Below are 461373 nucleotides of genomic sequence, written 5' to 3'. Positions count from 1 at the left end.
CCTTTTCTTGTAAGATTAAGTTACCACACCAAATCCAAGAAAAGAGGACGACCCCTATGGATCATTTTACATCAGATATTATTCAAGCTCTAGTAAAAAAAGACGATGTCACAGAAATCTTCCGCAGCCACCTGGAAACGGCGGTGAACACATTACTGAAAACCGAATTGACTGCATTCCTGGACTACGAAAAGTATGACCGTGTGGGCTTCAATTCCGGGAACTCCAGAAACGGCGTCTATTCCCGCACGTTACATACCGAATATGGCGACCTTCAGATTGACATTCCCCGGGACCGGAATGGGGACTTCAAGCAGCAGACCGTTGCGCCTTACAAGCGGTCCAATGACACATTGGAATCTTTTGTCATCCATATGTTTCAAAAAGGGGTGACGATGTCTGAAATCTCCCATCTGATTGAACGGATGTATGGGCATCACTATACGCCCCAGACCATTTCAAATATGACCCGGGCGGTCACAGAAGAAGTGGAGGCATTTCGCCAGCGTTCGTTATCCGAGCGGTATGTGTGCGTGTACCTGGATGCGACATTCCTGCCCGTCAAACGGGAGACAGTGACCAAAGAGGCTGTCTATATCGCTGTGGGCATCCGGGAGGATGGCTCCAAGGAAGTGCTGGCCTATACTGTCGCGCCGACGGAATCTGCGTATGTATGGAAAGAATTGATTGGAGATATCCATGCACGGGGCGTGACGGAAGTCCTGCTCTTCATTTCTGACGGGCTTCCAGGTATCAAAGACAGTATTCATTCGGTGTTTCCAAAAGCGAAATACCAGACATGTTTCATTCACGTTGCACGCAACATTTCCCACAAGGTCCGTGTGTCGGACCGGAAGGCAATCTGTGAGGACCTGAAGTCCCTGTATCGCGCCACGGATAAGGCCGAAGCTGAGCAGGCTTTGGACGCGTTTATCGAGAATTGGAAGAAATCTTACGCCAAAGTCACGCAATCGTTGAAAGCCAATCCGGATCTGTTCACTTTTTATGATTTCCCTGAAGCAATCAGGAGAAGCATTTACTCCACAAATCTGATTGAGTCATTCAATAAGAGAATCAAACGGTACAGTAAGCGCAAAGAGCAGTTCCCGAACGCGGACGCCCTTGACCGTTTCCTGGTCACTCAATTTGAAGCATATAACCAACGGTTCGCGACACGGTGCCATATTGGTTTTGACCAGGCCCGTGCAGAATTAGCTGAAATGTTCAGCGGGTAATGCACACTACAAGAAAAGGCATGCCTTCATTTACACATAATTATTGACGGTCCCAGGGGAGGATACATATACTATATTATGATTGCCGTAATAGTAAAGGAGGTTCTAGCTAATGTTTGGTAAAAGCAGTGAATCTAAGGAATCAAGATTTGAAACAGAGCAAGTTAAATCCGATGGTGGGATCTTATGCCATGTTATTACAGACAAGGAAACTGGAGTGCAGTATTTGTATGCCTGGGGCGGTACAGCTGGCGGGGTAACGCCACTGTTAGATGAGAATGGACAAGTGATTATTAAGAAGTAAGCTGATCCACTAACATATATGTACACATGCACTTGTGTGCTATCTGCACCCGTCCGGGAGGGCGGGATACATAAAAAAACTGATGCAGTTTCCGCTGCACCAGCTCGTATGGTATATTCCATATTTGATTATAGCAAATTTGGTAGATATTGCTAGTTTGTGATCTCGATATATGAGACAGTCTTAGTGCATAACGACAATAAAGATACCCTCAATTGAGTATTGGAATTTTCAGTGGAGGCTTTTTAATTTTAATAAATAAAAGTCATATAATTATGCTAATATTTTCCATTCAAAGACAATGTTATCTATGTCTCGACCATGAGACTCAGAGTCGGCTTGAGTAATCTTTAAAACCATTCTTCCTCCTTTATCATTTACAATGTAAACTAAATCATCATAAGTACATCGAGCAATTCTGTTGCTAAAATCTAACTCAGTATGTTTTATCATATCTGAATCGTTCCATAATTTTAGATGATTTTTTAAACGGGAAACTTTTATACCACGATCATTATATATTCTTGCTTCATCGTTAGTCGGAACCTCAAATTTCAAAACGAATTCATTTAAATCTTTTCCTATGGTATATTTTCCATTATTAAGTGAAGGATTTAATTGACCTGTGCCTTCATTTCTCTCATCAGTACATGTGGTAGCTAGTAATAAGTAACCTAATTTAGATTTATTGTATATCAGTTAGCTATAGTGACCGAGTTTCTACTATAATAAGTAAGTAAGTCATAAAAAGTGAAAAAACGTCTTGGTCAATATCTGGTCCATGAGTCTTTGAATATACCCATTTGAAGGGCTTTCGAACTCCCTTCTGGGACGTTTAAATCCAAATACGATATTCATTAAAACTCTGTAATCCGCGTGCTTACGGGGTTTTAATTTTTTTATGTACGCCTTTCAGAAGTAAATAATATATACATAATGTTATAGTGGACTCATATTTTCTTAGAAGATACTGCTCAATGTCTGGTGAAAATGATAAGCTGGCAGAAATGAGATTTGAAACTGGGAAATCTGATGCGGATAGTGCAATGATGTGGCATATCATTACGGATAAGGAAACTGGATGCAGTATTTATATGCCGGCACAGGTTCTGCGGGTGGGAAGATACTTTTGCTGGATGAAGATGTAAAGGTGTTTGTCAGGAAGTAACCGTAAGAGCGTTGGCATTCGCCAACGCTCTTTTAAATTCTTCATTACATTGTAAGTTAAATGCATCTTTCTCGTATGCTTTCATTTGTAGCTTTCCGGTTTCTCGATTATGATATTAGTCAAACTTTCTGTGGGGGAGACTGGACATGGAGAAACGCAATCATAATATAGATGTTCTAAAAGCGATGGCAATGTTTGCAGTAATATTCATACATTGTGTGCCGAGAGACCTCCTTTACGTGACATTTGCGCCGTATCATATATGGCAGGCAGTACCTGTATTCATGTTGCTGGCCGGCTTCAACACAGCCAATTCCTATAAGAAAAGAAATTATGAATCCCTTGCCGAATTTTATAATCCGTCTTTCATCTATAAGAAAGTCGAAAGGCTGATTTATCCGTTTGCTGCAGTATGGCTGGGACAGGTGCTCCTGTACTTCCTTTTCAAAGGAGGCACCAGTGTTCTTGAACTGCCGCTCCAGTTCCTTACCGGTGGATGGGGACCGGGCAGTTATTTCGTCCCGATCATCGTGCAGGCGACGCTGATTCTTCCTCTTATATATCTTCTGATGAAGAAAAATCTGAACGTAATGACATTTGTATTACTTATTTTCAGTCTGCTCCTGGAGATTGTCTGCCTGTGGCTGGACGTCTCCCGGGACCTGTACCGGATCATAATCGTCAGATATGTATTCGCACTTACACTTGGTGTATGGCTTGCATTCAACTATAACAGGATCAGCTATAGATGGATTCTCCCGCTTGCGGGAGTGAGTGTCATCTATATTACAGGTGTGAACTATTTCGAACTGGAACTGATCATGGAGCCTGTCTGGCTGAGTCAGCACGCACCGGCTTTTTTCTACACCCTGCTATTCACGATAGTATGTCTGAAGGCATACAGGATTAAAGGCGTGAATCCTTTGAGCAAATCCCTGATAAAAGTCGGCCGGGCTTCATATCATATCTTTTTGACCCAGATGGTATATTTCTGGATGATTCCGAACATGTTCGCAGGTTTGCCATTGTCTCTATATGTTCTGATCAGCGTAGTGCTGTGTTTTGCAGCAGGCGTACTGTTCTTTGAGCTTGAAAATAAAGTCCGGAAAAAGTTGAAAAGTGCCTGATCAGCAGATGCATCAACGCTTCTGAGGAATTTTATTTTACAAAACATTTCAGCTTATATAAGATTATTATGATGCAGCGATACTTGGGAGGAGAATATTAATGAGCAAGTTTGACGAAAAGATCCTGGTTGTTCCGAGATCTGATATTTTCGATGGCGAGAAGAATGCATTCAACGGTTTTATCGGCAAAGAGGATGCAAGATATAAAGAGATTATTTCCACTTTTGGTGGTTTTGAAGTGAAAAGACGCGGGGATATGGAAGAAGATCCTTCATATAAGCAGCTAATCAGCTATGTGATCATCAAATCTGACAGTGATGACGCGACACTCGTATATAAACGTCTCGGCGGCGGTGGTGAATCACGGCTGCACGGACTCCTGTCCATCGGGGTCGGCGGTCATATGAACGATGTGCCTGAAGTGTCTGACATCGATTCGAAACTGTCGGTCAATGCTGCGAGAGAGCTGGAAGAAGAAGTTGGACTCTCGGCTGAAGCTGTCAAGGATATGGAAATCATGGGCATGATCAATGATGATGACAATGAGGTGGGGAAAGTCCATATTGGTCTTGTCCTGAGTGTGAAAGTCGATCCTTCGATTGTGTCATCCAAAGAGGAAGACACGCTTGAATTGATCTGGGAAAAAGACGAAAACCTGAAAGCCATGTCTCCGTATGAATCATGGAGCGAACTGATCATCAGGGATGCTTATGACAGATAAGGTAAGCTCACACAGACGCTTTCTGAAAAAAGCAGAACATGATCTGGAAAAGCTTTTTGATAATGAAGAATATGCTTCCTTTATAGGAAGGTTCAGCCAATACGCGAAGCATGCGGATCCCGAAATTGAACTGGTTGAGAAATATTATGAATCGAGACTCAGAACGGATGATGCCAGAGCCATTGTGGATGATGCGCTGATGTCCATGAATGAGGGAGCCGGTAATTACGAAACGCACATGTACTATCTTTTGACCGCCCTTATTGAGCTTGGAAGGTATTTTGAAGTAATCGAGTTTTCCGACCATCTCATGGCTGAAAATATACCACAGGGATTCCGTATAGAAGTCGCGGCACTCCGTCACAGGGCCAAGAAAGCTCTGGACGAAAAACAGGAAGAGTCCGGCCGCGGGAATGAACCGGTCGTTACTGCAGATGATTTTCGCGCGATGCTCCATTATGAGAAACTGGAACATCTTGCTCAATGGACGGATGGCCAGGATGCAGAGTACATGGATCTGGTCAGAGATGCGCTTTTTAAAACAGAGGACTACCAGCTCATCACTTTCATGCTTCTTTATTTAAATGGAACGGGTGATGACAGACCGGTTGAAATTGAGAAGTTTAATGAAAAGATTACGGTCGTCCCAGCTGATCTTGACACTCTGGAGACACTCGAACTGTCCAGGATTGTTTTATCATCCGTTTTAAGTGAAATGGAAGAGCTGATGCCTGAATTCCAGGAATCAGCCAGGGCGATGATTATGTCCCATATCATCCATTGCTATCCTTTGACACCGGATATAAATACCGATAGTCTTATAGACAGTTATTTGCTGATCCTGCATGAAATGGTAAACCTCGTATATGAAAGAGAATCATTTGCAGCGGAAGAAGCAATGGAATGGATCCGGTCCATGGAATCGTCTATCGAGGCCGGTAACTGAGGAAATCAATTGTTGGATATAGAAAATTGATATGTTATACTATATTGGTTAATTGAAATTACGTACTAACGGAGGAATTTAACTATGGCTCAAAAGTGGGAAAAACAAGAGGGTAACGAAGGAGTTCTAACTGTAACAGTTCCAGCGACTGAAGTGGACTCCGCCCTGGATGAAGCATTTAAAAAAGTATCCAAGCAGGTATCTGTACCTGGATTCAGAAAAGGTAAAGTACCGCGTCAGATGTTCGAGAAGCGTTTCGGTGTAGAATCCCTTTACCAGGATGCACTCGACATCCTGCTTCCTAAAGCTTATACAGAAGCTGTCGAAGAAGCGGGCATCAACCCGGTTGACCAGCCGGAAGTGGACATCGAAGAGATGGAAAAAGGCAAAGACCTTGTTTTCACTGCCAAAGTTACTGTTGAACCGGAAGTTAAACTCGGCGAGTACAAAGGTCTCGAGGCTGAAGAAACCGATACTGAAGTGACTGAAGAGGACGTTCAGAAAGAAATCGACAGCATGCTCGAATCCCATGCGGAAATGGTTGTCAAAGACGAAGGCAAAGTTGAGGAAGGTGATATCGTCAACCTGGACTTCGACGGATATGTCGGCGGAGAGCAGTTCGAAGGCGGAAAAGCTGAAGGCTATGACCTCGAAATCGGCTCCGGAAGCTTCATCCCTGGATTTGAAGAGCAGGTTATCGGCCTTGAGAACGGCGACGAGAAAGACGTTGAAGTAACTTTCCCTGAAGAGTACCACGCTGAAGAGCTTGCAGGTAAAGAAGCGGTATTCAAAGTGAAGATCAACTCGATCAAAGTGAAGGAAACGCCTGAACTTGATGAAGATCTTCTCAAAGAACTCGATCAGGATGTCGAGTCGGTGGATGCGCTCAAAGAGAAACTTGAAAAAGACCTAAAGGAAGCAAAAGAGAACCAGGCTGACGTTTCAATGAAAGAACAATTGATTGACCAGGCTGCAGGCAACGCTGAAATCGACGTTCCGGAAGCGATGATCAAGACTGAGACTGACAGAATGCTGCAGGAATTCGAACAGCGTCTGTCACAGCAGGGCATCAACATGGAAATGTATCATCAGCTCTCCGGCCAGGATGAGGATGCACTCCGTGATCAGATGAAAGACGATGCTGAAAAACGCGTGCGTACAAACCTTGTACTGAAGCAGATTGCTGTCGATGAAAACATCGAAGTGGCTGAGGCTGATGTGGATGCTGAACTCGAAAAAATGAGTGAGCAGTTCGGCATCAAAGTTGAAGATATCAAATCAACACTTGGAGACCTCTCCATGCTGAATGAGGATCTCAAAGTCCAAAAGGCGATCGACGTGCTTGTGGACAACAGGAAAAAAGCTGAATAACAGGTTATAGCCAAAATAGAACGAAGCTCTGTAACAGTTGTTGCAGAGCTTTTCTACTCATTTTGAGCAGTCTGAAACCAGTTATTTGATTTTGCCGCCTATATCTAGTATATTTTACAGGAATGAAAAAAGAGGTGTTGAATATGTTTAAATTTAATGAAGACGACACTAACCTGACTTGTTCTTTCTGTGGGAAGGATCAGGAACAGGTTAAGAAGCTGATAGCAGGCAGCGGTGTTTATATTTGTAACGAATGTATCGAACTGTGCCACGAGATCATCGAAGAGGAACTCAAATCAGAGAAGACTGAAGTGATCACTGATATTCCCAAGCCGCAGGAGATCCTCGAATCCCTGAATGACTATGTCATCGGCCAGGAAAAAGCCAAACGTGCGCTTAGTGTGGCGGTCTACAACCACTACAAGCGCATCAATCAGAATAATGAGGACGGCGTTGAAATCTCCAAGAGTAATATCGCACTCATCGGACCTACCGGCAGTGGTAAAACACTTCTTGCTCAGACGCTCGCAAGGACACTCAATGTACCGTTCGCAATTGCGGATGCGACAAGTCTGACTGAAGCGGGTTATGTGGGAGACGATGTAGAGAACATCCTTCTGAGACTGATCCAGGCTGCAGACTTTGATGTTGAACGGGCAGAACAGGGAATCATCTATGTCGATGAAATCGACAAGATCGCCAGAAAGAGCGAAAACACTTCAATTACAAGGGATGTATCGGGTGAAGGCGTGCAGCAGGCACTGCTCAAGATTCTCGAAGGTACGACAGCCAGCGTGCCGCCGCAGGGCGGAAGAAAGCATCCGAACCAGGAGTCCATACAGATAGATACGACGAACATCCTGTTCATCATCGGCGGTGCATTTGACGGTATGGATGAAATCATCAAGAGAAGGATCGGTGAAAAGGTCATCGGCTTCGGTGGTGCATCCAGCGAGAAATTCGACGATAAAGATGCAATTATGAGCCGTGTGCGTCCGGACGACCTCCAGAGCTACGGCCTGATCCCTGAATTCATCGGCCGTGTACCGATCATCAGCTATCTTGAGGAGCTTGATGTCGAAGCGCTTAACTCTATTTTGACAGAGCCTAAAAATGCGCTCGTCAAGCAGTATAAGAAGATGCTTGAGATTGACAACGTCGAACTTGAGTTTGATGAGGATGCACTCAATGCAATCAGTGAACTCGCCATCGAAAGAAGGACGGGGGCACGCGGTCTCCGCTCGATAATCGAAGAGCGCATGGTGGACATCATGTTCAGCATCCCTTCAAACGAAGAGATCCGTAAAGTCAAGATTACGAGGGAAACCATCCAGGATGAAGCGCAGCCTTTGCTCTATGATGAAAACGGCGAACTGCTGGATCCGGAACGTAAAAGCGCATAAGCGAATGATAATTCACCTGAGCTGTCTTTAACCGGACAGCTCTTTTTGCTGAAAGGAATGGAAATATGAAAATAAACCCGGGAAGTGTGGATATTCTCATATCCGCAGTAGGACCCGACCAGTATCCCGAAACCGGACTGTCGGAAATAGCGCTCAGTGGAAGATCCAATGTTGGGAAATCGTCTTTCATCAATGCAGTGGCGGGAAGGAAGAATATCGCAAGGACTTCGTCGAAGCCGGGAAAGACCCAGACGCTCAACTTCTATGACATGGACGCGAAGTTCGTGTTTGTGGACGTACCCGGTTACGGGTATGCAAAGGAATCAAAGAAGGCGCGTGAGAAATGGGGCGCGATGATAGAAGCGTATATCACGGAAAGGGAAGCCTTGAAGGCAGTCATCCAGCTTATAGACATGAGGCATAAACCGACCGAAGACGATATTCTGATGTATGATTTTCTCAAATATTACGAAATACCGGTAATTGTCGTGTGTACTAAGATGGATAAGATTCCAAAAAGCAAAGTGCAGAAGCATCTGAAGATAATCAAAGAGAGCATCGAATTTGAGGAGGAGGATACCATCATCCCGTTCTCATCAACGGATAAGAAGAACCTGCCGCTTGTCATCCAGACGATTGCCGATCACATATGAAAATGTTCACAAAAATTTCTTATTTATAATCAGTATAAATAAGAGCGGCGGCATGGATAATATGTTCACATTCTGTTAAAATGATATGTGTTATAAGTACCTTGTGAAGGTGCAATATGGATTGGGGGGCAATTCGGATGCACGTTATTGCGTTAAGTCTGAATTACAGAAAAGCGAGTGTCGAAGAAAGAGAATTGGTGGCTTTTGAAGATGAGGAAGTCATTCCGGCACTCCACAGATTAAGAGAACAAAAAAGCATACTTGAAGCTGTACTGCTTTCTACATGCAACCGTACTGAATTATATGTGGTCAGTGACCAGGTGCATACTGGCAAGTACTATTCCCAGAAATTCCTCTCGGACTGGTTCGGTCTCGAGTTTGACCAAGTGAAGAGCATCACGGATGTGAAGGTGGCGGACGAAGCCATCCATCACCTGTACCGAGTGACAGCAGGGCTTGAGTCCATGGTGCTGGGAGAAACGCAGATCCTCGGACAGATCAGGGAGGCTTTCTTTACTGCACAGCAGGAACATACGACAGGGACAATCTTCAACAAGCTCTTCAAAGAGGCGATTACAGTCGCAAAACGGGGACACAGTGAAACGGATATTTCAAAAAATGCAATATCAATTTCATATTCCGCGGTTGAACTGGCCAAGAAGATCTTCTCCAATATAAGCGACAGCAAAGTCCTTGTGATCGGCGCGGGTGAAATGGCGGAGCAATCCCTGCTCAATCTGACATCGAACGGTATCAACAAATTGACGGTCATCAACCGTTCAGAGGACAAGGCGCAGGCGCTGGTACAGCGTTTTGGCGGTGAGAGTGCACCGTTCGACACGCTGGAAGCCCAGCTTGCGGATGCCGATATCGTCATTTCAAGTACAGCGGCGAGAAACCATGTCATTACCGAAGACATTGTCAGGAACGCTCTGGCTGACAGGAAGATGAGGGAACCGCTCGTGCTGATGGACATTGCCCTGCCGCGTGACATCGCGCCCGGCGTGAGTAGCCTGGATGATGTCTACATGTATAATGTGGACGACCTGCAGGGACTCGTGGATGCCAACCTTTCCACCCGCAGGGAAGAGGCACTCAAGATTGAAGCGATGATTGCAGAGAGCATGGACAGTTTTGAAGAGTGGGTGAGTATGCTCGGTGTTGTACCGGTCATCCAGGCGCTAAGATCCAAAGCGCTCAGTATACATGAAGATACATTCCAGAGTGTGGAAAGAAAAATGCCGGAAATGACCGACCGTGAGCGGACAATCATCTCCAAACACATGAAGAGCATCATAAACCAGATGCTCAAAGATCCCATCATCTATACGAAAGAGATTGCAGGCAGCAGAAAAGCGGATGTGAAACTGGATGAAATCCAGCAGCTGTTCGGCATCGAAGACGAAGTGAATGAGATCAGACAGCAGGATAAAGCCAAAAATCAGGAAAGGCTCCGTGCCAGAAAACAGGAGCTCGCACTCGATTAGACAGGTGGGTAACATATGGACTTTATGTTCCGCATCCATGAATTTATTCTATTATTATATTTTATAAGCCTTTCTGCGCTGAGCTACGATCTGTTTTTCAGAAATCGCCAGGCCAGGAAGGTTTCGTTTTATATTGCAGTTGCGGCGGCGGGACTGCAGATCACAGGTTTCATCGGCATCAGTGTAAGCATCGGCCGGATTCCGGTCCAGACTACATTTGAGGGTCTGTATGCACTGTCCATACTCATAATACTGACCGGCCTCCTGCACTACAGGAGAAGTGATTCGGAAATTGCATTGTTCATATATGTATTGACCGCTTTCATGCTGTTCGCCGTTCATACCTTTGCACCGGTGCAGTACTCGAGGACGACCGAAGTTTCCACTTTGATGAATGAGCTGCTCGTCATCCATGTCGGTCTTGCCCTGTTTGCATATGTCCTGTTCTTCGTCTCTGCACTGCATGCCGTGATTTATGTCATCCAGTATGATAATCTGAAAAAGAAGCGTTTCAACCGGCTTTTCTTTTCATTGTTCAGCGTAGGGACGGCAGAAAAGATGATGGTGCGCACGCTGCTTTTCGGTGTGTGCAGCATGGCAATCAGCATCCTGCTCGGAGCGATGTGGGGCATCAATATAATGGGAACGCAGATATTCACTGATATCAAAGTCCTCGGCACATGCATTGTGCTGCTGCTGTATGCCGCACTGCTGTTCCATCTGAAAACGGAACACAATATTTTGCGTTTTGCCAAATTGAATGTCATCATCTTCTTCATTTGCATGCTTAATTATATTTTCATCACACAACTCTCCCAGTTCCATTTCTGGGGTTATTAAAGGAGAAATACCGAATGCGAAAATTTATCGTAGGATCAAGGCGGAGCGGCCTGGCGCTGACACAGTCGAAGCAGTTCATAGACAGTCTGAAGGAACATTATCCTGACATGGATGTCGAAATAAAGGAAATCGTCACCAAAGGTGACCGCATCGTGGATGTGCAGCTGTCAAAAGTCGGCGGCAAAGGCCTTTTTGTCAAAGAAATCGAACAGGCGCTTGAAAACAAGGAAATCGACATGGCGATCCACAGTCTGAAAGATGTGCCGAGCACCCTGTCAGAAGGATTCACCATCGCATGTGTGCCGCAGCGTGAAGATATGCGCGATGCCTTCCTCTCCAATGACAAGGTGACGTTCAAAGACCTGCCGGCAGGCAGCGTGGTAGGGACGAGCAGTCTCCGCCGCGGCGCCCAGCTGCTGTCAATGAGGGATGACATCAAAGTCGAATGGGTGCGCGGAAACATCGACACCCGCATCAAAAAGATGGAGTCCGGTGAATATGATGCAATCATCCTTGCTGCGGCGGGACTGAAGCGCATGGGATGGTCCGATGATATCGTGACTGAATATCTGGATCCTGAAACTTTCATTCCTGCAATCGCCCAGGGCGCACTCGGCATAGAGTGCCGCTCTGATGACAGGGAACTCATTGAAATGCTGCAGAAGGTCCATTCCGAGGAGGATGCAGCATGTACAAATGCCGAGAGGGCATTTCTGAAGCGTATGGACGGCAGCTGCCAGGTGCCGATTGGCGGACATGCAAAATATGAAGATGGCGAGCTGTACCTGACCGGCCTCATCATGCCTGAAGATGGCAGTGAGCAGTACCTCGTCAGAAAATCCCATGAAAATCCGGAAACGCTTGGCAACCTTGTAGCGGATGAGATGGAACGTATCGGGGCCAAGGACATCATTGACAGGATCAATGAATCGCTCTAAGCCGGTCGTAATTGTTACCCAGAGCAGAATGGGGAGTGCAGGGTCCGGTGATTTTACCATCGAGCATGCACCGGTGATCAGAACCGAGCTGCTGCCCTTCGACGAAGACGTGCTGGACGGGGAATACGACTGGCTGATTCTGACCAGTCCGAATTCGGTGGAACATTTTGCCCCGCTCCTTGGCAGGGTCAAATTCAACAGACTGGCCAGCATCGGTAAAAGGACGAGTGAGACCATGGCGGAGCATGGCATGCATGTCGATTTTGAACCGAGCGGCTATACCCAGGAGAAATTCATGGAGGAGTTTGCTGTAAAAAAAGGAGAACGGATCCTTTACCCCGTGAGTGCCAACGCCCGGCCACTCATGTATGAATACCTGAGCGGCGCCGGCGCGGAGGTCACGCGTATCCGGCTTTATCATCCCGTCCCGGATGAAGAGTCACTTGCAAAGATCGAAAGGCTGCTGGAGGAAGGGGCTTATGCGGTCACTTTCTCAAGCCCGTCGGGCGTCGAAGCATTCGCCGGGAAGATGAGCCGGGACATACTTGAAAATGTGGTTGTGGCAGCAATCGGCCATGTGACGCATGATGCATTAAAAAAAAAGGGGAATCGACAGTATCCGGCCGGAAAAAGAGACACTGCAGGATATGTTCGACATGCTTGAAAAAAGAGTTAATCAGAGGTGTAACGATGAATTTTGACAGACATCGCCGTATGAGAAGGACGGCGTTTATGCGAGATATGGTCAGGGAGACCAGAGTGACAAAAGAAGATTTCATCTATCCGATATTCGTAGTGGAAGCGGATGATGTCAGAAAAGAAGTACCGTCGATGAAAGGCGTATTCCAGGTATCGCTGAACCTGCTTGAAGAAGAGCTGGAGGAAGTCAGCCGCCTGGGGATAAAATCCGTCATCTTTTTCGGCATTCCGAATGAAAAGGATCCCGAAGGCACAGGCGCATACCATGACCACGGTGTCGTGCAGGAAGCATGCAGGATCAGCAAAAGGCTCCATCCTGACATCCTTGTGATACTGGATACATGCCTCTGTGAATATACAGACCATGGACACTGCGGTCTGATCGACAGTGAAACCAAAGATGTGGATAATGACAGCACCCTGCCGCTGCTCGTCCAAACAGCGGTCTCTCAGGCAGGGGCCGGAGCGGATATCATTGCCCCGAGCAACATGATGGACGGGTTTGTCAGTGAAATCAGAAAAGGTCTCGATGACAACGGCTTCAGCCACATTCCGATCATGAGCTACGGCATCAAATATGCCTCCAAGTTCTACGGCCCCTTCAGGGATGCCGCCGACTCCACACCATCATTCGGTGACAGGAGGACGTACCAGATGGATCCGGCAAACCGACTTGAAGCACAACGTGAGCTTGAAAGCGACCTTGAAGAGGGATGCGATATGATGATCGTAAAACCCGCATTGTCATATCTTGATATCATCCGTGATGTCAGGAACAATTCAAACGTACCTGTAGTGGCGTATAATGTAAGCGGAGAATACTCAATGACACGTACCGCCATTGATATGGGACTGCTTGATGAAGAAGTGATCATGGAGCAGATGGTATCCATGAAACGTGCCGGCGCGGATATGATTATCACCTATTTCGCAAAAGATCTTTGCAGAATGATTGATGAAGGGATGGAATAGCATGTACGAAAATTCGAAGGCACTCTATAAGAAAGCAATGGAACTCATGCCGGGCGGTGTGAACAGTCCTGTCAGGGCGTTCAATTCAGTAGGGATGGATCCTGTATTCATCGATCATGCCAAAGATGCCCGGACATATGATGTCGACGGCAATGAATATATCGACTATGTGCTCAGTTTCGGTCCGCTCATCCTCGGCCACAGTGACGACAGAGTGGTGGACGCGGTTTCTGAAGCCGCCAAAAAAGGCACCAGTTTCGGTGCACCGACATCACTTGAAAACGAGCTGGCGGAATTGGTCATCGACCGTGTGCCTTCTGTGGAAATGATACGCATGGTGTCATCGGGTACAGAAGCAACACTTGCGGCCCTGAGGCTTGCAAGAGGATTCACAGGCCGCAGCAAGATCCTCAAATTCGAAGGGTGCTACCACGGGCACAGCGATTCGCTGCTCATAAAAGCGGGCAGCGGGGTGGCGACGCTCGGACTTCCGGATTCTCCGGGAGTGCCGGAAGGTACGGCCGCCAACACGATCACGGTGCCATACAATGATGAAGAGAGCCTGAAGGAAGCGTTCGACCAATTCGGCGAAGACATTGCGGCAGTGATCATGGAGCCGGTTGCCGGCAACATGGGCGTCGTTCCTCCTGTGGAAGGCTACCTTGATTTCGTCCGAAGGATCACAGAGGAGAACGGCACTCTCCTGATCTTCGATGAAGTCATGACAGGCTTCAGGGTGGGGTATAACTGCGCCCAGGGCCATTACGGAATCACCCCCGACCTCACATGTCTCGGAAAAGTCATCGGCGGCGGACTGCCGGTCGGCGCCTACGGCGGCCGCCGCGACATCATGGAGCGCATTGCACCGACCGGCGACATCTACCAGGCGGGGACGCTTTCAGGGAACCCGCTTGCCATGACAGCGGGCCTTGAAACACTGAAGCAGCTCACGCCGGAGAGCTATGAGCATTTCAACCGCCTCGGCGACGTGCTTGAGAACGGTCTGAAGGAGATATTCAGTGAAAAAGGCTATCCGATCACTGTCAACCGTGCCGGTTCGATGCTCGGTTTCTTCCTCACTGAAGGGCCGGTTACAGACTTCGATTCGGCTAATACGAGCGACCTCGGCTTGTTTGCCAAAATGTACCGCAACCTGCTTGAAGAGGGCGTATACCTGCCGCCGTCCCAGTTTGAAGGCATGTTCCTTTCGACTAAACATACCGAAGAGGACATAAGTAAAACACTGACGGCATTCAGTAATGCCCTGGACAAAATTAAAGCAGAATAACTCAATTTATACCGTTTACGGAAAATAAATAAAGTGTATAATTGACTTAAACACATAAATGGAGGTTGTGTACATGGCAAATGATAAGGACAAGCATGTGTCCGATAAAGACAAGTTCATGAAAGGGCAGAGAGACGAAGACAAAACGTTCGTCGATGGCCAAAACAGAGAAATGATTGAACACAAAGAGGATGACAAGAGAAACCCGCTTGTTTGGATCACTCCGATCATCATCCTTTTGTTACTTATCCCTCTTGTAATACACCTTGCCACAGGTAACGGTGGTGTTGCGCTTACCGGCGGAGGAGAGGAAGAGGAGTCTTCCGAAGAATCATCCGGCGGAGGCGAAGAGGAAAGCGGCGGAGAAGGCGGCGGTGAAGAGGCATCCACAGGCGACTTCGATGCTGAAGGATTTGCCCGCGACAACTGTGCGTCCTGTCATGGTCAGGACTTCTCCGGCGGCATGGGACCTGCGCTTGCAGGCACAAGCCTCGATGAAGGTGAATTCACTGATGTTGTCAGAAACGGCCGGGGATCAATGCCGTCATTCAGCCAGGATCAGATTGCTGATGAAGACCTGACTGCACTCTATGAATTCATGGCAGGCCAATAACTGATACAAAAACTTCCGCATTCGATGTGGAAGTTTTTGTTGTTTACGGCAAAGGCATACAGATGGTACAAAGGGGAGGTTTTACATAATGAAATATTTGAGGCTGCTGTTCCTGTTTACTGCGGCAATGACCCTTTCATGGATATTGCAGACAGCCGGCATGATTCTGCCGTGGCTTTTCGGGGCGATGGTCGCAACAGTGATCTTCCAGCGGCTGACCAGACGGGATACAGGGTTTAAGAAGTGGATGGGCGACGTCGGCATCTTCATCATCGGTATCGAAATCGGCTCCACCTTCACCAAGGAGACCATAATCGATATGCAGGATGATGTGTTCAATATCGTGCTGCTTACCCTGATGGTCATCATCCTCAGTCTGATACTGGCCAGGTTTTTCACGAAAATGACAGGCTGTACATATGAAACTGCGGTCCTTGCAACAACACCCGGGGCGCTTTCACAGATGATTCTGATGGCAGAGGAGGAAAAACGCGCCGACCTGCTTCTGGTAACTCTTACACAGATGTCCCGCATCGTCCTCGTTGTCATCCTGGTCCCCTTCATAGCCAGTGTTTTTTCAGACGGTGCTCCCGGTATACCGGATGATATTGAACCGGACCTCACTTCTGTGCTCGTGCCTGAAATGCTCATACTGGCCGCCGGGGCAGTGGTGCTCACGTTCGTCCTCAAACTTTTGAAGTTTCCGGTCCCTGTAATGATTGCCCCGATGATCGGCGTGCTGGTGTGGAACCTCTCCACAGACCATACATTTGCCCTAGATGTGGAATTCATGTACCTCGCACAGGTGCTGTTCGGCATCCGTGTCGGCATCCAGATTTCCTCACTGGTCAGCAGGCTGAACAGGCGCATGGTGGTGTCGATGCTTGTCCAGAATGTACTCCTTATACTGGGTACGTTCATGATCGTCATCCTCTTCATCCTGCTTACGGAGCATAACTTCAATGATCTGTTCCTGAGTGCAGCACCCGGCGGCATCGGCCAGATCATCATAGTTGCAGTGGAGATGGGAGCGAACATCGCAATGATCTCAAGCTATCATATATTCAGGATCTTCTTCATCCTGCTGATTGTTGCACCGGTGATCAACATCATCCTGTCCAGGAACCGCCGGCGCCGCAGGGAGGACGGGGAAGAAACTTGACAGTTCCGGCTGGTTGGAATACTATAAACTTAAATCTATAAACATCACGGCAGAAGGTCCCGGAAGTGCGGGTTGAAGAGAGTATGCGCAGGCTGCAAGCATACCGAAGCACACCGCGGATGTAGTCTGCATGCTGATTCCGTCTGAAAATGCAGTAGGACGGGACGTCTGATGAGCGTTAATCATCTCAAGTGCAGCATGACCAATGCTGAATTTAGGTGGTACCGCGGAACTTCCGTCCTATTTCTGGACGGGAGTTTTTATTATGCAAAAAATAAGGAGAGATCATTATGGATATGCCTACAAAATACAATCCGGCAAAAGTCGAGGAAGGCAAGTATCAAACATGGGTGGAAGCAGGCTATTTCAAGTCTGACGCGACGTCGGACAAAGAACCGTATTCCATCGTCATTCCGCCGCCGAATGTGACCGGCAGGCTGCATCTCGGCCATGCCTGGGACACTACGCTCCAGGATATCATCACACGCATGAAGCGGATGCAGGGCTACGAAGTACTCTATCTTCCCGGCATGGACCATGCGGGTATTGCAACTCAGGCAAAAGTGGATGCCCGGCTCCGTGAGCAGGGCATCAGCCGGCATGAAATCGGGCGGGAAAGTTTCCTGGAGCATGCATGGAACTGGAAAGAGGAATATGCAAATTTCATCAGGAGCCAATGGGAGAAGCTCGGCCTGGGCCTGGATTATGACAAGGAACGCTTCACCATGGATGAAGGCCTGTCAAAGGCGGTCCGCAAAGTCTTTGTCGACATGTACAATAAAGGGCTGATCTACCGCGGGGAGTATATCATCAACTGGGACCCGGCAACAGAGACGGCCCTCAGTGACATCGAAGTGATCCATAAAGAGGTCGAAGGGAATTTCTATCATGTGAAATATCCGCTTGAAGACGGTGGTCATGTGGAGATCGCCACCACCCGTCCGGAAACGATGCTCGGTGATACAGCCATAGTCGTATACCCTGAAGATGCGCGCTATAAGGATATCATCGGTAAGAACGCAATACTGCCGATCGTCGGCAGGAAACTTCCGATCATCGCGGATGCCTATGTGGACAAGGAATTCGGCACAGGCGTGATGAAAGTGACACCGGCGCACGATCCGAACGATTTCGTCATCGGTGAACGCCATAACCTCGAGCGCATCAATGTGATGCATCCGGACGGTTCCATGAACGGGCTTGCCGGTAAGTATGAGGGGATGGACCGTTTCGAGTGCAGGAAGGCGCTGGTCAGAGACCTTGAAGACGAGGGGCTGATGATTGAAATAGAGCCGCATGTCCATTCCGTCGGACACTCCGAGAGAAGTGACGCGGTCGTCGAACCATACCTGTCCACACAGTGGTTCGTGAGCATGGACAGCCTCGCCAGGAAGAGTCTCGACAACCAGGATTCAAAAGATCCGATCGACTTCGTACCAGAGCGTTTTGATGCCACTTTCCGCAGATGGATGGAAGATATCCGCGACTGGTGCATCTCAAGGCAGCTGTGGTGGGGCCATCAGATCCCCGCCTGGTACCATAAGGAATCGGGGGAGATACACGTGGGGATGGAGCCGCCGGCGGATGAAGAGGACTGGGAGCAGGATGAGGATGTACTGGATACATGGTTCTCAAGTGCCCTGTGGCCGTTTTCAACGATGGGATGGCCGGAGGAAACGGAGGATCTCCGGAAGTTCTTCCCGACCAATGTCCTTGTGACAGGTTATGACATCATCTTCTTCTGGGTGGCGAGAATGATCTTCTCCTCCCTTGAGCATACCGGGGAAAATCCGTTTGATGATGTGCTGCTGCATGGTCTTGTACGTGATGAGCAGAACCGTAAGATGTCAAAATCACTCGGCAACGGCGTCGATCCGATGGATGTCATCGACAAATTCGGTGCAGATGCAATGAGGTACTTCCTGGCTACAGGATCAACGCCGGGACATGACCTGAAATACTCCGATGCCAAAGTGGAGTCGGTATGGAATTTCATCAACAAAATATGGAATGCATCAAGGTTCAGCCTGATTAACATCGGTGAAGACTTCGGCATGGATGACATCAATCTCGAAGGCGAAAAGACACTTGCCGACGAATGGATCCTCACCCGTCTGAATGAAACCATCGGAGATGTGACGAGACTGTCAGAGAAATATGAATTCGGCGAAGTGGGACGCCTCCTCTATAACTTCATCTGGGATGAATTCTGTGACTGGTACATCGAGATGGCGAAAGTGCCCATGACCGAAGGTACGGACGAAGAGAAGGCGATGACACGGTCGGTGCTGCTGCATACACTCGACAGCATTCTGAAGATGCTCCATCCGTTCATGCCTTTCGTTACCGAAGAGATCTATCAGACGATCGACAGCAACCGTTCCATCGTTGTCAGCGGATGGCCTGTGGCGGATGAAAACCATAAATATCCGGAATCCAAGGAAGGCATGGCGCTGCTCGTCGACATCATCAAATCGGTGAGGCAGACGAGAAGTGCGGTGAACTCCCCGCTGTCCAGGCCGATCGATATCCAGATCGAAGTGAAGGATCAAGAAAGGCGCGCAGCTGTCGAGACGAACCGCAGCTATATCGACAGGTTCTGTAATCCAGAGACACTTGAGATTGCGGAAAGCATCCGGGTGGATGATGATGCAAAAACAGATGTGGTCAAAGGCGCGACGGTCATACTGCCACTTGCCGGACTCATCGATATGAAAGAGGAGGCTGCACGGCTTGAGCAGGAGCTTGGGCGCCTTGAAGGAGAACTCAAGCGTGTAGATGGCAAGCTCGGCAATGAAAAGTTCGTGAACAACGCCCCCCGGGCCGTCGTGGATAAGGAGAAAGAGAAAAAGCTCGGCTACCAGTCCCAGTACAACGAAGTGAAGGAACGTCTGGACAGCCTTAAAAGAAAGGGTTAGAACATGAATTACAAAGATAGTCTCGACTGGATTCATGAACGTATCAAATTCGGGATAAAACCGGGTGTCAGAAGAATGGAATGGATGCTTGGAAGGATCGGGAATCCGGAGAAGAATATCAACGGAATCCATGTCGTCGGAACGAACGGCAAGGGTTCCACCGTCTCGTATATGAGAAGTGCGCTGAATCACAATGACTACAGCGTGGGCACATTCACCTCGCCATATATAGAAACGTTCAACGAACGCATTTCCGTCGACGGGCGGGCGATCAGCGATGATGATATCGTGCGTCTCGTTGAAATCGTCCGGCCGGTCAGTGAAGATATGGAGAGGGAGACGGACCTCGGTACGGCAACCGAGTTTGAAATCATCACAATGATGATGTTCGTCTATTTCGGACGGCTCAGATCCGTCGATTTCGTCATCGTTGAAGCGGGTCTTGGTGCCAAAAACGATTCGACAAATGTATTCGGACCGATCATGACAGTACTGACAAGCATCGGTCTCGACCATACGAATATCCTGGGCGATACGCTGCTCGACATTGCCAAGGATAAAAGCGGCGTCATCAAACCGGGCATACCGCTCGTCTTCAGCGTCAAAGATGATAGTGCACGGGATTATATACACAAAGTCCTCGATGATAACCATGCCAGAGGAATCGAACTCGGCAGGGACATCATCCTGATTCGGGATGCCGAAGAAGGTGAATTCCAGTTCCAGTACGGACAGTATGATTTTCCGGATATACAGCTGAAGATGGCAGGCAGGCACCAGGAGGAGAATGCCGCACTTGCAATTGCCGCACTTCTTGAACTGCACGACAATGATAAAGCCATGCTCGACTTCAATAAGCTGATCCACGGAATTGAAGCGATGACATGGCCCGGCCGGATCGAAAAAATACAGGACAAGCCGCTGATCATCCTGGATGGTGCGCATAATAATGAAGCGGTGGGAGCGTTGGTCGACACCATCAGAGAAAACTACAGCGACAGAAAAATATCTGTCCTGTTCTCGGCGATAGAGGGTAAACCGCTTGCCAGCATGGTGGATATGCTTTCAGGCATCGCTGATGAGTTCCATGTGACCCATTTCGACTTTCCGAAGGCACTGTCAATGAAAGAGATATATGAGACGGTGAATCATCCCGACAAACATAAAGTGAGTGACTACAGACGCTTCATGGAAGAATTCGACGGGGATATGCTCCTTGTCACAGGGAGCCTTTACTTCATCAGTGAAGTGAAACAGCATTTTAACAGCAAGTAGATAGAATCCAGTACAGTTCAATGCTGTACTGGATTTTTTAATGATATGATGTCATATTCCGTCTATTTATTAAATTATTCAGACATTTCCCTTTGCTATATGTATAATGGAATTATCATTTAACAGGGGGATTTTATGTTGAAAGAAGAGACAGAGAATATCAAAAAGGGACCCAGGTTCCCGCATACTTATGCTATTTTGCTTGCTGTGGTGATCATCTCGGCAGTGCTGAGCTATGTAATACCTGCCGGTGAGTTTGAAAGGGTGGAGATTGATGACAGGACGGAGGTTGTACCTGGAAGCTATGCACAGACCGAGCAGAGCCCGGTGTCGTTCTTCGACCTTTTCAAATCCATCCCGCTCGGTCTTATTGATGGGGGAGAGATCATCTTCTATATCTTTCTGGTCGGGGGTGCATTCGGTGTCATCCGTGCGACGGGGGCGATTGAAGCGGCGATACAGAAAATCATGATCACGGTCAAAGGGAATGAGAAACTGATGATTCCAGTCATCATGTTCGTTTTCTCAGTACTTGGTTTTACAACAGGAATGGCCGAGGAGGCGATCATCTTCGTGCCGATCGGCATTGTACTGGCGACGGCTCTCGGCTATGATGCGATGGTGGGAACGGCAATGGTCACACTTGGTGCAGCCTCCGGTTTCATCGGCGGCATGCTCAACCCATTCACCGTGGGGATTGCACAGGAGATAGCGGAATTGACCATATTCTCGGGGTGGGAATTCAGGACGTTCGTCTATGTATTTGTCCTGGGCAGTGCGGTATGGTACGTCATGCACTATGCCAAAAGGGTGAAGAAAGATCCCGAAGCGAGTCTGATCCATCATGAATCACAGAACGGACAGGTCAATTTCACAGAAGATGTCATGGATTTCGGTGAACTTAAGAAGCGGCATATTTTCATCCTGCTCACTTTCTTCCTGGGAATCGTCATCAATGTTTACGGCATTTTCCAGCACGGCTGGTTCCTGACCGAGCTATCCGCAAACTTCTTCCTTGTCGGGATACTCGCAGGATTTGTCGGCGGGATGAAGGTCAACGATATTTTTGATGCCTTCATAGACGGTATGAAACTTGTCGTCTACGGTGCCATCATCGTCGGTTTTGCAAGGGCGATACTTGTGGTGCTCGAATCCGGGATGATCATCGACACGATCATCAACAGCATGAGCGGTGTTCTGGATTATCTGCCAAAATCAGTGTCCGTGCTCGGCATGCTCCTCATACAGGTCATCATCAACTTTTTCATACCGTCCGGTTCCGGGCAGGCGGTGACCACAATGCCGATCATGACACCGATCGCCGATCTGCAGGAAATTCCGAGGCAGATTGCGGTCCTTGCATTCCAGTACGGTGATGCAATCACGAATACGATCATTCCGACATCGGCCTCACTGATGGGAGTGCTCGCCGTGTCAGGCATTCCGTATATCAAATGGGTGAAATTCGTGTGGAAGATAACACTGATATGGCTGATCATAGCTGCAATTGCGCTGGTGGCCGCCACAATCCTGAATATAACATGACTGAAAAGAGGGACGGCGGTCTGATCCGCCGTCCCTCTCTCAAGGTTAGAGTCCGGGTTTATCGTTCTTGTTCTGCAATGAGTCCCTGATCTCCCTGAGGAGCAGTATCTGCTCCTCCTCTTCTTCCTCTTCAACAAACCTGTTTCTGGATACTTTGTTGACAAGTTTGACGAACAGGAAAATTGCTGCCGCGATAATGAGAAAATCGATGATTGACTGGATGAACACGCCGTAAGTAATACCCATATAAGACCAGTTTGAAGCGAAATCCGTGTCACCGAAAATAAGGGCGATGGCGGGCATGATGATGTTTTCAACGAGTGAAGTGATAATCTTCCCGAATGCAGCACCAAGTACTACTGCCACTGCCAGATCAAGTACATTCCCCTGCGCAATGAATTCTTTGAATTCTTTCCACATGACAATTCCTCCTTCGTCTGAGATTGCACATTTGTTAAGCCTGCGCAAATAATAATATGCCACTTATCACTTGTAGATACAAATAAAAAATCACAATTTGTATACATTTTCTGTATGAAATGCTGCCGGCGGAGGAAGTTATTCCATAAAATGTAAGTTGATAACCGGTTAAGGCTGTGGTAGTATGGGTAAGTGTTTTAGGAGGATAATTTTTCACCAACATCTACAACGAGGAGGAATAACATGGAAGATGAAAACAAAGCGAAGTTGTCCCCGGTGTTTTGGATAGCTGCTGTAATCACAGCATTGCTGGTACTTTACGGGGCATTTTTCTCTGACAACTTTTCCAATGTGACCAGTGTTATCCAAAGTTTCATAACCATCAATTTCAGCTGGTATTATGTATCCATCACTACTGTGATGATACTGTTCTGTCTTTTGTTCGTATTTACACCGATGGGCCAGATCCGGCTTGGCAAACCGACGGAACGTCCGGAATTCAGGACGGTTTCCTGGTTTGCAATGCTGTTCAGTGCTGGTATGGGTATCGGTCTTGTATTCTGGGGTGCGGCTGAGCCGCTCAGTCATTACCTGACCCCGCCGACAGCGGAGCCGGGCACCGATGAAGCGATGAAGGAATCGCTCAGAAGGACGTTTTTCCACTGGGGATTCCATGCCTGGGCGGTTTACGCTGTTGTAGGCCTGGCTCTTGCATTCACACAGTTCAGAAGAGGGGAGCCCGGACTCATCTCGAGGACGCTCCGCCCGATATTCGGCGACCGCGTGGAAGGTGGACTGGGGACAGCCATCGATGTCCTGGCAGTGCTTGCGACCATCATGGGGGTTGCATCTTCACTTGGACTCGGTGTCATGCAGATCAACGGCGGATTGAACTACCTGTTCGGCATTCCGAACAACATCTTCGTCCAGATACTTATCGTCTCCGTCGTATCCGTGTTGTTCATGTGGAGTGCGTGGTCCGGCCTGTCAAAAGGCATCCAGTACCTGAGTAACGCCAACATGGTGCTTGCCGGCCTTCTTCTCATCTTCACGCTTGTTGCAGGACCGACAGTCCTCATACTCAATATGTGGACGGATACATTCGGCAGCATGCTGAGCAACTTCATCCAGATGAGTTATGATGTGGCGCCGCTCAATGGCCAGAAGAGCGAATGGCTCGGATCATGGACAATCTACTACTGGGGCTGGTGGATGAGCTGGAGCCCGTTCGTCGGCATCTTCATCGCCAGGGTATCCCGTGGACGTACCATCCGTGAATTTGTACTGGCGGTCATGATCGGCCCGGCAGTGCTCAGTTTCTTCTGGTTCAGTGTATTCGGTGTCAGTGCAATTGAAGCCGAAAAACTGTTCGGGGGCTTCGGAGACCTTGCCACTGAGGAAATCATGTTCGAAATGTTCAATAGCATGCCGATGGGGCTGATCATATCTATAGTTGCGGTACTGCTGATCTCAACTTTCTTCATCACTTCTGCCGACTCGGCAACATTTGTACTGGGTATGCAGACGACCAACGGTTCACTGACACCACCCACTAGAGTGAAGATGATCTGGGGGCTCGCACAGACGCTGATCGCCATCGTACTGCTCATGGGCGGCGGACTCGCTCCGCTGCAGGCAGCGGCAATCATCTCGGCATTTCCGTTCTCCATCATACTGATATTCGTAATGATAGCGACCTACAAGGATATTTCCGACGAGCAGAAAGCGTTGAACCTGCTCATTGAACCGGATTATGAAGGGACCCGCTATGAGAAGATGATGAAAGAATACGAAGAGGAACTGGAAAGGGAAGAGAACAAAGAAAATAATTAATATATAGTTATAATTCCGACCTATGGTCATAAGCAATGCTTATCACTATAGGTCATTTTTTTGTATCGTAATTATGTCCCTTTTAAGTCGGGTTTCGTTTACAACCATAAATTTAAGTTATACAATTGATATGAGCAGTCGCATGACTGAAATATTGATAGGGGGCTATTAACTATGAGTCAGAATTTAAATGAAGCTGCAAAGCGTTCATTTAGTGTTGGCGGTAAGGATTATAACTACTTCAGTTTGAAAACCCTTACTGAAAAAGGTTTTTCGGAAACTTCCAGGCTGCCATACTCGATCAGAGTGCTGCTTGAGTCGGTACTCAGACAGTATGACGGCAAAGTAATCAAAGATGAACATATCGAATCTTTGGCACAGTGGGATAAAGGAAACAATGCAGGCAATGAAGTGCCGTTCAAACCATCACGTGTTATTCTTCAGGATTTCACAGGTGTTCCCGCCGTTGTCGATCTTGCATCACTCAGGAAAGCGATGGATGCTGTCGGCGGCGACGTTCAGAAGATCAACCCCGAAGTGCCTGTCGACCTCGTCATCGACCACTCTGTCCAGGTTGATGAATACGGTACGCATGATGCACTCCAGAAAAACATGGAACTTGAATTCGAAAGGAACCAGGAGCGCTATGAATTCCTGAACTGGGCGACTAAAGCGTTTGACAACTACAAAGCTGTACCGCCTGCAACAGGTATCGTGCACCAGGTCAATCTCGAGTATCTTGCTAATGTTGTGCATATCAGAGAGGAAGAGAACGGCCTCGTCACTTATCCGGATACTCTGGTAGGTACGGACTCCCATACTACAATGATCAACGGCCTGGGCGTACTCGGCTGGGGTGTCGGCGGAATTGAAGCTGAGGCGGGCATGCTCGGCCAGCCTTCATACTTCCCGGTACCGGAAGTCATTGGGGTGAAAATGACAAATGCACTGCCTGAAGGTGCAACAGCGACTGACCTTGCACTTCGTGTAACTGAACTGCTCCGTCAAAAAGGGGTAGTCGGCAAATTCGTTGAATTCTTCGGCCAGGGTGTCACTGAACTACCACTCGCCGACCGCGCGACAATCGCAAACATGGCGCCGGAATACGGTGCAACCTGCGGTTTCTTCCCGGTGGATTCTGAAACAATCGATTACATGCGTCTGACAGGACGTTCTGAAGAGCATCTCGCTGTTGTGGAACAGTATCTGAAAGAGAACGGCATGTTCTTCAATCCGGAAGAGGAAGCAGTTTACACTGATGTAGTGGATCTTGACCTCTCAACGGTTGAACCTTCACTCGCAGGACCGAAGCGTCCCCAGGACCTCATCCCTCTGTCAGAGATGAAGGATGAGTACAGGAAATCCGTTACAGCCGAAAGCGGCAACCATGGCCACGGCATGGACGAATCTGAATTCGACAAAAAAGGTACAGTCAACTTCAAAGATGGGGGTACTGCTGAAATCAGCACAGGCGATCTGGTGATTGCTGCCATCACTTCCTGTACGAATACATCCAACCCGTACGTAATGCTTGGCGCAGGCCTGCTTGCCAAGAATGCAGTTGAAAAAGGACTTGAAGTGCCGGCCTATGTCAAAACTTCACTGGCTCCGGGTTCCAAGGTCGTTACAGGGTATCTTGAAGACTCAGGGCTGCAGGAATACCTTGATAAGCTCGGCTTCAACCTTGTTGGGTACGGCTGTACAACATGTATTGGCAACTCCGGTCCGCTCAAGCCTGAAATCACGGAAACAATCGTGGACAATGATCTGCTTGTGTCTTCTGTACTTTCAGGTAACCGTAACTTCGAAGGAAGAATCCATCCGCTTGTCAAAGCGAACTATCTGGCTTCACCGCCGCTTGTGGTTGCTTATGCGCTGGCAGGAACTGTGGACATCGACCTTAAATCTGAACCGATCGGTCAGGACAAAGAAGGCAACGATGTATTCATGCAGGATATCTGGCCTTCCACAAAAGCGGTCAGGGATGCAGTCATGAGCACAGTGACACCTGAACTGTTCAGGAAAGAATACGAAAGCGTATTTGATTCCAATGAAATCTGGAACAATATTGAAACAACCGATGCACCGCTTTACGATTTCGACCCGAAATCCACTTACATCCAGAACCCGACATTCTTCCAGGATCTGTCGAAAGAAGCAGGCACAGTAGAATCGCTTAACGGCCTGCGTGTACTCGGTAAATTTGGAGACTCTGTGACAACAGACCACATTTCACCGGCAGGTGCAATCGGCAAGGATACACCGGCAGGAAAATGGCTGATCGAACAGGGTGTGTCTCCTAGAGACTTCAACTCATACGGTTCCCGCCGCGGAAACCATGAAGTAATGATGCGCGGTACTTTCGCAAACATCCGTATCCGCAACAAGATTGCCCCGGGCACAGAAGGCGGATTCACAACTTACTGGCCGACGGGTGAAGTGATGAGCATCTATGATGCAGCGATGAAGTATCAGCAGGATGGTACAGGCCTCGTCGTTGTAGCAGGAGACGACTACGGCATGGGCTCCAGCCGTGACTGGGCTGCCAAAGGTACGAACCTGCTTGGTGTCAAAGCAGTTATTGCGGCAAGCTATGAACGGATTCACCGTTCAAACCTTGTAATGATGGGTGTGCTGCCGCTGCAGTTTGTTGACGGCGAAAATGCGGATGCACTTGGCCTCGACGGCAGTGAAACATTTGACATCCAGGTTGATGAGTCAGTGAAACCGGGAGATCTTCTCGATGTCGTAGCAACGGATGACAAAGGTGAGAAAAAAGAATTCAAAGTCAAAGCGCGCTTTGATTCTGAAGTTGAAGTGGATTACTACCGCCACGGCGGAATCCTGCAGCTTGTTCTCAGAAACAAACTCAAATAAGAACGGCTTCATAAGAACAGCCCATCTCGCATGAGATGGGCTGTTCTTTTTAATCATTTTTCAATTATCTGCAAATGCTATTTCTTCCTGATCGTTAACATCAACCGTAAGCTCTGAATCTTCGAAGTACCAAAGATCACTTTCTTTTATGAAAATGTCTATGCCGTCGTATTCGAAGACTTTACTGTCGTCAGGGATGGTGTCGACTGTAAGGGCAGGGGAAAAGCCTTGCTTGAGCTGGGTTTCTCCACCATATCTTACATAGATATTTACACCTTGGCCGTTTTCAGGGTCGAGTTCTTCTTTCATCCAATTAACTGCATTGTCAGTGACTTTAAGCATGCTGATCAATCCTTTCGCTACATGAATGTAATCTTTGACTCTGTGCCGTCTATTATACGTTTAATGTTGGATATATGTCTAACAACTATAACTACAGCAATGATAAAAGATAATCCGATAAGCAGAGGATCGCGGAAAACAAGGGAAAGGATGAAGAACAGGACGGCGCTGACTATGCTGGACAGGGACACATATTTGCTGGTTCTTAAAGTAAGTAGAAAGACGCTCAGTAATATAGCAAACATCAGCGGATTATATGCGAGAACAGCACCTGCGCTCGTGGCAACAGCCTTGCCGCCCCTGAATTTCAAAAAGATCGAATACACATGGCCGAGTGCAGCAGCCAGTCCCGGCAGGAATACGTGAAAATCTGTGTCTATGAGCATCGCCGTCCAGACAGGGACCGCACCTTTCATCATGTCCATTATGAGTACCAGGATTCCTGCTTTCTTACCGAGGATACGGAATGTATTGGTAGTTCCGATGTTCCCGCTCCCATGTTCCCTCAGGTCGATTTTGTAGAACCATTTCCCGATGAGGAGGCTGAAAGGTACTGCCCCGATCAGGTAACCGAATACCAGCAGTGAAATGAGTGTTTCCAAATTAAAAACCCCTTTATCATCAGGTACTAACAGTTTACCATAAAAAAATAGTTACACCTAATATAAATTAGTTTACATATTAATGTTATTGTAAACTAATGGTCTGAAGTGTAAAAAACGTGTAAAATGGGGATTAGGGTTGCAATCGTCAAAGATTTGTATAAAAATAGTAAGAGATTACATTAAACGAACGTATGTTTGTAGGAGGATACCTGATTTGGCAAGACAGAATACTTATACAGATGAATCGATACAAATATTGGAAGGCCTTGATGCGGTGCGGAAACGGCCGGGCATGTATATAGGATCGACGGACCACCGGGGTCTTCATCATCTTGTCTACGAGATTACAGATAACTCTGTGGATGAGATCATCAATGGATATGGTGATGAAATTGCCATTACAATTAACAAGGATGACAGCATAACAGTGACTGACAACGGCCGGGGCATGCCCACGGGAAAACATGCTTCCGGGCGTCCGACACCGGAAGTCATCTTCACGGTGCTGCATGCAGGCGGGAAATTCGGTTCGGGCGGCTACAAGACTGCCGGCGGCCTTCATGGCGTCGGCGCTTCTGTCGTCAATGCGCTCAGTTCCTGGGTTGAGCTCAGGATATTCAGGGACGGTAAAATCCATGAGATGTCATTCAAAGACGGCGGTAAAGTCGACCGTCCTCTGAAAGTGACCGGCAAGACGAAAAAGACCGGCACAGAAGTGACTTTCAAACCCGATCCGGAAATATTCAAATCAGGCACGGTGTTCCATTTTGAAACAATCATGGAGCGGATGCGTGAATCCGCCTTTCTCCAGAAGGGACTCAGGATCAGCATAACCGACAGGCGTCCTGAGGAGCCGCTTGAGGAATCCTTCAAATATGATGACGGCTTGAAAGCATTCATCGAATTCCTGAATGAAGGCAAGGATTCCATCGGGGAAATCAGCATGTTTTCCGGCGAATACAATGGCATACTCGGCGAAGTCAGCTTCCAGTACAATGACCAGTACAGTGAAACCATCATCTCCTTTGTCAATAATGTGAGGACGAAAGACGGGGGAACGCACGAAGTTGGTTTCAAAACAGGTTTTACACGCGTCTTCAATGAATATGCAAGGAAGATCAATGAACTGAAAGATAAAGACAAGAATCTCGAAGGGAATGATATACGGGAAGGCCTGACTGCAGTGATATCCATCAAAGTCCCAGAAGACCTGCTCCAGTTCGAAGGGCAGACGAAGAGCAAGCTCGGAACGAGTGAAGCCAGAAATGTAATGGAGACGCTTCTGGCCGATCACCTTCCCTACTACCTTGAAGAGAACGGTGCACTCAGCACCCAGCTCGTCAAAAAAGCCATCAAGGCAAGGAGCGTCAGGGAAACGGCAAGGAAGGCTCGCGAAGAGGCGAGGAACGGCAAGAAAAAGCGCAGGGATACTCTCCTGTCCGGAAAGCTGACTCCGGCACAGAGCAGGAATGCCAGGAAAAATGAATTGTATCTGGTCGAAGGGGATTCCGCCGGCGGATCTGCAAAACAGGGCAGGGACAGGAAATTCCAGGCCATCCTCCCCCTCCGCGGTAAGGTGATCAATACCGAAAAAGCGAAATTCGAGGATATATTCAAAAATGAGGAGATCAATACGATCATCCATACAATCGGCGCGGGAGTCGGGAATGAGTTCAAAGTGGAGGATTCAAACTACGACAAAATCATCATCATGACCGATGCCGATACGGACGGGGCGCACATCCAGGTGCTGCTTCTAACGTTCTTCTTCAATTATATGCGACCTTTATTCGACGCGGGCAAGATCTATATCGCACTGCCGCCGCTCTTCCAGCTGAAAAAGAAGTTGAAGGGCAGGGAAGTTGTGCGTTATGTATGGACGGAGGATGAGCTTGCAGAAGCACAGAAGGAACTGGGTAAAAACGTCGAGCTCCAGCGCTATAAGGGTCTTGGTGAAATGATGCCCGCCCAGCTCTGGGAGACGACGATGAACCCGGATTCACGCACGCTGATACAGGTGAGGATCGAAGATGAAGCGCTGTCTCTGAAACGTGTCACGACACTCATGGGGGATAATGTTGAAATGCGGCGTAAATGGATAGAATCGAATGTGAGTTTCACGCTCGAAGAGCAGGACAGCATTCTTGAAAATGATGATGTGGCAAAATTGGAAGAGAGTGGTGAAACTTCATGACAGATCATATTCAGCAGCTCCAGCTGGAGGATGTCATCGGCGACCGTTTCGGACGGTACAGTAAATATGTCATCCAGGACCGGGCCATCCCCGATGTGAGGGACGGCCTGAAGCCGGTGCAGAGAAGAATACTGTACGCGATGTACAAAGAGGGTAACACATTCGAGAAAGGATACAGAAAATCCGCCAAAACTGTGGGTAACGTCATCGGTAACTATCACCCGCACGGGGATACAAGCGTGTATGATGCCATGGTGAGGCTCTCGCAGGAATGGAAGATGCGCGAAGAGCTCATCACCATCCACGGCAACAAAGGGAGCGTGGACGGGGATCCGCCGGCTGCAATGCGTTATACAGAAGCGAGACTGTCTGAAATCTCCAATGAAATGCTCAGGGATATCAGGAAAAACACGGTGCAGTTCATCAATAACTTTGATGACACAGAAGTTGAACCGGTCGTCCTGCCGGCCAAATTCCCGAATCTGCTCGTAAACGGCACGACGGGGATATCCGCCGGTTATGCCACTGAAATACCGCCGCATAATCTCGAGGAGGTCATCGATGCAACACTCAAAATCATAGATAAGCCGACAGTGAAGATCGACGAACTGATGACGATCATCCAAGGGCCGGACTTCCCGACGGGCGGCATCATCCAGGGTGTCTCCGAAATCAGGAAAGCCTATGAAACGGGCAGGGGAAAAATCATTGTCCGCAGTAAAGTGAGGACCGAGGACGTAAGAGGCGGCAAGACGCATATCATCATCGATGAGCTGCCGTTTGAAGTGAACAAGGCGAACCTTGTGAAGAAGGTTGATGAAATCCGTGCAGACCGGAAAGTGGACGGCATCATTGAAGTCCGGGATGAAACAGACCGGGATGGGCAGCGTGTGGTCATCGAAACACGGAAGGATGCAAATGTCGAGGGCATCATCAACTTCCTCTACAAGAAGACGGACCTGCAGGTTTCCTATAACTTCAATATGGTGGCCATCAGCGACCGGGCACCGAAGCTTCTTGGACTCAAAGAAATACTGGAAGCCTATGTCAGACACCAGAAGGAAGTGGTCCGCAACCGTTCTGAGTATGAACTCGAAGAAGCGGAAAAGCGGATGCACATCATCGAGGGGCTGATGAAAGCACTGTCCATACTGGATGAAGTGATCCGCGTAATCCGTGAATCGGAAAATAAGCGGAATGCCAAGGACAATCTGGTGGATGCGTTCAGCTTCACTGAAGCCCAGGCGGAAGCCATCGTCACGCTCCAGCTGTACAGGCTGACTAATACGGATATTGTCGAACTTGAAACGGAGCATAATGAACTTGAATATACAATCAACCAGCTTAGGGAAATACTCGGCAATGAAAAGAAACTGCTGTCCGTAATCAAGAAGGAGCTGAGAGACATCCGTAAGAAATATGCCTCCGGAAGGCGGAGTGTCATAGAGGATGAAATCCAGACGATAGAACTTGAAAAAGAAGTTCTCATCCCCAAGGAGGAAGTCATGGTCTCTGTGACGAGGGACGGTTACATCAAACGGACCAGCATGCGGAGCTTCAATGCAAGCACAATCGAGGAGATCGGGATAAAGCAGGAAGACCGGCTGATTATGCTGGAGGAAGGTCATACACTGCAGCACTGCCTTGTATTCACCAACTATGGCAACTACATGATCATCCCTGTCCACGAACTGCAGGATATCAAATGGAAGGACAACGGGCAGCATCTTTCAAGCAGGTTCAATCTCAAAACGGATGAAATGCCCCTCACTGCATTTCTCGTCGGTGAGTATGACACCAAGACCACTGTCGTTATGGTAACAGAGCGTGGGCAGATCAAATTAACGGGGCTTGATGCGTATGAAGCAACCCGCATCAAACGGCCGATAGCAGGCATGGGGCTTAAAAATAATGACAGAGTCGTTTCTGTTGAATTGTCGGATGCGAAAGAGGAGGATGTTCTCCTTGTCACACGCAAAGGGATGACACTCAGATACCCTGTTTCGGAAGTCAACAACACAGGGCTTAAAGCACAGGGTGTCCGTGCGATGAATGTCAAGGACGATGACCGCATCATTATGGCCGGTTTGGTGTCAGACCAGGACTATCTGATCACAGTGTCCCAAAGGGGTTCTGTAAAACGTACGGAACTCAGTCTTTTTGAAGAAGGGGCGAGAGCGCAGGTCGGCAACATGCTGCTGAAGGAGATCAAATCAAAACCGCACCGTCTGGTAAATGCGAGACTCGTTAAAGATGATATTGATATATTACTCAAATCTGCATCATCCGAATTCAGGACCAATGCCAAATCAATCAGAATGAGCGGCAAATACTCCAACGGTTCGTTTATTGTTGATGAAAATTCATTCGGTGAAGTGAATGAAGTGATGTTTGAAGCGTTCACATAATCTGTATATTGAATTTCCTATTGCCTCTTGTAGTGATATAATACTTATTATCATGCAGGAGGTGTTTTTTTATGGATTTTGAAGGTATTATACCGGATTGGTTCAAATCAATAGTAGAAGTCGGTAACACGCTTCTTTGGGGAGATTTCCTCATCGGTCTTCTAATACTCGCCGGTTTATATTTCTCCATCAGCTCCAGGTTCGTCCAGTTCAGATGGTTCAGGGAAATGTTTTATGTATTAAAGGAAAAGGCGGAGATTTTACCGGATGGTTCAAAAGGTATTTCTCCTTTCAAAGCATTCACAATCAGTGCCGCTTCACGTGTCGGGACCGGAAATATCGCCGGGGTTGCCACAGCAATCGTACTCGGTGGGCCGGGTGCCGTATTCTGGATGTGGGTGATTGCATTCTTCGGTGCAGCAACTGCATTCTTCGAATCCACGCTGGCACAGGTTTTCAAAGTAAAGGACAGAGAAGGCGGTTTCCGCGGCGGACCGGCCTACTACATGGAAAAGGGGCTTGATCAGAGGTGGCTGGGTATATTCTTTGCGATTCTCATTACAGTCACATTCGGATTTGTCTTCAACGGACTCCAGTCCAATACCATAGCCCATGCCTATGAGGAAGCGTTCAATATTGACCGATGGGTCATCGGTGTGATTATAGCCGCATTTACCGCCCTTGTCATTTTCGGGGGAGCCAAGTGGATAGCCAATGTGACCGGATATATTGTGCCTGTCATGGCTGTCATCTATCTTGCGGTTGTACTGGTAATATTAATCATCAATTATGACCAGATTATTCCAATGATCTCCACTATATTTGCAAATGCTTTCGGTATCCGTGAAGCATTTGGCGGTGCAGTGGGTGCAGCAATCCTCAACGGTTTCCAGCGCGGGCTCTTTTCAAACGAAGCGGGTATGGGTTCCGCCCCAAATGCCGCTGCAGCAGCTGCAGTCAGCCATCCGGTCAAACAGGGGCTCATACAATCTCTTGGTGTGTTTTTCGATACCATGGTTGTATGTACAGCGACAGCAATCATTATACTTATGTATACCGATCTGGAATACGGTGCAGACGCACTGCAGGGGATCCAGGTGACACAGGCGGCAATGACTTCACAGATCGGTTCCTTCGGGGCCACTTTCATTGCCATTGTCATCCTGCTCTTCGCCTACAGTTCTATACTCGGGAACTTCTTTTACGGTCAGAGTAACCTGAATTACATCAAAGAAAACAAAGCGGTTCTTTTCATATTCAAAGCACTTGTTGTCGTCATGGTGTTCATCGGTGCGGTCATGGATCTGGAAACGGCATGGGCAACAGCTGACGTGTTCATGGCGCTCATGGCAGTCACCAACCTGGTGGCGGTATTTGCACTGAGCAGCATAGTATTCCAGGTGGCGGCGGATTACAGGACACAGCTGAAACAGGGCATCAACCCTGTATTCCAGACCAACAACATCAAAGCAGATCTTTCCGATGTAGATGAGTGGGGTGAAAACCGCTACGCCTACAGAGAGAATGAAAGGTCGGAATAACAAAAAAGCGGACACCATGTCCGCTTTTTTTTGATTGGATCAGAACAACGATCTGAAGAAATCCGCCACTTTCCTGAAGAAGTCGGAAGCCGCATCTTTGAATGATTCCCATGCGCCGGATTCCTGTATGTCTCTGCCCAGTTCCTGCGCAGTATCTTTGGCATCCTGGAATCCCTCACTTGAAGTGATTTCATCAATCAGGTTTCTGGAACTGTCAAGGAGGCGCTGTGCCTCTTCGCTCTCAAACAGCCCGGAATCCTGTATGTTCATGATGATGACAACAATCCGTTCAATCTGTTCCTGGCTCAGTATGCCGTTCAGGCCGTTTGCCTCGAGTTCCTCACCGACGATGTTCCTGATCTCACCTTCGGAGAGGTCTCCTCCGGCTTCGATGACCTGGATTTTGATCTCGGTGATCATCTTGTTCAGCTGTTCCTGGGAGAATCCTTCCATACCGCTGTTCTCTGCGGTGATGTCCGATATGGTCTCCAGTTCATCCTGTGCATTCTGTGCACGTTCAGGGTCTATTTCTTCACCCTGTGTCTCATAGGCTTTGTATATGCCGGCCAGTGCACTTTCGCCGGTGACATCCTCAGCTGCCCCGATGACCACTTCCGCATCGGTGATGCCGGAGGTCAGCAGTGCATTTTTGTATGTTTCTTCTGTTATTTCCGTAATCTGTCCCATGCTTTCATCGACAGTAATGTCAAGCCCTGCTCCGGCATCCTTCTGAAGGATGCGTATGCTGGATTTGAGGACGGAATCGTCGTATGTCACGCCGAGATACTTTTCAACATCCCCGCTTCTGACGTATTCCACCTTGTCTTCTTCAGTGGCGCCAAGTATTCCACCCGTCGCATCGAGCAGCTCCCGGTTGTCTTCGAGCCCTGCGCCGTAGACGGTAACCGCCTGACTCCATTCCGAAGCGGCTTTTGCGCCCGCGGGCAGCACCAACAATAAAATTATGATCAACGGCAGCATTTTCCGTATCATGGTATCCTCACTCCTTTTGCCTTCAATTCATATTACTATAATGTCGGATGCCGGCTCAATCAATATCATGGTCTGTACGTGCCCCGCCCATGATATTCCTTTATTAATTGTTTCAAAACAGGTAAACTGATTCAGTAGATTATTTTCAGGAGCATGATAATGGATAACGAATACAGCCGCTCTGAGAGGGCGGCGCACACAGTGAAGAAGAAAAGGCTGCGCAAGCGGGGACTGATTCCCCTTATAATACTCCTGCTGCTTGCAGGAGGTGCTTTATATATATATTTCTCCTATCAATCAGGACTTGATATCGCGAAAGGAAACGGCGTGGAACAAAGGGCACATGAGTTCAACGGAGTGGACGACAAAGACGGCAAGAAGAATATACTGCTTCTCGGGGCGGACAGGGAAGTGGATGGTTCACAACGCACGGATGTAATCATGATTGCGCAGTACGACTATATGCAGAAGGATATGAAGCTGGTTTCACTGATGCGTGACATCTACGTGGATATCCCCGGCTATCAGAGCTACAAGATCAATTCCGTCTATTCCCTCGGCGGTGTGGAACTGCTCAGGCAGACGATCAGCCAGAATTTCGACATCGAGGTCGAAGAATATGCAGTCGTTGATTATGCAGCCTTCGAATCCGTAGTGGATGTCATCAACAAAGATGGTATCCCGATAGATGTCGAAAAGGATATGTCGGCAAAAATCGATACTGAACTGGAGAAAGGGCCACAGCGTCTGGGGGGCAGTGATCTTCTTGCCTACGCCAGGTTCCGTCATGATGCCGAAGGGGACTTCGGACGCGTCAGGCGTCAGCAGCAGGTGATCGATGCGGTGAAGAGTGAGGCGGTATCCATCGGCAACATCTTCAAGCTGCCGAAGATTGCCGGCACAGGAATGGGACACGTCAACACCAGCATGTCGGATGGTGAAATGTATCGCATGATGGCCTCGTTCCTCGTCAGGGGCGACAAGAATATCGATACGCTTACACTGCCTATGGAGGACACTTATCAGTTCATGGATACACCGCATGCGGGCAATGTCATCGATCTGGACTTTGAAGCAAACAATCAGGAACTGCATGACTTCCTTGAAGGAAAACCGGAAGAACAATAACGCATGAAAAAGGATGGCGGCCGCCATCCTTTTTTAATACCTGGAATTTTTATTTTTGGATTTCCGGTTCATCTTTTCTGCATCACAGGATAAAACAATACCTCGAGGGATTATTTTGTTTGGGAGGCGGCCAGGTGTGATATTATGTTAATAAGAACGTATGTTCCCTATAAGGAGGATCCGTCATGTATAACTATAATATCTGCCCCAAAAGGCATATATTCTGTGTCGACCAGAAAAGTTTCTTTGCGAGTGTATCGTGCATTTTAAAGGGGCTGGACCCAAAGACCACAAAACTTGCGGTGGTCGCGGATACGAAGAGCCTTGGTGCGGTTGTGCTCGCTGCAACTGCGGAACTCAAAAAGCTCGGCATCAAAACGGGATCCCGGCTGTTTGAAATACCGCAGAGAAAAGACATCTATATCATCAACCCTTCGATGAAGACCTACCTGGACTATTCGGCAAAGATTACAGAAATCGCCCTGAAGTACGTGGCACCGGAAGATTTCCATCAGTACTCCGTGGACGAATTTTTCATGGATGTCACGGAAAGCTGGCACCTTTTTGCCGGTACGCCGGAGGCGCTGGCCATAAAACTCAAAAATGAAATATACGATGAGACTGCGATAGAATGCGCTGTGGGCATCGGAGACAACCTCCTGCTCAGCAAGCTGTCCCTGGACATCGAAGCCAAAAAGACGGAGGCCGGCATTGCAGAATGGCGTTATCACGATGTGCCCGACAAACTCTGGCCGATCAAACCCCTGCGGGATTTCTGGGGGATCAGCCGGCGGAGTGAAGTGAAGCTCAATGAACGGGGTATATTCAAAATAGGCGATCTGGCACGGTACTCCCCGGTGTATTTGAAGCGGGACTTCGGCATCATCGGTGTCGACTGGCATCTGCATGCAAACGGCATCGATTCCAGCAGAATACGGGAGAAGCATACGGTGCACTCGCCGTCCATCTGCAAAAGCCAGATCCTGATGCGGGATTACGGATTCAGGGAGATATATGTCGTCGTGCTGGAACAGGTGGATGAAGTGACCCATCGGCTCAGGCTGTCCGGAAGGCTTGCAAAAACCGTGCAGATCGCCGCCGGTACGAAGGATGGGTACATATACAGGAAGCAGTTCACGATTCCCGCAGGGACGAACAACAGCAACCGTGTGATGAAGGGGATATGGAATATATTGAAAAGTATCGCAGACCCCCGTGCACTGTACCGGACCATCAGTGTGACGCTTACAAATTTCATTCCGGACAGCGTCAGCCAGATGTCCCTGTTTGAAGATGTCGGTGCACTGAGGCGGCAGGAATCGCTCATGAAGACGGTGGATGACTTGAAAGTGAGATACGGGCAGCTGAGTGTGATGCGGGCGCTCAGCTGTACGGAAGCCTCCACACTCAAACTCCGCGACGGACTCATCGCCGGCCACAAACGGTAAAAAAAGAAGCGGTGCAGGCCGCTTCTAATAATTGATGGCATAAAGCACAAGGAGTCCGTTCAAAATGCCGAAGACCAGCGACAGCATCGTGCCGACCAGTACGTATTCACTTTCCTTATGCACCCTGTTCTCCTCCTTGCCGGAAGGGAACCTCAATATGGACTTGGCTGCAATGATGAGTGCAAGAGCGGTGTATTGATTGAAGACGACGAATATGACCGCGAGCAGTCTCTCGCTGTATCCGATAGTCATGCCGATATTATCGGTCTTCTGATACTTTATGCCCGAGAGCAGGCTGAGCAGTTGCTTGATGAGCCATCCGCTTGCAAGATAAAGCAGGACTGAAAGTGTGATGAGCAGTGTTTTCATGATCTGAATCTCCCTTCGACCGTCTCCCCGAAACGGCCGTGCAGCGCTCCGCCGGATGTGCCGTAATAATCGGAAAGGAAGGCGGTGATGATGCCGAACTGCCGGCCGCGCGATTTGCTGTAGTGAGCGGAGACTGTCGATTCGTTCTTATCAAGGATGCGCGCAATATCCGTCTGGCGCCTGCCGGAGAGTTTCAGCAGAGCGACTTCGCGCTGGAGCGGTGTCATATTATTGATGATATCCGTCAAGTACATGAGCGGGATGGCTATCCTGTCCGGCAGACCCGGGGAGGCGAAGTCCTGGATTGCCGATTTCTTGATCTTCCCGAGCGCCTCCCGCGTATCCTTGATCGACTGGTGGCTCCATTGTTCGGGGTCTCCCGCCGGCGGTTCCACATCTGCTGTGTGAAAACTGCATTTGAGTGGAAAATCATTGTGGGGCCACAGCAGCTTGGCATAAATTGAGATGAAAAGGGTATTGTGGGGGATGGAGGACAATACAAAAAGTTCGTCTCCCATGCGGTAGTCGACATGGGAAAATTCATCACCCAGAACCCACGTCCTTATGTCGGATTCCAGCGTCTTCAGGTCATCGAAAACTTCCTTATCAGCTCCGGAACTGCCGGAAATGTCCATGATCAGAGATGAAATCATGTGTAAAAACCTCCTTAATGTTATAATACAGACGACTGTAAGTCAGATTATACATAAATTCGCCTGAATAAGCGAATTATTTAAAATTCGTCAAAATAAGCGAATTTTTAATGAAACCGTCAGGGAAATGATGGAGAAGGCAGTACAAATCTGATAATATAATCTAGGTATCAAAATTAGGTGACAGGAGTGCCATTATGCAATTTACAGAGTTAACGACACAGGAATTCGAGCAGTTTACACGGGCTCATTTCAGCCACTTCACCCAGACAGTGAACAACTATAATCTGAAAAAGGATGCAGGAGTGGAAACATACCTGGTTGGAGTCAAGGATGGCGGAGAAATAAAGGCGGCGAGCCTTGTGACGCTGACTCCTGTGATGAAAGTGTTCAAATACGCCTACACGAACCGCGGGCCTGTAATGGATTACAGTGACAAACGTGTTTTTGACGCATTTTTCGAAGGTCTGACAGAGTTTCTAAAACCTAAAAAAGTGATGTATGCAAGAGTGGACCCTTATGAAGTCATCAAAGAACGCACCCACGACGGAGAGATCACCAAAGATATGGGGAACCGCTATATATTCGATTATTTCAAGGCGCTTGGATGGAGCCATACAGGTTTCACTAAAGGTTTCGATCCGGTGGTCCAGATCAGATGGCATTCCGTACTGGATCTCGCTGGCAAGGACCCGAAAATGCTGCTTGACGATATGGACAGCCTGCGGAAGCGGAACATCAAAAAGGCGCAAAAGAACGGTCTTCATCTGCGCTATCTGGAACTTGACGAAATCGATGTATTCAGGAAGTTCATGAAGGACACTTCCGAGATGAAGGCATTCATGGACCGGGATGATGAATACTACATCAGCCGCAAAAAGCATTTCGGGGATAACGTGCTGATCCCGCTCGTCTATGTGGACCTTGAGGAATATAATGAATCGACACAAAAAGACCGCGATCAGCTGGCCAAAAATATCGATAAGGCCAAAAAGACCCTGGAGAAGGATCCGGCCAACAAGAAGGCGGAGAACAAGATTATAAACCTCGCTGAACAGCTGGGAAACATCGAGGAGAAGCTTGCCGAAGGCGAAGCGCTTCTCCAAAAACACGGCAGGGAACTGCCGGTGGCGAGCTCCTATTACTTCATAACACCGCACGAAGTGGTCTATCTCGCCGGCGGCAGCGCCAACGAGTTCAGACACTTTGCAGGGAGCTACCTGATCCAGTGGCATATGATCAACTATGCGCTTGAAAATGATATTGATGTATACAACTTCTACGGCATCAGCGGTGAATTCACCCCGGAAGCGGAAGATTACGGCGTAATACAGTTTAAAAAAGGGTTCAATGCCAAAGTGCTTGAATATATCGGGGATTTCATCAAACCGGTCAACGGTCCGGCATATGCTGCATATAAAGGCTTTGCAAAACTGCGCACTTTCACAGGAAGGTAGGATAAAGAGAATGAAGTTTACGGAACTTACTGAAGAGGAATACCAGAAATATATTGAAAAAGGGGAGGAAGCCGCCTTTTTCCAGATGATCGAAAATAAGGCGAACAGGGAGCAGGATGGACAGGAAGTCCGTCTTCTCGGTGTAAAGGACAGGGACGGGGAAGTTGTGGCAGCGTGTCTTTTCACACTCAAAAAAACCGGCGTGGGGAAAAAATTCTACTATTCCAACCGCGGCCCGGTCCTCGACTATCATAATCACGGTCTTGTCAGATTCTATCTGCAGGAGCTTTCGAAATATCTTAAGGCGAATAACGGCCTTTACGTCAAGCTGGATCCGAACTGGATCTACAAAAAGTATGACAAGGATGTAAACGAAAAAGAAGATTATGAAACGCAGGATACTCTCATAAAGATCATGGAAGACGAAGGATACGTGCATCAGGGATTCACCCGCGGGTATTCAAGGACTTCGCAGGCGCGCTGGATGAGCGTGCTGGATCTCGGCGGATTTGATGAGAAATCCCTGGTGAAATCATTCGATTCACAGAGGAAACGCAATATAAAAAAAGCGCAGAAGTTCGGAGTCAGAGTCCGCTTCCTCGATGTGGACGAAATAGGTATTTTCATGGATCTCTATAAAGATACGAGTGAACGGCAGGGGTTCTTTACACATCCCAATCCAAAAGAGTACTTTACCAACTTCAAGAAAACATACGGGGACAAAGTCCTCATTCCGCTTGCCTATCTTGACCTGTATGAATATGTGGGCAACCTGAAGGACCAGCTGGATGACGTGCGGAAAAAGCACAGCCAGATGGTGGAGAAGGAAAATAAGAATGACAAGACACTGAACAAGATTGCCGAGGCTGAAAAGCAGATTGAAAAGCTGGAGGCCGACTGGCGGACAGCCAACGATATAAAAGAACAGGAAGGCAGTGTCATCAATCTCGCCGCCGGCATCTATTTTGAAACGCCTTATGAAATGGTCTACAATTCCGGAGCGAGTTCGTCCGAGTTCGCCCAATTCGTCGGTCCTTACATGATGCATTATGAAATGATGAAATACTGCATGGAAAAAGGGATAGACAGATACAACTTCTACGGCGTCAGCGGTGATTTCTCGGAAGACGGTGAAGATTACGGAGTCTACCGTTTCAAACGGGGCTTCAATGCTGAAATCGAAGAGCTTGTCGGGGACTTCGTAAAAGTGATCAGCCCGGTGCAGTACAACATCTACAAGGTGAAAAGCAAACTGCAGCAGATGAAAAAGTAAAATCAGGAAGGGTTTGTCGTAAACATGCAAACATCACCAATCCAGGAGAGTACTTTCAAGGCATTCATGGAAGACTATAATGGTTACTCCCATTACCTGCATGACGCACTTTACTATGACTATATATCCGGGATACAGGAAGTGCACCTGCTCGGGTTATATGACGATGAAGAGCTGGTGGGCGTATCCATGCTGAGTGCGACTCCCGTACTCAGGAGATACAGATTGTTCACTTCCCACACGGGACCGCTCATCAAAAATTTCACGAACGAGCGTCTGGCGTTCTTCCTCGGCGAAATTGATGATTATGTGAAGAGGAACCATGCCCTGAAACTTATCCATTCACCGTATCATATATATAGAATAAGAAATGGCGAAGGTGAAGTCATCGACAGTGAAAAGAATAATCCTCAAATCGTGGACATCTATACAGAACTTGGCTACACACACCAGGGATTCACGAAACAGCTTGTCACTGAAGAACTCCTCAGGCACCAGGCGATTCTTGACATCACAGAAAGTGAAGATGGGCTGATCAGAAACATGGATGCCAAAACGCGGTACAACACCCGTGCAGTGGAACAGATGGACCTGAAACTCAGGTATCTGGATGAAGATGAATATGACAAGTTCGTAGAAATCTATAAGGATACAGAAGAACGCATCGGATTCGATCCGGTAAGCGGCAGAAAGATCAAGAGTCTGCTCAAAACGCTGAAGGACAGGACCTATCTCACACTGAGCTATATCGAAGTGGACAAATACCTTGAGCGGCTGAATGGAGAACTCTCCTCCCTGGAGACGGAGAAGTCCGATATGGAGAAAAAACTCGAAAGCGGGCAGGGGACGAAGCGCATGAAGGGGCGTCTGAACGAGACGAAAGACCTGGTGGCGAATAAACAGAAAAGAATCGCCAAAATAGAAGAGGTGCAGAAGGAATGTGGCAATACCATCGAACTGTCGGCGGCGATGTACTACTATAACAACCATGAGATGGTATATCTCTTCAGCGGCAGCTACCCCGAGCATTCGATGTTCATGGGTACGAACTTCACGACATGGGAAATGATCAAAAAAGCGAAGGAGCTGGGGCTGCCGAGGTTCAATTTCTTCGGGCTTACAGGTGACTTCACCGAAAACTCCAAAGACTACGGTGTCTACAAATTCAAGAAGGGCTATAATACCTTCATTGAAGAACTGCCCGGGACGTTCTACAAAGTATTCAACAAGCCGGTATATAAATTAGCGGAAAAACTGAATAAAATATAGCAGAAATTCTGCCTCTCCGTAATTTTGGGGAGGCATTTTTTGATAGATCTGGGTGGTTCATTTTTCCGATTCAGGGTAGTGGTCCTGTAGAGCTAAGGTTTGGGAAGACAAGGATAAGTCGTTCAGGAAGATATTCAGCCATGCTCAATCGCATATTACGAATACGGACTTTCTGATCGTTTTCCTGAAAATAGAAAGGGGTGATGGGAATGCTTGGTACAAGACTTGGTGATATAACTGAAACGCGTGATGCAGATGCAATCGTCAATGCCGCGAATACGAGCCTTCTTGGCGGCGGCGGTGTCGACGGCGCAATCCACAGGGCGGCGGGGCCCGGGCTGCTCGAGGAAACCCGGACGCTCGGCGGCTGTGAAACGGGCGACGCCAAAATTTCGGGCGGCTACGACCTGCCGGTGGATCATGTGATCCATACCGTCGGCCCGGTGTGGAATGGAGGAGACAATAATGAAGAGGCACTTCTTGGCAGCTGCTACGCAAAATCATTAGAGGTTGCGGGGAAGAATAATATCCGGAGAATTGCTTTTCCGTCCATCTCGACGGGTGTATACCGGTTCCCGCTGGATAAGGCGGCCCGGATTGCCGCAGACACGGTCAATGAATACCTTGAGAAACATCCGGACGCATTCGAGTCAGTAATCTGGGTCCTGTTTGATGAAGAAACAAAAGCCGCCTATGACAGGGCCATCGAGGGTTAGGGAGAGTGGATACCCATGAATGAAAAGAGATCTACCCGGCACCGGCATACTGGATAGAGTATAAGGGTCGGATTTTAGTATTCCAGGCCAAAAGTGTTTAAATACACTTTTGGCTTGTCTTTTTAACGAGGGTTTTACATACATGACAGTAAAATTAACAAATATTAAATTAAATGCAATAAATGTTGTGTTTTTTGTTGTCTTTTATTCACTGTCGGTTTATAATGTACTTACAGCCTTAAAAATACATTATTTGGAAGTGGTGGAAATATGAGTAAAATAGGCTATGCAAGAGTAAGTACAAGGCATCAGAACCTTACAAGCCAGATGGATATGCTCGAAGACGCAGGATGCATCAAAATATTCTCGGAAAAGGTGAGTGGCAGGAAAACCGACAGGACGGAGCTTGAGAATTGCCTGGATTACATGCGGGACGGTGACACGCTGGTCATCACAAAGCTGGACAGACTCGGACGGACGACAAAACAGCTGATAGAACTGTCAACAGAGCTTGAAAAGCGCGGGATTGACCTGGAAATCATCAATATGAACGTGACGACGAAAGATCCGATGGGAAAAATGTTTTTCACGATGATGTCGGCATTTGCAGAGCTTGAAGCAAATCTGATGAGCGAACGGACAAAGAAAGGCCTGGAATCAGCGAGAGCACGCGGCAGAAACGGCGGCAGACCCGGAGTCAGCGAAGATACGAAAGCGATGATCCGGTCATTGTATGAAACACAGCAATATACAGGCAGCAAAATTGCAGAAATGGCCAGCGTATCCAGAGCAACTGTATATAAAGTTGTAAATGAATCAAAAGAACAATAAAATATCATGATGAACATGAGCCGGTCCGGATGTAAATGCCAGACCGGCTGTTTTAATTGAGTTCGGAGCTCATTGAGAGGAGCCGTTTATTTTTCACAATAAAGTTTACATAATATATATTATGGGAAGTTATGGGTGTTCGCAAAAGAGGGCCCTACGCCGGTGATACATGTCTTTTATTGATCATATTTAGACTGTCTGTAAACCCGGCTGTTCTGCAGATGATAATATTTTCATTACAGTCAGCTGTTCTGTATTTATATGGTCTCCTGTGTGTTCCGTAATATAATCTAACTGTCGATTTCATTTGAATCCAGGCTGTAATGCATTATCATTACGAATTTCACACACATAATATTACAAATTACACCATTATCGATGTCCGCTTTCTGTCTGTTCCAATCCGTCATGGATCAGTTATGTTTACTGCATATATCCCGGGTGAATTATGATAACTATATGAATCTCCCTTTTTGTCAGGAGGATTATTTCCTATGAAGACCTTTATGGATACCCTAAAGAAGTTCTTTACGAGCAGTACATCGACAGCCAGTCGTAAAGTTGTTGCAGTATATGTCATATTTCGTGTAATTGCTGTTGTGAATCTTGTCAATCAGATAATATTCATGCAGGAATGGGGAGATATATTCATACTTGCACTGACACTCGCTTTGTTCACCATCCCACTCCTTGTCGAGCGTGTGTTCAACATCGTCATTCCTAATCTCCTGGAGCTCATAATTATAATATTTATTTTCAGTTCTACAGTTCTCGGGGAGTTGGGTGATTTCTACGGTTATATACCGGCCTGGGATACGGCGCTTCACACCCTCAACGGCTTTTTGGCTGCAGGCGTCGGTTTTTCACTCATCTATCTCTTGAACAAGAATGCCGAAGGTATCGATCTGACGCCACTTTTTCTTGCAATAGTGACTTTCTGCTTTTCCATGACCGTCGGTGTCCTATGGGAATTCTTTGAGTATTACGCCGACCGCACTATGGGGCTCGATATGCAGAAAGACAGGATTGTACAGGTGGTCAACAGTGTGGACCTCGGCGAGGAGAATGGTGCTGTCCACCAAGTCGGAGGCATAGAACGCACCATCATAGAAAGCCGGGATGATTCCGGCAGCACCACCCGGACTGTCATTGAAGGCGGCTATCTTGATATAGGCGTGAGGGATACCATGAAGGACCTGCTGGTCAATCTGATCGGCGCGGTCGTCTTCAGTGTCTTCGGCTATCTGTACGCCAAATATGATCGGCAGAAATACCGGTTCGTCAGGAATTTCATTCCTACGAGAAGAAAATGACTCCACCCGCCCTCTTTGCGTGTCATTGAAAATAAGCTGCCGGTTACGGCAGCTTATTTTCATCTCTTCTTTTTGCCGCGTTTTTCATCTGCAGCATCCTCTGTGTGCTGCTCAGCCATTTCCCTTTGGGCAACTTCTTTCTTCTTCCGCCTGCCCCTTGTATAGAACCACATCAGGATACTGACCAATAAAGACAATATTCCAAGGAAAACGGCGTATCCCGCCAGTGCCTCCCAATTCGTCGTTTCCATGAAATTCGGAATGACGAATGCGGCAAGGATCATCACAACAAAAGTCAATATGGGGATGATGAAATATTTCTTCAAAGTCAATGGCACCAGTGCACTGAGTATCAGCACCGTCAATATGCTGATAATATAAAAACTGATATCCTGGATCATCATATTCACCTCGCTTCATAATAATATTCTCGCAACGGCAATAATTAAAACATAATATATCACCTATTAATGATTTAAATTTTTTGAATTTTCATGTATAATCAAGTTATTACTTCGGTTCTCGAAACTTAAAGGAGTGTTTACATTAATGGAAGAACTTAAATCCAGAAGTCAGGTTGAAGAAAAGCATACATGGAATCTGTCGGATCTTTTCCCGTCGGATGAGGCATTTTATGAGGCTGTACAATCGTTCAGACCCCGTGTGGCGGATTTTTCCGGACGTTACGCCGGTAAATTGACGGATGCCGCGACTGCAGCCGGGGCAATCAATGAATTGAAGTCTCTGGTCGAAGCTTTTGTGCCGATCGGAACCTATGCGAGCCTGAGTTTGTCTGCCGATCAGAGTGATGCAGGATCACAGAAGCTGAGTTCAGCATCCTCGAATGCAGCTACATATTTCAGCAGTGAAACGAGCTTTGTCAAAAGTGAACTTCTGGCATTGGATGAATCGGTGCTCGGGGACATCAAAGTACAGGCGCCCGACCTTTCCGTATTCATCGATGACCTGTTGAGGCAGAAGCCGTATCAGCTGCATCCCGAGGTAGAGAAAGTGCTTGCCTCCTACTCTTCTGTGTTCAACGGCCCCTATGAACTTTACAACAAGACGAAGCTGCTTGATATCGACTTCGGCACTTTTGAGGCAGATGGTGTGGAAATCCCCCTCTCCTACCTGTCATTCGAAGGTAATCTCGAAGGTCATGAAAATACGGAAATCAGACGGAATGCATTCCGGGCTTTCAGTGATAAGCTCCGGGAATACCAGCATACGACGGCCGGTACCTACAACCTTCAGCTGAAGAAGGAAAAGACGACTTCCGACTTGCGGGGGTTCGATTCTGTAATCGACTATCTGCTTCACGGACAGAAGGTGGATCAGGAATTGTATCATCGTCAGATCGACATGATCATGAGCGATTTGGCACCGCACATGAGACGGTATGCGAAGCTGCTGAAACGCGTCCATGGGCTGGATACGATGAAATATGAAGACCTGAAGATGTCCCTGGATCCCCGGTCGGAACCTGAAATCAGCATCGAAGATTCACGCAGGTACATCAATGATGCGCTGGCCATCATGGGAGACGATTATCTCGGGATGGTCAATCGTGCCTACGATGAGCGCTGGATTGATTTCGTGAAGAATAAAGGGAAGTCCACCGGAGCATTCTGCTCGAGTCCATACGGTACACATCCATATATACTGATTTCATGGACATCACTCATGACGGAAGTATTCGTTCTCGCACATGAACTCGGCCATGCCGGACATTTCTATAATGCAAACCGTGAACAGAATGTATTCGATGCAAGGAGCTCGATGTATTTCATCGAGGCACCGAGTACGATGAATGAGATGCTGATGGCCAATCATCTGCTCGAGAACTCGGATGATCCGAAATTCAAGCGCTGGGTGATCAGTTCAATCATTTCCAGGACATACTATCATAACTGTGTGACCCACCTGCTTGAAGCTGCATACCAGCGCGAAGTCTACAGAATGGTGGACAATGATGAGAATGTGTCCGCCGATGATCTGAACACATTGAAACGCCGGGTCATCGGGGAGTTCTGGGGAGATGATGTGGAAATCACGGAAGGTGCAGAACTCACATGGATGAGGCAGCCGCACTACTACATGGGCCTCTATCCATACACTTACTCCGCCGGACTGACCATTGCCACTTCAATGAGCAAACGTGTACTTGCTGAAGGGCAGCCGGCAGTCGATGACTGGCTCAAAGTGCTGAAAGCAGGCGGTACAAAATCACCGGTGGAACTTGCGCAGATGGCGGGTGTCGACATCACTACAGATAAACCGCTCAGGGAAACGATCGGTTACATCGGCGAACTGGTGGATGAACTGGAAAAACTGACAGAAGAAATAGAAGGATGATTGAAAATGCCTGGCCGGGAACTCCCGGCCAGGCATTAATGTTCTACTGTTCTTTCATATTCGTTTCTGTGGCTGTCTGCTCTATCCTGCCCTCTTTCATCAGCCGGCCGAGGGCGCGTTTGAATGCACCTTTTGACATGTTGAACGCCTCTTTGATGTCCTCCGGGGAGCTTTTGTCATTGAGCGGCATGGAACCGCCGTTCTTAGTAAGGTAATCGAGTATCCTCTCACTGTCGTCGTCCATCTTCTTATATGCCTGTTTGAGGAAGGAACCGTTGATCTCGCCCTCATCATTGATGCCAATCACCCTGAATTTCTTCAGTTCGCCGAGTCTTGGCTCCTCTTCCCGTTCGGACTCATGAACGAATACCTTTCTGCCGTCGTCAGTCAGCAGGAATGTCCCTACTTTCAACAATCTGTACGGCCGCCCTTCCAGCCATTTGTTCTTCAGTTCTGCAAAGTCTTCTTTTTTAAGGGGCGTGAAGCGCTCCGCAACTTCATTTTCCGGGATCAGGCGGCCGTACAGCTGATTGTCGCTTTCGGCTCTCAATTTCATATAGATTTCGTCGCCCTCTTTTGGCCATACTGACTTCAGCTTGGGAAGGTCGATCCAGGGTACGAGGATTTCCCTCGGCGCACCGATATCCACATATGCACCGTCACGGTTGACTTCCGATACCTTCGCAAACCCGTATTTATCAATACCGACAGGCGGAACAACCGGCGCGGCAAACAGTTCACCGCTGCGGTTCGGATAGATGAATGCGCTGACTTCCTCACCGATTTCATACTCTTCATCAGATGCCGAAGCATTCATGCGGATATACGTATCCTCCTCCGTCTTGAGATGATACGTCGATCCTTCTTTTTTGATCACTTCCAAAAATTGTACTGTACCTGAAATGTGTTCCATTGATTATCTCCTTATTGTTGGATGGATTCTATGATTTCGGTCATATCCCTGTTAAATACGAGCGAAGCGTCCCGGTCGAATGGTGTCGGGTCTTTATTGATGATGATGAAATGCTCCCCGTTGAAATAACCGGTCATCGCGGCTGCCGGGTTGACGACCAGTGATGAACCGAGGACGACGAGGACATCTGCGTTTGATATTTTATCAATCGCGGAGAATATCGCCTGTTCGTTGAGCATCTCACCATAAAGGACGATGTCGGGCCTCAGTACTCCGCCGCAGCTGCAGTGCTTCATATCCTGTGTCATTACCGTTTCCTTGGTGAACTGCCGGCTGCAGCTGACGCAGTAGAAGCGGTTCAGCGTCCCGTGCAGCTCATCGACATGTCTGCTGCCGGCATCAGAGTGGAGGCCGTCGATGTTCTGTGTAATGACACCCGCAGACCGCCCTTCCTTTTCAAGTTCTGCAATATATTCATGAACGATGTTCGGTGCTTTATCAGCCAATAAAAGCCGCTTTCTGTAAAACTCTATGAAACTTTCCGGGTTGTCATTCAGATGGTCGGCACTGAGCAGATATTCCGGCGAATGGCCTTCTTCAGATATTTCATCAAACAGGCCGCCCATGCTCCTGAAGTCAGGGATGCCGCTTTTTACAGAGACGCCGGCCCCTGTAAAGAACACGATGCGGCGACCTTCATTCATTATCTCTTTGAATCGTCGCAAATCGGTATCCATAGGTAACAAGCCTCCTCGAATTATATTTCAATGGTACCATAAATGTGGTATCATCGCTTAAGAATATCATTAAAGGAGAATGCCTATGCTACAGGTTACTGATGTGAGTCTCAGATTTGGTGACCGCAAGTTGTTTGAAGATGTAAATATTAAATTCACCCCGGGGAACTGCTATGGTCTGATAGGTGCCAACGGCGCCGGGAAATCGACTTTTCTGAAGATATTATCCGGAGAAATGGATGCTCAGACAGGACATGTCAGCATGGGGAAAGATGAGCGGCTCGCTGTACTGAAGCAGGATCATTTCGGATACGAAGATCAGCGTGTACTCGATGTCGTACTGATGGGTTACACGAAACTGTGGGAAATAATGAAGGAAAAGAACGAAATATACATGAAGCCCGATTTTTCCGATGAAGACGGCATCCGTGCAGCGGAGCTTGAGGGAGAATTCGGAGAGATGGGCGGCTGGACTGCCGAAGCGGATGCAGAAGGCCTGCTCCATGGCCTCGGCATCGGCCCGGAGCTGATGGACAGCCAGATGTCGGAACTTGAAAACAATCAGAAGGTCAAAGTGCTGCTCGCCCAGAGCCTGTTCGGCAATCCTGATGTCCTTCTGCTCGATGAGCCGACCAACGGGCTGGACATTGAAGCCATCCAGTGGCTGGAAGATTTCCTGATCGACTTTGAAAACACAGTGATTGTCGTGTCCCACGACAGACACTTCCTGAATAACGTATGTACACATATCGCCGACCTCGACTTTGGAAAGATTCAGCTCTATGTCGGCAACTATGATTTCTGGTACCAGTCCAGCCAGCTGGCCCAGCAGATGGCGCAGGAACAGAACAAGAAGAAGGAAGAGAAAATCAAGGAGCTCAAGGACTTCGTGGCACGCTTCAGCGCCAATGCCTCAAAATCCAAGCAGGCAACAAGCCGCAAGAAGATGCTCGACAAGATCGAGCTCGATGATATCAAACCTTCTTCAAGGAAGTATCCGTACGTCAAGTTCACACCTGAACGTGAAATCGGGAACGATCTTCTCTATGTCAATGGACTGTCCCACACTGTCGACGGTGTCAAAGTGCTGGATAACGTGAGCTTCACTCTGAACCCATATGATAAGACAGTGCTGATCGGCCACAGTGAAATTGCCCGCACTACCCTCCTCCGCATCCTTGCCGGTGAAATCACTCCCGACGAAGGTGAAGTGAGATGGGGTGTGACGACTTCCCAGAGTTATATGCCAAAGGACAACAGCAAATATTTCGACGGCGTCAACACGAGCCTTGTGGACTGGCTGCGCCAGTACGCACCGCCTGAAGAACAGACGGAAACTTTCCTGAGAGGGTTTTTGGGACGGATGCTGTTCAGCGGAGAAGAAGCCAAAAAGAAAGCAAACGTCCTTTCCGGCGGAGAGAAAATGCGCGCAATGCTTTCCCGCATGATGCTGTCCCAGGCGAATGTCATCATGCTTGACGAACCGACGAACCATCTGGATCTTGAAAGCATCACTGCGGTGAATGAAGGACTCAAAAACTTTAAAGGTTCCATCATCTTCACTTCATATGACTTCGAGTTCATCAACACGATCGCTAATAAAGTTCTTGAAATCGAGAAGACAGGTGCGATCGTCAAAGAGACGACATATGAAGAATACCTCCGTGATAAAGGCCTGATCAGGAACTGAGTTTTTAGACTATTATACAAAATTTCAACAAATGAGTTTACAGAACCATGAGTTGTATGTATAATGACATTTATAATTAAATAGCAAATATGGATGAGGCGCATCAATCATCAGTAACCGCTTTTGACAGTCTGCGAACTGGAGCGTGTGAAAGGGTGCGATGCCGAAATGGTTTCCTGTTGCAGCAGGGTTCCGTTGGATCTGGTGGTTAAGAGCTACAGGTTTGTCATTATTTTTTGAATAATGGAGTGCATCACTTGTAGATAAATTCAGAACAAGTCCGGCATTCCGCCGGGCTTGTTTTTTTATTGAGTGAGTGCCTTCTATTACAGGAGGACATATGGAAAACAGTGTTTTGAAATTTGGAGGTACTTCAGTTGGAGATTTTGATAAGATCAGAGAAATTGCCGTATCCCTCAGGGACCGGGCAATTCTGGGCGAGAAACTCATTGTTGTAGTCAGCGCGATGGGCGGGACGACGGACGAACTGCTTTCCAATGTGAAAAGCCTCTCCCCCGCCCCGAAAGACGATCATATTGCCCTTCTCGTCACAACCGGTGAGCAGCAGACGATCTCCTATCTTTCGATAGTGCTTGAGAATCTTGGTGTAAAGACAAAGGCGATGACAGGCTTCCAGGCAGGCATCAAAACGTTCGGCAGCCATATGAAAAGCAGGATATCAGGGGTGGACAAAGCGTGTCTGCTAAGTGCACTGCAGGAAAACGATGTACTGGTTGTCGCGGGATTCCAGGGAGTCAACGAACAGAATGAAATCACAGCCCTGGGGCGCGGCGGCTCCGATACTACTGCAGTGGCAATTGCAGCAAGCTGCGGGATGCCCTGCGAAATCTATACGGACGTCGACGGTGTCTACGCAACAGATCCGAGAGTATATGAACAGGCAAAACGGATTTACAGCATTTCCTACGATGAGATGATGGAAATGAGCGCTCTCGGTGCGGGAGTCCTGGAAACACGGAGTATCGAGATTGCGAAGAACCATTCCATCCCGCTGTATCTGGGAAAAACATTATCGGAAGAGGAAGGAACATGGATTATGCAGGAGACCAAAGTGCTCGAAAGGAAAGCGGTGATCGGCGCCGCTTTGGATGAAGATATCATCCATGCAACTATTTTTGAACCGCGTGCTGAATCGACGCTGATTTTCGATCTCTTTAAGAAATTCGATGAGGAATCCATCAATGTGGATATGATTTCACAGATGTCAGGGAGTAAAGGCTTCCAGTTGTCATTTACAGTGAAGGATGCTGAATCGGTCCGTCTGGATCAGATATTCGCTGAGACAAGGCTGTTTCACCCTGACATGTCGCTGACAATGGAGACGGGGTATTGCAAGGTCTCCATCATCGGTTCGGGGATGCGGGACATGTCTGGTGTTGCCTCGACAGCTTTCATGGCACTTAATGACTCAGGCATCAGGTTTTATCAGACAACGACATCCGAGATCAGCATTTCCTATGTCGTTGATAAAGAACATGGTAAAGGTGCAGTGGAATCACTTGCCGCCGCATTTGATCTATAAATCAGGAGGAGAATGTTAATGGTGAAAGTAGCGATTGTAGGAGCAACAGGTGTTGTCGGAACAAAAATGATCGAGATGTTTGAGCAGTATGGTATCAAGGCGGATGAACTCACGCTGCTGTCCTCAGCCCGTTCAGCCGGAAAGAGCCTTCAGGTTATGGGTGAAGAGCTGACAGTACGGGAACTGACTGAAGAAACGCCGAAACAGGGGTTCGATTATGTAGTGATGAGTGCCGGAGGCTCCACGAGCAGGCAGTTTGCCCCACTGTTTGAAGAGAACGGCTCAATCGTCATCGACAACTCCAGCCAGTGGCGGATGCATGAGGATATCGACCTGATAGTGCCTGAGATAAATGCCCCTAAGCTTGGCAGGAAGATCATCGCGAATCCGAACTGTTCAACGATACAATCCGTTGTGGCACTCCAGCCCTTAAAGGAACAATTTGGTCTGAAACGTGTCAATTATACAACTTATCAGGCAGTATCAGGCTCAGGTTCCGGCGGCCTCAGGGATCTCGAAGAAGGCGCCAGGGGGAAAGCACCGACGACCTACCCCCACCCGATCCATGACAATGTACTTCCGCACATCGATGTGTTTCTTGAAAATGGCTATACAAAAGAAGAACAGAAGATGATTGATGAAACCAGAAAGATACTTGAGCTGCCGGACCTCGCGGTGTCGGCCACTTGTGTCAGGGTTCCGGTATCGAACTCTCACAGTGTCCATATGAACGTGACTCTTGAAAATGATGCAACGGAGGAAGAAGTAAGGGATGCATTCAGGAATATCCCTCATATCACGCTTGTGGACAACCCTGAAAACAACGAGTATCCAACGCCTCTTGAGTCTACGGGAAGATCGGAAGTGTTTGTCGGCCGGGTCAGACGGGATGATTCCTTAGAGAATACATTCCATGTATGGTGCACTGCGGATAATATACTGAAAGGCGCCGCACAGAATTCAGTCCAGATTCTCAAACAAATTATGGAAAGGGAGTAATTCAGTATGAATACTGTAATTTTCGAAGGTATTGGAGTTGCAATGACTACGCCGTTCCGAAATGACGTAATCGACTACGGGGCATTCAGGAATCATATTGAGTATTTGATTGAAAATGATGCGCAGGCACTCATCATCAACGGCACGACCGGAGAATCCCCCACTTTACGGGCGGAGGAAATCCGGGAACTGCTCCGTGTCGGTGTAGAGACTGTAGACGGCCGTGTCCCTGTCATCGCCGGAACCGGCACGAATTCGACGAGCGCTTCCATCGAACTGACGAAATACGCTGAAAAAATCGGTGCGGACGCAATCATGCTCATCACCCCCTACTACAACAAAAGCAACCAGCGGGGGCTGGTACGCCACTTCACGGCGATTGCTGATAATACAGAGCTGCCGGCTGTACTGTACAATGTACCGGGAAGAACCGGCATGACAATTGAGCCGGAAACAGTGCGTGAGCTGAGCGCTCACAGGAACATCGTCGCCCTGAAAGATGCGGTGGGAGACCTTGAATATACCAGGGAGGTCCTGGCGCTTACAGAAAATCAGGATTTTGTGCTCTACAGCGGCAATGACGATAATATGCATGATTTCGTGAAACTGGGCGGCAAAGGACTCATCTCAGTGGTTGGCAACATCATCCCCGGCGAACTGCAGGATGTCTATGAACGGATTCAGAATGGCGATGCGTCGGCACAGGACAGATTCAACCGCGTAATGCCGATGATCAGTGCAGTACAGGTTGATGTAAACCCAATTCCGGTCAAGGCCATGACTGCAGAGCTCGGATACGGGAACAACGAACTGAGACTGCCTCTCATCCCACTCGAGAACGATGCACTGGATGAAGTCATCGAAACGCTCAGACAGTTCAGGGAGGGAACGCTCGTATGAAGATTCTTCTCATAGGCTACGGCACAATGAACAGGATTACAGCGAGACTTGCCGAAGAGGAGGGCCATGAAATTACCGGTGTCATTTTAAGGGACAAAGAACGGGATGTACCCTATGCTGCGTTCGAATCGATTGACGCCGCGGATGCCGATGTGGCAATTGATTTTTCACATCCGGATCTCATACTGCCCCTGCTTGAAGATGAAGTGAAAACACCGCTCGTCATCGCCACGACCGGTGAGAAAGAAAAGATCATCGACAGCCTGAAGAAAAAAAGCACCGATACACCGGTATTCTTCAGTGCCAATATGAGCTACGGTGTCCATGTCATGAACGAGGTGCTGAAAAAAGCCCTGTCGATGCTGGATGAATTCGATCTTGAAATGGTAGAACGCCATCACAACAGGAAAGTGGATGCACCGAGTGGCACACTGGTGAAACTTCTGGATACTGCAATGGACCATCGTGATGGCAGCTATCCTGTCTATGACAGGTCCAGTGTCCACGAAAAGAGAAAACCTGAAGAGATAGGTGTCAGTGCAATCCGGGGCGGTTCGATTGTCGGCACTCATGATGTTATTTTTGCAAAAGATGATGAAGTGATTGAAATCAGGCATCAGGCGCAGTCAAAAGAAATATTTTCAAATGGCGCCCTGAAAGCGGCAAATGAACTGATAAAGCATTCAGATGGATTTTATGACTACAATAATTTATTCGAGGAGAGATAGTACAATGGAAAACTTTACAGCAGAGGAAATCATCCAGTATATCAGCGATGCGCACAAGGTGACACCGGTGAAGGTCTATGTAAATGGTAATTTTGAAGGTGTCACCTTCCCTGATACACTGAAAGTGTTCGGCAGTGAAAATTCCAAAACAGTTTTCGGAGATTATGCAGACTGGAAAGTTTTCCAGGATACTAATGAAGATATCATTGAAGATGTGGAAATAGAAATGGACAGAAGGAATTCAGCAATTCCATTGAAAGATCTCTCAGCGACAAATGCACGTGTCGAGCCCGGGGCTTTCATCCGTGAAAATGCTGTGGTCGAAGACGGTGCGGTCGTCATGATGGGTGCAACGATAAACATCGGCGCAATCGTCGGAGAAGGTACAATGGTCGATATGAATGCATCCCTCGGTGGACGTGCAGTCACCGGCAAGAATGTACATGTCGGTGCAGGTGCCGTCCTTGCAGGCGTCATTGAACCGCCGAGTGCCTCCCCTGTAGTCATCGAAGACGATGTTCTGATTGGTGCAAATGCAGTAATTCTGGAAGGTGTCAGAGTCGGTGCAGGTGCCATCGTTGCTGCGGGCGCAATTGTCACTGATGATGTACCTGCCGGCGCGGTAGTTGCAGGTACACCGGCCAAAGTGATCAAGCAGTCCCAGGATGTTGACAGTTCGAAACGTGAAATCGTCTCAGCATTGAGGAAATTAAATGACTGATCTTGATTTTGCAGTCACCCACCGGAGGCTGCTGCATCAGATTCCGGAAACAAGCATGGAAGAAGTTCAGACAACGGCACATATCATCAGATTCCTCGATGAATTGAATATTCCATATGAACGCCCCCTGGAGACAGGGGTCGTTGCATATATGGACGGGAATTCAGACCGTACATTCGCCTTCAGGGCGGACATTGATGCACTGCCCATCCATGAAGAGAATGATGTGGAATTCAGGAGCAGGACTGACAACAGTATGCATGCATGCGGCCATGACGGCCATACCACAGCCCTGATGCTCTTTGTGAAGAGGTGCAGGATTTTAAAGGAAAGAGGGGCCCTCCCCCATAATGTTGTCTTCATATTCCAGCCGTCCGAAGAAACGGCTGCCGGGGCGGATCAGCTGCTCAGATCCTGGACGCCCAGGGGGGAAGTGGAAGCCGTTTTTGGCATCCACCTTATGCCGGATGAAGATGAGGGGAAAGTCATGCTCAGGGACGGATCCATCACAGCAAGCGCCACTGAATACCGTTTCCATATAGCCGGTGAATCCAGCCATGTCGCTTCAAAGCATCAGGGTATATCGGCCGTAGAAGTGCTGATGCACCTGTCGACCCAGATTTCACAGCTGCAGCATTTCCATCTGGACGGACTCAACAGGAACATCGTCCATATAGGTAATATGACTGCGGGGGAAGCGATAAACACGGTTGCAAGCCGGGGCTATCTCGAAGGTACAATCAGAACTTATGTACCTGAAGATCTTAAAGTGATAAAAGACCGGCTGCAGCTGCTGGCTGAAACGGCGGGAACTCTTTTTGGTGCAGAAGTAAACGTGACATTCAATGAAGGCTATCCGCCGGTGATGAATGACGCATCACTCAGAAGTACGGTGGACGAAGCTTTGGGGAATTTGAAGATGGAAGCTGTCGATAAGGACAAGCCCTATCTTTTCGGGGAGGATTTCAGTTTCTATAATAAACTCGCCCCCTCCTATTTTGTGTTTTTCGGAAGCAGGAACGAAGATAAAGGATATACAGGGAGTCTGCATACATCTACATTCAACTTTGATGAAAAAGTGCTCGTGGATGTGGCGGACTACTACGAATCCATATTAAACAATCTGTAAAGGAAGTGCTTCAGATGGGTGGAATACTCACAATCGACAGAGAACAATTCATTGAAACAGCAAAACATTCCGCCGGCGGCAGGGATGTTATCGCTGTTGTAAAGAACAATGCATATAACTACGGATTGGAATTTGCTGTCAGGGCTTTTTGGGAAGCGGGTATCCGTTCCTTCGCCACCACTTCTCTGGACGAAGCCAGGCATATCCGTTCATACGTACCAAGGGCTTTGATATTCATGATGAATCCGGTCAGGGATCTCGAAGCGGTGCGTGAATATGAACTTCATATCACACTGCCCTCTCTGGAATATTATTATGAACACCATGAAGCACTCGCCGGCATCAATGTGCACCTGGAGTTTGCAGGACTTTTCAACCGGTCCGGGTTCGAAGATGCACCTGGCATGGTGGAAGTGATGGAACATCAGAAAACCCTTGAACCGGCTGAGCAGATGCATATCAAAGGGATATGGACACATTTTGGGTATGCCGATGAACTGGAAATGGATGAATATGAAATTGAGCGTGGCATGTGGCTTGGCCTTCTGGAAACGTTGGGCAGATCAGGATATAACTTTGATATTGTACACTCCCAGAACAGCGCAAGCTTTGCCCGCGACGGTATTTTGGATGGGCATACCCATCTGAGGCTCGGCATCAGTCTTTACGGCTCTCGCCCCTACTACAGTCTCCCTGAAACGGATTTTATCCAAAGTCTTGAACTGAAGGCGGAAATTGTACAGATAAGAAATATCAGATCGGATCAGAAATGCGGCTACGGCGGGTCATATGAACCGGACGGAGACAGGAGGATCGCTGTCGTCGATATCGGCTACGGTGACGGCCTGTTAAGGAAGCGTGCGGCATTCGACTGCATGATAGGCGGCAGAAGATATCCGATAAAATCCCTGATGATGAGTCATATGATTGTAGAAATCGACGGTGCAGTCTCTCTAAGTGATGAAGTGGTATTATACAGCAATGAAATGAGAATCGATGAATTCACGGCTAAAGGTGTCGGGGCCAACTCCGAACAACTGGGCGCATTGAATTATCATTCTTTGGAAAAGGTGATTTTAAATGACACTGGAATACATCAATAATGAACTGTCTGTAAACGGGAATGGTTTAACAGGCATCGCACGCGAATACGGCACTCCTCTTTTCGTATACGATGAGAATATGATCAGAAGCCAGTGCAGGAAATATCACCGGGTGCTTGAGGAGGCTGGTCTTGACTATTCCATTTCGTATGCGTCCAAAGCATTTACGTCTGTCCAGATGGTAAAACTCCTTGCCGAGGAAAAGATGAAACTTGACGTAGTCTCCCAGGGCGAACTCTATACAGCACTCAAAGCGGGATTCAACGCCCGGGATATCCATTTCCACGGGAATAATAAGACAGCACAGGAAGTGGAATATGCCCTTGCTTCAGGGATTGGCCTTATTGTAGTGGACGCCCTCGATGAAGTTGCATTGATTGACAGCATTGCAACTGGAAAGATCGATGTGCTGCTGCGGATCAATCCCGGAGTGGATGTGGACACACATGAATTCATCCAGACCGGCCAGGAAGACAGTAAATTCGGACTTTCAATACATAATGGTTCAGCTCTCGAAGCAGTAGATGCCATCAAAGAAAGCCGCCATCTGAACTTCAGGGGTATCCATTATCACCTGGGAAGCCAGCTTTCCACCGAATCTCCCTTCCTCAATGCACTGGAGGCTGTCTACTCGTGGCTTTCGGATTCATCATTGGATATAGAAGTGCTGAATATGGGCGGAGGCTACGGTGTAAAGTACGTTGAAGACGACAGACGCTTTCCGATTGAATCGGGATTCAGAAGCATTACCGGTAAACTGAAAAGATTGGCAGAAAAGTATGGTTATCCCCTGCCCCATGTGATGATAGAGCCTGGAAGGTCCATCATAGCCGAAGCCGGCACGACTGTTTATGAAGTCGGTGTAATCAAAGAGATACCGGGTATCACCAAATATGTATCCATTGACGGCGGGATGAGTGATCACCTCAGGACGCCGCTGTACGATGCACAATATGAAGTAATCCCTGTAAACAGAACAGAGGGTGGTGACACCGAAGCGAATGTAGTCGGCAAGCTGTGTGAATCCGGCGACATCATAGGTAAACATCTGGCCGTACCCGCCGATTTGAAACGGGGAGACCTGCTGGCGGTGAAAACTACGGGTGCCTATCATTATTCCATGGCATCCAACTATAACCAGATGGCAAAGCCCGCAGTCGTATTTGTGGATGATCAGGAAACACGGCCGGTCATCCGGAGACAGACGCTTGGGCAGCTTATAGAGAACGACGTATTATAAATTCGATTAATTAAAAGAAAACCTCCCGGACAAAATGTCCGGGAGGTTTTGATGATACAAATCAATTTACATTTAAATGATTTATATTATAGTTTAACAACGTTTGCAGCTTGTGGGCCGCGGTCGCCTTCAACTACTTCAAATTCAACTGATTGACCTTCCTCGAGGGATTTGTAGCCCTCTTGGTTGATAGCTGAGAAGTGAACGAATACGTCGTTTTCGCCTTCAATTTCGATGAAGCCGAAACCTTTTTCTGCGTTGAACCATTTTACTGTACCTTGTTTCATTAATTAAATCCTCCAAAGACGATATTCAATATGCAAATTACTCAGAGAAGACAAATGTATTAAGTCTTAATACGCCTCAGCTGTATAATAATGCCTATTGCACTATCAATTATACGCCATGAATCAGAATATTGCAAACCAATCTTTGAAGGATTTCCCCATTGTTTTTAAATTTTAAAATGTATATACCGCATCATCTTTCATCATGATCGGTGTATAGTAGATCTGTATGTCCTCTCCGCAATCTTCACAGTATTCAAGTTCGCATCCATTGAAGAAAGCGTGCATGTCATATTTCCCTGTCCTGAAACTGTGATAGGCGCTTTTCATCTCATCGAGCAATTTCCCGTATTCCTGTCTCATTTCATTTTCGGCATCGAATGTGTATGTTTCCACAATGTTCTGCTGCCAGTCGTCAAAAAGCCACCAGCCTTCATAATCGGCTTTAAGTATAACGATATGAAACATTTTAAAAACTCCATTCGCCTTTGATAATATATGTATTATATACGCGTATAATTAGCATTATCAAGCTAAAAAACTTATAATGTAATATAAAGAGGTGCAAAATATGGAAACCAGGATGATTATTGTAATTGGTCACGTACAAGGTGTCGGTTTCAGATTTTCAACAAAGATGATAGCAGATGAGCTTGGGATTACAGGATATGCCGAAAACGTTCAGGACTACGTCGAAATACTGGCAACCGGCAGTGCCGAAGCACTGGATACGTTTACGCGAAGAGTTGTCGAAGGTGCCTCCCCTTCTTCGAGCGTGAATGATTACTCTGTCAAGCAACTGGACCTTGATGACAGCTATAAAAAGTTTTCAACAAAATAGTACTGACTGAAGGTGTAATATCGACATGAAATATAATATATCCCACTGGTTTGCTTCAATGGTTTCAATACCGGTTGCCATCGTTGCCGGCCTGGCTTCAATGATTGCATTCGATATCCATCTTGTCTACGATATGTTGATCGCAGCGGGTGGATTTTTTGCAGCATATTTTCCGTCCCAATCATACAGCATGAAGTCGCACTTGAGGGAAATGGGCATAACAAAAAGTGAATATAAATATGTCAAAACCAAGCTTGGTGAAGCAAAGGAGAAAATAAGAAGACTCAGAAAGAATTATAAAAATGTAAGAACATTGAAAGATGCAAAGCTCATCTATGATATCAACAGGATTGTCAGGACAATATACACTTCCGTCGAAGACAACCCGAAGCTGTTTTTTGGCGTCCAGCAGTTTTTCCATTCAAACCTCGATTCGGCGGTAAATACTATCGAACAGTATCTCTATCTTTATAAAATGCCCGGAAAATCCAAAGAAGAGAAAGTGAAGCTGCATGAAACCAGAATCTCGCTTCTCGAGCTGAAGCGTACACTCCAGTCCAACCTTTCAGCAATGAACAGAAGTACCTATCACTCATTGGATGTGGAAAAGGAAGTCATCAAATTGAACCGCAAGCGTTCAGAAGGGCCGCTGCGGCTGGATAATGAACTGGAAAAACAGAAAGTGAACATGGACAAAAAAGAGAAAGAACCAGTAAAAGCTGACAGAGGTGAAAAAAATGAAGGAAGAAAATAAGTTGAAAGAAGAGCTTTTAAGTGATCCTTTTGCCCCAATGGAGCGTGACGTGGATCAGTCTGAAAGAAAATTGAAGCTTCAGCCTGAAAGGGACATAGAAGCCTCTCCCCGCCAGACAGCAGAATCGCTCACAACCTACCAAGAACGTTTCGATGAGGAAGACCTGAAAAAAATCAATGAAATCAAAGAGAAAATCGAGCCGCTTAACAATGATGCGCTCATCCAGTACGGCTCCAATGCACAGCAGGCACTTTCCAAATTTTCACATCAGATGTTGAATGAAGTACAGTCCAAAGACGTGGGTCCCATCGGTGATACACTGGAAGATCTGATGAAGAAACTTAAAGAAATAGATCCAGATGAATTATCCAGTGAAAAAAAGAATATTTTCACGCGTCTGTTCAGGCGTGTAAAGAAGTCTGTGAACGAAGTCATCTCCAAACACCAGAGTGTAGCCTCCCAGGTGGACCGCATCAGCATCCAGCTTGAGCATGCCAAGGAAGTGCTGACGAAGGATGTTCATCTGCTGGATAAGCTTTATGACCAGAACAAAGATTATTTCGATGCGATCAATATCTATATCGCAGCGGCGGAAATGAAAAAAGAAGAATTGAATAACGAAGTCCTCCCCGATCTTAAAAAGAAGGCGGATGCATCAAACAATCAGATGGATGTACAGGATGTCAATGATATGATGCAGTATATCAACCGCCTGGAAAAACGGGTCCATGATCTGAAGCTGTCCAGGCAGATTACACTTCAGTCCGCCCCCCAAATACGCATGATCCAGAATATCAACCAGACGCTGGCTGAGAAGATACAGAGTTCCATTCTGACAAGTATTCCACTGTGGAAGAATCAGATGGCCATAGCACTTACGTTGCTGCGACAGGAATCTGCTTCACAGGCGCAGCGTGCAGTGACAAACACCACAAATGAACTGCTTACTAAAAACTCTGAGATGCTCAAACAGAATTCGCTCCGTACTGCAGAGGAAAATGAGCGTGGTATTGTGGATATTGAAACACTTAAAACGACACAGGAGAACCTTGTGACGACAATCGAAGAGACACTGAGGATACAGCAGGAAGGTTCCCAAAAACGCAATGCTGCGGAAAGGGAACTAGTACAGATGGAGGACGATCTCAAATCGCGCCTGCTCCAGCTCAAAGAGGAACATCGTTACTGATATAAAAAAAGCAGTCCGGAAAATTTTCCGGACTGCTTTTTTTATCAGGTATATTTGATTTTCTCTTTTTTAAGACCGATGAGATATCCGGCAATATAGCCGATGATCATGAACGGAATCCATTCGAATGAACTTGCGAAGAATGGAAGGTTTTCAAGCCAAGGCATCTCGAGCCAGGCATTGCGATGCACTACACTGAGTATACTTACTGCGATCACCAGTACCACAGGCACTTGGAAACTGAGTCTCGGAGATGTAATGAAGTAAGTCACAAACAGCAGTAGGACCGAAGTAATCGCAATCGGATAAAGGATTGAAAGCACCGGTACACTCGTCTGGATAACCTGTTCCAGACCCTGATTTGCAAGGATGAAAGAAATCAGCGTAAAGATTACTACGAAAACTTCATAGGAAATTTTCGGCAGGATCTTATGGAAATACTCACTTACTGAAACAATAAGTCCTGTCGCTGTCGTCAGACAGGCAAGCAGCACTATGGCAGCCAGCAGGATCATGCCGAACTGGCCGTAAGCCAGGTCAGAAACGAAAGTGAGGATGAAAGTACCTGAATTCTGGTCTCCGATTTCTTCCGGTGTGAGGTTGACTTTATTGCCGATCCACCCAAGGGAGATGTAGATGGTACCCAGGAGTACGGCTGCGATAGATGCCGATTTTACAGTACCGATCAGCAGATCTTTGCGGTTGTTAACCCCCAGATCCCTGATGGAATTCAGCACGACCATGGAGAACGCGATGGCAGCGATGGCGTCCATGGTCAGATACCCTTCCGTAAAGCCGACTGAGAATGGAGAATCCGTGTTGAATCCTTCTCCAAGCGGTGCAGAATCCATTCCGAAATACAAAGTAATCGCGCGTATGATCAGCGCGACAATAGTAATCAACAGGAATGGCGTCAGTATTTTTCCAATACTGTTGGTCAGGGAGTCCGCCCTGTAACTGAGTGCAAATACAACAATGAAGAAAATGACACTGAATATAAAAAGACTTAATGCTCCCGCATTCTCCATGAATGGCAGTACAGCCATTTCATAGCTGGTTGTTGCCGTTCTTGGAATGGCAAAGAATGGGCCGATTGTTAAGTATATGGCGACCATGAAAATAATTGCAAAAACGGGATGTACCACTTTTAATGATTCGACATACCCGTCTTTTGATATTGAGCCGGCAATAACACCGATAAGAGGCAGTCCTACACCCGTAAGGACAAATCCAGCTATTGCCAGCCAAAAATAGTCTCCGCTTACAAAACCGAGTCCCGGTGGAAAGATAAGATTGCCCGCACCAAAGAACATGGCGAAAAGCATGAAACCGACGATGAAACTATTTTTAGTACTCATCTTGTGACCTCCTAATATGTGAAATAATAGATAAACATTAGTTTACCTTATAAGACTTTTAAAGTCTATAAAATTTTAAATTATCAGATATATTAAATGGTGTAAATCTAAATGACCAGCGATTTAATGACCCGTTCGATAATATTCGGAAGTATATATCCGATTTCTTCGGGATTTTCCACGATTACCGTATTCTGTCCGTAAATATTCTTGATTGCATCCCGGGTGTTTTCCTCATTAGCAACATCGATGAAGATATTGATGACGTTGATGCCATTTTTCCTGGCTTCATTGACGGCTTCATGAGTATCGATTATACCACTCTGGTTATACTGCTCCGCGCTCGGCAGACCGTCTGAAAATATAATCATGAATTTATCTTTTTCCATCCGCCTGTTGAGTATCTCGGTTTCATGGCGGAAGATGAAGCCGTCCCTGTTATCCCCTGATGCTTCAATATCCAGAAGTGATACCGGATAGTAGTATCTGGATCTGTCAAAATTCAGATGCTCATACAGATAATTCGGATAGTGATCGGACATGATTTCAAATGAATCTTCATGATGTGATACGATTCTCTGGGGAATGCCGAGGCTCTTCAGGATGTTGTTTATGATGATGATACCATTTATGCACTCTTCCATATGGTCGGTCATCGAATAGGACTGGTCAAGTATGATGGAAAACGCTGCATCAACCTCTTTCGATTCTGAAATCTTCTTGGTGAATATCTTGTGGCTGCCACTTACAATTGCACCAGTCGGATTTTTCATCAGCTTTCCTGTGCTCCTGTTGGATTGGAACTCATTCATCTTGAAATTCAGTATTTTTGTAATGTCACCTATCACCTTCTGTGCCAGGTCATTATAAAAATCATATATTTTCCTGTAGTTTCCATAATTGGTCATTTTGATCTTCGGCTTTCTGATCAGGAGTTCTGCATGTATGTTAGCGGCCCCCGTGTCACGCATGCGGTTATCTCCCCTGTTACGGCCGAAACCTTCATGGTAGTCCTCTACATCGTCATCGTAATCATTCTCTACATTATGCCTGCTCTTCCTGGCTGTATTATCTCCTGTTTCACCCAGCATAGCTGCATCTTCCGCATCACGGTCGGTTTTTGTATCCACCCTGCCGGTATCGTGACTGATATCATTTTCGTCATTTTCACTCTGCAGTTCCGCACGGTCTTTCCTGAAGGGCGTCGTATGATTATAGGCACTGATGTCATTGAACGGCATATCATGGATCTGATGATAGCCTGACAGTCTGTCGCGGGGCGCAGCTGCACTGATTATTTGTTCTGTAATTGCTATGCTGTCCGTTGTACTTCTACTGATGATGCTAAGAGATTCATCGCCGGCTTTGAAATGATTTTCATATTCCAGTACAGCCGTGTTCAATGTCTTCAGCAATGATTCAGCATCATTGGTGGACTGTTTTCTGTATTCCTCCAGCAGAATGGCATCACCTGATGCAATCATTTGTTTTATAAATGGCCGCTGTCTGATGGACTCTATCCTGTTCCGGTAATGCTCCAATGTCAGGAAAATCTGCTGGAATAGTATGTCCCGGTCCTTTGCAGTTTCAAACGCTTCATAATCGAACAAAGAAGCAGATGGAAATCTTGTCAGTATATCATGGCGGAAGCCCTCGAGCTCCGTAATGTCATATCTATGCTTCCAGAATGTACTGACATATACAGTATTGACGTATGGGTTGTAATAGCTGTGTTTACGTACAGAAACAGACACGTCCTTATCTTTGAATAATAGACGTGTCAAATCTGTGAGTTCCATCATGACTTTGGAGTCGATGATTTCATCATTGAATTTTATAAATGAATAGCTCATATTGATCACATTCCAAAATGAAGTTCGGCTGCATTCAGTATCGCTTTCTTTTCCTGCTCACTGTCGAGCTTATCGATGATGGACCGGTAGCAGGCACGGGAAAGCGGCATCAGGGTGCTCAGATCTGCCATATCCAGAAGGCTTCTCACGCTCGAAGGTTCCCTTGATATCTGGCCCTGTTCCGTCATTGTCACCAGATCCTGATGGAAATCGGTCAGCGTATCAATGATTTTCTCATCCTTCTGTATACTCTGGTCCATAAGGACGGTTTTGAGGGATTCCTTGGATACATAGCCGATTTCAATGACATTGAATCTGTTAAGAAGCGCTTCGTTCATCGGCATGGTGCCGACGTAACCGACGTTGATGGCAGCAATCGCCCTGAAATCCTTGTGCGCAGTCAGCGTTTCACCGGTCAATGGGTTAGTGAGCGTCCTTCTGTAATCAAGGGCTGCATTCAATATAGGGAGGACTTCGGGTTTCGCCATGTTTATTTCATCGATGTAGAGGATCGCTCCGGCATTCATGGCGCGTATGACCGGTCCGTCGATGAATACGATTTCCTGCCTGTTATCTGTATATTCGATCGTTTTAAAGCCGAGAAGTGCCTCGATATCAACATCCACCGAACAGTTGATGCTGTACATTTCCCTGCCCAGTTCGTCTGCCAGATCCTCAGCCAGCCGCGTTTTACCGGAACCTGTCGGGCCTTTCAACAGAAGGTTTTTTCCGAGTTTCAAAATGCTTTCGGCATCCTGCTTTATATGTTCATCGTTGTGTAGGAATTCAGCACACATGATTAATTCACATCTTCAAAATAAGTCTTGTAGTAGCCCCCGACTTTTCCGGAGTTGTCCTTGACGAATATATATTCATCAGTTTCATTGACCACTGTATATTCCTGGCCTTTAGTCAACATATCTGAAACCTTATATTTGGCAGCGTTTGTATGCACTGCCCTCACAGTTCTTAAGTTATTGTCATTCCATGTTTCATGAAGCATGTATATCTCCCCAGACTTTCAGATTTTAAATATATTCTAACATAAAACAGCAGGTTTCCCACACGGAAACCTGCTGTTGATAACTTATATCAGCCTTCCAGAAGAAGGTCTTCAGGGTTTTCAATCAAGTCTTTGATTGTTTTAAGGAAACCGACGGCTTCCTTACCATCAATGATCCTGTGGTCATAGCTGAGTGCAATGTACATCATCGGACGGTTTTCCATATTATCATCATCGATGGCAACCGGGCGTTTCTGGATTGTATGCATACCCAGTATGGCAGCCTGTGTTCCGTTGATGATCGGTGTGGACATGAGTGAACCGAATACACCACCATTTGTAATTGTGAATGAACCGCCGGTCATATCGTCAAGTCCGAGTTTCTTATCCTGTGCCTTTTTGGCAAGGCTGGCGATATCGGATTCTATATCGGCAAAAGTTTTACGTTCCGCATCTCTGACGATTGGAACGACAAGCCCCTCTTCTGTTGACACGGCTACACCAATATCAAAGAACTGTTTGAGGATGAGATCCTCTCCGTCAATTTCCGCATTCACCGCAGGATATTTTCTGAGTGCAGCGACAGCAGCTTTTGTGAAAAATGACATGAAGCCGAGACGTGTGCCGTCGTGACGGTCCTGGAACTGATCCTTCTTGCGTTTTCTGAGTGCCATGAGGTTTGTCATATCGACTTCGTTGAATGTCGTAAGCATTGCTGTATTTTGAGAAACTTCCAGAAGTTTCTTGGCGATGGTCTGTCTTCTGCGGGACAATTTTTCCCTTACAACCGGTTTTTCAGGTTTGTCTGATGATTTAGCCTTAGGTGCTTCTTTCTTTGGTTCGTCCTGTTTTGCAGGCTGATTGGAATGATTGTCGACATCCTGGCTTCTGACAAGTCCACGTGGATCTGAAGCGTTGATGTCACTAAGGTCGATCCCTTTTTCACGTGCCAGACGGCGTGCGGACGGTGTTGCAACAATGCGGTCATCATTACTTTCTGATTCGGCTTCTTTTGATGATGCCGGTTCTTCCTTCACATCTTCAGATTTACTTTCTTTTTTGCTTTCTCCGGATTTGTCTTCATCTGATTTTTTCTCTTCAGAAGCACTCTCCTCTGAACCTGAACTGCCGCCTTCTCCGTTTTCATCGACAATGGCGATCACCTGGCCGACTTCGACAGTGTCGCCCTCTTCCGCTTTGAGTTCTGTAATCACTCCGGCCTCTTCACTGATCACTTCAACATTGACTTTGTCCGTTTCAAGCTCAAGGATATTCTCCCCCTGCTCTACACGGTCGCCTTTTTGCTTCAGCCAGCTTGCTATTGTTCCTTCTGTTATGGATTCAGCCAATTCGGGTACTTTTACTTCTGCCATTATTTTACCTCCTAGGATTTTAGAGCGTCGTCAATAATATTTTGCTGTATGATCTTGTAAGACTCCCCGTCGCCTTCTGCAGTTGAAGCACGTCTGATTCTACCCACATAATTGAATTCTGTCTTCTCGGGAACAATTTCCAGAAGGTGAGGCAGGACGAAGTGGTATGCACCCTGGTTTTTAGGTTCTTCCTGGACAAATCTGACTTCCTCGAGATTTTTGATGTCACTAAGCAGATTCTGGATGTCTTCAGATGGGAATGGATAGATCTGTTCCAGACGGATGATCAGAATGGAATCATCCGGATTTTCCTTCTGTGCGTTCATCAGGTCAACTGCCATTTTTCCGCTTGCAATCAATACCTTCCTGACTTTTGTCTTCTTGTACTCAGGTATGATCACTTCCCTGAAGCTGCCTTCCAAAAATGCGTTTACGGGTTCACTGACAAGCTGGTTCCTGAGCAGGCTCTTAGGTGTCATGAGAACGAGTGGTTTCATGCTTTTTGTACCGAGATACTTTGCCTGTCTTCTGAGAAGGTGGAAATAATTGGAGCTGCTGGAGAGATTGGCAACTGTCATATTGTTTTCAGCTGCCAGCTGCAGATATCTCTCAAGACGGGCTGATGAGTGTTCTGCACCCTGCCCTTCTGAACCGTGCGGAAGGAACAGTGTCATGCCTGACTGCTCTCCCCATTTCGCATTTCCTGCGGACAGGAAGTTGTCAAAGAACACCTGTGCCATATTGGAAAAGTCGCCGTACTGTGCTTCCCATATTGCCAGTGCTGCTTTGTTTTCAACATTATAACCGTAATCAAAACCGACAACTGCGGCTTCTGACAGCGGTGAATTGTGAACGTCAAACGTCGCATTCACATCATGTATTTCATGCAGAGGTATGAATTCCTTCCCTGTGTCGGGGTCGTGGAGCACCACGTGACGCTGTGCAAATGTACCGCGTTCTGAGTCCTGGCCCGTCAGCCTGATCGGCGTTCCATCCTGGTTTATGGTGGCAAAAGCGAGTGCTTCGGCGTGTGCCCAGTCAACCAGTGCATTTTCATCCTCGAATGGTTTCTTTCTGCGGTCAAGGACATTGGAAAGCTTTTTGAAGACGGTGAAATCTTCCGGGTAGTTGAACAATGTTTCATTAATGTCCTTCAGTCTATCGTAACCAATCTCATCGACAGTATTTTCATGCCCTTTGAGGACTGCTTCCGGTGTATTCAGTTCACTGTCTACATTCGTATCAGACTTGTCGATCTTGTCATGGGCTTCGCGCATTTCATCGAGCACACCCTGGATGACCTGTTTTTTCTCATCCTCTGTGATTATCTCCTGCTCCACAAGTTCACTGCCGTAGAGTTCATCAATTGTCGCACGCTCTTTGATCTCTTTGTAGAGCATCGGATTGGTCGTCGTGGGTTCATCCATTTCATTATGGCCGTAGCGGCGGTAGCCGACGAGATCGATGACGATGTCCTTATTGAACTTCTGTCTGTATTTCAATGCGATTTCAATGGACCTGAGTACATGTTCGGGCTTGTCGGAGTTCACATGGAGGACAGGCAGATCAAATCCGAGAGCTGCATCTGATGCATAGACTGTCGATCTTGCATCGGTCTCTTCAGTGGTGAAGCCGATACGGTTGTTGGCGATGATATGAAGTGATCCGCCAGTCGTATAGCCGTCGAGCTTGCCGAGGTTTAATGACTCGTATACAATACCCTGTCCCGGGAATGCAGCGTCACCGTGGATGATTGCCGCGATTGCCTGGTTGTAGTCCTGCTCCGGCAGGCCGGTATGGTCTGTGGATTCCTGCTGGGCCCGCGTCTTACCAAGTACCACAGGGCCTACGACTTCCAGGTGACTCGGGTTGTTTGCAAGGCTGATGCGCTGCTCCAGCCCCTTGTCGTTCCTTGTCTTGGCGCCGCCCAGATGATATTTCACGTCGCGCGCCCATCCTTGGGTGATTTCAAGTGAGCCGTCTTCAGGCAGGAACTTCATCGGATCGGTATGCATGAATTCACTGATCATCATTTCATATGGCTTTTCGAGGATGTGGGTCAGCACATTGAGGCGTCCCCTGTGAGCCATGCCGATCTGAAGATTTGGAATCCCCTCATCAGCCAGCATATCGAGAAGGTGATCAAGCATCGGAACCAGGCTGTCGACACCTTCTATGGAAAAACGCTTGGCGCCGACAAAGTTCTTATGAAGGTATTTTTCAAAGCCTTCAACTTTTGCAAGTGTCTTGAAGAGATGTTTCTTTTCATCATCACTTAATGAAACGGGACTCTGCTGTTCGATTGTTTCCTTAAGCCATTGACGTTCTTCTGTGTCATTGATATGCATATATTCATATGCGAGTGGCCCTGTGTACAATTCATACAGCTGGGTCATCGCTTCGTATGCGTTATCATAATGATCCTCAAGATGCGAACTAACCAGAGAAGCCGGCATCTGTTTCAGATCATCTTCAGAAAGGCCGTAATCTTCAAAATCAAGACTTGGTATGTTTTTTACATCGGGTCTGTATACTGGATAAATATCCGATTTCAGATGACCGAACAGCCTGATGTTATCCAACAGTCTCAGCAGGCCCTTAACCTTATCCTGATCCATATTTGATACGGCAGCACCGGACCTGTCGGAGCCGATACTTTCAAACAGCGTGCGCATTTCCTCACTCACACTGTCGGGATCTTCTTGATACATGTCATGAAGCTCGAGAATCATCCCCAGGTTTGTTCCAAAACGAAGCGGAGCGTTCTCAAGTTCTTTCTCTTGCATTTTGCCACCCTCTTTAGAATCTTTTTAACTTTTACACATACTATTCTAGCATTAAGACATACCGTTTTAAAGCGAATTATAGGTGTAAAAAGAACAATAACATCAATTATATCGGGAATCTTATCGTGACCTTTGTAAATTTACCCTCAGCGCTCTCGAGCCATACGTTTCCCTTATAGTTCTCGATTAATTTTTTTGCGATTGACAGCCCGAGCCCGTTGCCGCCCTGCTGTCTGCTTCTCGATTTGTCCACTCTGTAGAACCTGTTGAAGATTGCTTCTATTTCCCCATCCGGTATCCCTATGCCGTGATCCATGATGGAGATGTCGAAATAGTCCTCTTTTTTCTCGGTGGTCACTATGATGTGTTTATTCTGTGTATCGTATTTTATGGCATTGTCGAGGAAGATGATGAGCATCTGTTCCACATGGTAGGAATTGATCATGAACTTGATCGGTGATGGATCGAGATCCAGTGAGAATGTATAATCCGGATGGACCTTCTGCATGGAATTTACACGGCTCCTCACTTCCTGGTTGATATCGATCTCCTCCCTGTTCTCGTTCATTTTGCCGTCATTTTTGGTCAGAAGCAGCAATTCTTCTACAAGCTTGTTGATGCGTTTCAGCTCATCGATGGAAATATCAAGCGATTCATCAAGCACCTCCGGCTTATGTTTCCCCCATCTGCTAATCAGTTTCAGGTGACCCTGTATGATCTGCAGGGGCGTCCTGAGTTCATGCGAGGCATCTTCGACAAACTGTTTCTGCTGGTTGTAGGATTCCTCAAGCGTGTCCATCATATGGTTGAATGAATCCACCATGTAATCAGTCTCTTCCGTATTCGTTTTAAGCTTCAGACGTTCCGAGAAGCCTTCCGATTCAATCCGTTTCAGCTGGTTCGCAATGCTTCTGATCGGTTTGACCATCTGGGTGGAGAAGAAATAACTGATTATGGAAGTGAATAATATTGACAGGAAACCGACGATGATGGCGATGAACATCATCATCCTGATGACGGAATTATAGGAATCCAGAGGATGGATGACCGACAGATAACCGTTCCAGTATTGTGAATCGATGTTTACCCTGCCGATCAGATAGCTGCTGTCGCCTGTCTCCATCTGCGAAATTTCCTGCTCATAGACCGGTTCGAATTCGCTCTCAAGATCCATCGGCACCCCTGTGGTCGCGCTGTAAACCACATCTCCGCCCTGTGTATAGAGGATCATCTTCTGCCTGTCATAGAGGCTCGAATAAATTTCATTCTGTCCGATTGTATTTATCGGCTGCGATTCATACAATGATTCCAGCTCTTCCAGGCTCCTCTTGAGTGAACGATCCTCCTGGTCCTTCAAATAGACACTCGTGAAATAGATGAGCAGTGAGCTGAATATGAGGTATGTGATTGTAATTATCAATGTCGACAGCCTGAGCCATCTGTACTTTAATGAGTTTCTGTTCATGGGCGGATCACATATCCCACACCGCGTACAGTTTCGATGTATTTATGTTTATTGAAAGGTTTCAGCTTGTTGCGCAAATATCTGATGTACACGTCCACAACATTCGTCTCCACTTCACTTTCATACCCCCATACATGGTCAAGTATGGTCTCCCGCTGCAGGACGATGCCGGCATTTTTAACCAGCAGGTGAAGAAGCTCATACTCCGTCTTGGTGAGTTCGATATCGTCCCCTTCGATTGTCACCCGGTAGGCTGAAGTATCGATTGAGATGCCGTGGAGTTCCAGCACTTCCTGCTTTTCCTCCATGTTTTGGGAACGTCTCATTATCACACGGATTCTTGCCAGCAGCTCCTCAATTTCAAAAGGCTTGACGATGTAGTCATCCGCGCCGTAATCAAGGCCGACAACCTTGTCGTATGTCTCCCCTTTGGCTGTTATTATGATGATGGGCACGTCTTTGACTTTCCGGATTCTCCGGCAGACTTCAAGGCCGTTCAGCTCAGGCAGCATCAGATCGAGCAGGATGCAATCATAATCATTCCCGAGTGCCTGATCAAGACCATCAGTGCCATTTTCAGAGAGGGTCACCTCATATCCTTCATGGATAAGTTCAAGCTCTATGAACCTTGAAAGGTTGATTTCATCCTCCACTACCAAAATATGTTTCATATTCATCTTCCTATCTTCTGTTTTTCATATCATATCATTTTAAATGTATTATGAAAAAAGTTAAACGTGTGAAAGAATGCTCTGTCATGCATCTAAACAATAATAAAAAAGCAGCGCCCAATTTTTGGACGCTGCCTATGTGTGTTGGATATATTCCTCTGGTTTGAAAATGATCTTTTTAAATAAGGGGGGCTTATTCATTCTCATTGATAATCATTTTCAATTACATTCTAACCAGTTATCCTCCGGGTGTCAAGCTTTTTATGAAAAATCATTGTTGCAACGAGTACAACCATCGTTCCGGCTACAATCCCCGCAATGACATCTGTTGGATAATGGACGCCCAGGTACACTCTTGAAGACGAAATCATGAGTATGAAGAAAGCACACAATGCGTACAGCAGTCCTTTGCTTCTCATGCCGCTGTTTTTGACGATAATACCGAGTGAGCCGAAGAATATTGTCGATCCCATCGCATGTCCACTCGGAAAACTGAATCCGGTAATATCAATGAGTCTCAACAGGGACGGTCTCTCCCTGTCGAAGGAATTTTTGGTTACCGGTATCAGAATACTGCTTGCCAGCATCGCAACTATCAGGAAGAGTGTATGGAATTTGAGTTTGTACAGCATCAGTATGGTGATCATGATGAGTGACAGGATCACCATAGACAGGACCTCCCCCACCTGCGTGAATCCAAGCATCAGAGCCGTAGTGATGAAGCTCTCGGAGGCATAGATGAATTCATATACCTCGGTATCGATCCATTTGCCTACCCTGGATTCATGGAAATAGGCAATCACGCCGAAAATAAGCGTGAATACGAGAAATAAAGACATTTTTTTTGTGCGGCTCACTATTTGTCCTCCTTGCTGAGCAGTCTGTCGACAAGGTTTTCAGGCTTGAATCCTCCTTCAAAACCTTTCATTCTTGCGATGATCTCACTCCTGTTGTTTTCAATCCTGGCGGCACTTTGATTGAAATGTGCAAGGTCCAGCTCAGACTCCTGGATCACTTCCGCATATCCTTTTTCCTTGAAGTATTCAGCATTTTCCACCTGATCTCCTCTGCTCTGAGACAAAGGCAGAGGTATGAGAATCATCGGTTTTTCATTGAGGAGGAACTCATATATCGCATTCGATCCACTGCGTCCGACGACAAGATCCGATATTTTTATCAGATGGGGCAGTTCCCTTTTGACAAATTCATATTGCCTGTAGCCTTCCCTCTCAAGAGAGGCGGCATGGTTCCCTCTGCCGCACAGGTGGATGATCTGCCATTCCTCAAGCAATGTATCAAGGTTATCCCTTACAAACTGGTTGATGGCTTTTGAACCGAGCGATCCACCCATGATCAGCATGATCGGTTTTTCCGGATTGAACCCAGTCATTTCGTATCCGATACGGGAATATCCCCTCCTGAGTTCATCCCTGATCACCGGCCCCAGGTATTCCGATTTGTCCGCCGGCAGGTAATCCAGTGTTTTCTTGAAAGTGACGAATATCTTAGTTGCAAATTTGCTTGCAATTTTATTTGCCAGACCGGGAGTGATATCCGACTCGTGTATATAGACCGGAATATTCAATGATCTGGCTGCCAGTACGACCGGCACACTGACGAATCCTCCCTTTGAAAAGACAAACTCAGGTTTTTCCCTTTTCAGGATCTTCCTGGCATCAAAGACGCCTTTTATCACTTTGAAGAGATCTTTGCCATTTTCAATGGAAATATAACGTCTCAGCTTCCCGCTTGAGATGTTGAAGTATTTGATTGAAGTGGCACTTATTATCTCTTTTTCGATTCCTTTTTTTGAACCAATGTACACCGGTTCGACATCCCGATTGAAAAGGCCCGGAATCAGAAGCTTATTGAGCATCACATGCCCCACGGTGCCGCCGCCTGTAAGCACGACTTTCCTTTTTTTTGAATCCATAATATCCTCCATACTCCATTATGCTAAATACTTTAAACCATTTGCCTGGATTGCACAATATAAAGCCGCATAAACATAAGTTCATGCGGCTCTGACTTTATTCTGCATCCTGCTCTTCGGAGGATTCCTCCTCCGGAGCGTCCTGTCCTTCAGACGGGCTGGAATCTTCTTCGGTGGATCCCTCTTCTGCAGATTCTTCAGAGGATTCTTCGGACTGACCTTCTCCGTCCTCTTCAGGTTCTGGACGTTCTATTTCGATATGTTCCGCATTTTCGGATGCACGCTGCTCGATTTCCTCTTCAGAGTATTCGCCATTGATATAATCGATCAAATAGCTGAGCTGTGCGTCATTTTCATTGATGTACTGTCTGAGTTCGCTCATCAGGGCAGTTGACGTTTCGCCTGTCACATCTCCCGTCTGCTCCAGCCCCTGCTCGCTCTGGAAGTTCATGACTGCGGTTGTAAGTTCAGGTGTGAATGTCGTATTGAAATCACTGATTTCATATCCGAGGGTATCCAGTGCGACTTTGATGGAAGTCACTGTCTCATTGGTCTGTCCTTCGGCATAAACTTCCTCTTCACTGAGCATATCCACGCGGTAGTAATCCGGATTGACCAGCTCTATATCCGGTGTGATGCCCTCTTCATGGATCCAGTTGCCCTCCGGTGTCAGCCATTTGGTGTTGGTGTACTTGAGCATTGAATTATCACCGAATTCCTGTGTGCGCTGCACTACTCCCTTGCCGAATGAACGGGTTCCGGCAATGGTGACATCCTCGTTCAGGTCATTCATCGCTCCGGTGAATACTTCTGAAGCGCTTGCGGACCCTTCATTGATCAGTATATACACATTCATATCCTCAGTGGATGGGTTGGCTTCATTCTCGGTCACGATTTCGGTGCGCTCACCTGAGTTATCTTCGAGATAGAGCGCCGTCTGCCCTTTTTCAACAAACTGGCTGATCATTGAAACGGCTTCATCAAGCAGGCCGCCCGGATTGTAGCGGAAGTCTATGATCACGTCTTCAACTTCCTCCTCAGCGGCCCGGTTCAGACTGTCTTCGAACTCCTTGGTCGTTCCCTCCTGGAACCTGTTGACGCTGATATGGGCCACATCATCAATCACTTCATAAGTCACACTTTCAATATGGATGGTGTCCCGTGTCACGGTAATATCCATCGGCTCGCCTTCGCCCCGGACGATGGACAGGACGACATCCGTCCCTTTTTCGCCGCGGATGAGCTGTACTGCCTCATGAGTGGTCATCCCTTCTGTGGATTCACCGTCCACACCGACAATCTGGTCTCCGGGTTCGAGACCTGCTTCTTCAGCCGGCGAACCTTTCATCGGGGATGTAATGATGATCTTGCTGCCTTCCTGCATCACTTCGGCACCGATGCCTTCAAAATCACCGGTGACGGATTCCTGGAATTCAGCCGTCTCATCTTTGTTCATGTATTCGCTGTATGGATCATCCAGTCCTTCGACCATCCCCTCAATCGAAGATTCTATAAGTGCATTCCTGTCTACATCAGTATAGTATTCCGATGTGATAGTATCGTATACATTATACAGCTTGGCGAATTCACTCCTTGTATCCGTGCCCACGTTGACGGCTTTTTCCGAGCCTGCTTCAAGGCTCAGCGCCGTCACCACAGCTGTAGCGATTACAGCCGTCAGCATGATTATGATGAACCAGAATAGGTTTATACTTATGCGGCGGCCGCCGCCTTCAACTGATTTTTTATCCTTTTGGTCCTCGTTCAAAATTCACACCTAATTTCTACTTGAATAATTACATAATAGTTTAACAGTTTATGTATTGAATTTAAAGAAAAAGAACAGAAAGGCACATACCTTCCTGCTCCCAGCCGGCTGGCTTGTTATGCTTCTATGAATGGTACTGCAGCATCGAGTGCCACTTCGATCATTTCATTGAATGTCGTCTGGCGCTCTTCGCTTGATGTCGCTTCCCCAGTCAGTACATGATCGGAGACTGTCAGGATGGACAGGGCGCGTGCATCGAATTTCTTGCTGATGGTGAACAGCGCGCTGGATTCCATTTCCAGCGCAAGGACGCCGTACTCGGCAAGCTGTTCGATATTTCCATTTTCATCATAGAAGGAGTCTGCGGTGAAGACGTTGCCGACTTTGATCTGCATGCCTTTCTTTTTCGCTTCGTTGTAGCTCGACAGAAGGAGTTCAAAATCGGAAGTCGGGGCGTATTCGATGTTTTTGAACAGTTTTCTGTTCTGATACGAGTCACTTGAAGCACTTTGTGCCAAAATTACATCGCGAACCTTTACATCTTTCTGGATCGCTCCGCATGTACCGACGCGGATCAGATTTTTGACGCCGTATTCCTCCATGAGTTCATGGATATAGATGGAAATGGAAGGTACGCCCATGCCGGTGCCCTGTACAGAGATGCGTTTTCCTTTGTAGTAACCTGTAAATCCGAGCATATTGCGGACTTCGTTGTAGCATACTACATCATCCAGGAAAGTTTCGGCAATGTACTTTGCCCTGAGCGGATCTCCTGGAAGCAGTATAGTGTCTGCGATGTCGCCTTGTTTTGCATTGATGTGAATACTCATTTCTTGTTCTCCTTTAATTTTAAAAATTGTTCAGTGCTGCAGCCAATTCCGGTAATCCTCAAAGGATTCGTCATAAACAGAGAGTGGCATGTCTGCGTAGGGATTTCGTTCCAGATAATCTGAAACTTCCGAATAGTCACAGGCATCACGTGGAAACATGGTGTCTTCAAATATCAGGGCGGCGAGGCGCCCGATATCGGAATCCTCACCCCGCCGCGTCTTGATATAGTGATAGTAGGAATAGTTTTTCATTATTTGACAGCTGTTTTGACTACAACTGTTTCCCCTTTTACAGTATCCGACACGGACTGGATGTCGAATGACGCAAGTTCATCACTATTCGTGATGATGACCGGTGAAATGGTACTGTTCGCCTCTTCCTTTACAAGATCGATATCGAAGGTGACGAGCTTGTCCCCGACTTCTATCCTGTCCCCTTCAGAAACGAAGCCCTCAAACCCCTTGCCTTCCATGGCCACTGTCTCAAGACCGATGTGGATCAGCACTTCCGCCCCGTTGTCAGTCTTGATGCCGACAGCGTGGTTCGTAGGGAACACCTGCATGATCACACCATCGACTGGTGCGACCACCTCGCCGTCAGAAGGATCGATGCCGAAGCCCTCACCCATCATTTTTTCTGCGAAAACGGGGTCCGGAATATCTTCAAGCGGTACATAGGAGCCGTTCATGGGACTTTTAATCTCCAGGTTTTTGTCTACATCTTTTTCTTTCTTACCGAATAGATTTTTGAACATCTGCTTCATCTCCTGTCTTCATCTTCTTTATATAATAACCTATTGTCAGTCGAATAAACGAAGATATTCTGCATAACCTTTTTCTTCCATCTGATCTTTAGGAATGAATGTGAGCGCCGCGGAGTTGATGCAGTAGCGGAGTCCTCCCAGTTCTTTCGGACCATCCGGGAACACATGACCGAGATGGCTGTCGGAAGTTTCGCTCCTCACCTCTGTACGTCTCATGCCGAATGAATCATCGAAGTGTTCCGATACGTCCTCGGAGACGGATTTGGCAAAGCTCGGCCATCCACAGTCGGATGCGAATTTATCCCGGGAGGTAAACAGCGGTTTTCCGCTTATCTTGTCCACGTACAGTCCGTCTTCATAATGATCCCAGTATTCATTCTGGAAAGGGGGTTCCGTTCCATTTTCCTTCATGACGCTGAATTCGGCTGCTGACAGTTCATCAATATCTTTTTTCATTGTCATATATCAATTCACTCCCCAATGGTTTTCTACGAATGCTTTCCTTCCTGAACCTTTATAATAGGCATTGTAATGGCCGCTGTTCGTCTGGTAGAAATCCTGATGTTCATCTTCGGCACGGTAGAAGTTCCTGTACGGCAGAACCGGCGTGTTGATCGGTTTTGAGAAAATCTTCTGCTCGTCCAGTTCTCTGATGACCTCTTCGGCTGTTTCTTTCTGCGCTTCATCATGATAGAAGACAGCCGGCTCGTAACTTGGACCTCTGTCACCAAATTGTCCTGTGTTATCAGTAGGATCGAAAGTCTGGAAGAAAATGCCGAGCAGTTCTTTATAGGACATAATGGATTCGTCAAAATCGATCTGAACCGCCTCTACGTGTCCTGTGGATCCACTCGTTACTTCCTGATAGGTAGGATTTTCGACGTGTCCATTCGAGTAGCCTGAAACCACGCTGTTCACACCTTCGAACTGGTCGAATGGTTTCACGAGACACCAGAAGCACCCTCCTGCCAATGTTGCTGTTGACAAATAAATCACCTCATCTATTATCTTTCCATTGAAAAATACCATTCATCGTTCTGGTAATCAATTGAATCGACTCTCACATCAAGGCCGGCGGCCTCATCAAAAAGAGCCGTATCGATGACCAGCGCACGTTCATCGTCGGAAAACGAAATGCCTGCCGGCAGATCGCTTTGGGAACGGATGATCGAATAAAGGGCATCCTGCGGAAGCGGGATATTTGCTATATCTATATCCGACACTTCAAATACTATTGTATCACCTGTTGCCACCGGCTCAAGCTGAAATGAGGCATCCACACTGATTCCGTAAACATTGTTCCGGGAACTGAGACTGATGCCCGATTCGCTGATGTCGAGTGACAGGCTGTCATCATCAATACTCTCCATGATCAGCGATTCCACAGCATCATTCGTCATCTGTATTTCCATACCCGAATTTCCGCCGGAATAATTATCCTGCTCCCCGGGAGCTTCGTAGCTGCCAGATAGGAGATAGATCAGACCGGCGACGGCAATGATGTTGACTGCGAGAAGGATGATGAACAGCCATTTCCAGATTTTCATCTAAAACGCACCCCTGACGTGTTTTTTCTCGTCAGTTTCAGGAATTCATGCGGATACCTGTTCCTGTCATCGACGGTGCCTTCCTGTCTGCCAGCTATTTCCCAATCATTCATATCGTATTCGGGGAAAAAGGTGTCTCCTGCAAATGTTTCATGGATGCGTGTTATATACATTTCATCAACGAGTTCCATAGTCTGCCTGTATACACCGCTGCCGCCAAAAATGAATATCTTACCGGGAAGCCTGCTGATATCATCAATATCGTGGATGATATCAGCACCTTCAGCGCTGTAGTCTCCGTTTTTGGTGAGAATTACATTTGTGCGGTTTGGCAGCGGTCTCCCGAGAGATTCGAAAGTCTTTCTGCCCATGACGATGGTGTGGCCCTCCGTCAGTTTTTTGACATGTTTCAGGTCTACCGGCAGATGCCACGGCATTCCATTTTTGAAACCGATGACATTCTGATCGGCATGGCATACGATCAATGATACCACTGTTATTACCTCCTAGACTGCAATGGGTGCTTTTATATAAGGATGACATTCATAATCGACGATTTCCAGGTCTTCATAATCAAGATCGAACATGGATTTGTCACTGTTGACCCTGATCTCCGGTGCCTTGTAGCCCTCTCTTGAAAGCTGTGTCTTTACGGCATCCAGATGATTGGTGTATATATGCGCGTCACCGAATGTGTGCACGAAATCCGCCGGTTCCAGATTACATTCCCTGGCGACCAGATGAAGCAGGAGTGCATAGCTCGCAATGTTGAACGGAACACCGAGGAAGACATCCGCACTTCTCTGATACAGCTGAAGGCTGAGTTTTCCATCATTTACATAGAACTGGAAGAAAGCATGGCATGGCGGAAGGGCCATCGAATCGATTTCTGACGGATTCCATGCTGTGACGATGTGTCTTCTGGAATCCGGGGTGTTATTGATGCTGTGGACGACGTTTTTTAGCTGATCGGTAAACGCGCCGTCCGGCCCTTCCCATGCCCGCCACTGTCTGCCGTAGACATTGCCGAGATCACCGTATTTTTCTGCGAATGCATCATCTTCCAGTATGCGTTTTTTGAAACTTTCCATTTCGCCCTTGTAGACAGTATTGAATGATGGGTCCTGCTGTGCACGGTTGCCGAAATCTGTCATGTCCGGCCCTTCATATTCGTCTGATTCCACCCATTTTTTAAATGCCCATTCATTCCATATATTGTTGTTGTACCCAAGGAGGAACCGGATGTTCGTATCCCCTCTGATGAACCAGACCAGCTCGGTTGCAAGCATCTTGAACAACACCTTCTTCGTGGTCAGCAACGGGAATCCTTCCCTCAGGTCAAACCGCATCTGATGGCCGAAAATGGAATAGGTGCCTGTCCCTGTCCTGTCATCTTTATATTCCCCTTCGTTGAGTATTTTTTCAAGCAGTCCGTGATAAGCTCTGTCAAAGTGATTCATGCAATCCCCCTCTTTCTTTTTTCTGATTCTTTATATATAATTGATATGAATTCTTTATAGAACATTACAATCATAACTGTCTGGAGAGTGGCTTATGGAAATTATCATGGCGATCGGCCTCATACTATTATCATTTTACATGGTTTCTATGTGCATATACGAGTAATCCACCGGATAAAAAACAGGAAAGGCTCAGCCTTTCCTGTTTTTTTTACTTATGAACAGTTCTGGTCGAAACTTTCTTTGATATCCATCATGATATCTTCGATTTCCCTGCCCTCGATATGCTCGCGGGGGATGAAGTGCACCAGATCCCTGCCTTTGAATAATGCCATGGAAGGGCTGGATGGTACTTGTCCGATATACTCACGCATCTTTTCTGTCGCTTCTTTATCCTGGCCGGCAAAAACAGTCGCTTTTTTGTTCGGTTTGACCGGGTTCTGGTCGGCAACTGTGACAGCAGCCGGTCTCGCAAGCCCTGCAGCACAGCCACATACACTGTTTACCACGACAAATGCAGTTTCATCATCACTGATATTTTCCATGAACTGGTCTACGGACGCCCCGGTCGTCAAATCTTCAAACGCCTGGTTAGTCAGTTCATCACGCATCGGCTGAGCCATCTCTTTCATATATGCTTCATAAGGATTCATATCTGTCATCGCTCCCTTTCCTGAATTTGTTTCCAGACGCTTCCAAGCGCCTCTTCACCCTGCTCTATCCTGGCGATCGCCATTTCAATCTGCAGTCTTACATCATACTGGCTGTCATCCTGATGTGCCCTGAGATGCGGCAGGCTTTCTTCCGTACCTGTTTCATAGATGAACATTGCAGCGCGCCAGCGCACAATCGGACTTTTATCCCCGAGCGCCGGATACATGTCATCCAGGCCCTCAGAAAACCCAAGATCGCTGTATGCGTCCCCGGCAGTACGTCTGACCGGGACGGATTTGTCGTTCAGGCCGGTCTTCAGGTACGGCAGGGTGCTTTTCTCTTCTATCATGGCAAGCAGGCTGACAGCTTCCCGCCGCACCTGCATCTTTTCGTCTTCAAGTGCAAGTCCGAGCACTTCGTAGTCCGCCCTGGTCGGTGTTTCCATATGGTCAAGGAGCCACAGGCGTTCTTTCCAGTCCTCTTTGGAACTGAAGTCTTCTGCCGTGACTTTGAAATACCGCTTCGGTTCCGGTGTTCTTTTTGTTTTCGCCTCATCAACCAGGTGTGCGAGGTGGACTTCATTATAGAGGGCCTCTATCTCTTCGGAGACTTCGGTAAAGATTTCTTCCGGCCCGCCGTAGCGGATTCCGAAATCTTCCCATTTGCGCAGAAGGATGATGTTGTCCTCCGGCAGTGTCGCTTCAGCCACAGCTTCAGTGAAACGCCCGGGAAGTTGTCGGCGGTGTTCCTCGCCATCATTCAGTTTAATCTGGTATGGAATGTTCTTGAAGGTGAGCACCTGGGTGGTGACCTCCCCGTATGGAGTATCTAATTCAAGTTTTTTTTTACATCTTCCGATCCACCGGCAAATGTTTCTTCGATTTGTGGTATGAGCGTTTCCCAGTCCACTTTCGGAGATTTGTCGACCGAGATGAAATCGAGGGCGTGAAATACGCTTTTTACATCTTCAAGTTCAAGGATGCGGTTGATAAAATCCGGTGCTTCATCTGAAACTTCCCTGTAAGTGGATGATTTCATCTCCGCCTTCTCTTCACTTACGGTGATTTTCATAGTATTCGGGCTTGGTGTCGGTTCAATTCTTACAATTTCCATTATGATCCTCCTATTGCAGATTGTTGCCATGTGCCCGTATCTGTTTACCTACGGAGCATTCATGTATACAGAAATTATGTGCAGTCGTCTTGCTGCCCTGCTGCCTGTTGAGCATCTTCAGGATACAGTCACGACAGTATTTCTCTTCAAGATTGTTGATCTTATCCAAAACTTTGGTATTCACATTTCAACCTCCTGAACCAATTATACATAATCGGCATCGATAAAAAAAGGATGACCGGCCTGTTCATCCTTTTTTATGCCTGTATAAGGCCTCCCTGGCGAGTTCATCCGCACGGCGGTTTTCGCGCCGCGGTGTCCAACTCACCAGGAACAGGTCAAATTGATCAAGTTCAGCTTCAATTCTCCTGTAGTATTCCCTGAATACAGGATTTTTGACAAATCTCCTGTCAAAACTGTCGGAGACCACTTTGGAGTCCGTGTGTATGATAAGAGAGTTGAAACCGTGCTCCGCTGCCTTTTTGACAGCAAACAGGAGCACAGCCCATTCCGCTTCATGGTTATCCATCTCCCCGAGGAACACTGTGTATTCCAGGGCCGTCCCTTCATCTTTGAAGACCGCTGCCCCCGCCGCCATTTTAGGAGCGGGTGATGCCGCAGCATCAATATACACCATCGTCATAGATCCAGTGTGTCCACATATCTGCTGCTGATGGTCAGATTATGGCCCTCCAGTACGGATTTGATGTGCCCGGGATTTACAGAAAGCGGTGATCTTGTTTCAACGAGGTTGATGTCAACGGGGACATCCGTAATGATTCTTGCAAGTCTGAGCGACATATCAAGGGACACTCTGTCCGCTTCGATCTTCGATCTGACAGAAGGCGTCAGGCTGTCCAGATTCAAGAGCAGCTGTTCTATGCTGCCATGTTCCCTGATGAGTTTGAGCGCAGTCTTCTCGCCGATGCCTTTGACCCCGAAATAGCCATCCCCGGGATCGCCCATGAGCGCCTTCACATCTATGAACTGTCCGGGGCGTATACCATACTGCGCTTCGAACAGATCCTTCGTATACATATTGTACTCTGTAAAGCCCTTTTTCGTCAGCCAGATGTCATTTGTACCATCCAGCAGCTGCAGCAGGTCACGGTCCCCGCTGACGATGATGAGATCGTCATATTTCTTTGAAAGGGTGCCGATGATATCGTCCGCTTCATAGCCTCTGATCCCGGTCTGGCAGAACCCGATGTCATCAATGACTTCTTTTACATAGTCAAACTGGGGGATCAGTTCCTCAGGCGGCGCCGTGCGGTTCTTCTTATAATCTTTGAACCATTCATTCCGGATTGTCTCAGATCCCATATCCCATGTGATGACCATTCTTGCGGGTTTCAGTATTTCCACGAGCTTGAGCGTATGTCTGATCATGCCCTGGATGCCATTCGTCGGCACCCCCGCTTCATTGATCATGAACTGGTTGCGGAAACTGGTTGCAAAGAAATGCCTGAACAACAGTGCCATCCCGTCTATGACCAGCGTTTTATCATTATCCATGTATTCTGCCCATCCTTTCATTCAGCCGGGTGTCTCCCGTTGCCACCGCGTTGTCACTGTCTGTGATCCATTCGGAGAAGCTGCCGCCATAAAGTTTTACCGGCAGACCCATCTCATCCAGCAGTACGAACATCGGTGTTGCACTCATGCCGGAGCCGCAATACACGATGATCTCTCTGTATTTTTCGAGTTCCGTCTTCATGTAGCCGAGGGCGCCGAAATCGATGACACCATCCCTATGAATTGAAGACAGGGGTATATTGATCGCGGACGGGATATGCCCCTTTTTGCTGTCGATGGGTTCCTCGACACCGAGATACCTGTTCCGTGACCTGACATCGATCAGCAGTACATGAGGTCTGCCTGCTCTAGCCTGTACGTCTTCCATTGAACGGAATATGTCTTCAGACACTTCCCGGTTTCCCGCCTGTATGCTTACATCTTCAAGTGGCACTGCAGCAGCATCCCTGTCTGTTGTCAGACTCTCAAGCGCCTGCACGGAATCATTCCACAGGAAAACGTTGTGTCCGTATAGTCTGAACAGGTAGTACAGGCGTGTATGGAAAAAGCTGTTTTCATCTGCGAAAAGAATGATATCGTTAGCGCCGCCTCCGAGGGCATCATAAAGTGTATCGATCACCCCCGACTTTGGAATCGGATGTCTCCCGCCGTTTATCCCGTCTTCGGTGAACATCCATGGAACCTGACTGATATGGACGGAACCTTCCACCGGTGACTTCTCTATCCGCTCCACTGATGAGCTGTGATTATCCATGACGTTCCTGCAGTCGGCAAGTGTCAGTTTGCGTTTGCCCAGTGTGCCTGATGTTTTTGCATTAATAATCATAATGCTTCCACCTCCGTCGTCTGTCTGATTGCTTCAAGCAGCATTTTGTCCTCATCATGATCTTCCCTGCTTATTTCGGGAAGCGGTTCTGTGAGTGAGGCGAGTATAGCCGCCTTATTGTCTTTGGAAACCTCATCTTTAAGAGACATGTAGCGGCGGGACATGCCTTCCACATCAGCTTTTAGCGATTCATGGTCGATGGATTGTATCAGAGCTCTTGAAAGTTCCAGGAGTTCTTCTCTGAAGGCTTTCGTGCTACTGCGTGCCTGGTTCAGCGATTTTCCGTAGGATTCAAGGATACTTTCATCTATTGCAGTTTCAAGCTGTTCCTCCTCCACAGAAGGATTCGCAAGGGTTTCGGCGGTATTCGCTTCCTTGAGACGTTCGTTGAACTGCCGGACAGACTGTTCGTATTCTGCGTCCGCTTTCCGGTATACGGCATTGAATGCAGTCGCCGCTTCCATGCTCAGGAACTGGTTGATTTCTCTTCTGAGCATCGCTTCATTTTTGGCCATGAACTTCCTGTCCGACATGTCGTGCACCGTGATGAGGCCTTTAAGGTGATCATAGAGTTTCAGTTCAAGCTGCCTGTCCATGTGGGAAAGTATGATATCTGCTTCCTGGTCCAATAAAGGTACCATATCCATTGCTGTATGATTTCTGAGCTCTTCTGTAAGCATCCGCCGCGTGCGTTCTATTTTCGCAATCTCTTCCTGCTGGTTGATATATCTTCTGATATTGCTTTCCAGTGCCGCTTCAAGCTGTGCTTTTGTCTCTTCGAGGGAAGCTGTCTGGATTTTTGCGGCATTCTTCTCAGCCAGTTCCATGATGACTGCTTTGGCTGTGCTGAATCTTTCGTCACCGCCTTCGAGCGCCCGTTTGCTGGACAGCGGGAATATGACGTTTCTTAGCCCGAGCTGCCTGAGCGAGCCGGACATATAGTCGATCACTTTTTCCAGATCCTCTTCGGATTTCATCAGATCTACGGCGTTGATTACGAATATGATCGGGAAATCATCGCCTTTGATGGACTGGATATACTTGAGGAAACTCTCATCCGAACGGCTGAACACGTGATTGTAGTAGGACACGTATATGATCAGGTCGCTGCCTGCAATGATGTTGTGGGTTTCCTTCGTGTGCCGCTGGTTGATGGAGTTTATCCCCGGGGAGTCCACGATGCTGAACCTTTCAGTCAGTTCACCGGGAACCGAGAGCAGTGCCTTATGGATGAATATCGCATCGTGATCCGAACTGATCCTGTGGATCAGTTCGTCGGATGTTATCGGCAGTGTCTGACCGAGATATGGCTTATAATCTTCGTAATTATGGAACACGCCGTTCACGAACGGCATATAAGCCTCCGTCACTGTATTGCGGTGACGTTTCAGCCAGCCCATGTAGTCTTCTGTGGAACTGCCGGCCTGATTCGTAATCATTTTCAGCGTGCCGGCAAGATCCTCTTCCCGTTTGTAGACGGCATAACTTTCGCTGCCGCCATTTATCTCCGTAATTGCTGCGGTGGTCGGGTTCGGGCTTGTCCTGAGCTTCGTCTCCCCCAACAGGGCATTGATGAACGTCGTCTTTCCTGCACTGAAACCGCCGAAGACGCTGATATTCACAAGCCCCCCGTCGATGCGGCCGAGCTTGTCTGTGAACACACGGCTGAACCTTTCGTGCCTCGGGTGCCCTTCAAGCAGTGCGCGCACCTGTCTGAAAGGAGCTATATCCACTGCTGTTTCCGCTTCTGTATGATAACTGTCGGTACTTCCGGATTCTCCGGCACCGGCATTTTTGAAATCATACTCAACGGGTTCCGCCAGGTTCAATTTTTCCAGCTCGTCGTCCATGTGGATGTAGAAATGTCTGTAGTTGGCAGTCTCCAGCGATTCTTTCAGTTTCAAAAGGTTTTTGAGCTGTTCATAATCGGTGCGTTCGCTAGCGAGCCCTTTATTTCCGTGCATCCCCTTTACATTGCCGGCCTCGAGTGTACCGAGATGGTCCACCGCCTGAAGTGAAACATCCTTTTCCACACTGCGTTTGAGCTTATCCAGATAATTGAGTATATAGGCATTGCTCAGTGTAGTGATTTCCTCCTCATGAAGGAGGCCGCTCCCCCATTTGTATCTGAAGGGCGCCCCAATCAGGCCGAGTTCCCCGAAGAGCCCATTGACGGGCGCATCGATTTCCGTCGCTATGACGGGGGTGAGTGTTTCTTCTATGTCACAGAGGGCACCTTTGTACAGTGCCTCCTGCTTTTTCTTCCTGCCGAATAAACCGCCGGCACGGATATCACCCGATATCACTTTGAGATAATCGGAAATGGCACTTTTCACCGGGTGCGGATACAGATAGCTGTTTTTCGCAATCTCCTTCGTGCGCTGTCTGACATAATCCGCCAGTGCGTCGGGATCATCGTGAAGACTGGCAAGCGCATCGTTTTTAATTTCGTTTTCGAGATAGGTTATATGACTGTCGACCTCTTCTGTGTTTTTGCCCTCCGCAACGGGCTGTCTTTTGAAAATGTCACTGAGTTCGCCGTCTATATACTGCGTCTGCCTGTCCTCGATATTTGAAATGATGCGTTCGTGATAGTCTGCCTTATATGCCTCATGTTGTCTTTCGATGCCGGTGATCAGATTGGTCAGTTCTGTAATTTCATTGTAGGGCGAGTCATAGATGGTTGTCGTGAATATTTCTTCAGGCGCTATCTTCCACTGCGCGAGCGTCGATTGGATCCTTGAAAGGAAGGTATCCATGGTCAGTTCGCTGGCGTCATGCTTGTCGACCTGATTGATCACAAGCGCAAAAGGGATGCCGAGGGCGGCGATATCTCTTAGGAGCTTCAGGTTGTGTTCACTCTCCACATGGTTGTACTCCACCATGAAGAAGATATAGTCGCTGTTCAGGAGGAAGCGGTTGGCACTCTCCTCGTGTCCGCGGGTACTGGAATCCACCCCGGGCGTGTCTTGGAACACCGTGCGGTCCCGGAAAACGGGGTGTTTCAAATCCATTTCTATTGATGTGATATCAAGATCTTTTGTGTTCAGGTCCCGGAGCGCCGCGTAGTTTTCGAGCGGTATATATTTATACTGGTCGATGAATGCCTTTATCTCTTCGGATTCACCGATCTGGACGGAGACGGTGTTGCTTGTCGTCGGCACAGGGGACGACGGCAGGATGGTATGGTCGAGCAGATGGTTGATCAGGCTCGACTTGCCTGCAGAGTAATGTCCGATGAATGAGAACACAAGCTGGTCTTTGTATGTTTTCATGATTGCATGATCAATCTGCGAAACGAGTACATGATTATTAGATTTGAGTATCTCTTTTTTCAGTTTGTACAGTATCTCCAGTGTCGATGAATGCTTCACTCAGTCTTCAGCCCGCTTTCCCCAGTATTGGAAGAATGTCGTTTCGATGTAACCGTTGAACAGCTTTCTGCGTTTTGTCGCCTTTTTGCCCACAATATGCTCGAATTCCTTGTTGGATGTCATCAGGTAGACGCTCAGAGCCGGATTCGATTTCATCAGCGCCCCGACCCTCCTGTACATGTCCTCGACAGCTTTTGCCTCCCCGATGCGCTCACCATACGGGGGGTTGGTCACCATCTGTACAGCCCCCTCCCTGGTGGAGAGGTCATGGATATCCTTCACCTCAAAACGGATGTTGTCATCCAGGCCGACCTCCATGGCGTTGTCCCGTGCAATCCGGATCATGCGTTCGTCGATGTCCGAGGCATAAATTTCGGTTTCCCTGTCATAGAGGGCAGCATCCTCGAGTTCCATGCGTACTCTGCGCCATTCTTCCGGCGGAATGACATCCCATTTTTCCGAGTCGAATGTCCTGTTTGAACCGGGGGCGATATTGAGCGCGATCATCGCCGCCTCTATCACAATCGTGCCGGATCCCGCAAAGGGGTCGATGAGCGGCTTGGTGCCGTCATAGTTTGCAAGTTTCAGCATGGAGGCCGCCAGGGTCTCCTTGATCGGTGCCTCCCCCTGGCCGGTCCGGTAGCCGCGGCGGTGAAGCGCGGGCCCGCTGGTGTCGATGGTGAGAAGGGCGCGGTCCTTATGGATGGAGATATCTATCTTGTAACGCGGGCCGCTCTCCGGCAGCTTGCCTCTGATGCTGAATGCATCTCTGAGATGCTCAACCACTGCCTTTTTAACAATCCGCTGCACATCCGGCACACTGTAGAGTGTCGATTTGTGGGACCGGCCGGTCACTGGGAATTCGGCCCCCGGGCCGAGAATGTCCGACCAGGGCAGAGCCTTCGTCTGCTCGAACAGTTCATCGAAGGTTTTCGCTTCAAAGTCCCCGATGATGATGCGGATCCTGTCGGCGGTGCGCATCATCAGGTTGGTCCTGATGATTGCTTCCGGCCCCCCTTCAAAGAAGACTCTGCCGTTTTCGAGTGTGGTTTCGTATCCGAGCGATTCAATTTCATCCGCGACTACCCGTTCCAGTCCCATCGGTGTGTTTGCCAGTAATTTAAAAGTCATTAAATTACCCTCCCTGTGTGGTTTATGTAATATCAAAATTTGTAAAATAAAAGCTCTCCATACGTGATGGAGAGCGTCTCTAGTCCGGTGTCTCTATAAGCCATGTTCTGTACCGCTGTGCTGCGGGCGTGCACTAGCTACACTCGCACATTGGTGATAATCATCTGTCTATACTACTATCGTAATATCTTTCCTCGGGTTGAATTCCCGTTGGAAAGTGCTCCTACCAAATTTGGATTGCTCACTCGAGGGGTTTACCGCGTTCCACCTTCATGCATTTCTGCTGAAGCTCCGTCACTGTGGCACTTTTACAGTTACTAGGGCCATATGAATACACACTTAGGCCGGTTCACAGCCGTCAGCCGTCTTAAACGGGCTGCCCTGACTTATTGTTTCGTCAGGCACGAACACTACGACCATCTCAGAATCGTGTGAGCATGGACTTTCCTCTATGCATCTCAGGAATGCATAGCGATTATCAGAAACACCGTGCTGCTTGCATTAATGATCTTCGGAAGATCAGTTCACTTTTGATTGGCCGAACACTTTCTTCTCCAGACTGCTCAATCTCTTGAGGATGTCTATCTGATGATTCTGTGTCTGGTTGTCAGCTGATCTTGATTTCGTTGCGACACGGATTCTGAGGTCCTCGACTTCTTTTTTCAGCCGGGCATTCTCTTCCTCCAGGCGCTTGAGATTGCTGTTCATATCAGCCATCTTCTGATAGTCACTGATCACATCATCCAGGAAACTATCCACTTCGAGGGGCTTGAACCCCCGGACGGACTTTTCGAATTCCTTCTCAAAAATATCCTTTGCTGACAATTTCAGCGTCTGTTCACTCATCGTCTCACCTCTCAACTGTCATATCTGGAATCTATGAAAGTATTGATTTCATCAAATTGTATTCTTTCAATATTATACGTATTATCCGTCTGGAATTCAAGTATTTCGTTGTATAAGAATCGTGTTTTGGACGGCGTCTCCTCATCATACACAATAATGGCCTGGTCCGTATTCTCAAGCAGGAACCGGTTGATCTGCCTGAACATTCCAGGATTTGCATAGGGCTTTTCGAAAATGAACCTGTGGAAATCGCATTCGGCCAGTATTTCATTGAGAACGATCTTTTCTTCATCCTTATACCTTTCATCAAAGTCATGGAACGGCTTCAGCACTGCAAGTCCCACATCATAATCTTCCCTGATTTCAAGGATGCATTTTGCGGCATAGAGTTCTATGCCGGTATATCCCTGTATGATGAACCATTCCGTGCCGGTTTCCAGATATTCGCGAATCTTATGCCTTAAAAAATCCGTGAGTACCTCTTTCTTGGGGTCGTTATTCTTGAATATGCCGAGCTCGTAAGGGCGGTATCCCGCTATCAGTGTCTTCATGAAATGAGACCTTCCCTTTTGGCATGCTGCACCCACATATTTATGAACTTGGTCTTTTCCTTGTAGAGCTTCCTGCTGAACCGTCCGGCATGGCAGGACATCAGGAGCTCCAGGAACTCTTCGACCACCTTCTGTCTTGTCACCGGGTCGAACCGTCCGTCGGTGTCTATTTCTTCCATATTATATACGAGGGTCTTATTCGTCTCAAGAAACGGTGCGATTTCCGTTTCGAAGTCGAATTCATACCCCTCCTTTGCCTTCCGATACCGTGCATCCACTTCATCAAGCAGTGATGTGAGTGCATCGTAAGCTTCAATTCTTGACAAAAATGCCACACTCCCTATAATAATGATTGGTTTATTTCACTTATTTTATTGTATAATATTATAATATCATCATACAGAAATATGGAAGGCGATGTTAATGAAGTATCCTAAAGGTACGAGGCCCGGAGGACAGAACAAACCCGGTGCCGGCCGCAGGAAAGGCGGCGAAGTGCACTACGGCTCAAGGGGCATGACGCTTGAGAAGGATCTGGACTTTGCCAACAGCTACTATCTGGAGCACGGCCGCGCGGTGATACATAAGAAGCCGACACCTGTCCAGATCGTAAACGTTGATTATCCTTCCAGAAACAAAGCCAAAATAAACGAAGCTTATTTCAAAGTGCCGTCGACGAGTGACTACAACGGACTGTACAAAGGGAAATATATCGATTTTGAAGCAAAGGAAACACGGAATGAATCACGTTTCCCGTTCATCAACATCCATGAGCATCAGGTGCGCCACATGCACCAGTGCCATCTGCACGGCGGCATAGTGTTCATCATAATCAAATTCACACGCTTTGATGAAACCTACATGATGCCCTTCGAAAAGTTCCTCCCCTACTGGGAAAGGTTTTTGGATGATGGCAGGAAATCCATCCGCTATACTGATATCAAAGAAGACAGCCTTTCTCTGAGCACAGGCATCAATCCGAGAATCGACTATCTTGCAGCCGTTGATGAATTTTATTTTGAGAATGGAGATTAGATAATGGATCAGAATAACTATAAAAGGACAGGCAGGCCGGGCCGGAAAAAACCGGCAGCAGGCCGTAAAAAGGACAAAGGGAAAATGTCCCGGTCATCCCTCATCAAACGGATACTGCTTTGGGCGGTTCTGATCGGACTTGTGATGCTGGTGCTGGGTTCATTCCTCTTTGCCTACTATGCATCCAAGGCCCCGGCGTTCAGTGAAGAGAAGTTGAAGGATCCGATACCTGCACGCGTATATGATAAGGATGACAATCTCGTCACCACACTGTACCAGGGCCAGAAAAGAGAGCTCGTTGAGATAGAAAATGTACCCGGACAGATGACGGATGCCGTACTCGCCATCGAGGACGACAGATTCTACGAGCACGGGGCAATAGACTTCATCCGGCTCGGCGGTGCGGTGCTCAGCAACCTCACGGACGGTTTCGGCAGCGAAGGTGCGAGTACGATCACCCAGCAGGTGGTGAAAAGAGCCTTCCTGACGGCGGATAAGACGATTGAAAGAAAGGCCCAGGAGGCCTACCTTGCCTACCGTCTGGAGCAGGAGTATTCCAAAGATGAAATACTTGAAATGTACTTGAACAAGATCTATTATTCCGACGGGATATACGGCATCCGGACGGCAAGCAACTACTATTTCGATAAGGAGCTGGAAGAGCTGAATCTGGCAGAGTCTGCTTATCTCGCAGGGCTTCCACAGCTGCCGAACGCATACAACCTTTACGTAGATCCGGAACGTGGGACGAAGCGTGCCCATACAGTGCTCTACCAGATGCTGAACCACGAGCGGATTACTCAGGAGCAGTATGACGAAGCGGTCAACACTGATATCACTGCAAACCTTGTTGAGCGCACCGAGGAAGAGCGTGCGGATATCGAACCGGAAGATCCGGAGTACGCCTCCTATATCAATGTGATCAAACAGGAGCTGCAGACGAATGAAAAATTCGAAGGTATGGAGTTGTCCGAGGCGCTGGCCAGCGGACTCGACATCTACACCAACATGGATGCGGACATCCAGAGGCAGCTACAGGGCATGGCGGACAACGAGGATTACTATTACAACCCTAAATTCCAGAGCGAGCACTTCAATATCGCCTCCAGCATCCTGGATACCGAGACAGGCAACCTCGTCGCAGTCACAGGCGGCCGGGATTACAGGGAAGTCGTCAACCATAACCAGGCGTTAACACCCAAGAACGCCGGTTCAACGATGAAGCCTTTCCTTGCCTACGGCCCCGCGATTGAAAATATGGAATGGCGGACGGATCATAAGATCGAAGATGAATATGAATACAGTCCGAAAGGCCATGACAACACTATCTACAACTATGATATGCAGGACCACGGCGAAGTGACCATGCGTGACGCCCTGAGGCAGAGTTTCAACATTCCGGCGGTCAAGACATTCGAAACAGTCAGAGAGGAAGCCGGTGACAATGCACCGGAGGAATTCGCCGAGAAGACAGGCCTTGACTACAGTGAGAAAGAGGACGGCAACTATTCACTGTCGTTCAATGATGTCCTCGGCGGCAGCCAGTCGACATTCAGCCCGATGCAGATGGCGGAGGCCTACTCCACCCTCGGCAACGGCGGTACCTTTAATGAGGCACAGGCCATCCGCTATGTAGAGACCGATGAAGGAGAAACGATCGAATTTGAAAGCGAGTCCCATCAGGCGATGGAGGACTACACGGCATACATGCTCACTGACATGCTCAAAGGGACATTCGAGCCATACGGCAGTGCCGATTATATCCAGATGGACGGGCTGAACATCGCCGGCAAGACAGGCACAACTTCCTACTCCAGGTCTGTCAGGGAAGAATACAATCTGCCGGATAATGCAGCGAAGGATGCCTGGATGATTGGCTACACGCCAGAATATACAATGAGCGTCTGGACCGGTTTCACTGCCACTGAAGAAAATGGTGACACGTCATTCGTGGGGCAGGATGAACAGATCACCCCGCAATGGTTCTTCCGGGACATAATGCAGTCGATTTCGACGTATAACGGCCAGGATTTCGAACGTCCGGACAGCGTAGTCGACATCTCCGGCGGAGAGCTCGCTGTCCGTGGCAGTGAAGAACTCCAAAGCTATCAGGACAGGCAGGAAGAGCAGCAGCGTGCCGAAGAGGAGCGCAGGGAACAGCAGGCTGAAGAACGTGCACGAAGAGAAGCGGAAGAGCAGCGTGAAGAGGAAGAGACTGAAGAAGAGGAAACTACCGAGGAATCGACAGAAGAAGAATCAACTGAAGAGGAAACTACCGAGGAACCGACTGAGGAAGATTCAACAGAAGAGGAAACCACTGAAGAACCGACAGAAGAAGAGACCACCGAAGAAGAGACCACTGAAGAAACCACTGAGGAACCGACACAGGAAGAAGCTACAGAGGAGTCGGAACCCCAGGAGGAGTCAACTGAAGAATCAGGTGACAGTGCCGCATAGGCAAAACAGCGCCCCGGGTCAATTTGACCCGGGGCGCTGGTTTATCTTCTGGAGCGGTATGAAGCACTGCGTTTATTGAATTCATCATAAATGTTTTTCAGCTGGATGATGCTGTGGTACCGGCAGGGTCTTGCATCGATGTAGTCCATCCGTTCCCTGTAGTTGAGCGGCAGGAGGGCTCCGGAATCTTCCGGTGCATCTGAAATGATTGTCCGTTTGATATGTTCCCGGATTTCATCCCTGAACCGGTTGTATATTGTCCGGTCGGGGTTTTTGGCGTTTTCAATCAGGCAGTCATACATTTCCTCTATACTCATTGGCCGGCTTTCACTTTCATGCGCTTCTGCCCTTCCCTGCAATCTTCAAGGAGCGGACAGACATCACATTTGGGCGATCTTGACAGGCAGTGGTAGCGGCCGAAGAAGATGAGCTGATGGTGGGTTTTGCTCCACCTTTCAGCGGGGATCTTTTTCATCAGTGTCCGTTCGACTTCGAGGACGGAATCTTTGTAGCGGGCGATTCCAAGCCGTTTTGTCACCCGTTCAACATGTGTGTCCACCGCAATCCGCGGTACATCGAATGCCACGGACAGCACGACGTTGGCAGTTTTCCGCCCCACTCCGGCGAGACTTACCAGATCATCATAATTGCCCGGAATTTCGCCGTCATAGCGGTCGATGAGATCACGGCACAGTTTCTGGATGTTTTTTGCCTTGTTGCGGAACAGCCCTATGGACCTGATGTCGTTTTCAAGTTCTTCGAGCCCCACCGCCAGAAAGTCTTCAGGTGTCTTATACTTTTTGAACAGCTCCCGTGTCACTCTGTTGACCAGATTGTCGGTGCATTGGGCTGAGAGCAGCACTGCTATGGTCAGCTCAAAAGAGTTTTCATGGATGAGTTCACATTCCGCGTCCGGGAACATTGCGTCGATCTTATCAATCATTTCCATCGTTTTTTTGCCACTAATCAAATACATCTTCTCCTTCCAGCCAGGAACGGACCGGCATTCTCTTACGGCTGTCCTGTTCTTCTTTCCTGTTGTCGGTGCTGTTCAATATACGTTCAACATATTGGAGCGACGTCACCTGGTTCTGATAGGCAATATCGATTGCTTCCTTAATCTTTTCAGGTGTATGACCGGAATCATCCAGCCAGCTGTTCATACGCTGGAATTCATTCGGACTGATTACCCTGCCGTAAAGCAGTTCCACATACTCGAACAGTTCCCTGATTTTTGACGGGTCCTTCTTTTTATATCCAATATCGGTATCGGCAGCCTTGATAAGCTTATTGAACAGGGGCTCCAGACTGAAACGTTCGATGAACTTGCCATGGTCCTTTACAGTCTCCACTTCGATCAGACCGTTCTGTATGAGGTTTTCCATGATCTTCGAGATATCATTTTCCGACATCGTCGTGTGGGTGGCAAGTGTCCCGAAATCCGGCAGCTGATCAGAGCTATCGTGAATATCGATCAGGCGTATAAGGACGACGAGGGTGCGTTCATCCACTCCCAGGGTGCCGTATTTATCTATCAGGATTTTATTCACAGGTATATTGATATAACGCATATATCTTTCAAGCATATTTGTATCTCCTTATGAAAAATATCGCCCGGAGGCGATATTTTAAACTATGGATAAAGACGGTTCAACAGACGCGGGAATGGCGCTGTTTCCCTGACATGCTGAACACCGCTCAGCCACGCAACCGTTCTCTCAAGTCCCAGTCCGAAACCGGAATGCGGTACGCTTCCGTATTTGCGGAGGTCCAGGTACCATTCATATGCGGCAAGGTCCAGGCCGTTGTCCACAATCTTCTGTTTGAGTGTATCGTAATCATGTATCCTCTGGCTGCCGCCGATGACTTCCCCGTAACCTTCAGGAGCAATCAGATCTGCGCACAGCACTGTCCGTGGGTCCTCCGGGTTCTCTTCCATGTAGAAGGACTTGATCTCTTTCGGGTAGTTCACGATGAACACGGGAAGATCGAAATGATTTGCGATTTCCGTTTCATGCGGCGCCCCGAAGTCTTCGCCCCACTCGATGTCATCAAAGCCTTTTTCCTTGAGCAGTTCGATCGCATCCGTATATGTGATGCGCGGGAACGGTGCCTGAATTTTTTCGAGGACGGAAGTGTCACGGCCGAGTGCTTCAAGGTCGAGTCTGCAGTGCTCAAGTACATCTGTGACAAGATATTCCACGTACTCCTCCTGCACTTTGAGGCTGTCTTCATGGTTGTAGAACGCCATTTCAGGTTCAATCATCCAGAATTCGATCAGATGTCTTCTCGTCTTTGATTTTTCCGCACGGAATGTCGGTCCGAATGAAAAGACTTTGCCATGGGCCATCGCTGCCGCTTCAGCATAGAGCTGGCCGCTCTGTGACAGGAAAGCATCCTCTTCGAAGTATTTAGTATGGAACAGTTCGGTTGTGCCCTCCGGTGAACTGCTGGTCAGAATAGGCGGATCGATTTTCTTATAGCCGTTTTCAAAGAAGAAGTTGTAAGTGCTTCTGATGATCTGGTTCCTGATATTCATCACCGCATGCTGTTTGCGGGATCTCAGCCACAGGTGGCGGTTGTCCATGAGGAATTCAGGCCCGTGATTCTTGGGAGTGATCGGGTACCCTTCCGCTTCATGGATGACCTCGATGCCGGAGACTTCCATTTCGTATCCGAAGGAAGAACGCTCATCGGCTTTGATTGTGCCTGTGACATACATGGATGTTTCCTGATTCAGTCCTTTCGCTGCAGCGAAGAGGTCTTCATCCGCCGCTTTGACTGCGACCGCCTGCATGAAGCCAGTACCATCCCTCAGCTGAAGGAATTGTATTTTCCCGCTGCCACGCTTTTGCAGCAGCCAGCATCCGATTGTAACCTCCTCGCCTTCATATTGGGGTGCCTGGTTTATAGAAATCTTCATATCTGTTTTTAAGCTCCTTCTGTTCTCTGTAATACAAATTGTCTGATGCGCTCAAGCGCCTCATTCATGTCTTCAATGCTCAAAGAGTAGCTGAGCCTGATATTATCCGGAGATCCGAATCCGGAACCGGGAACGACAGCCACATAAACCTCTTCCAGTACTGCATTCACAAATGCATCCACTGAATCGAATCCGCAGCGTTCTGCACATTCACTGAAGTTCGGGAACAGATAGAATGCGCCCTCGGGTTTTATACATGTAATGTATGGAATTTCCATCAATTTATCATACGCCGCATCCCGGCGTTCATGGAACGTGCGGTTATATTCCCGTGTGAATGAATCATCCATTTCATATGCGGCTATCGCTGCCCACTGTGACGGCGTCACCGGATTTGATGTGGAATGGCTGGTCAGGTCGGTCATCGCTTTGACGACTTCACTGTTGCCGCAACAGTATCCGATCCTCCACCCTGTCATTGCATGAGATTTACTTACACCGTTGATGACGAATGTATTCTCCTTCATCTTACTGCTCAGTGAAGCAATCGAAATATGTTCGCTGTCATAGACGAGCGTTTCATATATTTCATCCGCCACCACGATGAGATCCTTCTCTTCGATATATGCTGCCAGTGCTTCAAGCTCTTCACGGCTATAGACCATGCCGCTCGGATTGCTTGGCGAGTTGAGCAGCAGCATGCGGGTCTTATCGGTGAGGAACCTGTCGATGATTTCGGGTGTCATCTTAAAGGAGGTGGATTCGTCTGTCGGCATGATGACAGGATTGCCTCCGGCCAGTTTCACCTGCTCTGTGTAGCTCACCCAGTACGGTACCGGTATGAGTACTTCATCACCCGGGTTCAAAGTGGCCTGGAACAGGTTGTAGAGGACATGTTTTGCACCGTTGCCGACGAATACTTCGGAAGGTTCATACGTAAGTCCGTGATCTTCTTCCATCTTGTTGATGATCGCATTTTTAAGCTCGGGTATCCCAGCTGCTGCAGTATATTTGGTCTTGCCTGCTTTCAGCGATTCATATGCTTTGTCGATGATTTCATCGGGAGTATTGAAGTCAGGCTCTCCTGCCCCGAGACCGATGACATCTACACCCTGTGCTTTCAGATCCCTGGATTTGGCAGTGATCGCGAGAGTCTGACTCGGCGTTACATTTTTAATACGATCTGAGATTTGCATGTTCCTTCTCCTTTTATGTTGATATAGTCATTATAAATCACGCAGGAGCCCTTTGAAAGTCTCCTGTGGGCCGTGGATGATATTTTCCTCCGGAAAATACTTAAGAAATGCCTTTTTATAGTTCCTGGTCAGAATCCGCCTGTCAAATAACAGCACCAGACCTTTGTCGGACGGCTTCCTGTGGACCCTGCCCGCAATCTGACGGAATGAGAAGACAGCCTCCGGCAGATCAGTCTTATAGAAGTTTTTAAATCCTTTGTCCGTCGGGACCGGAAAAGGCAGTTTGGTCAGCATCAGACATTTGGCGCCGGCGCTTTCCACGTTGATTCCTTCATTGAAGCTTGATGTTCCGAGCAGCAGGCATTTATCAAGCTGGTTGAACTGTGAAAGAAGCTTTTCGGGAGTGCTTGCACGGGATTGCCTCAATACAGCATAATCCTCGAACAACCGGACTTCCTCGGTGTATTCCGCCACCTTGTCGAGCAGTTCGTAGTTTGAAAAAAGCACCATAAGTTTGCTGTCCGTTTCGCTCAGATAGACTGAAATATAATCGACAAGCGCCCATATGAACCGGTCATCGTCCACATCATAATCAGGGATGTCTTCAGGAATGAAAAGCCTGGTATTCTCAAAAAGTGCCGGATCGCTGATGATCTGTGACTCGTACGGCAGTTCACCGAACCAGTAGGTGAGGTGTCTGAAGCTGCCGTTTACTTCGAGTGTTCCTGACAAAAGTACTGTTGAGGACAGGTTTTTCACACGGTTCTCAAGAACTGTCTGCCTGTCATCCCTGATGTATATTTTGGTCTTCTGGAAATTGGCATCCCTGCCGATGGTGTAATCGCCCTTCTCCAGCCCGGTTTTCAAAAGTGACAGCATGCCCTGGTAGTGATGCATATGGTTGTAGAGTATCTGATAGTTGTTTGTACCGCGGATGGTGCCGAGAAATGTTTCTGTATATTTCAGCCCGCCTTTGATATGGAGAAGTGCCTCCTCCATATTCCCTGCAGAAAAAGATCCGAACAGACGGTCGATATTCTGGTTGAGATGCTTCAGTATATCCTCCAGCAGATATACTGCGGTTTCGTTGTTGTCGTTTATATAGGTATGCAGCAGACGCTCCTGGGAGGCCATGCCGATCTGTCCGATGAAAAATTTCATGCCCTGATAACTATAGGCAGATTCCATTCTGTCATCAAGCGCGTTTTTAAGCTGATGCGCTTCATCGACCAGCACTGAATCTATCCCGATGACATGATCAAGGCAATCCGGAAGGAAATAATGATTTGTGATGATTATTGCCGAATTCCGGGCTTTATCAAGCGCACGCTCAAAATAAGGGTGTGCTCCGCCTTCTCCCGCCTGGATGGCCATAGTCCTGTAATACGCCTTCTCGGGCCCTTTGAGATGGATTTCAGACAGATCCCCGGTTTCGGTGTCGAGGAGCCACACCAGCAGTTTCATCTTGAGGTAGATGATTTCAGTGTTCTCGTCATCAAGTGAAAGAAGGAGTTCAAATGCTTCCAAGTTGAGATAATTATCCCTGCCCTTGAGGTCTGCGGCAGAAATATCCATCCCGCATGCCTCTTTGAGAATGGCCAAATCATCGGTGATGATCTGTTTCTGGAGTATTTTTCTGCTGGTTGAAATCAGTGTCTTCATGCCGTACATGGAATAATAGCTTATGCCTGCAAGCAGGAAAGCTACAGTCTTACCGAGTCCTGTATAGGCTTCCAGAGCAAGGTGGCTCTTTGTTTCAAACGCCTCGAATATCCTGTTTGCGAGCATCAGCTGGTCTTCCCTGTAATCATTGCCGGTATGATCGATATACCTGCTGTACAGTTCCCCCACTTCCACAGGTGGGAGCGCCGCTTGTGCATCGTGTTGTTTTCTCATATGGACGGACCCCCGTTTTTCAAGGTGTCCGGGGGTGTTGTCATCCGATTCCGCCAGCGTCAGGAAAAGAAGGTCCGACAGATTATGCTTCAGGGGCTTTGAGAGATGGTACAACTGCTTCAACGTCTCAGTGTTCATCGATGTGATGATCTCCTGCAATCTGATGAGTAGCTCTGCAGTGGCCCGTGCATCCTCATCGGCCCGGTGGGCGTTTGAAAGCGTTATGCCGATGGACTGGGCAATTTCATTCAGCTGGAACTTTTCAAGGGTCGGCATGAATATTTTGGAAAGTTCAACGGTATCGATTTTATACCGGGGTTCATATCTTATGCCCCTTTGTTCCAGTGTACTTTTCAGAAACCCGTAGTCGAATTCGACATTATGTGCAGTAAAGACGCATCCGTCAAGGAGGGAGACAACCTCATCTGCAACATCACGGAATTTGGGCGCGCCTTTCAGCATGTGGGGTTCTATATTGGTAAGCTCCCTTATGAACGGGCTGATTTCAGTATCATCAGAGAGAAAAGTGGTGTACTGGTCAGTAATTTTAAAATTTTCGACAAAGACGATACTCAGTTGTATGATACTGTCCCTGTTCTTATTATTTCCGGTTGTTTCCAAATCTACGACAGCAAATCTCTCTGTAAACATACAATCACCAATTTCTACTAAAGTTCAACATCTGCACTGATCACTTTTCTTATATTCCCGTCGTCGTCCAGAACTTCAAGGAAGCCGGCCTCAGTGATGTCGAGTGCACGGCCATGGAAAGTTCCGCCGGATTCAGTAATACGCAGTTGCCGGCCGAAGATGACCGATTTCTCTATCCAGTCCTGCCGGATACGGGAAAATGGTTCATTTAAAAATCTATTATAGTATACTTCAATGTTGCCCATGAACGTCTTCATGAATAGATCCAGGTCCATGTATACATGGCTCCCGGCAGCCTCCTCAACCGAGATGGCGGTCGGAATCTTCCCGACTGTGTCATCCTTGAAGATATTGATGCCGATACCGCATACGATTGCATTGATGACTCCGGACTCGCTGACGACTTCGGTAAGGAAGCCGCAGACTTTTTTCCCGTGGATGTAAATATCATTCGGCCACTTTATGCCTGTTTCAACACCGAAAGCTTCATCGATGGATTCCGCAATTGCCAGCGAGATGAACAGATTGAAACGGATGATATCAGAAATCGGTATATCCGGCCGGAGCACCAGTGATATGTATACACCCCTCCTGCCGGGAGAATCCCAGTGCCTGTCAAAGCGGCCCCGCCCTTCTGTCTGTTCTTCAGCAACCACGACGAAGGTGTCGTTCGATTCAGGCAGCATGCTGAAAGCTTCTTTCTGTGTAGAAGGCGTTGTGTTGAAATATTCCACACGGTCGAAAAGGGAGGACTGGCTGATTAGCATTGAAAGTGCGGTCGGATTTACATATGCGGGCGGGTTTTTGAGATGATAGCCTTTGTTTGTGACCGATTCTATAGAATAGCCCTCCTCTTTCAGGGCTTTTATACTCTTCCAGACCGAGGTCCGGGACACGCCGAGCATATCTGCGATATTCTGGCCCGATATGAAACGCTCCCGGTCAAGTAAGCTTAATATTTCCTTCTTCAAATTCGACATGCATGTCCATCCATTCAAGTATTTTTGTTTTTTCATTGGGAAGCAGATTAAAAAGGATCTCATGTTCCAAAACCGCAAAAACCTCCCTGATCCATCGGCCCCCGCGTGCCTCGAAATGGCGCATCAATTCTCTGCCGTCTATATCAATATCCGATATGTGCTGTATGGGAAGAGATGGTTTCATTTCCAGTGCCTCACCGAGGATGCTGTTCCATTCCAGTTTTCTGGAAAATCGATTGGTGTTCACCAGTTTCCTGACATTTTCAAGTGTATCATAATTATAATTGTAGGAGATGGTTTTAACTTGTTTGTCATATTCAAGATCCCTGAAGACACAGACGATTTCCTTTACTTCTTTTTTCTCGGCGTTGGAAAGTTTCAGGTCAGGGGCATACTCCATAAGCGATTCGTTCAAATAGATCTGGAGGCCCATGCCGGTGATGAAAGAAAAAGTATTAGTTGACATAAAAGCGTTATCGTCAACTTCTTTGATGAACGGAAGGTTCTTTTTTATACCGGTTCGGACCATCAGCGATTTGACGCCGTCCATATGTCCCGCGGAAAATGTCTTCTTCAGTTCCACCAGTGAACGTTCCACGGCGACGTGTCGCAGATGACCGGCATGGCGTTCCATTGCCCGGACGGTTTCTTGATCAATTGTAAAGCCGAGCTGTGCTTTGAAACGGACTGCCCTCAGAATTCTGAGGGCGTCCTCGTCAAAGCGTTCATCCGGCAGGCCGACTGTAGTGATCGATCTGTTCTTAATCGCTTCAAGACCCGCGTAAGGGTCTATCAGTTTGAATTCACTGTCCATGGCCATTGCATTCATGGTGAAATCACGGCGTTCAAGATCCCCAGCCAGTTCTTTTGTAAAAGCGACCGAGTCCGGCCGTCTATGGTCTGTATACTCCGATTCAACACGGAAAGTAGTAACTTCAAACGGTATGCCGGAGAGGACCACAATCACAGTCCCATGCTCGATGCCCACATCAACCGTGTTTTCAAATAATGATTCCACCTCTTCGGGCAGGGCATCAGTCGTAATGTCGACATCGTTGATCTCACGGCCCATCTTGTAATCCCTCACACATCCGCCTACAAAATACGCATCGAAACCTGCTTCCTGCAGACGTTCCAATATCTTTTTTCCAGTAATGAACAGATCATCCATGCTCCATGTCTCCTGTCAGCCTCTTGTACAGGGCTTCATATTCTTCGATTATTACATCAGTCCGAAACCTGATACTGATATCGTCGATCATCTGTTGCTGCATTGATTCATATCTTTTTGGATCTTCAAGGAGGTCAGTGATCTTCTCTGCAGCAGCACTGTAGTCACCCACCTCGACAATAAGGCCGGTCTGGCCATCCCTGATGACTTCGGAAATGCCGCCGGCCGTTGAGCCGATGGGTACGGAGCCGCAGTGCATCGCTTCAAGGAGCGCCAGTCCAAAGCTTTCCTTCTGACTGAGAAGCAGGAAGATATCGCTCATCATGTAGAATGATTTCACATCAGTCTGCTGTCCTGCCAGAATCACTGAACTATCGATATCGAGCTCTTTAATGAGATGACGGATGCTGTTCGTTTCAGGTCCGTCACCGATAAGGACCAGTACAGCATCCATCTGTTCCTGCACTATGCTGAATGTCCGTACAATATCATCGATACGCTTGATTTTCCGGAAATTTGAAGTATGCATGAGTACTTTGGTGTCTTGAGCTATGCCGTATCTCTTTTTCATCCTGGTAGCAGTCTCTTCCCTGCCAGCTGTGTTGAAATAGGTTTCATCCACAAAATTATAAATTGTCTCTATGGGCTTGTCAGGGCCTATCAGTTCATGGGTCTCCTGTGTCAGGCTGTCGGAAACGGCTGTGACCGCATCGGAACCTTCTATCCCGAAGCGGATGGCATTGACGAGGGACATATCGTGGCCGAGCACGGTAATATCCGTTCCGTGCAGGGTCGTCACGATGCGCACATCAAGTCCCGACATCTGCCGGGCAAGGATCCCGCAGACCGCATGGGGGACTGCATAATGCATATGGATCAGATCCAGCCCGTATTCGGTGATGACTTCGGAAATCTTACTCGCCAGCGTGATGTCATACGGAGGGTATTTGAACACGCTGTAATCAGTGATGTCGGTCTGATGGATATGGATGTTGTGATGGCTGGTGTTCAGCCTGAACGGAATGTTCGATGTGATGAAATGCACCTCGTGACCTTTTTCCGCCAGTTTGATGCCCAGTTCCGTTGCAATGATTCCGCTGCCGCCTACGCTTGGATAGCAGGTTATTCCTATTTTCATACAATCACGCTCTATCTTTGTAGTTGAGATAATGAAGCACTGCGCTCGCAGTCCCTTCATTTGTCGCCAGGGGGACATCATAGACATCGGACAGTCTCAGAAGCGCTGAGACGTCCGGCTCATGCGGCTGGGCGGTCAAAGGATCCCTGAAGAATATTATGGTATCTATGGCTCCGTTCGCGACCATTGCACCTATCTCCTGGTCTCCGCCGAGCGGCCCCGACTTGCATCTGTTCACTTCAAGCCCTGTATGTTCTATGATTCTGGTGCCTGTTGTGCCTGTGGCAAACAGTTCATGGTCTTTGAAGAATTCCAGATGCAGTCTGATGAACTTCAGAAGATCGTCTTTCTTTTTGTCATGGGCAATCAGTGCAATTTTCATATTCATCATCCATTCCTGTGAAGTATCATAATTGGTCATGTCCTTAATTATAGAGAATGTTGGCTGTTAAGTGAACTGCCTATGCTGCGGTTTTCAGCCTGAATGGTTACTTCTTTCATCACTGATGATGGTTTCCACATGAGGCGGCAGATTGAGCATCATCTCTTTTCCGGCTCTAGGCCTGATATCTTTTCCGGCAGCTTCGGAAAGTGGAATCCAGTGGAGCGTCTCCGTCCTGCCCCCTCCCAGCCTGTTCTTTTGCTCCGGATACTTTATATCTCCGGGTTCCATCAAATAATAGAATGTGACTTCCTGGAAATCATATTTCGTGTCGTTGAATTCATAATCAAAAAAGTTCTCCACAATCGTCAGCAGCCGGCTTACGCTGTAATCCCCGCCGGTCTTTTCATTCATGACACGCACTGCCGCCTCCTCGCTTGCTTCCCCCAGGCTGACCGCCCCCGAGAGGATATAGAAGTATCCTGTCATGGTGTTGGTGGCAAGAAGTGCGTTTCCATCATCCAGTACGATACCCGCCACACGGTATCTGAATACGTTTTTTCCTGATTTGAAGCCGCAGTCCATATTAATCATCTCCTTGAATACATATATAATAATACCAGAGAGTGGCGGTAAATAAAAAAGGATACCCATCTTTGATGGATATCCTGTAAATTTTGATCAGTTGTTGCTCTTTGCAATAAGGATGAACCTTATCAGCTCGGCAACAGCAACTGCAGTTGCTGCGACATATGTCATTGCTGCAGCATTCAATACTTTCTTGGCATGGCGGTATTCCTTTTCATTGACGATGTTCAGCGTCTGGATCTGGTTCATGGCCCTTTTCGACGCATCAAATTCTACAGGCAGTGTAACGAGCTGGAAAAGGACAGCAAATGCCATCAGTCCGATACCGGCCCACAGCAGCATGTTTCCAAGACCGCCGCCGACGTTGTTCTGCGCATATGTGATGATCATGCCGGCAATGATCAGGAAGTATGAAAAGTTACTGCCCAACTGTGCCAATGGGAAAAGTGCAGATCTGAAATTCAGGAACGCATATCCTGTAGCATGCTGTATCGCGTGTCCGACTTCGTGTGCAGCTACCGCGGTACCTGCGACACTCGGTGTATCATAGTTGTCCGGAGAGAGCACGAGTTTTTTGTTCCTAGGGTCGTAATAGTCGCTTAGAAACCCTTGTCCTCTTTCTACTGAAACATCATAAATACCATTTTCCCTAAGAATCTCCTCTGCAACCTCTCGACCAGTCAGACCACTTGTTGAACGTACTTTCGAGTACTTATTGAATGTGGATTTGACATTCATCTGAGCGAGCATTGGAACAACCATCAAAATCACAAAATAGATGATAATATACACTTGTATTCCAACCTCCAATAATTGTTCATATCTGAATTTTACTTTAAAATTGAATGTATAGTCAATTGTTACGCTTTGGCACCAGCTGATGCAGCAGCACCAGTACAAACACGCTTAGCCAGAATGCAAAATAGCCGATGTGCTCCGCATATTGCGACAGGCTTCCGTATACAGGATACTGGCCGTAGACATAGTCGATGATATCGTTGTGGAACAGCCAGACAGCTGTTATATAGAAGTGGCTCATCTTTATCTCCAGGTGAGGCAGGAAAAGGATCGCCTGTACCGCCATGATGCTGTGCGATGCGATGAGCATGAGACCGATCCATGAAATGAACCCGGTTTCCATGAATGTGAGAAGATTCATGACTACCGCCCATACGCCATATTTTATCAGGGTTGTAAAAGCGAGTGCATCGACCAGCCCCCATTTTTTCCCCGCAAGGATCAGTACGATGAGTATGGACAGGAACAATGTGGCAGTCGGACTGTCGGGAACGAACGGATAAAAGTACCATTCTGTCTGTGCGAGCTGCCCCCCGTACCACCAGTAGCCGTAAATGGTTCCCAGGAAGTTCGATACGAGAAGGAGGATCAGGAATATTCTGTTGTGAATGAGCCGGATTATTGTTTCCATAAAAGTCTCCTGTCAATAAAAAACCCCCTATAGCTAGGGGGTTTTGCCTTAATCTGTGTCTGATTCTCCGCCTTCCTGCTGAGTGCCGCCCATCGCTTCATCTGCAGAGGTGACTTCAAGGTTTGCTACGAATTCAGAGATCTGCTGGATCTCCTCTTCAGTAAGCTGACCTTCAAATGCAGGCATTTCACCCGTACCGTTGGTTACGAATGCATTCACGGTCTCAGCGTTCAGATCGGGTTCCACGAGGTTCGGTCCCGAACCGCCGGTCAGTTCCCCGCCGTGACAGCTTGTACAGTTGGAGCGGATGAGGTCGGTGAAGACCGGATCTTCGGAATCAAGGTTGGAGAACACAATCTCACCCTGTTTATCCTGTGTTTCCCAGTCATGGTATGCTACCGATTCCCAGGTCGTATAGAAGATGATACCGACAGAAAGGAGCATCATGGCAGCTGCCACAGGGCGTTTTTTCCAGTGACGTTCTTTGTTGTTGTCAAGCCAAGGTGCCAAGAGAAGTGCACCAAAGGCGATTCCCGGTATGATGATTGCACCGATGACGTTATAGGGACCGGATGCAAATGAATACTTGAGTATCTGATACAGGAATAGGAAATACCAGTCAGGGAGTGGTATATAACCTGTATCCGTAGGATCAGCTACACGTTCAAGCGGGGCTGGATGCGCAACTGTAAGGCAAAGGAAACCGATGAGGAATACTGCACCGGTGATCCACTCCTTCAGAAGGAAATCCGGATAGAACTCTTCCGTACGGCCCGGGAATTCCGAGTAGTCACGATTGAGTTTTGGTTTTTCATATTTCTGTATTCGTGAGTCGCCGACAAAAGTCAGCCCTTTTCCACGTTTCATATCAATTTACCTCCCTGTGTTTTTCTTATAGTGGTCCTGCAATACCTTGTCTACGTATCATAATGAAGTGGATCGCCATTAATACAAACAGGGCCGCAGGTAAGAAGAATACGTGGATGGCAAAGAAACGTGTCAACGTCTGGGCGCCGATGATCTGTTCGTCACCAGCAAGCAGAGTCTTGATCCATTCACCAACAAATGGCACACTTTCTGCGATATCCAAACCAACTTTGGTTGCGAAGAGTGCCTTCATATCCCACGGGAGAAGGTATCCGGTAAATGCCAGACCCAGCATTACTGCGAATAAGAGTACTCCGACAACCCAGTTCAGTTCACGTGGTGCTTTGTAGGCCCCGGTGAAGAACACCCTTAAAGTATGTAGGAACATCATTACTACAACCAGGCTCGCACCCCAGTGGTGCATACCTCTTACAATAACACCTGCAGCAACATCATGTTGCAGGTAATAAACGGAGTTCCAGGCGTTTACAATATCAGGGACATAGTACATTGTGAGGAACATACCTGATAATATCTGAATTACCGTAATGAAAAATGTTAACCCTCCGAAACAGTAGACGAAAGCAGAAAAGTGATAGGCAGGGTTAACATGCTCCGGCACTTCATGATCGGCAACATCTCTCCAGATCGGAGTGATATCCATGCGATCGTCTATCCAGTCATAGATTCTGTTTAGCACAGTTTTCCCTCCTATACAAGTTCATTTTCAAACATTTCGCCGATTGTGATGAATCCATCAGAGTCTCTGACTTCATACTGGTCAAGCGGACCTCTCGGCGGTGTCCCCGGGATGTTTTTCCCGTTCTTTTCATAAAGTCCGTTATGGCATGGACAGAAGAATTTATCCGGGTTGGCATCATCACCCGCCCAGGTTACAGTACAGCCCAGATGTTTACAGATCGGTGAAAGTGCAATGAGATTATCACCGTCTCTGTAGACCCAGACAAAGTCGGTCACTTCACTTGTATACCAGGCATCCTGCTGTTCATAAGAAAAATCGACTTTCACCGGCTCTTCTGTAATCTCTTCAGTCTTGACACTTGTAGTGATCATGGAACCTTGAGCTTCGCCCTGGAACAATGGATCTAGCGCAAACCTGCCCATCGGCAGAATTGCACCTGCCGCCATGAAAGACCCCACTCCCATCAGGGAATAGTTCAGGAACTGGCGTCGTGTTACTTTTTGCGACATTAATATTTCCCCCCTCAAACGCGCGTTCTTTTACATTTAAATATAACTAGGACAGTTCAATTTTAGCCTATTACCTGAAACCGGTCAATAAGGTATCGAAACTTTTGACAGAGGGCTTTCTGTTAATTGTGTAAAAGTACCACCTTTTACCGGTTCCAGATGGAAATGATGGATTTCATTGCAGATTTGACTTCATCGCTGACCATTTCCATCTTCATATCATCGCTCATATTCTCGAGAGGTATTTCATTGAGGCGGATCCTGTCCATATCCCTGAGGTCTTTTTGGATGTGGGTCAGAACCACGATCTTTTTGAAGCCATATGCCAGGAGCTGCTCCTTATAACTTTCAAGAAGCACAGTATCCTCCCCTACTGTCATCAGCGGTGGTGTAATGAGCAGACGGCCCTTGAATTGTTTCTCCAGCTGTACAGAGACAATCTGCAGCAGTTCGAGATTGCCGGCATGCACGGGGGCGCGTGAATCCATATCCATGGATGAGAAAGGGATGACGGCAGTGTCGATGAACTCTATTTCATCTTTCAATAATTTCAAATCCTTCTGGTTATACAGCAATTCATTCACCTGTCTTTATGTTGATCGTTTCAGCATTTTTACAAGACGCAGAAAAAGTTCCTGATCCTGCTGGTCAAGTGCCTGGTCAATCTGTTTCAGCAGCGCATCCTCCGCAATGGTCTGAAGTTCCTTGTCCAGGTCTTCTTCAATCTCCTTCACCTTCCTGTAGCGGGCATCGCCTGCCGGGAAGACAAAGTCCAGGTAGAGCAGTTCATCCTGATTCATGTTGAGTTCGTGGAAGATGACTTCCCCGTCGTTCGTCACGGTATCGCCCTTTTCAAGCACCAGTGTCGGCCGGTTAGTACCGGCTGCAGCAATGCGCAGACTCCTTTCGACCGACTCGTCCGGTGTGAAGGAGATGTTCTTGGATACGACAGGATGCGATTTGAGGAAGTTCAGGATCCATACAGCCACCCGGTCTTCAAATTCATAGTGGTAAAGCACGTAGTCTATGAAATCCTTCCTATAGCTGATCTTCCTCACCTTCCAGACGCTCCTTTTCAAACTGCCAGTCGGCATTGGCAGGATCGAGTTCCATCAGTTTATCCAGTATTTCTGATTTTAATGGATGGCTGATCTCGGTCAGATATTCGTAGTAATCCTTATAGAATTCGACGGACTCTCCGATAAGTTCGCGTGCATCCTGATAATACTTCAGGGCTGCATCGTCCTCTTCATTTTCCTGATGTATCCTGGCCAGCAGATACAACGATTCGCCTGAGAGCGCATGTATATCGAGGCCGCTTTCGAATGATGCTATTTCATCAGTACGCTCCGACTTGAGGAGCGTCTCAAACAGCATGAGATATGCATCATCGTAGTCCTGGTCGAGTGCAATCGCCTGTCTGAACGACTCAATTGCACTGTCCGTGTCACCGAGTCTGAAGTTTATGCGCCCGAGATGGAAATAGATCAGCGGGTTCGTATCATCCTGGCCGAGATATTTTTCAAGCAGCGTCTTTGCCGCCGTGAGGTCATGCTCTGTTTCATGGACATTCATCAGCAGTATATATGCATTGATATAGTAAGGTTCATTCTCTATAACTTTATTGAGAAGGTTCTTGGCCGTTTCGTATGACTGCAGCTGATATTCCATCAGAGCTTTCCGGTAGAAGTCATCATTCGAATACAACTTCTCGTCAACGCGGTCAAAGTGTTCCTTTGCCTCTTCAAGCTCAATCTGGTTCATGTGGAGTTCTGCTGCGCGCAGATTGAAGTTGACTCCGTTCAGCTCATCGATTCCTTCATCAAGCAGTGCACCGTAATACCTCAGGGCTTCCTGGAAATCCCCGTCCTGATAATGGATTTCGGCAAGGGCATAATCGAGGGTCGGTTCATCCCCCATCTCTTTTGCTTCATGAATCAGCCTGATGGAAACATCATTCATGTTGAGCTGCTGGAAAATTTCCGCTTTGAGCATGAGCACCGTCTTTGTCTTCGGCGCTTCGTTGATCAGGCTCAGCGCCTCATCAAGCCTGCCGTCCGTGATATAGATATCGGTGAGATAGGCGAGCACTTCATCATCATGGCCGGTGTTTTTGTGGAGATGTTGGAAAATGGTTTCCGCTTCACTGACGGCCCCCGCCTGCATTAGCGTATCCCCTAGTATGAAAAGGGATTCGAGTTCCATATCGTCATCCAGCCCCTCAAGATTGGCGAGGAGACTGTTAACTTCGTTTTCGGGAAATTTACCCGCCTTCAATTCATCTATAATGGAATAGATCTGGTCCTGCATATTTAAGCATCCTTCCGTAATGACTCCAAATCATTTATGAATCCTGGATATGATATGTCTATTGCTGAAGTATCATCGATGTTGAGCGGTGTGTCAGAGACGATGGAGAATATTATGAGCATCATGATGATGCGATGGTCATGATAGCCTTTCACCGCCGTACCCGCTGCTGGTTCGATTTCTCCCGGCAGGACAGTGAAGCCATCCTCTTTCTCTTCAAATCTGATGCCGAATTTGGACAGCTCATCCACAACCGCGCGGATCCTGTCAGTTTCTTTGAATCTCAGCTCCCCGGCGTCGCTCACTGTACATGATTCATTGCTGTAGGCTGCGAGAAGTGCAAGAATCGGAATCTCGTCTATAAGCCGCGGGATGATTTCGCCTGAAATGTCGAAGCCGCGGAGCTCAGGGGTGTACGAGGCAGTGATATTCCCGATTGCTTCCCCGTCACCCGGGAGGGTTTCGATTTCTATATTGGCATCCATCATTTCCAGGACTTCAAGTATACCAGAGCGTGTTGGATTCAATGAAACATTTTCGATGGTAATGGAAGTGCCCGGTTTTAGTATTGCAAGGGCAAGCGGGAATGCCGCTGATGAAATATCACCCGGGACAGTGACATCCGCCGACGTGAGCTTTTTACCGCCGGTGAGCGAGATGACACCATCTTTTGATGAAAGTTCAGCACCAAACTGTTTCATCATGATTTCCGAATGGTCTCTTGACGGTGATGATTCACGTACGACGGTCGTACCTTCTGCAAACAGCCCGGCAAGCAGCACTGCACTTTTCACCTGTGCACTTGCAATCGGCATATCATAATCGATTGCTTTCAGCGGCTTTGGATAGATGTGGACCGGTGGATACTTCTCGTCTTTCAGCCGGATGTCAGCACCCATATCAAGCAGCGGTCTCTGAACCCTGTCCATGGGACGTCTGTTGATGGAGTCATCTCCGCTGAACTCAGCTTCAAGCCCAAGCCCTGCAAGGAGGCCGATGATCAGCCGGGAAGTTGTGCCCGAGTTTCCGGTATACAGGGGCCCGGCCGGTGAATGCAGATGTGCATGTCCCCTGGATTCAACAATCCATATGTCACCCGATTCAGTTATGTCTGCACCGATTGCCCGCATGATTTCCATGGTCCGGTAAGTGTCCTCACTCTTCAGAGGAAGGTGTATTTCAGTGCGCCCTTCTGCAAGTGCAGCAAGCATGAGAGACCGGTGGGTGATCGACTTGTCGCCGGGAACTCTCAAGGTGCCTTCAAAAGTTCTGTTCAAAAGTTGTTTCATAGGCTCTCCTTCATATCATTTATGAATTTTGTAAGCTGTTGCCGATCAATTTCTGTAAAGCGGGCACGTCCGGCGTCTTCCATGACGATATATCCCACCAGCCCGCTTGTCTGATTCTTTTTATCCTTCGTCATCAGAGAAATCATATCAGATGCATCCAGCGCCTTCAGTTCTTCCATGGGATAGCCGAGCCCTATGAAATATTCGTAGAAGTGCGCGAGATCGAAAGTGTCTTCCTGATTCAGTTCATTTGATATATACAGTGCGGCATATATTCCGAGTGTCACAGCGATGCCGTGCGGCATCCTGTATCTGTATTCTATGGCATGGCCGAGAGTATGACCGAGGTTGAGGTGTTTCCTTATGCCTGATTCATTTTCATCTCTCAATACGTGTTCCATTTTGGTCTCAATGCCCTTGATGATGAAGGGTTCTATCACGTCCAGCTCAATGCCGTCTTTTGTGGCATCCATAAGTGCATCGACTGCGTCCTTATCTTTAAGGAGCGCATGTTTGATCACTTCCCCGAAACCGCTGAGAATCTCAGATTCCGGCAGTGTATCCAGGAAATCAAGGTCGTATATCACACCTTTTGGACGGTGGAATGCACCGATCAGGTTTTTGCCATACCTGCTGTTGATGGCTGTCTTCCCGCCTATTGATGAATCATGGGCGAGGAGTGTCGTCGGAACATGGATGTAATCCACCCCCCTGAGCACAGTTGCAGCAGCAAAGCCGCCTGCATCCCCTGCCGCCCCGCCTCCGATGACAACCAGCAGGCAATTCCTCTGTACGCCACTCGAGAGAAGAGTCTCCAAAAGATTGCTGAAGGCATCGAAATACTTCGATGCCTCGCCCTGCTCCATCAAAATCGGATCTTCTATAAAAGACAGCTTCCCATTTTTGTGTAACTGATATACATTTTTATCTGCAAGATAGAAGACCTGGTCATATTTATCAGTGTAATCGTCTATTCTGTCTTCCAGTATGCCGCGCGCTACCTCGATTGCATAGTTGCCGTCTTTGTATTGAGTCATGATCTTCATGTTTCAGTACTCTTTGACCCGTTTTTTATAAGCTCCAACAGCCGCTTTAAGCTCATCCATGTCATCATGCGGGAATTTGTCAAGCACGGCACGGGCGACCTCGATTGCAACCATGTGTTCACATACTACTGAAGCTGCCGGCACTGCACATGCGTCACTGCGTTCGATCGTTGCCTTGAACTCTTCCTTGGAGTTGATGTCCACACTCAGAAGCGGTTTGTAAAGGGTCGGTATCGGTTTCATCACCGCTTTGACGACGATCGGCATACCTGTTGTCATGCCGCCTTCAAAACCGCCCAGATTATTTGTACGGCGGGTATAGCCCTTTTCATCATCATAAGTTATTTCATCCTGGACCTCGGAGCCCGGCGTGGAGGCTGCTTCGAAGCCTGCCCCGAATTCAACGCCCTTGAAGGCATTGATGCTTACCACGCTGCCCGCAATTTTTGCATCCAGTTTCCTGTCATAATGGACATGGCTGCCGAGACCGGGGATTGGGTTTTCAACAATCACTTCAACGACTCCGCCGATTGAATCGCCGTTCTTTTTGGTGGCATCAATCAACTCCTCAGCTTCGCCGGTCTTCTCTTCGGAAACCATGCGCACTGAGGACTGGTCGGAAAACTCGCGGATATCAGCCAGGTTATACCTGCCCTCATCCCTCACACTGCCGATCTGCTTCACACGGCTGACTATACGGATATCAAGGGCATGGAGCAGTTCTTTGCACAGGGCACCCACAGCAACCCGGGCTGCCGTTTCACGTGCGGAGGAACGTTCAAGCACATTTCTAAGATCACGCATGTTATACTTCATGCCGCCTACCAGGTCAGCATGCCCCGGACGCGGTTTTGTTATGACACGTCTCATGGACTCCGCCTCTTCGGGTGTGAGAGGATCGCTGCCCATGATCTTGCTCCAGTGTTTGAAGTCGTCGTTGATAATCTCAATCATTATAGGGCTGCCAAGAGTTTTAGCATGGCGGATTCCGCTGCCGAACTGGAAAGTGTCTTTTTCAATCTGCATCCTCCGGCCGCGTCCGTAGCCTCCCTGACGTTTAATCAGTTCATTGGTCATTCTCTCTTTATCGATTTCCAGGTTTGCCGGAAACCCTTCCACTATCGCTGAAAGCTTTGGTCCATGGGATTCACCCGATGTTAAAAATCTCATTATATGCACCTGCCTATTTCATGATATTAAAAAAAGCCGAGTCTCTTCACCCAGCTTATGACGTTCTGCTACTAGTATATCCAGGAGCTGTTGATCAGATCGTAATCAAGTACTTCCGATTCGTCAAAGAAAAGACCGATCTCCCTTTCAGCACTCTCTGGTGAATCCGAGCCATGGATGATGTTCTTTCCGACTGTCAGGCCGAAATCTCCACGGATTGTACCTGGTGCAGCCTGTTGCGGGTTGGTTGCTCCGACTACAAGGCGTGCTGTATCAATGACGTTCTCACCTTCAAGTACCATTGCAAATACCGGTCCTGAAGTGATGAAATCCACCAATTCGCCGAAGAAAGGCTTATCCTGGTGTTCCTGGTAATGTGTTTTGGCAAGCGATTCTGATACATGCATCAACTTTGCTCCTGCCAGTTTGAAACCTTTGTTCTCCAGACGTTCCACAATTGGTCCGATGAGATTTCTCTGTACGCCATCAGGCTTGATCATTAAAAATGTCTTTTCCATTTCAAGTCTCCTTTAATTGAATTCCATACTATTCTAACATTTTCAAATTTGTTATTTCAATTCAATTCAGACGATTCGCAAGTTTTTCTGCGATTTGGAGTAGATAAGTGCGTATCGGTTCATCTATATCTTTGATTGCCACTTTTGCCTCTTCGATGTGTCCGCCGCTGATCCGGATGGATTCTCTGATGGCGTCCGAGCTGAGGAGCTCCCCGATCAGGGAATCCCGGATACTTCTGTCTTCCCTGAAGGCCGAGAGCTTCTCTTTGAATAGAGGATCGGAATCTCTCAGAAGGAGCACTGGAAGTGTATAGTGCCCGTTTTCAAGATCTGAAAATTTCGGTTTGCCGAGATTTTTTTCATCACCGGTGAAATCCAGGCAATCATCGATGATCTGGAAGCTCATTCCGATATGGTATCCGTACCTCAGGAGAGAATCCAGTTCTTCATCCGTCACACGTGCAGCATATGCTCCCATCTCGATGCTGAGCTCGATCAGCAATGCAGTTTTCCTGTATATTTTCTTATAATAGTCATCAAGGGTCTGTTCCGCATTGAACTGCTGATCGAATTGGAAAAGCTCGCCGCTGACAATATCCTTCATGGCAGCTGAAAACGCATCGTGCAGTTTTTCATGTTCGATGGTGCTCACCAGTTCCAGTGAGGTTGAGAGAAGGTAGTTTCCAGTGTTTACCGCCTGAAGATATCCATGTTCATAGTACACGGTATCCTGCCCTCTTCTGAGTTTGCTGTCGTCTATGATGTCATCATGAACGAGGCTCGCCATATGGATCAGTTCGAGGCTGGCGCCTGCTCTGATGACATCATCGTGCAGACGCCGGTCTCCCAGCCTGCCGACAAGCAGTGTAAAGGTCGGGCGGATTTTCTTACCGCCGTATTGGAACAGTTCGTAGCTGCTGTCGTTGACTATGATGCCGTTTGGGTCAAGACTTTCTTTGATCAGTTCCTTCACTTCTTCGAAATCGGAAGCAAGGAATTCTTTATGTCTAATCAAACAGATCCCACCTGTCCGAGAGGTTTGTATCCGATATGTGTCGCTGCTGTGCCCAGCGTATGGGAGAGGATTTTCATATTGGTAAACCCTGCGGCTGTCATCATGTCTTTAAGTTCCGGTTTGGTCAGGAATGTGCTGGTGGACTCATACAGCCATTCATATTCTTTTGTCCTGCCTGCAATCACTCCGCCAAGTTTCGGCATTATCTTTCCGAAGTAAAAATCGAACCCTCTGTTTACAATGCGGTTTTCCGGCGTGGATGTTTCCAGTACGACAAGGACACCCCCGGGGATGAGGACTCTGTGGAATTCTTCAATCGCCTGCCTGTAATCAGGGAGATTGCGCAGCCCGAATCCTATTGTGACGAAATTGAAACTGTCATCTTCAAACGGCAGGTCCATCGCATTCCCCTGGATCAGGGTGATATTACCATAGTCTTCAACTTTTCCTTTTGCGACCTCCAACATATTCCCGCTGAAATCAAGACCTGTAACGTTTGCTCCCGGAGCTTTCTCTGCAAGCTGTATCGTCCAGTCCCCCGTGCCGCAGCATACATCGAGTATTTTGTGCCCATTTTTTAGGAACATCTCCTGCATGGTCCTGTTTCTCCACGCTGTATGCTGGTTCAGGCTGATGATGTTGTTCATATGATCGTAATCGCCTGAAATGGCGTTGAATATAGTTTGTACTTTTTTCTCTTTATCCATTAGATTCACCTTTACTCTTGGGTTATGTATGGGAGCGAAGTGATGTCCATTGTTTTCATCTGTTCGTCGATCAGGACTTCGAGATCCCCATCTGCAAAGCCATGTTCAACGAGGTAGAGCATGGGTGCATAAAGCAGCCATTTCACTTCATCGGCTCCGGGCGTTTCTCCTGAAGCGGCCAGCCTTGATTTCCTGGAGCTGAGCTGTTTGGAAATTTTCATCATATCCCGGAGCACTGAATAGCTTCTGTCTTTTGCAATATACATATAGAATCTGCTGAACAGATAATCCCCTGCCAGCACGTGGAGTTCCCTGTCTTCATCTTCAGGTGTCCTATCCAGAAAATTAAGTGCCGTATTAAAAAGAAGAACGGCATCATTTACATGGCTGCCGTGCCGGAGGCTGCCCTTTTCGGAGAAGAAATCAAAAAAAGGATTATTATGTATGTCAAGTACCGATGCGCCGTCTCCCAGGTCGTTTTCAAGTTCTTTCTTAAGAGCATCCATGAAAATATCACCTTATAAATTAATAGACCTAACCAGAAGAAGTTAGGCCTAAGTAGTCAATTATTTTACTGCATCTTTAAGCGCTTTACCTGCTTTGAATGCCGGTACTTTAGATGCTGCAATCTCGATTTCCTCACCAGATTGTGGATTGCGTCCTTTTCTAGCAGAGCGTTCACGCACTTCGAAGTTACCGAAGCCGATAAGCTGTACTTTTTCACCTTTTTTCAAAGATTCCTGGATCGTGTTAAATACTGCATCAACTGCAGCACCCGCTTCTTTTTTTGTAAGATCAGCATCATCGCTGACTGCATTGATCAAATCTGTTTTGTTCATCAGATCCACCTCCTTATATGACTGTAATGATAAGTGTTTTTATCATTATGTTTTGACTTTAACACAGTGGTCTTGGCACTGCAACGGATTTCACCGTTTTAATGCCAAAAAATCCTTTACTGGCCGCTTTTGTGGCGACTTGTCATGAAGATCGGCCGGTTTTTATCGTCCACTGTCACCTCGGGAGAATAGATGGGGACCACCGGTGTATATTCATACAGAACATGCCGGACATCTTCACCGGTTTCGAACGACAGATTGTTCTCCTCTATGATCCTCCCGATATCTTCACGGTAGTCCACTACAAACTGCTGCCCGCCGTTGTAATAGACATTGAGTGAGGAACTTGAATACGGACTTGTTACAACCGGATTGTCGGAAAGTTTGTAGAAGCCGAGATCCAGCTGATAGACATTCGGACCAATCTCTTCACCAAGGTGTACATACTCACCCATTGCATCCAGCCTGATTGTAAGCGAGCGTACTTCCTCTGTAATACTCAGGTCTGCCAGTTTGACTTTTGGATCGTCTTCCGCGTCTATGATGACATATTGATATTTGCCGCCTGCTTCATATGAATTTGCCGGACGTTCATCCAGGTAGTTCGGCACCAGCTTTTCAAAATCAATCTGGTATTCCAGATACTCCCTCTGGTTTTCCTTCGTGCTGATCGGCAGCAGGCCTTCGGAATCTTCCTGGTACTTATCAACTGCATTCTGCACCATTTCGACCTGTGCTTCCCCCGGCACCTGGTTCCCGGCTTTTTCTGATTCCGGATACAGGCACCCTGCCATAAGTACTGCGGCTATCATGAGCATGGATAATTTGATGCTACGCATGGGTGCTGCCCCCGAGAACAGGGATCATGAGCAGGAAAGCGGCAATCAGAAGAACCCATGCAACCATTGAAATAATAATACTTAGAAACCTGTTTTTTACAACGTACCTTGCGACATAGATCAATACTGCCGCAAGCGCCATTGCACCTAACGAATAAAATGAAATCCACATGAGATTCATCCTGGATATATCAAACATTGTATCACTCTCTTGTCCAATCATTGTATTGCTGATCAAGCAGGTCTTCCAGCTTGTCCGTCTCACCTGTCTTCTCGCGCATCATCAGTGCATAGAATGCTTCTTCTTCAGTGATGCCGTGGAAAAGATATCTGTACAGTACTTCAGTGATCGGCATTTCCACACCGTATTCCCTGGACAGTTCGTAGGCCGCCTTTGTTGTGTTGACACCTTCAACCACCATGCCCATCTCCTCCTGGGCCTCATCAACACTTTTGCCTTCGGCGAGCATGATGCCGCAGCGGTAGTTTCTTGAATGCATGCTGGTTGCTGTCACTATGAGATCACCCATTCCAGTGAGACCGAGGAAAGTCAGAGGATTTGCCCCCATCCTCGTGCCCAGGCGGGTGATTTCCTGCAGACCGCGTGTAATGAGTGCCGCCTTTGCATTATCCCCGAAATCAAGGCCGTGAAGGACACCGATTGCAAGAGCGATGATGTTTTTCAATGCTCCGCCTATTTCGACACCTGTCATATCATCATTCCTGTAGACCCGGAAGTACCTATTCATGAAAACATCCTGCACAATCTGCAGGCTTTCCGGGTTTCTGCATGCGGCGCTGACCGTTGTCGGAGATTTTAATGCAACCTCCTCAGCATGGCTCGGTCCGCTCAGGACACAGATGTCTGTCATGGTCCCGGAAGTCATCTCTTCTGCAATGACGTCGGAAACCCGCATGTGGGTGCCAAGCTCCAGACCTTTTGCCACATGGACGAGGATCACTTTTTTGCCGAGTTCCGAAAGTATTCCGTCCAGTTCATTTGAGACTGCACGGATTGCCTTGACGGGCACCGCCAGGACAATCAGTTCTGCATGGACTGCCGCTTCCTTCAGAACATTGGTGGCAAGTATCCCTTCGTTCAAATCGATATTTTTTAAAAAGCGGTGGTTGGTGTGTCTCTGGCTGATTTCCGAAACGACTTCGCCGTTCCGTCCATACATGAGTACATCATGACCATTATCGTTAAGCACCATTGCCAGGCTCGTGCCGAAGCTGCCTGTGCCTATTACAGAAATTTTCATACTTGTACCCTCCTAGTTACGTTTTCTGCTTACTATATGAATTGGTGTGCCTGTGAAATCGAAAGCATTTCTCAGCTGATTCTCCAAATATCTGCGATAGCTGAAATGCATCAGCTCCACATCGTTTACAAATAATACGAACGTCGGCGGGGCGACCCCGACCTGTGTGCCATAGAAGATATTCAGCCTGCGCCCTTTGTCCGTCGGAGTCGGATTCATGCTGACACTGTCGACAAGAACTTCGTTAAGAGTGCTCGACTGGACCCGTTTCTTATGGGAATCGTTGACCAGCCTGATCATCGGGAACAGTGTCGTAAGGCGTGATTTCGTGATTGCCGAGACGAAAGCTATTGGTGCATAATCCAGGAATTGGAATTCGTTCCTGACCCTATCTTCGAATTTCTTCATCGTCTTATCGTCTTTTTCCACTGCATCCCATTTGTTGACCACAATGATCACTGCACGGCCTTCGTCATGGGCAAGACCTGCGATGCGTTTGTCCTGCTCGAGTATGCCTTCTTCCCCATTGATGATCATCAGTACGACATCGGAGCGTTCTATGGCCCTGTTTGCCCTGAGGACCGAGTACTTCTCAGTAGCCTCATATACCTTCCCTTTTTTCCGCATACCTGCGGTATCGATCAGGGTATACTCTTCTCCGTCATAGGAATATGCCGTATCAATCGCATCCCTGGTCGTACCCGCAATATCAGAGACGATGACCCTGTCCTCGCCGAGTATGGCGTTGATAAGGCTGGATTTACCGACATTCGGCCGGCCGATAAGCGATACTTTGATGGATGTATCCATTTCCTCCTCCATTTCAAGGGTCTTGAAATGGTTTACCGCTTCATCGAGAACATCGCCGAGCCCGAGGCCATGTGAACCGGAAACGGGATAAGGATCTCCCAGGCCAAGCTGGTAAAATTCATAAATATCATTTCTCATTTCGAAATTGTCGATTTTATTTACAGCCAGAACAACAGGCTTTTTGGATTTCTGCAAAATCCGGGCAACAAAAAGGTCATCCTCGGTTACACCTTCTCTGCCGTTTGTAATCATCAGGATGACATCTGATTCAAGTATTGCTATTTCCGCCTGCATTTTGATCTGTTCCTGGAAAGGTTCATCTTTTATTTCTATACCGCCTGTATCAATTACATTGAATTCATAGTTCAGCCAGTCTCCGGCAGCATAAAGCCTGTCACGGGTCACGCCGGGGCTGTCTTCCACTATGGCTTTTCTTTCACCGATTATTCTATTGAACAGCGTGGATTTACCGACATTCGGCCTCCCCACCACTGCAATGGTTGGTTTATACATAGGTTCCCTCCTAATTTAAATATATTTTAACACAAAAATAAAATAAAGAGCGATAGACATCGCTCTTTACAGAATTAAATTCATGTCATTTTTATAACGGTTAAATATCCAGGTCTTTGAAACGGTCGCCGAAGACGTCGCCGAGTGTCGGGCCTTCATCATCCGAGTCGTCACGGTATACTTTTGGCTCGTTGTTCTCACTTCTTGGTGCCGGTTCAGTTGTCTCTTTGATGGAGAGTGAGATTTTTTCGGAATCCTCATTGAGTGAAAGTATCTTGACCTGAACTGACTGGCCTTCCTTCAATACATCGCTTGGAACCGCCACATGTTCATGACTGATTTCTGAAACATGGACAAGACCTTCCACACCCGGAGTAACTTCGACGAATGCGCCAAAGTCGACAAGCCTTTTTACAGTCCCTTCAAGTACATCCCCTTCGGAATGAGCTTTGATGAAGCCGTCGAATGGACTTTCCTGTGCCTGTTTGAGGGAAAGGCTGATCCTCTCCTGTTCAGGATCGACATCAAGGATTTTCACATTCACTTTGTCGCCGATGTTCACAGCATCCTCGACTTTTTCGACCCTGCTGTAGCTCAGTTCGGAAATATGGGCAAGACCATCCACTTCGCCGAGGTTGATGAATGCTCCGAAAGTCGTGATGCGCACGACTTCGCCTTCTACAATGCTGCCCACTTCAAGGGTTTCCAGCTGTTTCTTTCTTTCAACCGCTTTTTCAGCTTCCACAATCCGTTTTCTATTAAGTATTACACGATTTTTATCGGGTTCGATATCTTCAACCTTAACTTCCAGTTCCTGGCCGTCAAACTGCTCCAGGTCCTCGATATAGGCATCCGAGAGCAATGATGCAGGAATGAAGCCCCGGACTCCGACATCAATTACAAGACCTGCTTTGACAACTTCCATTACAGTGCCTGTAATCGTTTCGTCGCTGTTTTTTGCAGACTGGAGTGAATCATAAGCATTGGATTCCTCCAGTTTCCTGATGGAAAGGATGACGTTTTTACGGTCCTCTTCATCTTCCACCTTGATGACTACACCTTCGATTGAGTCGTCTTCGGAAACAATCTCCTCCGGACGTTCAATCCTTTTGCTTGTGAGTTGGCTGATCGGTACGATTCCTTCAAAATCAGAGTCGTCGATATGAGCTTTCACGAATTTGTCCTCTATCTTGTACACAGTGCCCCTGACAGTCTCCCCAACCTCAAAGCTGGATGAAACTTCATTTTCCTGCTGTGCATCCTCAGCGGACATCTCTTCATTTACCTCACCGGCATTCTCATTGATTGAGGAATTGTCAATCTCTTCCTGGTTCTCTTCGTTCTTGAAATTATCTGTCGTCATGTGCCTGCCTCCAATTACATTACTAAAAAGTATATATCTAACTTCTTATAAATGTATAGATTTGTCAAGTGATTAGTCAGAAAATAAAAGATTGTTTATATCTTCTGTAATTTTCAGTGTAACATCTTTTCGGGTCATGCCCTGCTCTATAAGCTGTTTAGTGTCTATGGGTTTGCCGAATACAAGGGTTATGCCTTTTTTGCGGTCGTAGCTGCCCTTGATGGCAGCAGGGACGATATTTGCCCCTGACTTTACAGCCACGAAACTTGCCCCCTGCTGGAGGTCCTGCAGCTTGCCGCTGCTGCTTCTGCTTCCTTCCGGGAACATGCAGAGCATATTCCCTTCACCCAGGACCTCGATGGACTTCTTCAAAGCCGCACGGTCGCTTTTACCCCGTTCTACCGGAAAAGCATTCAGATGTGAAATCAGATATCCCAGTACAGGAATCTTGAACAGCTCCGATTTTGCAAAGAACGACATGTCACGATCCACGCTTATCCCGACCAACGGCGGGTCGTATTCTGAGATGTGGTTGCTGCATACGACTACAGGCCCATCCTTCGGCACCCTGTCTTTACCGACCACCCTGATCTTAAAACGGGTATGATAATAGCTTTTTACCAGATTTTTGGCAATAGTGTAGAACATTCCTATTCTCCTTTCAGAACTTCCTCTGCCATGCGGATGATGGTGCTTTCGACTTCTTCGATGCTCATATGGCTGGTGTCCAGCAAAATGGCATCATCCGCTTTTTTCAGCGGAGAAATTTCCCTTGTCATATCAAGATCATCCCGTCTGATGATCTGCTGGATGAGTGTGGAAAGGTCTACATCAACGCCTCTTTCCCTTTCTTCCTCAAGTCGTCGCTCCGCCCGTATTTCAGGGGAGGCTTTCATGTATATTTTAAGCTCCGCCTCAGGCAGCACGGTTGTGCCGATATCCCTGCCGTCCATGACCACACCTTTTTCGGCGGCTATGATACGCTGCATCTGAACGAGGTATTCCCTCACCATTTTGAGGCTTGAAATTTCACTGACATTCGCGGTCACCTCCGGGGAGCGGATTTCAGCTGATACGTCGTTGCCATTCAGATAGATGGAGCGGTTCTCATCATTTGAAAATCTGATGTCCACGTCATCCAGGTTGTCGGCAACTCCCTTCCCTGTATTCAATACGTGGAGTGTGACTGCCCGGTACATGGCACCGGTATCGATATAGACATATCCAAGTTTCTCTGCCACACGTTTCGATATGGTGCTTTTTCCTGCTGCTGCAGGGCCGTCAATTGCAATATTGATCTTATTCTTCATATAAACCCGCCTTGTTGATTGTTCCAATTTATTCTATCATATATTTAATGAATCGTTTAGGAGGAAGTGGCATGAACAATAAAATATTGGCTATACATACAGGCGGCACCATCAGTATGTCCACGGCGGACGGCCTCATTTCATCGGATAAAGAGAACCCCGTGGCTCTGGAGGGTGCTGTGAATCTCGATATCAGACTGGAGGAAATCTATCCTGTCAAGAAACCCTCCCCCCATATGACCCTGGACGATATGCTCGGATTAAGGGATATAATATTGGACAGGAGGAATGATTTTGACGGTTTCGTCATCACACACGGCACGGATACTTTGGAGGAGACCGCATATTTCCTGGACCTTGCTCTGAATATACCGGAACCTGTCATCGTGACAGGGGCCATGCGTTCGTTCAATGAAATCGGTTCTGACGGGTTGTACAATTACATCTCCAGCCTGCGCACAGCCATGGACAGCGCTTCGAGAGACCGCGGTGTACTGGTCGTCTTCAATGATGAAATACATACTGCGCGGAATGTCACAAAGACACATACCTCCAATATTGCCACATTCCAGAGCCCGAACCACGGTCCAATCGGCTTTCTGACCAAGGGTTCCCTCCAGTACCACCATCAGGTGGCGCAACAGGATCAGTTTGATGAAGTGGACCTCGGGTACAAAGTCGGGCTGATCAAGACACATGCAGGGCTTGACGGCACCTTTTTCGACGCGCTTATAGATGCGGGCTACCACGGGCTGATCCTCGAGGCTCTCGGGCAGGGGAACATACCGCCAAGCGCGCTGGCAGGACTGCAGAAAGTGCTGGATCAGGGTATTGATGTTGTGCTTGTGTCCCGTTCCTTCAACGGCATCGTCGGGAGTTACTACGATTATGAAGGCGGTGGGCACGACCTTGCGGGCAGAGGGGTCATATTCTCCAACGGCCTGAACGGCCAGAAAGCCCGGATCAAGCTTGTTCTTGCCCTCAGCAATGGACTCAGCGGCCCGGAACTCACAGAAATATTCAGACATTAGAATACCTGTCAGGGGCTCCCTGACAGGTATTTTTCAATTCTCATGTTTTTTCAGGATATCCTCGGCAATCAGCCCGCCGTGGAATCTGCCGTTTTCTATGAAGATGGTGTTGGCATCATTGCCGGCTGCGATGACCCCTGCAATGTACAGGTTTTCCACGTTGGTTTCCATGGTTTCCGGGTTGTGCAGCGGTGCTGTCCCGAATTCATTTTCATTTATTTTGATGCCGAATGACTGCAGGAAGCGGTAATCCGGGTGATAACCGACCATCGCGAAAACATGATCGTTCGGTATTTCGAATACTTCCCCGTCTTTTTCGAGGACGACACTTCCATCTTTGATATCTTTGACACCCGTTCCGAAATGCATATCTATCTTTTCATGTCTGACCAATGAATCGAACTGCGGAAGGATCCATGGTTTTACGCTTTTCGAATATGCGTTCCGACGGTATACGACGGTCACATTGCTGCCTGCTTTCTCAAGCTCCATCGCAGCGTCGACACTGGAGTTTTTGCCGCCGATGACGAGTACGTCCTGTTTGAAGAATGGATGGGCCTCTTTAAAGTAGTGTGAGACTTTTTCCTTATGCTCACCAGGTACATCCAGACGGTTCGGCTGTCCGTAATATCCAGTGGCGATGATCAGATATGTGCAGCTGTAGGTATCCTTTGATGTTTCCAGGATGAACCCGTCCGCATTCCGTCTGCCCGAAGTCACTTCTTCATACATATTGATATTCAGATCGAAATGTTTGACCGCTTCCCTGTAGTAGACGAGCGCCTGGTTCCGTTTGGGTTTATGGGCTTCTGTAATGAAGGGGAAGCCGCCGATTGCCAGTTTCTCGCTTGAGGAGAAGAATGTCTGGTGTGTCGGATAGTTGTAGATGGCTTCGGCAATGTTCCCCTTCTCTATTATGAGATGTTCGAACCCGCGGTTTTTCAGCTCTATCGCGGCTGACATGCCGCAGGGCCCAGCCCCTATGATGATTGTTTCGACGTGTTTCATTGTTAGCACCTTTCTATTCAGGTATGACAAGCTCCTGTCCCACACTCAGAGAGTCGGGAGTCACACCGTTTGCATCCATGATCTTATTGACATTTTCGCTGCTGCCGCTTCCGTAATAGCGGATGGCGATCCTGTACAGGTTGTCTTCAGCGCTCACGACGTGAGTGGCTCCCCCTGAAGTACTTTCTTCAGATTCAGCCTGTTCCTCTGTCTGTTCTTCAGCCGGCTGTTCCGAGGTCTGCTCTTCTGTCGGTTCCTCAGTTGTTTCTTCTTCAGATGTCTCCACTTCGCTTGTATCCGAGCCGGAGTCTTCCCCTGATTCCTTTTCTTCGATTGCAGAGGATGCGGCTTCTTCAAGTTCCGACCGCTCCTCTTCAGAGTAGTCGGAAGCAAGCTCACCGGTACCCAGATCCTGCCCGGAATCCGAACCGGATGAAGAATCAGATCCGGATTCATTTTCACGCTGTTCTGCAAGCTCCCTTTCCTTTTCGGCTTTCTGGGACTCGAGATCCTCATTGACATCACCGTCTGTCTGGTCACCGGAGGATTCTTCCGTATCCTCTTCACCGGCACCTGCAAGTTCTGTGCCGTTATTACCGGATGGCCAGAAATTGCTGATGATCATCACGAATAGGATTATGGTTACCGGCAGAAGCAACGCTCCGCCGAGGAGGATGGGCAGAATCCCTTTCTTCTCTTTGTTCCCCTCCCCTTCTTTTGCCGGTGACGGCCGCCTGCTGCGAAGTTCGGAAAGCTTTGCCTTGGAGACCTTCACTTCATCTTTGAACCGTCTGTTGTATGCTGATAATTTTCCCGCAAAAAATACCTTCCCTTTTTCAAGGTTTTCACGATTGAAATAGGACTTTAATTTTTGGCCGGCACCGGCGAAAATCGCAGGATTCTTTTTATCCGGCTTCGACGCCGCAGCCTGTTTCTGCTTCTTTTTTTCATTTTCCTTCTCAAGCTTTGCACGGTGACGGTCGGAGCGTTTCATCGTCTGCTTCTGTTCATCTTTTTGCGGTTCATTCTTCGCCTCTTCGACATCCTTAGAAGCACGCTTATGTTCAATATCTTTATAAAAATCGTCCTTCATTGACATTCTCCTCAAACTGAAATAATTCTTTCCTCAATTATATTACGTTTCCATTACATTTTAAAGTGATAATAAAATGAAGGATACGCCAATAGTCGTATTGTATACGGTCCGGACGGAATATAATTGAAAATCAGCCCGGATAGCCGTAAAATAGTTATGTAGAAATGGTGAGAGGTGAAAAAATGAGCGGGAAGAAATATACCATAGTTGATATGGATACTTGCATTGCCTGCGGTGCCTGCGGAGCAGCTGCACCTGATATATATGATTACGATGATGATGGCATCGCCTATGTGATATTGGATGACAACAAAGGTGTCACCCCTGTGCCCGAAGAATTGCTTGAAGACATGGAGGATGCATTTGAAGGCTGTCCCACGGATTCCATCAAAGTGGAAGAAGAACCGTTTGACGGCGATCCGTTGAAATTCGAATAGTTATAAAAAGAAGTGCAGCCCGGGCTGCACTTCTTTTTTCATTTCAGCAGTTTTTCAAGCTTTGGAATCAACCTCACATAGATGAGATATGAGACAAGGCACACTATGACGCCTTTGATGAGATTGAATGGTATGATTCCGGCTGTGACCACTGCACGGATATTCGCAATCAGATCTGTATGGTCTATGATCAGGCCGTACATCGGCAGAAGTACAAAGTAATTGAGCACCGCCATCATGAGTGTCAGTGATAAGATGCCTAATATGAAGCCCGTGACCAGTGATTTTCTGGTTCTGGATCTTACATACATGAAATAGACCGGCAGCATGAGAGAAAATGCCGCAAGCAGGTTTGCGAGCGGCCCGATGGGTTCACTCGCCATGAGCAGTGCATACAGTACGATCTTCAGAACAATGATTAGTGATCCGGCGATGCCACCCAGTAATATGAACCCGATGAATGTCGGAATATCCGACAGATCCACCATCAGAAACGGCGGCATGAACGGAATTGGAAATTGCAGGAGCATCAGTATAAATGACAGGGCTGCGAGTATGCTGATCAGAATCAGGCGTTGCAGTTTATTTTGTCTCATGGCCTCATCTCTCTTCGTTTGTTTTTGGGAGTGTGATGCGGAATGTCGTCCCGCCGCCGAACTCACTTTCCAGTTCAATTGTACCATTGTGCCTGTGTATGATGCTCCGGACGATATAGAGCCCGAGCCCCGTGCCGTGCTTGCCGCGTGTCCTCGACTCATCGACTTTATAGAATCTTTCAAAGACACGTTCCTGATGTTCAGGAAGTATGCCGGCCCCCGTATCACGGACCTCTATGATCTTGAACCGCCCCGTGTCCCGGATTCCGATCGTTATATTATCACCTTCTGATGTATAGCGGATTGCATTGTCGAGAAGGTTCGTCAGCACCTGATTGATCTTGTCATAGTCGAAATTGAATACCGGATCAGGATCATCCACTTCTATATTGAAGGAGATGCCGTTCCCCTGCATCTCATGGCGGAATCTGGCAGCCAGTTTATCGAGCAGGTCGCCAAAGTCATTTTCCTCGATGCTGAAGAAGTCGGAACCTGTATCCATCCGTGCTATGGTGATCAGTTCATTCACCATGGTGTTCATCCTGTCCGATTCATCCTTGATTATGCCCGCCATTTCTTTGATCTCTTCGGGTTCTGTGACAATGTCATCGATCAATGCCTCTGAATAGCCGCTCAGCATGACCATCGGTGTCTTCAGTTCATGGGAGACATTGGCGATGAATTCCGAACGCATCTTCTCCGTGTTCACTTCTTCGGTAATGTCCCGGATCAGGAGGATGACACCGAACAGTTCACGATCCTGTTCGACCGGTGTGTAAGAGAACTGCATATGCCTGTCGTTTATATCCACACGTTCGACGGCCGGCTCCCTGTATTGGACGATCTCTCTGATATCGTTCTGGAAACCTTCAAAGGTTTCAGTCTGTGCTTTCATATGATCGTAAAGGTAGTTTCCCTTTTTGTTTGAATATATGAGCCTGACCCGGCTGTCGAAATAAAGGACACCTTCATTGATGGAGGTGAATATCTGCTCCCTCAGATTCTTCTCATGCTCGATCTGTTCCACATTGCTCTGGATGTCATTGTTCATCTTATTGAAAGCAAGCGTGAGCTCGCCGATCTCATCCCTGCTTTTTGTTTCAATTGTATTGTATTTCCCTTTTGCGGTCTTGAAGGCAGCATCTTTCAGGCTGATCAGCGGTCTCGTGATCCTGTTGATCAGGAAGAATGCGAAAGATGTAGTTATGAGGAACAGGACGAAGCCGCTGGCTATGATGATCATCGTGACTGCCGCCATGGATTCGTTAATATCCTCAAGATCGCGGTATTTGATGATCGCCATTTCACTGTCGAAAAAATCACTCAGATTGGAGACGCGGACCATATAATCATGGCCTTCAATATCTTCAAGCAGGAAAGTGTTCCCTTCCCCGTCACCCTCGATGATCCTTGAGTATATTTCCCGGTCTGTCGAGGACTGCTGAGAAATCATCTGCCCGTCCCTGTAGATGATGAGGTTGTCTTCACGGAGCAATGTGGCATTAAGATCCTGATTGTCATGCCTCGAGAGAACAATTTCTTCAGCACGTGAAATCTCCTCCTCAAGGAGAGTCTCTGTGGAATTGAGCATGTAGTTCCTGAAATACATGCTGAGTATGACTGATAATATAATTAAAACTGTAGTCACTATCAGAATGATAGTCAACCACAGTTTAGTTACGACGCTGTTCAATACTTTCATTATTCATTGACCTCGAATTTGTAGCCGATGCCCCAGACCGTGTGGATCATTTCACTCGCCTCGGGCGACACCTTGTTCAGCTTTTCCCTCAGGCGCTTGACATGGGTGTCCACGGTACGCAGGTCACCATAGAAATCATAGTGCCAGACTTCACTTAAAAGCTCCTCGCGGTCGAACACTTTATCCGGGCTTTTCGCCAAAAAGAGAAGAAGTTCATACTCTTTCGGTGTAAGGTTCACCTTTGTGTCGTTCGCAAGGACCCTGTGGGCATCGTTATCAATCACAAGGTGTTCATATGCAATGACATCTTTTGCTGTTGCATCAGCTTCGATGAAGGAGGTTTCCGAGGAACGTCTCAGTATTGCCTTCACCCTCAGAACGACTTCCCTCGGGGAGAAAGGTTTGACGATGTAATCGTCCGCCCCGACTTCAAAGCCTTCCACCCGGTTGTTCTCCTCACCTTTTGCGGTGAGCATGATGATCGGCGTGGATTTGTGGTTCCTCAGGCGTTTGGCAACTTCGATGCCGTCCATTTTCGGCATCATGAGATCGAGGAGGATGCAGTGGAAATCCTTTTCCATTGCAAGCTCCAGTGCCTCCTCTCCATTATCCGCCTCTGTAATTTCATATCCTTCACGCACCAGGTACATATTGAGCAGCTTTCTGATGCGTTCTTCATCATCGACGATTAGTATATTTTCAGCCATACAAACCCTCTTTTCATATTATGCGTAAGAATGCAGGCCTGCGACCAGCAGGTTGATAGCAATGAGATTGAAAAGTATGAGCAGGAATCCGATGACGGCAAGCCATGCCGACTTTTCACCCTCATACCCCCTGTTGAGTCTCAAATGCAGGAATATCGTATAGAACATGAACGTGATGAATGCCCAGGTCTCTTTCGGGTCCCATCCCCAGAATCTGCTCCATGCAATCTGTGCCCAGATCGCAGCGAAGAAAATGCCTCCGAGAGCAAATATCGGGAATCCTATGATGACGGAACGATAGCCGATTTCATCCATCAGATTGAGGTCCGCCCTGTCCGTAAGTGGTTTTATCAGAGCCGACAGGCGTTTTCTTATTATTAACCTGATGATACCGTAAACGATGAGACCAGTAAACACAGACCAGAGGACCGTGTTCAGTTTCTGAGAGTCGATCAGCGGAGGAAGGTTGATTCCGCTGTGGAAATGATCCGCCTCTTCGTAATTGTTCTCTCCGACATGCTCAACCGGCACTGCACCTTCAAAGTTGATCAGACTCGGCAGATGGTATTCCGCCACCTGTGTCTGTCCCTGTTTGTCAGTGTACATGAAATCATCCTGATATCCTATTATGGACTCCATGAGTACTGTTGTTACGATGAATGTGATGACAATCACTATACCTGCCATTATTGCTTCGAGGAAGCGTGCACGCCATGATTTTTCCGTAGCCGGTATAGCTTTCAGCAGATAGATCAGGCCGGCTACCGCACTCATTGAGAGTATACCATATGCAAGGGTGACGGTGATAACGTGAATGGCCAGCCAGTTGCTCTGCAGTGCCGGTATCAGGGGTTCCACTTCCCGTGAGAACATGCTCCCGTATGCAACCAGGAGCAGTGATACAGGAATCGCGAATAATCCGAAAACCTGTGTCTTGAAATAATGATACGTTATCAGGAAGCCCGCAATCAGCATTATTGCAAACATGGTGATGAATTCATACATGTTTGAAACAGGCGCATGCCCCTGGGCAATCCATCTCAGTATGAAATAGCCGAGCTGCATGATGAACGCGGCCACGATCATGATGATCGAGACCCGTCCCGGCTTATTTGATTTGGATTTGATGCTTGCTGCCAGCGGCAGAAGTGCCACGAGATATATTATAAAGGCCGCATACAGCAGGCTGCTGCTTATGGACACAAGTTGAGTTTCCATTCTAAGACTCCTTATCTTTGGCTTTGTCTTCTAATTCCTGTTTATCTGACACCGGGGGAAATGAATTTGCCTCCAGTATCGGATCCAGTTCCTTTTTCATGCCAAAATAGTTTTTGTTTGTATGCCCTGCCAGTGTAAAACCGTCTTCGAGGCTGATCCAGATACGTCTGTGGTTAATGTATGAACCGATGAATACACCCGCAAGGAAAATGACGAATCCGCCTGCCACGAGAGGGATGGTAAGGTCCTTCTTGAGTGTCAGTACGCTTGCCATATGCTGTTCGGCTTCCACAAAGCGTATGCTGTAATCGTTGTCCTGCGTAATATCAGTACTGTTCATGATCTGGAGCAGACTCAGTTCGCTTTCACCGCCGGCATTCACTTCAAATACGAAAGCCGGGTTGCGGGGCACTGGCGTTTCTGAAACAAGCGTTCCGTTATCGGCGATTTCCTGGAAGTCCGGGGCATAGGCTCTCATCTTTATCTCTGTGCTTTCATCTATCTGATACGACTGGTCGGGTTCATCCAGATTTACGGTGAAGTTCTCACCGACTGTATTCCCATCCGCGTCTTCGAGTCTGAAGGTCATTGCCTTCATCTGTGAATCATCGTAGCTCGACTGATAAAGTTCATATGAACCGAAGCGGTACGGGTGGTTGACCCTGATGCTGTAGTCGTCTATTTTAGTAAGTTCGGGTTCTGCACCGACAACATCCGAACTCTCATTCTCGTAAACGGAGATGTTAGTCTGGAAATTGCTGACTATGTTGTTTCCCTGATTGAGAGAGTTTTCGAACACCTCTCCCGAGGATTCATCATGGGTGTCCAATATGAATCCGTCGTTCTTGACATAGTATTGACCGTCCGTTGTCGGCAGGTCCTTCGTCTCCCCTTCATTGAGGTAGATGATTTCATCTACATACATGCCCGGGAAAAATCTGAGCATGCTTCCGATAAGCAGAATGATAAGACCTGTATGGTTGATGTAGGGTCCCCACCTGGACAGCTTTCCTTTTTCAAGTAAGTAATTATCCCCGTCTTTACGGACTTTATATCTTTTGGATTTGAGCTGGCTGATCACCTCATCTGCATTGCCTTTGTTCTCTTCGTGCATGAACAGGCGCTGTCTTCTGTAGAATGACTCGTGTTTTTTAGCGCGCTGGTTCTTCAGCGACTTGAAGAGGGGGATGCCCCTGTCTATGCTTGCTGCGATGATCGACAGTGCAAGCATGCCGTTGAGCAGTACAAACCACCAGGAGGAATAGAGGTTATGGAAGCCCAGTGAATAATACAGGTACCCGAGCGTCCCGTAGTTCTCCTGATAGTAATCTGCCGGATCCACCCCGATCGGTATGAAATATTCCTGGGGGAATATCGTCCCTATCGCGGCTGCAACGGCGATGGCAAGAATGATCATGACCCCTACTTTAATGGACGTGAAGAAGATCCAGATCTTGTCAAAAATACTTTTTGACCGGACCTTGGATCTCACTGCACTGCCATCATATCTCATCAGATCTTTGATTTTTTTCCTGTCATAATCACTGTTGATCATCTTACCGCAAGACTGGCACAGCTGTGTGCCTGGCGGATTGACATGACCACACGATTCACATTTGATTTCTTTTAGTTCCATCATACATTCATCCTATTCTGTGGCATCTTCAATGAATGCCAGGATATCTTCATGAGTCAGCTGATATTCCTGTTTTTTGACTACAGTGCCATCTTTGTTGACCGCTATTGTTGTCGGCAGCGGGCCGATGCTGTATGCTTCTGTGACATCCCTTGACTCATCCAGTGCTATGGGGAATTCAAGGTCCGCATCAAGCCCCGAGATGAACTGGTTGATCTGCTGTTCATTCTCCGCTACATTCACTGCCACAATTTCATATTCCTCATTATCATCTGATGTATAAATATCATTCATATCAGGCATTTCCTCACGGCATGGCTTGCACCATGTACCCCAGAAATTAAGGATTACACCTTTGCCGTCACCGGTCAGCTCGGAAAGCCTTATTTCTTCACCTTCCATCGTGGTAAGCTGGAAATCGACCGCCTCATCCCCCACTGCAACAGTTTTGTTATCAGAGGTCAAGTTGAACCACAGCGTGATACCGATTAAAACTGCAACGGTTACAATGATGCTCACTCTTAAAATATTGCGTGTTCCGCGCTTCATATTCTCACCTGCCTGTACGTTCATTCATAAATTTCATTATAGCATCTTATAATTTTGTCCTGTATGACAGTATTATGACAATTGGAGCGGTATTATTCGTCCTTTGCATTCGCTATCAGTTTCTTCACTTCATGCGGTTTCAGGAACCTGTATTCCCCTTCTGCAAGCCCGTCCAGAGTGAGGAAGTCGTACCTGATACGGGTCAGTTTGAGGACTTCCAGCCCGAAATGTTCGAACATGCGCCTCACCTGGCGGTTCCTGCCTTCATGGATTGTCAGCTCAAGGATCATCTGCCTGTCCTTTTTATCCCGGATGATTTTCACTCCGGCCGGCGCTGTCCTGCCGTCCTCCAGCATGATGCCCTTCCGCATCTCCTTCTGCTGGTCGCGTTTTAGTATGCCGTTTATCTTTACACGGTAGGTCTTGCTCATCTCGAACTTGGGGTGGGTCATATACTGGGTGAATTCCCCGTCATTGGTCATGAGCAGTATTCCTGATGTATCATAGTCGAGACGTCCGACCGGATACAGTCTCACATCCATCTGTTTGAATGCATCGGTGACCGTGCTTCTGCTGCGGTCATCCGCAACTGCTGAGATCTCCCCTGTCGGCTTATAATAGAGGATATGCACCTTCTCCTCGGCAGTCAGTGGGACGCCGTCCACTTCTATCCTGTCGCCGGCAGCCACTTTCGATCCGAGTTCGGCAACCACGTCACCGTTGACCGACACCCTTCCCTCTGTAATAAGCTGTTCCGCTTTCCGTCTTGAAGTGACACCACTGTCAGCAATCGCCTTTTGTAATCTTACCTTTTCCATCATTCATCCTCCTCTATACTGTTGAAAAACAGATCCATTTCTTCCTGCTCCATGATATCCTTCTGGCTCGGCAGCTCTTCAAGTGATCCAAGACCGAATAACTGGAGGAAATAATCTGTTGTTATAAAATGTGCAGCCCGTTCGTCCTGCAGAAGTTTCTTTTGAATCAGCCCTTTGCCGGCAAGCGTAGAGACCGGCCCGTCTGAAGCCACACCGCGCAGCATTTCTATATCACTCCGTGACACCGGCTGGTTGTAGGCGACGATGGAAAGAACTTCGAGTGATGCCTGGGACAGTTTTGATGCGGGTCTCTCTTCAAGTATCCGGCGTATATACTTTTCCATCTCAGGTGTGGTTTCCAGGAAGAAGCTTCCGCCGTGCCTCCTTATTTTCAGGTTCGGCCGGTCGTATGCCTCAACTTCTTTATACAGCTGTTCCTTTGTTATCGGCACATGCATGATCAGCTGTTCCTCGGTGAGGCCGACATCACCGGCGATGTACAGAAGACCTTCCATGATATCTATCTTTTCCATTCCTGCTACAGCCTTTCGATTTCAAAATTCCCCTCATATGCGGGGTGCAGGGCAATCTCTCTTGATTTGACCTGGTCCAGTATAGTGATGAATACAGCCACCACCATCGATCTGGATTCGCTGAAACTGAAGAGTTCGGTGAAACTGAGCTTCCTCCTGTCCTTCAGCCTCACAGCCAGAAATGTTTCAGCCTCCTCCCGGGTGACCGGTTCTCTCTCTATCGTAACACTCACCGGCCGGTCGACCGAAATCCTCGACCGCACTTTTTCATATGCGGCCAGTAGGTCCGGCAGGGAGATATCCACGTCACTGCCGTCATCTTCCGCCTCTTCAAATTCATGCGGTGCTTTGATGAAGACCTTTTCATTTTCCTTTTTCAGCATGCGGAGCTGTTCGGCGTACTGCTTGTAATTCTGATACTCAAGCAGCTGTTCCATAAGCGCCTCGCGCGGATCTTCATACTCCTCTTCCATATGTGCGGGCTCAGGCAGGAGCATGTGGCTTTTGATTTTAAGCAGTTCGCTCGCCATCACCAGATACTCGCTCGCCAAGTTGATTTCAAGTTCTTTCATCTGATCGATATATTCCATATACTGTTGGGTGAGAGTCCGCATCGGGATATCATAAATATCGATCTCGAGTTCCTTAATCAGATGCAGCAGCAGATCAAGCGGCCCCTCGAATATATCCAGTTTCACATTATATACATCCATAAAAATTACCTCTGACTTGGGAGTTGTATGTCATTGAAAACAGCCGATCTTCTAGAATTCTATAACGAACTCATTATAAAGCAAGATTACTTCGAATGCCATGAAATCATGGAAGAAGCATGGAAATCGAAAGCTGAAAGGACAAAGGAGGACCCGGAAGTGTTCCTCATACTGATGGCCGTCGGCGAATACCATTACAGACGCGGGAATATTGCCGGTGCCGTAAAATCATACAGGAAAGCACTGAGTATATTTGACCGCCGTCCCTTCGCGCTTGAGAAAGGGGGGCTTGAACCCTCCATCATCAGCATTATGGAAAGCCGTCTTGCAGATATGCACGATGTGCGGTTCTCCCCTCTGGAATTCCCGCTTACCCAAAATATCCTCATGGAGCTGAACAGCACCTATCTGCCCGGAATGCCGTATGAAAGTTTTCTCAAATGGAGAAGAACGCGGCACGTCACCGACGAATTCACAGTCAACAAACACCGCATGAGGGACAGGCGCCAGGTTGAATCAGACCGGGAAGCCGCGCTCAAAAAAAGAAAACATCAGGATTGATGTTTTCTATACTATGAAAATCCAGTACACAAAGCCCCAGATGAGTGCAAACAGGAACAGGAATATGAAGACAGGATATCTGCCTTTCATATTATTTCAGCTCCGACAGCAGACTTTTGCCGTGTGTCTGGTATTCGATTTTAAAGTTTTCCGCAATTGTTGCAGCCACGTTGCTGAAAGTATCTGAATCGCTGATTTTTCCGTAGCCCATGTCCCTGCCCGCTTTCATCAATAAAGGCACGCTTTCCCTCGTATGGTCGGTGCCTGTGAAAGTCGGATCGTTGCCGTGATCCGCTGTAATGATCAGCAGGTCGTCCTCTTTAAGCTTAGAGACGATTTCAGGCAGGCGGTCGTCAAATGCCTTCAGTGCATTGCTGTACCCTTCAGGATTGCGCCTGTGTCCGTAAAGTGCATCGAAGTCCACAAGGTTGAGGAAGGAGATGCCGTTGAAATCCCTGTCCATCACTTCAAGCAGCTTGTCCATGCCGTCTTCATTGTTCTTCGTGCGCACTGCGTCAGTGACACCCGACCCTGTAAAGATATCATCGATCTTACCGATGGCGATGACATCCTTGCCGTTGTCTTCAAGTGCATTCAGCACTGTCCTGCCAAACGGCTCCAATGCATAGTCGTGGCGGTTTTCCGTCCGTGTGAAGTTCTCTTTTGAGTCCCCGACATATGGCCTTGCGATGATCCGGCCGACGAGAAACTCCGGCTCCGTAGTCATGGCACGCACTTTTTCGCATATATCGTAAAGCTCTTCCAGTGGAATGATCTCTTCATGGGCGGCAATCTGCAGGACAGGATCGTTTGAAGTATAGACGATGAGGTCGCCTGTCTCCATCTGATGCTCGCCATACTCTTTGATGATTTCCGTACCGCTGGCCGGTTTGTTGCCGACGATCCCCCTGCCCGAAACTTCACGTATCCTGTCGAGAAGAGCTTCGGGGAAGCCGTCCGGGTAGACTTTGAACGGCTCTTCAATATTAAGGCCCGCAATTTCCCAGTGGCCGGTCATCGTGTCTTTGCCCTGGGAAACCTCGCTCATCCTGCTGTAGAATGCCGACGCGCTGTCAGTGCACGTCATTCCCGGCAGGGCATCGATGCACCCGAGGCCAAAGCTTTCCATGTTTGGCAGCGCGACCGGATGCGACTCCAGCGTATGTTTCAAAGTGTGGGATCCTTCGTCACCGAATTTTTTTGCATCATGCTGCGCCCCGATTCCTACTGAATCAAGTACTATGAGGTGGATTCTGTTGAACATTTTATCTCCTACTTTCTCGGATGGTATTGCGTATACATCTCTCTGATCTTCACTGCAGATATCTGTGTGTATATCTGGGTTGTACTGATATCGGAATGGCCGAGCATTTCCTGCACTGCCCGGAGGTCTGCGCCGTTCTCGATCAGGTGGGTGGCAAACGAATGCCTGAAAGTATGCGGCGTGATGTTTTTTCCGATGCCGCTCAGCATCTCGTATTTTTTGATCGTCTTCCATAAACCCTGTCTGGTAAACCCTTTACCCCGGTTCGTTATGAATAAAGCATCCACATCATCATCTTTCAGGAGGATGAGCCTCTCATTGGCTATGTAGCTCGTCAGCAGCCTTCCCACATGATCTGTCATGGGCACGATCCGCTCTTTACTGCCCTTCCCCCTCACACGTATGAAACCCATATCGGCATTCAGGTCAGTCGTCTTTATGTCAATCACTTCACTGACCCTGAGGCCGGAGGCGTAGAGAAGCTCCATCATCGCCCGGTCACGGGTGCCGGCTGTGGAACCATCAGGGGTCCTGAGAAGTGTTTCCATCTCCCCGACCGTCAGATATACAGGCAGTTTCTTGTCCTCCTTGACAGTATGGAGCCTGATGGCGGGGTTGCTCTTCACGACATCCTCATTCAGCAGGAACTGATGGTAATTTCTAAGTGTCGACTGCATCCGGGTGATTGTCTTGGCGCTCTTCCCCTCTTCTTTCAGAAGCTTGAGGAACGAAATGATCAGCTCTGTATCAACGGCGCTGTAATCTTGTATCCCCCGGTCTTCCAGAAAAGCCTGATACCGTTTCAGATCCTGGCGGTATGAGCTGATTGACGCCTGGCTCAGCCCCTTTTCCACACTGAGGAAAAGCAGATATTCACCAATATTCCTTTCGAAATCCATCTGTTACTCCTTTTCCTGGCATTTTTTGCAGATACCGTGGAAAGTCAGACGATGATCCAGCACTTTGAAATTGTAATCTTTCTCTACAGTCTTCTCCGCTTCAATCAGCAGATCCTCTTCGATTTCTTCAACCGAACCGCATTCCATACAGACAAGGTGATGGTGGAAATGATTGGCGCCCTCTTTCCTGAGGTCATAGCGGCTGACCCCGTCGCCGAAGTTAATTTTATCGAGAACCTTAAGATCACTCAGCAGTTCCAGTGTCCTGTAGACGGTAGCCAGTCCGATTTCGGGATATTTATCCTTTACCTTCATAAAGACATCCTCGGCGCTTAAATGATCCTTTTCGTTCTCAAGCAGAACCCGGACTGTCACTTCCCTCTGTGGAGTGAGTTTATATCTCGCCTCCTGGAGTGCATCTTTAATTCTCTCAATCCTGTTTTCCACGTGTTCACCTACTTTGTTTGATAATCACAAACATTATATCGAATTTTTGATTGTTTTAAAAGCCTTATTTATAATCATTATAAATTGTGTTTCTCAATTACATATTGTATGGCAATAATCGTTTTTGAGTCCCTGACAGAACCATCGGCCAGTGTTTCCCTGAGATTCTGCAGCGGAATTTTTACAATATCGAGGAATTCATCGTCGTCGAGCATCTGCTCTTTCATTTCCATATTCTCTGCTTCATAGAGACAGACGAATTCATTTGAAAAACCCGGGGATACGTAGAATTGGTGAATGAGAGACAGCTTTTCTGAAACTGCACCCACTTCCTCCTCAAGTTCGCGTTTCGCTGTTGCTTCGGGCGCGTCGCCCTTTTCTATCTTGCCGGCCGGGATTTCCAGCAGAAATTCATCCGGGGCGATACGGTACTGTCTGACGAAGTACATGACCCCCTCATGTACTGCAATGAGGCATACAGCGCCGTTGTGATAGACGATCTCCCTTTTTGACTGTCCGCCGTCCGGAAGTTCCACAGTATCATGATCCACCCGGATCACTTTACCGTCAAATACCCTTTCCTGTTGGATGATCTTTTCTCTAAGATGATCGTAATTGTTGTTTTCAGTCATAATCAGCTTCCTTTCCAATCCGGAATCAGCATGTCCTTAACAAATATACACGTTATCCAATATATCGTCCATGAAAATCTGACAATATGTAAACTATGTCTTCATTGACATGTTCCCATATAATCAACTTCCAGGCAATTGGTTTGAAGCAGTAAATTTTGCACATTCACTGCAAGATTGGGCAATCCCTTGTTATAATTGAATATGTCTATTAAAACAATCATATAAAAGGACTGATTCAAATGAGAACCTTAAATACTAAAGACGGCCTTTCTCTGTCAGAACTTTCTCTGGGATGCATGAATCTTCCCATTGATGATAAGGCCGAATCCGAAAAGATAATAGAGACGGCTCTTGATGCCGGCATCAATTATTTTGATACAGCCGACCTTTATCAATTCGGGGAGAATGAAAGGCTTGTGGGTGAAATACTGGAAAAATACCGTTCGCGGTATGATTTCCTCATCGGCACGAAGGTCGGCAACCAGTTTGATGCAAAAAACCGGGAGAAGACAGCCTGGAATCCATCAGCATCCTATATCAAAGAGGCGGTCAAGGATTCACTCCGCCGCCTGGGTGTAAGCGAGCTCGATCTGTATCAGCTCCACGGCGGAACGATCGAAGACAACAAGGATGAGACGATACAGGCTTTCGAGGATCTGAAGCAGGAAGGTACGATCAGAAGCTACGGCATCTCCTCCATCCGGATGAATGTCATCGATTATTATAAAAAGCACAGTGCGATTGCAACGCTGATGATGCAGTTCAATCCGATCGACAACCGGCCGCTTGAAGTCACTGACGGATTATCCGGCATCCGTCCCCTGGCGCGCGGCCCGGTGATGAAAGGCCTCCTCAGTGACAAGGCTTCCAGTGTGCTTGAGAAGAAATTCGATGAGGGTGTCCTCGATTATTCGAAGGATGAGCTGGAGGAAACTGTCGATGCCCTGGCTGCCATCAACCGGGATCTGACAGCCCTCTCCTACGCTTTCCTCAGGAAGAACGGTGCCGTCATCGTCAACGGGGTCAGCAGCCTCCGGCAGCTGGAGGATAACCTCGCAAGCTACGGACGCACAGAGGATCTGACGGATGATGGATACAACAGCATTCTGGAAGCTGTAAAAATCCTGAAGTACGGGGAGCATAGAATATGAAATCGATGATTAAATGGCTGATCGCGGCCATATCATCATTGATCATTTTCCTGGTCTCCCTCGGTTACTACGCCTCGAGCCAGATACTGTTTTTCAAATTGAGGGATGTGGAAGTGATCAAACGCCGTGAAACACGTGCGAAACGTCTGAATATGGAAGAATTCCAGCAACTGGAACAGGACGATGTACTGATCCCTTCCAGGTTCGACTACAGCATCAATGCCATTTTCGTCCATCCCAATGAGACGGATAAATGGATCGTGCTCTGCCACGGTGTCACCGAGAACAAGATCAGCTCGATCAAATACCTGAACATGTTCGTCGAAATGGGCTATAACGCAGTGATATATGATGCAAGACGCCATGGTAATACTGGCGGCATACACTCCACATACGGGTTCTATGAAAAATATGACCTGGAGACGGTCGTCGATTACCTGTTCGAACATTACGGCCCGGACATAGAAGTCGGCATACATGGAGAATCCATGGGGGCGGCGACAATGATACTGTATGCGGGCGAGCTGTCGAACAGGGCGAAGTTCTATATATCAGATGCATCGTTTTCAACCCTCGGCGATGAGCTGACCAACATATTCAGCCAGTACACTAAAATAGGCTCGCCTCTCGTCCTGTTCTTCACCAACATATTCTTCAGGATAAGGAGCCGTTTCTCACTTTTCAAAGTGTCGCCGATACGTGTGATAGACAAGATAGAACAGCCGATGCTGTTCATCCACTCAAAGCCCGACAAATTCATTCCGTATGAACAGAGCCGTCAGCTGTACGATAAAAAAAAGCCACCGAAAGTGGCCTGGTATCCTGATCGCGGCGGGCATGTTGAAAGCTATAACAGGAACCCGGTAAGATACCGGGAAACTGTCGACCGTTTTATAAAGAAATACGCGGAATGGTGATTTCAAGGTAGTCATGGGCGATCGTTGCATGATTGCCGAGTGTCTCTCTAATCCGCCTGATGTCATCATCATCATACCGGTTACTGATATGGCTGAACAGTATTTTCCTGTAATCAATCTGCGAGAAGTTCTGAAGCACATTTTGTATTTCCGAGTGGAAATATATGTGTGCTTTTTCTATTTCCCCTTCCAGATAGGTGGCTTCATGTACAATGAGGTCGGAGCCATCCACGAGGGACAGGTAGCCGGGGGAAGTCATCACCCTCGTATCACCATGGATGGATATTTTCCTTCCCGGTACGGGGCTGCCAAGAAAATCACTGGTCGCATAAGTGATGCCGCCGTGGCTGAATGTCTCCGAGCCCTTTATCTCCTTGTAGAGGGGGCCGGGTTCGATGCCGATGGATTTCAGCTTACCCGTGTCCAATTTGCCGAGCTTTTCAGGTTCATTGAAGACATACATATAGCTGTCCACGGTGTGGTCAAGCAAATACGTCTCCACGCTGAAGCCCTCCACTTCGTATCGCATATTGTGCGACACTTCCACATAGTGTATCGGGTAATTCAGGTGGGATCCGCTGATTTTGAGTGTGAGTCCCACCCATTCCTTCAGGCCGGGAGGTCCATAAACGGTCAGAGGGATGTCTTCTCCCCCCTGATGGGCACGGGAGGCAAGGAATCCCGGCAGACCGTAAATATGATCGCCGTGCAGATGTGTGATGAAAACATGCCTTACTTTTGCGGGCCGCACGGAGGTATGCAATATGCGGTGCTGTACGCCTTCTGCTGCATCGATCAGAAAATACTGGTTTATCTCCTCCACGATGTCGAGGATGTAACTTTGCGTATTCCGGGTCCTTGAAGGTATGCCTGCCCCGGAACCGAGAACTGTAAATTTCATATGATCACCTGTCTGTAATGATTGGTCCATTATACCATATTAAAGAGTTGTTTTTTTCAGTATACAGTGGAATAATGATATAAGGAAAAATTTGACCAAAGGACTTGTTGGAAATGAATACACAACCATTTAAAACAGCCATTGCATTATTCGGTGCAACCGGCGATCTATCAAGCAGAAAATTATTGCCTTCCATGTTCCATCTGTTCCAGGAAGGATCACTCAAAGACAATTTTGTAATCATTGCCGTGGGCCGGAGGGACTTTTCAGACGAAGATTTCAGAGAAATGGCTGAGGAATCCATCAGTTCCAACAAAAAGCTGGAAAATCTGGATGGCCTTGGTTCATTTCTTCAGCATGTGTTTTATGTACAAGTGGATATTGCAGAGAGCAGTACTTATAAAATATTGAAAGACAGGTTCGAGGAGCTCGAGGCGCAGTTCGACACGGCCGGCAACAGATTATTCTATCTCGCCATGCCGCCGCAGTATTTTACTGTCATAACTGATAACCTGCGGGAATCCGGAGTGACGGATACACAAGGATCCAAGCGTCTCATCATCGAAAAGCCGTTCGGCAGGGATTATGACAGTGCGCTTGCCCTCAACAACGAAATTACCAATACGTTCGATGAACATGAAATCTACCGCATCGACCATTATCTGGGCAAGGAGATGGTACAGAACATCGAAGTGATCCGGTTCAGCAACAGCATGTTCGAGCCGCTTTGGAACAACCATTACATTTCCAATATACAGATCACCTCCTCCGAATCACTCGGGGTGCTCGACCGCGGGGAATATTATGAGAGAAGCGGCGCCGTCAGGGACATGTTCCAGAACCACCTCCTCCAGATCGTTTCCCTCCTTGGGATGGAACCACCTATCAGCCTGAACAGTGACGATATCAGGGATGAGAAGATAAAGGTCCTGAAAAGCCTCAGGAGAGTCGGTGAAAAGGATGTCAAAAGGCATTTCGTCCGCGGGCAGTATGATGAGGGCCTCGTTGACGGTGAAGCAGTTCCCAAATACAGGGACGAGGAAAATGTGGCCGACGACTCCAATACTCCGACATTCATCGCCTCAAGGCTTTTCATCGACAACTTCAGATGGGCGGGTGTACCTTTCTACGTCCGCACCGGCAAGCGCATGAAGGAAAAAGAAACGAAGATTGTAGTGGAATTTAAGGAAGTGCCGAAGAACCTCTATTATCAGGCGGAGGAAGATGATGTGCTCGCCAAAAATCTGCTGGTGATACGTATCCAGCCGGACGAAAGCATCACACTGCACCTGAATGTAAAGGATTATGCCGGTGAGAAGGACACTAAAGAGATCAAGCTGTCATATACGGTTGCCAAACAGGACCTTTCCCGGACCGTCGATGCTTATGAGAACCTTATATATGACTGCCTGAACGGTGATTCGACAAACTTCACCCACCAGGAAGAATTGATGAACGCGTGGGCTTTTGTCGACCCGGTCAATAAAGTATGGGAAAACAGTCCGGCAGCCTTTCCGAATTACCAGTCAGGCTCCAGCGGACCCGTAAAAAGTACGCTCCTCGTCTCACGCGACGGATTCAAATGGTGGGATGTATGATGAATGGAATGAGATTGCCATGGAAACAGTGAATTTTGTTGAAAAGTTTATAGTCTATATAGAAGACCACCTGAGGGGAAGGATCGATTACGACCAGGTTTTAAATGCCATGGGCGTTGAACAGAAGTCATTCATGACGATCTTCACTTCACTCGTCGGCATGACCCCTTATGAATATCAGCAGAAAAGGAAGATGACAGAGCTCGCCTATGAACTATACACCGGGCACAGGCGTATCATAGACATCGCCAAATATTATGGATATTCGGGCATCGAACCGTTCAAAGAGGCATATTTCAGGACGTTTGGCATCTCCCCATATGAAACGGAGAAGCATTTCCGGTCACTCCCTCTCCTGGAGCGGATTTCCTTTGAGGTGGTGCCGGTGGATAAGCCGCGGTACCCTGAGAAAAGACAGTACCTGGAAAGTACAAGGATAGTGGGTGTGGCGGAACGTTTCCCAATCGCAGAGTACAGTGCAGAGGCAAAATATCATCTGCTCGATGATCTTAACAGGAACGGTATCATTGATGAACTGATCCGCTATAACAATGGCAGCATCAAGGGGATCGTCATGCATGAGAGATATGTTTCACAGGGCATGGAAATTCTGATAGGAGTCACCTCGACCCTTCCCACGCCATTTGAGGAGACGTATACCGAGTCCGGTGATTTTGTCATATTCGAATCAACAGGACCGGCGCCTGAAACGGTCGAGGACATCTACAGCTATATTTTCAGAAGATGGCGCTTCAAGGAAGAGGGCGAACTGAACTGCAATTTTTCAATGGAAGTACTGAAAAGCACTTTCGATGTTGCCTCCCCCGGCACCAAAGTGCAGGTGTGGCAGTCATTATACATTGACTGACAAAAAAGAAGTACCGGGATCAGTGATCCCGGTACTTCTTTTGGCTTCAGAACCATTCTGTATGGAATGCGCCTTCCTTATCCGTTCTTTCGTAGGTATGCGCACCGAAATAATCCCGCTGTGCCTGTATCATATTGCTGGAAACACGTCTTTGCTTCATGCTGTCAAAGTAGGATACAGCGCTCAGAAACGCAGGCATCGGTATTTCATTTTGTATTGCTGACGAAGCGATAGTGCGGAGACTCTGCTGGTTGCGGGTGACGATTTCCTTGAAAAAGTCATCCAGTATCAGGTTCGTAAGGCCCGGATCGCTTGTATAGGCTTCATTGATCTTTTCAAGGAAGTGGGCACGGATGATGCATCCTTTGCGCCATATCATGGAGATTTCACCGGGCTGGAGATCCCAGTCGTAGATGTCACTTGCCTCTTTGATGAGCCTGAATCCCTGGGAATAGCACATGAGCTTGCTGATATAGAGTGCATTTTTCAGATCATCAAGGACAGCTTCCCTGTCTGTATCCACTGTGCCCATTTCGCCTGGATAGGCTTCACTGATCAGCGCACGCTCGTCTATCAGGCTGGAGAGGCATCTGACAAACACGCTGTCTGTTATAAGAGATAATGGTATACCGAGTTTCAGGCCTTCGATTCCGGTCCATTTGCCCGTCCCTTTCTGGCCCGCCTTATCCAGGATCAGGTCGAGGACATAGTTGCCTTCCCCGTCCTTGAATTTCAGTATCTCTGCCGTGATTTCTATCAGATAACTGTTCAGCTCTCCTTTGTTCCATTCCGAGAATACATCGCTCATTTCATCATTGGACATCCTGAGCGCATGTTTCATGAAGAAGTAGCTCTCTGCAATGAGTTCCATATCCGCATATTCAATGCCGTTGTGGACCATTTTGACGTAATGTCCGCTGCCGTCTTCGCCGATGTATGCCACACATGGTTTCCCATCATCCGCTTTTGCGGCGATCTTTTCGAAAATGTGACTGACATTGTCATATGCTTCTCTCTGTCCGCCCGGCATGAGTGAAGGGCCGTTCAGTGCACCTTCCTCGCCGCCGCTCACGCCCATACCGATGTAGTTTATCTCTTTTTTTGTGAGTTCTATATTTCTGCGGCGGGTGTTTTCATACTGTTCATTCCCGCCGTCAATCAGCGTATCGCCTTTTTCAAGCAGCGGTGCGACCTGTTCGATTGTCCGGTCAGTCACTCCCCCGGCCTTCACCAGCATGAGTATATTCCTCGGCTGTTTCAGATCGTCCACGAAGGATTCTAGTGTTTCGGCAATGTCAACACCTTCCTGCTTCAATTCATTCAGGCGGTTTTTCCGTACATCCTCAAAAAAATCGAAAGTGACCACTTTAAATCCCTTGCGGGCCATATTTTTCGCTATATTCGTACCCATGACGCCAAGGCCGATGACTCCGATATCATAAATCATTCAGGTCGCCCCATTTCCTTCTGGACTTTGATGATTTCGATGATGAGCTCTGTGATTTTTGCGAGTTCTTCTACCGGCATCCTCTCGGCTGTCGTATGGATGTTTTCATAGCCGAGGCCGAGAATGGCCGTATCAATGCCTTTGCCGGCAAAGATATTACCGTCGCTGCCGCCGCCCAGGCTGATCAGACTGACTTCCCTGCCGATATTCTCTATCGCCTTCGTTACAGTGCTGACGACTTCCGAGTCCTCTTTTGCCTCCAGTGCGGAGTACATCACTTCAGAATTCACTTCCGCACGTCCGCCCAGCTCTTCTGCGGCACTTTCAAATGCATCAATCATATGCTTTGTCTGGGCTTTCATCTTTTCGTCGTCCTGGCTGCGCGCCTCGGCAAGTATATTGACGTAGTCCGTCACGACATTTGTCGGGCCGCCGCCTTCGAATTTTCCGATATTGGCTGTTGTTTCGGAATCGATCCTTCCCAGCTTCATCTTGCTGATCGCCTTTGAAGCGATGGTGATTGCACTGACACCCTCCTCGGGTGCAACGCCGGCATGGGCAGTCCTGCCGTGTATATGTGCTTCGATCTTGCTCTGCGTCGGTGCGGAAGTGACGACTGTGCCGACTTTTCCTGTGGAATCCACAGCATATCCGTATCTGCTTTTGAGTACAGAAGTATCAAACGCCTTTGCCCCTACCAGGCCGGATTCCTCTCCGACGGTAATGACAAATTCAACGTCCCCGTGCGATGCACCGGACTCTGACAGTGAACGGACCGCTTCAATGATGGCTGCAATTCCGGCCTTGTCATCAGAACCCAGAATGGTGGATCCATCGCTGACGATGTAATCTCCCTCTATGGACGGTTTGATGCCGAGCCCTGGCACGACTGTGTCCATATGTACTGTGAAATAGACAGGCTCCGCCTTTTCGTCATCACCCTTGAGATGCACGAAAATGTTTCCGGCGCCGTATCCTGTTTCTTTTTGTGTATCATCTTCGTATACTTCGACGTCCATCTCTTTGAATACCTTGAGCAGATAATCTGCAATATCCCTTTCATGGCCGGTTTCTGAATCAACCTGCACCATTTCCATGAATTGATCGATCAGTCTTTCCTTATTCATCGCTTCATTCCTCCGTCAGTTTGTTGATTGTCACAGCAGTGTATATTATAATAAAAAGAGCAAAAATTTAAGGATGATAGTATGGGCAATGGAAAAATCCAAAAAATTGTTATATGGTTCATGATCTTTCTGATCGTAGTGTCAGGTCTGCTGTTTGGTGTAAGCATGCTTACTACGATGTAACAAATTAAAGAGGTCCCTCCGGGGACCTCTTTTTATATCATACCTCTTCGCCGTGCTCTTCGAACCATGCTTGAAGACCCGTGATGACACTCATCGTTTCGTGTCCTTCAATTTCATGCCTTTCGATCATATCTACGATTTTACCGTCTTTGAACAGGGCGAATGAAGGTGAGGACGGCAGGAATTCAGTCGCTTTTTCACGGACCTGCTCCGTCGCTTCCTTATCCTGCCCGGCAAATACGGTCAGCAGCTGTGTTGGGAGCCTGTCATAGTTGAGGGCATGCTTTGCAGCAGGACGGGCGATGCCGCCGGCACATCCGCAGACCGAGTTGATCATGACAAGTGAAGTGCCTTCCTTGCCCAGATATTCATCCACCATTTCAGGTGTGGTCAATTCTGTATATCCGGATTCACGCATTTCGTTTCTTGCCTGGCTGACTACATCATTCATGTAGAGGTTGAAATCCATATTCATCACAAAAACTCCTTTGGAGCAGCTCTTCTTTCATCCGAGCTACTTAGTATACTTTGATTCAATTCTATATTGAATCAAAGTTTTTGTAAAGGTCAGTAAACTGATGTGTGTTCAGTTGAGTAGCTTTCAATTCTCGTTTTGACAGCTTTCAGGAACTCTCCGGCAACCAGTCCGTCAAGTATGCGGTGGTCGATGGAGAGGCAGAGGTTCACCATATGTCTCACGGCAATCATGTCGTCGACGATGACCGGACGTTTGACTATGGATTCCACCTGCAGTATCGCCGCTTGCGGATGATTGATGATGCCCATGGACTGTACAGACCCGAAGGCGCCGGTGTTGTTGACTGTGAATGTTCCGCCCTCCATGTGCTTTTGCGTCAGCTGATGGTTCCTGCCAAGTTTGGCAAGTTCGCTGACCTGCTTTGCGATGCCTTTGATGGAAAGATCATCCGCATTTCTGATGACTGGTACATACAGCTTATCATCGCCTGCGACAGCGATGGAGATATTGATGTCTTTGTTGACAACGATCTTGTCACCCTGCCATGAACTGTTGAGTATTGGATACTCTTTGAGTGTCTCGGCCACAGCTTTTACAAAAAAGCTGAAGAAAGTGAGGTTATAGCCCTCCTTTTCCCTGAAGGAAGCCTTGTGACTGTTTCTGACATTGACGAGGTTCGTCGCATCAACTTCCATCATCAGCCATGCATGGGGGATTTCCTGGCTGGACTGGACCATCTTGTTTGCAATCGCCTTGCGGACGCCGGTGACGGGAATTTCCTCTCCGGCCGCAGGCTGTCCCGCCTGGGGTTCCGGAGCGGGTTCTGAAACGGGAGTGCTCTCTTTTTCCTCTGCTGGAACACGCTTTTCGGATGGCCCTTCCTCCATCACTTTCAGTATATCCTTCTTTGTGACCCTGCCCTCGAATCCAGTGCCGGTGACCTCATCGAGATCGATGCCGTTTTCACTGGCGAGCCTCATGACCACCGGTGAAATCCGTGTGCCTTTTCGTGCATCGGCTTTCTCCGGGGCTTCGGACCGGGGGGCGGGTTCCCGGGGTGCCGGGGTCGGTTCTTCAACAGATTCAACAGCGGGTTCATCCGCTCCGCCTTCAGTTTCCATCATGCAGATCGGCGTGCCGACTTCTACTGTATCCCCTTCATCCACGAGAAGCTCTTTAATGGTACCGTCAAAGACTGACGGCACCTCGGCAGTCACTTTATCGGTGATGACTTCGCATAATGCATCATATTCTTCGACTGTATCTCCCGGCTTGACGAGCCATTTTTCTATTGTGCCTTCTGTTACACTTTCACCCAGTTTGGGCATCAATACTTCTTCCATTAACCTATCCCCCTCTTAGTGCTCTGCAAGCTCTTTCATTTTCGCTTCTATCTTTTCCGGATTGACCATGAAGAAGTCTTCCATCGGCGGTGAGTACGGCATCGATGGTACATCCGGACCGGCCAGTCGCATTACCGGTGCATCCAGGTCATACAGGCAGTTCTCTGCAATGATGGCGGAGACTTCGCTCATGACACTGCCCTCGAGATTATCTTCGGTCACAAGGAGCACTTTGCCCGTTTTTGATGCGGCTTCAATGATGCTTTCCTTATCCAGTGGATAAACAGTTCTCAAATCGAGCACTTCTGCTTCATATCCGTCTTTCGACAGCCGTTCTGCCGCCTGGAGTGCATAGTTTACACAAAGGCCGTAGGTGATGACGGTGATGTCGTCACCTTGGCGTTTCACATCCGCCTTGCCGATCGGTACTGTATAATCGCCTTCCGGCACTTCTTCCTTGAGCAGCCGGTATGCTTTTTTATGTTCGAAGAACAGGACCGGATCGTTGTCTCTGATGGCAGAAATCAACAGTCCTTTCGCATCGGCCGGCGTGGACGGGATGACTACTTTGAGGCCAGGTGTCGAAGTGAACACAGTTTCGATCGACTGTGAATGGTAGAGTGCACCGTGGATACCGCCGCCGAATGGCGAACGGATCACCATCGGACAGTTCCAGTCACCGTTTGAGCGGTATCTTATTTTTGCCGCTTCATTCAGGATCTGGTTCGTTGCCGGCAGGATATACTCGGCAAACTGGATTTCTGCAACGGGACGTTTCCCCATCATCGCCGCGCCTATGCTTGTGCCCACAATATTGGATTCCGCAAGCGGCGTATCAAGGCATCTCAGTTCCCCGTATTTTTCCTGAAGCCCTTCCGTGACTTTGAAGACGCCGCCTTTTTTGCCGACATCCTCTCCGAGGACGAATACATTTTCATCCTGTCCCATTTCATAGTCAAGCGCTTCTCTGATCGCCTGAAGGTAGGATATTTTAGCCATGTTTTACCTCCTCGTACACGTTTGTCAGTGCTTCTGAAGCATCCGGATAAGGGGCCTTCTCGGCAGCTTTGGTTGCATCAGTCACCTGTTTTTTGAGTTCTGCCCCGAGTGCATCAAACCATTCATCATCTGCAACTTCATGTTCCACCATGTATGCTCTGAACTTTGTAATGCAGTCTTCTTCCCTGATACCTTCACGTTCAGTCTTTTCACGGTAGGAATCATCATCATCCGAAGAATGTGCTGTAAGCCTGGTCGACATCGCTTCGATCAATGTCCCGCCTTCTCCTTTGACTGCACGTTCCCTGGCTTCCTTCACTGCCTTGTAGACTGCGATCGGGTCGTTGCCGTCTATATGTTCCCCGTGCATGCCGTAACCTACGGCCCTGTCCGACAGTTTGTCAGCCCCGTACTGCAGCTGCCGTGGCACACTGATTGCATATTTGTTGTTCTCGATGATGCATATGAAAGGCAGATTATGAACCCCGACAAAGTTCAGACCTTCGTGGAAATCGCCCTGGTTGGAAGAACCCTCACCGAGTGTCGTGACTGCAACACGCGCTTCGTTGTCCATCTTGAATTTGAAGCTCGCACCAACGGCATGCAGCACCTGCGTTGCCACACAGGAGCCCTGGGTCAGGATGTTATTTTCCTTTTTACTGAAGTGTGACGGCATCTGCTTGCCGCCGCTTGAGATGTCACCCTTTTTGGCAAAAGCAGAAAGCATCGTCTCCTCCGGTGTCATGCCGAAATGAGTGACAAGTGCCAGGTCCCTGTAATACGGGCTGATTATGTCCACTTCCTTATTCAGTGCATAGCCGGCTCCGACCTGGGTCGCCTCCTGTCCCTGGCATGAGATGACGAACGGCAGTTTCCCCGCCCTGTTCAAAAGCCACATCCGCTCATCGAGTTTTCTGGCGAGAAGCATCGTGCGATATATTTCCTTGAGGTCCTCTTTTTCGAGTCCCGCTTCTTTATAATCCATCAAGCGTTTGTCCTCCTTAAACATGAATTGCAATTCCGTCTGCATCGAGCCCGAGCTCCATCAGAACTTCCCCTATGGATGGATGGGCATGTACCGACATGCCCAGTTCAAGGGATGAGGCATCGAGGAATTTCGCCAGTGCCGCTTCATTGATCAGTTCTGTTGCACCGGGTCCGATGATCGAAACCCCGAGGATATCTTTTGTCCCGGGATCCACAATCAGTTTGCCGAAGCCTTTCTTATCTCCTGCAATGACTGCTTTACCAATTGCAGCAAGTGGTATCTTATGGGTTCTGTAATCAAGCCCTGCATCTTTCAATTCCTTTTCGGTATAGCCGAGTGAGGCGGTTTCCGGAGATGTATATATGCATCTTGGTACTGTTTTATAATCCAGCAGATATGGTTTTCTGTCCGCCATATGTTCCACGGCAATGATCGCTTCCCTTGTCGCAACGTGGGCAAGCTGGAGGTTGCCGATGGCATCCCCCACCGCATATATATTCTTATCCTTGGTCTGGTAATGCTCATCCGTGACAATGAACCCATTCTCACGCACGATCTTTGTGTTCGGAAGGCCGATGTCGTCGACATTCGGCGCGCGTCCGATAGAAACAAGCACTTTGTCGAAGGTCCTTGATTCACCGTTGATTTCAAACGTGGCATCCGACTCGGATGTTTCCACAGAATCTTCACTGAGCGAAATGCCGGTGATGAATTCGATGCCCTTCTCTTCAAGTGATTTTTTCAGCTGTCCTGCGATATCCTTGTCTTCCATAGGGATGATCTGGTCCCCTGCTTCCATGACTGTGACCTCGGAGCCGAGATCTGCAAGCAGACTTGCAAATTCAAGTCCGATGACACCACCGCCGACCACTGCCATCCTGCCGGGAACCGTGTCAAGTGTCATCATATCATCACTGGACAGGACAATATTGCCGTCAAAAGGCAGGAAAGGCAGTTCTTTCGGGAAAGACCCTGTGGCGATCAGTACGTTCTGATTGATGAGGATTTCACTTTCCGCTTCATCATCCTCCGGATCTTCAACAGCGACAGTGCCCGCCATCGGAGAAAAGATGGAAGGTCCCAGTATGCGGCCGTAGCCATCGAAGACGTCTATCTTATTCTTCTTCATGAGCTGGTTGATGCCGCCGTGCATACGATCCACGACTTCGTCCTTCCGGGCCTGTATCTTTTCCATTGAAATGGAAGGGATGAAGGACTCTATGCCGTAATCCTCTGCATTCCTTATCGTGTTTGCAACTTCGGCGGATTTGAGCATGCTTTTTGTCGGTATGCAACCTTTATGGAGGCAGGTGCCGCCGAGCCGGCTTTTCTCCACGACTGCCGTCCTCAGACCGAGCTGACTGGCTTTTATCGCCGCCACATACCCGGCCGTGCCCCCGCCGAGTACTACTAAATCATATTCATGGGCCATTCTTTTCACTCCTGTTCATAGGTCTTCACGCTTTCCTCGCCGCTCATCACACGATATGCGCCTTCAGCCAGCGCCGACATCTCTTCCTCTCCGGGATAGACGGTGATCGGTGCGATGAACGAGACGTATGGCCGGATGAGATCGATCAGATATTTGCTGTAGGCGAGTCCGCCGGTAAAGATGATCTGTTCGGCCTCACCTTTCAGGATCGCCGCCCGGGAACCGATTTCCTTGGCTATCTGCACTGCCATCGCTTCATAGATTGCAATCGCCGGGCTGTCCCCGTCAAGGGCCCTGTTCTCAAGTTCCAATGCATCCTGGGTACCTGCGAGGGAGATGAAGCCGCCTTCTTTAGTGATGACTTCGTAAGCAGCGTCATAATCCAGCCTGTTGTCGATGATATATTTTGCGAACGCGCCGTTGGGAAGGGAACCGGTCCTGTTCGGGCTCATCGGCCCTTCGCCTGACAGGCCGTCATTCACATCGATGACCCTGCCCCTGTGATGTGCACCGGCAGTTATGCCTCCGCCCATATGGCATATGATAACATTTATGTCCCCGTATTCTTTATTCACAGACTCTGCATACTTTCTTGCCACCGCTTTCTGGTTGAGCGCATGGAAGATGGATTTACGTTCTATGCCTTTCAAGCCGGTCATACGCACTTCATCAATGAGCTCATCGACGACCACGGGGTCGGTGATCACTGCTTCGCAGCCGTATTTTTTACGGAATCTGTCGGCTATGAGGCCGCTCATATTGGAGGCATGCCTGCCGTAGGCGCTTTCCGATAGGTCCGAAACCATCTGAGGGCTGATATTATACGTGCCGCCCTCGATCGGTCTCAGGGTGCCTCCGCGCGCGCTGACGATATCGATGGAGGACGGATCGAACTTCTGCTCTGCAAGGAATGAGAGTATGGCATCCAGCCGATATTCAATCTGTTCCGCCATGGGTTTCACTGTTTCCTCTGCCGGATGGCTGAGCGTATCTTCGGCAATGTTTGTCAGGTTATTGTAGATTGCAACCTTGGTCGATGTACTTCCAAGATTGAGAACGAGAATATTATATTGCATCAGTGGCGGCTACCTCCTGCTGAGGGTGGTGATTTCATTTTGTGAAAATGTACTCTTGACCCGCATCATGCTGTCGATACGCTCTTCTGCAAGTCTGTCCGCCGCCACTGCCGGTGTCACACCGTCACGTGTGGCAATATTGAAGATTTTATCCATCTGATCGTAGATGCCCTGCACTTTGGCTTTGGCACGCTCTTTGTTGTACCCCTGGAGTTCATCCGCCACATTGATGACGCCGCCGCAGTTGACTACATAATCCGGTGCATAGACAATGCCGCGCTCTTTGAGCATTTCACCGTGTCTGTCATCTTCAAGAAGCTGGTTGTTTGCACTTCCGCACACCGCATTCACTTTCAGGGCCGGTATCGTTTCATCATTCAGGATGCCGCCGAGTGCGCATGGGGCGAAAATGTCCGCCTCTACATCATAAATTTCCTCGATGCCCACCGCTTTGGCTCCGAAGTCGTTCACAGCCCTGTCGATTGCATCCTGGCTGATGTCTGTAACGACGAGTTCCGCACCTTCTTCATGCAGATGGCGGCAGAGACTGTAAGAAACGTTTCCCACACCCTGTACTGCTATCGTCTTTCCTTCGAGTGAATCATCGCCGAATGCCTCTTTGGCTGTCCTCTTCATAGCCATGTACACTCCAAAGGCAGTCATGGGACTCGGGTTTCCGCCGGTGCCGTAGGATTCACTCATGCCGCAGACATAAGGTGTCTCCTGATAGATCAGGTCCATGTCGGCCACAGTCGTTCCCACATCTTCCGCAGTGATGTATCTGCCGTTCAGGCTGTTTACATATCTGCCCAGAGCCCTGAAGAATGCTTCGGATTTATCTTTTTTGGCATCACCGATGACCACCGTCTTGCCGCCGCCCAGGTTGAGGCCTGCCGCCGCATTCTTGTATGTCATGCCGCGCGCCAGGCGCAGCACGTCCTCGACCGCTTCCTCTTCAGTTTCATAATTCCACATTCTGCAGCCGCCGAGAGCCGGTCCGAGCGTCGTATCGTGTATACAGATGATCGCTTTGAGCCCGCTTGCCTCATCGTGACAGAAAATCAGTTGTTCGTAATCTTGTTCCACCATTTTTTCAAATATCATTATAAGCACTCCCGTTGATTAGTTTTATAAGACCTTCATCGCAAGTCTGATTGAATTGTATTTGTCCTCTGCACTGTCTGCCCTTGATGTTAATACTATCGGGACAGATGCGCCAGTAATAACGGATGCCACTCTTGCCCCCGCTGAATAGACCAGCGACTTATACAGGACATTACCGGCGTCGATATTATGGACGATAAGTATATCCGCATCCCCGGCAACTTCAGATGCCATGTTTTTATGTTCAGCGGCCTTTTTCGATATTGCGAGGTCATACTGCAGAGGACCGTCTATCAAAATTTCCGGTTCACTCTCCCTGCCCGCTTTTACGATGGCTTCAGCATCAGTTGTGGAAGGGATTTTACTGTTCACCTTCTCAACTGCTGATAAAAGGGCGATCTTCGGCCTTGCCATCCCCAGTTTCCGGGCACACTCCGCAGTGTTCTGAATGATTGTCATCTTCTGTTCCCTGTCCGGCGCAATATTCATTGCCGCATCACTGAGCAGGATTGCCTTATGGTAGTTCGGAAGATCGAATAAAGCCGTGTGACTCAGCAATCCCCCGCTGATGAGCCCGTGCGATTTATTCAGTACTTCCTTCAGTATTGTCGAGGTTGAAATCAGCCCCTTCATGAGAATATCAGCTTTACCTTCTGCGGTGAGCCCTACAGCGATTGCTGCTGCCTCCTCATCACTTGCAGAATGATGGATGGTCACACGTCCATCCTCAACGAGTCCTTCATCAAATGTCCTGAGCATTTCTTCAAGCCTTGGTCTGTCATCGACAAGATGAAATCTCATATCCGTTTCCTTATAGAGACGAAGGACAGGTCGGAGTACATCCATGTCAGCCGCTTTACAAATTGAAAGCGTTGTCATTTCATCTTTGTACTCTACGAATATTTCATCAAATTTCATTATGCTACCTCCCCTGTACATTTTATTATACATCTCCCATAATCAAAATACATGATTTTAACCAAACATGGAATATTCTGAAGTTTTTAAAGAATAGGTTATTTTAAACTGATGTTCCGTTCATGTATAATGTGTATTATCTATGAAACCCGGGTGATTCGATGAAAAAAATGATTGCTTTGATAATATTGATTGTGCCGGTATTCCTCGCAGGTCTGGGCATAAAATATATGAGGGACAGCATGTTCGGAGTCGTGAATGACCCCTTCACGCTCACAGTCATCCAGTTTCTCGTGGGTCTCGGGCTGACGATATTCGGCGTATGGTTCATCGGCGGCTATGTACTCCACCGTGAGAGGAAAAACAAAAGAGCACAGGGCCGTTTTTCCGAACAGGCTGAAAGAAAGAGGAAACCCAGACAAAAATAAGAGGCGGAGTGCTCCGCCTCTTATTTTTGTTCTTTGATGAGGGCCTTTGCATTTTCAAGTGCTGCTTCTGTGACATCGGAGCCGCTCATCATCCGTGCTATTTCATATATATGATCCTTCTGGTTGAGATACCCGGCTGTTGATACCGTGCGTTCGTCGGTCGTCTTTTTGGTGACGTACAGGTGGCTGTCGGCAACAGCGGCAGCCTGCGGCAGGTGCGATATGACCAGGACCTGCCTGGCTTTGGACAGAAGTTTCATCTTTGCTGACATCTTCGTGGCCACAGCGCCGCTGACACCCGTATCTATCTCGTCCAGGATCAACAGGGAGTGTCTGTCGAATTCTGTGAAAATTGTCCTGACAGCGAGCATCACCCGGGAGATTTCACCGCCTGAGGCGATGCTGTTCATGGATTTCAACGGTTCACCCTTGTTTGGTGAGAAAAGGAATCCGACATCTGAGTACCCTCTCTGGTCGAACGTCCCCTCCTTGACCTCGATCTCAAAGTCCGCATCCGGCATATCGAGAGCCTGGAGTTCTTTTTTGATCCGGGTTTCGAGGAAATGCTTGCGTTCCACCCTGTAATTCTGGAGGAAGCTTGCCAGTTTCTCCATTTCAGCCAGTGCAGCGGATCTTTCCTGTTCCAGCTTTTCGAAGGACTGGGCGATGTTTTCAAGCTGCATGATATCCTCATTAAGGGACTCCCGGAGTCCGATAAGCTCCACTATGTTCCTGTTGTATTTCCGCTTCAGGTTATTCAGGGAGGAAAGCCTCATCTGCTTTTCGTTATAAGCCTCTTCATCGTAATCCACATTCGACAAATCGCCGGCCACCTTGCTGTCGAGCTCATTCAGGAGATGATAGGCTTCGAGGATGGTTTCTGTAAAATCAGTGTAGGAATCATCGAACCTGCCCATGGTTTCGATTGATTTATGGATTTCGTACAGCATGACCTGCGGCGAATACTCGGAATCCAGCTGGGAACGCATGATGGAGAGTGCCTCATGAATCTTTTCGTAGTTATTGAAGTAGCCGATCTCCTCTTCCAGCTGTTCCTCCTCACCCTGGATCAGATCCATGGAAGAAAGTTCATCGTACTGATGCCTGTACAGTTCCAGCTGCTGCATGCGGTTGCGGTCTTTGTATTCCAGATCGTGGATGCGTGTCTCCAGCTCTTTGAATTTTCTGTAGCTCTCTTTATACTGCAGGAACTTTTCCTCTTCATCGATTCCTATGAACCGGTCAAGATATACAATATGCATACCGGACTCCAGCGCTTCATTCTGTGATGACTGTGAATGGATGCTTATCACTTCGTTCATGATCTCCCTGAGGGCACCCAGTGTTATCATGCGGGAATTGATCTTGATGATGCTCTTTCTGTTCTGCATGATTTCCCGGCGGACGATGTAAAGCTCCTCTTCGGGGATGTCATTTTCAGCCAGGAGTCTTCTCACTTTCGCTGATTCCGGAAAATCGAAGACCCCCTCGATTACAGCACCTTCAGTTTCAAACCTTATATCCTCCACGGAAGCCCGTTTTCCGTACAGATAGCGGACCGCTTCAATAATCATGGATTTCCCCGCCCCTGATTCACCGGAAATGACTGTCAGGCCACTGTTAAATTCAAGTTCGATATTTTTAAGAACTGCGAAGTTCTTTATATTCAGGCGTATAAGCAAAGCTACCACTCCAATTAGATCAGATTAAAGATTCGGTCCTTGATTTCCAGCTGTGCCTCTTCGTCCCTGCATATCAGAAGACATGTGTCATCGCCGCATATAGTGCCGATGACCTCTTCCCACTCCAGCTGATCGATTATTGCACCGATTGACTGGGCATTCCCCGGCAGTGTCTTGAGCACAAGAAGATTACCGGTATAATCCAGTTTGACGAAACTGTCCATCAGATATCTGCCGAGTTTTTCCAGTGGGTGGAATTTCCGGTCCTTGGGCATGCTGTATATATAGGAACCGCTCGGCGTAGGGACTTTTATGAGCTGCAGTTCCTTTATATCCCGCGAAACTGTCGCCTGTGTGACGTTGAAATTGTATTCGTTCAACTTCTCCACCAGGTCCTCCTGTGTTTCCACTTTTCCGTTTGTGATGATTTCCCTGATTTTTATCTGTCTGATTGACTTGTTTGACATGGGCTGTCCTCCTCGATTCCCTTTGTATATTTATTCATATAATATCATAAAGCTTATGAATATAACACAAAAAAGAGCACTCAGCCGTAAACAACCGGCTGAATGCCTCTCTCATCAATGGATATCCCCTGGTGCCGCCCGTGATTCAGATGCAGTAAATATTCAATGTTGCCTTTACCGCCTTTTATCGGCGAGCGTTCCAGGGCCAGAGGGACGAGTCCGAGAGCTGTGCACTCATCCATCACTCTTTTGATGACTGCTGCATGCGTCTTCAGTGAATGGATGATGCCCTCCTCTTCCCGCTCTTCCAGGTAGGACTCGAACTGCGGTTTGATGAGTGCAACGATATCATATTCATGGTCGAATAAATCCACAATATGACGGAGTATGGGAACGATGGATGTAAATGAGACATCTATGGTGAATATACCGGGCGGTACATCGAAGTCTGTCCCGACTGTTCCTTTGAAGTTGGTCTGTTCCATTACGGTGACCCTTCCGTCGGTACGGAGTCTGTAGTCCAGCTGATTTGTGCCGACATCGATGGCGTAGACACGCACTGCCCCGTTTTTCAGGGCACAGTCGGTGAATCCGCCTGTGGAACTCCCGATATCAGCGACCACGCTGCCCTCAACATCCAGGTCGAAAGCTTCCAGTGCCCGTTTAAGCTTAATTCCGCCCCTGGAAACGAAGGGGCGGATATTTTTGAAGCGGACGTCTGCTTTCCCGGGATCGATCATTTCCGAAGGTTTGTAGACAGGAGCATCATTATTCAGCACTTTTCCCGCCATGATGATCCTTCTTACATCCTCCAGTGATCCGAAGCTGAACTCCTGATGGACATATTCATCAATTCTTAACTTCTTTTTCATCCGTCTGCTCCATCAGGGTTTTAGACTGCAGTATGATATTCGCAGTCGATATGCCGAGGTCTTCAAGCAGTTTGTTCACATCACCGTGTTCGACATATTCATTATCTATGCCGATTCGTTTTACAGGATTGGTGAAATGGTGATCCGCCATGAATGATGCGATCATGCTGCCGAGTCCGCCGGCAAGCATCGATTCCTCGACTGTAACGAGCGGCATGCTGCTGGCACCGAGCGCAAGCAGCATCTTTTCATCGAGGGGCTTTATGAACCTCGCATTGATCACCTTTGCATCAATCCCTGCTTCCTTGAGTGCCGCGGAAGCATCGATTGCAAGATCAAGGGTCGGTCCGAAGGAAATGATCGCCATATCATCACCGGCGACGACCTCTTCCCATTCTCCCAGTTTGAGTGGCTCCCTCTGTCCACCCATATCCAGGCCTTTTACATTTCCTCTCGGATAACGGATGGCGGCCGGACCTTCATGCCGGAGAGACAGATCGATCATCCGAGACGCTTCAATCTCATCTTTAGGCATCATGAGTACGATATTGGGAAGGGGCGAAATGAAGCTGATATCAAACACACCCTGGTGCGTCTCACCGTCCGCTCCTACCAGTCCGCTGCGGTCTATGCCGATCAGTACATTCAGGTTCTGCCTGTCAACGTCGTGGAGGAGCTGGTCGTATCCGCGCTGCAGGAATGTGGAATAGATTGCAAGGTATGGCCGCATGCCGCTTGCGGCAAGTCCTCCGGCCATGGTTACAGCATGCTGTTCGGCTATTCCTACATCAAAGAACTGATCCGGCAGTTCATTCTGGAATTTTGTCAGCTTGCTGCCTACCGGCATCGCCGGTGTCAGGGCTACGATGCGTCTGTCCTCTTTGGCATACTCAAGTATCGTATTCGACATGAATTCACTCCATGAAGGCGTCGTCTTGCTGCCGAGGACTTCACCGGTATCGATCTTATACGGTCCGAGGCCATGCCACTTCCCGAGCTTATCCGCTTCTGCGGGATGATACCCTTTGCCTTTTTTCGTAATGACATGCACAACGACGGGGCCATTGTAATCCTTGGAGGATTTGATTGCCTGTGCAAGATCCTCGAAGTCATGCCCATCGACCGGGCCGATGTATTTTATGCCGAGTTCTTCGAAAAATATGCCGTTGACCACGAGGTATTTCATGCTGTCCTTGATCCGGTCGGCCATATCCCTGAGTTTCGAGCCGACCTGGGGGAGACGGTTGATGAAATCTTCGATATCATGTTTCACACGGTTATACTGTGTATTTGTGCGCATCCTGCCCAGCATATTATGCATGGCGCCCACATTCGGTGCTATGCTCATCTCATTATCATTGAGTATGATGGTCATGTTCGTCCGGTCGGAACCGATGTGATTCAGTGCCTCGAGGGCCATACCGCCTGTCAGTGCACCATCGCCGATCACCGGAACGATATGATGGGTCCCGCCCTGGATATCCCGGGCTTTCGCCATACCCATTGCTGCTGAAAGCGAAGTGGATGAATGGCCGGCTTCCCACACGTCATGTTCGGATTCACGCATTTTAGGGAATCCGCACAGTCCCTTATACTGTCTCAGCGTATCAAATTCACTGATGCGTCCGGTCAGGATCTTATGAATATATGCCTGGTGCCCGACGTCGAACAGGAATTTGTCGGCCGGGGAATCAAAATATTTATGAAGTGCGATCGACAGTTCCACCACTCCGAGATTGGCGCCGATGTGGCCGCCTGTCTCGGAACATGACTGGATCAGGAATTCTCTGATGTCCTGCGCCAGTCCTTTCAGTTCTTCATCACTTTTACCTTTCAAAAATGATGGATTTTCTATACTATACAGGTTCATATAGCAACCACCTTTGAATTTACTAATGCCAATTATACCACTATTGGATAATACTAAAAAACAAAAAATGATAATTCATCATTATGAATTATCACTGTTCTCTGACGGCAAACATCTCAAGTACGCTGTAAAGTTCCCCGGTATCAAGTTTTGAAGAGAGTGATTCAAGGATTCCTTCGGCTTCAACCTTCAATAAGTCCAGCTGTTCTTTTGCGCCGTTTAGACCATATGTACTCACATATGTAACTTTCCCTTTTCTTGCATCGCTTCCTGAAAGTTTACCGGTTTTGGACATGTCCCCTTCAACATCAAGAATGTCATCCCGGATCTGGAACAGGATGCCCAGGTATTCCGCAAATCTCAAAAGAAGCGCCTTCGTGTCGTCATCCGCCCCGGCGATGATTGCCGCAGATTCTATCGGTGCACTGATGAGTCTGCCGGTTTTATGGCGATGGATCAGGACAAGTTCATCCATCGTTATATCTTTCCCTTCGGCATCGATGTCCAGCATCTGTCCGCCGATCATGCCGGTCTGCCCTGCAGCAGCCGAGATGGCCTGTACGAGCCGGATGCGGATATCGGCATCAAGTGCTTCATCCTGTGCCAGGATATTGAAGCTCTCAGTGAGGAGATTATCCCCTGCCAGAATTGCTGCAGCCTCCCCGTACACCTTATGGTTTGTCGGCTTGCCGCGCCTGTAGTCATCATCATCCATGGCCGGGAGATCGTCGTGGATCAGTGAATAGGTATGGATCATTTCAACAGCTGCAGCAGCAGACAGACCCGCTGCCGGGTCGAGTCCGAATGACTTCAATGTGGCAAAGACCAGATACGGCCGGAAGCGTTTACCTCCCGCCTCCACTGAATAGGTGCTGGCCTTCCTTATGACGTCTGAGATATTCCCTCCGCTGAGATGTTCCAGTATAAGGTTTTCCGCCTTCTCATTATACTGCTTCAGATCCTTATTCATCCCCATCGTCCTTCCGGTTCAGTGATTCCACTTTAAGCTCTGCATCTTTCAGGATCTTATCACATTCCGAAGACAATTCTACACCTCGCTGGTACAGTTTTAATGATTCCTCCAGTGAGACTTCGTCTTCATCCAGCTGTCTTACGATCTTTTCCAGAGACTCCATTTTCTCTTCGAAAGTTTCTGTTCTATTCTCTGTCATCTTTTTTCACCTCTGTTACTTTGGATCTGACTTTCCCTTCGGCAAGCCTTGTCTCGATTTCATCACCGGGGGAAAGTTCCCGGGCCTCACGGACGATGTCACCATCCCTCGTGGTGAATGAATAGCCGCGGAGCAGTGTGTTTGTGGGACTGAGGGAGTTGAGCAGCTCGATTGTGCCGCCCAGCTGCCTTTTCCTCCCGCCAACCTGATCATCCATCTTCCCGTCAAGCTTCATTCCCGTTTCATCCAGTATTTCTTTGTACCTGGCAATCCTGGGACCGGGATTCCTGTATCCCACTTTTTCGCTCATTCCGGTTTGGCGGTATCGTTTATCTCTCAGTATCAGGTCAGTCTTCGTGTCAAGGTTCGTCCTTAGAGTTGCAAGTTTTTCCGTCTGCTGGTCATAGAGCAGCCCCGGGTTTTTAAGTTTGTAGTAGTTAGACAGCCCTTCCAGCCTGTTTTTATGGATGGTGATGCGATTTTTGATGCTGCGCATCATGAAAGTGACGGATTTTTCCAGGTTGTCCTTGATATCCCGTCTGTCAGGAACCGCCAATTCGGCTGCAGCCGTCGGTGTTGCAGCCCGCGCGTCAGCCAGAAAATCAACGAGTGTCGTATCCGTCTCGTGGCCGACACCCGTGATTACCGGTGTATGCATTTCAAAAACTTTTACTGCTACGGATTTTTCATTGAAAGTCCAGAGGTCTTCTATGGAACCGCCGCCCCGTGCAAGAATGACAAGGTCGCTTCCCAGGCCGTCGGCGTAATCAAGGCTTTCGATGACAGCCTGCCTGCTCCCGCGCCCCTGCATCAGCGTATTGATCAGTGACACTTTGACAAAAGGATACCGGCGGCGGAGCGTCGTCAGCATATCACGGTATGCGGCGCTCGTTTCGGAACTGATGATTGTTATGTTTTCCGGATACCGGGGCAGCGGTTTTTTGTGTACCGCATCAAAATAACCTTTTTCAGCCAGCTCTTTCTTATCCTTTTCCAGCTGTTCGAATAAAAGCCCGATGCCGTCGATTTCCATTTCATCCACGTAAATCTGATACTGTCCGCTCGATTCATAAATGCTGATCCTGCCCTGGATGAGGACACTTTGCCCGTCTTCCGGCTCAAATTTCAGGCCATTAGCACTCCGAGAGAACATAATGGCCCGTATGACAGCATTCCCATCTTTTAATGCGAAGAAAATGTGACCGCTGGTATGCTTTTTTACGTTAGATAGTTCGCCTTTGATAAAGACCCGTGTCAAATACGGGTCCTGGTCGAATTTATATTTCAGGTACTTGGTCAAAGCACCTACAGACAGATACTTATTGTTCTCCATATGGATTTTCATCCGTTTCTCTTATGAAGTTCTTGAGGACGCCGTTTACAAAACGGAAACTGTCTTTCTCACCGTAGGTTTTGGCAAGCAGCACAGCCTCATTGATGACGACCCTCTCGGGGGAATCGCCTTCCCTGATTTCACTGATTGCAGTCCTCAGTATATTGCGGTCAACTTTTGGGATGCGTTCAAGAGTATACTTGTTCAGATGGGCGCTGATATCAGCATCCACATCCGGCTGGCTGGCCACATAGAAATCAACGATCCTTTTGATATACTCATGGGTCTCATATAAATCGAAAAATGCAGTTTTTTCGAGGTCGACCAGGTCATGGTCCTTTTGGAATATTATTTGGAATATCTTTTTCCGCTGCTCGTGTCTGTTCATTAAAAACACCTATCTGAATCCTTATTTGATATTTACGATGTGCACATTGACTTCCTTAACAACATGATCCGTCATGTTTCTGATCGCCTGGCTGACATTCTTCTGGATATTTTCAGCCGTCTCATGGACCTTGCCTTTCGTATCCAGTGTTACATAAATTGAAATCAGCACTTCATTATCCTCTGTTTCAACTTTGACGCCGCGGCCCCTGTACTTCTTGCCTATCTTCTCAAAGTTGCCGCTGGCAAAATTATTCTGCAATGAATGAACGCCTTTGGTTTCAGTAACTGCAATGCTTGCAATCACTTCCAGCACTTCCGAAGAAATCTCGATCATTCCCAAGTTTGATTTATCGTCCTGGATTATCATGTTCATCACCCCGTCATTTTATTATAGCATGATTGTGCGCGGAATTAGAAACAACTTGTAACTTAATTGAGGTAATTATTCCGGCGGTGGATCTTGCCTCTGAAAATAAAAAACCCGCCTTTTCACTGACACTTGGAAAAAGCGGATTTCCGTACTCATCATTTCATTACATCGTGTTCCAGAAGGAAGTTCGTGTTATAGTCATTCGCCCTGAACGCTTCGTTATCCAGGAGGTTGGAATGGAACGGAATAGTAGTATCGATGCCTCCGATAATATACTCACCAAGCGCCCTTTTCGCTGTCCTGATCGCTTCCTCGCGCGTATCGGCGAAGGTGATCAGCTTGGCGATCATGGAGTCATAGTAAGGCGGGATGCGGTACCCTGCGTAGCAGGCAGTATCCAGTCTGACACCGTAACCCCCCGGAACGATGAAATCGGTGATTGTTCCGGCTGAAGGCATGAAGTTCTTATATGGATTCTCGGCGTTGATCCTGAACTCGATTGCGTGCCCTTCAATCCTGATGTCTTCCTGCCTGTACGGAATGGCTTCACGCCTGGCGACTTTGATCTGCATCTTCACAAGGTCGATGCCGGTGACCATTTCTGTCACGGGGTGTTCCACCTGGATCCTAGTATTCATTTCCATGAAGTAGAATCTGTCGTCGTTCAGATCGTAGATGAATTCGATGGTGCCGGCACCGATGTAGTCGATGCTTTTTGCAGCACGCACTGCGGTCTCTCCCATTTCAGACCGTTTCTCTTCAGAAAGGATCGGGCTCGGGGCTTCTTCGACAAGCTTCTGCATACGGCGCTGCACTGTACAGTCACGCTCTCCCAGATGGATGACATTGCCGTGATAGTCCCCCATGACCTGGATTTCTATATGCCTGAAGTTCTCGATGTATTTTTCTATATAAAGGCTTTTGTTGCCGAAGGCACTTTCTGCTTCCTGCTCTGTCATCTTGTAGTTCTGGACGAGTTCCTCTTCCGTGCGTGCAACGCGGATGCCTTTACCACCGCCGCCGTAGCTCGCTTTGATGATGACAGGATAGCCGATGTCTGATGCTGTCTGTTTGGCATCCTCAATCGAGGCGACCACCCCGTCACTGCCCGGCACAGTCGGCACCCCGGCTTTTTTCATCGTGTCTTTGGCCACATCCTTTACTCCCATCAGAGAGATTGTCTCATGCATCGGACCGATGAAGATGAGGTTTGAAGCTTCGCACATTTCGGCGAAATCGCTGTTTTCAGCGAGGAAACCGTAGCCAGGATGTATCGCATCGCAGCCGGACTTCTTGGCGATGGTGATGATGCTGATCATGTCCAGATAACTGTCCTTGGAAAGTTTCGGACCGACACAATAGGACTCAGTGGCTATTTTCCGGTGAAGGCTGTCCGCATCCGCTTCCGAGTATATGCTGACAGAATCGATGCCCAGCTCTGTACATGCCCTGATGATCCTAACTGCAATTTCGCCGCGGTTTGCTATAAGTATCTTATTGATCATCGTACTCTGAACAACGGTTGGTCGTACTCAACCATGTCTCCGTCTTCGACCAGGATCTCTGTAATCTCACCGGAAATTTCTGCCTGGATTTCATTGAAGAGCTTCATTGCTTCAAGTATGCATACAACGGATGTGTTATCCACTTTGTCGCCGACTTTGACGTATGCATCCGCCTCCGGTGACGCTGCCTTATAGAAAGTGCCGACCATCGGTGCCTTGATCACTTTACCCTCTTCCAAAGGTGCGCTTGCCATTGGCTGTTCAGGTGCCTGCTGCTTGGGAACCTGTACCGGTGCTGCCTGTACATTGTTCCCCATATCCCTCTTCAATTTAATATCAACATCCCCGTCTTTATAGGAGAGTTCTGTCAATGATGCCTTTTCCATTTTTTCAATCAGATTATCGATATATTCCAGATTCATGTCTACTTCTCCTTAACAATTAAAAATTACTGTCTTATATTTTACGCAAGTGGTCATACCAATTCAAGCAAAAAATAAAAGCAGATGGAAATCTGCTTTTATTTTCAGGCACGCGATACGTATGAGCCCTCTTCCGTGTTGATGACGAGGACATCCCCCTGGTTCACAAACAGGGGCACCTGGATGGTGAGGCCTGTTTCAAGTGTCGCCGATTTTGAAGCACCGCTGGCTGTATCGCCCTTGATGCCGGGTTCTGTTTCTGTCACTTCGAGCTCGACAGTCTTCGGCAGTTCGACACCGATCACTTCTCCTTCGTACATCATGATGGAGACGTTCATATTCTCTTTGAGGTATTTCAGTTCATCCTCAAGTGCTGAAGCCTGGAGTTCAACCTGTTCAAAGGTGTTGTTATCCATGAACACATGGGAATCGCCGTCCGCATACAGATACTGCATCTTATTATTGTCTATCTGGGCCCTGCCCACTTTTTCCCCTGCGCGGAAAGTTTTTTCCTGAATTGCACCTGTGCGCAGGTTTCTGAGTTTACTTCTTACAAAGGCCGCACCCTTGCCCGGCTTGACGTGCTGGAAGTCGATGACTCTCCAGATGCCGCCTTCCACTTCTACTGTCAGACCTGTTTTAAAATCGTTTACTGAAATCATAATTTTCCTCCTCAGTATTCAAAAACGCAAATGAATTAGATGATGAACAGCTCTTTGCTGCTGTGTGATAATTTTTCAAGACGGCTGTCTGTAACAAGGCAGTCATCTTCGATACGGACGCCGCCGGCATCATCCACATATATACCCGGTTCGACCGTCACGACCATGTCTTTCTCCAATTTTACATCACCTGATTTGGCCAGGCCGGGCATTTCATGTACTTCAAGACCGAGGCCGTGCCCCAGTGAATGCCCGAAATTCGGACCGTAGCCATTTTTTTCTATGATGTCCCGTGCAACTTTATCCGCTTCCCGGCCAGTCATACCCGGTCTGATTTGATCCAGGGAAGCGAGCTGGGATTCGAGTACGATATGGTGGATCTTCTCCATCTCTTCTGATACTGAACCGATACCGAACGATCTTGTGATGTCAGATGCATAGCCTTTATAGTAGGCCCCGAAGTCCAGTGTCACCATTTCACCGGCTTCTATAAGTTTGTCGGAAGCAACACCATGGGGAAGTGCACCCCGGACGCCGCTCGCCACAATCATATCAAAACTGGAGCCTTCTGCACCAAGTTTACGCATGTAGTTTTCGACTTCGTTTCTCACATCGAGCTCGCTCATGCCCGGTCGTATATATTTGAGTATGTACTCATATGTCTCATCGGCAATGCTGCAGGCTCTTCTGATCAGATCAACTTCATCTGATGTCTTGAACATGCGGATCTTTTCAATCTCCCCCGTGAGCGGTACGAGGTCAAAAGTGCTGTCCAGCCTGTCAAAAGTGTTGAAGTTCACATGCTCCCCTTCAAAGCCGACGCTTTCATATTCCCTTGATTCCATGAATTCCATGATGAAATCAAGCAGGCCTTTATCCTGCAGTACGAATTCAAAATCCTTTGCCTGCTCCCTGCCCTGGGCTTTGTAGCGGAAATCGGAAATCAGGAATTTTTCATCTTTTGTCATGATTACAGCGCCGCTGGAACCCGTGAAACCTGTCAGATAGCGTCTGTTATAATCACTCATGATGAGCAGTGCATCCAAATTCTTCTCTTCCAGCAATGCATTGACTTTCTCATACTTAATCATTGTTCATCCACCTTTCAAATATATTCTACATTAAATCATTGGATATTTCAGTAGTATTCAATTTAATATTCTGTCATATCGTGATAAAATAATAAAATGATATACAGGAGAAATCACAAATGAAACGATCAATTAAAATATTATTACCCATAGTTATGCTGGCAGGCTGCGGCAGCCCCTCTGCCGAGGAACAGCTCTCAAGTGCCGAGGAAAAGAAGGAAGAACTCCAGGGGGTCCTCCAGACAGAGGAAGTCAATGTCCAGAAGAACAAACTACGGCTTGACGCTCTTGAAGAGGACATTTCGAAGATGCAGTCCGTCATCGGCAATTCCGACATTGATGAATATGTACAGGTTGTCGGCGAGTACTCCGGTACACTGGAGAAGGAATTGACCGGCCTCAGTGAAGCCGTCCAAAAAGCAAAGGAAGAGGATGACCTGTCTGTCATCAGTAAAGATATAGACGACATAAGTTCCAGCATAAGCGAAGCTGCAGACAATTATGAAAAAGCTGCCGAGGGTCTCGAACTCAATGAATACTTGAAAAGGCAGCACAGTTCGCTCAAACTTGCCAATGACGAGATAGAAGGAGCATTGCAGTCGATTAAAAACGGGGCGGATTCTGAATCCATGGAGGCTGTGGATGAAGGACTCGCACAGCTGAACAGTGCCAGCGAATACTATTGACCGGAAAGAAGAGTAGCCAATGGATAAACCTTTAGTAGGCGGACAGGCCGTCGTGGAAGGCGTCATGTTCCAGACAAACAACCGGATGGTGACCGCCATCCGCAGAAACAACGATGATATTCAGTATTTTGAAATGGAGCGCCCGCAGAAAAAATGGATCCAGAAACTAAAGAAGATTCCTGTTCTGCGGGGCAATGCCGCGATACTTGAATCCAGCATCTACGGCATGAAGCATCTTGAATTTGCAACGGACCGTTATGAAAGAGATCCTGAAGACGATATCAGCATCGAGGAGGAAAAACAGGCGGTGAACCAGGCGAAGGTCGTATTGTCGACCATCATCGTCGGCATACTGTCATTTCTCATCGGCAAATTCCTGTTCACTCTCATCCCCGTATTCGTTGCCGAAGTATTCTCAGGGGTGGTCACTTCGCATTTTGGCCAGGTTTTCCTGGAATCACTGTTCAAGCTGATTCTCCTCCTGGGCTATATATATGTAATATCCATGACCCCGATGATCAAGCGGCTGTTCCAGTATCACGGCGCCGAACACAAGGTGATCAATACCTTTGAGGAGGGCCGTGACCTGACGGTTGAAAATGTACAGCGCCAATCCAGACTGCATTACAGATGCGGCAGCTCTTTCATACTCTTCACGGTACTGGTCGGCTTCGTCGTCTATATGTTCGTACCGGTGGAGCCATTCTATGTGAGAATTCTGAACCGGATTGCACTCATACCTGTCGTAATCGGGCTTTCTTTCGAGTTTTTGCAGCTTACCAATAAGCTCAGGGATGTCCCTGTGCTCAGATGGCTGGGCACACCCGGCCTCCTCCTGCAATATCTTACTACAAAGCAGCCGGATGATACACAGGTCGAAGTGGCCATCCACTCGTTCAATAAACTGTTAAGGAGAGACTGAATTTGAAGAAGATAATTTTATATGCAGTTCTTATCATTGCAGCAATCGGACTGCTTACCAATATGGATTACTTTCTGAACATGATCGTAAATTCGCTAATATTCCTTATTGTCCTGGGGCTCATCATCTACGGAGTATATTATTTCTTCGTCCTGACACCGAGCCAGAGGAAATACAGGAAGGCATTGAGAAAATCGAAACGCAAATATAAACAGAAGAATAGAAGATAAGAAAAATCCGGGCATATGCCCGGATTTTTCTTATCTTCTGAAGTTCCATTCGTCAGAGGCGTATTTCCTGCTGATTTCTTCAAGCCGTCCGAGATCCTCATCAGTCAGCCGGTAGGGCTTTGTGGCCATGTTGAGGCCTGTTTCAAACCCATTCTTGAAAGCAGGGTACAACATGTCAACTGTAAATTGCTTTTCGCTTATGTCGTTGATCGCCACCGCCTTTTCCCTGAAAGCGGCCTTCATCTTCTCTTTGAAACGTTCATTCTGGTATTTGAACATATCGAAAAGATGGTCTATATCGACATCCAGGAGAATGGAGCCATGCTGCATGATTACACCGTTCTGCCTTGTCTGTGCACTGCCGGCTATTTTACGTCCCTCAACAACGAGCTCATACCAGCTCGGTGTGTCAAAACATACGCTGCTCCTGATATTGGTCAATTCTTTCCTCTGTTCCTTTGTCTGCGGCACGCTGAAATGAGCATCCAGCCCCAGGTTTCTGAAGCCTTCCATGAGTCCGCCGGATATTACTCTGTAGCTCTCTGTGACAGAGTCCGGCATCCCCTCATAACTTTCGGGCAGAACGACACTGTACGTCAGTTCTTTGTCATGCAGAACCCCTCTGCCGCCTGTGGCACGCCGGACCATTTCATATCCATATTGCTCCACACGCCTGAGGTCTATCTCCTTTTGGGCCTTCTGGAAGTATCCAAGTGACAGGGTCGGTGTTTCCCATTCGTAGAACCTGAGCACAGCGGGCAGTTCCCTGTTCCTCACCTTCTCCATCAGAAGTTCATCCAGCGCCATGTTGTAGGCCGCATTATTCTTGTGACTTTCTATGTAATACCAAACGCGTTCTGACATTCCTCATCTCTCCCCTATCATTTCCTCTTTAAAAGTATATCAAATATCTCTATAATATACTTATGTGAAAATTTAAGGAGAGATGAGTTTTGGAAAATTGGATGATCATCCTTCTGGCTGCTGTTATCGTAATATTGCTGCTCGTTTTGAACGGTTACAGGAACATGCGCAATGTCAAAGCCCTGCCGGAGGAAGAATTTAAAAAAGAGCTGAGAAGAGTTCAGCTGATCGATTTGAGGGAAAAGGAAAAATATGAACACGGACACATCATGGGTGCAAGGAATATCCCGATGATGAACTTCTCTATGAAAATGAACTCATTAAGGAAAGACCAGCCGATCTATCTGTATGATCATAATGGCAGATTGTCCGTCAGAGCGGCAAAGATGCTCAAGAAAAAAGGGTACAGTGATATCTATATGCTGAAAAACGGCATCAGCAAGTGGACAGGTAAAATCAAATCTAAATCTAAATGAAAAAGGACCCGCGGGTCCTTTTTTATTACTCTTTTTCCTCTATGATATCTTCACGCTGGAACCTGAGCACAGGTTTCCGTGCAGCCTGTGTTTCATCCAATCGGCCGATGACTGTAGTATGCGGTGCCTCGAGGACGATATCCGGATCCTCTTCCGCCTCTTTTGAAATGTGGATCAGTGTATCGACGAAACCATCGAGTGTCTCCTTGGACTCTGTTTCCGTCGGTTCCACCATCATGCATTCCTCGACATTCAGCGGGAAGTAGATAGTCGGCGGATGGTAGCCGAAGTCAAGCAGGCGTTTGGCCATATCGAGTGTACGTACGCCCATTTTCTTCTGTCTTGAACCGCTGATTACGAATTCATGTTTACAATGCTGTTTGTAAGGCAGTTCGAAGGTGCCTTCGAGCCTTCTCATCATATAGTTGGCATTAAGCACTGCGTTTTCCGATACTTCCTTGAGACCGTCCGGTCCCATCGTACGGATATAAGTGTATGCGCGGAGGAATATGCCGAAGTTCCCGTAGAATGGTTTGACACGTCCGATGCTGTCAGGCACATTGTGTTCCACACGATAACTGTCACCTTCTTTGACAACCAGCGGTTTCGGCAGGAATTTCGCAAGCTCCGCTTTTACACCGATGGGACCGGAACCGGGTCCGCCGCCGCCGTGTGGTCCTGTGAACGTCTTATGGAGATTGAGGTGCACCGCATCGAAGCCCATGTCCCCGGGTCTTACCTTGGCCATGATGGCATTGAGGTTTGCGCCGTCATAGTACAGCTTGCCGCCTGCTTCATGGACGATGTCACGGATTTCAAGAATATCCTCTTCGAAAAGTCCGAGTGTATTCGGGTTTGTCAGCATGATTGCCGCTGTATCATCGCCGACCAGTGTTTTCAGATGGTCGATGTCAACGAGACCCCTCTCGTTGGATTTGACTGTAACAGCTTCAAATCCCGCCACTACTGCACTTGCCGGGTTTGTACCGTGGGCGGAGTCGGGAACGATTACTTTCGTACGGTTATGGTCGCCGTTCGCCTCATGGAACGCTTTGATCATCATCAGTGCAGTCCACTCGCCCTGTGCACCGGCTGCCGGCTGCAATGTGATTTCATCCATGCCTGTAATCTCTTTCAGATGTTCCTGCATATCATGGACGATTTCCAGTGAACCCTGGATCGCCTTGTCGTTCTGCTCGGGATGGCTGTTTGCGAAACCGGGCATCCTTGCAACTTTTTCATTGATTTTAGGGTTGTACTTCATCGTACACGAACCAAGTGGATAGAAGCCTGAGTCCACACCATGGTTTTTATTGGAAAGCTCAGTGTAGTGCCTCATCAGGTCGAGCTCACTGATTTCAGGCAGCTCGGCTTTGGTCCTGCGGATGAATTTCGTATCTATTATATCTGACAGTTCATGTTTTTCCACTTCCAGGTCCGGAAGTGAGTACGCAAATCGGTCTTCTGTGCTTCTTTCGAAAATCAAAGGACTGGATCCCTTAAGCATTATATTCACCCAACCTTTCAACAAATGAATCAATTTCATCTTTGGTACGCAGCTCTGTCACTGCGATGAGCATGTGGTTCTCGAATTTTTCATCTACTCTTCCAAGGTTGAAACCACCGATGAAGCCGTCATCATAGAGGGTATCATTGATGTCGTCAACATTTTTGGACAGCTTGACAGCAAATTCGTTGAATGACTGTCCATCGAGTATTTCGAACCCTTTGGATTTCAACTGGTTTTTCATGTAGTAAGTATTCTGAATGTTGTTCTCCGCCATTTCAACAGCGCCTTTTTTACCGAGTGCACTCATTGCCACAGATGAGGCAAGGGCGTTCAGTGCCTGGTTGGAACAGATGTTGCTTGTCGCCTTGTCACGTCTGATGTGCTGTTCACGTGCCTGCAGAGTCAGCACGAAGCCGCGGTTGCCTTCATCATCCTGTGTCTGGCCGACAAGACGGCCGGGCATTTTACGCATCAGTTTGCTGGTTGCAGCGAAATAACCGCAGTGCGGTCCGCCGAATTGTGTAGGGATACCGAATACCTGCGTATCACCCGTGACGATATCCGCGCCGAATTCACCCGGAGGCGTAAGAATGCTGAGTGCAAGCGGGTTGCTGTTTACAACGAACAGTCCTTTGTGTTTATGTGCAATCTTTTCAATCTCTTCGAGATCTTCCACAGAACCGAGGAAGTTCGGATACTGGACCATTACTGCTGCAGTATCTTCATCGGCAGCTTCATCAAGCCTGGCAAGGTCTGTATAGGAACCGTCAAGCTCAACCTCGACGACTTCGATGCCCTGGGCTTTGCAGTATGTCCTCAACACTTCAATTGCCTGATAATGGACGCCCTTTGATACGACCACTTTCTTTTTGCGTGTTTTGCCGGCTGCCATGGTCGCAGCTTCTGCAAAGGCAGTCGGTCCGTCATACATTGATGAGTTTGCCACATCCATGGCAGTAAGTTCTGAAATCAATGTCTGGAATTCGAAAATCGCCTGCAGTTCACCCTGGGATATTTCAGGCTGGTACGGCGTATATGCCGTATAGAACTCAGAACGTGAAATCACATGATCCACGACTGTCGGGATATAGTGGTCATATGCACCAGCACCGAGGAATGAAACATGTGTTTCCGTCGTGATGTTCTTCTTTGAGATATTTCCAAGTTCACGAAGCAGTGAAGTCTCGCTCTTCTTTGGTTTGATATTCAGTTCGCCCTTGAACCTTACTTTCTCGGGGATGTCGCTGAAAAGTTCAGAGACATCTGAAATGCCGATCGTATCCAGCATCTCCTGCTTGTCTTTCTCTGTTAACGGTAAATAACGATGACTCAATTCATACACTCCTTCTCACAATTAGTTTTTATGGAATGGCGTTTTGACAAACTTCGCCTTTACTTCTTTGTTTCTTACAATGATATTGAATTCTTTATCAAGTTCATAAAACTCTTTATCCACAAGTGCGAGCCCTATGGATTTCTTTGTGAGCGGGGACTGCGTGCCACTTGTGACATATCCCACTCTGTTGCCGCCTGAGTCTTTCACTTCATAATCTGTGCGTGCAATCCCTCTTTCAAGGATTTCGAAGCCGCCGAGCTTTCTCGGAGCACCGTTTTCCTTCTGTTCCTTGAGCACATCCCTGCCGACAAATTCACCTTTATCCGGCTTGACCGCAAATCCCATATTCGCTTCGACCGGCGTGATATCTTCCGTCAGATCCTGGCCGTGGAGCGGCAGGCCGGCTTCCAGTCTCAAAGTATCGCGCGAACCGAGTCCGCACGGTTCTGCTCCGCCGTTGAGGAAAAGCTTCCACAGTTTCAATGTATCCTCTGCAGCGCAGTAAATTTCAAAACCGTCCTCGCCGGTATATCCTGTCTGGGAAAGGATCACTTTGGAACCATCGATGTCTATGTCCTTTTTAAAGCGGAACATCTTCATTTCGCTGATGTCCTCTCTCACATGCTTCTGTACAAGATCACGGGCCCCCGGCCCCTGTACTGCCAGCTGGCCGTATTTCTCAGACACATTCTCAACAGTTGCATCGAAGCCACCGATCGCTTTAAGTGTCTCAAAATCAATATGGGTGTTTCCGGCATTGACGACAAGAAGGTAATCATCTTCATCCAATTTGTAAATCACAAGGTCATCGATTACTCCGCCGCGCTCGTTGCAGAGCATAGTATATTGGGCGCGTTCTTCTGTGAGCTTTGTAACGTCATTTGTCAGAGCATAGTTCAGAAATCCGACGGATTCCCTGCCCGTCACCCTGATTTCACCCATATGGCTGACTTCGAACATGCCGATCGCTTCCCGTACTGCCCGGTGCTCTTCCTTGATGCTTGAGAATTGGACAGGCAGTGCCCAGCCTGAGAAATCAATCACTTTGGCCCCTGATTCCTCATAATAGTCATACAACGGTGTCTTCTTTAATTCAGACATGATTCTTCCTCCTTTAAAATAAAAAACAGGACAGCCTTGTAAACTGCCCTGTTGATTTGTCTTCAGGATTGCGTCCCAATGCTGTACTTTTGCCTGAGAGATTCGCCTGTGCGGCTTGCTCCTTCGGCGACGATCACTCGTTCTCTCGAGCATTGTTCAATCGCAAAATATTCAATTAATATTTCGACCTAATTATACCCATAGCACCCGTGAAATAGCAAGCCGATTCTCATAATATTGTAAGCCCTGTCATCGGGTCGGGCTTAAAATGGCTTCGACCGTATCCTCGAGCCCGCAAGCGGTATCCACTTCCTGGTCGGCTGCTGCCCTGTATCTCTCTATCCTGCTGTCATACAGTACTTTCACCTGTTCCCGTGGCCTGCTTGCAAGCGGCCTTGTATTGTCATCTGAAATCCTTTCATACAGGGAGTCGAATGCTGCGTTCAGGAAAATCACTTTCCTGTCCGTATTTCTGATGATTTCATATGAATCATCATATGTGACGATGCCCCCGCCGGTGGAAATGATGCCATCGTTCTCGCATGCAGCCAAGAGCACACTGTATTCATACTTGCGGAACCCCGCCTCCCCCTCTTCAGCGAATATTTCGGGGATTGTCTTGCCGCTCAATTCATTTATCTCATCATCCAGCTCCAGAACGTCCAGCCCCAGCCTCTCGCCCAGGGCTTTGGCAACTGTACTTTTTCCGCTGCCCATGAAGCCTATCAGAATCATCGCCATTCACTCCTCTTTAACCAGTCCGCTGATTTTCTGCTGATAGATCTCTATGAAATTCATGCGGATATCCAGTGTAATCATCATCTCATTATAATATTGATAGTATAAACTTATCAGATAAATGAGAATAATGTATATAGAAAAGCTGAAAAACCCGTCATTTTTTGAATGCAAACGTTTCATTGAATTCACCATTTTCACTTTCGATATCCAACCGGGCATGGGTTCCTTCATCTCTTATATCGAATTTTTTCACACCGAACATCACGGTGACAAAACCGCTTCCATCCACACTCCTGATGATACGGTCGCCTGCGCGGCGGTAGCTGATGACTTTTTTGCCATCATCAAAGCTGACCGATGTTCCGGCGCTGGATACCGTGATTTTTTCGCTCTCCTTATAAACATCAGTGATATCCAGGACGAAAAAATCTGCTTCAAAATCATGCCCGTAGTCACTCATGGAGGCAAAATAGGAGATGGCTGCGGGCATGGCCGCCATTATCACTGCCGCGACAGAAAGGGCGGCGAGTGCTTCCATATATGTGAAGCCGCCGCTACCTGACGCGCAGACAGAGTGTTTCATTCTCCTTCGCACATATCGAATCCCCTTTTTGTATATAATCTTCATGCGTAAAATTATTAGGCGCATCATGGTTCAGAAGTTCTATATAGAGCGACCTGCTGAAATCAAGTTTTTCTTCCGCAAGTGTCACTGTTGTCCTGATCATCATGAGTGCGGGTACCAGGACGCCGATGATTATTGAAAATATCAGCATGGCAAGTACTGCATCCAGCATCATGAAACCTTCATCTTTCAATCCTGAACCTCCCTTTCTGTATCTGGAAGACGAAGCTCACCGGTTCACCCATGCAGTCGAACCGTACGGTACCGAATGCGTTCGTATCCCCGTTCGATTTATACAAAAATCCGGAAAGTCCCCCCTGCAGTATTCTGCAGGTGCTGAGTGTGTATGTTTCAAGCGCCTCCCCATAGCCGCTCTTGATCATGATACGGTGTTTTGTCCGGTCGAATTCCACCACGTGGGCCTGTTTGGTGTTCAGTGCGTTGGTCTGTGCCACCTGGAAAAAGAATGCTATATTATCCACTTCCCGGTCCACCGTATGACCATTGTTTTTTGGGGCGGACTGTACCGTGAGCATGAGGAGGATGCTGACCACTGCGAGTGTCAGCATCACTTCCATCATCGTGAACCCGCTATTCGGATTTCGCTGCCTGGCCATTTACAATCACAATTCCGGTGCCGTTTGCACAGGTTACCTGGTCGTTCGTCAAATAATCCGGCACAAGCGCGCTCACAGAGGACGGGGCACTGCCTTCGTTCAGTGTATATGCCTGTATCTGGCTCTGAACCATCTTGACCTGGGCATCACATCCGGTATCCTGTACATTGGCGCTCTGGGCAGCGATATTTGGGATGATGAGGATGATCAGAACAGAGATCACCAGCAGTACGAGCAGCATCTCAATCAATGTGAAACCTTCATCTTTCCTCTTCATTTTTTTATTCATCAGTTTTTTTATCATATTTGTATCCTCCTAGTTGATTGTCGCCATCATCTGGAAAATAGGAAGTACTATTACCAGATAGAGGCAGATGATGAGCAGCCCGAGTATAAGGAATATGACAGGCTGTATCTTCCTGGTTATATTTTCAATCTTCATTATGATCCTCTCAAGCGTGTATTCACTGAACAGGATGAGTTCTTTGCCGACACTGCTGTTCTGTTCACCATGGCTTACAAATACTGCGAGTTTTTCATCCAGCATATCGATCCGGCCGATGGCCTCAGACAGCGTGTGCCCCTCCATCAGCTTCCCCTCGATCAGTCCGGAGGAATATCTCAAATATTCGTTCAGCGTCTGGTGGATGAACAGATCGAGTATTTCCTTGACCTCAAGGCCATTGTTGATGAAATAACCGAACTCTCTTGAAAATCTGTATGTCTGATAGTTTCTGAAATAGAATCTGACTCCTGGTATGAACAGCAGTATTCTCGATTTTCTGTCCACATCCTTCATCGCCGCAATAAACATTACAGCAATGGCAAAAACGGCAGCAGCAGAGACGGCGGTGAGCACCAGCCGGGGGAGCAGCTGCAGAAAAGAGGTGAGCACGGTCACCACCCCGTCCGAACTTGTCCCCATCGCACTATAGAGCGAATTGAACTGGGGAATGACGGTATAGTTGAGAACGATGAGCATGATAATGAATATGGAGACCAGTACCAGCGGGTACTGTACTGCCTTCAGCAGTTTTTTCGAGGTGTTGCGCATATGGTCCAGATAAAAGGCGGACTCCCGCAGATTCATGAGCATTTCCCCGTGAATTTCGGCAAATGAAATCTGGATGATGATTGTATTTCTGAATCCGAGCCTTTTTAAGACGCGGCTGAGGGTCGCTCCCTCCTCCACCAGGGCGAGACATGCCGCTTTATCCTTGTCTTTCAGTACATCATACTGTTCAAGGAGAAATATGAGTGCCTGATGCATCGTGAATCCATTTTCCAGCAGATCGGCCAGTTTATACAGGAAATGTGAATCGTATTTCCCCAGCCTATTTGAACCTGCCCTTAAATGTTTTAAGTTCTTTTTCAGAGATGCTTCCTCCTTTCCCGAGTGCATCAAGCTGAGCCGACAGCGTGAAAATATCGGTTTTTTTCCCTGACAGATAATCTTTTATATGGCCGCTCTCCATGTACTCGTAGATGATGTAGCTACCGCGGTCCGTGTGTATGAGCCTCTGATTGATGATAAGTGATATGCTCTGGATCATTTCCTCGGTGTAGAGGCCGTAATCCTTCAGTCTGCTCAAAGTGCTCACTGCAGATTTACTGTGGAACGTGCTGAGCACAAGATGACCGGACAGGCTTGCCCTGAGCAGCTCGGACGCAATTTTGGCATCGCGTATTTCACCGAACATGATCACATCCGGGTCACATCTCAGGACCCCCTTTAACAGCGGGCTGTAATCCATGTTTGCCTTTTCATTGATTTCCACCTGCACGATACCGTCCATTTCGTATTCAACGGGATCTTCGATACTGATGACCTGACGCCTGTTTTCTGAAATGATATCCGCGAGCAGACGATACATCAGAGTCGTCTTGCCGGAGCCCGTGGGGCCGGTGAATAGGATGAGCCCCTGCATACGTGTCATGTACTCCTTCAGAAATTCATATTCCTCTCTTGTATGGAACAGCCCCTCGGACTTTCTTTCCTCCATCGGATTGAGGATCCTGATGACGATGATTTCGTTCATCAGGGATATCGGCAGTGTGCTGACCCGCACGCCGACTGAAAGCTCCCCATCGTCAAAAACCGTCCTTCCGCTCTGCGGTACCTTGTGTTCGTTGATGTCCAGTTCAGCTGTGAACTTCAAATAGTTGATCAGTTTCCTGTACTCTTCCATGGTCACCTCACACAAGGCGGCCATCTCCCCTCTTCTTCTCACTCTGACGAGACCTGTATTGCTCTCGAGTGTCAAATGAATGTCGGTTGCATTTTGACGCATTGCGCCTTTGAAAATTTCACTTAATATCGTCTTCAATAAAAACACCTCCTACCCTATATATGCTTAAAAACGGCCGTTTTGATCTTTTCAGAATTAAAAAAGCAGATTTTGTATTTCCGTATATGTTTTTGAGGTATAATTATGATTAATGGAAATAGATTACAAAACTATTGTCTTTTTTAGTATTTACTTTGATCTGTAGTTTATTTATAATTGATTATGATATGTTTTAGTAACGATGAAAGGACTGTTCCTATGGATAAGGTATTTAAGACACTTGGATTCTGGACTGCAATGTTCGCAATCCTGTTCTATGTCGGGGATATGATGATGATGACACTATTCTTCATCGCCCAAACTGGCTTCTTCATTCTGTTGGGGTATATGAAATTAACTGAAAGAATGTATATGTATGTATTTGCTGCATACCTGGTCCTTTTCTTTGTAGGATTTACATACTACACAACATTCCTGTTGGAACCAAGCTTCGGCTAAACATAAAAAAGCAGGCAGATTTTGAATCTGCCTGCTTTTTTATGTACACTTACCCTCTGACAAACGGGTTGGCCGCCTTCTCTTCCCCGACTGTCGTGGCGGGACCGTGGCCCGGATACACATCAGTATCCGCATCCATCACATACAGTTTCTCCCTGATGGAATTGACGAGGTCGACATGGCTGCTCATGTACAGGTCCGTCCTGCCTATGCCTCCTGAGAAGAGCACGTCCCCGGAGACGACAAAATCCGTAAACCGGAAGCTCATACTGCCCGGAGAATGTCCCGGGGTATGGAATACATCGAATTTGAAGCTACCGGCCTCCATCGGCCCCTCTTCCAGAATCTTCACTTCAATATCTGCAGAGACCGGTTCAATGCCCATGTCTGCATACTTTCCGGAACCATTTTTGCCCGGGTCCGACAGCCAGTCCGTCTCCTCGGCGCCGATCCATGTGTCGACGGCGTATGTCCTGGCAGTCTCTTCCAACGCTCCGATGTGATCATAGTGGGCATGTGTGAGAAGTATCGCCTCCACAGGCAGTCCGATGCCATCGACCTCGTGTTTAATCACGTCAGCCTCACCGGAAGGATCGATAATCAGCACTCCGGTGCCATTGTTCAGAATATAACAGTTAGTTTCAAGTATGCCCAGAGGCAAAGTTCTTATATCCATATTTTCACTCCTTAAAATCTACTCGACAAAGCCATGTTTTAATTATACAATATATATGAGGTAAAAGAGAAATATTGGGAGGTTGAACAAAAATGCCATTCATCGATACAGGAGAGTTGTTTGAAATCGGTGGCCTTACCATTCATATTGGAATCAATGCCTTTTCATTATTAGCATTAATGGTCTTCATTGTTGGTATTTGGGCACTTGTTGCTTCGATTAAAAGCAAAAATCTGCTGGCAGTGCTGTTCAGTGTTGCCACTGTAGCAACTTTTGGATTCTTTGCAGTCGCTACAATCTTTACATACGGTTACCCTGACCTGGGGTACTAGGAAGGCAATCGTTATATGAAAATCAAAAAAGCAGACCTCGTCGAGGTCTGCTTTTCACATTCATTTTAAAGTATCTTCTGCAATTCTGATCTGTTCTTCCACGGCCTTCGTCCCTGTGCCGCCGGTGCTGTTCCTTCTGTCAACGACGACCTTCGGTGCCAGCACTTCGTAGATATCCGGCTCTATCGCATCATGCTCCGCCCTGAATTCCTCAAGAGACATATCCCTGAGATATTTCTGTTGATTTATGCATTTCAGTACAGCTTTTCCGACCACTTCGTGTGCATTTCTGAAAGGCACACCCTTCTGCACAAGATAGTCGGCCAGCTCGGTCGCATTTGAAAAGTCCTCCTCAACCGTCTTCTCGAGTGTCTCCTCATTGATTGTCATACTTCCAAGCATTCCATTCATGATCTTCAGTGAACCGGTCACCGTTGTGACAGCGTCAAAAAGCCCTTCCTTGTCTTCCTGCATGTCCTTGTTGTATGTGAGGGGCAGCCCTTTCAACAGCATCAGCATGCTCATAAGCGATCCGGCAGTGCGTGCGCTCTTGCCGCGGATCAGTTCAGCCATATCCGGATTTTTCTTCTGGGGCATCATCGAGCTTCCCGTTGTGAACTGATCGGACAGCTGGATGAAGCCTGCCTCTTCGCTCATCCAGAAAATGATCTCTTCAGAGAGCCTCGAAAGATGTACCATAACAAGACTGATGTTCGACAGTGTCTCAATTATATAATCACGGTCGCTTACAGCATCCATGCTGTTCTGGTACAACTCGGAGAATCCCAGAAGCTGTCTGGTCTCCTCCCTGTCAATGTCAAAAGTGGTTCCGCTGATCGCACCCGCGCCAAGCGGTGAAACATCTATGCGTTTCAGCGAATCGCTGAACCTCTCCTTGTCCCTTTTCAGCATCCAGAAGTAGACCATGATATGGTGTGAGAATAAAACAGGCTGCGCACGCTGCAGGTGGGTATATCCGGGCATGATGACATGGATGTTGTCCTTTGCCAGACCAAGGACCGTCTTCTGCATACGCTCTATGCTTTCAATGATTTCGTTTACCCGTCCTTTGACATACAGATGCATATCAGTGGCCACCTGATCATTCCTGCTCCTGGCGGTATGGAGCTTGCCGCCGGCATCACCGATCTTTTCAATCAGAGCATGTTCGACATTCATATGGATGTCCTCACGGGCGACTGAAAACTCGGTAATACCATTTTTGTAATCCTCAAGGACTGCCGTCAGTCCATCCGTGATCTCCCTCCGCTCGTCGTCAGTGATGATCCCCTGTTTAGCCAGCATTGCCGCGTGTGATATGCTCCCTGCTACATCCATTTCAATCAGGGTATTATCAAAATGGATGGACGCGTTGAACTCGTCCACCCATTCAATGGCTTCACCCTGAAATCTGCCGCCCCATGCCTTTTCAGTCATAGAGTCTTACTCCGTTGTCCAGCATGGATTTCACTTTGGTCGGCAGGCCGAAAATTTCAATGAAACCGACTGAAGCATCCTGGTTGAATGCATCCTCTTTTGTATACGTTGCAAGTTTTTCATTATAGAGGCTGTTATCAGAACGCCTGCCTGTAACAGTGATGTTGCCTTTGTAGAGGGAGACCCTCACTTCTCCTGTAACAGGCTCCTGCATATCCTTCATCATGCCTCTCAGAGAGTCGGAAAGCGGAGAGAACCAGAGACCGTTGTACACCTGTTCTGCAAATTTCTGTTCGATGACCGGCTTGAAGTGTGCGATATCTTTAGTGAGAGTGATCGTTTCAAGGTCATGCTTGGCAGTCAGGATCACTTTGGCGCCCGGTGTTTCATATATTTCACGTGATTTTATACCCACAAGCCTGTTTTCAACATGATCGATCCTGCCGATACCGTGTCCGCCTGCAATATCATTCAACTTAATGATGAGGTCATCGAGATTGTATTTCACCCCGTTGATTGATTTTGGAAGTCCGTTTTCAAAAGTGAGCAGCAGCTCCTCGGCTTCATCCGGCGCATCCTGTATATTTTCAGTCAGATCATAGGCATCTTCCGGCGGGGTGTTCCACGGGTCTTCCAGCACACCGCATTCGTTGCTTCTGCCCCACAGGTTCTGGTCTATGGAATAAGGGGAATCCAGATCGATCGGAATCGGAATATTCTTCTCTTTGGCATAGTCGATCTCCTCTTCTCTGCTCCATGTCCATTCACGTACCGGTGCCAGTACTTTCAATGAAGGATCGAGGCCCTGGATTGCAACTTCGAAACGGACCTGGTCGTTCCCTTTGCCCGTGCATCCGTGTGCCACATAATCCGCGTTGGTATGATGTGCAATTTCCACCAGCTTTTTGGAGATGAGAGGCCTGCTCAACGCAGAGACAAGCGGATATTTCTGTTCATACATTGAATTGCCGTATATTGCATATGCCACGAACTCATCTGCAAATTCTTCGGTCGCGTCTACGACATGACATTCGGCTGCTCCCATATCCAGCGCTTTCTGATGGACGAGATCAAGGTCCTTCCCTTCCCCGACGTCCAGGCATACTGCTACAACTTCATAACCTTTATCGATGAACCATTGGATGGTCACACTTGTATCAAGCCCTCCTGAATACGCTAAAACCACTTTTTCCTTCATATTCATTCACCTCTGTGTTCGATTTAATGATTTAAATATTATCATTATAAACATACTTAATCAAGCATATTTATTCATTTTTATGTATTTTTTATATTTTACAAATAAATGCGGGTTATCTATACTTGATTTAATTACAGAGAGGAGCGTTTTATAATGAGATATGTTTTCATTACCGGCACGACTGGAGGGCTTGGGGCTTCCCTGCTCGGAGCATTCAGGGACGACCGTATCATCAGCATCACGCGGCGGAAAGTGCAGACGGATATCGGGTTATACAGGGAATTTCATGTCGATTTCCTTGATGAGGGTACACTCGAAGAAGAAATCATGGATATTTTTGGTTCAATTGATCCGGATGCAGGGGATGAAATTTTCCTCATCAATAATGCTGGTGCTGTAGGACCTGTAAAATCAGTGGAGAATATGGATGCCAAAGGGTACCTGGATAATTACAAAGTGAATGTACTGGCACCGGCTTTGTTCATCAAAGGGTTCATCAGAGCATTCAAACCACTGGATGCACAAAAGAAAATACTGACAGTTTCAAGCGGCGCGGCTCTGAGCCCCATGGAGGGGTGGGCGGCATACTGCACATCGAAAGCGGCTGTGAATATGCTGAGCGGCGTAACACGTGCCGAGACTGCGGATTTCAATCCCCCCGTACTGTCATCCACGTTCAGACCGGGCGTAATAGATACCGGGATGCAGAAGACGATCAGGGAGTCTGATCCAAAAGAATTTCCGAATATCGATAAGTTCAAGAATTATAAATCCGAAGATCGTCTGCTGGATCCGGATTTCGTTGCATCCATCCTGAAAGAAATCATTGCATCCGATGATTTTGCGGAAGTTGCAAACTATGACATCGCTGACTATATGTAAAAAAATAGAACCCGAGGGTTCTATTTTTTTATAAGATACTGTTTTACGAGTGTGGCGGCACCGTACATGCCTGCATCGTTTCCGAGTTCAGCCATGGCGATTTCCATATCATCCGCCGCCGGAGGGAATATCAGCGTATCATAATACTTTTTGATTTTATCGGTCAGATATCTCCCCGCCCTGCTTACACCGCCGCCGAATATGAAATAGCCCGGGTTGGTGATTACAGATATGTTGCTCATGGCGGCAGCAAGGTAGCGGGCAGCCTCCTCAACCACGAATTCCGCAAGCGGATCTCCTGTCATGGCCGCATCCACGATTGCTTTTGAAGTCAGGGTACCTTCCTTGACGGCTGCTGACAGGACTGAATTTTCATAGTCATCTGAATGGTATCCGGCAAGGTTCACCATGCCCGTAGCAGATGCAACGGTTTCAAGGCATCCTTTCTTGCCGCAGTTGCACTGGAAGCGCCCGTCGAAATCGACTGTAATATGACCGATTTCCCCGCCTGAACCGCCGGTGCCGTGTATCAGGCGGCCGCCGGAAATGACGCCGCCCCCCACGCCGGTCCCGAGAGTGATCATGACCACTTCGGAGTGCCCGTGACCGGCGCCCCTGGACTGTTCCCCGAGCGCCGCCACATTGGCATCATTATCAACGATCGTTGCTGCACCGCTCAGTTCACGGAAGGTTGTGGCGATTGAGCGCTTCCCTTTCATATTCAGGTTTATGCAGCCGTTGAGTATCCCTTTCTCAAAATCCACCGGGCCCGGCATGCCGAGTCCTGCGCCCAGACTTTCCTCCACTTTGAAATTCAAGCTTTCTTCTTTTGACCGGAAGGAGTCATGGACATCCGCGAGTATGTGACTGCCCTCTTCCGATATATCTGTCGGGATCTCCCATTTTTCAATCAGATTGAGTTCTTCATCAAAAATTCCCAATTTGCATGATGTTCCCCCGATGTCTGCTGCTAGAATAACATTCATGTACTAACCCCTTTTCCTCAAAATAAGCAATGCTTCTGTAAATTCCTCTCTGGTGAGAAGACCGTGCCTGTAAAGCTCCTTTATCTCCATTTCCATCATTGCGAGCTTGTTCTTTTCGTCCTTGTCATAAACGTAGATGCCGTATCTGCGCAGGAGAATATTGATATCACTGAGATTTTTATTACTCATTATATTCCTCCGCCAGGAGTTTCAACCCTTCATCTTTTATATCTCCGGTGTCAAGATGGCTGAAAACATCCTGCATACCCTCATAATTACGCTGTTTTCTCAGCTGGATCAGCCGGTATTCGGCAGCATATTCATTGGAAGGATCGAGTTCATAGCTTCTGTCATGATATTTTTCCGCCCGCTCCCTGTCACCGGCATGTTCAGACAGAACACCCAGTGCATGGTATGTTGTGGCGGTGCCGTTCCCTGACCGGAGCGCCTCATTGGCAATATTGAGCGCCTCTTCATATTCTCCGTTTTCAATATGCTCCATCGCCATATCATCGAAGGGCTGGCTTGAATCCCTCGATGTCATGACGAAATATGACACTGCCGCCAGTATGATCAGCATCGCAAATGAAGCGAAGAACCATTTGGGATCAAAGCGCTTCGGGTTGAATATGACACCGAGTAATGCGCCTGATAGAAGGCCGCCGATATGCGCAAAGTGGTTGATATTGGCAAACAGCTGGGCCAATACGGATATCAAAATGAATATCAGTGCAATCTGGACGATCAGTTTCAAATTGATGCGGCCGTGCGAAAGCAGATGGACGATGATGATTCCGAGAAGTCCGTATACCGCACCGCTCGCTCCAAGGGAGATACCCTCGATGACGAACATGAGCGAGAACAGGCTTGAAAGGATCCCGCTCAAACAGTACGCAATGAGCAGATGGAATTTGCCGTACAGGCTCTCTGTGAATTTCCCCAGTATATACAGCGCGAATATATTGAAGAGGAAATGGTCTATTGTGACATGCAGGAAAGAGCTTGTCAGCAACCTGTGGAACTCCCCTGAAACGACGTTGAAGTGGCTCAGTGCTAGACCGTTCGTCAGCAGATAGGAATCAAAAAATCTGACTGCTGCGAAGTTGAACAGGAAGATGATCAGATTGATGCTGATCAGAAGATAGGTCATCGGCGTAAACTTGATCATATACTTCTCAAATGGGTGCTGCCCCATCAGACGCCTCTGGTAATACCCGTCATCTTTTGCCTTCTTGTACTTCATATCGAGTCTGAAGAAAGGGTTCCGGATGACCTGCCCCATATCTGAAATGCCCCTGTGTACAACCTTGAGGCCGTCCGATCTGCTCTTTTTGCGGACACCGCCTTCAGCCATGTGGATGCAGTAGATTGTGCCGACATCGAAGCCGGCACTCCTTGAGATCATGTCTGCCCTTTCAAAAAGGCCGTCTGTGGTGTGATTCATCTCTTCTTCCGTCAGAAGAAAATCATTGAGGCACATGATGGCGCGGTCTTTTGGATTTTTGAGCCATATTGAGCCGTTCCCCCTGTCGTAATTGAAGAACGAATAACCGGTATAGCGCACCAGTTCATAGGCAGTGTGCCATTTACTTCTCATTCGCAGGCCTCCTGCTTTTTGCATCGATTGTACGCTCAGGAGTGATGAGTATGTCCACAGGGATGTCATGCGGTTCCCGGACCACTTCGCCGATCTGTTCCTCGAACAGCAGCGAGACTTTCAGTCCGCTGTAATCTTTCAGGAAACGGTCATAGAAACCGCCGCCGTATCCGACCCTGTAGCCAGCCTCTGAGTAGATGAGCCCCGGTACTACGATGAGGTCCACCTGGTTGTTTACACCGCTTGTGTCCGAAGGGACGCGGAGATTTTTCTCATCGGTTACAACATCATCAAAGGAGACGAACCTTGAGAAGTTCATTTCTTTCTCCCTGTAATCACATACAGGCGTGTAGACTTCACGCCCGGATTCCACCATCCATGAAATGATGCCGTCCGTATCAAGTTCATGGGACATGGCCAGCACAATGCCGATGGAACGGATATCATGCTCTTTTATGAAACCTATGAGTCTTTCCTTCAGAATATCCTCTTTTTCATTCTTGGACACTTCATCCATGGAAGACAAAACCGATATCATATTTTTGCGCAAAGATTTCTTATCCAAAGTATTACCTCTTTCCGTAATCGTCATTAATGGTCATATAACATCAATTATACATATTATAATATGTACATGCACGAAGGAAAAGGTTATGCATATAAACACATTAAAATAAAGAACCCCGGCGATATGGCCGGGGCTCCGAAGTCACTGCTGTGCAATTTTTTCGTATTTGTCACCTGTCAGGATGAAGTACACATGTTCAGCGATATTTTTGATATGGTCGCCGATGCGCTCAAGGTACTTGGCCGCAAGCTGGCTCTGCCCTGTGACGAACACGTCCGATTCCTCGATGATGTCTGTTGTCGTTATCTGCACGAACAGTGAATCGATATCTTTATCGCGTTCAATGATCTCGATGCACAGATCCGTGTCCCCTGATTCATATGCCGCTTTAACATCTTCAAGCATAAGCAGTGCGAGCCGTTCCATCGTCGACAGTCTGAGCAGCAGTTTTTCGCTGTGCAGTCTGACCCGTTTCCTGACTTCACCGAGGTTGCTGATGTTATCGCTGATGCGCTCCAGATCGTCGGCAATCTTGATGCTGGATATGATGAGTCTCAGATCTGTCGCTACCGGCTGCTGGGTCGTTATCAGGTTGATGACCTGGGTGTTGATATCATATTCCATTGAATTGATGGCCGAATCCCCTTTTACAAGTGCTCTTGCCCGTTCAGTATCCATATCGGTCAGCACTTCTGTACTCCCGCGCAGCCTTCTGTAGCACTCTTTGCCAAGGGTCACTACATCCTGGTGGAGCGCATCCATATCAGCCTGGAATTTTCCGCGGTAGACCATTTATCCGAACCTGCCCGATACATAGTCTTCAGTACGTTTGTCTTTCGGATTTTCGAAGATGACTTTCGTGTCGTCATGTTCGACGACATATCCCTGATAGAAGAATGCCGTCTTGTCTGAGATACGGGCAGCCTGCTGCATGTTGTGTGTGACGACGATGATGCTGTATTTTTCTTTGAGCTCCTGCATGAGGTCCTCAATCTTGGTCGTTGATATCGGATCAAGTGCACTTGTCGGTTCGTCCATCAGAATGACATCAGGTTCGATGGCGAGCGCTCTTGCGATACAGATACGCTGCTGCTGCCCGCCTGAGAGGCCGTAGGCATTCGCATTGAGACGGTCTTTCACTTCGTCCCAGATCGCCGCACCCCTGAGACTCTTTTCAACGATTTCATCAAGCACTTTCTTCTTGCGTATACCGTGGACCCTTGCGCCGTATGCAACATTGTCATAGATGGACTTGGGGAAGGGGTTCGGCTTCTGGAAGACCATGCCGACTTTAGTCCTCAGTTCCTCAACTGTGAGGGATTTATCGAAAATGTTCTGGTCGCGGTAGACGATGTCACCTTCCGTGCGCACAACGGGAACCAGTTCCACCATTCTGTTCAGTGACTTGATGAAAGTCGATTTACCACAGCCGGACGGCCCGATGATTGCGGAAATTTCATTTTCACTGAACGTAAGGTTTATATTCTGGAGTGCATGGTTGTCCCCGTACCAGAGGTTGAAATCTTTTGCTTCGAAAACAGGCCTGGAAGACTGTACAATGCCTGATTTCTGATTCTGCTGCTCAGTTTGGGTGCTTACCGCTTCATTCATAACTGATTCCTCTTTCATTTTAAGTTCTGCCATGATTAAACCCTCCATTAAAACCTTTTGGAATATTTGTTGCGGATAAAGATTGCTACCGAGTTCATAAGGAACAGGATGAGCAGGAGAATGATAATTCCTGCTGCAGTCAAATACTGGAACTCTTCCTGTGGCATTTTGACCCAGTTGTAAATCTGCATCGGCAGTGCCTGGAATGTGTCGAATACACTGTTCGGTGTGACAAGCAGCGACACCGGCACACCTATGACCACAAGCGGTGCCGTTTCCCCGATCGCCCTGGACAGTGCGAGAATGACACCTGTGATTATGCCCGGGATGGCTGCCGGCAGTATGATCCTGGAAACAGTCTGCCATTTGGTCGCCCCCATGCCGATGGAAGCCTCACGCACGGACCCTGGTACCGCCCTGATCGCCTCCTGTGCTGCGACGACGATTACCGGCATGATCATGAGCGCCAGTGTCAGGCCGGCGGCCATCACAGAGTTTCCGAGTGACAGCTGCCTGACGAAAATCGTAAGGCCTAAGAGTCCGAAGACAACGGACGGTACACCGGCAAGGTTTGAGATGTTGACAGTGATGAAATTGGTAACTTTATTCTTTGGTGCATATTCTTCAAGGTAAAGCGCTGTGCCGACCGAAAGTATGATGGCAACCGGTGCCGTCACAGCCATCAGCCATATTGACCCTATGATTGCACCATAGATGCCTGCACTTTCAGGCCGGCTGGAACTGAAACTTGTCAGGAAGTCCCACGTAAGATGGTCCCAGCCGTCGAGCACCGTATCGACTATCAGTGTAACCAGGACGACAAGGCCCACCATCGTGCACAGGAGGAAAAGGAACTTCATGGATTTGTTGAAGAGCAGTCTGCCTGAGAGTGATTTGGCGACCTGGTCTTTGTCTACAAGCTGCATTTTAATATTCCTCCTTGAATCTTTTGGTGATCCACTGTGCTGCAAGATTCATTACCAGTGTGAAAAGGAACAGTGTCATACCTACTGCATAGAGGCTGTAGTAAAGGTCGGTGCCGAACGCCGCGTCACCTGATGTGACCTGGACGATGAAACCGGTCATCGTCTGAAGTGATGTGGTAATGTCGAAATCAGCGCCCGGGGTGCTGCCTGCTGCGATGGAGACGATCATTGTTTCACCGACAGCACGTGAAATACCGAGTACAAATGAGGCGATGATCCCTGATGCGGCAGCGGGCAGGATGACCTTGAATACCGTCTCGAGGCGGGTAGCGCCAAGGCCAAGCGACCCCTCCCTTGTTTCTCCTGGCACCGAACTCATCGCATCCTCACTGAGACTTGCAATCATCGGTACAATCATTATTCCGACTACAATCCCCGGCGAAATCGCATTGTACAGGCTGACCCCCGGAAACATTTCCCTGATGAGAGGAGTGACGAAAGTGATGGCGAAAGTCCCGTAAACGACAGTCGGAATCCCTGCAAGTATTTCAAGGATTGGTTTGACTGTTCTTCTTACGCGGTCGCCCGCGTACTCACTGAGGTAGATTGCAGCCCCCAGTCCGACCGGGACGGCAACGACAGTGGCAATGACCACGATTTTCAAAGTGCCCATCACCAGTGCAATGATCCCGAACGTAGGGTCGGCACTGAATGCATTCCATTCAGTGGCAGTGATGAATTCTATGAAGGATACTCTTGTAAAGAAAGTGAACGTTTCAGATAGTAAAGTATATAAGATTCCAATGGTAGTAAGAATTGAAACGGACGTAATGATGAAAAGTATGGCTGGTACAGCTTTTTCTATGAATTTTGTGCTCTTGTTGTTTTTATTGTTCTGGATCATTTCCCGTATATTATATTCACTCATAATAAACCTCGCTTAAAAATACTTTAAAATGGACGGGAGCCCCGTCCATTTGTCATTGTCATGAGTTATGGCAATTGATCAATCTGTTCCTGGTAGTCCTCTTCAGGAAGGGCGACATAACCGGTTTCCTGGGCTGCCATTGCAGCATTTTCAAGAGTGAATTCCATGAATGTTCTGAAGTCTTCGTTGTTTTCAAGGGATTCATTCTTGGCATAGACATAGAGTGGACGGGACAGCGGATATTCATAACTTTGTACTGTCTCATCTGTAGGCTCGATTGCTTCTTGGCTGTCAGGTCCCTCAACAGGTACTGCTTTAAGGGTATCCTGGTTGTTCAGGTAGAAGCTGTAGCCGAAGAATCCGATTGAGTTCGAATCAGAGCTGACGGAGGAAACAACCTGGTTGGTATCCTGGATCAGTTCTGCCTGTACATCCTCGTCGTTCATGACTTCTTCTTTGAAGAAATCATGTGTGCCGTGAGACTGGTCAGGTCCATATGCGGTGATCGGTTCGTCCGGGAAGTCTTCACGCACATCGCTCCATGATTCAGCTTCTCCGCTGTAGATAGTGTAGAGCTCATCGAAAGTCAGACTGTCCACGAAATCGTTCTCCTGGCTGACTGCGACTGTCAGCCCGTCAGTGCCGACAAGGAACTCTGTATATTCAATCCCAGCTTCCTCCAAAGCTGAAACCTCTTCTTCTTTAATGTCACGTGAAGCATTTTGGAAGTCCGTTTCGCCTGCAGTGAATCTTTCGAAGCCTGCACCCGTTCCGGAAACTCCAATTTCAGCAGCCATACCATGTTCAGCGTTAAACTCTTCATTGATGATCTCCATTATTGGAAATACTGTGGAAGAGCCATCACCGATGATTGATCCATCTGTTGCACCTGATGCTTCGCCGGATTCTCCTTCTCCGCCAGTCGGATCAGAAGCATTACCGCCGCACGCTGCAAGTATGAACATTACGCCCATCAGCAGTGCTGAAAGAAACATACTTTTTTTCATTCTTCAATTCCTCCAGTAGAATATATGTGATTTGCTTACATGTATACTTTAAACCCTGAATGTAAATCTGAAATGAATGCTTTGTAAAGATTGTGTAAATACAAAAAAACCACCCGGGCCGGGTGGTTTGATGATTTAATCATAGCTTCCGTATACAAGTTTCGGATAGAACTCACTCAGTTCATATTGATACGGTCCTTCTTCTTCCTCGCCATGGACAACTTCATAATATTTGTTGATGACATCACGGCCTAAATACTGTGCCGGGAAGAATGGGATGGTGTTTGGCATGTTCGGGAAAATGACAGAGAATGCCATTTCAGGATCATCGTAAGGTGCGTAGCCTACATAAGTCTGGTTGAGCACCGGATCGCCTTCATTGAACGCTTCGGCTGTACCTGTCTTACCGGCAGCCTTCGGCTCCAGGTTGTGATAGGCATCCCAGCCGGTACCGTATCTGTCTGTCGCCTCGTCATGGGTGTTGAAAGCATCGTAGAATCCGGACTGGATCTGTCCAAGCTGTTCTTCTGTGTAAGCGACGTTATTCAGTACTTTACCATTGAATGACTGGAGTACCGGCCCGGAGGCATTTGAATCGCTGCCCCGCACTTCTTTGCCGAGATGAAGCTGCACTCTTTGGCCGTCATTGGCAATGGTTGATACATATTGTGAGAGCTGCAGCGCTGAATAGGTATCATACTGGCCGATTGCCAGGTCAATGTAGTTCCCCGGGTTGTGTTTCAGTTCAGGGCTCAGTCCCGTCGCTTCATTCGGCAGGTCGATTCCGGTGGAGACACCAAGACCGAACTGGTTCAGTCCGTTCCTCAGCTTGTGCCCCGCCTCCTCTATATCGTTTGGCAGCGGCATGCCGTCGTAATAGTTCAGCCCCGCCATGCGGAGTGCGATCTTGAACATGTAGACGTTAGAGGAAACCATCAGCGCTTCCTGATCGTCAATCCTGACCCCGCTGTCTCTGTTGAAGAATGAGCTCTTGCTCGTGCCATCTGCAAATGTCAGAGGTTCATCAACCATGAATTCCCCGGCTTCAAGGACGTCATTCTGATAGCCGGTGGTAACTGTCGCGCCCTTGATCGATGAACCGACTACATAGGTGGATGTCAGGGCACCATAGTTGAAATTGACGATTTCACCTTCGTCATTCAGCTTTTTGCCGACCATCGCAAGCACTTCACCATTGTTCGGGTCCTGGACGACCAGGACGACAGTGTCCATATGATCCGGGATGATCGTGTAGTCGACATCGCCGTTTTGTGCATTGCGGTCTGCTGCATCCTCCGCCAGTTCCCGCAATGAAGTCAGGTGGTGTTCTGCAAGTTCCTCAAGCTCCTGCTGAAGCTCTATATCAATGGTGAGATAAAGGTCGTCACCGGCCTTGCCGGGCTTTATGACTTCCTGGTTGATGATCTCACCGGATTTATCCGTAGAATATTTAACCTGTTCCTTCTCACCGCGGAGAACATTTTCATACTGGAATTCCAGATAGGTTTTGCCCACCCGGTCATTCCTCGAGTATCCCCTCGCCATGTAATAGTTGAGCAGTTCCTTGGGCAGCCCTTCTTCTGATGATGAAACTTCCCCGAAGATTGTTTTCAGAGTGTCATCGTAAGGATAGTGTCTCTGCCAGTCCATCCCTGTAGTAATGCCGTCAAGTTCATCAAGGGATTCATTCACTTTTGCAAATTCTTCCTCTGTGACATCACCGCTTTTGACGATGACCGGATTAAGTTCCCTGGCGTTGACCATCCTTACATAGATGGCCAGTGTGTTCAGGTCACCTTCCGTCAGGATCTCATCGGCCTGTTCTTCATCCAGCTGGTTGTAGACTTCCTGTGTGAACTCGTCCTGGGTGATATTCCCGTCTTCGAGAAGCGTCACCTGCTCGCTCATTATGGACTCAAGCTCATCCGGGTACTGGCTGATGATGTAATCCTGCTTGTCCCTCAGCGTAATCGTTTCAGTATCCATATTTATGTAGCCGCTCAGTTCGACAGCAAGATCCATGATTTCATTCGATTTCATATTCCTGTGCCTTGTAAAATAAATGGCGCGCTGGGATTCGTTTCCAACCAGCAGATTGCCGTTGCGGTCATATATTTCACCACGGGGCACACTCTGGTTGATTTCGACGTATTGCGCATTCTCCACTTCTTCCTGGTAGGTGTCCCCTTCGACAATCTGGAGATAGCCAAGCCTGAAGATGAGTGTGAGACAGAGCAGGAAAACTATGATCAGGATGATATTGATCCTGGACTTCAATATTTGTCTGTTTATGGCTTCAAGGCTTTTTATCTTAGCTCTTTTCAATACAACTCAATCCTTTTTCACATCTCAATCTGTAAAGCTATTCTATCATAAATCCCGGGCGGAAATATTACAATCAAAATCTGTTTTTCTGTATTTATAACAGTCATATCTTAACACCATCCGTAACATGATTGGAAACAAATGAATTTTCAATCCGTGAAAAAATTACCTGACTTTAAACGGACCGGCTACTGACACCGTAAAATCGTCAGCTGAATGTATGAAAGTTTTCACCAGTCTGCAGTCTCCGGGTTCAAGGTTCAGTTCAAGTGCTTCCGGCGAATAGGTCTGATCCACTTCATGGCGATGTCTTCCGAATGTTCGGGAAGTGACTGGTAAGGCACAGGTCCCGACAGTATCACCGTGTCTTTTTGCCCGGCGTATCCTGAGATGAACAGCATCAGGATCAACATTACCTTTTCATAATCCGCCCTTCCCCAGCCGATGGCATGACCATCTTTTCTTTATTTCCATTATAAATGAAGGGCTGTGCGACGGAATTGACCGGGATCAGTTAAAACAAAAAAAGGACGGGATCCGATCCCGTCCAAAAATTCATACGCTTATTTAGCATTGTTATAAAGTTCGTTGACTTTATCCCAGTTGACAACATTCCAGAATGCTTTGAGGTATTCAGGACGTTTGTTCTGATACTTCAGATAGTAAGCGTGCTCCCAGACGTCAACGCCGAGGATTGGAGTTTTACCTTCAGATACAGGGTTGTCCTGGTTAGGAGTAGAAACGATTTCGAGTTCACCGTTGTTTACAACCAGCCATGCCCAGCCTGAACCGAAACGCGCTGCGCCTGCAGCTTCGAATTTCTCTTTGAATTCATCAACTGAACCGAATTTGGATTCGATTGCATCTTTGACTTCACCGGATACTTCTTTTGCGTCCGGAGTGAGAAGTTTCCAGAATAGTGAGTGGTTCAAGTGACCGCCGCCGTTGTTTCTGACAGCAGTTTTCTTATCTTCTGGCACTGAATCCAGGTTCTTGATGATGTCTTCAATTGATTTGCTTTCAAGCTCTGTGCCCTGAACAGCATCATTCAATTTAGTTACATAAGTGTTATGGTGCTTAGAATGGTGGATTTCCATAGTTTCTTTGTCGAAATGTGGTTCCAGTGCATCATAAGCATAAGGTAGTTCTGGTAGTTCAAAAGCCATAGTAAATTCCCCTCCAAATATTATTGATTACATACTAAATATATCAATTCGATGTTAAAATAACAAATGTATTGATTTATCATGATTCTTTTCAGACCTTTGTACGATAAAAGCATGCGGGGGAAGAAAAGATTAAAACAAATGGCAAAAAAGGATAATGCATATCAATGAAATACTTTACATTCTTCAAGCGAATTGTCACATTTGAAAAGTACCCGCTGTTCAGGACGGTCAACTTCAGACAGCTACTCATGAATATTTTCATCATCTCACTGCTCGTGTCACTCCCGAATATAATCAGCCTGTTTCAGACAGTGCAGGCAGCTTCCGGCATAGGTGACATCGAATCGGAGGTGCCGGATTTTGAAATTGTGGATGGTGAGTACACGGGCGAAACCGGCATACTTTCGGCCGGGGGCAGGAAAGTCCTGTTCACCGGCGAAATTGCAGCGGGGGACACAGAAGAAATCGATGACGATATATTTTTGGGCTTTCTGAAAGACGGCATCTATATAAAAGATGTACAGAATTCGGACTTCGGCTACTCCCTCATTGGTCAGGTCAAAAATGACGAAGATCTGAAAACGTTCATCGATCAGCAGACATCCAGCCTTTATTTCTATGTAATGGTCTACAGTGTCCTCTATATACTCCTGATCATGTTCTTTGCGGTTATACTCATGTCGGCCGGCAACTATCCCCTTCATTTTGCAGCTGAACGTATGCGCAAAAAATCCCGTTTCATGAACTGGTTTAAAATATCTTCATTCATCACGGTGCTCATGCTCATTCCAATAGTCCTCATCGCACTTTTCACAGGCTCAGGTCCCTGGTGGCTGTATTTCCTGTCCCTGCCTTTCTACTATCATTACTATAGGAAGCTTCCTGTGATGAAAACGTAATCTTGATGCACTACATTTACATTTTTACAGAAAATCTAGTATAATAGCATTTGATTCAGAGAATCATTAATTATGAGGAGTTTGGTTATGTCTCAAATTACACACCGCACTAAAACCAGGCAGGTCAAAGTTGGTGACCTTACTATCGGCGGCGCCGATCAGATAATCATTCAGAGCATGACAACGACGAAAACTCATGATGTTGAAGCGACGGTTGCCGAAATCAGCCGGCTGGAAGAAGCAGGATGTCAGGTCGTAAGGGTAGCATGCCCGAAAGAGGAAGATGCCCTGGCTATTCCGGAAATTAAAAAACGCATAAACATTCCGCTCGTTGTTGACATCCATTTTGATTACAAGCTGGCTTTACTTGCTGTTGAAGGCGGCGCAGATAAAATACGTATCAACCCGGGCAACATTGGACGCCGTGAAAAAGTTGAAGCTGTTGTTGAAGCATGCAAGGCAAAAGGTATTCCGATCCGTATCGGAGTGAATGCCGGCAGTCTTGAGAAGCATATCATCAAGAAGTATGGCTACCCTACAGCAGACGGCATGGTGGAAAGTGCTTTGCATCATATTAAAATTCTGGAAGAACTCGACTTCCATGACATTATTGTTTCCATGAAGGCTTCAGATGTGAACCTTGCGATTGAAGCATACGAAAAAGCGGCATCAGCATTCGACTACCCGCTGCATCTCGGCATCACAGAAAGCGGTACACTGTTCGCGGGAACTGTAAAAAGTGCTGCAGGCCTCGGAGCCATCATTTCCAAAGGAATCGGCAATACGATGAGGGTATCCCTGTCAGCCGATCCTGTCGAAGAGGTCAAAGTGGCAAAAGAAATACTCAAAAGCTACGGGCTTGCAAGCAATGCTGCGACACTCATCGCCTGCCCGACATGCGGCCGTATAGAGATCGACCTCATTGCCATTGCCAATGAGGTGGAGGAATATATCGCCAATATCAAGGCACCTCTTAAAGTTGCAGTACTCGGGTGCGCAGTCAACGGTCCCGGGGAAGCAAGAGAAGCGGATATCGGAATCGCCGGTGCGCGCGGAGAAGGCCTTCTGTTCATGCACGGGAAAACTGTCCGCAAAGTCCCTGAGGAGACGATGGTCGATGAACTGAAGAAAGAGATCGACATCCTTGCAGAAGAACACTTCGAAAAAGAACGCAAAGCGAAAGAAGAAGCAGCACAGTCATAGATCATGGATGCCGCAGGTTAAAACCTGCGGCATTTTTATATCGAATATAAAAATCAGGCGGAGATCGTTTACTCCGCCTGATTTCATTTGCATGATCTACACAGTCCGTATAGTTCAACTTTATGATTGGTGATTTCGACATCGTTCAGCTCATCCGCCCACGCATCGAAAGGACAGTAGTGGATGATTCTGGTATCACCGCAGCTGTTGCAGATGAAATGGTGATGATGGTGCGTGGTGCATGAAATCTTATACTGCATTTCCCCGTCGAATGTTGTCTTCTCGAGCACTTCTATATCATTCAGGGTATAGAGATTACGATATATCGTATCATAACTGATGCCCGGGAATTCTTCATTCATCTTTTCCTGAACTTCCCTGGCACTTAAATACCTGTCCTCTGCGAGGAACAGATCTATCATACTCATGCGTTTATCTGTAATCTTCAGCTTGTTCTTCTTCAGCTGTTCCTTATACTGATTCAGTTGCTGTGTCATTTTTACTCACTCCTATACGGTCAAGAAGAATTGTGACCAGTAGTATCAATATGGAAACAAGGACGATTGTACCGCCGGGTGAAATATTGAGATAGAAACTCAGGAATAATCCGGCGATGACGGATGCCTCCCCTAATATCACACTCATTATCATGAGCTGTCTGAAGCTTGATGTCACCCGCATTGCTGCAGCGACCGGCAGTGTCATCAGAGCACTGACCAGCAGGATCCCGACAATCCTCATGGACGCACTGATGACCAGGGCCACGACGATGATGAACATGAAGTGGATCCACCGGCTGATGTTCATGACGTTCGCATATTCCTCATCGAATGAGACCAGCAGCATCTCCTTGTAGAAAAGATAGATGAATAAAAGGACGACGATGCCGATCACCGCTATCAGTACCAGATCGGATATGCTGACGGCACTGATGCTGCCGAACAGGTAGCCGAAAAGATCCTGGTTGAAGCCGTCTGCCAGTGACAGGAACAGTACGCTGAGTGCGATGCCGAGGCTCATGATGATCGGGATTGCCAGTTCCTGGTAATGCTTATAGACTGTCCTGAGGCGCTCTATGCCAAGGGCCCCGGCCACTGAAAACATGATACCGGTGATCAGCGGATTGATTGTGGTCCCTATCAGTGAAGAGATGTAGACACCAAAAGTGATACCGCCCAGAGTGACGTGGCTCAGCGCGTCCGCAATGAGCGACAGCCTTCTGATCACTATGAATGTCCCTATGAGCGGTGCGATGAGACCGACGATAAGTCCGCTTAGGAATGAAAATCTCATGAAGTCATATTCCACCAATGCATGGATCAACTGCAGCACTCCCTTTCATGGTCATGACTGACAAGCTGCAGCGGGAAGCCGTATATTTTGGACAGTTCAGCCTCGCCGAGATTTTTGAATTCGTGATTTGTACCATGGAAATGCAGATGTTCATTCAGGCATGCCACTTCATCCGCATGATCGACGACGACACCGATGTCATGGGTGACCAGAAGTATGGTCACGGATTTTTCTTTCAGTGTGAGCAGGACATCATAAAACTCCTTGACATGTCTGGCGTCGATGCCGACAGTCGGTTCATCAAGTACAAGTATGCTCGGATTGCTGATCAATGCACGTGCGATGAAGACACGCTGTGTCTGCCCGCCTGAGAGCAGCGAAATATTTTTTTCTTTCAGGTCGCTGATATTCAGAAGTTCGAGTACATCGTCCAGTTTTTTCCTGTCCTTCTTACCGAAACGCCTGAGCAGTCCCTTTTCCTTTGTCAGCCCGCTCAATACGACTTCACGTACGGTTGCGGGGAATCCTTTTGAAAAACTGTTGGATTTCTGGGATACATACCCCACCTCCTGCCAGGCGTCGAAATTCTTCAGGCTTTTGCCGTTGATCAGTATCTCGCCTTTTTGAGGTTTGATGACGCCCAGGATAAGTTTGATCAGAGTCGTTTTCCCCGACCCGTTCGGTCCGACCAGGGCAACAAAATCACCCTTGTCTATCTTCAGATTGATATCTCTCAGAGCAGGTGTCGTTTCCATTTTATCTTTGTAGGTATAGGAAAGATTTTTTATCTCGAATATTGGGTGCTCCATTCCAATTGCTCCTTTGGATTTAGTCATTACAATATAATACAGTAATCATTACGATTTGTAAATAGGAATGATTACGAAATAAAAAGACTGCACCCCAAAACGGAGTGCAGCCTTAAAATGATTTTATTGTACAGCATCTTTTATATCCGGGTTGATCTGCTCTTTCAGTTCAGGGATGAACTTACCATTCCGGATCATTTCTATTTCATGTTTGTATGGCGCATTCCTGTTCTTCTTATCCGGACCGACGAAAGGTGTCTCAAGTATTTTGGGGATATCCTTGAACTCCGGATGATTGATGACATAGGTCAGCGCATCAAAACCGATATGTCCGAAACCGATATTTTCGTGGCGGTCCTTGTGTGCGCCCCGTTCATTCTTGGAGTCGTTGATGTGCAGCACTTTGATCCTGTCGATTCCGATTGTCTTATCGAATTCTTCAATGACACCGTCGAAATCATTTACGATATCGTATCCACCGTCGTGCACGTGGCATGTATCGAAACACACACTCAGACGATCATTGTTTTCCACTCCGTCGATGATGCGTGCAAGCTCTTCAAAAGTCCTGCCCACTTCAGAACCCTTGCCCGCCATCGTTTCCAGGGCAATCTGCACATCCTGTTTGGAGGAAAGCACTTCATTGAGCCCTTCGATGATGGACTGGATTCCACGGTCCGCCCCTGTGCCGACATGGCTGCCGGGGTGCAGGACGATCTGTTTTGCGCCAAGATGTTCCGTGCGGACGATTTCCTCCTGGAGGAATTCAACTCCGTGCTCAAATACGCCTTCGCGTTCGGAATTCGCTATATTGATGATGTAGGGCGCATGCACGACGATATTTGAGATGCCGTTTTCCTCCATGTGCTTTTTACCGGCTTCAATGTTGAGATCTTCGATTTTCTTCCTGCGTGTATTCTGCGGTGCACCGGTATAGATCATGAATGTATTAGCACCATAGCTGTCCGCAGACATACTTGCCGCTTCCAGCATCTTTTTGCCGCTCATTGATACGTGTGAACCTAATAGCATTTCATACCATCCTTTTTATCTTTTTTTCCTGTTCTTCATTGAATGCTTCCTGCGCTCATTCCGCTTCAGATCATTCATTTCCTCTTTCATCTTCTTCTTATAGCCCGGCTTCACTTTGTTCGGACGTTTCACCCGATGGGCGAGTTTTGACTCAAGATCCGTCTCTTTTTTCTTCCGTGAAGTCCGCTGGGTCCTCGATTTTATGCTGATGAACTCCCCGCGCTTGAAGTCTTCATGGCTGAATGTATAGCCTTTATTCTCAATCAGGTTGATGAGATGCTCCTCGTCGGGTGTATAGAGTGTGATTGCGGTCCCCTCGTACTGTCCGCGCCCCACACGCCCCACTCTGTGTGTAAAGAATTCAATCTCTTTTGGGATATCGTAGTTTATGACATGGGAGGCGCCATCGATATCGAGTCCTCTGGCAGCAAGATCGCTCGCAACCACCCATTCATATTCAAGTGCCCTGATCTTCTTGATTTCCTTCGTGCGCTCGCGCGGTTTCAGGCCACCGTGGAATAAGCCTGCATTGATACCGGCACTGTTCAGGTGATCGAACAATTCATCGGCACGCTCCCGTGAATTGGCAAAGATGAGTCCGATATACGGCGTGACGTGCTGAACGATATCAAGGACTTTTTTCTGCTTTTCCTCCCCCCGCACCGGCACGAGGCTGTAATGGATCGAAGCTTTGTTCTTCGGCGTATCAATGATGATCGTCTCAACCTCACCGATATACTTCCTGAGGAAGATGCGAAGTGCCTCAGGGATCGTTGCAGAAAATACAAGCAGCCGCACGTCAGCATCCAGAGCCCTGGTTATCTGATCAATCTCTTCGAGGAATCCGAGATCGATCATCAGATCGGCTTCGTCAATGACCACCCTGTCGGCGAGATGCAGATCGAGCGCGCCGGACTGCATCAGATCTTTGACTCTTGAAGGTGTGCCGATTACAATATGGGGAGTCCTGCCGGCTTTCTGCTCATCCCTGTTCATATCCGTACCGCCGATGAATGCCGCAGCACGTATTCCAGGATATGATTCCAGCAGATCAAGTGTCATATTATGGAGCTGTCTGGCAAGTTCCCGTGTCGGGGCAAGTATGACCGTCTGAGGGTAATCCTTCCTTTCATCTATCTTATATATGAGAGGAAGGAGGAATGCATGGGATTTGCCGCTGCCCGTCTCGGACTGGGCGACGACATTGCCGCCTTTTAGGATCTTCGGTATCACCCGCTCCTGGATGAGCGTGGGATGCGTGAAATTTATCCTGTCTATGGCCGCAAGCATTTTATCGTCAAAATTGAACCTTTTAAAAGCATTACTCATTGTTTCACCTGATTTCTATAATAAACTCGACTTCAATTATAACCGAAATATGTCCGTGATGCTATTATTCAATGAATCAGACCCCGAGATGATTTAAAAACATTCCGATATTAGTTATAATGCTATATGAGGAGGAATTCTTTCAATGGATATTATTAAAATTACCCCGCGTGGATATTGTTACGGTGTGGTGGATGCCATGGTGATTGCACGCAATGCCTCCATGGACAAGTCACTCCCCCGCCCGATTTATATACTCGGCATGATTGTTCACAACAAACATGTGACAGATGCCTTTGAAGAGGATGGCATCATTACGCTCGACGGGCCAAACCGTCTGGAAATCCTGGAAAATATCAATGAGGGCACTGTAGTGTTCACAGCTCACGGTGTATCGCCGCAGGTCAAGGCACGGGCAAAGGAAAAAGGTCTGACATGCATCGATGCCACGTGTCCCGACGTGGAGATTACGCACGAACTGATCCGCGAGAAGACCGCCGATGACTACGACGTCATCTATATCGGCAAAAAAGGCCATCCGGAACCGGAAGGCGCTGTTGGAGTATGTCCGGAACGCGTCCATCTGGTAGAGACCATTGACGATGTCAAGGCGCTGCCGGAGGAGATCGCAGACAGGAAACTCATCGTTACCAACCAGACGACAATGAGCCAGTGGGATGTCAGCCATCTGATGGACCAGCTGAAACATCAATTCCCCCATATAGAAGTGCACAAGGAAATCTGCCTGGCGACCCAGGTGCGCCAGGAAGCAGTTGCTGAACAGGCACAGGAAGCTGAACTGCTGATCGTGGTCGGAGATCCTAAAAGTAACAACTCGAACCGCCTGGCCCAGGTTTCAAAAGAGATTGCGCATACCAATGCATACCGCATCAGTTCCCTTGATGAGCTCAGGACGGAGTGGCTTGAAGGCATCGATTCTGTCGCAGTCACCGCGGGAGCATCAACGCCGACACCGATTGTCCGCGAAGTCATCGAGTATATCAAGAAATACGACAAGGAGAACTCGGAAGATCCTAAATCAGCAGTCCCTAAAAATAAGATCCTGCCGAAAATCAGGAATCCGAAACCGGTTAAAATCATGGACTAAAAAATGAGCCCGCACGGGCTCATTTTTTATGAGAAAGGATTGGTGGATGATTCCGTCGCCTTCACTCTTATATCCAGTCGTTCTTCAATCAGTTCTTTTAAACCGTCGGCCATCACATGCTCCATATAATGCCCTGTATCTATGATGTTCCTGCCGGCAAGTTTTGCATCGTAGGCTTCATGATATTTCACATCTCCGGTCAGGAGTACATCTGCACCTCTCGCGAATGCCCCGCCGATGTAGCTCATGCCGGAACCGCCGATGACAGCGACCCTGCGGATTGGCCTGTCAGATCCCTTTACCGTGTTGACCACGGACAGTCCGGATTTTTCTTCGATCAATGACACAAGATCCTCCATGGTGCCTTCGTAGTCAAACATTACACCAAGCCCTTTGTCACCGGGTTTGCTGATGGACAGTATGTCATAGGCCGGCTCTTCATACGGATGGGAGGCGACCAATGCCTCTATGACCTGATTTTCATGGGCGGATTCATATATCGCTTCCACAATATACTCATCGACGTGCTCGAGTTCCCCTCTTGCGCCGATATGCGGATCTGCCTCCTCTCCCGGTCTGAACTGGCCTTTGACAGGATATTCGAAGAAACATTCCGTATAATCCCCCTGCCGGCCGACGCCCGCTTCCGCAAGATCCGCCTTCAGCTGTTCCCGGTCTTCTGCGGGGATATTGATTCTCAGTTTTTTGTAGAACGCTTCATGCCTGATGAGGATTTCCGTATCATGGAAGCCGAGCCGGCTGGCAATCATATGACTGACCCCTCTTGGCTGATGATCCAGATTCGTATGCATCGCAATGAGACTGATGTCATTTTTAATCAGCCTGCGGATGATTGCTCCGTTACCAGCTTCTGTCACACTTGAGATTTCAGGAAAAATGAGCGGATGATGGGCGACGATGACATTGATGCCATTCTGAAGTGCTTCTTCCACCGTTTCCATCCCGCAGTCAAGTGCCGTCAATACACCGGTCACTTCCGCACTCATGCTGCCTATGAGCAGACCTGTGTTATCCCATGCCTCGCTGTCTTTGAATGGTGCAATACTGTCAAGGACATCAAACAGCTCCTGAACCTTCATCTTTACAACACCTCTTCCAACAAGTCTATGATTTCACGTATCTCGTTCATCTTTTCCTGATTTGCAGAGTTGATTTCCAAGTTCGCAAGTATGCGCTTTTGATGCTCAAGTTCCCGTTCCTGTTTCCGGATAAACGCATTCTCGCGTTTTGTGAGATTCACCGGCCCGAACATCAGCGCCTTTTCATCATAGGAAGCTTCGCCGCGCTCGGCAACGATGATCTCATAGAAATGCCGGCCGTGCCTGAGCACTGTCTCATCGGTTATCGCATATCCCATGTCACGGAGCACTCTGCGGACAGGGTATGAATAAGTGTTGGGCTGGAGTACCAGGCGCGGCATCCCGCTCACATTTTCGAATCCGCCCCTCAGTATATCGGCGATCAGGGGACCGCCCATCCCGCAGATCGTAATCGAGTCTATATCATCATCCTCTGACACTACTTCAAGCCCGGAGCCGAACCTCGCTTCGATTTTGTCCGCAAGCCCATGAGCCAGTATATTTTCAACCGTGGAATCATACGGACCCTTTACAATCTCGCCGCATATCGCATTCTGCACAATTCCGTTCTTTACTGCATAGATGGGAAGATACGCATGATCCGAGCCGATATCCAAAAGGGTACCCCCCTCTATATATGATGCTACTTTTTTCAGTCTGTCATCGAGCATTTGAATTGCCTCCATCGGGATTTGGTGAATGAATAATAAAAACCCCCACATCAAATGCGGAGGTTTCCCTGTCAATTATTGACCTGCCATAAACTCGTAAAGTGCAGTCAGATCTTCATCTGCAATCTGGTCCTGGCTGAATGAAGGCATCTGGCCGCGGCCTTCTCTTACTACAGTAGTGAAATCTTCTTCAGCGAGGCTTGTACCTGCAAGTGCAGGTCCCATTCCGCCGGAGAAGTCCTGACCGTGACAGGACGCACAGTTATCACGGGCGAAACCTTCAGCATCGAAGTCGCCGCTTGAAGCGCCTTCGCCGCCACCTTCTTCACCACCGCCTTCCTCGGAAGCAGTCTGTTCTTCTTCACCTTGATCAGAAGTCGCTCCCTGGGATGACAGGAGAAAAACGAGTCCTATACCCAGAAAAATGATAAGTATAAAAGGTATAACAGGATTTCGATTCATCTTTAATAACCCCCCTAATCTCTTTCCATATACGTATTCACATATTTAATTGTATATCAAAACACGATAAAGTCAAAAGATTTTTTCAATAAAAATTACACTCATCAGTGAAAGATCAATCCATGAAATCCTTGAGCCTCTTACTTCTGCTTGGATGTCTCAGCTTTCTCAGCGCTTTGGCTTCAATCTGCCTGATTCGCTCACGCGTGACACCGAAGACTTTACCAACTTCCTCCAGTGTACGTGTCCTGCCGTCGTCGAGGCCGAATCTCAGGCGCAGTACATTCTCTTCCCTGTCAGTCAGTGTATCCAGCACATCTTCAAGCTGTTCCTTCAGAAGTTCATATGCTGCATGGTCGGATGGACTCTGCGCTTCCTGGTCCTCTATGAAATCCCCCAGATGGCTGTCATCCTCTTCACCGATCGGTGTTTCGAGGGACACGGGCTCCTGGGCAATCTTAAGGATTTCCCTGACCTTTTCAGCCGGCAGATCCATTTCCTCACCAATCTCTTCCGGTGTCGGTTCACGCCCGAGGTCCTGCAGCAGCTGGCGCTGCACCCTGATCAGTTTATTGATCGTTTCAACCATGTGCACCGGGATACGGATTGTCCTCGCCTGGTCGGCGATGGCTCTTGTTATCGCCTGTCTGATCCACCAGGTGGCATAAGTGGAGAACTTGAAGCCTTTGGAGAAATCGAATTTCTCAACCGCTTTGATCAGACCCATGTTACCCTCCTGGATCAGATCGAGGAAGAGCATACCGCGGCCGACGTAGCGTTTGGCGATACTTACCACAAGACGGAGGTTCGCTTCAGCCAGACGGCTTTTGGCTACTTCGTCCCCTTCTTCTATTTTCTTGGCGAGTTCAATTTCCTCCTGCGCGCTGAGCAGGTCGACTCTGCCGATTTCCTTCAGATACATCCGGACGGGGTCGTTGATCTTGACGCCGGGAGGGGCGCTCATGTCATGGAGGTTGAGTTTTTCGTCCGTATCCGATGCATCTTTTTCATTTATAAGCTGTATGTCATTTTCGTTCAATTCATCAAAGAACTCATCCATTGCATCCGCGTCAAGTTCGAAACTCGACAGTTTATCAGCAATTTCTTCATGGGAAAGATGTCCCTGGGTCTTACCTCTTTCCAGTAAAAAATTCTTGACCTGTTCAACGGAAGTAAACAGTTCGACATCTTTGGTTTCAGTAGTTTGTTCTTTCTTCTCTGCCATTAAAAGCCCTCCTAATAAGACTTTGCACTCACCTTTTGTAACGCACGTTCAAGTCGTTCAGCTTTTGAGCCAACCTTGCCTGGAGTTCAATGTCGTTGTCATTTTCTGCTTCCTGAAGCTGTATATAAAGGGACTGTTTTTCTTTCTCACTATTCCTAATACCACTTAGGTCTTCGAGATAATCATTGATTTCTTCCCTTGTGATGTCATCATGGATCAGCATATTATCCAGCTCAACGACAGTGCTGAACAGTCCTCCATCAATATATTGGCTAAATGATGATATATCAAATGAATCCTGGTTGTCAAAATATGCGCACAACCCTTTAAATATAACATAATAATCAGGAGTGGTTAATACTTCTTCATCTATATCATCCTGAAATTCCCTGAACAGCTCCCTGTCTTTCACCATGGCACGCAGAAAGTATCTCTCTTTACGCTCCCTGAGCGGGAGCTGTCTTCCGGGGGGCGCTGTCCGCGCAGATGAGCTGCCGGCTGCTGCAGGCACTTTGCTTTCCATGGATCTCTTATCGATCTTATAAATATCGGATATATGCTGCAGCAGCTTTTCGCGGGCCACTTCATCTTTGACAAATTTCAGATGGTCGGCCAGTACGTTCAGATTGGTGGAAAACGCCATGTCATTGTTAAGGCTCTCTTCGAGAAGCTGATCAGCCTTGAAATGAATATAGTGTTTCCTTTCATTTTTCACGAGGGACTCGAATGTGTCTGCACCCCGTTTTTCGATGAACTCGTCCGGATCCTGGCCTTTCGGTATGGAGATCACATATACATTCGCACCGGATTTGAGCAGCTGTTCACCGAGGGACATCTGGGCGTTCTGTCCCGCTTCGTCGCCGTCGAACATGAACGTGATGTTCGATGCGAGGCGGTTCAGCGTACGGATGTTTTCTTCACTGAGGGCGGTCCCCATCAGACCGACAATGTTCTGGACGTTTGTCATCTTCACCTTGACAACATCCAGGTGGCCCTCCATCAGTATGACTTCATCCTGTTTCCGTATATCCTTGCGCGCATCACTCAGGTTATACAGAAGCTGCCGTTTTTGGAATATCGGCGTCTCAGGCGTGTTGAGGTATTTCGGCTCCCTGCCGTCAAGGCTGCGGGCGGTATAGCCGACGATATAACCCTGATGATTGCGTATCGGTATCATGATCCTGCCGCTGAATCTGTCATAATATGAGAAGTTCTCTTCATTGCGTGAAATCAGTCCCGCCTGATAGGCAAGTTCCATGGAATACCCTTTTTCAGAAAGGGCATTCTTTGTGAAGTCGCGCATGTCCGGCGCGATGCCGATCTTCTCTTTGCGTATGATGTCGGCTGAGAAACCGCGGCCGGTCAGGTAATCCAATGCCTGCTGTCCTTCGTTTGTGTGCATGAGTATATGATGATACAGATCAGTGAGGTATTCATGCATGCGTATAAGCTGCATGTCACTGTCCGGTGCCTGCGCCTCCTCGGCTTCTATTTCTATGCCGAGCGGTTTCCCGAGCTTCCTCACGGCTTCGGCGAAGGACTTATTCTCAATTTCCATATAGAACTGGAAGACATTACCGCCTTTTTTACACCCGAAACAGTGGCAGATCTGCTTGTCAGGGCTGACTGAGAACGACGGCGTCTTCTCATCATGGAACGGACAGAGACCGACATAGTTCCGGCCGCGTTTTTCCAGTTTTATATAACTGGAAACCAGTTCAGTAATGTCGGTCCCCTTTTTCACTTTTTCTACTGTCTCTTCAGAGATCCTCAAGTCTCATCATCCCTTAACATCTATTCGGCCGTCGACATATTTCATGATCTCATTGGCCGTCTCCTCGATTGCCATCTCGGATACATCGATTACAGGACAGCCGATCTTCGATATGATTTCATTGAAATAATCAAGTTCTTCCTGGATCCTCTTGTCGTTGGCATAGCTGGCCGTATCCTTCAGTCCAAGCTGGGTGAGGCGCTCTTTCCTGATCTTGTTCAGAGTCTGCGGATTGATCTTGAGCCCCACACATTTTTTCGGATCGACACCGTACAGTTCTTTCGGCGGTACGACTTCGGGCACCAGCGGTACATTCATCACCTTGTACTTTTTCAGCGCCAGGAACTGGGAAAGCGGTGTTTTGGAAGTCCTTGAGACGCCGATGAGGACAATATCCGCCTTGTCCAGGCCGCCTGCATCTTTGCCGTCATCATATTTTACGGCAAATTCTATTGCTTCGATTTTCTTGAAGTAGTCTTCATCGAGCTTATGGACACGTCCCGGTTCATAATAGGGCTGTTCTTCCGTCTTGCCTTCCAGAACGCTCATCAAAGGTCCCATGATATCTACGGAAGGGATCTCTTCACTCTTCAATTCCTGCTGTATATACCGGCGGAGATCCGGGGTGATGATGGTGAAAACGACAATCGCATTCTTACTTTTCGCAAGATCGACGACATCATCCACATGTTCCTCGGTTTCTATATAAGGATATCTGATCAGTACTTCGCCTGATTCATCAATGTTGAACTGTGACAGGCAGGCCTTTGCAACCAGTTCCCCTGTTTCACCGACGGAATCCGATGCTACGATCACTTTCAATTTAGTCATTCAAACACTTCCTTATTCCATGAGATTGACAAATACACGTGCGATATTCGTTTTGGTTATTCGTCCTATGACGCGTTCCACCCCGTCCTGATTTTCCACCACAGGCAGGGAATCGATCTGTTTTTCAATAAGCTGGTTGGCTGCATATATCAACAGGTCGTTTGGGTAGCATATGGTTATGCTCGGTTTACGGGTCATGATGACACTGACCGGTGTTTTCTCTATATCATTGCCGCCCATCGTCCCCCTGAGCAGGTCTTTCCGGGAAATCACACCCGCCAGTCCATTCTCTTCATCAATTGCATACAGTGTCCCCACATCTTCGAGGAACATCTTGACGATGGCTTCATAAATGGAAGTATCTTTCTTGATCAGGATGGGGACACTCTGGACGTCCCGTACGATGATATTCCTTATTTTGGAGCTCATCACTTCTTCAGATTCCTTGCCGGTGTAAAAATAGCCCACTCTGGGTCTCGCATCCAGATACCCGGACATTGTGAGAATGGCCAGGTCGGGACGCAGTGTGGCTCTAGTCAGAGACAGCTGCTCTGCAATTTTACTTCCGGTGATCGGTCCGTGCTGTTTCACAATTTTAAGTATTTTTTCCTGTCTATCGTTCAATTCCATGCCATCACTCCCAACACACCAATTATAATACATTCAGGGCAATAAAGAAATATAAGCAAATGTTTGCAGAACAATCAATATCCGGCTATAATAGGACTGAAGCGAGTTAAGGATGGTGTGAGCTTAACACATTAAATGGCGTAAATGATGGAAACAAACGATATATAAAAGCGGAGTGTATACACTAATTGGGGTGGAACCGCGGGCTCAGCTCGTCCCCGGATGACAATCGACTATTGTTGTCCGGGGGCTTTTTGCGTTTTCTCCATCCGTCCTCCATCCAAAAATCAAAAGGAGCCGATTCATATGGAAATGGATACAATTGTAAACTTAGCGAAGACCAGGGGGTTCGTATTCCCTGGAAGTGAGATCTACGGTGGTCTTGCAAACACCTGGGACTACGGTCCGCTTGGTGTGGAACTGAAAAATAACGTCAAACAGGCCTGGTGGAAAAAGTTCATCCAGGAATCTCCTTACAACGTGGGGCTTGATGCCGCAATCCTCATGAACCCCAAAACATGGGAGGCATCCGGCCACCTGGGCAACTTCAACGATCCAATGATCGACTGCAAGGAGTGCAAGTCACGCCACCGGGCGGATAAGATCATCGAGGATGTAATGCAGAAAGAGGACGATACTTTTGTAGCGGACGGACTGAGCTTCGATGAAATGAAACGCATCATCGACGAGCGCGATATCAGATGCCCGAACTGCGGTGCACACAACTATACGGACATCCGCCAGTTCAACCTGATGTTCAAGACATTCCAGGGTGTCACGGAGTCATCTACAAATGAGTTGTTCCTGCGTCCTGAAACGGCTCAGGGCATTTTCGTCAATTATAAGAATGCACAGCGTACAATGCGCAAGAAGCTTCCTTTCGGCATCGGCCAGGTGGGTAAATCCTTCCGTAACGAAATTACACCGGGCAACTTCACTTTCAGAACCCGCGAATTCGACCAGATGGAACTGGAGTTCTTCTGTAAACCGGGCACTGAAATCGAATGGCAGAACTACTGGAAGGATTTCGCAGAGAAATGGCTCGCCGACCTGAACATGAAAACCGAGAACACAAGACTCCGCGATCATGATGAGGATGAACTCAGCCATTACTCAAACGCGACTACAGATATCGAATATAAATTCCCGTTCGGCTGGGGTGAACTATGGGGCATCGCCAGCCGTACAGACTACGATCTGCGCCAGCATATGGAACACTCCGGCGAGGACTTCAGATATCATGATCAGGAAACCGGTGAGAAGTACATTCCATACTGCATTGAGCCGTCACTCGGCCTCGACCGTGTCACCCTCGCCTTCCTGTGTGATGCATATGAAGAAGAAACGCTTGAGAACGGCGAATCCCGCACCGTACTGCGCTTCCATCCGCAGATTGCACCGTTCAAAGCAGCTGTACTGCCGCTTTCCAAGAAACTGAGCGGAGATGCGATCAAAGTCTACGAAAAGATTGCGGGCGACTTCAACGTTGAATTCGATGAATCACAATCCATCGGCAAGCGTTACAGAAGACAGGACGAAATCGGTACACCGTACTGCATCACTTTCGATTTCGATTCACTCGAAGACAACAAAGTGACGGTGCGTGACCGTGACACAATGGAGCAGACACGCGTCGGCATCGATGAAGTGAACAGCTTCCTCAAAGACAAAATGAATTACTGATGTGACTATAAAAAGCGTGGTGCCTGTGGCATCACGCTTTTAGTATGACTGCAGCAATTTCCTCGACTTGAAATAGACCCCTGTGTACTCGTCGTAGATCAGTTCTGTAAATTTCAGCAATTTCCGTGCATTCTCTTCCGTGATGCTTATGGAATCAACATTGCCGACAGCAACATGCTTCAGAAATCCGGCCAGATAAAGAACACGGTTGCTGATGGGTACAGACCGCTCTCCTGTTTCATCATCCATGCATCCCGCACAGATTACACTGTGATACTTGAAGGAATAATTGTGGAATTCCTTATAGTCCTTCGAACCGCATATCGCACATTCTGTGACATTCATCTCTCCGCCGTAGTACGGCAGCATCTTGATGGCACAGAAGGCGACCACTCCGGCCGGCTGGCTTCCTTCCTCCAAAAGAGTAAGCGATCTGATGAGCAGCCGGTAGAAGCTCTCCTGGAGGACATCTTCCTCGAGCGCCTTGATGATGAGTTCCAGAACGTATGACGCATGGCTGTAAATATCAAAATCACCATTCACTTTTTTGAAGCTCAGCACTTCATCCACTTCATTCAACGTCCCCATCCCTTTGAACCTGCTGTACGTAAAGAGGAACTCCTTGATCCCCTGGCGCAGGACGATGAACGGGCTGTTGGTTTTGTTGAAACCGCGTACCATCAATGGGACCTGTCTGCCTTCTTCTGTCAATATAGTGATGATCCGGCTCGACTCACTGTAGTTCGTCTGCCGGATCATCACACCTTTTTGCTGGTATATCATTGATTTATCTAATACTCCTCGTCTTTATAGCCAAGTGAACGGATGAACTGTGTTTTGTTGCGCCAGTCCTTTTGCACTTTGACCCAGACTTCCAGGAATACTTTGCTGCCCAGGAGATTTTCTATATCAGCACGGGCGAGCTTGCCGATTTCCTTCAGCATTTTACCGTTTTTGCCGATGACCATGCCTTTTTGTGAGTTCCTTTCCACATAAATCGTTGCGCTGACATGGACCGTCCCTTTTTCATCGGCTTTCATCCTGTCGATTTCGACCCCGATGGCATGCGGGATTTCCTGGCTGGTCAGATGGAGTGCCTTCTCGCGGATAAGTTCGCTCACGATGAAGTGCTCAGGATGATCGGTGACCCTGTCCGCCGGATAATACATCGGGCCTTCCGGGAGATATCCCTCAATCACTTCAAGCAGTTTTTCGATGTTGTTGCCCTGCAGTGCTGAAATCGGCACGATGTCGCTGAATTCAAGCTTATCCTTGTATACCTCGATTTGCTGGATCAGCTTGTCCGGATGGACAAGGTCGATTTTGTTCATCACGAGAACAATTGGCGTTTTTGTATTTTGAAGCATGTCGATGATGAATTCATCACCCCGGCCGAGCTCCTCTGAAACATTTACGAGAAACAGGATCACTTCGGTTTCGCGGAGTGTGTTCCTCGCAACTTTCATCATGTGTTCCCCGAGCTGGTGCTTCGGTTTATGGATTCCCGGCGTATCGATGAAAATCATCTGGGAATCGTCAGTAGTGTAGACACCCTGTATTTTATTTCTCGTAGTCTGCGGCTTGTCGGACATGATGGCAATCTTCTGCCCGAGCACTTTGTTCATGAACGTTGATTTCCCAACGTTGGGCCGTCCGATGATGCTTACAAACCCCGACTTGAATTCTTTTTCATCCATCATTCAAAATCCTTTCCTGAAAAGCCAAGCGGAAGTAGTTCATCCACAGTCCGTCTGATGACATCACCTGACTTGTTTGTCATATATACCGGCATATCGTCATGGCACAGCTCTTTCATGACCTGTCTGCAGACACCGCACGGACTCGCCGGTTCATCCGCGTCGGTGACGATGACGATGGCCTTGAATTTTGTAATGTTGTTCGAATAGGCGCTGACGAGCGCGCTTCTCTCCGCACAGATGGTTGCCGGGTAGGCGGCATTCTCAATATTCGCGCCATAAATGTATCCATCGTCCTCCGTAATCAGGAGGGCACCTACATTGAATCTGGAATAGGGGGTATATGCCCTGGACTGGGCCTCCTGCACCTCTTTGATCCACTCCTCCTTGAAAATACCATCATTCATATCTTCTCTCTCCATTCTCCGTCTAAAATATATAAGGGATGAAAACAACCAGCCCGACAGCCACTGCATAAATGCATGACAGCAGTACGGCTGCAGCGGATACATCCTTCGCCGCTTTCGCATATTCATGATAATCCCCGGTCACAAGATCGACGGTGTACTCGACACCCGTGTTCATCACTTCGGTGACGAGCACCGCGAATATCGCACTGATGATGAAGAGCCACTCAACCTTTTCAAGGCTAAAAAACAGTCCAAGCAAAATTACCAGGACTGTGACAACCATGTGCGAGAGGACATGCATATCTTTCTTCAGCATGGTTTTAAGCCCCATGAAGGCAAATTTGAAACGTCTGAATAGCCGGTTTACCATATTATACCTCTCTGGATACACCAAATGCATCTAAAATTTCATTCTGCAGGGCATTCATTTCACGTTCATCATCGTCTTCCATGTGATCATAGCCGAGCAGATGGAGAAATCCGTGCAGGGAGAGGAACAAAAGCTCGCGTCTGTATGAATGGCCGTACTCCTCCGCCTGCTCCTCCGCCCGCTCCGTGCAGACGATGATATCCCCGAGGGTGCGCAGTGCATCTTCATGAATCAGATTGTCTACCTCGTCCTCAAGCGCGAAACTGATGACATCAGTCACCTGGTCCTTGCCCCTGTAATTGCTGTTGATTTCCTTTATCTCCGCTTCATCCACAAAAGAGATGCTGACTTCAGCATCCTCTTCCTGTTTCAGATGACTATAGGCAAAGCTTAGAAGCTTACGGATCTCTTCCTGCTGGCCGGCCGATGTATGATTTTCATCATCTATGAAATCTACTGTAATCATATTACTGCTCCTTCTCGTAAGCTTTAATAATTTTCGACACAAGCGGATGGCGCACGACGTCGGATTCATCCATCTTGTTGACTGCTATGCCTTTGACACTGCTGAGCAGTTTCACGGACTCCACCAGTCCGCTCTTGGTCGTCCCCGGCAGATCGATCTGTGTTTCATCACCTGTCACGACCATCTTTGAGCCGAAGCCGAGACGGGTCAGGAACATTTTCATCTGCATTTCCGTCGTATTCTGGGCTTCGTCCAGTATGACGAACGCCTCGTTCAGTGTCCGTCCGCGCATATAGGCAAGAGGTGCCACCTCTATCACACCCCGCTCAATCAGACGGTCTGTCTGTTCGACACCGAGGACTGTATGGAGGCCGTCGTACAGCGGACGCAAATAAGGATCGACCTTCTCCTTCAGATCGCCCGGCAGGAAACCGAGATTCTCACCCGCTTCTACAGCCGGCCGTGTCAGTACAATGCGTTTTACATCGTTTTCACGCAGCATCTGACATGCAAATACCACTGCCAGGAAAGTCTTTCCAGTACCGGCGGGACCAATGCCGAATGTCAGATCATTCTTTTTAATATTTTCAATATAGAGCCGCTGCCCTGTTGTTTTTGCACGGATGCCTTTGCCTTTTATATCCCGCGCAATTTCCTCATTATAGAGATCGGCAAGGTACTCGATTGTACCCTTCCTTGCCATCATCGCAGCAGACTGTACATCACGGAGATTGACCGTCATTCCCCGCTGGATGATTTTCAGAAGATTGATCAGCACATCCTCGGCGAGTTCAACATTTTCATCATCCCCGCCGCTCACAGTGATCTCATTGCCAAGCGTATGGATGGTGACACCGAACTCCTCCTCCAGATAGGTAATATGCTGATCGTTGGCACCAATCAGTGCCTGTGCCTCGTCAAGGCTGTCTATACTAATGATATTAGGCATTCGTAAACCCCTTTTTGTTAGTCTCTTTCAATCTAAATTTACCACTAAGCACCAGCCTCTGCAATGAATTACTACAATGAAAAAGTTGATGAAGACCATCATTCAGCCGCTTTCCGGAAAATATTCACGCGCCTGATCACATTCTTCCCTGCACTCTTGAAAGTGACAAAAATGCCGGCTTCGAGAGAGGCTCTGCTCTGGAAATGAAGCGTGCATTCCATTGCTGCATCCTTGCCGTGGGTGATGATGCTGTTCATAGTTATCTTCTCAATATCGCCGGGAATCTCAGGCAGTTGTGCCTCCTCCGTGACAGCTCCTTCCAGAAATGGCCCGTCCTTCTCAAGCACCGCTGCAACGGCTTCGACGAGGAAAAATTTCCTCGGTGCATTGCCGCATCCGGCCGGATATTCGATGACAACGCCGTTTTCTGTTTTGATTGTTTCCATGCCGTCCCCCCTTTCCTGATATTTCCACTCATCTTCCCACAGTCCATCCTCCGTCCGCCTTTATGGAAGCGCCCTGCACATAAGCAGAGTCATCAGAAGCTAAAAAGACAGCGACCGCAGCGATTTCCTCCGGCTGGCCCGCCCTGCCTGCAGGAATATCATTGAGACGTTCATCTTCGACACCTTCAACCATCGGCGTGGTTATAAAACCGGGTGCAATCAGGTTGGCTTTAATGCCTTTTCCGCCAAAATCATATGCCAGCTGTTTGGTAAACCCTTCGATTGCATGTTTACTTGTGACATACGCTGCACCTCCGGCACCGGCTACGAATGTTGACTGCGAGCCGATATTGATGATAGTTCCCCTGCCTTTATCAAGCATGACAGGCAGGACTTCCCTGACGGCAAGAAATGCTCCTTTGACGTTCACTTCCATCAATTTATCATACAGGTCCTCATCCAGCTCAATGACATTTTTGTAACCGTCATGTATACCTGCCCCATTATAGAGGATATCAATTGTGCCGAACCTTTCGATCATGCGGGCGGCACCGCTTTTCACATCTTCAGCTTTCGTCGTGTCCAGCTGCAGGAAGATGGCTTCACCGCCGTCTTCTTTTATCTCATCCACGATGCGTGCACCATCCGTTTCATCCCTGCCGGCTGCCGCCACTTTCGCACCCTCACGGGCAAATGCTTTTGCAACCGCCTCTCCTATGCCGGAAGTACCGCCAATTACGAGTGCAGTCCTCCCGTCTAATTTCCCCATGTATAAAACTCCTTTCTGTCATTACATGATATCTCTACCCATTTTCCTTTCATGCATAAACGGATTGGCAGGTTTTATGGGGACAGGAAGGGGAATTACAGTAATATATGATTTCACAATACTTATAAAGAAGATTTTTATAGGGCATTAAAAGCTCTGTATCTGAATACATCATTGAAGCATGGGGATGACCAGTCGAACACTGAGGCGCTCATGAGGAAATCGATGGACATACTGGATGGTGAAGATGTGGAGAGCGAACTCCTCAGAATTTCAGACTATAACATCAAAGTCGGTATGACTGGAGATATGGGTGACGGCGATGAATGGCCGATGATATATGAAAAGATAATCGGGGCGGATATCCTCGTCATCGGGACGCCGATATGGAATGGACAGAGAAGCAGTCTCGCTTCACTCGTGATGGAAAGGATCTACGCCCAGAGCAGTGAGACGATGGAAAATGGGCAGTCGAAGTATTACAACAAGGGGTTCGGTACAGTAGTGACGGGAAATGAGGACGGTGCCAAAAGCGCAGGCGGAACCATCCAGTCGCGCATGGCCAATCTGGGATTCACCATTCCGCCGAACACAAATGCGTACTGGGTCGGGGATGCCGGCCCGGGACCGTCATACATCGAAGCCGGACAGGAGAATGAGTTTACCATCAGACAGACGAGGATGCTCAGCCACAACCTTGTGCATATGGCAAGAATACTGAAGGACACACCAATCCCGCCGGTCGGCAATACATTGCAATAGAAAACATTCAGATGCATGTTATGGATATGAAAGAAACACGGGTCCCAAAATTCCGGAACCCGTGTTTCTTTATGAATCTATGGAATCGTCATACGCCTGCAGCGCCTTTCCGCCGTAGACACTGCCGGGGCCGCCGCCCATGACGATCGCGACGCCGGCAATTTCCGCAATCTCTTCACGCGATGCACCAAGCTTGATGAGCTTGTTGACGTGATTGCCGATGCAGCCCTCACATTTATCTGCAATGGCATATGTCAAAGCAGCAAATTCCTTCGTCTTTTCATCCAGAGCCCCTGCCTTATATGCTGAGTCCTGGAGGATCTTGAAGCTTTTCATCGTCTCCGGAATCGTCTTCTGCAGCCTTTTTGTATTCCCCTGTGCCACCGTATTGATATCTTTGAAATTATTTGCCATGATAACCTCCCTTTCTGTATTTCCTGTAATAATACTATATCAGTTAAATGAAATATTTTGCATCCCAGCGCTCGGGCAGCAGTTCATCCAGTTCCGCCGTCCGGTTATCGGGCAGGCCGATCTCACAGTGATAATTATCCTCTCCCACCTGGTTGATCAGTTCTCTGCACCGTCCGCATGGCGGTAATACTTCACCGGTTTCATAGACGGCTATGATCTTATCAATTTTATATTCCCCGTCTGTCACCATGGAAGCGATCGCTGAATGCTCCGCACAAAATCCGATCGACGACGGCAGGTCGAGGGCTACACCTGTGTATATATTCCCCCTGTCTGTGACCAGCGCCGCAGCGACATGACCCATCTTGCCGTTCCGTGATGTCCTGACGGTATAAAGTTTGGCCTTCGCTGTTTCGTAGAGTTCCTCCATATCCATAAGTCTGCACCTCTCATCATGTTACTGTCTAGTCATAGTTTACCCTAAAAATCTCTTTTCAAAATAAATAAACCACCCGAGCAGGGTGATTTAGGAACTATTCTCTGTTACTGTCAATCTCTTCTTTCTTTTTCTGTATCTCGGCTTTGCGCAGTGTCCGGTAATTCTGCATCACTGCAGACAGTCCGAGCAGCACTACGATCAGCTGCGCCCACCAAGCCGTATCAATGACCAGATTGGAAAGAATGAGATAGAGGAGCAGTATTACCGCAAGGATTTTTATATTGCGCTTCGCCCTATCCATAATGGCTGTTTCTCCATGTCTCTTCCTCACACGCAAGCTCCAGTGTGAAGAGGTGTATGAATGTCAGTGCAATGAATGCTGCAGAAAAAATCACGGCAATCACCGGGAATGAAAAATCGAAGAATGCAGGTATCAGCAAAAGAAGCGGAATGAGGAGTGTCGCCAGCATGCTTCTCTGCCTGTAGTCCTTCGACAAGTATTGTGTTTTGCTGCAGTGCGGACAGTCCATTCCAATCTCAAGTGTAATGTATCTTTTCAAAATGGCATTTACCGGCCATACATGTTCACAGTTTTTGCATTTAACCAAAGTGTTCTCTCCTTAAAATAAGCGTCTACTTTGTCTGCTATAAAAGTTTTGTAAATAGGAAGTATAACACATACAATCCGGCGATGAATATAGCAATTGTCCAAATATACAGTATGATCCTGTTGAATTCCTTCTTATTTCCGGCAAGGTAGATGAATGCTGTCGCACTGATCGGAAACATCAGAATCATGAATATGACCATGAATACAATACTCATACCATCTGCTCCTTCAGTATTGCACTTATTTATCCAGGTTCAGGGCTTTGAGCTGTTCTGCGAGGGCGTTATTGATCGGCTCCTCTTCTTCCTGATCTTTGAGATATTTATTGACCGTGCGTTTGTCCACCTTGCCTCTGCCCTCTTTTTTGCGGCGGGCTTCAAACGCCGAAAGCTTTTCACGGTAGCCGCATCTGCATGTGAATATCTGTCCGTCACCTTCGCCGCTCAGCGTCATTTTCTTTTTACATTTCGGGCATCTTGCATTTGTCGTCTTTGCCACATTTTTGCGGTGTCCGCATTCCCGGTCCTGGCACACGAGCATTTTGCCCCGCTTGCCGTTCACTTCGAGAAGCGGTTTTCCGCAGTCCGGACATGTTTTACCAGAGATATTGTCATGTCTATATTTTCTATCGCTGTTTTTAATTTCCGCAGTGATTTTTTTCGTATGTGCTTTCATCTCTTCTATGAAGACATCTTTCTCCAGATTGCCTCTGGCAATATCCTCGAGTTGCTGTTCCCATATTGCGGTTGTAGCAGGGGACCTCAGAGCTTCCGGCACCAGTTCCAGCAGCTGTCTGCCTTTGGAAGTGATCCTGATCTGCTGCCCCTGGCGTTCCACCATGAATGAATTGAAGAGTTTGTCTATGATATCTGCACGTGTCGCCACGGTTCCGAGGCCGCCCGTCGACTGAAGCGTCTCTTTCAGTTTGCGGTCATGGACCTCCATATATTTTGCCGGGTTCTCCATCGCTGACAGAAGCGTCGCCTCTGTGAACCTTGCAGGCGGTTTCGTCTGACCTGTGGTCCGTGTGACATTCTGTACTTTAAGCGCATCACCGGGTTTTAACTCCGGCAGCCGCTGATCCAATACATCATTCTCTTCATCATCATATTTGTTTGCATAAGCTTCCTTCCAGCCATTTTTCCTGACTGTTTTGCCGCGGGCTGTGAATGACTCCGACCCCATCGCTGCAGTAACTGTCAGCTGTTCATATTCATGTGCGGGCAGAAGGACGGCAAGGAACCTTTTGACGATCAGGTCATAGACCCTCCTCTCCTGTTCACTGAAGTCCGAAGGATGGACATGATTTTCCGTCGGGATTATGGCATGGTGGTCACTGACCTTCTTATCATCGACGAATGTATGATTAACATGGATCTTATTCCTCAGGATTTTCGTTGCCGTACTTCTGTACTCGCCTATGCCGCAAGCCTTGAGCCGTTCGGGTATGGTGGAGACGATATCACTCGACAGGTATCTGGAATCCGTCCTTGGATACGTCACCACTTTGTGCCTTTCATAAAGATTCTGCATCACATTCAGTGTTTCTTTGGCGGAAAGGCCGAACTGTTTGTTTGCATCCCGCTGCAGTTCCGTCAGGTCATACAGTGATGGTGCATAGGTCCGCTTCGTTTTCTTCCTTACATCCGTCACCTGCATGTGTTCATTGCCCATTTTTCGGATGATGGAGTCGATTTTCCCGCCATCAAAACTGCGGCTGCCGCCCTTCTCGTCCTGCCATGTGAATCTGACTGAGCCAGTGGAGGCTTCCATGCCGTAATAGGTCTTTGTTTTGAAGTTCCTGATTTCATTTTCCCGCTGCTCAATCATCGCAAGGGTCGGTGTCTGGACACGTCCGCAGTTGAGCTGGGCATTGAACTTTGTCGTCAATGCCCTTGAAGCGTTGAGTCCGATATACCAGTCTGCTTCAGAACGGGCGACTGCCGCCTTGTACAGGTTCTCATAATCCCTGCCCGGCTTCAGCCGTTCGAAACCTTCTTTGATCGCCTTATCCGTAACTGAAGAGATCCACAGTCGTTCAATCGGTTTACGGATTTTCGCTTTATCGATGATCCATCTTGCAACCAATTCACCTTCCCGGCCGGCATCGGTGGCAACAATGATTCTGTCTACATCTTTGCGGATGAGCTGTGATTTTACTGCATTGAACTGTTTGCCTGATTTTTTGATGACCGTCAGCTTCAATGGTTCCGGGAGCATGGGCAGATCTTCAAGTTTCCACTGCTTATACTTATTATCGTAGCTTTCCGGATCCGCCAGTGTAACCAGGTGGCCGAGCGCCCATGTCACTATATACTTATCCCCTTCAAGGTATCCATTCCCTTTTTTATGACACTTCAGCACACCTGCAATATCACGTGCGACTGAAGGTTTTTCAGCCAATACTACACTTTTCGCCAATATTATCATCCTTTCGCGTACCCTGACAGTATACACCATATCTAGGGCAGAGAAAATGCCGGGGAATGATAGCCCCGGCATCGCTGATCTATTTGAGCAGTTGTCTGTACTCATCATCCTTTTCCATCACACTTCTGGCAAAAGGACATTCCGCCTTTATCTTCTTATCTTCCTGTCGGGCGAAGTCGACCATCGTATCCACAAGTCTTTTTCCCGCTCCCTGGCCGCTGAGACTGTCTTTCACTTCCGTATGTTTGATCACATAGTCCCCATTCTCATCAGTGTCAAAAACAAGTTCACCTTCCGGGTTGAGCTCATCTTCGCCGATGAAGAATTTATTATCGCCTTTTTTAATATCCAAGCTGCTTCCTCCTCATAATCTGTATTATCATTACTGGTCTATTTACCTAATCCGGATGTTTCAAACATCCGGAGGCAGCTGCTGACTGTTACCGCTTTCCACATTATTGAGTTAGTGGTATGCTATACGTGTAAAATGTCAACAGTCATGGAGGGTTCACATTAAAAACAGAGGGGATGATGTGGATGAATCATTCGATTGTAAAAAGAGTTGAAAATGTATTTCAGCATGCTTATTATGACCCGGAGCAGAATCTGAGGGAACAGGCAGACGGTGATGTGAAAGTACTGGATGTCATATTCAATCTCGAGGAACAGCTGGAGCAGGATCAGCTTTCCATAGAGGAGAAACTGTTCGCAACCGGATCGCTGGGCAACCTTTACAGAATAATAAACAAACCGGATGAGTCCATCCATTATCATTCAGAGAACCTGCGTCTGCTGTCAGATGAGGAACACAGACAGGTGCACTCCTTCATAAATCTCGGTGTAAGCTATATATATGCCGATGAATACAAAAAAGCACTGTTGTGCTTCGAAAAAGCTGAAACCATCATCAACAGGCATGATTATGACCAATACGCAGGAACACTGGAATATCAGCGCGGGAAATGCTACATGGAAATGCGGCATTACAACTGGGCGAGAGCAGCTTTTGATAAGGCCCGATCACTGGCAATTCAAAATAACGATCCGGCTTTCGCCGGGTACGCAAGTGAAGCCCTGGAATACTGTGATGGTAAAATCAATGCCCAGGTATGACGATCCCGTCCCAAATCTACGGGACGGGGTCTATTTTCATTCATTCTCATTCAATGTGTTCAGAGTATCAATGGCCGCCTGGCTCATTACGCTCACCCCGTAATGGACGGCGTCTTCATTGAACCTGAATGCAGGGTTGTGCAACGGCTTCTGCCCTTCTCCGACCGAACTGCCAAGCCAGTAGTAGACACCGGGATACTTTTGCAGGAACCTGCTGAAATCCTCACCTGCGAGACTTGGGTTCACTCTCGGCAGGGCGTCTTCTCCGTATAATGTGTGTACAGTATCATAGAGCCTGTCTGCCCATTTTTTGGTATTCACTGTGGCCGGGTAGCCGTCATCAAACTGTATCTCCACTTCGGCGTCCATTGCTTCGGTCACCTTTTCAACAATCTCAAAGAACCGTTCTTTTGCAAGCTGTTTCATCCTGTCGGACTGCGTGCGGATCGTGCCCTCTATTTCGACCGTCTCCGCAATGACATTATGTTTTGTGCCGCCTTCAAAACGGCCCACAGTCACGACTGCCGGTTCCATGGGATCGGCATTTCTGCTGACAATTGTCTGGAGAGATGAAACGACCTGGTTCGCAACGACGATTGCATCCACGGTGTCATGAGGCATGGATGCATGCCCGCCGGAACCTTTTATCTTCAGGAAAAATTTATCCGAGTTGCCCATGATCGGTCCGGACATCACCCCAAATTTTCCAACTTCGAGCCCCGGCCATACATGCTGTCCAATCAGGACGTCAGGTGTATAGTCTTTAAAGACGCCGTCATCCATCATCCTTTGGGAGCCCCCCACAGGGGAAAGCTCTTCAGCAGGCTGGAATAGGAGCAGTACAGTTCCATGTATTTCGTCAAGGCGCCCGAGGAGCACGCGTGCAGTCGCAATCAGCATCGAAGTATGGGCGTCATGTCCACATGCATGCATGACACCGGGATTCTCCGAACTGAAAGGCTCCCCCGACATTTCATCGATCGGCAGTGCATCAATATCCGCCCTGAGGCCAACTGTCCCGCCCGGGTGCTTCCCTTCTATGATCCCGCGTATGCCTGTACCGGCAAACCCGTCTTTATAAGGAATCCCCAGCTTGTCCAACTGCCCGCGTATACGCCGGGAGGTTTCATGTTCCATGGTGCTGAGTTCCGGATTTCTGTGCAGTTCTCTTCTGAAATCAATCGCATCATCAATAATTTCTTTGGAAACATCCATCTTCTATCACCCTGATTTTAGAATTTTCAATAAGTATATCATTTTTCAAATAAACCTGCATTGCTGACCAGCATCATTTTTCATACGGGTGGTATTCGTTTATACTTTAATTATATTTGAAATACAGGAGGTACTATGAACATCTCATTGCTGATTGCCTATATCATCGTATTCGTACTTTCCGCTGTACCGCTCCTCGAAGCGTTCCTCGTCGTTCCGATCGGCATCGTCGGCGGCATGGATTTTTTCATGACAAATATCATCGGGATTGCCGGCAACCTCCTGACCCTCCTCATCCTCATCATCATGATGGACCGGATTAAAAAATGGTATCTGGACAGGCGTGAAAAAGCAGAAAAAAACAAAAGCAGTAAAAGTGAGCGGGCGGAAAATATTTTCCGGAAGTACGGCCTGCCCGGCCTGGCATTCATCGGTCCGTTCCTGGTAGGCAGCCATTTCACTGCACTCATGGCGGTCATCCTTGGCGGCTCACAGAAAGCGACATTCTGGTGGGTGACTCTCAGCGTCACAGTATCCACTGTCACAATCTCCATACTCTTTTACTACGGAGTGGATATAATCGGGCTCGGTGACAGACAGTTCCTGAAAGACGTCCTGAATCAGTAAACAGACGAAAAATCGGGCCGGCATTTTGCCGGCCCGATTTTCATGCTGATCCAGTTTTCAATTGTAAAGTCAGTTCTGTTCAACCGGTTTCTTAAGGAGCCCGAGGATTACGCCTGACAGGACTGCCCCGATGAGCAGTGATGCAAGGAACATAAGCTTTCCTTCACCGATTGTAAGGGCGACGAACAGACCGCCGTGCGGTGCGTTAATCGATGTTGCAAAGGCCATTGCCAGTGCGCCGGCTGTTGCGGAACCGATGATCATTGAAGGGATGACGCGTATCGGGTCGGCAGCAGCGAACGGTATCGCACCTTCTGTGATGAAGGAGGCGCCCATGATCAGGTTTGTCGGGCCGGATGAACGTTCGACCTGCGTGAACCGGTTCCTGAACACCATCGTTGCAAAAGCAACGGCCAGCGGCGGCACCATACCGCCGATCATGGCTGCTGTGATCGGTTCGGGATTGCCGGCGGATAGTGCAGCAATGCCGAATGCGTAGGCGGCCTTGTTGACCGGTCCGCCCATGTCGACTGCCATCATGCCGCCGACAATCGCTCCGAGGAGAACGATATTTCCGCCGCTCATGTTGCTGAGCGTCGTGTTCATCCAATCATTCAGTGCTGTCGCCGGCGGATCGACGATATAGTACATGATGACACCGGTCAGGAATACACCCAGAAGCGGATATAAAAGGACCGGTTTCAATCCGTCCAGTACCTGGGGCAGGTTTTCAAGTGCTTTCTTGATGCCCACCATCAGGTAGCCGGCAAGGAACCCGGCTATGAGCCCGCCGAGGAAGCCTGATCCCATCGCAGATGCCATGAGTCCGCCGACCATGCCGGGAGCAAGGCCGGGTCTGTCTGCGATACTCATGGCAATGAAGCCGGCGAGTATAGGAATCATCAGTTCAAAGGCATTCGAACCGATGAAGTTGATCATTTCAGCCAGCGGATTGTAGTCCGCATGGTCCGGATTTGCTGAATGTATGCCGAACATGAAGCTCACTGCAATCAGTATACCGCCTGCCACTACAAAAGGCAGCATGTTGGATACACCGTTCATCAGGTGCTTATAGATGGATGATTTCCCTTTTGAACCACTGTTTGAATCTGCATCACCCTGTTTTTTTGATCCTGCGGAATACTTTGGCCTGTCGCTGTCCATAGACTGGTTTATCAGTTCTTCAGGACGCTTGATGCCATCTGCGACAGGGGCCTCTACCACATTCTTACCGTCAAAGCGAGCCATTTCAACATTTGTGTCGGCAGCAACGATGACGCCCGTGGCCCTTTTTATATCTTCAGATGTCAGCGGGTTCTTGACTCCTGCCGAGCCGTTTGTTTCCACTTTGATATCAATGCCGAGTTCGCCGGCTCTTTTCTTTATTGCATCTGCCGCCATATAGGTATGGGCAATCCCTGTCGGACAGGCGGTAACGGCAACAAGGAAAGGTCTGTCGGATGGTTCTGCGGCCCCTGCTTCCTCCTCCGATGGTTGCGATTCATCAAAGTGGTCGATTGTATTGATGATATCTTCCGGCGACTTGGCTGCCATCAGCCGGTCCCTTGCCTCCCCGTTCATCAATATGGTCGACAGCTTGGCCAATGCATCAAGGTGAGTGGTGGCTTGGCCCTCCGGCGCTGCAATCATGAAGAATAAAAATGCAGGCTGTCCGTCCATGGAGTCGTAATCGATGCCGGCTTCGCTTCTTCCGAACATGATGGCAGGAGCGGCGACCTCACCTGTCTGGGCATGCGGAATGGCGATGCCGTCCCCGACACCTGTCGTACTCTGTGATTCCCTCCTGTGGATTGCCGCTTCAAATTTGTCTTTATCCGTAATCCTGCGGGCGTCATAGAGCCCCTGTGCCAGTTCCCCGATGACAGAATCCTTGTCTCCGGCACTGACATCCATGTTGATTGTATCAGTCGTCAGCAATTCAGTTATTCTCATCATTTCACCCCTTCGATTGAATTGATTTCTATGTGAGGCACGAGTGCCTCGATTTCGCCGCACGAGGCAAGATCGTCACTGAATGCCGTGGCGCTGCCGCAGGCAATCGCATAACGTATCCGCTCTTCTATGACGCTTTCACACCCGGCGATGAAACCGGCCACGGTGGAATCGCCGGCTCCAACTGAATTCCTCAATACTCCTTTTGGAGAAGGGATCCGCAGCCGGACGTCGGAATTTACGAAAACCGCCCCTTCCCCTCCAAGAGTGACAAGGACATTCGAAGCTCCCCGTTCAACCAGTTCATATGCAGCTTCTACTATGTCCGTGTCACGGACAAGCTTCCTGCCCGCAATCCCTTCAAGCTCGAAAAGGTTCGGTTTGATAAGGTACGGCTTATACTGCAGAGTGGAGGTCAGTTTCCCGCCCTCTGTGTCTATGGAGAATGATATATCTTTTTCAAACAGCAGCCGCGAGAGCTCCTCGTACAGCCGATCATGCCCTTTCGGTACACTTCCTGCAAATATGACATGGTCATCACCGGTGAGTCCGGCCAGCTGATCTTTCAATGATTCAACGTTTTCGTCCGTGATTTTCGGACCGTCTGCATTGATCTCCGTTTCAGATGCAGTTTTGAGTTTTATATTGATCCTGGTGTCCTCTTCGATTTCGATGAACCGGTGGGAGATTCCCTGTGATTCCAAAGTATCTTTAATGAACCCGCCGGTAAAACCGCCGCAGAATCCAAGCGCTGTCGATTCCCTTCCCAGCTGCTTCAATACTCTTGATACGTTGATCCCTTTTCCGCCTGCATATTTTTCTGTATCGCCGGTCCTGTTCAGAGCACCGGTTTCAACTTCATCCAGCCTTACCACATAGTCAACCGAGGGGTTAAACGTCACGGTATATATCATTGCTTTCGCCTCCTGTGATTTCTGTTCCTGATCTTGCTTTTACAAGAAAAGGATGATCCGGATCCTCAGTGATGATTGACGCCTCCTCCAATTGTGCAAATTTGACGAATGCGCTTCTTTCGAATTTAGAGCTGTCAGCAAGTACAAACGCTCTCCGCGAATGTTCTACAGCAGTCTTTTTAATATAGGCCTCATCTTCATCCGGTGTGGTGAAGCCGTGATGGAGGTCGATTGCATTTACACCTATGAAACACTTGTCAAAGGACAGGGTCCTGAGTTTTTCGATGACATCATGACCAACCACCGCTTTCGTTGCCGGTTTTACCCTGCCGCCCAAAACAATGGTTTGGTGCCCGTTTCTGACAAGCTGGTCGATCAGTGTGATGCTGTTTGTCACAACTGTCACCTCGGATGCTTTTATGAACGGCATCATTTCATAGGTCGTTGTTCCCGCATCAATGAATACAGTATCCCCGTCTTCGATCAGTTCCGAAGCGATCTGAGCGATTTTGAGCTTTTTGGATAGGTTTTTAACGGATTTCTCAGTGTAATCCTCTTCCCGTTCCATCTGCTCCACCGTCGCGCCGCCATGAACCCGCTTCAACAGCCCTTTGGATTCAAGATGCGTCAGATCCCTGCGCACAGTGGCCGTACTGCTGTTTGTTATATCAACAAGATCATTGACCGATGCCGTCCCTCTTTCATTCAGACAATCCATGATTTTTTCATATCTCTGGTTGGTTATCATTTCATCACCCTCTATAAATTATCATTCTCATCAATCAAAGTCAATCATTAATAATCATTTTCAATCATTTTTAAATAAAAAGAAAACGCCAGCTTATGCTGACGTCATCTCTTTGATTTGGGTTTACCGAGAATTTCTGAAAATATGACCCCATTGAGTACAGCTTTTCTGTCAAATGACAGATCACCTTTACTCAGTACAGGTTCGCGCTGCCCTTTTTCACCATACGATTTGCCGGCTGATTCACCGAACAGATCATCTTCATCCAGAGAGTAACGGGAACGTTCAGCGGAATCCCGTCCGATGCCCTTCACACGCTTTTCAGCTTCGGAACGGTCGAACCCTTCCGTATATACGGATTCTTTGGCTTTCTGTGCACGCTCTTTGTGCCTTGAACGGTCTGTCGACACTTTATCCTCATAGTAATCCATCGCTTTGCTGCCCGCCTTTGATTCTCTGGCTTTTTCTTCAATGGATCTGCCGAATGAGCGGTCGGACATCGGACGCTCTGTCCTTGTCCTTTCGGGTCGTTGAGAAGAAGGACGTTCGCTGCTGCTCATGTCCACCTTCCGGGACTGTTTCTCTTTCGTATCCGATTCCTCATCAAAAGCACCGAATGAGCGTTCCAGTTCACCTTTGACCTGTTCGAAGAACCCCTTTGAATTCTCCTGCCTGCCGGATGCAGACGGACGGTTGTATCTCTTGTTTGGATTATTCAACTTGCCCGGGTCTATATTCCTCTGTTCCTTCTTGTCTTTGTTTTTCTGACTGGCGATGGCAGAGTAGATTATTCCGCCAAGAAAGATGAGAAGAGGTAGTATTTCCATGATATCACGACCTATTCGTCTTCATCATTGTAACGAGTCGGATTTGTCATCTTGTTGATGGAATCCCTCATGTTGGTGTCTGCCTCGACATTCTTCAGATTGTAATAGTCTGAAACTCCGATATTTCCGCTTTCAAGTGCATGAGCAAATGCGAGCGGCACTTTGGATTCTGCTTCTACGACCTTCGCTCTCATTTCCTGTACGCGGGCTTTCATTTCCTGCTCCTGCGCTACGGCCATTGCACGACGCTCTTCTGCTTTCGCCTGAGCGATATTCTTATCGGCCACTGCCTGTTCCGTCTGAAGGTCGGCACCGATGTTCTTACCGATATCCACATCTGCGATGTCGATGGAAAGGATTTCAAATGCTGTACCTGAATCCAGGCCTTTTGAGAGGACAGTCTGTGAGATGCTGTCAGGATTCTCAAGAACCGCTGTATGCTTTTCCGAAGAACCGATTGTCGAAACAATACCTTCACCCACTCGGGCTACAATTGTATCTTCGCCCGCACCACCGACGAGTCTGTCGATATTTGCACGTACGGTGATGCGTGATTTCGCCTTGACTTCGATACCGTCCATAGCCACACCGTTGATGAATGGTGTCTCGATGACTTTCGGGTTTACACTCATCTGTACGGCTTCCAGTACGTCACGCCCAGCAAGGTCTATGGCCGCACACCTTTCAAATGTAAGATTGATATTGGCGCGCTGTGCTGCGATCAGTGCATCGACCACCCTGTCTACATTCCCGCCCGCGAGGAAATGTGACTCAAGCTGGTTCGTGGCAACTTTGATTCCTGCTTTGTGCGCCTTGATCATCGGTTCGATGACCCGCTTCGGTTTGACGCGGCGGAGCCTCATCCCGACAAGGGAGAAGATGCCGACATTGACCCCTGCTGCGATTGCAGAAATCCACAAGCCGATTGGAACAAATGACAGGAAGAATGAAATGACGATAAAGGCAATGATGACCAGGAATATGATCATCAGGCCCGATCCTGTAATAAAGAACAAGTTCATGCTTTGTACTCCTTCCAATTGATATTAATCTTCCACCGGACGTACAACTACGCGTGTTCCTTCGACATGAATGATTTTCACTGTTCTGCCGCTCTCGATGAACGCTCCTTCAGCAACAGCATCAATGCGCTCATCCCCGTGACGGATGATGCCGGCCGGTCTCAGAGCGGTTTCCGCATCAGCCTGTTCACCAATAAGATATGAACGGTCGTCAAAAGAAGTATACCCTGATTCGGCATCCGTTGCATCAGTCAGTATGAACTTGTTGAGGAACGGAATTTTACTCTTTTTAAATTTCACTAATATCACCCACTCTATGATTGCTAATATGACGATAGCCAACATGAACAGGCTGAATAAGGCCACATTGTTACTCACCAGGAAAATACTGACGAGCAGCATGATGCCACCGATAATGCCCAGGATGGCACCGATGACAAAAAACTCCACGACGATGAAAATGGTACCGATGATGAACAGTGCAAGGGAGAGTCCGCTGTAATCACTTATCAGCAGGTGGCCGGAGTAGAAGGCGATGATGGACAGCACCGCCATCACCCCGGTGAAATTCATGTTTTCCGAAAACAGCTGGTAGATGACACCCAGGAAGAAAACTGCTAGTAAAATAAAGGCAACCCATGGCATTGTCACTACATCCCTGAAATCGGCCAGAACACTCGACAGCAGAAATGTATTCAGGATTGTTGTAATAGCCGCCATTAGAATCCCCTCCATTACCTTCATTATACATCAATAAAACAATTATTTAAATTATTACAAAAAAAAGACAGCATATAATTTTATGCTGTCTTCTGTATAGATATTTATCCGAGGGAGACGGATTACTTGAATTTGCGTTTACGGGCAGCTTCAGATTTCTTCTTGCGTTTCACACTTGGCTTTTCGTAAAATTCTCTTTTACGAGCCTCCTGGATTGTACCGCTTTTTGAAACTGTGCGCTTGAAACGGCGCAACGCGTCTTCAATTGGTTCATTCTTTTTAACAACTGTTTTAGACATGATTTTCCCTCCCTCCGAATAAACAAAAGCCTATCTGGTTTACACAGTATTATACTATGTACTCACATATTATAATACAATGATAAAAACCGGTCAACCGGAAATTAATAGTCGCTGTCACTTGTTCCGCCCTGTACTATGGCGATTCCGCTGGACGCTCCGATACGTGTCGCACCACTTTCAATCATCGCTTTTGCATCTTCATACGAACGCACGCCGCCGCTCGCTTTGACACCCATTTCCTCCCCTACGGTGAGTCTCATGAGCGTCACGTCCTCAACTGTGGCACCGCCGCCGTTGAAGCCGGTTGAAGTCTTGACGAAGTCAGCGCCGACCTTCTTGCTGATTTCACTTGCTTTGACAATTTCGTCACTGTCGAGCAATGCCGTTTCAATGATCACTTTGACGATCGTCTCCTGACCGGCAGCATCGCATACAGCTTTGATGTCGTTGAATACATAATCCTCATTGCCGGATTTAAGCGCACCGATATTGATTACCATGTCAACTTCGTCAGCACCGTTCTGCACTGCGTTCATCGTCTCAAATGCCTTAACTTCAGACGTCACTGCCCCGCTCGGGAAACCGATGACGGTACATACTTTAACATCGCTGTCCTTCAATATTTCCTTAGCCGTCGCCACCCATGCAGGACTGATGCATACACTCATGAAATTATGCTCCATCGCCTCCTGGCAGAGCTCGAAAATCTGATCCTGTGTCGTTTCAGGTTTTAGTAAAGTGTGATCGATATATTTGGATAGTTCCATGTCTGTTTTCCTCCGATTCCGTAACTGAAGCCCGCCACGGGCTTTCTCATACAATTATACAACAAAATGATTCCACATTCATCAGATTGTCCGTTCAAGGTAGGCATAGGCTTTCACCATCGGTTTTTCAAGCACTTTGACGACTTCGCCTTTGCTCACAGGATATCCGGGTTCTGTTATTTTGACTTTGACAAGCTCCCCTGTAAGCGATGCATCACCTTCAACCTCAACTTTGAGGTAGTTGTCGGAATGGCCGATGAGCTTTCCGTCCTTTTCCTCTTCCGGAATGATCTCCAGCACATCATCCTTGAACATTTCAGCATATTTTTGTGCCAGCGAATCCGACAGTTCAATCAGACGGTGTACTCGCTCATTTTTTACGTTCTCGTCCACCTGGTCGGTCATCCTTGCTGCCGGTGTGCCTGTCCGGATGGAGTAAGGGAAAACGTGCAGTTCTGAGAAATGGTGCTTGCTGATGAAGTCATATGTCTCCATGAATTCCTCTTCGGTCTCGCCGGGGAAGCCGACGATCACATCACTCGTAATTGCCACGTTGGGCATGATTTCCCTGAGTTTGACGATGCGGGATTCGAAGAATTCCATCGTATATTTCCTGCGCATGCGTTTTAATACAGTATCACTGCCGGACTGTATCGGGATGTGCAGGTGACGGACGATCTTGTTGGAGTCATTGATGACGTCAATGACTTCATCAGTCAGTTGACTTGCTTCGATGCTTGAAATTCTGAGGCGATTCAACCCGTCGACCTCTTCCAGGTCACGGAGCAGCTGTGCCAGGTTGTAGTCTTTCAGATCTTCACCGTATCCTCCGGTATGGATGCCCGTCAGTACAATCTCCTTATATCCCTGATCCACCAGCTGCGCTGCCTGTTCGACGACTTTCTCAGGGTCGCGTGAGCGCATGAGCCCGCGTGCCCACGGGATGATGCAGAATGTACAGAAATTGTTGCAGCCCTCCTGTATTTTAAGGGTTGCACGCGTACGGTCGGTGAAATAAGGGACGTCCATCTCCTCATATGTACGCTTCTTCATGATGTTTTTGACACCGTTGATCGGCTGACGTTCCCTGTGGTACTGGTCGACATAGCCGAGGAGCTTGTCACGGTCCTCTGTCCCTATGATGATGTCGACACCCGGTATGTCCATGATATCTTTGGGTGCGGTCTGTGCGTAGCACCCTGTGACACAGACAACGGCATCCGGATTCTTCCTGATTGCGCGTCTTATGACCTGCCTGCTCTTCTTGTCCCCGGTATTGGTGACTGTGCAGGTGTTGATCACGAAAACATCCGCATTCTGATCGAAATCAACACGGCTGTATCCATCATCCTTGAAAATCTGCCACATTGCTTCTGTTTCATAATGATTCACTTTACACCCTAAAGTGTGAAATGCGATTGTTTTTCCGTTCATATAATCAGATCTTTCCTTGTATATTTGATGATTTCATCTTCTTGACATAATAGCACAGCCCGCCTCTTTCTTCAATCAGAGGCGGGCTGTTCGAATTGATGACTAATTGCTGAGAGTGCATATAGAGGGGCCGTTTCAGCACGGAGAATCCTGGGCCCCAGACGGACAGAATGGAACCTCTCCATCAGTGCGGCTTCATTGTCACTGAATCCGCCTTCCGGCCCGAAGACAATGGCAATACTGTCCCCAACCCGGATTGTCTCAAGCACATGCTCCAGGCCGGCTGCCGGATTGCCGGCATTGCCTTCGTATGCAAAAACCACTGCATCGAACGCTCCAAAATCCGTGTTTTCCAGAGATTTTCCGAAATTTATATGGGGAATCATGTTCCGCCGGCTCTGCTCACCGGCTTCCCTGATAACCTTGTTGTAGCGTTCGAGGCGTTTTGCACGTTTTTTGCCGTCAAGTTTCACTATGCTCCTGTCCGCTTCGAAGATATGGAAGTCGGATGCACCGAGCTCCGTCGACTTCTGTATCATCCACTCGAACTTCTCACCTTTCAGGAGCGGACAGAATATACTCGTCCTGACCGGCAGTTCCGGTGATTCTTCGACCTCGGAAACCACTCTGTAGTGTACATGATCATCCGTCTCTGTCACTTCGCAGAGGAAGGCGGTCCGGGTATTGTCGACCATATGGAATTCCTGACCCGGCTTGAAACGCATCACATTCTTCATGTGGTGGGTGTCGGCGCCAGACGTGTATACCGCGCCGGCAGTCAGTTCTTCGTCCGTAAAATACCTCTGCATATCATCATGCCTTCCTGGCCATGATGCTCACCCAGCCGTTTTCCTCGAGGACTTCGGCAATATTGAAGCCTGCTGCCTCCATATGCTGGATGATATCATCACGGCGCTTCGTAATAATGCCGGAAGCGATGAACACCCCTCCGAATTTCAGCGTCTCAAATGCATCATCGATCATCTGGTCGATAATATGGGCAAGGATATTCGCAATGACAATGTCATACTGGTCATCTTCACTCGTCAGAAGATCGCCGGTTTCAACAGTCACATCCCCGGCACATTCATTGAGTTCAAAGTTTTCCCTGGCGACTTTCAGTGACAGCTCGTCTATGTCGGTCGCCTTCAGGTCCCGCGCACCCATCAGGTGCGCGCCGATCGTCAGTATGCCGGAGCCGGTCCCGACATCGATGATCTTGTGTTCCGGCCTGACAGTACGTTCGATGAATTTCAGGCACATGCCTGTCGTCGGGTGGTCGCCCGTGCCGAACGCCATGCCGGGATCCAGCTTTATCAGCCTGTCGTCTTCTCTGAATTCATAATCCTCGATTTCCCATGAGGGTACGATGACGAAGTTATCGGAAACCCGGAAACTGTGGAAGTATTTCTTCCACTCATTTTCCCAGTCCTCTTCATCGATGATGCTGCTCTCTACATGGATATCCTCTTTGCGCTCCAGCCCGGCATCCGTCATGAAACGGTGAATCTCTGCGAGTCTGGCTTCAATATCCTCTGTTTCGTCGAAGTAGACGAGTATGCGGATATCAGTCTTTGGCAGGGTGTCAGGATCCAGACGGTATTTGTCGTCGAAATCCTCTACATCTTCCTTCAGCAGTTCCAGCGAATGCTCCACAGAGATCCCTTTGGCAATTTCGTTCAGGAATAAAGAGAAAGCATCCTCGTTTGCTTTTGTCGTGCTAATTGAAACTTCATGCCATTTCATAATTAGTCACCCTTAAAAAAACGTCTTGTTTTATCGAAGAAGTTTTCATTCTGTTCATTAATCTCTTCCCCGCTGTGTTCCGCGAGCTGCCTGAACAGGTCTGCTTCCCTATCCGAAAGCTTGGTAGGCGTTACAACACTGATGGTGACAAACTGATCTCCGTATCCGTAGCCATGAACATTCTTGACACCTTTTTCCTTCAGACGGAAACGCTTGCCCGACTGCGTGCCGGCAGGAATCGTGAGCACGACTTCGGAATTGATTGTCGGCACTTTCACCTCGTCGCCAAGGGCCGCCTGTGCAAACGATATCGGCTGTTCAAAGTGGATGTCGTCACCGTCACGGGTGAATCGTTTGTCCGGTTTTACGCGGAATACGATATAGAGGTCTCCCGCCGGTCCGCCGTTTACACCAGGTTCACCTTTGCCCTGCAGACGGATCTGCTGGCCGTTGTCGACACCTTCCGGTACTGTCACTTCGATCTGGACATCCTTGGTCACAGTGCCTGCGCCTTTACAGTTGTTGCAAGGATCTTCGATCTCTTCGCCTGTACCGTTACATGTCGGACATGTGCGCTCTGTCTGTATTCTGCCGAATGGGGTATTCTGTTCAACTGCTACGCGGCCTGCGCCGGAACACATCTTACATGTCGATTTCGAAGTTCCCGGTTTGGCACCGCTGCCGTCACATGTTTCGCAGGTAACTTCCTTTTTGATGGTGATGGTCTTCGTCACTCCGAAGACAGCTTCATCAAAGCTGACCGTCATCGTATACTGAAGATCGTCGCCTTTTCTCGGAGCATTCGGATCCATGCGGCCGCCACCGCCGAAGAATGAGCTGAATATATCTTCAAAACCGCCAAAGCCGCCGGCACCGGAGAATCCTCCTCCGCCGCCACCGAACTGCTGGTTCATCCCCTCATGTCCGAAGCGGTCATACTGTGCACGTTTGTCATCGTCGCTCAATGCTTCATAGGCTTCGGATACTTCCTTGAACTTCTCGTCCGAGCCTTCTTCTTTATTTATATCCGGATGATATTTTTTGGAGAGTTTGCGGTATGCCTTCTTAATTTCATCCTTAGAGGCATTCTTATCCACTCCAAGTACATCATAGTAGTCTCTTTTCGCCATTTGATCGCCTCCAGCTTATTTACTATATCATTTAAAAAAGTCAAAGCCAATGCTGTTGGCTTTGACTTTCTTCATTCATCATTCAATATCATATATTATTTCTTATCATCTTCGTCCACTTCTTTGAAATCTGCATCGACAACATCGTCGTCAGACTGGCCGCCGGACTCCTGGCCTTCAGCGCCTTCAGCAGCCTGCTGTTCCTGGGCCATCTGTTCGTAAAGTTTCATGGACATGCCCTGTACGATTTCCTGGAGCGCATCCTTTTTGGATTTGATCTCTTCGAGGTCAGATCCTTCAAGTGCTTTGTTGAGCTCTTCTTTCGCAGCTTCGGCTTTTTCTTTCTCTTCAGCCTCCACTTTATCGCCAAGGTCTTCGATTGTCTTATCTGTAGTAAACGCGAGCTGTTCAGCTTCGTTGCGGAGATCTACTTCCTCACGGCGTGATTTATCCGCTTCAGCATTCTCTTCGGCTTCCTTGACCATCCTGTCGATATCCTCATCTGAAAGGTTGGAGCTGGATTCGATGGTGATCTTCTGTTCTTTGCCTGTGCCCTGATCTTTTGCAGCAACGTTCACGATACCGTTTTTGTCGATATCGAATGTCACTTCGATCTGAGGGACACCTCGTGGTGCCGGTGGAATATCCGTAAGCTGGAAGCGTCCGAGAGTCTTATTGTCCTGCGCCATCGGACGTTCACCCTGGAGCACATGGATATCAACCGCAGGCTGATTGTCAGAGGCTGTTGAGAATACCTGTGACTTGCTTGTCGGGATTGTTGTATTCCTTTCGATGAGCACTGTGGAAACACCGCCCATAGTTTCAATACCGAGTGACAGCGGAGTCACATCGAGAAGGACCACGTCCTGAACATCTCCGGAAAGTACACCGGCCTGAATCGCAGCACCCATTGCCACAACTTCATCCGGGTTGACACTCTTGTTGGGATCTTTGCCTACTTCTTTTTTGATGGCGTCCTGTACAGCCGGGATACGTGTAGAGCCGCCGACAAGAATCACTTCGTCAATTTCATTTCTGTCGATGCCGGCATCTTTGATCGCCTGGCGTGTAGGACCCATCGTACGTTCTACAAGCTTATGAGTAAGCTCTTCGAATTTCGCACGTGTAAGTGAAGTTTCAAGGTGCAGCGGTCCTGCCTCACCCGCAGAAATGAATGGCAGTGAAATCTGTGTTGAAGATACGCCTGAAAGGTCTTTCTTCGCTTTTTCGGCTGCATCTTTCAGACGCTGCATCGCCATTTTGTCTTTGGAAAGGTCGATACCATTTTCTTTTTGGAATGTTTCAACAAGGAAATCGATGATGACGTCATCGAAGTCGTCCCCGCCGAGTCTGTTGTCGCCCGCCGTGGAGAGCACTTCGAACACACCATCGCCGAGTTCAAGGATGGAGACGTCGAAAGTACCGCCGCCAAGGTCGAACACCAGGACCTTTTCTTCTGATTCATTATTGTCAAGGCCGTATGCAAGCGCAGCTGCAGTCGGCTCGTTGATGATACGTTCAACTTCAAGGCCAGCAATGCGTCCGGCGTCTTTAGTCGCCTGTCTTTCGGAGTCATTGAAATATGCAGGCACAGTAACGACTGCCTTTGAGACTTTTTCACCCAGGTAGCTTTCTGCAGTTTCTTTCAGGTTCTGAAGAATCATTGCAGAAATTTCCTGCGGTGTATATTCTTTATCTTCCACTTTCTCTTTGTAGTCTGTACCCATATGCCTCTTGACGGACATGATGGTATTCGGGTTCGTGATTGCCTGACGTTTGGCTACTTCCCCAACTTGTTTTTCACCATTTTTGAAGGATACTACAGAAGGTGTTGTACGGTTGCCTTCCGGATTCTGGATGACTTTGGCTTCGCCGCCTTCCAGAACAGATACAACAGAGTTTGTAGTACCGAGGTCAATACCTATTACTTTACTCATAAAAAAATTCCTCCTAATTACTAGTTCAAATGATTATATGAATTTAATTATTCACTGACTTTGACCATGCTTGCACGGATGACACGATCTTTCAGAGTATACCCTTTCTGGAACTCCTCAATGATGATGCCCGGTTCGTCTCCGGACGCCTCTGTCATCACAGCCTGATGATAGTTTGGATCGAATACTTCGCCTGTTGCCTTGATTTCGTTGATGTCATGGCTCATGAGTGTGTTGACCAGATCATTGTAGACCATCTCCACACCTTTGGAAAGCGATTTGAATGCTTCCGTTTCGCCTTCGATCTTGAGTGCTCTCTCGAGGTTGTCGAGTATCGGCAGGAGGTCCTCTGCAATATTCTGATCTTTATACTTGTTGTTCAGTTCGATCTCCTGCTTTGTGCGGCGTTTGTAGTTCTCGAATTCCGCAAGCATCTTCAGATACTTGTTTTCTTCTGCCTCCACCTGTTCTTTGAGCGACTCTATTTCAACATCTTTGGGATCCGTCTCCGGCACTTCCCCAACCGATGCTTCAACTGTCTCTTCTGCTCCGTCTGCAGTATCAGCCTGCGCTTCATCAGAGGTCAGGTTTTCATCCTGGATTACTTCTTCGTTCTTTTCTTTTTCTGCCATTGCAGTCACTCCCTTTCACGTTCCTGGTTCCTGAACGAGTACAACAGTCTGATGACTTCTTTGTAGCTCATTATTTCGGGACCGATAACCATCAGATTTGCCCTTCGACCAAAAATGTCAAAGTTCGTGGTAATTACCGATATGGAATCATAGTTCCTGTTAAGTTCATCACCGAAGAATACGTCAACACCATCAATTGTATTCAGATCGATGAGTTCGTTCAACTGATCCGATTCCATATCATTATACAGAAGCTGCAGGGTGCTCGTGTCCTGGTTGATCTGATGGATCAGATGATTGAAACCTGAGCGGCCGCTGATAAGCTTCTGTCCATGGATTCCGTCCGTAATGCCATCAATGATATCCGTCTTAAGAATATTGAGGGGATCTGTTGAAGTTCTGTCAACCATCCTCACCGCCATCTTACTGAGCGGCTGATCGACAACAGCAAAATTCAACTCATTGCCCAGCTTTTCAAGGTCCGGCATGGTGATATCCTCACTCATTCCGATCGGTATCTTCTTGATGGCCCCTGACTCCAGGACGATGATGACAAGTAATGTAGACGTCGTTATGGGTGTCAGGTAGATCCCTTTCACCAGCTCATCCTCTTCAGTCATTGAAACCTGTGTCAGATAGCTCGTCATCCCGCTGAAAAAGTCGGCAAGTGCCTGACTCATTTCGTTGTGTTCCATCCCATCAGCAAGGACCGATTTGCGTTTCAGACCGAAATCGGTCTCTCCGCTCAGCTGATCCGTCAGCATTCCGATATAATGCCTCAGCGCTTTCCTCGAAGGGATCCGCCCGGCGGAAGTATGGGGCTTTGTCAAAAAACCTTCCGCTTCCAGCCTGGCCATGTCGTTTCTTACGGTCGCTGATGAAATATCAAGGTTATACTTGTCAATCAGGTGTTTAGAGCTAATCGGCGTCAAAACATTCAAAAAATCATCCACGATTGAATAGAGGATGATTTTCTGTCTGTCTGTTAACATTGACATCACCTCATTAGCACTCCATCTCCTTAAGTGCCAATATTAATTTATCAAATTGGTCAAAGTATGTCAATCGTAAAGGGCCCATTTATTGATTTAGTTTAAAAAACCGATGAAAACACTGTTGCCGACAAGCCTTCCCGCTTTCGTCAGACTGATGAAACCATCCTTTTCCATGAGGTTCCCTTTCCCTTTTTCATCATCGATCACATCACCGTATACAGAATTCAGGCTCCTGCCGTATTTTTCCTCAAAGCGGCGCATGTCGACGCCGCGGTTCATGCGCAGGCTGAGGAACATCTCTTCCTCCATCTGTTCCTTAAGCGTCAGTTCAATGGTCTCTTTAACCGCTGAACCTTTTTCTTCCATCGCCTGAATGTAGTGGTTCACAGGCTTTATATTGTAATACCTTTTTCCGCCGACATATCCGTGACTACCCGCTCCGAGGCCGAAGTATTCATCATTCTTCCAATAAGTCTTATTATGTGCAGATTCATATTCTCTCTCTGAGTAATTCGATATCTCGTACTGAGGGTAGCCGAGTTTTGCAAGTTCACCCATGATATACATATATTTTTCACCTTCGGCTTCATCATCATCCACTTTCATCAGCCCTTTTCGGATCCGGTTGTAAAAGACAGTATGCGGTTCGATGATCAGTGAATACCATGAGATGTGCTTCGGCTTGAGTTCGGAAATATATTTCAGGCTGTCTTTGATGTCGTCCATCGTTTCGCCGGGGAGATTATACATAAGGTCTATCGAATAGTTGGTCAGCCCGATCTCCTCCAGATGGCTGATCGCCCGGAATATATCATCATAATTGTGTGAGCGTCCGAGAACTTTCAGCAATTCATCATTGAATGTCTGAACACCGAGACTGATCCGGTTCACCCCGTATTTATGGAGCAGGTCGAGCTTTGCCATCGTGAGTTCATCCGGATTCGCCTCGAAACTGAACTCTTCCGTTACTGTGAATCTGCTGTCTATTTCAATGAGCAGCTTTTCCAACTGTGCTTCGCTCAAAGCGGTCGGGGTGCCGCCGCCGACAAAAATTGTGCGCAGCGTCATCGGCTCAATCTGTTTCATCTCTTTGATCAATGCGTCCACATATGCATCCACCGGCTGGTTGTCGATCAGCACTTTGTTGAAATCACAATAGGTACAGATACGGTTGCAGAATGGAATATGGATATACATGCTCTCTGCCATCAAATTCACTCCAATCAAAAGGAAAAGCCACTGGTACAGTGGCTGTTACTCTTCATCCATTTTAAGAACAGCGAGGAATGCTTCCTGTGGTATTTCCACATTCCCGACTGACTTCATTTTTTTCTTACCTTCTTTTTGTTTTTCAAGCAGTTTGCGTTTACGGCTTATGTCCCCTCCGTAACATTTGGAAAGGACATTCTTACCCATGGATTTGATGTTGGTGCGTGAGATGATTTTCTGTCCGATGGCAGCCTGTACGGGCACTTCGAACTGCTGGCGCGGAATCAGCGTCTTGAGCTTTTCCACGATGAGCTTGCCGCGTTCATAGGCAAAGTCACGGTGGACGATGAAGCTCAGAGCATCCACCTTTTCATTATTCAGCAGGATATCCATCTTGACGAGCCTGCTTTCCTTGTAGCCGATCAGTTCATAGTCGAAGGATGCATACCCTTTCGTATTCGATTTCAGCTGGTCAAAGAAATCAAATACGATTTCAGAAAGCGGGATTTCATATATGATATTGACGCGAATATCATCCAGATAATCCATGGTGACAAAGTTGCCGCGTTTTCTCTGGCACAGTTCCATCACCGAGCCGACATAGTCACTCGGGACCATGATTGTCGCCTTCACATAAGGCTCTTCGATACGGTCCACTTTCTGCGGATCCGGCATCTGTGAAGGGTTGTCCACTATGACTTTCGAACCGTCAGTCATATGTACATCATAGATCACCGACGGTGCGGTGGCGATGAGTTCGATGCCGAACTCCCTTTCTATTCGCTCCTGCACGATTTCCATGTGGAGCAGTCCAAGAAATCCGGTGCGGAACCCGAAGCCGAGTGCCTGGGAGGTTTCAGGTTCATACTCCAGTGACGAATCATTCAGTTCAAGTTTTTCCAGTGCATCCCGAAGATCATTGTATTTGTTGGAATCGATCGGATACATGCCGCAGAACACCATCGGATTCATCTTCTTATATCCTTTAAGCGGTGTCGCAGCAGGGTTGGCAGCAAGTGTTATCGTGTCCCCTACGCGGGAGTCACCGACTGTTTTGATAGCTGCGGTGAGGAAACCTACATCGCCGACCGTCAATTCTTCTACCGCCATCGGCTTTGGTGTGTTGATGCCGACTTCGGCAACTTCAAATTCCTTGCCCGTCGCCATCATTCTGATCTTATCCCCCGCTCTGACTGTACCTTCCATGATTCTGATCGAGGAGATGACACCCCTGTACGGATCGAATATGGAATCGAATATCAGCGCTTTCAATGGTGCGGAAGGATCTCCCGCGGGAGCAGGCACTGTTTCCACGATACTCTCAAGAATCTCCTCTATGCCGATGTTGGCTTTGGCGGATGCTTTGATTGCATCTTCTTTGGGCAGCCCCACAACATCCTCCACTTCCTGAGCAATGCGGTCCGGATCGGCAGCGGGAAGGTCTATTTTATTGATTACCGGGATGAGTTCGAGGTCGTTGTCGAGGGCGAGGTAGACGTTGGCAAGAGTCTGGGCTTCGATCCCCTGTGCAGCATCGACTACAAGTACCGCCCCCTCGCATGCAGCGAGAGACCGGGAAACCTCGTATGTAAAGTCTACGTGCCCCGGCGTATCTATCAGATGAAAAATATAATCTTCGCCATCCTTGGCTGTGTATTTCAACTGAACGGCATTCAGTTTGATTGTGATACCGCGCTCACGCTCTAAATCCATCGAGTCCAAAAGCTGTGACTTCATCTCCCTGGAGGCGACCGACTTAGTGTTTTCCAGAATACGGTCGGCCAGCGTGGATTTACCGTGGTCGATATGCGCAATGATTGAAAAATTTCTTATCTTTTCCTGTCGTTCAATACGCTCTTGATCATTCATATATCTTCCAACTTTCTCTTATTGACAATGGTTGTATTATATCAACAATCAAATTTTTCTTCAATTCATTTTCCCATTTATATTGCATAAGATGAGCACCTTTGGTAAAATAACTTTTGTTGCAATTAAAGTTGTACAAGTCCGGGACGGAGGTGAATGCTATGCCTAACATTAAATCAGCAATCAAACGAGTTAAAACAAGCGAAGCGGCAAATGCCCAGAACATTGCCCAGAAGAATGAAATGCGTACTGCAGTCAAGCGCGCGATGACCGCTAAAGAAAACAATGCAGAAAACGTTGACGCACTTGTGTCTGAAGCAGTTAAAAATGTTGATAAAGCAGCAAAGAAAAACCTTGTTCACACGAACAAAGCTGCACGTATGAAATCCAGACTCATGTCAAAATAAAACCTTCCCTCCGGAAGGTTTTTTTTATGCCAAAAATGAACCGGTGCCCTCGCACCGGTTTTTCATATTTCGAGCACGAACAGCTCGAACAGTGTATCCCTGTCGAGGTAGCTTGATTTGAATTTATAGTCGATGTCCCGGCACATCACCATCTTGCCTTCGAGCACTTCCTGGCTGTACCTGCCCACATCACGGCTGGCGAGCTTCACCCTGTATGGATGGACTTTCAGAGAGCGGGCGATATTATCCGCCTGATAGCCCTGTGAGAGCAGAAGCTTGACCTGATACAAAAGCCTGAACTGCCCGATGATCAGATGAAGCAGCTGCATCGGCTCCTCCTTCTGCAGAATCAGTTCCCGCAACAGGCCGACCGCCTGCGCCTTCTTTTTGGACAGGATGAGGTCGGTCAGCTTGAAAATGTTCTGCTCCAGGCTGACACTGACGACCGCTTCCACGTCCCCGGCAGTCACAGTCCCCTCCGTATAGAGGATCAGTTTATGCATTTCATTGGTCACCGTTTCATAGCTTATGCCCGTGCGGCTGATGAATGCATCCATCGCCCGCTTGTCCATCGACACATCATTGTCCCGGAGCATCCCGGAAAGATACTGGCGGATTTCCTGCTCATTCATTTCGGCCACTTCCGTGACGTTTCCCTTCTGCTTCATTATCTTGGTGATTTTCTTACGGTTATCCAGCTGTTCACTGAACACTTTGAATACGAGCAGTGTATCGTCATTCTTATTCGTCAGGTAGTCGACGAGGCGGTCGATGTCATGGTTCACTTCCGATTTCACTCTTGCGCCGGTAAATGAGAATGCATCGTTCACGACGACCGCCTTCCTGTCGGACAAGAACGGCAGTGTCTGTGCTTCTTCTATGATTGCCTCCACCGTGGTTTCTTTGTAGTTCAGAGTGACAAGGCTGAACTCATCCGGTTCTTCGAGGAATGAACCGGCGAGTTCCCTGGCCATCTCTGTTATGCGCATGGTATTCGAACCATATATCAGCTGCAGTCGTTCCAAAATTGAGTCACTCCCATATTATTCTCATTCTATTATAGCTTTTTTAAGCGATTTATCCTATACTGTAATTGATATGTTTAGGAGGTAATTCCATGAATAAATTCGAAAAACATGTACAATCCAAAAACAATGATGTAATTGATTCCGGCCTGGCATTTGTCGTAGGGTTTGCAGGATTGACTGTAATCTACGTCATCGCACAGATCTTCCAGATCGTTGCAGACATGTAGTGATCCGCGAGCTGCTAAGGCAGCTCTTTTTTTATGCAGTGATCAAGCTCCGGTGCGAGCTTTGTTTCGACACACATTTCATCGCCACGGATGTTAAAACGGACCATGCCGTGCTCTGAAGTATCAAAAATCCGCGCATGCGTGAGCCGCCCGGTCACTTCAGGATGCGGGTGCCCGTACCTGTTATCCACTCCGGCGGATATGACCGCATAACTGAAATCGGTATTCTGGATAAACCGTTCTCCTGTCGAGGTGTTTGAGCCATGGTGTGCCAATTTTAATACATCCATCTCAAGATGACCATACATTTCAATCATCTGCGCCTCCATCTCTGTATCTGTATCCCCGGTGAACAGGAAATTGAACCTTCCGGTATTCACCATCATCACAAGTGAATGCTGATTTGAGTCATCGCCGCCGGGATTCTCCTCCGGGAACAGCTTTTTCATCCTGATACCTCCAATATCCACCTCTTTTGTTTCCATGGCATTGACAAAATGCCCTTCATAATCACCGACACCCTCTGTCTGATACCAATCCAAAAACGCCGGGTCTCCCGGATTTACATAGATATGCCCGACCTGCACATTCTTCAGGATATGCTGAGCTTCCCCTGTATGATCCAGGTCCATGTGTGACAGGACCATCATATCCAGACGGTCGATTCCGGCTTCCTTAAGATAGGGAAGGACTGTTTTCTCGGACAGCGGGAAGCCGTTTTCCTCCGGATAGAACTTACCGCCTGTATCTATCAGAACTGTTGCATTATTCCTGTGGTCTTCCACGATAAACGCATCACCCTGACCTACATCCACCATCGTGACGGTATAGTCATACCACGAAGCCTTGTCCAGCATAATGATGCTGAACATGAATAACCCTGCATACATGCATATTCTTTTGAAACTGCCAAGACAAATCTCCCTCATGATCATATATGACAGGACGCTGAGCACTATGAGCCAGACAGCATTGGGACTGTGAACAGAAAAACGGTGCCTGAAAGAGCTGGACAGAAAGAGAATCAGCTCCCTCAACCCCGCAAATACAAAATGATATATTTCATCGGCAAAACCCGGAAAGACAGTAAATGCCATGAAGTTGTAGATGATGACCATCGGAAAGATAAGGAAAGAGAACAGCGGTACAAAGATGAAATTCATGACCAGGCCGCTGACACTTATTTCATTGAACTGCTGAAGTACAACTGTAAGTGTCGAAACTTCGGCAATGGCTGTTATAGCCATCAGCTGGACCAATGGTGTTTTGTCCTGCCAGTACGGCCGGCTCAGTATTATGAGATAGGTAGTGATATAGGAAAGCTGGAACCCGGCATGGTACATCACCCATGGGTTGTACATGATTTGTATGATTGCAGTGACCGAAATCACCGTCAGATAGGGTTTGGCCCTGAAGAACGAAGTGATAATCAGGATGATGGCCATCAGAACTGCCCTAAGGACACTCGGGCTGAAGAAATTCAGCATGAGGAACAGCAGCAGACAGATGATCATGATTATCTTTATCATATTTATCGTCAACCGCATACGCTTGAGCACAAAGAACAATATACCGCTGACAAATGCGACATGGGTGCCTGAAATGACATACAGATGATATATGCCAAGCTTCTGCAGAGCGTCAAAAAAATCCGGAGTGATGTAGGATTTATTGCCGATTGACAACGTGAGGATATCGAAGGCATAGTCATACTCCGATCTGGAGAGCATCCTGCTTATATATTTATCCCTCATGACGGATAGATGCATACCGAATGTCATCTCCGTCCCGGCACAATCGGCCTGTTCGATGCTATCATGATAGATGCGCCCGTCCAGCCCGTTCATTTTCATGTTAAGGCGTTCGTCCCTCTTTATGAAATTACGCTCCTCGCCGGGCACCGTGACCCGGAAGGCATCGCTGCATGTTTGTCCGACCGCAAGTTTCACCGGCTCATCCAGGAACATGTCATATGTTTCCTCACCGTTTGTCACAACATGGGCAATACCGTCCCTGTAATACTTGTATCCTGTGACGGTCACATGCCCCACACGGTCCTCTTCAATATTATCAGGCAATAAAAAAACAGCCGTCATGGTGAAGGCTGTGAGCAGTAGAAATGCGCTGACTATTTTTACAGAATGGAATTTCCGCCAGGCGATTGTAATTGAGACCAATATAAAAAAGATCCCCACGGAAGGGGATCCAAGACTGATGTAGCCGTTGATCATGGACAGAAAAGTCAGAAAGGCAATCATACGATGCTCTCAAAATAATGGGCGACACGCTCATTATCGAAATCGATGCGTTCGTAATGGACTCCCGTCTTATCCAGAAGATACAGGGCATACTCATGATTCTTGTAGTCCCTGGCATAATATATATTGCTGATGCCGGCCTGTATGAGTGATTTCGTACAGTGTACACATGGAAAATGGGTAATGTAGACACTAGCCCCTTCTGTTGATACACCGAACTTCGAGCATTGCAGCAGTGCGTTGATCTCAGCATGGATGGTGCGTATGCAGTGTCCGTCCTCGAGGAGACACCCCACATCAATGCAGTGATCCTCACCGGATACGGAACCGTTATATCCACCCGCTATGACGCGGTTTTCCTTAACGATGGTTGCACCCACTTTCAGCCTTTCACATGTGGACCTGAGGCTGAGCAGGTGACTTTGTGCCAAAAAATAATCATGCCAGTCGATTCTCAAAATTATCCCCCGCTTCTCTCTTTTAATCTATTGTAATATATGGTTTGAGACTTTCAAAAGTTTTTTCTCCGATTCCCGGTACATTCATCAGATCCTCGGGCGCCATGAACAATCCACTCTCCTCCCGGTAATCGATGATAACCTGCGCCTTCTTCTCCCCGATTCCGTTCAGGCTCGTAAGCTCCGGAACACCGGCGGTATTTATATTGACTGTATCATTCCCCTCATCTGTCCGGGATCCGAAGCCGGCAGCCGGGTCGAATTTCCCGGTCTCGCCTTTCTTAGGCACATAGACCACCATCTCATCTGCCAGTTTCATCGACTGGTTGACAGTCAGAAGATCGGCACCGGCATCAGGCTGAGCCATTTCCAGCACATTCTTCACCCTGGCATCCTTCGGCATTTCAAAAACGCCGGGGTACTTCACCGCCCCCTTCACTTCAACAAAGATGCTGACATCCAAAGGCTCAGCCGGCGCCTCTTCACTCTCTTCAGTGAAATCCTGGACGGGGAACGGCTCAACCGCCTCAGCCCCGTGGTCACCGGAAAAAAACAGAAAAGCCAGGGCAGCAGCAGCGACGAGAAAAAGCCCGCCCGCAATATAGAGATTGTAACGCTTCCAGAAAACCTTGATATCCATGATACTCCTCCTTAAAAAAGCTCTTTATATATATATATGGATAAAAAGGCCTGATTTGATTATTTCTTTCGTCAAATAAATAAAATAACTCAAAAAAACTTTGCAACCTAAGGGTCACAAAGTTTTTTTGACAACATAGAACACTCGGTCGCAGACCTCGGTCACTGCATTGTCCATATCAAAATCACTGAATGCAAAGTCCAGTGTCAGACCGGCATCATCAATCATCCTGATCATATCCCTATGCCTGTAGGTCCGCTGGGCATGCGTCTCACTGAAGCGCCTGTACATACTGCCACTCTCTTCATCACGAACAAAGAATGTCATGTCATGGATGACGGACAAGGGACACTCACCGGGTATTGCATGCCATATATAGGTGATATGTTCCGTTTCGTCACTGTATGTGACACCATTCAGTTCATTCTCCATCTTGTATGCGCTGTGTATATCAAAGATGAAGACACCGTCATCCGACAGATGCTTTTTCACCTGAGTGAAAACCTTCATCACTTCCTCGGGATCCTGGCAGTAGTTCAGTACGTCCACTGTGGCACAGATGACATCGAATGTCCTGTCCAGTTCAAAATACCGCATGTCATCTGTAAAATACCCGATGTCTTCCGGTCCCTTCTCCCTGGCCTGTGCAACCATGTACCCGGACTGGTCGAATGCGGAGATGTCTTCATACTCAAGCATTCCGGTAAGGTTTCCGGTCCCGCAGCCGATATCGAGCAATGAACGGCGCCCGCCCTTGAATTGATGGATGATATCGAGCCAGAGTGCATACGGCATATCATATGTCAGTTCATCATAGTACCTGCTGAATTGTCTGTATGCTGCCTCAGACTTCAACATGCTCACCATTCTGGAACAGTCGTTCAAGGTTATAGTAGTCGCGTTCAGGTTTGTGGAATACATGGATGACGACATTGTCAACATCACACAATATCCATTTCGCCTCCCTGTAGCCCTCGACCACAGGTTCTATGCCGTAATCCTTCGCGACCTCCTTGATTTCGTCAGCGATCGCCTGTACCTGCCTGTCGGAAGTCCCGTGACAGATGATATAATAGTCGGTCACACTGCTCGTTTCAGTCACGTTGAATTTCATTATATCTTCAGCACGCTTATCATCACATGCTTCGATCATCAACTGCAAAAGCTCTTCACTCTGCATCGTTTCACTCCTTCACCATATTATAGTAGTTCAGACACTCCACGGTCCTCATGTAGACCGGCCGGTCCTTTGCCACCAGGTGCAGTATGTTCGCTTTGGTAATTTCATATACTGCGAAATCCAGGTCCTGTTTTTCAAAAACGATATCACGGATATAATCGACACCCGGCTGGCTCCTTTTTGGTTCTATATAGTCTGCGACGAAAATGATTTTCTCGTTCAGCATCATCTGGGCTCTGCCCGAAGTATGATTCGTGATCGCCTGGAATATCTCCTCATCCTCGACGCCGAATTCCTCTCTCATCCTGACAGCCGCCACCGGCCCGTGCAGCACTTCCGATTTGAAGCCCAGAAGGTTCGGGTCCAGTTCATATCCGGTCACATACTGGTACATGTCGCTGAGCTCGTCGTATTTTGAATAGTCATGGAGCATGCCTGCCAGATAGCATTTATCCGCATCGCCTTCAAAGATCTTTGCCATCTCTTCGGCAGTTTCAGCCACACGTCTGGAATGTTTATATCTCTTTTCCGGCAGCTTCTCTTTCACAAGCCTGACTGCTTCCTTACGCTTCATACAATCTCTGCTCCTTTATATAGTCATGGACAGTGTCATTCAGCTGATGGCGCACTATACCGCCTTCAGCAATGCGTTCCCGTATGATCGTCGAAGAAACTTCCACGACCGGCTGCTGGACCCAGATGAAAGGATCTTTCACCGTCACTTCCTCGGAAGCCCGGGCCATCACAGCAAACCTCATCAGTCTGAGCAATCCATCGTTATTATGCCATTTATCAAAATCAAGATACTGATCCACTCCCATGAGGAAATAAAGTTCATCCTCCGGGTACTTTTCCGAAAGGTACGAAGCGGTGTCGTAAGTGTAGCTGACACCCTCCTGTTCCAGCTCAAAGGTATCGATCTCCATGAAATCATAGACGTCTGTAGCCCGGTGCAGCATTTCCAGACGGTGTGCATCTCCTGCAGGGGAGACTGTTTTAAGCGGTGACTGCCGTGCCGGCACGAAAATGACCCTGTCCAGGCCGAGGGCGATCTTCGCCTCCACGACTGCATGCACATGCCCGATATGGACCGGATCAAAAGTCCCGCCAAAAACGGCCATCTTCATGACAGTTCGATTTTCCCGGCTTTTTCCGACTGTTTGTAGAGGATGATCGTATTGCCGATGACCGTCACTATGTGACTCTCTGTGGCATCACTGATCTGTTTCGCGATATCATCCTTGTCTTCAAGACAGTTCTGCAGCACCGAAATTTTTATAAGTTCCCTTTTCTCCAGAACATCACTGATCTGTTCCGTGAAATTTTCATTGACCCCGTTTTTTCCGACCTGAAAAATCGGACTCAGATGATGTGCCTTGGATTTGAGCTGCTTCACTTGGCGTGAAGTTAAATTATTCATGATTTACCTCCAAAATATTCCTTGCATTTTTTATTTGCCGCGGCGTAATCGCCCGCTTCGCCGGTCCATATGGTATAGGCATCCATTGCCTGTGAAACCAGCATCGGCAGGCCATTCATCGCATTTCCTTCATTAAAGCGGGTCAGAAACGGCGTCGTTTCCGGCTGATATATCAGGTCCATGCCGATGGTCCCGTCTTTGATGATGGAACCTGGAATACCCATTACCGAAAATACATCTTCATGCTTCATGCCGACTGGTGTTGCATTGATGATTGCGTCATACCGCGCGTCTTCCTGTATATCACTTATGAGCAGTCTGGTGAAGTCCTCCGTGTTGAACCGGTTGAAGCTCTCCCGGCGTCTGGCTGCCACAGTCACCTCGTCGCCATGGTCACTGTGCGCCTTCTGGACAGCTTTCGCAGCACCGCCGGCACCGATGATCAGTACGCGGCGCTTCTTTTCTCCGAAACGCCCTGTGAATGCATTCATGTACCCGGAAATATCTGTATTATAGCCCTTGAAGACACCTTTTACTACAGAGACGGTATTGACGGCGCCAATCAGCTTCGCACCGTCGTCCACGGCATCCAAAAACTCCATTATGCTCTCTTTATGGGGGATTGTCACGTTGAATCCATCGAGCGATTCCTCTTCTGCGATTTCCCGGATGAACTTGAGCTGGCCCGGGGAGATGTCCAGTGCCTTATACTCATCCGAAGTCCCTTTTGCTTCAAAATTTGCCCGATGGATGAGCGGGGACAGCGTATGGGCAATCGGATGACCTATTACTGCATATCTACCCATCATACCCCACCTTTAAATATAGTCGGTCTTAAAACGACATCCACGCCTTTCGGCACTCTTACGCGCACTGTGGCTCCAGGGCCCGTGGAGATGAAAGCCAGTCCGCTGATTGATATGTCACTGTCTGCGTCTGTAGTGAATTCGAACTCCGAAAACTCTTCAGAGAGGTACGGCCGGTCAATTTCCGGCGGAGCAAGCAGGCCATTGTAATGCCTGTCATAGAATTCATCCGCATTGCGAAGTTTGGTCCTGTGGATGTTCACCTTGTCGGAGGCATACACATTGAAACTGCTGCGGCCGCCGTCAGTGAAGTCGATGCGGGCAAGGTTTGAGATGAACAGGGTCTGCCCCGGGTCGAGCTGGAATCCCTTGGATTTTATCTCTTTGCCCGGGGTGATGTACTTCAGTGAATCCTTATGAACATAATGGGCCATCTGTGAGTCCACCACGACGCCCGGTGTGTCGAAGATGTAGGAATCCCCGCCGAGCGGTATATCGATGAGATCGAGTGTTGTGCCCGGGAATTTGCTTGTGGTGATGACCTCTTTGTCACCGGTGGTGTTTTCGATCAGTTTGTTGATCAGTGTCGATTTCCCGACATTTGTCGTGCCGACCACATATACATCCTGCCCGCGGGCGAGGTCTTGCATCTTCCTGACCAGCATGTCTATGCCCTCGTTCTTTTTCGCGCTGATGACGACGGTATCGACCGCTTTGATGCCGGCCTCGCTGAGCATGTGCTTGGCCCTGTGCACGACTCTGTTCCTGTTGACGGACCGCGGCAGCAGATCGATCTTATTGATGACTGCAAGCACCTTCTTATCACCGACAATCCTGTTGAATGACGGAATGATGCTGCCATTGAAATCAAAGACATCGAGCACTTTCACAATCAGGCCGTCCGTCTCGTAAAGTGCATTGAGCATCGCCATGAATTCCCCTGAATCCACATCCAGGTCCATCACTTCATTGTAGTGCTTCAGGCGGTAGCACCTTTTGCATATTGCGTCTTCGCGGCCCATGCCGCTTGCCGGTATGAAGCCCGGTTTCGTTTCGTCCTCCGACTGCAGCACAGCGCCGCAGCCGATACATTTAAGCTGTTCCAAATTTCATTCCCCCCAATTGATCAGACCTTTCCGGTCGAAGTACTTCATGATCCGCCTCTCTATCCTGCGGTTGAGCAGCGTCGCCCAGCCGTCTTTCTTTTTGACCGGCAGGACGAGTATGCTTTCGAGCCCCGCCCTGTTGGCGCCGAAAATATCAGTCATTAGCTGGTCGCCGACCATCACAGTGGATGACGGTTCGACATCCATCATGCGGACTGCTTTCCTGAATGATTTGCCCAACGGCTTGCCTGCGCTGAATATATAATCGATGTCATGCGGATCGCAGAATCCGCTCACCCGGGTCCTGTTGCCGTTGGATACGATCGTCACTTTGATATCATGGACATTCAGCGTCTTGAACCAATTGATGACCACATCATTGGCATGCGCTTCATCAAATCCGACAAGCGTATTGTCAAGGTCGGTAATCACCGCACTGATGCCACGTGCCTTCAGGTATTCAGGCGTAATGGAGTAAAAATGCTTCACATAATCACTGGGCAGGAAATATTTTTCCAAGAGCTTCACTATATTGCACCTCTGATGAGTTTTCCTATATTTTAACACAAAATTAAAAGCGCCTTAATAAATTAAGGCGCTTTATGGATTATTCAACGATTTCATTATCCTCTGTTTCAGTATCCCTGTATACAAGGTATCCGATAACGACTGTAATGACGATTGAAATGATCATGAGAAAAAGCATGGATATCCCTCCAAATTACAAGTCCTTCAATAATGATTTTACAACTTCAGACGAATGAATACAAGCTTTCGCTAAAAATTCATCATATGTCATATCCGCGCTGTCATCGGCTTTATCGGAAATCGACCGGATGATGACAAATGAGGTCGAGTACTGGTAGCATGTCTGTGCAATGGCTGCAGATTCCATGTCCACCGCAAGTGCCTGCCTGAAGTTGTTTGTAATCGCCTGCTTCTGCCCGCTGCTGCTTATGAATGAATCCCCGCTCACGACGAGGCCGCCGTGGCCTTTGATATCCGGGTTGCTGCTGATCGCCTCAAGCGCAAGCTTGGAGAGCCCTTTGTCCGCAAGATAGAACTTCGGCATGCCCGGCACCTGGCCGAGGTCATAACCGAACTCGACCGCATCCACATCATGATGGAGTACAGAAGTGCTCACAACCATATCCGTCACATCTAGTTTGTCAGACAGGGCACCCGCGACTCCGGTATTGATGACGATGCGCACATCATACTTCTCAAGCAGCAGCGCGGTGATCATGCTCGCATTCACTTTGCCTATGCCGCTTTCTACAAGGGCCACTTCACGGCCTGCAAGCTGTCCCCGGTACACCTTGGTATGGGCAATGCTGTCCGTGGCGCTGATATCCATCCACTCCTTCAGGATATCAACTTCAGGCTTCATCGCACCGATGATTCCTATGACCGTGCTGTCAGTCAATGGAAACGATCTTGACTTTCATGTCATTGCCGTTCGGGAGCGGAACGTTGATCTCGTCTTTGAGCTTTGCACCCAGCAGTGCCTTTGCGATTGGCGACTCATTGGAGATTTTCCCTTCGAACGGGTTCGCTTCCGCGCTCCCCACAATCTGGTATTCCTCTTTGTCCCCGTCGGGAAGCTCAGTGAATGTCACAGTGTTGCCGAGCTGCACTTCGTTTTTGTTGTTGTTCTCTTCAATGATCTTGGCATGGCGGATCATGTCCTCGATCTTGGTGATCTCCTGCTCTACGAATCCCTGCTCGTCTTTGGCGGCGTCGTATTCGGAGTTCTCGGAAAGGTCGCCGAAACTCCTGGCCACTTTTATCTTTTCCACCACTTCAGGACGCTTGACCGTCTTGAGCTGCTCAAGCTCCTCCTGCAGTTGTTCATAACCACTCTGCGTCATCGGAAATTCTTTTTGCATGTCCATCATAATTCCTCCATAAAATTCTTTGTTTTAGCTGATTCTAATTGTTTATCAATGTTCTTATCTTGGTTGTTATCAGGTCGATTGCGACATTGTTCTCCCCGCCCTCGGGGATGATGACATCGCTGAAACGTTTTGTCGGCTCGATGAACTGGAGATGCATCGGGCGGACAACCGTCAAATACTGGTTGATGACGGAATCCATCGTCCTGCCGCGTTTTTCGATATCACGCTGCATACGGCGGAGGATCCTGATATCAGAATCAGTATCGACATATAGTTTCACATCCATCAGATTCCTGAGTGTTTCATTTTCGAGGGCAAAAATCCCCTCGATGATGATGACATCCCTCGGTTCGACCAGAATCGTCCTGTCACTTCTCGTATGGATTTCGTAATTGTACGTCGGCACTTCCACGGCCTTCCGGTCCAGAAGCTGCCTGACGTGAGAAATGAGCAGATCGTTGTCGAACGCGAAAGGATGGTCATAGTTGGTCTCAAGACGCTCTTCGAAAGTTTTTTCACTCTGATCTTTATAGTAGTAATCCTGTTCGATCAGAACGACGCTGTGACCATCCAGTGCCTCCATTATTTTTCTGGTAACCGAGGTCTTCCCAGATCCGGACCCCCCGGCTATCCCAATGATCGTCGGTCTGTTCATGCGTTCTTTCCCTCTTCCTGTTTACTGATGATAAGCAGCCCGTCCCCGACTGGAAGGAATGATGAGAGCATCCCCGATGCGGCAATCTTTTTATTGAACGCATCGACTTTCTCCTTCATGCGCCGTCTGTTCCTCGACTGGATTTCCTCTTCGACCACGAGGCCCCGGAGCAGAATATTATCCACTATGATGAGCCCCCCGTCTTTTACAAACGGGCTGAAGTTTTCGAAGAAGTATTCATTGTTGCCCTTTGATGCGTCAATTAACAGCATGTCGAACGGCCCTCTGAGCATTTCAGGATCGATTTCTTTGGCGTCCCGGAGTATCGGATCGACTCTCCCGGCCACTTCATATGTCCCGAAGAAAGCTTTCGCCGTCCTGTGGCTGTCCGCATCCTTCTCTATCGTCACGACTTCCACGTCGTCACTGACAGAAAGCATATGCAGCGCACTGTAACCGATTGCAGTACCAATTTCAAGTATGCGTTCTGCGCCTGTAAGGTGCATATGATGCTTCATCACCTGCAGGGCATCGGGATCCATGATCGGTACTTTGTGCTCCCTGGCATAAGCGAGCACGTCAGGGAACAGTTCCGGTCTGCTGTTCATACTCTCAATATATTCAAATATTTCCATGTCCTCACCACATATAAAAAATACAACTGATAACTTTCGTTATCAGTTGCTATATTTATCACAATTCATAGTAGCACAGTTTATATCACTTGAAAAGGTGATTTTCACCAACTACTCCTGATTATTTATATATTTTTCCCTGTTTTCAACATGTTCTTCGAAAGTCCGGGCAAAGTGATTGTTGCCCTCGCTGTCGGCAAGGAAGTAATAGTAATCAGTATTCGAAGGGTTCATCGTGCTCTGCAGCGACTCGAGTCCGGGTGACGCGATCAGCCCCGGCGGCAGGCCGGTATGAATGTAGGTGTTGTAAGGGTCCTCGACCTCTAGGTCCTCGAACAGTGTACGTTCCTGATGCTCGCCGAGCGCATAGAGGACCGTCGGGTCCGTCTGCAGCGGCATCGCCGGGTTTTCGGACATCCTGTTCAGGAAAACGCTGGCGATCTTGGAACGGTCTGCAAGCGAAGTCGCCTCTTTTTCCACCAGAGATGAAAGTGTCAGGAATTCATGGAACGTGAGCTCCTTGTTTTCACCTTCCAGATTGATGCTGTAGCTGTCCACGGAGTTATAGACACTGTAGCTGTTGGTCTGTGTCGCATCCAGCATCTTGCGGATGAGGTCTTCAATTTTCGGTTCTTCCTCTGTTATGTCGTAGGTGGCCGGATACAGATAACCTTCAAGCGGGTACTTCACATCTTCATCGAGTATTTCATCAGACAGCATTTCAGGATATTCCTCGATCAGGGATCTGATGAACTCCTCATCCTCCATGAGTTCCATGAAGCGGTCTGCTGCAACCGGCAGCTGTTCTTCAGCCTGGGCCGCAATCTCTTCGACCGAATAGCCCTCCGGCACTGTCAGACGGTACAGTACTTCCTGATAGATGCGTCCCGTCTCCAGTGTTTTGGCAATCTGCTCGAAGTCCATGCTCGGTGACAGTTCGTATTCCCCGGCATGATAATCAGTGATGCTGTTGAGTTTGAGGAAATACTCAAACATCATGCCATTCCTTATGATACCTTCATCTTCCAGCTGCTGCCCGATCATCCCAGCTGATGATCCCTGTTCGATGACAACCTGTTTTGTCTCGGTCGAATTGGCATCGAGAGGCTCAGAACCTGATTTTATGTACATGTAAACAACGATTGCTGCAATGATCAGGCCAATTGCCAATATTCCGATGACGAACAATGACAGGTAGGAAGATACATTCTTTGAAAATTTGATATCATCATTTCTACTCATATAAAACTCCTATCCCAAAAATAGCTTCCAATTCTCATTGGAAGCCATTCTGTAACCTTTTGCAGATGACCTACTCTTCCGGGTCATCCATCTGGGTGTTGACCACTTCTTCGATCATATCCCACTCATCATCTGTTTCAACCGGCAGGAATTTCCCGCCTTCGCCGTCTTCATCGGCAACATTTATCATCGGGATGAGTTCAATCTCTTCATCATCATTTGAGAAGTTGCCCTCTTCTGCGAGAATGACATAGTCCTTCTCGAATTCAGGATGGTGGAATTCAAGCATTTTGCGGTACAGCACTTCATTGCCTTCCTCGTCGTACAACGTAAGAAGCTCTTCTTCCTGGTTAAAATCCATTTCTTCCTGACTCATTGGTTATTCTCCTTTAGCCGGATTATCAAGGAAGCCCTGCAGTATGAATACTGCGGCCATCTTGTCGATCACAGCTTTCCGTTTTTTGCGGGAGACGTCCGCTTCAAGCAGCGTTCTCTCGGCACCCGCGGTGCTGAGACGCTCATCCCATAATAGTATTTTAACATCTGGCATGCTGTTTTCAAGCAATTTACTATAATGGATGGAACGCTCACCGCTCTCGCCTATGGAGTTGTTCATGTGCTTTGGCAGTCCGACCACAATGGTGGATACATCATTCTCTTCTGTTATTTTCACCACTTCATCAATGCCGAAATGACCATTTTCAGAATCAATTTTCAGAGTCGTCAAACCCTGGGCCGTCCATCCCAGTGCGTCACTGAGGGCGACCCCGACTGTTTTGGTGCCAACATCCAGGCCGAGCGTCCTAGTCATTTATCTCCCGCTCGATATACGTCCTGACCAGAACTTCCATGATCTCATCGCGGTCCACGTGACGTATGTGGTTCCGTGCTTCGTTATGGCGCGGAATATAGGCCGGATCGCCACTCTGGAGATAGCCGACAATCTGGTTGATAGGATTATAGCCGCGTTCCTCCAGGGTGTTATAGACATTGGCGAGTATTTCTTTGACATCGTGTGCCTGTGTATCTTCAACATTGAACTTCATCGTTTCGTCAAATTGATTCAAAATCAGCACTCCCATCCTACTAGCATTTATATTCTATTATAGCATTTCTGGATGCCTAGAATGAACTTTTAATGTGGTTTTTGGCCAATTGTAACGCAATTGTTATATTCGAAGGATCTGTTCCGCCGCCCTGGGCCATATCCGGGCGGCCGCCGCCTTTTCCGCCGACGGCTTCCGCCATCTCCTTCATGATATCTCCGGCCCTCACTGTGTTGGTCAGCTCTTTCGGGACGGTTACGACAAGTGAAACCTTGCCTTCATTCTGGGATGCAAGTGCGATGACTGCGTCCTGGGCTTTCGACTTGATGTTGTCCATCGTTTCCCTGAGCTCTTTCGCACTGCCCGCCGGGACTTCTGCGGCGATTACACGCACGCCTGCGACCGTTTCCGCCAGCTCATCGATATTGCTGAGTTTCTCATCCTGCCTCCTGGCCTTGAGCGACTTGTTTTCTTCTTTCAGCTCACGGATGTCTGCCTGGACTGAATCCACCTTTTTCACGACCTGGCTTTCCTTCACTTTCAGTTTTGCGGCGATTTCATTCAGCCGTTCCTCTTTTTCCTTGTAGACATCCGCTGCATATCTGCTCGTCACCGCTTCGATCCGGCGCACACCTGCACCGATGCCTGATTCTGAAACGATCTTGAACAGACCGATTTCTGCAGTGTTCCTGACATGTATGCCGCCGCAGAGTTCCACGGAGTATTCGTCAATATCAACGACACGCACGACATTGCCGTATTTCTCGCCGAAAAGCGCCATTGCGCCTTTCTCCTTTGCTTCCTCGATCGGCATTTCAGAGATATGGACTTCAAGATTTTCGTATATCTTTTCATTCACAATCTCCTCGATGGTTTTTATTTCTGCGTCGGACAGGCCTTCGAGGTGGGAGAAGTCAAAGCGCAGACGTTCACTCTCCACAAGGGAGCCGGCCTGGTTCACATGGTCGCCGAGCGTATCCTTGAGCGCCTGGTGAAGCAGGTGTGTCGCTGTATGGTTCTTGATGATGAAATTGCGCTCATCACGGCTGACAGCGAGTGTATAGGTCTCGCCCGTATTGATCGTACCGCTGAGCAGTTTTGCGACATGTACATTCTGGCCGTTCGGCGCTTTGTAGACGGATGTGACTTCAAGTCTTGAGTCCCCGCTCTCAATGGTGCCTTTGTCAGCCACCTGTCCGCCGCTTACAGCATAGAACGGTGTCCTGTCGAACAGAAGTTCAACCTCACCCGTCTCCGCCAGCGAATCAAGCGCATTATCGTCTTTGATGATATGGGTGAGGACAGCTTCCTCTTTTTTGGACTGATAGCCTGTGAACTCACTCGGTTCAGTGATGCCGGCGAGCGTTTCAGACTGCACCTGCATGGATTCACCCGATTTCCTGGCATTCCTTGCACGTTCGCGCTGCTGTTTCATCTCCTCGATGAAGCCTTCCTCGTCCACACTGAGCCCGTCCTGCCCGGCATATTCCTGGGTCAGTTCATACGGGAAGCCGTATGTGTCATAGAGGCGGAATGCATCTTCACCTTTGATGACCGAATCGTTCTTTCTCGCTTCATCACGCAGACCCTCATATATGCGGATGCCTTCATCGAGCGTGACGAGGAAGCGTTCCTCCTCCTTCTTGATGACTTCCTTGATGAAGTCACGGCGCTCGCGTACGTTGGTGTAGAATCCGCCCATGACATCCGCCACGGTGTCGGCAAGCTCGTACATGAACGCGCGTTTGATATTGAGATCCTTGCTGAACCGTACAGCGCGCCTGATGAGGCGGCGCAGGACGTAACCGCGCCCTTCGTTTGAAGGGAGCGCCCCATCCGCCACTGCGAAGCTGACAGTCCTTATGTGATCGCTGATCACTTTGAATGCAGTATCCACCGCTTCATCCCGGCCGTACCTGCTGCCGCTGATTTCCTCAAGGGAGGCAAGAATCGGTGTGAACAGGTCCGTATCAAAGTTTGTCGGCGCCTCCTGGATGACGCTGGCAAGCCTCTCGAGCCCCATGCCGGTATCGATGTTTTTTTTCGGAAGCGGTGTATATGACCCGTCCTTGTTGTGATTGAATTCACTGAACACCAGGTTCCATATTTCAAGATACCTCTCGTTCTCGCCGCCCGGGTACAATTCCCCGGCCGGTGAATCCAGTTCGTAGGACGGGCCCCGGTCATAGAATATTTCACTGTTCGGTCCGCACGGACCTTCCCCGATGTCCCAGAAGTTGCCTTCGATACGGATGATGCGGGAAGGCTCAAGGCCGATATCCTCGCTCCATATCCTGTACGCATCTTCATCCTCCGGATGGATTGTCACGTACAGGAGATCCGGATCGAAGCCGATATATTGCTTATTCGTCAGGAAATCCCATGCATATTCGACCGCTTCCTTCTTGAAGTAATCCCCGATTGAAAAGTTGCCGAGCATTTCAAAGAAAGTATGATGGCGGGCGGTGAAACCGACGTTCTCAATATCGTTCGTGCGGATCGCTTTTTGGGCATTCACGATTTTCGGATTCTCCGGTATCACCCGGCCGTCAAAATATTTTTTCAGCGTCGCAACACCCGAGTTTATCCACAGCAGGGAGTCATCGTCAATCGGCACAAGCGGTGCACTCGGCTCCACCATGTGATCCATATTTTTAAAGTATTCAAGGAAAAGCTCCCTTAATTCGTTGCCTGTTCTTTTTTTCATGTGTATCACTCCATATCCAAATTTACGAAATAAAAAAAGACCGCCCCAAGAAAATGGGACGATCTGGACCGCGGTACCACCCAAGTTATGGCCTGAGCCATCACTCCTGTATTATCACGTTGTACCGGAAAACAGCACGGTGACGGACGCATCATTGTTTCCACCAGCCACAATGTCTCTGTCCAGGGCGCATCGCCAACTCGATTTTCCAGCTTTCTTGACTCTGATTATAGATATTCAGACCCCGCCTGTCAATTGAAATCATAGGGGGATACTTCCCCCATGTTGATCATCGCCGGGATTTTCATCATATTCTCCCCGGTCAGTACGGTATCCTCTTCCGGCAGGCCGTCTTCCTGCTGTTCAGCTTGGACCCCGAACAGTGAATGGATCATTTCCAGGAGCGAGGTGTTGCGTTCTATCCCCTCGCGGCCGAGTGCATCGTAGAAAGCTTCCGCATCACCGCAGATGATGAGGGATTCCCTGGCACGCGTAATCCCTGTATACACGATATTCTTCATCAGCATATGATAGTAGCTTTTCACAACAGGCATGATGACGATCGGATATTCACTGCCCTGGGCCTTATGGATGCTGGTACAGTAGGCATGGGACAGCTCCGTCAGTTCTTTCCGTTCGTAGGCGATGTGGATGCCGTCGAAATCCACCATGAGCGTATCCTTCTCTGCCTCGTCCTGATCCTTGAACAAGATGGATTCGATTATGCCGGAGTCGCCGTTGAATACGTTGTCCTCGCCGCGGTTGACGAGCTGGATGACTTTATCCCCTTCGCGGAAGATGACATCGCCAAATTCGATTTCACTCTTGTCATCCTCTTTGGGATTGAGTATCGTCTGCAGTATCTGGTTGAGTTTGGATATGCCGGCGTTCCCCCTGTAGATGGGGGCGAGGACCTGGATATCCCGCATGTCATACCCCTTGCCGACCGCCTTGTCGACGACCTTTTCGATAAGGTCCGGTATCTGATTGACCCGGGCCGGGATGAAGAGCCGGTCGCTGAATTTCTGAGTGATGTCCATCGGTTCGCGCATTTTTATCTGATGGGCGAGACGGATGATGGATGAGCCTTCACCCTGCCGGTAGATGGTGTCGAGCTCTGTTACAGGAACGACTTCCGATGCGATCAGATCTTTGAATACTGTGCCCGGACCCACCGAAGGCAGCTGGTCGCGGTCGCCGACGAAGACGAGGATCGTATACGGTTTGACATTTCTCATGAACTGGTAGAACAGCCATGTATCGACCATGGACATTTCATCGATGATGATCAGTTCCGCATCAATTTCCGCATCGATGATCTCATCCTTGCCCGTGTCCATCCCCCAGCCGATGAGCCGGTGGATGGTTGACGCCCCGATGCCTGCAGTCTCGCTCAGCCTTTTTGAGGCGCGGCCGGTCGGCGCTATCAGCCGTATCGGGTACTCATCCTTTTCGTAATCCTCATAGTCTTTGAGCTTATGCAGCCGGTGATAGGCATTGATGATCCCTTTGACGATCGTCGTCTTGCCTGTTCCCGGCCCGCCGGTGATGATCGAAATCTTCCTGGTCAAGGCAGAGATGATCGCTTCCTTCTGCCTGGTGTTGTAGTCGATGCCGAAATGTTCACCGATTTCAGCGACCATATCCCCCGCCTTCTCCCCGCTGATCGAGATGTCCGTCCTGTCGTTGATCAGACGGTAGATCTGTTCGGAGGATTTATATTCCGAGTAGAACAGTGAGGGGATGTAGATGCGGCCGGAATACTCGACAAGCTGGTCGCGGTCCGAAAGCGTCGCGATCGCCTGCTTTATTTCGTCATCAGTGAAATTGCGGCTGCCGTTCCTGCTGAGGAGCTCATCGGCAAGCGCGATCAGCTCTTCCATATCGATATAGGTGTGCCCATCACCCATAATCGTCGATTCCATCACGTACATTATGCCGGCCTCAAGCCGGCCCGGGTCGTTCATGGCGATTCCTGAGGATATCGCAATCTTGTCGGCAGTGGCGAAACCGACCCCTTCAATATCCATCACAAGCCTGTACGGCTCTTTTTCGATGATGTCCATCGTCTCATCCTGGTAGGTCCTGAGGATTTTGGCACTCATCCTGGGGCCGAAGCCGAGCTCCGTCAGTTTGATCACCGACTGCTCGGTCTGCCGGTTTTCCAGAATCGTACGGTGGATCATCTCCATCTTGCTTTTCTGCAGTCCGCCGACATCCTTAAGAACAGAAGCATCATCCGATATCTTCTCAAGCGCATTCACCCCGAGTGATTCCACGATTTTTTTGGCAGTCTTTTCACCGATCCCGGGGAATGTATCACCGGAGAGGTACTGGATGACCCCCCGCACAGTATTCGGCAGCTCCTTTTTGAAGGAATCTGCACTGAACTGCTCGCCGTACCTTGCGTGGTTGGTGATCTTTCCGGAAAAACGGTAGGAATCACCTTCCGAGACGGCATGAAAATACCCCGTCACAATGGCTTCGTCATTGAAATGGGTGTTGGTCTCGCTTATATTCACTTTGAGGACAGCAAAACGCGTCTGTTCACTCATGAATATGACGCGTTCCACTTCCCCTGTGATATATATATCATCATAGATTGTCGACTGTTCCATCCGGGATCACTTTCCTTGGGGGCTTTACTCGGTATCTTTCAGGTTTTTAATGGCGTTGTGCGCCAGATGATGGTCTTCCTGTATATCTTTGGCCTTCTCAAAATGAATGATGGCCGCATCTTTGTCATCATACTTCATGAGCTTCAACAGCCCCATATTGTACTCCGCATCGGCATGCTGTTCCCTGTCCGTCACTTTGCCGAGCAGCTTTTCAGCCGGGTCGTAAAGCCCCAGCTGGCAGCAGAGCAGCCCGTACTGGAAACTGATGACAGTGTCCCCGGGCTTCGCGTCGTGCGCCGCTTCAAAGAACTGCAGCGCCTTTTCAGATGCTCCAAGATGCACATGCGACATCGCCAGCATGAAGTTCAGGTCGGCATCCCCGCTGTTCCTCGCGTATGCGAGCAGGTACAGCCGCACTGCCTCCTCGTAACGGCCGTGGTCGTAGTATAGATTAGCCAGTGAGTAAAAAGCGCTGGTGCTGCCTGAATTGAGAGAAACCGCCTTCTGGAAAAAGCGTTCCGCCTCCTCATCCTTGCCCGCACGGTGCAGCATGTTGCCGCCGTTGATATAGTGAGCTTCCTCCTCCGGCTCTTTTTCAATCGCCGCAAAAATCGCCTCTATCGCCTCTTCCGTCCTACCTTCGGTTATCAGTGTCTCATAGTCAAGTGCCATTATCCAAGATACTCCAGCACTTTGGCATCCTTGAACACACGGTCGATCGTCGCGCCGCCGAGGCATACATCGCCGTCATAGAGGACGACAGCCTGCCCCGGTGTGACCGCACGGGCCGGCTCATGGAAATCCACTTTGATCGCATCGGCGCCGAGACGTGTCACTGTGACCGGCACATCGTCCTGGCGGTATCTGAATTTCGCTGTACATTCGAATGTTTCCGGCACGTCATTGATCAGGTTCAGCCCGGATGCCTCCAGGCTCGAGGAACTGAGTGCGGGGTTATCGTACCCGGACACGACATACAATTCATTCGTCTCAAGATTCTTACCTGAAACAAAATAAGGTCCGCCGTCTCCGCCGATGCCGAGGCCCTGACGCTGGCCGATCGTGTAGTACATCAGGCCGTCATGCCGCCCTTTGTCTTCACCGGTATCCATTTCTATCATGCGGCCCGGATTCGCCGGGAGATAGCCGCTCAGGAACTCCTTGAAGTCCCTCTCCCCGATGAAGCATATGCCTGTGGAATCTTTCTTGTCTTTGGTCGCCAGGTCATATTTCTGCGCAAGCTCCCTCACTTCCGGTTTGTTCAGATGGCCGAGCGGGAACATGACTTTCGACAATTGATCGGTGGAAAGCTGGTTCAGGAAGTATGTCTGATCCTTTTTGTTATCCACGCCGCGCAGCATCTTCACCCCGTCCTCATCACGGATGACCTGTGCATAGTGGCCCGTTGCCACATAATCTGCACCGAGTTTCATCGCGTGATCCAGAAACGCCTTGAATTTGATTTCCTTATTGCACATTACATCGGGATTCGGCGTCCTTCCTTTTTTATATTCATCGAGGAAGTACTGGAAGACCCTGTTGTAATATTCCTTTTCGAAATTCACGGAATAGTACGGAATGCCGATTTCCTCGGCCACGAGCCTCACATCTTCATAGTCGGTCGTCGCGGTGCATACACCGAATTCATCCGTATCATCCCAGTTCTTCATGAAAATGCCTATTGTGTTGTAACCCTGTTCCTTCAGCAGTTTGGCGGTTACGGAGCTGTCCACGCCGCCGCTCATGCCGACCACTACGGTAATATCTTTGTTATCCAATTCTTTCATTCCTTTCAAATCGGCTTTCTATGAAAGCCTTTCATATATATCCTTGAGAGCTTCTGTTATCGTGTCTATATCCTCTTCCTCCATCAGATGGGAAAAGCTGAAGCGCACCGATTTTTTGACGCGTGCGTCTTCGCCGAACATCGATTCAAGTACATGCGACGGTTCCACGGTGCCTGCACTGCATGCCGAACCGCCGGAAACATAGATGTCCGCCATGTCGAGTGCGGTGAGCAGGAATTCCGAATCAGCCCACGGGAAATGGATGTTGATGATATGGCTTGACGCCTGATTGACATCGCCGTTCACTTCAAATGGGATTTCTGCATGGGTCATGTTGTTCAGGAATTTCTCTTTCAGCTGCATCTCTTTGATGCTGCGCACTGTCCTTTCCGCATCCGCCTTTTTCATCGCTGCCGCCATTGCACCTATGAACAGGCTGTTCTCAGTGCCGCTCCGCCTGCCTTTTTCATGGGAGCCGCCGGTGATCATCGGGGAGAGGACCACATCTTTTTCCCTGTACAGCACACCGATACCTTTAGGCCCGTATATCTTATGGCCGCTCAGGGTCAGAAGATCCACACCGAGCTCCTTTACATCGATGCCCACGTGGCCGAATGCCTGGACGGCGTCAACATGCAGCTTCGCACCATGTTCCGCCAGAATTTCGCCGATTTCATATATCGGCTGCATTACGCCGGTTTCGTTGTTCACAAGCATGACAGATACAAGTGCAGTATCTTCTCTCAGCGCCGCTTTGAGCGCGGCGGTGTCGACTGTACCTTTGTCTGTTGCCGGAATATACGTCACCTCAGCCGCCTCTTCCAGCGCTTCATATGTGTTCAGCACAGAAGCGTGCTCTATTTCAGTCGTTATGATATGTGGATGATCAAAACGCGACACGATGCCCCTGATGGCGAGGTTGTTCGCTTCGGTGGCACCGCTGGTGAATGTGATTTCGGAAGGATGCGCATTCAACAGGCCTGCTGCCTCCCTGCGGGAGTGCTCGAGTTTAGCTTTTGCACGCTTGCCCACTTTATGAATGCTTGACGGATTGCCGAATTCCATCGAATCCTCAAGCATCTGCTCCATGATTTCCTTATCCATCGGTGTCGTTGCCGCAAAGTCTGCATATACTCCCACTTCCATTCACCCTCCGCTTTTCAAATAGATTTAATTATACACTAAATGATTTTAACATGGAACAGCCGTTTTTAATACTTTCCAAACCGTTTATTAGACAAAATAAATCCTTTGGCTGATAATTATTTCTATAGAAGGAGGAATAAAAGCCATGCCAAAAAAAATATCCGCATCCCTGCTCAATCTTGTACCCGTCCGCGAGGGCCACGGTGTCAGTGACGCAATCGCTGATATGGTCGACCTTGCGAAGCACGTCGACGGCTCTGGATACACAAGATACTGGGTGGCGGAGCACCATAATACGACATCCATCGCATCATCAGCCACAAGGCAGCTGATCCATCATATACTCCACCACACAGAAAACATCCGTGTGGGCAGCGGCGGCGTCATGCTGCCGAACCACTCGCCGCTCATCGTCGCTGAGGAGTTCGGCACGATGCAGGCGATATTCGGCGACAGGCTCGACATCGGCCTCGGACGCGCGCCAGGCACTGACATGCGGACCGCTGCTGCGATCAGAAGGAATAACCATGACGGGGTCTACACTTTCGGCTCGGAAGTTGAAGAGATCCGTGATTTCCTCTCGGACAGGGAAACCCAGGTCGTGGCGTTCCCCGGCAACGGCGCCAATATCCCACTCTATATACTCGGGTCCTCCACGGACTCTGCACATATTGCAGCGCGCCTCGGCCTGCCGTATGCGTTTGCCGCCCATTTTGCACCGGGACAGATGGAGGAAGCCTTCCGGATCTATGAGGCGGAATTCGAGCCGTCGGACCAGCTGTCGGAACCTTACAAGATCGCATGCCTCAACGTCATCTGCGCGGATACGGACGAGGCGGCAAAGTATTTGAGCACCACACTCTCCCAGTTCGTGCTCAATGTCATACGCGGCGGACGCAAGAAACTCCAGCCGCCGGTGGATGACATGGAACCGCTCTGGTCTCCTTATGAAAAGCAGGCGGTGGAGGGCAGGTTCCCGGTGGCGATGCTCGGCGGCCATGACACTGTACTGGAGAAGCTCAGACTGTTCCAGACCCAGTTCAATGTCGATGAAATCATGGCGGTCAGCTACATTTATGACAAAGATGCCCAGAAACGTTCCTATGATATATTCGAAGAAGTCGTCTCCAAATACAATGGATAGCAGAGAAAACCCGCACAGGACAGCTCAGTCCTGTGCGGGTTTTCCTATATCTTCTTATAAAGCCGGATGCATTCATGTATACAGTCCGGAACACTCCTCAGAGCCTCGAGCACCCTTTCGGAATCCGCCCGGTCGCATACGGTCATGAGCGTCGGCCCCGCCCCGCTGATGACCGTCGCGTATGCGCCCGCCCCGAGTGCTGCCTGCCTGACTGGTCCATATTCCCTGATCAGCTCCCTGCGGTACGGTTCATGCAGCCGGTCCTCCATCATGAGACGGCCCATAGACCTGAAGTCTTTTGCGAACATCGCCATGAGCAGCGCATTGCCGATCGCGTTCTGGTCCACGGCATCCTGCTTCGGATACATTTCAGGCAGCACGCCGCGGGCGGCCTTCGTATCGATTTCATAGTCGGGGACACTCATGATGATTTCAAGTCCGTCGAGGTCGAGTGCATTATAGAAGAGTTCATCATCTTTATAGTAGCCGACAAAGAGACCTCCTGTAACAGACGGCCCCACATTATCCGGATGGCCCTCTATCTCACTGCCGCGCAGGACTTTTTCGAATTCACTCAGATTCAATCCGCAGAAGCGGTCCGCAAGCTCGATGCCTGCAACGATCGCCGAGGCGGAGCTGCCCATGCCGTGTGTCAGAGGGATTTCGCTCCCCATGGAAATCCTGAGCGGCGGCATTTCCACGCCGTATTTCCGCGCAGTGCCGATGGCGGTCTCTATTACGAGGTTGGTTTCATCATCCGGCAGCACTTTCAGGAAGTCGTCGCGGAACCTAACTTCCCACCGTTCGCTCTCCGCTGCTTCGATATACAGGAACTTCTCAAGCGCAAGGCCGACGGAGTCGAACCCGGGACCGAGGTTTGCGCTCGTAGCCGGCACTTTAAACTGGTGTGTTGCCATCTTCGGTGATGCTTCCTATATAGTCTATGATCTGGTCCTCGTCATTCGGCAGCACTTTCGGCTTTTGTGTAATCCGGTCGATGGCTGTCTGAGGGTCCTTCAGCCCGTTTCCGGTCAGTACTGTGACCACCGTCGATCCTTTTTCAATCTTGCCGTTTTCAAGTGACCGGAGCATTCCGGCGACACTTGCGTTCGAACCCGGTTCTGCAAACACGCCCTCTGTCGCTGCAAGGTATTCATATGCATCCAGTATTTCATCATCCGAAACCGCTTCGATCATCCCGCCGGATTCATCACGCGCAGCTGTGGCGAGGTCCCAGCTTGCCGGGTTCCCGATGCGGATGGCGGTCGCCACCGTCTCCGGCTGCTCAATCACTTCGTCATTGACGATGGCCGCCGCGCCCTCTGCTTCAAAACCGTATATTTTCGGAAGCTTTGAACCTTTCTTTTCATTATATTCCCTGAACCCTTTCCAGTATGCCGAGATATTCCCTGCGTTGCCGACGGGGATCGTCAGGTAGTCGGGCGCTTTGCCGAGTGCATCGACAATCTCGAACGCTGCGGACTTCTGACCTTCCAGCCTGTATGGATTCACCGAGTTAACGAGGGCAATTTCCTTCTTCTCCTCCGCAATTTTACGTACGATTTTAAGCGCTTCGTCGAAGTTGCCTTCGATGGAGACGATCTTGGCACCGTACATCATCGCCTGGGCGAGTTTGCCGAGCGCAATCTTCCCTTCCGGAATGACGACGACCGTGTTCAGGCCTGCCCTTGATGCGTATGCCGCGGCGGAAGCGGAAGTATTGCCGGTGGACGCACAGATTACAGTGTGCGCCCCCTCTTCCTTCGCCTTTGCCACCGCCATGACCATGCCGCGGTCCTTGAACGAACCTGTCGGATTCGCCCCTTCATATTTCGCATAGATCTCGGAACCGTACTTTTCGCTAAGCGTATCCAGGCGGATGAGCGGTGTATCCCCTTCATGCAGTGTAAGACGCGGTGTTTCCTCTCCGACCGGAAGGTATTCTGCATATTCTTTTATAAGTCCCTGCCAGTTCGCCATTCTATTCAACTCCATCTATTTGATATGCTGCTGCAACGTCTACAGCATCATTCTGTTTCAGTTCATCAATCCGGGAGGATTCTGTCGGTCCAGTCCGGATGACAAAATCCGACTCCGTATCGATGCGCGAGAATCCGATTGACAATTCGTCCAGTACAGCGGGCAGATTGTCATCGGCGCCGCTGCTTTTTATCCTGATGTAGTATTCATTCATGCCGCTGCCGTTTTCCACTGCTGCGGGCGCGTCCGGAGCAAAGTTCTTATGCCTGCTGTCCTTTGACCGCACGGCATTGATCAGGTCCGACACGACCGCGGACGCTGTCTCCAGACTGCCGGCGCCCGGACCGTAGAACATCGCTTCGCCGACCGCGTTGCCGTTTACGAACACGGCATTCTTCTCATAGTTGACCCCGGCCAGCTGATGGTCCGACGGCAATAGTACCGGTTCGACACTGATTGACAGCGCGCCATCCCTGTATTCACTCTTGCCCAGCAGTTTCAGTGTCAGATTTTCCCGGGCGGCATTCTCGATGTCGGTAATGTCCACACCGCTGATGCCGGATACCGGCACCGTGCCGATATCGACAGTGCGCCCGTAGGCAAGGCGGGAGAGCAGGACGATCTTCCGCTGGGCATCTATGCCTTCGACATCGTTTGTCGGATCCGCCTCTGCATATCCCTTCTCCTTGGCATCATCAAGCGCCCGATTGTAATCCCAGCCGTCAATTGTCATCTTTGACAGGATATAGTTCGTCGTGCCGTTCAGGATGCCCATCACTTTTGTGATCTGGTTGCTGTTCAGGCTGTGCTCGATGCCATGGATGACCGGAATGCCCCCGGCCACACTTGCCTCGTACAGCAATTGTGCATTATTTTCATTGGCCGTTTCAACCAATTCATCTATATGTTCAGCCAGCATATCCTTGTTTGCACTGATTACGTGCACACCTTTTTCAAGGAACGCCTTCAGAATATTTTTGGTGCGTTCAATGCCGCCCATTACTTCAATGACAATATCTATAGTGTCATCTTCTATGATTTTTTCAATATCATCTGTAATGACCGCCCCGTCTAGCCCGCTGCCCCTCTTCTTATTGATATCGTTGACAAGGACATGGCTGATGGTGAGTGACTCACCAGTGAGTCCGGCGATCTTCTCTCTGTTGCTTCCAAGTACATCGACGACACCGGTGCCGACTGTACCCAAACCAAGTAGCGCTATTTTCATATTGTCATTATACCTCCTGTTTCTGGAATACCGTATAAGATAACATATTAGAGTGAAAAGTTGAAAAATTCAAGAAGTTTTTCGAATAATGTCTACACAATTCATAATTTTTATTGTATTATTGATTTTAAAATTCCAAGCGGGGTGTAACGATGATGAAAGTAGTTAAATTTGGAGGCAGTTCCCTCTCCGAAGCCAAACAGTTGAGAAAAGTTGCAAATATAATAGAAAGTGACCCGGCGAGAAGAATCGTCGTCGTATCTGCCCCGGGCAAAAGATTTGATGATGACATAAAAGTGACGGACCTGCTGATCGCCCTCCACGGCAACAAAGTGACCGGTCTGAAGACAGATGATGCCATGGAACAGATTCTGGAACGGTTCGAATCGATCATCAGTGAACTGGACATATCCGGAGAACTGCTGACAGGTTTCGAGGCCACTTTGAATGAATATCTCGAGACCATTGAAGACGGGGACCGGCTGCTCGATGCGCTTAAATCCTGCGGGGAGGACTTCAACGCACAGCTCCTGAGCGAATTCCTGAACAAAACCGGCGTACCTGCGAAATATATGCCACCCGGCACGGCAGGCATCAAAGTGACGGATGAACCCTCCAACGCACAGCTCCTCCCTGAATCATATGATGCGCTCCAAAAACTGGACTATTCCGAACACGTCCTTGTCATCCCAGGGTTCTTCGGCGTATCCGAATCCGGCCAGGTGGTCACGTTTCCGCGGGGCGGTTCCGACATCACCGGAGCAATCGTCGCACGCGGTGTGGATGCGGAGCTCTATGAGAACTTCACTGATGTAAGCTTCATCTTTTCCGCCCATCCGGGCATGATTGAAAGTCCGCATGCCATCAAGGAGATTACGTACCGTGAAATGCGTGAGCTCTCATATGCCGGATTCAGCGTCTTCCACGACGAAGCCATCGAACCGCTGTACAAGAATAAAACACCGATCATGATAAGGAATACGAACGATCCGGAAGTGGAAGGCACCAAAATTGTGGCAGACCGTGAATTCATACCCGAAATGCCGGTCATCGGCATCAGCTGTGATGAGGGGTTCACCTCGATCACACTCAGGAAATATCTGATGAACAGGCAGATCGGCTTTACACGACGGCTTCTGCAGATTCTGGAAGACCACGAAATCAACATTGAACACATCCCTTCCGGCATAGACAACCTTTCAGTCATCATCAGGAGCAACCAGTTCGAGGGCAATACGAAACTCGAAGACATACTGAAAGATATCGAGGAGCACCTCGAACCGGAGGATATGTATGTCGAGGAGGACCTGGTCCTCCTTGTGATCGTCGGTGAAGGTATGAAGGAACACATCGGCATCGCCACGAAAACGACAAGCGCCCTGAGCGACAACAATGTCAACATCAGCATGATTAACCAGGGAGCGTCAGAAATCAGCATGATGTTCGCAATCGCCATAGAAGATGAAGAAAAGGCATTGCAGGCAATCTACAACAACTATTTCCAGCATGTAAGTGTATAGGATAAGGGCTTCCCCGGGGAGGCCCTTTTGCATTTCAATAGATGATTCCCCTCTCTTACGGGTATACTGATATTAAAGGGACAACAGTACCATCTGAATCAGGAGGTCAATATGATTTTCGAAAAAAGGATACAGCATATAAGAAGATACAGGGAAATTGCGATCGCCTTTTCCAAATCGGGGTTTGGCTTCATTGTAGAGGAACTTGCACTGGATGAAATGATTTCACTGCCCAAGAGGATACTGCTCCGTCAGGGAAAAAGCGACAACGCGGAAAAATCCAGAGGGGAACGCGTACGGCTCTTCCTGGAAGAGATGGGCCCCACTTTCATCAAGCTCGGACAGATTGCGAGCACCCGTCCCGACCTCGTGCCGGACGACATCATCAATGAGCTTGAACAGCTGCAGAACAATGTCCCGCCCTTCCCGTACGAAGATGCGGTGTCAATCATAGAAATGTCCCTCGGGGCAACGAAGGACGAGATATTCGAGCATATAGAAGAAAAGCCCCTCGGCTCCGCATCCATAGGGCAGGTCCACAGAGGGAAACTCCTGAGCGGGGAAACTGTCGCCATCAAAGTCCAGCGGCCGGATATAGAACAGACTGTCCGCAATGATCTCGAGATACTGCACAGGCTTGCCTCCCTTGCAGAATCCCGCATGAACTGGGCCAGACAGTACCAGGTGAAGGATATGATCGATGAATTTTCACGCGCCATACTGGAGGAACTCGATTATACGATAGAAGCAAGGAATACCGAACGGCTCGGCAAGCAGTTTGCAGACGACGGGACAGTCTATATCCCTGAAATCTACTGGGAAGCAACCACAAAAAACGTTCTCACGATGGAATACATCGAAGGCATCCGGATCAATGATTTCGACTCCATCGAGGCACTCGGCTATTCCCGCACGACACTCGCCGAACGCGTGACAAATGCCGTCTTCCATCAGATTCTGATCGAAGGATTCTTCCACGGGGACCCGCATCCGGGCAACATCAATGTACTGCCCGGGGAAACCATCGCATTCATGGACTTCGGCATGGTCGGCAAGATGACAAAGGAAATGAAGGTGAACTTCGGCACCCTTCTCATCTCCCTGATGAAAAAAGACGCCGACGGTGTGGTCCGGGCAATCGCCCGCATGGGTGTCGTGCCGGATGATGTCGATATGAAGCAGCTCACCAAAGATGCCGAGCTGCTCAGGGACAAGTACTATGACATCCCGCTCAGCCAGATGCATCTGGGTGAAGCGGTACAGGACCTGTTCGGCATCGCCAACCAACACCGCATCAAACTGCCGTCGGACTTCACGATACTCGGCAAGACAATACTGACACTGGAGAGCACTGTCAGCAAGCTGGACCCGGAATTCAGCATCGTCGATGTCGCCGAACCCTTCGGCAGACAGCTGCTCAAAGAACGGTATAATCCGAAGAACATCGCTGGCCGGGCAGTCGACCAGTGGACCGCCTTCAGCGATGATCTCGCCAGTGCCTCGGGCAATCTCTACGAATTCACAAAGGCACTGAAGAAAAGACAGGTGCCGGTCGAAATCGTGCTGAAGCGCAGTGAACACTATATGAGACGCCTCGACCAGCTCGGCAACCGTCTGTCATTCAGTATCGTACTCCTGTCCTTCAGCATCATCATGGTCGGACTGATCATCGGCCAGGCGATGAGCGGAGAGACCAATATCTTCTGGAACATACCCGTCATCGAGATCGGCTTCATCCTCGCCATGATACTGTTCATGGGCATGCTTTACGCCATATTCAAGTCAGGGCGGTTCTGACAAAAAATGCATCCGGAGATCTCCTCCGGATGCATTTTAAATATAGAACATATAATCATCAATTTCGTCTTCCGAGTGGCTCAGCAGATCGGCAAGCGTCGTATGGTCGAGCACGTCCCTCAGTGCATCCCGGACCCTTCTCCAGAGATACCTTTCCGTTTCGGTATCCTTCTCATCCGTCTCCACTGCCACGATATTCTCTTCCAGTGTGCGGAAGATCCTGCCGACCATGATCTCATCCGGCGGGAAATTCAGCTCATATCCGCCGTATGCCCCCCGTGTACTCTTTACGAGGTTCTCCTTTTTCAGGCTTGCCACAATCTGTTCCAGATAAAGGTCGCTGATCCCCCGCTCTTCAGCAACTGATTTCACACTTCTTTTCTTCACTTCATAATCTTCGGCCAAAGCCAGCATAAAATATAGTCCGTATCTTCCTCTTGTCGAGATTTTCATAAAGCACCTCATCACTTAAGTTCATGTTAAAATGTAGTGTAGTAATATAAATATAACACACTCACAGGAGCAGGTGAAAATATGTCAACACAGCCACTCAGTTTCAGAATGCGCCCGAAATCCATAGATGAAGTGCTCGGCCAGCAGCACCTCGTGGGTGAAGGCGGCATCATCAGAAGGATGGTGCAGGCAAAACGCCTGTCTTCGATGATACTCTACGGTCCGCCCGGAATCGGGAAAACCAGCATAGCCAGTGCGATTGCGGGCTCAACCAGTTATAAATTCCGGACACTGAACGCGGTGACCAACACAAAAAAGGATATGCAGATCGTGGCGGATGAAGGGAAGATGAGCGGTTCCGTCATCCTGCTGCTGGATGAGATCCACAGGCTCGACAAGGCGAAACAGGATTTCCTCCTCCCCCACCTGGAAAGCGGCAATATCGTTCTCATCGGGGCAACGACTTCAAATCCCTATCATGCGATAAACCCCGCGATCAGAAGCCGGTGCCAGATCTTCGAACTCAACTCACTCGAGGAGGAAGATATCCGGGTCTCCATAAGAAGGGCGATGGAGGACAAGGAACGCGGCCTCGGCAGTATTGAGATCGAGATCGAAGACAAGGCGATGGAGCACTTCGTGCTGTCCAGCCACGGTGATGTCCGGAGTGCGCTCAATGCGCTTGAACTCGCTGCCCTCAGTACAAAGAAAGGTGAAGGCGGCAAAGTGACGATCACACTGGACGATGCAGAGGCCTGCATGCAGAAATCAGCATTCCTGCATGACAAGGACGGAGATCAGCATTATGATGTCATGAGCGCCTTCCAGAAATCCATACGGGGCAGTGACGTCGATGCGGCCCTGCACTACCTGGCCAGACTGATAGAAGCCGGAGACCTCGTAACCATAGCAAGGCGGCTTCTCGTCATCAGTTATGAAGACATCGGGCTCGCCAACCCGCAGCTTGCCAGCCGGACGCTCGACGCCATACTGTCAGCGGAACGGCTCGGGTTCCCCGAAGCAAGGATCCCCCTCTCGCAGGCCGTCATCGAACTCGCGCTGTCGCCAAAGTCGAACAGCGCGATCAAAAGCATAGATGCTGCGCTGTCGGATATCAGAAAAGGGAAGATCGGAGCGGTGCCGAAACACCTGCGGGACGGGCACTACTCCAGTGCGGAAAAGCTGGGCAACGCCATCGGCTACAAATATCCGCATAACTATCCGAACCACGTCGTCAAACAGCAGTATCTGCCGGATACGATGACGAAAAATAATTATTTCGAAACATCGGATGTATCAAAATACGAAAAGCAGCTGAACGATATATACACCAAGCTTAAAAATATGTAGGAATGGAGCATCCGAAAGATGCTCCATTTAAATTTTGACAAAAAAATAAGCACCGGATGAAATCATCCGGTACTTACTGGAATATCCGAGCTAAAGCCGTGTGTATTTGTTGATTATTTTGGCCTGCTATTTGCAGGTGGGTGCCCTGTTTCCTGCTCCAAACGTCCTGGCTGGCAGGCTTGTTTTTTGCAGGAAAACCAATTAGGCTCCCGTATAAAAAGGTGTTAGGTCAAAATATAATTCAACACATCACGAACTTCTCAGGTATTCCTGTTACAAGTATAGTACCACACCCTATTGAAAAAAGAAACTAAAAAGCCTGTTTTTGATAAAATTAATGCTTTTACATATATTTGTTCATTCATTTCCCATTTGCCTGATAATATCCTCCATTACGGGTATGATATTTAAAGATGAACAATTGCTTACATTTTGGGAGTATGCCGGGATATTTTAATTGTAACCGATTTTCTATATACTTTTCTTATAGGCAAACCGATAGGAGCGTAAATATGATTCAATTTAAAAATGTAACAAAGCGGTATGGCAACAAAACTGCAGTCGATGATCTGACTTTCGACATAAAGGAAGGTGAAACTTTTGTCCTGATCGGTCCGTCAGGCTGCGGAAAGACCACCACCCTGAAGATGATCAACCGACTGATTCCGCTGACAAACGGATATATCTATTTCAAGGACCGGCCGATCAGCGACTACCAGGTCTATGAAATGCGCTGGGACATCGGATATGTCCTTCAGCAGATCGCCCTGTTCCCGCATATGACCATCAAGGAGAACATCGCCCAGGTACCACTCATGAAGAAATGGTCCGAAACGGATATCGACAAACGGATTGATGAACTTCTGGAAATGGTCGGGATGGACCCGGAACAGTTCAAAAACCGCAAACCATCCGAGCTCTCCGGCGGCCAGCAGCAGCGTGTCGGCGTCGTCCGGGCCCTCGCTGCAGACCCGCCGGTCATTCTGATGGATGAGCCGTTCAGTGCCCTCGATCCGATCAGCCGGGAGAAACTGCAGGATGATCTCGTGGAACTGCAGAAGAAGATCAAAAAGACCATCGTATTCGTGACGCATGACATACAGGAAGCACTTAAACTGGGCGACAGGATCTGTCTCCTGAAAGAGGGCCACGCAGAACAGATCGGTACACCGGATGAATTCCTCACCTCACCCAGGAATGATTTCGTCAAAGATTTCATCGGCGACCTGGATGCCCACAGAATGCAGCAGCTGACGATCGGGGATATTGCACAAAAGCATTCTCCTGAAGCCTCAACAGACCACCCCGATTACCCGGTTGTGCCGGCTGACACCCAGATCCAGGTGGCTTTCCAGTACCTGTCCGAACATGACGGTATCATTGTGAACGGCGGCAACGGCGATGGAAAAATCCTGAACAGCCGCGATGTCTTCAAGTACCTCGCTGACAGACAGAGAGGTGACGACCGATGAATACATTGCTCGAGACATTGAATGCCAGAAAAGGCGAACTGCTTACGACACTCATTGAACATATACAGCTGTCGTTCATCGCCCTGCTCATCGCCGTACTCATCGGTGTGCCGCTGGGCATATTACTTACTAAGACTAGAAGGATATCCGAGATCGTCATAAACATTGCAGCAGTGATGCAGACGATCCCTTCCCTGGCCCTCCTCGGACTGATGATTCCGCTTTTCGGCATCGGCAAAGTGCCGGCGGTGATCGCTCTGATCATCTATGCACTACTGCCGATTTTAAGGAATACCTATACCGGAATCGTTGAAGTCGACGGCTCACTTGTCGAAGCGGCAAGGGGCATCGGCATGAAGACCATGAGGCGTCTTATGAAAGTTGAGCTGCCCATTGCGATGCCGGTCATCATGGCTGGGATACGCACAGCCATGGTGCTGATCATCGGAACCGCCACACTCGCCGCACTGATCGGCGCCGGCGGCCTCGGTGACCTGATCCTGCTCGGCATCGACAGGAACAACACAGCCCTGATCATCATCGGTGCGATTCCGGCAGCACTTCTTGCGATCATTTTCGATGTCGTTCTGCGCATCATCCAGAACCTCTCGTACAGGAAGATCATCATCACTCTCGGAAGCATCCTCCTTGTGATGCTGCTGATCACCGTGGGACCTATGTTCGGCCAGAAGAACGAATCCATAACCATCGCGGGGAAACTCGGGACAGAACCATCCATCATCACGAATATGTATAAAATACTGATCGAGGAAGAAACGGATTATACCGTACAGGTCGAAGACGGGCTCGGCAAGACATCATTCCTGTTCAATGCACTGGAGTCCGGTGATATCGACGGCTACCTCGAGTTCACCGGCACAGTGCTCGGTGAACTGACAAAAGAACCGCTGGAGTCAAAAGATGAAGCCGAAGTTTATGAACAGGCCAAATCGAGTCTCGAAGAACAGTTCGACATGACACTGCTCGAACCCATGCAGTTTAACAACACATACACCCTCGCGGTAAAACGGGAGTTCGCAGAGGAACATGATCTCGAGACAATCAGTGATCTGAAGGCAATCGAAGATCAGATCAACCCGGGCTTCACACTGGAATTCAGTGACCGCGAAGACGGATATCCGGCCATCCAGGAAGCATATGACCTGAACTTCAGCAACGTCCGGACCATGGAGCCGAAACTGAGATATCAGGCAATCAACAATGGTGACATCAACCTCATGGATGCGTACTCGACAGATGCAGACCTCAGACGGTATGACATGGTCATACTAGAAGACGACCAGAACGTCTTCCCCCCTTACCAGGGCGCACCGTTGTTCACACAGGAATTCCTGGATGAACATCCGGAAATCATAGACCCGCTCAATAAGCTGAGCGGACAGATCAGCGATACAGAAATGCAGGAAATGAACTACCAGGTCGGAGTCGAAGGAAACGACCCGTACCAGGTCGCACAGGATTACCTGCAGGAAGCGGGGCTGATAGAATAAAAATAACGACATCTGGCATAAGTCAGATGTCGTTTTCTATTTCGGCAGTATTAGTTCTCTTTCACATCCACTACTTCAAACCGTTCACAGACCAGAAGCATGTCTTCTGAAAACCCGTAACCAGTACCTTTCAGTTCTTCTTTGAAGAATTTTTCATGGGCGTCCCACCAGTATTGATAAGTCCTGTCCCCTTCACCTTCAGCAACCGCAAATTCCTCAGACACTTCGTTCATAGGCATTATACCTACTTCCGTTGTTTTTATGATTGCCACCGGTTCATCGCTCTTGTTCAATATGACGCTGTAATCTTCCGTAGTCGGCAGCGACTCGTTCTCAAGATTATAAAATATGTGCCCGGAACAAGTCGCAGTCTTAATGCCATCCACAACCAGCTGTGCAAGGTAATCCGGATCAGCTCCGAACTGCCAGGCAGTCACTGATTCAGGCGCTTTCTTATCTCCCCAATAATTGTTCCAATACGTTTTAGCTTCCAGGTTCATATGTAAATTCTCCCATCAAATTGATTTTATCGTTAGTTAGATCATCTTATACAAATAATATTCGTTAACAGGCTCACCATCGATCATCAGTGAATGGACTTTCTCCCCTTCCAGTTCAAAGCCCATTTTCTTATATAGGTTAAAAGCTGGTATGTTCTCCTTAATCACAGTAAGTTCCAGCCTGGATACTCCTTCATTTTCTGCCCATGCAAATATTGCATTGAATAACCTTGAGGCAATCCCTTTTCCCCTGTGAATTTCATCTACACCGAGTACCAGATAAGCTGAATGTTTATTCCTGTTCAATTTACCTCTGAAGGCTCCAATGTAGCCTGTAAGCGCGCCATCTATTTCTGCTACTAAAAATTTCATCGATTCATCTTCACTAATTTGCATTATCGCTTTTTTCTGTTTGTCTGCTGTAATCTGTCTTTCTCCCGGATCGTATAACATATATCCCGAATCGTCGATTTTCTTATTCAGTTTGATAAAAGACTCTGTATCGTTTATATGTAACTCTCTAATTTTCATATCATTCACCCACTTCGTTATTTCGGTTATCGTAATGCTTTGGTATAATAATATTATATCAGAAAATTCATAACATTAGTGGAGGATTTTCAACGAAAGGTTTTATATTATGGATATGCAAAGATTACAAAAAGATTTAAGTGAATATAATATCGAAAGTCTCGAACCATTCAACAAGGGATGGTCAGGTGATGTGAAATATATTGCCAAGGACCATTTTGGGAAAAGATATCTCTTAAGGTTGTCACCGATTGAGGAAAAAGAACGTGTTCTCACGCATGTTGAATTTCTGCTTAAAAGTCATGAGCATGATGTGCCTACACATAAACTTGTCGGGCATGATGAATGTTTGGATAATCGCTATTACTACCTTATTCTTGAGTGGATCGAAGGCGAAGATGCGGAGCAAAGAATCAGCAGTTTCAGTAAAGACCAGCAATACGAATTGGGAGTCCAGTCTGGGGAAACACTCAGGAAAATCCATGCTTTCGACATTAATATTCAATCAGATGCTCCATGGCCCGACAGATATAATAGGAATATTGATAGGAAGATAAAAATGTATGAGGAATGCGAATTGAAATATGAAAAAGGATATCTATTGCTCGACAATTTAAATAGATACAGGGAATTGCTTCAAGATGTTGATAACGTACCGCTTCATGGAGATTTTCATATTGGCAATATGCTGATTGATGAAAACAATCAACTTCATATCATTGATTTCAATCGGCACAATCACGGTGACCCTTGGCAGGAATTCAACAGGATCACCTGGTGTGTAAAAGCAAGCCATGAATTTGCAAGCGGCAGGATCAATGGTTATTTCGACAATCAGGTGCCGGAAAATTTCTGGAAGCTGCTACTCTTATATATCTCCACAAACACACTATCCTCACTCCCATGGGCCGTTCCATTCGGAGATGAAGAAATCAGAACCATGAGAAATGGCTATGAAGAACTGTTGAATGCTTATGATGGTTTCGAAAAGATTGTCCCGGATTGGTATATGAAAGAAGTTGATTAAACCAGAACTCAGGAGGCATATCATGTTTAATGCTGAAATCGTTAGTACTGACAGAGGAAATTTTGAAGTGTTTAAGCGCGGCACAGGTGAGCCATTGGCATTCACCCATCTCTACAGCGAGTTTAATGAATACGGCAATCTCATGTCACAGATCTTATCAGAGTACTATTCGGTTTACATAATCAATCTAAGAGGTGCCGGACGATCTGATGGCCAGACAGATGAATTCACATATAGCATGGATGATGCCATCAGAGACACAGAAGCGATCAGAGAAACACTAGGCATTAAAGAATGGACGTTCTCAGGACATTCTACAGGTGGTTTTCTTGCTTTAAAGTATGCTGTTCTATTTTCAAGCAGCCTTACTAAAATCATTGCTGGCGGTATCTGTGCTTCGTCAGAATATATGGAGCACCCAGACAGTATCTATTATCCTGAAAACCCCAATAATGAAAGGATGAAAGAGATTTTTGCGAAACTCCGTAAATCTGATACTAGCAGAGATGAGCGTATCAGTCTTTCCAAAGAATGGATCATGATGTCGCTTTACATAAAAGAGGCATATTATGACATTCTTAAGAAGAAAGAAAGCGGCAGAACGCTGATGGAAAAAATAGATTATTTCACCGAAGAACTTGAAAATTATGATGTCAGAGACCAGTTGAAAATTTCGCCGGTAAACGCTTATATATACTGTGGGAGACATGATGCCCAATGTCCCCACATTTTCAGTGAAGAAGTTGCAAAGTTGATGCCAAATGCTGCGCTCTCGACTTTCGAAAACAGTAACCACAATCCCAATATTGAAGAAGAGAGTAAATTTATGAAATTCATTTCGAAGACGGTATCACAGTAATTGATCATAATCTAATAGACTGATAAATATAGATTGGAGATTATACTCATAAACAAAGTGGTAATATTTGATATGGATGGTACGTTATTTCAAACAGAATTGATTTTGGAGCCCTCTTTAAAAGAAACCTTGAATAAATTGGATGAACATAATGTACCTTACATAGAAAATCCAATAGAAAGATATAACGAAATAATGGGTGTTCCTCTAAGTGAAGTATGGAGGAATTTATTATATACCTCCTCTAAAGGATATACAGAGCTTGCGAATGGGCTGTTTCAAAAATCATTAGTAAATTCAATCAATACCGGTAAAAGTAAACTCTACGATTTTGTAGAGGTTGCATTGTCCGACATAAAAGATAAAGGATATGATATTTTTATAGCGAGTAATGGGGATGAGAAATATTTAAAAGCAATCTATGATTATCATGGGCTGGATAAATATATACAGCATCAACATACTAAACAGTGGCGGCAAATCTGAGTTGGTACGACATATTATCGTCAGTGAAAACATACAGCCAAGGTATATAATTGGTGATCGATTATCCGATTTTAAAGCCGGCATGGAGAATGGCATAGAAACGATCGGTTGCAGATTCTACTTTTCAAAAGACGAGGAATTGAATCAAGCCGACTATGTAATCGATTCTCTAAAAGATTTGACAAACTTGATTAAGTGAAAGTCCCCCTGAAAAATTTCAAGTTAAAGTGAATCAATGAAAAAAGAACGGTTTTCACCGTTCTTTAATCTTCTGCATATCTCTCTATGGAATCTCTCAGTAAACTGACGACTTCTTTTCCTGCACGGTCATTATAATATTTCGCGAATCTTTCATCATCCACATACATCTGTGCGAGTCCTTTGTGTGCTTCTGCTGCGTACTTCGGCCATGAGTACTTGATCCATTCCTTATGGAGTTCATATATTTCACGGGCCAAGGGGGACTCTATATCTTTAGTTTCTGAAAGCTGATCGAGCTTTGAAAACAATTCGTCCTCGATGCTCTGCATCTTATCGAAGTCCTCTCTGCTCAGGTTCATATATTTCCGGTTGGATTCGTCTATCGTTTCCTCACCGTATTTCTCTCTGATTTCTTCTCCGTACTTTCTTTCGTTTTCTTCGATTTTGGCTTTTTTGAAGCCTTCAAATTTTTCTTCTGCACTCATTTCAATCTCTCCTTTTGTGTGTTGTATCGTCTTGCCGACAGTAGCGAGCAGCTGCTTTGTCTTTTCCTGTTCTTCCTGCAGTTTTTGATAGTGTGCTTCCAACGCCTGCAGTGTATTGAACTCTGGATCGTCAAGGATGAGTTTTATCTCTTCCAGTTTCAATCCCATCGACCGGTACAGCAGGATCTGCTGCAATCTGTCGATATCCCCGTCTTTGTAGATTCTGTATCCCGAATCGGTATATTCACTCGGCTTGAGGAGTCCGATGTGGTCGTAATATCTCAGTGTGCGTGTACTGATGCCGGACACCTCTGCGACTTGTTTTACAGTGTATTTCATACCCATCACCTCCCTGTAACTCACAGTATATGGATTGACGCAGCGTCAAGGTCAACGCTTTTCAGAAAAATTTTTTTGGGGGGCTTTTTATTATCCCACCCTGCTTTATCGGACAATATGATTTTAACATCTACTGCAGCGGGTATTAGACTCATATAGTGATTTCAATTATATGAGGAGGATTACTTTGAATAATGAACAGATTGTTTTAGCTGAACGTCCGGAGGGACTGCCTGGTGATGATGTATTCAGATACGAAGATGTGGAAACAAGGGAACCGGGCAGAGATGAAATGGTAATCGAGAGTGTCTATATATCCGTCGACCCTTATATGCGCGGCAGGATGAATGATGCGAAATCATATGCCAAGCCTTTTGAATTGGATAAACCGATTGAAAGTCATATTGTCGGAAGGGTCACTGAATCGAATAATGATGATTTCGCTGAGGGCGACGTTGTCACGGGTGTCCTCCCGTGGAAGAAGTTCAATACTGTATCTGAAGATGCTGTGAATAAAGTCCCATCCACTGATGTGCCGCTTCATTTATACCTGAGCACACTCGGCATGCCGGGACAGACGGCTTACGGCGGCCTGCTGAACATCGGCAAGCCGCAGGAAGGGGAGACTGTAGTTGTCTCTGCAGCATCTGGTGCAGTCGGTTCTGTCGTGGGTCAGATTGCGAAGATAAAAGGCGCCAGGGTTGTCGGCATCGCCGGTGGCACTGAGAAGGTGGATTATCTCACCGAAACCCTCGGTCTTGATGCGGGTGTCGACTATAAGAAAGATGATTTTGCCGAAAGACTTGCTGAAGCGGTTCCTGACGGCATCGATGTATATTTTGAAAACGTCGGCGGCACTGTTTCCGACGAAGTGTTCAACCACCTGAATACATTCGCCAGGGTGCCGGTATGCGGCGCAATTTCTTCATACAACAGCAAGGAGGATAACGGTCCTCGGGTACAGCAGAAACTGATCAAATCACAGGCACTGATGCAGGGCTTTCTTGTTGCACAGTTTAAAGATGACTTCAAAGATGCCAGTGAACAGCTGGCACAATGGGTTCAGGAAGGAAAAGTCCATTCCGAAGTGACGATTGCCGAAGGTTTCGACAGGCTGCCGGAGGCTTTCAGAAACCTGTTTACCGGTGATAACTTCGGCAAACAGGTGGTCAAAGTTTCAGATTCACTTGATTAGAATAATGGCCTGGAGACAAAATCTGATTGTCTCCAGGCCATTATTGTTGATGCCTCTGCAGATCCTGCTTGATGAACTCCCCTTTTTTGACATCGGATACGTCATAGATGGCAATGAATGCGTGTGGATCTTTGTCACTGACGATTTCCTTGAGTTTCTGTTCCTCCAGACGGTTGATGACACAAGTGACCTGCGTGAACGCCTTGTCCGTATAGCCGCCCAGTACTTCGTTATAGATGCAGGTACGCCCCAGCTCCTCCCTGATTTCCTCAATGATCGGCTGTGGTGATTTTGTGATGATGGTGAATGTCTTGGAACCACTCAGCCCCTCTTCGATCAGATGTATGACTTTGGATGCGATGAAGTAAGCGATGGCGGAAAGCATCGCCCCTTCAAAACCGAATACCGTGGATACAAGTATGAACACGAATATGTTCAGGAACAGGATGAAGTCGCTGGTACCGAACGGAAGCTTCCTCGACAAAAGAACTGCAAACATGTCAATGCCGTCAAGTGCTCCGCCATTGCGCAGTGCAAGGCCCATGCCGGTGCCGATTATGACACCTCCGACAATTGTGACTAGCAGTGAATCTCCTTCTATGATCGTCGGGATATGATGCATTATCGATGTGAATATGGCGAGGGAAAATATTCCCACGATGGACAGTGCAGAAAATTTGGCTCCAATCTGTTTATATCCCAGCCAAATGAACGGAAGGTTCAATACAGCAATCAGATATCCCAGCTTGATGTCAAACATCTTGGAGCCGACGATGCTGACTCCTGTGATCCCTCCATCAGAAACCTGGTTGGGAATCAATACAGATTCAAGTCCATATGCGGTGATGAAGGCTCCGAGCACCGTCATGATAATGCGGCCGATGAAGATGAGCATTCGCCGTGATTTAAAATTTTTCATAAATTTGGAACATCCTTTGCATGATTCATATAATCAAACACACCATGACTTCATTCATAGATCACTTCTTTGACAGATATCTCAGTTTCGTTGATATAAAACCCCAGCGATTCTATGCCATCTCCCGTCTGCAATTCAAACATCTGCAATATGGTGTCACCACCGTCATTCGGCTCCTGGAAGTTAATCTTGAGTGTGTCATCCTCTTCATTAACTGTGATTTCCGAACCATTCTCGACATATGCATAAATGAATTGTTCCCGGGATTCGGTTTGTATTAGGAATACATCCCCTCTCTCCGGCTTTTCTATCACATTTTGTTCCAGTAAATCCAATGTCGATTCTGTACCACTTGCTGTAATACCGGTCACTTCTGATGGGCTGTTGCATGCAGCAAGGAACATGGACAACATCATTATGGTAATAAGGTATTTCACGTCATCTTCCTTCCCTCGTAAATCTGTCACCTCATATCATTACACTGTTTTTCTCTACTGTGAATCGGCCAACAGTATCATCGATCACAATATCGAATTCATCCCGCTTCTCATGCATGAACAATTCATATTGGATCCTCCTCTGATGGTGGGAACTGATCAGTGCCTCTGATGATCTCCCTCTGTCATTTACGTCCCGCTCCATCCGTCGCGCCAGTTCTGTCTCCCCATCCGTATAGATATAGATGGATAGATCAAATAGTCTATCTTCCAGGAATGTAGTGCTCATACCATCGACGATTGTAAAAGGCCGGTCGGCATGAATGATTTTTTCAGGTGCCCAGTCGGCATCGATGGTTAGAAAATCCATCCCTCTTCTGAGCATCAGGAGATCGCGCTTCAGACTGGCAAGTTCATGTGCGGCCGGCAGGCATGCTGTGACTTTCCCTCTATATTCTTCGTTTTCATATTCGTAAACGGCCCCCAATGATTTTCTGTACTCCCCGGGAATAATGTAGGCATCCGTATTCAGATAATTGAATGTGTCATGCTCCATTCTTTCCATAATCTCCTCGGCCAAATTTGTTTTTCCTGCTGCACCATGTCCACTTATCCTGATAACACAGTTTCTATTTTTAAGTATATGCTTGATGACACCATCTATCAGCTTTTTCATAAGCTCTCCTCCATCATTTAAATGCCGAAGTACTATATATAACTGTTTTTTCTCTGTGCCGCCAGGAAGAAATACACACCAATCAGTACTATCACGCCGCCGGTCAATTGAAGTCCATCCAGTGTCTCTGAAAGCAGCAGATATGCAAGGAGTGATGCACCGACCGGTTCCAGCAGCATGCTCATCGAAATCGTTGCAGGGCTGACCTCGTCAAGCAGTGCATTGAATATCACATGGGCGATTGTCGGGAATATGGCGAGCATTAGGAATAAAAGCCACTCTCTCGGAGGATAGCTCATCAGCTCTTCTTGTGTAATCAAGTTAAAGACAAGCAAAAACAATCCCGCAAATGTGAACACGATGAAGCTGTATACCCAGTGTTTGAGATTCCTTACAGATCTCTGGCCGATCATGAAGTAGCAGACGACTGCGACAACGCTTAGAAATGACAGTATATTACCTGAAAATGCGCTCATATCGGTGAAACTGAAATCCCCCCAGCTGATGATGAGCACTCCCGAAAATGAAATGAAAACAGATATGATGACTGCTCTGGTGACCCTCTCTTTATAGATCAGATAGGCGGCAATCATTGCGACTATCGGCTGGAGTGCAAGGATGACTGTTGAACTTGCCACCGATGTCAGCTTCAGTGATTCAAACCAGAATCCGAAGTGCAGTGCGAGGAATAACCCGGCAATGATGAGTGACAGCCACTCCCTGGATGATAATCTGGTAAATTCGGATCTATAACGGTAAACGATTGGAATGAGCAGGATGCTCGCAAACAACATTCTGTACATGCTGATGATACTTGCGGAAGCGTCGGATAACTTGACGAAGATTGCTGCAAAAGCGATGCATATTACAGCAACTACAAGTAATGTGACAGCTGACTTTTTGATTATCCACACCCCCCTGCTTTACCTTTTATCTGTTATGGAGTAATGGTTTCTAAATGCTTTTCCTGAAACAGATGATCCTGTTCATCTCTTCAAAGCCGCTTTTCAAGTGAAATTCAAGACTTCCTGCGTTATCAAATTCGCAGTCACTGGCAAATTCCGTACATCCTTTATCCTTCGCCCACTGCTCGCACTCTGTGACCAGCTCCGAGGCAATATCCTTCAGACGATGCTCTTCTTTCACAAAAACACCTTCGAGATACCCGACCGGTGATGAATCCGTTCCTTCCACATAATCATATCTGAGTCCGCAGTGTGCAAAAGCCACCGGATTATCATCAATCAATTTTATGAAATAGGCTGCAGCATCATTGGATATATTCTCTTCAATTTCTGCTTTTAATATTTCATACTCCTCCTCCCACAATACAGATGAGAGTCTGGTCATTTCATCGATATGAGCAGTTGTCGCCTGGATGATCATATCGTCCCTCCGCTTTATTTTACTTCAATCATATCCCTGCAGGCATCAAATATATACTGGGCAAGCTGGTCACCTGGTATTTTTGCCTTTTCCTCAAATGATACACCCGCGTCAAGAAGTGACCCTACGATAAGCCATCCGACGTAGTAAGCTTCTCTTTCCAAGCCAGTGGTTCCTTCACCCAGTGTAAACTTCATGAGTGTTTCAGATCTCGCATCATTGAAATGTGGCATTATGCCCTCAATGATCTCTTCTTTTTTCATCTCGCAGGTTTTAAGCCATCCCGGAGTGAACTCTATATAAATCTCCTGATTCTTACCCGGTTTTAAATGCTGACTGATTCTGGTGGCAAGCCCCTCCTGCATTATCAGATTAGCCACCGGCTGTTCCCAGTTCAAACTGAGACCCGCAGTTTTCTGATGCACGATATGGGTCAGCTCATGATATAGAATGATATCATTTACTTCGCTTTCTATAGGAATACAGAGCGCCGTTCTGTCACTGTCATATGGTGCTGTAAAAAAATTCCCTTCAAACGAACCGACAAAATATATCAATACCAAATCGATCGGTTCATCCCACCTCAGCAATTTCTTAATATGAAAAAGGAGATTCTCAATAACATTATTTTCAGGTTCCCAACTTTTGATGGTTTCTATTTCTCCAAAGTATTTCGGCCAAGTATTTGCAAGCATTGTCCGAGCAATCTTTTCCCCTTCAACCCCTGGAGGAACCGCGGCAAAATCATAGGTTTCTTTCCATAATTCAAAACGCTTCTTTTCACTCATGCTCCTTCGACTGGCCTCATCGAAAAAATCAATGAAATCCGGCACCAGATTTTTAACTTCTATATGGTCCATGACCATCCCCTCCTGAGTTTTCCTATGGTATCATAGTACCATATGTTTTTAGAATATTTAGTCATTGAAAGGAGCATCTTTATGATTAAGCCCAAAAAACTTTCCACCGGCGATACTGTAGCCCTGGTCTCCCTGTCCAGCGGCCTGGCCGGCGGGGATTCCATCAGATGGCGTACGGAGCAGGGTATAAAAAGGCTTGAAGAAGTTTTCGGCCTCAAAGTGAAAGTCATGCCCCATGCATTGAAAGGGGTGGATTATATATACGAGCATCCGGAAAAACGTGCTGAAGATCTGAATGAGGCATTGAGGGATCCGGACATAAAGGCGATAATCTGCGCTATCGGCGGCAATGAAACCATACGCATCCAGCCTTATGTGGATTTTGATGCATTGAAAGACAACCCTAAAATCTTTACAGGTTATTCCGACACGACTGCGAACCATTTCATGTTCTACAATAACGGAATTTCCACAAGCTACGGCCCTGCGCTGCTCACGGATTTTGCAGAGAATATAGAGATGGATGACTACACCGTAGCCTCCATCAGAAGGACATGGTTCGAAAGCGACATCATCGGAGAGATAAAACCGTCTGGGACGATCCGCAGATTCGGTCTGAAATGGGACATAGAGAACAGGGATATTGAACGCGAATCCTTCACCAATCCCGGCTACGAAAGCATCAACGGAAGAGGCATAGCCCGCGGGCATCTGATCGGCGGCTGCTTCGAACTGTTCGGCAGCATGCGCGGCACCGGTCTTTTCCCTGATACTGCAGCTTTTGATAATGCGATATTGTTTCTGGAAACATCGGAAGTCCATATCACACCGGATTTCTTCGAGGATTATTTAAGGGCGTTGTCAATGATGGGCATTTTCGACAAAGTGAACGGCATAATAGTCGGCAGACCGCAGGACGGTGTCCATTATGAAGACTATAAAAAAGTCTGGAAGCAGATACTGAAAGAAGCCGGACGTGAAGATCTGCCTGTACTCTACAATATGAACTTCGGCCACAATGAACCGAAATTCATCGTGCCATACGGACTTCAGGCGGAAGTTGATACAGAGAACCTGACATTTAGAATATTGGAGAATGCAGTGACTGACTGATGTTCACTGGAGGTGAAATATGGTTGAATTTAAGGAAATCACAGAAGAGAATTTCTATGATGTTATAAACCTGGAAATTGATGACTATCAGCAGCGGAAGAAATTCGTTGCCCCAAACGTCAGATCACTGGCGGAATGCTATCTCTATAGACATGAAAATGATGTCTTTCCCTATGCAGTTGTGACAGACGGAAAAGTCGTCGGTTTCATACTCATTGATATAGACGAAACAGAAAGGGAATTCATGATATGGAGAATGATGGTAGATAAGAACCATCAACGCAGAGGTTTCGGCAAACAAACTGTCAGGAAAGCAATACAAATAGCCGCTGACAGCGGCAAATATGATATTGTAATCGCTGATTACGTCAAAGGCAATGACGGGATGGGGCATTTGCTGCGCAGTCTCGGCTTCAAAGATGACTCATTTAACGTAGAATTCAATGAATACGTTCTTCACTATGATCTGACAGAAATCGAATAATATCGTGCATGACTGTTTGAATCTTACGGATATAAAATCCAGTGCCATTAATCATCGATTTTTGTACTGGATTTTAATTTTGCCTCTCTTTTCAAACCGCTTGGCTCTCTATATCAACCGCTTGGTGAAACCGTCTTTCATTACTCCTCTCTGTTTGCTTTAATTGATCATAAGGAGGTCGTCTTTATGAAAATCAAACTTGATATCAATCCGACAATAACTGAAGATACCATTTCTATCAAGTCAGCGGAAATGACTGATGATATTGAAAAAATAATACGGTGCATCGAAGCGGTTAATACCGCTGATATTCTGAACGGCAGGAAGGATGAAACGATCTATCGCATCAGTCTGAAAGATGTCCATCGCTTTTTCATCGAAGATAAGGTGATGAGGATGCAGACTTCCGAAAATACTTTCTCGATTGATAAGCGTCTGTATGAGGTTGAAGAACTTACCGGGGTGGATTTCATCAAAATATCAAAATCCGAAATCGTGAACATCCACTTCCTGGACCATTTGTCCATGACTCCTTCCGGACAGATCAAAATCTACATGACAAATGGTGAATTCACTTATTCATCGAGGCGGTACTTAAAAACCATAAAGGAGAGATTAAGCTTATGAAGAGATTGTACGAAGGGTTTAAAACGGGCATATTCATCGGTATCATCATTTCATTGATCTTTTCGTTTATCGTTTCTGAGGGCACGTATTATCCCATGAATCCCCACTCCCTGATGGGAGAGATCTATGCGCAAAACCTGGACGACCTGCAAATCTTCATAGTGGTTCTCGCTATCTGGGGAATGATTGGGATATTATTCTCACTTGGAGATATGATCTTCTCGCACACTGATATGAGTGTCACGATGTCTACGGTCACACATTTTTCACTCATGCTGCTGGTGTTCTTCCCGCTGGCCATACTCGCCGGATGGTTCCCTTTCACTGCCGAAGGGCTGGTGACTTTCATCACCCTGTTCGTGATCATCTATACTGTCATCTGGCTGATTGCGAGAACCAGGCACAAAACTCTCGTCGATGATATTAATGAAAAACTTAACAAAGGAAAGGAGAAGTGATGATATGGGAGTATATAAGGGGCGACATACAGCAGACCAGAACGAGGAAGTTACCGTCTTCCTCATTGGTATGAACATCAATAACTGGCTGTTCACAAATGGCTGCCGGTTGTCCTTGCCATGCCGCCGATGATTGCCGACCTTGAACGCAACAAAGACCTCGGGTATCTTTCAGGGGAGTTGTTTTTCGGATTCGGCAGGACACTTGCATTGCAATATTGGAAAAGCACGGATGATCTGTTTGATTACGCCAGAATGCAGAATCATCTGAGGGCCTGGCGCAAGTTCAACAAAAGGGTCAGGGATAATTCAGCTGTGGGGTTCTATCATGAGACATATAGAATCCCTGCCAACAGTTCTGAAATGATCTATGTCAATATGCCTGCCTTTGGTCTGGGGAAAGCATTTGGCAATGAACCGGTCGCCAGGGGAACTGAAAGTGCCAGACAGAGGCTGAGCAGAAAAGCAAGAGCCTCCGATGGCACGGAATAGTATGTAACAGAGGGTTTGGCAGTAATTATATTTCTGCCAAACCCTCTTATTTCTACCGCGGCAAAGCCCCGTGTTCTAAAACATCTGTCAGGAAATCCAGATTGGGATACTCTCCGTCGACCAACTGCTGCTTTACTTTCCCGACATCATATGGCACGCGGTGGATGGCTGTACTGAACTGGCTGCCGTCCCCTTCTGCAATCAGATATGACGCCTGGCTGCGCCCGTCAAACGGCAGGCCGACACTGCCCAGGTTTGCGACGCATTTCCCATTGATGTGCCTGATATACGGCAGGTGTATATGGCCGTACAGATAGATGTCCGCTTCATTGTTCTGCATCAGTCTGTCATTCAGTGCCTCATCTGATTCTGTCGGCTTCACAACATCAAACAGGCTGTCCGGTGTGGCATGGAAGCAGTGGATCTTAATATCGTCCGTCAGTCCGACTGTCACTTCCTCCGGAAGTTCACGGAGATAGTCCAGGTCTTCATCAGCAAGATGCTTTACTGTCCATTCCCGTTCCTCCCTCATCGTTGTGAGTGCCTGATCGGGTACTTCTCCTTCCTTTATGCCCCGGTGGAGCCATTCGTCTGCATTGCCTTTGATGACATCAGTATCGAGACTCCTGACGAGTTCTATTGATTTTTTGGGTTCCGGACCGCGGTAGGAAATGTCTCCCATGACGACGATCCTGTCCACCTGCTTTTTATCAATGTCAGCGAGCACGGCTTCCAGGGCTGTTGCGTTGCCGTGTATATCGGATATGAATGCTATTTTCACTTTACTGCACCACCTTCAATATTATTTATATAGTTATATATAGTATCAAAACGGCAGTTTTAAACATAAAAACGGGATAAGGGCAAATGTGAGCCCTCATCCCGCCGGATTTTATTCCTCGTCTTCTGTATCAACTTCTATATGCAGTTCCTTCAGCTGGGCCTTCGCCACTTCTGACGGCGCATTCATCATGAGGTCCGCCGCACTTGCCGTTTTAGGGAAGGCGATGACGTCACGGATGTTGTCCGTCCCTGCAAGGAGCATGACGAGACGGTCCAGTCCGTATGCGATTCCGCCGTGCGGAGGCGCACCGTACTTGAATGCCTCGATGAGGAAACCGAACTGTTCGTCGCGCTCCTCATCTGTGAATCCGAGTGCCTTGAACATCTTCTGCTGCATTTCTGCGTCATGGATACGGATGGATCCGCCGCCAAGCTCGTAGCCGTTCAGCACGATGTCATAGGCATTGGCCTTCACTTTTTCCGGTTCTGTTTCAAGCAGTTCCACATCCTCCGCTTTCGGGGAAGTGAACGGGTGGTGGGCGGCAAAGTATCTGCCCGCCTCTTCATCATACTCGAACAGAGGCCAGTCCGTGACCCACAGGAAGTTATACTGATCCGCTTCGATAAGGTCCAGATCTTTTGCCAGCTTATTACGGAGGTTGCCGAGTGAAGCGTGGACGACTTTTGCATTGTCCGCAACGAACAGGATAAGATCTCCGTCTTCCAGATTCAATGTTTCTGACAGTTCCTTCTGGTTGTCTTCGCTGAAGAACTTGGCAATCGGACCGTTCAGTGCTCCGTCCTTCACTTTCAGCCATGCGAGACCTTTGGCACCGTATGTCTTCACATAGGCTTCAAGCTTATCGATGTCTTTTCTGGAGAAGTTGTCGGCCTCTCCCTTGACGACGATCGCCTTGACCATGCCGCCGTTCTCCACTGTGGAACGGAATACTTTGAAGTCCACCGTCCTGCTGAATCCGCTCAGGTCGTTGAGTTTCAGTCCGAAGCGTGTATCCGGTTTGTCTATACCGTACTCAGCCATCGCCTGTTCGTAAGTCATCCGCGCAATCGGCAGTTCGATATCGATGCCTTTTACCGTTTTCATCAGATGCCGGATCAGGCGTTCATTGAGTTCCATGATCTGTTCCTGGTCCATGAATGACATCTCGATATCGATCTGTGTGAATTCCGGCTGTCTGTCTGCACGCAGGTCCTCGTCACGGAAACACTTGACGATCTGATAGTATTTTTCCATGCCGGAAAGCATCAGCAGCTGTTTGTAGATCTGCGGCGACTGCGGCAGTGCGTAGAACTCTCCTTCATGTACCCGGGACGGCACGAGATAATCACGTGCACCCTCCGGTGTGGATTTTGACAGCACAGGCGTTTCGATGTCGACGAACTCCTCGTTGTCGAGGAAATCCCTTACGCTCCTGTTGATCTGATGGCGCAGCCTCAAAGTATTCTGCAGCTTATTGCGTCTTAGATCGAGATAGCGGTACTTGAGCCTGACATCCTCCCCGATCGAGTCGTCAAGGATCTGGAACGGTGGCGTCTCCGCTTTCGAGAGTACCGTCACTTCATCTGCAAGGACTTCGATCTTCCCGGTTGCGATGTTTTCGTTGACCTGGGAAGGGTCACGCTTAAGTACTTCACCGGAAACTTCGATGACATATTCGGAACGGATTTTTTCTGCCGTTTCCAGCGCCTCTTTGGAAACTTCCGGATTGAATACCACCTGGATGACGCCTTTACGGTCGCGCAGGTCGATGAATATCAGCCCGCCGAGGTCACGGCGTTTCTGTACCCATCCTTTTAATGTTACCGTTTCGCCGGTCTGTGATTCTGTCACTTCAATTGTATGATGTCTCATGATTATTTCTCCTCCAGTAGCGTGTGCAGCTCATCCAGATGAACTGTCTTGGATTCTCCCGAGCCCATATGTTTCAGTTCGACATTCCCTGTGGACAGTTCTTCCCCGCCAAGCACGATCGTGTAGGCGGCCCCTTTCCTGTCTGCATCCTTCATCTGTGCCTTCAGCTTGCGCCGCTTGTAGTCGATATCACAGCTGATGCCCTTCGTACGCAGTGTGTGCACGATGTGGCTGGCTTTTTCCGTCGCTTTTTCATCCAAGGCACAGATGTAGAGGTCGATGCCCTCAGGCTCCGGAATCTCTATGCCCTCCGCCTCGAGGGCGAGAAGCAGACGTTCGATGCTGAGTGCAAAGCCGATGCCCGTTTCGTGCGGTCCGTCGAGCATTTCAAGCAGCCCGTTGTAGCGTCCGCCGCCGCACAGTGTGGTGATCGCACCGAAACCTTCCGCATCACTCATCACTTCGAATGCAGTATGCGTATAGTAATCGAGTCCGCGGACCAGATTATAATCAATCTCATAGCCGATGCCGATCGCATCCAGATTCGACTTCACTTCCTCGAAATACGCCTTCGATTCTTCGTTCAGATAGTCGTACATCCTCGGCGCCGTCCTGATCAGCTCATGATCCCGGTCCTTTTTGCAGTCGAGTATGCGCATCGGATTCGTATCGATCCTTACCTGGCAGTCTGTACAGAACTCGGTGATGGACGGCCTGAAGTGATCCACAAGCGCTTCGTTATACGCTGCACGGCTGTCCTGGTCACCGATCGAATTGATGTACAATTTCAAGTCTTTGAGCCCGAATGACTGATAGATGTGCATCAGCATGCTGAGGACTTCCACATCGATCAGCGGATCCTCGACACCGATCGCTTCGATGCCGAACTGGACGAACTGGCGGTAGCGGCCTTTCTGCTTGCGCTCATACCTGAACATCGGGTCCATATAATAAACCTTCGTCGGCTGCACGACATCATGCTGCATCTTATTCTCAATGTAGCTCCTGACGACCGGTGCCGTCCCTTCCGGCTTGAGGGTCAGGCTGCGGTCGCCCTTGTCCTTGAATGTGTACATCTCTTTGTTGACGATATCCGTCGAACCGCCGACGCCCCTGACAAAAAGTTCAGTGGATTCGAAAGCCGGTGTCCTTATCTCTTTATAATTATAATTTTTAGCGATCGCGTGCAGCCTCTCTTCTATGAACTGCCATTTATGACTGTCTTTGGGTAATATATCCTGTGTGCCTCTTGGAATCTGGATCATCTGGATCACTCCTCATCTAAAATATAAAAAAGCCCCTTATATCCGCTGACGGATATAAGGGACGATCATCTCGCGTTGCCACCCTGATTCGGCTTGAATAAGCCCTCTTACATTTTAACGATTGCCACCGCCTGCATGTTTGCAGGATTCTGCCGGAGTGTCGGTATACGGCCGCCTGACGAATCTGCTTCCAGCCTGGGCAGATCTCTCTGTACAATCGTGCGGCCACCTCTCCGGGTGATTGAATTCATTCATTCGATTAAGTTATATAATATTGATTTATGGCAATGAAGTCAAGCATTCAATTCAAATAATTGTCTATGCCCTCGATAATCGCTTCCGCCATCCGGTCCTGGTAGGAGGGATCGGTGATCGTATGATCGTCGAAACGGTTGCTCAAATATCCGAGTTCGATGAGCGCAGCGGGATAGTCCAGCTGCCATATCACCTGGTAGCCGTATTCACGGTTCCCCCTGTTATGGAAATACGAATACTCATCAAGTGATGCATTCAATGATTCGGCAAATTCTTTCTGATTCGGATAGGCATAATATGTGGTGAATCCCGTGATGGCCGGATCTTCCATGGCATCACTGTGCAGACTGATGAAGAGATCCCCGTCCTGCTTACGTCCGTCAAGTGACACAAACTCCCCTTCCTCACGGGTGAGGATCACCTCAGCACCGCTTTCCTCCAGCCTCTCGCGCAGTTTGTCAGCGATATTGTAGACAATCTGGGCTTCGTTGATGTTGGAGGCGCTGGTCGCACCGGGATCCTTTCCTCCGTGTCCGGGATCAAGCACGATCGTCTGTCCGCTTAGATCATAGGATGTTGTTTCAAATTCCATTTCCACCGGCGCATAATCCTCTTCTATGAATTTACTGTAGATGAAGACGGCAGCGCCGATGACTATGCCTGCCAGGATCAGAAAGAAACCCGGGGGTAAGTATATGTGTTTCTTGTACCTCAGGAAATTGAGGATCCCCCGTACAGCCCTGCCGAACAGCTGCTTAACCCTTTCCATCACTTGACTTTTCCGCCTTCGGATTCGTAGAGGATCGTAATCGGGCCGTCATTGTTGATGTTGACATTCATCATTTCACCAAAGAAGCCTGTCTTGACAGTGAGGTCATATGATTGAAGGGTCTCATTGAATAATTTATACAGCTTGTCCGCATGCTCCCTGCCGGCGGCTCTGGTAAAGCTCGGCCGGTTGCCTTTTCTGGTATCGGCATAAAGCGTGAATTGGGAGATGCTCAGTATTTCACCGCCGACATCCTTGATGGACAGATTGATCTTGCCGTCCTTGTCCTCGAAGTTCCTGCTGGCGGCAATCTTTTCGGCCAGTTTGATAGCATCCGCTTCTGTATCTTCATTGGAAACTCCGACTAGAAGGCAGTAGCCTTTGCCGATCTCATTGAAGAATTCATTGCTGATCACTGTTGAACTGGAAACTCTTTGCAGTACCACTCTCATTTTTTCACCTCATTTGAAAACGCGTTCTACGCTGTATATATCAGGCAGCTGTTTTATCTTGTCGACAATCCTGTACAGGTCGGCGACATTCTGCACCATGACCGACAGGCTGATTTTTGCATGCTTGTCGACGTCCGCCCTGCCGTTCACCCGCGTGATGGGGAACTTCGTGCTGGCGATGACGTTCAGCACTTCGTTGACCAGGCCCTGTCTGTCATAGCCGGTGATTTCAAGATCGGCCTGGTATTTGCGGTCCCGGTCCTTATTCCGCACCCATTCGACATCAATGATCCGCTCTGTCTCATTTTTGATGTTCGGACAGGTCGAGACATGGACTTTCACACCATGCCCTTTTGTAATATAGCCGGTGATATCATCACCCGGAATCGGGTTGCAGCATTTCGACAGGTTGATCAGCATGTTGTCCATGCCTTCGACATAGACACCCGACTCTGTCGATACTTCCTTGTAGTGATGCGTCCGGTCGATCTCCTCGACCTGGTTGGACTTATCCTCTGTGACTTTGAACTTCTCCATCAGCCGGTTTGTCACCTGCTGCGCCGTCACACCGCCGAAGCCGACCATTGCAAAGAGATCGTCCTCACTCGACAGATTGTAGCGGTCGAGAACAGGTTCTATATACTGGTCCTTCAGTACATCATCCGGTTTGTATTCCCGGTTCTTGATCTCGTGTTCCACGGCAAACCGGCCCTTTTCTATATTGCTTGCCCGGTCCTGCTTTTTGAAGAAGGCCCTGATCTTGTTTTTGGCACTTGAGGATTTGACGAGCTTCAGCCAGTCCATGCTCGGCCCGTAAGACTGCTTGCTCGTGCGGATTTCAATGATTTCACCGGTGGAGAGTTCATAGTCGATCGGCACTATCTTGCCGTTGACTTTCGCACCGATCATCTTGTTGCCGACTTCCGTATGCACCTGATAGGCAAAGTCGATCGGCACTGCGCCCTGCGGCAGCTCGACGACGTCGCCGTTCGGTGTAAAGACGTATACTTTGTCGCTCAGAAGGTCCGTTTTCAGGGCCTCCATGAACTCTTCGGCGTCCGGCGAGGATGTCTCCTGGTCGACAAGGTCCTTGAACCAGTGGATCCGGTTGGCAAGGGACGGTGCTTCCTTGAGTTCCCGGCCTTCCTTGTAGGCCCAGTGGGCGGCCACTCCGTTCTCGGCAATTTCATGCATATCATAGGTGCGGATCTGGATTTCAAGCGGATCGCCGTTCGGACCGACCACCGTCGTATGGAGGGACTGGTACATGTTCGGCTTCGGCATGGCGATGTAATCCTTGAAGCGCCCCGGCATCGGTTTCCATATCGTATGGATGACACCGAGTATCGCATAGCAGTCCCTGATGCTTGATACCAGCACCCGGATGGCGAGCAGGTCGAATATCTGATCGAACTGCTTATGCTGTTTCTTCATCTTCTTGTAGATGCTGTAGGTGTGCTTCGGCCGTCCAGACAGCTGCCCTTCGAGCCCCGTCTTTCCCATTTCGGTTTCGATGCGGCCGATTGCACTGTTGATGACGCTCTCCCGCTCGCTGCGCTTCTTCTTCATCATGCTGACGATCTTGAAATACTGCTGCGGCTCGATATATCTGAGCGCAGTATCCTCAAGCTCCCACTTGATGCTTGAAATACCGAGGCGGTGCGCAAGCGGTGCGTATATTTCGAGTGTCTCCCGGGAGGTCCTGATCTGCTTGGCTTCAGGCATCGCCTTCAATGTCCGCATATTATGCAGCCTGTCGGCAAGTTTCACGAGTATCACCCGGATGTCCTTTGCGATCGCCACGAACAGTTTGCGGTGGTTTTCCGCCTGTTCCTCCTGTCTGGACCGGTATTTGACTTTTTCAAGCTTCGTCACACCGTCGACAATCACTGCCACTTCCTCATTGAACATCTCCTCGAGATCCTCGAAAGTATACGGTGTATCTTCAACGACGTCATGCAGGAAGCCTGCGATGATTGTCGGCCCGTCCAGTTTGAGTTCCGCAAGTATGCCGGCCACCTGCACGGGATGGAGGATGTACGGAAGGCCATTTTTGCGGTATTGCCCTTCGTGTGCTTCATGGGCCAGTGCATATGCTTTTTTCACCATAGCGATGTCCCGCTCCTCCATGTAGCCTGCGCACATGGAGATGACATCATCTTTGGTGTATGGGTATTCCTTATTCATGACCTCACCGTCCTCTCCAGAAAGAAATAGTTAGAATCATCATACTATAAAACAGGATTCAAATAAATAAATGACCAAAAAAAGCCTGCTTTCACAGACTTTTGATACTACTCGTCATAGGTTAATAAGGAAATTGTATCATATCCTTCAAGGCGTTTCCTGCCTTCCAGATATCTGAGTTCGATCAGGAATGCGATTCCCGCCACCACACCGCCGAGTGATTCGATCAGCTTGATGGTGGCTTCGATCGTACCGCCTGTGGCAAGGAGGTCATCTGTAATCAATACTCTCTGGCCGGATTTGATCGCGTCGCTGTGCATCGTCAGTACATTCGAACCGTATTCCAGGTCATACTCGTAGCGGATCACTTCCCGCGGCAGCTTGCCCTCTTTTCTGACCGGAGCAAAACCGATTCCCATGCTGTAGGCAACCGGGCAGCCGATGATGAACCCTCTCGCTTCAGGACCGACGACGATGTCGACTTCCTTCTCCCTGGCATATTCCACAATCTGATCCGTTGCATAGCCGTACGCTTCACCGTTGTCCATGATCGTCGTGATATCCTTGAAGCTTACGCCCTTTTTGGGCCAGTCCGGAACTTCTGATACATATTTCTTCAAATCCATTATAACACCCACTCAATTCGATATTAATGTTCTGACATACTGTTTAAGTTCATTTGTCGAAGACATCTTCAGACGCGTTTCAGCTTCCATGCGGCTGTTCAGCAGTCTGAAATGTGCCGATTCATTGATGTTCCAATCCATATCGGCATTTCCCTTATATACTATACCATTTTTCAGCTCGATTATCTTCAAATCTTCCATGATATCTGTCATCATTTTGAGAAAAGTCATCGTTACGCCCAATTTTTTGGACAGGGGCGGTGCGTGTCTGGCAAGGTCGATCGAACCGTCCTCCGCGCCCTGAATGACTTCCTGAAGTTTTGCTATGTCTTCCCTTCCGGGTATTCCACTGAAGAAGAGCTCCCTGTTGCTGTGGAAAATCAGTATCATCTTGGAAACATGTATGTCATTCAGCGAGTATGTCAGGTTGTCCAGGCTGTCGGGCAGGTCACGGAGCACCACACTGCCGGTGACAAACGGCAGCCGCTCGCCGTAATGGTAATAGTTCGGTCCTTTCTTCTCCCTGCCTTCGCCGATCAGGAAGCAGTCATCCTGTGTTATCATATCAAACTGCTGATCTGTCCTGCTCCTCATGTCCATGAGCTGTACCGTGTCGACAGCGGCGTCCATCAGCACCATCTGAAGCGTGCGTTTCTGATTGAATTCATTGATGTTCACTGTACCGATGAGGCTGATTGTATCGCCGTTCCCCACTTCGCGCGCGAGATGGCCGAAATTGAAGCCGATGACATCAAGTTCGATTTCAGGGATCGTGATTTTGATGTGTGTCTTGTCCTTGCCGACCTGCCGGATCATGCCGATCTTCGCATTATTGACCATGAAAACTGGTGATTTGAAAGCCTGGCCGAAAGGCTTCAGCCGTTCAAAGCGTTCGAATTCCTTCATTGTCATATTGCCCGGTTTCAACTGGTAGTCGATGTGTCTGACCGGACGGTGGTCAAGGCCGAGTGATTCAAAATAGGTTTCCAGTTCCTCTTTGAAAGATTCCATCGAACCGGCCGCCACTTCGATGCCGAGTGCCTGGGAGTGTCCGCCGTAGCTTGAATGATGCCGGGAATGCTCCTTCAGGACACTGTGGAGGTCGACACCTTCTATCGAGCGTGCGGACCCGCGGAAGATGTCCCCGTCCTGTGTGAACACGATGGCAGGCTTGCCGAACTGATCGACGAGCCTCGAAGCGACGATGCCGATGACGCCGGGGTGCCACCCGTCCCGGCAGACGATGTTGATCTGCTTCGTGCCATCCACCATTCCTGCCGCTTCTGTGTGGATCTCCTCCACAATCTGCTTGCGCTCCTGGTTCATCCGTTCCACCGCCATGGACAGCTCATAGGCCGCATCCGGATCCTCCTCCATCAGCAGTTCCACACCCAGGGACGCCTCGCCAAGCCTGCCAGTGGCGTTCAGGCGGGGGGCGAGAGTGAACCCGATCGTATCTTCATCGACCAGCCCGTCATGTCCGGCCGCACGGAGCAGTGATTTCACACCGAGCGGCGGTCTGTCATTCAGTATGCCGAGGCCGTCTGTGACGAGCTTTTTGTTTTCGTCGATCATCGGCACTAGATCGGCCACCGTGCCGATTGCAACAAGCGCAAGATCTTCCGGCGTGTCAAGGCCGAGCGCCTGGACAAGCTTGTAGGTGATTCCGACACCCGCAAGGTCCCTGCACGGATACGCGCCGTCCGGATGATCGGGATGGATGATGGTCACATCCGGGATGTTCTCGCCGAAGGAGTGGTGGTCGACAACGATCACATCCACCCCCTGCTCCACGAGGAATGCAATCTCCTCATTACCGGAAATTCCATTATCGACGGTGATGACGAGATCGAACTGCCCGACGACGACCTCTTCGAAAATGGCACGGTTCGGGCCGTAGCCGTCTGTGATGCGGTCCGGGATGATGTATTCGACGTTCCCCGTCCTGCGGCGGAGTGCATTCGACAGCAGCACGGTGCTCGTTATGCCGTCGGCGTCGAAATCGCCGTAGATCAGGATGCTTTCATCATCCGTTATTGCTTTCTCCACACGTACTTTGGCCTCACCCATCCCCCGTACCAGCGAGGGATCATATGTTTCCGGATGGAAGATGCTGCCCAGGTCTTCCGCACTTGTATAACCCCTGTTTTCCAAAACCGTCTGTTCCAGTTTGTTCAGTTTGAAATCCTGGACGGCGGATTCTTCCATATCCGCCGTCTTTTTGCGGACTTTCCATTCATATTTTGACTGATACATGACTTTACCACCTTATGAAAACGCCCGGGTTTCCCCGGGCGCAGTATTTATACCAGAATTTTTTCCTCATCTTTCTTCTTCTCTTCATAGACCACAAGTCTGCCGTCATTTTTACGGAGCTGGCGTTTTTTCAAAATGCCCCACAGCTGGATCGCTATGAACATTGACGAATAAACACCGCTGATGAGTCCGACTAGCAGCGCAATTGAGAAGTTCAGTATCGCTGTGCTACCGAACAATACAAGGAACACGACGACGATTATGACCGTGAGCACCGTATTTATGGACCTGGTCAATGTCTGTCTCATCGAACGGTTGATGAGCATGTCGATTTCATCCTCCGACTCAATGACTTTGACTTTGCGCAGATTCTCCCGGATGCGGTCGAAAGTAACGATTGTATCATTGATCGAATAGCCGACTATGGTCAGCACTGCCGCAATGAATGTGACATCCACCTCAAGGCGGAATATCGAGAACACCGCAATCATGATGAATGCATCATGCAGCAATGCCAGCACCGCTGGCAGCGCCATCCGCCATTCGAACCGGATGGATGCATAGAGGATGATGCCGACTGCCGCCAGGGCTAGTGCAAACATCGCATTCTGTGCGAGTTCCTGACCGATGACCGGACTCACGGTGCTGATCATCGGATCGGCGCCGTAAAGTTCAGAGAACCTTTCCTGCATACCTGTCACCTGATCCTGCGACAGGTCGGTATTATACCTTGCAGTGAAGCTGTCTTCGCCGGAAGTCGTTATGCTGGTCGGCGGAATGTCCATCTCTTCAAGCTCCTGTTCCACCTGCTCCACTGTGGCGGAACCGTCTGTTGTGATATCCGCCCGCGTACCGCTCGTAAAGTCGATGCCGAGATTCAGCCTGAAGATGGCCAGTACAGCAGCACCGGCAATGATCATTGCAATGCTTGCAGCAAAGAATTTCCTATAGTGTTTTATGAAGTCGAAGCGGTCCCACGGCGTGGACAGGTCTTCGATCTCCTTGCCTTCGTTAATGTCGTGCCGAGTTCTGTCCCTGATGCCGAACCAGCTGAGTTTCCTGTTGAAGTACCCTGATTTCACAAGCAGCGAAAGCAGGATCCTTGTCAGGAAGACCGCTGTGAAGAAACTCATGAGTATGGACAGAAGGAGCATCGTCGCAAAGCCTTTGACACTGCTCGTACCGAAGATGAACAGCGCCACCCCGGCGATCAGCGTCGTCAGATTGGCATCGACGATGGTCCAGAGCGACTGGGCGCTTGCCTTTTTATAGGCGGCCTTGAGATTGCGTCCGATGCGCAGTTCATCCTTGATCCGCTCATACATGATGATGTTCGCATCGACCGCCATGCCGACCCCGAGGATCAGTGCCGCAATACCCGGCAGTGTAAGCACGCCGCTGATCGTATTGAATCCGAGTATCGTCAGATATATATAGACAGCGAGTGTCACAGCCGCCACCAGGCCGGGCAGGCGGTAGAAGGCGATCATGAAGATGAATACAAGCGCCACGCCGATCAGTCCGGCCGTCACCGTTTCATCCAGTGCCTGTTCACCGAATTGGGCGCCGACAGAGTTTGAATATATTTCCTCCAGTTCCACCGGCAGTGAGCCGGCATTCAGGAGGGCGGAGATGTTCTGCGCCCGCTCCAGCCCCTCTTCACCGGAAAATCCGCCCGAGATCATGACTTCCGATGAATTGATCGGGCCGGACACACTCGGTGCAGAGACGAATTTAGGATTTTCCTTCTGGGCCTCTTCGGCGAAACTGTCTTCGCCTTCCTCAAAGTCCATCCAGATGACCATCAGGTTCTCACCCTGCGGCTTTTGCGAAATATCTTCCGTTATCTGCCGGAACTGATCCGGATCTTTAAGTTCAAGTGAAACCATCGGATTGCCGGTTTCATCAAAGTTCTGGCTCGCCCCGCCCTGCACCAGGTCCGCACCGGACAGCAGCACGTTATCATCGACATCACGGATGGTAAGTTCAGCCTGGGTGCTCAGCATTTCCCGTGCTTCCTGCTGATCATCGACACCTGCGAGCTGTACGCGTATCCGGTTGTCACCCTCTACGGAGATGTTGGGTTCAGAGACACCCAGCACGTTCACCCTCGATTCAAGTGTGCTGGCAGTACTCTTGACTGCGGTTTCATCAATCTCATCCCCTTCATCAAGCGGGTTCACCTCATAGAGGACTTCGAAACCGCCCTGCAGATCGAGTCCGAGATTCACATCTTTCACGACGTCTTTCAAAGTAAGACCGATTACCGCAAAAAGGATGACGACAATCATGAGTGATGCTATTATTCTGCTAAATTTTGTTTTCAATGTTACACCCCTGTTCATACGATTCACCAACGTGTCAATTATACCTGTTGTACACTTAAAGTGAAACCAAAAAAAGCTGACAATATTCTGTCAGCTCCCGGCATTTATTTTACAATTTCCTTGAGCGCCACACGGTCAAACTTGAGCACTGCACCGCCTGCGTCTTCTGTGCGGACATACATATGCTTCTGATCGAATGATTCAACCTCACCGTGCATACCGCCGATTGTAATGATCTTGTCGCCTTTTTGCAGATCGTTCTGCATGTTCTGTACTTCTTTCTGTTTCTTCTGTGCCGGACGGATCATCAGGAAATACATTACCAGGATGAGTACCAGGAACGGCAGGATGGCCATGAAAAATTCCATCTGCTAAATCTCTCCTCTTGACTAGAAATTTTTCGGATTTTCAACATTCAATCCATAAGATTCGAAAAACGCTTCTTTAAAATCCATAAGATTATCATTTAAAATCGCACTTCGAACATCTTCCATCAATTTTAACAGAAAATAAAGGTTATGGTAAGTAGTAAGTCTCAAACCGAGAATTTCGTCTGTTTTGAAAAGATGGCGCAAATACGCTTTCGTATAATTTCTGCAGGTGTAGCAGTCGCACTGCTCATCAAGCGGCGTAAAATCCCGCTCATACATTTTCTTCTTGACGACGACACGGCCTTTTGAAGTCATTGTCGTACCGTTTCTCGCAATGCGTGTCGGCAGTACACAGTCGAACATGTCGACGCCGCGTATCACGCCTTCGATCAGCGCGTCGGGAGAGCCGACCCCCATCAGGTATCTCGGCTTGTCCTCCGGAAGGTGCGGAACCGTCTCTTCAAGCACACGGTACATGATCGGCTTCGGTTCACCGACAGACAGCCCGCCGATCGAATAGCCCGGGAAGTCCATGGAAACCAGGTCCTTCGCGCTCTGTGCGCGCAGGTCGCTGTATTCTCCGCCCTGTACGATTCCGAAAAGCGCCTGGGTTTTGTCCCTGCCGCTTTTTATGTGATGATCGAGCCCGCGCTCCGCCCATCTGGTCGTACGCTCTATCGAATCCTTCACATATTTGTGCTCCGCAGGATGCGGCGGGCATTCATCGAACGACATCATGATGTCAGAACCGAGGTCATGCTGGATGTCCATCGCCCCTTCGGGGCTCAGGAACAGTTTGGAGCCGTCCAGGTGGCTTCTGAAATGCACACCCGCCTCCTCGATCTGCCGCCTGTCGCTCAGGCTGAATACCTGGAAGCCGCCGGAGTCCGTCAGGATCGGCCGGTCCCAATTCATGAATTTGTGAAGGCCGCCCGCTTCGGCGACAATATCGCTGCCGGGCCTCAGCCACAGATGGTACGTATTGCTTAGGATGATCTGGCTGCCGATGTCAGCGAGCTCTTCCGGCGTCATCGTCTTGACGGTGGCCAGTGTGCCGACCGGCATGAAGATCGGGGTATCGATTGTGCCGTGCGGTGTATGCAGCCTGCCTAGCCGCGCCCCTGTCTGTTTGCATGTTTTTATATGTTCATATCTGATTGCCATCATTTATCCCCTTCATAAATAATCATCGCATCGCCGAAACTGAAGAACCTGTATTCCGCCTCCACCGCGTGGCGGTACGCACCCATGATCATGTCGCGCCCTGAGAAGGCGCTGACCAGCATCATCAGGGACGATTTCGGCAGATGGAAATTCGTAATCAGCGCATCGATTGCCCTGTAGTCGAAACCGGGATATATGAAGATATCCGTGAATCCGCTGGCAGCAGTGAACACACCGTGATCCCGCATGATGGTCTCGAGTGTCCTTGTGCTTGTCGTACCGACGCTGATTATCTTTTTGCCGCTTTCGCGGGTTTTATTGAGCAGATCAGCCGTCTCCTCATTCATGATGTAGAACTCGGAATGCATCTTATGGTCCTCGATATCATCTGCACTGACCGGCCGGAATGTACCAAGGCCGACATGCAGTGTAATCGTGGCGATATTGATGCCCTCTGCTTCAATCTCCTCAAGAAGTGCTTCTGTAAAGTGCAGTCCGGCAGTCGGCGCTGCCGCGGACCCGCTGTTTTTCGCATATACCGTCTGGTATCTCTCTTTGTCATCAAGGGTCTCCTTGATGTAGGGCGGCAGGGGCATCTCACCGAGCGCATCAAGCACAGTTTCGAGTACACCGTCATAGATCAGTTCGACATGGCGGATGCCCTCGTCGAAAACATCCGTGCAGACCGCCCTGAGCAGTCCTTCGCCAAACACGATCTCCGTGCCCGGCTTCACGCGTTTTGCCGGCTTGATCAGCACTTCGTAGCCGTTCTCGATCGGCTTCAGCATGAGCATTTCTATCTTCGCACCGGTTTTTGCCTTCACGCCGTAAAGTCTGGCCGGGAGCACCCTGGTATCGTTCAGGACAAGCGTATCACCGGCTTCAAGATAGTCGGTGATATCAGTGAAATGCCTGTCTTCTATGCTGCCGTCCGTTTTGTCCAAAGCGAGGAGCCTGCTGCCCGAACGGTCGGAGAGCGGCGTCTGTGCAATCAATGATTCCGGCAGATCAAAATCAAATTCATCGAGTTTCAAACCCTATTCCTCATTTCTAAAAATATCTATCTCTCTGTGCGATTTAAAATAATCCAGGCTTTTTGCGGTCGCTTTGCGCCCGCGTGGTGTACGTTCCAGAAATCCCTGCTGGATCAGATAGGGTTCGTAGACGTCAAGCAGCGTCACCACTTCTTCGCCGATCGAAACCGCCACGGTCTCAAGGCCGACCGGACCGCCGCCGTATGTTTCAATGATCGTCGTCATGATACGGTGGTCGACCGGGTCAAGCCCGAGCCCGTCGACTTCCAGCACCTTGAGTGCATGGTGTGTCGTCCCGAGTGTTATGGAAGCCTCCTGTTTGACTATGGAGAAGTCCCTTACACGCCGGAGCAGGCGGTTCGCGATACGCGGCGTCCCCCGCGAGCGTTTTGCCAGTTCCAGTGCGCTGTCCGGGTCGATCGCCACTTCGAAAATCTCCGCCGTCCGGTTGACGATCGTAATGAGACTGTCCACATCGTAGTACTCCAGCCTGAGCTGCACCCCGAAACGGTCCCGGAGCGGCGCCGACAGGCTGCCGAAACGCGTCGTTGCTCCGACAAGTGTAAACGGCGGCAGATCGATCCTTATATTCCTCGCCTCTTCTCCTTTTCCGATGACGACGTCCAGGAAGAAATCCTCCATGGCAGAATAAAGGACCTCCTCGACGGCACGGGGCAGACGGTGGATCTCATCGATGAAGAGTACATCGCCTGCATCAAGACTGGATAGTATTGCAGCCAGGTCCCCGGCACGCTCTATCGCCGGACCGGACGTCGTCCGGATATTCACACCAAGCTCAGACGCTATGATATTGGACAAGGTGGTCTTGCCGAGTCCCGGCGGTCCATGAAGTATGACATGGTCCAGCGCCTCTTCCCTTATCCTTGCCGCCTCGATGAAAATCTTGAGGTTATCTTTCAAAGTATCCTGCCCTATGTACTGGTCCAGAAGTTCAGGCCTCAGTGACATCTCTGCATTTTCCTCATCGTTCATTTGGGCGTCATCCAAAATACGATCATCCATACAAGCACCCCATTACTGTACTAAAAATTTAAGTCCGCTCTTCACTGCTTCATCAACCGAATTTATATCAATGGTCTTAAGATGTTTTTCAATACGTGTAATTTCACGTTTGGAGTATCCGAGCGCTTCAAGCGCAAGAAGGGCCTCGCTGATGTAATGTGCATTCGTGTCTTGCTGCTCTTCTGCCACTGAGGCTTCTCCCTGTGTCAGTTTCCCCTTAAGATCCAGTATGATCTGGCTTGCCGTCTTTTTGCCGACACCGGGAAACTTCTGCATATATGCCTGGTCTTCATTTTCTATCGCATTGATGACACCTGCAGGTGTCGAAGCCGCAAGTATTGCCATGGCGCTCTTCGGACCGATCCCCGTCACTTTGAGGAGGGACTGGAAGAGTGTCTTCTCTTCCATATCCCTGAAGCCGTACAGCGTATGGCTGTCCTCCCGCACGATCAGATCGGTGAAGATCACCACTTCGCTGTCAAGCGATGATTCGAACCTGAACGGGTTCGGCGCATGGATCAGATAGCCGATGCCGCCCGACTCGAGTGTTATATACTGCGGTGCCACTTCCTTAAGCACACCTTTTATATACTGATACATGAAATCACCATCATTCTACAAATTCAAATTCCCCGCCCAGGATCCTTACGGTGTCCCCGGCTTCGATTCCTCTGTCACGCAGGGCATCATCTATGCCCATCGTGCGCATCTGACGGGCGAAACGGCGTACTGCCGCATCACGGTTGAAGTCTGTCATCTTGAAGATGCGTTCGATCGATGCACCGGAGACAACATAAGCGCCGTCATCATCGCGCGTGATCGCAAAGGCATCCCTGTCTTTTTCATGACGGTAGACCACTCTTTCATCCGTATTTTCCGGAATGTCTTCAGCAGCATCCGTCTCTTCGAGAAGATCAGCCACCCTGTAAAGCAGTTCGTCCAGATTTTGGTGTGTGGCTGCGGAAATGCGGAAGATTTCACTGTCTTCTCCGACTGCCTTTTCAAAGCGGTCGAAGACCGCCTCATCCGACACAAGATCCACTTTATTGAGCACGATCACTTCCGGACGCTGGATAAGATTTTCATTGTACAGCGCCATTTCATTGCGGATCGTCCTGTAGTCTTCGACTGGATCCCTGCCTTCTGTGCCGCTGATGTCTATGACATGGACGATGACCTTCGTCCGCTCGACATGCCTGAGGAACTGATGGCCGAGCCCCGTCCCTTCCGAGGCACCTTCGATCAGACCCGGCAGATCGGCCATGACAAATGACCTGCCGTCCCTGGTTGCCACCACACCGAGATTCGGTTTTATCGTGGTGAAGGGATAGTTGCCGATCTTCGGCTTTGCTTTTGACACCGCACTCAGCATCGTGGATTTGCCGACACTCGGGAAACCGACGAGACCTACATCAGCCATGAGCTTGAGCTCCATGATCACTTCGAATTCCTCACCGGGTTCACCGTTTTCGGCAAAATCCGGAGCGGGGTTCCTCGACGTCGCAAAGCGCGAGTTGCCGCGGCCGCCGCGGCCGCCCTTTGCCACCACTGCCCGCGCCCCGTGCTGGGTCAGGTCCGCGAGCGTCTCTTCAGTATCCTTCCTTTTGATCACCGTGCCCGGCGGCACTTTCAAAACCAGAGGTTCCGAATTCTTTCCGTGCGCATTTGCGCTCATGCCGTTCTGGCCTCTCTGGGCCTTGAAATGTCTCTGATAGCGGAAATCCATCAAAGTCCGGAGCCCTTCATCGACTTCGAAAATGATATCCGCACCATTTCCGCCGTCACCGCCTGCAGGGCCGCCCATCGGCACGTATTTTTCCCGGCGGTAGGCAACGAGGCCGTTGCCGCCGTCCCCTGCTTTCAAATATATATCAACCTGATCTATGAACATGATTTCACCTCAATTCCTCTGTATTATATCATAATGCCTGTTACCGATTTAATGAAAAAGGACATCAGCAGAAGCTGATGCCCGTAAGATAAATTATTTAGCTTCCTGGTAGACGGAAACACGTTTTTTATCCCTGCCGATGCGTTCGAATTTGACAACACCGTCGATTTTGGCGAATAATGTATCATCGCCGCCGCGTCCTACGTTTTCACCCGGGTGGATTTTAGTACCGCGCTGACGGAATAGGATTGAACCGCCTGTTACGAACTGGCCGTCCTGCCTTTTGACGCCGAGGCGCTTGGATACTGAATCACGTCCGTTCCTTGTGGAACCAACACCCTTTTTGGATGCGAAAAACTGAAGATTGAGTTTAAGCATTGCTTTCACCTCACTTATATACAAGTCTGATATGTTCACCGTATTCTTCTTCAATCGTCTTCAATGATATGATCATGCCTTCCAGAAGAACCTGCATTTTCTCATCCGGCACATCAGGCGCCGTGAAACTGAAATAGCCTGTATCCTCATCCACCTGGATGGAAGGGTCGGCATCAGTCATATTGATGATTGCATTGACAGATCCAAACACAACTGCCGAAGCGCCTGCACAGACGATGTCCCTGCCGTGTTCATCGAACATGGCATGACCCGACATGTCGAAGGATTCAACCTGGCCTTCGTCGTTGATATTTATGGATACATTGATCATTAAGCTTCAATCTTTCCGATTGTGAGCTTCGTGTATGGCTGGCGATGTCCCTGCTTGCGGGAATAGTTCTTCCTGCGCTTGAACTTGACAACATTGATCTTCCTGCCACGGCCATGTTTTTCAACTTTAGCGGAAACAGTCGCACCTTCTACAGTCGGGACACCCACTTTAACGGAATCGCCGCCGACAAACAGTACTCTGTCGAAAGTGAATGAATCGCCTGCCTCTGCGTTCAATTTTTCAACGTAGATTGTTTGGCCTTCTTCAACTTTCAGCTGTTTACCACCAGTTTCGATGATTGCAAACATACTTACACCTCCTGATTTAATAAGACACGCCATCTACAGGTGGACAGATGTCACTTTAACCCGTAATTGTGCGGTTGATGTCTACAGATTCACCAACTACTGCATTATACCAACTGCCCCAATGCCTGTCAATGTCTGGATTGCAGGTTATTCCTGACTTTCGATGTCTTGAGCGCCGTCACAAAGACAAAGAAGAACAGTAGGGCATTGAGCAGCAGGCTCGGCGCCGCCCTCAGCGCCAGATAATCGAAAATCGGCATGTAGACGAGATCGAGCACCCTGTAGATGAAATAGATGTACGTTTCATACAGGAAGGTGAGCAGCAGGATGACGAAGGCCATCGCAACGAAATCCTTATAGAACACACGGAATGCCGTATGCATGAAGGCAACGAACGCCACCATGCCGAATGCGTGGACCCCGTAGACGGAACCGATGTACACATCGAGCATCAGACCGGTGACGATACCGATGAATGCACTCATCGACGGACTCACATAGATCGAGATCAGCAGCACGTACATCAGAAGCAGCCGGGGCACAAAATAGACTTCGAGGCCGCTGAACATTACAGGGCTGAATCCCGCGAATAAAAAATCGAGGTACATGAACAGGAGCGAGAACAGGAAGATGATGATCGCCTTCATACTAATCCTCCATCGATTCCGGACTTCTGTTCAGGACGAATACCGTATCGATATCATCCACATTACTCTTCAGCTGGACGTAGGCATTCTGGCTCAGTCCATATTCATCATTCTCGACTTCCACTACCGTGCCGATGATGAGCCCTTCCGGGAAATCGCCGACCAGCCCGCTCGTGAATACCTCGTCCCCTTCTTCAAGACCGCTCCGGTTCTTGATATTCTCCACGACGAGCAGATTGCGTTCATTGTCGTACCTGCTGATATTTCCGTACACCGGTTCATCATCATGCATGATCTCCACCGACAGGTTGTTCTGTGAGACGGAAGTGGTGAGCATTTCTATGTAGCTGCTTCCGCCGTTTGCACGTCTGACCGTACCGATCAGCCCCTCGGTGGTCATCACGGCCATGCCCTCCGTGAGACCGTCAGACTCCCCCTTGTCTATGGTGAAGCTGTCGAGCCACTGGTCGGGTGAGCGTGAAATCACACGGGCCGCCGTCGTGTCATACTCCCTTTTGGAGCTGACATCGAGCGCCTCACGCAGCTCTTCATTTTCAGCTTCCAGGCGCTCTATATCCGCTTCCATCTGGGGGAGCATGTCGAGCTTCGCCTGCAGTTTTTCGTTTTCCTCCAGCGCACCGAAACTTTTTGATATGGTCGAGAAAATATTGCCGACAAAATTCAGTGGGGCACCGATCACTGTCTGGGTACCGGCTGTCGCATCCGCGGTGAACTGTTCAGCTTTGGTCGTCGAATCCCTGTCAGCCATCGAGAATCCGATCAGTAGAATGAGTACTATGATGCCAAAGAGTATCATCAGCATCTTATTTCGGTTGAAAAGCTTATTCACAGTAAGGCGCCTCCATAATCCATTATATCTGCTTAAAAGAATACCACATCCGGATGATTTTTTTAAAGCATATACAAAAAAATAGAGGGGCAAAAGCCCCTCTATTACAGATAAGATAATAATATATATGATATCTAGAACAGGTTTCAAACCAGGTTCTATCAAAGGTCTGATTCAACGATGATGAGTCGGAAAACCTACCTTTTTATGTCGATTTCGTTACATTTATAATGGTACATGTTAGAGGATAATGTTTCAAGGGCAATTTGCGGAAAATTTGCGAAAAAATCACTGCCACATTTCTTTAATGGTGTCAAAACGCTCTATGACAGCATCCAGAACCTCATCATCCACTGCCAGAGAAATCCGTATATAATTTCGTCCCCGTGAGCCAAAAGGCTTGCCCGGCGTGACGAGAATCGACTTTTCCCTGAGCAGGAAACCTGTAAAACTCTCTCCTTCATAGCCTTCCGGTACACGTATCCATCCAAATATCCCACCTGATACAGGGTTCAGAGGTATGCCGGCTTCCTCGAAAGCTTTTTCAATAATATCCCGTCTTTTTTGAAATTTTATATGCTGCTCATCAAGTATTTCCGCTTCATGCTGTAACGCCGTTACAGCAGCATCCTGCAGCACACCCCACATCCCGGTCTGTGTATGATCCTGGTAAATATTGATCGATTCGACCATTTCTTTGTTGCCGACTGCGAAGCCGACCCTGAACCCGGACATATTGAAACCTTTTGACAGTGAATAGATCTCCATCGAACATTCCAGATCCGGGTCACTGCTCAGGATGCTCGGATGCTTTTTATCGAATGAGAACGCAGCATAGGCAAAATCATGGACGATGCGCGTCTTTGTATCTTTGAACTTTTCTACTGTCGCATCAAAAAATTCTTTAGTTGCCACCGCTCCCAAAGGATTCGAAGGATAGTTCAGGTAGATCAGCCTGGCATTAGAAACTTCATCTGCATCCAATGACTCGTAATCCGGCAGAAAATCATTTTCTGCAAGCAGCGGCAAGTCATACACCTCACCCCTCGCCAGTTTGACACCGGCCATATAATCCGGGTATCCCGGATTCGGCAGGTACACTCCTTCACCAGGTTCAATGAATGTCATCGGGAATTGCACCAGTCCGCTTTTGGTACCGTACAGAAGAGCAATATTCCCTTCATCAAGGCCGACATCATAATGTTCCTTATAAAATCTTATGATGGCATCCTTGAAAGACTGCTTGCCCCGGAATGTCCCATACCGTTGGTTTTCAGGCATATATACCGATTCTGTGACGGTCTCTTTGATCAAATCCGGGGTCTCGCCGTCCGGAATACCAACAGCAAGATTCAGGAGCGGCAGTTTACCAATATCCATTTTTTTCGACATCGCGCCGCCAAAATAGCTCGGTGGTATGCTATTTAACAATTCATTTGCCATTTAAAATCCCTCCGGTTTATCGAATCCTTTGAACTCTTCGTCGATTGTCTGTTTGAAATGATCAGATTCAACGGCCTTGATGAGATCATCGGCCATCTTACTGTCCTCATCCTCTCTGTTTATGACAATCTGGTTGCGGAACTTCTCGTTCATCTGTTCAAGCTGCAGTGCATCTTTGAGATCCATACCGCTTGCCAGCGCATAGTTGCCGGGCACAAGAGATAAGCCGATCTGATCCACGCTTCTCGGCAGCTGGCCGGAATCCTGGAACACAAACTCCAGATTCTTGTTGTTCTGGATAATGTCCTCCTGTTCGATCGCAAGCATATTGGCATCTTCACTGATTTCAATCAGGCCGGCATCCTCCAGTGTCTGGAATCCTCTCGAAGAGTTGACCGGATCCAGCGGCAGCGCCACTTCACTGCCGTTTGCGATCGTCTTGAGCGAATCGAACTCGCTTGAGTAGAGTCCCATCGGTGCCGTTGGCACCTGGATCAGGTTCAGGAGTTCAGTGTCATTCTCTTCGTTGAAATCTTCCATGAAAGATACATTCTGATACAGGTTGGCATCCAGATCGCCGTTATGAAGCGCGTTATTCGGCTGGATGTAATCGGTGTATTCCACAATTTCCACCGTGTAGCCCTGTTCTTCAAGCGCCGGTTTCAAAGCCAGATTGACCATGTCACTATATGGTCCGGATGACGCACCGATTGTAATGACCTCGCCTTCGTCCTCATAAAGCAGTATGCTCGTTGCTATGATGACCAGAAGTGCCGACCCTAAAAATATAAGTATACCACGCATCTATCTTCCCTCCTGTCTCTGACTGAGGTAATCACCGATGATCTGGATGAGCTGGACAATGATGATCAGTACGACCACTGTCGCCACCATGGTCACCGTGTCATACCTGTAATAGCCGTAGCGGATGGCAAGGTCGCCGATGCCGCCGCCCCCGACAACCCCTGCCGTTGCACTGAAAGCTACAACCGAAATGATCGTCAGTGTGATTGCCTGTATGATTCCACGTTTCGCTTCGGGAATCAGCACGTCCGTAATGATGAGGTACAATGATGCCCCGCCAGCGATGCTCGCTTCGATCACCCCTTTTTCTATACCATTGAAACTTGTCTCGGCAAGCCTTGCGAACAAAGGGATTGAAGCAACGGACAGTGCCACGCTGGCAAAGACCGGTCCATGAGAACTATTAGTTATCCATGTCGCAAGTGGCATTATCGCCACAATCAGTATGATGAAGGGGAATGAACGGATCACGTTTGTAAGTGCACCGAGAAATGCGTTTAGCGGCTTCATCCCAAAAAGCAGCGGGTTTGAAGTCATGTATAACAATATACCGAGCGGCAGGCCGATAAGCACCGCGAAGAATATTGAAATGGAAACCATCAGCGTCGTCTCAAGCAACGCTCTGTACAAGAGCGGCAGGATTTCTGTCAGTCTACTCATATATTTCCGCCTCCTCTATGCCTTTGGATTCGGCAATAAACGCCCTCAGGTTACCGATTTCCCCGCTATCACCCTGGACATGCAGCATCAGGAATCCGAGCGGCATGCCGTTTATGTATTCGATCCGCCCGTTCAATATGCTGATATCCAGATCAAAATGACGATATAGCTGGTTCACATAGTTCGCTTCCGCGTTTTCATCCAGAAACTTGATTGTGATCACCTGTGAACTGTCCGTCTCTCTGATGTGAGATGGAATCACGAAGTCATAAATATCCTGTACGAAGCCTTTTGTCACGTCATGCTGCGGATGGCTGAAAATACTGTACACATCATTCGTCTCAATAATTTCTCCATCCGACATGACACCGACCCTGTCCGCCACTTCCTTGATGACTTCCATCTCATGTGTGATCAGGACGATTGTTATGCCGAGATCATGATTGATTTTCTTCAGCAGTTTGAGTATATTCTTCGTCGTATCGGGATCCAGTGCGCTGGTCGCCTCGTCACAGAGCAGAACCTCGGGCTCATTGGCCAGCGCACGCGCGATTCCGACCCGCTGCTTCTGGCCGCCGGAGAGGTTCTTCGGCCATGAGTGCTTCTTGTCGGTAAGACCCACAAGTTCGAGCAGTTCATTCACCCTGTCAGCCATTTTACTTCTGTCATATTTACTCGCCTTGAGCACAAACTCGATATTTTCATATACTGTCTTCGATTCAATCAGATTAAACTGCTGGAAAATCATGCCGATCTTCTGCCGTCTCGCACGGAGCTCCTTTTCCGAAAGCCCATCCAGGACAACGCCATTAACAATGACACTGCCTGATGTCGGGCGTTCCAGCAGATTAATCAGCCGCAGCAAAGTACTTTTTCCCGCCCCGCTGAAGCCGATCAGCCCGAAGATCTCCCCGTCCTTTATCGAAAGGTCCGTCTGTTTCAGTGCTTCTACTCTCCTGTTTTTCAATTCGAAGGTTTTGGATACCTCCCGCAGCTCAATGCCCATTCAACCACTCCATTTCCATTAGAAAACCCACCTGCCAAAATCATCGGCAGATGGGTTTCTTAGATTCTATCTGCCAGGCCTCTGCCTGCAGGATTTAGCACAGTACTCAACCGAGTCCGCTGCTGAAGCTTCACAGGGCCTGGTCCCTCCACTTCTCTGGATAAATGAATTATTTGATTGTTTTCAACTTTATAACAACAGACAGACAAAGTCAATACTCTATACCGGTTTTCCCGTCACTTGCATTTCATACATCCGTGAGTACTCCCCGCCGCTCCTCATCAATGACTCGTGATTCCCCTGTTCAGCAATACGCCCGTCCTCAAGCAGGACAATCTGGTCTGAATGCTGTACGGTGGAGAGTCTGTGCGCGATGATGAATGTCGTCCGGTCACGGCTCACGACTTTCATCGCATGCTGGATCATCTGCTCTGTTTCAGAATCGATATTGCTGGTCGCTTCATCCAGTACGAGCACTTTCGGATTGAAGACTAGCGCACGGGCGAACGAAATCAGCTGCCTTTCGCCCAAAGAAAGCGTCGAACCCCTTTCAGTGAGTTCAGTGTGGATGCCCTGATCCATCCTTCCGAGGAGCTCTTCTCCGCCAACACTGACCAGTGCATCCGAGGCCGCTTCCACACTGATTTCTTCATTGTTCAATCTGATGTTATACAGCAGTGAACCGCTGTATATGAAGGGATCCTGGAGGACAATGGACATCCTCTGCCGGAGCGACTGTTTGGAGATCTCCTTCGTATCCCGCCCGTCAAAAAGTATCTGTCCCCGGTCCGGGTCGTAAAACCGCAGCAGCAGGTTTATGATGGAACTCTTCCCCGAGCCCGTATGTCCAACCAGGGCGACCGTTTCCCCCGCAGCCGCTTCGATGTTTATATCAGCAAGCACATTTTCCACACCATCATAGGAGAAACTGACATCCCTGAAGCGTATGTCACCGGTAAACTCCCCGAGTTCCCCCTCATCCTGTGCCTCCGACCGGGCATCGAGCAGTTCGAACACTTTCACCGCGGCCACCCGCGCCTCTTCGAATATATTCAGCTGTCCAATGATGTTGTAGAGCGGATTGAAAAATCGAGTGATATAATCCACCAGAACATACATCGTACCGACAGAGAGCGCCTGCGCATCATCGAGGAAACTGGATGCAAAGATGTAGACCATGACGGCGAATATGAGCGATCTGAAGCTCTCCAGAAGATTCTCTCCTGTCGCACTCTCAAGATTGATCAGACTTTTTGAATTTTTGACATAGTCGTCGTTCAGTTCCCCGAATTCCTCTTCGATCTGACGCTCCCGGTTGAAAACCTGGATGACAGGCATGCCGTTGATCGATTCATTGATCATCGCGTTCATATCACTGTTCCTCTCCCGCTTGTTATGATTGTAGTCGTTTGAATACTTCCGGTAGAGGACCATCCACAAAATGATCACCGGGATGAAGATCAGCATCATGATACCGGTCCACACATTGATCGTGAATATTATGACGGTTATTGTCCCGACAGTCAGCGCACTTACCATGAACATCGGCAGGACCACACTGAACATCTCTAGAATCGTTTCTGTATCATTGGTGATCCGGGCCACCACTCTGCCTGCAGGCAGGTCATCAAAATAGCGGATCGGCAGCTTCTGCACATGGCTGAACACATCATTCCGCATTTTTCGGACGACAAGTCCGCCCGACTTCTGCAGAATGACCGTCTGGAAGTAGCTGAAGATCGCATGAAGGACTTTTATGGCAAAGAAGAGCCCCAGCAGCTCGAATATCGGCGCCAGTTCGATGCTGCCCTCTCCGACCTTGATATGATTATCCAGTATCATCATGGCGATGAACGGACCGAGCAGCTCAAATCCGACCATCAGGACCATGAGCATGATACCGGATGCAAACATCCACTTGTATTCCATTGCATAGCCGAGCAACCGTTTCATTTCCGCCATCATGATGCACCCCCTGTCTGATAATAGTCATTCTGTTCACTGTACCAGCCGCCGCTTTCTTCGAGTTCCCCGTGGGTACCCATTTCCACGATCCGGCCGTCCTCCATCACGATGATGATGTCGGAATGGGTGATTGCAGAGAGCCGGTGTGTCACTATGATCGTCGTTTTGTTTTTCCTTGACTGCCTGATATTATCGATGATCCGCTTTTCGGTTTTTGCATCGACTGCACTGAGTGCATCATCCAGTATGAGGATTTCAGGGTCCTTTATCAGGCTTCTCGCTATTGAAATCCTCTGTTTCTGGCCGCCGGAGAGGGCGACCCCCTTTTCGCCGACCATCGTGTCAAGGCCGTGCGGCATCCGTTCCAGGTCCGAATCCAGCGCACTCAGACGGATGGCCTCCCGCAGCTCCTCCTCCGTCGCCTCTGGTTTGCCGAACCGTATATTGGCCTCCACTGTCCGTGAGAACAGGATGTTCTCCTGCGAGACATACCCAATCTTCGCGCGCAGTTCCTTTCTGCCGAGACGTCCGATATCCTTGCCGTCAATGACCAGACGCCCCTGTGCTTTTGGATAGTACTTCAGCAGCTGCTTGATGAGTGTCGTCTTGCCGCTGCCGGTCCTGCCCGCAATGCCGAGTGTCTGTCCGGATTTCAGTTCGATGCTGACCTGCCTGAGATTCTCCCGCCCGCTCAGCGGATATGTGAAGGATACATCATCAAAGTTCATATCGGTGCTTCCTATGACATCGTTGCCGTCGTCCTTCACATCATCCTCCGTCTCCAGCACTTTGTATATGCGGGTAAGGGAGGCATTGCCCCGCTGCAGTATATTGAATAGCATGCCCAATGCAAACATCGGCCAGACGAGCATGTTGAGGTAGATGTTGAAAGTGACGATGTCACCGATTGTGATGACCCCCCTGTTTGCCAGGATTGCACCGTAACCCAGAGCCACCATGAAGCTCGCCATCGTGACAAGGATCGTGAGCGGCTGGAACAATGCATCGAGCCGCTCCACTTTCATGAACCTGTCGAGATATCCGTCCGTCATCCCCCTGAAGCGCCTGCGCTCGTCTTTCTCCTGGACATAGCTGCGCGTGAGCCTCACACCTTCGACCACTTCCAGTACGGAATTGTTCATGTCACTGAAAGCTTCCTGGCTCTCCTTATGCGCCGCGTTGATCTTCCGGCCCAGTTTCCCCTCTATCAGTGCAAGCAGCGGGAGCGGCAGCAGTGCGTAGAAGGTCAGCTCCCATGACACCGTCACCCCCATCGCAAGGATGATCGTCCCCATGAAAGTCGTCGCATCGATCAGCGTGAGCACACCCCATGCAGTCGCCTGATGGACACTCCGGAGATCGTTCGTCGCCCGTGCCATCAGATCACCGGTTTTATTCTTCTCGAAAAAGGCCGGTGACATCATGAGGAATTTCCGCATCAGCTTCATCCGGATTATGCTCTCAATCTTCACCGCACCTCCGATGAGCATGTACTGCCACAGGAATCCGCCGGCGTAGCTCAGCAGGATGACCACGGCAAATGCGATGATCAGCTGCCACATCAGCATCCCTGTGATTTCCCCCGTACTGATGAAATCAATCGCCCGCCCGATCAGCTGGGCCGGAATCACCTCAAGTATGTTGACGATGATCAGCACGAGAAGGATTGAAATATAACGCCACTTATTCTCTTTAAAGAACCATTTCAATTTAATAAGAAATTCAAACATGATTTAACCACCCTGTCCCATAACCAGGGCCTTTATCAACAGTTACCCCCGATAAAACCCCTTGGCGTTCTTAGTTGCCGCGTACACTTCAGATGAATGTTCAAGTGCCTTTTAATTTCAGATGTCAGCATAATACGTTAACCCCTTTATTTCAGAATTTTCTTAAAAATAACAACAAAAAAAGTGCGCACCATTTTTGTGCACACTGAAAATTTGCATAAAAATAGGGAGGCCTGGGCCTCCCTATCACAGATAAGATAATAATATATATGATATCTAGAGCAGGTTATGATGAATAATCAGGCTCTATCAAAGGAGGCACCATTATGAAGTTTGCTGTATATAACTTGAGCTGAGTTAAACATCAGGTTGTCCTCCTTTATATGTTATTTTTAAGACATGTTCATCATATCGTAATAATTTTCGGTTATCAACACATTTTACAAATGTTACGGTGATGTAATACTCCTGTAATATAAAACCTGATCAAACCGCCTCTTTTAACACTGCAAGATCATTTATATTACAATGACAGTAAAAGCGAAGGAGCATCCAAAATGAAAATACTGTTGCTCGGCGCCACCGGACGCGTCGGAAGCCACATACTGAATCATGCACTGGAAGGCGGACACCACGTCAACGCCCTCGTCCGCAATACGGATAAGATCGGAATCTACGATGAAAAACTGGACATCACCCCGGGCAATGTCCTGAATAGAGAAAGCATCAGGGAAGCGATAGAGGGCGCCGATCTGGTAATCAGCGCCCTTGGTACAGACGGCGGAACCACCCTGTCCGAGAGCATGCCGCTCATCCTCGAAGCCATGCAGCAGGAAGGAGTGGAACGCATCATAACAATCGGCACAGCTGGAATACTCGAGAGCCGTGCCGAACCGGGGAAACTGCGCTACCAATCCAGTGAATCAAGGCGCAGGACCACAAGAGCCGCACGCGAGCACCACAAAGTCTATGAACTGCTTGAAAGTTCAGGACTCGATTGGACAATTGTCTGTCCCACGTATCTTCCTGATGGTGAATATACCGGAAAATATCGGGTAGAACGCAATTTCCTGCCTGAAAATGGAAAAAGCATTTCTGTACCGGATACCGCGGAATTTGCATTCAGGCAGATCGAAGATGACAGTTATGTAAAATCGCGGGTGGGCATAGCCTATTAGATAATAGTGAAAAAACACTATATATATTTAAAAAACAACACTCAATTTACTTTCGTTAACATTTCATATATAATAAATAAAAAGTTACTTTTTACATTTCTGGTGACATACTATAGATTTTTCTGCATCGATTTTTGTTAGATGGTTAACGGGGGGAAAATATGAAATCATACTGGCTGAACATTCCTGTCAAAGACGTGCAGGCCTCCATGGATTTCTTCAAACAAATAGGCTTTGAGGTAAATGCAGGTGAAGATGAAACCCTCGCGCAAGTTATGGCGGGTGAGCAACCGATACTGCTTTTCAGGGAAGATGTCCTCCAGTCCTCCATGGGCGGAGAACTTACTGATACTAAAGCCGGCAACGAATTCATAGTCTCATTCAGCATGGAGACGAATGAAGAGGTCGATGATCTTAGTAGAAAGATTACACTGAACGGCGGCCGGGTGCTGAACGGTCCTGCTGAAATCAGAGGCTACTACGGTTGCCTGTTTACTGACCTGGATGGTCACAAATACAATGTGATTGTCATGTAGCGATGAATTTAACACTAAGCGGGTACCGGACAGATTCCGGTACCCGCTTTTGAACGTTACAAATACATATGATTGAACCATGGACCAGTTGATTATCCCTCCCCCGCTGATCAATCAATAGTTCTTTCCGTATAAGAATTGTACTGCCCCTGTTTAAACATCGAGATATACTGGATGAGTCATTCGTTGAACACACCGATATAAGGACTTTATACACGTATAACAACTGGATGAGACGCTCCCCCTCCCAAAGACTGAAACACATTGAACTCCAGCCGTTCAAACAAATCACTTTCAATTGCAGATGACCAGGCCCGGGCAGGATGTCATATATCCTATGGCATTTTATGATTTCATATACTTATCATATACCTTCAAGTGGACTCAAAGTCAAAATTTCAACTTGCTCCAATATCGTTTTACCGGAATATAAAAGACAGCAGATCCATTATGAAATAGACCTGCTGCCCCTTCTGTTCGTTTTTAGTTATTGATATATCTTTCGTAGATTTCACCATAATCCTGTTTTTGATACTGTTCATAAGTCTCTTTGTACCAATCGAAGCTAAACTCAGTCAGAGCCTTGTACTGATTAGCAGTATCACCCTCGCCGAGACGTGAATTCTGAAGAATCTGCACCGCCTTGTCCAGACTCTGTTCAGCATGTCTGCCGACGATTTTGTTTTCATATGCCTGTTCAGAGATGAAGAGCAGTGCTTTGTACAGATCTTTCAGACGATCGATTTCATTCTTTTGAACATCAATCACAAACGGCACATTGCCCATGTTGAACTTGATCTGAATGTCGATATCAATCGTCCCCGCTGTTTCAAGCAGTACATTATTCACTTCATATTGAGTATAAGGATAACGTTTCAGTGTACGCTTTGAAGAAGTCGCCTTCTCACCATCCACATGAATGATCGCCAGGTTGGTGAAGCAGTACTCATCCATTTTAGTTTTGATCAGGAAATAAATCTTTTCATCATCTTCATGTCTTACATAATCATCCGCATCCGTTTTGTCAAAATCAACCGGGTCAATGATCTTGCCGATATCAGACAAGCCGAGAGCATCCGAAGCCATTTTCTTAAACATAGGAACTTCCTTTCAATTGTAAAAATTATTATTTGAAAAGTAAGTATAACAATACTGGTATAAGGAATGCGAGGGATATCCAGATATCCTACCAGTCAGAAGAGAAATACAGATTGTATTTCTCGTAGTCCAGAAATTTTGCATGGTAGAAATCACCCGCCGCCTGATGGACATATGCATGATAGATCTGATCATACTTATAAGAACCAAAAAACGGTCCGGGGAATGTCGGCATGAGAAGATGCGCTTTTTCGGGATTATGGCGTATTTCGTTCAGCATCAAATATATATCATTAATCATCTCATAAGTCAGTTGTACTTTACCACAGTTTTCAAGCTCGTATTGTTTAACGAAATAACCCTGCAGTGCATTGAACTTCCTGTAATAGCTGTATTCAATAACCTCTTTCGTTTCCTTGTCCTCAAGATAAATATACATATCCAGTCCCATGTGCGTGCCCCCTATTTTATGTAATTCATTTCCTTTAGACTGATATACTTCCCCGACCCTATGATTATATGGTCCAGGAAATCAACACCGATGATATCCCCGCATTCATGCAGCCTTTTAGTTACTTCAATATCCTCCCTTGATGGGGACGGGTCCCCGCTTGGATGATTGTGAACGCAAATGATCGCTGCTGCACTTCTCTTAACCGCTTCTTTGTAAATTTCCCTCGGGTGTACAATGGAACTGTTCAATGATCCTTTGAACATCGTCTGCTGGTGAATGATCATATTTTTTGTGGAAAGGAATAACACAACAAAATGTTCCTGCTGATAGTACCTCAGTTTCTCCATGAGAAGATCGCATACGTCCTCCGGACTCTTTATATACACATCCTCTTCCTGAGAGTGTGTATGCATCCTTATCGCAATTTCTATAACCGCGAGGATGGTAATTGCTTTGGCAGCCCCGATGCCTTTTAACTGTATGAGCTCCTGATATGTCAGATTACGAAGCTCCCGGATGGACTTCATGTCTTTTATGATCCTGTTGGCAACAGTAATACTGGACTCATCTCTGCTTCCGGTGTTTATTATGATGGCAAGCAGTTCCTGGTTTGTAAGGTTATCCGCACCGTATGTCATGAGTCTCTCACGCGGTTTGTCTGCTGTGTGCATTTCTTTAATCATCATTGTCATAGGAAACCTCCATAATAAATAAGATTGAATTCTTCATACAGGAAAAAGCAAAGAACAGCGGCGGTGGAGATGAAGGGGACAAGGGGAATCTTTTCGTTCTTATATTCTTTGTACAGATTGATCACTATGACAAACAGACCGCCAATTATATAAGTGAGCAGTATTGTATAAATGAAGAAATTTACCGGAGTGATCAGAGTAAGCACTGTAAACAATTTGATATCACCGTAACCGATCGATTCGGAAAAAAGGGAATATACAAGATGCAAAAGAAGGATGATGGAAAAGTCCCTTATCGGTTCTATATAATACAGCTCCGTCAAATAAAGACCGGTAACCAGAAAGAGTAGATTCATATGATTCGGTATGGTCAATGTATTAAAATCATGGAAAGAGACAGGCACCAAAAGTGCAACAACCAGATAATATAAGGTATAGTCCGCAAGCCCCAGTTCAAAAAATAAAGGCAGGACAAAAAGAATGATTACAATGATTTCACATAATGGATAACTGATATCTATTTTCTTTCTACAAAATTTACATCTTCCTTGCAATAGTAGAAAGCTTACTACAGGTAACAAATGATGCCATCTTAAATTCCCATTACATCTGTCACACTGGCTCCTTCTATACATGAAACTAATGCTTTCCATAGAAGTTGCTGCATATATGAACGATGCAATTATGCCTCCGGTTAAAATCAATGCCAGCATATTATCCCCTCCGTATCATTTCATAGCCATCATAGCCATCTTTACGACTGATGTAAAAATGCAAAAATGCGATACTTGTCTATTAACTGTCTGTTTAATTGAAATCTGCTCAATAATACAGTACAGATTCCTGGTTTCTGGATTATTATCATTAAAATCATGCATAATTGTCTAATTTTTAATCCCTCCTTTTACTGCAAATTAAAAAAGCTCCGGGGATACCCGGAGCTTTTTACATCTCTCTTCATACTTCATCAGTCAGGTGGCACTACCTCGCACCACCGCCGCCTCCACCGCCTGCTCCGGCTCCGCCGCCGGCGCCGGTTGCGCCGCCACTGCCGGAGGCTGCGGATGAGTTGAAACCGCCCTGACCGAGTCCTGTCGACCAGCTCTTGGTTGCCAGGTGTGGCCCGTAGTAGTAGTGGACGTATGACGGATATGTTTCACTACTGCCTTCAGGGGTGAGTTTGGCCAGGTGCTTCTTGACTTCCTCACCTTCGCCGGCGAGAACACTCCAGATCATATGCTGTCTGTAGTTTTCATCTTCAAGGACATGGCTGTAGTTCTCTTTGAGATGATTCCTGTACTGGACAAGGTGATCCAGGAGGCTCTCCCCTTTTTCTGTCGGTATTGTGATTGGCACTGTAATACCGAATATCTTCTCTTTATCAAACTCAAAATATTCTTCCGCTTCCAGCCGCTCAAGGGAATACTTCGTCACTTCATCTGCAACTTTGCTGACTGATTTCGCATTTTCCTTCGACCATTTCGTAAATCTTTTCTCATCGATATGGCCGTCATCATCCGCTGCATCCAAAAGCATGCGCCACAGAATCGGTTCGTATCCATCTTCCCCAAGTTCCATATCCTTCAATTTCTTACTGAGTTCTTTGAATGATTCTGAATTATCTGTTTCAACCTTTTGATAATCATGGATGATGATTTCAGATTTACTCTTATCCAGTTTTTTACTGTCCTTCCCGTCGATTTCAATCGTGATGCGCCCTTCATCCGTCCACTTCATCAAGCTAGCCTGGAATATTTCCTCGAACCCTCCCATTTGAAGATGCTTGAGGGCAAAGGCAACAGATGCATAATCGTCAATTTGTGGAGGATTCGCAGTCTTGTTTTCTTTATTCCTCCGTTTGATAGCGGCTGCCGAATCGATATGACCGGCTTTTGACATCCTGGAAGTAAAACGCTTTGCGATGAGTGTCATTGCAAGCCCCAGGGCGACCATGCCCCCGACAATCGATCCGATTGCCCATCCGCTCATACTGCCGTCATCATAGATGGAACCGTCTTTCGCCGCTTCAGCCTCCTCTTCCAATGTGCCGTCATCAGTCACGTCTGTATCATAAGTACCCGGCGGAAAATGCATGAGCAATACGGCATCATTCGCATCGGTCAGTGACTCTTCGGCATCCCACGTAATACCACCGTCCGACCGGCTGATATCACCTTCAAAACCGAACCCCCAGAACTGCATTTCTTCACCGAACGGGTTGTCCGAGGTCACATTCATGGTGAAATTCTCTGTTGGCAGATCACTGAATGTATCGAAGTTCCAGTACAATGACTGACCGTCCTCGAGGTTCCGTACCACATTTTCAAGGGTGTAATGCACAACGTATGTCTGCTCACCATACTCGCCGATGCCCCACACGAGTTCGGTGCCGTCTTCTGTATCGATCATCCCATATTTTCCGGCCTTTTCTTCCAGATTTGCATCCGGGTCCCACTCGGATTGTTCGGTATAGCCCTCAACTGAAAAATCAGTGATTTCAACTTCACCCATATCCTCTTCATTGAAGGTCATGTAATTTTCGGTGCCTTCTGTCATATTCGCCTCACGTGTCTCAGTCACGCTTACAGAACCGTCTTCATTGATTTCTATGTCCATTTCCAAATTGCTGATCTCATTCGCATCAGCATCCGGCGACAGCATCAGAACCGCTGTCAGAGCAAAAAGCATACTCAGCAGATGCTTCATCATCGTTTTCCCCTTTCGTATATAAGGTGTAAATGTCATCCTTACATTCATTATTTCATTTTTCCGCGGTAAAGACGACATTAAAAGATGAATTTTTTCATTCTCATTAAAAAAACCGAAATCCGATATTCAATCGGTTTCCGGTTTGGACGGGAGAATATATCATAGATGCTCCGGTGAGAGTTCACCCACATAGCTGAACTTTCCCCTGCATTTCCTGCAAATATACCTTTTTTCATATCCCTTGATATTTTTACTGAATCGGTATCTGCATCTTCTGCATTCATAAAGGTGGCTTCGGCCTTTATAGGCATAGGTCCTCGTCCTGGAGATCCCCAGCCTGTCCAGTGTGCTGATGAACAGGGCATCAGAATCCCTATAAGGTTTATCCTGGGTGTACAGTGCATAATGTACACATTCATGGTAAAGGACATCAAGGATCGCTTCTTCCGAATTATGGACAATGAATTCATGGGACATCACTATCTCTGTTTTTACATCCCCGCCTCGTATGTACTTTACTTGGAATGCACCAAGTCTTGATTTCATGCGGCTTGAAATTCTTAAAGGAACGCCGAGCGGCATATCAAAATTCCTTTCAAGAAACTCATCCGCATGTCTTTTAAGTGTCCCGGAGTCCATCACTCTTCCTCTGCCACTTCATCAAAGAAATACTTTTCAAGGCGGATTGGCTTCCTTTCATTGAAATCATATTGTTTCAAGTCATCAAGATCCTGAAGGTAGACATCCAGAGAATCGGACAGCATCAAATTCACCGGAGCTTCATGTTCGGGATCCTTTTCCTGGTAAAGGACGATGAATTTACCTTTTGCCTTGGCATAGCCGATTTCAAATGCAGTGCCCGGATCGACGTGCTTCCCCTCATAGTCATGCACAGCCACTATTGCATCACACCACTCGACGTGCTTGATATCATTATTATATACAGTCTCCCGCCATTCATCGGAGCCATGTTCCAAATGATCCACCTGCTGCAGTCTCGGTGAAAACACCTCTGTCACAGTACTATTTTCTTCCAGTGCCTTCTCCACTCCTTGCACTCTGTGCAGCTGTTCCTGGTTAAAGAACGGACTTCCCAAATATATTTTCATCACTTTCACCTCTCTCAATAATATATCAGATTTCCATTCCGAGTATAGCGTAAAAACAATACAGATATATCCTGCATATAACAACTGATTTTAAAAATGACACTCGTCTAAGGGGCAACCTAAACGAATGTCATTTCCATCTGTTCTTTTGAAGCATACTCCCATTGTTAAAAAAAGTTCTTTCGCAAGCAGCCTGTAGACATCCAGCCGCCTCTCCTGTGAATGTGGGATACTGCATATCATCGCTTCGTCGAAACCGTACATTTCCTGTTCGTCTCTCAGTTGCTTTGCTACGTCTCCGGCCGAACCGACAATATGGAGGTGCCTTCTATCCTGAATCCGCATCTTGTCCATTTCAGTCAACGGGTACTCCGCCGCTTCTTCCGGTGTCATGGCCTGTGTAATCTGTCCGTTCATGAGCTTGAGGCTCGCGATGTCCTGCGGCAATGCCTGGAATTCTGCTTCTTCCTTCGTTTCTGCGGCAGTGACCATATAGCATACATTGATCTCCGGTTTTTCCATGAACGCGGAGGGTTCGAAATTTTCCTTGTATGCATCAAGGATGCCTTTGGACAGGTCTCCATTGAAAAATTGGGCAAATGAATAGCCGGCACCGAGCCTGGCGGTGGCGATTGCACTGTTACCGCTGGAACCCAGCATCCAGGCTTGCGGCAAAGTGACATTTCCCGGCGTCGCCCTGACAGAACCGTACAGTTTACCATCAGGTGTTTCATCATTGATGTACTGCATCGCAATCGCGAATTTTTCATACATATTGTCCATCTGCGGCCGTCTGCCCTCAGACAATGCATAAATACTTTGACCATCTCCGCCGGGGGCTCTTCCGACGCCGAAATCTATCCTTCCCGGTGAAAAGGCACTGAGCGTCTTGAACACTTCAGCCATCTTCAGCGGTGAATAATGCATCATCATTACACCACCCGTGCCGATGCGGATATCCTCTGTTTTCGCAGCGAGTCTTGCCGCTGTGACTTCGGGAGCTGAACTGACGTGTGACGGCAGACTGTGGTGTTCCGCCATCCACATGCGGTGATACCCGAGTTCATCGGCAAGTATTGCAAGTTCCTCCGCTTTTTTCAAAGCATCTGCTGCATTGTTTCCTTTTGTGACGGGCGCCTGATCCAGCACACTTAGTCTCATTAAATATCATCCTTTTCTTCGTCATATATCGAGTGACTTGGTGAGTTCCTGTTCTCTTTTCAGTTTTTCAGGTGTCACATCATTGCCAAGTGGATCGACTACTGTCAATCCTGAAAAGGAATCAAGCACCTGCCCTCTTATCTGTTTCAGGTAGTCCTCTCTCAATTTTTTCTGTTCTGCTCTTTCTGTTTCCGTCAGTCCGTCAATTTTCTGTTTATTTGCAAGTTCATTAATCCTGTCCAATCCTGCGATCATTTTCTATCTTCTTCCTTTCATTTATTAAAAAACGTAAATTTTGGTTTGCTGATGGCCGGGAACTTAGGTACAACATATTCACCAAGTTCCTGTATGACCTCTTCGGCCGGCCGGCTGCTTTCCTTCAGGCTGATCATCACATGGTTGACTCCTGCTTCCTGATATGCATTGAGATAATCGATCAGAAAGTTTCTCCCCGCACGGAAACCGACGGGCTTCTTCTTTGGCGCTTCCCCCGGACGTTCCGACAGGTCGACAGCCAGAGACTGTGCAAAAGGCTTGAATTCCGTTGTTGCCTGCCGCCATTTTGCTACCAGTGCTTTTTGCCCCTGTAAATCCTGGGGATAAAAAAACCAGCCATCGGTGTTTTCCGCAAGCCATTCCAGTGTCTGCCCGCCGTACCCTGTACCGAAAACAGGGATATCCGACAGCTCCGGCTTCGGCACCACATCGCCGTGCGTCAAATTCAGGCGATCTGTCTGGATTTCAGGAAACTCTTCACTCCACAACCTTCTCATGGCCTGAAGGGATTCCCTGAAAAGCTTCCCTTTGTCATCAATATCCGCTTTGAAGGCCGGAAACTCCACCGGGCGGTCTCCGCTTGCTGCACCGAATAAAAACCGCTGTCCTGACAGACTCTCCAAAGTCGCTGCGGACTTTGCCGTATGGATGGGATTCCTCAATGTAGTCACGATGCTGCCTGTCACCAGGGATATCTCCCTGGTATGTGCTGCAACATAGGTCAGGAACATGAATGGATCATACAGCCCGCCGACATCCCCGAAATCAGGGTCATATAAGGGTGCATCTCTTACTGACAAAGAGGCAAATCCATAATCTTCAGCACGCCTGGCATGCTTCATCTGTTCCTCAAGATTCATCTCAGGAAAACTGCCCGTATATGCTTCAAGAGGAAAGCCGAGACCAAGGGTCATTTTTCCTTCCCTGAATGTCCTGTTAAAGCCTCTATGTGATTCAAACTTTTTCAATTCTCTCACCCGATTCCATATTCATCAGACCACCATGTTCTCTTCCACCCATTTTTTCAGATCGGTCACATGGTGCACAAAGCGATCCGATTCCACCTGTTCAGCAAGTGAGGCGATCGTTTCCCTCTTCAGCACCGCTTTCCATGACTCCTCCGCTTCTTCCATCAGCCCACCCAGTACACAGCACCGGTCGTCATACTCCAGTTCAAGTACATCATTCAAGATGCCACTCGGGCTGTACAGCGACTGCTGCCCTTCGATTGCAACATAAATATCATATACCCGGATATCTTCAGGATCCTTTTTCAGCTTGAATCCTCCCTTCACCCCGGGTACGGAAGTAATCAGGTCGGCACTTACCAATTTCCTCAACAGCTTTTGAAAATATGTGGGTGACGCTCCAATCTGGCCGCTGATCACTTCACTGTGCAGCACCGCCTTATCCGGCAGCATGTTCAGTAGAAGAACGGCATATACCGACTGTTCGACACCTGTCTTCATCTGCATATCATTCACCGCTTCTCATTAATCATAGATTAAACCGGATAATAATTATCCGGATTATAAGTAATTCTAACAGATTCCTTATTAATAGACAATATCTGTGCCTGGAATAAAAAAACAGCACACAAAAGTGCACTGTTCTGATTGATGTCAATCCATTCCTATATTCAATTATAAAATTCAGCAAGGTATGAATATCTGGTGTGAGGTTCCGCTATCCTTCTTCATATGAAATCAATATCTCTTCAAAAAGATTCCAGAACTTCTCCTGATCAACCGATTCTGCAAACAGCGTATTCAGCTCAAGTCCGGTGGTCCCAAGGAGATCCACTGCGGTCATGCCGTAGGTGAACTCACCTTTCGTCTCTATGCTGACATTTACATGCTTCATGTCGAAGAGGTCCGGTTCAAGCAGATACATGGTGGTACAGGCATCATGGATCGGCCCGCCTTCAAAACCGAAATGGTCTTTGTATGCCCGGCCGAAAAACTCAAGAAGTTCATTCACGAAGATCGCGATTTCACCTTCCAGCCTGCTGAATCTCTGTCGAATATCTTTGTCAGCCATCACCTGGTGGGTTACATCGAGTCCGAACATGGCAAGTGGTACACCGCTTTCGAAAACGACCTTTGCCGCTTCTGCATCCACGTATATATTGAATTCCGCAGCAGGTGTCCAGTTGCCGAATGTGCCGCCGCCCATGAGTACAATCTCTTCTATGTTGTTTTTAATATCCGGGGCCTTGATCAATGCAAGCGCAATATTAGTCAGCGGGCCGGTTGGAACGAGTGTGACTTTCTCCTTTGAAGATCTTATGCTTGCAATTATGAAATCTACAGCATGCTGCGCTTCTTTGGTTTTAACGGGTTCAGGCAATACAGGCCCGTCCATCCCTGTATCACCGTGTATTTCAGTCGCTATCTCGCTTGGTTTTACCATTGGCCCCGATGCTCCCTGGTATACGGGAACATCCAGTTCCAGCAATTCGCATATTTTCAGCGCATTGACAGTGTTCTTCTCCACTTCCACATTGCCTGCGACGGTCGTAACTCCCAAAATCACAAGCGGACTTCTCCCTGAAGCTGCGATGATGATTGAAATCGCATCATCATGGCCCGGATCGCAGTCCAGAATGACTTTTCTCTTATCCATATAATGATCCTCCCAAAATAGATTCCCTACCAATCAAGCTGATCTGGGACAAAAAAGCCGGAGCCCGCGCGGGCTCCGGCTGATATTACTGCGGACCTTCCTCCACCAGGGTCTCGACGTCCGACACGATCTCATCCAGCTGGAATGATGTATCACCGGTATCGACACCGGAGTAGTCTTTAAGTATTTTGCCGTTCTGGTCAATCAGGTAGAAACTGATGCCGTGAGTCACCTGGTTGCTTCCTTCAGGCGGCGGTGCGACAATCGTCTTGAAGTTCTTCTCTGCGAACTGTCTGATGAAGTCGTAATCATAGCCGTTCAGGAGTTTCCACTCCGTGCCTTCCGGCACGTTGTACTGGGACAGATAATCTGTCATCACCTCAGGTGTATCCGTTTCAGGGTCCACGGTGAAACTGAGTATGCCATAGTCTTCTATACCCTTTGACTCTAGTTCATTGACCACCTGTGTCATGTTGGAGGTCATCGGCGGGCAGACTGTTGCACAATTTGTAAAGATGAAATCCAGGATCCATACTTTACCTTCCATATCCTCGCGGGTAAATGTCTCACCGTTTTCATCGGTGACTTCGAAGTCGTTGATTTCATTACCGTACCTCGACATTACCTCGACGCCGGAGGAATTACATGCAGACAAAATCATCGAAAGAATAACAACACTGAACAAAAGCTTTCTCATCGTACATACCTCCGTATTAATCCTAACCTTACTATATCAAATAAAATTCCATGGACAAGCGCAAAATTTGTCTTTTTGTGAAAACTGTGTGGCACATATAAACCGTTTTAGTTCCGGATCTCGTCATAAAAAAGAGGCGGCATGTGCCGCCTCTGTGTCTATTTGAAATTCGCAGTGCTTCTTTCGTTCACCGCTTTCACTTCCAGTATGTTCTCCATCCGTTCCTTCAGTTCTTCGACGTGGGAGATGATACCCACCATCTTGCCGCTTGTCTGCAGTTCAATCAGTGTACTGATTGCCATATCCAGAGTTTCAGGGTCAAGCGTACCGAACCCTTCATCGATCAGCATGGTGTCAAGACTGATGCCTCCGGACTCCTGCTGCAGTGCTTCATTCAGGGCGAGTGCAAGTGTAAGGGAGGCCTGGAATGTCTCCCCTCCGGAAAGTGAGGAAATATGCCTTGCCCGATTATTATAGAAATCGAATACTTCTATATCAAGGCCGGTCTTGCGGTTGCTTTTCCCTGTACTCCGTCTCAGTTCATAACGGTGGCTGGTCATCTCAAGCAGCCTGATATTGGCAATATGCAGGATGCGGTCCAGGTAGTAGGTCAATACAAACCGCTCAAGCGAAACTTTCTGCTCATTCTTTCCGGACACAGCATTCACCAGCTCAACCAGTTCATCGACCTCACCGAGTTCAGCCTCATGTTTCTCTGCAAAATCACTGATCTTTTCCTTGATGTTTCCATTATGCTGCATCCGGGCATAGAGACGGGCATTGTCATTTGTTTTCGTCTCTATTTCCTTGTCCAGAACGCTCAGCTTCTCCCTGTCTTCCTCCACCGGAATCTCTTCTGTCGACTCAAGAACTGATTCAAGGTCGTTTATCCGGCTCTTCAGAATGTCCTTTTGAGTATGGTATGCCCTTATCCTCTCCTCGTCTTCATTTACATCGGTATTTTTGAGGATGGAAAACAGAACGTTCCTGCCGGCAAATTCATTATCTTTCAGGAAATCATCTATGACGCGGGTGTTTTCCTCCAGCTGTCCGCTCATTTCAGAGAGCTGTCTGCGGGCTGCTGCCCTGTTCTCCTCAAGCCGTGATTTCTCCTCCCGGTAACGCTGCCTCTCCTGTTCGGCTTCCTCCTGCTGTTTCTCGTAGCGTGATACTTTCTGCTGCCTTGCCTGGAACTCCCTTTGAAATTCCTCACAGGTTTCAAACTGTGTCTGTTCACTGAATTCCTTTTTGAGTGATTTCTGCTGTTCAACGGCATTTTCCGCATTGTTCATCCGGATCCTGTTATCGCTGATGCTGCTCTCGAGCCTGCGCATTTCCTCATCGAGCTGCTTTTTCCTGTCATACCTTTTATGGTTGTCATCAATTTTCTTCCGGACCTCATTCTGGTGTCTTTCTTCGGCCTCAAGTTCCTTTTCAAGTTTTTCAGTATCATACCTTTCCATGGACCCGAGTATGCCGTCCACGATTCCAAGATTCTTCTCCGCCGTTTCCAGCGCATTGCCACATTCCTGCTTTTTTGTTTCAAGCGCCCTGAGCTCCGCTTCGTCCTCCTCGCTCATATAGTCCCGTGCCACGGGCAGAACTGAAACTGTCTGCCTGCAGACCGGGCATTCCCCGTCCTTTTTCAGATGTCCTGCGAGGTGCTCGATATGCACCTTATCCTCCGGACTGTACATGCTTCCAGTATCTTCCTGTATTTTTTTGATGGCTGTTTCGGTGTCTTCCATTTTTTTACGGAGCTCCGTGATTTCCTTTTCCAGCGTTTGCTTCTTCCCATCATATCCGGCGCTTTTGTTTTCCCGCTCAATCCATTCGCGCATTTTCCGGCACTCGGCAACGGACGCTGACAATTCATTACGCAGGATTTCGCTTTCTGCATGTTCCCAATGGATCGAATCGTCCTCCTGTCTCACTTCCGCAAGTTTCGCTTCCTGCGCTTTTATATCAGAGGCAAGGTTTTGCCGTTCTTTCATTTTTGACTGCAGCACCCCGTCCATATCCCTGAATCTCGGATCTTCGACGAACCGCTCTGTACTGTTGATCCATTTCACAAGTTTCGTATAGCCTTCCCTGTAACGGCTGATTTTGTCAAGAGTCTGCCGGAGCGCCTCGCCTGATGTTTCCAGCTCTTTCAGACCGGTGTCGATGGTGTTCAGCCGTGTTTCCAGTTCCTCTTTCTGTTTTATGAGGTCCTGCTCCGAACGAAGTTCGTATTCAACCGTCTTCACTTTCCTGTACTGTCTGACAGCTGTTTCCAGACGTTCTATCGAAGCTGCATTTTCTTCATGGTCTTTCAATTCCTGTTTCGTACTGGCGAGTTTCAGAGCCTGCTCGTTATGCCGTTCCCTGCGGCTGATGGTTTCCCTGAGTGATGTCGCCTCTTGCTTCAATTTTTGGAGTGCTTCCTCCAGCATCCTATATCTGTTACCGAGTGTTGTACCGATTTCCTCTATGACTTCGATACGCTTAGCCGCCGTCGGATATTCAGCATCGATCAACTTCTGCAGTTCCGCATCACCGTTTGCGCTCAAGGTGCTGAAAAGTTCTTCAACCCGGCTTTCGACAAGCTCGATACTTTTCAATTTTTCCTTTTTCAGTTCATTCAGCCGCATCTCAAAATGGACAAACCGCTCCGTTCTGAACAAAGTCCTGAGTATCTCCTGTTTGCTTTCACTTGAGGATACAAGCAGGCGTTTGAATTCCCCCTGGGGCAGAATGAGGATCTGTCTGAACTGGTCGGCATCGAGTCCAATGATGCCGAGCACTTTTTCTTTCACACCATTGATGCTGCCCTCGAGCACTTCGCCTTCCTGATCGTATATGGCGGCTTTCGGAGGGACAGGGGTCTTCCTGCCCTCCTTCTGATAGCTGAGCGTCCGTTCCACCGTATACTGACTGCCGCGGATTTCAAATGTCAGCTTCACCCGGCTGATGTCACTGTCCGTTGCAAACTGGCTGCGGACGGAGCCTTCCATCCTGTCGGAAGTTGACAATGTGCCGTAAAGTGCATAGGTGATGGCATCGAAGATCATCGTCTTTCCCGACCCTGTCCGTCCGCTGATCAGAAACATGCTGTCTTTTATGGAACTGAAATCAATGGATTCATCTTCGAAGGGTCCGAAGTATTTCATGTCCAGTCTAATCGGTTTCATCTATATCACCTTTGAATAGTTGTTTGAATAACCCCTGCTGATATTCTGTGAGTTCACTCCCGTGCACCTGTTCGATGAATGCATCGAAGATCTCCCGGTCGCTCGAGCGGTTGACATCCACTTTGCTCATGCTGTTTTCCCGGACCTCTACCACCGGCCGGAGTTCCAGGGTATTTGGATATATCATCTTGAGTTTAGCCATCGGATCCTTGATGGTCTCAAGCCCTGTAAGTTCAAACTTGAAATACGCATTTTTGTCCGGGAAAGTGACCTTTTCGTTTATGACCTCATCATAGCTGCCTTTGTAGTGCACCAGGTCATACTTCGATTCGGTCGGCACAAATCGGCATTCAATCCCCTCCCCGGTATCTATCACCCTGAATCCTTTGGGCTGTCTGACTTCGGAAAAAGAGTACTTGAGCAGCGAGCCGCTGTAGAAGATGGCGTCATGCGTTATCGCAAATGGGTGATGGAGATGACCAAGCAGGATCAGGTCGAAGTCTGTGAAAAGGTCTGTCCCCACTTCCTCGGACAGACCGATTGAAAGCGGCCGTTCGGAATCACTCGCCTTTGCATCCGACATGAACATATGACCGACAAGAATATTGCGGGCGCCGTGGTCCATCACATTGCGGATTTCTGCTGTAACCCTGCGGTACACATCATGATGTGAAACGATCGATTCATCCATGAAATACTGCTTCGCCTCCAGAACATCCATGTAGGGGATCATGTAGAAATGATGGCCATCAATGACCACCGGCTTCAGTATGTCCCCGATGGATGTGCGCATATGGTAATTACTCTTTTCAAACCAGCGGCTGCCGTAATCCAGCCTGGACCTTGAGTCATGATTTCCGCTGATGGCAAGTACAGGCACGCCGAGTCCGATATTGATCCTGTATAGATATTCATTGACAAGTTCAAGTGCTGCCTGCGACGGGTTGCTCCTGTCGAAAACATCCCCTGCTATTACACAGAGGTCTATTCCTTCATCCTTTATATATTCGACCAGCTGATCCAGCACATGCATCTGATCAGAAAGCAGGTCGGTTCCGTTGAGCCTTCTGCCGATGTGCCAGTCGGCAGTATGTAAAATTTTCATATCAACACCTCACTAGATGATTATACTAGAAAAACCGCCCCCTGGTAAATTTCGGGGACGGTTCTGTTCAGTGCAGCTCTCTGATGGATATTATGAGATCATCCAGTTTGCTTTCCATCCTGTACAGGAGGAAGAAGGTGATCGCAGCCGGAAATCCAACATCGCTGACCAGTGTGATCCACTCCATGATCAGATGAGTTCAGTGACGTTCTGCTCGACGATTTTGGCAGAGTATACTGATACCGGCTTGCCCTGCGTCGGTGCGAGCGCATTGGTGGCGATGAGACGTCCTGCTTCCTGCAGGAGTGTCTCTTCAGTCAAATCATCAGCCGGATTGCTGATGTTGAGTGTAAAACGGCGGTCGGCATCTGTGTTGAATACAACAACCAGTTTCTTGTTCATTCATTATTCCTCCTTTGATTTTGAATCTACTTGATTACGTATACTTCCTCTTTTTCCACTGTCGGATAGAAATCGTTGCTCAGATTCTGATAGATATCAGCAAGCGTGTTGATATCCGCATCGGTTGCGTTCGTATCCAGGTTCCTTACGGATCTGAAACGCAGCCTTTCCTCACCTTCACCGTCGACTTCAATGAAATAGAACTTTGCACTCAGGCTCTTGATCATGTGCTCCACCTCCTTTCACACCATATATCGACACAAATTGTTAGATGGACAATTTTTCTTTTAAATCTTATAATGGCTAGGAGGTGAGCATATGAATGACATTTTTATATGGCTGATCGTCCTGTGGACATTCATCATGCTGGGACTGATGATAATTGGCGGATATTTCATGTTCAGGAAGTTCTTAAAGAAGCTGCCCCGGGAGGATGGCTACAGTGAACTCGACTGGCAGGATCATTACATACAGCAGGCCCTTCCATTATGGGACGAAGAGTCGAAAGCTTTGCTGAATGAACTGGTTTCCCCTGTACCCGAGCTGTTCAGGGATGTGGCCAAAGAGCGCATTGCCGGAAGGATATCAAAGATTGCACTGGATGAGGGGGCAAGGGAGATCACCCTGGACCATATAATGAAGGGCTATATCATTGCCACGCCGAAACGGGACCATAAATTCATGAAGAAGAAACTCAATGAGCTCGAGATAGATTATACGCCGTACGAGGATCTGTTCCAGTATGCGGATGATGAAAAGCAGAAATTCTCTATATTCGAACAGACAGAAAAAATAAGCAGCAGATCAGAATGAACTGATCTGCTGCTTTTTGAATGCCCTCAGGTGGATATACATGCTGAGCCGCCATATGACGATCATGACAAATGCCAGCAGGAAGAACATACCGCCGATCTCTCCGGGTGAGATGCTCATGGATAGGATCGATTTGAGTATTATTCTCAGTGCAAGCAATGTAACGAGGATAAGTGGAAAAAGTCTGGATTGTTTTACATAGAGCGCACTGTCCTTCTCTTCATATCTGGTGGTCAGCACCAGCAGTATGGAGAAGACGGCGCCCATTATCACCGATTCCCCGATTTCCACGGGTGTCAGCCTGAAGTACGGGAACACATACATCAGTGCACCGGTCGACATCATGACGGGCGGAATCAATATTTTCTTCATCGTGAGCGGCCGCTTCGCGGCCTTCTGCCTGACTATGATTGCACCAACGCCCATGAAAACCGCCATTATGGAAGCTGCTGTGAATAATATATTTTCCATATCCATATCAGAACCCCTGGAAATCTCCAAAGAACGGTTGCAGCCAGATGATGATCTGAGTCAGTCCGTCAAAATACAGCAGGACTCCCATCAGTATCATGAGGACGCCGCCCGCTTTCATGATGATATTAGAGTACTTCAGCATCCAGCGTGTGCGGGATACAAAGAAACTCAAAATGAAGAACGGCACTGCAAAACCAAGGCAATAGACGATCATTAAAATCAAGGCATTGTTCGGCTCCGTTGCACTCATGGCGAAAATCGCACCGATGATCGGTCCGTTGCAGGGCGACCAGCCCGCAGCAAATGCCATACCGATGAATATGGATCCAAGGAACCCAGAAGGTCTGTTTTTAAACTGTACTTTCCTGTCTTTCATCAGGAAATTGAAGTTCAGCACTCCTGTTATGATCAGGCCAAAGACGATTATCAGGATGGATCCCAGCTGTCTTATCAGATTACCATGCTCGATCAGGAACCCGCCTAAAAATGCTGTACCAAAACCGAGTGCAATATATATCAGACTGAACCCGACAAGGAAGAAAAGTGTATGCAATATCGCTTTTGCATTAAATTTTTGTTTTTCCACTTCATTATAGCTCATCCCTGTTATGTAAGAGACGAAAGCAGGAAACACCGGAAGCACACAGGGCGAGATAAAACTCAGAACACCGGCTCCAAATGCAAGGAGAAACGTTACTTCACTGCCCATGATACTACCCCCATTCATAGTCATTTTATCAGACGTGATGGGGGTTGTTATATAGTTTATGGGAATGTTTTAGAACTTTCTATGACATTTAGCCCTGGCCGTTCTGGAGCTGATACATCCTGTGATAGATTCCACGGCTCCTGATCAGTTCATCATGCGTGCCGCTTTCTGCGATTGAGCCGCGGTTCAGCACTATGATCTGGTCTGCATCCTGGATGGTGGAAAGCCGGTGTGCAATCGCGAGGGTCGTCCTTCCCTTCCTCATTTTTGAAAGTGACTTCTGGATTTCCTCTTCCGTTTCAGAATCGATGTTTGCCGTCGCCTCATCCAGGATCAGTATTTTGGGATCCATGGCCATCGTCCGGGCGAAAGCGATGAGCTGGCGTTCCCCGCTTGAGAACGCACTCCCCTTTTCAATCACTTTATGGCCATAGTCACCGGGCAGCTTTTGAATGAACCGATCCGCCCTGACGAACTTCGCCGCCTCTTTCACCTGCTCGAAAGTCATTGTAGGATGATACAGTTTTATATTCGACTCCACTGTCCCGTAGAAAATGAAAGGATCCTGCAGCACCAGTCCGATCTTCTCCTTCATTTCAAGCTTTGGAATTTCTTTGATGGACTGCCCGTCAATCAGTATCTCGCCTCTTTCAAATTCGTAGAACCGCATGAACAGATTGATGATTGAACTCTTGCCTGAACCAGTATGTCCAACGAGCGCCACCGTCTGGCCCGATTCTGCTGTAAATGAGATATCATTCAGAACATCGACTTTGCCGTCATAACTGAAAGTGACGTTTTTAAACTCCACTTTCCCTTCTGTAATGTCATATGACTCATTTTCATTTTGAACCGGCTCCATCCGCCCGTCATCTATCAGAGCGAACACCCGGCTTGCGGCGACAAGTGCCTGCTGGAAAATATTCAGATTCTGACTGACCTGGTTGATCGGTTCGAAAAAGCGTTCCATGTACTGGATAAAGGCGAATACGACACCTGCTGTCACGCCGCCTTCAAAACTGAGCAGACCAAAATACGATAAAATCAATGCGATTGCCAGCACACTGATCATACTTATGGCCGGCCTGAGCAGAAGTCCGTCAAGCCTTACATTCTTCATATTGTACTGATAATGCGCTTCGTTGATTTCTTCAAATTCACTCCTGAGACGCTTCTCCTGGTTGAAGACCTGTATGATCTTCATGCCCTCGATGCCCTCTGCCAACTTTGCATTCAAATCACTCAGAAGCTGTCTTGCGTGCGAGAAGAAATTGGCGGAATACCGGCGGTAGACTGCAAGGATCAATACGATGACCGGCATGAATATGAGCGCAAACAATGCCAGTTTAAAATCCAGCACGAACATCATGATGAAACTGGAGATCACCATGAAAAATGCCATGAGGAATGACGCCAGCACACCGATGAACATCTCGACAATCGCCTCTGTATCATTTGTGAGCCTGGAAACTACACTGCCGCCCGGCACTTTGTCAAAATAGCGCATACCGAGCCTGCCGATCTTACTGAACGCATCAATTCTCAATTGCTGGATGACTCTGAACGCAAGATACTGGAAAAGATAGATCTGCATATATGTCGTAACAGCTCCAACTGCCTGGACCAGGAAGAAAATGATGATGAGCCAGGTTATATCCGATTCCGGAAATACTCCCGGCGTCAAATATTCATCGATGAAAATCATGACGATATAAGGTGTCGCGACACCCGCTACCGTCGAAATGATCAGCATCAGGAATCCTGCCAGAAGGGTCTTTCTGAATGGCAGCGTATACTTCATCAGGCGGATGAGTACCTGTTTTTGATCATTGAAGGTGAGATTGAACGTATTATCCTCCATTACCCATCCTCCTTTTCCACAAGTTCATCGAGAGAACTTTCCAGTTGCTCACGCAGTGCCTGGGCGTTGTAGGTATCATGGTACCAGCCCTGTAGTTCCATCAGTTCCCTGTGTGTGCCACGCTCGAGCACCGTGCCGCGGTCCATGACGATGATCAGATCAGCATGGCTTACGGCACTCATGCGATGGGCTGTAATGATATTCGTCTTGCCCGCCCTTGCCGACTGCATATTGGCAAGGATCCTCTCTTCAGTCTCTGCATCCACAGCGGACAGAGAATCGTCCAGTATCAGCACTTCAGGATCGAGCACCAGCGCCCTGGCGATGGAAATCCGCTGTTTCTGGCCGCCGGACAATGACACCCCGCGCTCCCCGACTACGGTGCCGTATCCATCCGGGAATGACTTTATGTCATCGTGTATATGACTGAGGCGTGCCGCTTCACTGACTGCTCTATCGTCAAGTCCGGGATTGCTGAATGCGATGTTATCCCTGATGGTTGCAGAGAACAGGAAATGATCCTGCGGCACATAGCCGAACCGGCTTCTCAAATTTGTCAGGCCATAGTCCCGGATGGCATGTCCGCCGTACATGATATCGTCAGGATTCACAGTATCGAACTCGCGGAGAAGGAGTCTGATGAGGGCACTTTTTCCGGAACCGGTACGTCCGACGATGCCAAGTGTCGTCCCTTTTAAAACAGTAAAACCGATATCCCTCAGACCGGCCGTTTCATCACCCGGAAAGTTGAAGGCACCGATATCGAATGTTATATCACCATCCGGAGCGTCTTCGATCCTGTAATCTGTTCCGATGTCATTCCGTGTCATCATCACTTCCTCAATCCGGTCATATGATGCCCGTCCGCGCTGCACAAGGTTGAAGAACCATCCCAGTGCAAGAAGCGGCCAGACCATCATGCCGAGATATGTTGTAAATGTCACCAGCTGCCCGATGGAAATCGTTTCATCAAGCACCATCCGGGCACCAAACAGGATGGACAGAAAGTAACTTATGCCGATCACCGACATGATTGTCGGATCGAACAGAGCATCCACTTTTGACACTTTCAGATTCTTCTCGACAACTTCGTCACTCAGGCTGCGGAAATCTTCATGGTCGCTCTCCTCATAGCCGAAAGTCTTCGTCACTTTGATGCCCGCGACGCTTTCCTGCGTCTTGTCATTCAGCCGGCTGAAGGCTGCCTGCGCCTTTTTGAATCCCCGGTTGAGCAGGGTACCGTAATAACTGGTCAGGATCACCATCAGCGGCAGCGGAATCATCGCAATCAGCGTCAGCTGGGGACTGATTGTGACTGCCATCGTGACCAGAACAGCGCCGCCTGTAATCAGTGAATCCGCAATCGTCAGAATCCCCGCACCCGCCGTTGCCTGGACTGCCTGGATATCATTGGTTGCGTGCGCCATCAAGTCCCCCGTCCGCCGCTTCTGATAGAACGCCGGACTCATCTCGGAGTATTTTCTGTAGAGCCTGTTCCTCAGAATCCTTCCCAGACGGTAACTTGCACCAAAGATCATTATTCGCCAGAAGTACCTTACGATATATGTAAGCAATGCAACCCCAATAAGCAGGACGACAAATTGCATCAATATGTTTCCGGTTAAAGTAGACTCCGTAATGTGGTCGATCACAAAACCAATAACCTGTGGTGGAACAAGTTCCAACAGGGCCACAAGCAATAGCATAATAATACCCAGGGTATAGCTTCTCCATTCCCTTTTGAAAAACCACCCAAGTTTCCTGAAGACCTGCATACCATCCCCCCCTTTTCTCGATTCAGCTTAAATTTTACCATATATTTCGAACAATGAAATAATATGCATCTAATCATTTGGTCTGATTTTGATATTGGAATAATACATAAAAAATACGGCTGCCATACCAGCAACCGCATCGGTACTTTCCATCATTGATATTCTTTGTGATTTTCACCCCATATAGCGATAGTATACATTCTTCGCTTCCATTTCATCCATTGTGCCATGTACCAAGGCCCTGCCGTCCTGAAAGAGGACGATCCGGAAATCTCCATCCTGGATTGAAAGGAGGTACGGGTTCCAAGACAGATGCAGGTTTTTATTGCTCCTAAGCTTTTCTGCCACCTCGCTTAGACTGGCCATATTACCCTGCGGACGAATCTGGACTGTGTCACGACCACACATCACCGTGGTTTTCGTCTGATTTCCGTAAGACAGGTGACTATAGGTCCTGTTGTCGGAACATGACGAACAATCCGGTTTCTTCAGCTTCTCTATCTCCATCTCCATGTGTTCATTTTTCCAAAGGTCGAATGCAATCAATTTTCCGGATATTTGTGCTCTGTTCCCTGTTAAAAGTTTCATTGCTTCGGTTACCTGGTAAGATACAACATGCTGCACTGCCGGCTGTATTACTCCTGCGCTGTCACATGTGGCACCGGAGGAAGGCAGATATTCCTGCAGACATTGAAGACAGGGTGTATGGCCCGGTATTATTGTAAAAGTCATTCCATAACCCGCTACACAGGCACCGTATATCCACGGCACCTCGAATTTTTGTGAAATATCATTCACCAGCAACCTGATATCAAAATTATCAGTCGCATCGATTATCAAATCAATGGCCGGCGCAAGTTCCGATAACAGGTCTGCCCCTGCATCCGCCATGATCGCTTCCACTTCGACCATACTATTGATATCATTCAACCGATTCTTGGCTCCGATTGCCTTTGGCAGCTTTTCATAAGCATCCTGTTCACTGAATAATTGCTGGCGCTGAAGATTGCTTTCTTCAACATAATCACGGTCGATAAGCGTCAGTTTCCCAATTCCTGCCCGTACTAAAGCCTCGGCACTGCCGGATCCCAAAGCACCGGCACCAACAATAAGCACATGACTCTCCATCAACCTGTCCTGTCCGGTTTCACCAATAGGTTCAAACAATGTCTGACGGTGGTAACGGTTAGTCCCTGACACTGATACCTTCCTCCGGACTGCTTGCCACAGCGTAATCTTTTTTGGGAATCCTGCCCGCTTCGTATCCAAACCTGCCTGCATGGACAGCAAGTTTCATCGCTTCAGCCATCTTCACCGGATCTTCTGCACCAGATACTGCAGTATTGAGCAGGACACCGTCAGCCCCAAGTTCCATGGCATAAGCTGCATCAGCAGGAGAACCAATCCCCGCATCAACCAGGACAGGAACATTCGACTGTTCAATGATGAATGAAAGATTCAACGGATTAATAACCCCCTGGCCGCTGCCTATCGGAGAGGCACCGGGCATTATGGCATGGGCACCCGCTTCTTCCAGCTTCCGTGCCAACACAACATCATCCGACGTATAAGGCAGGACAGTAAATCCTTGTTTCAACAGTTCTTCAGTTGCCTTTAAAGTTTCCACAGGATCCGGCAGCAAGGTTCTGTCACAGCCGATCACTTCCACTTTAATCATGTCACACCTCCCGGAAGCGGCAGCCAATCCGGCAATCCTCACAGCTTCTTCGGCATTTTTCGCCCCGGCAGTATTGGGCAGAAACCTATATTTTTTTGGATCGATCTTTTCCAGGAAGTTTGGTAAGGATGGGTCAAATATGTTCATCCTTCTCACAGAAAAGGTGAGTACTTCTGTTTGTGATTTCTCCACTGCCTGTTTTTGAATATCATAATCCGGGTATTTTCCCGTTCCCAGAAACAAGCGTGATTCAAATTGATATTGTCCAATATTCAGCATAATCATCCTCCTCCGACAAAATGTACAATTTCCAGTGTATCTCCATTTTCAAGCATTCTCTGACGATAGTGTTCCTGTTTCAGTATGTCTCGGTTGTGTTCGATGATGACCGGCTTCTCCGCCAGTCCGAGATGCTCAAGCAATGTTGTGACGCTGCTCACTTCATCACCCAGTTCCATGCTGTTTCCGTTGATGACCAAATGCATTTTCATCCACCTCCCCTGCCGATAAATTCGTTCACACGTCCTGCATTAAAACTTTCATAATAGGATGGATCCACCCGCTTCCCCGTAATCAGGTCTGCCATATAGATTCCTGTAATCGGCGAAAGCAATATCCCATTGCGGTAGTGGCCGACCGATATATATAAGCCTGAAACATCAGGCACCGCGCCCATATATGGTTTACCATCAGAAGTTCCCGGGCGAATCCCCGTCCATAATCTGTTTATGCTTGCTTTCGATAACTCAGGTACCATAAGGAATGCTTTTTCCAAAAGTAGCGAAACAGCCTTGGCACTGATTTCCTTATCAGTCCTGCCCGGCAGGGAGGAGGCGCCCACAAGCACTTTCCCTCCCTGTTTCGGTACCAGATAACAGCCATCAGATGAAACTGTCGCCTGAATGACCGGGGTGTCCAGTTCCAGCTCCAGGCATTCGCCTTTTACGGGTATAGTTGAAGCGGTTTCCGGGATCAATCCGGAGCCGAATACACCTGTTGCGATAACAACCTGATCTGCATGGTAAGTATCATGGATTGTGCTCACACCATATATTTCGCCATCCGTCACTAGTAAATTAACCACTCTTTCATTTTCGTGAATGACTGCCCCACGATTTTGAGCCGCTTTAAAAAATGCTTTGCTCAAGTCTGGGGCAGATACCTGTCCGTCATCCGGCATATAGACTGCACTTGCCACCTCAGACGTAACACCGGGTTCCAACTCCAGAACTTCTGCACGTGAAAGAATATATGCAGGATTACCCATACTTTTCTGAAACGCCTCGATTTCCTCCAATTGCCGATTTTGCTGCTGATCAAATGAAAGTTTTAAAATTCCTTTATGGACATAATGAATATCAATATCAGTTTCTGAAATAAGTTCATCAGACAATTCTTTGAATAAACGTCTGCTATCCTGGGCAAATCGGAATAGCGGACCTTCTTCAGTAAATTCATTTTGTGCCCCCAGCATGCCTGCAGCAGAATTAGATGCTTCACACCCTGTCGTGCTGCTTTCCAAAACCAATACCCGATATCCCCTTTTGGACAGCTGATATGCAATTGAGCATCCAATCACACCACCGCCCACGATAATCTGGTCAAACTTTTTTATCATCTCTCGATTATCCCTTCCTTCAGAACTTTTCTATAATCCCTGACTGCTTTCACCGGATCATCTGCCTGCCAGACGCCGGACATTACCGCAATACCTTCAGCGCCTGCATTGATTACAGCCTCAGCCCGTTCCGGTGTTATGCCGCCAATCGCTATTACCGGGAGAGATATGTAATCAATAATAGATTTTAATTCGTACACACCTTTTGGTGTTTTCCCAACTTTTGACCGGCTTTCAAAAATGTGTCCATACACTAGAAAATCAATATCCTTTGCATTTGCTTTCTTCGCTTCTTCCAATGAGTGTATGGATTGTCCAATCATTATTTCCGGAAAGCTTTTTCTTACTAGTGTACTCGGCGCACTGTGATAGGCCAATTGGACACCTGCACATTTTTTCATCACCGAAATATCAATCCGGTCATTTATAATCACTTTGTGCAGGGGTATATTTCCCTTTTCCAGCACATTAATAATTTCGATCAGCTCTCCAGCAGACTTTTTCTTTTCACGCAGATGGAAATAATCGATTGCACTGTGAATTTTCATTAAGATATTCAAATGCTGTTTTGAAAAATTACCATCACTGATAAGATGCAGCTGTCCATTCATCCAATTACTCCTTTTTTCTGCGTTGATTGAAAAGAAAACTAAAAAAGCCACTCACCCGTAAGGATAAGTGGCTTTGAAAATATATTCGTCTTTACATAAATTATATTCAGCAAATTTCACCACTTCCCTACGCTGGTGTTATCCAGATCAGGTTCCAAGGGTCCGAAAATCGTCTCAGCCAGAAGGCTCCCCCAGTGCTCATCTATTTAATTTTCTAGTTTCAGAATATCATACATCAAAAGACTTTCAAAGGTATACCGCTTTATTTTATTAAAAGTTCGGAAAATAAATTATATTTCAAATTAGTGTTGACTTTGACATTTTTCCTGTTTATAGTGATAAACAACAATTAAATATTCGATACACTTTCTTATCCAGAGAAGTCGAGGGACTGGCCCTATGACGCTTCGGCAACAGGCATATAAAGTACTGTGCTAATTCCAGTAGCATCACGCTAGAAGATAAGAGGAGACTTTAATATATACATTGCCCTCTTCTTTCTCAAAAGCAGAGGGCATTTTAAATTCCCGAATATCTTCCGGCTATTAATATCAATACCATCAGGAGGCGAAAGAAATGAGCAAAAGAAGTTTAAAGGAACGTCTGGAACAAGGTACCGTCATTGTTGGTGAAGGTTATTTATTCGAATTGGAGCGAAGGGGCTATCTTCAGGCAGGTTCATTTGTACCGGAAGTGGCACTTGAAAATCCGGAAGCATTGAAACAGGTCTACCGTGATTATATGAATGCGGGATCCGATGTGGTGCTTGCCTTCACATACAATGCACACCGTGAAAAGATGAGGATCATCGGCAAAGAGGATCTTCTTGAACCATTGAACAGAAATGCAATCAAATTGGCGAAAGAAGTCGCAAAAGAACATCCGTCAGAAGAAGCGCTGGTCGCCGGCAATATTTCAAACACCAATATATTCAATCCTGATGATCCTGCCTCTAAAGAAAAGGTAAGGTCCATATTCAATGAGATGGTTTCATGGTGTAAAGATGAAGGCGTGGACTATATCAATGGAGAAACATACTATTATCATGAAGAGGCATTAATCGCTCTGGAGGAAATCAAAAAATATGATCTGCCTGCTGTCATCACCCTCGGGCTGATGGGTGAAAACATCTTGCGTGATGGATATACCGTAGAGGAATCCTGCAAAATCCTCGAGGAGAATGGTGCACTGGTTGTCGGCATGAACTGCTTCAGGGGGCCGGATACTATGCAGCCCTATCTGGAAAAAATACGTAAAAATACTACAGGATATGTCGGGGCTTTGCCTTTGCCTTATCGTACAACTGAAGAAAATCCAACATTCTTCAATCTGCCGGACGGCGGATGCAGCTGCCATCTTCCAACGGACACAACGTTCCCTACAGCACTCGATCCACTGTATCACAACAGGTATGAGCTTGCGGAGTGGGCAAAAGAAGCACATGATTCAGGAATCAATTACATCGGACTTTGCTGCGGTGCTTCACCCGCCATGCTTCGTGCTGTCGCAGAAGCAGTCGGTTTGGAAACAATCAATTCCAAATATTCACCGGACATGCATAAGCATTTCCTGTTTGGAAAGGATGAAACACTGCAGGAACATATCACTGAATACAGAACCAAGGCATAAGAAAAGCGAGAGGCAGGACACCGGTGTCCTGCCTCTCGCTTTTCTGTTTTTGATATCTTGGATGCCTGCAATTGCACAGCTCAAAATTTAATAGCTTAAACTTGCTCCCGGCCCTGTCGGAATGCCGAACATATACCATATTACAAAGAATACCGACCAGACGATGATGAAGATTACAGAATAAGGCAGCATGAGTGACACCACTGTTCCGATGCCATTTTCTTTACCGTAGCGCTGTGCGAAAGCGACGATCAGCGGGAAGAAGGGCATCAGCGGGGAGATGATATTTGTTGATGAGTCCCCTATCCTGTAAGCTGCTTGAGTAACTTCAGGTGCTATTCCAAGCTGCATGAACATCGGCACGAAGACCGGTGCCATGATCGCCCATTTGGCAGAATCTGCGGCCATGAAGAGATTTATGATTGCTGTGATGAATATCAATGATACCAACACTGATATTCCGCCTAAATTCAAGGCTTCTAGTATCGATGCACCATTTACCGCAATGATTGTCCCGAGGTTTGTGTAGTTGAAAAATGCAACGAACTGCGCAGCAAAGAATATCAGGACGATGAATCCTGACATTGTACTGAGTGAATCTGTCATGAGTTCTGCGACATCTTTATCATTTTTTATACCTTTGGTGACGATACCGTAAACGACACCGGGCACCAGGAAGATGAGCATCATGATGAAAATGATGCTGTCGATGAATGGTGAGTTTATGATACTGCCATCCTCACCCTGAAGTGGTGCCCCCGGTACCAATACCAGGAGGGCGATACCGATGATTACAGCGATGGCTGAAATATTCGCCCACAACAGGCCTTTTCTTTCCAGTGTGGTGATTCCGCTGCCTTCGGATCCTTCAAGCTCCCCTTCATAATTTCCGAGTCTCGGTTCCACCAGTTTATCCGTAATCAGTGTACCAAGTATCACGATGATGAAAGTCGAGGCGAACATGAAGAACCAGTTATCGGTGGCAAGGACTGTATAGCCCGGGTCGATCAGATGCGCAGCCTCTGTTGAAATGCCGCTTAGAAGCGGATCATTCGTTCCGAGCACAAGGTTGGCTGAATATCCCCCTGACACACCGGCGAATGCTGCTGCCAGCCCTGCAAGGGGGTGACGGCGGAAACCGAGGAAGATGATTGCGCCAAGCGGAACCAGTACAACGTAGCCCACTGATGCTGCGGCGTTTGACAGCACACCCATCAATACTACAATCGGTGTGACAAGTTTTGATGGTGCCCTTGTGACCGTATTTGTCATGATTGCGCTGATATACCCGCTCTTTTCAGCGATACCCACACCGAGCATTGCGACCAGCACGGGACCGAGGGCAACGAATGTCGTAAAGTTTTCGACCACACTTGTGAACATATAGGCGATACCGTCGGGCATCAGCAGACTGACCGCCTCGACTGTTATCATTTCACGCTCCATCGTCTCATTGTTGACACCGTTGTATGTCACACTGACATCCAGCATATACAGAATATGCGACAGTACAACTACGAGCAGCGTAAAAATTGCAAAGATCGTGACGGGATGTGGAAGTTTATTCCCCGTGTTTTCTATCCAGTTCAGCAGTTTTAATGTTTTGTTGTTCTTTTCCATAACTTTGCTCCTATAAGTTACTTTTTAAAAGTATATGTTAATATATAACTAAAAGTCAATATGTCAATACTATAAAAAAACATCTACTATGTAAATACTTATGCATTAAAAAAATCCAGAGACGATCCTGTCTCTGGATTTTTTGTGCTTATTCGTTGAACGATACATTTTCAATTCTGATGTTACCGACCGGATCAAGGTCTACACCGCTCACCTGGGATGAATTGACTCCCAGTGCAAAGTTGGTATGGAACAGATATGCCGCCGGTGCTTCCTCTATCAGAATCTGCTGGGCATTACTGTATGCTTCAAATCTCGCATCTTCCCCGGGTTCTGTGCGGCCTTCATCAAGGAGGGTGTCGACTTCCTCATTCGTATAGAATGAACGGTTCCCTGTCGCGCCGTGACTGTTCGAGTGGAACAGTGCATACAACCCGTAGTCGGCATCAGCAGTCACCGTTGTCCAGCCGAGGATGAACATGTCGTGATCGCCCTGTGCGGTACGGTCAAGGTATGCCCCCCACTCGAACTGTTCCACATCGACATCGATGTTCAGCTCCGCCAGTTTTTCCTGAATGTATACTGCCGTGTCGATAATTTGCGGATCTTCGTCCACCCAGATTGTCGTGCTGAAACCGTCAGCCACATCTGTTTCCGAAAGCAGTTCCTTGGCCCGTTCCATATCGTAATCTATGCCTTCAAGGTTTTCATCATACCCCCATACATCCGGGGCAAGTGGTCCGGTGGCTGCGATTCCCATGTCGTCGTATACACCGGAGATGATTTCATCCCGGTCAATGGCATAGGAGATCGCCTGGCGGACTTTGACATCATCAAACGGTTCTTTCTCAGTGTTGAAGCCGAGATAGGACATCCTTACGGATTCCTGTTCAACGAGCTCTGTATCGGCCCCTTCAGCTACACGTACAGCACTGCTTGAATCGACATCTCCGGCAACCTGGATACCGCCTGTTTCAAGTTCAGCCATACGGGCGCCATTTTCAGGTATGACGCGGAAAGTGACTGTTTCAAAATTACGTTCCCCTCCCTGGAAATCGTCGAATTTCTCAAGGACTGTCTCTTCTCCTGAAGACCTCGACTGCAGCATCAGATGGTTCGTACCATCTGCCTGTGAGCCGATGACGCCGCTTGTATGCTCTGAAATCTGCTCTGCAACATCTTCATATTCAGATCCGCCTTCATCACGCAGCCCGTAGTATTCATCCGCAGTCATGTCCACGCCCGCTTCATCGAGGGCTGCCTGATAATCCTGGTCAATCAGATCCTTGCTCATGATGCCTGCCGTATTATGGGCAAGGTGGCTTGGAAGCGGAGCAAACGGGAATTCTGTATGTAGATTGACTTCATAGTCCCCGACCACTTCCACCTCTTCGATCATTTCAAACAGGAATGCCACTTCTGATGCAACCGCAGTGTCACGTACACGGTCAAGTGTCGCCTTGACATCCTCAGCTGTGAATTCTGAGCCGTTATGGAAGGTCGTACCTTCACGGAGTTTCAAATTCCATACATCATCTTCTGTCGCTTCCCATTCCTCTGCAAGGCCCGGTGCGAGTTCCATATCAGTTTCCTGGAAGACCAGTGTTTCATAGATATTCCTTCTGACCTGCGCTGAGGCTGAATCATTACTGCCGTGCGGATCAAGTGTGACTACATCATCCATCATGGCAATATTCAGATCACCACTGCCAACGCCACCGGCAGCATTCTCATCCGTTCCCTCTTCTCCCCCCGCACTTTCATCACCACTGCCGTCCACATCTGAATCATCAGTACAGGCTGCAAGCACCAATGTCAGTACAAGAACAAAGAAAAATACAAAAAATTTCCTGTTCATCAAATTTCCTCCTCCCGAATGTATAATTCAATTATATATGAATGATTATGCCCAATCAATGAATATTTTGAAAAATGGTAATATTTCTAAGATTATTAATTTTATTTCTGAATTAAACATTTTTAATGAAAAAACACTTCATCCATATTAAGACGAAGTGTTTAAAAAATAAATATTTATTCAATGTGAATAAGAATAAGCCTCCCGCATAATACAGGAGGCTTTATTTCTATTTCTTCGCGTCTTTGACACGCTTTTTCGCTTCTTTAGAATCCGTTTGCTTATTCATCATTGTCATCATCTGATTAATTTTCTTCTGGGAAGGTTTCTGTCCCATCTGCATCATCATCATTCTGAGCATGTCTTCATTAATAGGCGGGTTCTTTTCAAGATAGTCCATCATATACTTTCTTGCGAGGAAGAATCCCAATGCAACGCCACCGATGAGTGCAACTGTAACAATAATTATCCAAATCCAAGTAGCCAAACTGCTCACCTCTTTCTTCGTAGACCATTATAAAGTTTACATTAAAAACAGGTGTTTTTCAACAAGTTATTTGTCGAGTACAGTCTGGAGAACCCTTTCAACGGTAAAGCCGTATTTCTCGATTACAAGGTCGCCGGGAGCACTTGCACCGTACGTATCGATAGTGTGCAGTTTGCCGTTCATACCGACGAAACGATGCCATCCATGGCTTGCCGCCATCTCGATTGCGGTCCGGTTTTCAATATGCGGATTGAGTACGCTGTCGATATATTCCGCATCCTGCTTCAGGAACTGCTGCATGTTCGGAATGGATGCCACCTTGACATTCACACCCTGTGTCTTAAGCTGTTTCGCCGCGTTGACTGCAAGCGGCACTTCACTTCCTGATGCGAACAGGATTGCTTCGTCACCTTCATCATATGCGATATATCCGCCTTTTTTGACGCCTTCTTCCACTTCGAAATAAGGCACATCAATCACTTCGACATCCTGGCGTGTCAGGACAAGCGCTGTTGGCGCATCTTCCGCCTCCATTGCCACTTTCCATGCCGCACGCGTCTCATTGCCGTCTCCGGGACGGATCGTATTCAGGTTCGGGATTGCACGGAGCCCTGCGAGCTGTTCCACAGGCTCATGTGTCGGACCGTCTTCACCGACAGCGATGGAGTCATGTGTAAATACATAGGTTACAGGAAGCTTCATCAATGCACTCAGACGGAGTGCCGGCTTCAGGTAATCACTGAATACAAAGAATGTACCGCCGTATGGACGGACACCGCCGTGGGCCGCCATGCCGTTCAATGCGGCCGCCATGCCGAATTCACGTACGCCAAACCATACGTTCCTGCCTTCCGGCGTATCTTTGGAGAAGTCCGCCTCTTCCTTGACATTGGTCTTGTTGCTGCTCGCAAGGTCTGCTGCCCCGCCGAACAATGTTGGAACCGTTTCTGACAGCACCTGGATCATATCGCTTGAAGTGGCACGTGTCGCTTTCTTTTCCCCCGCTTCATAGTACGGGAGATTCCTGTCGTACCCTTCAGCAAGGACACCGTTGATTGCATCTTCAAACTCTTTATGGAGTTCCGGATGGGCAGATGCATAATCTTCCATCACTTTGATCCATTCCGCCTCTTTGGCATTACTCCGCATTTTCAATGTTTCACTGAAGCGGTCGTAGACCGAGGTATCCACTTCGAAAGTTTTACCTGGATCGAAACCGTAGTGTTCAAATGCCGCTTCCCTTTCTTCCGCACCAAGCGGTGCACCGTGTGAGGCACTCTTGCCCTGCTTGTTCGGTGAACCGTAGCCGATGATCGTCTTCACTTCGATCATGACAGGCTTGTCAGAAGATTTGGCTTCAGTAATCGCTCTGTCTATCTCTTCGACATCATTGCCGTCTTCGACTCTGATATAGTGCCAGTTATAGCCTTCAAAACGTTTTTTCACGTCTTCAGAAAAACTCATGTCAAGATCGCCGTCAAGTGAAATGTCATTGGAATCATACAGTACGATCAGCTTATCCAGACCAACATGTCCTGCGAGTGAGGAGGCTTCATGGGATATTCCCTCCATCAGATCCCCGTCACTTGCAATGACATATGTGTAATGGTCGACAACATCATAGCCATCGCGGTTGTAACGCGCGGCAAGGTGTTTTTCAGCCATTGCCATGCCGACACTCATCGCAAGCCCCTGGCCCAGAGGACCGGTAGTGATTTCAACACCATCTGTATGCTTGAATTCCGGATGCCCCGGGGTTTTGGATTCATACTGCCTGAATTCCTTCAGCTCTTCCATTTCAAGTGCACCGGAGAGATGCAGCAGGCTGTAGACAAGCATGGAACCGTGGCCGGCACTCAGCACAAAACGGTCCCTGTCGAACCATTTCACTGAGTTCGGGTTGAAATTCAGATGGCGGCTCCAAAGAGTATACGCCATTGGTGCCGCGCCCATGGGGAGACCCGGGTGACCGGAGTTCGCTTTCTCTACTGCATCGATTGAAAGTGTCCTGATCGTGTTTATAGCCAGCTGATCTGTTTTATCAAAAGTCATAGTACTTGCTCCTTTAGTTTTTATTATTCTTATCCTGCTGTATGCGTTTCAGTTTTTTGGGAGTGACATCTTTTCCTTCAGGATCGATGACTTTGGTATTCTCCACCTGTTTCCTGAATGAAGATCTGAAATTTTTCAAATATGCCTCCCTCAACCCTTTAAGCTCCTGCAGCTCACCCTTTGATATGGTCCCGGATTTTTTCTTGGCCGCAAGTGCATTGAGACGCTCTAGCTTATGGTTTTCCAACATAATGAACCCTCCCGTCCATTCTATTATAATTTACCATAAAAAAAAGTATGAGACCATCCTCATACTTCCACCCTCATTTGATAAACCCTATCAATTCCACCAGCTGGTCCATTCTCGAGCTTTCTGCATATTCTTTATCTGGAACATCCGTTTTATCCTTGCTGTTCTGTTCGTCTTCAAAAGTGACAACCTGGAATTCATCTATATAAGCAACGTCGGAATGTGCGTTCGTTGCAGCATGGGACTGCAGCATGAAAATAAGACCGGCAACCAATACGAATATGAATACAGTGGAAAGCATCTGAAATTCTTTCAGTGTCATGAAAATCCCCTCCTGGAACATATGTTTGTATAACAATAATAACAGAACGGGTGTTCCGGGTCAATCTCATGGCGAACAAATGTTTGTAACAGCATTGTCCATATGGTAGAATTAGGTTAATAAAATCTGGAGGTATAATATGAAGGAGTTAACGGACAGACAAAAGCAAATCTATCAGTACATCAAGAGGACCGTTCAGGATAAAGGGTATCCGCCGAGTGTCCGGGAAATCGGCAATGCTGTCGGCCTGCAGTCAAGTTCTACTGTACACGGACACCTTGCCAAACTGCAGGATAAGGGGTATATCAAACGTGATCCAACCAAACCCCGTGCGATAGAGATCGTCATGGAGGAGAACAGCCAGTATGCATCCGTCATCCAGGTCCCTGTACTCGGTAAGGTTACGGCCGGTCTGCCGATTACAGCTGTCGAAAATGTAGATGAGTACTTCCCGCTTCCAGAGCATTTCACTGCAAACCACAACAGCGAGATTTTCCTGCTGAATGTCGCCGGCGACAGTATGATCGAAGCGGGCATCCATGATGGCGACCGGGTGATTGTCAGAAAGCAGAACATCGCCCATAATGGTGACATCATTGTCGCCATGACAGAAGAGGATGAAGCGACGGTAAAAAGATTTTATAAGGAGAATGGCTATTACAGATTACAGCCGGAAAACCAGACTATGGATCCAATATATCTGGATGCAGTCACAGTACTCGGTAAAGTGGTCGGCCTCTTCCGGGAATTCTGAGGGACGCATAATTAAAGGGCGTATGCTTAAGCATACGCCCTTCTTATATTGACTATCCGGTAATCCATCCCTTGTATAACCGGTGTATTCTTTTATTTTCCGAGTATTATCCTTACCTGTTCCAGTATGTCTTTATCTTCGCTTATATCCTTATCCTGCGTCTTACCCATCAATTGCATCCCCTCATTCAATCGTTCAATTTGGATGGATTTCAGATAGCGGGAAACTTCTGATCCAATATATAAATTCCCCTTAAAACCATTTATAAACCAGATAAAAAGTATAGTTTTACTCTTTTGTGGACAATCAGCTATTTTTGTATATAGTTTTCAGTGTAATACGGAACATCCTCTCTGCCGTATGCAGTGCCAGTACCGAGATGTGTAAAATCAGGACTCAGGACATTCACCCGGTGATCCGGGGAATTGAGCAGACTGTGATGGGCAAAGATTACGGATGTGTGGCCCATGGCTATATTCTCTCCTGCCTTCTGGTATCGTACACCACTTTCCTCGATGCGGTCTTTCAAAGTGACGCCCTGCGGTGATTCGTGTTCGAAATAGTCATTTTGTGCCATATCGGTGCTGTGCCCGAGAGCGGCGCTTGATGCACTCTCATCAACCTCGAGCGGCTCCAGTCCGTATTCGATCCGCGATGCGTTCACAACGAGATGGTTCAGGCGTGAATTGGCCTCTGCCGGCGGGTTGTTATAGAGTGTTTCAATCGAGGCGACCTGGTCTTTATCCAGCAGAAGCATGCCGTTCACTTTATCCTCCTGATGCAGATCATAGAAGAAATAGACATAACTTTCCTTCAGGTCGAACACCTCGAAGCCTTCCTCGTTCACCCTGAGGCGTTTCCAGCCCTTCTGTATATATTCCTCAGGCTCCCCGTATGTTTCCCTGACCTTTTCACGGTCGAGGTCTTCGATATTAATGTTGCTGATGGATACATCATCACTGTTCGTATATCCGCCGGCAACCTTTCCATCCTGGACGAGAACCAGCCTGAACAGACCGGGTTCATCCTCGACGATAAAATCCCCGCTGTATTCAGAGTCCAGTACTTCGTTGTCCCCGCTTTGATATTCCTCGCCCATATCCAACTCGACATCCTGTGTCTGCGTGCTGTTCACCTGATGGATGACACTCCTGTCATATTCAGGATAGACATGGTTTTCAAGCCAGCTTTTGGCATACCGGGCATTCATCCCCTCCTCGAAATCGTAAGACTGGATTGCAGGGGCCAGCAGCACAGCAATGAGGTATAAGAGGACGAATAAAAATGCCTTTTTGAGCATGGTGCACCTCCAATTACAAAAAAAGTAATTAAACTGATGTCTAATTACTTAATGCGCCGTGTATTCTGTTTTTCTCTTCTCTTTATAGTCTGCAACAATTATTTTGTTTTCCTCATCGACGATCACGACATTCGGCTTGTGGTCTGAAAGCTCCGACTGTTCCAGCTGGACGTAGCTGATGATGATGACCACATCACCCACCTGCACTTTTCTTGCAGCTGCACCGTTCAGGCAGATCTCCCCTGAATGGCGCTCGCCCTCGATTACGTATGTCTCCAGGCGTTCGCCATTATTGTTGTTCACAATCTGCACCTTTTCACCAGGCAGTATGTCCGCCGCTTCCATGAGGAGTGGATCTATCGTGATGCTTCCGACGTAATTGAGGTTTGCCTCAGTTACCACCGCACGGTGGATCTTGCCGTTCATCATTGTTCTAATCATTTATAATCACCAACATATTATCTATTAATCGTACACGTTCGAACTTTACAGCAATGAATATTATAACATCAGTTGATACTGTTTGGATAGTATTTAAATCGGGATGGGTGAAGATCTGCAGGTCATCCATCTCCCCTGATGTATGATCCATGATATGCATTTCGATGCGTTCTTTGACGCTTTCTATGTCGGTCTCGCCTTCTAGCACCAGATCGCGTCCGATTTCGAGCGCCTGGTGGATTGCCGGCGCTTCCTCCCTCTCCGCGTCTGTAAGGTTCACGTTCCTGCTGCTCTTGGCCAGACCGTCCGGTTCCCGCGCAGTCGGCACACCGATGATTTCGAGATCATGATTGAAGTCCTCCACCATCCGCTGGATGATCATCAACTGCTGCCGGTCCTTTTCCCCGAATACTGCAAAATCGGGCTCAATGATATTGAAGAGTTTGTTCACGACCGTAACCACACCTTCAAAGTGCCCCGGGCGCTTGAGGCCGTCAAGTATCGAAGACATGCTCGCAAGGTTGAGCCCGAGCTCCGGCGTCTTCGGATACATTTCCTCCTCTGATGGATGGAAGACGAAGTCCACGCCATTTTCCTCGCAGATCTTAAGATCCCGGGCGAGATCTCTTGGATACGTATCCAGATCTTCATCCGGACCGAACTGCAGCGGATTGACAAACAGGCTGAGCACGACGAAATCGGCATGCTCCCTCGCTTTTGCCACCAGCGCCATATGCCCTTCATGGAGATATCCCATCGTCGGTACGAGTGCGATTTTCCCTTCCCTGTATGGTTTCAGTAATTCCCGGGTTTCTTTTATATTATCCGAAGTTTTCATCATTTTTCAAATACCCTCTTTTTATAGGTTGTCGCTGCATCCGGAAAGATACCGGACTTCACTTCCTTTACGTATTGCATGAGACCTTTGGCCGCGGCACTGTTGAAATCACCATATGCTTTGACGAATTTCGGCAGTCTGTCACTGCCGTACTGGAGCATGTCATGATAGACAAGCACCTGGCCGTCTGTCCCTGCTCCGGCACCGATCCCGATCGTCGGGATCGACAGTGATGCCGTAACTTTTTCTGCTAGATCTGCAGGTATTGCTTCAAGTACCAGCATACATGCCCCCGCCTCCTCCACTTTTTTTGCATCTGTAACCAACTTCTCCGCTTCTTTTAGAGAGCCTGCCTGCATTTTGAATCCCGTCACACCGACGGACTGAGGTGTCAGTCCGAGGTGTGCCACAACCGGCACTCCGGCCAGGACGGCCCGTCTGATTATCTCCACACACCCGATCCCTTCAAGCTTCACAGCATTTGCTCCTGAGGACTGGTACAGTGACAGGACATTCCCAACCCCCTCGTCATCGCTTGTATGATAGGAACCGAACGGCATGTCCACCACTGTGTATGTATCCGGTGCACCACGGCGCACCGCTTTCGCATGGTGGATCATATCATCCATGGTAACCTGAACCGTGCTGTCATAACCGAGAACTGTCATGCCGAGTGAATCCCCGACCAGGATCGTATCCAAACCGGCCGCTTCGCTCTGTTTTGCACTCGGATAGTCATAGGCCGTCACCATCGTTATTTTTTCCGAGTCCCGTTTCATCTGTATCAGTTCATTAGTAGTCTTCATCAGGCTACTCCTTTCGTTCTATGTATATTATACTTATTTTAACACATCCTGATATGTAGTCATCACTCTTATTCCAAAGGAGAAATATAATGAAAATCGCAGTAGTCGGCATCGGCGCCGTCGGCAGCATCATTGCCCGTGAACTTAAAAGGACAGAACATGAAGTGACACTGTTCGGCAGGACAGAGCGAAGCGGCTTCACGGTATATGAAAACGGGGAGTCCACCCTTTATCCATATAAGATAGAAAATATCGATACACACGGCGGATTTCAATTCGACGTGGTCTTTATGGCCACCAAGGCCACCGCATTGAAAGGTCTGTCCCGCAAAATACCGGAACTGTGCCACAGCCGTACGGAAGTCATCCTGTGCCAGAACGGCATGGGATATGACAAATGGTTCAAAAACAGCATCCCTGCGGTGGTCTATATCAGCGGGCAGAAACATGAGGATATGATTGAACATTTCCAGGATTCCAGACTGATCATAGACAGTCAGAACCATGAATACCTGGACGCTCTTATCGAAGACTTGAAAATTACGGACCTTGAGATAATGAAGGCCGGCAACTTTGAACAGCTAAGGTACGAAAAACTGCTGATCAACCTGGGCATCAACACACTGACCGGCCTGTCACAGAATACAGCCAAAATTTTCGATAAGCATAATGTTGCAGAGCTGACAAAAAGGCTCCTCGACGAAGGAATGGCGATCATAAACCGGGATGGAGAAATCGTAGAAGCCGGCTTCAGGGAAAAGGCGCTGGAAATATATAGAGGCTATAACCGTGAAATGGGCACCAGCATGTACTATGACATCACTGCAGGCAGGACCACGGAATTTGAATTCATCCAGCAGTATCTGCATGACCGCAAAGAAGACCTGGATACGCCCGCTCTGGACATATGCACCGTACTGCTCGATGCATATGAATATGAAAGGAAACAGAGATGACATCGCTCTTCCTTTTCATGTCAGATCATTTCCTGGCTGTGAAGACCATGTAGGAAAAAATGTTTGAGAATATGATTGCAATCGCAAACAGCGTCACAAAATATATGGTCAGACCCTGGATACCTTCCGCCGGCGTTGTAATATGCCAGTATAAAGTTCCCAGAAACCATAGAATTGCGATGAATGACGGAATATACAGTATAAGTTTCCTGTGTGTGAATCTTGCTGCTATTAGCGTGTAGGCCAATGTAAGTAAAAAGCACACCAGCATGATGAACAATAATTGAAACACCCTGTTTCCCCCTCCTTTGTCATAACCCGCATTTGCACCTATTATTATGACATATCTCACGATGTAATAGTACACAATATTTCTTCACCATTTGAATACTACAGCCATGAAAAACCGCGTGAAGCTGGATTTAGGTCCGGCTTCACGCGGTGTGTCATTCTTCCGTTTCTACAATTACATTCACTATCGACGCGTCATGGTCCACTATTCTGAGAGGTGCTGCAAAGGCTGATTTCAGTTGTTTCCCGATGAGCGGTTCGGGATTTACATCCTCATATATCAGCATTGTGGGTTCATCATATTTTTCATGGTCCAAAAATGCATGGTGGACAAAATAACCGTTGCCGCGAGCTTCATTCAGATTTTCTATACTGAGTGTATCGATTGCAACCGCCTTCAGATTCGGCAGCTGTGTACGCATATATTCCGCCGCTTCCGGCGACACTGCAGGAAAATCGCTGGAATATCTTTCAATGTCCGAATCCCTGTACTTCCAGTGCCCGGTATTGAAAATCAGTAGGTCCGCCTGCTCCACTTCACTGTTTTCCTTGAGCATCTCTACCGTAACAAACCCATTCCTTCCAAGCGGGACATCCAGCATCAGCGGTTTTTCATAGATGAAATCTTCAATCGGAATGGCATCTATTCCCTTTCCGTTATCCATATGATGCCATGGTGCATCGACATGTGTCCCGGCATGCAGATAGATGTTCAGAACTGATCCGTTCCAGTCATCCCCGTCCGCCTTGCGTTCCCGCGGCACAATTCCCACTTTCGGCAGGGCAGGATGCACAGGCATATCCTCATGGATCGGATAGCCGATTTCTACATAGCGACTCAAAATGATTCATCCCCTTCATTCATATTTATCCAGATTATAGCATAAAGTTGATTTTTTACATATCTAGCCGCCTTCGTTCTGATCGGGACTGTATTCCAGCATGTCACCCGGCTGGCATTCCAGCGCGCTGCATATACTTTCATAAAGTGAGAAAAATCCTCTGCACTATTCAGAGGATTTTACCGCAGGTGTTAAACGTTCACTCCGTATAATCCGACACTCTTTTTCGAAGGATGGTTATTTGAAGTCCGTACTCTGCCTGCGCCGAAGAGGTTCTCCCGTAAAGTGGATGCTTCATATTCAGTCCTGTAGCTGCCGCGTGCCTGCAGTACCGGCACCACATGTTCGATGAAGTCTTCGAATGTCACCGGACTTGCAGCCTGGATGATGTTGAAGCCGTCTGCATCGCCCTCGTTTGCCATCGCTTCGAGCGCATCGGCAATCTGTTCGGGCGTACCGACCACTTTGGTTGCCCCGATGCCGAGCCCGTGATGGAGGACCGCTTCACGCACTGTCCATTTCCGGGTTGTACTTGATGAATATTTCTTAAGGAATCCGTGCGACGCATTCGTTGTCACATCTTCCACATACTGATCCGGGTCATATTTGGAGAAATCTACGCCGGTATGTCCGGAGAGCATCGCGGCTGTCCCTTCATAGCTGACATATGACAGGAGCTCTTCGTATTTCTCCTGCGCCTCTTCTTCCGTCCGCCCTACAATCGGCACAATGCCGGGGAATATCTTGATGTCATCCGCTTCCCTGCCGGCATCTACCGCACGTTCTCTGATCTCTTTTGTAAATGCTTTCAGTTCATCCAGGTCGCTGGCCAGTGTGGTGAACAGCGCTTCAGCGTGCTTGGCTGCGAATGCCTTTCCTTTTTCAAATGCCCCCGCCTGGAACAGGACAGGCGTCCGCTGCGGTGAAGGTTCCACCAGATGGCTGCCCGGGACACTGAAATAGTCTCCTTTATGATTGATCGGATGGACTTTATCAGGATTTGAATAGACGCCGGTTTCACGGTTGGCTTCAACCGCATCCTCTTCCCAGCTGTGCTCCCAAAGTTTATAGACCACATCCATGTATTCATCTGCCCGGTCGTATCTCTTATCATGTTCAATCTGGTCGCCAAGTCCGAGATTCACCGCTTCACTCTTCAAGTATGACGTTACAATATTCCACGCCACACGCCCTTTTGTCAGATGATCCAGTGTTGAGAAATCACGGGCAAGCTTATACGGTTCTGTATAGGTTGCCGAATACGTCGGGGCGAAACCGATGTGCTCTGTCACTGCAGCCATGGCAGATATTTGAAGGAGCGTATTGTGGAGCGGCACCTGCACGGCATGCTCAATCGCAGCATCGGGACTGTCTCCGTAGACATCATAGATTCCCAGCACATCCGCCAGGAACACAGCATCAAACTTCCCTTTTTCCAAAAGCCTGGCCATGTCCGTCCAGTAGTCGAGATCCCCGTGGCGCTGCCCCTGATCTTCCGGATGGCGCCATAATCCCGGTGAATGCGGTGCTACAGAGTTCAAAGTGAATCCATTGAAACGAATTTGCTTTTTCATAAATGATCTCTCCTTGTCATAAACATTTCCCATCAAAACACCAGGATTTAAAAAACCTCTTCCTGTAAGGAAGAGGTAGGTTTCAACAGACACTCTTCCTCATCTTTCAAGCACATGCTTGTTGGAATGGGCACCTTTCTACTTGGAATTAAGTGAGGTTGCCGCAGGATCACGGGACCAATTTCCTCCCCTGCTCTTGATAAGGAATGCTATTTAATTTGTATATTGGATGTAATGATATAAGGGTTCGAATATTCTGTCAAATATAAATATTGAGAAAGTTTATTCATACTGGAAAACAAGGTTTAAAAGCTGATCATTTCTTTCTCTTTCATCTCTCTGAGTGCCTCTTCCAGCGCATAGACGACATGTTCGAATACAAGCCCGCCCTGGACAAAGACTGTATACGGCGCACGGATCGGTCCGTCTGCACTGAGTTCGAGCGAGGCACCCTGCACGAAAGTGCCCGCTGCCATGATGACGGGGTTTTCATACCCCGGTATGTCGCTCGGCACGGGCAGGAACTGCGAATTCACCGGGGATGCTTTCTGGATCATCCGGGTGAAGGTGATCATTTCCTCTTCCGTATTGAAGGATACGCTCTGTATCAGGTCGGTTCTGTCTGCATCCGGTGCCGGATCGGTTTTCAGCCCCACCTTTTGGAACAGACGGCTGGTCAGCACTGCACCGTTCAGGCTTTCGATGACAGTGTGCGGTGCGAGGAAGAAACCCTGGTACATATCCGTGAGCACAGTGAGGCTCGCGCCCATCTCCTTGCCGATGCCCGGCACCGTGAGCCTGTAGCTGATGCGTTCGATGAGATCTCTCCGTCCTGCGATATAGCCGCCCATTTTCGCGATGCCGCCGCCCGGGTTTTTGATCAGGCTGCCCGCAATGATATCCGCACCGGCTTCAACGGGCTCCCGTCTCTCCACAAATTCGCCGTAGCAGTTGTCCACGAAAATTATGATTCCCGGATGCCTTTCCTTTATCTTCGCAATCATCGCTTCGATCTCGCCGATGGTCAGCGATTTCCGCATACTGTAGCCGCGCGACCGCTGGATGGCGATCATCTTCGTCCTGGCTGAAATTGATTCCATGATCTCTTCCTCATCGAAGCTGTCATCCACCAGGTCGATTGCCCGGTAGCGCACACCTTTCTCCGTGAGGCTGCCGATGTCCGCCGCCGTCGTACCGATCACTTTCTCCAGAGTGTCATACGGTTCGCCGCTGATGTAGATGAGTTCATCCCCTGTTTCCAGAAGTGCGAGCAGTGAGAGGCTGATCGCATGGGTGCCCGAGATGATCTGGCTGCGCACAAGCGCGTCCTCGCTCCTGAACACCTGTCTGTAGATTTCCTCGAGTTTATCCCGGCCTGTATCATCATAGCCGTAGCCGGTCGTCCCGGTGAAGTCACTCTCCGACACGCCGGTTTCGTTGAAAGCCTTCATCACCTTATTGAAATTGAATCTGGCTGTCCTTTTATTTTCCTTCATGATCGGTGCAATGTCATCCATTGCCCCGTCTATCAATGTTCCTATCTGAATGTCTGTATTCTGCACGCTGCTATTCCCCGTTTCTTTCCACAATTCTTTTACTCCATGAACCTTCCGGCTCATAACCTTTTATGCGATACTCCTCATCCTCTTCCTGGAGGACTTCCTCTTCCACTATGGTATGCCGTTTGAGGTCATATATTTTCTGCGTTTCGGCAAGCGGAATGGCCGCTTGATAGGGGTCCATATGCTTTTTCATGAATGCTTCGAGCAGGGCGTTGATATCCGCCGGATCCATATCCTTGTGGACATATTCATGCGTCTCGGAAGGAATATAGTATCTGCCGGCGTCGATATCCGTCTTGTTGAAGAACACAACCGACGGAATGTTCTCCATATCCAGCTGTCTGACAAGCGATTTCACAGTATCATAATGTGTCCCGAGATCTTCAGCAGTGTTGTCGATCACATGGATCAGGAAGTCACTGTCCGCCGCCTCCTCAAGCGTCGACTTGAAACTTTCGACCAGTGTCGTCGGCAGGTTCTGTATAAAACCGACCGTATCCGAAATGACACACTCGAACCCGGACGGCAGTATCAGCCTGCGTGTTTTCGGATCCAGTGTCGCAAACAGCGCATTCTCCTCCAGCGTATCGCTTTGGGCCATCGTATTGAACAGAGATGATTTCCCTGCATTCGTATAGCCGATCAGGGAAACTTTGACCACCTGATTCCGGTTGCGCTTCTCCCTGTAGCGCTCGCGGTGGGATTCTATGACTTTCAGCTGTTTCCTGATTTCCTTGATACGCTGGTTGATATGCCGCCTGTCCGTCTCAAGTTTCGTCTCCCCCGGCCCTCTCGTACCGATGCCGGCCCCGAGCCGTGAGAGGTTGATGCCCTGCCCCCTCAGGCGCGGGACAAGGTACTGCAGCTGCGCTAGTTCAACCTGCAGCTGCCCGGCTTTCGAGTGTGCCCTCAGGCTGAATATATCCAGTATCACCTGGGTCCGGTCGATGATCCTTGTGTCCATGACCTCTTCGATCGACCGGTTCTGGCTCGCCGTAATCTCATCGTTTACGATGACATAGTCAAGCGGGCCTTCCTCATACTGTGGGGCAATCTCATCTAAAAAGCCGCTGCCCGCATATGATCTTGGATCCATCGCCGCCCGGTTCTGGACATGGATACCCGTAATTTCAATACCGATCGACTCTGCAAGACTGACCAGTTCATTCACTTCGGAGTCTATGTTCTTCCTCCCGGGTGTGTTAACCGCTATGATGATCCCTTTGAATGCCTCTGTCATAACAGCACCTCCATTTTCTCTTTATATATCAATTACCCTGATTGTGACATTTCAAAAAATCATGTTTAACCGGCTGCCTGGATGTGTAAAAGATTAATATATTTATGCCCATGATCAGAAAGGGGCCGTACGGCATGAAAACTAATTTTTACGATCTGGAAGCAAAGGACGAAGCGGGCAATACCATAAGCATGTCCGATTTTAAAGGCAGGGTGGTCCTGATCGTCAATACCGCAAGTGAGTGCGGGTTCAAAAATCAGCTTGCAGACCTTGAAACACTCCATCAGAGATACAAGGACGAGGGGCTCGTCATCCTCGCTTTCCCTTCGGATAACTTCATGAATCAGGAACCGCTCGATGCCAGTGAGGCAAAGGCACATTATAATAATGACTACGGCGTGACTTTCAGAGTGATGGAAAAGACCGATGTCGTCGGCAAATCCCTCCATCCGTTGTACAAATACCTGACCGAAGGCAAAAGCGGCCTTCTCATCAACCGCATCAAATGGAATTTTACAAAATTCCTGGTTTCGCGGGAAGGGAAGATCGCCTTCAGATATGCACCGCAGCGGGCGCCATTCTCGTTCGAAGATGATATCCAGAACCTGTTGCGCGGTCTCGGCTGACCCACTTAAAAAGCATCCTTTCCATCTCTGGAACAGGATGCTTCTCCATTACTTAAGGAATGTGCTTATTGCGTGTTTGTAGATCAGATGATCCTTGCCGCCGGAATGCAGCTGTATCACAAACTTGTCGAAATCGATGACTGATCCCCTCAACTGGAAACCGTTTACCAGAAACACCGTCACTTCCACTCCGGATTCTTTGAAGTCTTTGAGAAACTTGTCCTGCAAATTATCATTTGCCATGATTCTCTCTCTCCTTTGCATGCAGAAATTGATATATATCTTCCATGATTATATCCTTCTGTACTTTGTCCAGATCATACCATTCAACCGGAAGCTGGTTTTTGAAAAATGTCAGTTGACGCTTGGCATACTGCCTCGTGTTCTGCCTGATCAGTTCTTTGACACTTTCCAGATCGGCAGCGCCCTCGAAATATGGCAGGAATTCCTTGTATCCGATGGCAGCGGAAGCCGTTTTTGACGGGGAGCGGTTTTCAAACAGATTGCGTGCCTCTTCCGGAAGGCCGCGTTCGAACATCTGATCCACCCGCGATTCGATATTCGCATGTATATGTTTCCGTTCACGTGTCAATCCTACTATAAATGTATCATATTTCATGTCATCTGTGTAGCCGGGACCGATCCGGTTGCTTATCCTGTCGCTCAGTTCAAATTTCACCAGCATGCGGATGACGCGCTTGCGGTTGTTCGGATGGATTTCCGCCGCAACCTTCGGATCGATCTTCTTCAGCCGGTCGTGCAGGACACTCGAACCCAGCTGTTCGAGCGTTTCCGTCAATTCCCGTTTCTCTTTGTCATCCTCTTCATCAAATTCGTAACCATGGATCAACGCACGGATATAATGACCCGTCCCGCCGACGATAAATGGTATTCGGTCATCCTCATGGATTTCGTCAATGATTTCAGTCACATGCTTTTGGAACTCCTGGACGGAAAAGGAGGATTCTGGTTCTATGACATCGATCATGTGATGCCTGATGTCCTCCTTTTCCTCTTCCCTGATCTTTCCTGTACCGATATCCATCCCCCGGTATACCTGCATGGAGTCACCGCTGATGATTTCAAGGTTGAACTTTTTGGCGATTTCAATACTGAGCGCCGTCTTGCCTATGGCTGTCGGACCTATCAGAATCAGGACTTTCTTCAGTTTAGACATTCCTCATCACCCACTCGAATAATCTGTTATATACCTGTTCACGGTTCTTTTCGAACAGGACTTCATGCCTGCTGTCGTCATAGAGCTGTACAGTTACAGAATCGGTAAACCGGATCAGTGTCCGGGCAAGCGTCCGTATATCCCTGCCGAAGTTCGAAAAAGGATCATCTTTCCCGCCGATCAGAAGTACGGGCACATCAGGGGCAAGTGCCTTCAGATTCTTTTGTTTCCCGGATTCCCTGATATTTTTTACAATTTCATGTAATGCAGCGTTAGACATCAGGAAACCGCAAAGTGGATCTTCATTGTACATCCTTACAACCTCCGGGTCACTGCAGAGCCACCTGTTCTTTTGGGTACCCCTGAATGCGTCATCATAACCAAGGAAGGCAAGCGTATTTACTGTGCGGGATTTTTGTTTTCCCCTGACACCGGCGAGGGCGGCCAGCCCCGGTATTGCCGCACTGTCCAGGAAGTTGTCCCTGTTGCCGGTCCCCACGATGATGCCGCCGTCATAGAGGGGGCGCTCCAGAAGCCGGCGGGCTGCAATGGAACCCATGGAGTGCCCAAGAATGAATTTTTTGAGCGTCACGGGGATGATTCCGGAGACCGCTTCCGCGTCACTGACAAGCTGGCCGAAATCATCAAAATGCCCCGGGGTCTCTGCGTCCCTGCCGTGCCCCCGGTGGTCATGCATGATGACCATGCAGTCATTCATGGCAAGCCAGGTGTTCATCTCATCGTATCTATCCATGTGTTCCGCCATGCCGTGCATGACCTGAATGGCACAGATGGGGTTACGGGGCATGAAAACCTTGACCCGTATGCGCCTGCCCTCATTTTCAATATACTGCTCGCTGATCTTCATGCCTGCTTCCCCCTATTTCATTATTCGGTTGAACATCCGCTCGATTTCATAGGTGGTCATATGGATGATGACCGGCCTGCCGTGCGGACAGGTATACGGCGAATCGCACCTGCCGAGTTCTTCAAGCAGTGCCGCCATGTGCTTTTTATCCAGATAGTGATTCGCTTTTATGGATTGTTTGCAGCTCATCATGATCGACATCTCCTCGCGGTATTCACTCACACTGAAGTGGTCTTTCTCCGCCACGAAATGGATCAGCTGTTCAATGTCGGCTTCCGGATTCCTTTCATCAACCCAGGAAGGATGACGGGTCACCGAATACTGCTTCACGCCACTCTTTTCAATTTCAAAACCGAGGCGGCTCAGATCTTTCAGTTTCTCGTCTATGGTTATTATATCATCCAGCGGGAACTCAAAGGTGTACGGGATGAGGAGCGGCACGCCGGCATCTGCATCCGCATTGATACGACCATAGTAGAATTCATATTTTATGCGTTCCTGCGCAGCATGCTGGTCCATCATATACATCCCGGACTCATTCTGGAGGATGATATATGTGCCGTGAAGCTGGCCCACGATCTCAAGGTAGGGGAGCTTCTCCTTCACCCTTTCTTCCCGCGGGGTCTCATCCACCGTTTCCCCCTGCGGAAGCGGTTCTTCCGCAGGCTCTGGCACAGGAGTTTTTGCAGCCGGGACCTCCGCCTCGCCGTTCGATGTTCTGTATGTCTCCCTCTGTTCACTTCTGTAGGCCCCCGGCTCCGCTACAGTCCTGTCTTCATTATGGCGTGTACGTTCCACAGGGGCCGGTTCTTCCCGCACGGTGAAATCAATGGCGGACTGCTCTGCTCTGGGTTTTGGTCCTTTAACCTGTTTTGACACATCCGGAATCAGCATCTCATCCTTGAGTGACGTGCGCACGGCCGATTCAAGCAGTCCGTTCAGCTCCTTCTCTTTGGAGAACCGGACTTCTATCTTGGCCGGGTGCACGTTGACGTCCACAATCTTCGGATCCATCTCCATATCGATGACGACAATCGGGTACTTCTCCTTGGCAAGCAGTGTATGGTAGGCGTTGATGATGGACTGCGACAGCCTGAAATTCCTGATATGCCGCTGGTTCACTGAAAGATTGATGTAGTTCCTGTTGCTGCGGTTCACTTCCGGCCGTATCGCATACCCCGTTATTCTGAAATCAGCATCCTGAGCCTCGATTCTTACAGCGTGGCGGGCAATATTGAGGCCGTATATGTCACTGATGACCTCCTTTAAATTGCCGTTGCCCTTCGTGTAGAGCTTCTCACTGTGATCGAGTGTCAGTCTGAAGCTGACACCCGGGTAGGCAAGTGCCATCCTCTGGATGATATCAATGATCTTGCCGCTCTCGGTCCGCATGGATCTGACATACTTCAGACGGGCCGGTGTGTTGAAGAACAGTTCACTGATGGATATATCCGTCCCCTGGCGCTCTTTGCCGGGTCCCTGTTCCTTCAGTTCCCCGCCTTCAAACCGGATGGTGACCGGCTCTCCGTCCAGGTGCTTTGTTTCCACCTTCACTTTGGCCACAGCGCCGATACTCGCCAGCGCCTCGCCGCGGAATCCGAGCGAGCGGATCTGGAAAAGATCGTAGTCATCGCCTATCTTGCTCGTGGCATGCCTCTGGAACAAAAGCGGCGCATCCGTCTGATGGATGCCGTCACCGTTATCGACGATGCGGATCAGCTTCATGCCGGATTCCTCGATGAATACTTCGATTTCATCCGCATTTGCATCAAGGGAGTTCTCAATCAGCTCCTTGACGACGGAACTCGGACGCTCCACCACTTCACCTGCGGCTATTTTGTTCTGTATTTTTGGATCAAGCACTCTGATCGAAGACATCTCATCACTCGCCTTTCAATCTGTTTTTCATCTCGTTCAGTTTCATCAGCGCATCCATCGGCGTCAGATTGTTTATATCCGTCTGCTTCAGCATATCGACAATCGGATGGTCATCATATGATTCGTCATCATCAAGCGCCAGTTCCAGCTGATGGGCGGGCGCTTCTGTGCCGCTCTCAAACATGTGGAGCAGCTCGTCTGCCCTGTCCGTCACATTTTCCGGCAGTTCCGCAAGACGCGCCACATGGATGCCGTAGCTCCGCTCCACCGCCCCCGGCTTCACCTTGTGGAGAAATACCAGTCTGCCGTCGTATTCCGTCGCCTTGACATGGACGTTCTTGAGGCCGGAGAGCGTCTGTCCGAGTCTCGTAATTTCATGATAATGCGTGGAGAATAAAGTCTTCGCCCCGATTTCATCATGGATGAACTCGAGCATCGAATGCGCCAGGGCCATGCCGTCGTATGTGGAAGTACCGCGGCCGATCTCATCGAAAATGAGCAGGCTGTCGCCGGTGGCGTTTTTAAGTGCATCATTCGCCTCCATCATCTCGATCATGAATGTGGATTTGCCGCTTGCAAGATCATCGCTTGCCCCGATCCGGGTGAAAATCTGGTCGAATATCGGCAGCCTGGCGGATCTTGCAGGAACATACATGCCCATCTGGGCAAGTATGCTGATGATCGCCGTCTGGCGCATGTATGTGCTTTTACCCGACATGTTCGGTCCGGTGATCAGATAGACGAAGGTGGAATCATCCATCGTGAGCGAGTTCGGTACATACGTATTTTCACCGATGACCTTCTCCACGACAGGATGCCGCCCTTCTTCTATATGCAGTTCACCATCCGTGAACTCCGGCCGGACGAGGCGGTACTCATTCGCAACCGTGGCAAATGATATTACACAGTCCAGTGTACTGATCAGGGCCGCCGTCGTCTGGAGCCTGTCGATGTAGGCTTCCATGCCGCGCCTCAATTCATTGAACAGGTTATGCTCGAGTATGATGCTCTCATCCTGGGCACTCAGTATTTTGGATTCCATCTCTTTCAGTTCCGGCGTGATGAAGCGTTCCGCATTCGTCAACGTCTGCTTCCTGCTGTAGTCAAACGCATCTGCATCAAAGTTCACCGCATTGGCCTTGGAGATTTCGATGTAATAGCCGAACACTTTGTTGAAGCCGACTTTCAGATTTTTTATCCCTGTACGCTCGCGCTCATCCTCGATGTAGCCGTTCAGCCATGTGCGGCCGTTGTTCGAAATATAGCGCAGTTCATCCAGCTTTTCACTGTAGCCATCCTTGAATATGCCGCCTTCCCTTATGGTTTTCGGCGGTGAGTCGTTCAGGCTTTCCTGCAGGATGGTGTGGACATCGCAGAGCGGATCGAACGCTGTGAACAGTTCTGATTCGAGCAGGCCGGTATCAGCAAGCAGGCGTTCGAGGTCCGGCAGGACCCCGAGGGAATCCCTCAGCTGCACCAGGTCCTTTGCGTCGATGTTGCCGAAGCTCAGTCTGCCGACCAGCCGTTCTATGTCATAGACGTCATCAAGCAGGCCGCGCATGTCCTCCCGTTCGAGGAAATGGCCGAGCAGTGTTTCGACTGCATCCTGGCGCAGCATGATCATGCTTTCGTTGAGCAGTGGGCGCTCCACCCATTTTCTGAGCTTGCGCTTGCCCATAGGTGTGCCAGTCTCATTCAGATACCAGAACAGGGACCCTTTCGTCTTTTTCGTCTGAAGGCTTTCCAGCAGTTCCAGATTGGAGATTGCAGCATAATTGAGCTGCATGGTCTCTTTGATCTTATGCTTTTCAACTGTCCTGAAATGCTTCAGTTCACGCATATTTACAGAGCGGATATAGGATATGAGAAGGCTCAGCGTCCCTTTTTCCGCCTCTGTAATCTCCGCGCTGCATTCGAGTTCATGGAATACATCGCTGCTGTACGTTGTATTGGACGGCGGGTCCTGATACAGTTCAGCAAGGATGCCCGTGATACTCTCCTCCACCACGATCTCACTCGGGCGGATGCGGTCGATTTCACTTTTGAGTATGACCGGGTCGGCCGTTGTGAAGGCATTTATCTCACCTGTGGAAATATCGGAATAGGCCGTGATGTAGCTGCCTCTGTCTTCACTGAGTGCAAGGATGTAGTTGCTCTTGCCGTCCTCCATGCCGAAATCATCGATCAGCGTCCCCGGAGTGATGATGCGGACCACTTCCCGCTTCACCATGCCCTTGACCTGTTTCGGGTCTTCCATCTGCTCACAGATCGCCACTTTATATCCGTGATCGATCAGCCGCTCTATATAGCCCTTCGCCGAGTGGTACGGGACACCGCACATCGGGATGGGGTCCTTCTTCTTGTCACGTGAAGTCAGGGTGATTTCGAGCACTTTGCTTGCGGTGATCGCATCATCGTAGAAAAGTTCATAGAAATCCCCGAGCCTGTATAATAATAAAACATCTGGATGCTCGTCTTTTATCTTCAGATACTGCTGCATCATCGGTGTTACTTTCTGCATATCAACACTTCCATTGTTCTGATTGTATATCTAGAATTATATCACGGCCGCCTTTCATTGTTGAAGCGGTCGAGTACACCTTTTTTCTCAAGCTGCCCGAGGAGTACCCATGATATGAGGGCGCCTATCAGCGAACTCACCAGGAAGGCCGGTGCTAAGACATAGAAGAATTCAAGTTCTAGTCCGAGCACCATGATGAGCGGCAGTGTGGCAATGGAACCGAAAATCCCCGTGCCTATGACCTCGCCGGCCGCGGCCGATGAAAGTTTCCCAAAGCGCCTGTAGAGGAGCCACCCAAGAAGTGCACCGACCATGCTGCCTGGATATGCAAACGGCGACCCCGTCCCCAGAAGTATGCGTATCGTCGAGGACAGAAATGCCTGCACAATGCCCCACGGGCCGGTGAATACGACGCTTATGACATTGATGAGATGCTGGATGGGCGCTGCCCTGATCGGTCCCAGGGGGATGATGATGAACATGCTGAGCACTACGTTCAAAGCTGTGAATACGCCAGTCAAAGTCAGTTTCCTTGTCATATAATACCTCCATTTTATAAAAGGACTGTACACCAATCGGATGTACAGTCCTTCGTCTACCGTTCATTCTGTTTCAATTGCCCTGGTTGGGTTTGTTTCTCATCGCAGCGCCTGTTTCGCCCTGAAGCAAGTCGCCGCCTGTTGTGGTGATAATTTCATCCGTCACAGTCTGGCTTATGGCGTGTGACACCATCTGGAGCAGTTCGTTGACCTGCCCCTGTGATTCCTTGAACTGAGTGACAATAGGCATTTCGTCCAGTTCCGCCTCGATCTTTTTGATCTTCTCCTCTGTCAGGTTGTAGGCCCGTTCCTTACCGTAGTTCTGGAAGTTGACAGCCTGCTTCTGCAGACTCTTCAGACTCGCCATCTTCTCGCGGACATCCTTGTTCTCATGGATTTTCGCTTCCGCTTTCTTGAAGAATTCAACCTGCTCGGTCTCTGACATCATCTTGCCCAGCTGCTTTGCCTCATTTACGATTTCATCTTTGCTATACATCCTGCTTCCACCTTTATATCAAATTGCAGCGTCCATGAAACACGGGCACGTGCATTTTCATTAATAAATTCTCCTATACAGTATATCTGTTTTCAGCCTATATTTCAAAGCTATTTCACCGGAAATCCCTATCTTGCATCGGTAGTCTCAAACGGCGTAATTATCTGGCCCAGCTGGAATGACATGAAGATGCATGCGCCAATGAACAGCAAGAGATAGATATCGGATATCGAAAACGACGTCCGGTGATAGTAGGTTCTCGGTCCGTCATCAAAGCCTTTCGATTCCATCGCTATCCCAAGACGGTACGCGCGCCTTATGCTCTGGCTCAGCAGTGTGATGATCGTCGTTTTGAATCCTTTCATCCCCGTCACATATTTTTTGTGGATGAGCGCCCTTCTCACCTTCCTCGCCTGTCTGAGCACCACATACTCCGAAATGATTATCGGCACCATGCGTACCGCAGCCATGAACGAATAGGCATATTTGGGCTTGAGCGACAGCTGCTGCATCAGACTATAGAAAACATCCGTGATGCGGGTCGTGAAAATGATGAGTGCGCCGAAGAATGACACTGCAAGCCCGCGCATCATCACATGAATCCCGCGGACGAAACTCTCCTCGGTAATATGGATGATTCCGAAACTGTACAGTGTGGTCGTGCCTTCACCGTAGAAGATCATGTAGAGGCTCGATATGGAACCGAGCAGGAGCATGACTGCAATCAGAGCTGCAAGATAACGGAGTTTCACGCCGGACAGTATTATCATCGCGAGCAGCAGGAGAAGGGAAAGATGGAACAGGTAGTTCGGATTATGGATGAGAACGACTGTTAAGAAAAGCACCGCCGCAAGCCCTATTTTAGTGATGGGATTAGAGCGGTCGACAAAAGTCTCATACTTCCTGATTGACTGGAGCATCATTTACCGCCGTCCTTTCCGCGAGCCTTCCATCTTCGATCAGCAGCCGCCTTGACGGATACCGTCTTTTGATTTCCTCATCATGTGTGATCATGACGATTGACGTACCCGCTCCGGTCATCTCCGAAAACAGCTCCAGCATCCTGAACGTCTGCCTCTGATCGAGGCCGAATGTCGGCTCATCAAGCATGATGATCTCCGGCACGCCGCCTGCAGCGGTCGCTACACTCAGCCGCCTTTTCTGCCCTGTCGATATTTCAAGAGGATGGAGATGCGAAACTGCAGAAAGCCCGAACCTTTCCAGTATATTACCGGTCTGCCGCATCGCCTCTGTTTTGTCAAAGTGCATTTCAAGATTGATGAAAACTTCATCGAAAACTTTATTTGTAATGAACTGCAGTTCCGGATTCTGGAAAACCGGGTATACACCGCCGGCAATATCCTTTGTCTTCCTGATCTTTTTCCCCCGGTAATAAAGACCGCCCGCAGATGGAATGAGTTTCATCAGTGCAAGCAGCAGACTTGTCTTGCCTGTGCCGTTGGCACCTTCGATGGTCACCCATTCTCCCTTCCTGATCTTCAGCCCGTCCACTTTGAGGATGGAATCCTCACCTCGTCTGACATCCAGGCTTTGCGCCTCCAACAGAGTTTGCTCTGATGGTTTTGCACGCCGCAATACCGGAGCGTTTTCCCATGAGCGGGGATGCCAGACACCGAATGCTGTAAGCAGTTTTCCATGGTTCGTGAGCATGTCTTCCGGTGTACCCTGACATACAATTCCGCCCGAGTCATCCATCAGTATTACGCGGTCCATTTTATCCCATATATACTCCACCCTGTGTTCGATGATGACGACCGTACGGTTCTCCCATATGCTCTCAACCGTGTCCCAGACGTGCCTTGCAGATTCTTCATCAAGCATGCTTGCCGGTTCATCGAGAAACAGTGTATGCGAGTCCTGGAGCAGAGCCGAGGCTATCGCAAGTTTCTGCTTCATGCCGCCTGAGAGCTCCTGGATATCCTTTCCGAAAGAAACATCAAGCCCGACAGCTTCAAGGACAGCTGTGAACTTCTGCTTCATCTCCGATTGCCGGACACCTTTATTTTCAAGTACAAATCCGAGTTCTTCCCCGACTGTCGGCATCGTGAACTGTGAGTCCGGATCCTGGAATACATATGCGCAGTCATCCGATACCTGGAGCCTGTCGGCTTTCATGGGTATCTCAATCACACGGGGGATCAGGCCGCCCATAATATTGAGCAGTGTACTCTTCCCGGAGCCGCTCGGCCCGAGCAGGAGCACCTTCTCCCCTTCCTCCACCCGTATATCAAGACCGTGGAAGAGATTCTCCTCCTCTCCGTCAAACCTGAGCCTGAGATTTGCAATGTCCATCACCATCTTCTACAACTCCTCGCTGCGGTGCGGGCTGCGGGCACCCACCAGTTTGAGCACCCCGGTCTCCCCGAGCCCTCTGTAGAGCGCATGTGCCAGCCAGCCGGCGATCAGTGCACCACTCAACACTCTGAAGCCGATCATCAGCACAAGGTTCCATGTCTCAAGTTGCCCGAGATAGCCGTAATACCAGTCGAGCGGCAGGGTGGACAGTGCCGCAGCCACTCCCGCTGTCACTGCAACCATCAGTGCAGTGCTTTTATATCTCACAATCGCAAATACGATTTCACACGCCAGTCCCTGAAGCAGTCCGTAAAGCATCAGCATCACATCAAACTGCAGCATGACGATGGTCTCTCCGGATGCTGCTGCAAATTCCGCAATGATTGCCACACCAGGCTTCCTGATGATGAGGTAGGCCACTACGGCGGCGATGAACCACATGCCGTAGACCAGCTCATTCAAGTGGAGCCCGAGCGGCTGGAGCATCGTATATACGCCGCCCCAGATCGAATAGATGATTGCAAAAACCAATGCGATTACCACTGTAATCAATACGTCAGTAAGTGTTAACCCTTTTCGTGAAGCCAAAAGAAAAACCTCCAATGATATTTTTCAAATAAAAAGCACACCACTAGCGGAGTGGTGTGCATATTCAAAAAATATGCCACTTCCCTACGCTAGTATGATCTAGATCAGGTAGTAAGGGTGAATCTCAGTCCGCATGCGGACACCCCTAGTGGTCATGCCTTCTATTCGGTTAATACCATCATAATACAAAAGAATGCTTTTGTGAAGCCTAGCTGCGGCTGTCGGTTATCATCCGGTGGTATCTGCCGCCAAGCGCCATGAGTTCTTCCTCGCTCCCGCTCTCGACCAGTTCCCCCTGGTCCAGCACGAATATCCGGTCCACGGCTTTGATTGTATTCAGCCGGTGCGCAATGATGATGCTGGTCCTGTCTTTCATCAGTCGTTCGAGTGCTTCCTGGATTTTGAGTTCAGTGACTGTATCGATGCTGCTGGTCGCCTCATCGAGCAGCAGTATGGCGGGATCGGTAATCAGTGCACGGGCAATGGAAATCAGCTGTTTCTGCCCCTGGGAGACGAAGCCCTCATCCATTTCAAGCATCGTATCGTAGCCGTCCTCAAGCTCCATGATGAAACCGTGGGCGTTGGCGAGCTTCGCCGCTTCTGTGACCTCTTCATCCGTCGCGTCAAGTTTTCCATAACGGATATTTTCACGGATCGTCGACTCGAACAAATAAGGATCCTGAAGCACGAAAGCGGTCTGAGACCTTATCACTGTGCGTCTGTAATCCGTTATGTCGACACCGTCGATCGTCACCTCGCCCCGGTCCGTCTCGTAAAATCTCGCAAGCAGCTGCATCACGGTGGTCTTGCCGGCACCGGTCGCACCGATCAGAGCGACCGATTCACCTGCTGCGATGCTGAAACTGAGGCTGCTGATCGTCGGCGACTTCTGATCCTTGTCATAGGAGAATGTCACATCCCTGAAACCGATCTCGCCCTGTATTTCCCTGTCCCGGATCGCGCCTTCATCCTCTTCGGGTTCGGTGTCGATGATGCCGAAGACCCGTTCCGCCCCGGCAATCGCAGACAGCACCTGGTTGAACTGGTTGGAGAGATCAGCGAGCGGCCGCGTGAACTGTCTGGCATACTCGGCAAAGACAACAATGGTGCCGATCGTCACCACCCCGTCGGTATAGAACACGAGCAGTCCGCCGGCCCCCGCGACAATCGTGAAACTGATATTGTTGAGCATGTTCATCACTTTCGGTATAAGACCGGCGTAGAGGAACGCCCAGAATGTGATGTCACGGAGCTTCCCGGCACGTTTGCTGAAGTTTTCTATCGCCGTCTCCTCCTGCGAAAACACTTTGACGATTTCCTGGCCGGATACCATCTCCTCTATATAGCCGTTCAGTTCACCGGTCGCACGCTGCCGCCTTTTATACAGCGGACCGGTACGGCGTGTAATGAAACCCACAGCCAGTATGAGGACCGGTATGATTGTGACGGTCAGCAGCGTCAGCAGCGGACTCAGATAGAGCATGACGCTCAGCGTCCCGAGCAATGTGACGACACTCGTCGTAAACTGGATGAATGATGTGTTGAGCGTCTGGGATATCGTCTCGATATCGTTTGTCATCCGGCTCATCAGTTCACCATGCTGCCGCCTGTCAAAAAAGTGCACAGGCAGGTTCTGCATATGTGAAAAAAGCCTGTCCCTGAGCTTATAGACTGTACGCTGTGAAAGACCCACCATCAGGAAGGCCGCACTGTACTGGCTGACCGACAGCAGGACATATGTTGAGAGCAGGAGCATCAGAATCCGGAACAGGCCATCGAACTCACGCTGGACGAAATAATTATCCACGATATAGCCGACAAGGAAGGGACCGGTGATGCTGAGCAGGCTGGTGAGTGCAACAAGCATGATGATCAGACATAGGAGCTTTCTTTCCTCCGTAATGAACTGCCACATCCGCTTGAGTGTACCGCTCACGTCACTTGCACGCTGATCTTCTTTCCGTTTCCTCCGCCCGATATCCTCTTTCCCGAGGACCGGTTCATGGCCAAAAGGCCGTCTGATAAAATCAATCATCGAGGTGCCCTCCTTCCATCTGTGACTCTGCAATCGAACGGTAAAGTCCGGATGAAGCCATCAGTTCATCATGTGTACCGATTGCACTGACCTCACCGCCGTCAAGCAGCAGGACACGGTCGGCCGACTTTGCAGTGATCACTTTCTGTGTCACTATGATGCGGGTCGCATTTTCGTCCTTCAGTGCTTCCCAAAGAGCTGACTCGGTGCGGATATCAAGGGCTGAGGTACTGTCGTCCAAAATGAGTATGGATGGTTTCCTGACCAGTGCGCGGGCAATGGACAACCGCTGCTTCTGTCCGCCGGATAAAGTGACGCCCCTCTGTCCGACCCGTGTTTCATAGCGGTGGTCGAACGCCTCGATCGAGCTGTGGATCTGCGCCTTTTCAGTGGAGGTGAGGACTTCCGACTCTTCAGCTTCAAGGTTGCCCCACAAGAGATTTTCATAGATGCTGCCTGAAAACAGGACTGCGGACTGGGGAACGTAGCCGATCGTCTGTCTCAGATCATCCTCTTCCCACTCTTCGAGACTCTTGCCGTTCACATATATTTTTCCTTCCTTGACATCATACATCTTCGGAATCAGGCTGAGCAGCGTACTCTTGCCAGACCCGGTGCCACCCATGATGACAAACTTTTCATCGGCCGCAACATCGAATGTGACATCTTTCAAAATATATCTCGAGGCACCGGGATATCTGAATGAAACGTTTTCAAACCTGACTGTCCCGGCCCTGTCCTCTTTCAGCGTCCCATCTTTCCTGTTGATGCTGACAGGTGACTTGAGCACCTCTTCCATGCGCTCGCTTGACGCCTTGGAACGGCTGAATGCCATTATGATGAACGCGAACATTGAAAAACCGCCCTGCATCCTGAGTCCGTAGTTGATGACAGCGACAACTTCCCCGACCTGGACAGTATCCGACTGCAGCAGGTCGGACGCCATCCAGATGACGACGAGAAGGCTGCCGTTGATGATGAGAAGCAGCACGGGCATGATCGATTCCATCAGCCTGAGTGCATAGACTGTGTCATCTCTCAGCCTCCCTGCAACTTCCTGGAATTTTTTCGTCTCGAACAACCCGCGGTCATTGGCCTTGATCAGCCTGACCCCCTCCAGGTTCTGCTGGATGAAACGGTTGATCTTATCCAGGCGCTTTTGTACGCGGAGAAATATTTTACCCCCTTTGGCCGACACGATGATCAGGAACAGAAGAAGTACCGGCGTCAGGAAGGAAAGATAGAACCCGAGCGTCGGATTGACCACAAATGACATGATCAGCGAACCGACGACCATCAGCGGTGCGCGCAGTACGATCCTGAGTGACATGTAAAGAAGCATTTCCGTCTGCAGTACGTCCTGCGTCATCCGGGTAATCAGACTTGATGTCGGAAACTTCGACAGTGTCGTCAGTGTAAAGTACTGGATCCTCCTGAAAAGTGCAGTCCGGAGATCATAGCTGAAAGCGTTGGCGATATGGCTTGAAAAGAATGAATTGATCACGCCACTGAAGAATGCAGCCATGCTGATCAGGAACATCACCATAAGATAGAACCATACAGTGTTGATGTCACCGGCCACGATGCCGTCATCAATGACTTTCGAAATCAGATAAGGCTGCGCGAGTTCCACTGCGAGCTCTATGCTCATGAAGAACAGCGCAACGAATATGTACCATTTATAAGTCAGAGCAAATTTATATACCGTAAGCAATCGTCCCACCCACTTCTTTCGGTTACCGAACTATTATCCCAATTATGACACAATTCAAAAATTTTTGATATACAAATAAAAAAATACATCCCGGGCAGTATTTTGCCCGGGATGCACACTGGTTTATCTGAATGCAGCCATCAGATCATCGAATGTTTCCCTCTCAAGGGTCATCTCTTTTTTGACTGTCGGCTGATCGAGGTAGCCCTCGATCTGTTCCTGATATGAAGATGCTTCTTGATCCTGATAGATGATGCCTTTTAAGAGGCCCTCATGTTCCATGATGTGATTCATCGCTGCTTTCTGATCTGTATGATTGTAACCTTCGATATCCTCAACAGCAGTCAGATTCTCTTTGAACCAGTCGTATGTGTTCACTTTGTTGTAGGTGACACATGGGCTGAAGACGTTCACAAAGCTGAAGCCTTTATGGTTCATCGCCTCCTGTATGATGGCAGTGAGCTGTTTGATGTCGGAGCTTACGCTCTGTGCGATGAAGGTTGCACCGCTCGCCATCGCGGTCCTGATCGGCTGGATTGCATTCTCGATGGAACCGTTCGGCGTGGATTTTGTGACGAACCCCTTTTCAGATGAAGGGGAAGTCTGTCCCTTCGTGAGTCCGTAAATCTGGTTGTCCATGACGATATAGGTAATATCGATGTTCCTTTTCAGTGCATGGACGGTATGTCCCATGCCGATGGCAAACCCGTCGCCGTCACCGCCGGAGGCGATGACAGTGAGTTCGTCATTTGCCATCTTGACACCCTGCGCAACCGGCAGGCTGCGTCCGTGGGTGGCATGGAAACCGTATGATTTGATGTAGCCGCTCAGGCGTCCGCTGCATCCGATGCCGGTAATGACTGCCAGCTCATCCGGCTCCAGGCCGTTGGCCGCACATGCCTTCTGGATGGCGGCCTGAACACTGAAATCGCCGCAGCCGGGGCACCAGTTCGGCTTTATGTTATTCCTGAAATCTTTGAATGTAGCCATTACAACACTTCCTTAATTTTTAGAATTGAGCTCATATGAGTTTCAATTTCATTCGGTTTGAAAGGTGTACCGTCATATTTAACATGTGATTTGATGCGGTCGTGTCCGTGGTAGTTCATCTTCAGTACACTGTTCAGCTGTCCGCTGTAGTTCTGTTCGATGACGAGTATCTCCCCTGCACCGTCGAGATATGGACGGAGTGCATCGATCGGGAATGGATGGATCTGCTTGAGGCTGATTGTCGTAATATCCGCATCCAGTCGTTCAGCCGCTTCCTGTACGACACCGTTGACACTCAGGAAACTGATGACGAGAAGTTCACTTTCGACATTGCCCTTCGCTTTGAAAGGCTCATCCATCGTGAAGTCCTTGAGCTTCCTCATCCGCTTGTCCATCTGTACCTGACGGTTGTCGGCACTTTCATTCGGTGTGCCGGTCGTACTGTGCTCAACACCGGTCACATGATGGATACCGCCTTTGACGCCGGGAATCGGACGGTTTGAAATGCCGTCCTCCTCATCGCTGTAGCGTTCGAAATATTCCGCTTCGTCCCTCTCCAGATCCTCTGTAATCGTCTTTCCCCTGTTGATTTCAACCGAAGACAGGTCGAAGGGTCTGGATGACTGCTTGCCGAGTGACATCTGCAGGTCGGAAAGAAGGATTACCGGAACCTGGTAATATTCTGCAATATTGAAGGCTTCGATCGTCGTATAGAAAGCATCTTCGACATCGGACGGTGCGAGCACGACTTTCGGTATGTCCCCATGGGTCCCGTAGATCATCTGCATCAGGTCCGACTGCTCCTGCTTTGTCGGTAGCCCGGTGGACGGTCCGCCACGCATCGTATCGATGATGACAAGCGGTGTTTCCGTCATGCCGGAAAGACCGATGGATTCCATCATCAGGGAGAGGCCGGGGCCGGCAGAAGATGTGAAGCTGCGCGCGCCGGCGTAGTTTGAACCGATCGCCATGGTCACCGCCGATATTTCGTCTTCGGTCTGAATCACCGTACCTCCGACCTTCGGCAGGTTCTCGATCATGTATTCCATGATTTCACTTGCCGGGGTGATCGGATATGCCGCCATGAAACGCACACCCGCATTCAGTGCACCGAAACTGATGGCATCGTTGCCGATGAGGAAAAGGCGTTCCTCCTGTTCGGACGGCACCATTTCGAAATCTCCCGAAATGTCAGCCATTGCACTGTCCATCAGCTCGTAACCCTCTTTCAGCGCTTCATTGTTGCTGTCTACGATCTGTTCCCCCTTACGGATGAACATCGTATAGATCATGTCCCGGAACGGCTGCATTTCAAGGTTCATGAGCCGCGCGCTGGCGCCGATGGCAACCATGTTCTTCATCAGCTGGCTGCCGAGCTCCTTGGCTGTTTCAGTGAATGGGATCGATACAAGCTGGATATCCAGTGATTCATCCTTCGTCGGGTTGAACTTGCTGTCCGCTATGATTATCCCTCCGCTTACAAGTTCATGTGCGTTAAGGTCTATGGTCTGCTGGTCGAATGCAACCAGTATATTGATATTATCACTCACTGCCCTTACTTCCCTGGCAGAGATCCTTACATTATTATTCGTGTGGCCGCCTTTGATACGGCTTGAGAAATGTCTGTAGCTGTAGAGATGGTACCCCATCCTGTTCAGGGTCGTGGAGAAGATCTCACCCGTCGATTCGATCCCTTCACCCTGCTGGCCGCCGACTTTCCATGACAATTGTTCTTTCATACATATTGCCTCCTTGTCCTTATGTTAATATATCAGAATCGAGGCTGTTTTTCGATATTCAGTGCACCGATTCACACAAAATCAGTCCTACGGCCTAGCCCTCTTTTCCTCTATCCTTATCTTGTCTATTTTATGTGTTTTCGTATCGATGATGACACCGGACAGGACCCCCGTTCCTTCCTCGGGGACATTGTGCCTGACAGGCAGCTGATGGAGGAAACGGTCGATGACCTCCTCTTTGCGGATTCCGAGTATGCCGTCTTTAAAGCCGGTCATCCCGACGTCTGTAATATACTTCGTCCCGTCCGGAAGCACCTGTTCGTCATTCGTCTGTACATGGGTGTGCGTCCCCACGACTGCATCCACCCTGCCGTCCAGATAGTGCCCCATCGCAAGGCTCTCACTCGTCGTTTCACTGTGGAAATCCACGAATACCTCATCCGCCTCCACATGCTCCAGGATGGCATCCGCTTTTTTGAACGGACAGTCGATTGCCGGCATGAAACTTCTGCCCTGCAGATTCATGATCAGGAGCCTTCTGCCATTTACATTCACGATTCCATATCCTCTCCCCGGGGCGCCTTCCGGATAATTGGCGGGCCGGATCATCCTGACATCCCGATCCAGCACGTCGTATATCTCCCGCTTGGCAAACGTATGGTTGCCGAGTGTAATGAAATCCGCACCATAGCCCAGTATCTCTTTGTAAATCCGCTCCGTTATCCCTTTGCCGTGGGCGGCGTTTTCACCATTCACTATTGTGAAATTAGCTCCGTGTTCCTTCTTAAGATCCATCAGATTTTCACTCAGCATTCTTCTGCCGACTTTGCCGACAATATCCCCGATAAATAAAATACGCATCAAATTCATCCTTTTTTATAATTTCATGTTTCATTATACACGCTTTGGGGTATGTATTACCTATAAATTAATTAGGAGTGAATAATTTGACATTATCCATTGACCCCAGGGAGTTTGCCAAATTGACATTATTGGCCAACCCTTCCGAAAGTGAATCTATTGAAGAGAAGGCCAAGGACAGTCTTGAACTCTATCTCAGTGCCTACAAACTCGCTGAAAAATATGAACGCTTTTCGAATAATACACAGGAAACAAGTGAGGCTTTCAATAGTATAAGAGATATCGAAATCAATATTTAACCGAATGAAAAAATAAGAAAAACCAGCAGGGCTACCTGCTGGTTTTTCTATTTGGCATATTCCACTGCCCTCATCTCTCGGACCACTGTCACTTTGATGTGCCCTGGATATTGCAGTTCATCTTCAACCTGTTTCTTGATATCTCTTGCCAGTCTGTGTGCGCTGAGATCATCCAGTTCATCCGGTTTGACCATGACGCGTATTTCGCGCCCGGCCTGGATTGCGAATGTTTTCTCGACGCCTTCGTAGCCTTCGGCAATGGCTTCGAGTTTTTCCAGACGCTTAACATAGTTTTCAAGCGTCTCCCGTCTCGCTCCCGGTCTGGCTGCACTGAGTGCATCGGCCGCTGCTACGATGATGGAGATGATGCTCGTCGCTTCCACATCCCCGTGATGTGAATGGATGGCGTTGATGACTGTCGGATGCTCTTTATAGCGTTTTGACAGTTCAACACCGATTTCGACATGGCTCCCTTCCACTTCGTGGTCGATCGCCTTGCCGATGTCATGCATCAGCCCCGCACGTCTTGCAAGCTGGACGTCTTCGCCGAGTTCACTCGCAAGCATCCCTGCAAGATAGCCGACTTCAACAGAATGTTTGAGCACATTCTGACCGTAGCTCAGACGGTACTTCATCTTACCGAGATGTTTCACAAGTTCCGGATGGAGATTGTGGATATCAAGTTCGAATGCGGCAGCTTCGCCGGCATCCCTGATATCCGATTCCATATTGCGTTTCGCCTTGTCCACCATTTCTTCAATGCGGCCGGGATGGATCCTTCCATCCTCAACCAGTGCTTCCAGTGCATTTTTGGCGATGGCGCGGCGGATCGGATCGAAACCTGAGAGTATGACGGCTTCCGGTGTATCATCGATGATGAGGTCGACGCCGGTCAATGTCTCGAGTGTGCGTATGTTACGGCCTTCCCGGCCGATGATCCGGCCCTTCATTTCATCATTCGGAAGGTTTACAACAGATACTGTGGATTCGCTCGTATACTCTGCTGCATAGCGTTGTGCTGTGACAGCAAGCAGTTCCTTCGCTTTCTTATCCACATCAAGTTTCATCTGATCTTCTTTCTCTTTAACCATTACGGCCATATCGTGTGACAGTTCTCTCTCCACTTCAGTGAAGATTTCGTTACGTGCTTCATCACGTGAGAGTCCGGAGATGCGGGATAATTCATCTTCTTGCCGACTGATGATTTCTTTAATCTTCTGATCCTCGGCATCAACCATTTGCTGTTTTTCTTCAATTTTGGCTTCTTTGCTCTCCAGCGCTTCATCCTTCTTATCAAGGACCTCGCTTTTACGGTCAAGCGACTGCTCCCGCTGGAGAAGCCTGGATTCCTGCGCTTTGAGGTCTTCCCGCTTTTCGTTGGAATCGCGCTCAAAGGCATCCTTGAGATTCTGGGTCTCCTCTTTTGCCTCGAGCAGCTTTTCTTTCCTGAGGCTGTCCGCTTCCTTCTCCGCTTCACTTATAATGTGTTCTGCGGAAGTCCGCGCCTCCTGCTGCCGTTTAGTCAAAGTGTTTCTGACGATAAAATATCCGATTACAACACCTAGAATAATGCCAAGCAAGATTAAGAAAATGTCTATCATGTCCACAATAAACACCTCCCTAACAGGCTCTAGCTATTGTTTTATATAATATAGGTCGAACGTAATATTATATATAATCAATTCTAAAGATAAATGTAAATAAAATCAAGCACCAGAACGGTCTATTTCCATTCAGGTGCCTGATTGTCATCCGGGGATCCCCGTCTCTATTATTCTTCATCCTCGAAGAGGGAATCAGGCTGTGACGCATTGTCATCCTGATCTTCGGATTCTTCCTCCTGCTTTTCCCCGAAACCGAGGGCTGCCCGTAGCTTCCCTTCGATCTCAGCAAGCAACTCGGGGCTGTTTTTCAAATGCTCTTTGACGTTCTCCTTGCCCTGACCGAGCCGTTCGCCTTCATAGGAATACCATGCACCGCTCTTCTGGATGATTTCATGTTCCGCACCAAGATCGACGAGCTCACCGGTCTTGGAAATGCCGAGGCCGTACATGATATCCACTTCAGCCACACGGAACGGCGGCGCAACCTTGTTCTTGACAACTTTGATTTTTGTGCGGTTACCTACAATCTCCTGGCCGAGTTTAAGCTGTTCGGCACGGCGTACCTCGAGCCGGACGGAACTGTAGAATTTGAGCGCACGTCCGCCCGGAGTGGTTTCCGGGTTGCCGAACATCACGCCGACCTTTTCGCGGATCTGGTTGATGAAGATGGCGGTCGTATTACTCTTGGAAATTGCACCTGAGAGCTTTCTCAGGGCCTGGGACATGAGACGTGCCTGGAGGCCGACATGGGCGTCGCCCATCTCGCCTTCTATCTCCGCCCGCGGCGTGAGCGCTGCAACGGAGTCGACGACGACCATATCCACCGCACCGCTCCTTACGAATGCTTCAGCTATTTCAAGTCCCTGTTCGCCGGTATCCGGCTGGGACAGATAAAGGTTCTCTATATCAACACCGAGATTTTTCGCATACTCGGGATCAAGCGCATGTTCTGCATCGATGAAAGCGGCGATACCGCCCTCTTTCTGTGCTGCAGCGATTGCATGAAGGGCAACCGTCGTCTTACCGGAGGATTCCGGACCATAGACTTCGATGATTCTGCCTTTTGGATACCCGCCGACTCCAAGTGCGTTGTCCAGGGTGATGGACCCGCTGGATACTGTGGAAACTTTACGGCCTGTCTCATCACCGAGCTTCATGACTGCCCCTTTACCGAACGACTTCTCCATGTTCTTTATCACTGTTTCAATCGCTTTTTGTCTCTCGTCCATAATAACCCTCCATTATTTCTTTTCGGTCTTTATTATATCACGTACAAAAATAAAAAGCGAACATATATTCGCTTTTCGGTGCCGTTTTCTTCAATCTGTTCGCATCTTTGCCGTTTTTGTGCTGTTTGCATCCCGGTTGACGGTTTACCGCAGGTTTTTGGCGCAAAACTCATTTCCCTTTATCTTCAAGGAATACCGCCCTGCCTTTGTAGAAGTATTCCAGTCCGGACAGGATTGTAAAGAATACCGCAATGTACATGGCGGTGATTCCAGGTGAGAATGGTATATAGCCCGTAAACATATCCCCCGGCAGCAGCAGCACGAGGGCAATCATCTGGAACGTCGTCTTTATCTTGCCCAATTGCCCTGCAGCACTTACATATCCTTGTTCGATCTGGAGTAACCTAAGTCCCGTCACCGCAAACTCACGGGCGATGATGACAACGGCGATCCAGGATGATATCACCTGCCATTCCACCAGCACGATCAACCCTGTCGTGACGAGAAGCTTATCCGCCAGCGGATCAAGGAATTTCCCCATGTTTGTGATGAGGTTCCATTTCCTTGCAAGGTACCCGTCAAGGAAATCAGTCAGCGCGGCAGCAACAAAGATAACTGCAGCCACGAACTGCTCAATCCGGATTTCCTCACCGCCCAGGATGGCCATGTCCCCCCATCCGAAGTCGATCAGGGCGAATACAAGGAAGACGGGAATAAGCACTACCCTGAACACTGTCAATTGATTTGGGATATTCATAAGCTTACTCCTTTGCTATGTTGAATTGGTAGTAGACGGTGACCGCATCCCCGCTTTGGCTGTCATCGAGCGTTTCACCGTCGATCTCGACATTGAAGCCCGGTGCATTCCCAAGCGTAAGGTACAGTATATTTGCCTCTTCGGCTATTTCATATTCCCCTTCAGTCAGCTCTTCGTATGCGTAGGTATTGCCGGCATCATCGGTCAGAGTCACCCATGATGCGTTTTCACCTTCAAGCGAAATCGTCACGGGGCCATCCGCATTGATGTCGTAGAACAGTGTATTGCCATCGGATCCTGTAAAGGAATAATCCGCACCGGACGGCTCTTCTGTGGACGGTTCCTCTTCAGTAGCCTCTTCCTCATCCTGAGCCGTCTCCTCAGTCTGTTCCTCTTCGGCGGTCTCCTCTTCACTGATTTCGGTCTGCCCTACATCATAGACGGGTTTCTGGCTGAATATTTCAGCCTGTGACCCGATCTGCAGAAGAATCATCCATCCTATGAACAAGACAGCAATCATGATCATGAAACTGATGAGCACCTTTTTCAAATACTGATAATCTTCATTATCGTTCTGCTGCCTTTTTTTACTTTCCACAGCCTCATCAGTGAACTCATCTGCATGCTTCTCAATCAGAGCCTCTCCGTCAAGGCCGATGGCCTCAGTATATTGGCTGATCAGGAAACGGGCATGCTTAGGATTCGGCAGATTATTGAAATCGCCGGTTTCCAGCTGTTTTATGATGTCTTTCCTGATGCCGGATTTCTCCTGCATCTCCTTTAGCGTTATGCCGGATTTCTCACGTTTATCTTTCAAATATGCTCCGAGTTTCATGGTACCTCCTAAATTCCACCAAAGAAATCCATGTCCTCATTCTGGAACCAGTGTTTCTTCTTGTGTTTCTCGTATGTGATCTCCTGGTTCTCATCTTCACGAAGTTCGATGATATAATCAAAATCTTCGAGGGTATAATGCATCCCCTCGATAAACAGGTCGGGATGCTCCACTACTTTGATGGCGGGATAACTCATGATTTCCCTGATCAGGTTCTTATGTCCCTCCGAAGTTGAATTTGTCGTCACAGCACCATCGATGATGAAGACGTTTTTGTCATTATATTCCCCTTTCAGGAGACTGGACCTCTCCGTCTGCTTAATGAGAGTGGAAGACAGGAAAAGCCACTTCTTTTTTGCCGTGACACTGCCCGCGACGATGGATTCGGTCTTGCCGACACGGGGCATGCCCCTTATGCCGATCAGACGGTGGCCCTGTTCCTGGAATATTTCAGCGAGGAAATCAACCAGTATACCGATCTCCTCACGGGTGAACCTGAACACTTTCTTATCCTCCTCGGCCCGCTTGATGAATCTTCCGTGACGGACTGCCAGCCTGTCGCGCACCCTGGGTTTTCTGATCTTCAGGATGTTGATGTCATCGATGTATCCGCTCATCAGCTGGAAGCGCCTGAGCTTATTGAGCTCATCCGTACGGACCAGAAGCCCCCTCCTCCTGTTTTCGACACCGTTTATCGTATTGATGCTGATGCCGAGGTTGCCGAGCAGCGAGGAAACATCACCGAGCAGACCCGGCCTGTTGTTTATGATCTCGTACTCCATGTACTGTTCGATATTCCTCTCGGGATACATATCTTTTTCTTCTGCATCCATGTTCATGTATACCAACCCCCATTGATATTCATAATTTCACCATTGACCGATGCCGCCTTCGGATCGAGCAGATACCGGACCGCATGGGCGACTTCTGCCGTATCCACAAAGCGGGACTGCGGCAGCTCTTCAAGAAGGAAAGCCCTGTCCTCTGCCGACAGCAGTCCAGTCATCGCCCCTTCGACTGCACCGGGGGCTATGCCGTTCACCGTAATGCCTGTAGCGGAGAATTCCTTGGCAAGGGATTTCACAAGCGCCTCCTGCGCCCCTTTCATCGAAGCATATATGCTCTCAAAGCTTGCACCATTACGGCCCCATACCGATGTGACGACAATGATGCGGCCGGAAGTGCTCTTCCTGAGTTTCGGCAGCAGGACCCTGACGAATGCCACAAGGGAACGTATGGCAAGATTGTACTGTGCATCCACTTCCTCCAGTGCGGTATCCTGTATGAGGTTGTAAAGGCTCTCACCGGGACACCATATCAGTCCGTCCACACTGCCGATGCCCGAGAATGCTTTTTCAAGCGCTTCCTCCGAAAAGGGTTTTGACAGGTCGATGTGATGATGTGTACTGCTGTAGAGTGGCTTCCTCGATCTGGAAAAAGAGATGATCTCCTGTGATTCAAGCATTTTATGGACTGCACTCCCGATGTCCCCCGTGCTGCCTGTGATGACATATCTAGCCATGCGGTTTCAATATACACTCTACCATTTTATCCGGGTCCATGACATCGATAAAGTGTTTTCTGGCATCATCCGGAGTGATGTCCTCTATGATTTCAGGCAGCCTGTACAGATCATAGCCGTCAAGATGATACTTGGTGAATTGATTTGCAATGTATTCAGGCGAGTTTAGACTGGACAGATAGTCGCCGAGTATTTCCCGCTTCTGGTTGGAGAGTTTTTCTTCAGTGAAGAATCCCCCCTTCCCCGCCTCACTGATAATCTCACTCAGCCGTTCTGCCAATTTCGCCGGTTCCTCTGTTGTGGAGGTCAGCAAAGTATGGGCAAACGAAGTTTCTTCTATATGGCTGAAGCTGAAGGAGTCATCAATCAGTCCGGCATCCATGAGTTCATAATAATAGGGCGACTGTTCCCCGAATACCATATCGAGTGCAAACATCATCGAAAGGTCACGGACAAGGCGGTCGGATGCATCAACCAGGTTCTGCTGCTGCTTGAAACCTATCATCACTTTCGTGTCCTGGACGTCCATTTCGAGTACTTTATGCTTCAATGCAATACCGGCAGGCTCAGCGGGCAGCAGCCGTTCAATGGACGGAATATGTGTGATGCCACGGCTCTCCTGGTGAGTATCGATATGTGAAATCAATGCTTCCGCATCAAAGTCCCCGACCAGGATCATTACCATGTTGGATGGGTGATAGAAAGTCGAATGGCATTTGAACAGGTGCTCTTTTGTAATCTCACTGATGGAACCGAGTGTTCCGGCAATGTCTGTTTTGACAGGGAGTTCGTGGTACATCTGGTTGAGCGTTTCAAAATAGAGTCTGTATCCGGGGTTATCCTGGTACATCTTTATCTCTTCGTTGATGATGCCGACTTCGCGCGCTACCGTTTCATCGGTGAAATACGGCTGCTCCACCATGTTCATGAGCAGATCCAGATTTTTGATGAAATCTTCTGTCGTGCTGAACAGATACGATGTGCGGTCATATGAGGTGAACGCATTGGCATTCGCACCGTGCTTTGAAAACAGGTTGAATACATCGCCATCCTCCTTTTCGAACATTTTATGCTCAAGGAAATGGGCAATCCCGTCCGGAACCACGAATTCACTACCGTCCACACGAAAATAATCGTCCATGGATCCGTATTTTGTTGTATAGGTCGCAAACTTTTTGCTGTATCCGGGCTTTGGAATGATGAAAATTTCCAGCCCGTTGCTGCATGTATGACTATACACTTTTTCATCTATTCCCCTATACTCCCGTGTCTGCATCTTCATCCCTCCTCGTCAATACATATACAGTATCCAGATGGACCCTGTTACTTATTTCGATGATCAGTTCACGATCCACACGTTCTAGCTTCACTTCCCATGACGGGGTATCCGGCTTTTTGAGAAGATGGTTGTACTCGAGCGCAATCAGACCTTTCGGCTTATCCATTACTTCTTTTCTGTTCACACGCATCATGCCTTTGATCTCATCCATGAACGCATCTTCGAAATCACCTTTTCTGAAACGGTCGAGTTCTTCCAGTATACCCGCTTCAGCCTTTTCCACATTTTCAGCATCCACCCCGCCCATGACAAACATATATCCGTTCCTCATATCTACCTGGGAACTGATCTGATATGCCAGGCTCTCTTTCTCCCGGATGTTGCGGAATAGGTACGAGGAAGCTGTGCCGCCGAACATCTGGTTGAGCACATTGAACGCCATATGGGATTCCGGCGAATCGAGTTCTGCACGGAAGCCCATGTTGAGCTTGGCCTGTTCGATTTTCTGGGTGTCGGATGCCCGTTTCACTTCCGTCACCGCCCGGTAGGCATACGGCTGGTGATCCACTTCTTTCGCCTGTTCCCTTTCATGGATGAGCGAAAGGTTATCAAGCATGGCGGATTCTTCCACACTGCCTGCGGTCATTATGACCAGGTCATCACCGGCCATCATTTCCGCATGCTCTTCTTTCAGGTCCTGGAGTGTAATGCCATCCACATCCTCCAATACACCATGGGAGAGGTACTTATAGTCTTCGTCCACAAACATCGTATCGACCATTGCCTGGAAACTTGACTGTGCACGGTTGTCCTTCATACTCTTCAGCCTGTTTTTATACAGGCGCTTTTCACGCTCGAAAAACACCCTGGTCTCTTCATCGTAGTTGAAAGGTGCCCTGAGCATATCCTTCAGCACCCTGCACATTTCATGCGGTATGTCCAGATCCTCCCTTATGAATTTGTCGTTTACGAATTCCATGCTGAAAGTGACTATATGATCCTGGCCCTTACGTCCGACATTCGTCGTCAGATGGGCACCGTAATAATGGGCAAGGTGATTCAAAAGTTCCGCTTCGGATTGATGACGCATGGTCCGCTTCACCATCATGCGTGAAAGCAGATTGCGCTTTGTCACCCTTGCCCGTTCCAGACGGCTCCTGAAATGCAGCTGGATGGTGATCGTCTTGAACTTGTCGGTATTGATGATTACAGCAGGTATGTGATTCACTTCATTTTTAGTGATGTTATACATGATATGCTCCTCACTCTTCATTCTCTATCAGCACGCTGCGGGGTTTGCTTCCACTGCTCGGTCCGATGACACCGTTTGCCTCCAGGTCATCCACAAGACGCGCTGCACGGTTGTAGCCTATTCTGAACTGACGCTGCAGCAGTGATGCACTTGCCCGCTGTTCTTCTATGACAAACCATTTGGCATCCGGATAAAGTTCATCTTCTGATTCCACCGGTGCTTTCTCAACCGGTTTGTTCATGATCGATTTCTCGTAGTTGGCCTTCATCTGACCGGTGATATATTCGACGATATCCGTCACTTCATCATCAGAGAGGAACGCCCCCTGCACACGGAGCGGCTTGGATCTTCCGGAAGGCAGGAACAGCATGTCCCCGCGTCCGAGAAGTTTCTCTGCCCCCTGTGCATCGATGATTGTCCTGGAATCTGTTGAAGAACTGACACTGAAGGCTATCCTTGACGGGATGTTTGCTTTGATTATACCAGTAATTACGTCGACAGACGGTCTTTGGGTCGCGATGATCAGATGAATCCCTGCTGCCCGTGCCATCTGGGCAATCCGGGTGATCGATGCCTCCACATCTTTCGAAGCCACCATCATCAGGTCGGCAAGCTCATCGATGATCACTACGATATACGGGAGTTTCTGAACCTTCTCAGGATCTTCACTTTCCCTTTCCAGATACTGGTTATACGCTTCGATATTCCTTGTACCTGAATGGGAGAACAGGTCATACCTGCGCTCCATTTCGCTTACGATCCGCTCCAGTGCATCGCTCGCTTTCTGAGGGTTCGTCACTACCGGTGACAGGAGGTGCGGAATGCCATTGTAGACATTGAGCTCCACCATTTTCGGGTCGATCATCATCAATTTGACTTCATGCGGCTTCGCCTTCATCAGAAGGCTGATGATGATACCGTTAATACATACGGATTTACCGCTGCCGGTGGCACCGGCAACAAGCAGGTGGGGCATCTTGTTCAGTTCGGCGGTGATCGGACTGCCTGAAATATCTTTTCCCAGCGCAACTTCAAGCAGGTTTCCGGAATTCTTCCGCTTGAGCACCTCCCTCAGGGTCACCATGCTGATGACGGAGTTCGGCACTTCGATGCCCACGGCGGATTTGCCGGGGATGGGCGCTTCGATACGTATATCCTTTGCAGCGAGACTCAGGGCAATATCGTTCTGCAGATTGATGATCTTGCTAACCTTCACACCGATGTCCGGCTGGATTTCGAACTGCGTTACCGCAGGACCGATCCTGATTTTTGACACTTTGGCATTTACACCGAAGTTCTTGAGAGTCTCCTCAAGTATCCTGCCCTGCTTAAGCACCTCTTTGTTGCTCACCTTTTCGGTCGATTCAGCATCCCTGAGCATCGTGAGGCCCGGCAGTTCATACTGTTTCAGTGCATTCAGTTCACCTTCATCGAAAGTTTCGATTTCGCCTTCTCCATCAGGCGTCATGCCGGCTTCATCAGGCATAGAAGCAGGATCCTCAGATTCATATTCGATCTTTTGCGGTTCGCTGCTTTCAGTATCAATCTTGGATGAAGTGAGTGTGTCCTTCTCCGTCTCTTTCTTCTCCGGCGGAGCATCCGGCCTTACTTCCGGTTCAAATGCATTCATATCCTCGATAAGAGACTCATCCGGCTCGAAATCATCGATATTTTTAGGCAACTGGCTGTCCTTTTGTGAATTTGCCTTCTCTTTTTTGTGATTTTTCCGGGGCTCTGCGGCTGTTTCATGACCCGCTGAAGATTTCTGTTCCTGCCTTCCTTCGAACAGTGTGCCAAAAAGCTGTTTTATCCCGTTGCCCGCCTTTACAGCTCCCTGGGCGATGAGAAGGCTGATCTGCCTGAGCCCCTTCCCAAGGTTTGCAAGGTCTTTTGCAAGCGCCTGTTCGATATCCTTCGAAGTGATGATCAGATAGCTGAAATAGATGAATATCAAACCAAGGATGAGTGTCCCGATCAATGAGACACTGGTTGAAGAAAATTGGAACAGCAGCTGGCCGATGATGCCGCCGCCGAAGAAATGCATGATTCCGTCAGCCTGGATCGTTTCAATAGTTTCACCTAAAGTGAAGTAGTTCTCTATCCGCTCACGGTTCATGATATAGAGCAGCGAATGGAATAAAAACAGCAGGCCGAACTGCAGCAGAAGATATCCGCCCATCCTTCTCGTGAACGGGATTTTCTGCTCGGCAGCGAGGTATATCCCTGCCAGAAACAGTATCAGATATGTAAAATACCTGCTTGTACCGAAGAGGTAGGCAAAGAGCGCATCTATGTATGCACCCACGACACCCAGTTGGAAAATGGTTATGAACAGGATGACGATGAGAATGAAAGCGGAAATGGAATAATAGGTCCTGTTATTTCGTTTCCTTTTCGTTTTCGTCGTCTTCTTTCGCTTTCGTGCCATGCTATGCTCCTCTCAGATTTATAATGAGACTGCCGGAATTGACAGTCTCATGATTTCATATTTCAGATATGATTGGAATGATCATCGGGCGGCGTTTCGTATTGTCATACAGATACTTGCCGAGGTCGTCCCGGATGCTCTGTTTGAGCGTACTCCACTCCAGTTTCTTTTCATCCAGTGAATCGAGCACGATATTGTATACACGCTCTTCTGCATCTTTCAGAAGATCCTCGCTTTCTTTCACATAGACGAAGCCTCTGGATTGGATCTCCGGACCTGCCATGATCTTCCGTTCTTTTGGATCGATTGTAATGACCGCGATGAAGATACCATCCTCGCTGAGCAGTCTTCTGTCACGGAGGACGATATTGCCGACATCACCCACACCGCTTCCATCGATCAGTACATTGCCCGCCGGCACTTTTTCAGCACTGATCATCTGCCCGCCGTCGTAGGAGGCAACGTCCCCTTTTTCAAGCAGGAAGATATTTTCCGGCAGCACACCGGATTCCGCCGCCAGTCTGGCATGGGCAATCTGCATTTTGAATTCACCCTGCACCGGGATGAAATATGTGGGTTTCATCACATTGAGCATCATTTTCAGCTCTTCGCTCAGACCGTGGCCGGATGCATGTATGTTCTGTTCAGGCGTGACAAGCGAAGCGCCGGCTTTCACCAGTTCATTCATCGTGCTGTACAGCACGACTTCCATATTGGAAGAAGGTGTCGTCAGAATGTAGACGATATCCCCTTCTTTTATATTCGTCACTTCATGCTGGCCGCGGGACATGATGCCGAGGGCCTCTATCGGTTCACCCTGCGACCCTGTGGCAACGATGACCACCTCATTGTCCGGGTAGTTTCCTATTTCATGGCTGGGCACGAGCAGTCCTTCCGGAATATCGAAGTAGCCCATGTTCCTTGCAACCTTGAAGGAATTCTCAAGGGTCCTGCCGAGGAAAGAGACTTTCCTGTTCGTCTTGGCGGCATTCGTCAGAACCTGCTGGATGCGTACAAAGTTGGATGCATAACATGAAACGATGACGCGTCCCCGCGCTTTGGCGAATCCGTCCAGAATATGCTCTTCAATCACATTTTCCGGTGTATTGTAGCCGCGTTTTTCCGCTTCGGTCGAGTCGCTTATCAGTGCAAGGATATCTTTTTGTGCAATGTCATACATCTTTGCCATGTTATAGCCGTAATCGCCCTTCAGGCTCTGGTCGAACTTGAATTCCCCCGTGTAGACGATGGAGCCGTATTTCGTTTCGATGCTGACGCCGTATGAATCAGGAATGCTGTGGCTTGTTTCGAAAAATACCATTTCGGCATTCTTGAATTTCATGCGGGACTTGCTGTTGATTGTATAAAACTTGAACTTCTTGTTTACGCCCTTTGCCCTGAGCCTGTCTTTGACAAGTGCGAGGGTAAGCTTGGAGCCATATATCGGAACGTTCAGCTCTTCGATGATATAGGGTATTGCACCGATTGAATCCTCGTGCCCGTGGGAAAGGAATATACCCTTCAGCCTGTGCTTGTTTTCACGGACGTAGGAAATGTCCGGTATCACTATATCGACACCGAGCATCTCGTCTTCGGGGAACATCAGCCCCGCATCAAGTATGAACATTTCCTCATCCACTTCAACAATGTACATGTTTTTGGCTATCTCGCCGACACCGCCGAGGGGGATTATCTGTATATTTGCCTTTTCTTTTTTTGATGCATTCAAAATATTTCCTCCTAAATCCTACTTGAAAGTGGCATGATAATGTTCACCATCAATCGTAAGGTGGGACACGTATACGTTTTTCGTATCGTATCTTGTTTCCTCGCTGTTCTTTAAAACGAGAGAATCCGCTTTTTCTTTTTTATTCGACATTTCCTTCAGAGTATTGCTGAACATCAGGTCATCAAAAATGATTTTTACTTCGTTATCCTCTTTGATTCTCAGCTGTCCTGTAATGTCATATTCAGTGCCATTGAGCTCTATTTTGTCGAAAATCACATTAATTACTCTCCTTTTTGTCTTCCAGTAATTCCTTCCTTGATGCATTCACTCTTCCCTGGTTATCAATGTTCGTCACTTTCACGAGGAATTTATCCCCGATTTTCACCACATCTTCAACTTTTGCAACACGTTTGTTATCAAGCTGTGAAATGTGCACGAGTGCATCTTTGCCCGGGAACAGATTGACGAATGCCCCGAATTTTTCAATGCGTCTGACTTCACCCATGTAGACCTGTCCGACTTCAGCGACGCGTGTAAGATCCTCGATGATCTTCTTCGCACGGTCGATCATTGCAGAATCACTGTGGCCGATGTAGACTGTGCCGTCCTGTTCAATATCGAGTTTCGCGCCGGTTTCATCAATGATTTCATTGATTTTTTTACCGCCCGGTCCAATGACATCCCTGATCTTGTCAGGATTGATATGCATCACTTCCACCTTGGGCGCGTATTTGCTCAGTTCAGACCGCGGTTCGCTGATTGTTGCGAGCATATTTTCAAGGATTCTGCCCCTGCCTTCACGTGCCTGTGCAAGCGCTTCTCTCAGGATGCCCTCGCTCAGCCCTTCGACCTTGATATCCATCTGGATGGCAGTGATGCCCTTTTCTGTCCCGGCAACTTTGAAGTCCATGTCACCCAGTGCATCTTCCATGCCCTGGATGTCAGAAAGAATCGTATATTTGTCATCTTTCATGACAAGACCCATTGCGATACCGGCAACCGGTGCCTTGATCGGCACGCCGGCGTCCATGAGGGCAAGTGTGGAGCCGCATATGGAGGCCTGTGAGCTGGAGCCATTGGATTCGAGCACTTCCGATACGACACGTATTGTATACGGAAATACCGTTTCATCAGGGATGACCTGCAGAAGCGCGCGTTCGCCAAGGGCACCATGGCCGATTTCACGCCTGCCCGGTCCCCGGATCGGTCCAGTCTCCCCGACTGAGAAGTTCGGGAAGTTATAGTGGTGCATATAGCGTTTGTTTTCCTCCACACCGAGACCGTCGATGATCTGATGTTCCCCGAGCCCGCCAAGGGTGGCGATTGACAATGCCTGGGTCTGACCGCGTGTGAACAGCCCGGAACCGTGCGTCCTCGGCAGTATGTCGATCTGTGAATTGAGCGGCCGGATCTCTGAAGGCTCCCGGCCGTCCGGTCGGATCTTCTCGTCAGTGATCAGCCTGCGCACTTCATTCTTCAGAAGCTTTTCAATGATTTCGGACGCTTCGGCATGTCTTTCTTCATAATCTTCCGCTTCTTCATCCAGTGTACCGAGTATGTTGTCCTTGGCTTCGTTTATCGCTTCTTCACGTGCCTGTTTATCGGCATCCTGAATTGCACTGTAAAGACCCATGGATTCCGCCTTTTCTTCCATTTCCACAGTAAGTTCGGCATTTTGTTCCGGCAGTTCGAAGCTCTTTTTGACGATGTCGAGCTGGGAAAGTATCTCCTCCTGGAAGACGACCATCTCCCTGATGCTCGCGTGGCCGAACATGATCGCTTCAAGCATGGTGTCCTCACTGACTTCTTTGGCGCCCGCTTCAACCATGTTCACCGCATCTTTCGTTCCCGCCACCTGCAGGTCGATCTCGGATTTCTCCATCTCTTCAGTTGAAGGGTTGATGATGAATTCACCATCCACCAGTCCGACGGTGACACCTGCGATCGGTCCGTCGAACGGTATGTCGCTCACGCCGAGTGCCATGGATGCGCCGAGCATTGCCGCCATCTGCGGCGATGCATCGGGATCGACGGATAATACGATATTCATTACCTGTATATCATGTCGGTAGCCATCCGGGAATAGAGGTCTGATCGGGCGGTCGATGAGACGGCTCGTCAATGTCGCCTCTTCGCTCGGCCGTCCTTCACGCTTATTGAAGCCGCCTGGTATTTTACCGGCAGCATACAGCTTCTCTTCATATGCCACAGTCAATGGAAAGAAGGGCAGATCCCTGGGCTCTTTCGAGGATGTTGCGGTACTCAGTACCACAGTTTCCCCGTAGCGTACCAATACGGCGCCGTTAGCCTGTTTGGCAACTTCACCGTATTCCACTGTGAGCTTGTGTCTGCCCCACTGTGTTTCGTATACCTTTTTTGTTGATTCTATCATAATTTGTCTACTCTCCTTAGTATGGCTGCTTATTTCAATCATATCACTTTTGCAAAAAAATATACATAAAAAAAAGGCATACCCGAGGGATATGCCCGACGTGAATCAGCGGCGCAGACCAAGTCTTCCGATAAGTTCACGGTATCTTTGAATATCTTTTTCACGAAGATAGTTGAGCAGGTGTTTTCTGCGTCCTACCATTTTAAGAAGACCGCGTCTTGAGTGGTGGTCTTTCTTGTGGGTACCGAGGTGTTCGTTCAGCGCAGTGATTTCAGCTGTCAGGACAGCGATCTGCACTTCAGGTGACCCTGTGTCGGATTCGTGTGTACGGTATTCCTGAATAAGTTTGTTTTTGCGTTCTTGTGAAATTGCCATTAAGAAACGCCTCCTTTAATTGTTGTTCACCTGTATCCGAGTGGATGTCGGAGACTCTGTCCACCAAGATAAGGCACTTGACTCATTATACGGCACAAGTCAGAGATTTTCAAGCAGTTCCACCGCTTTTTCCTTATCTTTTCCGATTTGCGCAGTCAGTTCCCCGATCCCTGAGAACTTCTGTTCTTCACGGATGAAATTGTGCCAGTACACCGTCACATTCTCCCCGTATATACTCCTGTTGAAATCAAACAGGTGCACCTCGATCGATACGCGCGTCATATTGTCGTGGAACGTGGGTTTGACGCCGACATTGCAGACACCTTTATAGATTTCGTCCTCATTGTTGAGTTTCAGTGTCACGGCATAGACGCCCTTCGCCGGCAGATGGTACCTGTACTCCGGTTCCACGTTTGCGGTCGGGAACCCTATCGTACGGCCGCGTTTTTCACCCTGCACCACGACGCCCTGCACTTCAAACGGTCTGCCCAGGGCATCATTCACCTCTTCGAGCCTGCAGTTTGCCAGGTCCTCCCTCAGCTTCGTCGTGGAAATCTTTTCATTCCCTGCCGTCAGTTTGGCAACAGCAGTCGTACCGAAATCATCATAAGTTCTGAGTGTATCGATATTCCCTTTGCCATAGCGGCCGTATGAGAAATCGAATCCGGCGACCACTTCCTTCACCTTATTGTCGATCAGGTACTCCTGAACGAAATAATCAGGCTCCAGCGATGCAAAGGCACTTGAGAAATTGATGATGAAACAGTAGTCGATGCCCATCCCGTCAAGCATTTCCAGCTTGATGTCAAGAGGTGTGAGATACGTCGTGCGCTGCTTTTTGGGACTGAGCACCACTGATGGATGCGGATCGAATGTCATTACCGCTTTTTTGAGCCCTTTTTCCTCAGCAATCCCGATCATTTCATTTATAACGTCCTGATGTCCCCTGTGAAGACCGTCAAAAAAGCCGATCGCAGCAGCTGAATACTGCAGTTCTTCCTGCAGATTGTCTAATGGATAATGTAGTCGGATAGTTTTCATTTCATCGCCTCTTGGATATTGAACATTTGGTATGGTTTCATTTCGCCGGGTTTGTCCGGGTGCGGATAATAGACACCGAGCGGACGCCCCGCGTGCGTAAAGACGACGTATTCCGCCTCGTCATCTTCAACACTATCCATGATATCAGATTTGGGCATCTTCTGCCCATTCCGGATTCTGAATAAAAATTCCGCGTCCATTATATCCACCGAAGGTTCATCTTTCAGTATTTCAAGCAGCGGCACTACAGCCTGCCTGTGATCCATATCCTGAAGTTCCTCCATCGTGACTGCACGGTCAAGGCCAATACCGCAGGAAGAGGTGCGTACGAGCTTCGACATATGTGCGTGCACGGACAGCCCTCTTCCGATATCAACCGCAAGCGTCCTCATGTATGTCCCCTTTGAACAGCCAGCTTCCACATCGAAATGGATGAGACCGTCTCTCCTGGTTATTTCAGAAACCCTCTTCAGACTGTATATCTTCACAGTCCTTCTCGGGCGCTCCACCGTCTCTCCTTCCCTTGCATACTCGTACAGTTTCCTGCCGTTCACCTTGACGGATGAGTACATCGGGACCTGCTGCTCGTAGTCCGACGGGAAAGTAGTGATTACACTGTCGATGTCCTCATCCGTCACTTCTGACACATCACTCGTCGCCGTCACTGTCCCGGTCTGGTCTTCTGTATCCGTGGAAAGCCCGAGTGTCACACGGGCAAGGTAGCTTTTTTCCTTTGTCTGCATATATTCTGTCAGTTTCGTACCCTCACCGATACAGATCGGCAGCACACCGGTCACTTCCGGGTCCAGCGTGCCGGTATGCCCCACTTTTTTCATGCCGAGTATCTTTCGCATCTTAAAGACCACGTCATGGCTTGTCATGCCGCGCGGTTTATCGATCGGGATTACACCATGAAGCATCCCGCCACCTCCATATGTAAAAATAAAAGCCCGGGGGATGACCCCACAGGCTTATTGATCTTTGATCTCATTCAGCAACGATTCGATCTTATTGCCGTATTCGATGGAATTATCATATTTGAAAGCAAGTTCCGGTGCCTTCCTGATCCTTATCTCCCTGGCAACTTCAGAACGGATGAGCCCTTTTGATTTCTCGAGGGCATCTGCCACTTCGTCTTTGTTGTCGTTAAGGGAAGTGTAATAGATTGTCGCAGTCTCCATCTCTTTGGTCAGTTCCACATCAGTGACGGTCACCATGCCGATGTCCGGGTTGTCGACCTTTGTCCTGAGCGCTTCACTCACCACTTTCTTGATTTCTTCAGCAACACGTTCCTGCCTGTTACTCATAGATTATCACCTTTCAATCTCGACCATGATATAAGGTTCAATCTGGTCTCCCTCTTTAAGGTCATTGAATTTCTTGATGGTTATGCCGCACTCATAGCCCGCTGCGACTTCCTTGGCGTCATCCTTAAAGCGTTTCAGGGTGTCCAGTTCACCTTCATAGATGACTATACCCTCCCTGATGACTCTTACACTTGAATCGCGCGTGATTTTGCCATCTGTCACATAGGCGCCGGCAATGGTGCCTACTTTGGATACTTTGAATGTCTGGCGCACTTCGACGTTGCCGATCACTTTCTCCTCATATTCAGGATCCAGCATGCCTTTCATCGCGGATTCGATTTCCTCGATCACCTTGTAGATGATGCTGTGGAGCCTGAGATCCACTTTTTCACGGTCGGCCGCTTTTTTGGCGTTGACATCCGGACGGACGTTGAAGCCGATGATGATTGCGCTGGATGCAGAAGCAAGCGTAACGTCGGATTCGTTGATGGCACCGACACCTGTATGGATGATGCGTACATTGATACCTTCCACATCGATTTTCATCAGGGATGCGCTGAGTGCCTCCACGGAGCCCTGGACGTCACCTTTGATGATCAGGTTGAGATCTTTCATCTCGCCTTCCTTCATCTGCTCGAACAGATTGTCGATGCTCACTTTCTGCGTCTGCTCCCGGTCTTTCACCACCTGCTGCTCGGAGCGCGCTTCACCGATGCTGCGCGCTTTCTTGTCGTCTGTGAATACGACGAACCGGTCGCCGGCGAGCGGCACATCATTGAGGCCTGTAATTTCAACAGGCGTCGACGGTCCCGCCTCCTGGATCCTGCTGCCGGTATCATCCACCATGGCACGGACCTTGCCGAATGTATTTCCGACAACGATGGAGTCACCGACACGGAGTGTACCGTGCTGTACAAGAAGCGATGCCGCTGGTCCGCGTGATTTATCAAGTTCTGCTTCAATCACTGTACCGATTGCAGGCATGTCGCTTTTCGTCTTGAGCTCTTCGACTTCACCGACAAGTGTAATCATCTCAAGCAGATTCTCGATGCCGTCGCCGCTCAATGCAGAAAGCTGGACGAAGATGGTGTCACCGCCCCAGTCCTCGGGATAAAGGCCGTGTTCCCCAAGTTCCGTCATGACGCGGTCAGGGTTTGCTGTCGGTTTATCCACTTTGTTGACCGCCACGATGATCGGTACTTCCGCCGCTTTGGCATGGTTGATGGCTTCGATGGTCTGAGGCATTACGCCGTCATCCGCTGCCACAACGAGAATCGTAATATCAGTTACCTGTGCACCTCTGGAGCGCATCGTAGTGAATGCCGCGTGTCCCGGGGTATCGAGGAAAGTGATCTTTTTGCCTTTGTTTTCAATCTGGTATGCACCAATGTGCTGCGTAATGCCGCCGGCTTCGCCCGCTGTCACTTTAGTGTGGCGGATGGAGTCGAGCAATGTTGTTTTACCGTGGTCGACGTGGCCCATGATCGTTACGACACTTGGCCTCTCTTCGTCCAGGTCGTCACCGAGTTCGAAATAATTTTCGAGGTCGGTATTGTCGACAACAACTTCAAGTTCCGCTGTGAAGCCGTGGTCTGATGCAATCAGTTCCACTGAATCGTTGTCAAGCGACTGGTTGATGTTTGTCATGACGCCTACCATGAACAGGTCTTTCACGATCTTGGAAGCATCTACGCCGATTTTTTCAGCAAGTTCGCCGACAGTGATGCCTTCCTGGTATTTGAATTCCCTCGGCAGTTCCACTTCTTTTTTAGGCGCGGGCTTTTGGTTCTGATTCCTTTTCAACCCTTTTTGTCCCGGTTTATGGCGTCTGTTTTTCTGGTTCCTTTTGTTCTGAGGCCCTCTGTTCTGGCCCTGGCCTTTGTTCTGGGGTCCCTTGCTGTTAGGACCTTTGTTCTGGCCCTGGTTCTGGTTATTGCCGGAGGTGTTTGAGGACTTCTGCCCCTGGGATCTACCCTGACCCGGCTTTTTCTCTTTTCCCGCTTCAGGTTTGGCTGGATTTTTCTTGAATTTCTTATTCAGGACGGTGATTTCCTCATCTTCCAATGATTTCATATGGCTGTTCACTTCGATTCCTTTGTTCTGGAGGAATTCCATGACCTCTTTGGAGGAAACACCGTTTTCTTTTGCATATTCGTGGATTCTGATCTTACTCATTGAATCACTTTCCTTTCTCCTGGAGCTCCAGCATCTTTTTACTGAAGCCTGGGTCCGTGATTGACAGCACCACCCTGTTGGATGCACCTGTCGCCTGACTGAGCTCCGCGTTGGCATACTCATCAATCAGCGGTATATCATAGTAGCTGCATTTATCTTTAATTCTCTTGGCTGTGCTGGCGCCTGCGTCGGATGCGAGGAAAACGAGTCTCGCAGACCGGTCCCTGACCGATTCTATCGTCTTTTCCTCCCCCGTCGTCAGCCTGCCTGCACGTTTTGCAATCCCGAGCAGGTTGAGTATCTTATCCATCATCTCTTGGGGATGTCCTCTCTATAGATCAGACGGATGACTTCATCATACACAGGGTCGAGTTTTTCGGTGTCGAAGCCGAGTCGGGATTCCAGCACCTTGCCCTCGCGGGCCTTATTCACTTTTTCAAGGTCTTTTACAACATAGCTGCCCCGTCCGTTCTTCTTGCCGGTGGCATCCGCAAACACTTCATTTTCTTTGTTGACCACGATTCTGAGAAGGTCTTTTTTGGGATGCATTTCCTGGGTCAGTATGCATTTTCTGAGTGGCACTTTCTTTTTCATAAGTCATTCACCCCGAAATTTATTCTTCACTACCTTCTTCTGCAGCATCAGATTCTGCCGCAGCGTCAGATTCACTTTTGATATCGATCTTCCAACCAGTCAGCTTCGCGGCAAGGCGTGCATTCTGACCTTTCTTGCCGATGGCGAGCGACAGCTGGTTGTCCGGGACGATCACCATCGTCGACTGGTTTTCCTCATCAACGATGACATCCACGACCTGGGAGGGGCCCAGGGCGTTTTTGACGAATACTCTGGGATCCTCATCCCAGAGTACAATGTCGATTTTCTCTCCGGAAAGTTCATTGACGATCGCTTCGACCCGTGTACCCCTCGCGCCCACGCATGAGCCGACGGCATCCACATCCGGGTTGCCGGCATGGACACTGATCTTGGAACGTTCGCCCGCTTCACGCGCCACACTCATGATTTCCACTGTGCCGTCATAGATTTCAGGCACTTCTTTTTCAAACAGACGCTTCAGAAGGTTGGGATGTGTCCTTGAGACGAAGATCTGCGGTCCTTTGGTCGTCTGTTCGACCTTGTTGACATATACTTTGATGCGTTCATTCGGCGTATACGTTTCATTTGGCATCCTTTCAGACTCACTGAGCACAGCATCCGTGCGGCCAAGCTGGATATGGACAAAGCGATTATCGACACGGTCAATCAGACCAGTCATCACTTCATCTTCCTTGTCGATGAATTCATTGTACAGAATGCCTCGTTCCGCATCACGGAGCCGCTGCATCACGGCCTGCTTTGCGGCCTGGGCACCGACACGATTGAAGTCCTTCGGTGTCACATCCTCATCGTATGGATCCCCGATTTCATAGGCCGGGTTGACTGTGCGGGCAGTCGCAAGATCGATTTCTGCTGTTGGATCCTCAACTTCCTCCACGACATCCTTCCTTGAGATTACACGGTATGAACCATTTTCGATGTTCAGGTCCACCTTTACATTCTTATGCTGTGTATAGTTTTTCTTATAAGCCGTCATGAGTGCCGCTTCAATCGTTTCTATCAGCACTTCCCTCGGAATGCTCTTTTCCTTTTCAAGGTAGTCGATCGCATTCAATAATTCCTGGTTCACTGTCCAGCGCCTCCAATCATAATAAGACCGCCTTTCTAATAGTGGCTATCTTTTCTCTTTCAATGGTAATTGTTTTAGTGCGTGTCTTAACCCTGTACTCCACAGTCACCGATTTGTCATCGTAGGATTTCAGGACACCTGTCCATTCCTTCTCCCCGGCAATCTGCTGGTAGGTTTTGACATAGATCCCGTGGTCAAGGGTCATCTCAAGATCGTCATCATCCTTGATGGGACGTTCGGCTCCCGGCGAAGAAACATCCAGGAAGTATCCTCCTTTGATGAGATCCCATTCATCAAGCTTTTCGCCTAGGACTTCGCTTACCTGAGCGCAGTCTTCAAGTGAGATGCCGCCCTTCTTGTCCAGATAGAGCCTGAGGAAGAAATCAGGACCTTCCTTGACATACTCCACTTCTATAAGCTTGTATCCCAACGTTTCGACAACCGGCTGTGCTTTGTCCATAACGTTTTGCTCAGTGCGGTTCATTGTCCATTCGCCTCCTTCAAAACTAAGAGAAGAACGGGCAGGCCCGTTCTTCTCCGTGTGACGTGAGTCTTAATATCATAATAATTATACCATACGGCTGAAATCGCCGCAACATCAAGCTACATATCGAATATGGAGAGCTGCGCCTTGTCCGGCAGATGATCCAGACTGCCCATTTCGGTCATGTAATCGATGATCTTCTGTGAGACGCCTGCGCGTTTGTTCAGGTCCTCCTTGGAGATGAACGGCTCAGTCTCCCGCGTCTCCACAATCCGTTTTGCAACGTTCGCCCCGAGTCCCGGCACTGCGACAAACGGCGGTATCAATGCATCATCCTCGATCCTGAAATTGAAACTGTCGGATTTTTCCACATCCACAGGTTTCACCCTGTAGCCGCGCTGTGCCATCTCATTGGTGATCTCAAGCACGACCAGCGTATCCTTCTCCTTCTTGGTGAGCTCCTGGAAATTCTGGTTCATCTCCTTCACCCTGTGGCGGATGGTCGACTTGTCTTTGACCATCGTCAGGAGGTCGAAATCCGAAGCACGGACGCTGAAGTAGCTTGCGTAATAATACAGCGGATAGTGCACTTTGAAATACGCAATCCGCACAGCCATGAGTACATACGCCGCTGCGTGGGCTTTGGGGAACATGTACTTGATCTTTTTGCATGAACTGATGTACCAGTCCGGCACACCCTGCTCCTTCATCGCAGCTTCATGCTCCTCGGACAGCCCTTTCCCTTTCCTCACCTTCTCCATGATATTGAAGGCAAGGGAAGGCTCAAGCCCCTGGTACATGAGGAAGACCATGATGTCATCCCGGCAGCCGATCACGTTTTTAAGGTCGCATGTCCCGCTTCTGATCAGATCCTGTGCATTGCCGAGCCATACGTCCGTCCCGTGGGACAGGCCGGATATCTGGACCAGTTCACTGAAGGTCGACGGCCGTGTATCTTCAAGCATCTGCCTTACAAATCCGGTCCCGAACTCGGGAACACCGAGTGTGCCTGTACGGCAGACGATGTCCTCTTCGGTCACACCGAGCGTTTCCGGCGAGCTGAATAAAGACATGGTCTCCCTGTCATCCACAGGCAGTGTTTTCGGGTCGATGCCCGAGAGGTCCTGCAGCATGCGGATCATCGTCGGATCATCGTGGCCGAGTATATCGAGCTTGAGCAGGTTGTTGTCGATCGAGTGGAAGTCGAAGTGCGTCGTCTTCCATTCTGCTTCCGTGTCGTTGGCCGGATACTGTATCGGTGTGAAATCGTATATATCCATGTCATCCGGGACGACGATGATTCCGCCCGGGTGCTGTCCCGTTGTCCGCTTGACGCCCGTGCAGCCCAGTACAAGCCTGTCGATTTCGGCGCCCCTCCGCTGCAGGCCGTTGTCGTTCAGATAGCCTTTGACATAGCCGAACGCCGTCTTCTCGGCAACGGTGCCGATTGTTCCGGCACGGAAAACCTTGTCCTCGCCGAACAGCACTTTTGTATAGTTGTGCGCCTCCGCCTGGTAGTCACCGCTGAAGTTGAGGTCGATATCCGGCACTTTGTCCCCTTTGAAGCCGAGGAATGTTTCGAACGGGATATCCTGTCCTTCCTTGATCAGCGGGACACCGCAGCCGGTGCATTCTCTATCCGGCAGGTCGTAGCCCGAGTTCACACTGCCGTCCGTGAAGAATTCAGACTCTTTGCAATCAGGGCATACATAGTGCGGCGGCAGCGGGTTCACTTCTGTAATTTCTGTCATCGTGGCCACGAAACTCGAGCCGACCGACCCCCTCGAACCGACAAGATAGCCGTCATCAAGGGATTTCTTCACCAGTTTCTGACTGATCAGATATATGACGGCAAAGCCGTTGCCGATGATACTTTCAAGCTCCGTCTCCAGGCGATCCGTCACAATCTGCGGCAGATCCTCGCCGTAGAGCGCTTTGGCATTCGTGTAGCTGAGATTGCGCATCTCTTCATTCGCACCATCGATATTCGGTGTATAGAGATCATCTTTGATCGGACTGACTTCATCGATGCTGTCGGCAACCCGGTTCGGCGCGTCGATGACGATCTCGCGGCGGGTCTCCTCATCAAGGAATGCAAATTCCTCATACATCTCGGACGTCGTCCTGAACTGTGCATCCGGAAGTGTGCCGCGGCTTAACGGGTTCCCCGGATTACTTTTGACGAGAATGTCACGGCAGAGCTTCTCCGACTCGTCCAGATAATGGACGTTGCCCGTGGCGACGACCGGCTTATCCAGTTCACCGCCCAGCCTGATGATGTTCTTGATGATTTCCTCGAGCGTTGCTTCATCCCGTATGATTTCCCTGTCAAGAAGACGCCTGTACAGGGCTTTCGGGAACACTTCAAGATAGTCGTAGAATTTCGCGGCTTTTTTCGCCTCTTCATACGGCTTCTGCATCATGGCAGTGAATACCTCGCCTGAATCACAGGCGCTCCCGATGAGGAGTCCCTCGCGATATTCCTCGAGAAGCTGTTTTTTGATGCGCGCGGATTTGTAGAAGTTGTCCGTAAGGGAACGCGAGACGATCTTGAAGAGGTTTTTAAGGCCTGTCTGGTTTTTGACCAGAATCGTGACGTGCGTCGGCATCGAGCGTTTGTAGGAATCCGGATCCGCCAGAGTGCTGTTGATTTCCCTATGGTTTTCCACGCCGAGCTTCCTGATCTGCGACAACATCTTGATGAAGATGTAGGCAGTCGCCTCGGCATCGTAGATTGCCCTGTGGTGCTGGGTCAGTTCGACATTGTACTTCTTCGCGAGGATGTTCAGGCCATGCTTTTTGAAATCCTTGTTTATCGTCCGGGAGAGCTCAAGCGTATCGATGACCCCGTTCGTATACGGCCCGAAGCCGACCTGCTGATATGCGGCCTCGATGAACCCCATATCGAAACTTGCGTTATGGGCGACGAATATCGCGTCCCCGACCCACTCTTTGAAGTCGCTGATCACTTCATCGATCGGCGGCGCACCGACCAGCATGTCGTCGGTGATGCCTGTAATCTCCTTGATGGTTTCTGTCAGCGGTTCACCAGGGTTGCTGAAACGCTCGAAACGGTCGATGATTTCCCCGTTCCTCACTTTGGCGCCTGCAAGCTCGATGATCCGGTCGTATTTGGATGACAGACCGGTGGTCTCCACATCGAATACGACGAAATCATGATCTTCCAAGGTGATGTCCTGCGGTTTGTATGCAATCGGCGCACCGTCGTCAACGAGCATCCCTTCCATGCCGTAGATCATCTTGATGCCTGCTGCCCGGGCGGCATGGAACGCATCCGGAAATGCCTGGACATTGCTGTGGTCCGTAATGGCAATTGCCTTGTGCCCGTAATCCTTTGCACGCTGTACATAGTCCCCGATATTCCGGAGCGCATCCATCTGGCTCATTTCGGTATGCAGATGCAGTTCGACACGCTTATCCTCCATGGTGTCCTTTTTGGCCGGTTTGTGGATAACGTTGAGATTGCGGATCATGAGCACCATATCCCTCGCAAACTCATCATATTCCACATTCCCTTCGATGACGACCCAGTCATTTTTTGAAAGTGCATCAAAAACATCCTCGTCGTTCTTGCCGTGCCTTGAGAACATTTTGGCGGCAATGGAATCCGTATAGTCCGTAATCTTGAGCTGCAGGATTTTCCGTCCGGTTCTGAGCTCCCTGACTTCGCTGTCGAAGATGACACCTTCCACTTTGACGTTGAACTCCTCATCAACGACTTCATGCAGCGGCCTCACACCATTCAGATCCATGGATTTTCCGATCTGTTTGACGACCTCTTCCCTGCGGCTCTCCCTTTCCTCTTCCATCTCTTTGCGGTTTTCAATGAAACCCTGCACGAGCTCGGTCTTCTCTTCCTTCAGACGGGCTTCAAGCTTCGTACGCTTGTCGCTGTCAAGGTTTGCATCCGTCCTGAAATCGATGGCTGTTATCGGCAGTCCGAGTGATTTGTAGACGGCAGTCAGGTTGCCGTTGATATGCTTGTTGAAATGCGCCACTTCAATGTCGTTCTGGACCGAGAAGGTGAGCACACCGTCTTTGAACTCCTTGTCACAGTTCATCAGCTGAAACCGGATATTATCGTTCACCTTCACTTCTGTAAGTGCATACTCCAGATAGTCGATGATGTCCTTATCGTCATAGGAATCCGCGGTAATGAAAATTTTCGCCGCTGCGATGGAATGGAAGGCATCCCTGATGCTTCCCTCCATCAGGTTCCTCAGGGAAGCTGGTATCATTCTGTCAAAATGGATATGGAACTCCCATACTCTTTCATCGTCGTCCGCCACTATTTTTTCAAGCTGGCCGCCGGATAAATGGTCATTATCCTGGATGCCCGCCTGTTCAAGAAGCACTTTGAACTGTTCCTTCCCTTTCACTGACAACACTCCTGTAAAAGCGCGCAAATCCATGATTTACGCGCTGAAAATTTCTATCTAATAGTTTGCTTTCAGATATTCTGTGACCTGGCCGATTTCCACTTCGACCGTCTCTTCACTGTCACGTGCCTTTATTTCCACTCTGCCGTCCTTGATGCCGCGGCCGATGACGACCCTGTACGGCAGACCGATCAGATCGGAATCGGCGAATTTGACGCCGGCGCGTTCTTTCCTGTCATCATAGAGCACCCTGTATTCACGGCCGAGTGCTTCATACAGTTTTTCAGCGGCATCCTGGGCGTCCCGGTCTTTTGGATTCGCCGTAATGATGTGGATATCGAACGGAGTCACCGACTTCGGCCAGATGATGCCACGGTCGTCATGGTGGCTTTCAATGATCGCTGAGAGCGTACGGGAGATTCCTATACCGTAGCATCCCATCAGGACGGGAACACTGCGACCGTTCTCATTCAGCACGTTGAGATTCATGGACTCGGAATATTTTGTGCCGAGCTTGAACACCTGCCCGACTTCGATCCCTTTCATGAATTTCACTTCACCGCTATAATCCTCGGCCTTCTCACCTTCTGTGATGAAGCGGAAATCACCCGTGCCCGCAGCTTCGAAGTCGCGGCCGTGATTGACATTGATGTAATGGTATTCATCAGTGTTCGCCCCCACCGGATAGTTGTACATCACATCCACCTGATGATCGAGGTAGACCGGGATGGATGACCCCACCGGCCCAAGGCTGCCGGGTGCAGCGTTCATTATCCCCCTGATTTCTGCATCTGTGGCGAATTCTGCATCTTCAGCCCCGAAGTAGTCCCTTACTTTGATGTCGTTCAGTTCATGGTCGCCGCGGATCAGGATCATGACGAATTCGCCGTCGATGTTAACCACCATCGTCTTGGTCGTATCCATCAGGCCGATGTTCAGATGTTCAGCAAGCGACAGGCAGGAATCGACACCCGGTGTCGGCACTTTTTCAAGTGCTTCCTGCGCCGCACTGTCCACCGCTTCCGGAACAATGCATGCCGCCTTCTCGATGTTTGATGCATAGCCGCTTTCGTCGGTGTAGACGATGATATCCTCGCCGATTTCCGACAGTGCCATGAATTCATGGGTGTGGCTGCCGCCGATGGAACCGGAATCGGCTTCGACCGCCCGGTAATTCAGACCGACGCGTCTGAAGATGTTCGAGTAGGCCCGGTACATGTCATTGTACGTTTCATCAAGTGAAGCTTCATCACTGTGGAAGGAATACGCATCCTTCATGATGAATTCGCGTCCGCGGAGCAGGCCGAAGCGCGGCCTCAATTCATCGCGGAATTTCGTCTGTATCTGGAAAAGGGTGAGCGGCAGCTTCTTATAGCTTTTGAGTTCATCGCGGAGAAGCGCCGTAACGATTTCCTCATGGGTCGGTCCGAGTGCAAAGTCCCGGTCGTGGCGGTCTTTCATGCGCATCAGTTCAGAACCGTACGCCTGCCACCTTCCGGATTCTTCCCAAAGTTCTTTAGGATGCAGCACCGGCATGTGGATCTCCACTCCGCCGATATCATTCATCTCTTCACGCACAATCTGTTCGATGTTGTTGAGCACGAGCTTCGTGATCGGAAGGTACGTGTAGATGCCTGCCGCCATCTGCTTGATCATGCCGGACTTCAGCATGTAGCGGTGGCTGAGACTGTCTGCGTCCTGCGGTGTTTCCCTCATCGTGGGTATAAACATTCTGGATTGTTTCATTGGACTTCACTCCTAAAGGAAAAATGTTTTTATGTCGTTCCATGTCACCAGTATCATCACCATCAATACGAAGAGCACACCGATGAGCTGGATGTTGATTTCCACTTTTTTGTTGAGCGGCTTCCTGAATATGCCCTCGTACAGCACGAACAGGATGCGCCCCCCGTCAAGCGCCGGGATCGGCAGCAGGTTCATTATGCCAAGGTTGACACTCAGTATTGCCGTAAAGTTGATCAGTGTCATCAGACCCTGGGCAGCCACGTCCTCGGTGACTTTGTATATGCCGACAGGTCCGTTCAGCATATCAAAAGAAAACGTCCCTTCGAATATGCTGATGAACATATCGACGACAAGGTGGAAGATCATCGTCCCCATTTCGTAGGTCTCTTGTACGCCCCACCATAGCGGTGACACAGCGCCGTGTTCATTTGCAGCACCGATGCCGATGATCAGCCGCTCCATCGTCTCCCCATCGGGCAGTTCCGTCGTATCGACGACAGGGGTCATCTCAAGTACCCTTTCCTCACCGTCATTCTGAACGACGATGTCAAGTTCGGATTCCCCTTCATTCTGGATGATCTGTGACATATGGTCCCAGCTGTCAACCCCGGTTCCGTTGATGCTGAGCAGCCTGTCCCCTTCCTCAAGGCCCGCTTCCTCAGCCGGGGTATCATCCGCCACGACTCCCACGACCGGTTCTTCCGACGGCTTGCCGTTGATATAGAAGAGCAGTGTGAACAGCACGAATGCAAGGACGAAGTTCATCGCCGGTCCCGCAAAAAGTGTCATGAATCTTGCAAAGACCGATTTGGATTCGAATCTTGCAGACCTCGGCGCGATACGCTCCAGTTCTGAATTCTGGACGAAATAGGCTTCATGGGCAATGCTGTAGCTTATTTCCTCATTGTCATGCAGCCTCAGTACCTTCACGGTCATTTCGTCTTTGATGTCGGATTCGATCACTTCAACTTCCTCGATATGTGTGAAGTTATGCTTGTCATCAAGGATGATATGCGTGATTTCGTTCCTGTCATTCACCTTGAGCTGGATCCGCATGCCGGAATTTAATGGATTGACTTCCATCTCCTCGGCAGCCATGCGGACATATCCGCCGATCGGCAGCAGCCGGAGCGTATACTGTGTATCGTTGTATTTATATGAAAAGAGTTTCGGACCCATGCCGATGGCAAATTCGGGGCACATGATCCCGGAGCGTTTCGCCACGATCATATGTCCCAGTTCGTGCACGGTCACAAGCACGCCGAAAACTACTATGAATGCTAAAATGCCGATCATTTAATCACCTCATATCGGACTTGTACAGCCGATCGTAATACAGAATGGTTTCAAGATCCGGATTCTGCACCGGATTGTGTTCATTCATCCGTAATTCTACTACCTTTTCTATATCTGTAAAAGATATTTCACCGTCCAGGAATTTAGCGACTGCATATTCGTTCGCTGCATTCATCACTGCCGGCATTGTGCCCCCTGTCCGGAGTGCGTCATAGGCAAACTGGAGCATTTTGAAACGCCCGAGGTCCATTGGACGGAAATTGAGCTGCGTCATGCCATCCAGATCCATCGGATTGGGTGCAGGCAGCCTGTCCGGATGACTGAAGGCAAACTGTATCGCTGTCTTCATGTCCGCCGTGCCCATCTGTGCCATGATGCTGTTGTCGTTGAATTCCACCATGGAATGGATGGTGCTCTCCCTGTGGAGTATCGTTGAAATCTGGTCAACATCAGCATTGAAGAGCCATTTCGCCTCTATGACTTCAAGTCCTTTGTTCATCATTGTGGCGGAATCGATTGTGATTTTCTGTCCCATCGACCAGTTCGGATGGTTGAGTGCCATTTCAAGTGTGACCCCGGAAAGTTCCTCCCGCGTGAGGTCCCTGAAGGAGCCACCGCTTGCTGTCAGGATGATGCGTTTCATCTCACTCAGCCTTTCGCCGCGGAGACACTGGAAGACGGCTGAATGTTCTGAGTCCACAGGGACGATCTCCACATCTCTTTCCCTTGCCCTTGCCATCACGGTTTCTCCGGCGGCAACAAGCGTCTCCTTGTTTGCGAGCGCGATGTCTTTCCCTGCATCTATCGCAGCCAGGGTGGGTTCGAGCCCGATGCTGCCCAAGATTGCTGTCAGCAGCATGTCGGAATCATCATCCGCTATGGCAAGAAGTCCTTCCCTTCCTGATAAAAATTCAATGTCAGTGTATTTCGACGCCAATGATTTCCTGGCATTGTCGTCTATCACACTGACAAGGGAGGGTCTGAATTCTTCTATGATCTCTTCCAGTTTCGCTATGTTCCTGCCTGCTGAAATGCTGCAGAGTGAAAACGACTCCGGATTGGAGCTGATCACTTCGAGGGCCTGGGTTCCTACGGAACCCGTCGCACCGAGTATGGATATCTTTTTCATATATCATTCACCTTATCAATCTCTTAGTTTATGAGCGGCAGTATGTTCATCAGAGGGAGCACGAAGATGAAGCTGTCAAAGCGGTCCAGGATCCCCCCGTGGCCCGGCAGCAGCCTGCCTGAATCCTTAACATCAAAGTGGCGCTTCAGTGCGGACTCGACCAGGTCTCCGAGCTGGCCGAACATGCTCAGTATCATCGTCATGAAGACGAACAGGAATACGTTCGTCCCCTGGATCCAGCCTGTCGCCCAAAAGAGGAGCGCAAGAAGCAGGCTGCACAGTATCCCGCCCAGAAATCCTTCAACGGTCTTATTGGGGCTGATCTGCGGCCAGAGTTTCCTTCTCCCGACCGCCCTGCCGGCCAAATAGGCGCCGGTGTCCGTCACCCAGACGATGAGCAGTCCGTAGAGTATGTATATCAGGCCTGCTTCACGTGTTTCGTAAAAATACATGAAACCGATGCCGACGTATGCTACTGCAAGCACACAGAAACCCATGTCAACGAATGAAAACCTGTTTTTGCTCACGACGGTGAAACTCAGCATGACGAGTGCCATGCCGATGATCATATCACCCTGGAAAGCCGAGATGTTCGGCGCATAGTTTTCATGCGGCACCATGACGATGAACAAGGCGACCATGGAGAGCATGCCGGGTATGGACAGGATATGTATGCGGTTCATCTTCAATATTTCATAGAGGGCGGTATAAGCAAGGAAGTAGACTAAAATGAGCATGGGCCAGGAGCCGATCACCACCATCGGGATGAACAGCAGCAGGGCGATTATGGCTGTGATTGTTCTCGTCTTCATGTTATACCTCCTCTTCGTCCAGGCCTCCGAACCTTCTTGACCGTTTCTGGTACTGTGAAATCATTTCATCAAGTTCATCTGCTGTAAATTCCGGCCAGAATGTATCTGTGAAGAATAATTCACTGTAGGATGACTGCCAGAGCAGGAAGTTGCTCAGGCGGTATTCACCGCTGGTGCGGATCATCATTTCCGGTTCCGGCATGTGTTTGGTGTATAGATGCCGGTCTACAGTTGCCTGGCTGATATCTTCAATATCCAGTTTTCCTGCAGAAACTTCCTCGGCAATTTCCCTTATTCCTTTGACCAGTTCATCGCGGCCGCCGTAGTTCAGTGCGAAAACGAGTGTCAGACCGGTATTGTCCCGTGTCTTCTCCACAGCTTCCGCCACCGCTTTCACAGTATGGCGGGGCAGTGAATCACCATTACCTATCGTTACCACTTTAACATTTTTTTCGATAAGTTCAGGGAGAAACGCTCCGAGGAAATCCCCCGGCAGTTTCATCAGGTAGCTGACTTCACTTTTCGGCCGGCTCCAGTTCTCTGTGGAAAAAGCATAGAGCGTCAAATACTTGATGCCGATGTCCGATGCATGCCGTGTGATACGTTTGACATTCTGCATGCCCTCGTAATGGCCGTTGACCCTCGGCCTGTTCCTTTGTTTGGCGTACCTGCCGTTGCCATCCATGATGATCGCGATATGTTCCGGCAGCGCCCTTGTCCCAGCTGATTGCTTCTGCTTCTTCCAACCAAACATGTTAATCCTCCAAAAGCATTATATTTAATAGTATACATCGAGAGCAAACTGTCCTCAATCACTTTATCCCCCGCGGAGCGGGGGACATAAAAAAACAGGCAGGAAATCCCGCCTGTAAAGGATAGATTAAACTTCCAAGATATCCTTCTCTTTATCATCACATGCAGAGTCGACTTTTGCGATGTAATCATCAGTGAGCTTCTGGACATCATCATTGTAGCCTCTCAGTTCATCTTCACTGATATCGCCGTCTTTTTCCATCTTCTTGAACTCATCATTGGCTTCACGGCGGATATTGCGTATTGCAACTTTGGCATTTTCGCCTTCCCGGCGTGCATCCTTGACGAATTCCTTGCGGCGTTCTTCAGTCAGCTGTGGCACAGTGATGCGGATCATCGTGCCGTCGCTTGTCGGATTGACGCCAAGGTCGGCCTGCTGGATCGCTTTCAGCACATCATCGACAGAGCCTTTGTCATAAGGTGTCACTGTAAGCATGCGCGCTTCAGGCACCGCAATCCCCGCCAGCTGGTTGATGGGTGTCGGTGCACCGTAGTAATCCACTGTCACACGGTCAAGCATGCTTGCATTGGCATGCCCTGTACGGATCGCCGCAAGGTCACGCTGCAGGCTTTCAAGGGATTTCTGCATCTTCCCTTTTGCATCTTTCAATACTGCTTCACTCATTGTCTTTCTCTCCCATTACTTTTTGATAAACGTACCGATTGTCTCTCCTGACACAGCACGCTTGATATTACCATCTTCTGTAATCGAAAATACCACAAGCGGTATATCATTGTCCATACAAAAGGATGAAGCTGTGGCATCCATCACCTGGAGGTTCTCCTGGAGCATTTCCATATATGTCAGTGTATCGTACTTATAGGCACCGCTGTCGAATTTCGGATCTGCGGAATAAACACCGTCCACATTGTTTTTGCCCATCAGGATTACGTCCGCCTCCACTTCCGCCGCACGGAGCGCCGCAGTAGTATCAGTGGAGAAGTAAGGGTTGCCGATGCCTGCGGCGAAGATTACGATGCGGCCCTTTTCAAGGTGTCTGATCGCACGTCTTCTGATATAAGGTTCCGCAACCTGTTTCATTTCAATCGAGGTGAGCACACGAGTTTCACAGCCGAGCTGTTCAAGGCTGTCCTGCAGTGCAAGGGAGTTCATCACAGTGGCAAGCATGCCCATGTAATCCGCAGTCCCGCGGTCCATGCCGAGGTCGCTTCCGATCTTGCCGCGCCATATGTTGCCGCCGCCTACGATGACCGCGATTTCTACACCGAGCTCCTTGGCCCCTGCAACCTGCTCTGCAATATTTTTGATGACCACCGGATTGATGCCGAAGCCTTCATCTCCCGCCAGTGCTTCTCCGCTCAATTTCAGTACGATACGATTATATTTGGAAGTTTCAGGCATATATCTTCATCCTTATCTATTATTGTTGAATATTCATTTAGAAAAAAAGACACCGAAGTGTCTTTTTCATTACTTATTGACCTGACCGAGAACTTCGTCAGCGAAGTTTTCTTCTCTCTTCTCGATACCTTCCCCAACTTCAAAACGGATAAAGTCTTTAAGCGTACCGCCTTTGGATTTCAGGAACTGTTCAACAGTCTGATCTGAATCTTTGACGAACGGCTGGTCGACGATGCAGATCTCTTCGAGATACTTGCGCATTCTTCCTTCAACCATCTTGTCCACGATGTTTTCCGGTTTGCCTTCGTTCAGGGCCTGCTGCTTCAGAACTTCTCTTTCGTGAGCCAGTTCTTCCTGGGATACATCATCTTTTGAAACGTATTTAGGGTTCAGTGCAGCTGCGTGCATGGCAACATCTTTCGCAGCCTGCTCATCTGTGGAACCTTCAACGATCGTAAGCACGCCGATGCGGCCGCCCATGTGGAGATATTCACCGAATGAATCGTTGTCTGTCTTCTCAGCTACTGCAAATCTTCTGAGAGTCAGCTTTTCACCGATTTTGGATACCGCTTCAGTGATGACCTCTTCAACTTTCTTGCCGTTCATTTCAGAAGCATTCAATGCTTCAAGATCCGCCGGTTTCGTTTCAAGGATGTGGTTTGCAACGTCGTTGACCAGATTCTGGAAGCTCTCGTTCCTTGCAACGAAGTCAGTTTCAGAGTTGATTTCAACGATTGCTGCAGAGTTGCCCTGGGATTTTACGCCGACAAGACCTTCCGCCGCGATGCGGTCTGCCTTTTTGGCAGCTTTGGCGATGCCTTTTTCGCGAAGATAGTCAGCCGCTTTATCAAGGTCACCGTCAGTTTCCTGGAGGGCTTTTTTGCAGTCCATCATGCCTGCACCTGTTTTTTCACGTAGTTCTTTAACTAATTTTGCTGAAATAGCCATAATACATCCTCCTGTACTAATGTTTTTCATAAGCCGATGGAAACAGTCTGTCCATCTTTTAAAAAAGGTGATAAGAATAATATACTTATCACCGTTGTTTCAAAAATTTATTATCTTTCGCCTGCTTCAGCAGTCTCTTCTTCAGAGGCTTCTGACATGTCGATGTTCTGTTCCTGTGCGATTTCCTCGTCGGAAACGCCTTGCTGGCCTTCAAGGACAGCGTCCGCCATTTTGCTTGTCATAAGCCTTACAGCACGGATTGCATCGTCGTTTGCAGGGATGACATAATCGATTTCGTCCGGATCACAGTTAGTGTCGACCATTGCAACGATTGGAATGTTGAGTTTTTTAGCTTCCATGATCGCATTGCGTTCTTTCCTAGGGTCCACGATGAAGAGCGCCTTAGGCATTTCTTTCATCTCACGGATTCCGCCGAGGAATTTGTTCAAACGGTCATACTCTTTGCGGAGTTCAGTGACTTCTTTTTTAGGAAGTACTTCAAACGTTCCATCCGCTTCCATCTTTTCGATTTCAGAGATGCGCTTGATACGCTTGGAGATTGTTTTGTAGTTGGTAAGGATACCACCGAGCCATCTTTCGTTTACGAAAAGCTGGCCAGCTCTTTCAGCTTCTTCTCTGATCGCTTCCTGAGCCTGTTTCTTTGTACCTACAAACAGGATCTTGCCCCCGTCTTCGGAAATGCTTTTCACGAAGTCGTATGCTTCCGCCACTTTCTTGACCGTCTTCTGCAGGTCGATGATATAGATGCCGTTCCTTTCAGTGAAGATGTATCTCTTCATCTTAGGGTTCCAGCGGCGAGTCTGGTGACCGAAGTGTACACCAGCTTCGAGCAATTGTTTCATAGTAATAACTGCCATTGATATTTCCTCCTCAGGTTTTTCCTCCAGTACTGCTATGGTGACGACCAAACGGCACCTGTCAGCAATTGACAGTACTGTGTGTAATGGGGCTGTAATTCAGCCGTTTAATAATATATCATATTCCAATGTTTAAATCAAACATTAAAATCAGCTTTCCTTTCTGAGTTCGGGAAGGAAGTCCTCTTTCTTGACTTTGATGAATGTACCTTTCATGCCGAGTGACCTTGATTCGATAACGCCTGCACTTTCAAGCTTGCGCAGTGCGTTGACGATGACTGAACGTGTAATGCCCACGCGGTCGGCAACTTTGGAAGCGACAAGCAGTCCTTCGTCTGCGTCGAGTTCTTCGAAGATGTGCTCTATCGCTTCCCGTTCTGAATAGGAAAGGGAGCGGATGGCCATCGCGATGCTCGCTTTGTCACGCGCTTTCTTCTCGATTTCCTCCTGCTTCTCCCTCAGCACTTCCATGCCGACTACAGTGCCTGCATATTCCGCAAGAACCAGATCATCTTCCGAGAACGCTTCAGTGACGCGTCCGAGGATCAGTGTGCCGAGACGTTCACCGCCGCCGCTGATCGGAACGATGCATGTTTCGGAATCCTGGAAAGAATCTTCTGCCGGGAAGATTGTCATCGGATCTTCGAACTTGATGTTTTCGTGTGTTTCATCTAGCTTCATGATTTTGCTTACATACTCGTCAGGGAACCTGCGGTTTTCGAGCATTTCCCTGATCCTTGGATTCGTGATTTCTGAGTTCACGCCGAATCCCAGCACTTTGCCTTTGCGGGATACGATGAATGCATTACATACAAGTACGCTGCTTACAATTTCGGACACTTCCTTGAAGTCGACCTTGATCCCCTTGTTTCCCTGTATCAATTTGTTGATTTCCCTTGTTTTCTGTAATAGACTGTTCATTCTTTTTCTCCTTTATGATTATAAGATAAATGCGCTCAGATTCTTGTCTGATTTTATTTTGTCCAGTCTTGCTGTTACGTACTGCCTTGTGATTTCAACATGTGCGCCCTGCATTCCGCTTGCTTCAAAAAGCAGTTCTTCAAGCAGTGTCTCGAGTATCGTGTGCAGGCGCCGCGCCCCGATATCATCCGTATCCGAATTTACCTCGAATGCGATTTGTGCAAGTTCGCCAACCGCTTCATCGGTGAATGAAATCGTTACACCTTCTGTCGACAGCAGGGCTTCATACTGTTTCAGCAGGGAACTCCTCGGTTCCCTCAAAATATTTTCGAAGTCCTCCGCTTTCAGCTTTCCCAGTTCGACCCGGATCGGGAAACGCCCCTGGAGCTCCGGTATCAGGTCGCTCGGTTTGGCGACATGGAATGCTCCGGCGCCGATGAACAGGATATGGTCGGTATCCACCGGCCCGTATTTGGTCTGGATCGTACTGCCTTCGACAATCGGCAGGATGTCCCGCTGGACTCCTTCACGCGAAACATCGCCCGAGTTCTGGCCGCCTTTGGCGATCTTGTCCATCTCATCGATGAAAATGATCCCCATTGTTTCTGCAAGTTCTATCGCTTCAGAATTCACGGTGTCGGTATCAATGATCTTTTCCGCTTCTTCACGCTGCAGATATTCACGGGCCTTTTTGACAGGCATCGTGCGCTTGTGCTTTTTCTTCGGCATGAACTGCTTCAGCATGTCCTGCATACCGCCCTCATCCATGCCGGGCATCATCATGCCCATCGGATTCTGGCTCTGCTCGACTTCGACAGTCACTTTCTCATCTTCCAGAAGCCCGGCCTTCAGTTTGTCGCGGAGTGACATGCGCTTTTGCCGCACCTCATCCGTCACCTCTTCATATTCCTCACCGCCCTGCTGGTTCATGAGCATCTCAAAAGGATTGTTCGACTGCTTGGTGCGTTTCACTCCCGGTGCAAGCAGACCGACCAGCCGTTCTTCGGCCAGGTTCGCGGCATCTTCGGCGACGATCTCCATCTGCCTGTCCTTGACAATCCGGACGCCTGCTTCAACGAGGTCGCGCACCATGCTTTCAACATCCCGGCCGACGTAGCCCACTTCAGTGAACTTCGTCGCTTCCACTTTGGTGAAAGGCGCTCCTGTAAGCTTCGCCATCCGTCTTGCTATTTCTGTTTTCCCTACTCCTGTCGGTCCAATCATAAGGATGTTCTTGGGAATCACTTCGTCTTTCAGCCCGTCATCGAGCTGCATCCTTCTGAATCTGTTCCGCATTGCTATCGCAACTTTGCGCTTCGCATCATCCTGACCGATGATATCCTCATCAAGACGTGCAGTTATCTCACGTGGAGAAAGATTCTGTTTCACTTATAGACGCTCCTTTAATCTATCGTTTCCACAATGATATTATCATTGGTGAATACACATATTTCACTGGCAACCTGAAGGCTGTCCCGCGCGATTGTTTCCGCATCAAGACCTTCCCCGTGACGTTTCATCGCCCGTCCCGCAGCCAGCGCATAGTTGCCGCCGCTGCCGATGGCGAGTATGCCGTCATCCGGCTCGATGACCTCCCCCGTGCCGCTTACCAGCAGCATGGACTCCTTATCCATGACAATCAGCATCGCCTCGAGCTGCCGGAGGATCTTATCCCCCCTCCACTCTTTGGCGAGTTCAACAGCGGCACGCGCCAGGTTTCCGTTATATGCATGGAGATTGGCCTCGAATTTTTCAAACAGTGTGAACGCATCCGCCACACTGCCCGCAAAGCCCGCCACCACTGTATCGTCGAACAGGCGCCTGACCTTCCGTGCAGTATGCTTCATCACCACCTGGTTGCCAAGTGTGACCTGACCGTCCCCGGCCATCGCCATCCTGTCCTGATGACGGATGGCAAATATCGTCGTTCCTTTAATAGCCATTTTTCCACCTCTTACTTATTTGCTGGATGATGTTCCAAATACGTCTTCCTCAGCTGTTCCTTGGAGACATGGGTATATCTCTGGGTTGTAGAAAGAGATTCATGTCCGAGCAGATCCTGCACCGCCCTGAGATCTGCTCCATTATTGAGCAGGTGCGTCGCAAAACTGTGCCTGATCTTGTGCGGATGTATATGAAAATCACTCGCACTCTTTTTGACCATCATATCGAGGACATACCTCAGCCCGCGGGAGGTCAATGGGCCGCCCCTGTGGTTGATCCAGAACGCTCCGCCGTCATCAATCGCCCTCCGGTGTGCCTCAATGTAGTCCCGGAGGGCACGCGATGCCCTGCTCCCGAAAGGGACAACCCTTTCTTTGCCGCCCTTGCCCCGTACTTTGATGAATGAATGATTGAAGTCGATATCTGAAAGGTTCAGCCCCAAAAGTTCGGAGGCACGGATGCCTGTTGCATAGAGCAGTTCCAGCAGGGCGAGGTCTCTCATATACATGCCCGAAGTCCGATCCAGACCATCGAACAGCGCACTGATTTCATTTTCGTAAAGAAAACCCGGCAACGGCTTTTCCTGCTTCGGGTTCGGCAGGCTGCTGAATGGGTTGGCAGCCACAATATTGCGGTCCAGAAGATAATTATAAAAGCTCCTCAATGAAGATATCTTCCTGGATACCGTAGTTTTCTTCAATTTTTTTTCATAGAGCCTGTTGAGATAGTTCCTGGCATCCATGTATTTGAACTGCTCCGGAACAAGCGATTCTGCTTTCAGGAATTTTTCGAATTCGAGGATATCCCTTTTATAATTCGTCACAGTATGTCCCGACAGGTTGCGCTGGAATGCCAGCTGATCCAGAAACTGGTCAAGGTAGCGGATACGCCCACCTCCTTTATCTGAATCTTATCACAATTACAAAAAATCATACAAATGATAAGAGGTTCGCATTTGAATGCGTGCTTTTGACGCCGTCCTCCAGTTCCCAATCATATATTGTAAACTATCCACGGCAAAAATGCACAAAATTTAATGAATATTATTAAAACATTTTTTGCACAAGCAAAAAATACCCATATCTGCATATGGGTATTTCAATTTACTCGGCTTTTTCTTCGTAATCACAGTTAGTACATTTGACTTTTGCTTTTTTGCCTTTTTTCGTCTCCACCAGATAATGGTCGCATTTCGGACAGTTCCTGCCGATCGGACGGTCCCACGAAATGAAGTCGCACTCAGGATACTGGTCGCATCCGTAGAAGATACGGTTCTTTTTGGATTTCCTCTCAACCACTTCACCGTTTTTGCATTTCGGGCATTTGACCCCGATCGTCTTGACGATGGCTTTTGTGTTCCTGCAGTCGGGGAAGTTGGAGCAGGCCATGAACTTGCCGTAGCGGCCCATCTTATAGACCATCGGTGAACCGCATTTCTCACAGTCCTCGCCCGCCGGCTCATCCTTGATTTCGATTTTCTCCATCTCTTCATCCGCACGTTCCACCTGCGGACTGAAATCCTTGTAGAAATCATCTATGACCTTGACCCACGATGCATCGCCTTCTGCGATATCGTCCAGACTTTTTTCCATCGTCCGTGTGAAGTCGACATCGATGATGTCCGGGAAGTACTCGTTCATGGACTGGTTGACGATCTCCCCGATCTCAGTCGGCATGAAACGCTTCTGGTCCATCTTCACATAATTGCGCTTTTGTATCGTATCGATGGTCGGTGCATAGGTTGACGGCCTGCCGATGCCCAGCTCTTCAAGTGTCTTTACCAGTCTCGCCTCAGTAAATCTCGGCGGCGGCTGTGTGAAATGCTGTTTCGGTTCAACTTTTTCACTTTTGACAATTTCATTTTCCGCAATTTCCGGAAGACGGTTGTTCATGTCTTCGTCACCGTCGTCATTTCCTTCAATATAGATCTGCATGAACCCTTTGAACTTGATCGTCTGTCCATTGCTTCTGAAGATGACGCCGTTATTGGAAAGATCCATCTTGACGGTATCGAGTATGGCCGGAGCCATGTTGCCCGCTATGAAACGGTCCCATATCAGTTTGTAGAGTCTGTACTGATCACGGGAAAGATACTGTTTCATATTCGCCGGTGTACGGTTGGCGGAAGTCGGGCGGACAGCCTCGTGTGCATCCTGGCTTGATTCGGACTGTTTGGCCGATTTTTTACGGCCGACATATTCATCACCGTATTCCTTCTGTATGAAATCCGTCGCCTCTTTTTGGGCAACCGGCGAGATCCTTGTGGAATCCGTTCTCATATATGTGATAAGGCCCACTGTGCCTTCACGCTTGATATCAATCCCCTCATACAGCTGCTGGGCGATCATCATCGTCTTCCGTGCTTTGAAGTTCAGTTTGCGTGCCGCTTCCTGCTGCAGTGATGAGGTCGTGAACGGCTGTGCCGGGAATCTTTTCTTCTCTTTCCTCTCGACAGAATCTACATTAAATTCATCCCCGTCAAGCTGTGCGAGCACTTTATCCACGTCATCTTTTGTTTTGAGCTTGATCTTTTCGTCTTTAAGACGGTTGAATTTACCCTCAAAAGAACTGCGTCCGTGTTTGAACTGTCCTGTGATCGTCCAGTATTCTTCAGGCTTGAAGTTCCGTATTTCATTTTCACGGTCAATCACAAGCCTCAGTGCAACAGACTGCACACGTCCGGCTGACAGACCTTTTTTCACTTTCTTCCATAATACAGGTGAAATGTTGTAGCCTACCAGCCGGTCCAGTATGCGCCTTGCCTGCTGGGCATCCACCAGCTGCTGGTTGATTTCCCCGGGATGTTTGAAACTCTCTTTGACTGCATCTTTCGTTATTTCGTTGAAAACAACTCTGTAATAATCTTTATCGTCACCAAGCGCATGGCTCAAATGCCAGGCAATGGCTTCACCTTCGCGGTCCGGGTCACTTGCCAGGTATATTTTCTTCGCTTTTTTGGCTTCCTTCTTTAAATCTTTGAGAAGTGGCCCCTTGCCGCGAATGGTAATGTATTTAGGCTCGTAATTATTTTCTGTATCTATCCCCGTTTGACTGCGAGGCAAATCTCGGACATGCCCCATCGAAGCTACGACTTTGTATCGTTTACCAAGGTACTTTTCGATGGTTTTGGCTTTGGCCGGCGATTCGACAATAACCAAATTATCCGCCATTTTCGACTGCCTCCTTTTTTCTTGTCTTTTCAAATCCAAATAATACAGTGAAGCAAAATTGTTTGTCAACTATAAAAGTTTTAATTTTTCAGATGCAGATGAAATTCCATAGGAAAAATCTTCTAAAATATCCTCCGCGCACACGACGGGTTTCGCCCCTTCACGCACCCTTGAATTTGTCCCGGCTGATAATTTCGAAGTGATGTTTCCAGGGATGCAGTAGGCGTGCCTATTTTCATTCAGGGCCATGTCCAGTGTAATAAGGCTCCCGCTTTGCTCCTCGGCCTCCGTAACCAGCACACCTTCTGAAAGCCCTGCTATGATGCGGTTCCTTGCAACGAACTTCCATTTTTCAATACCTGCAGAAGGGGGGTATTCACTGATGACCAGATGGTCTTTTTCCATTATATCCCTGATTTTTTGTGTCGTTGCGGGGTAATGGAAATCGAAACCGAAAGCCAGTACGCCGATCGTTTTGAGCCCGGCATTGATGGAAATTTCATGCGCCATCTCATCTGCACCGTAGGCAAGCCCTGAAACTATTGAAATTTTATTTTTAAAATGGGGTAAAATGTCAGATAACACTTTCCTTGAGTAGCTGGTCGCCTTTCTGCTTCCGACCACACCGAGCAGCGGATCATTCAATAATCCGACATCTCCCCTGCAGTAAATTATGTAGGGCGGATCATAGATTTCCCTGAGACCGGCAGGATAGATCCCGTCTTCGATGGTGATCACTGAAATATTGTTCTCCCTCATGTTCCTTTTTAGATAATCCTCGTCCAGCTGTCCGGCAAACCTCAACTTTTCAGCAAGTTTCTGTCTGTCAATCCTTCTGTCCTTCCCCAAAAGTGCTGCATATTCATGTGGAGTGACACCGGCGAGGCTCATCGAAAGCATCTTCATCTTCTTCCTCCTGTTTTATGTTTTACATATATTATAGAAGAAAAACGACAGCACACATGTTAATGTTCTGATACATCTACTGTCAATAAAAGTAAAAAAGAGGAGAAATCCGCCGGGATTCTCCTCTTTCATCATCACATCGATGATTTATATTTCAATTACTTTACAGTCAGACATTTTTCATAAAGTCCGTCTTCCTGTTTGATGCGCTCGATCAGCGTTTCACCAATTTCGGAAGGCGTATCTGCTGTTTCGATGCCGCATGAATTCATGGTCTTGATCTTCTCGTCAGCAGTCCCTTTACCGCCGGAGATGATGGCGCCGGCATGTCCCATGCGTTTGCCCGGAGGTGCTGTCACACCGCCGATGAAGCCGACTACAGGCTTGGTCATATTTTCCTTGACCCACTCCGCAGCTTCCTCTTCGGCAGTACCTCCGATTTCACCGATCATCACGACCGCATAAGTTTCAGGGTCTTCATTGAAAGCTTTGAGTGAATCGATGAAGTCTGTACCGTTGACAGGGTCACCGCCGATACCGACAGCAGTCGTCTGGCCTATTCCCGCTTCCGTCAGCTGGTGAACAGCTTCATAAGTCAGCGTGCCTGAACGGCTGACCACGCCCACGTGGCCTTTTTTGTGGATATATCCAGGCATGATGCCGATCTTGGACTCATCGGCTGTGATTACACCCGGACAGTTCGGCCCTACGAGGCGTGTCTTCTTGTCCTCGAGGTAGCGTTTCACTTTGACCATGTCGAGCACAGGGATGTGCTCTGTAATACAGATTGCCATATCAAGCTCTGCATCTGCCGCCTCGACGATCGCGTCTGCTGCGAACGGTGCCGGAACATAGATTACAGAGACGTTTGCACCCGTTGCTTCTTTAGCTTCTTCAACAGTATTGTACACAGGTACGCCTTCCACTTCCTGGCCGCCTTTGCCTGGAGTGACGCCGGCAACGATCTTCGTGCCGTATTCAATCATCTGTTTTGTATGGAACAGCGCTGTTGAACCTGTTATACCTTGTACCAGTACTTTCGTATCTTTATCGATAAATACACCCACAGTAGATTCCTCCGTTATTATTTATTTTGGTTGACCGCTTCAATGATTTTTTGAGCGCCTTCCGCCATAGTGCTTGCAGGGATGATGTCGAAGTCGGAACCATCAAGGATTTCCTTGCCTCTCTCGACGTTCGTACCTTCAAGACGAACTACAAGCGGAATATCGAGACCGACATTCTTGACTGCCTCCACTACACCTTCAGCAATGACGTCGCACTTCATGATGCCGCCGAAGATATTGACAAAGATACCTCTCACACCTTCATCACCGAGGATGATCTTGAATGCTTCAGTAACTTTCTCGGTTGTTGCGCCGCCCCCTACATCCAGGAAGTTGGCAGGTTTTCCGCCGAAGTGGTTGATTGTATCCATAGTTGCCATCGCAAGGCCTGCACCGTTCACCATGCAGCCGATGTTTCCATCCAAGGCAACATATGAAAGGTCATATTTTGACGCCTCGATTTCCTTCGGATCCTCTTCATCGAGGTCACGGAGTTCTACAATATCCTTGTTGCGGAACAGTGCGTTCTCATCAAAGTTGATCTTTGCATCCAGCGCAAGAACGTCTCCCGAACCGGTAGATACAAGCGGGTTGATTTCCACGATTGCACAATCTTTCTCTGTAAATACATTGTACAGTGAAAGCATGAGTTTAGCCGCTTTGTTAACGGACTCTTTAGGGATATTTATGTTGAATGCAAGACGTTTCGCCTGGTACGGCATCAGGCCGACGACAGGGTCGATGACTTCCTTGAAGATCTTTTCAGGTGTTTTTTCAGCTACTTCCTCGATTTCCGTACCGCCCTCTTCGGACCCCATCAGTACGACGCGGTCAGTTGCACGGTCGATGACGAAACCGATGTAGAATTCATTCTGGATGTCGCACCCTTCTTCGATCAGGAGCCTTTTGACTTCCTTGCCTTCAGGACCTGTCTGATGTGTAACGAGAACTTTGCCAAGCAGTTCCTTGGCATATTCCCTTACCTCATCGATGGACTTGGCAATTTTGACACCGCCGGCTTTCCCGCGGCCGCCTGCGTGAATCTGAGCTTTTACAACATACACATCGGAATCAAGTGTTTTTGCAACGTCCACTGCTTCCTCAGGTGTATATGCCACGCTGCCTTCAGGCACGGCTACGCCCATGGAGCGAAAAATTTCTTTCCCTTGATACTCATGGATATTCATGTTCATCCTCCTAAGACTTTTTTAAACCTTACCATTCAATTATAGAAAAGGATTTCATCAAAGTAAACTGAAGAAATTAAATTAATGCTTTAGAACCAAACTTTTGACCGGTTCGAAGGTCCTCCTGTGTATCGGCGTGGCTCCGAGCTTTTCAAGCCCTGCCAGATGTTCCTTCGTACCGTACCCTTTGTTACTCAAAAAATGGTAGCCGGGGTACAGCATATCATATTCCGCCATCATCCTGTCGCGTGTCGTCTTGGCAATGACGCTCGCAGCGGCGATGGACACGGAGTTCGCGTCCCCTTTTATGATGGATGTCTCCTCCACTCCCGCATCAATTGTCATCGCATCCACGAGAAGATGGTCCGGCCCGACAGTGAGACTTTCCACAGCCCTCTGCATCGCAAGCCTTGAAGCCTCGTATATATTGAGGGCATCAATTTCACCGGCATCCGCGATGCCGATACCGACATGCGCTTCACGCATGATGATCTCGCGGAAGGCCTCACGCTTTTTAGCTGACAGCTTCTTTGAATCATCCAGTCCCGGCAATAAAAACCCCGCGGGCAGTATTACAGCAGCAGCCACGACTTCTCCGGCAATCGGGCCCCGTCCTGCTTCGTCCACGCCTGCGATGTAGCTGCAGCCCGGTTCAAGTTCACGCTCAAACCGGCGCATCTCTTCATATTTGTCAAGGAGCACCTGTTCTTTTTCAATCCGTCTCTTCTGCCTGTCGAGGGCATCCGTCACACCTTTCCGGCCATCTTCCTTATAGATGCAGTTCTCAATCTCTTGGGGCGTAGAGAAACCGGCGATTTCTGCAGTGATTTCACGTACGGGCTTCAATCAGTCCACCGCCCGGTCGAATGTATATCTGCCGATTTTGGCATTCCTGATATCATAGATGATCCTGTTCGTAACCGCTTCATAGTTGATTTCGTTCCCGCCGGCTTTAAGCCCCCGCGATCTGCCGATTGCTTCGTATATCTCCACAATGTCTGCGTCCATATCCGCATCGACATTGTAGAACCTGTTGAAAGTCTCCCTGTCATGCTCAAGCAGGAAGTTCATGCCGTAGATCGCCACTTCATCAAGCGGCACGACTGTATCTTTGATGGCGCCTGTGAGGGAGAGCTTTTTCCCTGTTTCCTCGTCTTCGAACTTCGGCCACAGTATGCCCGGCGTATCCAGAAGCTCCATGCGTGTGCCCGCCTTGATCCACTGCTGGCGCTTTGTCACTCCCGGTGTGTTGCCGGTCTGTGCGATCTTCTTTTTCGCAATGTTATTGATGACCGTCGATTTGCCGACATTCGGGATGCCGATTATCATCGCGCGGATGGCCCTCCTGTTGATCCCTTTGGCAGCCATCTTCTCAAACATCTCTTCTGTCGCTTCGATTGCGAGCGGCTCGATCTTGCGGATGATCTGATTGTCCCTGCCGTTGATCGCAACCGGGTGCTTCCCTTCCTTCTCAAGCCTTGAAATCCATGATTTCGTCGCTCTTTCGTCCGCCATGTCCTTTTTATTGAGAATGACCACCCGGGGCTTGTGACGGGTCACTTCATCGAGCATCGGATTATGGCTGGAAGCCGGAATCCTTGCATCCAGTATTTCTATGACAACATCGATTTTCTTCAGATTCTCTTCGATTTCCCTGCGCGCCTTGGCCATATGGCCCGGGAACCAGTTTATACTCATTGCCTTCACCTTCGTTCCTTATGTTTCATTAATTCATCTCCATATTATATAATACAATCATCATTTAATAAATCCTGAGGAGGCGAAGAAATGCTGTCAATCATAGTTCCTGTTCTTAATGAAGCACGGAACATCCCCGTGCTGCATGATGAAATCCGCGCGGTGATGAACGTGATCGGAAAAGAACATGAAATCATCTTCATCGATGACGGCTCGGAGGATGATACACTGGAGACGATAAAAAACCTTGGCAGCCGGCATGTCAGGTACATCTCCTTCTCCCGCAATTTCGGCAAGGAATCGGCCATCATCGCAGGACTCGGGAAAGCGCGCGGAGAAGCGGCTGTCATCATGGACGGCGACCTCCAGCATCCCCCATCCATGATCGCAGAGATGAACGCTCATTTCGAGGCGGGATACGACCAGGTGATCGCCAAACGGAACAGGAGCGGAGAACCGCTCATGAAACGCATACCGGCGAACCTGTTCTACAGAGTGATGAACAGTACGAGTACCGTCCGTCTTGTGGACGGGGAAGGCGACTTCCGCCTCATCTCACGCAAAGTGGTCGATGCCATCCTGCTGCTCAGTGAAAATAACCGCTTCTCAAAAGGCATCTTCGAATGGGTCGGGTTCGGCAAGAAAGTCGTAGAATTCAACCATGTGGGACGCACGAATGGAAAATCGGGATTCAATCCTTTCAAGCTTTTCGATTATGCGGTGGACGGCATCAGCGCCTACAATCACCGGCCGCTCCGCATCTGTTTCCATCTCGGGCTTGTGGTACTTCTCATATCACTAGCCTATATCCTCTACATCTTCGTCAATATACTGATATACGGTGTGGATGAACCCGGGTATTTCACCATCATCGCCAGTCTGCTCCTGCTCGGCAGCGTACAGCTTTTCTCACTCGGCATCATCGGTGAATATGTCGGCAGGATATATATAGAAACCAAGAACAGGCCGAATTTCATCATCACTGAAGAGTCGGATTCCGAGCCCTTGGAAAAGGACGATTTGCATGAGACGAAATGAGGACAGCTGTGAATTCGTGCGGTTCATCCTGACGGGGCTGCTCAACACCGTCAATTATTATGTAATCTATACGTTGCTGCTCTGGTCCGGGCTGCCCTATCTTCTGTCCCATGTCACAGGCTTTTTGACGGCATTTGTCATTTCGTTCTTCCTGAATTGCCATTTTGTCTACAGGGTGCGTCCGACCTGGTCACGATTTTTGAAATTCCCGCTCACCCAGGTGGTCAACATGGGCATGCAGACACTGCTTCTGTATATATTCGTCGATACGTTCGGCTGGAATGAAATCATCGCACCCCTGCCTGTTCTGATTGTCACTGTGCCAATTACATATACAATTACCCGGTGGGTGCTCAAGGATAAAGAGGTATGAAAATGGAGAAGTTGATCCTGCTCGCAAAACGTTTCCGGTATCTGATGCTCATCGCCTTTTTGGCATTACTGTCCCATGCATACGTACTCTGGCGTCTGATCGCACCGGATGATGAAAAACAGAAGATATTCATGACAGGCGCCAATGACGGACTGGAGCAGATGCTGCCGATGCAGCTCTATCTCTATGAAAAGTTCAAAGAGGGCACACTGTTTTTTGATATGGATTTCGGACTCGGCGGGGATTTCTATACGGATCTCGCCTATTATTATTCGACGAATGTCATCTATCACATCAACATCATCTTTGTCAGGATCGGTGAATTTTTATTCGGCTACGATACCGGAAACATCGAATTCTGGGCATTCAACGGCTTTTTCATATCCGTTCTGAAGACATTCGCCATCATCTTCTTCACATATAAATTCCTGAAGATCATCGGCGTCAGACCGGTATACGCAGTGCTTGGCGGATTCATATTCGCAGCTTCACCGACCTATTTCAGGTTCACCATTTTCTGGTCGTTCTTCAGTGATGTCTTCATCTGGCTGCCGCTGACATTTCTGGCACTTGAAATACTCATCAGAAAAGGCCGGCCGGCACTCTTCGTGTTTGCCGTTGCACTCACGCTCATCAACAATTTCTACTTCGCGTACTTCCAGCTGATCATCTCGGTCGTCTATCTGGTGATCAGGCTGTGTGCACGGCGTGAAGGGGATCTTGGGGCGGGGCGCGTGCTGAAATTATCCATCCCTTCGGCCATCATCGGCTTCGGCATATCCACAGTAGCATTCTTCCATGCCGTCCGCGGGTTCCTGAACAACGACTCCAGGGAATACATGGTGGAAGTGCCGTTCATCGCCGAGCTCGGACCGCAGGATAACATATTCTACGAAAATTACCTGGTCATCATACTGTTCCTGGCCGTTCAGGCACTGTTCACGCCGGTCCTCTACAGGAATTACTACTACAAGCTGTTCGCCGTACTGACCATCGTGTTCATGATATTTACTGTCTCCCCCTACGTGGATACATTCTTCAACGGCTTCCAGCAGCCGCAAAAACGCTGGCATTACATGCTTGTGTTCTTCCACGGGGTGCTGATTGCGCAATATCTTTCCAATCTCCGGCATGTGCCTTTGAAAACATATGCACTGAGCATGGTGCCCGTCTATATCCTGCTCGGGTTGTCGGTCTGGATTGCTGACGAAATGGTCGTCTGGCTGTGGCTGGTACCACTGGTCCAGTTTGTGGGGCTCGCGGTCGTGGCGGCGGATAAAGAGCGCAGAACCTTCACCGTGGCACTCGCTGCACTAGTAATCATTTTCACAGGAACAGTCAGCGCCTCCCATACAAATGAGGAGATCTATCACCCAGGCATCACCGACAGGAACCACCTTTTCTACATCAACAGCAACCACTACAGAAGTGAGCTGCAGCAGTACAACATAGACCATATCAAGGAAATGAAAGAACCGGAGCAGAAAATAGACTACCGGGTGAGGGAGCAGGACAACACACCGATGTACATGGGTTTCAGCGGCACCAGCATGTACTCGAGCATCATCAACGGGGAAATCATCGATTTCTACTACAACGACCTTAAAGTGAACTTCCCGCATGAATCCATCAGCCGCTATGCCTCATTCCAGTCGAGGAACAATCTCTATTCCCTGTTCAGCACGGATTACCTGATGCGAAAGGGGGATGCCGTCCTGACCACTGCCCGCTTCCGCCCGATTCTGACGGACGGTACGTACACCATCCATGAAAACACGCTGCCGCTTGACTTCATCCGGTTCAGTGACAGGATCTACGATCCGGACGCCCTCACAACACCGCTGCAGCGCGAGCATGCGATGCTTGAGGGCGTGGTCACTGACGCCCATCCGTCAAACAGCGTGATGGCCGCCCCTGAAAATGTACTGGATGAAGTCGGCATGGAAGCATTCAATGCCGACTACGACGGGCAAACACTCGAAGTCCATGACGACGGCGGCGGGCTGCGCCTCGATTTCAGCGGGTTGACCGGCGTTCCGGCGGACGGGGCGGATGTATACATCGAGCTGCACATCGAGCTCGTCGATCCGGTGAAAAGGTTCACCGTCGATGTCGACGGCTATCAGAACGACCGGCTGTTCGCGACCAGCAAGTACAGGACATATGCAGACGATCTGCTCTACCGGGCAGAATTCGATCGCACCATACCGATCCAGCTGTCATCCGGAAAATACGAAGTCGATTTTGAGGGCATCTATATAGAAGACTACAGCAGGCTGGAGGAAGCCAGCCGTGAAAGTGACGTGTCCTATGAAGTCACCGAACACCCGAATTCGTACGAAATCGCGCTCGATGAAGAACATCCGGGTCTTGCCGTCGTCCCCATCATGTACAGGGACGGCATAACAGTCACCGGCAACAGCAGCGGCGACCTCGGCGCCTTCCGGGCCAACTACCTCATGACTGGATTCGAAGTCGGACCGGGCGACACATCCATCAGAATAAGCTATACCCCGCCCTATTACTGGGTTACATTGATCATTTCAGCAGTCTCACTCCTTGGCGCATTCATCTATGCGGACCTGTTCGGAATGCAGAAATCCTTACGCAGATTTATAGAAACAGGAAAGGCACGGAATCGCAGATGATTCCGTGCCTTTTGCATGTGGGCGTTTCTCTTATCCTCGTTTCCGGATCGGTGACAGGCAACACCCCCCACCAGTGGATAAAAACCATCGATATGGATATAAAAAAGCCCCTGCATCCTCCAAACGGGATGCAGGGGCTTTGCTTCTCCGGACTATTAGCGGAGTTCTCTGATACGTGCTGCTTTACCACGCAGGCTGCGCAGGTAGTAAAGTTTCGCACGACGTACGCGGCCGCGGCGAGTAACTTCAAGTTTCTCGATTTTCGGCGTGTGTACAGGGAATGTACGCTCGACTCCTACACCGTAGGAAATTTTACGCACTGTGAATGTTTCGGAAATGCCTCCGCCACGGCGTTTGATTACAACACCTTCGAAGACCTGGATACGCTCACGGCTTCCTTCGACGATACGTACGTGGACACGTACTGTGTCGCCTGGTTTGAATTGCGGCAGATCTGTTTTCAGCTGATCTTTTGTCAGCTCATTGATTAGTTCCTGTGACATGATTATCTTCTCCTTCTTCCAACCATCTTGCCCGTCATAGCAGCGGATTGTTGTGTATGTGTGTACTCAGACACTCGTATAATATTACCATAATTATTTCATGCTTTCAACGGCTTTCCCATAAATCATGCGTATATATTCTAGTCGTCCAAAAGGTCCGGACGCCGCTCCCGCGTGCGCAGGAGGCTCTGTTCATGACGCCATTCCTCTATCAGTTTATGGTTGCCGTTCAGGAGCACGTCGGGCACTTCCATCCCGCGGTACTCGCGGGGGCGGGTATAGTGCGGATGTTCGAGCATACCCGTTGAGAATGAATCCTCCTGGTGGCTCTCTTCGCGGCTCAGGACGCCGGGAATCAGCCGTACGACGGCATCCGTCATCGTCATGCTGGCGAGCTCACCGCCGGTCAGGACGTAGTCACCGATGGATACTTCATCGGTGACAAGCGTGCGGATGCGCTCATCATAGCCTTCGTAGTGGCCGCATATGAATACGATGTCGTCTTCCCCGCTCAGGGATTCTGCCATTTTCTGATCGAACGGCTGTCCCTGCGGACACATCAGTATGACGCGCGGATTGGCAAGGTCGAGTGCATCCATGGCATTGAAGACGGGTTCGGGTTTCAAGACCATGCCTGCCCCGCCGCCGTACGGATAGTCATCCACCTTGTTGTGCTTGCTCTCGGAATAGTCCCGGAAGTTGATGAGATTGTAATCGACGATGCCTTTTTCCTTCGCGCGCTTCAATATGGAAGTGTTCAGCACTCCTTCGTACATTTCCGGAAACAGTGTCAGGTAGTGGATATTCATTCGAGCATTCCCTCCATCGGCGAGATGATGATCCGTGAATTCTCCAGATCGACTTCCTTTACGACATCTTCGATATACGGGATCATGTATTCACGGCCGCCTCTGACCACCCAGACATCATTCGCCCCCGTTTCGAAAATATCAGTCACCTGTCCTATTTTTTCAAGTGTCCCTTCAATCATCACATCAAGCCCGATGATCTCCTGGTAATGAAATTCATTTTCCGCGAGTTCGATTTCAACGGCGTCGTCCTCCTGCATCAGATCGGCGCCCTTCAGATGCTCGACCTGGTCCAGGTTCGTCACACCGCGGAACTTCAGCATATGGAAGTTCTTGTGTGTCCGGTGGCTGTCTATGACGTAATTCCCGTCTTTTATCTCCACTTCACTTCCCGGGGCAAAGCGTTCTTCTGTGAAGTCGGAATCGCTCAGAACCTTGACTTCACCCTGCACGCCGTGGAAGTTCACCAGTCGTCCGATATTAATCTTCATCAGCTGCACCTCTTCATCATTTATTCGTCATGAATAAAAAAGGCACACCAAGCGGTGTGCCTAATCTACATCAACAAACACTTTCTTTGAACTGCCGTGGTTCGCGCCCGACACGATGGTACGCACCGCTTTTATGACACGTCCGCGCCTGCCGATCACACGGCCCACATCGTCCTCATGGACTTCAATCTTATAGGATACGTTATATTCCGTCTCCTCACTCTCGATCTTCAGCGCCTCGGGATGTTCCAGCATCGGTTCAAGAATTGTTTGAAGTAATTGTTTCATATGGGATTACTTCCCGAGTTTCGCGTTGTGGTAACGTTCCATTACACCTTTATTGCTGAGGATGTTGCGAACTGTATCACTTGGCTTCGCACCATTCTGCAGCCATTCAAGCGCTTTGTCTTCATCAAGCGTTACGTTTTCTTCTTCTTTGGACACCGGGTTGTAGCTTCCGATCTGTTCGATGATGCGGCCGTCTCTCGGGCTGCGGGAATCAGCGACTACGATACGGTAGTAAGGATTTCTTTTGGAACCCATGCGTGTCAGTCTAAGTTTAACTGCCATTGGTATGTTGACTCCTTTCTATATCTCAATTTCACTTTTATAACTATAACAGAAAAACAAAACCCTGTAAAGACTTTTCTCTTTACGGGTTTTGGAATTTTAAAATGGCAGCCCCATGTTGCCGAAAGGATTCTTTTTCCTGCCCTTCTGGCTTGTCATCTGCTTCATCATCTTCTTCATTTCATTGAATTGTTTGAGCAGCCGGTTCACTTCCTGTAGTGTCCGTCCGGAACCGCGGGCGATGCGCTTTTTGCGGCTCGCGTTGATCTTCGACGGATTTTCGCGCTCATCCATCGTCATGGAGCGGATGATGGCCTGCACATGATCAATCTCATTGCCGCTCATCTGCATCTTGTCGAGGCCTTTGATCTTGTTTGCCCCCGGCATCATCTTGAGCAGTTCATCAAGCGGCCCGAGATTCTTGACCTGGTCCATCTGTTCCAGGAAATCATCCAGGGTGAAGCTCTGATCCTTGATCTTCTGCTGAAGCACTTTCTGCTCATCTTCATCCACGGTCGCCTGCGCTTTTTCGATGATGGACAGCACATCGCCCATGCCGAGTATCCTCTGGGCCATACGGTCCGGATGGAAAGTTTCAAGGCCGTCCATCTTCTCGGACATACCCGCGAACTTGATCGGCTTGCCGGTCACCGAACGGATGGACAGGGCCGCACCGCCGCGTGTATCCCCGTCAAGTTTCGTCAGTGTCACACCCGTGATATCAAGCAGATCATTGAATGACTCTGCAACATTGACGGCATCCTGACCGGTCATGGAATCGACGACCAGCATGATTTCGTCAGGTGTCGCGATCTCCTTGATATCCTTGAGCTCATTCATCAGGCCCTCATCGATATGCAGCCGGCCGGCCGTATCGATGATGACCGTATCCAGATGCTCTGCCCTGGCATGATCCAGCGCCTCGGTGACGATCTGCTGGGGCTTCACCTTGTCCCCGAGGGCGAACACCGGGACATCGATCTGCCTGCCGACCGTCTCGAGCTGGTCGATTGCCGCCGGACGGTATATGTCGCCCGCCACGAGCAGCGGTTTCTTGTTGAAATTCTTCCTCAGGTGAAGCGCGAGCTTGCCTGCAGTGGTCGTCTTACCGGCACCCTGCAGGCCGACCATCATGATGACAGTCGGCGGTTTCTGACTGAGGTTGATCTTCTGGTTGTCTCCGCCCATCAGGTCGGTCAGTTCCTCTCTTACAATCTTGATGACCTGCTGGCCCGGTGTCAGTGACTGCATGACGTCAGAACCGAGCGCACGTTCTTTCACCTGATTGATAAACTGCTTGACCACTTTGAAATTGACGTCCGCTTCGAGCAGGGCGAGGCGCACTTCGCGCATCATGACCTTGATGTCCGACTCGGACACCTTGCCTTTGCTCTTGATGCGGTCCATCGTGGCCTGGAGACGTTCTCCCAATCCTTCAAAAGCCATATTTCTTCCTCCTAATCCAATGCTTCCAACCGGTCCAGAATCTCCCTCGTTTCAGAGTCCGTCGATTCTTCCAGTTTATTTTTAAGCTGATTTATAAGTGTGTGCCTTGATTCGAAATTTCTGTACATCCCGAGGTTTTCCTCATAATGCTCCAGAAGGTCCTTCGAGCGCTTCAGGTTGTCATAGACCGCCTGGCGTGTGACATCAAGTTCTTCCGCAATTTCACTGAAAGCAAAATCCTCCAGATAATAAAGTTCGATGTACCTTCTCTGCTTATCCGTAAGCAGGGAATTGTAGAAGTCATAAAGATGATTCATCCGCATCGTGCGTTCGAGTTCTTCCGTCATTATACATCATCCCCGCCTGTATCATCCAGTTCCTCTGCATTTGATATCATATCAGCAAACAGTCCGTAAACATAGTTCTCTGCATTGAATTCCTGCAGATCATCCAGCTGTTCGCCGAGTCCGACGAATTTGACAGGAATGCCGAGCTCATTTCTGATGGCAAGCACGATGCCGCCTTTTGCGGTGCCGTCGAGCTTTGTCAGGACAATTCCGGATACATCCGTCACTTCCTTGAAAGCTTTGGCCTGGCTCAGGGCATTCTGTCCGGTTGTGGCATCCAGTACAAGCAGCGATTCATGCGGTGCGTCGGGCACGGTTTTCTGGATGACGTTTTTCATCTTGGAAAGTTCGTTCATCAGGTTGCCCTTGTTCTGCAGCCGTCCTGCGGTATCACAGATCAGCACATCCGTACCGCGTTTTTTTGCAGCATTGATGGCATCGAACATGACTGCTGCCGGGTCGCTGCCCTCCGACTGGCTGATGACGTCCACATCCACGCGTTCCCCCCACACTTTGAGCTGGTTGATCGCCCCGGCACGGAAAGTATCGCCGGCGGCAAGCATGACATTTTTGCCTTCCTGCTTGTATTTGTAGGCGAGCTTGCCGATGCTTGTCGTCTTGCCGACGCCGTTCACGCCGACGACGAGAATGACAGTCAGGCCATCCTCCTGGATATTGACGGTCTCGGGAAGGTCGTCATTGCGCTCATAGATTTCGACCATCTTTTCAACAATCGTCTCCTTGAGGTCACGGGTTTCAGTGATGTTCTCAACTTTCGCCACATGGCGCAGTTCATCCGTCAGTTCCATCACAGTATTGAATCCGACATCGGCCCCGATCAGAACTTCCTCCAAAGCTTCGAAGAAATCCTCGTCCACCGTGCGGTAGCGCGCCATCAGTTCATTGATTTCATTCTGGAATTTCTCACGGCTCTTTTCGAGACCGGCTTTGAATTTATAGCCGATCTGTTCCTGTTCCCATTCCTCGAATTCCTCGATGCTGATCAGGCCGTCATCGAGTTTCTCATTCTGCTCCTCCGCCGACTTTTCAGCAGCCTCTTTCTCCTTGTTCGGCTGGAATCTGTCTTTCAATCGTTTAAGAAAGCTCACACCGTCTCTTCCTCTCTCACTTTTTCTTCGTAGTTCTTAAGGTCAACACTTATGAGCTGGCTGACACCGCGCTCCTGCATCGTCACGCCGAACAGCCGGTCACTCTCTTCCATTGTACCTTTTCTGTGGGTGATGACGATGAACTGTGTATTTTCCGCAAGCTGTTTCAAATATTTCGCATAACGCAACACGTTGGATTCATCCAGTGCCGCTTCCACCTCATCCAGGATGATGAATGGGCTTACGCGCACTTTCAATATGCTGAACAGCAGGCTGATTGCAGTCAGCGCACGTTCGCCTCCTGAGAGCAGCGACAGCGATGACAGCTTCTTGCCGGGCGGCTGGGCGTAGATCTCCACGCCGGATTCCAGATAGTCATCTTCAACCGTGAGTCTCAGCTCCGCCTGTCCGCCGCCGAACATCTCCCTGAACACTTCGCCGAAGTGTTCGTTCACCTGCCGGAAAGCCTCCCTGAATCTGACTGCGACTTCCCCGTCCATTTCACTGATCACTTCAAGCAGTGTCGAACGCGCTTCCAGCAGATCGGCCTCCTGGGCCTTCAGGAAGCTGTAGCGTTCATTGACACGCTCGAATTCCTCGATGGCCCCCAGGTTCACGGGGCCGAGTTCCTCGATGCTTTTCTTATTGAGTGAAATCTGCATGCGTTTCTGATCGATATCCGAGAAATCATCATACTCCTCTTTCGCTCTTTCATAGGTGAGCCGGTAGTTTTCGGAAAGATATTCGATCTTCTGTTCCATTTTAACATCCAGCTTCTCTTTTTTGCCTGTATGATTGCGTAATATTTCCTGACATTCTTCAAGCTCTTTGGAAATCCGGTCACGCTTTTCCGTGATTGCGTTGTATTCCATCCTGATTTCATGCTGGCGGCCGGACATGGCCTCCGTCTTCTCATACAGTTTTTCCACCTCTATGGAGAGTTCCCGCTTCTCCTTCTCCAGGGCGTCAATATCCATGCCTTCAAGGTCTTCAGAGACCATCTGCTGCTGCGCTTCTGTTTCCCTGACGGCCTCACGCGCCGCTTCAAGCTCTGAGGCGATCCTTTCCTGCTCAGCGCTGTTGTGGCTGGTGCGCTCTTTGACTGCTGTATACTCGCGTTCAGCAGCGTGTGCTTCATCAGTGAGGGCAGCGAGCTTCTCCTTTTTCTCCTTGTCGGATGCGCTCATCAGGCGGATGCGTTCGTCGAGTCCGGCGAGCTTCTCCTCCGCCTCTTTGATAAGACCGGCGTAATCACGCACTTCCTCCGTGCGGCCGAGTGATTTCAGTTCATCTTCAAGCACCGCCATGGTCTCCGCTTTCGCCTCGAGCTGATAGCCCAGCCTGTCTGCGGCGGATTCCGCTTCCTCGTGCCTTTCGGCAAGCTTTTCGCCTGTACTCTCCTGTTTCGACAGTTTTTCCATCTGTACGGAGACTTCCTCGCCGAGGTCACTGACGATTGTTTTCATGCGCTCGAGTTTGCCTTTGTATTCCGCAAGTTTCTCTTTTGTTTCCGCCATTTCCCTCTGGCTCTCGATGATGGAACTTTTTGTATTCTTCGAGCCGCCGCTCATCGCGCCGCCGGGCATGATCGTCTCGCCGTCCATGGTGACGATGCGCGCACGGTGGTTGATATGGCGTGCAAGGGCCCCTGCATCGTCTATGTTTCCTGTAACAACCGTCGTCCCCAGCAGATGATGGACGATATCGCTGAGGTCATGATCTGCAACCGCGATGTCGGCAAGCACCCGGGCCTCTATATGCGAGTTTTCAACCTGCCGGCGTATCTCTCCGGAAAGTGATCTCGGGCGGATGACATCCATCGGCAGGAATGTGGCAAAGCCGCTCTTTTTCTCCTTGAGATAGCTGATTGCCTTTTTGGCGTCCTGTTCACTGGCCATGATGATGTTCTGCGCCTGGGCGCCCAGTGCAGTATCAAGCGCCGTCATATACCTGTTCTCGGTCGAGATCAGTTCACCGACCGAGCCGCGCACACCGCCGACCCTGTCTCGATTTTTCAGGATCGCACGGACACCCGGATAGTAGCCGCGGTATTCATTCTGCAAGTTTTTGAGCATTTCAAGCTTTGAAGCCTGCTGCTCGATGAAACGGTTTGCCTTGTGCAGCTTTTCCTGCTCTTCATCGTATTTCCGGTTGAGCTCTGTGAGTGCCTTCTTTTCAGCAAGGTATCTCTCCCGTGCCTCAGCAAGCTCTGCACCGGTCTTCTCTTTCTCCTCAACCAGGCCACCGTGTTCCGCCGCCTCTTTTTCGTAATCCTGCCTGAGTGTTGCGAGACGCTCCTCTTTCTGCCGCAGACTGCCGTCGAGACGGGACTGTTCCGTCTCTTCCCGGCGCCGTTCGTTCTCGAGCGTCGTCTTCTCAACCATCAGATCATAATAGCTGTCCTTGAGTTTTTCAATTTCATCGCCCTGATCCTCTGTAAGATAGCGCTGCTGCTCCTTTGACTCTCTCAGGGACTTTTTAAGTTCCGATGCACGCGCGTCCAGGAATTCGGCTGTACCGTCAGCCTCAGCCTTTTGGGCATCGAGGGATTCGACCCTCGAATTTTGTTCAGAGAGACGCACCTTGAGTTCTTCCACCAGCTGTCCTTTGTTGTTTTTGCGTTCTTTGTATAGATCGATCCGCCCGCTGGTATTCTCAAGCCGTTTGGACAGTTCAACGAGCCGGCTGTTCAGTTCTTTGTTTTCACTGTCATATTTGTCACGCGCGCCCTGGAGCTCCGACATTTTCCGGTTCATCTCTTCTTGTGCATGACGGCATTCCGAAGCTTTCTTCTCTGTTGCGTGATAAGCTGCCTCCTCTTTATGGAGGAGGGTTGCGAGGGCATTGATGTCGTAGACGGTCACTTCGATATCGCTGCGGCTCATCTCTTCTTTGAGCGCCAGGTACTCTTCGGCAACCGCACTCTCCCGCTCGAGCCGCGTCACGCGGGATTCAAGCTCCTGTATGATATCATTCACCCTGCTCAGATTCTGCGCGGTGTCTTCGAGCCGCTTTTCGGACTCTTTCTTCCTCAGTTTGTATTTCATCACGCCCGCCGTCTCTTCGATCAGGTTCCTGCGCTGTTCCGGCCGCGCCTTCAGCACTTCATCGACCTCCCCCTGGGAAATGATGTTATAGGCATTTTTCCCGAGGCCGGAATCGAGGAAAAGCTCGTTGATTTCCTTCAGCCTGCATTTGTCCTCATTGATATAGTACTCACTGTCACCGTTCCTGTACAGTTTTCGTGTGATGGTCACCTTATCCGCATCTATTGCCAGTTTGCGGGATCTGTTGTCCAGCACGAGGCCCACCTGCGCATAGTTCATGGCCTTCCTGCCGGATGTGCCGTTGAAGATGACATCCTCCATCTTCACACCCCGTATCGTCCGGGCCGACTGTTCGCCGAGCACCCAGCGGATCGCATCCGTGATGTTGCTTTTGCCGCTGCCGTTCGGGCCGACGACTGCCGTCACACCCGAATCGAATTTGATATCCACTTTATCCGCAAATGATTTGAAGCCGTGGGCTTCTATCGCTTTCAAATATACCATCAGTGATTCTCCCCGCCATTCGTTTCACTCAATGCCTGTTCGGCAGCACGCTGTTCGGATTCCTTTTTGGAGCGCCCGAAGCCTTTTCCAATCAGCCTGTCCTCCATATAGACGCCTGTGACAAATGTCTTGTCATGGCTCGGACCCGTCGACTCCATGAGCCTGTATTCCACCGCTTGGCGGTGATTTCTGTGCATATGCTCCTGCAGCGCCGTCTTGTAATCGACTACTGCATTATACTTCGCATCCTTCACCTCGGGGAAGACGAACTTCTCGAGGAACATCCATACAGCCGCGCTTCCCTGATCCAGATAGAGCGCACCGAGAAACGCCTCGAAAGTATCGGATATTATGGAAGGCCGTTTCCTGCCGCCTGTCTTTTCCTCTCCGCGGCCGAGCATGATGAGCGGCTCCATGCGCAGTTTGGAGGCGAATACTACAAGTGAGGGTTCACACACGATGTTGGCTCTCAGCTTTGTCAGATCGCCTTCCGGCAATTCGCTGAACCTGTTGTATATATAGTCTGAAACCATCAATTCTAGTACTGCATCGCCGAGAAATTCCAGTCTCTCGTTATTATGGATTTTATTGAGCTGCAGATCGTTTATATATGAGCTGTGCATGAAGGCCTGCATATAGAGTGCCTCATCACCGACCACAAGATCCGTACGTTCAAGAAAACCCGTCAGTTCGCCGCGGAAGGACGCAAGCCCGGCTTTGGCATGATCATCTTTTTCAATTATACTTTCTATTTCCTTAAATTCCATAACGCTCACTCCATCATCTTATTCTAAATGAATATACCGTTTAATAAAAGTTTTCACACAAAAATAAAATCCACTCCGGAAAGTGGATTTTATGATTAGTTTGCTTCCAATTTGTCAATGTAGTTAAGAGCATCGCCTACTGTGTTGATCTTTTCAGCTTCCTCATCCGGAATTTCCATTTCGAATTCGTCTTCGAGCTCCATAACCAGTTCAGCAATATCCAAAGAGTCAGCGCCGAGGTCATCTTTGAAAGATGCCTCCTGAGTCACTTTCTCTTCATCAATACCAAGTTTGTCGACAATAATGTCTTTTACTTTATCAAAGTTTGCCATCAAATTCACCTCCCTCCAATAATAGCACAGGTCCTACCCCATGTACATACCGCCGTTGACATGGATGGTCTGGCCTGTGATGTACTTCGCAGCATCCGATGCAAGGAACTTCACAGTCTCCGCAATATCCTCCACAGTACCGAAATGATTGAGCGGTATCTGGGAGAGCATCTGGCTTCTGATATCCTCAGACAGGACATCCGTCATATCACTTTCGATGAAGCCAGGGGCAACAGCGTTGACGGTAATGCCTTTGGGTGCCAGCTCACGCGCCACTGATTTTGTGATGCCGTCTATGCCGGCCTTGGATGCGACATAGTTGGTCTGCCCGGGATTGCCCAAAGAACCGACGATGCTTGAGATATTGATGATTCTGCCGCCCTTCTGACGGATCATCGGCCTCGACACACTCTGTATCACATTGAATGCGCCTTTTAAGTTCACATCGATCACCTGGTCCCATTCGTCGGACTTCATCCTCATGAGGAGATTGTCTTTGGTGACCCCTGCATTGTTGACGACGAGGTCGATTGAGCCGTAGGTGTCCGTGATATATTTGATCATCGCCTTGACATCATCATGGTTCTGCACGTGACACTGGTATGGCTCTGCAGCGCCGCCGGCCTCAGCAATCGCGCGCACCGTCTCCTCCGCTTTTTCCTTCGACCCGGAATAGTTCACGATAACAGTATACTCTTTACCGAGGCTGAGCGCGATACTTTTTCCTATACCGCGTGAAGCACCGGTTACCAATGCAATTTTACTCATTCAGAAACTCCTTTGCCTGTTCCATCGTATCGATATTCACCGTATTTACGGAACGGTCTATTTTTCTCATCAGTCCGCTCAGGACTTTCTTTGGCCCGACTTCCACTGCTTCCTCCGCTCCTTCTGACACCGCTGCCTGGACACACTCTGTGAAGCGGACAGGACTTGTCATCTGTTCAATGAGCTGTGCCTTGATGACATCCGGATCCGTCTCCGGCTTCGCGGACACATTCTGGATCACCGGTATGACCGGCGCGCTGAATTCTATATCCGATACGAACTCGCTGAATTCCTTTTTGGCGTCCTCCATCAGATGGGAGTGGAATGCCCCCGAGACGTTGAGCGGCATGACACGCCTCGCGCCCCTTTCCTTCGCTTTCGCTGCGAATTCTTCAACCAGTGATGCATCCCCCGAGACCACCGTCTGATCCGGTGCATTCAGGTTGGCAGGCTGCACACGCCGGCCATCTGTGGACAGCTCATCGCACAACTCCTCGAGATCGGCAAGCTCCATGCCGATGACGGCAGCCATGCCGCCGCCCTCTGATTTGCTCATGAGCGCTCCGCGCTTCGCAACGATCCTGATGCCGTCCTGAATGTTCAGTACACCCGCATGCACAAGCGCTGGGAGCTCGCCCAGGCTGTGCCCGAGGACCATGTCCCCTTTGATGCCGGTGGCAGCAAGCACCGCCATGCTGTGGGCGAACAATGCCGGCTGTGTGTATTCCGTCTGGTTCAGACGGGTGTCTTCCTCGAACATGATCGATTTCAGATCAAAATCCACGTTCATGAAAATTTCATCCAGGACCGTGCGTCCTTCTGAGGATGATTCATAGATGTCTTTTGCCATCCCGCTGTACTGGGCGCCCTGTCCCGGGAATAGTATCAGTCGTTTCATGCATTCTCCTCGATTCTCTCTTTGATTTTTGAAATGGCCTGTGAATCCGCCATCTTCCTTGCCTGCCTGAGGGCTGAGACGATGGCGACGGAGTCGCTGGACCCGTGTGCCTTGAGCACATTGCCGTCAAGCCCGAGAAGCGGTGCGCCGCCGTACTGACGGTAATCCAGCAGATCCTTCACGGCCTTGAAGTCATTTTTAAGGACCATTGCGGCCATCTTGTTCTTTGTACTCTTAAGGAAAACGTCCTTGATTTCACTCATGAGCGCAGAAGCCGTCCCCTCAATCGTCTTCAGTACGACATTTCCCGTAAAACCGTCCGTCACCGCGATATCGACATCCCCTGAGAGGATGTCACGCGTTTCAAAGTTGCCGATGAAATTCATATCGCTCTCCCGGAGCAGTTTGAATGTCTCCTTGGTCAGTTCACTGCCCTTGTTCTCTTCACTGCCGTTATTGACCAGTCCCACAGTCGGATTATCACGCCCCGCAATTTCACGCATGTATATATCCGCCATTACCGCAAACTGCTCGAGATGCTTCGGTTTGTTTTCAGCATTGGCCCCCATATCCAGAAGCATCATGCCGCGTCCGTCAGTGCTCGGCAGCAGGGTGCCGATCGCCGGCCGTTCGATTCCGCGGATGCGCCCGACGACAAAAAGTCCGGCACTCATCAGCGCCCCGGTGTTTCCTGCCGAGACACATGCCGCGACTTCTCCGTCTTTGACCGCCTTGCAGGCCCTGACAAGCGAGCTGTCCTTTTTTCTTCTGACAGAGCGGACGGGGTCATCATCCGACTCTATCTTTTCCGTCACTTCTATGAATTCGACACGTGGATGATCCCCCGTATATGCGCCCTTTGTGCCGTACAGCTTCACTTCCAGTGTTTCATCTTCCCCGACGGCGGCCAGGACACCCTTTTCAATTTCAGCAGGGGCGTTGTCACCGCCCATCAGATCTACTGCCACTTTAACCATTTTTTTCACCTTCATCAGTTTCATCTGTGTAATACATTTCAAACCGCCCTTTGAAGACAAGTTTCTGTTCCACTCTGGATGTCACGGTGATTATCGCCGTATGCCCATCCATCTTCTCAACCACCGCTTTGGAGATCACCTTGTCACCGAGCTTCGATGCCCGGGTGAATTCTATGTCGGCTGACTTCGTCAGTGCCAGCGGCTCATCAATCACCGCTACACACAGCGAATTCGCCTGGGCAAAAAGATAATGTCCCCGGGTGATCTTATTCTTCTGGAATACATGCCCGTCTTCCACTATGAACAGCGACAGTGCATGATCATTCAGTTCTATATCAATTATTTCACCGATGACTTCCTGGAGTGAAAGGCTCCTTATCTTTTCCGTCTCTTCCCTCGCAACATGCTTGATCCGCTCCCTGAGTTCAGGAATGTTGAGTTCGAGGCGGTCCAGACGGATCGTCTGTATGCTGACTTCAAAAACTTCGCTCAGCTTTTCATCCGTCAGGAAAGGATCTGTGGATACCTTCTCCAAAAGGAGTTCCTGCCGTTCCTTTTTTTTGTATCTTGCCATGTGATGACCTCATTTAGTAGTTGGTACTAACATCAGTATATATAAGTGACTTTCTGATTTCAAATAAAATTGATATAAAGGTCACAAAAAAATGGCTGCTTCTCTCAGGAAGTAACCATTGCAACTTTCATTCCACTATCGTCGCTTTCACGATCATCCTTTTTTCGAAAAGGAGCGTCTCCGGGTTGTAGTCCTCGCATGTAATCAGTGTGAGCTGCTGCGGCTGGCCCTCCCGCTGGTCCATGACTTCCACCTGGGATGGATTCACATCAAATATATCGGTGATTTCGTATACGCGTGTGCCATCCTCAGTTATGAATTCAATCCGGTCGCCGACCGACGCCCGGTCCAGATAGTTGAAACGGATGCCGGCGCCTTCAACGCGGTGGCCGGCAATCGGTATGTTCTGCATATCAAGGTGGTCCGTTTCATGCACGAATGAGACGCCGCTTTTCATCTTATCCTCGGTGACGGGGCCCTCGAATACCGGTTCATTGATGGCGGCGGAGTCTATTTTCATTACGCCGGCCATCCCTTCGCCGATATCGATGCCCCCGGGGGCTTCTTCACCATCATCCCCGGTTTTTGTACTGACGCCGGTGATCATCGATTCGAAGCGCCCGACGTCCACCGACGACTCACCATTCTGATAGGCTTCGATGATGCGGTCATTGACCCTGTCGGTGAAAAATTCACGTATGTCCTGCCAGAAGAAAAGGACGGCAGCTGAAATTATCATCGCGACACCGGCCAGTCTCAGGAAAATTCTCATGCATCTTCCCTCATTTCTCCGGACAGTTCGATTGCACTGAGGCGTGCATGCTCGAGGATCCGGTAATCTTCAGCAAGATCTGCAACCTTGAATTCGGGCAGACCGCTCTGTCTGACGCCGAAGTAGTCGCCGGGACCCCGCATCTCAAGGTCCTGTTCACTGAGTTCGAAACCATCGGTCGTGGACGTCATTATATCGATTCTCTGTTTCGCATTCTCGGTTTTCGGATCGCTGATGAGGGCGCAGTAGCTCTGCATATCGCTCCTGCCGACTCTGCCGCGCAGCTGATGCAGTGTGGAGAGGCCGAAGCGTTCGGCATTGAAGATCACCATATATGTTGCGTTCGGGACATTTATGCCGACTTCGATCACTGTTGTAGAGACAAGAACGGGTTTCTCGAGCCGTTCGAAACGGCCCATGCCTTCATTCTTTTCTGCCGGTTTCATGCGCCCGTGCACCAGTTCAACCTGTTCCTCCCCGAAGCAGTCGAGGAACATGTGGTAGATTTCCTGGACATTTTTAAGATCGAGTGTCTCGGACTCTTCAATCAGCGGAGCGACGATGTAGGCACTGTGCCCCTTTCTCACTTCCGAGGCGATGGACGCCATCACTTCATCCACCTCATCATAGCGCCTCCAGTATGTTTCGACCGGTTTGCGCCCTTTCGGCATTTCCCTGATGATTGAGACATCCATGTCTCCAAAAGTTGTGATTGAAAGTGTCCTCGGTATCGGCGTTGCCGTCATGTAGAGCACGTTCTTGCGGTGCGCCTTGTCGTTCAGCCGTTTGCGTTGGTTGACACCGAAGCGGTGCTGCTCATCGGTGATGATGAGGGAAAGCCGGTTGAACAGCACATCATCTTCGATCAATGCGTGCGTACCCACGATCAGATCGATTTCACCCGACTCAAGCCGGCTCACAATCTCCATCTTTTCCTTCCTTGTCGTTGTACCGGTCAGTTTGGCAATCGTGAGACGGTCCTCGAACGTATCAGTGAAGGACTGATAGTGCTGGTTTGCAAGTACCTCCGTCGGCACCATTACCGCCGTCTGTTCACCGATTGTCTTCACTGCATATGCAGCGATGCCCGCGACAATCGTCTTGCCGCTTCCGACATCCCCCTGCAGCAGCCGATGCATTGATACATTCTGTTTCAGGTCCCGGCATATTTCATTGGTGCACTTCTTCTGGTCCCCCGTGAGACCGAACGGCAGAGTATCGATGAAAGCTTTCAGTTCATCAATATCATAGTCTATGATATAACGCTCGTTCCTCACCCGCTCTTTCTGCCGTTTCTCCATCAATCTGAGCTGGAACATGAACAGTTCGTAAAACTTGATCGTCCGGCGCCCCTCTTTTATGTCAGCGGGGCTTTTCGGAAAATGGATCAGCCTGAGAGCCTCTCTCACCGACAGCAGACGGTACTTTGCCTTGACGGTTTCAGGGAGATCGTAGTTGAATGAAAAACCACCAAAGACTTCAGCGACAATCTTATTGAAAGTCTTCGAATGCATCACTTTCCCCATGGGGTACGTCACGCGGAATCCGCCGCCCGCTTCGTATATCAGCCTCTGTCCATTGATTTCAAGCTTGTGCTTGAGATATTTCCCCGACAGTCTGGCCTCTTCCCCCACGATAAGTTTATCTTTCAGATAGGGCTGGTTGAAGAATGTCACCTTTACATAGATGCCGTCGATTTCCATGAAAACCGTCAGGCGGTTTTTCCCGCCTCTGAAGTAGGCGACGGCAGGTTCTGTCATGACGGTCCCCATCACAGTGACCTTATCGTTATTCTCTGCATCGGCCAAGTTCATGACGCTCAGATTCTCATAGTTCGCCGGCAGATGGAAAAGCACATCGTTCACAGTCTCAATCCCTATTGAACTGAGTTTTTCCGCCACTTTCGGACCGACGCCCTTCAGGATGGCCGCCGGTTTCTGCGGTGTGATGACCTGGTACATCGCGGCCATTACTGACCACCGAATATTTCCTGTTTCAGGCGCTGGCCGGTCGGAGTACCCGCCAGACCGCCGCGTCCAGTCTCACGCAGTGCCGACGGCATCGTGAGGCCGATCTTGTACATCGCTTCCAGAACCTCATCCGCGGGAATCCTTGATTCGATGCCGGCAAGCGACATGTCTGCTGCAGTGAGGGCATTACTTGCACCTGCTGCGTTACGCTTCACACACGGAACCTCCACAAGCCCCGCCACCGGGTCGCAGACCAGACCGAGCATATTTTTAAGTGCGATGGCAAAGCCGTGTGCACTCATTGCCGGAGTGCCGCCCGCCATTTCAACGAGGGCGGCTGCCGCCATTGCGCTCGCACTGCCCACTTCCGCCTGGCAGCCGCCTGCGGCACCCGAGATGCTTGCGTTGTTCGCCACTACGAAGCCGAACGCCCCTGAAGTGAACAGGAATTTGACCATGTCCTCGCGGGACACGTCATGTTTCTCCTTCATGGCAAACAATACACCGGGCACGACGCCCGCGGATCCTGCGGTCGGTGTCGCGCAGATCTTGCCCATCGCTGCGTTCACTTCGTTGGTACTGACCGCGTGGGCGATTGCGTAAAGCGTGAGATCGCCGCTCAGTCCTTTACCGCTGTCGATGTATTTCTGCATCTTCACAGCGTCCATACCCGTCAGCCCGGTCGTGCTGGTGACACCGCCGATGCCTTCCTCCACTGCGGATTCCATCACTTCAAGGTTTCTTTCCATATCTTTATACACATCAAGGTAAGAGCGGCCTGTCACCTCCATCTCCTGGCTGATCATCACATCCGCAATTGACTTCTCCTGTGTTACAGCCGCTTCCACCAATTGATCTATACTGTTGAACATATATCAGACCCTCCTAACTTTCTTTCATTTCTATGACTCTGTCAACGCCTTCTGCTCCATTTATCTCTTCGATGATGTAATCTTCGATTACATCATCGAGTTCGATCGTCATCAGTGCAATGTCCCCTTTTTCCTTGCGTGATACATTCATCTGGCTGACGTTTATCTCGTTGTTGCCGAGTATCGTCGTTACGCGCGCAATCGTACCGAAAGTATCTTTGTGGAAAATGAGGAGCGTCGGATAGTTGCCCGATACATTGATGTCATAATCATTGATGCTCACAAGCTCAATCTTGCCGCCACCGATGGAGATGCCCTCCACCGTCAGCCGCTCCTTTCCTTTGACGAGATGCAGGAGTGCAGTATTCGGGTGTGAGCGTTCCTCCTCCATCTCTATGAACTGGACATGCATGCCGGCTTCCCTGGCCTTTTCCTCCGCTGTGATGATACGGTCATCATCAGTGTCGAAGCCGAGCAGCCCGCCGATGAGTGCGACATCGGTGCCGTGTCCCCTGTACGTATCTTTGAATGAGCCGTAAAGGTATATATCCACATGATCCGGCTGTCCGCCGAACAGGCTGCGGGCGAGGAGCCCGATCCTCGCCGCCCCGGCGGTGTGGGAGGATGATGGTCCGACCATCACCGGTCCGATAATGTCAAATACACTTTTATATTTCATGGTAATCCTCCTCATTGATGAGCTTTTCAAAAAGGCCACACGGATCGTACAACCCGTGTGGCCATTATGTCTATTCTACAGATAGCAGGTAACTGTACACCGGCTGCTGACCATCGTGAACCTCAAATTCAACCTCGTCATATTCAGCTTCGATCGATTCCACAATGCGGTCCACTTCCTCACGGCTGCCTTCCTTGCCGATCAGGATCGTGACGATTTCAGAATCGTCATCAAGCATTGATTCAATCAGTGTCTTCAATGTTTCTTCCCGGGAATCATTCGCAGCTGTGATTTTGCCTTCATTGATTCCCATATGCTGATCTTTTTTAATTTTCATGCCGTCAATCTGAGTATCACGTACCGCATATGTCACCTGGCCGGTCTTCACATATTCAAGGGATTCCTGCATCGCTTCCTGGTTGTCCTGAAGTTCCGCTTCCGGAGAATATGACAGGAGGCCGGCAAGACCTTCCGGAATGGATGTGGTCGGGATGACGATTGCCGGAATATCCAGCATATCACGTGCCTGTTCGGCGGCCATGATGATGTTTTTATTATTGGGGAGGATGATGACTTTTTTGACATCTTCATCTTCGATGGTTTTAAGTATGTCTTCTGTGGACGGGTTCATCGTCTGTCCGCCGGCGATGATATGCGTGGCACCGATGCTCCTGAAGAGCCTGTCGATTCCTTCGCCGGACGATACGGTGATTACCGCTGTATCGTAGGACTTCTTCTCTTTTGGACCCTTTTTCTCCTGGATTGCACGGAACTGCTCACGCATGTTTTCAATCTTCATCTTGATGAGTTCACCGTACGTCGCGCCGTACGTCATGGCCTCGCCCGGTGTTTCAGTGTGCACATGGACTTTGGCGATTTCATCATCCGAGATCACGAGCAGGGAATCACCGAATTCGCTCATGTCGCTGCGGAATGCATCTTCGTCGAATTCCCGTTTCCCCTCTTCAAAACGTACCATAAATTCGGTACAGAATCCGTATTCAATGTCTTCGGCCGTCATGAACTCCTCGAATTCATGTTCATCCTCGACGAATTTTTCCGTATCCACTTTCGCGCTCCTCATTTCCAGCTTCTCGCCCTTGAGCGCGGCAAGGAACCCTGCGTAAACATAGACAAGCCCCTGGCCGCCGGAATCCACGACGCCGACTTCCTTTAGGACCGGAAGCAGGTCCGGTGTGCGTTCGAGCGAAGCCCTCGCCTCTTTGATCACCGCTTCCATCACGCTGATTACAGAGCCGTCTTGACCTGCAGCACCTTCCGCAACGGCAGCTGAATCCTTGGCAACCGTGAGGATCGTGCCCTCGACCGGTTTCATGACTGCCTTATAGGCTGTCCTGACGCCGGCTTCGAGCGCATCTGCGAATTCCGCGGCACCGATTTCAGCTTTGTCCTCGATCGCTTTTGAAAATCCTCTGAACAACTGTGACAGGATGACGCCGGAGTTGCCCCTCGCGCCCATCAGAAGCCCTTTCGAATAATATTTTCCAATCGTTCCGATGTGGGTTTCGTCCTTATCCTCGACCTCATTCGCTCCGGAAGTCATCGAGAGGTTCATATTCGTGCCCGTATCACCGTCCGGGACAGGGAAGACGTTTAATGAATCCACATATTCAGCATGCTGCCGGAGATTTTCGGCACCACTCAAAATCATATTTTTAAACATTTTGCCATCTATCTTATTCATTGCTATCGTAAATCCTCCCTGATCAATCCTCAGAATTGATGATCCTGACTCCCTGCACATAAATATTCACAGCATTGATATTCAGTCCGAGTGTCTTTTCAAGATTATATTTTACAGTGGACTGGACGTTCGCCGCCACCTCGGATATTTTGATGCCGTATCCGACGATGATGTAAAGGTCCACATCCAGGTTGCCTTCATTATTTTCAATGATTACACCGCGTGCATAATTTTCTTTACCGAGCAGCTCTGCAAAACCGTCGCGCACCTGGTGCTTTGACGCCATCCCCACCACTCCATAGCTCTCCACTACAGCGTTGCCGGCGATGTTTGCGATTACATCGATTGCAATATCGATGCTGCCCATATCGTTCCTTATTTCCAATGTCATATCGTTCCCCCCTGACACATCATTTAATTATAATCAGAAATATGCTGTAAATACAAGCTTAATCCAACAGTTTTCCATTTTCATATGAATATAAAATCACTTGTCAATCAAGTTCCAATCATGTATTATATTATAGTATGCTATGAACAAAGCAATCAATCATTACCTAAATCTTTATAAAAGGGAGATGACAGCATGTCTAAAGTCTGCTATTTCACAGGACGCAAAGCAGCTTCCGGAAACAACCGTTCACACGCTATGAACGCCAACAAGAGAAGCTTCGGTGCGAACCTTCAGAAAGTAAGAATCATGGTTGACGGTAAGCCGAAAAAAGTATGGGTTTCCGCCCGTGCGCTCAAATCCGGCAAAGTACAGCGCGTATAATGCCGCACACGATCCATCCGGGATATCCCGGGTGGATTTTTTTATACCCTTATTATACCATCCGGGGTGCAAAAAACCCCGGACGGCGGTCCGGGGTCGGATTCAGAAAATATTTATGATGTAGACCATTGCCATTGCCGTGAAGATGGCGGGGATCATGTTCCCCACCCTCATTTTCGTCACGTTCAGCATATTGAGACCGATGGCGAGCAAAATGACGCCGCCGGTTGCCGATACCTGGAGTATCATCTGATCGAGTATATACTCCGGGATGAGACGGGCGATTTGTGAAGCGGAGACGATGATCCCCGATTCATAGAGGAAGGCCGGCACCCCGGAGATGATCACTCCGAGACCGTAGGTCGTGGTCATGACTATGGCAATGAAGAAATCCATGATCGATTTGGTATACAGCACTTCATTCGAGCCTCTGAGACCCGCATCGAGCCCGCCGACGATTGCCATCGCACCGACGATGAATACGAGTGTACCCGAGACGAACCCCTGGGAAAGGTTGCCGGCATGCTTATCCCCGAGCTTGAACTCCATCCAGTGACCGAAGCGGTTCAGCTGCTCTTCAAGGCGGATCACTTCCCCTATGACCACGCCGATGATCAGGCTGAGGAGTGTCACGATGATATCCTCCGCCTGGACGACCATCTGAATCCCGAGTGTCATGATGACAAGCGCCTGGATTTTCATGATTGAATCTTTTATCGGTTCGGGTATGAAAGTGAATATCAGCCCCAGCAGGCCTCCAATGACAATTGCCAGACCGTTGGCAACTGCGCCCATGAACATCATCCGATCACCTCTTTCATGCTAGTCTATGGATTGTATCATAAGAATGTCGCTATCTGTATACACATTTCCTTTATTATTTATAAATTCATTGCTTATCGTAAGCGTTGTGCCGAATCCGAGCGGCTCTTCATCAAGTTCATACTTGAATCCGTCGAGCGACAGTACGGTTTCATCATTATATGGCAGGAAGGATATATATTCCATCCCCTCCTGCCGCATTACTTCATGCTTACCCGCACTCAGCAGGCTTATAACATTCTGCCGGTCAATGATCTTTATATCCGTGGTGCGGAGCGCTTCATGCATGAGCAGCTGGATGTTTCCGAGGGCATGATCCATCCTGCCGCCCGTCGCACCGAAAACATTGATGGTAGTGTAGCCCTTCCCCACGAGATCGCCCAGGCAGAGGGCAAGGTCGGTATCGTCCTTTTCAGCCGGCACAGGATCTATATCCAGCTGCCTGGTGATGAACTCCCTCTCCTCTTCAGTGATCGAATCAAAGTCGCCGTAACTGTACTCCGGCATGATTCCTGCCTCAAGCAGCAGCACCACACCGTGGTCCACCCCCGCCCAGGACTCTCCGGCTCTTCCTTTCAGTATTTCCGCTGTATAATCCGCTTCAGCGCGTACTACTACATTGATGTGCATATCATCTATCCTTTCAGTGCAGCGACAGCTTTTCTCCAATCCGGGGAACTGAACAGATGCGAGCCGCTGACAAGCAGTCCGGCACCCGCCTCTGTGCATATTCCGGCCGTTTCATCATTGATGCCGCCGTCCACTTCTATTTCAAAATCATATCCATGCTTTTTCCTCATTCCATCGAGTTCCCTGATTTTATCCACGCAGGAAGAAATGAACTCCTGGCCGCCGAACCCCGGATTCACCGTCATGACAAGCACATAGTCCACTTCCGGCAGGAGATACCTGATGCTGTCTGGGGGAGTGTGGGGGTTGAGTACTATCCCGGCCTTCATCCCGTAGCTCTGAATCAGCTGCATGACACGGTGCGGATGGGGTGTCGCCTCAACGTGGAATGACACCATATCCACCCCCATCCCTGAAAATTCCGGAATGAACTGTCCCGGCTCCTGCGTCATGAGATGGACATCGAGCGGAATGGATGCCTTTTCTGCAATCGCCTCCACCACCGGCAGGCCGTAGGAGATATTCGGGACGAACCGGCCGTCCATTATATCGAGATGGAAAATATCGGCGCCTGCAGTCTCCATCTCCCTGATATCTTCACCCAAAGCTGTAAAATCCGCTGCAAGCAGCGAGGGCAGTATTTTAACCATGTTCAGTACCTCTCTTTTCTGTTTTCTATTTCCTGATGGATTGCGAGGTAGCTGCTGTAACGGCTTCCGGTGAGGTCACCTGAAGCGACGGCAGCTTTCACTCCGCATTTTGGTTCGTTGATATGGGAACATTCCCTGAATTTGCAAGATGCGCTGTACTCGTTGAAATCGGGGAAGCAGTACTTGATATTGTACTTGTCGATATCCGTGAATTCTATCGTACTGAAACCCGGAGTGTCCGCTATCAGACCGCCGCCGGTACGGACGAGTTCGACGTGCCGTGTCGTATGCCTGCCGCGGTTCAGCGCAAACGATATCTCACCCGTGTCGAGCCCAAGGTCCGGCACGAGCGTATTGAGCAGAGTCGACTTCCCCACGCCGGACTGTCCGGCCAGCACACTCAGCCTGTCCCGGAAGATCCCTTTCAGATCTTCTCCGATATGTTCCTGATCGGTGAAATGCACCGGGTAGATGCCATCGTATACTTCCCTGATCTCCTCGTGTTTTGCCGGATCGTCATCAAGATCTTTTTTTGTAATGACGATGACAGGCTCCATATCGTGGGCTTCTGCATAGGCGAGGAAACGGTCAAGGAGATAAAAGTTGAAATCCGGTGATTTCATGCTCATCGTTACGAGGAGCTGGTCGATGTTCGCCACCGGCGGACGGATGAGTGAATTTTTCCGCTCATGTATTTCATTGATATAGCCGCCGCTTTCATTTTCTATCTGAAACGTCACGAAATCCCCGACAAGCGGTGTCTCCTGCGTCTTTCTGAACTTCCCTCTCGCGCGTGTCTCATAGACCGAGCCGTCATGCTCCACATAATAAAAGCCGCTCAACGCCTTAATGATTCTGCCTTTTAACATATCTCACCCCTGCTTGGATTGTTTTACTTTATTATAGCAGTTTAATTCTTTATGATAAAATATGTAGTGCATTACTATATCAGGAGGCGTATTAAAATGGCAGAAACAATTGATATCAGCAAAGTGGGCGATGCAGTCAGGGATGAGGGAAACGTCCTCATAGATGTCAGGGAAACGCCTGAGCTCGAGGAAACGGGTTTCATCCCGGGCGCGGTGCATTATCCGATGTCGAACTTTGAGAGCACCATAACAAGCCTCGATAAAGACAAGAAATACTATGTCATCTGCAGATCGGGGAAACGCAGTGAAAACGTACAGAACCATCTGCTCGACAACGGTTACGATGCAGTGAATGTCCTGGGCGGCATGTCCGCCTACGAAGGGCCGGTCAATCATATTTGACGCTTTGAGTAACGAAAGCCGGATTCCATATGGAACCCGGCTTTTTCCATGCAAAAAAGCAGCACCTGCCGGGTGCTGCTTTGAACTGTCCTGTTATTTGCGGTCCACGACTTCGCGGAGGTTTTCAATGATGAAACCACTCTTCACGTAACCCGGAATACTGTTCAGGTCTACTGTAAGATCCTGTTCAGGCACATCGTAGGTAACGCGCTCGGCGAAGTATTTCATCGTCTCTTCCATGATGATGATCGTCATCCACTCTCCGGCACAGCGGTGGTTTGTGTAATAGTCGCCGCCGCCCTGCGGTATGAGGTCGAACGGGCTGCCATCCCAGTCCTTGAAGCGTTCAGGATAGAAATCATCCGGATTTTCAAATACGTCCTCGCGGTGCATCGTTCCATATATATCGAGAGCAATCATTGTATCCTTTTCAATTGGATGCCCTTCGAACTGTATATCCGTTTTTGCTTTGGCAGGCAGGAAAGGAACGAACGGATAGAACCTTCTTACTTCCTGGGAGAACATGTATGCATAGTCATCATCGGACTTGATCTTCTCCCGCGTAATCGGATGCTCATGCATCGCAAGGAGACCGAATGAAACAAAGCGGTTGATGGCGATGAGCGGGCGGAATGTGTTCATCAGGTCGATTGCGCATAGCCTGGAATCCATCGGATTTCCTTTATAGTCTTCCCAGTGGGCGAATTCATACAGTGCAGTGCCCTCCGGAGGGAATATTTTGCCTTTGCGTGTTTGGATGATCTGATCTTCAAGCCAGTCCTCAACACGTTTGCGGGCATCCACAGACGCTTTATATCCTTTGAATTTTCCGCCGAGACCTTTGAAGGAGTCGATCATGACATCCATGTCAGTCGCAATCTCTTCAATCTTCTCCTCAGGTGCCTGTACGCCGGCCCATTTGGTCCCGATCTTGGTCAGCTGCACGATGGACTCACGGTAGATGTTGATCTGATCCATCTGTTCCATCTTCTGGGTATTCATGTACCAATGGTTGCGTGTCAGTTCCCTCAGATGTTTCAGGTTGCCTTCAGTCATGAGGGACATGAACAGGGCTTTTCTGTCAATATGCTTTTTACCCGTGGTCGTGTGGATTGCCCCTTTACCGAACAATGTATTCACGACACGTTTTGGCAGTGTGCCGGAACGCTCGATCTTGTCGTTGTCATAGAACAATTCAGCAGCATCTTTACCGCTGATGACAATAATCTTTTTTCCGCCGAGTGCCCGTGTTTCAAAAATATTTTCACTTCCAAGGCGCTTCCTCTGGTTGGTTATATAGAGATAGCCCTGTTTCATAACTTTAAGAGTGTTGTCGAGACCTTTGTCTCTCTTAATTGTGCCCATAAACTCTCCTCCAAATTTCAGTTTCCATACCATTATATATAAACAGTTGACCCAATGCCAACAATTACTAATATGGAATCTCATCTTCTATTTCAGTCTCACCGTCGATTACAACTTTGTAGGAAGCCGTCTCCCCCTCTTCAATCGTCAGATCGATGCTGTACTCTCTTTCTTCAGTCATTTCAAAGGTGTCGGCGGCCGTACTGATGTCATTATCCTTGTCTTCGATGAAAATTTCAACAGTTTGCGGCTCAGGTTCTGAGTCCTCTTCTGAAGCGTTTTCTTCCTTGTCACCTTTTCCACTCTCCGAAGACTCTTCTTCCGACGGATCTTCTTCGGCTTCCTCTGCGGATGAACCCTCCTCTTTCAGATAAGGGATCGTGATGTTCTGTACATACTGCTTCTCACCGGGCTCCTGGCCGCGGGATACAACCATCTGGATGGTCGAACCGGGAAGGAAACCGCCATAGTTCGGACTCTGGCTGATGATATGGCCCTC

At 48.5% G+C, this 461373-nt stretch carries 471 protein-coding genes, 2 other RNA genes, 4 pseudogenes, 7 riboswitches and 1 other annotated feature; of the genes and pseudogenes, 101 read left to right on the top strand and 376 right to left on the bottom strand.

All coding sequences use genetic code 11. The features are described from left to right. Positions 1-56: 56 nt before the first annotated feature. The 19 genes from WN59_RS02355 to WN59_RS02265 all read left to right on the top strand — a co-directional run bounded on the left by WN59_RS02355 (position 57) and on the right by WN59_RS02265 (position 22665). A complete protein-coding gene (locus WN59_RS02355; RefSeq protein WP_046511960.1) occupies positions 57-1235 on the top strand; it encodes an IS256 family transposase in 1179 nt (392 codons plus the stop codon). 112 nt (positions 1236-1347) lie between these two features. Further along, entirely contained in the window at positions 1348-1539 is a 192-nt protein-coding gene (locus WN59_RS02350) for a DUF6440 family protein (RefSeq protein WP_046511957.1), read from the top strand. A gap of 1314 nt (positions 1540-2853) precedes the next feature. Further along, entirely contained in the window at positions 2854-3834 is a 981-nt protein-coding gene (locus WN59_RS02345) for an acyltransferase family protein (RefSeq protein WP_046511955.1), read from the top strand. Between the two features lie 100 nt (positions 3835-3934). After that, positions 3935-4555, top strand: a complete 621-nt coding sequence (locus WN59_RS02340; protein ID WP_046511952.1) for a DNA mismatch repair protein MutT — start codon at positions 3935-3937, stop codon at positions 4553-4555. Beyond that, the gene (locus WN59_RS02335) at positions 4545-5501 is read left to right on the top strand and encodes a hypothetical protein (protein WP_046511948.1); all 957 of its coding nucleotides are present in this window, start codon (positions 4545-4547) and stop codon (positions 5499-5501) included. The genes WN59_RS02340 and WN59_RS02335 overlap by 11 nt, the downstream gene beginning before the upstream one ends. Before the next feature lie 84 nt (positions 5502-5585). Then, on the top strand, positions 5586-6872 hold the full coding sequence (tig, locus tag WN59_RS02330) for a trigger factor (RefSeq protein ID WP_046511945.1): 1287 nt from the start codon (positions 5586-5588) through the stop codon (positions 6870-6872). 143 nt (positions 6873-7015) lie between these two features. Beyond that, a complete protein-coding gene (gene clpX / locus WN59_RS02325) occupies positions 7016-8275 on the top strand; it encodes an ATP-dependent Clp protease ATP-binding subunit ClpX (RefSeq protein ID WP_046511942.1) in 1260 nt (419 codons plus the stop codon). 65 nt (positions 8276-8340) lie between these two features. Further along, the gene (gene yihA / locus WN59_RS02320; RefSeq protein WP_046511939.1) at positions 8341-8928 is read left to right on the top strand and encodes a ribosome biogenesis GTP-binding protein YihA/YsxC; all 588 of its coding nucleotides are present in this window, start codon (positions 8341-8343) and stop codon (positions 8926-8928) included. Positions 8929-9065: 137 nt separating this feature from the next. Next, positions 9066-10415 carry a glutamyl-tRNA reductase gene (hemA, locus tag WN59_RS02315; protein ID WP_046511933.1) on the top strand — a complete coding sequence of 450 codons (1350 nt, stop codon included), beginning with the start codon at positions 9066-9068 and terminating at the stop codon, positions 10413-10415. Positions 10416-10430: 15 nt separating this feature from the next. Next, positions 10431-11255, top strand: coding sequence for a cytochrome c biogenesis protein CcsA (gene ccsA, locus WN59_RS02310; protein ID WP_046511930.1), 825 nt, complete (start codon positions 10431-10433; stop codon positions 11253-11255). Between the two features lie 14 nt (positions 11256-11269). After that, entirely contained in the window at positions 11270-12193 is a 924-nt protein-coding gene (hemC, locus tag WN59_RS02305) for a hydroxymethylbilane synthase (RefSeq protein WP_046511926.1), read from the top strand. Then, a complete protein-coding gene (locus tag WN59_RS02300; protein WP_231577064.1) occupies positions 12180-12857 on the top strand; it encodes a uroporphyrinogen-III synthase in 678 nt (225 codons plus the stop codon). The genes hemC and WN59_RS02300 overlap by 14 nt, the downstream gene beginning before the upstream one ends. Positions 12858-12883: 26 nt before the next feature. Continuing rightward, entirely contained in the window at positions 12884-13864 is a 981-nt protein-coding gene (hemB, locus tag WN59_RS02295) for a porphobilinogen synthase (RefSeq protein ID WP_046511923.1), read from the top strand. Position 13865: 1 nt separating this feature from the next. After that, positions 13866-15152 (top strand): glutamate-1-semialdehyde 2,1-aminomutase, encoded by a 1287-nt coding sequence (gene hemL, locus WN59_RS02290; RefSeq protein ID WP_046511920.1) that lies wholly within the window; start codon positions 13866-13868, stop codon positions 15150-15152. A 73-nt stretch (positions 15153-15225) separates the two neighbouring features. Further along, positions 15226-15765 carry a c-type cytochrome gene (locus WN59_RS02285; RefSeq protein WP_046511917.1) on the top strand — a complete coding sequence of 180 codons (540 nt, stop codon included), beginning with the start codon at positions 15226-15228 and terminating at the stop codon, positions 15763-15765. Between the two features lie 88 nt (positions 15766-15853). Beyond that, positions 15854-16927, top strand: coding sequence for an AbrB family transcriptional regulator (locus tag WN59_RS02280; RefSeq protein ID WP_046511913.1), 1074 nt, complete (start codon positions 15854-15856; stop codon positions 16925-16927). Positions 16928-17217: 290 nt separating this feature from the next. Next, positions 17218-19845 (top strand): valine--tRNA ligase, encoded by a 2628-nt coding sequence (locus WN59_RS02275; RefSeq protein ID WP_046511910.1) that lies wholly within the window; start codon positions 17218-17220, stop codon positions 19843-19845. Positions 19846-19848: 3 nt separating this feature from the next. Further along, complete coding sequence (locus WN59_RS02270; protein WP_046511908.1) at positions 19849-21120, top strand: bifunctional folylpolyglutamate synthase/dihydrofolate synthase; 1272 nt, start codon at positions 19849-19851, stop codon at positions 21118-21120. Positions 21121-21255: 135 nt separating this feature from the next. Beyond that, positions 21256-22665, top strand: coding sequence for a YfcC family protein (locus WN59_RS02265; RefSeq protein ID WP_046511904.1), 1410 nt, complete (start codon positions 21256-21258; stop codon positions 22663-22665). A gap of 45 nt (positions 22666-22710) precedes the next feature. Here WN59_RS02265 and mscL read toward each other — a convergent pair whose 3' ends face one another. After that, positions 22711-23085, bottom strand: coding sequence for a large conductance mechanosensitive channel protein MscL (gene mscL / locus WN59_RS02260; RefSeq protein WP_197073382.1), 375 nt, complete (start codon positions 23083-23085; stop codon positions 22711-22713). A gap of 243 nt (positions 23086-23328) precedes the next feature. Between mscL and WN59_RS02255 the strand changes: the two genes are divergently transcribed. Continuing rightward, positions 23329-24918: a BCCT family transporter gene (locus WN59_RS02255; protein ID WP_046511901.1), complete on the top strand. Its 1590-nt coding sequence runs from the start codon at positions 23329-23331 to the stop codon at positions 24916-24918. Positions 24919-25092: 174 nt separating this feature from the next. Next, entirely contained in the window at positions 25093-27795 is a 2703-nt protein-coding gene (gene acnA / locus WN59_RS02250) for an aconitate hydratase AcnA (protein ID WP_046511898.1), read from the top strand. Between the two features lie 60 nt (positions 27796-27855). Here acnA and WN59_RS02245 read toward each other — a convergent pair whose 3' ends face one another. Continuing rightward, entirely contained in the window at positions 27856-28137 is a 282-nt protein-coding gene (locus WN59_RS02245) for a HesB/YadR/YfhF family protein (protein ID WP_046511894.1), read from the bottom strand. 17 nt (positions 28138-28154) lie between these two features. Then, a complete protein-coding gene (gene plsY, locus WN59_RS02240) occupies positions 28155-28739 on the bottom strand; it encodes a glycerol-3-phosphate 1-O-acyltransferase PlsY (RefSeq protein WP_046511891.1) in 585 nt (194 codons plus the stop codon). A 217-nt stretch (positions 28740-28956) separates the two neighbouring features. Between plsY and parE the strand changes: the two genes are divergently transcribed. The 3 genes from parE (at position 28957) to WN59_RS02225 (ending at position 34885) form a co-directional block, all read left to right on the top strand. Beyond that, positions 28957-30936, top strand: coding sequence for a DNA topoisomerase IV subunit B (gene parE, locus WN59_RS02235; RefSeq protein WP_046511888.1), 1980 nt, complete (start codon positions 28957-28959; stop codon positions 30934-30936). Beyond that, positions 30933-33344, top strand: a complete 2412-nt coding sequence (gene parC, locus WN59_RS02230; RefSeq protein WP_046511884.1) for a DNA topoisomerase IV subunit A — start codon at positions 30933-30935, stop codon at positions 33342-33344. The genes parE and parC overlap by 4 nt, the downstream gene beginning before the upstream one ends. Before the next feature lie 71 nt (positions 33345-33415). Next, positions 33416-34885: an alanine/glycine:cation symporter family protein gene (locus WN59_RS02225; protein WP_046511882.1), complete on the top strand. Its 1470-nt coding sequence runs from the start codon at positions 33416-33418 to the stop codon at positions 34883-34885. A gap of 39 nt (positions 34886-34924) precedes the next feature. On the opposite strand, the gene WN59_RS02220 is transcribed toward WN59_RS02225, so the two are convergent. Next, positions 34925-35878, bottom strand: coding sequence for a DUF1002 domain-containing protein (locus tag WN59_RS02220; protein ID WP_052747227.1), 954 nt, complete (start codon positions 35876-35878; stop codon positions 34925-34927). A gap of 159 nt (positions 35879-36037) precedes the next feature. Here WN59_RS02220 and WN59_RS02215 point away from each other — a divergent pair, with 159 nt between their 5' ends. Further along, positions 36038-37006 (top strand): LCP family protein, encoded by a 969-nt coding sequence (locus tag WN59_RS02215; RefSeq protein ID WP_052747225.1) that lies wholly within the window; start codon positions 36038-36040, stop codon positions 37004-37006. A 185-nt stretch (positions 37007-37191) separates the two neighbouring features. Next, positions 37192-38454 carry a Y-family DNA polymerase gene (locus WN59_RS02210; RefSeq protein WP_046511876.1) on the top strand — a complete coding sequence of 421 codons (1263 nt, stop codon included), beginning with the start codon at positions 37192-37194 and terminating at the stop codon, positions 38452-38454. 24 nt (positions 38455-38478) lie between these two features. Here the strand turns inward: WN59_RS02210 and WN59_RS02205 are convergent, their stop codons facing one another. After that, a complete protein-coding gene (locus tag WN59_RS02205) occupies positions 38479-38823 on the bottom strand; it encodes a hypothetical protein (RefSeq protein WP_046511873.1) in 345 nt (114 codons plus the stop codon). Then, entirely contained in the window at positions 38820-39476 is a 657-nt protein-coding gene (locus tag WN59_RS02200) for a sigma factor-like helix-turn-helix DNA-binding protein (RefSeq protein ID WP_046511870.1), read from the bottom strand. Before WN59_RS02200 ends, WN59_RS02205 begins: the two co-directional genes overlap by 4 nt. Before the next feature lie 197 nt (positions 39477-39673). On the opposite strand from WN59_RS02200, the gene WN59_RS02195 reads away from it, so the two are divergent. The 6 genes from WN59_RS02195 (at position 39674) to WN59_RS02170 (ending at position 46335) form a co-directional block, all read left to right on the top strand. Then, positions 39674-40933 carry an aminoacyltransferase gene (locus WN59_RS02195; RefSeq protein WP_046511866.1) on the top strand — a complete coding sequence of 420 codons (1260 nt, stop codon included), beginning with the start codon at positions 39674-39676 and terminating at the stop codon, positions 40931-40933. Positions 40934-40943: 10 nt separating this feature from the next. Beyond that, entirely contained in the window at positions 40944-42206 is a 1263-nt protein-coding gene (locus tag WN59_RS02190) for an aminoacyltransferase (RefSeq protein WP_046511862.1), read from the top strand. Positions 42207-42230: 24 nt separating this feature from the next. Continuing rightward, positions 42231-43475, top strand: a complete 1245-nt coding sequence (locus WN59_RS02185) for a peptidoglycan bridge formation glycyltransferase FemA/FemB family protein (protein WP_046511859.1) — start codon at positions 42231-42233, stop codon at positions 43473-43475. A gap of 209 nt (positions 43476-43684) precedes the next feature. Further along, positions 43685-44191: an O-acetyl-ADP-ribose deacetylase gene (locus tag WN59_RS02180; RefSeq protein ID WP_082099086.1), complete on the top strand. Its 507-nt coding sequence runs from the start codon at positions 43685-43687 to the stop codon at positions 44189-44191. 270 nt (positions 44192-44461) lie between these two features. Beyond that, a complete protein-coding gene (locus tag WN59_RS02175) occupies positions 44462-45022 on the top strand; it encodes a recombinase family protein (RefSeq protein WP_046511854.1) in 561 nt (186 codons plus the stop codon). Positions 45023-45516: 494 nt separating this feature from the next. After that, positions 45517-46335 (top strand): hypothetical protein, encoded by an 819-nt coding sequence (locus tag WN59_RS02170; RefSeq protein WP_231577062.1) that lies wholly within the window; start codon positions 45517-45519, stop codon positions 46333-46335. Positions 46336-46394: 59 nt separating this feature from the next. Here WN59_RS02170 and WN59_RS02165 read toward each other — a convergent pair whose 3' ends face one another. Next, a complete protein-coding gene (locus tag WN59_RS02165; protein WP_046511851.1) occupies positions 46395-46739 on the bottom strand; it encodes a hypothetical protein in 345 nt (114 codons plus the stop codon). Positions 46740-46884: 145 nt separating this feature from the next. Here WN59_RS02165 and pepF point away from each other — a divergent pair, with 145 nt between their 5' ends. Then, positions 46885-48690 carry an oligoendopeptidase F gene (pepF, locus tag WN59_RS02160; protein ID WP_046511848.1) on the top strand — a complete coding sequence of 602 codons (1806 nt, stop codon included), beginning with the start codon at positions 46885-46887 and terminating at the stop codon, positions 48688-48690. 43 nt (positions 48691-48733) lie between these two features. On the opposite strand, the gene WN59_RS02155 is transcribed toward pepF, so the two are convergent. Both WN59_RS02155 and WN59_RS02150 read right to left on the bottom strand, forming a co-directional pair. Further along, complete coding sequence (locus WN59_RS02155; protein ID WP_046511844.1) at positions 48734-49603, bottom strand: CvfB family protein; 870 nt, start codon at positions 49601-49603, stop codon at positions 48734-48736. Positions 49604-49614: 11 nt separating this feature from the next. Next, on the bottom strand, positions 49615-50340 hold the full coding sequence (locus WN59_RS02150) for an NAD-dependent protein deacylase (protein ID WP_046511842.1): 726 nt from the start codon (positions 50338-50340) through the stop codon (positions 49615-49617). A gap of 85 nt (positions 50341-50425) precedes the next feature. On the opposite strand from WN59_RS02150, the gene WN59_RS02145 reads away from it, so the two are divergent. The 9 genes from WN59_RS02145 to lysA all read left to right on the top strand — a co-directional run bounded on the left by WN59_RS02145 (position 50426) and on the right by lysA (position 60393). Next, entirely contained in the window at positions 50426-52030 is a 1605-nt protein-coding gene (locus WN59_RS02145) for an ABC-F family ATP-binding cassette domain-containing protein (protein WP_046511837.1), read from the top strand. A gap of 85 nt (positions 52031-52115) precedes the next feature. Next, positions 52116-52292, top strand: a riboswitch (Lysine riboswitch). Between the two features lie 78 nt (positions 52293-52370). Further along, complete coding sequence (locus WN59_RS02140) at positions 52371-53573, top strand: aspartate kinase (protein ID WP_046511835.1); 1203 nt, start codon at positions 52371-52373, stop codon at positions 53571-53573. 18 nt (positions 53574-53591) lie between these two features. Continuing rightward, positions 53592-54572 (top strand): aspartate-semialdehyde dehydrogenase, encoded by a 981-nt coding sequence (locus WN59_RS02135; RefSeq protein ID WP_046511832.1) that lies wholly within the window; start codon positions 53592-53594, stop codon positions 54570-54572. Between the two features lie 6 nt (positions 54573-54578). After that, positions 54579-55472 carry a 4-hydroxy-tetrahydrodipicolinate synthase gene (dapA, locus tag WN59_RS02130; RefSeq protein WP_046511829.1) on the top strand — a complete coding sequence of 298 codons (894 nt, stop codon included), beginning with the start codon at positions 54579-54581 and terminating at the stop codon, positions 55470-55472. After that, positions 55469-56200 carry a 4-hydroxy-tetrahydrodipicolinate reductase gene (gene dapB / locus WN59_RS02125; RefSeq protein ID WP_046511825.1) on the top strand — a complete coding sequence of 244 codons (732 nt, stop codon included), beginning with the start codon at positions 55469-55471 and terminating at the stop codon, positions 56198-56200. The genes dapA and dapB overlap by 4 nt, the downstream gene beginning before the upstream one ends. Before the next feature lie 4 nt (positions 56201-56204). Beyond that, positions 56205-56921, top strand: coding sequence for a 2,3,4,5-tetrahydropyridine-2,6-dicarboxylate N-acetyltransferase (gene dapD, locus WN59_RS02120; protein WP_046511821.1), 717 nt, complete (start codon positions 56205-56207; stop codon positions 56919-56921). Continuing rightward, complete coding sequence (locus tag WN59_RS02115; protein ID WP_046511817.1) at positions 56914-58050, top strand: M20 metallopeptidase family protein; 1137 nt, start codon at positions 56914-56916, stop codon at positions 58048-58050. The genes dapD and WN59_RS02115 overlap by 8 nt, the downstream gene beginning before the upstream one ends. 14 nt (positions 58051-58064) lie before the next feature. Beyond that, complete coding sequence (locus WN59_RS02110; RefSeq protein ID WP_046511812.1) at positions 58065-59153, top strand: alanine racemase; 1089 nt, start codon at positions 58065-58067, stop codon at positions 59151-59153. Next, positions 59131-60393: a diaminopimelate decarboxylase gene (gene lysA, locus WN59_RS02105; protein ID WP_046511808.1), complete on the top strand. Its 1263-nt coding sequence runs from the start codon at positions 59131-59133 to the stop codon at positions 60391-60393. Before WN59_RS02110 ends, lysA begins: the two co-directional genes overlap by 23 nt. 86 nt (positions 60394-60479) lie before the next feature. Here the strand turns inward: lysA and cspA are convergent, their stop codons facing one another. Then, positions 60480-60680, bottom strand: coding sequence for a cold shock protein CspA (gene cspA / locus WN59_RS02100; RefSeq protein WP_017548994.1), 201 nt, complete (start codon positions 60678-60680; stop codon positions 60480-60482). Positions 60681-60854: 174 nt separating this feature from the next. Beyond that, positions 60855-61148, bottom strand: coding sequence for a DUF1033 family protein (locus WN59_RS02095; RefSeq protein WP_046511804.1), 294 nt, complete (start codon positions 61146-61148; stop codon positions 60855-60857). Between the two features lie 103 nt (positions 61149-61251). On the opposite strand from WN59_RS02095, the gene WN59_RS02090 reads away from it, so the two are divergent. Genes WN59_RS02090 through WN59_RS02080 form a run of 3 tightly spaced genes read left to right on the top strand, consistent with a single transcriptional unit; the run spans position 61252 to position 63464 of the window. Beyond that, a complete protein-coding gene (locus WN59_RS02090; protein WP_046511799.1) occupies positions 61252-61521 on the top strand; it encodes an acylphosphatase in 270 nt (89 codons plus the stop codon). Between the two features lie 25 nt (positions 61522-61546). Beyond that, positions 61547-62275: a 5-bromo-4-chloroindolyl phosphate hydrolysis family protein gene (locus WN59_RS02085; RefSeq protein WP_046511795.1), complete on the top strand. Its 729-nt coding sequence runs from the start codon at positions 61547-61549 to the stop codon at positions 62273-62275. After that, the gene (locus WN59_RS02080; RefSeq protein ID WP_046511791.1) at positions 62259-63464 is read left to right on the top strand and encodes a toxic anion resistance protein; all 1206 of its coding nucleotides are present in this window, start codon (positions 62259-62261) and stop codon (positions 63462-63464) included. The genes WN59_RS02085 and WN59_RS02080 overlap by 17 nt, the downstream gene beginning before the upstream one ends. A 44-nt stretch (positions 63465-63508) precedes the next feature. On the opposite strand, the gene brnQ is transcribed toward WN59_RS02080, so the two are convergent. From brnQ to WN59_RS01930, 31 genes and pseudogenes are all read right to left on the bottom strand, one after another. Next, complete coding sequence (brnQ, locus tag WN59_RS02075; RefSeq protein ID WP_046511787.1) at positions 63509-64822, bottom strand: branched-chain amino acid transport system II carrier protein; 1314 nt, start codon at positions 64820-64822, stop codon at positions 63509-63511. A gap of 107 nt (positions 64823-64929) precedes the next feature. After that, positions 64930-66675 carry a vWA domain-containing protein gene (locus WN59_RS02070; protein ID WP_046511784.1) on the bottom strand — a complete coding sequence of 582 codons (1746 nt, stop codon included), beginning with the start codon at positions 66673-66675 and terminating at the stop codon, positions 64930-64932. A gap of 5 nt (positions 66676-66680) precedes the next feature. Then, complete coding sequence (locus WN59_RS02065) at positions 66681-67472, bottom strand: AAA family ATPase (protein WP_046511781.1); 792 nt, start codon at positions 67470-67472, stop codon at positions 66681-66683. Positions 67473-67474: 2 nt separating this feature from the next. Then, a complete protein-coding gene (locus tag WN59_RS02060; RefSeq protein ID WP_017548986.1) occupies positions 67475-67678 on the bottom strand; it encodes a DUF6501 family protein in 204 nt (67 codons plus the stop codon). Positions 67679-67767: 89 nt separating this feature from the next. Beyond that, complete coding sequence (gene odhB, locus WN59_RS02055) at positions 67768-69051, bottom strand: 2-oxoglutarate dehydrogenase complex dihydrolipoyllysine-residue succinyltransferase (protein WP_046511776.1); 1284 nt, start codon at positions 69049-69051, stop codon at positions 67768-67770. Positions 69052-69062: 11 nt separating this feature from the next. Continuing rightward, positions 69063-71837, bottom strand: a complete 2775-nt coding sequence (locus tag WN59_RS02050) for a 2-oxoglutarate dehydrogenase E1 component (protein WP_046511773.1) — start codon at positions 71835-71837, stop codon at positions 69063-69065. A 106-nt stretch (positions 71838-71943) separates the two neighbouring features. Next, positions 71944-73302 carry a HAMP domain-containing sensor histidine kinase gene (locus WN59_RS02045; RefSeq protein ID WP_046511770.1) on the bottom strand — a complete coding sequence of 453 codons (1359 nt, stop codon included), beginning with the start codon at positions 73300-73302 and terminating at the stop codon, positions 71944-71946. Next, positions 73299-73973, bottom strand: coding sequence for a response regulator transcription factor (locus tag WN59_RS02040; RefSeq protein ID WP_046511766.1), 675 nt, complete (start codon positions 73971-73973; stop codon positions 73299-73301). The genes WN59_RS02045 and WN59_RS02040 overlap by 4 nt, the downstream gene beginning before the upstream one ends. Before the next feature lie 230 nt (positions 73974-74203). Next, a complete protein-coding gene (locus WN59_RS02035; RefSeq protein WP_046511763.1) occupies positions 74204-74830 on the bottom strand; it encodes a phosphatase PAP2 family protein in 627 nt (208 codons plus the stop codon). Beyond that, positions 74830-75906 carry an undecaprenyldiphospho-muramoylpentapeptide beta-N-acetylglucosaminyltransferase gene (locus tag WN59_RS02030; protein ID WP_046511760.1) on the bottom strand — a complete coding sequence of 359 codons (1077 nt, stop codon included), beginning with the start codon at positions 75904-75906 and terminating at the stop codon, positions 74830-74832. The genes WN59_RS02035 and WN59_RS02030 overlap by 1 nt, the downstream gene beginning before the upstream one ends. A 97-nt stretch (positions 75907-76003) precedes the next feature. Beyond that, the gene (locus WN59_RS02025) at positions 76004-77674 is read right to left on the bottom strand and encodes a S41 family peptidase (protein WP_046511757.1); all 1671 of its coding nucleotides are present in this window, start codon (positions 77672-77674) and stop codon (positions 76004-76006) included. A gap of 116 nt (positions 77675-77790) precedes the next feature. Further along, positions 77791-78504 (bottom strand): purine-nucleoside phosphorylase, encoded by a 714-nt coding sequence (deoD, locus tag WN59_RS02020; protein WP_046511752.1) that lies wholly within the window; start codon positions 78502-78504, stop codon positions 77791-77793. Positions 78505-78534: 30 nt separating this feature from the next. Continuing rightward, positions 78535-78756, bottom strand: coding sequence for a YozE family protein (locus WN59_RS02015; RefSeq protein WP_046511750.1), 222 nt, complete (start codon positions 78754-78756; stop codon positions 78535-78537). Beyond that, positions 78756-79259: a PTS sugar transporter subunit IIA gene (locus WN59_RS02010; protein WP_046511747.1), complete on the bottom strand. Its 504-nt coding sequence runs from the start codon at positions 79257-79259 to the stop codon at positions 78756-78758. The genes WN59_RS02015 and WN59_RS02010 overlap by 1 nt, the downstream gene beginning before the upstream one ends. Positions 79260-79304: 45 nt before the next feature. Continuing rightward, complete coding sequence (msrB, locus tag WN59_RS02005) at positions 79305-79730, bottom strand: peptide-methionine (R)-S-oxide reductase MsrB (RefSeq protein ID WP_046511743.1); 426 nt, start codon at positions 79728-79730, stop codon at positions 79305-79307. Positions 79731-79733: 3 nt separating this feature from the next. Beyond that, complete coding sequence (gene msrA / locus WN59_RS02000; RefSeq protein ID WP_046511741.1) at positions 79734-80255, bottom strand: peptide-methionine (S)-S-oxide reductase MsrA; 522 nt, start codon at positions 80253-80255, stop codon at positions 79734-79736. A 17-nt stretch (positions 80256-80272) separates the two neighbouring features. Further along, on the bottom strand, positions 80273-80815 hold the full coding sequence (locus tag WN59_RS01995; RefSeq protein WP_046511739.1) for a DUF2140 family protein: 543 nt from the start codon (positions 80813-80815) through the stop codon (positions 80273-80275). Further along, positions 80812-81309: a dihydrofolate reductase gene (locus WN59_RS01990; protein WP_082099084.1), complete on the bottom strand. Its 498-nt coding sequence runs from the start codon at positions 81307-81309 to the stop codon at positions 80812-80814. Before WN59_RS01990 ends, WN59_RS01995 begins: the two co-directional genes overlap by 4 nt. A 12-nt stretch (positions 81310-81321) precedes the next feature. Further along, positions 81322-82275, bottom strand: a complete 954-nt coding sequence (locus WN59_RS01985; protein WP_046511737.1) for a thymidylate synthase — start codon at positions 82273-82275, stop codon at positions 81322-81324. Positions 82276-82490: 215 nt separating this feature from the next. Beyond that, positions 82491-82928 (bottom strand): BrxA/BrxB family bacilliredoxin, encoded by a 438-nt coding sequence (locus WN59_RS01980; protein WP_046512774.1) that lies wholly within the window; start codon positions 82926-82928, stop codon positions 82491-82493. Positions 82929-82933: 5 nt separating this feature from the next. Then, positions 82934-84042, bottom strand: a pseudogene (locus WN59_RS01975) (conserved virulence factor C family protein). A gap of 10 nt (positions 84043-84052) precedes the next feature. Next, positions 84053-84226 carry a zinc-finger domain-containing protein gene (locus WN59_RS13455; RefSeq protein WP_017548969.1) on the bottom strand — a complete coding sequence of 58 codons (174 nt, stop codon included), beginning with the start codon at positions 84224-84226 and terminating at the stop codon, positions 84053-84055. Between the two features lie 63 nt (positions 84227-84289). Then, positions 84290-84685 (bottom strand): ribonuclease HI family protein, encoded by a 396-nt coding sequence (locus WN59_RS01965; RefSeq protein WP_046511730.1) that lies wholly within the window; start codon positions 84683-84685, stop codon positions 84290-84292. Continuing rightward, positions 84682-85557 carry a 5'-3' exonuclease gene (locus WN59_RS01960; RefSeq protein ID WP_046512770.1) on the bottom strand — a complete coding sequence of 292 codons (876 nt, stop codon included), beginning with the start codon at positions 85555-85557 and terminating at the stop codon, positions 84682-84684. Before WN59_RS01960 ends, WN59_RS01965 begins: the two co-directional genes overlap by 4 nt. After that, positions 85550-86404, bottom strand: a complete 855-nt coding sequence (locus WN59_RS01955) for a sulfurtransferase (RefSeq protein ID WP_046511726.1) — start codon at positions 86402-86404, stop codon at positions 85550-85552. Before WN59_RS01955 ends, WN59_RS01960 begins: the two co-directional genes overlap by 8 nt. Continuing rightward, on the bottom strand, positions 86401-89778 hold the full coding sequence (locus WN59_RS01950) for a dynamin family protein (protein WP_046511723.1): 3378 nt from the start codon (positions 89776-89778) through the stop codon (positions 86401-86403). The genes WN59_RS01955 and WN59_RS01950 overlap by 4 nt, the downstream gene beginning before the upstream one ends. After that, positions 89779-90909: a THUMP domain-containing class I SAM-dependent RNA methyltransferase gene (locus WN59_RS01945; protein WP_046511720.1), complete on the bottom strand. Its 1131-nt coding sequence runs from the start codon at positions 90907-90909 to the stop codon at positions 89779-89781. A 91-nt stretch (positions 90910-91000) separates the two neighbouring features. Further along, positions 91001-91396: RNase P RNA component class B (gene rnpB / locus WN59_RS13385), an RNA gene on the bottom strand. A gap of 32 nt (positions 91397-91428) precedes the next feature. Continuing rightward, positions 91429-91755, bottom strand: a complete 327-nt coding sequence (gene gpsB, locus WN59_RS01940; protein ID WP_017548963.1) for a cell division regulator GpsB — start codon at positions 91753-91755, stop codon at positions 91429-91431. 11 nt (positions 91756-91766) lie between these two features. After that, a complete protein-coding gene (locus WN59_RS01935) occupies positions 91767-92306 on the bottom strand; it encodes an SLOG family protein (protein ID WP_046511717.1) in 540 nt (179 codons plus the stop codon). Continuing rightward, positions 92303-92641, bottom strand: a complete 339-nt coding sequence (locus WN59_RS01930) for a hypothetical protein (RefSeq protein WP_231577059.1) — start codon at positions 92639-92641, stop codon at positions 92303-92305. The genes WN59_RS01935 and WN59_RS01930 overlap by 4 nt, the downstream gene beginning before the upstream one ends. Positions 92642-92723: 82 nt before the next feature. Between WN59_RS01930 and recU the strand changes: the two genes are divergently transcribed. Together recU and WN59_RS01920 are read left to right on the top strand one after the other, a co-directional pair. Then, positions 92724-93341: a Holliday junction resolvase RecU gene (gene recU, locus WN59_RS01925; protein WP_408005379.1), complete on the top strand. Its 618-nt coding sequence runs from the start codon at positions 92724-92726 to the stop codon at positions 93339-93341. 3 nt (positions 93342-93344) lie between these two features. Then, the gene (locus WN59_RS01920) at positions 93345-95798 is read left to right on the top strand and encodes a transglycosylase domain-containing protein (RefSeq protein WP_046511708.1); all 2454 of its coding nucleotides are present in this window, start codon (positions 93345-93347) and stop codon (positions 95796-95798) included. Positions 95799-95839: 41 nt separating this feature from the next. Here the strand turns inward: WN59_RS01920 and WN59_RS01915 are convergent, their stop codons facing one another. The 34 genes from WN59_RS01915 to cmk form a co-directional block, all read right to left on the bottom strand. Continuing rightward, the gene (locus WN59_RS01915) at positions 95840-96115 is read right to left on the bottom strand and encodes a YpoC family protein (protein ID WP_046511705.1); all 276 of its coding nucleotides are present in this window, start codon (positions 96113-96115) and stop codon (positions 95840-95842) included. Further along, positions 96112-96768, bottom strand: a complete 657-nt coding sequence (gene nth / locus WN59_RS01910; RefSeq protein ID WP_046511703.1) for an endonuclease III — start codon at positions 96766-96768, stop codon at positions 96112-96114. The genes WN59_RS01915 and nth overlap by 4 nt, the downstream gene beginning before the upstream one ends. Further along, positions 96761-97384 carry a DnaD domain-containing protein gene (locus tag WN59_RS01905; RefSeq protein WP_046511700.1) on the bottom strand — a complete coding sequence of 208 codons (624 nt, stop codon included), beginning with the start codon at positions 97382-97384 and terminating at the stop codon, positions 96761-96763. Before WN59_RS01905 ends, nth begins: the two co-directional genes overlap by 8 nt. A 47-nt stretch (positions 97385-97431) precedes the next feature. Next, a complete protein-coding gene (gene asnS / locus WN59_RS01900; RefSeq protein WP_046511697.1) occupies positions 97432-98721 on the bottom strand; it encodes an asparagine--tRNA ligase in 1290 nt (429 codons plus the stop codon). An 8-nt stretch (positions 98722-98729) separates the two neighbouring features. Next, positions 98730-99917: a pyridoxal phosphate-dependent aminotransferase gene (locus tag WN59_RS01895; protein WP_046511694.1), complete on the bottom strand. Its 1188-nt coding sequence runs from the start codon at positions 99915-99917 to the stop codon at positions 98730-98732. Positions 99918-99947: 30 nt separating this feature from the next. Beyond that, positions 99948-102464: a helicase C-terminal domain-containing protein gene (locus tag WN59_RS01890; RefSeq protein WP_046511689.1), complete on the bottom strand. Its 2517-nt coding sequence runs from the start codon at positions 102462-102464 to the stop codon at positions 99948-99950. 17 nt (positions 102465-102481) lie between these two features. Next, positions 102482-103444, bottom strand: a complete 963-nt coding sequence (locus WN59_RS01885; protein ID WP_046511687.1) for a biotin--[acetyl-CoA-carboxylase] ligase — start codon at positions 103442-103444, stop codon at positions 102482-102484. Next, positions 103407-104615, bottom strand: a complete 1209-nt coding sequence (locus WN59_RS01880; RefSeq protein WP_046511684.1) for a CCA tRNA nucleotidyltransferase — start codon at positions 104613-104615, stop codon at positions 103407-103409. The genes WN59_RS01885 and WN59_RS01880 overlap by 38 nt, the downstream gene beginning before the upstream one ends. After that, positions 104608-105753, bottom strand: a complete 1146-nt coding sequence (gene bshA, locus WN59_RS01875) for an N-acetyl-alpha-D-glucosaminyl L-malate synthase BshA (protein ID WP_046511680.1) — start codon at positions 105751-105753, stop codon at positions 104608-104610. Before bshA ends, WN59_RS01880 begins: the two co-directional genes overlap by 8 nt. Before the next feature lie 4 nt (positions 105754-105757). Then, positions 105758-106135: a methylglyoxal synthase gene (locus WN59_RS01870; protein WP_046512764.1), complete on the bottom strand. Its 378-nt coding sequence runs from the start codon at positions 106133-106135 to the stop codon at positions 105758-105760. A 93-nt stretch (positions 106136-106228) separates the two neighbouring features. Continuing rightward, on the bottom strand, positions 106229-106720 hold the full coding sequence (locus WN59_RS01865; RefSeq protein ID WP_046511677.1) for an NUDIX hydrolase: 492 nt from the start codon (positions 106718-106720) through the stop codon (positions 106229-106231). Between the two features lie 96 nt (positions 106721-106816). Next, positions 106817-107515 carry a zinc metallopeptidase gene (locus tag WN59_RS01860; protein ID WP_082099083.1) on the bottom strand — a complete coding sequence of 233 codons (699 nt, stop codon included), beginning with the start codon at positions 107513-107515 and terminating at the stop codon, positions 106817-106819. Positions 107516-107576: 61 nt separating this feature from the next. Further along, a complete protein-coding gene (locus WN59_RS01855; RefSeq protein ID WP_046511674.1) occupies positions 107577-108152 on the bottom strand; it encodes a DUF1405 domain-containing protein in 576 nt (191 codons plus the stop codon). 48 nt (positions 108153-108200) lie between these two features. Continuing rightward, positions 108201-109019, bottom strand: a complete 819-nt coding sequence (locus tag WN59_RS01850) for a menaquinol-cytochrome c reductase cytochrome b/c subunit (RefSeq protein WP_017548946.1) — start codon at positions 109017-109019, stop codon at positions 108201-108203. Positions 109020-109044: 25 nt separating this feature from the next. Further along, entirely contained in the window at positions 109045-109719 is a 675-nt protein-coding gene (gene qcrB / locus WN59_RS01845) for a menaquinol-cytochrome c reductase cytochrome b subunit (protein WP_017548945.1), read from the bottom strand. Between the two features lie 11 nt (positions 109720-109730). Next, positions 109731-110231, bottom strand: coding sequence for a QcrA and Rieske domain-containing protein (locus WN59_RS01840; RefSeq protein WP_046511669.1), 501 nt, complete (start codon positions 110229-110231; stop codon positions 109731-109733). Positions 110232-110377: 146 nt separating this feature from the next. Continuing rightward, entirely contained in the window at positions 110378-110776 is a 399-nt protein-coding gene (locus WN59_RS01835) for a DUF2487 family protein (protein ID WP_231577057.1), read from the bottom strand. A 45-nt stretch (positions 110777-110821) separates the two neighbouring features. Continuing rightward, complete coding sequence (locus WN59_RS01830) at positions 110822-111289, bottom strand: YpiB family protein (protein WP_046511663.1); 468 nt, start codon at positions 111287-111289, stop codon at positions 110822-110824. Beyond that, positions 111270-112541 carry a tetratricopeptide repeat protein gene (locus WN59_RS01825; protein WP_046511660.1) on the bottom strand — a complete coding sequence of 424 codons (1272 nt, stop codon included), beginning with the start codon at positions 112539-112541 and terminating at the stop codon, positions 111270-111272. Before WN59_RS01825 ends, WN59_RS01830 begins: the two co-directional genes overlap by 20 nt. 2 nt (positions 112542-112543) lie before the next feature. Further along, a complete protein-coding gene (aroA, locus tag WN59_RS01820; protein ID WP_046511657.1) occupies positions 112544-113830 on the bottom strand; it encodes a 3-phosphoshikimate 1-carboxyvinyltransferase in 1287 nt (428 codons plus the stop codon). After that, complete coding sequence (locus tag WN59_RS01815; protein ID WP_046511654.1) at positions 113827-114876, bottom strand: 3-dehydroquinate synthase; 1050 nt, start codon at positions 114874-114876, stop codon at positions 113827-113829. Before WN59_RS01815 ends, aroA begins: the two co-directional genes overlap by 4 nt. A 3-nt stretch (positions 114877-114879) precedes the next feature. Beyond that, complete coding sequence (gene aroC, locus WN59_RS01810) at positions 114880-116046, bottom strand: chorismate synthase (protein ID WP_046511650.1); 1167 nt, start codon at positions 116044-116046, stop codon at positions 114880-114882. A gap of 71 nt (positions 116047-116117) precedes the next feature. Then, positions 116118-116564 (bottom strand): nucleoside-diphosphate kinase, encoded by a 447-nt coding sequence (gene ndk, locus WN59_RS01805; RefSeq protein ID WP_046511647.1) that lies wholly within the window; start codon positions 116562-116564, stop codon positions 116118-116120. A 61-nt stretch (positions 116565-116625) separates the two neighbouring features. Next, positions 116626-117579, bottom strand: coding sequence for a polyprenyl synthetase family protein (locus tag WN59_RS01800; protein ID WP_046511646.1), 954 nt, complete (start codon positions 117577-117579; stop codon positions 116626-116628). Further along, positions 117576-118286: a demethylmenaquinone methyltransferase gene (locus WN59_RS01795; protein ID WP_046511643.1), complete on the bottom strand. Its 711-nt coding sequence runs from the start codon at positions 118284-118286 to the stop codon at positions 117576-117578. The genes WN59_RS01800 and WN59_RS01795 overlap by 4 nt, the downstream gene beginning before the upstream one ends. Before the next feature lie 11 nt (positions 118287-118297). Further along, positions 118298-118792 (bottom strand): hypothetical protein, encoded by a 495-nt coding sequence (locus WN59_RS01790; RefSeq protein WP_046511641.1) that lies wholly within the window; start codon positions 118790-118792, stop codon positions 118298-118300. 60 nt (positions 118793-118852) lie between these two features. Further along, positions 118853-119125, bottom strand: coding sequence for an HU family DNA-binding protein (locus tag WN59_RS01785; RefSeq protein WP_046511638.1), 273 nt, complete (start codon positions 119123-119125; stop codon positions 118853-118855). 116 nt (positions 119126-119241) lie between these two features. Then, the gene (locus WN59_RS01780; RefSeq protein ID WP_046511635.1) at positions 119242-119964 is read right to left on the bottom strand and encodes a hypothetical protein; all 723 of its coding nucleotides are present in this window, start codon (positions 119962-119964) and stop codon (positions 119242-119244) included. Continuing rightward, on the bottom strand, positions 119957-120163 hold the full coding sequence (locus WN59_RS01775; protein ID WP_017548931.1) for a DUF2768 domain-containing protein: 207 nt from the start codon (positions 120161-120163) through the stop codon (positions 119957-119959). The genes WN59_RS01780 and WN59_RS01775 overlap by 8 nt, the downstream gene beginning before the upstream one ends. Positions 120164-120167: 4 nt before the next feature. Next, positions 120168-121226: an NAD(P)H-dependent glycerol-3-phosphate dehydrogenase gene (locus WN59_RS01770; RefSeq protein WP_046511631.1), complete on the bottom strand. Its 1059-nt coding sequence runs from the start codon at positions 121224-121226 to the stop codon at positions 120168-120170. 12 nt (positions 121227-121238) lie between these two features. Further along, positions 121239-122549, bottom strand: a complete 1311-nt coding sequence (gene der, locus WN59_RS01765) for a ribosome biogenesis GTPase Der (protein WP_046511628.1) — start codon at positions 122547-122549, stop codon at positions 121239-121241. Between the two features lie 100 nt (positions 122550-122649). After that, complete coding sequence (rpsA, locus tag WN59_RS01760) at positions 122650-123912, bottom strand: 30S ribosomal protein S1 (RefSeq protein ID WP_052747221.1); 1263 nt, start codon at positions 123910-123912, stop codon at positions 122650-122652. Between the two features lie 72 nt (positions 123913-123984). Continuing rightward, entirely contained in the window at positions 123985-124560 is a 576-nt protein-coding gene (locus WN59_RS01755) for a lysophospholipid acyltransferase family protein (protein WP_046511625.1), read from the bottom strand. Positions 124561-124562: 2 nt separating this feature from the next. Next, entirely contained in the window at positions 124563-125222 is a 660-nt protein-coding gene (gene cmk / locus WN59_RS01750; protein WP_046511622.1) for a (d)CMP kinase, read from the bottom strand. A 71-nt stretch (positions 125223-125293) separates the two neighbouring features. On the opposite strand from cmk, the gene WN59_RS01745 reads away from it, so the two are divergent. Then, positions 125294-126253 carry an asparaginase gene (locus WN59_RS01745; protein ID WP_046511620.1) on the top strand — a complete coding sequence of 320 codons (960 nt, stop codon included), beginning with the start codon at positions 125294-125296 and terminating at the stop codon, positions 126251-126253. A gap of 33 nt (positions 126254-126286) precedes the next feature. Here the strand turns inward: WN59_RS01745 and WN59_RS01740 are convergent, their stop codons facing one another. Together WN59_RS01740 and WN59_RS01735 are read right to left on the bottom strand one after the other, a co-directional pair. Further along, positions 126287-127261, bottom strand: a complete 975-nt coding sequence (locus WN59_RS01740; protein WP_046511618.1) for a YpdA family putative bacillithiol disulfide reductase — start codon at positions 127259-127261, stop codon at positions 126287-126289. Between the two features lie 13 nt (positions 127262-127274). Next, positions 127275-128354 (bottom strand): LysM peptidoglycan-binding domain-containing protein, encoded by a 1080-nt coding sequence (locus WN59_RS01735; protein ID WP_046511615.1) that lies wholly within the window; start codon positions 128352-128354, stop codon positions 127275-127277. A gap of 185 nt (positions 128355-128539) precedes the next feature. On the opposite strand from WN59_RS01735, the gene WN59_RS01730 reads away from it, so the two are divergent. Further along, a complete protein-coding gene (locus WN59_RS01730; protein ID WP_046511612.1) occupies positions 128540-128794 on the top strand; it encodes a ferredoxin in 255 nt (84 codons plus the stop codon). Between the two features lie 38 nt (positions 128795-128832). Here WN59_RS01730 and WN59_RS01725 read toward each other — a convergent pair whose 3' ends face one another. The 9 genes from WN59_RS01725 to WN59_RS01685 all read right to left on the bottom strand — a co-directional run bounded on the left by WN59_RS01725 (position 128833) and on the right by WN59_RS01685 (position 137266). Then, positions 128833-129390: an ECF transporter S component gene (locus WN59_RS01725; RefSeq protein ID WP_046511609.1), complete on the bottom strand. Its 558-nt coding sequence runs from the start codon at positions 129388-129390 to the stop codon at positions 128833-128835. 4 nt (positions 129391-129394) lie between these two features. Then, on the bottom strand, positions 129395-131092 hold the full coding sequence (locus tag WN59_RS01720) for a sensor histidine kinase (protein WP_197073381.1): 1698 nt from the start codon (positions 131090-131092) through the stop codon (positions 129395-129397). Next, on the bottom strand, positions 131092-131799 hold the full coding sequence (locus WN59_RS01715; protein ID WP_046511606.1) for a response regulator transcription factor: 708 nt from the start codon (positions 131797-131799) through the stop codon (positions 131092-131094). Before WN59_RS01715 ends, WN59_RS01720 begins: the two co-directional genes overlap by 1 nt. 18 nt (positions 131800-131817) lie before the next feature. Next, the gene (gene ccsB / locus WN59_RS01710) at positions 131818-133017 is read right to left on the bottom strand and encodes a c-type cytochrome biogenesis protein CcsB (RefSeq protein ID WP_046511603.1); all 1200 of its coding nucleotides are present in this window, start codon (positions 133015-133017) and stop codon (positions 131818-131820) included. Between the two features lies 1 nt (position 133018). Continuing rightward, entirely contained in the window at positions 133019-134653 is a 1635-nt protein-coding gene (locus tag WN59_RS01705; protein WP_046511600.1) for a cytochrome c biogenesis protein ResB, read from the bottom strand. A 12-nt stretch (positions 134654-134665) separates the two neighbouring features. Then, the gene (gene resA, locus WN59_RS01700) at positions 134666-135226 is read right to left on the bottom strand and encodes a thiol-disulfide oxidoreductase ResA (protein ID WP_231577055.1); all 561 of its coding nucleotides are present in this window, start codon (positions 135224-135226) and stop codon (positions 134666-134668) included. Between the two features lie 68 nt (positions 135227-135294). Beyond that, positions 135295-136020, bottom strand: a complete 726-nt coding sequence (locus WN59_RS01695) for a pseudouridine synthase (RefSeq protein ID WP_046511598.1) — start codon at positions 136018-136020, stop codon at positions 135295-135297. Further along, positions 136020-136553: an SMC-Scp complex subunit ScpB gene (scpB, locus tag WN59_RS01690; RefSeq protein WP_046511596.1), complete on the bottom strand. Its 534-nt coding sequence runs from the start codon at positions 136551-136553 to the stop codon at positions 136020-136022. Before scpB ends, WN59_RS01695 begins: the two co-directional genes overlap by 1 nt. A gap of 5 nt (positions 136554-136558) precedes the next feature. Further along, entirely contained in the window at positions 136559-137266 is a 708-nt protein-coding gene (locus WN59_RS01685) for a segregation and condensation protein A (protein WP_046511593.1), read from the bottom strand. A 33-nt stretch (positions 137267-137299) separates the two neighbouring features. Between WN59_RS01685 and WN59_RS01680 the strand changes: the two genes are divergently transcribed. Next, the gene (locus WN59_RS01680) at positions 137300-137827 is read left to right on the top strand and encodes a DUF309 domain-containing protein (RefSeq protein WP_046511590.1); all 528 of its coding nucleotides are present in this window, start codon (positions 137300-137302) and stop codon (positions 137825-137827) included. A gap of 91 nt (positions 137828-137918) precedes the next feature. On the opposite strand, the gene deoB is transcribed toward WN59_RS01680, so the two are convergent. The 4 genes from deoB to WN59_RS01660 form a co-directional block, all read right to left on the bottom strand. Then, the gene (gene deoB, locus WN59_RS01675; protein WP_046511586.1) at positions 137919-139091 is read right to left on the bottom strand and encodes a phosphopentomutase; all 1173 of its coding nucleotides are present in this window, start codon (positions 139089-139091) and stop codon (positions 137919-137921) included. 8 nt (positions 139092-139099) lie between these two features. Beyond that, the gene (gene xerD, locus WN59_RS01670; RefSeq protein WP_046511582.1) at positions 139100-139990 is read right to left on the bottom strand and encodes a site-specific tyrosine recombinase XerD; all 891 of its coding nucleotides are present in this window, start codon (positions 139988-139990) and stop codon (positions 139100-139102) included. Positions 139991-139993: 3 nt separating this feature from the next. Beyond that, positions 139994-140437 (bottom strand): ferric iron uptake transcriptional regulator, encoded by a 444-nt coding sequence (fur, locus tag WN59_RS01665; protein ID WP_046511578.1) that lies wholly within the window; start codon positions 140435-140437, stop codon positions 139994-139996. Between the two features lie 77 nt (positions 140438-140514). Further along, positions 140515-141069: an NUDIX hydrolase gene (locus WN59_RS01660; protein WP_046511575.1), complete on the bottom strand. Its 555-nt coding sequence runs from the start codon at positions 141067-141069 to the stop codon at positions 140515-140517. 242 nt (positions 141070-141311) lie between these two features. Here WN59_RS01660 and WN59_RS01655 point away from each other — a divergent pair, with 242 nt between their 5' ends. Next, positions 141312-142223: an aldo/keto reductase gene (locus WN59_RS01655; protein WP_046511573.1), complete on the top strand. Its 912-nt coding sequence runs from the start codon at positions 141312-141314 to the stop codon at positions 142221-142223. After that, complete coding sequence (locus WN59_RS01650; protein WP_046511570.1) at positions 142220-143140, top strand: alpha/beta hydrolase; 921 nt, start codon at positions 142220-142222, stop codon at positions 143138-143140. Before WN59_RS01655 ends, WN59_RS01650 begins: the two co-directional genes overlap by 4 nt. Here the strand turns inward: WN59_RS01650 and WN59_RS01645 are convergent. Then, positions 143115-144041, bottom strand: coding sequence for an MBL fold metallo-hydrolase (locus tag WN59_RS01645; RefSeq protein WP_046511567.1), 927 nt, complete (start codon positions 144039-144041; stop codon positions 143115-143117). The two genes, WN59_RS01650 and WN59_RS01645, sit on opposite strands and share 26 nt — an antisense overlap. A gap of 113 nt (positions 144042-144154) precedes the next feature. Between WN59_RS01645 and zwf the strand changes: the two genes are divergently transcribed. Continuing rightward, the gene (gene zwf, locus WN59_RS01640; RefSeq protein WP_046511564.1) at positions 144155-145639 is read left to right on the top strand and encodes a glucose-6-phosphate dehydrogenase; all 1485 of its coding nucleotides are present in this window, start codon (positions 144155-144157) and stop codon (positions 145637-145639) included. A gap of 19 nt (positions 145640-145658) precedes the next feature. Further along, a complete protein-coding gene (locus tag WN59_RS01635) occupies positions 145659-146507 on the top strand; it encodes a helix-turn-helix domain-containing protein (protein WP_197073380.1) in 849 nt (282 codons plus the stop codon). Positions 146508-146553: 46 nt separating this feature from the next. On the opposite strand, the gene gndA is transcribed toward WN59_RS01635, so the two are convergent. Further along, the gene (gene gndA, locus WN59_RS01630; RefSeq protein ID WP_046511557.1) at positions 146554-147954 is read right to left on the bottom strand and encodes an NADP-dependent phosphogluconate dehydrogenase; all 1401 of its coding nucleotides are present in this window, start codon (positions 147952-147954) and stop codon (positions 146554-146556) included. Next, positions 147951-149081: a M20/M25/M40 family metallo-hydrolase gene (locus tag WN59_RS01625; RefSeq protein WP_046511554.1), complete on the bottom strand. Its 1131-nt coding sequence runs from the start codon at positions 149079-149081 to the stop codon at positions 147951-147953. Before WN59_RS01625 ends, gndA begins: the two co-directional genes overlap by 4 nt. 81 nt (positions 149082-149162) lie before the next feature. On the opposite strand from WN59_RS01625, the gene prli42 reads away from it, so the two are divergent. Further along, complete coding sequence (gene prli42 / locus WN59_RS13870) at positions 149163-149264, top strand: stressosome-associated protein Prli42 (protein ID WP_156172372.1); 102 nt, start codon at positions 149163-149165, stop codon at positions 149262-149264. Between the two features lie 37 nt (positions 149265-149301). On the opposite strand, the gene WN59_RS01620 is transcribed toward prli42, so the two are convergent. The 8 genes from WN59_RS01620 to WN59_RS01585 form a co-directional block, all read right to left on the bottom strand. After that, the gene (locus WN59_RS01620; RefSeq protein WP_046511551.1) at positions 149302-149739 is read right to left on the bottom strand and encodes a BrxA/BrxB family bacilliredoxin; all 438 of its coding nucleotides are present in this window, start codon (positions 149737-149739) and stop codon (positions 149302-149304) included. A gap of 92 nt (positions 149740-149831) precedes the next feature. Next, positions 149832-151085 carry a dihydrolipoamide acetyltransferase family protein gene (locus tag WN59_RS01615; RefSeq protein ID WP_046511547.1) on the bottom strand — a complete coding sequence of 418 codons (1254 nt, stop codon included), beginning with the start codon at positions 151083-151085 and terminating at the stop codon, positions 149832-149834. A 15-nt stretch (positions 151086-151100) separates the two neighbouring features. Further along, entirely contained in the window at positions 151101-152084 is a 984-nt protein-coding gene (locus WN59_RS01610) for an alpha-ketoacid dehydrogenase subunit beta (RefSeq protein WP_046511544.1), read from the bottom strand. Next, on the bottom strand, positions 152077-153069 hold the full coding sequence (locus WN59_RS01605; protein WP_197073386.1) for a thiamine pyrophosphate-dependent dehydrogenase E1 component subunit alpha: 993 nt from the start codon (positions 153067-153069) through the stop codon (positions 152077-152079). Before WN59_RS01605 ends, WN59_RS01610 begins: the two co-directional genes overlap by 8 nt. A 16-nt stretch (positions 153070-153085) precedes the next feature. Continuing rightward, positions 153086-154504 carry a dihydrolipoyl dehydrogenase gene (gene lpdA, locus WN59_RS01600; RefSeq protein WP_046511537.1) on the bottom strand — a complete coding sequence of 473 codons (1419 nt, stop codon included), beginning with the start codon at positions 154502-154504 and terminating at the stop codon, positions 153086-153088. A 5-nt stretch (positions 154505-154509) separates the two neighbouring features. Then, on the bottom strand, positions 154510-155580 hold the full coding sequence (gene buk / locus WN59_RS01595) for a butyrate kinase (protein WP_046511534.1): 1071 nt from the start codon (positions 155578-155580) through the stop codon (positions 154510-154512). A gap of 9 nt (positions 155581-155589) precedes the next feature. Continuing rightward, the gene (locus WN59_RS01590; RefSeq protein ID WP_046511531.1) at positions 155590-156684 is read right to left on the bottom strand and encodes a Leu/Phe/Val dehydrogenase; all 1095 of its coding nucleotides are present in this window, start codon (positions 156682-156684) and stop codon (positions 155590-155592) included. Positions 156685-156708: 24 nt separating this feature from the next. Then, complete coding sequence (locus WN59_RS01585; RefSeq protein WP_046511527.1) at positions 156709-157602, bottom strand: phosphate acyltransferase; 894 nt, start codon at positions 157600-157602, stop codon at positions 156709-156711. 161 nt (positions 157603-157763) lie between these two features. Between WN59_RS01585 and WN59_RS01580 the strand changes: the two genes are divergently transcribed. Continuing rightward, positions 157764-158030 carry a DUF2627 domain-containing protein gene (locus WN59_RS01580; protein ID WP_046511524.1) on the top strand — a complete coding sequence of 89 codons (267 nt, stop codon included), beginning with the start codon at positions 157764-157766 and terminating at the stop codon, positions 158028-158030. Between the two features lie 20 nt (positions 158031-158050). Here the strand turns inward: WN59_RS01580 and recN are convergent, their stop codons facing one another. From recN to WN59_RS01515, 13 genes are all read right to left on the bottom strand, one after another. Next, the gene (gene recN, locus WN59_RS01575) at positions 158051-159721 is read right to left on the bottom strand and encodes a DNA repair protein RecN (RefSeq protein WP_231577053.1); all 1671 of its coding nucleotides are present in this window, start codon (positions 159719-159721) and stop codon (positions 158051-158053) included. Between the two features lie 5 nt (positions 159722-159726). Next, positions 159727-160179, bottom strand: coding sequence for a transcriptional regulator AhrC/ArgR (gene ahrC, locus WN59_RS01570; RefSeq protein ID WP_046511518.1), 453 nt, complete (start codon positions 160177-160179; stop codon positions 159727-159729). Between the two features lie 80 nt (positions 160180-160259). Beyond that, positions 160260-161051 carry a TlyA family RNA methyltransferase gene (locus WN59_RS01565; RefSeq protein ID WP_046511515.1) on the bottom strand — a complete coding sequence of 264 codons (792 nt, stop codon included), beginning with the start codon at positions 161049-161051 and terminating at the stop codon, positions 160260-160262. Continuing rightward, positions 161029-162921, bottom strand: a complete 1893-nt coding sequence (dxs, locus tag WN59_RS01560) for a 1-deoxy-D-xylulose-5-phosphate synthase (RefSeq protein ID WP_046511513.1) — start codon at positions 162919-162921, stop codon at positions 161029-161031. Before dxs ends, WN59_RS01565 begins: the two co-directional genes overlap by 23 nt. A gap of 91 nt (positions 162922-163012) precedes the next feature. Then, entirely contained in the window at positions 163013-163891 is an 879-nt protein-coding gene (locus WN59_RS01555; RefSeq protein WP_046511510.1) for a polyprenyl synthetase family protein, read from the bottom strand. Continuing rightward, the gene (xseB, locus tag WN59_RS01550; protein WP_046511507.1) at positions 163884-164093 is read right to left on the bottom strand and encodes an exodeoxyribonuclease VII small subunit; all 210 of its coding nucleotides are present in this window, start codon (positions 164091-164093) and stop codon (positions 163884-163886) included. Before xseB ends, WN59_RS01555 begins: the two co-directional genes overlap by 8 nt. Then, positions 164080-165438 (bottom strand): exodeoxyribonuclease VII large subunit, encoded by a 1359-nt coding sequence (xseA, locus tag WN59_RS01545; protein ID WP_231577051.1) that lies wholly within the window; start codon positions 165436-165438, stop codon positions 164080-164082. Before xseA ends, xseB begins: the two co-directional genes overlap by 14 nt. Next, positions 165413-165814 carry a transcription antitermination factor NusB gene (nusB, locus tag WN59_RS01540; RefSeq protein WP_046511504.1) on the bottom strand — a complete coding sequence of 134 codons (402 nt, stop codon included), beginning with the start codon at positions 165812-165814 and terminating at the stop codon, positions 165413-165415. Before nusB ends, xseA begins: the two co-directional genes overlap by 26 nt. Positions 165815-165835: 21 nt before the next feature. Next, complete coding sequence (locus WN59_RS01535; RefSeq protein ID WP_017548882.1) at positions 165836-166183, bottom strand: Asp23/Gls24 family envelope stress response protein; 348 nt, start codon at positions 166181-166183, stop codon at positions 165836-165838. Between the two features lie 158 nt (positions 166184-166341). After that, positions 166342-167688, bottom strand: coding sequence for an acetyl-CoA carboxylase biotin carboxylase subunit (gene accC, locus WN59_RS01530; protein ID WP_046512741.1), 1347 nt, complete (start codon positions 167686-167688; stop codon positions 166342-166344). Beyond that, positions 167688-168113, bottom strand: coding sequence for an acetyl-CoA carboxylase biotin carboxyl carrier protein (accB, locus tag WN59_RS01525; protein ID WP_046511499.1), 426 nt, complete (start codon positions 168111-168113; stop codon positions 167688-167690). The genes accC and accB overlap by 1 nt, the downstream gene beginning before the upstream one ends. A gap of 104 nt (positions 168114-168217) precedes the next feature. After that, complete coding sequence (gene efp / locus WN59_RS01520; RefSeq protein ID WP_046511492.1) at positions 168218-168775, bottom strand: elongation factor P; 558 nt, start codon at positions 168773-168775, stop codon at positions 168218-168220. A 35-nt stretch (positions 168776-168810) separates the two neighbouring features. After that, positions 168811-169866, bottom strand: a complete 1056-nt coding sequence (locus tag WN59_RS01515) for a M24 family metallopeptidase (protein ID WP_046511490.1) — start codon at positions 169864-169866, stop codon at positions 168811-168813. 119 nt (positions 169867-169985) lie between these two features. Between WN59_RS01515 and WN59_RS01510 the strand changes: the two genes are divergently transcribed. Genes WN59_RS01510 through WN59_RS01500 form a run of 3 tightly spaced genes read left to right on the top strand, consistent with a single transcriptional unit; the run spans position 169986 to position 171704 of the window. Next, a complete protein-coding gene (locus WN59_RS01510) occupies positions 169986-170552 on the top strand; it encodes a hypothetical protein (protein ID WP_046511487.1) in 567 nt (188 codons plus the stop codon). Positions 170553-170571: 19 nt separating this feature from the next. Then, the gene (locus WN59_RS01505) at positions 170572-171474 is read left to right on the top strand and encodes a DUF1385 domain-containing protein (RefSeq protein WP_046511484.1); all 903 of its coding nucleotides are present in this window, start codon (positions 170572-170574) and stop codon (positions 171472-171474) included. A 2-nt stretch (positions 171475-171476) separates the two neighbouring features. Next, positions 171477-171704, top strand: a complete 228-nt coding sequence (locus WN59_RS01500) for an SA1362 family protein (protein ID WP_046511481.1) — start codon at positions 171477-171479, stop codon at positions 171702-171704. Positions 171705-171734: 30 nt separating this feature from the next. Here WN59_RS01500 and WN59_RS01495 read toward each other — a convergent pair whose 3' ends face one another. Continuing rightward, a complete protein-coding gene (locus WN59_RS01495; RefSeq protein ID WP_046511479.1) occupies positions 171735-172568 on the bottom strand; it encodes a lipoate--protein ligase family protein in 834 nt (277 codons plus the stop codon). Positions 172569-172669: 101 nt separating this feature from the next. Between WN59_RS01495 and WN59_RS01490 the strand changes: the two genes are divergently transcribed. Beyond that, the gene (locus WN59_RS01490; RefSeq protein ID WP_408005384.1) at positions 172670-173044 is read left to right on the top strand and encodes a rhodanese-like domain-containing protein; all 375 of its coding nucleotides are present in this window, start codon (positions 172670-172672) and stop codon (positions 173042-173044) included. Positions 173045-173069: 25 nt separating this feature from the next. Here WN59_RS01490 and gcvPB read toward each other — a convergent pair whose 3' ends face one another. From gcvPB to comGA, 10 genes are all read right to left on the bottom strand, one after another. Continuing rightward, positions 173070-174551, bottom strand: coding sequence for an aminomethyl-transferring glycine dehydrogenase subunit GcvPB (gene gcvPB, locus WN59_RS01485; protein ID WP_046511473.1), 1482 nt, complete (start codon positions 174549-174551; stop codon positions 173070-173072). After that, positions 174544-175887 (bottom strand): aminomethyl-transferring glycine dehydrogenase subunit GcvPA, encoded by a 1344-nt coding sequence (gene gcvPA, locus WN59_RS01480; RefSeq protein ID WP_046511471.1) that lies wholly within the window; start codon positions 175885-175887, stop codon positions 174544-174546. Before gcvPA ends, gcvPB begins: the two co-directional genes overlap by 8 nt. Positions 175888-175908: 21 nt before the next feature. Beyond that, positions 175909-176994 (bottom strand): glycine cleavage system aminomethyltransferase GcvT, encoded by a 1086-nt coding sequence (gcvT, locus tag WN59_RS01475; protein WP_046512738.1) that lies wholly within the window; start codon positions 176992-176994, stop codon positions 175909-175911. Between the two features lie 68 nt (positions 176995-177062). Further along, positions 177063-177151: riboswitch (glycine riboswitch) on the bottom strand. A gap of 89 nt (positions 177152-177240) precedes the next feature. Continuing rightward, the gene (locus WN59_RS01470; protein ID WP_046511468.1) at positions 177241-177732 is read right to left on the bottom strand and encodes a shikimate kinase; all 492 of its coding nucleotides are present in this window, start codon (positions 177730-177732) and stop codon (positions 177241-177243) included. Between the two features lie 154 nt (positions 177733-177886). Beyond that, a complete protein-coding gene (locus WN59_RS01460) occupies positions 177887-178315 on the bottom strand; it encodes a ComGF family competence protein (RefSeq protein WP_231577049.1) in 429 nt (142 codons plus the stop codon). Beyond that, positions 178287-178550: a hypothetical protein gene (locus tag WN59_RS01455; RefSeq protein WP_046511459.1), complete on the bottom strand. Its 264-nt coding sequence runs from the start codon at positions 178548-178550 to the stop codon at positions 178287-178289. Before WN59_RS01455 ends, WN59_RS01460 begins: the two co-directional genes overlap by 29 nt. Then, positions 178540-178974: a prepilin-type N-terminal cleavage/methylation domain-containing protein gene (locus WN59_RS01450; RefSeq protein ID WP_082099080.1), complete on the bottom strand. Its 435-nt coding sequence runs from the start codon at positions 178972-178974 to the stop codon at positions 178540-178542. Before WN59_RS01450 ends, WN59_RS01455 begins: the two co-directional genes overlap by 11 nt. After that, positions 178949-179266 (bottom strand): competence type IV pilus major pilin ComGC, encoded by a 318-nt coding sequence (gene comGC / locus WN59_RS01445; RefSeq protein ID WP_408005383.1) that lies wholly within the window; start codon positions 179264-179266, stop codon positions 178949-178951. The genes WN59_RS01450 and comGC overlap by 26 nt, the downstream gene beginning before the upstream one ends. A gap of 24 nt (positions 179267-179290) precedes the next feature. Further along, positions 179291-180376, bottom strand: coding sequence for a competence type IV pilus assembly protein ComGB (gene comGB / locus WN59_RS01440; protein WP_046511452.1), 1086 nt, complete (start codon positions 180374-180376; stop codon positions 179291-179293). After that, on the bottom strand, positions 180309-181310 hold the full coding sequence (gene comGA, locus WN59_RS01435) for a competence type IV pilus ATPase ComGA (protein WP_231577047.1): 1002 nt from the start codon (positions 181308-181310) through the stop codon (positions 180309-180311). Before comGA ends, comGB begins: the two co-directional genes overlap by 68 nt. Positions 181311-181520: 210 nt before the next feature. Between comGA and WN59_RS01430 the strand changes: the two genes are divergently transcribed. After that, positions 181521-181760, top strand: a complete 240-nt coding sequence (locus WN59_RS01430) for a DUF2626 family protein (protein WP_017548861.1) — start codon at positions 181521-181523, stop codon at positions 181758-181760. Between the two features lie 49 nt (positions 181761-181809). On the opposite strand, the gene WN59_RS01425 is transcribed toward WN59_RS01430, so the two are convergent. Then, the gene (locus WN59_RS01425; protein ID WP_046511446.1) at positions 181810-182436 is read right to left on the bottom strand and encodes an MBL fold metallo-hydrolase; all 627 of its coding nucleotides are present in this window, start codon (positions 182434-182436) and stop codon (positions 181810-181812) included. 92 nt (positions 182437-182528) lie between these two features. Between WN59_RS01425 and WN59_RS01420 the strand changes: the two genes are divergently transcribed. Next, on the top strand, positions 182529-182768 hold the full coding sequence (locus WN59_RS01420; RefSeq protein ID WP_046511443.1) for a DUF2759 domain-containing protein: 240 nt from the start codon (positions 182529-182531) through the stop codon (positions 182766-182768). A 60-nt stretch (positions 182769-182828) separates the two neighbouring features. On the opposite strand, the gene argH is transcribed toward WN59_RS01420, so the two are convergent. After that, positions 182829-184205, bottom strand: coding sequence for an argininosuccinate lyase (gene argH / locus WN59_RS01415; RefSeq protein ID WP_046511439.1), 1377 nt, complete (start codon positions 184203-184205; stop codon positions 182829-182831). Beyond that, a complete protein-coding gene (locus WN59_RS01410; RefSeq protein WP_046511436.1) occupies positions 184198-185403 on the bottom strand; it encodes an argininosuccinate synthase in 1206 nt (401 codons plus the stop codon). The genes argH and WN59_RS01410 overlap by 8 nt, the downstream gene beginning before the upstream one ends. 156 nt (positions 185404-185559) lie before the next feature. On the opposite strand from WN59_RS01410, the gene WN59_RS01405 reads away from it, so the two are divergent. Next, positions 185560-186288, top strand: a complete 729-nt coding sequence (locus WN59_RS01405; RefSeq protein ID WP_046511433.1) for an SDR family NAD(P)-dependent oxidoreductase — start codon at positions 185560-185562, stop codon at positions 186286-186288. Positions 186289-186308: 20 nt separating this feature from the next. Here WN59_RS01405 and WN59_RS01400 read toward each other — a convergent pair whose 3' ends face one another. The 11 genes from WN59_RS01400 to WN59_RS01350 form a co-directional block, all read right to left on the bottom strand. Continuing rightward, positions 186309-187274 carry an ROK family glucokinase gene (locus tag WN59_RS01400; RefSeq protein WP_046511430.1) on the bottom strand — a complete coding sequence of 322 codons (966 nt, stop codon included), beginning with the start codon at positions 187272-187274 and terminating at the stop codon, positions 186309-186311. A gap of 3 nt (positions 187275-187277) precedes the next feature. Beyond that, positions 187278-187463 (bottom strand): YqgQ family protein, encoded by a 186-nt coding sequence (locus WN59_RS01395; protein WP_046511426.1) that lies wholly within the window; start codon positions 187461-187463, stop codon positions 187278-187280. Next, on the bottom strand, positions 187456-188871 hold the full coding sequence (locus WN59_RS01390; RefSeq protein ID WP_046511424.1) for a rhomboid family intramembrane serine protease: 1416 nt from the start codon (positions 188869-188871) through the stop codon (positions 187456-187458). Before WN59_RS01390 ends, WN59_RS01395 begins: the two co-directional genes overlap by 8 nt. Beyond that, positions 188861-189436 carry a 5-formyltetrahydrofolate cyclo-ligase gene (locus tag WN59_RS01385; protein WP_046511422.1) on the bottom strand — a complete coding sequence of 192 codons (576 nt, stop codon included), beginning with the start codon at positions 189434-189436 and terminating at the stop codon, positions 188861-188863. Before WN59_RS01385 ends, WN59_RS01390 begins: the two co-directional genes overlap by 11 nt. Positions 189437-189580: 144 nt before the next feature. Beyond that, entirely contained in the window at positions 189581-190231 is a 651-nt protein-coding gene (gene phoU / locus WN59_RS01380) for a phosphate signaling complex protein PhoU (RefSeq protein ID WP_046511420.1), read from the bottom strand. After that, on the bottom strand, positions 190232-191083 hold the full coding sequence (gene pstB, locus WN59_RS01375) for a phosphate ABC transporter ATP-binding protein PstB (protein ID WP_231577045.1): 852 nt from the start codon (positions 191081-191083) through the stop codon (positions 190232-190234). A gap of 14 nt (positions 191084-191097) precedes the next feature. Beyond that, complete coding sequence (gene pstA, locus WN59_RS01370) at positions 191098-191976, bottom strand: phosphate ABC transporter permease PstA (RefSeq protein WP_046511417.1); 879 nt, start codon at positions 191974-191976, stop codon at positions 191098-191100. Position 191977: 1 nt separating this feature from the next. Then, on the bottom strand, positions 191978-192904 hold the full coding sequence (gene pstC, locus WN59_RS01365; RefSeq protein ID WP_408005377.1) for a phosphate ABC transporter permease subunit PstC: 927 nt from the start codon (positions 192902-192904) through the stop codon (positions 191978-191980). Positions 192905-192969: 65 nt separating this feature from the next. Next, positions 192970-193911 carry a phosphate ABC transporter substrate-binding protein PstS family protein gene (locus WN59_RS01360; protein ID WP_046511413.1) on the bottom strand — a complete coding sequence of 314 codons (942 nt, stop codon included), beginning with the start codon at positions 193909-193911 and terminating at the stop codon, positions 192970-192972. A gap of 135 nt (positions 193912-194046) precedes the next feature. Then, complete coding sequence (locus WN59_RS01355; protein WP_046511410.1) at positions 194047-196236, bottom strand: peptidoglycan D,D-transpeptidase FtsI family protein; 2190 nt, start codon at positions 196234-196236, stop codon at positions 194047-194049. 563 nt (positions 196237-196799) lie between these two features. Continuing rightward, on the bottom strand, positions 196800-197402 hold the full coding sequence (locus WN59_RS01350) for a superoxide dismutase (protein ID WP_046511408.1): 603 nt from the start codon (positions 197400-197402) through the stop codon (positions 196800-196802). A gap of 167 nt (positions 197403-197569) precedes the next feature. Here WN59_RS01350 and WN59_RS01345 point away from each other — a divergent pair, with 167 nt between their 5' ends. After that, entirely contained in the window at positions 197570-198304 is a 735-nt protein-coding gene (locus tag WN59_RS01345) for a DUF1189 family protein (protein ID WP_046511405.1), read from the top strand. Between the two features lie 81 nt (positions 198305-198385). Beyond that, positions 198386-199507, top strand: coding sequence for a flavodoxin-dependent (E)-4-hydroxy-3-methylbut-2-enyl-diphosphate synthase (gene ispG, locus WN59_RS01340; RefSeq protein ID WP_156172382.1), 1122 nt, complete (start codon positions 198386-198388; stop codon positions 199505-199507). A gap of 83 nt (positions 199508-199590) precedes the next feature. On the opposite strand, the gene WN59_RS01335 is transcribed toward ispG, so the two are convergent. From WN59_RS01335 to WN59_RS01315, 5 genes are all read right to left on the bottom strand, one after another. Continuing rightward, complete coding sequence (locus tag WN59_RS01335; RefSeq protein ID WP_046511399.1) at positions 199591-200004, bottom strand: Fur family transcriptional regulator; 414 nt, start codon at positions 200002-200004, stop codon at positions 199591-199593. Beyond that, positions 199979-200830, bottom strand: coding sequence for a metal ABC transporter permease (locus WN59_RS01330; protein WP_046511396.1), 852 nt, complete (start codon positions 200828-200830; stop codon positions 199979-199981). Before WN59_RS01330 ends, WN59_RS01335 begins: the two co-directional genes overlap by 26 nt. After that, positions 200827-201609: a metal ABC transporter ATP-binding protein gene (locus WN59_RS01325; RefSeq protein WP_046511393.1), complete on the bottom strand. Its 783-nt coding sequence runs from the start codon at positions 201607-201609 to the stop codon at positions 200827-200829. The genes WN59_RS01330 and WN59_RS01325 overlap by 4 nt, the downstream gene beginning before the upstream one ends. 123 nt (positions 201610-201732) lie before the next feature. Then, complete coding sequence (locus WN59_RS01320) at positions 201733-202641, bottom strand: deoxyribonuclease IV (RefSeq protein WP_046511390.1); 909 nt, start codon at positions 202639-202641, stop codon at positions 201733-201735. Positions 202642-202656: 15 nt separating this feature from the next. Then, the gene (locus WN59_RS01315; protein WP_046511387.1) at positions 202657-203970 is read right to left on the bottom strand and encodes a DEAD/DEAH box helicase; all 1314 of its coding nucleotides are present in this window, start codon (positions 203968-203970) and stop codon (positions 202657-202659) included. Between the two features lie 145 nt (positions 203971-204115). Here WN59_RS01315 and WN59_RS01310 point away from each other — a divergent pair, with 145 nt between their 5' ends. Continuing rightward, positions 204116-205078 carry a 4-hydroxy-3-methylbut-2-enyl diphosphate reductase gene (locus tag WN59_RS01310; RefSeq protein WP_046511384.1) on the top strand — a complete coding sequence of 321 codons (963 nt, stop codon included), beginning with the start codon at positions 204116-204118 and terminating at the stop codon, positions 205076-205078. Positions 205079-205104: 26 nt separating this feature from the next. On the opposite strand, the gene WN59_RS01305 is transcribed toward WN59_RS01310, so the two are convergent. The 7 genes from WN59_RS01305 to WN59_RS01275 all read right to left on the bottom strand — a co-directional run bounded on the left by WN59_RS01305 (position 205105) and on the right by WN59_RS01275 (position 211771). Beyond that, entirely contained in the window at positions 205105-206178 is a 1074-nt protein-coding gene (locus tag WN59_RS01305) for a Nif3-like dinuclear metal center hexameric protein (RefSeq protein ID WP_046511382.1), read from the bottom strand. 2 nt (positions 206179-206180) lie between these two features. Then, positions 206181-206849, bottom strand: a complete 669-nt coding sequence (locus WN59_RS01300) for a tRNA (adenine(22)-N(1))-methyltransferase (protein WP_046511380.1) — start codon at positions 206847-206849, stop codon at positions 206181-206183. A 75-nt stretch (positions 206850-206924) separates the two neighbouring features. Further along, positions 206925-207311: a c-type cytochrome gene (locus WN59_RS01295; RefSeq protein ID WP_046511378.1), complete on the bottom strand. Its 387-nt coding sequence runs from the start codon at positions 207309-207311 to the stop codon at positions 206925-206927. Positions 207312-207426: 115 nt separating this feature from the next. Continuing rightward, positions 207427-208536 (bottom strand): RNA polymerase sigma factor RpoD, encoded by a 1110-nt coding sequence (gene rpoD, locus WN59_RS01290; protein ID WP_017548833.1) that lies wholly within the window; start codon positions 208534-208536, stop codon positions 207427-207429. A 28-nt stretch (positions 208537-208564) separates the two neighbouring features. Further along, entirely contained in the window at positions 208565-210310 is a 1746-nt protein-coding gene (gene dnaG, locus WN59_RS01285; protein WP_046511376.1) for a DNA primase, read from the bottom strand. Between the two features lie 6 nt (positions 210311-210316). After that, the gene (locus WN59_RS01280) at positions 210317-211141 is read right to left on the bottom strand and encodes a pyruvate, water dikinase regulatory protein (RefSeq protein ID WP_046511373.1); all 825 of its coding nucleotides are present in this window, start codon (positions 211139-211141) and stop codon (positions 210317-210319) included. 12 nt (positions 211142-211153) lie between these two features. After that, positions 211154-211771 carry a helix-turn-helix transcriptional regulator gene (locus WN59_RS01275; protein WP_017548830.1) on the bottom strand — a complete coding sequence of 206 codons (618 nt, stop codon included), beginning with the start codon at positions 211769-211771 and terminating at the stop codon, positions 211154-211156. A gap of 306 nt (positions 211772-212077) precedes the next feature. Here WN59_RS01275 and WN59_RS01270 point away from each other — a divergent pair, with 306 nt between their 5' ends. Next, on the top strand, positions 212078-213454 hold the full coding sequence (locus tag WN59_RS01270; RefSeq protein ID WP_046511369.1) for a glycine--tRNA ligase: 1377 nt from the start codon (positions 212078-212080) through the stop codon (positions 213452-213454). A gap of 39 nt (positions 213455-213493) precedes the next feature. Here the strand turns inward: WN59_RS01270 and recO are convergent, their stop codons facing one another. From recO to WN59_RS01230, 8 genes are all read right to left on the bottom strand, one after another. Then, complete coding sequence (gene recO / locus WN59_RS01265) at positions 213494-214237, bottom strand: DNA repair protein RecO (protein ID WP_046511367.1); 744 nt, start codon at positions 214235-214237, stop codon at positions 213494-213496. Positions 214238-214245: 8 nt separating this feature from the next. Continuing rightward, positions 214246-215154: a GTPase Era gene (gene era, locus WN59_RS01260; RefSeq protein ID WP_046511364.1), complete on the bottom strand. Its 909-nt coding sequence runs from the start codon at positions 215152-215154 to the stop codon at positions 214246-214248. Further along, positions 215151-215558, bottom strand: coding sequence for a cytidine deaminase (cdd, locus tag WN59_RS01255; RefSeq protein WP_046511361.1), 408 nt, complete (start codon positions 215556-215558; stop codon positions 215151-215153). Before cdd ends, era begins: the two co-directional genes overlap by 4 nt. A gap of 22 nt (positions 215559-215580) precedes the next feature. Then, positions 215581-215931, bottom strand: a complete 351-nt coding sequence (locus WN59_RS01250; RefSeq protein WP_046511359.1) for a diacylglycerol kinase family protein — start codon at positions 215929-215931, stop codon at positions 215581-215583. Position 215932: 1 nt separating this feature from the next. Continuing rightward, positions 215933-216397 (bottom strand): rRNA maturation RNase YbeY, encoded by a 465-nt coding sequence (gene ybeY / locus WN59_RS01245; RefSeq protein WP_046511356.1) that lies wholly within the window; start codon positions 216395-216397, stop codon positions 215933-215935. 1 nt (position 216398) lies between these two features. Next, a complete protein-coding gene (locus WN59_RS01240; RefSeq protein WP_046511353.1) occupies positions 216399-217346 on the bottom strand; it encodes a PhoH family protein in 948 nt (315 codons plus the stop codon). 98 nt (positions 217347-217444) lie between these two features. Beyond that, a complete protein-coding gene (locus WN59_RS01235; protein ID WP_046511351.1) occupies positions 217445-217792 on the bottom strand; it encodes a hypothetical protein in 348 nt (115 codons plus the stop codon). A 28-nt stretch (positions 217793-217820) separates the two neighbouring features. Continuing rightward, on the bottom strand, positions 217821-218561 hold the full coding sequence (locus tag WN59_RS01230; protein WP_046511349.1) for an SDR family NAD(P)-dependent oxidoreductase: 741 nt from the start codon (positions 218559-218561) through the stop codon (positions 217821-217823). 156 nt (positions 218562-218717) lie between these two features. Between WN59_RS01230 and WN59_RS01225 the strand changes: the two genes are divergently transcribed. Continuing rightward, positions 218718-219323, top strand: coding sequence for a flavodoxin family protein (locus WN59_RS01225; protein ID WP_046511346.1), 606 nt, complete (start codon positions 218718-218720; stop codon positions 219321-219323). Between the two features lie 69 nt (positions 219324-219392). On the opposite strand, the gene WN59_RS01220 is transcribed toward WN59_RS01225, so the two are convergent. The 7 genes from WN59_RS01220 to WN59_RS01190 form a co-directional block, all read right to left on the bottom strand. Further along, positions 219393-219737 carry a carboxymuconolactone decarboxylase family protein gene (locus tag WN59_RS01220; RefSeq protein WP_046511343.1) on the bottom strand — a complete coding sequence of 115 codons (345 nt, stop codon included), beginning with the start codon at positions 219735-219737 and terminating at the stop codon, positions 219393-219395. A 43-nt stretch (positions 219738-219780) separates the two neighbouring features. Then, positions 219781-220173 (bottom strand): cytidine deaminase family protein, encoded by a 393-nt coding sequence (locus tag WN59_RS01215; RefSeq protein ID WP_052747217.1) that lies wholly within the window; start codon positions 220171-220173, stop codon positions 219781-219783. Between the two features lie 97 nt (positions 220174-220270). Further along, positions 220271-220477 (bottom strand): hypothetical protein, encoded by a 207-nt coding sequence (locus WN59_RS01210; RefSeq protein WP_046511340.1) that lies wholly within the window; start codon positions 220475-220477, stop codon positions 220271-220273. After that, on the bottom strand, positions 220470-220784 hold the full coding sequence (locus WN59_RS01205; protein ID WP_046511337.1) for a TIGR04104 family putative zinc finger protein: 315 nt from the start codon (positions 220782-220784) through the stop codon (positions 220470-220472). The genes WN59_RS01210 and WN59_RS01205 overlap by 8 nt, the downstream gene beginning before the upstream one ends. A gap of 37 nt (positions 220785-220821) precedes the next feature. Further along, positions 220822-221001, bottom strand: a complete 180-nt coding sequence (locus tag WN59_RS01200; RefSeq protein WP_046511334.1) for a hypothetical protein — start codon at positions 220999-221001, stop codon at positions 220822-220824. Between the two features lie 25 nt (positions 221002-221026). After that, complete coding sequence (locus WN59_RS01195; protein WP_046511331.1) at positions 221027-223207, bottom strand: DNA topoisomerase III; 2181 nt, start codon at positions 223205-223207, stop codon at positions 221027-221029. 88 nt (positions 223208-223295) lie between these two features. After that, positions 223296-223568: a GNAT family N-acetyltransferase gene (locus WN59_RS01190; RefSeq protein WP_046511328.1), complete on the bottom strand. Its 273-nt coding sequence runs from the start codon at positions 223566-223568 to the stop codon at positions 223296-223298. 185 nt (positions 223569-223753) lie between these two features. Here WN59_RS01190 and WN59_RS01185 point away from each other — a divergent pair, with 185 nt between their 5' ends. Further along, positions 223754-224329 carry a hypothetical protein gene (locus WN59_RS01185; protein ID WP_046511325.1) on the top strand — a complete coding sequence of 192 codons (576 nt, stop codon included), beginning with the start codon at positions 223754-223756 and terminating at the stop codon, positions 224327-224329. A gap of 36 nt (positions 224330-224365) precedes the next feature. On the opposite strand, the gene WN59_RS01180 is transcribed toward WN59_RS01185, so the two are convergent. Next, positions 224366-225544, bottom strand: a complete 1179-nt coding sequence (locus WN59_RS01180) for a M20 metallopeptidase family protein (protein WP_046511322.1) — start codon at positions 225542-225544, stop codon at positions 224366-224368. Positions 225545-225679: 135 nt separating this feature from the next. On the opposite strand from WN59_RS01180, the gene WN59_RS01175 reads away from it, so the two are divergent. After that, positions 225680-226171 carry a small multi-drug export protein gene (locus WN59_RS01175; protein WP_046511320.1) on the top strand — a complete coding sequence of 164 codons (492 nt, stop codon included), beginning with the start codon at positions 225680-225682 and terminating at the stop codon, positions 226169-226171. Positions 226172-226240: 69 nt separating this feature from the next. On the opposite strand, the gene WN59_RS01170 is transcribed toward WN59_RS01175, so the two are convergent. From WN59_RS01170 to lepA, 17 genes are all read right to left on the bottom strand, one after another. Beyond that, positions 226241-228124, bottom strand: a complete 1884-nt coding sequence (locus WN59_RS01170; RefSeq protein WP_046511317.1) for a PTS fructose transporter subunit IIABC — start codon at positions 228122-228124, stop codon at positions 226241-226243. Then, positions 228124-229038, bottom strand: a complete 915-nt coding sequence (gene pfkB / locus WN59_RS01165) for a 1-phosphofructokinase (protein WP_046511314.1) — start codon at positions 229036-229038, stop codon at positions 228124-228126. The genes WN59_RS01170 and pfkB overlap by 1 nt, the downstream gene beginning before the upstream one ends. Continuing rightward, a complete protein-coding gene (locus WN59_RS01160; RefSeq protein ID WP_046511311.1) occupies positions 229016-229786 on the bottom strand; it encodes a DeoR/GlpR family DNA-binding transcription regulator in 771 nt (256 codons plus the stop codon). The genes pfkB and WN59_RS01160 overlap by 23 nt, the downstream gene beginning before the upstream one ends. Before the next feature lie 104 nt (positions 229787-229890). Next, positions 229891-230613 (bottom strand): hypothetical protein, encoded by a 723-nt coding sequence (locus WN59_RS01155; protein WP_046511309.1) that lies wholly within the window; start codon positions 230611-230613, stop codon positions 229891-229893. 11 nt (positions 230614-230624) lie between these two features. After that, complete coding sequence (gene floA, locus WN59_RS01150; RefSeq protein WP_046511306.1) at positions 230625-231635, bottom strand: flotillin-like protein FloA; 1011 nt, start codon at positions 231633-231635, stop codon at positions 230625-230627. A gap of 24 nt (positions 231636-231659) precedes the next feature. Beyond that, positions 231660-232355, bottom strand: coding sequence for an NfeD family protein (locus WN59_RS01145; RefSeq protein ID WP_046511303.1), 696 nt, complete (start codon positions 232353-232355; stop codon positions 231660-231662). Between the two features lie 122 nt (positions 232356-232477). After that, positions 232478-232654 carry a 30S ribosomal protein S21 gene (gene rpsU / locus WN59_RS01140; protein ID WP_017548804.1) on the bottom strand — a complete coding sequence of 59 codons (177 nt, stop codon included), beginning with the start codon at positions 232652-232654 and terminating at the stop codon, positions 232478-232480. Positions 232655-232758: 104 nt separating this feature from the next. Next, positions 232759-233424 (bottom strand): deoxyribose-phosphate aldolase, encoded by a 666-nt coding sequence (gene deoC, locus WN59_RS01135; protein WP_046511297.1) that lies wholly within the window; start codon positions 233422-233424, stop codon positions 232759-232761. Between the two features lie 81 nt (positions 233425-233505). Then, complete coding sequence (gene mtaB / locus WN59_RS01130) at positions 233506-234858, bottom strand: tRNA (N(6)-L-threonylcarbamoyladenosine(37)-C(2))-methylthiotransferase MtaB (protein WP_046511295.1); 1353 nt, start codon at positions 234856-234858, stop codon at positions 233506-233508. 71 nt (positions 234859-234929) lie between these two features. Further along, entirely contained in the window at positions 234930-235667 is a 738-nt protein-coding gene (locus WN59_RS01125; protein ID WP_046511292.1) for an RsmE family RNA methyltransferase, read from the bottom strand. 4 nt (positions 235668-235671) lie between these two features. Further along, positions 235672-236604 (bottom strand): 50S ribosomal protein L11 methyltransferase, encoded by a 933-nt coding sequence (prmA, locus tag WN59_RS01120; protein ID WP_046511289.1) that lies wholly within the window; start codon positions 236602-236604, stop codon positions 235672-235674. Between the two features lie 2 nt (positions 236605-236606). Further along, the gene (dnaJ, locus tag WN59_RS01115; protein WP_046511286.1) at positions 236607-237734 is read right to left on the bottom strand and encodes a molecular chaperone DnaJ; all 1128 of its coding nucleotides are present in this window, start codon (positions 237732-237734) and stop codon (positions 236607-236609) included. Positions 237735-237829: 95 nt separating this feature from the next. Then, a complete protein-coding gene (gene dnaK, locus WN59_RS01110) occupies positions 237830-239671 on the bottom strand; it encodes a molecular chaperone DnaK (RefSeq protein WP_046511284.1) in 1842 nt (613 codons plus the stop codon). A gap of 47 nt (positions 239672-239718) precedes the next feature. Continuing rightward, positions 239719-240303, bottom strand: coding sequence for a nucleotide exchange factor GrpE (gene grpE, locus WN59_RS01105; RefSeq protein ID WP_046511280.1), 585 nt, complete (start codon positions 240301-240303; stop codon positions 239719-239721). A 5-nt stretch (positions 240304-240308) separates the two neighbouring features. Next, the gene (hrcA, locus tag WN59_RS01100) at positions 240309-241295 is read right to left on the bottom strand and encodes a heat-inducible transcriptional repressor HrcA (protein ID WP_046511278.1); all 987 of its coding nucleotides are present in this window, start codon (positions 241293-241295) and stop codon (positions 240309-240311) included. 96 nt (positions 241296-241391) lie between these two features. After that, positions 241392-242507, bottom strand: a complete 1116-nt coding sequence (hemW, locus tag WN59_RS01095; protein ID WP_046511273.1) for a radical SAM family heme chaperone HemW — start codon at positions 242505-242507, stop codon at positions 241392-241394. Between the two features lie 45 nt (positions 242508-242552). Next, positions 242553-244376, bottom strand: a complete 1824-nt coding sequence (gene lepA, locus WN59_RS01090; RefSeq protein WP_046511270.1) for a translation elongation factor 4 — start codon at positions 244374-244376, stop codon at positions 242553-242555. A gap of 161 nt (positions 244377-244537) precedes the next feature. Between lepA and rpsT the strand changes: the two genes are divergently transcribed. After that, positions 244538-244783 (top strand): 30S ribosomal protein S20, encoded by a 246-nt coding sequence (rpsT, locus tag WN59_RS01085; RefSeq protein WP_046511267.1) that lies wholly within the window; start codon positions 244538-244540, stop codon positions 244781-244783. 62 nt (positions 244784-244845) lie between these two features. On the opposite strand, the gene holA is transcribed toward rpsT, so the two are convergent. Further along, positions 244846-245808 carry a DNA polymerase III subunit delta gene (gene holA, locus WN59_RS01080; RefSeq protein ID WP_052747215.1) on the bottom strand — a complete coding sequence of 321 codons (963 nt, stop codon included), beginning with the start codon at positions 245806-245808 and terminating at the stop codon, positions 244846-244848. Between the two features lie 92 nt (positions 245809-245900). On the opposite strand from holA, the gene WN59_RS13450 reads away from it, so the two are divergent. Continuing rightward, entirely contained in the window at positions 245901-246038 is a 138-nt protein-coding gene (locus WN59_RS13450) for a YqzM family protein (RefSeq protein ID WP_017548790.1), read from the top strand. 14 nt (positions 246039-246052) lie between these two features. Here WN59_RS13450 and WN59_RS01075 read toward each other — a convergent pair whose 3' ends face one another. From WN59_RS01075 to WN59_RS00960, 24 genes are all read right to left on the bottom strand, one after another. Beyond that, on the bottom strand, positions 246053-248296 hold the full coding sequence (locus WN59_RS01075) for a DNA internalization-related competence protein ComEC/Rec2 (protein ID WP_046511264.1): 2244 nt from the start codon (positions 248294-248296) through the stop codon (positions 246053-246055). Continuing rightward, positions 248293-248757: a ComE operon protein 2 gene (locus WN59_RS01070; protein ID WP_046511261.1), complete on the bottom strand. Its 465-nt coding sequence runs from the start codon at positions 248755-248757 to the stop codon at positions 248293-248295. The genes WN59_RS01075 and WN59_RS01070 overlap by 4 nt, the downstream gene beginning before the upstream one ends. 19 nt (positions 248758-248776) lie before the next feature. After that, a complete protein-coding gene (locus WN59_RS01065) occupies positions 248777-249394 on the bottom strand; it encodes a helix-hairpin-helix domain-containing protein (protein WP_046511258.1) in 618 nt (205 codons plus the stop codon). A 114-nt stretch (positions 249395-249508) separates the two neighbouring features. After that, positions 249509-250252, bottom strand: coding sequence for a class I SAM-dependent DNA methyltransferase (locus WN59_RS01060; RefSeq protein WP_046511257.1), 744 nt, complete (start codon positions 250250-250252; stop codon positions 249509-249511). Further along, a complete protein-coding gene (gene rsfS, locus WN59_RS01055) occupies positions 250239-250574 on the bottom strand; it encodes a ribosome silencing factor (RefSeq protein ID WP_017548785.1) in 336 nt (111 codons plus the stop codon). The genes WN59_RS01060 and rsfS overlap by 14 nt, the downstream gene beginning before the upstream one ends. Before the next feature lie 4 nt (positions 250575-250578). After that, the gene (gene yqeK, locus WN59_RS01050) at positions 250579-251148 is read right to left on the bottom strand and encodes a bis(5'-nucleosyl)-tetraphosphatase (symmetrical) YqeK (RefSeq protein WP_046511254.1); all 570 of its coding nucleotides are present in this window, start codon (positions 251146-251148) and stop codon (positions 250579-250581) included. Next, the gene (gene nadD / locus WN59_RS01045; protein ID WP_046511251.1) at positions 251138-251701 is read right to left on the bottom strand and encodes a nicotinate (nicotinamide) nucleotide adenylyltransferase; all 564 of its coding nucleotides are present in this window, start codon (positions 251699-251701) and stop codon (positions 251138-251140) included. The genes yqeK and nadD overlap by 11 nt, the downstream gene beginning before the upstream one ends. Next, on the bottom strand, positions 251698-251994 hold the full coding sequence (gene yhbY, locus WN59_RS01040) for a ribosome assembly RNA-binding protein YhbY (protein ID WP_046511247.1): 297 nt from the start codon (positions 251992-251994) through the stop codon (positions 251698-251700). The genes nadD and yhbY overlap by 4 nt, the downstream gene beginning before the upstream one ends. Then, positions 251991-252800, bottom strand: a complete 810-nt coding sequence (gene aroE / locus WN59_RS01035) for a shikimate dehydrogenase (RefSeq protein ID WP_046511244.1) — start codon at positions 252798-252800, stop codon at positions 251991-251993. The genes yhbY and aroE overlap by 4 nt, the downstream gene beginning before the upstream one ends. Beyond that, positions 252800-253906 (bottom strand): ribosome biogenesis GTPase YqeH, encoded by a 1107-nt coding sequence (yqeH, locus tag WN59_RS01030; protein WP_046511241.1) that lies wholly within the window; start codon positions 253904-253906, stop codon positions 252800-252802. The genes aroE and yqeH overlap by 1 nt, the downstream gene beginning before the upstream one ends. 3 nt (positions 253907-253909) lie before the next feature. Beyond that, entirely contained in the window at positions 253910-254434 is a 525-nt protein-coding gene (locus WN59_RS01025; protein WP_046511238.1) for a YqeG family HAD IIIA-type phosphatase, read from the bottom strand. Between the two features lie 193 nt (positions 254435-254627). Further along, positions 254628-255332 (bottom strand): 5'-methylthioadenosine/adenosylhomocysteine nucleosidase, encoded by a 705-nt coding sequence (locus WN59_RS01020; protein ID WP_052747211.1) that lies wholly within the window; start codon positions 255330-255332, stop codon positions 254628-254630. Continuing rightward, positions 255325-255801 carry a transcription elongation factor GreA gene (greA, locus tag WN59_RS01015; protein WP_046511235.1) on the bottom strand — a complete coding sequence of 159 codons (477 nt, stop codon included), beginning with the start codon at positions 255799-255801 and terminating at the stop codon, positions 255325-255327. The genes WN59_RS01020 and greA overlap by 8 nt, the downstream gene beginning before the upstream one ends. Before the next feature lie 37 nt (positions 255802-255838). Then, positions 255839-256459 carry a uridine kinase gene (udk, locus tag WN59_RS01010; RefSeq protein ID WP_046511231.1) on the bottom strand — a complete coding sequence of 207 codons (621 nt, stop codon included), beginning with the start codon at positions 256457-256459 and terminating at the stop codon, positions 255839-255841. Further along, positions 256456-257094 carry an O-methyltransferase gene (locus WN59_RS01005; protein WP_046511228.1) on the bottom strand — a complete coding sequence of 213 codons (639 nt, stop codon included), beginning with the start codon at positions 257092-257094 and terminating at the stop codon, positions 256456-256458. The genes udk and WN59_RS01005 overlap by 4 nt, the downstream gene beginning before the upstream one ends. Positions 257095-257205: 111 nt before the next feature. Next, a complete protein-coding gene (gene mltG, locus WN59_RS01000) occupies positions 257206-258336 on the bottom strand; it encodes an endolytic transglycosylase MltG (protein WP_046511225.1) in 1131 nt (376 codons plus the stop codon). 70 nt (positions 258337-258406) lie between these two features. Then, positions 258407-258712 carry a DUF1292 domain-containing protein gene (locus WN59_RS00995; RefSeq protein WP_017548772.1) on the bottom strand — a complete coding sequence of 102 codons (306 nt, stop codon included), beginning with the start codon at positions 258710-258712 and terminating at the stop codon, positions 258407-258409. Between the two features lie 3 nt (positions 258713-258715). Continuing rightward, on the bottom strand, positions 258716-259147 hold the full coding sequence (gene ruvX / locus WN59_RS00990) for a Holliday junction resolvase RuvX (protein ID WP_017548771.1): 432 nt from the start codon (positions 259145-259147) through the stop codon (positions 258716-258718). Then, positions 259140-259403, bottom strand: a complete 264-nt coding sequence (locus WN59_RS00985; protein WP_017548770.1) for an IreB family regulatory phosphoprotein — start codon at positions 259401-259403, stop codon at positions 259140-259142. Before WN59_RS00985 ends, ruvX begins: the two co-directional genes overlap by 8 nt. Positions 259404-259458: 55 nt before the next feature. Next, positions 259459-262089 (bottom strand): alanine--tRNA ligase, encoded by a 2631-nt coding sequence (gene alaS / locus WN59_RS00980; RefSeq protein WP_046511218.1) that lies wholly within the window; start codon positions 262087-262089, stop codon positions 259459-259461. A gap of 251 nt (positions 262090-262340) precedes the next feature. Next, positions 262341-264707 carry an SF1B family DNA helicase RecD2 gene (recD2, locus tag WN59_RS00975; RefSeq protein WP_046511215.1) on the bottom strand — a complete coding sequence of 789 codons (2367 nt, stop codon included), beginning with the start codon at positions 264705-264707 and terminating at the stop codon, positions 262341-262343. 24 nt (positions 264708-264731) lie between these two features. Continuing rightward, a complete protein-coding gene (locus WN59_RS00970; RefSeq protein ID WP_046511212.1) occupies positions 264732-265379 on the bottom strand; it encodes a tetratricopeptide repeat protein in 648 nt (215 codons plus the stop codon). Beyond that, a complete protein-coding gene (gene mnmA / locus WN59_RS00965) occupies positions 265379-266485 on the bottom strand; it encodes a tRNA 2-thiouridine(34) synthase MnmA (protein WP_046511210.1) in 1107 nt (368 codons plus the stop codon). The genes WN59_RS00970 and mnmA overlap by 1 nt, the downstream gene beginning before the upstream one ends. 27 nt (positions 266486-266512) lie before the next feature. Beyond that, positions 266513-267640, bottom strand: coding sequence for a cysteine desulfurase family protein (locus WN59_RS00960; protein ID WP_082099078.1), 1128 nt, complete (start codon positions 267638-267640; stop codon positions 266513-266515). A gap of 145 nt (positions 267641-267785) precedes the next feature. Here WN59_RS00960 and WN59_RS00955 point away from each other — a divergent pair, with 145 nt between their 5' ends. Continuing rightward, the gene (locus WN59_RS00955) at positions 267786-268784 is read left to right on the top strand and encodes an LLM class flavin-dependent oxidoreductase (protein ID WP_046511207.1); all 999 of its coding nucleotides are present in this window, start codon (positions 267786-267788) and stop codon (positions 268782-268784) included. Positions 268785-268828: 44 nt separating this feature from the next. Here WN59_RS00955 and thrB read toward each other — a convergent pair whose 3' ends face one another. The 3 genes from thrB to WN59_RS00940 are packed head-to-tail and all read right to left on the bottom strand — an operon-like array spanning position 268829 to position 271992. Beyond that, entirely contained in the window at positions 268829-269701 is an 873-nt protein-coding gene (gene thrB / locus WN59_RS00950; protein WP_046511204.1) for a homoserine kinase, read from the bottom strand. Continuing rightward, complete coding sequence (gene thrC, locus WN59_RS00945; RefSeq protein ID WP_046511202.1) at positions 269682-270764, bottom strand: threonine synthase; 1083 nt, start codon at positions 270762-270764, stop codon at positions 269682-269684. The genes thrB and thrC overlap by 20 nt, the downstream gene beginning before the upstream one ends. 1 nt (position 270765) lies before the next feature. Further along, complete coding sequence (locus tag WN59_RS00940; protein ID WP_046511200.1) at positions 270766-271992, bottom strand: homoserine dehydrogenase; 1227 nt, start codon at positions 271990-271992, stop codon at positions 270766-270768. 155 nt (positions 271993-272147) lie between these two features. Here WN59_RS00940 and WN59_RS00935 point away from each other — a divergent pair, with 155 nt between their 5' ends. Both WN59_RS00935 and WN59_RS00930 read left to right on the top strand, forming a co-directional pair. Next, positions 272148-273512, top strand: coding sequence for an aspartate kinase (locus WN59_RS00935; RefSeq protein ID WP_046512713.1), 1365 nt, complete (start codon positions 272148-272150; stop codon positions 273510-273512). A 111-nt stretch (positions 273513-273623) separates the two neighbouring features. After that, on the top strand, positions 273624-275309 hold the full coding sequence (locus WN59_RS00930; RefSeq protein ID WP_046511198.1) for an ABC1 kinase family protein: 1686 nt from the start codon (positions 273624-273626) through the stop codon (positions 275307-275309). Positions 275310-275345: 36 nt separating this feature from the next. On the opposite strand, the gene WN59_RS00925 is transcribed toward WN59_RS00930, so the two are convergent. Next, positions 275346-275762, bottom strand: a complete 417-nt coding sequence (locus WN59_RS00925) for an RrF2 family transcriptional regulator (protein ID WP_046511195.1) — start codon at positions 275760-275762, stop codon at positions 275346-275348. 81 nt (positions 275763-275843) lie between these two features. Between WN59_RS00925 and WN59_RS00920 the strand changes: the two genes are divergently transcribed. Then, on the top strand, positions 275844-277112 hold the full coding sequence (locus WN59_RS00920) for a replication-associated recombination protein A (protein WP_046511192.1): 1269 nt from the start codon (positions 275844-275846) through the stop codon (positions 277110-277112). A gap of 78 nt (positions 277113-277190) precedes the next feature. On the opposite strand, the gene ssrS is transcribed toward WN59_RS00920, so the two are convergent. Next, positions 277191-277382: non-coding RNA, 6S RNA (gene ssrS, locus WN59_RS13380), on the bottom strand. A 242-nt stretch (positions 277383-277624) separates the two neighbouring features. Here ssrS and WN59_RS00915 point away from each other — a divergent pair. Then, complete coding sequence (locus WN59_RS00915; protein ID WP_046511189.1) at positions 277625-278584, top strand: ABC transporter ATP-binding protein; 960 nt, start codon at positions 277625-277627, stop codon at positions 278582-278584. Continuing rightward, on the top strand, positions 278581-280095 hold the full coding sequence (locus tag WN59_RS00910) for an ABC transporter permease/substrate-binding protein (protein ID WP_046511186.1): 1515 nt from the start codon (positions 278581-278583) through the stop codon (positions 280093-280095). Before WN59_RS00915 ends, WN59_RS00910 begins: the two co-directional genes overlap by 4 nt. A gap of 50 nt (positions 280096-280145) precedes the next feature. On the opposite strand, the gene WN59_RS00905 is transcribed toward WN59_RS00910, so the two are convergent. Both WN59_RS00905 and WN59_RS00900 read right to left on the bottom strand, forming a co-directional pair. Further along, positions 280146-280595 carry an ASCH domain-containing protein gene (locus tag WN59_RS00905; RefSeq protein WP_046511183.1) on the bottom strand — a complete coding sequence of 150 codons (450 nt, stop codon included), beginning with the start codon at positions 280593-280595 and terminating at the stop codon, positions 280146-280148. Positions 280596-280631: 36 nt separating this feature from the next. Continuing rightward, positions 280632-281126, bottom strand: coding sequence for a GNAT family N-acetyltransferase (locus tag WN59_RS00900; RefSeq protein ID WP_046511180.1), 495 nt, complete (start codon positions 281124-281126; stop codon positions 280632-280634). A 109-nt stretch (positions 281127-281235) separates the two neighbouring features. Between WN59_RS00900 and WN59_RS00895 the strand changes: the two genes are divergently transcribed. From WN59_RS00895 to WN59_RS13925, 4 genes are read left to right on the top strand one after another with little or no spacing between them, the layout of a single operon-like run. Continuing rightward, positions 281236-282153 (top strand): phosphotransferase family protein, encoded by a 918-nt coding sequence (locus WN59_RS00895; protein ID WP_082099077.1) that lies wholly within the window; start codon positions 281236-281238, stop codon positions 282151-282153. Positions 282154-282175: 22 nt separating this feature from the next. Then, positions 282176-283012: an alpha/beta fold hydrolase gene (locus WN59_RS00890; RefSeq protein ID WP_046511178.1), complete on the top strand. Its 837-nt coding sequence runs from the start codon at positions 282176-282178 to the stop codon at positions 283010-283012. Between the two features lie 57 nt (positions 283013-283069). After that, positions 283070-283498 (top strand): HAD hydrolase-like protein, encoded by a 429-nt coding sequence (locus WN59_RS13445; RefSeq protein WP_408005382.1) that lies wholly within the window; start codon positions 283070-283072, stop codon positions 283496-283498. Further along, entirely contained in the window at positions 283434-283697 is a 264-nt protein-coding gene (locus WN59_RS13925) for an HAD hydrolase-like protein (RefSeq protein WP_156172371.1), read from the top strand. Before WN59_RS13445 ends, WN59_RS13925 begins: the two co-directional genes overlap by 65 nt. 64 nt (positions 283698-283761) lie before the next feature. Here WN59_RS13925 and WN59_RS00880 read toward each other — a convergent pair whose 3' ends face one another. Beyond that, positions 283762-284523: a MerR family transcriptional regulator gene (locus WN59_RS00880; RefSeq protein WP_046511175.1), complete on the bottom strand. Its 762-nt coding sequence runs from the start codon at positions 284521-284523 to the stop codon at positions 283762-283764. Between the two features lie 187 nt (positions 284524-284710). On the opposite strand from WN59_RS00880, the gene WN59_RS00875 reads away from it, so the two are divergent. Continuing rightward, positions 284711-285718, top strand: coding sequence for an NADP-dependent oxidoreductase (locus WN59_RS00875; protein ID WP_046511172.1), 1008 nt, complete (start codon positions 284711-284713; stop codon positions 285716-285718). 40 nt (positions 285719-285758) lie between these two features. Here the strand turns inward: WN59_RS00875 and WN59_RS00870 are convergent, their stop codons facing one another. The 6 genes from WN59_RS00870 to WN59_RS00845 are packed head-to-tail and all read right to left on the bottom strand — an operon-like array spanning position 285759 to position 289996. Continuing rightward, positions 285759-286637 carry a YitT family protein gene (locus tag WN59_RS00870; protein ID WP_046511169.1) on the bottom strand — a complete coding sequence of 293 codons (879 nt, stop codon included), beginning with the start codon at positions 286635-286637 and terminating at the stop codon, positions 285759-285761. A 50-nt stretch (positions 286638-286687) separates the two neighbouring features. Continuing rightward, positions 286688-287074 (bottom strand): hypothetical protein, encoded by a 387-nt coding sequence (locus WN59_RS00865; protein ID WP_156172370.1) that lies wholly within the window; start codon positions 287072-287074, stop codon positions 286688-286690. Between the two features lie 31 nt (positions 287075-287105). After that, complete coding sequence (locus WN59_RS00860) at positions 287106-287750, bottom strand: uridine kinase family protein (RefSeq protein ID WP_046511166.1); 645 nt, start codon at positions 287748-287750, stop codon at positions 287106-287108. A gap of 32 nt (positions 287751-287782) precedes the next feature. Beyond that, positions 287783-288655, bottom strand: coding sequence for a DMT family transporter (locus WN59_RS00855; protein ID WP_046512706.1), 873 nt, complete (start codon positions 288653-288655; stop codon positions 287783-287785). Between the two features lie 49 nt (positions 288656-288704). Further along, positions 288705-289136 (bottom strand): aminoglycoside 6'-N-acetyltransferase, encoded by a 432-nt coding sequence (gene aac(6'), locus WN59_RS00850; protein WP_046511163.1) that lies wholly within the window; start codon positions 289134-289136, stop codon positions 288705-288707. Between the two features lie 14 nt (positions 289137-289150). Further along, entirely contained in the window at positions 289151-289996 is an 846-nt protein-coding gene (locus WN59_RS00845) for a hypothetical protein (RefSeq protein WP_046511160.1), read from the bottom strand. A gap of 81 nt (positions 289997-290077) precedes the next feature. On the opposite strand from WN59_RS00845, the gene WN59_RS00840 reads away from it, so the two are divergent. The 5 genes from WN59_RS00840 (at position 290078) to WN59_RS00820 (ending at position 293170) form a co-directional block, all read left to right on the top strand. Further along, positions 290078-291109, top strand: coding sequence for a S66 family peptidase (locus WN59_RS00840; protein ID WP_046511157.1), 1032 nt, complete (start codon positions 290078-290080; stop codon positions 291107-291109). A gap of 19 nt (positions 291110-291128) precedes the next feature. Continuing rightward, positions 291129-291593: a GNAT family N-acetyltransferase gene (locus WN59_RS00835; RefSeq protein WP_046511154.1), complete on the top strand. Its 465-nt coding sequence runs from the start codon at positions 291129-291131 to the stop codon at positions 291591-291593. A 186-nt stretch (positions 291594-291779) separates the two neighbouring features. Further along, on the top strand, positions 291780-292220 hold the full coding sequence (locus WN59_RS00830) for a LytTR family DNA-binding domain-containing protein (RefSeq protein ID WP_046511151.1): 441 nt from the start codon (positions 291780-291782) through the stop codon (positions 292218-292220). After that, entirely contained in the window at positions 292217-292678 is a 462-nt protein-coding gene (locus WN59_RS00825) for a DUF3021 domain-containing protein (RefSeq protein WP_046511148.1), read from the top strand. Before WN59_RS00830 ends, WN59_RS00825 begins: the two co-directional genes overlap by 4 nt. Before the next feature lie 120 nt (positions 292679-292798). Continuing rightward, the gene (locus WN59_RS00820) at positions 292799-293170 is read left to right on the top strand and encodes a DUF4188 domain-containing protein (RefSeq protein WP_331386386.1); all 372 of its coding nucleotides are present in this window, start codon (positions 292799-292801) and stop codon (positions 293168-293170) included. A 52-nt stretch (positions 293171-293222) separates the two neighbouring features. Here WN59_RS00820 and WN59_RS00815 read toward each other — a convergent pair whose 3' ends face one another. The 26 genes from WN59_RS00815 to WN59_RS00690 all read right to left on the bottom strand — a co-directional run bounded on the left by WN59_RS00815 (position 293223) and on the right by WN59_RS00690 (position 321568). After that, positions 293223-293951, bottom strand: coding sequence for a metallophosphoesterase family protein (locus WN59_RS00815; RefSeq protein WP_046511145.1), 729 nt, complete (start codon positions 293949-293951; stop codon positions 293223-293225). Positions 293952-294062: 111 nt separating this feature from the next. Further along, on the bottom strand, positions 294063-295826 hold the full coding sequence (gene aspS / locus WN59_RS00810) for an aspartate--tRNA ligase (protein ID WP_046511142.1): 1764 nt from the start codon (positions 295824-295826) through the stop codon (positions 294063-294065). A gap of 2 nt (positions 295827-295828) precedes the next feature. After that, positions 295829-297091, bottom strand: a complete 1263-nt coding sequence (gene hisS / locus WN59_RS00805; protein WP_046511140.1) for a histidine--tRNA ligase — start codon at positions 297089-297091, stop codon at positions 295829-295831. Positions 297092-297392: 301 nt separating this feature from the next. Beyond that, positions 297393-298115 (bottom strand): N-acetylmuramoyl-L-alanine amidase family protein, encoded by a 723-nt coding sequence (locus WN59_RS00800; protein ID WP_046511136.1) that lies wholly within the window; start codon positions 298113-298115, stop codon positions 297393-297395. Continuing rightward, positions 298115-298567, bottom strand: coding sequence for a D-aminoacyl-tRNA deacylase (dtd, locus tag WN59_RS00795; protein ID WP_046511133.1), 453 nt, complete (start codon positions 298565-298567; stop codon positions 298115-298117). The genes WN59_RS00800 and dtd overlap by 1 nt, the downstream gene beginning before the upstream one ends. A 9-nt stretch (positions 298568-298576) precedes the next feature. Then, positions 298577-300754 carry a RelA/SpoT family protein gene (locus WN59_RS00790; RefSeq protein WP_046511130.1) on the bottom strand — a complete coding sequence of 726 codons (2178 nt, stop codon included), beginning with the start codon at positions 300752-300754 and terminating at the stop codon, positions 298577-298579. Positions 300755-300861: 107 nt separating this feature from the next. Further along, the gene (locus tag WN59_RS00785) at positions 300862-301380 is read right to left on the bottom strand and encodes an adenine phosphoribosyltransferase (RefSeq protein ID WP_046511127.1); all 519 of its coding nucleotides are present in this window, start codon (positions 301378-301380) and stop codon (positions 300862-300864) included. A 12-nt stretch (positions 301381-301392) separates the two neighbouring features. Next, positions 301393-303636, bottom strand: coding sequence for a single-stranded-DNA-specific exonuclease RecJ (gene recJ / locus WN59_RS00780; protein ID WP_046511124.1), 2244 nt, complete (start codon positions 303634-303636; stop codon positions 301393-301395). Positions 303637-303683: 47 nt separating this feature from the next. After that, a complete protein-coding gene (gene secDF / locus WN59_RS00775; RefSeq protein WP_046511121.1) occupies positions 303684-305981 on the bottom strand; it encodes a protein translocase subunit SecDF in 2298 nt (765 codons plus the stop codon). Positions 305982-306067: 86 nt separating this feature from the next. Continuing rightward, positions 306068-306331 (bottom strand): preprotein translocase subunit YajC, encoded by a 264-nt coding sequence (gene yajC, locus WN59_RS00770; protein ID WP_046511118.1) that lies wholly within the window; start codon positions 306329-306331, stop codon positions 306068-306070. 21 nt (positions 306332-306352) lie between these two features. Continuing rightward, positions 306353-307501: a tRNA guanosine(34) transglycosylase Tgt gene (tgt, locus tag WN59_RS00765; protein ID WP_046511115.1), complete on the bottom strand. Its 1149-nt coding sequence runs from the start codon at positions 307499-307501 to the stop codon at positions 306353-306355. Further along, positions 307498-308532 (bottom strand): tRNA preQ1(34) S-adenosylmethionine ribosyltransferase-isomerase QueA, encoded by a 1035-nt coding sequence (gene queA, locus WN59_RS00760; RefSeq protein ID WP_046511113.1) that lies wholly within the window; start codon positions 308530-308532, stop codon positions 307498-307500. Before queA ends, tgt begins: the two co-directional genes overlap by 4 nt. Before the next feature lie 3 nt (positions 308533-308535). After that, positions 308536-309555 (bottom strand): Holliday junction branch migration DNA helicase RuvB, encoded by a 1020-nt coding sequence (gene ruvB / locus WN59_RS00755; RefSeq protein WP_046511111.1) that lies wholly within the window; start codon positions 309553-309555, stop codon positions 308536-308538. A gap of 12 nt (positions 309556-309567) precedes the next feature. Further along, entirely contained in the window at positions 309568-310155 is a 588-nt protein-coding gene (gene ruvA, locus WN59_RS00750) for a Holliday junction branch migration protein RuvA (RefSeq protein ID WP_046511108.1), read from the bottom strand. Positions 310156-310165: 10 nt separating this feature from the next. Next, on the bottom strand, positions 310166-311446 hold the full coding sequence (obgE, locus tag WN59_RS00745; RefSeq protein WP_046511106.1) for a GTPase ObgE: 1281 nt from the start codon (positions 311444-311446) through the stop codon (positions 310166-310168). 93 nt (positions 311447-311539) lie between these two features. Further along, positions 311540-311824 carry a 50S ribosomal protein L27 gene (gene rpmA, locus WN59_RS00740; protein ID WP_017548718.1) on the bottom strand — a complete coding sequence of 95 codons (285 nt, stop codon included), beginning with the start codon at positions 311822-311824 and terminating at the stop codon, positions 311540-311542. A 10-nt stretch (positions 311825-311834) separates the two neighbouring features. Beyond that, the gene (locus WN59_RS00735; protein WP_046511103.1) at positions 311835-312155 is read right to left on the bottom strand and encodes a ribosomal-processing cysteine protease Prp; all 321 of its coding nucleotides are present in this window, start codon (positions 312153-312155) and stop codon (positions 311835-311837) included. Further along, positions 312155-312463 (bottom strand): 50S ribosomal protein L21, encoded by a 309-nt coding sequence (gene rplU, locus WN59_RS00730; protein ID WP_046511099.1) that lies wholly within the window; start codon positions 312461-312463, stop codon positions 312155-312157. Before rplU ends, WN59_RS00735 begins: the two co-directional genes overlap by 1 nt. Before the next feature lie 12 nt (positions 312464-312475). Continuing rightward, positions 312476-312549: a sequence feature (ribosomal protein L21 leader region), on the bottom strand. A 42-nt stretch (positions 312550-312591) separates the two neighbouring features. Further along, positions 312592-313110, bottom strand: a complete 519-nt coding sequence (gene mreD / locus WN59_RS00725) for a rod shape-determining protein MreD (RefSeq protein ID WP_046511095.1) — start codon at positions 313108-313110, stop codon at positions 312592-312594. A gap of 1 nt (position 313111) precedes the next feature. Next, a complete protein-coding gene (mreC, locus tag WN59_RS00720; RefSeq protein WP_046511093.1) occupies positions 313112-313960 on the bottom strand; it encodes a rod shape-determining protein MreC in 849 nt (282 codons plus the stop codon). A gap of 288 nt (positions 313961-314248) precedes the next feature. Further along, entirely contained in the window at positions 314249-315403 is a 1155-nt protein-coding gene (locus WN59_RS00715; protein WP_046511090.1) for an aminotransferase class I/II-fold pyridoxal phosphate-dependent enzyme, read from the bottom strand. Beyond that, positions 315404-316207 carry a MetQ/NlpA family ABC transporter substrate-binding protein gene (locus tag WN59_RS00710; protein WP_046511087.1) on the bottom strand — a complete coding sequence of 268 codons (804 nt, stop codon included), beginning with the start codon at positions 316205-316207 and terminating at the stop codon, positions 315404-315406. Next, positions 316208-316867 (bottom strand): methionine ABC transporter permease, encoded by a 660-nt coding sequence (locus WN59_RS00705; protein WP_046511083.1) that lies wholly within the window; start codon positions 316865-316867, stop codon positions 316208-316210. Continuing rightward, the gene (locus WN59_RS00700) at positions 316860-317873 is read right to left on the bottom strand and encodes a methionine ABC transporter ATP-binding protein (RefSeq protein WP_046511080.1); all 1014 of its coding nucleotides are present in this window, start codon (positions 317871-317873) and stop codon (positions 316860-316862) included. The genes WN59_RS00705 and WN59_RS00700 overlap by 8 nt, the downstream gene beginning before the upstream one ends. A gap of 63 nt (positions 317874-317936) precedes the next feature. Continuing rightward, positions 317937-318040: riboswitch (SAM riboswitch) on the bottom strand. A 52-nt stretch (positions 318041-318092) separates the two neighbouring features. Next, positions 318093-319835 carry an ABC transporter ATP-binding protein gene (locus WN59_RS00695; RefSeq protein WP_046512703.1) on the bottom strand — a complete coding sequence of 581 codons (1743 nt, stop codon included), beginning with the start codon at positions 319833-319835 and terminating at the stop codon, positions 318093-318095. After that, on the bottom strand, positions 319835-321568 hold the full coding sequence (locus WN59_RS00690) for an ABC transporter ATP-binding protein (RefSeq protein ID WP_046511077.1): 1734 nt from the start codon (positions 321566-321568) through the stop codon (positions 319835-319837). Before WN59_RS00690 ends, WN59_RS00695 begins: the two co-directional genes overlap by 1 nt. Positions 321569-322125: 557 nt before the next feature. Here WN59_RS00690 and WN59_RS00685 point away from each other — a divergent pair. Both WN59_RS00685 and WN59_RS00680 read left to right on the top strand, forming a co-directional pair. Then, the gene (locus WN59_RS00685) at positions 322126-322746 is read left to right on the top strand and encodes an NAD(P)-dependent oxidoreductase (protein WP_046511074.1); all 621 of its coding nucleotides are present in this window, start codon (positions 322126-322128) and stop codon (positions 322744-322746) included. Positions 322747-322907: 161 nt separating this feature from the next. Next, the gene (locus WN59_RS00680; RefSeq protein WP_046511071.1) at positions 322908-323282 is read left to right on the top strand and encodes a VOC family protein; all 375 of its coding nucleotides are present in this window, start codon (positions 322908-322910) and stop codon (positions 323280-323282) included. Between the two features lie 483 nt (positions 323283-323765). Here the strand turns inward: WN59_RS00680 and WN59_RS00675 are convergent, their stop codons facing one another. The 18 genes from WN59_RS00675 to WN59_RS00595 all read right to left on the bottom strand — a co-directional run bounded on the left by WN59_RS00675 (position 323766) and on the right by WN59_RS00595 (position 339010). Then, the gene (locus tag WN59_RS00675; RefSeq protein WP_046511064.1) at positions 323766-324380 is read right to left on the bottom strand and encodes a PH domain-containing protein; all 615 of its coding nucleotides are present in this window, start codon (positions 324378-324380) and stop codon (positions 323766-323768) included. Between the two features lie 88 nt (positions 324381-324468). Further along, the gene (locus WN59_RS00670; RefSeq protein WP_046511061.1) at positions 324469-324831 is read right to left on the bottom strand and encodes a hypothetical protein; all 363 of its coding nucleotides are present in this window, start codon (positions 324829-324831) and stop codon (positions 324469-324471) included. 11 nt (positions 324832-324842) lie between these two features. Next, the gene (gene radC / locus WN59_RS00665) at positions 324843-325526 is read right to left on the bottom strand and encodes a RadC family protein (protein ID WP_046511058.1); all 684 of its coding nucleotides are present in this window, start codon (positions 325524-325526) and stop codon (positions 324843-324845) included. Beyond that, positions 325523-326239 (bottom strand): prepilin peptidase, encoded by a 717-nt coding sequence (locus tag WN59_RS00660; RefSeq protein ID WP_046511055.1) that lies wholly within the window; start codon positions 326237-326239, stop codon positions 325523-325525. The genes radC and WN59_RS00660 overlap by 4 nt, the downstream gene beginning before the upstream one ends. A gap of 268 nt (positions 326240-326507) precedes the next feature. Further along, a complete protein-coding gene (locus tag WN59_RS00655) occupies positions 326508-328232 on the bottom strand; it encodes a DUF2207 domain-containing protein (RefSeq protein ID WP_052747209.1) in 1725 nt (574 codons plus the stop codon). Positions 328233-328394: 162 nt separating this feature from the next. After that, entirely contained in the window at positions 328395-328874 is a 480-nt protein-coding gene (locus WN59_RS00650; protein WP_046511052.1) for a SprT-like domain-containing protein, read from the bottom strand. Further along, positions 328874-329344, bottom strand: a complete 471-nt coding sequence (locus WN59_RS00645; RefSeq protein WP_052747205.1) for a nucleoside 2-deoxyribosyltransferase — start codon at positions 329342-329344, stop codon at positions 328874-328876. Before WN59_RS00645 ends, WN59_RS00650 begins: the two co-directional genes overlap by 1 nt. A gap of 90 nt (positions 329345-329434) precedes the next feature. Continuing rightward, a complete protein-coding gene (locus WN59_RS00640; RefSeq protein ID WP_231577041.1) occupies positions 329435-330505 on the bottom strand; it encodes an LLM class flavin-dependent oxidoreductase in 1071 nt (356 codons plus the stop codon). Between the two features lie 21 nt (positions 330506-330526). Beyond that, positions 330527-330760: a DUF896 domain-containing protein gene (locus WN59_RS00635; protein ID WP_046511049.1), complete on the bottom strand. Its 234-nt coding sequence runs from the start codon at positions 330758-330760 to the stop codon at positions 330527-330529. Positions 330761-330777: 17 nt separating this feature from the next. After that, complete coding sequence (locus WN59_RS00630) at positions 330778-331749, bottom strand: LLM class oxidoreductase (RefSeq protein ID WP_046511046.1); 972 nt, start codon at positions 331747-331749, stop codon at positions 330778-330780. A gap of 24 nt (positions 331750-331773) precedes the next feature. Beyond that, positions 331774-332256 (bottom strand): RrF2 family transcriptional regulator, encoded by a 483-nt coding sequence (locus WN59_RS00625; RefSeq protein ID WP_046511043.1) that lies wholly within the window; start codon positions 332254-332256, stop codon positions 331774-331776. A 211-nt stretch (positions 332257-332467) separates the two neighbouring features. Further along, entirely contained in the window at positions 332468-333406 is a 939-nt protein-coding gene (locus tag WN59_RS00620) for a nucleoside hydrolase (RefSeq protein ID WP_046511040.1), read from the bottom strand. A gap of 85 nt (positions 333407-333491) precedes the next feature. Beyond that, positions 333492-334103, bottom strand: a complete 612-nt coding sequence (locus tag WN59_RS00615; RefSeq protein ID WP_046511039.1) for an SCO family protein — start codon at positions 334101-334103, stop codon at positions 333492-333494. A gap of 158 nt (positions 334104-334261) precedes the next feature. Continuing rightward, positions 334262-337276: an AAA family ATPase gene (locus tag WN59_RS00610; RefSeq protein WP_046511036.1), complete on the bottom strand. Its 3015-nt coding sequence runs from the start codon at positions 337274-337276 to the stop codon at positions 334262-334264. Next, positions 337263-338381 (bottom strand): exonuclease SbcCD subunit D, encoded by a 1119-nt coding sequence (locus WN59_RS00605; protein WP_046511033.1) that lies wholly within the window; start codon positions 338379-338381, stop codon positions 337263-337265. Before WN59_RS00605 ends, WN59_RS00610 begins: the two co-directional genes overlap by 14 nt. 67 nt (positions 338382-338448) lie before the next feature. After that, the gene (locus WN59_RS13435) at positions 338449-338568 is read right to left on the bottom strand and encodes a YvrJ family protein (RefSeq protein ID WP_197073377.1); all 120 of its coding nucleotides are present in this window, start codon (positions 338566-338568) and stop codon (positions 338449-338451) included. A gap of 2 nt (positions 338569-338570) precedes the next feature. Further along, entirely contained in the window at positions 338571-338783 is a 213-nt protein-coding gene (locus WN59_RS00600) for a DUF2922 domain-containing protein (RefSeq protein ID WP_046511030.1), read from the bottom strand. 26 nt (positions 338784-338809) lie between these two features. Next, entirely contained in the window at positions 338810-339010 is a 201-nt protein-coding gene (locus WN59_RS00595) for a DUF1659 domain-containing protein (RefSeq protein ID WP_017548613.1), read from the bottom strand. 91 nt (positions 339011-339101) lie between these two features. Here WN59_RS00595 and WN59_RS00590 point away from each other — a divergent pair, with 91 nt between their 5' ends. Then, on the top strand, positions 339102-339596 hold the full coding sequence (locus WN59_RS00590; RefSeq protein ID WP_046511027.1) for a DUF2621 domain-containing protein: 495 nt from the start codon (positions 339102-339104) through the stop codon (positions 339594-339596). Here WN59_RS00590 and WN59_RS00585 read toward each other — a convergent pair. From WN59_RS00585 to WN59_RS00545, 9 genes are all read right to left on the bottom strand, one after another. Further along, positions 339588-340073 carry a CcdC family protein gene (locus WN59_RS00585; RefSeq protein WP_197073376.1) on the bottom strand — a complete coding sequence of 162 codons (486 nt, stop codon included), beginning with the start codon at positions 340071-340073 and terminating at the stop codon, positions 339588-339590. The genes WN59_RS00590 and WN59_RS00585 overlap by 9 nt on opposite strands. Position 340074: 1 nt before the next feature. After that, the gene (locus WN59_RS00580) at positions 340075-340779 is read right to left on the bottom strand and encodes a cytochrome c biogenesis CcdA family protein (protein ID WP_046511024.1); all 705 of its coding nucleotides are present in this window, start codon (positions 340777-340779) and stop codon (positions 340075-340077) included. Between the two features lie 88 nt (positions 340780-340867). Continuing rightward, complete coding sequence (locus WN59_RS00575) at positions 340868-342640, bottom strand: ABC transporter ATP-binding protein (protein ID WP_046511018.1); 1773 nt, start codon at positions 342638-342640, stop codon at positions 340868-340870. After that, on the bottom strand, positions 342640-344415 hold the full coding sequence (locus WN59_RS00570) for an ABC transporter ATP-binding protein (RefSeq protein WP_046511015.1): 1776 nt from the start codon (positions 344413-344415) through the stop codon (positions 342640-342642). The genes WN59_RS00575 and WN59_RS00570 overlap by 1 nt, the downstream gene beginning before the upstream one ends. 174 nt (positions 344416-344589) lie before the next feature. After that, a complete protein-coding gene (locus tag WN59_RS00565) occupies positions 344590-345615 on the bottom strand; it encodes a ThiF family adenylyltransferase (RefSeq protein WP_046511011.1) in 1026 nt (341 codons plus the stop codon). Beyond that, on the bottom strand, positions 345602-346372 hold the full coding sequence (locus WN59_RS00560) for a thiazole synthase (protein ID WP_156172369.1): 771 nt from the start codon (positions 346370-346372) through the stop codon (positions 345602-345604). Before WN59_RS00560 ends, WN59_RS00565 begins: the two co-directional genes overlap by 14 nt. Positions 346373-346374: 2 nt before the next feature. Beyond that, a complete protein-coding gene (thiS, locus tag WN59_RS00555) occupies positions 346375-346584 on the bottom strand; it encodes a sulfur carrier protein ThiS (RefSeq protein ID WP_052747203.1) in 210 nt (69 codons plus the stop codon). After that, positions 346581-347711, bottom strand: coding sequence for a glycine oxidase ThiO (thiO, locus tag WN59_RS00550; RefSeq protein ID WP_046511005.1), 1131 nt, complete (start codon positions 347709-347711; stop codon positions 346581-346583). Before thiO ends, thiS begins: the two co-directional genes overlap by 4 nt. Then, positions 347708-348322, bottom strand: a complete 615-nt coding sequence (locus WN59_RS00545; RefSeq protein WP_046511003.1) for a thiamine phosphate synthase — start codon at positions 348320-348322, stop codon at positions 347708-347710. Before WN59_RS00545 ends, thiO begins: the two co-directional genes overlap by 4 nt. 107 nt (positions 348323-348429) lie before the next feature. Continuing rightward, a riboswitch (TPP riboswitch) is annotated at positions 348430-348525 on the bottom strand. A gap of 164 nt (positions 348526-348689) precedes the next feature. After that, a riboswitch (SAM riboswitch) is annotated at positions 348690-348790 on the top strand. 108 nt (positions 348791-348898) lie between these two features. Between WN59_RS00545 and WN59_RS00540 the strand changes: the two genes are divergently transcribed. Then, complete coding sequence (locus WN59_RS00540; protein ID WP_046511000.1) at positions 348899-349951, top strand: homocysteine S-methyltransferase family protein; 1053 nt, start codon at positions 348899-348901, stop codon at positions 349949-349951. Between the two features lie 87 nt (positions 349952-350038). Here the strand turns inward: WN59_RS00540 and WN59_RS00535 are convergent, their stop codons facing one another. The 6 genes from WN59_RS00535 to WN59_RS00510 form a co-directional block, all read right to left on the bottom strand. Continuing rightward, a complete protein-coding gene (locus WN59_RS00535) occupies positions 350039-351571 on the bottom strand; it encodes an AbgT family transporter (protein WP_046510997.1) in 1533 nt (510 codons plus the stop codon). Positions 351572-351719: 148 nt separating this feature from the next. Further along, entirely contained in the window at positions 351720-353429 is a 1710-nt protein-coding gene (locus WN59_RS00530) for a glutathione ABC transporter substrate-binding protein (protein WP_046510994.1), read from the bottom strand. A 229-nt stretch (positions 353430-353658) separates the two neighbouring features. Next, positions 353659-353916 (bottom strand): YneF family protein, encoded by a 258-nt coding sequence (locus tag WN59_RS00525; protein ID WP_046510992.1) that lies wholly within the window; start codon positions 353914-353916, stop codon positions 353659-353661. 66 nt (positions 353917-353982) lie between these two features. Further along, positions 353983-355968: a transketolase gene (tkt, locus tag WN59_RS00520; RefSeq protein ID WP_046510989.1), complete on the bottom strand. Its 1986-nt coding sequence runs from the start codon at positions 355966-355968 to the stop codon at positions 353983-353985. Positions 355969-355981: 13 nt separating this feature from the next. Then, positions 355982-356218 (bottom strand): DUF896 domain-containing protein, encoded by a 237-nt coding sequence (locus tag WN59_RS00515; RefSeq protein WP_046510986.1) that lies wholly within the window; start codon positions 356216-356218, stop codon positions 355982-355984. A 73-nt stretch (positions 356219-356291) separates the two neighbouring features. After that, positions 356292-356540 carry a hypothetical protein gene (locus tag WN59_RS00510; RefSeq protein WP_046510984.1) on the bottom strand — a complete coding sequence of 83 codons (249 nt, stop codon included), beginning with the start codon at positions 356538-356540 and terminating at the stop codon, positions 356292-356294. A gap of 139 nt (positions 356541-356679) precedes the next feature. Here WN59_RS00510 and lexA point away from each other — a divergent pair, with 139 nt between their 5' ends. After that, positions 356680-357294 (top strand): transcriptional repressor LexA, encoded by a 615-nt coding sequence (gene lexA, locus WN59_RS00505; RefSeq protein WP_046510981.1) that lies wholly within the window; start codon positions 356680-356682, stop codon positions 357292-357294. A 310-nt stretch (positions 357295-357604) separates the two neighbouring features. Here the strand turns inward: lexA and WN59_RS00500 are convergent, their stop codons facing one another. Genes WN59_RS00500 through panB form a run of 4 tightly spaced genes read right to left on the bottom strand, consistent with a single transcriptional unit; the run spans position 357605 to position 360679 of the window. Further along, a complete protein-coding gene (locus WN59_RS00500; protein ID WP_046510978.1) occupies positions 357605-358594 on the bottom strand; it encodes a CAP domain-containing protein in 990 nt (329 codons plus the stop codon). 48 nt (positions 358595-358642) lie between these two features. After that, positions 358643-359035 (bottom strand): aspartate 1-decarboxylase, encoded by a 393-nt coding sequence (panD, locus tag WN59_RS00495; RefSeq protein ID WP_046510975.1) that lies wholly within the window; start codon positions 359033-359035, stop codon positions 358643-358645. Further along, the gene (panC, locus tag WN59_RS00490) at positions 359028-359876 is read right to left on the bottom strand and encodes a pantoate--beta-alanine ligase (RefSeq protein WP_046510972.1); all 849 of its coding nucleotides are present in this window, start codon (positions 359874-359876) and stop codon (positions 359028-359030) included. Before panC ends, panD begins: the two co-directional genes overlap by 8 nt. Next, complete coding sequence (panB, locus tag WN59_RS00485; RefSeq protein ID WP_046510969.1) at positions 359873-360679, bottom strand: 3-methyl-2-oxobutanoate hydroxymethyltransferase; 807 nt, start codon at positions 360677-360679, stop codon at positions 359873-359875. Before panB ends, panC begins: the two co-directional genes overlap by 4 nt. An 89-nt stretch (positions 360680-360768) precedes the next feature. Here panB and WN59_RS00480 point away from each other — a divergent pair, with 89 nt between their 5' ends. Beyond that, positions 360769-361635: a 2-dehydropantoate 2-reductase N-terminal domain-containing protein gene (locus tag WN59_RS00480; protein WP_046510965.1), complete on the top strand. Its 867-nt coding sequence runs from the start codon at positions 360769-360771 to the stop codon at positions 361633-361635. A gap of 25 nt (positions 361636-361660) precedes the next feature. Here WN59_RS00480 and WN59_RS00475 read toward each other — a convergent pair whose 3' ends face one another. The 6 genes and pseudogenes from WN59_RS00475 to hflX form a co-directional block, all read right to left on the bottom strand. Then, positions 361661-361927, bottom strand: coding sequence for a hypothetical protein (locus tag WN59_RS00475; protein ID WP_156172368.1), 267 nt, complete (start codon positions 361925-361927; stop codon positions 361661-361663). Between the two features lie 154 nt (positions 361928-362081). Continuing rightward, on the bottom strand, positions 362082-362768 hold the full coding sequence (locus tag WN59_RS00470; protein WP_046510961.1) for a cyclase family protein: 687 nt from the start codon (positions 362766-362768) through the stop codon (positions 362082-362084). Between the two features lie 63 nt (positions 362769-362831). After that, positions 362832-362906 (bottom strand): annotated as a pseudogene (locus WN59_RS13430) (helix-turn-helix domain-containing protein); the annotation flags it as partial. Between the two features lie 53 nt (positions 362907-362959). Further along, positions 362960-364342, bottom strand: a complete 1383-nt coding sequence (locus tag WN59_RS00465) for an LLM class flavin-dependent oxidoreductase (RefSeq protein WP_046510958.1) — start codon at positions 364340-364342, stop codon at positions 362960-362962. A gap of 96 nt (positions 364343-364438) precedes the next feature. After that, positions 364439-364548, bottom strand: a riboswitch (SAM riboswitch). Between the two features lie 99 nt (positions 364549-364647). After that, positions 364648-365931, bottom strand: a complete 1284-nt coding sequence (locus tag WN59_RS00460) for a methionine gamma-lyase family protein (RefSeq protein ID WP_156172367.1) — start codon at positions 365929-365931, stop codon at positions 364648-364650. Next, positions 365909-367144, bottom strand: a complete 1236-nt coding sequence (gene hflX / locus WN59_RS00455) for a GTPase HflX (RefSeq protein WP_046510955.1) — start codon at positions 367142-367144, stop codon at positions 365909-365911. The genes WN59_RS00460 and hflX overlap by 23 nt, the downstream gene beginning before the upstream one ends. A gap of 134 nt (positions 367145-367278) precedes the next feature. On the opposite strand from hflX, the gene WN59_RS00450 reads away from it, so the two are divergent. Beyond that, complete coding sequence (locus WN59_RS00450) at positions 367279-367770, top strand: glutathione peroxidase (protein ID WP_046510952.1); 492 nt, start codon at positions 367279-367281, stop codon at positions 367768-367770. 48 nt (positions 367771-367818) lie between these two features. On the opposite strand, the gene hfq is transcribed toward WN59_RS00450, so the two are convergent. The 15 genes from hfq to WN59_RS00375 all read right to left on the bottom strand — a co-directional run bounded on the left by hfq (position 367819) and on the right by WN59_RS00375 (position 385492). Beyond that, positions 367819-368016 (bottom strand): RNA chaperone Hfq, encoded by a 198-nt coding sequence (hfq, locus tag WN59_RS00445; RefSeq protein ID WP_040608735.1) that lies wholly within the window; start codon positions 368014-368016, stop codon positions 367819-367821. Further along, the gene (miaA, locus tag WN59_RS00440) at positions 368003-368947 is read right to left on the bottom strand and encodes a tRNA (adenosine(37)-N6)-dimethylallyltransferase MiaA (RefSeq protein ID WP_046510949.1); all 945 of its coding nucleotides are present in this window, start codon (positions 368945-368947) and stop codon (positions 368003-368005) included. Before miaA ends, hfq begins: the two co-directional genes overlap by 14 nt. Then, positions 368940-369815 carry an alpha/beta fold hydrolase gene (locus WN59_RS00435; RefSeq protein ID WP_046510947.1) on the bottom strand — a complete coding sequence of 292 codons (876 nt, stop codon included), beginning with the start codon at positions 369813-369815 and terminating at the stop codon, positions 368940-368942. Before WN59_RS00435 ends, miaA begins: the two co-directional genes overlap by 8 nt. Before the next feature lie 12 nt (positions 369816-369827). Then, positions 369828-371693, bottom strand: coding sequence for a DNA mismatch repair endonuclease MutL (gene mutL, locus WN59_RS00430; protein ID WP_046510944.1), 1866 nt, complete (start codon positions 371691-371693; stop codon positions 369828-369830). Positions 371694-371697: 4 nt separating this feature from the next. Then, the gene (mutS, locus tag WN59_RS00425) at positions 371698-374214 is read right to left on the bottom strand and encodes a DNA mismatch repair protein MutS (RefSeq protein WP_046510941.1); all 2517 of its coding nucleotides are present in this window, start codon (positions 374212-374214) and stop codon (positions 371698-371700) included. Positions 374215-374255: 41 nt separating this feature from the next. Next, positions 374256-374753 (bottom strand): energy coupling factor transporter S component ThiW, encoded by a 498-nt coding sequence (gene thiW / locus WN59_RS00420; RefSeq protein WP_046510938.1) that lies wholly within the window; start codon positions 374751-374753, stop codon positions 374256-374258. Positions 374754-374826: 73 nt separating this feature from the next. Next, complete coding sequence (locus WN59_RS00415) at positions 374827-375249, bottom strand: RicAFT regulatory complex protein RicA family protein (RefSeq protein ID WP_046510936.1); 423 nt, start codon at positions 375247-375249, stop codon at positions 374827-374829. Positions 375250-375377: 128 nt separating this feature from the next. After that, the gene (locus tag WN59_RS00410) at positions 375378-376172 is read right to left on the bottom strand and encodes an energy-coupling factor transporter transmembrane component T family protein (RefSeq protein ID WP_231577039.1); all 795 of its coding nucleotides are present in this window, start codon (positions 376170-376172) and stop codon (positions 375378-375380) included. After that, the gene (locus WN59_RS00405; protein WP_052747200.1) at positions 376144-377568 is read right to left on the bottom strand and encodes an ABC transporter ATP-binding protein; all 1425 of its coding nucleotides are present in this window, start codon (positions 377566-377568) and stop codon (positions 376144-376146) included. The genes WN59_RS00410 and WN59_RS00405 overlap by 29 nt, the downstream gene beginning before the upstream one ends. Positions 377569-377571: 3 nt before the next feature. Beyond that, entirely contained in the window at positions 377572-378153 is a 582-nt protein-coding gene (locus WN59_RS00400; RefSeq protein ID WP_046510933.1) for an ECF transporter S component, read from the bottom strand. Positions 378154-378217: 64 nt separating this feature from the next. Next, a riboswitch (TPP riboswitch) is annotated at positions 378218-378310 on the bottom strand. Positions 378311-378361: 51 nt separating this feature from the next. Continuing rightward, positions 378362-380188, bottom strand: coding sequence for an ABC transporter ATP-binding protein (locus WN59_RS00395; protein WP_082099072.1), 1827 nt, complete (start codon positions 380186-380188; stop codon positions 378362-378364). Next, a complete protein-coding gene (locus WN59_RS00390) occupies positions 380181-381902 on the bottom strand; it encodes an ABC transporter ATP-binding protein (RefSeq protein WP_046510929.1) in 1722 nt (573 codons plus the stop codon). The genes WN59_RS00395 and WN59_RS00390 overlap by 8 nt, the downstream gene beginning before the upstream one ends. A gap of 123 nt (positions 381903-382025) precedes the next feature. Beyond that, on the bottom strand, positions 382026-382892 hold the full coding sequence (locus WN59_RS00385) for a 2-oxoacid:ferredoxin oxidoreductase subunit beta (protein ID WP_046510927.1): 867 nt from the start codon (positions 382890-382892) through the stop codon (positions 382026-382028). Next, on the bottom strand, positions 382892-384631 hold the full coding sequence (locus WN59_RS00380; protein ID WP_046510924.1) for a 2-oxoacid:acceptor oxidoreductase subunit alpha: 1740 nt from the start codon (positions 384629-384631) through the stop codon (positions 382892-382894). Before WN59_RS00380 ends, WN59_RS00385 begins: the two co-directional genes overlap by 1 nt. Before the next feature lie 87 nt (positions 384632-384718). Continuing rightward, positions 384719-385492 carry a TIGR00282 family metallophosphoesterase gene (locus WN59_RS00375; RefSeq protein WP_046510922.1) on the bottom strand — a complete coding sequence of 258 codons (774 nt, stop codon included), beginning with the start codon at positions 385490-385492 and terminating at the stop codon, positions 384719-384721. Positions 385493-385578: 86 nt separating this feature from the next. On the opposite strand from WN59_RS00375, the gene WN59_RS00370 reads away from it, so the two are divergent. After that, a complete protein-coding gene (locus WN59_RS00370; RefSeq protein WP_046510919.1) occupies positions 385579-385791 on the top strand; it encodes a hypothetical protein in 213 nt (70 codons plus the stop codon). Between the two features lie 47 nt (positions 385792-385838). On the opposite strand, the gene rny is transcribed toward WN59_RS00370, so the two are convergent. From rny to ylqF, 41 genes and pseudogenes are all read right to left on the bottom strand, one after another. Next, positions 385839-387398 (bottom strand): ribonuclease Y, encoded by a 1560-nt coding sequence (rny, locus tag WN59_RS00365; protein ID WP_046510916.1) that lies wholly within the window; start codon positions 387396-387398, stop codon positions 385839-385841. Positions 387399-387562: 164 nt separating this feature from the next. Next, a complete protein-coding gene (gene recA, locus WN59_RS00360; RefSeq protein WP_046510913.1) occupies positions 387563-388624 on the bottom strand; it encodes a recombinase RecA in 1062 nt (353 codons plus the stop codon). A gap of 169 nt (positions 388625-388793) precedes the next feature. Beyond that, complete coding sequence (gene pgsA / locus WN59_RS00355) at positions 388794-389381, bottom strand: CDP-diacylglycerol--glycerol-3-phosphate 3-phosphatidyltransferase (RefSeq protein ID WP_046510910.1); 588 nt, start codon at positions 389379-389381, stop codon at positions 388794-388796. A gap of 4 nt (positions 389382-389385) precedes the next feature. Next, positions 389386-390216 (bottom strand): helix-turn-helix domain-containing protein, encoded by an 831-nt coding sequence (locus tag WN59_RS00350; RefSeq protein ID WP_046510907.1) that lies wholly within the window; start codon positions 390214-390216, stop codon positions 389386-389388. A gap of 8 nt (positions 390217-390224) precedes the next feature. Next, positions 390225-391049 carry a DUF3388 domain-containing protein gene (locus WN59_RS00345; RefSeq protein WP_082099126.1) on the bottom strand — a complete coding sequence of 275 codons (825 nt, stop codon included), beginning with the start codon at positions 391047-391049 and terminating at the stop codon, positions 390225-390227. Between the two features lie 2 nt (positions 391050-391051). Beyond that, a complete protein-coding gene (locus WN59_RS00340; RefSeq protein ID WP_046510904.1) occupies positions 391052-391738 on the bottom strand; it encodes an SDR family NAD(P)-dependent oxidoreductase in 687 nt (228 codons plus the stop codon). Beyond that, the gene (yfmH, locus tag WN59_RS00335; RefSeq protein ID WP_046510900.1) at positions 391731-393014 is read right to left on the bottom strand and encodes an EF-P 5-aminopentanol modification-associated protein YfmH; all 1284 of its coding nucleotides are present in this window, start codon (positions 393012-393014) and stop codon (positions 391731-391733) included. The genes WN59_RS00340 and yfmH overlap by 8 nt, the downstream gene beginning before the upstream one ends. After that, positions 392995-394269 carry an EF-P 5-aminopentanol modification-associated protein YfmF gene (gene yfmF / locus WN59_RS00330; protein ID WP_046510897.1) on the bottom strand — a complete coding sequence of 425 codons (1275 nt, stop codon included), beginning with the start codon at positions 394267-394269 and terminating at the stop codon, positions 392995-392997. The genes yfmH and yfmF overlap by 20 nt, the downstream gene beginning before the upstream one ends. Positions 394270-394279: 10 nt before the next feature. Beyond that, positions 394280-396697: an FtsK/SpoIIIE family DNA translocase gene (locus tag WN59_RS00325; RefSeq protein WP_046510893.1), complete on the bottom strand. Its 2418-nt coding sequence runs from the start codon at positions 396695-396697 to the stop codon at positions 394280-394282. A 55-nt stretch (positions 396698-396752) separates the two neighbouring features. Beyond that, the gene (locus WN59_RS00320) at positions 396753-398426 is read right to left on the bottom strand and encodes a ribonuclease J (protein WP_046510889.1); all 1674 of its coding nucleotides are present in this window, start codon (positions 398424-398426) and stop codon (positions 396753-396755) included. An 18-nt stretch (positions 398427-398444) separates the two neighbouring features. After that, complete coding sequence (locus WN59_RS00315) at positions 398445-398702, bottom strand: hypothetical protein (protein ID WP_046510886.1); 258 nt, start codon at positions 398700-398702, stop codon at positions 398445-398447. A 1-nt stretch (position 398703) separates the two neighbouring features. After that, positions 398704-400818, bottom strand: coding sequence for a polyribonucleotide nucleotidyltransferase (gene pnp, locus WN59_RS00310; RefSeq protein ID WP_046510883.1), 2115 nt, complete (start codon positions 400816-400818; stop codon positions 398704-398706). Positions 400819-400923: 105 nt separating this feature from the next. Beyond that, complete coding sequence (gene rpsO, locus WN59_RS00305; RefSeq protein WP_046510879.1) at positions 400924-401193, bottom strand: 30S ribosomal protein S15; 270 nt, start codon at positions 401191-401193, stop codon at positions 400924-400926. Between the two features lie 99 nt (positions 401194-401292). Further along, positions 401293-402234, bottom strand: a complete 942-nt coding sequence (locus WN59_RS00300; RefSeq protein ID WP_046510876.1) for a bifunctional riboflavin kinase/FAD synthetase — start codon at positions 402232-402234, stop codon at positions 401293-401295. After that, positions 402231-403154 carry a tRNA pseudouridine(55) synthase TruB gene (truB, locus tag WN59_RS00295; protein WP_046510874.1) on the bottom strand — a complete coding sequence of 308 codons (924 nt, stop codon included), beginning with the start codon at positions 403152-403154 and terminating at the stop codon, positions 402231-402233. The genes WN59_RS00300 and truB overlap by 4 nt, the downstream gene beginning before the upstream one ends. A 51-nt stretch (positions 403155-403205) precedes the next feature. Continuing rightward, on the bottom strand, positions 403206-403541 hold the full coding sequence (gene rbfA, locus WN59_RS00290; RefSeq protein ID WP_046510871.1) for a 30S ribosome-binding factor RbfA: 336 nt from the start codon (positions 403539-403541) through the stop codon (positions 403206-403208). A 6-nt stretch (positions 403542-403547) separates the two neighbouring features. Next, a complete protein-coding gene (gene infB / locus WN59_RS00285; RefSeq protein ID WP_046510868.1) occupies positions 403548-405716 on the bottom strand; it encodes a translation initiation factor IF-2 in 2169 nt (722 codons plus the stop codon). A gap of 4 nt (positions 405717-405720) precedes the next feature. Next, positions 405721-406029 (bottom strand): L7Ae/L30e/S12e/Gadd45 family ribosomal protein, encoded by a 309-nt coding sequence (locus WN59_RS00280; protein WP_197073375.1) that lies wholly within the window; start codon positions 406027-406029, stop codon positions 405721-405723. Next, complete coding sequence (rnpM, locus tag WN59_RS00275; protein WP_046510865.1) at positions 406026-406310, bottom strand: RNase P modulator RnpM; 285 nt, start codon at positions 406308-406310, stop codon at positions 406026-406028. The genes WN59_RS00280 and rnpM overlap by 4 nt, the downstream gene beginning before the upstream one ends. Before the next feature lie 19 nt (positions 406311-406329). Further along, on the bottom strand, positions 406330-407400 hold the full coding sequence (nusA, locus tag WN59_RS00270; RefSeq protein ID WP_046510862.1) for a transcription termination factor NusA: 1071 nt from the start codon (positions 407398-407400) through the stop codon (positions 406330-406332). Positions 407401-407416: 16 nt separating this feature from the next. Continuing rightward, positions 407417-407884: a ribosome maturation factor RimP gene (gene rimP, locus WN59_RS00265; protein ID WP_046510859.1), complete on the bottom strand. Its 468-nt coding sequence runs from the start codon at positions 407882-407884 to the stop codon at positions 407417-407419. Positions 407885-408003: 119 nt separating this feature from the next. Beyond that, positions 408004-412290, bottom strand: coding sequence for a PolC-type DNA polymerase III (locus WN59_RS00260; RefSeq protein ID WP_046510857.1), 4287 nt, complete (start codon positions 412288-412290; stop codon positions 408004-408006). Between the two features lie 51 nt (positions 412291-412341). Continuing rightward, the gene (locus tag WN59_RS00255) at positions 412342-414030 is read right to left on the bottom strand and encodes a proline--tRNA ligase (RefSeq protein WP_046510855.1); all 1689 of its coding nucleotides are present in this window, start codon (positions 414028-414030) and stop codon (positions 412342-412344) included. 12 nt (positions 414031-414042) lie between these two features. Beyond that, positions 414043-415326 carry an RIP metalloprotease RseP gene (gene rseP / locus WN59_RS00250; RefSeq protein WP_046510852.1) on the bottom strand — a complete coding sequence of 428 codons (1284 nt, stop codon included), beginning with the start codon at positions 415324-415326 and terminating at the stop codon, positions 414043-414045. Between the two features lie 4 nt (positions 415327-415330). Further along, the gene (gene dxr, locus WN59_RS00245) at positions 415331-416455 is read right to left on the bottom strand and encodes a 1-deoxy-D-xylulose-5-phosphate reductoisomerase (protein WP_046510849.1); all 1125 of its coding nucleotides are present in this window, start codon (positions 416453-416455) and stop codon (positions 415331-415333) included. Positions 416456-416478: 23 nt separating this feature from the next. Continuing rightward, positions 416479-417267: a phosphatidate cytidylyltransferase gene (locus tag WN59_RS00240; protein WP_046510847.1), complete on the bottom strand. Its 789-nt coding sequence runs from the start codon at positions 417265-417267 to the stop codon at positions 416479-416481. A gap of 1 nt (position 417268) precedes the next feature. Continuing rightward, a pseudogene (locus WN59_RS00235) lies at positions 417269-417976 on the bottom strand (isoprenyl transferase); the annotation flags it as partial. Positions 417977-418147: 171 nt separating this feature from the next. Continuing rightward, a complete protein-coding gene (gene frr / locus WN59_RS00230) occupies positions 418148-418705 on the bottom strand; it encodes a ribosome recycling factor (protein ID WP_046510841.1) in 558 nt (185 codons plus the stop codon). A 15-nt stretch (positions 418706-418720) separates the two neighbouring features. Beyond that, positions 418721-419443: a UMP kinase gene (pyrH, locus tag WN59_RS00225; RefSeq protein WP_046510838.1), complete on the bottom strand. Its 723-nt coding sequence runs from the start codon at positions 419441-419443 to the stop codon at positions 418721-418723. 69 nt (positions 419444-419512) lie between these two features. Next, complete coding sequence (gene tsf / locus WN59_RS00220; protein ID WP_156172378.1) at positions 419513-420394, bottom strand: translation elongation factor Ts; 882 nt, start codon at positions 420392-420394, stop codon at positions 419513-419515. A 107-nt stretch (positions 420395-420501) separates the two neighbouring features. Further along, positions 420502-421269, bottom strand: a complete 768-nt coding sequence (rpsB, locus tag WN59_RS00215) for a 30S ribosomal protein S2 (protein ID WP_046510831.1) — start codon at positions 421267-421269, stop codon at positions 420502-420504. A 150-nt stretch (positions 421270-421419) separates the two neighbouring features. Continuing rightward, positions 421420-422190, bottom strand: a complete 771-nt coding sequence (codY, locus tag WN59_RS00210; RefSeq protein ID WP_017548533.1) for a GTP-sensing pleiotropic transcriptional regulator CodY — start codon at positions 422188-422190, stop codon at positions 421420-421422. Positions 422191-422208: 18 nt separating this feature from the next. Then, complete coding sequence (gene hslU, locus WN59_RS00205) at positions 422209-423579, bottom strand: ATP-dependent protease ATPase subunit HslU (RefSeq protein ID WP_046510828.1); 1371 nt, start codon at positions 423577-423579, stop codon at positions 422209-422211. Positions 423580-423593: 14 nt separating this feature from the next. Beyond that, entirely contained in the window at positions 423594-424133 is a 540-nt protein-coding gene (hslV, locus tag WN59_RS00200) for an ATP-dependent protease subunit HslV (protein ID WP_046510825.1), read from the bottom strand. A gap of 11 nt (positions 424134-424144) precedes the next feature. Continuing rightward, positions 424145-425020, bottom strand: coding sequence for a tyrosine recombinase XerC (xerC, locus tag WN59_RS00195; RefSeq protein ID WP_046510824.1), 876 nt, complete (start codon positions 425018-425020; stop codon positions 424145-424147). A gap of 217 nt (positions 425021-425237) precedes the next feature. Then, positions 425238-427304: a type I DNA topoisomerase gene (topA, locus tag WN59_RS00190; protein ID WP_046510821.1), complete on the bottom strand. Its 2067-nt coding sequence runs from the start codon at positions 427302-427304 to the stop codon at positions 425238-425240. A gap of 69 nt (positions 427305-427373) precedes the next feature. Beyond that, entirely contained in the window at positions 427374-428210 is an 837-nt protein-coding gene (gene dprA / locus WN59_RS00185) for a DNA-processing protein DprA (protein ID WP_046510820.1), read from the bottom strand. Between the two features lie 158 nt (positions 428211-428368). After that, positions 428369-429277, bottom strand: coding sequence for a succinate--CoA ligase subunit alpha (gene sucD / locus WN59_RS00180; protein WP_046510817.1), 909 nt, complete (start codon positions 429275-429277; stop codon positions 428369-428371). Positions 429278-429294: 17 nt separating this feature from the next. Further along, positions 429295-430464, bottom strand: a complete 1170-nt coding sequence (gene sucC, locus WN59_RS00175) for an ADP-forming succinate--CoA ligase subunit beta (RefSeq protein WP_017548526.1) — start codon at positions 430462-430464, stop codon at positions 429295-429297. 81 nt (positions 430465-430545) lie between these two features. Next, positions 430546-431310, bottom strand: a complete 765-nt coding sequence (locus WN59_RS00170) for a ribonuclease HII (protein ID WP_046510814.1) — start codon at positions 431308-431310, stop codon at positions 430546-430548. After that, positions 431311-432162, bottom strand: coding sequence for a ribosome biogenesis GTPase YlqF (ylqF, locus tag WN59_RS00165; protein ID WP_046510812.1), 852 nt, complete (start codon positions 432160-432162; stop codon positions 431311-431313). It lies immediately after the preceding gene. Positions 432163-432252: 90 nt separating this feature from the next. Between ylqF and WN59_RS00160 the strand changes: the two genes are divergently transcribed. The 3 genes from WN59_RS00160 to WN59_RS00150 are packed head-to-tail and all read left to right on the top strand — an operon-like array spanning position 432253 to position 436221. Further along, entirely contained in the window at positions 432253-433200 is a 948-nt protein-coding gene (locus WN59_RS00160) for a glycosyltransferase family 2 protein (protein WP_046510808.1), read from the top strand. Further along, positions 433187-433573, top strand: coding sequence for a GtrA family protein (locus WN59_RS00155; RefSeq protein ID WP_046510806.1), 387 nt, complete (start codon positions 433187-433189; stop codon positions 433571-433573). Before WN59_RS00160 ends, WN59_RS00155 begins: the two co-directional genes overlap by 14 nt. Positions 433574-433575: 2 nt before the next feature. Continuing rightward, a complete protein-coding gene (locus tag WN59_RS00150) occupies positions 433576-436221 on the top strand; it encodes a YfhO family protein (RefSeq protein WP_046510803.1) in 2646 nt (881 codons plus the stop codon). Between the two features lie 155 nt (positions 436222-436376). Here WN59_RS00150 and rplS read toward each other — a convergent pair whose 3' ends face one another. From rplS to WN59_RS00045, 21 genes are all read right to left on the bottom strand, one after another. Further along, on the bottom strand, positions 436377-436724 hold the full coding sequence (rplS, locus tag WN59_RS00145) for a 50S ribosomal protein L19 (RefSeq protein WP_046510799.1): 348 nt from the start codon (positions 436722-436724) through the stop codon (positions 436377-436379). A 140-nt stretch (positions 436725-436864) separates the two neighbouring features. Continuing rightward, on the bottom strand, positions 436865-437533 hold the full coding sequence (gene trmD / locus WN59_RS00140; RefSeq protein ID WP_046510796.1) for a tRNA (guanosine(37)-N1)-methyltransferase TrmD: 669 nt from the start codon (positions 437531-437533) through the stop codon (positions 436865-436867). Continuing rightward, complete coding sequence (rimM, locus tag WN59_RS00135) at positions 437530-438024, bottom strand: ribosome maturation factor RimM (RefSeq protein WP_046510793.1); 495 nt, start codon at positions 438022-438024, stop codon at positions 437530-437532. Before rimM ends, trmD begins: the two co-directional genes overlap by 4 nt. A 60-nt stretch (positions 438025-438084) precedes the next feature. Beyond that, positions 438085-438312: a KH domain-containing protein gene (locus WN59_RS00130; RefSeq protein ID WP_046510790.1), complete on the bottom strand. Its 228-nt coding sequence runs from the start codon at positions 438310-438312 to the stop codon at positions 438085-438087. Positions 438313-438318: 6 nt separating this feature from the next. Beyond that, complete coding sequence (gene rpsP / locus WN59_RS00125) at positions 438319-438594, bottom strand: 30S ribosomal protein S16 (protein WP_046510788.1); 276 nt, start codon at positions 438592-438594, stop codon at positions 438319-438321. A 99-nt stretch (positions 438595-438693) separates the two neighbouring features. Continuing rightward, complete coding sequence (gene ffh, locus WN59_RS00120; protein ID WP_046510785.1) at positions 438694-440040, bottom strand: signal recognition particle protein; 1347 nt, start codon at positions 440038-440040, stop codon at positions 438694-438696. An 11-nt stretch (positions 440041-440051) separates the two neighbouring features. Then, positions 440052-440387 (bottom strand): putative DNA-binding protein, encoded by a 336-nt coding sequence (locus WN59_RS00115; RefSeq protein ID WP_046510782.1) that lies wholly within the window; start codon positions 440385-440387, stop codon positions 440052-440054. Continuing rightward, a complete protein-coding gene (gene ftsY / locus WN59_RS00110; protein WP_046510779.1) occupies positions 440387-441496 on the bottom strand; it encodes a signal recognition particle-docking protein FtsY in 1110 nt (369 codons plus the stop codon). The genes WN59_RS00115 and ftsY overlap by 1 nt, the downstream gene beginning before the upstream one ends. Further along, positions 441493-445047 carry a chromosome segregation protein SMC gene (smc, locus tag WN59_RS00105; RefSeq protein ID WP_046510778.1) on the bottom strand — a complete coding sequence of 1185 codons (3555 nt, stop codon included), beginning with the start codon at positions 445045-445047 and terminating at the stop codon, positions 441493-441495. Before smc ends, ftsY begins: the two co-directional genes overlap by 4 nt. Continuing rightward, positions 445047-445814, bottom strand: coding sequence for a ribonuclease III (rnc, locus tag WN59_RS00100; protein WP_052747199.1), 768 nt, complete (start codon positions 445812-445814; stop codon positions 445047-445049). The genes smc and rnc overlap by 1 nt, the downstream gene beginning before the upstream one ends. A gap of 95 nt (positions 445815-445909) precedes the next feature. Beyond that, on the bottom strand, positions 445910-446146 hold the full coding sequence (locus WN59_RS00095; RefSeq protein ID WP_017548510.1) for an acyl carrier protein: 237 nt from the start codon (positions 446144-446146) through the stop codon (positions 445910-445912). A 33-nt stretch (positions 446147-446179) separates the two neighbouring features. Then, positions 446180-446914, bottom strand: coding sequence for a 3-oxoacyl-[acyl-carrier-protein] reductase (gene fabG, locus WN59_RS00090; RefSeq protein ID WP_046510773.1), 735 nt, complete (start codon positions 446912-446914; stop codon positions 446180-446182). Beyond that, positions 446907-447812 (bottom strand): ACP S-malonyltransferase, encoded by a 906-nt coding sequence (fabD, locus tag WN59_RS00085; RefSeq protein ID WP_046510769.1) that lies wholly within the window; start codon positions 447810-447812, stop codon positions 446907-446909. The genes fabG and fabD overlap by 8 nt, the downstream gene beginning before the upstream one ends. Beyond that, positions 447809-448789 (bottom strand): phosphate acyltransferase PlsX, encoded by a 981-nt coding sequence (gene plsX / locus WN59_RS00080; RefSeq protein WP_046510767.1) that lies wholly within the window; start codon positions 448787-448789, stop codon positions 447809-447811. The genes fabD and plsX overlap by 4 nt, the downstream gene beginning before the upstream one ends. Beyond that, positions 448782-449363, bottom strand: a complete 582-nt coding sequence (gene fapR / locus WN59_RS00075; RefSeq protein ID WP_046510764.1) for a transcription factor FapR — start codon at positions 449361-449363, stop codon at positions 448782-448784. The genes plsX and fapR overlap by 8 nt, the downstream gene beginning before the upstream one ends. Positions 449364-449490: 127 nt before the next feature. Beyond that, positions 449491-450135, bottom strand: coding sequence for a class A sortase (locus WN59_RS00070; RefSeq protein WP_046510761.1), 645 nt, complete (start codon positions 450133-450135; stop codon positions 449491-449493). Further along, entirely contained in the window at positions 450132-452105 is a 1974-nt protein-coding gene (recG, locus tag WN59_RS00065; RefSeq protein WP_046510758.1) for an ATP-dependent DNA helicase RecG, read from the bottom strand. Before recG ends, WN59_RS00070 begins: the two co-directional genes overlap by 4 nt. After that, the gene (gene sdaAA, locus WN59_RS00060) at positions 452105-452977 is read right to left on the bottom strand and encodes an L-serine ammonia-lyase, iron-sulfur-dependent, subunit alpha (RefSeq protein WP_046510756.1); all 873 of its coding nucleotides are present in this window, start codon (positions 452975-452977) and stop codon (positions 452105-452107) included. The genes recG and sdaAA overlap by 1 nt, the downstream gene beginning before the upstream one ends. Positions 452978-452990: 13 nt before the next feature. After that, complete coding sequence (gene sdaAB, locus WN59_RS00055) at positions 452991-453656, bottom strand: L-serine ammonia-lyase, iron-sulfur-dependent subunit beta (protein WP_046510754.1); 666 nt, start codon at positions 453654-453656, stop codon at positions 452991-452993. Positions 453657-453726: 70 nt separating this feature from the next. After that, positions 453727-455361 carry a DAK2 domain-containing protein gene (locus tag WN59_RS00050; protein WP_046510752.1) on the bottom strand — a complete coding sequence of 545 codons (1635 nt, stop codon included), beginning with the start codon at positions 455359-455361 and terminating at the stop codon, positions 453727-453729. A gap of 22 nt (positions 455362-455383) precedes the next feature. Beyond that, positions 455384-455752: an Asp23/Gls24 family envelope stress response protein gene (locus WN59_RS00045; protein WP_046510750.1), complete on the bottom strand. Its 369-nt coding sequence runs from the start codon at positions 455750-455752 to the stop codon at positions 455384-455386. A 195-nt stretch (positions 455753-455947) separates the two neighbouring features. Here WN59_RS00045 and rpmB point away from each other — a divergent pair, with 195 nt between their 5' ends. Continuing rightward, the gene (gene rpmB / locus WN59_RS00040) at positions 455948-456136 is read left to right on the top strand and encodes a 50S ribosomal protein L28 (RefSeq protein WP_046510746.1); all 189 of its coding nucleotides are present in this window, start codon (positions 455948-455950) and stop codon (positions 456134-456136) included. Between the two features lie 102 nt (positions 456137-456238). On the opposite strand, the gene WN59_RS00035 is transcribed toward rpmB, so the two are convergent. Genes WN59_RS00035 through rsgA form a run of 4 tightly spaced genes read right to left on the bottom strand, consistent with a single transcriptional unit; the run spans position 456239 to position 459107 of the window. Further along, on the bottom strand, positions 456239-456940 hold the full coding sequence (locus tag WN59_RS00035; protein WP_046510743.1) for a DUF554 domain-containing protein: 702 nt from the start codon (positions 456938-456940) through the stop codon (positions 456239-456241). A gap of 18 nt (positions 456941-456958) precedes the next feature. Beyond that, the gene (locus WN59_RS00030; RefSeq protein WP_046510739.1) at positions 456959-457588 is read right to left on the bottom strand and encodes a thiamine diphosphokinase; all 630 of its coding nucleotides are present in this window, start codon (positions 457586-457588) and stop codon (positions 456959-456961) included. Positions 457589-457593: 5 nt separating this feature from the next. Continuing rightward, the gene (rpe, locus tag WN59_RS00025; protein WP_046510736.1) at positions 457594-458238 is read right to left on the bottom strand and encodes a ribulose-phosphate 3-epimerase; all 645 of its coding nucleotides are present in this window, start codon (positions 458236-458238) and stop codon (positions 457594-457596) included. Between the two features lie 2 nt (positions 458239-458240). After that, positions 458241-459107 carry a ribosome small subunit-dependent GTPase A gene (gene rsgA / locus WN59_RS00020; RefSeq protein ID WP_046510731.1) on the bottom strand — a complete coding sequence of 289 codons (867 nt, stop codon included), beginning with the start codon at positions 459105-459107 and terminating at the stop codon, positions 458241-458243. 96 nt (positions 459108-459203) lie between these two features. Between rsgA and WN59_RS00015 the strand changes: the two genes are divergently transcribed. Next, entirely contained in the window at positions 459204-459509 is a 306-nt protein-coding gene (locus WN59_RS00015) for a rhodanese-like domain-containing protein (protein ID WP_046510727.1), read from the top strand. Positions 459510-459602: 93 nt separating this feature from the next. On the opposite strand, the gene WN59_RS00010 is transcribed toward WN59_RS00015, so the two are convergent. After that, on the bottom strand, positions 459603-460874 hold the full coding sequence (locus tag WN59_RS00010; RefSeq protein ID WP_046510725.1) for a cytochrome P450: 1272 nt from the start codon (positions 460872-460874) through the stop codon (positions 459603-459605). 67 nt (positions 460875-460941) lie between these two features. Further along, positions 460942-461373: pseudogene (locus WN59_RS13680) on the bottom strand (Stk1 family PASTA domain-containing Ser/Thr kinase); the annotation flags it as partial.

The organism is Salinicoccus sediminis (assembly GCF_000986795.1).
Lineage (GTDB): Bacteria > Bacillota > Bacilli > Staphylococcales > Salinicoccaceae > Salinicoccus > Salinicoccus sediminis.
The sequence above is the reverse complement of the archived record's forward strand: the minus strand, read 5'-3'. Positions and strand labels throughout refer to the sequence as shown.

Bases quoted from the DNA above. Each gene is read 5' to 3' on its own strand.
- WN59_RS02355 (WP_046511960.1), top strand. From the start codon at position 57: ATGGATCATTTTACATCAGATATTATTCAAGCTCTAGTAAAAAAAGAC.
- WN59_RS02350 (WP_046511957.1), top strand. From the start codon at position 1,348: ATGTTTGGTAAAAGCAGTGAATCTAAGGAATCAAGATTTGAAACAGAG.
- WN59_RS02345 (WP_046511955.1), top strand. From the start codon at position 2,854: ATGGAGAAACGCAATCATAATATAGATGTTCTAAAAGCGATGGCAATG.
- WN59_RS02340 (WP_046511952.1), top strand. From the start codon at position 3,935: ATGAGCAAGTTTGACGAAAAGATCCTGGTTGTTCCGAGATCTGATATT.
- WN59_RS02335 (WP_046511948.1), top strand. From the start codon at position 4,545: ATGACAGATAAGGTAAGCTCACACAGACGCTTTCTGAAAAAAGCAGAA.
- tig (WP_046511945.1), top strand. From the start codon at position 5,586: ATGGCTCAAAAGTGGGAAAAACAAGAGGGTAACGAAGGAGTTCTAACT.
- clpX (WP_046511942.1), top strand. From the start codon at position 7,016: ATGTTTAAATTTAATGAAGACGACACTAACCTGACTTGTTCTTTCTGT.
- yihA (WP_046511939.1), top strand. From the start codon at position 8,341: ATGAAAATAAACCCGGGAAGTGTGGATATTCTCATATCCGCAGTAGGA.
- hemA (WP_046511933.1), top strand. From the start codon at position 9,066: ATGCACGTTATTGCGTTAAGTCTGAATTACAGAAAAGCGAGTGTCGAA.
- ccsA (WP_046511930.1), top strand. From the start codon at position 10,431: ATGGACTTTATGTTCCGCATCCATGAATTTATTCTATTATTATATTTT.
- hemC (WP_046511926.1), top strand. From the start codon at position 11,270: ATGCGAAAATTTATCGTAGGATCAAGGCGGAGCGGCCTGGCGCTGACA.
- WN59_RS02300 (WP_231577064.1), top strand. From the start codon at position 12,180: ATGAATCGCTCTAAGCCGGTCGTAATTGTTACCCAGAGCAGAATGGGG.
- hemB (WP_046511923.1), top strand. From the start codon at position 12,884: ATGAATTTTGACAGACATCGCCGTATGAGAAGGACGGCGTTTATGCGA.
- hemL (WP_046511920.1), top strand. From the start codon at position 13,866: ATGTACGAAAATTCGAAGGCACTCTATAAGAAAGCAATGGAACTCATG.
- WN59_RS02285 (WP_046511917.1), top strand. From the start codon at position 15,226: ATGGCAAATGATAAGGACAAGCATGTGTCCGATAAAGACAAGTTCATG.
- WN59_RS02280 (WP_046511913.1), top strand. From the start codon at position 15,854: ATGAAATATTTGAGGCTGCTGTTCCTGTTTACTGCGGCAATGACCCTT.
- WN59_RS02275 (WP_046511910.1), top strand. From the start codon at position 17,218: ATGGATATGCCTACAAAATACAATCCGGCAAAAGTCGAGGAAGGCAAG.
- WN59_RS02270 (WP_046511908.1), top strand. From the start codon at position 19,849: ATGAATTACAAAGATAGTCTCGACTGGATTCATGAACGTATCAAATTC.
- WN59_RS02265 (WP_046511904.1), top strand. From the start codon at position 21,256: ATGTTGAAAGAAGAGACAGAGAATATCAAAAAGGGACCCAGGTTCCCG.
- mscL (WP_197073382.1), bottom strand. From the start codon at position 23,085: ATGTGGAAAGAATTCAAAGAATTCATTGCGCAGGGGAATGTACTTGAT.
- WN59_RS02255 (WP_046511901.1), top strand. From the start codon at position 23,329: ATGGAAGATGAAAACAAAGCGAAGTTGTCCCCGGTGTTTTGGATAGCT.
- acnA (WP_046511898.1), top strand. From the start codon at position 25,093: ATGAGTCAGAATTTAAATGAAGCTGCAAAGCGTTCATTTAGTGTTGGC.
- WN59_RS02245 (WP_046511894.1), bottom strand. From the start codon at position 28,137: ATGCTTAAAGTCACTGACAATGCAGTTAATTGGATGAAAGAAGAACTC.
- parC (WP_046511884.1), top strand. From the start codon at position 30,933: ATGACAGATCATATTCAGCAGCTCCAGCTGGAGGATGTCATCGGCGAC.
- WN59_RS02225 (WP_046511882.1), top strand. From the start codon at position 33,416: ATGGATTTTGAAGGTATTATACCGGATTGGTTCAAATCAATAGTAGAA.
- WN59_RS02220 (WP_052747227.1), bottom strand. From the start codon at position 35,878: ATGATACGGAAAATGCTGCCGTTGATCATAATTTTATTGTTGGTGCTG.
- WN59_RS02215 (WP_052747225.1), top strand. From the start codon at position 36,038: ATGGATAACGAATACAGCCGCTCTGAGAGGGCGGCGCACACAGTGAAG.
- WN59_RS02210 (WP_046511876.1), top strand. From the start codon at position 37,192: ATGTATAACTATAATATCTGCCCCAAAAGGCATATATTCTGTGTCGAC.
- WN59_RS02205 (WP_046511873.1), bottom strand. From the start codon at position 38,823: ATGAAAACACTGCTCATCACACTTTCAGTCCTGCTTTATCTTGCAAGC.
- WN59_RS02200 (WP_046511870.1), bottom strand. From the start codon at position 39,476: ATGATTTCATCTCTGATCATGGACATTTCCGGCAGTTCCGGAGCTGAT.
- WN59_RS02195 (WP_046511866.1), top strand. From the start codon at position 39,674: ATGCAATTTACAGAGTTAACGACACAGGAATTCGAGCAGTTTACACGG.
- WN59_RS02190 (WP_046511862.1), top strand. From the start codon at position 40,944: ATGAAGTTTACGGAACTTACTGAAGAGGAATACCAGAAATATATTGAA.
- WN59_RS02185 (WP_046511859.1), top strand. From the start codon at position 42,231: ATGCAAACATCACCAATCCAGGAGAGTACTTTCAAGGCATTCATGGAA.
- WN59_RS02180 (WP_082099086.1), top strand. From the start codon at position 43,685: ATGCTTGGTACAAGACTTGGTGATATAACTGAAACGCGTGATGCAGAT.
- WN59_RS02175 (WP_046511854.1), top strand. From the start codon at position 44,462: ATGAGTAAAATAGGCTATGCAAGAGTAAGTACAAGGCATCAGAACCTT.
- WN59_RS02170 (WP_231577062.1), top strand. From the start codon at position 45,517: ATGAAGACCTTTATGGATACCCTAAAGAAGTTCTTTACGAGCAGTACA.
- WN59_RS02165 (WP_046511851.1), bottom strand. From the start codon at position 46,739: ATGATGATCCAGGATATCAGTTTTTATATTATCAGCATATTGACGGTG.
- pepF (WP_046511848.1), top strand. From the start codon at position 46,885: ATGGAAGAACTTAAATCCAGAAGTCAGGTTGAAGAAAAGCATACATGG.
- WN59_RS02155 (WP_046511844.1), bottom strand. From the start codon at position 49,603: ATGGAACACATTTCAGGTACAGTACAATTTTTGGAAGTGATCAAAAAA.
- WN59_RS02150 (WP_046511842.1), bottom strand. From the start codon at position 50,340: ATGGATACCGATTTGCGACGATTCAAAGAGATAATGAATGAAGGTCGC.
- WN59_RS02145 (WP_046511837.1), top strand. From the start codon at position 50,426: ATGCTACAGGTTACTGATGTGAGTCTCAGATTTGGTGACCGCAAGTTG.
- WN59_RS02140 (WP_046511835.1), top strand. From the start codon at position 52,371: ATGGAAAACAGTGTTTTGAAATTTGGAGGTACTTCAGTTGGAGATTTT.
- WN59_RS02135 (WP_046511832.1), top strand. From the start codon at position 53,592: ATGGTGAAAGTAGCGATTGTAGGAGCAACAGGTGTTGTCGGAACAAAA.
- dapA (WP_046511829.1), top strand. From the start codon at position 54,579: ATGAATACTGTAATTTTCGAAGGTATTGGAGTTGCAATGACTACGCCG.
- dapB (WP_046511825.1), top strand. From the start codon at position 55,469: ATGAAGATTCTTCTCATAGGCTACGGCACAATGAACAGGATTACAGCG.
- dapD (WP_046511821.1), top strand. From the start codon at position 56,205: ATGGAAAACTTTACAGCAGAGGAAATCATCCAGTATATCAGCGATGCG.
- WN59_RS02115 (WP_046511817.1), top strand. From the start codon at position 56,914: ATGACTGATCTTGATTTTGCAGTCACCCACCGGAGGCTGCTGCATCAG.
- WN59_RS02110 (WP_046511812.1), top strand. From the start codon at position 58,065: ATGGGTGGAATACTCACAATCGACAGAGAACAATTCATTGAAACAGCA.
- lysA (WP_046511808.1), top strand. From the start codon at position 59,131: ATGACACTGGAATACATCAATAATGAACTGTCTGTAAACGGGAATGGT.
- cspA (WP_017548994.1), bottom strand. From the start codon at position 60,680: ATGAAACAAGGTACAGTAAAATGGTTCAACGCAGAAAAAGGTTTCGGC.
- WN59_RS02095 (WP_046511804.1), bottom strand. From the start codon at position 61,148: ATGTTTCATATCGTTATACTTAAAGCCGATTATGAAGGCTGGTGGCTT.
- WN59_RS02090 (WP_046511799.1), top strand. From the start codon at position 61,252: ATGGAAACCAGGATGATTATTGTAATTGGTCACGTACAAGGTGTCGGT.
- WN59_RS02085 (WP_046511795.1), top strand. From the start codon at position 61,547: ATGAAATATAATATATCCCACTGGTTTGCTTCAATGGTTTCAATACCG.
- WN59_RS02080 (WP_046511791.1), top strand. From the start codon at position 62,259: ATGAAGGAAGAAAATAAGTTGAAAGAAGAGCTTTTAAGTGATCCTTTT.
- brnQ (WP_046511787.1), bottom strand. From the start codon at position 64,822: ATGAGTACTAAAAATAGTTTCATCGTCGGTTTCATGCTTTTCGCCATG.
- WN59_RS02070 (WP_046511784.1), bottom strand. From the start codon at position 66,675: ATGAGCTATTCATTTATAAAATTCAATGATGAAATCATCGACTCCAAA.
- WN59_RS02065 (WP_046511781.1), bottom strand. From the start codon at position 67,472: ATGTGTGCTGAATTCCTACACAACGATGAACATATAAAGCAGGATGCC.
- WN59_RS02060 (WP_017548986.1), bottom strand. From the start codon at position 67,678: ATGCTTCATGAAACATGGAATGACAATAACTTAAGAACTGTGAGGGCA.
- odhB (WP_046511776.1), bottom strand. From the start codon at position 69,051: ATGGCAGAAGTAAAAGTACCCGAATTGGCTGAATCCATAACAGAAGGA.
- WN59_RS02050 (WP_046511773.1), bottom strand. From the start codon at position 71,837: ATGCAAGAGAAAGAACTTGAGAACGCTCCGCTTCGTTTTGGAACAAAC.
- WN59_RS02045 (WP_046511770.1), bottom strand. From the start codon at position 73,302: ATGAACAGAAACTCATTAAAGTACAGATGGCTCAGGCTGTCGACATTG.
- WN59_RS02040 (WP_046511766.1), bottom strand. From the start codon at position 73,973: ATGAAACATATTTTGGTAGTGGAGGATGAAATCAACCTTTCAAGGTTC.
- WN59_RS02030 (WP_046511760.1), bottom strand. From the start codon at position 75,906: ATGGATTCAAAAAAAAGGAAAGTCGTGCTTACAGGCGGCGGCACCGTG.
- deoD (WP_046511752.1), bottom strand. From the start codon at position 78,504: ATGAGTATTCACATCAATGCAAAACAAGGCGACATCGCAGACACTATA.
- WN59_RS02015 (WP_046511750.1), bottom strand. From the start codon at position 78,756: ATGAAAAACTATTCCTACTATCACTATATCAAGACGCGGCGGGGTGAG.
- WN59_RS02010 (WP_046511747.1), bottom strand. From the start codon at position 79,259: ATGTTCAAAAATCTATTCGGTAAGAAAGAAAAAGATGTAGACAAAAAC.
- msrB (WP_046511743.1), bottom strand. From the start codon at position 79,730: ATGACAATGAAAAAAGATATTGATGAACTGTCAGCAGCCGAATTCAGC.
- WN59_RS01995 (WP_046511739.1), bottom strand. From the start codon at position 80,815: ATGAAAATCTGGAAATGGCTGTTCATCATCCTTCTCGCAGTCAACATC.
- WN59_RS01985 (WP_046511737.1), bottom strand. From the start codon at position 82,275: ATGAATCACTTTGACAGAGCTTATCACGGACTGCTTGAAAAAATACTC.
- WN59_RS01980 (WP_046512774.1), bottom strand. From the start codon at position 82,928: ATGAATCCTTATGAAGCATATATGAAAGAGATGGCTCAGCCGATGCGT.
- WN59_RS01965 (WP_046511730.1), bottom strand. From the start codon at position 84,685: ATGACGATGGTGTATATTGATGCTGCGGCATCACCCGCTCCTAAAATG.
- WN59_RS01960 (WP_046512770.1), bottom strand. From the start codon at position 85,557: ATGGATAATGATAAAACGCTGGTCATAGACGGGATGGCACTGTTGTTC.
- WN59_RS01955 (WP_046511726.1), bottom strand. From the start codon at position 86,404: ATGATTATTAATGCAAAAACATCAGGCACACTGGGCAAACGCAAACTG.
- WN59_RS01945 (WP_046511720.1), bottom strand. From the start codon at position 90,909: ATGACTTTTAAATTACTGGCAAACACACCGATGGGACTGGAACGGGTA.
- gpsB (WP_017548963.1), bottom strand. From the start codon at position 91,755: ATGAGTGAACAGACGCTGAAATTGTCAGCAAAGGATATTTTTGAGAAG.
- WN59_RS01935 (WP_046511717.1), bottom strand. From the start codon at position 92,306: ATGAAGACACTGATAGCGGGATACCGCCCTTACGAGCTCGGCATATTC.
- recU (WP_408005379.1), top strand. From the start codon at position 92,724: ATGTTAATGAAGTATCCTAAAGGTACGAGGCCCGGAGGACAGAACAAA.
- WN59_RS01920 (WP_046511708.1), top strand. From the start codon at position 93,345: ATGGATCAGAATAACTATAAAAGGACAGGCAGGCCGGGCCGGAAAAAA.
- WN59_RS01915 (WP_046511705.1), bottom strand. From the start codon at position 96,115: ATGAGTATAGAGGAAATGTATGACTGCCTGATTGAAAACGCCAAAAAC.
- WN59_RS01905 (WP_046511700.1), bottom strand. From the start codon at position 97,384: ATGCTTGAAAGATATATGCGTTATATCAATATACCTGTGAATAAAATC.
- asnS (WP_046511697.1), bottom strand. From the start codon at position 98,721: ATGAAGATTTCTATAAACCAGGCACCCCAATATGAAGGCGAGGAGGTT.
- WN59_RS01895 (WP_046511694.1), bottom strand. From the start codon at position 99,917: ATGCAAATCTCAGATCGTATTAAAAATGTAACGCCGAGTCAGACTCTC.
- WN59_RS01890 (WP_046511689.1), bottom strand. From the start codon at position 102,464: ATGTTTACAGAGAGATTTGCTGTCGTAGATTTGGAAACAACCGGAAAT.
- WN59_RS01885 (WP_046511687.1), bottom strand. From the start codon at position 103,444: ATGTCGAATTTGAAGAAGGAAATATTAAGCTTACTTGACCGGGAGCGT.
- WN59_RS01880 (WP_046511684.1), bottom strand. From the start codon at position 104,615: ATGGATGATCTGTTCATTACTGGAAAAAAGATATTGGAACGTCTGCAG.
- bshA (WP_046511680.1), bottom strand. From the start codon at position 105,753: ATGAAAATAGGAATAACCTGCTATCCAAGCGTAGGCGGCAGCGGAATC.
- WN59_RS01870 (WP_046512764.1), bottom strand. From the start codon at position 106,135: ATGAAAATTGCACTGATTGCCCATGACAAAAAGAAAGACGATCTTCTG.
- WN59_RS01865 (WP_046511677.1), bottom strand. From the start codon at position 106,720: ATGGACTGCGGCTTCAAATCAGGAAAAAACGTATTCAGATACCGTGTG.
- WN59_RS01855 (WP_046511674.1), bottom strand. From the start codon at position 108,152: ATGGAAACAATAATCCGGCTCATTCACAACAGAATATTCCTGATCCTC.
- WN59_RS01850 (WP_017548946.1), bottom strand. From the start codon at position 109,019: ATGAAACGTGGAAAAGGGCTGACTTTTGTCGGCGACTCACGAATACAG.
- WN59_RS01840 (WP_046511669.1), bottom strand. From the start codon at position 110,231: ATGTCGCAAAAAGTAACACGACGCCAGTTCCTGAACTATTCCCTGATG.
- WN59_RS01825 (WP_046511660.1), bottom strand. From the start codon at position 112,541: ATGCAGGACCAGATCTATTCCATTATAGATGAATTGAAGGCGGGTAAA.
- aroA (WP_046511657.1), bottom strand. From the start codon at position 113,830: ATGAAACAACTTTTGAACAGAACTTTTGAAGGCACCTTGAGAGTTCCC.
- WN59_RS01815 (WP_046511654.1), bottom strand. From the start codon at position 114,876: ATGAAGATCATGACTCAATACAAAGACGGCAACTATGCAATCGAGGTA.
- aroC (WP_046511650.1), bottom strand. From the start codon at position 116,046: ATGAGATTTTTAACATCGGGTGAATCCCATGGACCAAAGCTTTCAGCG.
- ndk (WP_046511647.1), bottom strand. From the start codon at position 116,564: ATGGAAAAGACATTTTTAATGATCAAGCCTGATGGCGTACAGAGAAAT.
- WN59_RS01795 (WP_046511643.1), bottom strand. From the start codon at position 118,286: ATGGATAAAGAGAAAAAAGTACAAACTATATTCAACGCCATTTCAGGC.
- WN59_RS01790 (WP_046511641.1), bottom strand. From the start codon at position 118,792: ATGGATGCTCTTAAGAAAGAACTTGAAAACGACCTGGGAGACGGCGCA.
- WN59_RS01785 (WP_046511638.1), bottom strand. From the start codon at position 119,125: ATGAACAAAACAGATTTGATCAATGCAGTCAGCGATGATGCTGATCTT.
- WN59_RS01780 (WP_046511635.1), bottom strand. From the start codon at position 119,964: ATGCGTAGCATCAAATTATCCATGCTCATGATAGCCGCAGTACTTATG.
- WN59_RS01775 (WP_017548931.1), bottom strand. From the start codon at position 120,163: ATGTTTGATATATCCAGGATGAATCTCATGTGGATTTCATTTTATTCG.
- WN59_RS01770 (WP_046511631.1), bottom strand. From the start codon at position 121,226: ATGAAAATTTCTGTAATAGGCACAGGCAGCTTCGGCACGAGCCTGGCA.
- der (WP_046511628.1), bottom strand. From the start codon at position 122,549: ATGTATAAACCAACCATTGCAGTGGTGGGGAGGCCGAATGTCGGTAAA.
- rpsA (WP_052747221.1), bottom strand. From the start codon at position 123,912: ATGACGACAGATAATTTCAAGAACGAAGAGAACCAGGAAGAGATTGAC.
- WN59_RS01755 (WP_046511625.1), bottom strand. From the start codon at position 124,560: ATGTTCTACACTATTGCCAAAAATCTGGTAAAAAGCTATTATCATACC.
- cmk (WP_046511622.1), bottom strand. From the start codon at position 125,222: ATGAAGAATAAGATCAATATTGCAATTGACGGCCCTGCAGCAGCAGGA.
- WN59_RS01745 (WP_046511620.1), top strand. From the start codon at position 125,294: ATGAACAATAAAATATTGGCTATACATACAGGCGGCACCATCAGTATG.
- WN59_RS01740 (WP_046511618.1), bottom strand. From the start codon at position 127,261: ATGAAACACGTCGAAACAATCATCATAGGGGCTGGGCCCTGCGGCATG.
- WN59_RS01735 (WP_046511615.1), bottom strand. From the start codon at position 128,354: ATGAAGGACGATTTTTATAAAGATATTGAACATAAGCGTGCTTCTAAG.
- WN59_RS01730 (WP_046511612.1), top strand. From the start codon at position 128,540: ATGAGCGGGAAGAAATATACCATAGTTGATATGGATACTTGCATTGCC.
- WN59_RS01725 (WP_046511609.1), bottom strand. From the start codon at position 129,390: ATGAGACAAAATAAACTGCAACGCCTGATTCTGATCAGCATACTCGCA.
- WN59_RS01720 (WP_197073381.1), bottom strand. From the start codon at position 131,092: ATGAAAGTATTGAACAGCGTCGTAACTAAACTGTGGTTGACTATCATT.
- WN59_RS01715 (WP_046511606.1), bottom strand. From the start codon at position 131,799: ATGGCTGAAAATATACTAATCGTCGATGATGAAGAACGCATCAGAAAG.
- ccsB (WP_046511603.1), bottom strand. From the start codon at position 133,017: ATGGAAACTCAACTTGTGTCCATAAGCAGCAGCCTGCTGTATGCGGCC.
- WN59_RS01705 (WP_046511600.1), bottom strand. From the start codon at position 134,653: ATGGAACTAAAAGAAATCAAATGTGAATCGTGTGGTCATGTCAATCCG.
- resA (WP_231577055.1), bottom strand. From the start codon at position 135,226: ATGAACGTACAGGCAGGTGAGAATATGAAGCGCGGAACACGCAATATT.
- WN59_RS01695 (WP_046511598.1), bottom strand. From the start codon at position 136,020: ATGGAAAAGGTAAGATTACAAAAGGCGATTGCTGACAGTGGTGTCACT.
- scpB (WP_046511596.1), bottom strand. From the start codon at position 136,553: ATGGAAAAGATAGATATCATGGAAGGTCTTCTGTACATCGCCGGTGAT.
- WN59_RS01685 (WP_046511593.1), bottom strand. From the start codon at position 137,266: ATGGATGTATATAATGTGAAACTGGATATATTCGAGGGGCCGCTTGAT.
- deoB (WP_046511586.1), bottom strand. From the start codon at position 139,091: ATGTTCAACAGAATCCACCTCATAGTACTTGATTCAGTAGGAATCGGG.
- xerD (WP_046511582.1), bottom strand. From the start codon at position 139,990: ATGGATTTCGAAAGGAATATTGGTGAATATCTGCTTTTCCTCAGTGTG.
- WN59_RS01660 (WP_046511575.1), bottom strand. From the start codon at position 141,069: ATGACTGAAAACAACAATTACGATCATCTTAGAGAAAAGATCATCCAA.
- WN59_RS01655 (WP_046511573.1), top strand. From the start codon at position 141,312: ATGAGAACCTTAAATACTAAAGACGGCCTTTCTCTGTCAGAACTTTCT.
- WN59_RS01650 (WP_046511570.1), top strand. From the start codon at position 142,220: ATGAAATCGATGATTAAATGGCTGATCGCGGCCATATCATCATTGATC.
- WN59_RS01645 (WP_046511567.1), bottom strand. From the start codon at position 144,041: ATGAAATTTACAGTTCTCGGTTCCGGGGCAGGCATACCTTCAAGGACC.
- zwf (WP_046511564.1), top strand. From the start codon at position 144,155: ATGAATACACAACCATTTAAAACAGCCATTGCATTATTCGGTGCAACC.
- WN59_RS01635 (WP_197073380.1), top strand. From the start codon at position 145,659: ATGGAAACAGTGAATTTTGTTGAAAAGTTTATAGTCTATATAGAAGAC.
- gndA (WP_046511557.1), bottom strand. From the start codon at position 147,954: ATGATTTATGATATCGGAGTCATCGGCCTTGGCGTCATGGGTACGAAT.
- WN59_RS01625 (WP_046511554.1), bottom strand. From the start codon at position 149,081: ATGAATAAGGAAAGACTGATCGATCAATTCATGGAAATGGTGCAGGTT.
- prli42 (WP_156172372.1), top strand. From the start codon at position 149,163: ATGGGCAATGGAAAAATCCAAAAAATTGTTATATGGTTCATGATCTTT.
- WN59_RS01620 (WP_046511551.1), bottom strand. From the start codon at position 149,739: ATGAATATGGATTTCAACCTCTACATGAATGATGTAGTCAGCCAGGCA.
- WN59_RS01615 (WP_046511547.1), bottom strand. From the start codon at position 151,085: ATGGAAGAAGTATTGATGCCCAAACTGGGTGAAAGTGTAACAGAAGGC.
- WN59_RS01610 (WP_046511544.1), bottom strand. From the start codon at position 152,084: ATGGCTAAAATATCCTACCTTCAGGCGATCAGAGAAGCGCTTGACTAT.
- WN59_RS01605 (WP_197073386.1), bottom strand. From the start codon at position 153,069: ATGGATTATAAAGAAGCGGGACTCGAAAAAGAGGACCTCAAGGAAATA.
- lpdA (WP_046511537.1), bottom strand. From the start codon at position 154,504: ATGGCCCATGAATATGATTTAGTAGTACTCGGCGGGGGCACGGCCGGG.
- buk (WP_046511534.1), bottom strand. From the start codon at position 155,580: ATGCAATATAATATTCTCGTTCTCAATCTTGGAAGTACATCGACCAAG.
- WN59_RS01590 (WP_046511531.1), bottom strand. From the start codon at position 156,684: ATGATATTTGAAAAAATGGTGGAACAAGATTACGAACAACTGATTTTC.
- WN59_RS01585 (WP_046511527.1), bottom strand. From the start codon at position 157,602: ATGAAATTTGATGAAATATTCGTAGAGTACAAAGATGAAATGACAACG.
- WN59_RS01580 (WP_046511524.1), top strand. From the start codon at position 157,764: ATGAAAAAAATGATTGCTTTGATAATATTGATTGTGCCGGTATTCCTC.
- ahrC (WP_046511518.1), bottom strand. From the start codon at position 160,179: ATGTCAAACAAGTCAATCAGACAGATAAAAATCAGGGAAATCATCACA.
- WN59_RS01565 (WP_046511515.1), bottom strand. From the start codon at position 161,051: ATGAAAAAGAAGTTAAGAATTGATGAATATGTCCATCAGGAGTTCAGC.
- dxs (WP_046511513.1), bottom strand. From the start codon at position 162,921: ATGAACCTGTATAGTATAGAAAATCCATCATTTTTGAAAGGTAAAAGT.
- WN59_RS01555 (WP_046511510.1), bottom strand. From the start codon at position 163,891: ATGAATAAGGATCTGAAGCAGTATAATGAGAAGGCGGAAAACCTTATA.
- xseB (WP_046511507.1), bottom strand. From the start codon at position 164,093: ATGACAGAGAATAGAACAGAAACTTTCGAAGAGAAAATGGAGTCTCTG.
- xseA (WP_231577051.1), bottom strand. From the start codon at position 165,438: ATGAAAATCCATATGGAGAACAATAAGTATCTGTCTGTAGGTGCTTTG.
- nusB (WP_046511504.1), bottom strand. From the start codon at position 165,814: ATGAACAGACACGAGCAGCGGAAAAAGATATTCCAAATAATATTCCAA.
- WN59_RS01535 (WP_017548882.1), bottom strand. From the start codon at position 166,183: ATGATAATCCAGGACGATAAATCAAACTTGGGAATGATCGAGATTTCT.
- accB (WP_046511499.1), bottom strand. From the start codon at position 168,113: ATGAATCTGGAATATATCGATAATCTGATTGAAAAAATGGAAAAGGCA.
- efp (WP_046511492.1), bottom strand. From the start codon at position 168,775: ATGATTTCAGTAAACGATTTTAAAACAGGTCTGACAGTAGAAGTGGAA.
- WN59_RS01515 (WP_046511490.1), bottom strand. From the start codon at position 169,866: ATGATTAAGTATGAGAAAGTCAATGCATTGCTGGAAGAGAAGAATTTG.
- WN59_RS01510 (WP_046511487.1), top strand. From the start codon at position 169,986: ATGAAACGATCAATTAAAATATTATTACCCATAGTTATGCTGGCAGGC.
- WN59_RS01505 (WP_046511484.1), top strand. From the start codon at position 170,572: ATGGATAAACCTTTAGTAGGCGGACAGGCCGTCGTGGAAGGCGTCATG.
- WN59_RS01495 (WP_046511479.1), bottom strand. From the start codon at position 172,568: ATGTCAGAACGCGTTTGGTATTACATAGAAAGTCACAAGAATAATGCG.
- WN59_RS01490 (WP_408005384.1), top strand. From the start codon at position 172,670: ATGATCATCCTTCTGGCTGCTGTTATCGTAATATTGCTGCTCGTTTTG.
- gcvPB (WP_046511473.1), bottom strand. From the start codon at position 174,551: ATGCTTAAGGGATCCAGTCCTTTGATTTTCGAAAGAAGCACAGAAGAC.
- WN59_RS01470 (WP_046511468.1), bottom strand. From the start codon at position 177,732: ATGGCGATGATTCTGATAGGCTTCATGGGCAGCGGAAAAAGTACAGTT.
- WN59_RS01460 (WP_231577049.1), bottom strand. From the start codon at position 178,315: ATGAAACACTCTGTCTGCGCGTCAGGTAGCGGCGGCTTCACATATATG.
- WN59_RS01450 (WP_082099080.1), bottom strand. From the start codon at position 178,974: ATGGCCAGGCAGCGAAATCCGAATAGCGGGTTCACGATGATGGAAGTG.
- comGB (WP_046511452.1), bottom strand. From the start codon at position 180,376: ATGCACTCGGGAAAGGAGGAAGCATCTCTGAAAAAGAACTTAAAACAT.
- WN59_RS01430 (WP_017548861.1), top strand. From the start codon at position 181,521: ATGGATAAGGTATTTAAGACACTTGGATTCTGGACTGCAATGTTCGCA.
- WN59_RS01425 (WP_046511446.1), bottom strand. From the start codon at position 182,436: ATGGATATAAGAACTTTGCCTCTGGGCATACTTGAAACTAACTGTTAT.
- WN59_RS01420 (WP_046511443.1), top strand. From the start codon at position 182,529: ATGCCATTCATCGATACAGGAGAGTTGTTTGAAATCGGTGGCCTTACC.
- argH (WP_046511439.1), bottom strand. From the start codon at position 184,205: ATGACTGAAAAGGCATGGGGCGGCAGATTTCAGGGTGAAGCCATTGAA.
- WN59_RS01410 (WP_046511436.1), bottom strand. From the start codon at position 185,403: ATGAAGGAAAAAGTGGTTTTAGCGTATTCAGGAGGGCTTGATACAAGT.
- WN59_RS01405 (WP_046511433.1), top strand. From the start codon at position 185,560: ATGAGATATGTTTTCATTACCGGCACGACTGGAGGGCTTGGGGCTTCC.
- WN59_RS01400 (WP_046511430.1), bottom strand. From the start codon at position 187,274: ATGAATGTTATTCTAGCAGCAGACATCGGGGGAACATCATGCAAATTG.
- WN59_RS01395 (WP_046511426.1), bottom strand. From the start codon at position 187,463: ATGAGTAATAAAAATCTCAGTGATATCAATATTCTCCTGCGCAGATAC.
- WN59_RS01390 (WP_046511424.1), bottom strand. From the start codon at position 188,871: ATGAGAAGTAAATGGCACACTGCCTATGAACTGGTGCGCTATACCGGT.
- phoU (WP_046511420.1), bottom strand. From the start codon at position 190,231: ATGGTCTACCGCGGAAAATTCCAGGCTGATATGGATGCGCTCCACCAG.
- pstB (WP_231577045.1), bottom strand. From the start codon at position 191,083: ATGGCAGAACTTAAAATGAAAGAGGAATCAGTTATGAATGAAGCGGTA.
- pstA (WP_046511417.1), bottom strand. From the start codon at position 191,976: ATGCAGCTTGTAGACAAAGACCAGGTCGCCAAATCACTCTCAGGCAGA.
- pstC (WP_408005377.1), bottom strand. From the start codon at position 192,904: ATGAGTGAATATAATATACGGGAAATGATCCAGAACAATAAAAACAAC.
- WN59_RS01360 (WP_046511413.1), bottom strand. From the start codon at position 193,911: ATGAAAAAAAGTATGTTTCTTTCAGCACTGCTGATGGGCGTAATGTTC.
- WN59_RS01350 (WP_046511408.1), bottom strand. From the start codon at position 197,402: ATGGCTTTTGAACTACCAGAACTACCTTATGCTTATGATGCACTGGAA.
- WN59_RS01345 (WP_046511405.1), top strand. From the start codon at position 197,570: ATGAAATACTTTACATTCTTCAAGCGAATTGTCACATTTGAAAAGTAC.
- WN59_RS01335 (WP_046511399.1), bottom strand. From the start codon at position 200,004: ATGACACAGCAACTGAATCAGTATAAGGAACAGCTGAAGAAGAACAAG.
- WN59_RS01325 (WP_046511393.1), bottom strand. From the start codon at position 201,609: ATGGAGCACCCAATATTCGAGATAAAAAATCTTTCCTATACCTACAAA.
- WN59_RS01320 (WP_046511390.1), bottom strand. From the start codon at position 202,641: ATGCTATTAGGTTCACACGTATCAATGAGCGGCAAAAAGATGCTGGAA.
- WN59_RS01315 (WP_046511387.1), bottom strand. From the start codon at position 203,970: ATGAGTAATGCTTTTAAAAGGTTCAATTTTGACGATAAAATGCTTGCG.
- WN59_RS01310 (WP_046511384.1), top strand. From the start codon at position 204,116: ATGGATATTATTAAAATTACCCCGCGTGGATATTGTTACGGTGTGGTG.
- WN59_RS01305 (WP_046511382.1), bottom strand. From the start codon at position 206,178: ATGAAGGTTCAGGAGCTGTTTGATGTCCTTGACAGTATTGCACCATTC.
- WN59_RS01300 (WP_046511380.1), bottom strand. From the start codon at position 206,849: ATGCTCGATGACAGACTGAAAAAAGTAGCATCATATATAGAGGGGGGT.
- WN59_RS01295 (WP_046511378.1), bottom strand. From the start codon at position 207,311: ATGAATCGAAATCCTGTTATACCTTTTATACTTATCATTTTTCTGGGT.
- rpoD (WP_017548833.1), bottom strand. From the start codon at position 208,536: ATGGCAGAGAAGAAAGAACAAACTACTGAAACCAAAGATGTCGAACTG.
- WN59_RS01280 (WP_046511373.1), bottom strand. From the start codon at position 211,141: ATGACTAAATTGAAAGTGATCGTAGCATCGGATTCCGTCGGTGAAACA.
- WN59_RS01275 (WP_017548830.1), bottom strand. From the start codon at position 211,771: ATGGAATTGAACGATAGACAGGAAAAAATACTTAAAATTGTGAAACAG.
- WN59_RS01270 (WP_046511369.1), top strand. From the start codon at position 212,078: ATGGAAATGGATACAATTGTAAACTTAGCGAAGACCAGGGGGTTCGTA.
- recO (WP_046511367.1), bottom strand. From the start codon at position 214,237: ATGATATACCAGCAAAAAGGTGTGATGATCCGGCAGACGAACTACAGT.
- era (WP_046511364.1), bottom strand. From the start codon at position 215,154: ATGATGGATGAAAAAGAATTCAAGTCGGGGTTTGTAAGCATCATCGGA.
- cdd (WP_046511361.1), bottom strand. From the start codon at position 215,558: ATGAATGATGGTATTTTCAAGGAGGAGTGGATCAAAGAGGTGCAGGAG.
- WN59_RS01250 (WP_046511359.1), bottom strand. From the start codon at position 215,931: ATGGTAAACCGGCTATTCAGACGTTTCAAATTTGCCTTCATGGGGCTT.
- ybeY (WP_046511356.1), bottom strand. From the start codon at position 216,397: ATGATTACAGTAGATTTCATAGATGATGAAAATCATACATCGGCCGGC.
- WN59_RS01240 (WP_046511353.1), bottom strand. From the start codon at position 217,346: ATGCCTAATATCATTAGTATAGACAGCCTTGACGAGGCACAGGCACTG.
- WN59_RS01235 (WP_046511351.1), bottom strand. From the start codon at position 217,792: ATGGAAACAATCAAAACAGAAAACGGCGTTGTCATCGAATATCCGGCC.
- WN59_RS01230 (WP_046511349.1), bottom strand. From the start codon at position 218,561: ATGGGGAAATTAGACGGGAGGACTGCACTCGTAATTGGCGGTACTTCC.
- WN59_RS01220 (WP_046511343.1), bottom strand. From the start codon at position 219,737: ATGGCAAATAATTTCAAAGATATCAATACGGTGGCACAGGGGAATACA.
- WN59_RS01215 (WP_052747217.1), bottom strand. From the start codon at position 220,173: ATGGATATGGAGGAACTCTACGAAACAGCGAAGGCCAAACTTTATACC.
- WN59_RS01210 (WP_046511340.1), bottom strand. From the start codon at position 220,477: ATGGATAGGGCGAAGCGCAATATAAAAATCCTTGCGGTAATACTGCTC.
- WN59_RS01200 (WP_046511334.1), bottom strand. From the start codon at position 221,001: ATGAGTATTGTATTCATGGTCATATTCATGATTCTGATGTTTCCGATC.
- WN59_RS01185 (WP_046511325.1), top strand. From the start codon at position 223,754: ATGAATCATTCGATTGTAAAAAGAGTTGAAAATGTATTTCAGCATGCT.
- WN59_RS01180 (WP_046511322.1), bottom strand. From the start codon at position 225,544: ATGGATGTTTCCAAAGAAATTATTGATGATGCGATTGATTTCAGAAGA.
- WN59_RS01175 (WP_046511320.1), top strand. From the start codon at position 225,680: ATGAACATCTCATTGCTGATTGCCTATATCATCGTATTCGTACTTTCC.
- WN59_RS01170 (WP_046511317.1), bottom strand. From the start codon at position 228,124: ATGAGAATAACTGAATTGCTGACGACTGATACAATCAACATGGATGTC.
- pfkB (WP_046511314.1), bottom strand. From the start codon at position 229,038: ATGATATATACCGTGACGTTTAACCCCTCGGTTGACTATGTGGTAAGG.
- WN59_RS01160 (WP_046511311.1), bottom strand. From the start codon at position 229,786: ATGATAACCAACCAGAGATATGAAAAAATCATGGATTGTCTGAATGAA.
- WN59_RS01155 (WP_046511309.1), bottom strand. From the start codon at position 230,613: ATGGAAATACTACCTCTTCTCATCTTTCTTGGCGGAATAATCTACTCT.
- floA (WP_046511306.1), bottom strand. From the start codon at position 231,635: ATGAACTTGTTCTTTATTACAGGATCGGGCCTGATGATCATATTCCTG.
- WN59_RS01145 (WP_046511303.1), bottom strand. From the start codon at position 232,355: ATGGCGGCTATTACAACAATCCTGAATACATTTCTGCTGTCGAGTGTT.
- rpsU (WP_017548804.1), bottom strand. From the start codon at position 232,654: ATGTCTAAAACAGTTGTTAAAAAGAATGAACCAATTGAAGACGCGTTG.
- deoC (WP_046511297.1), bottom strand. From the start codon at position 233,424: ATGGAACTATCCAAATATATCGATCACACTTTACTAAAACCTGAAACG.
- mtaB (WP_046511295.1), bottom strand. From the start codon at position 234,858: ATGAACGGAAAAACAATCGCATTTCACACTTTAGGGTGTAAAGTGAAT.
- WN59_RS01125 (WP_046511292.1), bottom strand. From the start codon at position 235,667: ATGCAGAGGTATTTTACGGACGAAGAACTGACTGCCGGCGCGGTATAC.
- prmA (WP_046511289.1), bottom strand. From the start codon at position 236,604: ATGAAATGGCATGAAGTTTCAATTAGCACGACAAAAGCAAACGAGGAT.
- dnaJ (WP_046511286.1), bottom strand. From the start codon at position 237,734: ATGGCGAAAAGAGACTACTATGATGTACTTGGAGTGGATAAGAATGCC.
- dnaK (WP_046511284.1), bottom strand. From the start codon at position 239,671: ATGAGTAAAGTAATAGGTATTGACCTCGGTACTACAAACTCTGTTGTA.
- grpE (WP_046511280.1), bottom strand. From the start codon at position 240,303: ATGGCAGAAAAAGAAAAGAACGAAGAAGTAATCCAGGATGAAAACCTG.
- hrcA (WP_046511278.1), bottom strand. From the start codon at position 241,295: ATGTTAACAGACAGACAGAAAATCATCCTCTATTCAATCGTGGATGAT.
- hemW (WP_046511273.1), bottom strand. From the start codon at position 242,507: ATGGCAGAGAGCATGTATATCCATATTCCATTCTGCAACCGTATCTGT.
- lepA (WP_046511270.1), bottom strand. From the start codon at position 244,376: ATGAATGATCAAGAGCGTATTGAACGACAGGAAAAGATAAGAAATTTT.
- rpsT (WP_046511267.1), top strand. From the start codon at position 244,538: ATGCCTAACATTAAATCAGCAATCAAACGAGTTAAAACAAGCGAAGCG.
- WN59_RS13450 (WP_017548790.1), top strand. From the start codon at position 245,901: ATGAATAAATTCGAAAAACATGTACAATCCAAAAACAATGATGTAATT.
- WN59_RS01075 (WP_046511264.1), bottom strand. From the start codon at position 248,296: ATGATTGCCTTTCTGACTTTTCTGTCCATGATCAACGGCTACATCAGT.
- WN59_RS01065 (WP_046511258.1), bottom strand. From the start codon at position 249,394: ATGGATATCAAGGTTTTCTGGAAGCGTTACAATCTCTATATTGCGGGC.
- WN59_RS01060 (WP_046511257.1), bottom strand. From the start codon at position 250,252: ATGTTGAAGTCTGAGGCAGCATACAGACAATTCAGCAGGTACTATGAT.
- rsfS (WP_017548785.1), bottom strand. From the start codon at position 250,574: ATGCAGAGTGAAGAGCTTTTGCAGTTGATGATCGAAGCATGTGATGAT.
- yqeK (WP_046511254.1), bottom strand. From the start codon at position 251,148: ATGAAGCGTAAGGAAGCAGTCAGGCTTGTGAAAGAGAAGCTGCCGGAA.
- nadD (WP_046511251.1), bottom strand. From the start codon at position 251,701: ATGAAGATGGCCGTTTTTGGCGGGACTTTTGATCCGGTCCATATCGGG.
- yhbY (WP_046511247.1), bottom strand. From the start codon at position 251,994: ATGAATAATTTAACTTCACGCCAAGTGAAGCAGCTCAAATCCAAGGCA.
- aroE (WP_046511244.1), bottom strand. From the start codon at position 252,800: ATGGGTAGATATGCAGTAATAGGTCATCCGATTGCCCATACGCTGTCC.
- greA (WP_046511235.1), bottom strand. From the start codon at position 255,801: ATGGACATGCAAAAAGAATTTCCGATGACGCAGAGTGGTTATGAACAA.
- udk (WP_046511231.1), bottom strand. From the start codon at position 256,459: ATGAACAGACCGACGATCATTGGGATAGCCGGGGGGTCCGGATCTGGG.
- WN59_RS01005 (WP_046511228.1), bottom strand. From the start codon at position 257,094: ATGGAAATATTTGAATATATTGAGAGTATGAACAGCAGACCGGAACTG.
- mltG (WP_046511225.1), bottom strand. From the start codon at position 258,336: ATGAGTAGAAATGATGATATCAAATTTTCAAAGAATGTATCTTCCTAC.
- WN59_RS00995 (WP_017548772.1), bottom strand. From the start codon at position 258,712: ATGAGTCAGGAAGAAATGGATTTTAACCAGGAAGAAGAGCTTCTTACG.
- ruvX (WP_017548771.1), bottom strand. From the start codon at position 259,147: ATGACTAGGACGCTCGGCCTGGATGTTGGCACCAAAACAGTCGGGGTC.
- alaS (WP_046511218.1), bottom strand. From the start codon at position 262,089: ATGAAAAAAAGAACAGGCAACGAATTAAGGGAGCTTTTCCTTGAATAC.
- recD2 (WP_046511215.1), bottom strand. From the start codon at position 264,707: ATGGAACAGTCGACAATCTATGATGATATATATATCACAGGGGAAGTG.
- WN59_RS00970 (WP_046511212.1), bottom strand. From the start codon at position 265,379: ATGGCACTTGACTATGAGACACTGATAACCGAAGGTAGGACGGAAGAG.
- WN59_RS00960 (WP_082099078.1), bottom strand. From the start codon at position 267,640: ATGGAAGTGGGAGTATATGCAGACTTTGCGGCAACGACACCGATGGAT.
- WN59_RS00955 (WP_046511207.1), top strand. From the start codon at position 267,786: ATGCCAAAAAAAATATCCGCATCCCTGCTCAATCTTGTACCCGTCCGC.
- thrB (WP_046511204.1), bottom strand. From the start codon at position 269,701: ATGGCAACACACCAGTTTAAAGTGCCGGCTACGAGCGCAAACCTCGGT.
- thrC (WP_046511202.1), bottom strand. From the start codon at position 270,764: ATGGCGAACTGGCAGGGACTTATAAAAGAATATGCAGAATACCTTCCG.
- WN59_RS00940 (WP_046511200.1), bottom strand. From the start codon at position 271,992: ATGAAAATAGCGCTACTTGGTTTGGGTACAGTCGGCACCGGTGTCGTC.
- WN59_RS00935 (WP_046512713.1), top strand. From the start codon at position 272,148: ATGAAAGTAGTTAAATTTGGAGGCAGTTCCCTCTCCGAAGCCAAACAG.
- WN59_RS00930 (WP_046511198.1), top strand. From the start codon at position 273,624: ATGATTTTCGAAAAAAGGATACAGCATATAAGAAGATACAGGGAAATT.
- WN59_RS00925 (WP_046511195.1), bottom strand. From the start codon at position 275,762: ATGAAAATCTCGACAAGAGGAAGATACGGACTATATTTTATGCTGGCT.
- WN59_RS00920 (WP_046511192.1), top strand. From the start codon at position 275,844: ATGTCAACACAGCCACTCAGTTTCAGAATGCGCCCGAAATCCATAGAT.
- WN59_RS00915 (WP_046511189.1), top strand. From the start codon at position 277,625: ATGATTCAATTTAAAAATGTAACAAAGCGGTATGGCAACAAAACTGCA.
- WN59_RS00910 (WP_046511186.1), top strand. From the start codon at position 278,581: ATGAATACATTGCTCGAGACATTGAATGCCAGAAAAGGCGAACTGCTT.
- WN59_RS00905 (WP_046511183.1), bottom strand. From the start codon at position 280,595: ATGAACCTGGAAGCTAAAACGTATTGGAACAATTATTGGGGAGATAAG.
- WN59_RS00900 (WP_046511180.1), bottom strand. From the start codon at position 281,126: ATGAAAATTAGAGAGTTACATATAAACGATACAGAGTCTTTTATCAAA.
- WN59_RS00895 (WP_082099077.1), top strand. From the start codon at position 281,236: ATGGATATGCAAAGATTACAAAAAGATTTAAGTGAATATAATATCGAA.
- WN59_RS00890 (WP_046511178.1), top strand. From the start codon at position 282,176: ATGTTTAATGCTGAAATCGTTAGTACTGACAGAGGAAATTTTGAAGTG.
- WN59_RS13925 (WP_156172371.1), top strand. From the start codon at position 283,434: ATGATTATCATGGGCTGGATAAATATATACAGCATCAACATACTAAAC.
- WN59_RS00880 (WP_046511175.1), bottom strand. From the start codon at position 284,523: ATGAAATACACTGTAAAACAAGTCGCAGAGGTGTCCGGCATCAGTACA.
- WN59_RS00870 (WP_046511169.1), bottom strand. From the start codon at position 286,637: ATGAAAAATTTTAAATCACGGCGAATGCTCATCTTCATCGGCCGCATT.
- WN59_RS00860 (WP_046511166.1), bottom strand. From the start codon at position 287,750: ATGAAAAAGCTGATAGATGGTGTCATCAAGCATATACTTAAAAATAGA.
- WN59_RS00845 (WP_046511160.1), bottom strand. From the start codon at position 289,996: ATGGACCATATAGAAGTTAAAAATCTGGTGCCGGATTTCATTGATTTT.
- WN59_RS00840 (WP_046511157.1), top strand. From the start codon at position 290,078: ATGATTAAGCCCAAAAAACTTTCCACCGGCGATACTGTAGCCCTGGTC.
- WN59_RS00835 (WP_046511154.1), top strand. From the start codon at position 291,129: ATGGTTGAATTTAAGGAAATCACAGAAGAGAATTTCTATGATGTTATA.
- WN59_RS00830 (WP_046511151.1), top strand. From the start codon at position 291,780: ATGAAAATCAAACTTGATATCAATCCGACAATAACTGAAGATACCATT.
- WN59_RS00825 (WP_046511148.1), top strand. From the start codon at position 292,217: ATGAAGAGATTGTACGAAGGGTTTAAAACGGGCATATTCATCGGTATC.
- WN59_RS00820 (WP_331386386.1), top strand. From the start codon at position 292,799: ATGCCGCCGATGATTGCCGACCTTGAACGCAACAAAGACCTCGGGTAT.
- aspS (WP_046511142.1), bottom strand. From the start codon at position 295,826: ATGAGACATCATACAATTGAAGTGACAGAATCACAGACCGGCGAAACG.
- hisS (WP_046511140.1), bottom strand. From the start codon at position 297,091: ATGATCCAGATTCCAAGAGGCACACAGGATATATTACCCAAAGACAGT.
- WN59_RS00800 (WP_046511136.1), bottom strand. From the start codon at position 298,115: ATGGAAAGGGTTAAGCAGCTGTTCGGCAGGGCTGTACGGGGGATCCTC.
- dtd (WP_046511133.1), bottom strand. From the start codon at position 298,567: ATGAGAGTGGTACTGCAAAGAGTTTCCAGTTCAACAGTGATCAGCAAT.
- WN59_RS00790 (WP_046511130.1), bottom strand. From the start codon at position 300,754: ATGAATAAGGAATACCCATACACCAAAGATGATGTCATCTCCATGTGC.
- WN59_RS00785 (WP_046511127.1), bottom strand. From the start codon at position 301,380: ATGGATTTGAAGAAATATGTATCAGAAGTTCCGGACTGGCCCAAAAAG.
- recJ (WP_046511124.1), bottom strand. From the start codon at position 303,636: ATGTATCAGTCAAAATATGAATGGAAAGTCCGCAAAAAGACGGCGGAT.
- secDF (WP_046511121.1), bottom strand. From the start codon at position 305,981: ATGAACAGGGGTGTAACATTGAAAACAAAATTTAGCAGAATAATAGCA.
- yajC (WP_046511118.1), bottom strand. From the start codon at position 306,331: ATGGAATTTTTCATGGCCATCCTGCCGTTCCTGGTACTCATCCTGGTA.
- tgt (WP_046511115.1), bottom strand. From the start codon at position 307,501: ATGATGGCAATCAGATATGAACATATAAAAACATGCAAACAGACAGGG.
- ruvB (WP_046511111.1), bottom strand. From the start codon at position 309,555: ATGGATGATCGTATTTTGGATGACGCCCAAATGAACGATGAGGAAAAT.
- ruvA (WP_046511108.1), bottom strand. From the start codon at position 310,155: ATGTATCAGTATATAAAAGGTGTGCTTAAGGAAGTGGCACCGCAGTAT.
- obgE (WP_046511106.1), bottom strand. From the start codon at position 311,446: ATGTTCATAGATCAGGTTGATATATATTTGAAAGCAGGGGACGGCGGC.
- rpmA (WP_017548718.1), bottom strand. From the start codon at position 311,824: ATGCTTAAACTCAATCTTCAGTTTTTCGCATCCAAAAAGGGTGTTGGT.
- WN59_RS00735 (WP_046511103.1), bottom strand. From the start codon at position 312,155: ATGATCAATGTATCCATAAATATCAACGACGAAGGCCAGGTTGAATCC.
- rplU (WP_046511099.1), bottom strand. From the start codon at position 312,463: ATGTTTGCAATCATCGAAACTGGTGGTAAACAGCTGAAAGTTGAAGAA.
- mreD (WP_046511095.1), bottom strand. From the start codon at position 313,110: ATGAAGGCGATCATCATCTTCCTGTTCTCGCTCCTGTTCATGTACCTC.
- WN59_RS00715 (WP_046511090.1), bottom strand. From the start codon at position 315,403: ATGGCAAATGAATTGTTAAATAGCATACCACCGAGCTATTTTGGCGGC.
- WN59_RS00710 (WP_046511087.1), bottom strand. From the start codon at position 316,207: ATGCGTGGTATACTTATATTTTTAGGGTCGGCACTTCTGGTCATCATA.
- WN59_RS00705 (WP_046511083.1), bottom strand. From the start codon at position 316,867: ATGAGTAGACTGACAGAAATCCTGCCGCTCTTGTACAGAGCGTTGCTT.
- WN59_RS00700 (WP_046511080.1), bottom strand. From the start codon at position 317,873: ATGGGCATTGAGCTGCGGGAGGTATCCAAAACCTTCGAATTGAAAAAC.
- WN59_RS00695 (WP_046512703.1), bottom strand. From the start codon at position 319,835: ATGGCGGAAATGAAACGGTTGCTCGGCTATGCAATGGAATACAAGTGG.
- WN59_RS00690 (WP_046511077.1), bottom strand. From the start codon at position 321,568: ATGTTTGAATTTCTTATTAAATTGAAATGGTTCTTTAAAGAGAATAAG.
- WN59_RS00685 (WP_046511074.1), top strand. From the start codon at position 322,126: ATGAAAATACTGTTGCTCGGCGCCACCGGACGCGTCGGAAGCCACATA.
- WN59_RS00680 (WP_046511071.1), top strand. From the start codon at position 322,908: ATGAAATCATACTGGCTGAACATTCCTGTCAAAGACGTGCAGGCCTCC.
- WN59_RS00675 (WP_046511064.1), bottom strand. From the start codon at position 324,380: ATGTTTAAGAAAATGGCTTCGGATGCTCTCGGCTTGTCTGATATCGGC.
- WN59_RS00670 (WP_046511061.1), bottom strand. From the start codon at position 324,831: ATGGGACTGGATATGTATATTTATCTTGAGGACAAGGAAACGAAAGAG.
- radC (WP_046511058.1), bottom strand. From the start codon at position 325,526: ATGACAATGATGATTAAAGAAATGCACACAGCAGACAAACCGCGTGAG.
- WN59_RS00660 (WP_046511055.1), bottom strand. From the start codon at position 326,239: ATGCTGGCATTGATTTTAACCGGAGGCATAATTGCATCGTTCATATAT.
- WN59_RS00655 (WP_052747209.1), bottom strand. From the start codon at position 328,232: ATGAAGCATCTGCTGAGTATGCTTTTTGCTCTGACAGCGGTTCTGATG.
- WN59_RS00650 (WP_046511052.1), bottom strand. From the start codon at position 328,874: ATGGACTCCGGGACACTTAAAAGACATGCGGATGAGTTTCTTGAAAGG.
- WN59_RS00645 (WP_052747205.1), bottom strand. From the start codon at position 329,344: ATGAAAATATATTTGGGAAGTCCGTTCTTTAACCAGGAACAGCTGCAC.
- WN59_RS00640 (WP_231577041.1), bottom strand. From the start codon at position 330,505: ATGAGACTAAGTGTGCTGGATCAGGCGCCCGTCACAAAAGGAAACAAT.
- WN59_RS00635 (WP_046511049.1), bottom strand. From the start codon at position 330,760: ATGATCGCAGGATTGGACAGGATTAATGAACTTGCAAATAAACAGAAA.
- WN59_RS00625 (WP_046511043.1), bottom strand. From the start codon at position 332,256: ATGCAGATGAAGACAGGTGTCGAACAGTCGGTATATGCCGTTCTTCTA.
- WN59_RS00620 (WP_046511040.1), bottom strand. From the start codon at position 333,406: ATGGATAAGAGAAAAGTCATTCTGGACTGCGATCCGGGCCATGATGAT.
- WN59_RS00615 (WP_046511039.1), bottom strand. From the start codon at position 334,103: ATGAGAAAGCTTTTGTTCAGTGTTGTTATTCTTTCGATGATTTTGTCT.
- WN59_RS00610 (WP_046511036.1), bottom strand. From the start codon at position 337,276: ATGAAACCGATTAGACTGGACATGAAATACTTCGGACCCTTCGAAGAT.
- WN59_RS00605 (WP_046511033.1), bottom strand. From the start codon at position 338,381: ATGAAAATTTTACATACTGCCGACTGGCACATCGGCAGAAGGCTCAAC.
- WN59_RS13435 (WP_197073377.1), bottom strand. From the start codon at position 338,568: ATGGAGTGGATCACACTGGTCAGCGATGTTGGATTTCCGGCTGCGATC.
- WN59_RS00600 (WP_046511030.1), bottom strand. From the start codon at position 338,783: ATGAACAAGAAACTGGTTGTTGTATTCAACACAGATGCCGACCGCCGT.
- WN59_RS00595 (WP_017548613.1), bottom strand. From the start codon at position 339,010: ATGATCAAGAGCCTGAGTGCAAAGTTCTATTTCATTGAAGTCGACGGT.
- WN59_RS00590 (WP_046511027.1), top strand. From the start codon at position 339,102: ATGAATGACATTTTTATATGGCTGATCGTCCTGTGGACATTCATCATG.
- WN59_RS00585 (WP_197073376.1), bottom strand. From the start codon at position 340,073: ATGGATATGGAAAATATATTATTCACAGCAGCTTCCATAATGGCGGTT.
- WN59_RS00580 (WP_046511024.1), bottom strand. From the start codon at position 340,779: ATGGGCAGTGAAGTAACGTTTCTCCTTGCATTTGGAGCCGGTGTTCTG.
- WN59_RS00575 (WP_046511018.1), bottom strand. From the start codon at position 342,640: ATGGAGGATAATACGTTCAATCTCACCTTCAATGATCAAAAACAGGTA.
- WN59_RS00570 (WP_046511015.1), bottom strand. From the start codon at position 344,415: ATGCAGGTCTTCAGGAAACTTGGGTGGTTTTTCAAAAGGGAATGGAGA.
- WN59_RS00560 (WP_156172369.1), bottom strand. From the start codon at position 346,372: ATGCTGAATATTGGACAATATCAATTTGAATCACGCTTGTTTCTGGGA.
- thiS (WP_052747203.1), bottom strand. From the start codon at position 346,584: ATGAAAATGCATTTGGTCATCAACGGAAACAGCATGGAACTGGGTGAT.
- thiO (WP_046511005.1), bottom strand. From the start codon at position 347,711: ATGATAAAAAAGTTTGACCAGATTATCGTGGGCGGTGGTGTGATTGGA.
- WN59_RS00545 (WP_046511003.1), bottom strand. From the start codon at position 348,322: ATGAATGGACAGCTGCATCTTATCAGTGATGGTAATTTTTCAAAACAG.
- WN59_RS00540 (WP_046511000.1), top strand. From the start codon at position 348,899: ATGAGCAAAAGAAGTTTAAAGGAACGTCTGGAACAAGGTACCGTCATT.
- WN59_RS00535 (WP_046510997.1), bottom strand. From the start codon at position 351,571: ATGGAAAAGAACAACAAAACATTAAAACTGCTGAACTGGATAGAAAAC.
- WN59_RS00530 (WP_046510994.1), bottom strand. From the start codon at position 353,429: ATGAACAGGAAATTTTTTGTATTTTTCTTTGTTCTTGTACTGACATTG.
- tkt (WP_046510989.1), bottom strand. From the start codon at position 355,968: ATGACTTTTGATAAAACAGATCAGCTGGCTATAAACACGATCAGGACA.
- WN59_RS00515 (WP_046510986.1), bottom strand. From the start codon at position 356,218: ATGTTGGAAAACCATAAGCTAGAGCGTCTCAATGCACTTGCGGCCAAG.
- WN59_RS00510 (WP_046510984.1), bottom strand. From the start codon at position 356,540: ATGACACTGAAAGAATTTCAGATGCTTTCCACTGTATTCATATTCGTA.
- lexA (WP_046510981.1), top strand. From the start codon at position 356,680: ATGAAGGAGTTAACGGACAGACAAAAGCAAATCTATCAGTACATCAAG.
- WN59_RS00500 (WP_046510978.1), bottom strand. From the start codon at position 358,594: ATGCTCAAAAAGGCATTTTTATTCGTCCTCTTATACCTCATTGCTGTG.
- panD (WP_046510975.1), bottom strand. From the start codon at position 359,035: ATGATTAGAACAATGATGAACGGCAAGATCCACCGTGCGGTGGTAACT.
- panC (WP_046510972.1), bottom strand. From the start codon at position 359,876: ATGATGAAAACTTCGGATAATATAAAAGAAACCCGGGAATTACTGAAA.
- panB (WP_046510969.1), bottom strand. From the start codon at position 360,679: ATGAAGACTACTAATGAACTGATACAGATGAAACGGGACTCGGAAAAA.
- WN59_RS00480 (WP_046510965.1), top strand. From the start codon at position 360,769: ATGAAAATCGCAGTAGTCGGCATCGGCGCCGTCGGCAGCATCATTGCC.
- WN59_RS00465 (WP_046510958.1), bottom strand. From the start codon at position 364,342: ATGAAAAAGCAAATTCGTTTCAATGGATTCACTTTGAACTCTGTAGCA.
- hflX (WP_046510955.1), bottom strand. From the start codon at position 367,144: ATGACAGAGGCATTCAAAGGGATCATCATAGCGGTTAACACACCCGGG.
- WN59_RS00450 (WP_046510952.1), top strand. From the start codon at position 367,279: ATGAAAACTAATTTTTACGATCTGGAAGCAAAGGACGAAGCGGGCAAT.
- miaA (WP_046510949.1), bottom strand. From the start codon at position 368,947: ATGTCTAAACTGAAGAAAGTCCTGATTCTGATAGGTCCGACAGCCATA.
- WN59_RS00435 (WP_046510947.1), bottom strand. From the start codon at position 369,815: ATGAAGATCAGCGAGCAGTATATTGAAAATGAGGGCAGGCGCATACGG.
- mutL (WP_046510944.1), bottom strand. From the start codon at position 371,693: ATGTCTTCGATCAGAGTGCTTGATCCAAAAATACAGAACAAAATAGCC.
- mutS (WP_046510941.1), bottom strand. From the start codon at position 374,214: ATGCAGAAAGTAACACCGATGATGCAGCAGTATCTGAAGATAAAAGAC.
- thiW (WP_046510938.1), bottom strand. From the start codon at position 374,753: ATGACAAGGAAACTGACTTTGACTGGCGTATTCACAGCTTTGAACGTA.
- WN59_RS00415 (WP_046510936.1), bottom strand. From the start codon at position 375,249: ATGTATAGCAAAGATGAAATCGTAAATGAGGCAAAGCAGCTGGGCAAG.
- WN59_RS00410 (WP_231577039.1), bottom strand. From the start codon at position 376,172: ATGATGCTCCAGTCAATCAGGAAGTATGAGACTTTTGTCGACCGCTCT.
- WN59_RS00405 (WP_052747200.1), bottom strand. From the start codon at position 377,568: ATGGTGATGGACATTGCAAATCTCAGGCTCAGGTTTGACGGAGAGGAG.
- WN59_RS00395 (WP_082099072.1), bottom strand. From the start codon at position 380,188: ATGATTGATTTTATCAGACGGCCTTTTGGCCATGAACCGGTCCTCGGG.
- WN59_RS00385 (WP_046510927.1), bottom strand. From the start codon at position 382,892: ATGGCTACATTCAAAGATTTCAGGAATAACATAAAGCCGAACTGGTGC.
- WN59_RS00380 (WP_046510924.1), bottom strand. From the start codon at position 384,631: ATGAAAGAACAATTGTCATGGAAAGTCGGCGGCCAGCAGGGTGAAGGG.
- WN59_RS00375 (WP_046510922.1), bottom strand. From the start codon at position 385,492: ATGCGTATTTTATTTATCGGGGATATTGTCGGCAAAGTCGGCAGAAGA.
- recA (WP_046510913.1), bottom strand. From the start codon at position 388,624: ATGGACGAGAGACAAAAAGCGATTGAAACAGTGATAAAGAACATGGAG.
- pgsA (WP_046510910.1), bottom strand. From the start codon at position 389,381: ATGAATATCCCAAATCAATTGACAGTGTTCAGGGTAGTGCTTATTCCC.
- WN59_RS00350 (WP_046510907.1), bottom strand. From the start codon at position 390,216: ATGAAACTCGGAGCATATTTGAAAGATAAACGTGAGAAATCCGGCATA.
- WN59_RS00345 (WP_082099126.1), bottom strand. From the start codon at position 391,049: ATGGATGCAGAAGAAAAAGATATGTATCCCGAGAGGAATATCGAACAG.
- WN59_RS00340 (WP_046510904.1), bottom strand. From the start codon at position 391,738: ATGGCTAGATATGTCATCACAGGCAGCACGGGGGACATCGGGAGTGCA.
- yfmH (WP_046510900.1), bottom strand. From the start codon at position 393,014: ATGCAGACACGGGAGTATAGGGGAATAGATGAAAAAGTGTATAGTCAT.
- yfmF (WP_046510897.1), bottom strand. From the start codon at position 394,269: ATGTATAACATCACTAAAAATGAAGTGAATCACATACCTGCTGTAATC.
- WN59_RS00325 (WP_046510893.1), bottom strand. From the start codon at position 396,697: ATGGCACGAAAGCGAAAGAAGACGACGAAAACGAAAAGGAAACGAAAT.
- pnp (WP_046510883.1), bottom strand. From the start codon at position 400,818: ATGATAGAATCAACAAAAAAGGTATACGAAACACAGTGGGGCAGACAC.
- rpsO (WP_046510879.1), bottom strand. From the start codon at position 401,193: ATGGCAATTTCACAAGAACGCAAAAACAAACTTATTCAGGAATACCGT.
- WN59_RS00300 (WP_046510876.1), bottom strand. From the start codon at position 402,234: ATGAAAACTATCCGACTACATTATCCATTAGACAATCTGCAGGAAGAA.
- truB (WP_046510874.1), bottom strand. From the start codon at position 403,154: ATGCTTCATGGTGTAATCCCGATCGATAAACCGCGCGGCATGACAAGC.
- rbfA (WP_046510871.1), bottom strand. From the start codon at position 403,541: ATGAGTAACAGGCAGGAACGTGTTGCTGAAGAAATCAAGAAAGTGGTG.
- infB (WP_046510868.1), bottom strand. From the start codon at position 405,716: ATGAGTAAGATCAGAATCCACGAATATGCAAAAGAAAACGGTGTTTCC.
- WN59_RS00280 (WP_197073375.1), bottom strand. From the start codon at position 406,029: ATGATGGATAAGATACTCAACCTGCTCGGGATTGCAAAACGTGCAGGC.
- rnpM (WP_046510865.1), bottom strand. From the start codon at position 406,310: ATGAAAAAGAAAGTGCCACTCAGAAAATGCATACTGACCCAGGAAATG.
- rimP (WP_046510859.1), bottom strand. From the start codon at position 407,884: ATGAACCGCACTGAGCAAAACGTTATGGACAAAGCACAGCCGGTTGTC.
- WN59_RS00255 (WP_046510855.1), bottom strand. From the start codon at position 414,030: ATGAAACAATCCAGAATGTTTATACCCACGATGAGGGAAACACCGCAG.
- rseP (WP_046510852.1), bottom strand. From the start codon at position 415,326: ATGATCGGCATTTTAGCATTCATAGTAGTTTTCGGCGTGCTTGTGACC.
- dxr (WP_046510849.1), bottom strand. From the start codon at position 416,455: ATGAAAAAGATATCCATACTCGGTGCGACGGGTTCCGTAGGAACCCAG.
- WN59_RS00240 (WP_046510847.1), bottom strand. From the start codon at position 417,267: ATGAAGACGAGAACAATCACAGCCATAATCGCCCTGCTGCTGTTCATC.
- frr (WP_046510841.1), bottom strand. From the start codon at position 418,705: ATGAGTGAAGCAGTATTGAAAGATGCAAAAGGGAAGATGCAGAAATCC.
- pyrH (WP_046510838.1), bottom strand. From the start codon at position 419,443: ATGCCTGAAACTTCCAAATATAATCGTATCGTACTGAAATTGAGCGGA.
- rpsB (WP_046510831.1), bottom strand. From the start codon at position 421,269: ATGGCAGTTATTACTATGAAACAATTGCTCGAAGCTGGTGTACACTTC.
- codY (WP_017548533.1), bottom strand. From the start codon at position 422,190: ATGAACAGTCTATTACAGAAAACAAGGGAAATCAACAAATTGATACAG.
- hslV (WP_046510825.1), bottom strand. From the start codon at position 424,133: ATGGCTATTAAAGGAACGACGATATTTGCCATCCGTCATCAGGACAGG.
- topA (WP_046510821.1), bottom strand. From the start codon at position 427,304: ATGGCGGATAATTTGGTTATTGTCGAATCGCCGGCCAAAGCCAAAACC.
- dprA (WP_046510820.1), bottom strand. From the start codon at position 428,210: ATGAAGATGCTTTCGATGAGCCTCGCCGGTGTCACTCCACATGAATAT.
- sucC (WP_017548526.1), bottom strand. From the start codon at position 430,464: ATGAATATCCATGAGTATCAAGGGAAAGAAATTTTTCGCTCCATGGGC.
- ylqF (WP_046510812.1), bottom strand. From the start codon at position 432,162: ATGAGTATAAACTGGTTCCCGGGCCATATGGCCAAGGCGCGCAGGGAA.
- WN59_RS00160 (WP_046510808.1), top strand. From the start codon at position 432,253: ATGCTGTCAATCATAGTTCCTGTTCTTAATGAAGCACGGAACATCCCC.
- WN59_RS00155 (WP_046510806.1), top strand. From the start codon at position 433,187: ATGAGACGAAATGAGGACAGCTGTGAATTCGTGCGGTTCATCCTGACG.
- WN59_RS00150 (WP_046510803.1), top strand. From the start codon at position 433,576: ATGGAGAAGTTGATCCTGCTCGCAAAACGTTTCCGGTATCTGATGCTC.
- rplS (WP_046510799.1), bottom strand. From the start codon at position 436,724: ATGTCACAGGAACTAATCAATGAGCTGACAAAAGATCAGCTGAAAACA.
- trmD (WP_046510796.1), bottom strand. From the start codon at position 437,533: ATGAATATCCACTACCTGACACTGTTTCCGGAAATGTACGAAGGAGTG.
- rimM (WP_046510793.1), bottom strand. From the start codon at position 438,024: ATGAAGATTAATATCGGACGACTGGTGAACTTCCACGGCGTGCAGGGT.
- WN59_RS00130 (WP_046510790.1), bottom strand. From the start codon at position 438,312: ATGAAACAATTACTTCAAACAATTCTTGAACCGATGCTGGAACATCCC.
- rpsP (WP_046510788.1), bottom strand. From the start codon at position 438,594: ATGGCAGTTAAACTTAGACTGACACGCATGGGTTCCAAAAGAAATCCT.
- ffh (WP_046510785.1), bottom strand. From the start codon at position 440,040: ATGGCTTTTGAAGGATTGGGAGAACGTCTCCAGGCCACGATGGACCGC.
- WN59_RS00115 (WP_046510782.1), bottom strand. From the start codon at position 440,387: ATGACGGAAGAACTCGAACGCACGATGCGGATGAATCATCTTTATGAC.
- smc (WP_046510778.1), bottom strand. From the start codon at position 445,047: ATGGTATATTTGAAAGCGATAGAAGCCCACGGCTTCAAATCATTTGCG.
- rnc (WP_052747199.1), bottom strand. From the start codon at position 445,814: ATGGAATTTAAGGAAATAGAAAGTATAATTGAAAAAGATGATCATGCC.
- WN59_RS00095 (WP_017548510.1), bottom strand. From the start codon at position 446,146: ATGGCAAACTTTGATAAAGTAAAAGACATTATTGTCGACAAACTTGGT.
- fabG (WP_046510773.1), bottom strand. From the start codon at position 446,914: ATGAGTAAAATTGCATTGGTAACCGGTGCTTCACGCGGTATAGGAAAA.
- fabD (WP_046510769.1), bottom strand. From the start codon at position 447,812: ATGAAACGACTGATACTATTCCCGGGACAGGGCGCCCAGTACAGCGGG.
- plsX (WP_046510767.1), bottom strand. From the start codon at position 448,789: ATGGTTAAAGTGGCAGTAGATCTGATGGGCGGTGACAACGCCCCTGCT.
- fapR (WP_046510764.1), bottom strand. From the start codon at position 449,363: ATGGCAAGATACAAAAAAAAGGAACGGCAGGAACTCCTTTTGGAGAAG.
- WN59_RS00070 (WP_046510761.1), bottom strand. From the start codon at position 450,135: ATGAGAATTTTCCTGAGACTGGCCGGTGTCGCGATGATAATTTCAGCT.
- recG (WP_046510758.1), bottom strand. From the start codon at position 452,105: ATGGCCGCGATGTACCAGGTCATCACACCGCAGAAACCGGCGGCCATC.
- sdaAA (WP_046510756.1), bottom strand. From the start codon at position 452,977: ATGTTCAACAGTATAGATCAATTGGTGGAAGCGGCTGTAACACAGGAG.
- sdaAB (WP_046510754.1), bottom strand. From the start codon at position 453,656: ATGAAATATAAAAGTGTATTTGACATTATCGGACCGGTGATGGTCGGA.
- WN59_RS00050 (WP_046510752.1), bottom strand. From the start codon at position 455,361: ATGAATAAGATAGATGGCAAAATGTTTAAAAATATGATTTTGAGTGGT.
- WN59_RS00045 (WP_046510750.1), bottom strand. From the start codon at position 455,752: ATGACATTGGAAATAAGGAACGATATGGGCAGCATCGATATTGCAATC.
- rpmB (WP_046510746.1), top strand. From the start codon at position 455,948: ATGTCTAAAGTCTGCTATTTCACAGGACGCAAAGCAGCTTCCGGAAAC.
- WN59_RS00035 (WP_046510743.1), bottom strand. From the start codon at position 456,940: ATGATGTTCATGGGCGCAGTTGCCAACGGTCTGGCAATTGTCATTGGA.
- WN59_RS00030 (WP_046510739.1), bottom strand. From the start codon at position 457,588: ATGCACATCAATGTAGTAGTACGCGCTGAAGCGGATTATACAGCGGAA.
- rpe (WP_046510736.1), bottom strand. From the start codon at position 458,238: ATGGTTAAAATACTGCCCTCGCTGCTTGCAGCGGATTTTACAGCTTTG.
- rsgA (WP_046510731.1), bottom strand. From the start codon at position 459,107: ATGTTAAAAGGCAGAATCATTAAGGCGTTGAGCGGCTTTTATTATGTG.
- WN59_RS00015 (WP_046510727.1), top strand. From the start codon at position 459,204: ATGGCAGAAACAATTGATATCAGCAAAGTGGGCGATGCAGTCAGGGAT.
- WN59_RS00010 (WP_046510725.1), bottom strand. From the start codon at position 460,874: ATGGGCACAATTAAGAGAGACAAAGGTCTCGACAACACTCTTAAAGTT.